At 42.0% G+C, this 461,373-nt stretch carries 445 protein-coding genes, 2 tRNA genes, 1 other RNA gene, 7 pseudogenes and 6 riboswitches (2 of these 461 cut by a window edge); of the genes and pseudogenes, 108 read left to right on the plus strand and 347 right to left on the minus strand.

The annotated features are described in order from the left end of the window. Positions 1-443, minus strand: partial view of a TrmB family transcriptional regulator gene (locus tag ABC374_RS22825; protein WP_350300401.1) — the 5' portion only. 340 nt of this gene lie to the left of the window's left edge; the window shows 443 of its 783 coding nt (coding positions 1-443); it begins with the start codon at positions 441-443; the stop codon falls past the left edge of the window. A gap of 212 nt (positions 444-655) precedes the next feature. Here ABC374_RS22825 and ABC374_RS22830 point away from each other — a divergent pair, with 212 nt between their 5' ends. Next, positions 656-1,426, plus strand: coding sequence for a sulfite exporter TauE/SafE family protein (locus ABC374_RS22830; RefSeq protein WP_034310419.1), 771 nt, complete (start codon positions 656-658; stop codon positions 1,424-1,426). Positions 1,427-1,533: 107 nt separating this feature from the next. Next, on the plus strand, positions 1,534-2,472 hold the full coding sequence (locus ABC374_RS22835; protein ID WP_413019855.1) for an oxidoreductase: 939 nt from the start codon (positions 1,534-1,536) through the stop codon (positions 2,470-2,472). A gap of 70 nt (positions 2,473-2,542) precedes the next feature. Here ABC374_RS22835 and ABC374_RS22840 read toward each other — a convergent pair whose 3' ends face one another. Then, the gene (locus tag ABC374_RS22840) at positions 2,543-2,983 is read right to left on the minus strand and encodes a peptidylprolyl isomerase (RefSeq protein ID WP_095679904.1); all 441 of its coding nucleotides are present in this window, start codon (positions 2,981-2,983) and stop codon (positions 2,543-2,545) included. 162 nt (positions 2,984-3,145) lie between these two features. On the opposite strand from ABC374_RS22840, the gene ABC374_RS22845 reads away from it, so the two are divergent. Further along, positions 3,146-4,138: an NADPH:quinone oxidoreductase family protein gene (locus tag ABC374_RS22845; RefSeq protein WP_413019856.1), complete on the plus strand. Its 993-nt coding sequence runs from the start codon at positions 3,146-3,148 to the stop codon at positions 4,136-4,138. A gap of 30 nt (positions 4,139-4,168) precedes the next feature. On the opposite strand, the gene ABC374_RS22850 is transcribed toward ABC374_RS22845, so the two are convergent. From ABC374_RS22850 to ABC374_RS22860, 3 genes are all read right to left on the minus strand, one after another. Next, positions 4,169-5,629: a PAS domain-containing sensor histidine kinase gene (locus ABC374_RS22850; protein WP_413019857.1), complete on the minus strand. Its 1,461-nt coding sequence runs from the start codon at positions 5,627-5,629 to the stop codon at positions 4,169-4,171. 147 nt (positions 5,630-5,776) lie between these two features. After that, positions 5,777-6,205, minus strand: coding sequence for a cell wall hydrolase (locus tag ABC374_RS22855; protein ID WP_137020264.1), 429 nt, complete (start codon positions 6,203-6,205; stop codon positions 5,777-5,779). 384 nt (positions 6,206-6,589) lie between these two features. After that, entirely contained in the window at positions 6,590-6,859 is a 270-nt protein-coding gene (locus ABC374_RS22860; RefSeq protein ID WP_137020263.1) for a DUF1292 domain-containing protein, read from the minus strand. A gap of 320 nt (positions 6,860-7,179) precedes the next feature. Here ABC374_RS22860 and ABC374_RS22865 point away from each other — a divergent pair, with 320 nt between their 5' ends. Next, positions 7,180-7,566 (plus strand): VOC family protein, encoded by a 387-nt coding sequence (locus ABC374_RS22865; protein WP_413019858.1) that lies wholly within the window; start codon positions 7,180-7,182, stop codon positions 7,564-7,566. Between the two features lie 174 nt (positions 7,567-7,740). Next, positions 7,741-9,384, plus strand: coding sequence for an alkaline phosphatase (locus ABC374_RS22870; protein WP_413020428.1), 1,644 nt, complete (start codon positions 7,741-7,743; stop codon positions 9,382-9,384). An 811-nt stretch (positions 9,385-10,195) separates the two neighbouring features. Here the strand turns inward: ABC374_RS22870 and rpsN are convergent. The 10 genes from rpsN to purT all read right to left on the minus strand — a co-directional run bounded on the left by rpsN (position 10,196) and on the right by purT (position 18,579). Continuing rightward, positions 10,196-10,465 carry a 30S ribosomal protein S14 gene (gene rpsN / locus ABC374_RS22875; protein ID WP_350300407.1) on the minus strand — a complete coding sequence of 90 codons (270 nt, stop codon included), beginning with the start codon at positions 10,463-10,465 and terminating at the stop codon, positions 10,196-10,198. A gap of 39 nt (positions 10,466-10,504) precedes the next feature. Beyond that, positions 10,505-11,674: a SidA/IucD/PvdA family monooxygenase gene (locus ABC374_RS22880; protein WP_413019859.1), complete on the minus strand. Its 1,170-nt coding sequence runs from the start codon at positions 11,672-11,674 to the stop codon at positions 10,505-10,507. A gap of 65 nt (positions 11,675-11,739) precedes the next feature. Next, entirely contained in the window at positions 11,740-11,889 is a 150-nt protein-coding gene (gene rpmG / locus ABC374_RS22885) for a 50S ribosomal protein L33 (protein ID WP_034310390.1), read from the minus strand. Between the two features lie 22 nt (positions 11,890-11,911). After that, a complete protein-coding gene (locus ABC374_RS22890; protein WP_413019860.1) occupies positions 11,912-13,105 on the minus strand; it encodes a GTP-binding protein in 1,194 nt (397 codons plus the stop codon). Positions 13,106-13,525: 420 nt separating this feature from the next. Continuing rightward, positions 13,526-13,696, minus strand: a complete 171-nt coding sequence (locus ABC374_RS22895; RefSeq protein ID WP_156500230.1) for a hypothetical protein — start codon at positions 13,694-13,696, stop codon at positions 13,526-13,528. A 154-nt stretch (positions 13,697-13,850) separates the two neighbouring features. Then, complete coding sequence (locus tag ABC374_RS22900; protein ID WP_170946990.1) at positions 13,851-14,231, minus strand: nucleotide excision repair endonuclease; 381 nt, start codon at positions 14,229-14,231, stop codon at positions 13,851-13,853. 206 nt (positions 14,232-14,437) lie between these two features. Further along, the gene (locus ABC374_RS22905) at positions 14,438-14,590 is read right to left on the minus strand and encodes a YpzG family protein (RefSeq protein WP_072272311.1); all 153 of its coding nucleotides are present in this window, start codon (positions 14,588-14,590) and stop codon (positions 14,438-14,440) included. 103 nt (positions 14,591-14,693) lie between these two features. After that, positions 14,694-15,341, minus strand: a complete 648-nt coding sequence (locus ABC374_RS22910; RefSeq protein WP_413019861.1) for a DUF4352 domain-containing protein — start codon at positions 15,339-15,341, stop codon at positions 14,694-14,696. 20 nt (positions 15,342-15,361) lie between these two features. Beyond that, the gene (locus ABC374_RS22915; protein ID WP_413019862.1) at positions 15,362-16,729 is read right to left on the minus strand and encodes an alkaline phosphatase; all 1,368 of its coding nucleotides are present in this window, start codon (positions 16,727-16,729) and stop codon (positions 15,362-15,364) included. Between the two features lie 689 nt (positions 16,730-17,418). Continuing rightward, positions 17,419-18,579 (minus strand): phosphoribosylglycinamide formyltransferase 2, encoded by a 1,161-nt coding sequence (gene purT / locus ABC374_RS22920; RefSeq protein ID WP_413019863.1) that lies wholly within the window; start codon positions 18,577-18,579, stop codon positions 17,419-17,421. 275 nt (positions 18,580-18,854) lie between these two features. Between purT and ABC374_RS22925 the strand changes: the two genes are divergently transcribed. Beyond that, on the plus strand, positions 18,855-19,181 hold the full coding sequence (locus ABC374_RS22925; RefSeq protein WP_413019864.1) for a hypothetical protein: 327 nt from the start codon (positions 18,855-18,857) through the stop codon (positions 19,179-19,181). Positions 19,182-19,621: 440 nt separating this feature from the next. Here the strand turns inward: ABC374_RS22925 and ABC374_RS22930 are convergent, their stop codons facing one another. After that, positions 19,622-20,815, minus strand: coding sequence for a M14 family metallopeptidase (locus ABC374_RS22930; RefSeq protein WP_413019865.1), 1,194 nt, complete (start codon positions 20,813-20,815; stop codon positions 19,622-19,624). Positions 20,816-21,329: 514 nt separating this feature from the next. Continuing rightward, positions 21,330-22,784: a catalase KatA gene (gene katA / locus ABC374_RS22935; RefSeq protein WP_101223579.1), complete on the minus strand. Its 1,455-nt coding sequence runs from the start codon at positions 22,782-22,784 to the stop codon at positions 21,330-21,332. A 615-nt stretch (positions 22,785-23,399) separates the two neighbouring features. Between katA and ABC374_RS22940 the strand changes: the two genes are divergently transcribed. The 4 genes from ABC374_RS22940 to ABC374_RS22955 all read left to right on the plus strand — a co-directional run bounded on the left by ABC374_RS22940 (position 23,400) and on the right by ABC374_RS22955 (position 28,123). Beyond that, on the plus strand, positions 23,400-24,290 hold the full coding sequence (locus ABC374_RS22940) for a TetR/AcrR family transcriptional regulator (protein ID WP_350300416.1): 891 nt from the start codon (positions 23,400-23,402) through the stop codon (positions 24,288-24,290). Positions 24,291-24,736: 446 nt separating this feature from the next. Then, entirely contained in the window at positions 24,737-25,084 is a 348-nt protein-coding gene (locus tag ABC374_RS22945) for a phage holin family protein (protein ID WP_048685276.1), read from the plus strand. A 200-nt stretch (positions 25,085-25,284) separates the two neighbouring features. Continuing rightward, positions 25,285-26,439 (plus strand): endonuclease, encoded by a 1,155-nt coding sequence (locus ABC374_RS22950; protein ID WP_413019866.1) that lies wholly within the window; start codon positions 25,285-25,287, stop codon positions 26,437-26,439. A gap of 316 nt (positions 26,440-26,755) precedes the next feature. Then, on the plus strand, positions 26,756-28,123 hold the full coding sequence (locus ABC374_RS22955; protein ID WP_350300418.1) for an amino acid permease: 1,368 nt from the start codon (positions 26,756-26,758) through the stop codon (positions 28,121-28,123). Positions 28,124-28,167: 44 nt separating this feature from the next. On the opposite strand, the gene ABC374_RS22960 is transcribed toward ABC374_RS22955, so the two are convergent. Then, positions 28,168-29,031 carry a DUF4349 domain-containing protein gene (locus ABC374_RS22960; protein ID WP_413019867.1) on the minus strand — a complete coding sequence of 288 codons (864 nt, stop codon included), beginning with the start codon at positions 29,029-29,031 and terminating at the stop codon, positions 28,168-28,170. A gap of 143 nt (positions 29,032-29,174) precedes the next feature. On the opposite strand from ABC374_RS22960, the gene ABC374_RS22965 reads away from it, so the two are divergent. Both ABC374_RS22965 and ABC374_RS22970 read left to right on the plus strand, forming a co-directional pair. Further along, complete coding sequence (locus tag ABC374_RS22965) at positions 29,175-29,414, plus strand: TspO/MBR family protein (protein WP_413019868.1); 240 nt, start codon at positions 29,175-29,177, stop codon at positions 29,412-29,414. A 13-nt stretch (positions 29,415-29,427) separates the two neighbouring features. Then, the gene (locus ABC374_RS22970) at positions 29,428-29,634 is read left to right on the plus strand and encodes a TspO/MBR family protein (RefSeq protein ID WP_413019869.1); all 207 of its coding nucleotides are present in this window, start codon (positions 29,428-29,430) and stop codon (positions 29,632-29,634) included. Positions 29,635-29,765: 131 nt separating this feature from the next. Here the strand turns inward: ABC374_RS22970 and ABC374_RS22975 are convergent. Then, a pseudogene (locus tag ABC374_RS22975) lies at positions 29,766-33,343 on the minus strand (bifunctional 2',3'-cyclic-nucleotide 2'-phosphodiesterase/3'-nucleotidase). Positions 33,344-34,119: 776 nt separating this feature from the next. On the opposite strand from ABC374_RS22975, the gene ABC374_RS22985 reads away from it, so the two are divergent. Then, a complete protein-coding gene (locus tag ABC374_RS22985; RefSeq protein ID WP_413019872.1) occupies positions 34,120-34,605 on the plus strand; it encodes a DUF2798 domain-containing protein in 486 nt (161 codons plus the stop codon). 283 nt (positions 34,606-34,888) lie between these two features. Here the strand turns inward: ABC374_RS22985 and ABC374_RS22990 are convergent, their stop codons facing one another. The 3 genes from ABC374_RS22990 to ABC374_RS23000 form a co-directional block, all read right to left on the minus strand. Continuing rightward, complete coding sequence (locus tag ABC374_RS22990; RefSeq protein WP_413019873.1) at positions 34,889-35,347, minus strand: DinB family protein; 459 nt, start codon at positions 35,345-35,347, stop codon at positions 34,889-34,891. A 40-nt stretch (positions 35,348-35,387) separates the two neighbouring features. Then, the gene (locus ABC374_RS22995; RefSeq protein ID WP_413019874.1) at positions 35,388-36,206 is read right to left on the minus strand and encodes a GNAT family N-acetyltransferase; all 819 of its coding nucleotides are present in this window, start codon (positions 36,204-36,206) and stop codon (positions 35,388-35,390) included. Between the two features lie 412 nt (positions 36,207-36,618). Next, positions 36,619-36,783 carry a YvrJ family protein gene (locus ABC374_RS23000; RefSeq protein ID WP_081088496.1) on the minus strand — a complete coding sequence of 55 codons (165 nt, stop codon included), beginning with the start codon at positions 36,781-36,783 and terminating at the stop codon, positions 36,619-36,621. A gap of 156 nt (positions 36,784-36,939) precedes the next feature. Between ABC374_RS23000 and ABC374_RS23005 the strand changes: the two genes are divergently transcribed. Together ABC374_RS23005 and ABC374_RS23010 are read left to right on the plus strand one after the other, a co-directional pair. Next, positions 36,940-37,563, plus strand: a complete 624-nt coding sequence (locus tag ABC374_RS23005; RefSeq protein WP_350300424.1) for a sigma-70 family RNA polymerase sigma factor — start codon at positions 36,940-36,942, stop codon at positions 37,561-37,563. Then, the gene (locus ABC374_RS23010) at positions 37,556-37,774 is read left to right on the plus strand and encodes a hypothetical protein (RefSeq protein ID WP_101223589.1); all 219 of its coding nucleotides are present in this window, start codon (positions 37,556-37,558) and stop codon (positions 37,772-37,774) included. The genes ABC374_RS23005 and ABC374_RS23010 overlap by 8 nt, the downstream gene beginning before the upstream one ends. A gap of 54 nt (positions 37,775-37,828) precedes the next feature. Here ABC374_RS23010 and ABC374_RS23015 read toward each other — a convergent pair whose 3' ends face one another. From ABC374_RS23015 to ABC374_RS23025, 3 genes are all read right to left on the minus strand, one after another. Continuing rightward, the gene (locus ABC374_RS23015; RefSeq protein ID WP_350300425.1) at positions 37,829-40,198 is read right to left on the minus strand and encodes a penicillin acylase family protein; all 2,370 of its coding nucleotides are present in this window, start codon (positions 40,196-40,198) and stop codon (positions 37,829-37,831) included. Between the two features lie 366 nt (positions 40,199-40,564). Further along, on the minus strand, positions 40,565-41,002 hold the full coding sequence (locus ABC374_RS23020; RefSeq protein ID WP_413019875.1) for a hypothetical protein: 438 nt from the start codon (positions 41,000-41,002) through the stop codon (positions 40,565-40,567). A gap of 181 nt (positions 41,003-41,183) precedes the next feature. After that, positions 41,184-42,047: an STAS domain-containing protein gene (locus ABC374_RS23025; RefSeq protein ID WP_413019876.1), complete on the minus strand. Its 864-nt coding sequence runs from the start codon at positions 42,045-42,047 to the stop codon at positions 41,184-41,186. A gap of 145 nt (positions 42,048-42,192) precedes the next feature. Here ABC374_RS23025 and ABC374_RS23030 point away from each other — a divergent pair, with 145 nt between their 5' ends. Continuing rightward, positions 42,193-42,336 carry a hypothetical protein gene (locus ABC374_RS23030; RefSeq protein ID WP_350300428.1) on the plus strand — a complete coding sequence of 48 codons (144 nt, stop codon included), beginning with the start codon at positions 42,193-42,195 and terminating at the stop codon, positions 42,334-42,336. Positions 42,337-42,444: 108 nt separating this feature from the next. On the opposite strand, the gene ABC374_RS23035 is transcribed toward ABC374_RS23030, so the two are convergent. From ABC374_RS23035 to ABC374_RS23050, 4 genes are all read right to left on the minus strand, one after another. After that, on the minus strand, positions 42,445-42,774 hold the full coding sequence (locus ABC374_RS23035; RefSeq protein ID WP_101223592.1) for a hypothetical protein: 330 nt from the start codon (positions 42,772-42,774) through the stop codon (positions 42,445-42,447). Positions 42,775-42,873: 99 nt separating this feature from the next. After that, complete coding sequence (locus ABC374_RS23040; RefSeq protein ID WP_350300429.1) at positions 42,874-44,064, minus strand: MFS transporter; 1,191 nt, start codon at positions 44,062-44,064, stop codon at positions 42,874-42,876. A 148-nt stretch (positions 44,065-44,212) separates the two neighbouring features. Continuing rightward, positions 44,213-45,535 (minus strand): APC family permease, encoded by a 1,323-nt coding sequence (locus ABC374_RS23045; protein WP_413019877.1) that lies wholly within the window; start codon positions 45,533-45,535, stop codon positions 44,213-44,215. 375 nt (positions 45,536-45,910) lie between these two features. Next, positions 45,911-46,738, minus strand: coding sequence for an undecaprenyl-diphosphate phosphatase (locus tag ABC374_RS23050; protein WP_350300431.1), 828 nt, complete (start codon positions 46,736-46,738; stop codon positions 45,911-45,913). Positions 46,739-46,885: 147 nt separating this feature from the next. Here ABC374_RS23050 and ABC374_RS23055 point away from each other — a divergent pair, with 147 nt between their 5' ends. Further along, positions 46,886-47,635, plus strand: a complete 750-nt coding sequence (locus ABC374_RS23055) for a glycerophosphodiester phosphodiesterase (RefSeq protein WP_413019878.1) — start codon at positions 46,886-46,888, stop codon at positions 47,633-47,635. 57 nt (positions 47,636-47,692) lie between these two features. On the opposite strand, the gene ABC374_RS23060 is transcribed toward ABC374_RS23055, so the two are convergent. Further along, on the minus strand, positions 47,693-47,902 hold the full coding sequence (locus tag ABC374_RS23060; protein ID WP_034310322.1) for an alpha/beta-type small acid-soluble spore protein: 210 nt from the start codon (positions 47,900-47,902) through the stop codon (positions 47,693-47,695). 166 nt (positions 47,903-48,068) lie between these two features. Here ABC374_RS23060 and ABC374_RS23065 point away from each other — a divergent pair, with 166 nt between their 5' ends. Further along, the gene (locus ABC374_RS23065) at positions 48,069-49,355 is read left to right on the plus strand and encodes a glycoside hydrolase family 18 protein (RefSeq protein WP_350300433.1); all 1,287 of its coding nucleotides are present in this window, start codon (positions 48,069-48,071) and stop codon (positions 49,353-49,355) included. 244 nt (positions 49,356-49,599) lie between these two features. Further along, complete coding sequence (locus ABC374_RS23070) at positions 49,600-50,592, plus strand: potassium channel family protein (RefSeq protein WP_413019879.1); 993 nt, start codon at positions 49,600-49,602, stop codon at positions 50,590-50,592. On the opposite strand, the gene ABC374_RS23075 is transcribed toward ABC374_RS23070, so the two are convergent. The 3 genes from ABC374_RS23075 to ABC374_RS23085 all read right to left on the minus strand — a co-directional run bounded on the left by ABC374_RS23075 (position 50,589) and on the right by ABC374_RS23085 (position 53,874). Next, positions 50,589-50,993 (minus strand): YugN-like family protein, encoded by a 405-nt coding sequence (locus ABC374_RS23075; protein WP_350300435.1) that lies wholly within the window; start codon positions 50,991-50,993, stop codon positions 50,589-50,591. The two genes, ABC374_RS23070 and ABC374_RS23075, sit on opposite strands and share 4 nt — an antisense overlap. Before the next feature lie 223 nt (positions 50,994-51,216). Then, a complete protein-coding gene (locus tag ABC374_RS23080; RefSeq protein WP_350300436.1) occupies positions 51,217-52,563 on the minus strand; it encodes a glucose-6-phosphate isomerase in 1,347 nt (448 codons plus the stop codon). A gap of 147 nt (positions 52,564-52,710) precedes the next feature. Continuing rightward, positions 52,711-53,874, minus strand: coding sequence for an iron-containing alcohol dehydrogenase (locus ABC374_RS23085; RefSeq protein WP_413019880.1), 1,164 nt, complete (start codon positions 53,872-53,874; stop codon positions 52,711-52,713). A gap of 202 nt (positions 53,875-54,076) precedes the next feature. Between ABC374_RS23085 and ABC374_RS23090 the strand changes: the two genes are divergently transcribed. Continuing rightward, positions 54,077-54,310 carry a DUF378 domain-containing protein gene (locus ABC374_RS23090; protein ID WP_063234087.1) on the plus strand — a complete coding sequence of 78 codons (234 nt, stop codon included), beginning with the start codon at positions 54,077-54,079 and terminating at the stop codon, positions 54,308-54,310. Between the two features lie 137 nt (positions 54,311-54,447). Here the strand turns inward: ABC374_RS23090 and yugI are convergent, their stop codons facing one another. Next, positions 54,448-54,852 carry a S1 domain-containing post-transcriptional regulator GSP13 gene (gene yugI, locus ABC374_RS23095; RefSeq protein ID WP_063234086.1) on the minus strand — a complete coding sequence of 135 codons (405 nt, stop codon included), beginning with the start codon at positions 54,850-54,852 and terminating at the stop codon, positions 54,448-54,450. Positions 54,853-55,197: 345 nt separating this feature from the next. Here yugI and ABC374_RS23100 point away from each other — a divergent pair, with 345 nt between their 5' ends. Together ABC374_RS23100 and ABC374_RS23105 are read left to right on the plus strand one after the other, a co-directional pair. Next, positions 55,198-56,541: a sodium-dependent transporter gene (locus tag ABC374_RS23100; RefSeq protein WP_413019881.1), complete on the plus strand. Its 1,344-nt coding sequence runs from the start codon at positions 55,198-55,200 to the stop codon at positions 56,539-56,541. A gap of 142 nt (positions 56,542-56,683) precedes the next feature. Next, positions 56,684-57,037 carry a helix-turn-helix domain-containing protein gene (locus tag ABC374_RS23105; RefSeq protein ID WP_413019882.1) on the plus strand — a complete coding sequence of 118 codons (354 nt, stop codon included), beginning with the start codon at positions 56,684-56,686 and terminating at the stop codon, positions 57,035-57,037. A 159-nt stretch (positions 57,038-57,196) separates the two neighbouring features. On the opposite strand, the gene ABC374_RS23110 is transcribed toward ABC374_RS23105, so the two are convergent. Both ABC374_RS23110 and ABC374_RS23115 read right to left on the minus strand, forming a co-directional pair. Next, complete coding sequence (locus ABC374_RS23110) at positions 57,197-58,366, minus strand: aminotransferase (protein ID WP_350300438.1); 1,170 nt, start codon at positions 58,364-58,366, stop codon at positions 57,197-57,199. Continuing rightward, the gene (locus tag ABC374_RS23115) at positions 58,363-58,863 is read right to left on the minus strand and encodes an Lrp/AsnC family transcriptional regulator (protein ID WP_350300439.1); all 501 of its coding nucleotides are present in this window, start codon (positions 58,861-58,863) and stop codon (positions 58,363-58,365) included. The genes ABC374_RS23110 and ABC374_RS23115 overlap by 4 nt, the downstream gene beginning before the upstream one ends. A gap of 297 nt (positions 58,864-59,160) precedes the next feature. Here ABC374_RS23115 and ABC374_RS23120 point away from each other — a divergent pair, with 297 nt between their 5' ends. After that, on the plus strand, positions 59,161-60,003 hold the full coding sequence (locus ABC374_RS23120; protein WP_413019883.1) for an alpha/beta fold hydrolase: 843 nt from the start codon (positions 59,161-59,163) through the stop codon (positions 60,001-60,003). A 296-nt stretch (positions 60,004-60,299) separates the two neighbouring features. Here the strand turns inward: ABC374_RS23120 and ABC374_RS23125 are convergent, their stop codons facing one another. After that, positions 60,300-60,560 (minus strand): DUF1871 family protein, encoded by a 261-nt coding sequence (locus ABC374_RS23125; protein ID WP_350300441.1) that lies wholly within the window; start codon positions 60,558-60,560, stop codon positions 60,300-60,302. 93 nt (positions 60,561-60,653) lie between these two features. On the opposite strand from ABC374_RS23125, the gene ABC374_RS23130 reads away from it, so the two are divergent. Continuing rightward, positions 60,654-61,838 (plus strand): MalY/PatB family protein, encoded by a 1,185-nt coding sequence (locus tag ABC374_RS23130; RefSeq protein WP_413020429.1) that lies wholly within the window; start codon positions 60,654-60,656, stop codon positions 61,836-61,838. Between the two features lie 268 nt (positions 61,839-62,106). On the opposite strand, the gene ABC374_RS23135 is transcribed toward ABC374_RS23130, so the two are convergent. After that, positions 62,107-62,862 (minus strand): TraR/DksA C4-type zinc finger protein, encoded by a 756-nt coding sequence (locus ABC374_RS23135; protein WP_413019884.1) that lies wholly within the window; start codon positions 62,860-62,862, stop codon positions 62,107-62,109. Between the two features lie 143 nt (positions 62,863-63,005). Here ABC374_RS23135 and ABC374_RS23140 point away from each other — a divergent pair, with 143 nt between their 5' ends. Continuing rightward, on the plus strand, positions 63,006-63,863 hold the full coding sequence (locus tag ABC374_RS23140) for a manganese catalase family protein (RefSeq protein WP_350300443.1): 858 nt from the start codon (positions 63,006-63,008) through the stop codon (positions 63,861-63,863). Positions 63,864-63,903: 40 nt separating this feature from the next. Here ABC374_RS23140 and ABC374_RS23145 read toward each other — a convergent pair whose 3' ends face one another. From ABC374_RS23145 to ABC374_RS23160, 4 genes are all read right to left on the minus strand, one after another. Further along, positions 63,904-64,518, minus strand: coding sequence for a PH domain-containing protein (locus tag ABC374_RS23145; RefSeq protein WP_413019885.1), 615 nt, complete (start codon positions 64,516-64,518; stop codon positions 63,904-63,906). Between the two features lie 40 nt (positions 64,519-64,558). After that, positions 64,559-65,035 carry a GNAT family N-acetyltransferase gene (locus ABC374_RS23150; RefSeq protein ID WP_137016352.1) on the minus strand — a complete coding sequence of 159 codons (477 nt, stop codon included), beginning with the start codon at positions 65,033-65,035 and terminating at the stop codon, positions 64,559-64,561. A 175-nt stretch (positions 65,036-65,210) separates the two neighbouring features. Further along, positions 65,211-65,435, minus strand: coding sequence for a hypothetical protein (locus tag ABC374_RS23155; protein WP_034310272.1), 225 nt, complete (start codon positions 65,433-65,435; stop codon positions 65,211-65,213). A gap of 134 nt (positions 65,436-65,569) precedes the next feature. Then, the gene (locus ABC374_RS23160) at positions 65,570-66,160 is read right to left on the minus strand and encodes a peptidylprolyl isomerase (RefSeq protein WP_098371439.1); all 591 of its coding nucleotides are present in this window, start codon (positions 66,158-66,160) and stop codon (positions 65,570-65,572) included. A 178-nt stretch (positions 66,161-66,338) separates the two neighbouring features. Here ABC374_RS23160 and kapB point away from each other — a divergent pair, with 178 nt between their 5' ends. After that, a complete protein-coding gene (gene kapB, locus ABC374_RS23165) occupies positions 66,339-66,725 on the plus strand; it encodes a kinase-associated lipoprotein KapB (RefSeq protein WP_350300444.1) in 387 nt (128 codons plus the stop codon). Between the two features lie 40 nt (positions 66,726-66,765). Here kapB and kapD read toward each other — a convergent pair whose 3' ends face one another. After that, on the minus strand, positions 66,766-67,389 hold the full coding sequence (kapD, locus tag ABC374_RS23170) for a 3'-5' exonuclease KapD (protein WP_350300445.1): 624 nt from the start codon (positions 67,387-67,389) through the stop codon (positions 66,766-66,768). A 259-nt stretch (positions 67,390-67,648) separates the two neighbouring features. Between kapD and ABC374_RS23175 the strand changes: the two genes are divergently transcribed. Then, positions 67,649-69,508 carry a transglycosylase domain-containing protein gene (locus ABC374_RS23175; RefSeq protein WP_413019886.1) on the plus strand — a complete coding sequence of 620 codons (1,860 nt, stop codon included), beginning with the start codon at positions 67,649-67,651 and terminating at the stop codon, positions 69,506-69,508. A gap of 38 nt (positions 69,509-69,546) precedes the next feature. Here ABC374_RS23175 and ABC374_RS23180 read toward each other — a convergent pair whose 3' ends face one another. Next, complete coding sequence (locus ABC374_RS23180; RefSeq protein ID WP_350300447.1) at positions 69,547-70,104, minus strand: DUF5366 family protein; 558 nt, start codon at positions 70,102-70,104, stop codon at positions 69,547-69,549. A gap of 333 nt (positions 70,105-70,437) precedes the next feature. On the opposite strand from ABC374_RS23180, the gene ABC374_RS23185 reads away from it, so the two are divergent. Genes ABC374_RS23185 through mnhG form a run of 7 tightly spaced genes read left to right on the plus strand, consistent with a single transcriptional unit; the run spans position 70,438 to position 76,166 of the window. Beyond that, complete coding sequence (locus tag ABC374_RS23185; RefSeq protein WP_413019887.1) at positions 70,438-72,843, plus strand: Na+/H+ antiporter subunit A; 2,406 nt, start codon at positions 70,438-70,440, stop codon at positions 72,841-72,843. Next, a complete protein-coding gene (locus tag ABC374_RS23190; protein WP_350300449.1) occupies positions 72,840-73,262 on the plus strand; it encodes a Na(+)/H(+) antiporter subunit B in 423 nt (140 codons plus the stop codon). Before ABC374_RS23185 ends, ABC374_RS23190 begins: the two co-directional genes overlap by 4 nt. Next, a complete protein-coding gene (locus ABC374_RS23195; RefSeq protein ID WP_076368129.1) occupies positions 73,262-73,603 on the plus strand; it encodes a Na(+)/H(+) antiporter subunit C in 342 nt (113 codons plus the stop codon). Before ABC374_RS23190 ends, ABC374_RS23195 begins: the two co-directional genes overlap by 1 nt. Further along, on the plus strand, positions 73,596-75,077 hold the full coding sequence (locus tag ABC374_RS23200; protein WP_413019888.1) for a Na+/H+ antiporter subunit D: 1,482 nt from the start codon (positions 73,596-73,598) through the stop codon (positions 75,075-75,077). Before ABC374_RS23195 ends, ABC374_RS23200 begins: the two co-directional genes overlap by 8 nt. A 6-nt stretch (positions 75,078-75,083) precedes the next feature. Continuing rightward, positions 75,084-75,560: a Na+/H+ antiporter subunit E gene (locus ABC374_RS23205; protein ID WP_350300451.1), complete on the plus strand. Its 477-nt coding sequence runs from the start codon at positions 75,084-75,086 to the stop codon at positions 75,558-75,560. Positions 75,561-75,571: 11 nt separating this feature from the next. Beyond that, a complete protein-coding gene (locus ABC374_RS23210; RefSeq protein ID WP_370023645.1) occupies positions 75,572-75,844 on the plus strand; it encodes a Na(+)/H(+) antiporter subunit F1 in 273 nt (90 codons plus the stop codon). Next, positions 75,828-76,166, plus strand: coding sequence for a monovalent cation/H(+) antiporter subunit G (gene mnhG / locus ABC374_RS23215; protein WP_048687653.1), 339 nt, complete (start codon positions 75,828-75,830; stop codon positions 76,164-76,166). The genes ABC374_RS23210 and mnhG overlap by 17 nt, the downstream gene beginning before the upstream one ends. 53 nt (positions 76,167-76,219) lie before the next feature. On the opposite strand, the gene ABC374_RS23220 is transcribed toward mnhG, so the two are convergent. The 6 genes from ABC374_RS23220 to ABC374_RS23245 all read right to left on the minus strand — a co-directional run bounded on the left by ABC374_RS23220 (position 76,220) and on the right by ABC374_RS23245 (position 81,109). Then, complete coding sequence (locus tag ABC374_RS23220) at positions 76,220-76,939, minus strand: MOSC domain-containing protein (protein ID WP_350300452.1); 720 nt, start codon at positions 76,937-76,939, stop codon at positions 76,220-76,222. A gap of 95 nt (positions 76,940-77,034) precedes the next feature. Further along, positions 77,035-77,433 (minus strand): hotdog fold thioesterase, encoded by a 399-nt coding sequence (locus tag ABC374_RS23225; protein ID WP_350300453.1) that lies wholly within the window; start codon positions 77,431-77,433, stop codon positions 77,035-77,037. A 116-nt stretch (positions 77,434-77,549) separates the two neighbouring features. After that, the gene (locus ABC374_RS23230; RefSeq protein WP_413019889.1) at positions 77,550-78,113 is read right to left on the minus strand and encodes a 5' nucleotidase, NT5C type; all 564 of its coding nucleotides are present in this window, start codon (positions 78,111-78,113) and stop codon (positions 77,550-77,552) included. Between the two features lie 16 nt (positions 78,114-78,129). Next, positions 78,130-79,227, minus strand: coding sequence for an FAD-dependent monooxygenase (locus tag ABC374_RS23235; protein WP_413019890.1), 1,098 nt, complete (start codon positions 79,225-79,227; stop codon positions 78,130-78,132). Between the two features lie 24 nt (positions 79,228-79,251). Beyond that, positions 79,252-80,346, minus strand: a complete 1,095-nt coding sequence (ribD, locus tag ABC374_RS23240; protein WP_413019891.1) for a bifunctional diaminohydroxyphosphoribosylaminopyrimidine deaminase/5-amino-6-(5-phosphoribosylamino)uracil reductase RibD — start codon at positions 80,344-80,346, stop codon at positions 79,252-79,254. A 13-nt stretch (positions 80,347-80,359) separates the two neighbouring features. Then, on the minus strand, positions 80,360-81,109 hold the full coding sequence (locus ABC374_RS23245) for a GTP cyclohydrolase II (protein WP_350300457.1): 750 nt from the start codon (positions 81,107-81,109) through the stop codon (positions 80,360-80,362). Between the two features lie 321 nt (positions 81,110-81,430). Between ABC374_RS23245 and ABC374_RS23250 the strand changes: the two genes are divergently transcribed. Beyond that, complete coding sequence (locus ABC374_RS23250; protein WP_350300458.1) at positions 81,431-81,760, plus strand: YuzC family spore coat inner layer protein; 330 nt, start codon at positions 81,431-81,433, stop codon at positions 81,758-81,760. Positions 81,761-81,823: 63 nt separating this feature from the next. On the opposite strand, the gene ABC374_RS23255 is transcribed toward ABC374_RS23250, so the two are convergent. Continuing rightward, on the minus strand, positions 81,824-83,329 hold the full coding sequence (locus ABC374_RS23255; protein ID WP_413019892.1) for a leucyl aminopeptidase: 1,506 nt from the start codon (positions 83,327-83,329) through the stop codon (positions 81,824-81,826). A gap of 270 nt (positions 83,330-83,599) precedes the next feature. Between ABC374_RS23255 and ABC374_RS23260 the strand changes: the two genes are divergently transcribed. Both ABC374_RS23260 and ABC374_RS23265 read left to right on the plus strand, forming a co-directional pair. Further along, positions 83,600-84,082 carry a divergent PAP2 family protein gene (locus ABC374_RS23260; RefSeq protein WP_101223628.1) on the plus strand — a complete coding sequence of 161 codons (483 nt, stop codon included), beginning with the start codon at positions 83,600-83,602 and terminating at the stop codon, positions 84,080-84,082. A gap of 9 nt (positions 84,083-84,091) precedes the next feature. Continuing rightward, positions 84,092-84,880 (plus strand): cobalamin-binding protein, encoded by a 789-nt coding sequence (locus ABC374_RS23265; protein WP_101223629.1) that lies wholly within the window; start codon positions 84,092-84,094, stop codon positions 84,878-84,880. Between the two features lie 78 nt (positions 84,881-84,958). Here ABC374_RS23265 and ABC374_RS23270 read toward each other — a convergent pair whose 3' ends face one another. The 4 genes from ABC374_RS23270 to ABC374_RS23285 form a co-directional block, all read right to left on the minus strand. After that, complete coding sequence (locus ABC374_RS23270) at positions 84,959-85,651, minus strand: 3D domain-containing protein (RefSeq protein WP_350300461.1); 693 nt, start codon at positions 85,649-85,651, stop codon at positions 84,959-84,961. 358 nt (positions 85,652-86,009) lie between these two features. Beyond that, positions 86,010-86,327 (minus strand): YuiB family protein, encoded by a 318-nt coding sequence (locus ABC374_RS23275; protein ID WP_063234052.1) that lies wholly within the window; start codon positions 86,325-86,327, stop codon positions 86,010-86,012. Between the two features lie 108 nt (positions 86,328-86,435). Beyond that, on the minus strand, positions 86,436-86,915 hold the full coding sequence (locus ABC374_RS23280) for an NUDIX domain-containing protein (RefSeq protein ID WP_413020430.1): 480 nt from the start codon (positions 86,913-86,915) through the stop codon (positions 86,436-86,438). A gap of 209 nt (positions 86,916-87,124) precedes the next feature. Next, complete coding sequence (locus ABC374_RS23285) at positions 87,125-88,339, minus strand: NAD(P)/FAD-dependent oxidoreductase (RefSeq protein WP_350300462.1); 1,215 nt, start codon at positions 88,337-88,339, stop codon at positions 87,125-87,127. Between the two features lie 482 nt (positions 88,340-88,821). Between ABC374_RS23285 and ABC374_RS23290 the strand changes: the two genes are divergently transcribed. After that, positions 88,822-89,814, plus strand: a complete 993-nt coding sequence (locus ABC374_RS23290) for an NAD(P)/FAD-dependent oxidoreductase (protein WP_413019893.1) — start codon at positions 88,822-88,824, stop codon at positions 89,812-89,814. Between the two features lie 153 nt (positions 89,815-89,967). Continuing rightward, on the plus strand, positions 89,968-90,609 hold the full coding sequence (locus ABC374_RS23295; protein WP_413019894.1) for an SDR family oxidoreductase: 642 nt from the start codon (positions 89,968-89,970) through the stop codon (positions 90,607-90,609). Positions 90,610-90,920: 311 nt separating this feature from the next. Here ABC374_RS23295 and ABC374_RS23300 read toward each other — a convergent pair whose 3' ends face one another. After that, the gene (locus ABC374_RS23300) at positions 90,921-91,283 is read right to left on the minus strand and encodes a HesB/IscA family protein (protein WP_350300465.1); all 363 of its coding nucleotides are present in this window, start codon (positions 91,281-91,283) and stop codon (positions 90,921-90,923) included. A 171-nt stretch (positions 91,284-91,454) separates the two neighbouring features. On the opposite strand from ABC374_RS23300, the gene ABC374_RS23305 reads away from it, so the two are divergent. Further along, positions 91,455-92,192, plus strand: coding sequence for a DUF2225 domain-containing protein (locus ABC374_RS23305; protein WP_413019895.1), 738 nt, complete (start codon positions 91,455-91,457; stop codon positions 92,190-92,192). Positions 92,193-92,249: 57 nt separating this feature from the next. Here ABC374_RS23305 and ABC374_RS23310 read toward each other — a convergent pair whose 3' ends face one another. Continuing rightward, on the minus strand, positions 92,250-92,486 hold the full coding sequence (locus ABC374_RS23310) for a YuzB family protein (protein ID WP_063234046.1): 237 nt from the start codon (positions 92,484-92,486) through the stop codon (positions 92,250-92,252). Between the two features lie 288 nt (positions 92,487-92,774). Here ABC374_RS23310 and ABC374_RS23315 point away from each other — a divergent pair, with 288 nt between their 5' ends. Continuing rightward, on the plus strand, positions 92,775-93,842 hold the full coding sequence (locus ABC374_RS23315; RefSeq protein WP_101223635.1) for an NAD(P)/FAD-dependent oxidoreductase: 1,068 nt from the start codon (positions 92,775-92,777) through the stop codon (positions 93,840-93,842). Between the two features lie 97 nt (positions 93,843-93,939). Here ABC374_RS23315 and ABC374_RS23320 read toward each other — a convergent pair whose 3' ends face one another. Continuing rightward, on the minus strand, positions 93,940-94,263 hold the full coding sequence (locus tag ABC374_RS23320; RefSeq protein WP_350302969.1) for a YuzD family protein: 324 nt from the start codon (positions 94,261-94,263) through the stop codon (positions 93,940-93,942). A 153-nt stretch (positions 94,264-94,416) separates the two neighbouring features. Here ABC374_RS23320 and ABC374_RS23325 point away from each other — a divergent pair, with 153 nt between their 5' ends. Beyond that, a complete protein-coding gene (locus tag ABC374_RS23325; protein ID WP_034310199.1) occupies positions 94,417-94,653 on the plus strand; it encodes a NifU family protein in 237 nt (78 codons plus the stop codon). A gap of 189 nt (positions 94,654-94,842) precedes the next feature. Here the strand turns inward: ABC374_RS23325 and thrB are convergent, their stop codons facing one another. The 5 genes from thrB to yutH all read right to left on the minus strand — a co-directional run bounded on the left by thrB (position 94,843) and on the right by yutH (position 100,352). Next, positions 94,843-95,787, minus strand: a complete 945-nt coding sequence (thrB, locus tag ABC374_RS23330; protein ID WP_413019896.1) for a homoserine kinase — start codon at positions 95,785-95,787, stop codon at positions 94,843-94,845. Then, positions 95,784-96,845: a threonine synthase gene (gene thrC / locus ABC374_RS23335; RefSeq protein WP_350300469.1), complete on the minus strand. Its 1,062-nt coding sequence runs from the start codon at positions 96,843-96,845 to the stop codon at positions 95,784-95,786. The genes thrB and thrC overlap by 4 nt, the downstream gene beginning before the upstream one ends. Beyond that, complete coding sequence (locus tag ABC374_RS23340; protein WP_350300470.1) at positions 96,842-98,140, minus strand: homoserine dehydrogenase; 1,299 nt, start codon at positions 98,138-98,140, stop codon at positions 96,842-96,844. The genes thrC and ABC374_RS23340 overlap by 4 nt, the downstream gene beginning before the upstream one ends. Before the next feature lie 190 nt (positions 98,141-98,330). Then, positions 98,331-99,245, minus strand: coding sequence for a L,D-transpeptidase family protein (locus ABC374_RS23345; protein WP_350300471.1), 915 nt, complete (start codon positions 99,243-99,245; stop codon positions 98,331-98,333). A gap of 105 nt (positions 99,246-99,350) precedes the next feature. Beyond that, complete coding sequence (gene yutH, locus ABC374_RS23350) at positions 99,351-100,352, minus strand: spore coat putative kinase YutH (RefSeq protein ID WP_413019897.1); 1,002 nt, start codon at positions 100,350-100,352, stop codon at positions 99,351-99,353. A 206-nt stretch (positions 100,353-100,558) separates the two neighbouring features. Between yutH and ABC374_RS23355 the strand changes: the two genes are divergently transcribed. Beyond that, the gene (locus ABC374_RS23355) at positions 100,559-101,056 is read left to right on the plus strand and encodes a phosphatidylglycerophosphatase A family protein (RefSeq protein ID WP_063234039.1); all 498 of its coding nucleotides are present in this window, start codon (positions 100,559-100,561) and stop codon (positions 101,054-101,056) included. A 45-nt stretch (positions 101,057-101,101) separates the two neighbouring features. On the opposite strand, the gene ABC374_RS23360 is transcribed toward ABC374_RS23355, so the two are convergent. Continuing rightward, positions 101,102-101,869 carry a TIGR01457 family HAD-type hydrolase gene (locus ABC374_RS23360; protein ID WP_241592726.1) on the minus strand — a complete coding sequence of 256 codons (768 nt, stop codon included), beginning with the start codon at positions 101,867-101,869 and terminating at the stop codon, positions 101,102-101,104. A gap of 23 nt (positions 101,870-101,892) precedes the next feature. Next, a complete protein-coding gene (locus ABC374_RS23365; RefSeq protein ID WP_101223642.1) occupies positions 101,893-102,330 on the minus strand; it encodes a DUF86 domain-containing protein in 438 nt (145 codons plus the stop codon). Positions 102,331-102,757: 427 nt separating this feature from the next. Between ABC374_RS23365 and ABC374_RS23370 the strand changes: the two genes are divergently transcribed. Together ABC374_RS23370 and ABC374_RS23375 are read left to right on the plus strand one after the other, a co-directional pair. Next, the gene (locus ABC374_RS23370) at positions 102,758-103,024 is read left to right on the plus strand and encodes a DUF3055 domain-containing protein (protein ID WP_098371475.1); all 267 of its coding nucleotides are present in this window, start codon (positions 102,758-102,760) and stop codon (positions 103,022-103,024) included. 71 nt (positions 103,025-103,095) lie between these two features. Further along, on the plus strand, positions 103,096-103,383 hold the full coding sequence (locus ABC374_RS23375) for a cytosolic protein (protein ID WP_286197464.1): 288 nt from the start codon (positions 103,096-103,098) through the stop codon (positions 103,381-103,383). Positions 103,384-103,413: 30 nt separating this feature from the next. Here ABC374_RS23375 and ABC374_RS23380 read toward each other — a convergent pair whose 3' ends face one another. Further along, the gene (locus ABC374_RS23380; protein WP_350300473.1) at positions 103,414-103,689 is read right to left on the minus strand and encodes a YutD family protein; all 276 of its coding nucleotides are present in this window, start codon (positions 103,687-103,689) and stop codon (positions 103,414-103,416) included. A gap of 113 nt (positions 103,690-103,802) precedes the next feature. Between ABC374_RS23380 and ABC374_RS23385 the strand changes: the two genes are divergently transcribed. Then, positions 103,803-104,465 (plus strand): YhcN/YlaJ family sporulation lipoprotein, encoded by a 663-nt coding sequence (locus ABC374_RS23385; protein WP_350300474.1) that lies wholly within the window; start codon positions 103,803-103,805, stop codon positions 104,463-104,465. A 38-nt stretch (positions 104,466-104,503) separates the two neighbouring features. Here ABC374_RS23385 and lipA read toward each other — a convergent pair whose 3' ends face one another. Beyond that, positions 104,504-105,418 carry a lipoyl synthase gene (lipA, locus tag ABC374_RS23390; protein ID WP_063234033.1) on the minus strand — a complete coding sequence of 305 codons (915 nt, stop codon included), beginning with the start codon at positions 105,416-105,418 and terminating at the stop codon, positions 104,504-104,506. A gap of 187 nt (positions 105,419-105,605) precedes the next feature. Between lipA and ABC374_RS23395 the strand changes: the two genes are divergently transcribed. Both ABC374_RS23395 and yunB read left to right on the plus strand, forming a co-directional pair. Beyond that, entirely contained in the window at positions 105,606-106,598 is a 993-nt protein-coding gene (locus ABC374_RS23395; protein ID WP_413019898.1) for a M23 family metallopeptidase, read from the plus strand. An 86-nt stretch (positions 106,599-106,684) separates the two neighbouring features. Next, positions 106,685-107,434, plus strand: a complete 750-nt coding sequence (gene yunB / locus ABC374_RS23400) for a sporulation protein YunB (protein ID WP_413019899.1) — start codon at positions 106,685-106,687, stop codon at positions 107,432-107,434. A gap of 22 nt (positions 107,435-107,456) precedes the next feature. Here yunB and ABC374_RS23405 read toward each other — a convergent pair whose 3' ends face one another. From ABC374_RS23405 to ABC374_RS23520, 25 genes are all read right to left on the minus strand, one after another. Beyond that, entirely contained in the window at positions 107,457-108,554 is a 1,098-nt protein-coding gene (locus ABC374_RS23405; protein ID WP_413019900.1) for an HD-GYP domain-containing protein, read from the minus strand. A 173-nt stretch (positions 108,555-108,727) separates the two neighbouring features. Next, entirely contained in the window at positions 108,728-109,030 is a 303-nt protein-coding gene (locus ABC374_RS23410) for a YunC family protein (protein WP_034310161.1), read from the minus strand. Positions 109,031-109,091: 61 nt separating this feature from the next. Beyond that, positions 109,092-110,480, minus strand: coding sequence for a bifunctional metallophosphatase/5'-nucleotidase (locus ABC374_RS23415; RefSeq protein ID WP_413019901.1), 1,389 nt, complete (start codon positions 110,478-110,480; stop codon positions 109,092-109,094). A gap of 13 nt (positions 110,481-110,493) precedes the next feature. Continuing rightward, positions 110,494-111,321, minus strand: a complete 828-nt coding sequence (locus tag ABC374_RS23420) for a sulfite exporter TauE/SafE family protein (protein ID WP_350300477.1) — start codon at positions 111,319-111,321, stop codon at positions 110,494-110,496. Between the two features lie 84 nt (positions 111,322-111,405). Next, entirely contained in the window at positions 111,406-112,254 is an 849-nt protein-coding gene (locus ABC374_RS23425) for a DUF72 domain-containing protein (protein ID WP_413019902.1), read from the minus strand. Between the two features lie 349 nt (positions 112,255-112,603). Continuing rightward, entirely contained in the window at positions 112,604-112,840 is a 237-nt protein-coding gene (locus ABC374_RS23430; RefSeq protein ID WP_413019903.1) for a hypothetical protein, read from the minus strand. Beyond that, positions 112,837-113,169 (minus strand): hypothetical protein, encoded by a 333-nt coding sequence (locus ABC374_RS23435; RefSeq protein ID WP_413019904.1) that lies wholly within the window; start codon positions 113,167-113,169, stop codon positions 112,837-112,839. The genes ABC374_RS23430 and ABC374_RS23435 overlap by 4 nt, the downstream gene beginning before the upstream one ends. Before the next feature lie 17 nt (positions 113,170-113,186). Continuing rightward, a complete protein-coding gene (locus tag ABC374_RS23440) occupies positions 113,187-113,381 on the minus strand; it encodes a hypothetical protein (protein ID WP_350300480.1) in 195 nt (64 codons plus the stop codon). A 392-nt stretch (positions 113,382-113,773) separates the two neighbouring features. After that, entirely contained in the window at positions 113,774-115,171 is a 1,398-nt protein-coding gene (gene sufB, locus ABC374_RS23445) for a Fe-S cluster assembly protein SufB (protein WP_053536753.1), read from the minus strand. A 55-nt stretch (positions 115,172-115,226) separates the two neighbouring features. Continuing rightward, the gene (gene sufU / locus ABC374_RS23450) at positions 115,227-115,655 is read right to left on the minus strand and encodes a Fe-S cluster assembly sulfur transfer protein SufU (protein WP_034310148.1); all 429 of its coding nucleotides are present in this window, start codon (positions 115,653-115,655) and stop codon (positions 115,227-115,229) included. Then, the gene (locus tag ABC374_RS23455; RefSeq protein ID WP_048688225.1) at positions 115,645-116,874 is read right to left on the minus strand and encodes a cysteine desulfurase; all 1,230 of its coding nucleotides are present in this window, start codon (positions 116,872-116,874) and stop codon (positions 115,645-115,647) included. Before ABC374_RS23455 ends, sufU begins: the two co-directional genes overlap by 11 nt. Further along, a complete protein-coding gene (gene sufD, locus ABC374_RS23460; protein WP_034310144.1) occupies positions 116,874-118,175 on the minus strand; it encodes a Fe-S cluster assembly protein SufD in 1,302 nt (433 codons plus the stop codon). Before sufD ends, ABC374_RS23455 begins: the two co-directional genes overlap by 1 nt. Positions 118,176-118,190: 15 nt before the next feature. After that, a complete protein-coding gene (sufC, locus tag ABC374_RS23465; protein WP_148358289.1) occupies positions 118,191-118,976 on the minus strand; it encodes a Fe-S cluster assembly ATPase SufC in 786 nt (261 codons plus the stop codon). A gap of 451 nt (positions 118,977-119,427) precedes the next feature. Further along, positions 119,428-119,580: a YuzK family famiily protein gene (locus tag ABC374_RS28820; protein WP_471802854.1), complete on the minus strand. Its 153-nt coding sequence runs from the start codon at positions 119,578-119,580 to the stop codon at positions 119,428-119,430. An 804-nt stretch (positions 119,581-120,384) separates the two neighbouring features. Then, complete coding sequence (locus tag ABC374_RS23470) at positions 120,385-121,221, minus strand: MetQ/NlpA family ABC transporter substrate-binding protein (RefSeq protein ID WP_137016432.1); 837 nt, start codon at positions 121,219-121,221, stop codon at positions 120,385-120,387. Positions 121,222-121,236: 15 nt separating this feature from the next. After that, on the minus strand, positions 121,237-121,905 hold the full coding sequence (locus tag ABC374_RS23475) for a methionine ABC transporter permease (protein WP_350300482.1): 669 nt from the start codon (positions 121,903-121,905) through the stop codon (positions 121,237-121,239). Next, complete coding sequence (locus tag ABC374_RS23480; protein WP_048688213.1) at positions 121,898-122,932, minus strand: methionine ABC transporter ATP-binding protein; 1,035 nt, start codon at positions 122,930-122,932, stop codon at positions 121,898-121,900. Before ABC374_RS23480 ends, ABC374_RS23475 begins: the two co-directional genes overlap by 8 nt. Before the next feature lie 154 nt (positions 122,933-123,086). Beyond that, a riboswitch (SAM riboswitch) is annotated at positions 123,087-123,199 on the minus strand. A 109-nt stretch (positions 123,200-123,308) separates the two neighbouring features. Then, positions 123,309-124,619, minus strand: a complete 1,311-nt coding sequence (locus ABC374_RS23485) for an O-acetylhomoserine aminocarboxypropyltransferase/cysteine synthase family protein (RefSeq protein WP_350300484.1) — start codon at positions 124,617-124,619, stop codon at positions 123,309-123,311. Positions 124,620-124,718: 99 nt separating this feature from the next. Continuing rightward, positions 124,719-124,824: riboswitch (SAM riboswitch) on the minus strand. Positions 124,825-124,969: 145 nt separating this feature from the next. Beyond that, positions 124,970-125,278, minus strand: coding sequence for a thioredoxin family protein (locus ABC374_RS23490; RefSeq protein ID WP_063596108.1), 309 nt, complete (start codon positions 125,276-125,278; stop codon positions 124,970-124,972). Between the two features lie 3 nt (positions 125,279-125,281). Continuing rightward, positions 125,282-125,647: a toprim domain-containing protein gene (locus ABC374_RS23495; RefSeq protein WP_048688210.1), complete on the minus strand. Its 366-nt coding sequence runs from the start codon at positions 125,645-125,647 to the stop codon at positions 125,282-125,284. A gap of 91 nt (positions 125,648-125,738) precedes the next feature. Next, positions 125,739-126,122, minus strand: a complete 384-nt coding sequence (gene gcvH, locus ABC374_RS23500; RefSeq protein ID WP_137016434.1) for a glycine cleavage system protein GcvH — start codon at positions 126,120-126,122, stop codon at positions 125,739-125,741. A 96-nt stretch (positions 126,123-126,218) separates the two neighbouring features. Continuing rightward, positions 126,219-126,575, minus strand: a complete 357-nt coding sequence (locus ABC374_RS23505) for an arsenate reductase family protein (protein WP_350300485.1) — start codon at positions 126,573-126,575, stop codon at positions 126,219-126,221. A 141-nt stretch (positions 126,576-126,716) separates the two neighbouring features. Beyond that, complete coding sequence (locus ABC374_RS23510; protein ID WP_305158570.1) at positions 126,717-128,504, minus strand: acyl-CoA dehydrogenase family protein; 1,788 nt, start codon at positions 128,502-128,504, stop codon at positions 126,717-126,719. Between the two features lie 69 nt (positions 128,505-128,573). Next, complete coding sequence (locus tag ABC374_RS23515) at positions 128,574-129,752, minus strand: acetyl-CoA C-acetyltransferase (RefSeq protein WP_350300487.1); 1,179 nt, start codon at positions 129,750-129,752, stop codon at positions 128,574-128,576. A 70-nt stretch (positions 129,753-129,822) separates the two neighbouring features. Continuing rightward, entirely contained in the window at positions 129,823-132,207 is a 2,385-nt protein-coding gene (locus ABC374_RS23520) for a 3-hydroxyacyl-CoA dehydrogenase/enoyl-CoA hydratase family protein (RefSeq protein WP_413019905.1), read from the minus strand. Between the two features lie 207 nt (positions 132,208-132,414). Here ABC374_RS23520 and ABC374_RS23525 point away from each other — a divergent pair, with 207 nt between their 5' ends. Next, complete coding sequence (locus ABC374_RS23525) at positions 132,415-132,549, plus strand: YuzL family protein (RefSeq protein WP_072273724.1); 135 nt, start codon at positions 132,415-132,417, stop codon at positions 132,547-132,549. Positions 132,550-132,598: 49 nt separating this feature from the next. Here the strand turns inward: ABC374_RS23525 and ABC374_RS23530 are convergent, their stop codons facing one another. Continuing rightward, the gene (locus ABC374_RS23530) at positions 132,599-133,516 is read right to left on the minus strand and encodes a proline dehydrogenase family protein (protein ID WP_413019906.1); all 918 of its coding nucleotides are present in this window, start codon (positions 133,514-133,516) and stop codon (positions 132,599-132,601) included. Positions 133,517-133,665: 149 nt separating this feature from the next. On the opposite strand from ABC374_RS23530, the gene ABC374_RS23535 reads away from it, so the two are divergent. Continuing rightward, a complete protein-coding gene (locus tag ABC374_RS23535) occupies positions 133,666-133,944 on the plus strand; it encodes a hypothetical protein (RefSeq protein WP_350302971.1) in 279 nt (92 codons plus the stop codon). Positions 133,945-133,957: 13 nt separating this feature from the next. Then, positions 133,958-134,293, plus strand: a complete 336-nt coding sequence (locus ABC374_RS23540; RefSeq protein ID WP_413019907.1) for a spore coat protein — start codon at positions 133,958-133,960, stop codon at positions 134,291-134,293. Positions 134,294-134,374: 81 nt separating this feature from the next. Here the strand turns inward: ABC374_RS23540 and ABC374_RS23545 are convergent, their stop codons facing one another. The 5 genes from ABC374_RS23545 to ABC374_RS23565 form a co-directional block, all read right to left on the minus strand. After that, on the minus strand, positions 134,375-135,547 hold the full coding sequence (locus ABC374_RS23545) for an FtsW/RodA/SpoVE family cell cycle protein (RefSeq protein ID WP_350300491.1): 1,173 nt from the start codon (positions 135,545-135,547) through the stop codon (positions 134,375-134,377). Between the two features lie 147 nt (positions 135,548-135,694). Further along, a complete protein-coding gene (locus tag ABC374_RS23550; protein ID WP_413019908.1) occupies positions 135,695-136,576 on the minus strand; it encodes a metal ABC transporter permease in 882 nt (293 codons plus the stop codon). Beyond that, positions 136,573-137,496, minus strand: a complete 924-nt coding sequence (locus ABC374_RS23555) for a metal ABC transporter permease (protein ID WP_413019909.1) — start codon at positions 137,494-137,496, stop codon at positions 136,573-136,575. Before ABC374_RS23555 ends, ABC374_RS23550 begins: the two co-directional genes overlap by 4 nt. Before the next feature lie 10 nt (positions 137,497-137,506). Beyond that, positions 137,507-138,262, minus strand: a complete 756-nt coding sequence (locus ABC374_RS23560; protein ID WP_101223669.1) for a metal ABC transporter ATP-binding protein — start codon at positions 138,260-138,262, stop codon at positions 137,507-137,509. A gap of 12 nt (positions 138,263-138,274) precedes the next feature. After that, a complete protein-coding gene (locus ABC374_RS23565; protein ID WP_350300495.1) occupies positions 138,275-139,198 on the minus strand; it encodes a metal ABC transporter solute-binding protein, Zn/Mn family in 924 nt (307 codons plus the stop codon). Positions 139,199-139,830: 632 nt separating this feature from the next. Here ABC374_RS23565 and ABC374_RS23570 point away from each other — a divergent pair. Further along, on the plus strand, positions 139,831-140,793 hold the full coding sequence (locus ABC374_RS23570; protein WP_350300496.1) for a LacI family DNA-binding transcriptional regulator: 963 nt from the start codon (positions 139,831-139,833) through the stop codon (positions 140,791-140,793). Between the two features lie 241 nt (positions 140,794-141,034). Then, a riboswitch (Lysine riboswitch) is annotated at positions 141,035-141,219 on the plus strand. 96 nt (positions 141,220-141,315) lie between these two features. Beyond that, the gene (locus ABC374_RS23575; RefSeq protein ID WP_258832366.1) at positions 141,316-142,767 is read left to right on the plus strand and encodes an amino acid permease; all 1,452 of its coding nucleotides are present in this window, start codon (positions 141,316-141,318) and stop codon (positions 142,765-142,767) included. Between the two features lie 48 nt (positions 142,768-142,815). On the opposite strand, the gene ABC374_RS23580 is transcribed toward ABC374_RS23575, so the two are convergent. The 7 genes from ABC374_RS23580 to ABC374_RS23610 all read right to left on the minus strand — a co-directional run bounded on the left by ABC374_RS23580 (position 142,816) and on the right by ABC374_RS23610 (position 149,875). Next, positions 142,816-144,495, minus strand: coding sequence for a glycoside hydrolase family 13 protein (locus ABC374_RS23580; protein WP_413019910.1), 1,680 nt, complete (start codon positions 144,493-144,495; stop codon positions 142,816-142,818). Positions 144,496-144,579: 84 nt separating this feature from the next. Further along, positions 144,580-145,662 carry a Ger(x)C family spore germination protein gene (locus ABC374_RS23585; RefSeq protein WP_413019911.1) on the minus strand — a complete coding sequence of 361 codons (1,083 nt, stop codon included), beginning with the start codon at positions 145,660-145,662 and terminating at the stop codon, positions 144,580-144,582. Further along, complete coding sequence (locus tag ABC374_RS23590; RefSeq protein ID WP_413019912.1) at positions 145,659-146,759, minus strand: GerAB/ArcD/ProY family transporter; 1,101 nt, start codon at positions 146,757-146,759, stop codon at positions 145,659-145,661. The genes ABC374_RS23585 and ABC374_RS23590 overlap by 4 nt, the downstream gene beginning before the upstream one ends. A gap of 24 nt (positions 146,760-146,783) precedes the next feature. After that, positions 146,784-148,265: a spore germination protein gene (locus ABC374_RS23595; RefSeq protein ID WP_350300500.1), complete on the minus strand. Its 1,482-nt coding sequence runs from the start codon at positions 148,263-148,265 to the stop codon at positions 146,784-146,786. A gap of 184 nt (positions 148,266-148,449) precedes the next feature. Further along, positions 148,450-148,983: a YhcN/YlaJ family sporulation lipoprotein gene (locus tag ABC374_RS23600; RefSeq protein ID WP_413019913.1), complete on the minus strand. Its 534-nt coding sequence runs from the start codon at positions 148,981-148,983 to the stop codon at positions 148,450-148,452. A 54-nt stretch (positions 148,984-149,037) separates the two neighbouring features. Next, a complete protein-coding gene (sugE, locus tag ABC374_RS23605) occupies positions 149,038-149,358 on the minus strand; it encodes a quaternary ammonium compound efflux SMR transporter SugE (RefSeq protein ID WP_350300502.1) in 321 nt (106 codons plus the stop codon). 48 nt (positions 149,359-149,406) lie between these two features. After that, positions 149,407-149,505: riboswitch (guanidine-I (ykkC/yxkD leader) on the minus strand. A 40-nt stretch (positions 149,506-149,545) separates the two neighbouring features. Further along, positions 149,546-149,875, minus strand: a complete 330-nt coding sequence (locus tag ABC374_RS23610) for a DUF948 domain-containing protein (protein ID WP_350300503.1) — start codon at positions 149,873-149,875, stop codon at positions 149,546-149,548. A 118-nt stretch (positions 149,876-149,993) separates the two neighbouring features. On the opposite strand from ABC374_RS23610, the gene ABC374_RS23615 reads away from it, so the two are divergent. Together ABC374_RS23615 and ABC374_RS23620 are read left to right on the plus strand one after the other, a co-directional pair. Continuing rightward, the gene (locus ABC374_RS23615) at positions 149,994-150,173 is read left to right on the plus strand and encodes a hypothetical protein (RefSeq protein ID WP_034310080.1); all 180 of its coding nucleotides are present in this window, start codon (positions 149,994-149,996) and stop codon (positions 150,171-150,173) included. 406 nt (positions 150,174-150,579) lie between these two features. After that, the gene (locus ABC374_RS23620) at positions 150,580-151,200 is read left to right on the plus strand and encodes an RraA family protein (RefSeq protein WP_350300504.1); all 621 of its coding nucleotides are present in this window, start codon (positions 150,580-150,582) and stop codon (positions 151,198-151,200) included. A 55-nt stretch (positions 151,201-151,255) separates the two neighbouring features. Here ABC374_RS23620 and ltaS read toward each other — a convergent pair whose 3' ends face one another. The 5 genes from ltaS to ABC374_RS23645 form a co-directional block, all read right to left on the minus strand. Further along, entirely contained in the window at positions 151,256-153,223 is a 1,968-nt protein-coding gene (gene ltaS, locus ABC374_RS23625) for a lipoteichoic acid synthase (protein WP_350300505.1), read from the minus strand. A 1,099-nt stretch (positions 153,224-154,322) separates the two neighbouring features. Further along, positions 154,323-155,267, minus strand: a complete 945-nt coding sequence (locus tag ABC374_RS23630; protein WP_413020431.1) for a siderophore ABC transporter substrate-binding protein — start codon at positions 155,265-155,267, stop codon at positions 154,323-154,325. A gap of 210 nt (positions 155,268-155,477) precedes the next feature. Beyond that, a complete protein-coding gene (locus tag ABC374_RS23635; protein ID WP_034310071.1) occupies positions 155,478-156,236 on the minus strand; it encodes an iron ABC transporter ATP-binding protein in 759 nt (252 codons plus the stop codon). Then, on the minus strand, positions 156,230-157,177 hold the full coding sequence (locus ABC374_RS23640; RefSeq protein WP_413019914.1) for an iron chelate uptake ABC transporter family permease subunit: 948 nt from the start codon (positions 157,175-157,177) through the stop codon (positions 156,230-156,232). The genes ABC374_RS23635 and ABC374_RS23640 overlap by 7 nt, the downstream gene beginning before the upstream one ends. Next, complete coding sequence (locus ABC374_RS23645; protein WP_413019915.1) at positions 157,170-158,120, minus strand: ABC transporter permease; 951 nt, start codon at positions 158,118-158,120, stop codon at positions 157,170-157,172. The genes ABC374_RS23640 and ABC374_RS23645 overlap by 8 nt, the downstream gene beginning before the upstream one ends. 250 nt (positions 158,121-158,370) lie before the next feature. On the opposite strand from ABC374_RS23645, the gene ABC374_RS23650 reads away from it, so the two are divergent. The 3 genes from ABC374_RS23650 (at position 158,371) to shc (ending at position 162,659) form a co-directional block, all read left to right on the plus strand. Continuing rightward, the gene (locus ABC374_RS23650) at positions 158,371-158,733 is read left to right on the plus strand and encodes a DUF1450 domain-containing protein (protein WP_413019916.1); all 363 of its coding nucleotides are present in this window, start codon (positions 158,371-158,373) and stop codon (positions 158,731-158,733) included. Between the two features lie 215 nt (positions 158,734-158,948). Next, on the plus strand, positions 158,949-160,598 hold the full coding sequence (locus ABC374_RS23655) for a M14 family metallopeptidase (protein ID WP_413019917.1): 1,650 nt from the start codon (positions 158,949-158,951) through the stop codon (positions 160,596-160,598). A gap of 165 nt (positions 160,599-160,763) precedes the next feature. Next, positions 160,764-162,659, plus strand: coding sequence for a squalene--hopene cyclase (gene shc, locus ABC374_RS23660; RefSeq protein WP_413019918.1), 1,896 nt, complete (start codon positions 160,764-160,766; stop codon positions 162,657-162,659). Between the two features lie 226 nt (positions 162,660-162,885). Here shc and ABC374_RS23665 read toward each other — a convergent pair whose 3' ends face one another. The 17 genes and pseudogenes from ABC374_RS23665 to ABC374_RS23745 form a co-directional block, all read right to left on the minus strand. Continuing rightward, positions 162,886-163,368, minus strand: a complete 483-nt coding sequence (locus tag ABC374_RS23665; protein ID WP_413019920.1) for a tetratricopeptide repeat protein — start codon at positions 163,366-163,368, stop codon at positions 162,886-162,888. Positions 163,369-163,623: 255 nt separating this feature from the next. Continuing rightward, positions 163,624-164,172: a PepSY domain-containing protein gene (locus ABC374_RS23670; RefSeq protein WP_230176178.1), complete on the minus strand. Its 549-nt coding sequence runs from the start codon at positions 164,170-164,172 to the stop codon at positions 163,624-163,626. Positions 164,173-164,237: 65 nt separating this feature from the next. Beyond that, positions 164,238-165,593 carry a sensor histidine kinase gene (locus ABC374_RS23675; protein ID WP_413019922.1) on the minus strand — a complete coding sequence of 452 codons (1,356 nt, stop codon included), beginning with the start codon at positions 165,591-165,593 and terminating at the stop codon, positions 164,238-164,240. Next, positions 165,590-166,285 (minus strand): response regulator transcription factor, encoded by a 696-nt coding sequence (locus ABC374_RS23680; RefSeq protein ID WP_413019924.1) that lies wholly within the window; start codon positions 166,283-166,285, stop codon positions 165,590-165,592. The genes ABC374_RS23675 and ABC374_RS23680 overlap by 4 nt, the downstream gene beginning before the upstream one ends. Before the next feature lie 158 nt (positions 166,286-166,443). After that, positions 166,444-166,965: a peptide-methionine (S)-S-oxide reductase MsrA gene (gene msrA / locus ABC374_RS23685; RefSeq protein ID WP_413019926.1), complete on the minus strand. Its 522-nt coding sequence runs from the start codon at positions 166,963-166,965 to the stop codon at positions 166,444-166,446. Between the two features lie 105 nt (positions 166,966-167,070). Further along, positions 167,071-167,680, minus strand: a pseudogene (locus ABC374_RS23690) (response regulator). Between the two features lie 12 nt (positions 167,681-167,692). Next, positions 167,693-168,814 carry a sensor histidine kinase gene (locus tag ABC374_RS23695; RefSeq protein WP_413019928.1) on the minus strand — a complete coding sequence of 374 codons (1,122 nt, stop codon included), beginning with the start codon at positions 168,812-168,814 and terminating at the stop codon, positions 167,693-167,695. A gap of 94 nt (positions 168,815-168,908) precedes the next feature. Next, positions 168,909-169,961, minus strand: a complete 1,053-nt coding sequence (gene desA, locus ABC374_RS23700; RefSeq protein WP_413019930.1) for a Delta(5) desaturase DesA — start codon at positions 169,959-169,961, stop codon at positions 168,909-168,911. A gap of 296 nt (positions 169,962-170,257) precedes the next feature. Next, complete coding sequence (locus tag ABC374_RS23705; RefSeq protein ID WP_350300517.1) at positions 170,258-170,965, minus strand: response regulator; 708 nt, start codon at positions 170,963-170,965, stop codon at positions 170,258-170,260. Further along, positions 170,962-172,554: an ATP-binding protein gene (locus ABC374_RS23710; RefSeq protein WP_350300518.1), complete on the minus strand. Its 1,593-nt coding sequence runs from the start codon at positions 172,552-172,554 to the stop codon at positions 170,962-170,964. Before ABC374_RS23710 ends, ABC374_RS23705 begins: the two co-directional genes overlap by 4 nt. A gap of 79 nt (positions 172,555-172,633) precedes the next feature. Further along, positions 172,634-174,160, minus strand: coding sequence for a tripartite tricarboxylate transporter permease (locus tag ABC374_RS23715; RefSeq protein WP_101223696.1), 1,527 nt, complete (start codon positions 174,158-174,160; stop codon positions 172,634-172,636). An 18-nt stretch (positions 174,161-174,178) separates the two neighbouring features. Beyond that, on the minus strand, positions 174,179-174,634 hold the full coding sequence (locus tag ABC374_RS23720) for a tripartite tricarboxylate transporter TctB family protein (RefSeq protein ID WP_413019933.1): 456 nt from the start codon (positions 174,632-174,634) through the stop codon (positions 174,179-174,181). A 57-nt stretch (positions 174,635-174,691) separates the two neighbouring features. Further along, a complete protein-coding gene (locus ABC374_RS23725) occupies positions 174,692-175,714 on the minus strand; it encodes a Bug family tripartite tricarboxylate transporter substrate binding protein (RefSeq protein WP_350300520.1) in 1,023 nt (340 codons plus the stop codon). A gap of 159 nt (positions 175,715-175,873) precedes the next feature. Next, on the minus strand, positions 175,874-176,800 hold the full coding sequence (locus ABC374_RS23730; RefSeq protein WP_413019935.1) for an AEC family transporter: 927 nt from the start codon (positions 176,798-176,800) through the stop codon (positions 175,874-175,876). A gap of 155 nt (positions 176,801-176,955) precedes the next feature. Next, complete coding sequence (locus ABC374_RS23735; RefSeq protein WP_413019937.1) at positions 176,956-177,828, minus strand: LysR family transcriptional regulator; 873 nt, start codon at positions 177,826-177,828, stop codon at positions 176,956-176,958. A gap of 148 nt (positions 177,829-177,976) precedes the next feature. Continuing rightward, the gene (fdhD, locus tag ABC374_RS23740; RefSeq protein ID WP_413019939.1) at positions 177,977-178,774 is read right to left on the minus strand and encodes a formate dehydrogenase accessory sulfurtransferase FdhD; all 798 of its coding nucleotides are present in this window, start codon (positions 178,772-178,774) and stop codon (positions 177,977-177,979) included. Between the two features lie 54 nt (positions 178,775-178,828). Beyond that, entirely contained in the window at positions 178,829-179,191 is a 363-nt protein-coding gene (locus ABC374_RS23745; protein ID WP_095390832.1) for a Na-translocating system protein MpsC family protein, read from the minus strand. 333 nt (positions 179,192-179,524) lie between these two features. Here ABC374_RS23745 and fdhF point away from each other — a divergent pair, with 333 nt between their 5' ends. The 3 genes from fdhF to ABC374_RS23760 all read left to right on the plus strand — a co-directional run bounded on the left by fdhF (position 179,525) and on the right by ABC374_RS23760 (position 183,450). After that, positions 179,525-182,464: a formate dehydrogenase subunit alpha gene (gene fdhF, locus ABC374_RS23750; protein WP_413019940.1), complete on the plus strand. Its 2,940-nt coding sequence runs from the start codon at positions 179,525-179,527 to the stop codon at positions 182,462-182,464. Positions 182,465-182,482: 18 nt separating this feature from the next. Next, complete coding sequence (locus ABC374_RS23755) at positions 182,483-182,959, plus strand: helical membrane plugin domain-containing protein (RefSeq protein ID WP_063595796.1); 477 nt, start codon at positions 182,483-182,485, stop codon at positions 182,957-182,959. A gap of 119 nt (positions 182,960-183,078) precedes the next feature. After that, the gene (locus ABC374_RS23760; RefSeq protein WP_413019941.1) at positions 183,079-183,450 is read left to right on the plus strand and encodes a hypothetical protein; all 372 of its coding nucleotides are present in this window, start codon (positions 183,079-183,081) and stop codon (positions 183,448-183,450) included. 68 nt (positions 183,451-183,518) lie between these two features. Here the strand turns inward: ABC374_RS23760 and ABC374_RS23765 are convergent, their stop codons facing one another. The 6 genes from ABC374_RS23765 to secG form a co-directional block, all read right to left on the minus strand. Beyond that, positions 183,519-184,493: a nuclease-related domain-containing protein gene (locus tag ABC374_RS23765; protein ID WP_413019942.1), complete on the minus strand. Its 975-nt coding sequence runs from the start codon at positions 184,491-184,493 to the stop codon at positions 183,519-183,521. Positions 184,494-184,674: 181 nt separating this feature from the next. Beyond that, positions 184,675-185,036, minus strand: a transfer-messenger RNA (tmRNA) gene (gene ssrA, locus ABC374_RS23770). A gap of 123 nt (positions 185,037-185,159) precedes the next feature. After that, positions 185,160-185,627: an SsrA-binding protein SmpB gene (gene smpB, locus ABC374_RS23775; protein ID WP_350300526.1), complete on the minus strand. Its 468-nt coding sequence runs from the start codon at positions 185,625-185,627 to the stop codon at positions 185,160-185,162. A 70-nt stretch (positions 185,628-185,697) separates the two neighbouring features. Further along, the gene (rnr, locus tag ABC374_RS23780; protein ID WP_350300527.1) at positions 185,698-188,055 is read right to left on the minus strand and encodes a ribonuclease R; all 2,358 of its coding nucleotides are present in this window, start codon (positions 188,053-188,055) and stop codon (positions 185,698-185,700) included. Between the two features lie 30 nt (positions 188,056-188,085). Next, positions 188,086-188,832: an alpha/beta hydrolase gene (locus tag ABC374_RS23785; protein WP_101223705.1), complete on the minus strand. Its 747-nt coding sequence runs from the start codon at positions 188,830-188,832 to the stop codon at positions 188,086-188,088. Between the two features lie 141 nt (positions 188,833-188,973). Then, positions 188,974-189,207: a preprotein translocase subunit SecG gene (gene secG, locus ABC374_RS23790; protein ID WP_034309999.1), complete on the minus strand. Its 234-nt coding sequence runs from the start codon at positions 189,205-189,207 to the stop codon at positions 188,974-188,976. A 177-nt stretch (positions 189,208-189,384) separates the two neighbouring features. Between secG and ABC374_RS23795 the strand changes: the two genes are divergently transcribed. Continuing rightward, on the plus strand, positions 189,385-189,927 hold the full coding sequence (locus ABC374_RS23795; RefSeq protein WP_350300528.1) for a hypothetical protein: 543 nt from the start codon (positions 189,385-189,387) through the stop codon (positions 189,925-189,927). Between the two features lie 53 nt (positions 189,928-189,980). Then, the gene (locus tag ABC374_RS23800; protein WP_413019944.1) at positions 189,981-190,811 is read left to right on the plus strand and encodes a M15 family metallopeptidase; all 831 of its coding nucleotides are present in this window, start codon (positions 189,981-189,983) and stop codon (positions 190,809-190,811) included. Between the two features lie 168 nt (positions 190,812-190,979). On the opposite strand, the gene eno is transcribed toward ABC374_RS23800, so the two are convergent. From eno to ABC374_RS23845, 9 genes are all read right to left on the minus strand, one after another. Beyond that, positions 190,980-192,275, minus strand: coding sequence for a phosphopyruvate hydratase (gene eno / locus ABC374_RS23805; protein ID WP_034309992.1), 1,296 nt, complete (start codon positions 192,273-192,275; stop codon positions 190,980-190,982). Between the two features lie 30 nt (positions 192,276-192,305). After that, the gene (gpmI, locus tag ABC374_RS23810; protein ID WP_413019945.1) at positions 192,306-193,841 is read right to left on the minus strand and encodes a 2,3-bisphosphoglycerate-independent phosphoglycerate mutase; all 1,536 of its coding nucleotides are present in this window, start codon (positions 193,839-193,841) and stop codon (positions 192,306-192,308) included. After that, positions 193,834-194,595 carry a triose-phosphate isomerase gene (gene tpiA, locus ABC374_RS23815; RefSeq protein WP_413019946.1) on the minus strand — a complete coding sequence of 254 codons (762 nt, stop codon included), beginning with the start codon at positions 194,593-194,595 and terminating at the stop codon, positions 193,834-193,836. The genes gpmI and tpiA overlap by 8 nt, the downstream gene beginning before the upstream one ends. Positions 194,596-194,642: 47 nt before the next feature. After that, positions 194,643-195,827: a phosphoglycerate kinase gene (locus tag ABC374_RS23820; RefSeq protein WP_350300532.1), complete on the minus strand. Its 1,185-nt coding sequence runs from the start codon at positions 195,825-195,827 to the stop codon at positions 194,643-194,645. A gap of 247 nt (positions 195,828-196,074) precedes the next feature. Then, positions 196,075-197,082 (minus strand): type I glyceraldehyde-3-phosphate dehydrogenase, encoded by a 1,008-nt coding sequence (gap, locus tag ABC374_RS23825; RefSeq protein WP_133351126.1) that lies wholly within the window; start codon positions 197,080-197,082, stop codon positions 196,075-196,077. A gap of 32 nt (positions 197,083-197,114) precedes the next feature. Then, complete coding sequence (locus tag ABC374_RS23830) at positions 197,115-198,149, minus strand: sugar-binding transcriptional regulator (protein WP_413019947.1); 1,035 nt, start codon at positions 198,147-198,149, stop codon at positions 197,115-197,117. A gap of 139 nt (positions 198,150-198,288) precedes the next feature. Further along, positions 198,289-198,540, minus strand: coding sequence for a glutaredoxin family protein (locus ABC374_RS23835; RefSeq protein ID WP_137023278.1), 252 nt, complete (start codon positions 198,538-198,540; stop codon positions 198,289-198,291). Between the two features lie 5 nt (positions 198,541-198,545). Then, on the minus strand, positions 198,546-199,883 hold the full coding sequence (gene rpoN / locus ABC374_RS23840) for an RNA polymerase factor sigma-54 (protein WP_350300535.1): 1,338 nt from the start codon (positions 199,881-199,883) through the stop codon (positions 198,546-198,548). 317 nt (positions 199,884-200,200) lie between these two features. Continuing rightward, positions 200,201-200,272, minus strand: a tRNA-Arg gene (locus tag ABC374_RS23845). A gap of 289 nt (positions 200,273-200,561) precedes the next feature. Here ABC374_RS23845 and clpP point away from each other — a divergent pair. Continuing rightward, the gene (gene clpP, locus ABC374_RS23850) at positions 200,562-201,170 is read left to right on the plus strand and encodes an ATP-dependent Clp endopeptidase proteolytic subunit ClpP (protein WP_063233960.1); all 609 of its coding nucleotides are present in this window, start codon (positions 200,562-200,564) and stop codon (positions 201,168-201,170) included. Between the two features lie 96 nt (positions 201,171-201,266). Here the strand turns inward: clpP and ABC374_RS23855 are convergent, their stop codons facing one another. The 15 genes from ABC374_RS23855 to ABC374_RS23925 all read right to left on the minus strand — a co-directional run bounded on the left by ABC374_RS23855 (position 201,267) and on the right by ABC374_RS23925 (position 215,114). Next, positions 201,267-201,524, minus strand: coding sequence for an HPr family phosphocarrier protein (locus ABC374_RS23855; protein ID WP_101223717.1), 258 nt, complete (start codon positions 201,522-201,524; stop codon positions 201,267-201,269). A gap of 20 nt (positions 201,525-201,544) precedes the next feature. Beyond that, positions 201,545-202,498 carry a DNA-binding protein WhiA gene (whiA, locus tag ABC374_RS23860; protein WP_101223718.1) on the minus strand — a complete coding sequence of 318 codons (954 nt, stop codon included), beginning with the start codon at positions 202,496-202,498 and terminating at the stop codon, positions 201,545-201,547. Between the two features lie 67 nt (positions 202,499-202,565). Then, positions 202,566-203,552, minus strand: a complete 987-nt coding sequence (locus ABC374_RS23865; RefSeq protein ID WP_101223719.1) for a gluconeogenesis factor YvcK family protein — start codon at positions 203,550-203,552, stop codon at positions 202,566-202,568. After that, the gene (gene rapZ / locus ABC374_RS23870; protein ID WP_350300536.1) at positions 203,542-204,441 is read right to left on the minus strand and encodes an RNase adapter RapZ; all 900 of its coding nucleotides are present in this window, start codon (positions 204,439-204,441) and stop codon (positions 203,542-203,544) included. Before rapZ ends, ABC374_RS23865 begins: the two co-directional genes overlap by 11 nt. Positions 204,442-204,486: 45 nt before the next feature. Beyond that, a complete protein-coding gene (locus tag ABC374_RS23875; protein ID WP_034309963.1) occupies positions 204,487-204,945 on the minus strand; it encodes an NUDIX hydrolase in 459 nt (152 codons plus the stop codon). Positions 204,946-205,502: 557 nt separating this feature from the next. Then, entirely contained in the window at positions 205,503-206,450 is a 948-nt protein-coding gene (trxB, locus tag ABC374_RS23880; RefSeq protein ID WP_350300537.1) for a thioredoxin-disulfide reductase, read from the minus strand. Positions 206,451-206,553: 103 nt separating this feature from the next. Next, positions 206,554-208,056 carry a tetratricopeptide repeat protein gene (locus ABC374_RS23885; protein ID WP_350300538.1) on the minus strand — a complete coding sequence of 501 codons (1,503 nt, stop codon included), beginning with the start codon at positions 208,054-208,056 and terminating at the stop codon, positions 206,554-206,556. A 478-nt stretch (positions 208,057-208,534) separates the two neighbouring features. Further along, positions 208,535-209,191: a bifunctional phosphoribosyl-AMP cyclohydrolase/phosphoribosyl-ATP diphosphatase HisIE gene (hisIE, locus tag ABC374_RS23890; protein ID WP_413019949.1), complete on the minus strand. Its 657-nt coding sequence runs from the start codon at positions 209,189-209,191 to the stop codon at positions 208,535-208,537. After that, positions 209,188-209,946, minus strand: coding sequence for an imidazole glycerol phosphate synthase subunit HisF (hisF, locus tag ABC374_RS23895; protein ID WP_350300540.1), 759 nt, complete (start codon positions 209,944-209,946; stop codon positions 209,188-209,190). The genes hisIE and hisF overlap by 4 nt, the downstream gene beginning before the upstream one ends. After that, a complete protein-coding gene (hisA, locus tag ABC374_RS23900; protein ID WP_137016664.1) occupies positions 209,947-210,681 on the minus strand; it encodes a 1-(5-phosphoribosyl)-5-[(5-phosphoribosylamino)methylideneamino]imidazole-4-carboxamide isomerase in 735 nt (244 codons plus the stop codon). Further along, positions 210,678-211,310: an imidazole glycerol phosphate synthase subunit HisH gene (gene hisH, locus ABC374_RS23905; RefSeq protein ID WP_350300541.1), complete on the minus strand. Its 633-nt coding sequence runs from the start codon at positions 211,308-211,310 to the stop codon at positions 210,678-210,680. The genes hisA and hisH overlap by 4 nt, the downstream gene beginning before the upstream one ends. Further along, complete coding sequence (hisB, locus tag ABC374_RS23910) at positions 211,311-211,898, minus strand: imidazoleglycerol-phosphate dehydratase HisB (protein ID WP_063233950.1); 588 nt, start codon at positions 211,896-211,898, stop codon at positions 211,311-211,313. A gap of 102 nt (positions 211,899-212,000) precedes the next feature. After that, entirely contained in the window at positions 212,001-213,281 is a 1,281-nt protein-coding gene (gene hisD / locus ABC374_RS23915) for a histidinol dehydrogenase (RefSeq protein WP_413019950.1), read from the minus strand. A gap of 26 nt (positions 213,282-213,307) precedes the next feature. Further along, on the minus strand, positions 213,308-213,937 hold the full coding sequence (hisG, locus tag ABC374_RS23920; RefSeq protein ID WP_034311625.1) for an ATP phosphoribosyltransferase: 630 nt from the start codon (positions 213,935-213,937) through the stop codon (positions 213,308-213,310). Continuing rightward, positions 213,930-215,114 (minus strand): ATP phosphoribosyltransferase regulatory subunit, encoded by a 1,185-nt coding sequence (locus ABC374_RS23925; RefSeq protein ID WP_413019952.1) that lies wholly within the window; start codon positions 215,112-215,114, stop codon positions 213,930-213,932. Before ABC374_RS23925 ends, hisG begins: the two co-directional genes overlap by 8 nt. Positions 215,115-215,604: 490 nt before the next feature. On the opposite strand from ABC374_RS23925, the gene ABC374_RS23930 reads away from it, so the two are divergent. From ABC374_RS23930 to ABC374_RS23940, 3 genes are all read left to right on the plus strand, one after another. Next, positions 215,605-216,660 carry a processed acidic surface protein gene (locus ABC374_RS23930; RefSeq protein ID WP_413019954.1) on the plus strand — a complete coding sequence of 352 codons (1,056 nt, stop codon included), beginning with the start codon at positions 215,605-215,607 and terminating at the stop codon, positions 216,658-216,660. A gap of 1 nt (position 216,661) precedes the next feature. After that, entirely contained in the window at positions 216,662-217,303 is a 642-nt protein-coding gene (locus ABC374_RS23935; protein WP_413019955.1) for a class D sortase, read from the plus strand. Between the two features lie 70 nt (positions 217,304-217,373). Next, positions 217,374-217,517 (plus strand): hypothetical protein, encoded by a 144-nt coding sequence (locus ABC374_RS23940; RefSeq protein WP_230176162.1) that lies wholly within the window; start codon positions 217,374-217,376, stop codon positions 217,515-217,517. 36 nt (positions 217,518-217,553) lie between these two features. Here ABC374_RS23940 and ABC374_RS23945 read toward each other — a convergent pair whose 3' ends face one another. From ABC374_RS23945 to ABC374_RS23990, 10 genes are all read right to left on the minus strand, one after another. Continuing rightward, positions 217,554-218,072, minus strand: a complete 519-nt coding sequence (locus ABC374_RS23945; protein WP_101223732.1) for an acyltransferase — start codon at positions 218,070-218,072, stop codon at positions 217,554-217,556. Beyond that, on the minus strand, positions 218,069-218,737 hold the full coding sequence (ppaX, locus tag ABC374_RS23950) for a pyrophosphatase PpaX (protein WP_350300546.1): 669 nt from the start codon (positions 218,735-218,737) through the stop codon (positions 218,069-218,071). The genes ABC374_RS23945 and ppaX overlap by 4 nt, the downstream gene beginning before the upstream one ends. Continuing rightward, the gene (locus ABC374_RS23955) at positions 218,727-219,671 is read right to left on the minus strand and encodes a nucleoside recognition domain-containing protein (RefSeq protein WP_350300547.1); all 945 of its coding nucleotides are present in this window, start codon (positions 219,669-219,671) and stop codon (positions 218,727-218,729) included. Before ABC374_RS23955 ends, ppaX begins: the two co-directional genes overlap by 11 nt. A 27-nt stretch (positions 219,672-219,698) precedes the next feature. Further along, a complete protein-coding gene (lgt, locus tag ABC374_RS23960; RefSeq protein WP_241593123.1) occupies positions 219,699-220,511 on the minus strand; it encodes a prolipoprotein diacylglyceryl transferase in 813 nt (270 codons plus the stop codon). A gap of 26 nt (positions 220,512-220,537) precedes the next feature. Then, on the minus strand, positions 220,538-221,473 hold the full coding sequence (hprK, locus tag ABC374_RS23965; protein WP_137016681.1) for an HPr(Ser) kinase/phosphatase: 936 nt from the start codon (positions 221,471-221,473) through the stop codon (positions 220,538-220,540). A gap of 538 nt (positions 221,474-222,011) precedes the next feature. Continuing rightward, the gene (locus ABC374_RS23970) at positions 222,012-223,112 is read right to left on the minus strand and encodes a DUF4097 family beta strand repeat-containing protein (RefSeq protein WP_413019957.1); all 1,101 of its coding nucleotides are present in this window, start codon (positions 223,110-223,112) and stop codon (positions 222,012-222,014) included. Between the two features lie 530 nt (positions 223,113-223,642). After that, a complete protein-coding gene (uvrA, locus tag ABC374_RS23975) occupies positions 223,643-226,522 on the minus strand; it encodes an excinuclease ABC subunit UvrA (protein WP_413019959.1) in 2,880 nt (959 codons plus the stop codon). A gap of 6 nt (positions 226,523-226,528) precedes the next feature. Continuing rightward, positions 226,529-228,514, minus strand: coding sequence for an excinuclease ABC subunit UvrB (uvrB, locus tag ABC374_RS23980; protein ID WP_413019960.1), 1,986 nt, complete (start codon positions 228,512-228,514; stop codon positions 226,529-226,531). A gap of 218 nt (positions 228,515-228,732) precedes the next feature. Further along, a complete protein-coding gene (locus ABC374_RS23985; RefSeq protein ID WP_101223739.1) occupies positions 228,733-228,963 on the minus strand; it encodes a CsbA family protein in 231 nt (76 codons plus the stop codon). 190 nt (positions 228,964-229,153) lie between these two features. Next, positions 229,154-230,737: a catalase gene (locus tag ABC374_RS23990; RefSeq protein ID WP_413020432.1), complete on the minus strand. Its 1,584-nt coding sequence runs from the start codon at positions 230,735-230,737 to the stop codon at positions 229,154-229,156. Positions 230,738-231,022: 285 nt separating this feature from the next. Between ABC374_RS23990 and ABC374_RS23995 the strand changes: the two genes are divergently transcribed. Further along, the gene (locus ABC374_RS23995) at positions 231,023-233,245 is read left to right on the plus strand and encodes an MMPL family transporter (RefSeq protein WP_413019961.1); all 2,223 of its coding nucleotides are present in this window, start codon (positions 231,023-231,025) and stop codon (positions 233,243-233,245) included. A gap of 434 nt (positions 233,246-233,679) precedes the next feature. Next, complete coding sequence (locus tag ABC374_RS24000) at positions 233,680-234,213, plus strand: YceI family protein (RefSeq protein WP_350300552.1); 534 nt, start codon at positions 233,680-233,682, stop codon at positions 234,211-234,213. Positions 234,214-234,268: 55 nt separating this feature from the next. Here ABC374_RS24000 and ABC374_RS24005 read toward each other — a convergent pair whose 3' ends face one another. Next, the gene (locus ABC374_RS24005; RefSeq protein ID WP_413019962.1) at positions 234,269-235,324 is read right to left on the minus strand and encodes a FecCD family ABC transporter permease; all 1,056 of its coding nucleotides are present in this window, start codon (positions 235,322-235,324) and stop codon (positions 234,269-234,271) included. Next, positions 235,321-236,325 (minus strand): FecCD family ABC transporter permease, encoded by a 1,005-nt coding sequence (locus ABC374_RS24010; protein ID WP_101223744.1) that lies wholly within the window; start codon positions 236,323-236,325, stop codon positions 235,321-235,323. Before ABC374_RS24010 ends, ABC374_RS24005 begins: the two co-directional genes overlap by 4 nt. Before the next feature lie 180 nt (positions 236,326-236,505). On the opposite strand from ABC374_RS24010, the gene ABC374_RS24015 reads away from it, so the two are divergent. Next, entirely contained in the window at positions 236,506-237,495 is a 990-nt protein-coding gene (locus tag ABC374_RS24015; RefSeq protein ID WP_413019963.1) for an ABC transporter substrate-binding protein, read from the plus strand. A gap of 75 nt (positions 237,496-237,570) precedes the next feature. On the opposite strand, the gene ABC374_RS24020 is transcribed toward ABC374_RS24015, so the two are convergent. The 9 genes from ABC374_RS24020 to secA (ABC374_RS24060) form a co-directional block, all read right to left on the minus strand. After that, entirely contained in the window at positions 237,571-238,764 is a 1,194-nt protein-coding gene (locus tag ABC374_RS24020; RefSeq protein ID WP_413019964.1) for a PDZ domain-containing protein, read from the minus strand. A 214-nt stretch (positions 238,765-238,978) separates the two neighbouring features. Then, positions 238,979-240,403, minus strand: coding sequence for a S41 family peptidase (locus tag ABC374_RS24025; RefSeq protein WP_350300557.1), 1,425 nt, complete (start codon positions 240,401-240,403; stop codon positions 238,979-238,981). A 143-nt stretch (positions 240,404-240,546) separates the two neighbouring features. Continuing rightward, positions 240,547-241,941: a murein hydrolase activator EnvC family protein gene (locus tag ABC374_RS24030; protein WP_413019965.1), complete on the minus strand. Its 1,395-nt coding sequence runs from the start codon at positions 241,939-241,941 to the stop codon at positions 240,547-240,549. Between the two features lie 94 nt (positions 241,942-242,035). After that, entirely contained in the window at positions 242,036-242,929 is an 894-nt protein-coding gene (ftsX, locus tag ABC374_RS24035) for a permease-like cell division protein FtsX (RefSeq protein WP_350300559.1), read from the minus strand. Further along, the gene (gene ftsE / locus ABC374_RS24040; protein ID WP_061141190.1) at positions 242,919-243,605 is read right to left on the minus strand and encodes a cell division ATP-binding protein FtsE; all 687 of its coding nucleotides are present in this window, start codon (positions 243,603-243,605) and stop codon (positions 242,919-242,921) included. The genes ftsX and ftsE overlap by 11 nt, the downstream gene beginning before the upstream one ends. 293 nt (positions 243,606-243,898) lie before the next feature. Then, positions 243,899-244,240 carry a cytochrome c551 gene (gene cccB, locus ABC374_RS24045; protein WP_350300560.1) on the minus strand — a complete coding sequence of 114 codons (342 nt, stop codon included), beginning with the start codon at positions 244,238-244,240 and terminating at the stop codon, positions 243,899-243,901. Positions 244,241-244,289: 49 nt separating this feature from the next. Further along, positions 244,290-245,153, minus strand: a complete 864-nt coding sequence (locus ABC374_RS24050; protein WP_350300561.1) for a YitT family protein — start codon at positions 245,151-245,153, stop codon at positions 244,290-244,292. A gap of 151 nt (positions 245,154-245,304) precedes the next feature. Further along, a protein-coding gene (gene prfB, locus ABC374_RS24055) for a peptide chain release factor 2 (RefSeq protein WP_241663251.1) occupies positions 245,305-246,403 on the minus strand; the annotation gives its coding sequence in 2 pieces (ribosomal slippage) (positions 245,305-246,339 and positions 246,341-246,403; 1,098 coding nt in all). Between the two features lie 170 nt (positions 246,404-246,573). Continuing rightward, complete coding sequence (gene secA, locus ABC374_RS24060; RefSeq protein ID WP_413019967.1) at positions 246,574-249,087, minus strand: preprotein translocase subunit SecA; 2,514 nt, start codon at positions 249,085-249,087, stop codon at positions 246,574-246,576. Positions 249,088-249,504: 417 nt separating this feature from the next. Here secA (ABC374_RS24060) and ABC374_RS24065 point away from each other — a divergent pair, with 417 nt between their 5' ends. Then, a complete protein-coding gene (locus ABC374_RS24065) occupies positions 249,505-249,828 on the plus strand; it encodes a helix-turn-helix domain-containing protein (RefSeq protein WP_063233922.1) in 324 nt (107 codons plus the stop codon). A gap of 149 nt (positions 249,829-249,977) precedes the next feature. On the opposite strand, the gene ABC374_RS24070 is transcribed toward ABC374_RS24065, so the two are convergent. The 21 genes from ABC374_RS24070 to ABC374_RS24170 form a co-directional block, all read right to left on the minus strand. Continuing rightward, positions 249,978-250,118: an anti-repressor SinI family protein gene (locus tag ABC374_RS24070; protein WP_230176152.1), complete on the minus strand. Its 141-nt coding sequence runs from the start codon at positions 250,116-250,118 to the stop codon at positions 249,978-249,980. Between the two features lie 31 nt (positions 250,119-250,149). Beyond that, positions 250,150-250,235, minus strand: a riboswitch (cyclic di-GMP riboswitch). 660 nt (positions 250,236-250,895) lie between these two features. Continuing rightward, positions 250,896-251,453 (minus strand): ribosome hibernation-promoting factor, HPF/YfiA family, encoded by a 558-nt coding sequence (gene hpf, locus ABC374_RS24075; RefSeq protein ID WP_214750236.1) that lies wholly within the window; start codon positions 251,451-251,453, stop codon positions 250,896-250,898. A gap of 252 nt (positions 251,454-251,705) precedes the next feature. Then, entirely contained in the window at positions 251,706-252,050 is a 345-nt protein-coding gene (fliT, locus tag ABC374_RS24080; RefSeq protein WP_413019969.1) for a flagellar protein FliT, read from the minus strand. After that, the gene (gene fliS, locus ABC374_RS24085) at positions 252,050-252,451 is read right to left on the minus strand and encodes a flagellar export chaperone FliS (protein ID WP_350300564.1); all 402 of its coding nucleotides are present in this window, start codon (positions 252,449-252,451) and stop codon (positions 252,050-252,052) included. The genes fliT and fliS overlap by 1 nt, the downstream gene beginning before the upstream one ends. A 24-nt stretch (positions 252,452-252,475) precedes the next feature. Then, positions 252,476-253,987, minus strand: coding sequence for a flagellar hook-associated protein 2 (locus ABC374_RS24090; protein ID WP_413019970.1), 1,512 nt, complete (start codon positions 253,985-253,987; stop codon positions 252,476-252,478). Between the two features lie 14 nt (positions 253,988-254,001). Beyond that, positions 254,002-254,361, minus strand: coding sequence for a flagellar protein FlaG (flaG, locus tag ABC374_RS24095; RefSeq protein WP_413019971.1), 360 nt, complete (start codon positions 254,359-254,361; stop codon positions 254,002-254,004). A gap of 1,022 nt (positions 254,362-255,383) precedes the next feature. Further along, a complete protein-coding gene (locus ABC374_RS24100) occupies positions 255,384-255,518 on the minus strand; it encodes a flagellin (protein WP_413019973.1) in 135 nt (44 codons plus the stop codon). A gap of 325 nt (positions 255,519-255,843) precedes the next feature. Further along, positions 255,844-256,992: a flagellin N-terminal helical domain-containing protein gene (locus tag ABC374_RS24105; protein ID WP_413019974.1), complete on the minus strand. Its 1,149-nt coding sequence runs from the start codon at positions 256,990-256,992 to the stop codon at positions 255,844-255,846. A gap of 138 nt (positions 256,993-257,130) precedes the next feature. Then, positions 257,131-257,364, minus strand: a complete 234-nt coding sequence (gene csrA, locus ABC374_RS24110) for a carbon storage regulator CsrA (RefSeq protein ID WP_413020433.1) — start codon at positions 257,362-257,364, stop codon at positions 257,131-257,133. Then, on the minus strand, positions 257,364-257,807 hold the full coding sequence (gene fliW / locus ABC374_RS24115; RefSeq protein WP_413019975.1) for a flagellar assembly protein FliW: 444 nt from the start codon (positions 257,805-257,807) through the stop codon (positions 257,364-257,366). The genes csrA and fliW overlap by 1 nt, the downstream gene beginning before the upstream one ends. A gap of 8 nt (positions 257,808-257,815) precedes the next feature. After that, entirely contained in the window at positions 257,816-258,397 is a 582-nt protein-coding gene (locus ABC374_RS24120) for a DUF6470 family protein (RefSeq protein ID WP_413019977.1), read from the minus strand. A gap of 41 nt (positions 258,398-258,438) precedes the next feature. Further along, positions 258,439-259,317, minus strand: a complete 879-nt coding sequence (gene flgL, locus ABC374_RS24125; protein ID WP_413019978.1) for a flagellar hook-associated protein FlgL — start codon at positions 259,315-259,317, stop codon at positions 258,439-258,441. Between the two features lie 15 nt (positions 259,318-259,332). Further along, entirely contained in the window at positions 259,333-260,892 is a 1,560-nt protein-coding gene (gene flgK / locus ABC374_RS24130) for a flagellar hook-associated protein FlgK (protein WP_413019980.1), read from the minus strand. Positions 260,893-260,922: 30 nt separating this feature from the next. Then, a complete protein-coding gene (locus tag ABC374_RS24135) occupies positions 260,923-261,411 on the minus strand; it encodes a flagellar protein FlgN (RefSeq protein WP_413019981.1) in 489 nt (162 codons plus the stop codon). Positions 261,412-261,487: 76 nt separating this feature from the next. Beyond that, positions 261,488-261,751, minus strand: a complete 264-nt coding sequence (flgM, locus tag ABC374_RS24140; protein ID WP_063595755.1) for a flagellar biosynthesis anti-sigma factor FlgM — start codon at positions 261,749-261,751, stop codon at positions 261,488-261,490. A 218-nt stretch (positions 261,752-261,969) separates the two neighbouring features. Further along, positions 261,970-262,389, minus strand: a complete 420-nt coding sequence (locus ABC374_RS24145; RefSeq protein WP_413019982.1) for a TIGR03826 family flagellar region protein — start codon at positions 262,387-262,389, stop codon at positions 261,970-261,972. Positions 262,390-262,487: 98 nt separating this feature from the next. Further along, positions 262,488-263,180: a ComFC family protein gene (locus ABC374_RS24150; RefSeq protein ID WP_413019983.1), complete on the minus strand. Its 693-nt coding sequence runs from the start codon at positions 263,178-263,180 to the stop codon at positions 262,488-262,490. Further along, positions 263,173-264,564, minus strand: coding sequence for an ATP-dependent helicase ComFA (locus ABC374_RS24155; protein WP_413020434.1), 1,392 nt, complete (start codon positions 264,562-264,564; stop codon positions 263,173-263,175). The genes ABC374_RS24150 and ABC374_RS24155 overlap by 8 nt, the downstream gene beginning before the upstream one ends. Positions 264,565-264,686: 122 nt before the next feature. Further along, positions 264,687-265,529 (minus strand): DegV family protein, encoded by an 843-nt coding sequence (locus ABC374_RS24160; RefSeq protein WP_413019984.1) that lies wholly within the window; start codon positions 265,527-265,529, stop codon positions 264,687-264,689. Positions 265,530-265,720: 191 nt separating this feature from the next. Next, a complete protein-coding gene (locus ABC374_RS24165) occupies positions 265,721-266,404 on the minus strand; it encodes a response regulator (protein ID WP_350300631.1) in 684 nt (227 codons plus the stop codon). Between the two features lie 47 nt (positions 266,405-266,451). Further along, positions 266,452-267,594 carry a sensor histidine kinase gene (locus ABC374_RS24170; protein ID WP_350300632.1) on the minus strand — a complete coding sequence of 381 codons (1,143 nt, stop codon included), beginning with the start codon at positions 267,592-267,594 and terminating at the stop codon, positions 266,452-266,454. A gap of 613 nt (positions 267,595-268,207) precedes the next feature. Here ABC374_RS24170 and ABC374_RS24175 point away from each other — a divergent pair. Next, positions 268,208-268,843: a YigZ family protein gene (locus ABC374_RS24175; RefSeq protein WP_413019985.1), complete on the plus strand. Its 636-nt coding sequence runs from the start codon at positions 268,208-268,210 to the stop codon at positions 268,841-268,843. A 178-nt stretch (positions 268,844-269,021) separates the two neighbouring features. Beyond that, positions 269,022-270,044 (plus strand): LCP family protein, encoded by a 1,023-nt coding sequence (locus ABC374_RS24180; protein WP_413019987.1) that lies wholly within the window; start codon positions 269,022-269,024, stop codon positions 270,042-270,044. Positions 270,045-270,199: 155 nt separating this feature from the next. Here ABC374_RS24180 and ABC374_RS24185 read toward each other — a convergent pair whose 3' ends face one another. The 3 genes from ABC374_RS24185 to ABC374_RS24195 form a co-directional block, all read right to left on the minus strand. Then, positions 270,200-271,249: a glycosyltransferase family 4 protein gene (locus tag ABC374_RS24185; protein ID WP_350302979.1), complete on the minus strand. Its 1,050-nt coding sequence runs from the start codon at positions 271,247-271,249 to the stop codon at positions 270,200-270,202. 86 nt (positions 271,250-271,335) lie between these two features. After that, positions 271,336-272,439 (minus strand): glycosyltransferase family 4 protein, encoded by a 1,104-nt coding sequence (locus tag ABC374_RS24190; RefSeq protein WP_413019988.1) that lies wholly within the window; start codon positions 272,437-272,439, stop codon positions 271,336-271,338. An 18-nt stretch (positions 272,440-272,457) separates the two neighbouring features. Next, positions 272,458-273,201 (minus strand): WecB/TagA/CpsF family glycosyltransferase, encoded by a 744-nt coding sequence (locus tag ABC374_RS24195; protein WP_350300636.1) that lies wholly within the window; start codon positions 273,199-273,201, stop codon positions 272,458-272,460. A 111-nt stretch (positions 273,202-273,312) separates the two neighbouring features. Here ABC374_RS24195 and ABC374_RS24200 point away from each other — a divergent pair, with 111 nt between their 5' ends. From ABC374_RS24200 to ABC374_RS24210, 3 genes are read left to right on the plus strand one after another with little or no spacing between them, the layout of a single operon-like run. After that, complete coding sequence (locus tag ABC374_RS24200) at positions 273,313-274,743, plus strand: O-antigen ligase family protein (RefSeq protein ID WP_413019989.1); 1,431 nt, start codon at positions 273,313-273,315, stop codon at positions 274,741-274,743. 4 nt (positions 274,744-274,747) lie between these two features. Then, a complete protein-coding gene (gene murJ / locus ABC374_RS24205; protein ID WP_413019990.1) occupies positions 274,748-276,274 on the plus strand; it encodes a murein biosynthesis integral membrane protein MurJ in 1,527 nt (508 codons plus the stop codon). A gap of 24 nt (positions 276,275-276,298) precedes the next feature. After that, positions 276,299-277,465, plus strand: a complete 1,167-nt coding sequence (locus ABC374_RS24210) for a glycosyltransferase family 4 protein (RefSeq protein WP_413019991.1) — start codon at positions 276,299-276,301, stop codon at positions 277,463-277,465. Between the two features lie 37 nt (positions 277,466-277,502). On the opposite strand, the gene tagH is transcribed toward ABC374_RS24210, so the two are convergent. From tagH to ABC374_RS24230, 4 genes and pseudogenes are all read right to left on the minus strand, one after another. Then, a complete protein-coding gene (gene tagH, locus ABC374_RS24215) occupies positions 277,503-278,300 on the minus strand; it encodes a teichoic acids export ABC transporter ATP-binding subunit TagH (RefSeq protein ID WP_350300640.1) in 798 nt (265 codons plus the stop codon). 16 nt (positions 278,301-278,316) lie between these two features. Further along, entirely contained in the window at positions 278,317-279,114 is a 798-nt protein-coding gene (locus tag ABC374_RS24220) for an ABC transporter permease (RefSeq protein WP_350300641.1), read from the minus strand. A gap of 3 nt (positions 279,115-279,117) precedes the next feature. Beyond that, positions 279,118-280,320: pseudogene (locus ABC374_RS24225) on the minus strand (CDP-glycerol glycerophosphotransferase family protein); the annotation flags it as partial. A 59-nt stretch (positions 280,321-280,379) separates the two neighbouring features. Continuing rightward, positions 280,380-282,521, minus strand: coding sequence for a CDP-glycerol glycerophosphotransferase family protein (locus ABC374_RS24230; protein ID WP_413019992.1), 2,142 nt, complete (start codon positions 282,519-282,521; stop codon positions 280,380-280,382). Between the two features lie 567 nt (positions 282,522-283,088). Here ABC374_RS24230 and tagD point away from each other — a divergent pair. The 4 genes from tagD (at position 283,089) to ABC374_RS24250 (ending at position 287,187) form a co-directional block, all read left to right on the plus strand. Continuing rightward, a complete protein-coding gene (gene tagD / locus ABC374_RS24235; RefSeq protein ID WP_350300643.1) occupies positions 283,089-283,487 on the plus strand; it encodes a glycerol-3-phosphate cytidylyltransferase in 399 nt (132 codons plus the stop codon). Beyond that, complete coding sequence (locus ABC374_RS24240; protein ID WP_413019993.1) at positions 283,480-284,643, plus strand: CDP-glycerol glycerophosphotransferase family protein; 1,164 nt, start codon at positions 283,480-283,482, stop codon at positions 284,641-284,643. Before tagD ends, ABC374_RS24240 begins: the two co-directional genes overlap by 8 nt. Before the next feature lie 282 nt (positions 284,644-284,925). Then, on the plus strand, positions 284,926-285,972 hold the full coding sequence (locus ABC374_RS24245) for a C40 family peptidase (RefSeq protein ID WP_350300645.1): 1,047 nt from the start codon (positions 284,926-284,928) through the stop codon (positions 285,970-285,972). A 288-nt stretch (positions 285,973-286,260) separates the two neighbouring features. Further along, complete coding sequence (locus tag ABC374_RS24250; protein WP_101223786.1) at positions 286,261-287,187, plus strand: LCP family glycopolymer transferase; 927 nt, start codon at positions 286,261-286,263, stop codon at positions 287,185-287,187. Positions 287,188-287,208: 21 nt separating this feature from the next. Here the strand turns inward: ABC374_RS24250 and ABC374_RS24255 are convergent, their stop codons facing one another. The 3 genes from ABC374_RS24255 to secA (ABC374_RS24265) form a co-directional block, all read right to left on the minus strand. Further along, positions 287,209-288,993 carry an LTA synthase family protein gene (locus ABC374_RS24255; protein WP_413019994.1) on the minus strand — a complete coding sequence of 595 codons (1,785 nt, stop codon included), beginning with the start codon at positions 288,991-288,993 and terminating at the stop codon, positions 287,209-287,211. Between the two features lie 244 nt (positions 288,994-289,237). Then, entirely contained in the window at positions 289,238-289,687 is a 450-nt protein-coding gene (locus ABC374_RS24260) for an SLAP domain-containing protein (protein ID WP_413019996.1), read from the minus strand. Beyond that, positions 289,684-292,062: a preprotein translocase subunit SecA gene (secA, locus tag ABC374_RS24265; protein ID WP_413019997.1), complete on the minus strand. Its 2,379-nt coding sequence runs from the start codon at positions 292,060-292,062 to the stop codon at positions 289,684-289,686. The genes ABC374_RS24260 and secA (ABC374_RS24265) overlap by 4 nt, the downstream gene beginning before the upstream one ends. Positions 292,063-292,318: 256 nt before the next feature. Here secA (ABC374_RS24265) and ABC374_RS24270 point away from each other — a divergent pair, with 256 nt between their 5' ends. Then, entirely contained in the window at positions 292,319-293,734 is a 1,416-nt protein-coding gene (locus ABC374_RS24270) for an alkaline phosphatase (protein WP_413019998.1), read from the plus strand. Between the two features lie 17 nt (positions 293,735-293,751). Here ABC374_RS24270 and ABC374_RS24275 read toward each other — a convergent pair whose 3' ends face one another. From ABC374_RS24275 to ABC374_RS24290, 4 genes are all read right to left on the minus strand, one after another. Then, a complete protein-coding gene (locus ABC374_RS24275) occupies positions 293,752-294,000 on the minus strand; it encodes a hypothetical protein (RefSeq protein WP_413019999.1) in 249 nt (82 codons plus the stop codon). A 239-nt stretch (positions 294,001-294,239) separates the two neighbouring features. Continuing rightward, positions 294,240-296,309: a SpoIID/LytB domain-containing protein gene (locus tag ABC374_RS24280; protein WP_413020000.1), complete on the minus strand. Its 2,070-nt coding sequence runs from the start codon at positions 296,307-296,309 to the stop codon at positions 294,240-294,242. 259 nt (positions 296,310-296,568) lie between these two features. Beyond that, positions 296,569-298,575 carry a penicillin-binding transpeptidase domain-containing protein gene (locus ABC374_RS24285; protein WP_413020001.1) on the minus strand — a complete coding sequence of 669 codons (2,007 nt, stop codon included), beginning with the start codon at positions 298,573-298,575 and terminating at the stop codon, positions 296,569-296,571. A 394-nt stretch (positions 298,576-298,969) separates the two neighbouring features. Beyond that, positions 298,970-300,406 (minus strand): hypothetical protein, encoded by a 1,437-nt coding sequence (locus ABC374_RS24290; protein WP_413020002.1) that lies wholly within the window; start codon positions 300,404-300,406, stop codon positions 298,970-298,972. A 458-nt stretch (positions 300,407-300,864) separates the two neighbouring features. Between ABC374_RS24290 and ABC374_RS24295 the strand changes: the two genes are divergently transcribed. Beyond that, positions 300,865-301,008 (plus strand): hypothetical protein, encoded by a 144-nt coding sequence (locus ABC374_RS24295; protein ID WP_350300654.1) that lies wholly within the window; start codon positions 300,865-300,867, stop codon positions 301,006-301,008. Positions 301,009-301,036: 28 nt separating this feature from the next. Here the strand turns inward: ABC374_RS24295 and ABC374_RS24300 are convergent, their stop codons facing one another. Continuing rightward, on the minus strand, positions 301,037-301,354 hold the full coding sequence (locus tag ABC374_RS24300; protein ID WP_350300655.1) for a hypothetical protein: 318 nt from the start codon (positions 301,352-301,354) through the stop codon (positions 301,037-301,039). Between the two features lie 546 nt (positions 301,355-301,900). Between ABC374_RS24300 and ABC374_RS24305 the strand changes: the two genes are divergently transcribed. The 3 genes from ABC374_RS24305 to ABC374_RS24315 all read left to right on the plus strand — a co-directional run bounded on the left by ABC374_RS24305 (position 301,901) and on the right by ABC374_RS24315 (position 308,084). Beyond that, a complete protein-coding gene (locus ABC374_RS24305; protein ID WP_137016494.1) occupies positions 301,901-302,794 on the plus strand; it encodes a helix-turn-helix domain-containing protein in 894 nt (297 codons plus the stop codon). A gap of 699 nt (positions 302,795-303,493) precedes the next feature. After that, on the plus strand, positions 303,494-305,119 hold the full coding sequence (locus ABC374_RS24310; RefSeq protein ID WP_413020003.1) for a hypothetical protein: 1,626 nt from the start codon (positions 303,494-303,496) through the stop codon (positions 305,117-305,119). Continuing rightward, positions 305,112-308,084 carry a DEAD/DEAH box helicase gene (locus ABC374_RS24315; RefSeq protein ID WP_413020004.1) on the plus strand — a complete coding sequence of 991 codons (2,973 nt, stop codon included), beginning with the start codon at positions 305,112-305,114 and terminating at the stop codon, positions 308,082-308,084. The genes ABC374_RS24310 and ABC374_RS24315 overlap by 8 nt, the downstream gene beginning before the upstream one ends. Positions 308,085-308,217: 133 nt before the next feature. Here ABC374_RS24315 and ABC374_RS24320 read toward each other — a convergent pair whose 3' ends face one another. Further along, on the minus strand, positions 308,218-308,826 hold the full coding sequence (locus ABC374_RS24320) for a LysE/ArgO family amino acid transporter (protein WP_350300658.1): 609 nt from the start codon (positions 308,824-308,826) through the stop codon (positions 308,218-308,220). A gap of 124 nt (positions 308,827-308,950) precedes the next feature. On the opposite strand from ABC374_RS24320, the gene ABC374_RS24325 reads away from it, so the two are divergent. Then, the gene (locus tag ABC374_RS24325) at positions 308,951-310,396 is read left to right on the plus strand and encodes an aminotransferase-like domain-containing protein (RefSeq protein ID WP_413020005.1); all 1,446 of its coding nucleotides are present in this window, start codon (positions 308,951-308,953) and stop codon (positions 310,394-310,396) included. A 133-nt stretch (positions 310,397-310,529) separates the two neighbouring features. On the opposite strand, the gene ABC374_RS24330 is transcribed toward ABC374_RS24325, so the two are convergent. The 8 genes from ABC374_RS24330 to ssb all read right to left on the minus strand — a co-directional run bounded on the left by ABC374_RS24330 (position 310,530) and on the right by ssb (position 321,610). Then, the gene (locus ABC374_RS24330) at positions 310,530-310,946 is read right to left on the minus strand and encodes a hypothetical protein (protein ID WP_350300660.1); all 417 of its coding nucleotides are present in this window, start codon (positions 310,944-310,946) and stop codon (positions 310,530-310,532) included. 210 nt (positions 310,947-311,156) lie between these two features. Further along, a complete protein-coding gene (locus tag ABC374_RS24335; protein ID WP_413020006.1) occupies positions 311,157-314,894 on the minus strand; it encodes a S8 family serine peptidase in 3,738 nt (1,245 codons plus the stop codon). Positions 314,895-315,101: 207 nt separating this feature from the next. Then, positions 315,102-316,004: an ABC transporter permease gene (locus ABC374_RS24340; protein ID WP_350300662.1), complete on the minus strand. Its 903-nt coding sequence runs from the start codon at positions 316,002-316,004 to the stop codon at positions 315,102-315,104. 12 nt (positions 316,005-316,016) lie between these two features. Next, complete coding sequence (locus ABC374_RS24345) at positions 316,017-317,021, minus strand: ABC transporter permease (RefSeq protein ID WP_137016483.1); 1,005 nt, start codon at positions 317,019-317,021, stop codon at positions 316,017-316,019. A 115-nt stretch (positions 317,022-317,136) separates the two neighbouring features. Continuing rightward, a complete protein-coding gene (locus ABC374_RS24350; protein WP_350300663.1) occupies positions 317,137-318,753 on the minus strand; it encodes an ABC transporter substrate-binding protein in 1,617 nt (538 codons plus the stop codon). Positions 318,754-318,795: 42 nt separating this feature from the next. Next, positions 318,796-319,764, minus strand: a complete 969-nt coding sequence (locus tag ABC374_RS24355; RefSeq protein WP_350300664.1) for an ABC transporter ATP-binding protein — start codon at positions 319,762-319,764, stop codon at positions 318,796-318,798. After that, a complete protein-coding gene (locus tag ABC374_RS24360) occupies positions 319,745-320,749 on the minus strand; it encodes an ABC transporter ATP-binding protein (RefSeq protein WP_157831068.1) in 1,005 nt (334 codons plus the stop codon). The genes ABC374_RS24355 and ABC374_RS24360 overlap by 20 nt, the downstream gene beginning before the upstream one ends. A gap of 498 nt (positions 320,750-321,247) precedes the next feature. Then, the gene (ssb, locus tag ABC374_RS24365) at positions 321,248-321,610 is read right to left on the minus strand and encodes a single-stranded DNA-binding protein (RefSeq protein WP_350300665.1); all 363 of its coding nucleotides are present in this window, start codon (positions 321,608-321,610) and stop codon (positions 321,248-321,250) included. A gap of 360 nt (positions 321,611-321,970) precedes the next feature. On the opposite strand from ssb, the gene ABC374_RS24370 reads away from it, so the two are divergent. Then, positions 321,971-322,405, plus strand: coding sequence for a YwpF family protein (locus ABC374_RS24370; RefSeq protein ID WP_350300666.1), 435 nt, complete (start codon positions 321,971-321,973; stop codon positions 322,403-322,405). Between the two features lie 116 nt (positions 322,406-322,521). On the opposite strand, the gene ABC374_RS24375 is transcribed toward ABC374_RS24370, so the two are convergent. The 8 genes from ABC374_RS24375 to spoIIQ form a co-directional block, all read right to left on the minus strand. Beyond that, on the minus strand, positions 322,522-322,803 hold the full coding sequence (locus ABC374_RS24375) for a hypothetical protein (protein WP_413020008.1): 282 nt from the start codon (positions 322,801-322,803) through the stop codon (positions 322,522-322,524). A 305-nt stretch (positions 322,804-323,108) separates the two neighbouring features. Continuing rightward, entirely contained in the window at positions 323,109-323,537 is a 429-nt protein-coding gene (gene fabZ / locus ABC374_RS24380) for a 3-hydroxyacyl-ACP dehydratase FabZ (RefSeq protein WP_034315755.1), read from the minus strand. Positions 323,538-323,665: 128 nt separating this feature from the next. After that, the gene (locus ABC374_RS24385) at positions 323,666-323,920 is read right to left on the minus strand and encodes a DNA-directed RNA polymerase subunit beta (protein WP_137016469.1); all 255 of its coding nucleotides are present in this window, start codon (positions 323,918-323,920) and stop codon (positions 323,666-323,668) included. Between the two features lie 167 nt (positions 323,921-324,087). Next, on the minus strand, positions 324,088-324,930 hold the full coding sequence (locus ABC374_RS24390) for a flagellar hook-basal body protein (RefSeq protein ID WP_350300668.1): 843 nt from the start codon (positions 324,928-324,930) through the stop codon (positions 324,088-324,090). A gap of 53 nt (positions 324,931-324,983) precedes the next feature. After that, a complete protein-coding gene (locus ABC374_RS24395) occupies positions 324,984-325,823 on the minus strand; it encodes a flagellar hook-basal body protein (protein ID WP_413020011.1) in 840 nt (279 codons plus the stop codon). A 280-nt stretch (positions 325,824-326,103) separates the two neighbouring features. Then, on the minus strand, positions 326,104-327,105 hold the full coding sequence (gene mreB, locus ABC374_RS24400) for a rod shape-determining protein (protein WP_076368333.1): 1,002 nt from the start codon (positions 327,103-327,105) through the stop codon (positions 326,104-326,106). Positions 327,106-327,413: 308 nt separating this feature from the next. Next, the gene (spoIIID, locus tag ABC374_RS24405; RefSeq protein ID WP_034315767.1) at positions 327,414-327,686 is read right to left on the minus strand and encodes a sporulation transcriptional regulator SpoIIID; all 273 of its coding nucleotides are present in this window, start codon (positions 327,684-327,686) and stop codon (positions 327,414-327,416) included. Between the two features lie 436 nt (positions 327,687-328,122). Further along, complete coding sequence (spoIIQ, locus tag ABC374_RS24410) at positions 328,123-329,097, minus strand: stage II sporulation protein SpoIIQ (RefSeq protein WP_350300670.1); 975 nt, start codon at positions 329,095-329,097, stop codon at positions 328,123-328,125. A gap of 152 nt (positions 329,098-329,249) precedes the next feature. Between spoIIQ and ABC374_RS24415 the strand changes: the two genes are divergently transcribed. Then, positions 329,250-329,675, plus strand: coding sequence for a VanZ family protein (locus tag ABC374_RS24415; RefSeq protein ID WP_350300671.1), 426 nt, complete (start codon positions 329,250-329,252; stop codon positions 329,673-329,675). Between the two features lie 18 nt (positions 329,676-329,693). Here the strand turns inward: ABC374_RS24415 and spoIID are convergent, their stop codons facing one another. From spoIID to ABC374_RS24645, 46 genes are all read right to left on the minus strand, one after another. Beyond that, complete coding sequence (spoIID, locus tag ABC374_RS24420) at positions 329,694-330,731, minus strand: stage II sporulation protein D (protein WP_350300672.1); 1,038 nt, start codon at positions 330,729-330,731, stop codon at positions 329,694-329,696. A 201-nt stretch (positions 330,732-330,932) separates the two neighbouring features. Beyond that, on the minus strand, positions 330,933-332,234 hold the full coding sequence (gene murA / locus ABC374_RS24425; RefSeq protein ID WP_098371638.1) for a UDP-N-acetylglucosamine 1-carboxyvinyltransferase: 1,302 nt from the start codon (positions 332,232-332,234) through the stop codon (positions 330,933-330,935). A 32-nt stretch (positions 332,235-332,266) separates the two neighbouring features. After that, positions 332,267-333,016 (minus strand): YwmB family TATA-box binding protein, encoded by a 750-nt coding sequence (locus tag ABC374_RS24430; protein ID WP_350300674.1) that lies wholly within the window; start codon positions 333,014-333,016, stop codon positions 332,267-332,269. A 158-nt stretch (positions 333,017-333,174) separates the two neighbouring features. Further along, the gene (locus tag ABC374_RS24435; protein WP_101223821.1) at positions 333,175-333,417 is read right to left on the minus strand and encodes a DUF1146 family protein; all 243 of its coding nucleotides are present in this window, start codon (positions 333,415-333,417) and stop codon (positions 333,175-333,177) included. Between the two features lie 149 nt (positions 333,418-333,566). Further along, positions 333,567-335,093 (minus strand): NADH-quinone oxidoreductase subunit NuoN, encoded by a 1,527-nt coding sequence (nuoN, locus tag ABC374_RS24440; protein ID WP_413020012.1) that lies wholly within the window; start codon positions 335,091-335,093, stop codon positions 333,567-333,569. 3 nt (positions 335,094-335,096) lie between these two features. Beyond that, positions 335,097-336,620, minus strand: a complete 1,524-nt coding sequence (locus ABC374_RS24445) for a complex I subunit 4 family protein (protein ID WP_413020013.1) — start codon at positions 336,618-336,620, stop codon at positions 335,097-335,099. Further along, on the minus strand, positions 336,617-338,488 hold the full coding sequence (nuoL, locus tag ABC374_RS24450; RefSeq protein ID WP_413020014.1) for an NADH-quinone oxidoreductase subunit L: 1,872 nt from the start codon (positions 338,486-338,488) through the stop codon (positions 336,617-336,619). The genes ABC374_RS24445 and nuoL overlap by 4 nt, the downstream gene beginning before the upstream one ends. Before the next feature lie 34 nt (positions 338,489-338,522). Next, entirely contained in the window at positions 338,523-338,837 is a 315-nt protein-coding gene (gene nuoK / locus ABC374_RS24455; RefSeq protein ID WP_098371643.1) for an NADH-quinone oxidoreductase subunit NuoK, read from the minus strand. Then, a complete protein-coding gene (locus tag ABC374_RS24460; RefSeq protein ID WP_350300678.1) occupies positions 338,834-339,352 on the minus strand; it encodes an NADH-quinone oxidoreductase subunit J in 519 nt (172 codons plus the stop codon). Before ABC374_RS24460 ends, nuoK begins: the two co-directional genes overlap by 4 nt. Next, positions 339,349-339,768, minus strand: a complete 420-nt coding sequence (gene nuoI / locus ABC374_RS24465; protein WP_048685828.1) for an NADH-quinone oxidoreductase subunit NuoI — start codon at positions 339,766-339,768, stop codon at positions 339,349-339,351. The genes ABC374_RS24460 and nuoI overlap by 4 nt, the downstream gene beginning before the upstream one ends. A gap of 33 nt (positions 339,769-339,801) precedes the next feature. Then, entirely contained in the window at positions 339,802-340,809 is a 1,008-nt protein-coding gene (gene nuoH / locus ABC374_RS24470; RefSeq protein ID WP_350300679.1) for an NADH-quinone oxidoreductase subunit NuoH, read from the minus strand. Beyond that, on the minus strand, positions 340,810-341,907 hold the full coding sequence (locus tag ABC374_RS24475) for an NADH-quinone oxidoreductase subunit D (protein WP_350300680.1): 1,098 nt from the start codon (positions 341,905-341,907) through the stop codon (positions 340,810-340,812). Positions 341,908-341,912: 5 nt separating this feature from the next. Beyond that, positions 341,913-343,163 carry an NADH-quinone oxidoreductase subunit C gene (locus ABC374_RS24480; RefSeq protein ID WP_413020015.1) on the minus strand — a complete coding sequence of 417 codons (1,251 nt, stop codon included), beginning with the start codon at positions 343,161-343,163 and terminating at the stop codon, positions 341,913-341,915. After that, positions 343,164-343,640, minus strand: coding sequence for a NuoB/complex I 20 kDa subunit family protein (locus tag ABC374_RS24485; RefSeq protein WP_170946902.1), 477 nt, complete (start codon positions 343,638-343,640; stop codon positions 343,164-343,166). Between the two features lie 26 nt (positions 343,641-343,666). Next, on the minus strand, positions 343,667-344,041 hold the full coding sequence (locus ABC374_RS24490) for an NADH-quinone oxidoreductase subunit A (RefSeq protein ID WP_137017336.1): 375 nt from the start codon (positions 344,039-344,041) through the stop codon (positions 343,667-343,669). Positions 344,042-344,387: 346 nt separating this feature from the next. Continuing rightward, positions 344,388-344,789 (minus strand): F0F1 ATP synthase subunit epsilon, encoded by a 402-nt coding sequence (locus tag ABC374_RS24495; RefSeq protein WP_048685840.1) that lies wholly within the window; start codon positions 344,787-344,789, stop codon positions 344,388-344,390. A 25-nt stretch (positions 344,790-344,814) separates the two neighbouring features. Further along, positions 344,815-346,212: a F0F1 ATP synthase subunit beta gene (atpD, locus tag ABC374_RS24500; RefSeq protein WP_061465696.1), complete on the minus strand. Its 1,398-nt coding sequence runs from the start codon at positions 346,210-346,212 to the stop codon at positions 344,815-344,817. Between the two features lie 87 nt (positions 346,213-346,299). Next, positions 346,300-347,160, minus strand: a complete 861-nt coding sequence (locus ABC374_RS24505; RefSeq protein ID WP_101223833.1) for a F0F1 ATP synthase subunit gamma — start codon at positions 347,158-347,160, stop codon at positions 346,300-346,302. A gap of 39 nt (positions 347,161-347,199) precedes the next feature. After that, positions 347,200-348,708: a F0F1 ATP synthase subunit alpha gene (gene atpA / locus ABC374_RS24510; RefSeq protein WP_048685849.1), complete on the minus strand. Its 1,509-nt coding sequence runs from the start codon at positions 348,706-348,708 to the stop codon at positions 347,200-347,202. Positions 348,709-348,732: 24 nt separating this feature from the next. Then, positions 348,733-349,269, minus strand: a complete 537-nt coding sequence (locus ABC374_RS24515) for a F0F1 ATP synthase subunit delta (RefSeq protein ID WP_413020016.1) — start codon at positions 349,267-349,269, stop codon at positions 348,733-348,735. Beyond that, positions 349,266-349,787 (minus strand): F0F1 ATP synthase subunit B, encoded by a 522-nt coding sequence (atpF, locus tag ABC374_RS24520; RefSeq protein WP_048685855.1) that lies wholly within the window; start codon positions 349,785-349,787, stop codon positions 349,266-349,268. Before atpF ends, ABC374_RS24515 begins: the two co-directional genes overlap by 4 nt. Positions 349,788-349,954: 167 nt before the next feature. Continuing rightward, a complete protein-coding gene (gene atpE, locus ABC374_RS24525) occupies positions 349,955-350,179 on the minus strand; it encodes a F0F1 ATP synthase subunit C (RefSeq protein ID WP_048685857.1) in 225 nt (74 codons plus the stop codon). A gap of 64 nt (positions 350,180-350,243) precedes the next feature. Continuing rightward, positions 350,244-350,939 carry a F0F1 ATP synthase subunit A gene (gene atpB / locus ABC374_RS24530; RefSeq protein ID WP_137017338.1) on the minus strand — a complete coding sequence of 232 codons (696 nt, stop codon included), beginning with the start codon at positions 350,937-350,939 and terminating at the stop codon, positions 350,244-350,246. 22 nt (positions 350,940-350,961) lie between these two features. Next, positions 350,962-351,330 (minus strand): ATP synthase subunit I, encoded by a 369-nt coding sequence (locus ABC374_RS24535; protein WP_048685860.1) that lies wholly within the window; start codon positions 351,328-351,330, stop codon positions 350,962-350,964. A gap of 459 nt (positions 351,331-351,789) precedes the next feature. Next, complete coding sequence (locus tag ABC374_RS24540; RefSeq protein WP_413020017.1) at positions 351,790-354,018, minus strand: S8 family serine peptidase; 2,229 nt, start codon at positions 354,016-354,018, stop codon at positions 351,790-351,792. 83 nt (positions 354,019-354,101) lie between these two features. Further along, positions 354,102-355,244 (minus strand): non-hydrolyzing UDP-N-acetylglucosamine 2-epimerase, encoded by a 1,143-nt coding sequence (gene wecB / locus ABC374_RS24545; RefSeq protein WP_413020018.1) that lies wholly within the window; start codon positions 355,242-355,244, stop codon positions 354,102-354,104. A 23-nt stretch (positions 355,245-355,267) separates the two neighbouring features. Continuing rightward, a complete protein-coding gene (gene upp / locus ABC374_RS24550; RefSeq protein WP_101223839.1) occupies positions 355,268-355,897 on the minus strand; it encodes a uracil phosphoribosyltransferase in 630 nt (209 codons plus the stop codon). A 237-nt stretch (positions 355,898-356,134) separates the two neighbouring features. Then, a complete protein-coding gene (locus ABC374_RS24555; RefSeq protein WP_098864408.1) occupies positions 356,135-357,376 on the minus strand; it encodes a serine hydroxymethyltransferase in 1,242 nt (413 codons plus the stop codon). A gap of 370 nt (positions 357,377-357,746) precedes the next feature. Beyond that, positions 357,747-358,340, minus strand: a complete 594-nt coding sequence (locus ABC374_RS24560; RefSeq protein WP_413020020.1) for a TIGR01440 family protein — start codon at positions 358,338-358,340, stop codon at positions 357,747-357,749. Positions 358,341-358,399: 59 nt separating this feature from the next. After that, positions 358,400-358,846, minus strand: coding sequence for a ribose 5-phosphate isomerase B (rpiB, locus tag ABC374_RS24565; RefSeq protein WP_034315832.1), 447 nt, complete (start codon positions 358,844-358,846; stop codon positions 358,400-358,402). 47 nt (positions 358,847-358,893) lie between these two features. After that, positions 358,894-359,151, minus strand: coding sequence for a hypothetical protein (locus ABC374_RS24570; protein WP_413020021.1), 258 nt, complete (start codon positions 359,149-359,151; stop codon positions 358,894-358,896). A gap of 70 nt (positions 359,152-359,221) precedes the next feature. After that, entirely contained in the window at positions 359,222-359,665 is a 444-nt protein-coding gene (locus ABC374_RS24575) for a low molecular weight protein arginine phosphatase (protein ID WP_413020022.1), read from the minus strand. A 144-nt stretch (positions 359,666-359,809) separates the two neighbouring features. Then, the gene (locus tag ABC374_RS24580) at positions 359,810-360,376 is read right to left on the minus strand and encodes a manganese efflux pump MntP (protein WP_413020023.1); all 567 of its coding nucleotides are present in this window, start codon (positions 360,374-360,376) and stop codon (positions 359,810-359,812) included. A gap of 75 nt (positions 360,377-360,451) precedes the next feature. After that, positions 360,452-361,501 (minus strand): L-threonylcarbamoyladenylate synthase, encoded by a 1,050-nt coding sequence (locus ABC374_RS24585; RefSeq protein ID WP_350300688.1) that lies wholly within the window; start codon positions 361,499-361,501, stop codon positions 360,452-360,454. A gap of 288 nt (positions 361,502-361,789) precedes the next feature. After that, complete coding sequence (spoIIR, locus tag ABC374_RS24590; RefSeq protein WP_413020025.1) at positions 361,790-362,725, minus strand: stage II sporulation protein R; 936 nt, start codon at positions 362,723-362,725, stop codon at positions 361,790-361,792. A 147-nt stretch (positions 362,726-362,872) separates the two neighbouring features. Continuing rightward, on the minus strand, positions 362,873-363,742 hold the full coding sequence (prmC, locus tag ABC374_RS24595) for a peptide chain release factor N(5)-glutamine methyltransferase (protein ID WP_350300690.1): 870 nt from the start codon (positions 363,740-363,742) through the stop codon (positions 362,873-362,875). Next, positions 363,735-364,805, minus strand: a complete 1,071-nt coding sequence (prfA, locus tag ABC374_RS24600; protein WP_350300691.1) for a peptide chain release factor 1 — start codon at positions 364,803-364,805, stop codon at positions 363,735-363,737. The genes prmC and prfA overlap by 8 nt, the downstream gene beginning before the upstream one ends. A gap of 159 nt (positions 364,806-364,964) precedes the next feature. Then, positions 364,965-365,420: a hypothetical protein gene (locus ABC374_RS24605; RefSeq protein ID WP_350300692.1), complete on the minus strand. Its 456-nt coding sequence runs from the start codon at positions 365,418-365,420 to the stop codon at positions 364,965-364,967. Between the two features lie 189 nt (positions 365,421-365,609). Continuing rightward, complete coding sequence (locus ABC374_RS24610; protein WP_034315845.1) at positions 365,610-366,215, minus strand: thymidine kinase; 606 nt, start codon at positions 366,213-366,215, stop codon at positions 365,610-365,612. 138 nt (positions 366,216-366,353) lie between these two features. Then, positions 366,354-366,554 carry a 50S ribosomal protein L31 gene (gene rpmE, locus ABC374_RS24615; RefSeq protein WP_034315847.1) on the minus strand — a complete coding sequence of 67 codons (201 nt, stop codon included), beginning with the start codon at positions 366,552-366,554 and terminating at the stop codon, positions 366,354-366,356. 149 nt (positions 366,555-366,703) lie between these two features. Next, positions 366,704-367,993, minus strand: a complete 1,290-nt coding sequence (rho, locus tag ABC374_RS24620; RefSeq protein ID WP_034315849.1) for a transcription termination factor Rho — start codon at positions 367,991-367,993, stop codon at positions 366,704-366,706. A gap of 318 nt (positions 367,994-368,311) precedes the next feature. After that, on the minus strand, positions 368,312-369,274 hold the full coding sequence (gene glpX, locus ABC374_RS24625) for a class II fructose-bisphosphatase (protein ID WP_214744235.1): 963 nt from the start codon (positions 369,272-369,274) through the stop codon (positions 368,312-368,314). 99 nt (positions 369,275-369,373) lie between these two features. Next, positions 369,374-370,657, minus strand: coding sequence for a UDP-N-acetylglucosamine 1-carboxyvinyltransferase (gene murA, locus ABC374_RS24630; protein WP_101223850.1), 1,284 nt, complete (start codon positions 370,655-370,657; stop codon positions 369,374-369,376). A 209-nt stretch (positions 370,658-370,866) separates the two neighbouring features. Next, positions 370,867-371,517: a fructose-6-phosphate aldolase gene (gene fsa / locus ABC374_RS24635; protein WP_063234171.1), complete on the minus strand. Its 651-nt coding sequence runs from the start codon at positions 371,515-371,517 to the stop codon at positions 370,867-370,869. A 187-nt stretch (positions 371,518-371,704) separates the two neighbouring features. Beyond that, positions 371,705-372,562, minus strand: coding sequence for a class II fructose-bisphosphate aldolase (locus ABC374_RS24640; RefSeq protein ID WP_413020026.1), 858 nt, complete (start codon positions 372,560-372,562; stop codon positions 371,705-371,707). Positions 372,563-372,809: 247 nt separating this feature from the next. Next, positions 372,810-373,181: a response regulator gene (locus tag ABC374_RS24645; RefSeq protein WP_101223852.1), complete on the minus strand. Its 372-nt coding sequence runs from the start codon at positions 373,179-373,181 to the stop codon at positions 372,810-372,812. A gap of 299 nt (positions 373,182-373,480) precedes the next feature. Between ABC374_RS24645 and ABC374_RS24650 the strand changes: the two genes are divergently transcribed. Then, positions 373,481-374,008, plus strand: a complete 528-nt coding sequence (locus tag ABC374_RS24650) for a DUF2529 domain-containing protein (protein WP_350300694.1) — start codon at positions 373,481-373,483, stop codon at positions 374,006-374,008. Between the two features lie 43 nt (positions 374,009-374,051). Here the strand turns inward: ABC374_RS24650 and pyrG are convergent, their stop codons facing one another. The 10 genes from pyrG to ABC374_RS24700 form a co-directional block, all read right to left on the minus strand. Then, positions 374,052-375,659, minus strand: coding sequence for a CTP synthase (pyrG, locus tag ABC374_RS24655; RefSeq protein WP_101223854.1), 1,608 nt, complete (start codon positions 375,657-375,659; stop codon positions 374,052-374,054). Between the two features lie 410 nt (positions 375,660-376,069). Continuing rightward, complete coding sequence (gene rpoE, locus ABC374_RS24660; RefSeq protein WP_413020027.1) at positions 376,070-376,675, minus strand: DNA-directed RNA polymerase subunit delta; 606 nt, start codon at positions 376,673-376,675, stop codon at positions 376,070-376,072. 201 nt (positions 376,676-376,876) lie between these two features. Then, positions 376,877-377,038 (minus strand): hypothetical protein, encoded by a 162-nt coding sequence (locus ABC374_RS24665; RefSeq protein WP_241589609.1) that lies wholly within the window; start codon positions 377,036-377,038, stop codon positions 376,877-376,879. A 138-nt stretch (positions 377,039-377,176) separates the two neighbouring features. Then, entirely contained in the window at positions 377,177-380,443 is a 3,267-nt protein-coding gene (gene icmF / locus ABC374_RS24670) for a fused isobutyryl-CoA mutase/GTPase IcmF (RefSeq protein ID WP_350300696.1), read from the minus strand. A gap of 11 nt (positions 380,444-380,454) precedes the next feature. Beyond that, positions 380,455-381,105 (minus strand): TetR/AcrR family transcriptional regulator, encoded by a 651-nt coding sequence (locus tag ABC374_RS24675; protein WP_241589607.1) that lies wholly within the window; start codon positions 381,103-381,105, stop codon positions 380,455-380,457. Between the two features lie 113 nt (positions 381,106-381,218). Further along, complete coding sequence (locus ABC374_RS24680; RefSeq protein ID WP_413020028.1) at positions 381,219-382,358, minus strand: acyl-CoA dehydrogenase; 1,140 nt, start codon at positions 382,356-382,358, stop codon at positions 381,219-381,221. A 27-nt stretch (positions 382,359-382,385) separates the two neighbouring features. Next, positions 382,386-383,522, minus strand: coding sequence for an acyl-CoA dehydrogenase (locus tag ABC374_RS24685; RefSeq protein ID WP_413020029.1), 1,137 nt, complete (start codon positions 383,520-383,522; stop codon positions 382,386-382,388). 35 nt (positions 383,523-383,557) lie between these two features. After that, entirely contained in the window at positions 383,558-384,409 is an 852-nt protein-coding gene (locus ABC374_RS24690; protein ID WP_350300699.1) for a 3-hydroxybutyryl-CoA dehydrogenase, read from the minus strand. Between the two features lie 36 nt (positions 384,410-384,445). After that, positions 384,446-385,636: an acetyl-CoA C-acetyltransferase gene (locus tag ABC374_RS24695; protein ID WP_413020435.1), complete on the minus strand. Its 1,191-nt coding sequence runs from the start codon at positions 385,634-385,636 to the stop codon at positions 384,446-384,448. A 194-nt stretch (positions 385,637-385,830) separates the two neighbouring features. After that, a complete protein-coding gene (locus ABC374_RS24700) occupies positions 385,831-387,960 on the minus strand; it encodes a (Fe-S)-binding protein (RefSeq protein ID WP_350302981.1) in 2,130 nt (709 codons plus the stop codon). Positions 387,961-388,252: 292 nt separating this feature from the next. On the opposite strand from ABC374_RS24700, the gene cls reads away from it, so the two are divergent. After that, a complete protein-coding gene (gene cls / locus ABC374_RS24705; RefSeq protein ID WP_413020030.1) occupies positions 388,253-389,455 on the plus strand; it encodes a cardiolipin synthase in 1,203 nt (400 codons plus the stop codon). 28 nt (positions 389,456-389,483) lie between these two features. After that, positions 389,484-390,437, plus strand: a complete 954-nt coding sequence (uvsE, locus tag ABC374_RS24710; RefSeq protein ID WP_413020031.1) for a UV DNA damage repair endonuclease UvsE — start codon at positions 389,484-389,486, stop codon at positions 390,435-390,437. A 50-nt stretch (positions 390,438-390,487) separates the two neighbouring features. Here the strand turns inward: uvsE and argS are convergent, their stop codons facing one another. The 4 genes from argS to speE all read right to left on the minus strand — a co-directional run bounded on the left by argS (position 390,488) and on the right by speE (position 394,602). After that, positions 390,488-392,158 (minus strand): arginine--tRNA ligase, encoded by a 1,671-nt coding sequence (argS, locus tag ABC374_RS24715; protein ID WP_413020032.1) that lies wholly within the window; start codon positions 392,156-392,158, stop codon positions 390,488-390,490. Between the two features lie 3 nt (positions 392,159-392,161). Further along, a complete protein-coding gene (locus ABC374_RS24720) occupies positions 392,162-392,602 on the minus strand; it encodes a YwiB family protein (RefSeq protein WP_413020033.1) in 441 nt (146 codons plus the stop codon). A gap of 279 nt (positions 392,603-392,881) precedes the next feature. Beyond that, the gene (gene speB, locus ABC374_RS24725) at positions 392,882-393,760 is read right to left on the minus strand and encodes an agmatinase (protein ID WP_101223865.1); all 879 of its coding nucleotides are present in this window, start codon (positions 393,758-393,760) and stop codon (positions 392,882-392,884) included. Between the two features lie 14 nt (positions 393,761-393,774). Continuing rightward, positions 393,775-394,602 carry a spermidine synthase gene (gene speE, locus ABC374_RS24730; RefSeq protein WP_101223866.1) on the minus strand — a complete coding sequence of 276 codons (828 nt, stop codon included), beginning with the start codon at positions 394,600-394,602 and terminating at the stop codon, positions 393,775-393,777. A 207-nt stretch (positions 394,603-394,809) separates the two neighbouring features. Between speE and ABC374_RS24735 the strand changes: the two genes are divergently transcribed. Further along, entirely contained in the window at positions 394,810-396,879 is a 2,070-nt protein-coding gene (locus tag ABC374_RS24735; protein WP_413020034.1) for a transglycosylase domain-containing protein, read from the plus strand. A gap of 150 nt (positions 396,880-397,029) precedes the next feature. Here the strand turns inward: ABC374_RS24735 and ABC374_RS24740 are convergent, their stop codons facing one another. Both ABC374_RS24740 and ABC374_RS24745 read right to left on the minus strand, forming a co-directional pair. Beyond that, entirely contained in the window at positions 397,030-397,539 is a 510-nt protein-coding gene (locus ABC374_RS24740) for a YwhD family protein (RefSeq protein WP_350300706.1), read from the minus strand. A 40-nt stretch (positions 397,540-397,579) separates the two neighbouring features. Beyond that, a complete protein-coding gene (locus ABC374_RS24745) occupies positions 397,580-398,254 on the minus strand; it encodes a site-2 protease family protein (protein ID WP_413020035.1) in 675 nt (224 codons plus the stop codon). Positions 398,255-398,393: 139 nt separating this feature from the next. On the opposite strand from ABC374_RS24745, the gene thmT reads away from it, so the two are divergent. After that, a complete protein-coding gene (thmT, locus tag ABC374_RS24750) occupies positions 398,394-398,579 on the plus strand; it encodes a 2-hydroxymuconate tautomerase (RefSeq protein ID WP_350300708.1) in 186 nt (61 codons plus the stop codon). Between the two features lie 29 nt (positions 398,580-398,608). Here thmT and ABC374_RS24755 read toward each other — a convergent pair whose 3' ends face one another. The 3 genes from ABC374_RS24755 to ABC374_RS24765 all read right to left on the minus strand — a co-directional run bounded on the left by ABC374_RS24755 (position 398,609) and on the right by ABC374_RS24765 (position 400,916). Further along, a complete protein-coding gene (locus ABC374_RS24755; RefSeq protein ID WP_098185024.1) occupies positions 398,609-399,118 on the minus strand; it encodes a YwgA family protein in 510 nt (169 codons plus the stop codon). Positions 399,119-399,150: 32 nt separating this feature from the next. Continuing rightward, the gene (locus ABC374_RS24760) at positions 399,151-400,458 is read right to left on the minus strand and encodes an HD domain-containing protein (protein ID WP_350300709.1); all 1,308 of its coding nucleotides are present in this window, start codon (positions 400,456-400,458) and stop codon (positions 399,151-399,153) included. Between the two features lie 236 nt (positions 400,459-400,694). Further along, entirely contained in the window at positions 400,695-400,916 is a 222-nt protein-coding gene (locus tag ABC374_RS24765; RefSeq protein WP_048683566.1) for a YuzB family protein, read from the minus strand. Positions 400,917-401,185: 269 nt separating this feature from the next. On the opposite strand from ABC374_RS24765, the pseudogene ABC374_RS24770 reads away from it, so the two are divergent. Both ABC374_RS24770 and ABC374_RS24775 read left to right on the plus strand, forming a co-directional pair. Beyond that, positions 401,186-401,465: pseudogene (locus tag ABC374_RS24770) on the plus strand (RsfA family transcriptional regulator); the annotation flags it as partial. A 164-nt stretch (positions 401,466-401,629) separates the two neighbouring features. Then, positions 401,630-401,932, plus strand: a pseudogene (locus ABC374_RS24775) (hypothetical protein); the annotation flags it as partial. Between the two features lie 224 nt (positions 401,933-402,156). Here ABC374_RS24775 and lipL read toward each other — a convergent pair. Together lipL and pta are read right to left on the minus strand one after the other, a co-directional pair. Then, positions 402,157-403,005 (minus strand): octanoyl-[GcvH]:protein N-octanoyltransferase, encoded by an 849-nt coding sequence (gene lipL, locus ABC374_RS24780; RefSeq protein WP_413020036.1) that lies wholly within the window; start codon positions 403,003-403,005, stop codon positions 402,157-402,159. Positions 403,006-403,039: 34 nt separating this feature from the next. Next, complete coding sequence (gene pta / locus ABC374_RS24785; RefSeq protein ID WP_413020037.1) at positions 403,040-404,026, minus strand: phosphate acetyltransferase; 987 nt, start codon at positions 404,024-404,026, stop codon at positions 403,040-403,042. 239 nt (positions 404,027-404,265) lie between these two features. Here pta and hemQ point away from each other — a divergent pair, with 239 nt between their 5' ends. Beyond that, positions 404,266-405,015, plus strand: a complete 750-nt coding sequence (gene hemQ / locus ABC374_RS24790) for a hydrogen peroxide-dependent heme synthase (protein ID WP_214744282.1) — start codon at positions 404,266-404,268, stop codon at positions 405,013-405,015. Between the two features lie 411 nt (positions 405,016-405,426). Further along, positions 405,427-405,942 (plus strand): spore coat protein GerQ, encoded by a 516-nt coding sequence (gerQ, locus tag ABC374_RS24795; RefSeq protein ID WP_350300714.1) that lies wholly within the window; start codon positions 405,427-405,429, stop codon positions 405,940-405,942. Positions 405,943-406,050: 108 nt separating this feature from the next. Here the strand turns inward: gerQ and ABC374_RS24800 are convergent, their stop codons facing one another. From ABC374_RS24800 to ABC374_RS24810, 3 genes are all read right to left on the minus strand, one after another. After that, positions 406,051-406,419, minus strand: coding sequence for a DUF423 domain-containing protein (locus tag ABC374_RS24800; protein WP_137017372.1), 369 nt, complete (start codon positions 406,417-406,419; stop codon positions 406,051-406,053). 23 nt (positions 406,420-406,442) lie between these two features. Then, complete coding sequence (locus ABC374_RS24805) at positions 406,443-406,700, minus strand: YwdI family protein (protein WP_137023602.1); 258 nt, start codon at positions 406,698-406,700, stop codon at positions 406,443-406,445. A gap of 270 nt (positions 406,701-406,970) precedes the next feature. After that, positions 406,971-407,651, minus strand: a complete 681-nt coding sequence (locus tag ABC374_RS24810) for a uracil-DNA glycosylase (protein ID WP_413020039.1) — start codon at positions 407,649-407,651, stop codon at positions 406,971-406,973. A gap of 151 nt (positions 407,652-407,802) precedes the next feature. Between ABC374_RS24810 and ABC374_RS24815 the strand changes: the two genes are divergently transcribed. Both ABC374_RS24815 and ABC374_RS24820 read left to right on the plus strand, forming a co-directional pair. After that, positions 407,803-409,236, plus strand: coding sequence for a phospholipase D family protein (locus ABC374_RS24815; RefSeq protein WP_350300716.1), 1,434 nt, complete (start codon positions 407,803-407,805; stop codon positions 409,234-409,236). Positions 409,237-409,371: 135 nt separating this feature from the next. Then, positions 409,372-409,719 (plus strand): YflT domain-containing protein, encoded by a 348-nt coding sequence (locus ABC374_RS24820; RefSeq protein WP_350300717.1) that lies wholly within the window; start codon positions 409,372-409,374, stop codon positions 409,717-409,719. A 76-nt stretch (positions 409,720-409,795) separates the two neighbouring features. On the opposite strand, the gene ABC374_RS24825 is transcribed toward ABC374_RS24820, so the two are convergent. The 4 genes from ABC374_RS24825 to mobA are packed head-to-tail and all read right to left on the minus strand — an operon-like array spanning position 409,796 to position 412,155. Next, complete coding sequence (locus ABC374_RS24825; RefSeq protein WP_413020040.1) at positions 409,796-410,815, minus strand: MoeB/ThiF family adenylyltransferase; 1,020 nt, start codon at positions 410,813-410,815, stop codon at positions 409,796-409,798. 24 nt (positions 410,816-410,839) lie between these two features. Next, positions 410,840-411,073 carry a molybdopterin converting factor subunit 1 gene (gene moaD / locus ABC374_RS24830; RefSeq protein ID WP_350300719.1) on the minus strand — a complete coding sequence of 78 codons (234 nt, stop codon included), beginning with the start codon at positions 411,071-411,073 and terminating at the stop codon, positions 410,840-410,842. Further along, entirely contained in the window at positions 411,066-411,530 is a 465-nt protein-coding gene (locus ABC374_RS24835) for a molybdenum cofactor biosynthesis protein MoaE (protein ID WP_413020041.1), read from the minus strand. The genes moaD and ABC374_RS24835 overlap by 8 nt, the downstream gene beginning before the upstream one ends. Next, the gene (gene mobA, locus ABC374_RS24840) at positions 411,520-412,155 is read right to left on the minus strand and encodes a molybdenum cofactor guanylyltransferase (RefSeq protein ID WP_350300721.1); all 636 of its coding nucleotides are present in this window, start codon (positions 412,153-412,155) and stop codon (positions 411,520-411,522) included. Before mobA ends, ABC374_RS24835 begins: the two co-directional genes overlap by 11 nt. A gap of 349 nt (positions 412,156-412,504) precedes the next feature. Between mobA and pdxK the strand changes: the two genes are divergently transcribed. The 3 genes from pdxK (at position 412,505) to bshB2 (ending at position 414,567) form a co-directional block, all read left to right on the plus strand. Next, a complete protein-coding gene (gene pdxK, locus ABC374_RS24845) occupies positions 412,505-413,332 on the plus strand; it encodes a pyridoxine/pyridoxal/pyridoxamine kinase (RefSeq protein WP_350300722.1) in 828 nt (275 codons plus the stop codon). A 124-nt stretch (positions 413,333-413,456) separates the two neighbouring features. Continuing rightward, the gene (locus tag ABC374_RS24850; protein WP_096339115.1) at positions 413,457-413,804 is read left to right on the plus strand and encodes a YojF family protein; all 348 of its coding nucleotides are present in this window, start codon (positions 413,457-413,459) and stop codon (positions 413,802-413,804) included. 97 nt (positions 413,805-413,901) lie between these two features. After that, complete coding sequence (bshB2, locus tag ABC374_RS24855; protein ID WP_350300723.1) at positions 413,902-414,567, plus strand: bacillithiol biosynthesis deacetylase BshB2; 666 nt, start codon at positions 413,902-413,904, stop codon at positions 414,565-414,567. 148 nt (positions 414,568-414,715) lie between these two features. On the opposite strand, the gene ABC374_RS24860 is transcribed toward bshB2, so the two are convergent. The 8 genes and pseudogenes from ABC374_RS24860 to ABC374_RS28770 all read right to left on the minus strand — a co-directional run. Further along, positions 414,716-415,921, minus strand: a complete 1,206-nt coding sequence (locus ABC374_RS24860; RefSeq protein WP_350300724.1) for an MFS transporter — start codon at positions 415,919-415,921, stop codon at positions 414,716-414,718. A gap of 18 nt (positions 415,922-415,939) precedes the next feature. Beyond that, positions 415,940-416,359, minus strand: a complete 420-nt coding sequence (locus ABC374_RS24865) for a MarR family winged helix-turn-helix transcriptional regulator (protein ID WP_413020042.1) — start codon at positions 416,357-416,359, stop codon at positions 415,940-415,942. A 354-nt stretch (positions 416,360-416,713) separates the two neighbouring features. Continuing rightward, a complete protein-coding gene (locus ABC374_RS24870; RefSeq protein WP_413020043.1) occupies positions 416,714-417,802 on the minus strand; it encodes a PQQ-dependent sugar dehydrogenase in 1,089 nt (362 codons plus the stop codon). Positions 417,803-417,829: 27 nt separating this feature from the next. After that, positions 417,830-418,696, minus strand: coding sequence for a Cof-type HAD-IIB family hydrolase (locus ABC374_RS24875; RefSeq protein ID WP_350300727.1), 867 nt, complete (start codon positions 418,694-418,696; stop codon positions 417,830-417,832). Positions 418,697-418,862: 166 nt separating this feature from the next. After that, complete coding sequence (locus tag ABC374_RS24880) at positions 418,863-419,981, minus strand: PRK06851 family protein (protein WP_214744312.1); 1,119 nt, start codon at positions 419,979-419,981, stop codon at positions 418,863-418,865. Positions 419,982-420,070: 89 nt separating this feature from the next. Further along, positions 420,071-420,547 (minus strand): Cys-tRNA(Pro) deacylase, encoded by a 477-nt coding sequence (gene ybaK / locus ABC374_RS24885; RefSeq protein ID WP_350300729.1) that lies wholly within the window; start codon positions 420,545-420,547, stop codon positions 420,071-420,073. Between the two features lie 97 nt (positions 420,548-420,644). Next, positions 420,645-422,189, minus strand: coding sequence for a gluconokinase (gene gntK / locus ABC374_RS24890; RefSeq protein ID WP_413020044.1), 1,545 nt, complete (start codon positions 422,187-422,189; stop codon positions 420,645-420,647). A 22-nt stretch (positions 422,190-422,211) separates the two neighbouring features. Beyond that, positions 422,212-422,527, minus strand: a pseudogene (locus tag ABC374_RS28770) (GntT/GntP/DsdX family permease); the annotation flags it as partial. Between ABC374_RS28770 and ABC374_RS24905 the strand changes: the two are divergent. Then, complete coding sequence (locus tag ABC374_RS24905; protein WP_413020447.1) at positions 422,424-422,885, plus strand: hypothetical protein; 462 nt, start codon at positions 422,424-422,426, stop codon at positions 422,883-422,885. The pseudogene ABC374_RS28770 and the gene ABC374_RS24905 overlap by 104 nt on opposite strands. A gap of 87 nt (positions 422,886-422,972) precedes the next feature. On the opposite strand, the gene ABC374_RS24910 is transcribed toward ABC374_RS24905, so the two are convergent. The 13 genes from ABC374_RS24910 to ABC374_RS24970 all read right to left on the minus strand — a co-directional run bounded on the left by ABC374_RS24910 (position 422,973) and on the right by ABC374_RS24970 (position 433,832). Further along, positions 422,973-423,671, minus strand: coding sequence for an ATP-binding protein (locus ABC374_RS24910; protein ID WP_413020045.1), 699 nt, complete (start codon positions 423,669-423,671; stop codon positions 422,973-422,975). After that, a complete protein-coding gene (locus ABC374_RS24915; RefSeq protein WP_350300732.1) occupies positions 423,668-424,162 on the minus strand; it encodes an ECF transporter S component in 495 nt (164 codons plus the stop codon). The genes ABC374_RS24910 and ABC374_RS24915 overlap by 4 nt, the downstream gene beginning before the upstream one ends. A gap of 2 nt (positions 424,163-424,164) precedes the next feature. Beyond that, the gene (locus tag ABC374_RS24920; protein WP_413020046.1) at positions 424,165-424,749 is read right to left on the minus strand and encodes a cob(I)yrinic acid a,c-diamide adenosyltransferase; all 585 of its coding nucleotides are present in this window, start codon (positions 424,747-424,749) and stop codon (positions 424,165-424,167) included. A 14-nt stretch (positions 424,750-424,763) separates the two neighbouring features. Continuing rightward, entirely contained in the window at positions 424,764-425,228 is a 465-nt protein-coding gene (locus ABC374_RS24925; protein ID WP_413020047.1) for a bifunctional adenosylcobinamide kinase/adenosylcobinamide-phosphate guanylyltransferase, read from the minus strand. Continuing rightward, on the minus strand, positions 425,144-425,761 hold the full coding sequence (locus ABC374_RS24930) for a histidine phosphatase family protein (protein WP_413020048.1): 618 nt from the start codon (positions 425,759-425,761) through the stop codon (positions 425,144-425,146). The genes ABC374_RS24925 and ABC374_RS24930 overlap by 85 nt, the downstream gene beginning before the upstream one ends. Further along, positions 425,719-426,510 (minus strand): adenosylcobinamide-GDP ribazoletransferase, encoded by a 792-nt coding sequence (cobS, locus tag ABC374_RS24935; protein WP_350300735.1) that lies wholly within the window; start codon positions 426,508-426,510, stop codon positions 425,719-425,721. The genes ABC374_RS24930 and cobS overlap by 43 nt, the downstream gene beginning before the upstream one ends. After that, positions 426,507-427,082, minus strand: a complete 576-nt coding sequence (locus ABC374_RS24940; protein WP_413020049.1) for a bifunctional adenosylcobinamide kinase/adenosylcobinamide-phosphate guanylyltransferase — start codon at positions 427,080-427,082, stop codon at positions 426,507-426,509. Before ABC374_RS24940 ends, cobS begins: the two co-directional genes overlap by 4 nt. Beyond that, positions 427,055-428,128 (minus strand): threonine-phosphate decarboxylase CobD, encoded by a 1,074-nt coding sequence (gene cobD / locus ABC374_RS24945; RefSeq protein ID WP_413020050.1) that lies wholly within the window; start codon positions 428,126-428,128, stop codon positions 427,055-427,057. The genes ABC374_RS24940 and cobD overlap by 28 nt, the downstream gene beginning before the upstream one ends. Beyond that, positions 428,103-429,068 carry an adenosylcobinamide-phosphate synthase CbiB gene (gene cbiB, locus ABC374_RS24950; protein ID WP_350300738.1) on the minus strand — a complete coding sequence of 322 codons (966 nt, stop codon included), beginning with the start codon at positions 429,066-429,068 and terminating at the stop codon, positions 428,103-428,105. The genes cobD and cbiB overlap by 26 nt, the downstream gene beginning before the upstream one ends. Next, complete coding sequence (locus ABC374_RS24955) at positions 429,065-430,537, minus strand: heme ABC transporter ATP-binding protein (RefSeq protein WP_413020051.1); 1,473 nt, start codon at positions 430,535-430,537, stop codon at positions 429,065-429,067. The genes cbiB and ABC374_RS24955 overlap by 4 nt, the downstream gene beginning before the upstream one ends. Before the next feature lie 6 nt (positions 430,538-430,543). Beyond that, entirely contained in the window at positions 430,544-431,599 is a 1,056-nt protein-coding gene (locus ABC374_RS24960) for a FecCD family ABC transporter permease (RefSeq protein WP_350300740.1), read from the minus strand. Beyond that, a complete protein-coding gene (locus tag ABC374_RS24965) occupies positions 431,562-432,527 on the minus strand; it encodes an ABC transporter substrate-binding protein (RefSeq protein ID WP_350300741.1) in 966 nt (321 codons plus the stop codon). Before ABC374_RS24965 ends, ABC374_RS24960 begins: the two co-directional genes overlap by 38 nt. A 165-nt stretch (positions 432,528-432,692) precedes the next feature. Beyond that, positions 432,693-432,867: riboswitch (cobalamin riboswitch) on the minus strand. Between the two features lie 86 nt (positions 432,868-432,953). Next, positions 432,954-433,832, minus strand: a complete 879-nt coding sequence (locus ABC374_RS24970) for a polysaccharide deacetylase family protein (protein WP_413020053.1) — start codon at positions 433,830-433,832, stop codon at positions 432,954-432,956. Between the two features lie 175 nt (positions 433,833-434,007). Here ABC374_RS24970 and ABC374_RS24975 point away from each other — a divergent pair. Together ABC374_RS24975 and ABC374_RS24980 are read left to right on the plus strand one after the other, a co-directional pair. After that, a tRNA-Arg gene (locus tag ABC374_RS24975) sits at positions 434,008-434,081 on the plus strand. A gap of 513 nt (positions 434,082-434,594) precedes the next feature. Continuing rightward, positions 434,595-434,759: a hypothetical protein gene (locus ABC374_RS24980; RefSeq protein ID WP_156404392.1), complete on the plus strand. Its 165-nt coding sequence runs from the start codon at positions 434,595-434,597 to the stop codon at positions 434,757-434,759. Positions 434,760-434,813: 54 nt separating this feature from the next. Here ABC374_RS24980 and ABC374_RS24985 read toward each other — a convergent pair. Beyond that, a pseudogene (locus tag ABC374_RS24985) lies at positions 434,814-435,176 on the minus strand (DNA topoisomerase III); the annotation flags it as partial. 224 nt (positions 435,177-435,400) lie between these two features. Here ABC374_RS24985 and ABC374_RS24990 point away from each other — a divergent pair. After that, entirely contained in the window at positions 435,401-437,590 is a 2,190-nt protein-coding gene (locus tag ABC374_RS24990; RefSeq protein WP_350300742.1) for a DNA topoisomerase III, read from the plus strand. 254 nt (positions 437,591-437,844) lie between these two features. Here ABC374_RS24990 and ABC374_RS24995 read toward each other — a convergent pair whose 3' ends face one another. Genes ABC374_RS24995 through ABC374_RS25015 form a run of 5 tightly spaced genes read right to left on the minus strand, consistent with a single transcriptional unit; the run spans position 437,845 to position 441,298 of the window. Then, the gene (locus ABC374_RS24995) at positions 437,845-438,486 is read right to left on the minus strand and encodes a hypothetical protein (RefSeq protein ID WP_350300743.1); all 642 of its coding nucleotides are present in this window, start codon (positions 438,484-438,486) and stop codon (positions 437,845-437,847) included. Further along, positions 438,483-439,100, minus strand: coding sequence for an ABC transporter ATP-binding protein (locus ABC374_RS25000; protein WP_413020054.1), 618 nt, complete (start codon positions 439,098-439,100; stop codon positions 438,483-438,485). The genes ABC374_RS24995 and ABC374_RS25000 overlap by 4 nt, the downstream gene beginning before the upstream one ends. A gap of 9 nt (positions 439,101-439,109) precedes the next feature. Next, a complete protein-coding gene (locus ABC374_RS25005; RefSeq protein ID WP_350300745.1) occupies positions 439,110-439,838 on the minus strand; it encodes a DUF2705 family protein in 729 nt (242 codons plus the stop codon). Further along, positions 439,825-440,547 carry a WxPxxD family membrane protein gene (locus tag ABC374_RS25010; protein ID WP_413020056.1) on the minus strand — a complete coding sequence of 241 codons (723 nt, stop codon included), beginning with the start codon at positions 440,545-440,547 and terminating at the stop codon, positions 439,825-439,827. The genes ABC374_RS25005 and ABC374_RS25010 overlap by 14 nt, the downstream gene beginning before the upstream one ends. After that, complete coding sequence (locus tag ABC374_RS25015) at positions 440,537-441,298, minus strand: hypothetical protein (RefSeq protein ID WP_413020057.1); 762 nt, start codon at positions 441,296-441,298, stop codon at positions 440,537-440,539. Before ABC374_RS25015 ends, ABC374_RS25010 begins: the two co-directional genes overlap by 11 nt. 830 nt (positions 441,299-442,128) lie before the next feature. On the opposite strand from ABC374_RS25015, the gene ABC374_RS25025 reads away from it, so the two are divergent. Beyond that, positions 442,129-443,679 carry an ABC-F family ATP-binding cassette domain-containing protein gene (locus ABC374_RS25025; protein ID WP_413020059.1) on the plus strand — a complete coding sequence of 517 codons (1,551 nt, stop codon included), beginning with the start codon at positions 442,129-442,131 and terminating at the stop codon, positions 443,677-443,679. 106 nt (positions 443,680-443,785) lie between these two features. Here the strand turns inward: ABC374_RS25025 and ABC374_RS25030 are convergent, their stop codons facing one another. Genes ABC374_RS25030 through ABC374_RS25040 form a run of 3 tightly spaced genes read right to left on the minus strand, consistent with a single transcriptional unit; the run spans position 443,786 to position 447,532 of the window. Then, the gene (locus ABC374_RS25030; RefSeq protein ID WP_413020060.1) at positions 443,786-444,973 is read right to left on the minus strand and encodes a class I SAM-dependent methyltransferase; all 1,188 of its coding nucleotides are present in this window, start codon (positions 444,971-444,973) and stop codon (positions 443,786-443,788) included. Positions 444,974-445,006: 33 nt separating this feature from the next. Then, positions 445,007-445,915, minus strand: coding sequence for a phosphotransferase (locus tag ABC374_RS25035; RefSeq protein ID WP_413020061.1), 909 nt, complete (start codon positions 445,913-445,915; stop codon positions 445,007-445,009). 15 nt (positions 445,916-445,930) lie between these two features. Beyond that, positions 445,931-447,532: a DEAD/DEAH box helicase gene (locus ABC374_RS25040; protein ID WP_413020063.1), complete on the minus strand. Its 1,602-nt coding sequence runs from the start codon at positions 447,530-447,532 to the stop codon at positions 445,931-445,933. A 295-nt stretch (positions 447,533-447,827) separates the two neighbouring features. On the opposite strand from ABC374_RS25040, the gene ABC374_RS25045 reads away from it, so the two are divergent. Beyond that, positions 447,828-449,120 (plus strand): NCS2 family permease, encoded by a 1,293-nt coding sequence (locus ABC374_RS25045; RefSeq protein ID WP_350300752.1) that lies wholly within the window; start codon positions 447,828-447,830, stop codon positions 449,118-449,120. An 84-nt stretch (positions 449,121-449,204) separates the two neighbouring features. Here the strand turns inward: ABC374_RS25045 and ABC374_RS25050 are convergent, their stop codons facing one another. The 12 genes from ABC374_RS25050 to ABC374_RS25105 form a co-directional block, all read right to left on the minus strand. Then, positions 449,205-449,741: a serine O-acetyltransferase gene (locus tag ABC374_RS25050; RefSeq protein ID WP_413020064.1), complete on the minus strand. Its 537-nt coding sequence runs from the start codon at positions 449,739-449,741 to the stop codon at positions 449,205-449,207. Between the two features lie 10 nt (positions 449,742-449,751). Beyond that, entirely contained in the window at positions 449,752-450,873 is a 1,122-nt protein-coding gene (locus tag ABC374_RS25055) for a glycosyltransferase family protein (RefSeq protein WP_413020066.1), read from the minus strand. Further along, a complete protein-coding gene (locus ABC374_RS25060) occupies positions 450,870-452,153 on the minus strand; it encodes a hypothetical protein (RefSeq protein ID WP_350300755.1) in 1,284 nt (427 codons plus the stop codon). The genes ABC374_RS25055 and ABC374_RS25060 overlap by 4 nt, the downstream gene beginning before the upstream one ends. 4 nt (positions 452,154-452,157) lie before the next feature. After that, entirely contained in the window at positions 452,158-453,426 is a 1,269-nt protein-coding gene (locus tag ABC374_RS25065) for an oligosaccharide flippase family protein (protein ID WP_413020067.1), read from the minus strand. A 34-nt stretch (positions 453,427-453,460) separates the two neighbouring features. Then, a complete protein-coding gene (locus ABC374_RS25070) occupies positions 453,461-454,192 on the minus strand; it encodes a WbqC family protein (RefSeq protein WP_413020068.1) in 732 nt (243 codons plus the stop codon). Beyond that, entirely contained in the window at positions 454,193-454,822 is a 630-nt protein-coding gene (locus ABC374_RS25075; protein ID WP_413020069.1) for a PIG-L deacetylase family protein, read from the minus strand. Further along, a complete protein-coding gene (locus ABC374_RS25080; RefSeq protein ID WP_413020070.1) occupies positions 454,819-455,796 on the minus strand; it encodes a Gfo/Idh/MocA family protein in 978 nt (325 codons plus the stop codon). The genes ABC374_RS25075 and ABC374_RS25080 overlap by 4 nt, the downstream gene beginning before the upstream one ends. Beyond that, positions 455,786-456,910 (minus strand): DegT/DnrJ/EryC1/StrS family aminotransferase, encoded by a 1,125-nt coding sequence (locus ABC374_RS25085; RefSeq protein ID WP_413020071.1) that lies wholly within the window; start codon positions 456,908-456,910, stop codon positions 455,786-455,788. Before ABC374_RS25085 ends, ABC374_RS25080 begins: the two co-directional genes overlap by 11 nt. Before the next feature lie 94 nt (positions 456,911-457,004). After that, entirely contained in the window at positions 457,005-458,177 is a 1,173-nt protein-coding gene (locus ABC374_RS25090) for a glycosyltransferase family 4 protein (RefSeq protein ID WP_413020072.1), read from the minus strand. Between the two features lie 174 nt (positions 458,178-458,351). After that, on the minus strand, positions 458,352-460,040 hold the full coding sequence (locus ABC374_RS25095) for a right-handed parallel beta-helix repeat-containing protein (protein ID WP_413020073.1): 1,689 nt from the start codon (positions 460,038-460,040) through the stop codon (positions 458,352-458,354). A 469-nt stretch (positions 460,041-460,509) separates the two neighbouring features. Continuing rightward, positions 460,510-461,052 (minus strand): hypothetical protein, encoded by a 543-nt coding sequence (locus ABC374_RS25100; protein ID WP_413020074.1) that lies wholly within the window; start codon positions 461,050-461,052, stop codon positions 460,510-460,512. Positions 461,053-461,060: 8 nt separating this feature from the next. Continuing rightward, positions 461,061-461,373: the end of a ParM/StbA family protein gene (locus ABC374_RS25105; RefSeq protein WP_048680510.1), read on the minus strand. 881 nt of this gene lie beyond the right edge of the window; the window shows 313 of its 1,194 coding nt (coding positions 882-1,194); its start codon lies beyond the right edge, outside the window; the stop codon is at positions 461,061-461,063.

Here is a 461,373-nt window from a genome sequence, read left to right on the forward strand (position 1 = left end):
TCAAGTTTGCCATACATCTCGTCCCATAAGGAAACCACCACCCTTTTCTCGGCTTTGTGAATCAAAGTACGGCAGAAGGATAGGATGTGCCCTTCACCCTTAAGCGTCATTACACGATTGTCAGACATCGGTTCGATTTTCTCGAATTGCTTTAGTGTATGGCTTATGGATTGATAGGTATTGTTCCATTTTGATTGAACCGATTCCAAAAAAACATCGACTGGCAGCGGTGAATATTGTATCGAGTCATTGATTTCCTCTTTTAAGACGATTCCTTCTTCTTGCAGTCCATTTAATATTTCATAGATGCGGGCCCTTGGAATTCCTGATTCCTTGCTTACTTGATAGGCACTGGTTGGGCCTTGGCGAACCAAAGAAACATAAGCCTTTGCTTCATATTGACTAAACCCGAGAGACTGTAGTTTTTGAATGATATCTTGCATAGTACCTCCTAGTGCTTTTAGTAAGTTATATGCCTATCATACCAAATGTCTTATCGAAATCTATTCGATATCAGTTGGAATGACTCATAATATTCTTATTTACAGAGCGGCTTCAATTAGTTACTATCTAAATAGTGACTAACAAAAATGGTTTATGGCTTCAGCAAAACAAGCATTTCAGCCATAATGCCATTGATACGGAGGCTTCTTGGATGGAAGATATACAAATTTCAACACTTTTGCTGCTGATGTTTTTCGGATTTTTGGCAGCATTCATTGATTCCGTGGTCGGCGGCGGCGGCCTGATTTCGATACCCGCTTTATTATTTTCAGGACTTTCCCCGTCAGCAGCGATCGCTACAAATAAGTTAGCAAGTTCCATGGGGTCTTTAACAAGCACCATTGCCTTCATTCGCTCAGGTAAGGTTGATTTTAAATTGGTTTCAAAACTTTTCCCATTGATTTTCATAGGTTCCCTGCTAGGGGCTTGGGTTGTCAATTTCGTCTCGCCTGAATTATTAAAGCCAATGATCTTGGTTCTATTAATAGCTATTGCCATTTATACCTTTTTTAAAAAGGACTGGGGCCAGAAATCGACTTACCATACACTCACATGGCAAAAGGCTGCACTATTTGCGTTCGCTATATTTGCCATTGGTTTTTATGATGGCTTTTTGGGCGCTGGAACGGGATCCTTCATTTTGTTTGCCTTTTTAATGATTGGATTTGATTTTTTGCACTCTGCAGGGAATGCAAAATTTTTGAACTTCGGAAGTAATTTGGCGGCACTGATCATGTTCATATTCCTTGATACCGTCAACTTTTCCTATGGAATACCAATGGGGATCTCCATGATAGCAGGAGCGTTGGCCGGTTCTAAATTTGCCATTAAGAAAGGAGTGGCATATGTAAGAGTATTATTTATCATCGTAACCGTCATTCTGATCGTGAAAAATATAATGGATTACTTAATGGGCGGCTAATCTTTTAAAAAAATAGACGACAGAACACTGTTCCCCACACAGAATGTGACATATAGGAATTATTTGGGTATATGATAGGTAAAGACTGTGTGGAAAGGTGTGATTGGATGATTGAAAAGTGGAATGGCGAAGAAATGGCAGATGTATCGGGGCAAACCATTGTGATTACTGGTGCAAATAGTGGGCTTGGCTTCGAAACGGCTTTTGCACTGGCCGGTAAGGGGGCAGAGATCATCCTTGCGGTCCGGAATGCTTCAAAGGGTGAAAAGGCGGTCGATAGAATCTTATCGGTCCATCCAAAGGCAAATGTACGTGTAATGGAGCTGGATTTAAGTGATTTGAGCAGCATTCGGCATTTTGCCGATTCCTTTCAGGAAAACTATGAATCTCTCTCCGTCCTCATCAATAACGCAGGTGTGATGATTCCGCCCTACAGTAGGACGAAGGATGGCTTCGAGCTGCAATTCGGCAGCAATCACCTCGGTCATTTTGCTTTGACAGGCCTCCTTCTTCCGCGTATCCTTTCTACGCCAAACTCGCGTGTGGTCACATTGAGCAGCTTGGCCGCCATCAATGGATATATAGACTTCGAAAATCTAAATGGTGAAAACGGTTATAAACCAATGAAATACTATGGGCAAAGCAAGCTGGCCAATCTACTCTTCGCCCGCGAATTACAGAATAAATTCAACCAGCATGGTGCAACCCCGATCAGTGTTGCCTGTCATCCGGGCCTTTCCCATACTAATCTCATGTCACGCGGTTCTGGCAAACCCATAAATAAATTCGTGCACTTTCTTTCCAAAACCATCACCCAGCCGGCAAGTATGGGAGCATTGCCTACCCTTTATGCCGCAACGGAACCTGCATTGACAGGCGGGGAGTATATCGGACCCGATGGAAAGAAGAGCAGAAAAGGCTTTCCCAGAAAAGACGAGATCATCGATACCTTATATAATGAAGAAACGTCGAAAAGATTATGGGATATTTCAGAAACCTTGACAGAGGTCAAATATCGTTTCACTGAAAGCACGATGCCAAAATGACTTTATATATTTTCGCTCATGAACAGCGCAAAAAAAAGAGGGAGCATGATGCCCCCTCTTTTCGCTTTCATCATTCAGCGTCAAAAACTTCGACTTTTTCCATTTTGTCGCCATTTTTCATAGCTTTGGCTGTTTCAAGTCCAGATGTCACTTTACCGAATACTGTGTGAACACCGTTAAGATGCGGTTGTGGTTCATGCACGATAAAGAATTGGCTTGAGCCTGTGTCTTTTCCAGCATGTGCCATAGATAGGCTACCTGCCTCATGTTTATGAGGGTTTCCTTCTGTTTCACATTTGATTTGTGTGCCGCTTCCGCCTGCACCTGTACCTGTTGGATCTCCGCCTTGGCTTACGAAACCAGGGATTACACGGTGAAAGACTACCCCATTATAAAATCCTGTGTTTGCCAAGTTTTCGAAGTTAGCCACTGTGTTCGGTGCTTCGTTCGGGAAAAGGTCGAATTCGATTTTTTCCCCATTTGCCATAAGTATGTATCCTTTTTTAGCCATGTAAAACATCTCCTTTAATATGAACTGAATCAAATCTAATAGTACCATTTTTAGAAGCAGAAAGAAAAGCAAGCGCTACTTATTTCGAATTGTATCATTATACATTCCTCTATTTTTTATTTTATAATGGGGTAGATTCATTATTATAAGGGGGAACGAACCATGATACAGAAATTTGATGCATTAGTCGTGAACAAGCAAGATGATCAATTCACCGTTAACATTCAGCAACTTTCACTTGATGATCTACCTCAAGGCGAAGTGCTCATCCGTGTTCATTATTCCGGTGTGAACTATAAAGATAGCCTTGCAGCCATTCCGAATGGTAACATCGTCAGCAGCTATCCGATCGTTCCGGGCATTGATTTGGCTGGTGTTGTCGTTTCATCTGAGGATTCTCGCTTTAAAGAAGGAGACGAAGTCATTGCGACCTCCTACGGGATTGGCGTTTCCCAATCAGGAGGCTATAGTCAGTTTGCCCGTGTTCCTGCAGAGTGGATCGTCCCGCTACCTGATGGCCTTACAATGAAAGAGGCGATGATCATCGGAACGGCCGGTTTCACTGCAGCACTATCGGTTCTGCGATTGGAAGAAAATAACCTCACCCCTGAGCAAGGGAGCGTTCTCGTCACTGGTGCAACTGGCGGGGTCGGCAGTTTCGCTGTCTCGATCCTTTCCAAACTTGGCTATTCCGTTGAGGCGAGTACAGGAAAAGAATCGGAACATGGATACTTGAAGAAAATCGGTGCGGCGACCATTGTATCGCGAGAAGAGGTATATGATGGCAAGCTGCGGGCACTGGGCAAGCAGAAGTGGAGCGGGGCGGTAGATCCCGTCGGCGGTGAACCGTTAGCATCGGTCCTTAGCCAAATCAAGTATGGCGGGGCTGTGGCGGTCAGTGGATTGACAGCTGGTACAAGCCTTCCTGCCACCGTCTTTCCTTTCATCCTAAGAGGGGTTAATCTACTTGGGATCGATTCGGTCAATTGCCCGATGGATACAAGATTGAAAGTTTGGCATCGGCTTGCCACCGACTTTAAACTAGAGCATTTGGAACAGCTCGTTCAACAGGAAATTACACTTGAAGAATTGCCTGACGTCCTTCCTACCCTATTAAAAGGGGAAGCAAGAGGCAGAACGATCGTTAAACTATAAACCAAAAAGTGACGAGAGCATGGCTTCTCGTCACTTTTCATTGATAGGGAGACTGATATCTACAATCGTCCCTTCTCCCACTTCGCTGCTGAAATGAATTTCCCCATTATGCTCATGGATGATTTTAGTGCTGACCATGAGCCCAAACCCTGTTCCTTTTTCAGATGTGCTATAAAAAGGCTGGCCTAGATGCTTCATACGCTCATTTGTGATTCCGCAGCCTTGATCAATGAACCGGATCACTGCAGAGTCACCTTCATGGTTTAACTGTATATGAAGTTTGCCGCCATTGGGCATGGCTTCTATAGCATTATTGACGACATTCGTGAATACTTGTTTTAACTGATTCGGTTCGCCAAAGACAGATGCCGAATCCGTATTATATTCCTTGATGATTTCGACATCATTCAATATCGCTTGAAACTCAGCTAACGTAATCACACTATCCAAAATATCGTTAAGCTGAATGAATTCACAAACCTTCGCTTCAGGCTCTGCCAAACTTAAAAACTCATTGGCCAGGTTTTCGATTTTTTCTACTTCACTGACCATCATTTCAAGATAGTCCTTTTGCTCAGGGTCTTCCCTTAATAATTGTAAAAATCCTTTGACCGTAGTTAATGGATTTCTTATTTCATGAGCGATGCCCGCAGCCATCTGTCCTACCGCCGATAACATATTGGATTTACAGAGCAGCTCTTCGGTCTTTTTACGCTCCGTAATATCCCTGCAAAATACCTGTATGGCCGGTTGACCTTTATATATAATCGGAAGACCGAGTGTTTCTCCATAAAATACTTGTCCGTCAAGTCGAATGAACTTTTGTTCCAGTAAACCAACCGCCTGATGATCGTCCCTCATGATCTCGATTCTTTTTTGTACACTTTCCCGGGACTCCAGGTGAACGAACTGAAAAACCGATTTACCGATAATATCTTCCACACTATCCATCCCAAGCATTTTTGCCCCCATGGGATTCATATACTCTATTATCCCATTGCGATGTACAAAAATCGCTTCAGGTGACACCTCAACTAAACTGCGATACCTTTGCTCACTTTCCTTCAAGGCAGCTTCAGCAAGTTTTTGATTCGTGATGTCCCGATAAACGAAAACGAGTGCACACGGCTCATTTTCATCATTACGGATATTGAACAGGGAAATGCTTACATCGATTAACTGGCCATCCTTCCTTAACCTGACCGTTTCAAAGCCTTTCCTTTGTACCCCTGCCTTAATCTGGTCATGCAATTCATTGACTGACTCCTTCAAGAAATCAGGAATAATTGGAAACGGCATGCCTATGAGCTCATCATTCGTCCAACCGAAAAACTCTTCAAAAGCTGCATTCACTTGAAGGGTCTTTCCTTCCAGATCAACAATGGAAATGGCGTCCGGGTTGTTCTCCATGAAAGACTTAAATTTCTCGGTATTATCCTCCGGCTGTTCCCCCATTTGCCCTTGTCCATAATTAATAAGCCTTTTACTCATCAATTTTTTTATTCCTTTCTTATCCGGAAATTTACAGTCTCAATTTTACAGTATCAGTAAATCATTTGCCAGTTTTATCATATGATTTTTCCAAGTTAAGGATTGATGCACAAAGAGGCCAAACCCCCATAAGGTTCAGCCTCTTTCTTAAAATGTATTATAAATATTTGGACATTCTGTACCTGTTGGTTCATAAAAGCAATGAAGCTTGAAACGTCCAACCAGGGGCTGATTATACCAGGTTGCCGGACAATCTCCCGGTGGCCTGAAGTACCATAGGCTAAATTTCGAGGGCCATATCCTTTCACCATTTACACTGCGGCGTGCAAGTCTTTTTTCCCTGTCCCTTGCCCGCTGATAAAAATACCCCTTCTGTACAGCTTCAAAGGCATGCTCCTGATAAATCATGTCTGGAATCGTCCTCAGCCCTTTGAAATCGGAACAATTCGACCTAATCCGATTGATCCCCACATTACCGATCATCAACATGCCCTGATCACCTTCGCCCTCGCCTTCCGCCCTAAGCAATCTTGCCAATAATGCTATATCGGCATCAGTGTGCTTTACAACGGCCATTCCATCACCTCCACTTTTTTTATCCTATGCCTCAGGGATGGAAAAATACTCCGTTTATTAACAAAATCTTCATATGGAATACACGTCCTATCAATAATACAACCCTATACTTAAGTAAGGCTGGATAGCACGCGTGGCTATCATGGTATTTGGCGAAGGCGGGGCCAATACTTTCTTTATACATATAAAAAAGGCGGCACATATTGTGCCTCTCGGACTGTAGACAAACTTGATGAAAGTCGAGTTTATCTACAGTTTTTTAAGGGTTTGTACTATTTGCCTTCAGGCATTCGCTTAACTCAAAAAGGTTTCGGAATGGTGTCATTCCGAAACCTTTTTGTCTGCAAACTGAGGCCTCACACAATGTGCCGTCTTTTTAACTTGTCATTCTTTAGCTTCAAATGCCGCTTCAAACGCCAATGATACCTTTTCGAACTCTTCATCCGATTCGATATCGAGCAGTTCACCTTCGCCTTCGACCCTGAAAAAGAAAATATCGATATCTTCATCTGTATCCTCTTCAATATCTTCAAGCAAACCTACTGCAACATATTCCGTTCCTTCTACATCCAATGAACCTAAAACCTCAACTTCATGGCCTTCATCACTGTCATCAGTAAGGGTGAAAATTTCACCTTCACGAATTTTTCCCATACTACCTCTCCTCTCATATCCATTAATAATGGAGTTGTTTCCATAGTATATCTACTATTCCATTTAGAAACAAATTTTTGCCCTGGAAAATGTTAAATTCATTCTTACATTAAAAGAATCAATCAATAGATATTATGGAAGAAAAGTATTATCCCGAAAGCCATTCGTCATTTTTCATTATTTACCAATACTTTCCCTTTATTAACATCATTTAAAAAATTATCTAAAAACGGTTATAAAAATGTAATTTAATTCCGAATAATCTTATATATACTAATATTAGCAAATTGAATCTGGACTTAATGAAGGAGGAAGATTTCTTGGCTGTGAAGAGGGTCGATCACGTTGGCGTTGTTGTAAAAGATCTTGAAAAATCCATCGCCTTTTATCAAAATGTTCTGGATTTAAAATTAAAAGCACGCATGACTCATACTAATGGGGTAATCGAACTGGCATTCCTGGGTTACGAAGAGTCGGACGAAACAGAAATAGAATTGATTCAGGGATATAGCGACACACTGCCATCCGAAGCAACGATCCACCATTTTGCCATTACCGTGGATGATATCGAAGAAGAATATGCCCGGATCAAAAGCTTGGATGACACCGAGCTGATTGATGAAGAGATCGTCACCCTTCCAAATGGTTATCGCTATTTCTACGTATATGGACCGGAAAAAGAGTGGATTGAATTTTTCCAAAGGTAAAAAGCATACTAAAAAAGCAGAGTCTTAAAGACTTCTGCTTTTTTAACGCTTCTTCAATATTTTAGCAAAATTTACAGATAAAAAACCTTTCTTTACTTAACTGAAGTAATTTCTTAATATACTGCATTTATCCTAAAAGTAATAATATTTTTGGAGGTATGCATTTTGGGGAAAATGAGCAAAAAGGTAGCAGGAATTACGTTAGCGGGAGCGGTAGCCATTTCATCACTGGGTATTTCAACAATGAAGGAAGATGTTCAGGCAAAAAACAAGAAAAAAGAACCAACAAACGTCATCATGATGGTGATGGATGGGACAAGCACAGGAGCCACAACCCTTTCAAGGTGGTATAAAGGCGGTAATCTAGCCATGGATGAAATGCTTTCAGGCGGTATGCGTACATATTCTGCTGAATCGGCCATTACAGACTCAGCTCCTGCAGCAACAGCCCTTGCGACAGGAAATAAATCCAATGATAAATTTGTCGGTGTCCTGCCAGCCATCGTTAATTCTCCAGGGCTGGATCCGGTTAATCCGAAAAATGCCCATAAACCAGTCGCTAACGTTTTGGAGGGTGCGAAACAAGCCGGAAAGGCTACTGGCATCATTTCTACATCTGAAATCCAGCATGCTACACCCGCAGGATTCTCCGCTCACGTGACACATCGAAGCAATTATGGTGATATTGCGGAACAGCAGGTTTATCAGGGGATTGACGTCGTTTTGGGAGGGGGCAAGGAATCCCTTTTACCAGGTAAAACAAAAAATGCAAGAATTGATGGAGAAAACCTTTTGGAAGTGCTCGATGAAGACAAATATGATTTTGTTGAAACCCGTGACGAGCTGTTAAACTCCAAATCGAATAAAATTTGGGGAAGCTTTGCACCAAGTGCCCTGGCATATGATTTAGATCGTAAAACAACAAAGCCAAGTGAACCCACTTTAGCTGAGATGACCAATAAAGCCCTTAAAACCTTGAAAAAAGATAAAGATGGCTTCTTCTTATTTGTCGAAGGAAGCAAGATTGACTGGGCTGCTCACGGAAACGACACGATTGGAATGATTAGTGATACTTTAGCTTTTGATGATGCCGTGAACGAAGCCCTTAAGTTTGCAAAAAATGACGGAAACACGATGGTCATTGCTGTAACGGACCACGGGAACAGCGGAATTACAATGGGTAACGTAAACACGAACTCCTCCTACCCGGAAACACCCGTATCAGCTTATATCGATCCATTAAAGAAAGCGAAGATGACTGTTGAAGGAGCTTTAAGTAAGTTAAAACCAGATCATTCCAATCTAAAAGAAGTTGCAGCACTGTATGGACTGGATGAACTGACTTCTGAAGAAACAGCAAAACTTACCTCTTCTAAAAACGTAGGTGCTGAAATGACAAAGCTGCTTGCTAACCGTGCCAACATTGGCTTTACAACTGGCGGTCATACAGGGGAAGACGTATTCCTGTATTCTTATGGCCCTTCAAAACCGACTGGATTAATGGAGAATACAGACCTCGCTAAAAAAATGGCCGAATTCATGGGCTTTGATTTACAAAAATTATCGAACAAACTCTACATGAATGCTAAAGATTCCTTTGAGAAAAAAGGATATTCAACCCGTATTGATGTGACAGACCCGAATAACCCAATTTTCGTAGCGAAAAAGGGGCAGCAAAAAGTAGAGTTGCCTGCAAATAAGAATATCGTTATCAGCAAGACCCCTAAATCCACTAAACAAAAGGAAATAAATGCCATCACCGTTTACAACGGAAAAGACTTCTATATATCTGAACAAGCATTAAAGGCAGTCAAGTAAGCAACACATCTTTATAATGATGAAGGAGCCCTTGTTTTAACAAGGGCTCCTTCCGTCAATCAACTCTCATCCTCCCTTTTAAATTTCAGTTTGATAAAGATACAGCAGCTTATTTTAATAAAAATAAAAGTAAAGTTGTAAAATCATTACATCAATTAGAAAAGTGGAGATTGATGATGCAAGTGATTTAGCTCAATTAAAACTAAATTAAATTCTTTATTACGAGCAGGAGGAGTACCAAGTACATATTCACATGAAGAGATGAGAAAAAGAAGTAATTGAAAAATTAAAAGAAAATCTCAAAAAATTAGAACAAGAAATAAAACAAAATAAATATTCCTTTTCAAGTTTTGTACATGAAATCTTATATAGTACACGTGATAAATGGAATTTAGAAATAGAAGAAGAAATTAAAAATAATTAAGCATCTAAAAAGGTCCTTATCTAAGATTAGATAAGGACCTTCAGACTGTAGACAAATTAATAAAAGTTCCAGTTGATTTCAGAAATCCGCTCACTTTCCGCGACTGTCTGCCAAGCCGCATCAAAGCAAGCGCCTGCGGGGTCTCGGCTAGCCAGTTATTCGGCCGTTCACGCAGTTTTTCGACCTATCCCGTACTTTATTCGACCTACACTGCACTTTATTCGACCTACATTGCATTTTATTCGACCTACATTGCACCTTATTCGACCGTTCACGAATATTTTCGACCTACACCGCACTTTATTCGGTTCAAGAATCTTTTCGGCCTTCTCCTCACTATTCGGACTCCAAACCCCTTTTTTTATGAATGATTTAGTACTCCCCGCTTCACCAGCTTGACTTTTTGACACCCGGCAGTTGCCCTTTATGAGCAAGTTCCCTAAAAACGATACGTGACATGTTGAATTTGCGCATATATCCACGGGGCCTTCCCGTTACTCCACAACGATTGTGAACCCTTGTCGGCGAAGAGTCACGAGGGAGTTTGGCCAATGCGGCATAATCCCCTTTCTCCTTCAATTCCTTTCTAAGTTTTGCATACTTTTCGACCATTGCCAGCTGTTTTTCAGCTTTAATCACCTTGGATTTTTTCGCCATTTATATTCTCCTTTTTTAAAAATCTTGATTTTATAAAATCTATAAACTATTCACAATTCGTTCCGCTGCCTGTCTTGCTCCCGATATATTCCTCGAAATCGGTCCCATTTCAAGTTCAGCCAATGCACCCGTGACAAATAAACCAGGTCCCCACTGCAACGACTGCGATACAATCGGATAACCACATTCTGCGCAGTGTAAATCATGCGACCGGATGACTGGAGTCAGCCAATCCTTCCCTGGCATTGATGACTTAAAGCCGGTCGCTAAAAGGATCGTCCCTGTAAGTTGAATGACCTTTTCGTATTTATTCCTGAGACCAATATGCCCGTTCCTCCACACAGCGCTTATCACTTCTTCATCCATTACACGTAATAATCCCTGTTTAACCTGATTCATCAGCGCTTTATGTAAGTCAGGTGGTACGGAACCCTTATTACGTGCCTGGATAATGGTCTCGCGTCTTTTTTGATAGCTAGTTATAGCATGGAAAGGACGCTGTTTTTTCGGCCCCAACCAACCAGGATCACTGTCGAAATCATGAATCCTAAATGGATGCCGCTTTAGTAGCGTTACGTCATTGGGATAGATCTTACTCAGCTTCAAAGCGAGATGGACAGAAGATATGCCTCCCCCAATGATCGTGATTGGTCCTTTTAATTGTGTCAGCCCCGGAATATTTTCATCGAATATGTGATAAACGGAACCCTCATGCTCTTGTTTTAATTGCTGTGCCCAATCAGGCCAATAAGGCTGTTCACCAATACCAATTGAAATCACAAGCTTTTGTCCCACAAGCCGTCGCTTGTTTTGCAATTGGATTTCCCAGCCCTGTCCCGTTTTGCAGGCAGAGGTGACTTCCCCTTGCACCCATGCCTTCTTAATGGATAAATCATCAGCCAAGTGAACACAATGTTCATTGAAGGATTGTAGGGACGGCCGCTTATATTGGCCATAAAAGTTATTGTTCCAGTCTGCCTTTTCCACATATTTCTGCAGGCTGAAGGGATTCACATCCAGATGGTGTACGGATGGAGAACGTAAATAAGGCATTGAAATGATTTCCGTACAATGCTTCCATCTTGCCAATGGTTCTTCATTTCTATCAACAATCGCCAGCTGGTCCACTGTCGTTTTTCCTGACTTAAGTAAAAATGCCGCCATCGTCATACCTTGAATGCCTCCGCCAATAATGATCCATTCCAACATGAACTTCCCTCCTTTTATATCCATCCTCTTCATAAAACAAAATCATTACGATTTAAACTTCAAAATTACTTCGTTTCACGGTGAAGCGTGTGTTTCTTTAATCGTGGGCAGTACTTTTTCAATTCGATCCTGTCCGGATTATTCCGCTTGTTTTTCGTTGTGATATAATTGCGGTCCCCTGATTCTGTGCATGCTAACGTAATGTTTACTCTCATTTTTATTTCCTCCTAATGTTTTTTAATGAACGATTTCCGTAAAAGCAGGCAATCGATCTTCATATAAAGACCAATCCTGCTGTAACTCAATTTCCGTCAATAAGCATTGATCTAATTCATTTTCGATTTCCTGTTGATTCATTTGAATGCCAATCATCACCAGCTCCGTCATCCTGTCACCGTATACTGCATTCCACCGTTCCAATAATTCAGGTGCCTCCTTTAAAATTTGGCCCTGTTCTTCCTCAGGGTAAGCTGCAATCCATTTACCGGCTGCTTGTAAAGTTAATGACGGTCCCGCCTGCGAAAGCAAGCCTGCCGTATCATTTCTCGATGCCAGCCAAAGGAAGCCCTTTGCCCTCACCACTTGTACGGGCCAATTTTCTAACCATTCCATCAGCCTCTCGGGATGAAACGGTATTTCCCTTCTGTAAACGAAGGATGAAATCCCGTACTCCAGGGTCTCCGGGATATGCTCTTCATTCAATTCCTTTATCCAGCCCGCCCCTTGGCTTGCCTCTTCAAAATCAAATAAATGTGTATTCAATACATCCTTTAGCGGCACCTTGGAATGATTCGTTTCGATGATCCTCGCATCCGCATTCATTTTATGAAGAACCGCCTTTAATTCCTCAACGGCGTCAGCATCCATTAGATCGATTTTATTTAACAGGATGACATTGGCGAACTCTATCTGATCTATTAGTAGGTCGACCACTTCCCTGCCATCGGCAGCATCAGTTGCCTGCATCCTGTCAATAAGCGTTTCTCCGGAAGTGAAGTCTTGCCAAAAATTATACCCATCAACAACGGTAACCATCGTATCAAGCCGGCAATATTCCGATAAATCAATTCCCATGCTTTCATCAACATAGGAGAAGGTTTGGGCTACAGGTACCGGTTCGCTTATCCCAGTCGATTCAATTACAATGTAATCAATGTCCCCTTGTTTCGCCAATTTCTCCACTTCAATCATCAAATCCTCACGAAGCGTACAGCAAATGCAGCCATTCTGCATTTCCACCAGTTTTTCATCCGTCTGGGTAAACCCTCCCTGTTTGACCAGCGAAGCATCAATATTGATCTCACTCATATCATTAACAATGACGGCAACCTTCAGCTCATCCCGATTTTCAAGAATATGATTCAAGAGCGTCGTCTTTCCCGCACCAAGGTATCCACTCAATACCGTAACCGGAATTTTCTTCATCTCCATCCATACCACTCCTTTACCTGATTTCTTTTCTGTTTGTAAATCAAAATGATTACGATTTAAACACCGAGGCCATCACTCATATAAAAACACTCTCTAATAATAAAACGTAATCATTACTATTTGCAAGTTTTTTTCAAAATTGCCTCCGAAAACTTTTTCTGAACAAATGTAATCACTATTGCTCCGACACCTGCAGCATGTGCAATCACGGATAAATGAAAGGTACTGCATTCTTAATGAAACTAAAAACAAAAATCAAATGGAAGCCCAATCACACATAACATCATGTGTAATGAACCTCCATTGCAGTTTTATCATTCATTGTACTTCCTTATTGCAAGCTGCTGTTCATCAACAACATCTCAATATCCAATACATTTTTCTTTGTTGTAATTCGAAAAAAATTATTGGTTACTGAGCTTATTCCGCCATTTCCCACCCTGAAGATGTTACTGTCTTTTGTTCAAAAGTTTCAATCTCTCTCTGTTTCGCCAGCTTAGAAGCTTGTGACATGGACCACGTTAAATTCCCAAAGGCAATCACTGTCCCGATCGAGATAACTAACACCTTTTTACAAAGTATTTTCTTCAATAGCTTCCTCCTGAGAATGTATTGGAATACTCTAAATATAAACCAACATTGTTAACCTAACATGTAGCTGCTGTAAATGTACGAAATTATTTCTGTACATATATAAACACAAAAAAGCTGAGTGCATATGCAGTCAGCTTTTCATAGGTGTTTCTTATTTATAAAACACTTTGTCGACGTTGTATTTAGCATGAAGCTTATTGATCATGTACGTTTCATAGATTTCACGTTCCATAGCGTCTTCGACTAAAAGAATGTCAATTTTCTTGACTTCATTACGATGCTCTTTAATCGGAGAAACATTATCCTCAAAATGCTTCTTGACCCTTGGTCTTAATTTACGGGCTTTACCGACAAAAATCAGTTCATCATTCTCATTGTAAAACAAGATGATGCCGCCTTTATCACGGGGAATCAAATGAAAATCGATAAACCCGTAAATTTCAGGAATGACAGCTTCGTCTCCTTCTATAACTTGCTTTCTTTGTTTGATGCTTATATCCGCTGCAGGGATTTCAATTTTAATCATTACAATTCACGTCCTCTATTTGTATAAAGTGAAACTTTCAATCGAAATCGAAACTCCAGTTTCACGCCATGCTCATCACTTCAATCTTAAAGGTAAATGGTATCATAATTATCAGTGAAAAGCCATGAATGCCTTGATCGGTTTAGATGATTTTGGATTAAATATAAAGAAGAAGACTCGCTGGGAGCCTCCTTCTTTGTCGGAAATATCCGTTACCACCTGTGAGCCTTTGCATTGCTTCTTAGTATAATGTTTGTTTGTGATTCTTGCGTGTGGCCATTAACTTGAGATTTTGAACGCTTAGGTCTTGTCCAATTATGGTGAAACTTTTGAGAATGTGGATCTAATTGATCTTTATAGCTCATTCTGTGTCACCTCATCATTAGGATTTGGATATTCCGTTCAGTGATAGTAATCCCCATCACTTGTTCTAGTATTTTATTTTTCCAAGCCATTTATACATATTCTTTAAAAAGCGAATTCAGCTGACTTGCCTTTTGCAAGGACTTCCCCTTCTTCATCCACCGCATCACTTGTCATTAGGGATATGCCCAATATGTCTCCATCATTTAGAATGAAACCAATGTTTCCGCTTTTTGAACCGTTTCCTTCTATTTCACCAGTAAGTTCTTCCAAGTAGATCTCATCTTCCCATGTCAGATGTTCTCCTCTGTCCGTTTCGAGGAAAGCAACTGGGGAAAACTTAATTTTTTTATCCGTATTGTTTTTGATTTCCACGTTCACTTTTACGATATCGAAATCTTCATCATGCGTATAGCCGTGGAAGAAATCAATCATGCTGTAATCCGGAGTGGCATGCATCACTTTCATTTCTTTGACTTTAACCTCGATCGGGCCAACATCCAGCGTTTCATTCACTTTTTTATAGGCCTTCAAAGTTAATTCGCCTTTGGCATCGGAAACGTTCTGTCCGATCTGGTTCAAGTTTATATCATCAGGAAGCTGCGGATTCGGAACATAGACATCCTTTTTTTCCAGTGGTCGTGCAATTTCCTCTGTTTTTTCTTTAGCTGTCGTTTCTTCTTCGTAAGCTGGTTGGGTATTAAGAGCACCAAATGCCGTTAATAACAGGGCACCAATCATCAGTCTGTTCATTGAATCCCTCCCTGAAGTCATTATTTCTTTAATAGCTCAAAAATGATTTTGGCTTGATCCGTGTTATCGACCTGCCCGGCAAAACGTTCTTTATATGGCCCGTATGCGTAGACTGGAACATCTTCACCCGTATGTCCCCCAGTAGTCCAGGCAGTATTGGTCCGGTTATCGAATATGGCTTCGATGGCATTATCGACATTCGTCACATTTTTTGATTTGGCAGCTTCAGTTACCGTTTTGATTTCACCGTCAGTTAGCTTCACAACATTTTGGTTAATATATTGCTTTAACGTCTTTTCGACATCAGCGCCTTTGACGATGGCATCCGCCATGAAGTCAGGAGTGCGTTTGGCTGCCTTGATTGGCTCGCCGTACCAGTTATATATTCCTTTTGCTCCGATCGAGAATCCTCCTGTAGAGTGATCCGCAGTAGCCACCACTAAAGTATGTTTGTCTTTCTTCGCAAATTCCATGGCCGCTTTGTATGCTTTTTCAAAGTCTTCCATTTCACTCATTGCACCTACGATATCATTATCATGTCCAGCCCAATCGACTTGGCTTCCCTCGACCATAAGGAAGAATCCTTCTTTATCTTTATTCAAGCGCTGGATTGCCGAACTTGTCATGTCTGCCAAAGAAGGCGTTTCACTTGGGCGGTCAATCATTTTCGGGAGTCCTTCAGAAGCGAATAAACCAAGGACCTGCTCATTTTTGTCCTTAAGCATTTGATTTTTATCAGTCACATAACTGTAACCGTCTTTTTCAAAGGCTTTCGCCAAATTGACATCAGGCCGGACAAAATTGGACTTTCCACCGCCCAATAGGACGTCAATTTTATGTTTGCCTTTGATTAATTCGTTATAATAATCGTCTGCGATTGAATTCATGTTTTTCCGATTTTCATCATGGGCGCCAAAAGATGCAGGTGTAGCATGAGTGATTTCCGAAGTGGCAACCAATCCCGTCGCTTTTCCTTTTTCCTTTGCTGCTTCCAATACGGTTTTGACTTCCGATTTATCATTATCCACTGCAATGGCAGCGTTATAAGTCTTCACTCCGGCAGACATTGCCGTTGCAGCTGAAGCTGAATCCGTTATATTTTGTGCAGAGTCTTCTGGGTAAGTCATCTGCTGGCCAACCAAGTATTTATCAAACTCTGTCCGTTCTGCCGCCTTCGTACCAGGATTATCTTTTAAATACCGGTAAGCGGAGGTATAGGAAACACCCATGCCGTCACCGATCAGGAAAATCACGTTCTTGATTTCCGGTTCTTTATTTGGGTTACCCTTTGCCGAAACACGATCCGCACCGGACCATGATAAACTTCCAAATGCCAATGCCGAAACGAGTGTAATGGGTAAAACCTTTTTACTCCATGTGCGATTCAAATGAATGACCTCCCGTTAATCTTTTCTATTTAATTTAACTATAGGTGAAGAAAATGAACTCAATGTCAAGGCTATGTAAAAAAGCGACAGGATAATTGTTAAGACAAAGTAAAGACAGCATGTGGAATTGGTTATTCAGGGAAATCATCAGTAGCTGGGGTATATTACAGGCCTTTCAACGTCTTCAAATCGGGTGATTGTCAGGAGTTTAAAGTGCTATTAATGGAGTAAAGAAATAAAGCATCCGAATAAGGATGCTTCAGAGTCAGACTGCAGACAAATTCGATACCTACAGTTTTTTCTTTGAGGAACGTTACATTTTTTTCGGAAATCCGCTTTTTTTCGCCGACACTGTCAAGCCTCCTGTCGCAAGCATCTAGCTGAGTCTCGGCTAGCCAGTTATTCGGCAGGAAAATCATGAAGTATAAACTATTCTTAAACCGTTCGGGATGAGGCCAGCCTACGTTTTACTTTAAAAACCATTCCAGTTGATTGGAATGGAAGGTACGAGACTCCTGCGGGAAAAACGTGTCCAAGGGAGACCCCACAGGCGCAAATGGCGCCGAGGAGGCTTCCGGACCGCACGCGGAAAGCGAGTACCTGGAGTGAAGATCATGTTCCATTTGATTTAAGAAATCCGCTCCCTTTGTCGAAAAACTGAAGCGCTCCATTCAAGAGCGCGTTTTTCACTATTCTTTCTCTACAACTAAACATTCCAAAGCACGGGCCGCATTCACTCTCGCCACCTCGATTGAATCGGCAGATGACAGGGCGACTGCCACCCTTCTGCCTGCCTTTGTAACAGGTTTTCCGAAAAGACGCACTTGTGTATTAGGTAAAGCCAAAGCCTTTTCAACACCAACTATAGAATATTCCGATAACTCTTCTTGAGCTTTTAATGGACGGCTGGCACCTGGGCTGATCAGCTTGATTTCCGGGATGGGGAATCCTAGAATCGCCCGAATATGAAGGGCAAACTCGGACAAATTCTGAGTCACTAATGTCACTAGCCCCGTATCATGCGGACGTGGGGAAACTTCACTGAAATAGACTTTATCCCCTGAGAGGAAAAGCTCAACCCCGAATAATCCGTACCCACCAAGTTCATCCGTAATGGCATGGGCAATTTTTTTCGCTTCCATTATTTGCGCTTCTGTCATATTATGCGGCTGCCAGGATTCAATATAATCCCCGCCCTGCTGAATATGGCCGATGGGAGCACAAAACATGGTACCATTTACAGCCCGGACAGTAAGCAGCGTGATTTCCGAATCAAAACGGATAAATTCTTCAATGATCACCCGTCCATTTTGAACCCGGCCGCCTTCCATCGCGATTTTCCAGCAATCCTCCAGGTCACCTTCCGTGCGGCACACACTTTGTCCTTTACCTGAAGAACTCATCAGCGGTTTGACGACATTAGGAAAGCCAACTTCCTTGGCTGCTTGAACAAATTCTTCATATGTATCGGCGAATTTGTAGGCTGCGGTCGGAATCTCCAGAGTTTCAGAAACCAATCTCCTGATTCCTTCACGATCCATAGTCAATTTAGCCGCTCTTGCCGTCGGAATGACATGAAAGCCTTCCTCTTCCAACTTGACTAATTCGGATGTAGCGATGGCCTCGATTTCCGGCACAATCAAATCGGGTTGTTCTTTTTCTACAACTCCCCTTAGTTGTTCCGCATCCAGCATATCGATCACATAACTGCGATGAGCGACTTGCATGGCAGGGGCATGTTCATAGCGGTCTACAGCAATGGTCTCGACACCAAGCCGCTGTGCTTCAAGTATGACCTCTTTCCCCAATTCACCTGAGCCCAATAATAAAATCTTTTTTGATTTATACATTCAGTCTCTCCTCCTTAATTCCTCAAAATCATTATATACGAACTATAAACGAATAAACATAAATATTTATTCGTATTTTCAATCAATTCACTCAGAAAATATAAAATAAACATACATATTTTAAGCATTATAAATACCAACTTGACAAATTGGATTAATATGTTTTATGCTACTTTTATATAAGGAAAATATATAAGCTGACTAGTTCACTGGAGGCTCTCTATTCAACAGGATAGGGGGTTTTTTCGTTTTTATCAATGAGGGAGGATTACACTATGCAAAAGGAATCGCTACGGATTATTTCCCCTATCATGAATGAGAAGCAAAATGGGGGCTTAGAAAATATGGAGTACCTTAATCTGCCGGACAGAATATTTTTCCATTGGTGCCAGCAGCAATATCGACTGAATAGAGAGATTTACAACACGATCGATCATTGGTTCTATGAGTATGGCATTGTCCATATCCTTTACCGCCGGATCAACCTTTTAGCCTTTTTGGAATTCGCGTCTACCCCTGAACAAGATACCGGAAAAACAAAGTTCATTAAATTCGGCAATGGTGGTCTAAAGCAAAAGTTGCAGGAATTCATTGCAGATTAACCTGAATCTTATAAGACCCTTATCAGTAATATGCCCATTCTCCTCCTACTGGTAAGGGACACTTATGCGAATGTCGAAATTTGCAATACGATTACTTTTGAAAATGTAAGCGCTTTCTAATATAATGAAATTAGGTTGGATGGCATGCGTGGCCGTCAAAGTATCTGGCGTAGGTGGGGCCAATACTAGCGCTAAGGAAGTTAATCTTCTTTACCGCAAAACTATTAGAATTCCTTTTGGCAGGGGCTGCAATATTACTGGGACATGGAGAATGTCCGTTAATTTTAGGCTAAAAAGCGAGTTAATCATGCAATCGATAAGTAAAGCATAACTTTACTTATTTTTTGCAGCAGCCCTCATCGTTTCAAGTCTAATAGTTTATAAGACTAAAAAGCTCTACCCCATGGAAACGGAGTTGAGCTTTTTCATTTGTTCAAATTTCACATATATAACCCTGCCAAGAAAATCCCAAGCGACTTCTGATAAATCTCATCGAACTGTGATATTGGGAGGGGATTCGTTCCTTTGCCCAGCTCCACGGTAAATCCCGGCCTGCGCCAATCCTGAATGTACCAATCCTTATACCCTGCGTAACTATTGGCGGATTTGACAGGCTCATATCCACTGACCCTCGCAAACTCATTGACTATCGTTTCCGACTCGGGTGGTTCCAAATCTTCAAATCCCCAAAAAATGACCTCTCCTTGGGTGTGGAACGCAAGGACTTTGCCAAAATCACGTTTTTTTGTCAACTCTGACATTGCAATAGCCTCTGGCTGTGTAAGCGGCCCTTCCCCTGGATAATTCGCCGGACCTGGCTCCGTTACATTATTGCGGGCTTGTTCCAGTTCCCATTTGGCGGGAAATTGATCATTCAGATCCACCCCATTAATATTGGCTTTCCAGCCAGAGAAGTCTTCGCTGCCATTATTCCATTCGATGAGCCGTCCTCTCAATGACTCATCTGCAGGCGGTCCTTTCAGAACCAACTCCACTCCGTCCGGATTCACCAATGGGACGATCGACAGCATCGTCTGTTGATAAAAGGGAAACATAGCTAGACCGCGGATGTCAGCCTGATTCGTGACTGCGAGTAAATAATCATTTAAAAAGGTCATGATCACAGGCGTCGTTATCCACTCATTCGCATGAAAGGAACCATTATAGTGAACTCGTTTGTTGCCATTTCCAATCAGAACTTCGGGGATATCCCTTTCAAGCACCGAGTCCCCGATGGGGGAGGTTTTTATAAATGGATAGATTGTTTTCAAACGTCTAACATCGGTCATCATCGTCTCATAATCATATTCCCGATTTCCTTGAATTAGCCTCCACGTAATCCTCAATGGCACAGAAATTGTCTGACCGACTTGCAAGGCATTCGGGTTGAGATTGGGATTAACTAAAAATAGGGCATCCAATGAAAGATTACGTGACCTGGCAATTGCCCATAACGAATCACCTTGCTTGATGCTATAGCCGGTAGTCGTAAAGCCAGGAATTTTGATTTGTTGGCCAATCATAAGTGCAAGTGGGTCAATCCCACTATTGGAATCAATGATAAGTTGGTAATTCACCTTGAATAATTGGCTATAATACCACAAGGAATCATTCTGCCGCACAAAAACGTCCATACTGCACCTCCTCTTAACCAAATGTATGCTGACTCAATTTAATTATTGCCAACGCACCCTGACCTTTCTGGACTTTATGATTATAGAAAAGTCACTCCTCAAAACGAACCAAATTGGGGGCATCATCCAGAATGCTTAGGTATCGCTCAGTGCTTCCATACGTACCTTCTGGGTCTAATTCCCGATAACTTTTGAATTTCGCCATCCGCCCCTTCTTCTTGATCCAGTCCAGATGCTCCAAGGGAATGTCGGATAACTTGTTAGGCAATTAAATTGGACTGCCTACTTTATCCCGATTCTTTTTACTAGTCATTAATTCCACCCTTTACCGATAATCCAAGTAACTGGCCCAACTAATCTGACAGCATGACTTCCTTACAAACCATTTATAACTATATATTCTTACCGAACTTGTCGGGTGTCATTTATATAATGGAGCCCTGCATAAATCAAAACAGGCATCCATTCATGAATGGATGCCTGTTTGCATTTACTAGATTGGTAGTCCCATATTTTACGCTTCTTGCGGTACAGGTAAACCTAAACCTTCGGCTATGCGCGTTCCGTATTCCGGATCAGCTTTGTAAAAATGGCCGATTTGACGAAGCTTGATTTCTTCCAATTCCACAGGTTTCATTGCGCCCACGATCGTGTCAACAAGGCGAGTTTTCTCTTCGGCACTTAATAGACGGTATAAGTCACCTGCTTGGGTGTAGTGATCATCACTATTATGACCGACTTGTGCAGCTTGCCCAGTCACCTCGAAAGGAGTGACTTTATTTTCCGTTGATTCGGCAGGGCCTCCAAAACTATTTGGCTCATAATAAACAGATCCCTTGCCATTGTCATCTGCACGCATGAAACCATCACGCTGATAGTTATTCGCTTCCACTTTCGGACGGTTAACCGGAAGCTGGTTGTGATTCGAGCCCACACGGTAACGGTGTGCATCTCCATATGCGAATAGGCGTCCTTGAAGCATCTTGTCTGGGGAAGCTTCAATTCCCGGTACGAATGTTCCCGGTGAGAACGTGGCTTGCTCCACTTCAGCAAAGTAGTTTTCAGGATTTCTGTTCAATACCATACGACCAAGCTCGATCAGCGGATAATCTTTTTGAGACCATACCTTCGTCACATCGAATGGATCGAAACGGTATGTATCCGCATCTTCCAGAGGCATGATCTGAACATACAATTTCCATGCAGGGAAGTCCCCTTTTTCAATGGCATTGAAAAGATCCTCCGTATGGTAATCAGGGTTTTCACCTGCTAGTTTTGCAGCTAGATCCACATCAAGGTTTTTGATGCCCTGTTCTGTTTTGAAGTGGTATTTCACCCAAACGCCTTTTCCTTCAGCATTCACCCATTTAAATGTGTGGCTTCCGAAACCATGTGTATGACGGAGTGTAGCAGGAATGCCCCGGTCGGACATCAGGATCGTCACTTGGTGCAGAGATTCCGGTGAATGTGACCAGAAATCCCAAACTGCCGTAGGGTTTTTCAAATGTGTTCTAGGATCCCTTTTTTGTGTATGGATGAAGTCGGGGAATTTAATCGCATCGCGAATAAAGAATACAGGCGTATTATTACCGACGATATCGTAGTTTCCTTCTTCCGTGTAGAATTTAACAGCAAATCCACGCGGGTCACGGACTGTATCAGCAGAACCCAATTCACCTGCAACTGTGGAGAAACGGATAAAAAGATCTGTCTTCTTGCCCACACCATTGAAAAGTTTAGCTTTCGTGTACTGAGAAAGGTCGTTCGTTACTTCGAAAGTTCCGAATGCACCGGCACCCTTCGCATGAACTACACGTTCAGGCACACGTTCACGGTTGAAGTGGGCTAGTTTTTCCAATAAGTGTACATCTTGAATGAGCACCGGGCCGCGTTCGCCGGCAGTGATCGAGTTTTGATTATCTCCAACTGGTGCTCCCCAGCTTGTAGTAAGGTTTTTCTTATTTGTCATTATTGAACCACCTTTTCATTATTATTTATGTATATAATGATAAAGCTTCTCAGAAAAAAATCAATACTTATTTATAATAATTTTAATATAATAATCAATTCATTGTTTTTTTATTACTATTATGACTTTACCAACTCCTAACATATGGAAAAACATAATGGTATAAACCGTTGAATGAACAGCATATTGCCATAATCACATTCCTAATAATGGTATACGCCCCTCATAACCAATATTCCTTCATGACAAGTGATTTTATCATTTCTCCTACCAATGGGTTAGTAATCGAGAATGATGCCGAATATTCATAGATACTTTGCGCTACTTCACCCATCTCCTTCTATTTATCTTATAACAAACCGAAGTGTTCTCCTGTGACTTTGTTCACTTCATCTGCCTTTATTTACATGGTGAATAGAAGGATGCATAGAAACTGAATTTTTCATTGCTTTTGTGAACCCTATCTTCAGCAGAACACTTCATGAATTGACTGAATCAAGAGGCCTTCACCCTTAATTTGCTAGAGCAATTGTAAACATACTGGTTTGTGTTCGTTTAGAAAATAAGATACTATTACGTTAAAATGACCGTCCAATAAGAGTAAGGGTGATATATATGAATGAGCGCAAACAATTGGTAGTTAAATATGCACACCAATTATTTATTGAAAAGGGATATCAAGCAACTTCCATTCAGGATATTTTAGATTATAGCGGCATTTCAAAAGGAACATTTTATAACTATTTTTCTTCTAAAAGCGAATTGCTTAAGGCAGTCTTCCTAACTTCGCAAGAAAAATTCGAAAAAGAGCGGAATGAATTGCTGATTGGGCAAAACCTTGCAGATATTGAGATATTCATCAAACAATCAGAATTACAAATGCACTCCAACAAAAACAATAAAATCTTTTTCTTATATGAAGAAGTAATGATTTCAAATGATACCGAACTTAAGAACTTCATCACACATGCTAAATTCCAGCATATCCATTGGCTATCAAAACGGTTTCTGGACATTTTCGGTGCTGATAAAAAACCCTATATTTTGGACTGTGCCATTCTTTACTCGGGAATGATGCATCAAACGATTCATTTTAATGCTTTGGCTAAAGAGCCCGATTTCAACCCTACTGAAATTATCCGTTATTGCGTCGATAGGATTAAATCGATTTTCGAAGATGTCAGCCAGTCAAATGCACAGCTTTTGGAACCCGACCTCATCAAGCAATGGCTGCCAGAGTGCTTCCATTCACAGCAGGATTTTCATACTGCACTCCTGCACTCTGCAAACGACCTAAAAAAGATGATCCTAAGGCTATGCCAAGATGATGAAGCAGAACGAGTTAAAAACCTAAAATTGATTCACTTTATCCAAGAGGAATTATTACAAAACGTTGAACCGCGAACCTTTCTCATTGAAAGTGCCCTGCTTTCCTTAAACACCAATCCAAAATTGAAAAACACATTGGAATTAACTGAATTCGAAAAAATCATTGCCCATAACTAATGAGAACCTAATGAATCCCATTTTCTAGACAAATGGGTTTTTTTCGGCGGAAAGGGAGCGGATTTCTGAAATCGGCTGGACCTTTTTAAATGAAAAGACTGTAGCCGAACCGTATTTTTAAAACAAGACTTGCTTACCTTCCTGTTTTACTTTTATATTGGATGAAACCTATATTGGATTGAAGAAATTTGCGACACTCCTGCCGAATAACTGGCTAGCCGAGACCCCACAGGCGCTTGCGCCGAGGAGGCTTGGCAGACAGTCGGCGGAAAGGGAGCGGATTTCTGAAATCGACTGGACCTTTTAAGTAAAAAGCGTCTATTCCATTCTGGGGGAATGGATATCGTATCCTCTTTTTTTGTGACAATTCTGCAAACATATAACTGAAATTCATGAAATTTTAGTATAATGACTTGTAGTAAAGGTGACTTCAGGAGGAGTTTTTCATGAACATAATAATGCGTTTTCTTATCAACGGGCTGGTATTGCTCGTTATTGATTGGCTTCTCGACTCCATCACGATTAAATCTTACGGAACAGCCTTGCTGGCGGTTTTTATATTATCAATCATGAACTTGCTGGTTAGGCCCATTCTCCAGCTTATCACATTGCCGATCACCATCCTGACGTTCGGGTTGTTTTCTTTCATTATCAATGCCTTCACATTCCAAATCACTTCCTATGTTGTCAGTGGCTTTGTAATAGATTCTTTTTGGGGGGCTTTAATCGGATCATTGTTATTGAGTTTCATTCAAAGTCTTCTTATAAAACAGAGTAAAAAAAACCGTCAGTAGCATGCTGACGGTTTTTCGTGTCATTTCCATGACAGCCTTCGATATTTCCCGGGCTATTTCCCTAAATTCCGCTAAGCTTCACTAGCTGTATTCTCTCATTTTTGACAAGGCAGAAGGAGAAAGCGACTCAAATCCATAACTTTACATATACATGCCGATTTCTCTCGAAATGGGTATGAATCGATTTATGGAGGAATGACATGTTCACAAAACATGAACCAAGATTCGCCCTGACCATTTTACTCGTGCTTGCTTTCTTTATTCCCACTTTTTTCACCCCATCATTAGCCGCGGCTGGAGATGGCAGCTTGTCATCTCCTTACTCCGTTTCCCAAGCCATTGCGAATCAAGACAGCACGGTTAAAACGGTCAGTGGCTATGTGACGGGACAGCCCACTTCAGCCAATACCGTCGTCACGAGCGGCTATCCGAATGATTATGCCATAGCATTGGCAGACAGCTCATCGGAAACAAACAATGCCAAAATGGTATATGTTCAGATTCCAGCCTCCTTCCGCTCTGAATTTGGCTTAAAAACAAATCCTTCTTTAAAAGGAAAAAAAATCACCGTAACTGGCACACTGAGTGCCTATTTCACCCATCCAGGCTTAAAAGATGTATCTGCCATGTTTTCAGGGAATGATTCACCAGAACCGGAGACACCAGGGGTTGGCTCATACTATGATTCGGCCAGCGGAAAATCAGGGTTGGCGCTAAAGAATGCCCTCCATCAAATCATCGATGACCATTCGGAAATATCGTATTCAAATGTATGGGACGCTTTACGGAAAACCGATGAGGACCCGAACAACACCAATAATGTCATTCTTCTTTATACAGGGCGTTCCCAAGGAAAAACGATGAACGGATCCGGTGTTAATGATTGGAATCGCGAGCATGTATGGGCAAAATCACATGGTGATTTTGGTACCACTTTAGGTCCCGGCACTGATCTGCACCATCTTCGGCCGACTGATGTCTCTGTCAACAGTACAAGAAACAACCTGGACTTTGATAATGGAGGTTTTGAACATACCGAAGCGATAGGAAATTACTATGATTCTGATTCATGGGAACCTCGCGATAGTGTCAAAGGTGATGTCGCCCGGATGCTGTTTTACATGGCAGTTCGGTACGAGGGTGTTGCAGGGGAAGTCGATTTAGAGCTAAATAATCAAGTGAACAATGGTACCGCCCCTTATCATGGTAAATTGGCTGTCTTACTGGAGTGGAATGAACAGGATCCTGTAGATGCCTTCGAGCGTAACCGGAATGAGATCATTTATAATGAATATCAGCATAATCGCAACCCTTTCATTGATCATCCTGAATGGGCCGCCGCCATCTGGCAATGATAAAACGAACAAGCTGTTCCTTATTTTTGGGACAGCTTTTCCACTGTTAAATATCTAAATTTTTAGAAAAATCACATAATTTTATTTTGTTTGTATAGCATTATAATTAGTTTCGAAAAATAATTATACGATGAAATGAGATAGGATCACTTTCATGGTAAGCGTTTTCATTTTTCTCTTTACATTCTTCCTATTAAAATATATTATTTAGTTGTAATATTATGTGAAAAATCAATAAATAATATGTATTCTCCTCTACTAGTGATAAAATGCTAGATAGAGAAAATTAAACTCCAACATAGAAAAGGGGAAAATTATGCAAAACTCCAAAGAATCTCAACTACATAGAGGTTTGGAAGAAAGACATATCGCATTAATGTCTCTTGGCGCAGCCATTGGAGTCGGTTTATTTCTCGGCTCGGCATCTGCGATTAAATTAGCCGGTCCAGCCATCATCATATCTTATGCCATTGGCGGACTTATGATCTATCTTATCATGCGTGCACTAGGTGAAATGGCGATAAAAAATCCAGTCGCAGGCTCTTTCAGCCGCTATGCAAGCGAATTTGTCGGTCCTCTTGCCGGATATATAACCGGATGGAATTACTGGTTCGTTTGGATTGCCACCTGTATGGCTGAAATTACGGCAGTCGGAATTTATATGCAATTTTGGTTCCCTGATACTCCGCAATGGGCTTGGGCGTTAGCCGCACTTGCCATCATGACAACGATTAACTTTCTTGCTGTAAAAGCTTACGGTGAATTGGAGTTTTGGTTCGCCCTTATTAAAATCGTAACGATCATCCTTATGATCGTCCTCGGCTTCGGAATGATCATCTTTGGACTGGGGAACGGCGGAATCGCGGTCGGATTCGGCAACCTTGTTGAAAATGGAGGATTTTTCCCGAATGGGATTTCTGGTGTCATCCTCTCGTTCCAAATGGTCATGTTTGCCTATTTGGGAATTGAAATGCTTGGTGTAACCGCAGGTGAAGTTAAAAACCCTGAAAAATCTTTAAAAAGAGCCATCGATACCGTTTTTTATCGGATTTTACTTTTTTACGTGTTAGCTCTGACAGTCATTTTATCAATCACTCCATGGGATGAAATGAATGGAGAAAACAGCCCATTCGTTATGATGTTTGATAAAATCGGTATTCCAGGCGCAGCAGGAATCATTCAGTTTGTCGTACTGACAGCAGCCCTTTCATCTTGTAACAGCGGGATTTTCAGTACAGGAAGAATGTTATTCAACCTAGCGCAGCAAGGTGAATCACCAAAAAGTTTCGAACGTACAACAAAGTCAGGCGTTCCTGGCGTTGCCATTATCGTTTCGGCTATCGTGCTTCTTTTCGGTGTTTACCTTAACTACATGGAAGCGGATAAAGTTTTCACTTACGTCACAAGTGTCGCCACATTCGGTGCACTCTGGACATGGGGAACCATACTTGTCACGCAGATCATGTCTAGACGAAAAATGAGTCAGGGAGAAAAACAAGGCTTGTCTTACAAGATGCCTCTTTTCCCATTCACTTCTTATTTCACTTTAGCCTTTTTAGTATTCGTAATGGTAGTACTCGGTTTTTCAGCAGATACGAGAATCGCTCTAATCGTTGGTCCGATTTGGATCTTACTGTTGGTAGCCCTGTATTATGTGACCGGCTTGCATAAACGGAAAAGATAAATGTCAGAGGGTGCCAATCTAATTGGCACCCTCTCTTTCTGCCTTCACCTTTTACCCCTTCTTTTGATCACCCAATGGATCATCGCACCAGCTCCGCCTAAAATAATGAGGATAGGCAAGTTTCCTATTATAAAAACAATGATTCCTGAACCCGCTTTAAGTAATAGATTCGCACTTGTTGCAAGTTGTTTCTTCGTTCTTTCCCATGTATTCAATTCCTTATTATCAATGCCCGGCACAACTATCCGGTCCTGTGATAACGTGATGGTAACCGTCGAATAAGAGGTCTGGTTCTCAAGATACTTCATTTGCCCGGTCAGCTGCTCTATTTCTTCTTGCACCACGGCAAGATCGGATGATATTTTCAGCAAATCTTCCGTCTTCTCAGCATCCTTCATGAATGCAAGCAACCTTTCCTCTACTGCTCTCTTTGACTTCAATCTTGCTTTTAAATCTACATATTGTTCCGTTACATCCTGCCCTGTCACATTCCTTCCGACCACTTCTGAAGCCTCGCCCTCGCTATCGGCTAGAAAATCCTGAAAATGGGCTTCAGGGACCCGAACAGTGATCGTTCCTTCCACCAGTTCTTCATCTTCCCTGAATACATTGGACTCGACAACATATCCGCCATATTCAGCCACCTTATTCTCAATCTTCATTTGTGCCTTTTCGAGGTTCTTCACCTTCAACTCAAGCTGGGCTTGATGGATGACCTTTCTTTCATCCGTCACCCCTTCCTTTTCCGCCGCTTCTTCCTGCACCATATTCCCGGAAATTGAAGCGTCCATTTTACTTTCCGCCTTTTCATCCTGTGATTTCGATGCTGAATCATCTTTTTCATTACTGCTGCATGCAGCAAGTAAAAGGAACAAACTGAACATAAACATCATTGTTTTACGGTTCATCGGTATTCCCCCTTTTCTTAATAGTACCGACGTAAAGTTTGGAAGAAAGTTACACTTCTTGATTAAAGGGCTTGTTTTATTTTCAGATAAGAAGGTAAAAGTATAAGAACATCCAAATAATGAAGAAAGAAGAGGATCCCATTATGAACTACGGAAAATTAGCTAAAAGTGTATTGGTACCTGTGGTCGGAGGCTCACTTGTGGGGATATTCGCCACAAGGAATTCAAAAGAAATTTATGACAAACTCAAGAAACCTGCTTTTGCTCCTCCTTCCTGGACTTTCCCCGTTGCCTGGACCAGCCTTTATACGATCATGGGAATAGCGAAATATCGCATAGCATCCAAAGAAAAAGAATCGAAGTCCTCAGAACTCCTCTTATGATACTCAACTAGGGTTGAATTTCTTATGGTCTTTTTTATTCTTCAAATGGGGCTTGCGCGGAACAGCCTTTATAGAAATGGCTGCACTGCTGACCTTGATTACATTAACGGCATTCGAGTTTTATAAAATAGACCGTACATCCGGTTTAGCGATGGTTCCCTATATTGCATGGGTCACCTTTGCATGGGGATTGAACTTTTCCATCTTCAGGAATAATTAATCACAAAAAAGGAAGCGCCCCTTCTTTTAAGGAGCGCTCTATTTTAGTGTTTCACGAGTAAATGTTGAAAACTCACGAGTAAATGTGCAATTTTCACGAGTAAATCCGCTAAACTCACGAGTAAACCTCAATTAATTATTGATATTCGTAATTCTTCCTTCAATTTCTGCCATGATCTTCCCGCCTTTAAACGTTTCTTTTACATAGTTAACGAATGCTTCCAGGTCAGCATGTCCAAACACACGCTCTTTTCCTTTCAGGACGGTATAGTTATCACCGCCGCTTGCCATGAAATCATTGACAGCCACCGTGTATGTTTCGGTATCCTTGATAGGTGTTCCGTCCGCTTTCTTCAATAAGGTGACACGTTCCGTGACGGGTTTACTGAAGTCGGCTGTATAGCTCAGTCCAGAAATTTGCAAAGTTTTCGGAGATCCTTCAACGATCCATTGCTGTTGAAGCAGCGTTTTCACTTCCGCTCCAGTCAGTTCCAGCTTAACCAATACGTTTCCGAACGGCTGGATTTTTGCTAAATCGGAAAAAGTGACTTCCCCCTTTGGAATATCTGCACGAATTCCGCCTGGATTCATGAAGGCAAAATCGGAATTCAAATCTGCCTTCATGGAATCGGCAATTAAATTCCCAAGGCCCGTTTCCTGCGTATAGGCATTGGTTCTTAAAATTTTCTCATCCGTTGTCCCAAGCGGGGCTTTCAACTCGGGGAACATGTCCAGGTAGTCGTTAATGAATTTCGTCGTCCCGGCATCCGGTGTGATGCCATCTTGTGTAACCGTGACAATCTCAGCTGACTTTTTGACAATATCCTTTGTGTTTGGATCGATTTCCAAATCCACATCTTCAAAAGCCGTTCCATAAGAGTAAGCTTGTACAATCAACTTATTATCCACATAGTTGTTGACCTTTGCATGATTATCTCCTGCTAAGATCACATCTACTTCATCATCCACGCTATTGGCAAGATCAGCCACTTCGCCTGTGATGACCCCTTCCTTTTCAGTGCCTGGATCATGTGAGATGATCACAATCGATTTGACGCCTTTTTCCTTCAACTCGTTAACCGCCTTATTTACGGCAGGTGCCTGTTCTATGAACTCCACATTCTTAATGCCATCCGGACTTACTTTTTGAGGTGTGGCATTCGTGACTACACCTATGAACCCAATATCAACCCCGCCGACCTTTTTTATGACGTAAGGGTCCAAAATCGGTTTTTTCGTGTCTTTATATACGACATTGGCAACTACATATGGAAAGTTCAATTTATCGAATACAACATCGGACGTTGGCGACTTTCCGCCATTGATTTGAGCCATCAAGGTTTCTACCCCTTTGTCGAACTCATGGTTCCCGACAGTTCCGACATCGAATTTCATATTATTCAAAAACTGAAGAGTCGGTTTGTCCTGGATCAAAGAAGAAACGGGGGCACTTGCCCCAACAGCATCCCCTGCCGAAAGTAAAAGTGTATTTTCAGGGTTTTCAGCTTTACGCTGCTTCAAGTGCGCAGCTAAATAATCGGCACGCCCTTGTTTGATACCGCCAAAATCGGAAGTGGTATCAAGCTGGCCGTGAAGATCATTGATCCCGAGCAGTTGCACCTTAACGTTTTCTTTCCCCAAATTATATCTGTAAATGCCAAAGCCTTTATCATCCTTTTTGCCTGTATAGGAAATCGGGCTGTCTTCATTTAAATATTCCGCACCTTTTGGTGATGAGGTGAAAGTAACGTCCACCTTGCCTGAAATCGGGGCAATCGACCAGTTATTATCAGCGGTTGGATTGATCTCACCCTCTTGTGTGATGTAATCCATCAAGATCTGGCGATTTTCATCCGCAGAGTCAACTACATATTCGCTGCCCTTGACTCCCGGGAAGTTCCCCCCGCCCGAAGCACGGTAATTATTCGTCACGACGATGAAATCTTGATTCGGGTCCACTGGTTCACCATTATATTTCAAATCTGCAATCCTGCTTGAATCCGACACTTTTATCCCTTTTTCATCATAGCGGGGAGCCTTGGTGACATCGATTTGATACGTAACGCCGTCAATCACATCAAAATTATAGACGGCAAACTTTCCATTAAGCAGCTCCTGTTCCTCAGACTTGGCAGGATCGATTGTATTATATTTCCCGGCAGACATTTCTAGCCACTCTTTAACAACTGACCCTTTGATCTTGATTGCCTTCAAGGTATTATCGTATAAATATAAATCACCGGCGCTGCGAATGGTCAGTCCGCCTTCCTTGATTTCGGTGAATTCCTCGACTCCATTGCGACCCGCTTTGAAAGGGGCTCCTACAGAGAGAATCGGCAAGTCCTTGTATTCAGGCCGGTTGCTTTGGATGTATTTTTCTACATACCATTTCTGTGCGCTCGTCACGACCTGTACGGAAGGATCGTCTTGCACAAGGGCGAAATAACTATGAATTGGAGCTGTAGTCGTTCCAATTGGCGTGTTGACATACTTGATCGTTCCTTCGTGATCCTTCTTCACGGCTTTGACGACAGATGCATCTTCAGCTGCTTTTTTTCCTGTTATTTTATCGTTGATTGCCCGTGTTGATGATTCGGAATTGACGACTTTCCAATTCCCCTTGATATTCTGGATATCAAGATCGATGATGCCGAGATTACTGCCGCCATATCCTGCTTGAACGGCTGCTACACCATTGATGGTACCCTTTTTATTATCCACGCCTTTAAGGACTTTTCCTTGGCTATCTTTGAATAGGCTGTCTAAAGATGCCTCATCTTGTGCTGGAAAGACCTTATGCGTGTGGGAGAACGTGATGGCATCGATGCCGGATACCTTGCTTAATGAATAGATGACATCCTCGGTATTCTTGGTATCGCCATTAAATCCGGAATGCGTGAGCGCAACGATGACATCCGCGCCCTTTTTCTTCATTTCAGGGACATATTTTTTTGCAGTCGTGATGATTTCTTTTGTAATGACCTTACCTTCAAGGTTCGCTTTATCCCAATCCATGATTTGCGGAGGGGTAAATCCAATGTAGCCTATTTTTACTGATTTTTCTTTTCCATTGATGTCCTTTACTTTCTTTGTGACGATTTTATAAGGTGTATATTTATTTTTATCATTCTTTGAATTATTGTCTTTATCTTTTTTATAAACATTGGCATTGACATAAGGGAAATTCGCATCGTTGATGGCCTCGTCCAAATAAGCTAAACCATAATTGAATTCATGATTGCCGAATGTGGCCACATCATAGTCAAGCAAGTTCATCGCTTTATATACGGGATGGACTTCACCTTTTTTCAGTGGGGCTATTTTTGCTTTGTACGTACCTAGCGGTGTCCCTTGAATAAGGTCGCCGTTATCCACTAAAACGCTATTTTTCACTTCTTTTCGTGCCTGTTTGATTAAAGAAGCCGTTCGGGAAAAGCCGACAGAGTCCGATAGGCATCCTTATAATAATCATAGCTCACCAGATTAGTGTGTATATCTGTCGTTTCCATGATCCTTAGTTCAAAAGGTGCATCCGATACGGAAGCTGCCAGGCTGTTGCCGAAGTTACTCGTATTGCCGTTATACTTGGAGACAACTGATACTTTGATCCAATAACCCGATTTGTACGAGTTGAAGTACGCAGAGAACTTTTGGGCCGATTTAATATCCGCCTCAATGGCTGACTGTGAAATAACCTTCGTCCCATTCATTAATTGGAAGACAACGGTTTCATTTCCTTTGTTCCCTTTTTTCGGTGTGACCGTTACAGTCGCTTTGGTGCCTTTTGAGTAATTAACAGTAGGAGTTGAAATGGTAAATGTTTCAGTCTTGACCGGTTTCTTATTAGACTCTTTGGCGGATGTCTCCCCCGGTACGGTAAATGGGGCTGTAATCAAACTGACAGCAAGAATCGGAGCGAGCATCTTATTAACATGCATTTTGAACGACATACTTCACAACCCTTCTATTTTTGTAAAATGCTAGAATAATATATCATGATTTTGTCGAATAAACTCCAAAATTTACCGTAATATTACTAATTTTGAATAAATGGTACTTTTTATCTATTTTCATCCACTGAACATGGACCGTTTTTCCTTCAAATATATATAAAAGGCTGGCCTATGCACATGAGCCAGCCTGCTTACACCGCATGGATTTCAAGATCGTTCCTTCTTTCTTCGACACTCTCTACTTCAGTGAAACCGTTTGATAATAATAAGACCAAGGCAATCACCCCAGCGTACTCCCAATCGATAATGAAATGCTTACTGAAGAATCTAATAAATCATCAAAACCATTGAAACAAATTAAATTCGTTAATTTTTCTCATTCGTTTTTTTGCAAAGTCTCTATTAACAAGATTTCATCAAAACAAAAGTGTAATTTAACCTAACTCACAATAAAAGTCATAAAAATGTCACTTATGTAAAAATTTCTTGGCATATATAATTACATTTATGCTTAAAAGAAAGGATGTTTTTATTTGCCTAGTAATAAAAAGGAAGGCATAATCTTTGGACTTTTTATGTGTTTTGGTATGGTCCTTATTATGTCAGTTTACAACACAGCTTTACACGGCATTTCATCGTTTACAGTAGGGAGTGCAGTGATTCAATTTGCGGTGACATTTATCGTCGCTTTTATTGCAGAGTCGATAGTTGAACCGAAGGCACGTAAACTTGCATTATCACTACCTTATGATAAGTCGAAAGAAATCAACTTTATTATTGCAATTGCCTTTTGTATGGTCCCTGGAATGGTCCTTATTATGTCAGTATATGGGCTTATTTTAACTAATTTAATGATAGGGATTGAGGGTTCAATTTTCATAGCTTACCTTAAAACGGTTGGTCTAAACTTTATCGTGGCGCTACCATCACAGTTACTAATTGTTGGACCAATCTCACGCTGGTTATTAACTAAATACATTAAACCAGCGACACAAAAGCCAAAATTAAAAAATGTTTGAGTGCGTAAATATTAATATATATGACAAATAAATAAAAAGGATTAAGCTAATACGCTAATCCTTTTTATTTAATATGTTATAACCTACTGCGTTAAGACGAAAAATCCCTTATATTATGAATAAAACTGTCCAAGGCGTTTTCCTGTGAAGCGACCATTATACCCAATATGGTTTCCCTGCTTGTCCTCCCTCCATAATCCCCTTTTTTAAAAAAATCTGCCGAATTCCTTGCAAAATAAAAACTGGCAAAGCAAGTTGCATTACCAGTTTTAAAAGTTAAAGCCTATAAATCCCGATCTATTAAACTGGCGGATACCGGTTCGATGCCCATCTCCCTCGACCAGATGGACAGCTGGCCTATATGGTGGATTTCGTGCGCTATGAGATGGCGCAGTATCCTGCCTTTTTCGTATGTTCCCTCCATCCAAGATGGCTGAATCATTTCATTCTCTTCTTCAATTGCATGCGAGTTCAAATAGTCAATGACCTCAGAATGATAACATATGGATAAATCCTCCACTTTTTCGATCGTATCATAAGCTTCCAAATCGATCGCGACATCAGGCTTCCCTTGTATGGCCCTGATCCAGCTGCATTCGACATCGATAATATGGGCGAGTGTCTTCAATATATTCCCCATCCCTCCTATGCGCTGCCGTTTCAGCTCCTCACATGGCAGGGAACGGCACCACTTGAACCACTCACTTCGCACCTGCCAGTTATACTTGAATAAGATCAACATCCATCCCAGCCCCCTAACACTATTTGTCGTCAAATACCCTTCAGCCTTTGTATTGATAATACTCCTGTCTTTGAATCGTTTTGAAGCCACAAGATTCATAGAGTCTTAAAGCATGCTCATTAGTCGCCTCGACCTCGAGATAAATGTCATATCCCAGCTGGCATTGTTCGGCTACGATCTTTTTCAATGCCTTTCTGCCAAGTCCTTTTCCCTGGTATTTTGGCAAAATGGAAAATCCATAAATCCACGCTTCCCGGCCTGAGTGATCAACACGGATCTTACCGATTGCAAGGCCACCCTTTTCAATCATCATGGTTTTCAGAGTATCCTCATATAGGATGCGCTGATAATAATCCTTCGCCTCTTGTTCCGTAAATTGGAAACATTGAATATCCAGCTGAATTTCCGTTTCCTCATCATCTCTCCGTGAAGGGCGAACGACTGCATCATCATAATCATCAAGCACCGTTTCGGACCATTTCATTTGAAACTCAGAAAAAGCAAACTCACATGGGAGCTGTTTCAAAAATCCTGTCCCTGAATCGGATTGAGCAGGTGAGTTCAAGAGAATCAACTTATAGTTGCGCTCCACGGCACTTCTTATCGCCTCTTCCAGCAGCTTTGTAAAAATGCCTTGCCTCCGGTAATCAGGATGCACCATCCCGCACATCTCCACTTTGTTTCCAAAATCGTATAGACCAAGAAAACCAACAAGCTTTAATCCATCATAGTGAAAAAAGTCATTCTTATGCACACCATTTCGACTGCGAAGCGTTTCCCAGTTCAGCTTTAAAGTAAAACCTTCCCGTTCACATTCATGCTGCAGGATCTGAATATCTTCTAGCTGTTGACTCTTCAATTCATTCCACCCCTTTTCCATATTATCAGTTTATTACCAAACAATAAGAAAAGCAGCACCCTTTTACTCGGATGCCGCATACTTCTATAAGTTTATTGATGAATGTTGTTTTTTTAAAAGTATTTTCACTTTAATCCATAAAACTAAAATCGTACGAGGGGAGGATTTCCTATCTAATTCCATTGACGGATGAATTATAGTAGTAAAATGATTCCAAATGACGATTATTTTTTACCTATTTTGTGCTATATTCCAAATAATGGTTTATCATTTTTATTATTTGAGTTTAAGGGAGGGGTTTAGCAAAGTCTTGATTTTCAGATAGTACCCATTTCTTTATACCCGAATTCCGGACCCTTTTTGAATAGAATCCGAAATTCGGTGTTTATCACCTGGCACATAAGTCCTGAGGTTATCGTTTTTTCGTTTTATGAGCGGACTTTTTTAAGTTCTCTACGTCCGTTGTCAGTTCTTTTAATTGTTTACCGAAGCGGAAGAGCAAAAACATAGAAACGACGAATGGATAGCCAAATTCGCTAACTAATGAAACCCACATAGTAGCATCCTCAATCATCATCCTCTTCACCCCTTTTCTTGTATCTGATATCTAAAGTGAAACTTGTTTTAAAAAAACAATCTAGCACTATTGATTCATGGAAAAAAGAACGAATGTTCGTATATAATTGATTTATTCCCCTTGTCTATCACTTTATTAATTAAAGGAGGGATAACAATGAACCAATTAACTTCTCATTTTTTTTCTCATTCATTGGAGTTTCTGCAGCAACAGTACTCATCTTTCTTTGAACAACCGATCATTCAAGTATTTTTACAGAACCCAGAGCATTTAAAGATTTTCACTGAAACTCTTGATTCCCCTTCTTCCCACAACATTTGCCATCTCAACGAGACTTTCAAAATTTTCTATTACCGGGCTAAAGTATACAAATACATGTGCTCCTTAATTTACTTTTTCTCTGTTGATTTTGATAAAAGGGCACGGAAACAGCGGGAACGCTATCGAATGGTACTTGATGCGGCACCAAGGGATACTGGCGGATTGATCGATCGAGTCGGCACTATGGATGTTCAACTTGAAAAGATGGGGGAAACGAATGAACTCGCTTCACACATAAGTGATGAAGAGATGATAAAAGCCTTGAAAAAGTTAACAGCCAAACAAAACCTGGTGCTCACCATGATCTTTTCCTACGGCCTATCCAACAAGGAAATTGCTGCCTATTTCCATGAGTCGCCACAGAATATCTCAAGTATCCGTAAACAAGCTCTAAAAAAACTTCGAAAGCACTATATGGATGAGGTATATGTTAGAAAGGAGAAAAGCCATTGTGGATAAAAAACTGTCAAAAGAAGAATTGATGGATCTAATCGACTCTTTGAATCCTAAAATAAAAAAATCGTTAAAAAACACGAACTATCAAGACCGGAATGATCTGGAGCAAGAAATTAAACTCAAGATCATTGAATCATATGAAAAAATCGCAGCAATCGAAGCCCCTAATTTTGAGGAGTTCCTTGCAGAATTCCTTACTAAGCAAAAACAATGAAAAAGTACCAAGTCCAGAGCAAGGATGCTGGACTTGGTACTTTTTTTCTGAATATCAGTATGATGGTTTCAATGTCAGCGTGTCACCTATTGGGTCATCTAAAGTGGTTTTATGATAAGTACCTTCTGCCCAATCTTCAAGCTGATCATGGTACCACTCACTTTTCACGTTACCTGATTGACCCGGGCCAACGAGGTGATATCCTTGATTCATGTCGGCTAGGTCGATGACAAATCTCCAGGAGCCGCCATGATTAACGGTTCCATCATCTAAAAATGCCGCCGCCTGTACGGTGACACTGCTGCCGCCTACCGGCATTCCGCCGCCGCTGTTAAATAAATAATTTAATGGGGCGACACTCGATAGCGGGTGGTTAAACCTGACCTGATGATAGTCTCCCCATTCCCAATCAGCTATATCATCCCCTTGTAATTCTTCCAGTTCCGTTAAGGTCTCCTGCAGCGACTTGGCAAGCACCTGCTCAAGTCCGCCTGCCTCTTCAATCCAAGGGCCCGGCTTACCGTCCAGTGCCCGCCTTAGTAGTTCATCGACGGCCGAACGCCTTCCATTAAAGAGGTTGAGGGTTTCCTCCGGTATTTCTTCCTTAAGCAGTACATCACCTATTTTTCTCATCCAGACATTAAAAATCATAGGTGCGGCTTCGTCAACGGAATCAATATGATTCCATTTTTCCAGAATCGTCAGTGCCTGGTCTTCCTGTTTCCCCCATGGACCTTTCAATACATCCACGAATTGAGGAACAAACTCCTTAGCTTGCAAATTCACTGTATCCATCTGCAGGCTTTGCATATCCTCGGCCGTAAGCTTTTTATTGGCTTTTAAAAACTCCTGTATCCTCATCTGACGGTACGGCTGTGCCCAGTTATTGCTGATGTGGTAAGGATAATCGTCTGAGATGACCTTATTATTCGCTGTCGAAATGAATCCCTCTTCCGGATTCACCGTTTTTGGAAGTTCATCAAAGGGAATATAGCCTTTCCACTCAAATTCATCCGTCCAGCCAGGTACAGGCAGCATACTATCGCCTTTTTTCCTGATTGGGATTTTCCCATTCGCCTTATAGGCAATGGTCCCGTCGACTGAGGCAAAGACGAAATTCTGGGCCGGCGTTTCGAATTGCAAGAGTGCCTTTTCGAATTCTTTCCAGCTTCCCGCTTTATTCATATTCAGTACCGCTTCAAGCTCGGCAGATGGATCAAGTGCCGTCCACCTTAATGCAAGCACGGTATCTTTTCCGCTTTTCCCGGCAAACTCGGAGACAACCGGTCCATGGCGGGTAACCGTCACTTTATAGTCGAGTGTTTTACCATCCTTCACCTTGATGGGTTCGTCCAAGATTTCAGCTTTTTCCCATTTACCTTTGTAGGAGAATTCTTTCTCGTTTTCCGGGTTTCTCCTCTCAATATACAGATCCTGTACATCCGGACCGGTATTGGTCACACCCCAAGCCACCTTTTCGTTATGACCAAGGATGATTCCCGGAATCCCGGCAAAAATAACACCGCTCACATTGACCGACGGGGCCTCCAAATGCATTTGATACCACACGGACGGTGTAGCTAATCCCAGATGGGGATCATCGGCCAATAACGGCTGACCGGAATCCGTTTTCTTGCCTGAAACTACCCAGTTATTGCTGCCGTTGAATTCATAAGGAATAACGGCCCCTGCAAAACTTTTTTCAATATCCAGTTCTTCCTTACTGATGATATATGGAGCGTTCTTTGGATAATCAGGAAATAAATCATATGCTTTTTCCTTTGGGAACGTTTGCAGCAAATACTGCCTAAACGCCTGATCTTCCCAGTTCCCGCCTAAATCAAAGGCCATATATTTACCGATGGTCAGCGAATCGACGGGTGTCCACGGCTCTGGTTCGTATCCAAGCAGAGTGAACTCCGCCGGCCATTTCCCATTCTCCTTCAATTCATTGATATAAAGATTTACCCCCTCGGCAAACACATCCAAGGCTTCTTTCCCTTCACTTGTATATGCTGCATAAGAGGCTTCAGCCGCCCGCCTCAACCCAAGTGTACGGAAATACTTATCGTTTTTGACGGTTTTCTCACCAATCACTTCACTCAATCTTCCTGAAGCCTGACGCCTGCTTAAATCCATTTGAAATAAACGATCCTGTGCTTGGATATACCCTTGGGCTAAATACAAATCATGTTCATTCGCTGCGTTGATATGCGGGACCCCACTTGAATCCCTCACGACCGTAACCGGTTTCAAAAGACCTGGAAGCGATATTTCCCCCTTCGTTTCCGGCAAGGATCTTGAAAGAAATACATTTGCAGCAATCAAGACAGACAGCAAAAGTATAATCACGATTCCAAAACTCCATAGCACCCGCTTTCTCCACTTCCGTTTTGGCTTTTGCTGAGGTACGGCAACTTCCATCGATTCATCTCCCTCTCTCTCCCCATAAAACTCTCTTTCTTTCTATTTAAGATATTCCGCGTTTCCACCCATCTTTCCTACCAACATGCTTACATTCTCTCTTTTTATTTCAGTAAGGTTGGAAAGGTTCAAGGACGAATTTTTCCTGCGCAAGGTCGAATTATTCGCGTGCAAGGTCGAATTATTACCGCTTAAGGACGGATTATACTCGTACAAGGTCGGAATTATTCCGCTCAACGTCGGATTACTACCGCGAAAGGTCGAATCGTTACCGTACAAGGTCGATGTACTACTGCGAAATTGCTCCGATAAACATTAAATCAAATGCAAAAACACCGATACAATGTATCGATGTGGCAGGGAATGCTAGCTATTTGCAATAATGTATTCAATCACTTTATCTGCATCGTCTGTATAAAAGAGAGCTTTATCAAAGTCATGGGCCGCCTTCGTCTCCGCTTCCATGTATTCAATCGGGGAGAGGAGACCGAAGATTCTCTTCCATTTATGAGTTTTCTCCAAAAGTTTTCTTTCTTTTTTTATATCCTCTGGTATGAATTCATTAATGATAAAACATGGGTCGGAAAATGAAGGGTCCCCAAAACGTTTATTCAAGGCTCGCAATTTATCCCGATCCCATTCCACCCTTACCAAGTCCGATATGACCGAGACATTTTGGACCGAGTCGAGGATCCGTTTGGACAAAACATCATATTCTTCATCCTCCAGCCCATTATCCGTCATGATTCCTACACAATACCATTTTTCGTAATGTTCTGGTTCTTCATTTTTCTTGAAAAACACTCTTCAACCACCTTCCTTACAACGCTTTACATGTCCTATTTAATTTAAATCAAAAACAACATGTCCGTCCACGTCACTTCACTATAACATGGAGAAATATCGATGGGCGATTAAATATGGGAGCTGCAGGAATGTTAGCCTGACATAGAAAAAAAGATACCCTAAAAAAAGGATACCTCCATCATACTGGCTGAAGTGCCAGCCCTCTTTGATTAAACAGATATTCCAAGGCCTGCCTGAACGATAGAAAGGCTTTTACCTGATTTGCGAAATCAAGTTTGACGATCTCTTTCACGACATCAGGGGTAAAACCGACAAACATCGTCTCCGTTCCCATCAACGCCAGTGCCCCCACTAATTGATCCAGCAGGGAGAGCATATTGCCTTCCTTCGTAAAGGTAATTCCCGAGAAATCCATGATCAATACTTCCGCATGCAGATCTGCACATTTTTGCAGCACCGTCGATTGCATCGACTCCATTCTCCAATCGTCAATGCGTCCGATCAACGGTAAGAGCAGCACATCCTTTAATACGGTCTGAACGATCGGGGTGGACAATTCTTCCATGACTTCTTGGTTTTCTTTTATCTTCTGCAAAGAATCGTTTGCCATTTTCGCCATTTTTTTATAATGATTCACGTAACTGATACTTACACAGTGTATGAACTGGTCCAGGATTGCATCAATTATCGAGCTTGCCTTTAACAGAATTTCAATGGAGTAATAGCGATTGCTCACCTCTTCTTCAATGAAACTCCAGAAAAGGTTCCGCACAAGCTGTGCTTCCTCAATATTCTTATCTAAAGGAATGCCCATATCCACGATGCGCTTACCTATTTCCATACCCGTTATTTTCATACTTTCCATTGCTTGTGCCTTTCCATGAATCAAGGCATCTGCATGAATTTGAATAAGCTTTGACCGTACCTCTTTACTGGTTTCAAAATCATAGAGCGGTTCCTCTTCTTCAAACAACTCGATATGCTCCACTAAGATATATTTAAATTTTTCAATTTTTTCACCGATCATTCTTAATTCTTCCATGTAGACCTCCCATACAGGGCTTTTATCACATTTTATCAAATAATGAATGGTTAAGGATATAAAATCCTTCTATTACCAATATGATAATAGACGTTTACCCTTTTCTTTATAAGGGTATTATGATATATGACTTGGAGGGATTATCATGAAAAAAGATCAACAGGACTTCGAATCTGAAAACATGAGCGATTTAGTCGAACTCATAAACAGTAAAAATAACAGCCGCAGAGTCTTGGATGTACTTCGGCGTAATAAAAAGGATAAAAGTAAAAGCAAAGATAAAAAATGAAAAAACCCAGTCCAAAATGGTCTGGGTTTTTTCATTGGATAAAATAAAAGTGCTGAGTTTGTTTATTAAGCAAACTCAGCTCTCCCGTCATTAACTATTGAAAAGCCACTACCTTTTTCTCCTGATTTCCTTCACATGGTTTCCTTCAGTGGTAATATAGACTGTTTCATCAATTTTGTATGTTAAATAACGGTCACAATCAATTTCCAATGTTTTCCCATTGCTGAATTTCATTGCGCAATTGGATCCCTCTTCGGTTTCCGTAACATCAATGACTTCGTTCGTCTTAAAACCGACTGCCTTGCCATCGGAGAAATGAGGATAGTATTTTTCAACAATCTCCACCTTTTCCAATCTGCCCGGACTTGTTAAGTATACAACGAATAATATAATTAAAACGGCTATTAACCCAATGAGAATTACTGCTTTTCGATTCACTCTATCTATTACCCTCTTCTCTTATCAATCTATTATTCAATATCCATTTTCACTAGATTATATTCAGCATTCCGGAAAAACATGATAGAAAAGATCATTTTATTTAACGATTTTCTTTTCAACCATCATCACACAAGCGGCAGCAAGGATGATCAGGATCGACACAGCCGAGATGACCCCTCCCCAGCCGAACTTCATCAGGAATAAACCGCCTGATGCCCCCACTATACTTGATCCCGCATAGTAAAACAGGAGATATAAAGCGGATGCTTGTGCCTTTTCACTCTTATCAGCCAAGCTTCCGACCCAGCTGCTCGCAATTGAATGAGCTCCAAAAAAGCCAAATGTAAACAGTGCAAGCCCCATTATTTTCAGCAATAGCGGATCCAATAAGGTTAAAAGGGCGCCCATCAGCATGATAGCGATTCCGGTAAGAAGTACAATCCTTCGAGTATATTGATCGGCGAGCTTTCCCATCCATGTAGAACTAAATGTCCCCACAAGATAGATTATGAAAATGAAGCCAATCAATGTTTGTGATAAATGATATGGCGGTCCCATTAAAGGTATACCCACAAAGTTATAAACGGTAACGAACGAGCCCATTAATAGGAAGGCCATGCCGAATAAGAGTACTAGTCGGCTATTCCTTAAGTTATTGATAAGGGAGGTTTTGATTCTCGACAATGAGACTCCTGCGCGGACGGCATGCTGCGAAGGCGGAAGCATCCACCAAAAAGCCAGACTGATGATCAAACTTAAAGCCCCAAGGCTTCCAATCGCTATGTTCCATGAGAAATGGTCTGTCAGCACCCCGACAATCAGCCTGCCAGCCAATCCGCCGATACTCGAACCGCTCACATAGATTCCCATCACATAGCCAAGGCTTTTCGGATGAAACTCTTCATTGATATAGGCCATCGCAATGGCCGGGAAACCTGCAAGCACCGCTCCTTGAATCGCCCGTATTGCAATCAGGATGTATAGATCATCCTGTATGAAGCTGACACATATGGATAACAATGCAGACAGAGTGAGCGCCGTCCCCATTATTTTTTTCCTATCGATATTTTCTGAGAAAAAAGAAACAAGCAATAAACAGAGTGCAAGCGTTCCTGTTGCGAAAGATAATGTAAGGCTTGCCATTGCAGGAGAGACTCCGAATTGCTTTGCGAAAACCGGAATGACCGGTTGGGTACTATACAGATCCGCAAACGTTACAAAGCTACCAAGAAATAAAGCCAAGATTGTTTTCCTGAATGATTTACCAGCAGGCTCGATATAATTCACTTTTGTTCAGACCCTTCACTATTTAACTTTCCCCCTATGTTAATACGAACTTCCCGAGTTGTCTATTTCGTCACTTTTGTCCAACGGGAAAATTTCATTCCAGCAACTTATAAAAAAACCTTCACTGCATGCAGTGAAGGTTTTTTCATTAATTTGAACGTTTACCATCCCGCTCACTTTTCTTCAGGAGCCAGTACACTGGCATACCGATAATGAGGATGATCACTGAGTACAGGGCATTTAAAGGTGTTTGGATTAATGTGCTTAAAACAATATATATTGCGCCAGCAATCGCCACGATGGGGATGAATGGGTAAAACGGCACTTTATACGTTTTTGCATCCGGATCTTTTCTGCGTAAGATGAAGACCGCAAAGAAGGCTAATCCATAAAAACAGAAGACAGAGAAAACAGCCATATTGGTAAGTTTGTCAGGGTCTGTTGCAACCATCATAATGATTGCAATGATCACTTGCAATACCGTCGCATTTATAGGCGTTTTAAACTTGGGCGATATTTTTCCGATTTGTTTATGGCCTGGTATCATTTTATCAGTCGCCATCGCCAAGGTAATGCGCGGAAAGGTCAAAAGCTTTCCGTTCAAGCAACCGAAGATTGAAATCGCTATTCCGATCGATATCAATTTCCCGCCCAATTCACCGAATAAAAGCGTTGCTGCAACATTCGCTGCATTCGTACCATGAGCAATGACCCCCTCTGCCCCCAATACATGAAGCATCGCAAGGTTCACAGCCAAGTAAGCGACCATGACCACGACTAATCCCGTTATGATTGCCCGCGGCAATGTTTTCTGTGGGTTTTTCATTTCCCCTGCCATGAAGCCGACATTCATCCAGCCATCATACGCCCAAAGCGTAGCCAAAATCGCACCGGCCATACTGATTTTCATTGAACTTTCACTATTCATATTGAATACAGGCATATCACCTTGTGCGATACCGAACACCGCTATGAAAATGATTGGGATCAATTTAGCAACGGTCGATAAGGTTTGGATGATACCGCCGTATTTTGTCCCCAGAAGATTCATGCCTGCTATAAATACGATCGTAAAAATCCCTATCGCCAAAGTGTAGCCTGGAGCGATCTTAAATATTCCTGCAACTAATATCCCGAAGTATAAGCTGAGTGCGCCCATGACTGCAGGTCCGTATACCAATGTCTGAACCCAGCCGCATAGGAATCCCCATGCTTTTCCGTACACTTCTTCCATATAGACATATAAGCCGCCAGTTTTAGGAATCCGTGTACTCACTTCCGCAATCGTCAACCCACTTGCAAGGGTAATCAGACCGCCTATCAGCCAAGCTAACAAGGCCATGGTTGAATTACCGCTTAACTCAAGCACGTCACCAGGTCTCATGAAAATACCAGAACCGATAACTGTACCAACTACAATAGATGTTCCAACCCAAAAGCCAATCGTTTTCTTCAATTGGTCATTTCTCATGTTGTCCTCCCCAGGTGTACACATGTACTTTATTTATACTAAAATTATATCATATAAATTATACGGAAATAGTTTATGTAATCATTTGAATATTACAATAAATATCCAAACACGTTGGTGTCATTACGCTCAGGCAGCTTTATTTCATTTATATTTTTTTTACTAATTATGTCTGAAACTGCACTAAAAACCGAATATTTTTTTATTATAAAAAGATTTATTGAGTTTTTACTCAATAATGACGAATTAAAAACTACAGAATTCAATTATCATTCGTCATGAATTTAATGGGAATCCTGATTATTTTCGGACACACAAAAAAACCACCCCGAATCAACGGGGTGGTTCCTCTCCTCTTTCAAGCTTCATTTCGCATTACCAAATAATGAATAGAAGCACAACCGCCAAGACGATCCGGTAAATGGCAAAAGGAGTCAATTTAACTTTATTGATTAAAATCAGGAAAAAGCGGATACAGAATAATGCAAAGATAAATGCACTGATGAAACCTGCAATAAAGAATGGCAGAACTTCAGGTGTGAAGTGTTCCCAGTATTTCACGATTTTCAACAAACTGGCACCAGCCATGATCGGCACTGCCATGATGAACGTGAAATCGGAAGCCGCCCGGTAGCTCATTCCCAATAGCACTCCACCGGAAATGGTCGAGCCTGAACGCGAGAATCCCGGCCATAGTGACAAACATTGAATTAACCCTACACCGAAGGCTTGTTTATAAGTGATTTGGTCAACCGTTTCTGCAGTCAGCTTTGGACGGAATTTATCCGCAGCAATCATCAAAAACGCACCCAAGAACAAGCCGACGATAACCGTTTTCATCGTAAATAAATGATCATCAATGTAATCTTCGAATAATAGACCTAAAACGCCAGCCGGTAACAAGCCGACGATAACCTGCAATAGGTTAAGCTTTGGACCGTTCACAGCAGATGTGCCTTTCAGCTTCCTTAAACCAAGCAAGTCCATGAATCGTCCCCAGAAGAGCACGACTACGGCGAGTATCGAACCAAGTTGGATGACTACCTTGAAGGCATTGGCCACTTCACTCCCGAAAAGCTCTTTCGAATTCAGCCATAAATCATCGACGATAATCATATGCCCTGTAGACGATACAGGAGCAAATTCAGTTAATCCTTCTACAAGACCAAGAATAACTGCAACAAAAATTTCCCACATATTCATTTTATTCACCTCATAATTCGAACACCTATTTATGGAAATATCATATGTATTTTACTCGTTGTTTAAAATATTGTCTATTAAACATTGCTGAAACAATTTACGGGTACATGTATGATAGGGTTCAAGATAAAGTTTAAAGGGGAAGTGATGATTTTGCAAAACATACTGATTTTCGCTCATAGAGGTTCCAAGGGGACGCATCCTGAAAATACCATGGCTGCATTTCAAAAGGCGGCAGAAATCGGTGCCGAGGGGATCGAGTTCGACGTCCATCTCAGTTCTGATGGTGAATTGGTCATCATCCATGATGAAACATTAGATCGAACGACCACCCTTACTGGTTATGTAAAGGATCATTCGGGACAAAAACTGAAAACGGCTGATGCCGGGAGTAAATTTTCCAATGAATTCCTTGGGGAGCAGATCCCTTTTTTAATGGACGTTTTCGACTGGGCTATGGGAAATGCTTTATTGATGAATATCGAAATCAAAACGGATAAACTCGCTTACGAAGGAATTGAACAGAAGATAATTGATTTAATTCGTCAATATGGAATGGAAAATCGGGTGATCCTCTCTTCCTTCAACCATAAATCCATTGAAAAAGTGAAGATGCTTGCCCCAGATCTTGAACGTGCATTATTGTTCGAGGGACTACCTGAAAACTTCGAAGAAATCTTACGTGATAAAAAGGAATCGGGTTTTCATCCAGATAAAAACAGCCTGACTCCAGCAGTTAGAGAAAAAGCGAAAAAACTTGGATATAAAATCCGGCCTTGGGTCGCCAATGATGAAGCCGACATCGTCAGGCTGGCAGAGTTGGGAGTCGACGTCATCATGACCGATTTCCCTGAAAAGGCAATCAAGATTTTAAAAGCTTGGCAGTCACATGGCTGAACGCGAAAGAGAAGGAGCGATGCCCCTTCTCTTTCAAATCCATATTTATTCAATTAATTAACGAGAAAAGTTTGAACCGCCTAGTTGTTGTTCAGCCATTTGAACCAAACGTTTTGTGATTTCCCCACCAACAGATCCGTTAGCGCGAGAAGTAGTGTCAGCACCTAGGTTTACACCAAATTCACTAGCGATTTCATTTTTCATTTGTTGTAGAGCTTGTTCTGCACCAGATACTAAAAGTTGATTGCTGTTATTGTTGTTTGCCATGTGTTTTCACCTCCTACTAATATTAATTAGCATTTTAAGCTTAAATTATTATTGCCAATTTATTGTATTTTTCCATCTGTGTTTCTCACAATCCTAAGCTCTTTATCATGAATTTCTTTTTATGCTCATAAACTGTTAGGAAACTTTCAGTAGGAGGGAAAAGAAATTGCAAATACATGTGGTTAGGCCAGGCCAGACGTTATATGGCATCGCCCAGACGTACAGCGTAACCGTTGACAGGCTAGTTGAATCAAATAAGATCCCTAACCCAAATAATCTTGTTTCGGGGCAGGCCCTTGTCATTCCAATCGTCGGCAGTTATTATTTCGTTCAACCGGGTGATAGTCTTTATTCCATTTCCCAAAGGGTTGATGTCCCTGTTCAAGAATTGGCAAATATAAATGGCATTTCCGAAAATCAAATCCTATCAGTTGGATACCGGCTCTATATTCCGGCACGGAGGAAAAGGACCGCCGAATTTAACGGCTATGTCGAGCCGAGGGGTACGACGGTTGCACCGGCCCTTGAAACGGCTGCCAGGGAAGCTGCGCCCTATTTAACCTACCTAGCCCCTTTCAGCTTCCAGGCGCTGCGAGACGGCTCCTTAAAAGAGCCATTACTCAATGACTTCCCTGCCATCGCCAGAGAAAATAAAAATGTCCTGATGATGGTGATCACGAATCAGGAGAATGACCAATTCAGCGATGAGCTCGGGCGAATCATCTTAACGAATACTTCCGTTCAGAATAAGTTCCTGAACAATATCGTTACAACGGCTAAGAAATATGGTTTCCGCGATATCCACTTTGACTTTGAGTATTTACGGCCGGCCGACAGAGAAGCCTATAATCAATTTCTCCGAAAAGCCAGGGATCGCTTCAAGAAGGAAGGATGGTTCATTTCCACGGCACTGGCCCCTAAAACAAGTGCTGAGCAAAAAGGCCGCTGGTATGAAGCCCATGACTATAAAGCACATGGTGAAATCGTCGACTTCGTCATCATCATGACATATGAATGGGGATATAGCGGCGGACCTCCAATGGCAGTTTCACCTATTGGACCTGTTCGGGATGTTCTCGAATATGCCGTCACCGATATTCCTTCCAACAAGATCCTGATGGGGCAAAATCTATATGGCTATGATTGGACCCTGCCTTTTGTACAGGGAACCACTGCCAGGGCCGTGAGTCCGCAGCAGGCCATCCAGCTTGCGGCGGACAATGATGTTTCCATCGAGTATGATGAAACCGCACAGGCGCCGCACTTCAATTATACCGATATTGAGGATAGGCAGCATGAGGTGTGGTTTGAAGATGCCAGATCCATTCAGGCAAAATTCGATTTACTCAAAGAATTGAACCTAAGGGGAATGAGTTATTGGAAGCTCGGCCTAGCATTCCCTCAAAACTGGCTGCTCATCAGTGATAACTTCAACGTACGGAGAAGGGTTTAACAAAAGATAAAGGAATACCGAAGCTGAAACGGGCATATAATCAATCATCGAGCATGAAGTCCATTCAGGATACGTGACTCAGCACCAAAAGCCTTCCGACATCTTCCGGAGGGCTTTTATCATTTACCGTAATTCGATAGTCAATATGCCGATATTCATCATTGAAAGTTTGTCTGTCCGGACCCTTATGAGCCAAGCCTTTTTTGACCATACTATAAGGAACAGCTCAAAGGGTGTGAAAAAAATGATTCGAATCGGTCCATACATCAGTACCGTTCCCAGATTCCCGCGTTTCATCAGATTGCTTTCCATCATCGCATTATTTTTACTTTCATTCGGGGTCTTGATCCACATTGTGGAGCCGAAGAGATTCCCCACCTTACTTGATGGCATCTGGTGGGCAATCGTGACGATGTCAACGGTCGGTTATGGAGATTTCACTCCCGTGACCAATCTTGGTAAAATCATTGGGATGGTCCTCATTTTGTCAGGCGCTGGCCTGATTACCTCTTATTTTGCGTACATCGCTAAAATTTCCATATCCAATGAACAGCAATTTCTAACAGGAAAGAAAGTATTCAGCGGCGGCGGACATATTATCATTGTGGGCTGGAATGGCCGTTCCAAGAGAATAATCCAAAACATTCATGATCGTAAGCACCATCAATCCATTGTCCTTATCGATGATACACTGCAAAAGCACCCGCTACCAAGAACGAATATCCACTTTATCCAAGGAAAAGCTACATTGGATTCCGTTTTGCAGAAAGCCAATATTAAACAAGCCATTCGCGTCCTGATCACGGCTGATCTTAAACAAGACGAGCTGCAAACGGATATGTTCTCGATATTAACGTTACTGGCCGTCAAAGGGCTGAATCCGCATGTGTATTGTCTCGTGGAAATATTGACACATGAACAAAAGGAAAATGCTTTACGGGCTGGGGCGGACGGTATAGTCGAAACGAATAAATTCGCGAGTGAATATATGCAGGATTGCTTATCGAAGGGGATCATGACGGAAGCCGGAGAACAAAATGAGCGGGATGGATTGAGCCTCAAACAGCTGCCCATCCAGGATGACTGGGTGGAATTGACGTTCAAACAGTTGAACGTTAAGCTATTCGATCAAGACATTTTATTGGTCGGCATCATTTCAGGAGGCAAGACCTTAATCAAGCCCCCCGGAGATGTAATCATAAATCGTGATGACACCCTGCTCATCATTGAAGATTAATGTAATAAAAGCTTTTCCAAATCACGGACAAGCGTTTTTCCTAATGAGATATAGTTTTCCGGAAATTCAGCATCCGGATTTTCAGGCTCGGCAAACTGATTGAAGGAAGCGGAGAGGTTTCCGATATTTCCTTCATCGTCGATCCCGTCCTCGTACTTATGAGATAACAAAAACGGTTGTAAGAGTTCGACCATTACCCCGTCCTGATCGAGTGAACCATCAACAGCCTTGAAAGGGACTCTCAAGAATTGGTAGCCATCACTGTCATCAATCTTATAATCAAAAGACCCGTGGTCATAATCCCATCCTCCGCCAATCGCATATCCTACCGGTTTTAACTTCGTCTCCAGATCGAACAAACCGAATGTTTTCCCTTCCAATTGAGAAGAAATTTTAATCATTGTATAAAACCTCTTTCGCTAATTTTCTATTAGCTTAACCAAAGTGCCTTAAAAAAAACCTGGCCTGGCCTATTGTTCCTTCAATTGGAAAAAGGAATGGGAGTTCCAAGCTCCCCTTACGCTTTTGTGAAGTTTCCTTCTCTTCGCCTGACACCACTTTAGCTTTTCAAACAGAAAAAAAAGGCACCAAGCTGGATGTAATTCCAGCTTGATGCCTTTTTTATTATAAGCGCTGTTCGAGCTCAGCTTTTTTCTTCTCATAACCAGGCTTGCCTAAAAGAGCAAACATGTTCACCTTATAGGCTTCCACTCCAGGCTGATCAAATGGATTTACACCCAGTAAGTAACCGCTCATTGCACAAGCTTTCTCGAAGAAATATACCAGGTAGCCAAAAGTATAAGCATCGAGTTGCGGAACCGTTACGATCAGGTTTGGAACGCCACCGTCCGTATGGGCTAACAGCGTACCCTCAAATGCTTTATTATTCACGAATTGTACCGTTTCACCTGATAGGTAATTCAGGCCGTCCAAGTCATTGGCCGCTTCTTCAACCAATATTTCATGACGGGCCTTTTCCACCTTGATGACTGTTTCAAAAAGGTCACGCCGTCCTTCCTGAACATACTGCCCTAATGAATGAAGGTCGGTCGAGAAGTTAGCCGATGAAGGAAATATCCCTTTTTGATCCTTTCCTTCACTTTCTCCAAATAACTGTTTCCACCACTCAGAGAAGTATTGAAGTCCAGGCTCATAGTTTATCAGCATTTCAATCGTTTTCCCTTTATTGTAAAGGATATTCCGAACCGCCGCATATTGGTAAGCCTGATTCTCACCTAGCTCGGAAGAACTGAAGTCCGCCCTAGCACGCTCGGCTCCCTCCATGATTTGATCGATATCCGCCCCGCTGACCGCAATCGGAAGCAGTCCTACAGCCGTTAAGACCGAGTAACGTCCGCCAACATCATCAGGAATGACGAAAGTTTGGAAACCTTCCTCCGTTGCTACCGTTTTCAATGCGCCCTTTTCTTTATCAGTGGTCGCATAAATGCGGCTCTTAGCTTCTTCAACACCGTATTTTTGTTCCAGCAGTTTCCGGAAAATCCTGAAGGCCAGAGCAGGCTCCGTGGTCGTACCGGATTTAGAGATGACATTGATCGAGAAATCCCTATTTTCCAATAGGTCCATTACGTCCTGCATATATGTAGAGCTTATATTATTACCCACAAATAAAATTTGCGGTGCATTTCTTTTATCCGACGGTAAAATGTTATAAAAACTATGTTGAAGCATCTCAACTGCCGCTCGTGCTCCCAGGTATGATCCGCCGATACCGATAACCAGCAGCACATCTGAATCTTCTTTTATTTTAGCTGCCGCTTTCTTGATCCTTGAGAACTCTTCTTTATCATAATTGGCGGGTAAATCAAGCCAGCCAAGATATTCATTGCCTGCCCCTGTCTGCTCATGCAGGGAATGGTGTGCCACTTTTACAGCATCCTGTAAATAAGTAATTTCATGCTCCCCGAAAAACGGCAGGGCTTTTGAATAATCGAAACGAATATGGGCCATTCAAATTCCTCCTTGAATTCTTTAGTTTCCCTTTCACTTTATCTGATGTAATTCTCATAATCAAGAAATCGATCATGTAAATAACGAATTATGCATATAAAGCAATCTCCCACCCGGCAAGGTGGGAGAGCGGATCATATCACTTGTTTATAATGAAGCCCGTAAAATGGCAAGGACATCTTCACGGTTCAGGACCTTGAATCGTCCAAATTTCCCTCTGCTCATTGCTTTATCAGCCATGACTTCCAATTGTGAGTCATCGATGCCATAGTCCGAAAGATTGGTCGGCGCCCCTAAGCTGCTCCAAAATGACCTGAGTCTTTCAATACCTTCAAGGGCCGCTTCCTCATCCGTTTTACCTTCCGGATCTACATGGAAAACACGGACTGCAACTTGTTTAAAGCGTGAGACATTTTCATGGAGCACATGCTTCATCCAATTAGGGAATAAGATGGCCAATCCTCCAGCATGCGGGATATCATAAACAGCTGAAACGGCATGTTCAATGTTATGCGTTGCCCAATCACCGCTGTAACCAACCCCAAGCGATCCATTCAAGGCTAGGTTTCCAGCATATAGGATAGTGGCCCGGTGCTCGTAATCTTCCAGGTTTTCCAATAACTTAGGTGCGGTTTCAATCACCGTAGATAACAGCGATTCACAAAAACGGTCTTGAAGCGGCGCATGCGTTTCCGGATGGAAGTACGTTTCGAATACATGTGACATCATATCGACCATTCCGTATACCGTTTGATCTTTTGGTACCGAAAAAGTGTTTTCAGGATCCAAAATGGAGAATTGCGGAAATACCAACGGACTTCCCCATCCATATTTCTCTTTCGTTTCCCAGTTTGTTATGACAGATCCGGAATTCGCCTCAGAGCCGGTTGCAGCTAAAGTCAGCACCGTTCCGAATGGAAGGGCCTCTTCGACTGGCGCCTTCTTGATGACAAGATCCCATGGATCCCCCTCATATTTAGCACCCGCAACGATGGCCTTTGTAGCGTCTATAACGCTTCCTCCTCCAACAGCAAGGACAAAGTCGATACCATTTTCTTTACAAAGGTTAACACCTTTCCGGACTGTCGAGATGCGTGGATTCGGTTCAACTCCGGAAAGTTCGTGCACCTCTGCATTGATCTCTTTCAAGGCATTGACCACTTTTTCATATAAACCATTTTTCTTTATGCTTCCTCCACCGTATACAAGTAAAACTTTATCGCCATACGCAGGAATTTCAGTTTTTAAGCTTTCAAGCTGACCTTTCCCGAAAATTACTTTAGTAGGATTCTTATATGTGAAATTCTCCAATGGTATCTCTCCTTTAATGCCACATTGACTCCGTTTTTGAATTATCGACAGTGCCAAGTGCTAGTTTTTCTTTTATTCATTATGACCAATGTTCCATTTAAATACAAAATATCCGCCCGGAACTTTTGAGTGGATGTATATTTACATGATGAAAAAGCATGATAAGTAAAGAACTGATTTTTTCAAAAAAGGAGGCTGTACAATGAGTGGAATACAAAGAACTGCACTTGTTCTTACAATAATCGGGGCAATCAACTGGGGATTAATAGGTTTTTTCCAATTTGACTTGGTCGCTTCGATTTTCGGAGGGCAAGATGCTGGATTGGCCCGTATCGTTTATGGATTGGTTGGAATCGCCGGTCTCATTAATCTTGGTCTTCTCTTTAAACCAAGTCCTGAAATTTCCAGGGAGCCTGAAACCAAACCGACTCGTTGAGGTCTTGACCATGGATAATGTTTATGTTCTATAAAATAAAGCCGGACCATGGAAAACACATGACCCGGCTTTATTTCATTCATATGCCCCTGGACAAAAAAAACCGGCTGATCGAAGGATCAGCCGGTTCCAAAAAATTATTTTTTGATTAAGTCTTCGCGTTGAGATTGTTCAATCCACTCTTGAAGTTTGTCTTTCAATGTGTTGAAACCTTCAGTAGATTCGATGTGAGATGTCGCTTTAACAGATGCTTGGCGTTTTTTCGGAGCTTTTTTCGGAGCTTCAGTACGCTCAGGAGCTTCTTCTGTAGCGCGGATCGATAAGCCGATTTTTCCAGCAGCTGAATCGATGGAAAGAACTTTAACTTTCACTTCATCGCCCACTTTTAAATGTTCGTTGATATCTTTAACGAAGCCGTGAGTAATTTCAGAAATATGAACTAAACCTTGAGTTGAATCATCTAGAGCAACAAATGCACCGTATGGTTGAATACCAGTAACTTTACCAGCAACTACCGCACCAATTTCGAATTTTTCAGACATGGTAACACTCCTATTTTATATATATTTTTTCGTCTTTTCACGCAATAAAAAATTATATCACATAATTGGAAAATAATCAAAGTTAAGTATACCATACTTTTTAGGATTTTACTCATTAAAAATGTTTGTTTTTTGGAAATAATAAATATTATAAGATCTTTATTTATAACTTATCCTAATAATTTGCAAATAACCTCTATTCCCCTTAATATATTTACTCATTTTTCTAAAGATTGTAATATTAAAACACTATTCAATTCCGCATAATCATAGTAAGATGAGAAAATGTTTTAAAAATGTAATATGCAGCTAGATATTTTTTACATCTAAAGGAGTTTTTCCAACATGTCAAAACAAGATCAATGGACTTCAAAACTTGGGTTCATCCTGGCAGCCGCAGGATCCGCTATTGGATTGGGCGCCATTTGGAAGCTCCCATATATGACTGGGCTAAATGGAGGAGGGGTCTTTTTCCTGCTCTTCATTTTATTCACCCTGCTTATCGGGGCACCGATATTAATAGCCGAATTCACGATTGGCCGCAATGCACAGAAAGATGCCATTAGCGCATATAAACATATCGCCCCGGGGAAGCCTTGGGCATTGATCGGATATGGCGGTGTCGTCGCTTCCATCATTCTGCTTTCCTTCTTCAGTGTTGTTGGAGGCTGGATCATCTCTTATTTAGCCAGAAGCTTTACAGGTTCCCTCTCAAACTTGACGCAAGAAGAATATGGAAACTTCTTCAATAAGATAATCAGTAATCCTTATGAAACGGTCATCGCTCAGTTATTATTCATGATCTTTACCATTTGGGTCGTGCAAGGCGGCGTTTCCAAGGGAATTGAAAAGGCGAATAAATATATGATGCCTTCCTTGTTCATCCTTTTCATCATTCTTCTTATCCGTTCCTTGACTCTGGATGGAGCGATGGAGGGTGTTGAATTCTTCTTGAAGCCGGACTTTTCCGCATTAACAGGGGAAACGATCCTATTGGCACTGGGCCAATCCTTCTTTGCACTAAGTGTCGGTGTTTCCGTGATGGTAACCTACGCATCCTATTTAAGCAAAAAAGAAGATATTACAAAATCGGCCTTTTCGGTAGTTGGACTGAATATCTTCATTTCCTTGCTGGCTGGTTTGGTCATCTTCCCGGCTGTTTTCGCACTAGGCTTCAGTCCTTCAAGCGGGCCTGGATTAGTATTTGTCGTGTTGCCAGCCGTTTTCAATGAAATGGCGCTTGGCGGGATTTTCATGTTCATTTTCTTCATATTAATATTATTTGCCACCCTTACGACGGCATTCTCCATTCTTGAAATCGTCGTTGCCGCCATGATCAAGGGTGATGCTGCAAAGCGTAAGAAGGCTTCTTGGATAGCTGGTATCACCGTTTTCTTAATTGGGATTCCAAGCGCATTATCATTCGGGGTGCTTTCGGATGTGAAGATTTTCAATTTATCCATATTCGATTTCGCTGATTATCTGACAAGCAATATCGCGCTGCCAGTCGGCGCATTGTTCATATCCCTTTTCATCGGCTATCAAATGAAAAGGATCGAGGTACAAAAAGAGTTCGAATCCGGCGCTGATTCAGGCCGATCACTTTTTAAACTTTGGTACTTCCTGATTCGCTACATCGTGCCGATCATGATCATACTCGTATTCCTTAAGTCAACTAATCTCATTTAACATTCAACGTGCCGTTTCGATATTTCTCGATGCGGCATTTTTTTCACAAAACCTACATATATTCCATTACTTCCCTTAAGTAATAATATGGTAAAATAATTACATAAAGAAAATATATTTCCTGAAAAAGGAGTGTCTGACTATGTCAAATATCGCGAAGAATATCCGGCAATACCGAGAAGATCACAACCTCACTCAACAGGAACTGGCTTTGAAATTACGAATCGGCACGAAGAAAATCGAAAAGTATGAATCAGGTGAATCGGTTCCTGATACACAAACCATTTTACGGCTTTCCACCGTTCTTGACATTCCGGCTTCAGAATTCCTGAAGGATGCCCAGACCGGTAACGCCACTGGTATCGACGAGGACATAAAAAAATTGATTGAAGAAATCGGAACCAAAAAAGCGGAGCTCATTCTAAGAACAGCTAAGGACTTTAGCGAAGAACAAATTCTGAAAGTTATGCATACTTTATATAATACACAAGCTTAATTCAAAAAATGGGTCGTAGTATGTGTATTTTTTTTCAGGGTACTGGATATACTATGATTAACACTTTCTATGTTAATCCATTAGATTAACTCTTTTTTCTAATTCCCCCTATGGAAAGGGATCCAGCTGTTAAAGGCCGGATCCCTATTTTTTTTGCTTTTATTGGCAATGATTCTTCATGAAACGTTCCATTCTTCTAAGCGCCTCTTGAAGCTGTTCCATGGAGGATGCATAAGAACAGCGGATATGACCTTCACCGCTTTCCCCGAACACATCTCCCGGTACAACGGCAACAAGTTCTTCCGTCAAAAGTTTCTCAGCAAATTCCATCGAAGTCATCCCCGTCTTCTCGATTGATGGAAAAGCATAAAAAGCCCCGCCAGGATTATGGCAATCCAGACCCATATCGTTAAATGATTTCACGATATAATTTCGTCTTCTCCGGTAACTTCGACGCATTTCTTCCACATCCTGCATACCGTTCTTCAATGCTTCCAATGCAGCATGCTGCGCAACGGTCGGCGCGCACATCATCGCATATTGGTGAAGCTTAAGCATCGCTTCGGAAATTTCCTTAGGTGCACAAACGAACCCAAGACGCCATCCAGTCATCGCAAACCCTTTCGAAAACCCATTGATGACAATTGTCCGCTCAAGCATGCCATCAATGGCAGCAAAAGAAGTGAATTCCTCATCATAAGCAAGTTCGGCATAGATTTCATCGGAAATCACCAGCAAGTCATGCTTTTTAATGATGTCAGCAAGCATCACTAATTCTTCCTGCCCAAGCTGGGTTCCCGTCGGGTTATTCGGTGAACAGATTAAAACGGCCTTCGTTTTAGGCGTGATCGCCGCTTCGAGTTGTTGGGGAGTCAACTTAAAGTCATCTTCCTTGGATGTTTGGACCGTGACCGGTATTCCACCTGCCATGGTCACAAGCGGTGCATAGGCGACGAAACAAGGTTCGACGACAATGACTTCTTCGCCTGGATTCAAGATGGTCCTCAGGGCAATATCCAGGGCCTGGCTTGCTCCGACCGTGACAATGATTTGATCGTCCGGTCTATACGAAACATGGAACTGCTTCTCCATATATCGGCTGATTTCCGACCTTAATTCAAATAATCCGGCATTTGCCGTATATGAGGTATATCCTTCTTCCAAAGAGTTGATCGCCGCTTCCCTTACTGCCCAAGATGTTACAAAATCCGGTTCACCCACACCAAGAGATACGACCCCTTCCAAATTGGCTGCCAAGTCGAAAAAGCGGCGGATGCCTGATGGTTTAAGCTCTGCAATCGTTTTTGAAACATAACTCGTTTTAATCATGGTGACACCACTATCCGCTTATCTTCTTCAGTTTGATCAAAAATGGTGCCATCATGCTTGTATTTTTTCATGATGAAGTGAGTCGTCGTAGAAATGACGGAATCCAGTGTCGAAAGTTTTTCCGAAACGAAGCTTGCCACTTCATTCATCGAACGTCCTTCGACAATGACCGAAAGATCATAAGCCCCTGACATTAAATAAACGGACTGGACTTCTTTGAATTTGTAAATCCTTTTTGCGACATCATCGAAACCGACACCGCGTTTTGGAGTGACTTTTACATCGATCATCGCTGTGACACCATGGTATTCATCCACTTTTGCCCAGTTAATGACTGTTAAGTAACGTACAATGACCCGCATATCTTCTAATTTCTTCAATGTTATTTCAATGTCCGCTTCTGATTGATCGGTCATTTTAGCCAAATCCTTCAGATCAATCCGGCTGTTATTTTCAATGATTCTCAAGACTTCCAATTCCTCTTCGTTCAAGTGCATTGGAAAACCCCCCTTTTGGAATTCACTAATTTAGATGTGATGGTTCGGCTGGCAGATAGTCTCACGAATTACCTTATTAGACTCTTTTAAAAATCCTATATGACAATATAATTTAATAAGTCCTATGCTGTCAGGATAAACTTACACTATTATATCAAAATTGGTTGGTGACCTGTTATAGTAATTGTATTTTTTCATCGTTATTATTACAATTACTGTTATGCAACAGTATTAAAGGACCTTTTTTGGAATATTCAGGGTAACACAGGTTTGACCAATAACGGAGGAGGAGCTTTTATGGAAAGTCATACAATCAAAGGTGTCGAACGGGTGGGTAATATCGAAATCTATTTTGAATATGACCGAATCGATGATTCCCTCCCCAACCTTGTCCTGCTTCACGGATTTTTGTCATCGAGCTTCAGTTTCCGTAAATTAGTCCCCCATTTAATCAAGGAATACAATGTGATCTCCATAGACCTCCCGCCATTCGGGCAAAGCGGAAAAGATTATCGATATACATATTCATTCCGAAACATCGCTAAATCCGTCGTTATGTTCTTGGAGGGGAAAGGCATCAGGAAATTCAGTATCATTGGCCATTCCATGGGCGGGCAGATTTCCCTGCAGCTCATCAAGTCATATCCTGATCTTGTCGACCATGCCATTCTACTTGCCGGCTCAGGCTATCAGCCCGGCTATTCGGAAAAAATGAAGATGGTCAGTTACCTGCCTTTCTTTTCATACGGGATAAAACGATATCTGCAAAAATCAGGTATCGAAAAGAACTTGAAAAATGTCGTCCATGACCCGGCGATGATTGACGATGAAATGCGACAGGGATATCTAGGACCATTCATAAAGAAGCATGATATTTTCCGGGCATTGGGGAGGATGCTTCGAGATAAGGAAATCGATTTGTTGAAGGAGGACCTTAGTGAAATTCATACACCCTGCCTGCTTATTTGGGGAAGACATGATCGAGTGGTGCCATTGAATATCGGCGAAAGGCTCCATGAAGACCTGCCTAATTCCGAGCTTGTTATCATTGAGGATTCCGGGCACCTTCTTCCAGAGGAGAAACCGGAAGAAGTGTATCAACTAATTAAGGGGTTTATTGGAGTGGCCACCCCAACGTAAACTCACAAGTAAATCACTGTAATTCACGTGTAAAAGCACAATTCACGAGTAAATAACCGAAACTCACGAGTAAATGGCTGTAATTCACGAGTAAACTTCACAAACTCACGAGGATACTGCACAAACTTGCGAGTAAAAGCACAATTCACGAGTATATCGCCGAATCTCACGAGGAAATGACTGTAATTCACGAGGATACTGCACAAACCACGAGTTAACTGAACAAACTATGAGTATAGAGCAAAAAAACAACGTAAAAAAGGTGCCCCTGATTTCCGGGTACACCTTTTTCACCTTTATATCGAACAGCTGGCTTCATTTTTTATGATGAGCAGCTTTCGTGCAACTTCCAGGCACTTTTCCATCTGAATGGATTCATCGAACGCGAACTCGTAAATGGATTTTATTTTTTCCGCCAGTTCCTTTGGGTCATCTATATCCCGGATTGCTACGACCGTATCGGCAATTTCCGGCTCATATAGATCCCAACCTATCTTGAAAGGGTCCCATTCTTGCAAAACGGCAACCAACGCTAAATTCATTTGCTGTGTATCCATAAAATCATCACCTGCTCAATATTTTCAAAGAACATGATATCATAGTATCATAACAACAGGCTTTTCGCGAAGACGACAAATTTTTATTCGGTGGTGGATATTTTGAACAAGTCAATATTTGAAGAACAAATTAATAGGGAAAATTCAGGGTCTGCAAAATGGGATAAAAACTTCCTCACATCCTTATATGGGCGCGAGGATGTTCTGCCAATGTGGGTTGCCGATATGGACTTCCCATCTCCTGAGGGCATTCAAAAGGCATTGATGGAACGCTTGAATCATCCAATTTTCGGCTATACCGTCCCTTCTGAAACGGTTTTCACTGAAATTCAAAGCTGGCTTAAAGACCGGCACTCCTGGCAAATCGATAAGAAGTGGATTTCATTCAGCTCCGGCGTCGTTTCCGCAATCGGTACAACGATCCAAGCATTCACGAACCCGGGCGATAAAATACTGTTACAATCTCCCGTCTATACCCCATTTTTTGATATGATCAAAAATAATGACCGGGAAGTGGTCAATAGTCCCCTTATCATAGAAAAGGACCGCTTTGAGATCGATTTCACTGATTTTGAGGACAAGCTGAAAAGCGGAGTGAAATTATTCCTTTTTTGCAGTCCGCATAACCCTGGCGGACGCGTTTGGACAAAGGACGAACTCTTACGGATCGGGGAGCTATGTGAAAAATATGATGTAGTCATCGTCAGTGATGAGATACATGCTGACTTATTCCATACAACATCAAGGCATTATCCGATCGGCTCGCTTTCAGAAAAATTAGCGGATATGACCGTTACATTGATGGCGCCAAGCAAAACATTCAATATTGCCGGCCTTCAAGCTTCATTCCTGATCACAAGTAATGAAAAATTGCAGAAGCAATTGCAAAAGGCGCAAACGAAACTGGCCTTCCATGGTCTTAACATCTTTGCTTTAACAGCAATGGAAGCCGCATATCGGGAGGGCTTGGAATGGCTTGAAGACATGATCGGCTACATTGAGGAGAATATAAAAGTGGCAGAGGAATTCATTGCAGCCGAAATTCCTTCACTGCATGTCATGCATCCGGAAGCCTCTTACCTTTTATGGATTGACTGCCGTGACCTTGGATTGACCGACAAGGAAATCAAGGATCGACTTATCCATCAAGGGAAGCTCGCATTGGAGCCTGGTTCTAAATACGGACCTGGCGGAGAAGGTTTCGTCCGAATGAATCTCGGTTGTTCACGCAGCGTCATGATGGATGGGCTAAACCGTTTGAAATTGGCTTTTTCTTAAATAAAAGCTGTTTTCGCATACTTTGTTGCTATTTACTAAGTAGTGCGGTGTGGTTGATTTCCCCTCCAGATGCTCGCTTTCCGCGGGGCGGGCGGTGAGCCTCCTCGGCGTAAACGCCTGTGGGGTCTCACCTGTCCCGCTGCTCCCGCAGGAGTCTCGCACTTCCGCTCCAATCAACCTTAAATAGTTTCGTTTTAAAAACAACAATCTTTACGAAAAGAGCCTAAATAAAAGAAGAACCAGGCTTAGAATCCTGGTTCTTCTTTTTTCAATCTTTTTCATCATCCACATAAGGATCATGCTCATATCGGGGCAAATCCCCAAATGAGGTTTGAATATTCTCCTCAAAAAGTTCTTCCTTCAATTCTTCATATTGCGAGTTCGGATAAACCGTTATTTCCTTACCGTACATATCCACACCAACGAAATTTTCATAATTCTCGACATATCCCACATTTTCTTCGGACTCGACATACATATCTTCATAATCGTTTGGCGGATTTACAAAATCGGAAGGCGATTCAGATGTTCCATAACTGGCAACATCCTGCCAAGAATCTTCCGCATCGTACGCAACCGATTCATGCCGGTCATCATAATCAAACTTTCCAAATGGAGGACCGAGCACTTCCTCTTCCACCGGCCGATTGTCCGAAGTTTCCTGTGATGGGGTATGCTCGACACAATAAGTCGTTGTAGGGATTGCTTTCAAACGTTCAAGAGGTATTTCCTTGGAACAGACCTCGCATTTTCCATACTCACCTGCCTCGATCGCAGAAAGCGCTCGTTCAATATCCCTTATTTCATCCCGATCATGCTCGGAAAGGGCCAAATCCTTTTCCCGTTCATATAACTCGGTTCCTTCATCTCCGGGATGATTATCGTAACTTGATAACTCACCAGTAGAATCCTCCAGGCTTCTTCTTAAATCGTGGTTGCCTGAATCATTTAATCGCTCTTCCAACTCTTGCTTCGTTTGCTGCAATTGCTGTTGAAATTTTTTTAGCTGCTGATTGGATAGCATGTGCAACATCCTTTCAAAATCGTTCTTCCCTCTAGTATTTCTCTCTTCCCTTCATTCCATAAAGGTACTTTTTACCTTAGGAATAATTTAATTCAGATAACAGAAGCTAACTTAGAAATATTAATTTAAGGAGGGGCTTCCATTTGTATTTCTATAAAGAAGACTTAATCAATATGATCGTTCCCGATAAGCCTGATCCGAATGCTGCAAAAGTGCTTCAGGAAACGCTTGGAGGGCAATTCGGTGAAATGCGGACGATGATGCAGTATTCTTTCCAAAGCGCAAACTTCCGCGGCAAGGCTAAACAATATCGTGATTTAATTCGTGGAGTTTTCTTGGAGGAACTGAGCCACGTTGAACTTGTCCAATCAACCATCAACCAGCTGCTGAATGGTGCTGGCGGAGATATGCCTGGAGATGTCGCTACCGACGGCGCTCCATTGGATGAAGTCATCAAAGGCGGCGCAAACCCTCACCATTTCATCATCGGTGCGAAAGCATCCCTGCCCGTCGATGCTGGGGGCAATCCGTGGAATGGATCATGGGTTTATGATCACGGTAATCTTGTGGCGAACCTTTTGAACAATGTCATGCTTGAATCTACGGGTGTCCTGCAAAAGTCCAGGATTTATGAAATGAGTTCCAATAAATCAATGCGTGAAACACTGGCATTCTTAATGGTTCGTGACAATGCCCACCAAAATGCATTTGCCAAGGCATTGGAAACTCTTGGGGTCGATTGGGGGAAAATCTTCCCTGTACCTAATTATGATTTGAACAAATATCCTGAATGCCGCAAATATGTGGATTTAGGCTACCATAATGCCCAATTCAACTTCAGGATGGATCAAACTCAAATCAGCGAAATTTTCCAAGGGGAAACACCGAGCCGAAATGGCGGAAACCTTGCTGTTACCGAGCCGCCAAAAGGATTCCCTGTCCCTGAAATGCCGGATATGCCAAATGAACACAGCCCTGGATTGACTGATTTGAACAATTAAAAAAGAAGGCGAACACATCATTCTGTGTTCGCCTCCTTTTTTAATTATTGATATATTTTTCAAAAACAAAGCCAAAATCTTTCACATGGTACTTTTTCCGGCTGTCCATTAACCATTCGAAAGCGGCGGAATTAATTTCCTTGAAACTTGCAGCCATTTGGCTTCCATCAGTGCGAACTTGGTTCAAAGTGGAAGAAGCAAGGTTTACGCTTAGCTGGGCATATTGAAGGGCAAACTCATTCTCATGGCAAATTTCCGATATTTTCACGAGTGATTTAAACAAGTCCTTTAATTCTTCAATGAATTTCTTATGAACATCAATGGAGAAAGTCTTTGCACCGATCGAAAATTTTATTTCAGCATCCAAATCCACGGTCCCTGCGGTTTCAAGCGTGGCATTTGATATAGTATACTGGCTGTAGCTATATCTTGTTAGTGTACGCTTTTTGCTTATCGCACTTGTACCGTCCAAATGTATGAACGCTTGATTCGTGAAACAGTACTCATCCGTTTTTGATTTAATAAGGAAATAAATTTTTTCCCCATCTTCATGCATGATATAGTCATCTGCATCCACCTTGTCATAATCAGCAGGACTAATCACACTTCCAATATCACTAAGACCAAGGGCATCTGCCGCCATTTTCTTGAACATTCCTATTCCCCCTATCAATATCCAGGTGAACTACACCTTATTATAAGTATTTCTCCAGAATTATCTCGTCTCGGATCGGAATTCCATCAAAACTGTAAAATGGAATTTCCGGCTTGATTTTCCGTGATTCTTCCACGGCATTTTTAACGACTTCCGAAATGACATAACCACGCTTTTGAAAAAACTTCAATGCCTGTAGATTATCGTTCGTTGTAATCGCTTTAATAGTATGGCAATTTTTTTCCTTAGCGATATTTTCCATCACATAAAGCAATGATGAGCCAACACCTTGATTCTCATGCTCACTGTTCAAAGAGATGATCTGACATACATGGTCGGACAATTTGTATGTTCCCAACCCCGTGATTTTTTCATTTTCGTCCATCACCCCAAAGCCCTCAAGTTCCGCATAATGAAACAAGCCTCTTGAAAAAACGACTTGGGTAGTCTCCCAGTGCTGAATGAAAAAATCCTTGACCGTATCTGCCGCAATCATTCTTTTAGCTACGATTTGCATAACCAATTTACGCCCCCAAAATTTCTATCTCTATGCTTATAGTATAAAATGCTTATGCTGATAAGGGAACATTTAATTCTTTACGCCCTTCTAACAAAACATAATACCATTCATATTCAGATAATCAATATTCAAAAAACGGGGGCACCCTAGTGATGCACGGCATCTTCCGGGATCAAGAAATGGTATCATCCTTTATACGCTGGTTCCTTCTGGTGACCTCATCTTCGAATTGCTTCGTTTTCAATTCTTCCTTCTTTGAATATCTTATAATTGCCCTCATCGTAAAAACGGCCGCCACTAAAAAAATGAAGCAAGTTATACCAGCTGAGATATATTCAGTCTTGTCTTCCGGAAAGTAAAGAAACAAACCTAGTAAAGCATGATTGAGAAAGTCCATCCGATACATCCTTCCTGATAGGGAATTAAACTGCATTATCCCATTATATCAATTACCAGAACAATCCACTAGTGGGCTTAATCTACTAAACCCCGAAAAAAAGAGAGGCACTGAGCCTCTCGCTTCTCTTTTATTTATAAAATGGTGATTCCTTTAATGACCACGTCCACTGCAGGCTTGTCTCCCGCAACTGTCTCTACGTTAGCAATCGTATCAACAACGTCCATGCCTTCGACCACTTGTCCAAAGACAGAGTGTTTATGATCCAGCCATGGTGTGCCGCCTTGCTCCATATAAGCACTGATGATTTCTTCCGGATAACCGGCTTGCTTCATTTGCTCACCCATCCTGCTGTCCACATGCTGGGCTTGTACAACGAAGAATTGGCTGCCGTTTGTTCCCGGGCCTGCATTCGCCATGGAAAGAGCACCTCGCAAATTGAATAATTGCATGGAGAACTCGTCCTCAAATGGAGTTCCCCAGATACTTTCTCCACCCATTCCAGTGCCTGTCGGATCTCCGCCTTGAAGCATGAAATCCTTGATGACACGGTGAAAGATGATTCCTTCGTAATACCCGTTTTCAGCATGTGTCAAGAAATTCTCCACCGTCTTTGGAGCCAGTTCAGGGAATAGTTTAATTTTAATATCGCCCATCGTCGTTTGCATGATGACCGCTTTTTCATTTTCCAAAACTTCACTTGTTAATTGTGGAAAGTTTGTCATTTTACATAACCTCTTTCTTTTTAAAATTAAATGGCATGAAACACCATTTTCCATCTTCATTTGTACACTTTACACGATTTTCATAAAAAAAGCATCTTTACGAAATTGAACAAATTCGCTGTGAAAAATCGTCGTTCTTATGTATCATGAAGGAAGTTAAAAGAAAGGTGGTAGGGAAATGTCAGAACAGGATTTTAAAATCGGCGATAAGGTTACCGCCATATATAAAACTGGAAAATACATCGGGGAAGTCACCGATATCAGACCTGCTGCATATCTTGTTAAAGTGTTGGCTGTCTTGAAGCATCCCATGCAGGGAGATCTTCATAACCCGAAGCAAACGGAAGTGTCCATGTTCCATCAGCGGCGTGCTCTAGCTTTCCGGGAGCAAACCAATGTACCAAAGAATATGGTCAGGAACTTTAATGAGGAGATTCCTGAGTATAAGGAATCCTTAAGAGAAGCTGTTGAGAAAATGAAAGGCACTTTAAGCGAAGCCCAAACAGAGTGGAATGATAAAAGCTTACAGTTGCTTGAAGATCTAGCGGCGGATTATTTTAAATAAAGCATGATAAAAGCCAAATCAGTAGTATATGATTTGGCTTTTATAACGCTAAATGATTCAATACTTTTGATAAATCAATGCGATCGCCAATTGTCGTCGGTTCATGATTTTTCATATAACTTTTATCTTTCTCCACTAGCTTAAAGATATTATATGTCGTAATCGCATCATCCAGCGCCCGGTGATGCTTGCCTGTCCCTTCCTTGCCATAGGCCTGTACAGCTTTCCAAAGCCCGGTTTGATTTTGATCCCCGAAAAAGCGTTTATACTCCAGGCAAAGATCGCTTTGTTTCCCTGAAAAAGGGAAATCCAATCCTGCTTTCTGACAGTTCTGGCGAAGTACCTTCATGTCCATATTTCCCCAGGTAACAATCGTCGTCGGGTGCTGCTCATCAATTTTCTTCAATAAATTAACCAGCTCTTCAAATGAAATCCCCCGGTCCACCTGATCCTGGGTAATGTTCAAGAACTTTTTGCATCTTCCCGTTAAGACTGGAAATTTCATTGGGTTAACAAAAGATGAGAATTGTTCCTGAATGGTCTCATTAATGACGGTGACTAAGCCAACCTCAATGATTTCCGGATAAAACCCTACTGGATTGGCTTTTCCTTCCGGCATCGTAAATTCAAAATCAATGAATACATATTGCTGTTGTTCCTCCATTTTTATGACCCCCTTCATATTCCTGACATCAACATATAAACAAAAAATGGTTTTTTCTTACGAGACTATTATAACAGAAGATTTAGAAAGTTTTTCGTAACCCCATCCGGATACGTTATTGCCGTCATACCTAATTTACCCAAAACTCTTTATTGTCTATCTTATTTGGATTATGATGGATGAATAAACCAAAAGTACCATTTTTTCACCCCTTCAATCCAAGGACATACTAAAAATATATTAGTTAGGAAGTTGAACTATGCGCACGTATCTTGGTTATATCACGATTTTCCTCTTAATTCCCGTATTGATCCTTTTCATTTTCCTTTCCTATCAGGAGTGGTCCTTAGCTCAATCTCCCTATCATGTACTAGACGAGCGAATTCCCATTGAATCGATAGAACTGGCTCAGAATAGTTACATGAAGGCCGCAAATGGAAAGGTCATCAGTGAAATTTCCACTGGTGAGAAACGGACTTACCTAAAACTTGAAGACATCCCCCTCTTCCTGGAAAATCTATTCATCGTTACAGAGGATCAGAAATTTTATGATCATGCTGGCGTTGACCTATCCGGCATAAGCAGGGCGCTTCTTATCAATTCACAAAATAAAACAATCGAACAAGGCGGCAGTACCATTACCCAGCAACTGGCCAGGAATGTTTATCTTTCACATGATAGGACGTATAACCGAAAACTCAGTGAACTCATTTACGCCTATCAGATAGAGCGAAAAAAATCAAAACCGGAAATCATGGAGCTGTATTTGAATGCCATATATTTCAGTAATGGAGCTTATGGAATCGAAGCTGCTTCCCAATATTATTTCAGCAAACCGACTGGAGAGTTATCCAAGGCGGAACTTGCCTTCCTGGCCGCAATCCCTAATAATCCGGAAAACTATAACCCTCTTAAACATTTCGATGCGACGAAAAAGCGTCAGGAGAGATTACTGAATCAAATGGTGGCCGAAGGTGATTTAGAACAGGCCGAGTACGAGAAGCTTATTAAAAGTACGATTAAATTAGACTTGTCCACCCCGGTCGACTTATATCCCGATTATGTGACATATGTTCATCAGGAATTGAAAAACCTGGTGGCATCCTCCGAGGGTCTTGACAAATCTCTGCAAAGCCCTGAAGTCGCCATCCGTAAGAAAGCGGAAGCTGAGCTGGATAAAAAGGTCATAAAGCTTTTGAATTCCGGTGTAACCATCCATACCGCACTCGATACCAAGCTGCAAACACAGTCAAAGACTGCCGTACAATCAAAAATCGGTGTCAATGATATCGAGGGAGCTTTAGTGGTTATACAGCATCATACGCACGAGCTTGTCTCTTTGATTGGGGGAAAAGATTATAAAAAAAATTCTTTCAACCGTGCATACCAAAGCTATAGGCAGCCAGGATCAGCCATTAAGCCGCTTCTCGATTACGCTCCCTATTTGGAGGAAACGGATGCAGACATCAATCAGCTAGTTAGCGGAGCAAGCTATTGCAGCAATAGCTATTGTCCAAAGAATTATAGCGGCGACAGCTACGGGATGGTCACACTAAGAACTGCCTTCGCTCAGTCCTATAATACACCCGCCATAAGAATTTTTGAAAAGACGGGAGTGGAAACGAGTTTCAAGCACCTCGATGCTTTCGACTTTAAAAAGGTGAGCAAAAAAGACCACCATACGAGTTCGGCCATAGGCGGATTCGAATATGGCATGAGTCCCCTTGAACTGACAAATGCCTATACTTCCTTCAATGACGGAAACTATCAGCCGGCGCGCGCCATTATTAAAGTCACCGATCAAGAAGGTAAAGTCCTTTATAAATGGAAAGACCGCTCCAAGGAGATATGGAGCAAAAGCACCGTAACCAAGATGCGGCAGCTGCTCCATGAAACGATCATTTCCGGGACAGCCCGCAAAGCCTACTTTCCTACAGAATATGTCGGCGGTAAAACCGGTACGACCAATGATGTGAAAGACATGTGGTTTGTCGGCCTGACAGCAAACTATACAACGGGGGTTTGGATTGGAAGGGACAAGCCATCCAATCTACAATCCATTTATTCATATACACCCCATGTATTGATTTGGAAAGATATCAGCCAGACTGCCGAGTGAAAAAAGAAGGTGCCGAGATGGCACCTTCTTTTTTATGGCTATATGGGAAGGCTTGCAATGACGCTGTTATAAAGCTTCAATCCTGCATAAGCTACTATTGAAATCAGTGCCGTCCAAACGAAGATTGGAAAGAAAACCAATCCCACTAACCTCGACAAATTCAGGCTCGGGCTTAACTTATTGACAAAATAAATTAAAGCAACGACATTCGTTGCGATAAAGATGGACCCAAGCCCGATGATGAATTGAACACTGAACAATGAACAGGCACCGCCAATCACATATATGACAGACCCCTTTCTTACACTGTTCAGGGCTTTACCTTCAGAATCCTTGGAAAAGAATAATAAAGACAGCTCCAATATCGTATCGGAGATCAGCTTCAATGCGGCAAAAACCATGAAGAATAATAAGAGCAATACGATCAGCAGCGCCAGCTTAATGCCGGTTTCAGAAAAAAACTCCAGCATCCCTTGGTAGATTCCCAAGTTTCCAAATAAAGAGAGCATTTGCATTTCCCCATAAATGGCAAAGGAGAGGCTGAATAATAGAATTGAAATGATTGGTAAATAGCTAAGTAAATATGTGTTTTTCATGATTTCTCCATCCACGCGTCTTTTATCCTATATTATGCAAGATAATCCACCATTTCACAATGGATACTCTACTAATTCACCCTGGAAAAACTTTTTTCAATAAATTTTTCTGGTGGGTTTCCCCTCCTTTTCTACCTATATATAAAACATCATTCAAGTTGGCCTTCACCGTTTTTAATGCCATGCAAACCCACATAAATTGCGTTATACTTTTAAGCGAGACAAGCATTCGATAATAAAATACATATTCAACGAAGATTTCCTAACGTCTAGGATTGCGCGAAAAAAGCATAATAAGACGACTGACTTCGTTTTAAAAAAAGGGGGGAGTTTATGTCTTTACTTCATTGGGCGGTATTATCACCGTTTCTTTTAGCACTTATTGTACCAATATTGTACAAACTATTTCGACAAATACATACAGGATGGTTTGTTTTGATTTTACCTATTCTCCTTTTCACCTATTTTTCAAGGTTCATTTCCTTAACCAAACAAGGGGATATCATTATGGAAAGGGCAACATGGATTCCTTCTCTTGGAATTCATGTTGATTTCTATATAGATGGACTAGGGCTTTTGTTCGCCTTGCTCATTACAGGTATAGGTTCACTCGTCGTTCTGTATTCAATTTTCTATTTATCGAAAGAGAAAGAAAAGCTGAACCAATTTTACGTCTTCCTATTGCTTTTCATGGGAGCAATGCTTGGTGTCGTCCTATCCGATAACCTAATTGTCCTCTATTCGTTTTGGGAATTCACGAGTTTATCATCTTTTCTATTGATAGGATATTGGAATGAAAGGGAGCGTTCACGTTATGGAGCGCAGAAATCCCTGCTGATCACCGTGCTTGGAGGCTTAAGCATGCTTGGTGGGATAATTCTCCTTACCGTTATGGGGAACACATTCAGCATACGTGAATTGATTGCACAAAGCGGGGAACTTATGGACCACTCGCTCTTCACTCCTGCACTTTTGCTTGTGCTGCTTGGCGCGTTCACTAAATCCGCACAGTTCCCGTTCCATATCTGGCTTCCTGACGCTATGGAAGCCCCGACACCGGTCAGTGCTTACCTTCATTGCGCCACAATGGTCAAGGCCGGAATTTATTTGGTTGCCCGATTAAGCCCTGTATTTGCAGAATCAGGATTATGGTTCTGGCTCGTTTCGATCGCCGGATTGATCACCCTGTTCTGGGGCTCATTCTCTGCTATCAAGCAGACTGATTTAAAGGGGATTCTCGCTTTTTCCACCATCAGTCAGCTCGGATTGATCATGTCGCTTTTGGGACTTGGTGCGGCTGCCCTCCACTATGAATCTTTAGGGGAAAATATATACTTGGCAGCTACGGTTGCAGCAGTATTCCACTTGATTAATCATGCGACCTTCAAAGGCAGCCTTTTCATGGTTGCAGGCATCATTGATCATGAAACCGGTACCCGTGATATCAGAAAGCTAGGCGGATTGATGCAGTTGATGCCAATCACTTTCACCGTCGCTGTCATAGGTGCTTTTTCAATGGCTGGACTTCCGCCCTTCAATGGTTTTTTGAGCAAGGAAATGTTCTTGGCCAGCATGGTGAATGTATTGGAATTGAATATCTTCAATATGGAGACATGGGGGGGCCTGTTCCCTGTGGTGGCTTGGGTAGCCAGTGTATTCACTTTTATTTATAGCATGATTGTCGTGCTCAAACCCTTTACAGGCAAACTTCAGTTACAACTATTGGAAAAGAAGCCCCACGAGGCGCCGATCGGGATGCTGATATCCCCGATCATCCTTGCTTCGTTGGTTATCGTTTTCGGTATTTTTCCAAACTTGCTATCTTCATCAATCATTAAACCTGCGGTAGCCGGCATACAGCCAAGCTTGGCGGGACCGGATTTCCAAGTCCATATCGCCTTCTGGCATGGATTCCAACCTGAAGTATGGATGACCATCGGAATCATAGCATTTGGAATCCTTTTATACAAAACGCTTCCGAAGTGGCAGAAGATCACTCAGTGGATTCCTGAACGTATATCCCTGAATGCTTTTTATGATAACGGGGTAAGAGGTCTCGAACGCTCAGCTTCCTTCGTCATGAAAGTATTAATGACAGGTTCTATTCGGACGTATCTGCTTTCAATCTTCCTTTTCTTCATTCTTTCCTTGGGCTTTACGCTCTATTGGAAGGATGCATTTAAATTGGATACAGGGAATTTTGCCCGGATCAGCATATATGAATTGGTATTAGCTTCGATCATCGTGATTGGCTCGATCGCCATTCTGTTTGCAAGATCCCGTTTAACTTCCATAATCATCTTAGGAGCCGTCGGTTATACGATTTCCCTATTTTTCGTTTTGCTACGGGCACCGGATTTAGCCTTGACTCAACTAGTCATCGAAACGATTTCGGTATCGCTGTTTTTGCTCTGTTTCTTCCACCTTCCTTTAATGGCAAGCAGAAAGGAAGAACGGATGACATTCAAGTTGAATAATGCCCTGATATCCATTGGTGTAGGGGTCATCGTGACATTGATTGCCTTATCGGCACATAGCAATAAACTATTTGATTCCATATCCAATTACTATCTTGAAAATGCTTATAAGGAGGCAGGCGGGAAAAACGTCGTAAATGTCATTCTCGTTGACTTCCGCGGACTTGATACGATGTTTGAAATTAGTGTCCTTTCCATCGCTGCGCTCGGAATATTCGCGATGATCAAATTGCGTTTGACAGGGGGGAAAGATAAATCATGAGGCAAAATGACCTAATTCTCCAAACGGTTACGAAAGTCGCCGCCTTTGTTATCTTGCTGTTTGCGGTAGCCATCTTTTTAGGCGGGCATTATTCGCCAGGAGGCGGGTTTGTCGGCGGGTTAATGACTTCAGCCGCGATTGTCCTGCTGTTGCTCGCTTTCGACATTAAAACCGTCACCGGCATCCTGCCGATTGACTATAAATTAATGATCGGGTCAGGCTTGTTCATATCAAGCCTGACCGTAGCCGGTGGGCTATTTTTCGGGGTGCCCCTCATGACACATGTTTATCATTATGTTGATTTACCGCTCCTTGGGCACATCTCGCTCCATACCGCGGTACTTTTTGATCTGGGTGTTTATCTTGTGGTTGTTGGTGTAACGATGACCATTATTCAAACGATAGGGGAGAGTGAATAATGGAACTTTTAATGGCCATTGTCATTGGAATACTATTTATGTGTGCGACCTATTTAATGCTTTCCAAAAGCATTTTAAGAATCATAATCGGTACAGGGCTGCTCAGTCACGGCGCCCACCTTTTGATTTTGACGATGGGCGGTTTGAAAGGCGGTTCCGTTCCATTGCTAAGTGATGAAGCTGCATCCTATGTCGATCCGCTTCCGCAAGCGCTTATCTTGACGGCGATCGTCATCAGTTTCGGAGTCACATCATTTTTGCTGGTACTTGCTTATCGGACCTACCAGGAACTCGGTACGGATGACATGGAAGAAATGAGAGGTACGGAAGCGAATGAATAATCTTACTTTCATGCCTGTTTTATGGCCGCTTTTCACAGGCATCCTGCTCATATTCTTTGCCAAAAAAATCAAGCTGCAAAGAGGGATATCCCTTACTTCCTCTCTTATCGGAATTGTGATTTCCCTTTATCTAGTGTTTACAGTCCATTCTCAAGGGATCTTGACTTTAGGTGTCGGCAGCTGGGATGCGCCATTCGGCATCGTGATCGTCGCAGATATGCTTTCTTCGCTGCTCGTACTGACCACGAATGTCATTGGATTGGCTATACTGCTTTATTCGTTTTACTCCATAGGGGAGGAACGTGAAAGACATTATTATTATCCTGTATTTCAATTTTTGCTGATTGGAGTAAACGGTGCCTTTCTAACGGGGGATCTTTTTAATCTATTCGTATTTTTCGAAGTCATGCTGATGGCTTCCTACGTGCTGCTGGTACTGGGAGGGACGAAAATCCAACTGAGGGAATCATTGAAGTATATCATCGTCAATGTGCTTTCCTCTTCCTTTTTCGTCATCATGGTAGCGTATCTTTATTCAGTTCTAGGCACATTGAACATGGCGGACATCAGCCAGAGGATAACGGAAGTCAACCAGCCTGGAATCATCTCGGTGATAGCGATTGGCTTTCTGATAGTATTCGGTTTGAAGGGAGCCATTTTCCCGCTCTTCCAATGGCTGCCTGGGTCTTATTATGCTCCGCCGATTCCAGTGATGGCCCTTTTCGGGGCATTGCTGACAAAGGTCGGGATCTATTCCATTTTCAGGACCTATACACTCATGTTTTATCATGACCAGGATTTCACCCATACTTTCCTTGCGATACTTGCTATCTTGACCATCATTATCGGTGTCATTGGTGCGATAGCCTATTGGGATGTAAAAAAAATCATCATTTACAATATCATCATCGCCGTCGGGGTTATCCTATTCGGAATCTCCGTCATGAATGAACAGGCCTTATCAGGCTCCATTCTATATATCATTCATGACATGCTGATCAAGGCTGCGCTCTTCCTGCTGGTTGGCATCATGATCAAAATCAGCGGATCGGATGATTTGCGGAACATGGGCGGCTTGATCAAGCAATACCCGGCCGTTGCATGGACCTTCTTCATAGCTGCCATATCGCTGGCGGGAATCCCGCCGTTCAGCGGTTTTGCAGGCAAGCTCCTGATTCTTCAGGGAGCAGCAGAAAAAGGGGCATACTTAGGAATGGCCATTGTCTTGCTTTCGAGCTTGATGGTCCTATATTCCGTCATGAAAATATTCATGAATGGCTTTTGGGGAACTCCAAAAGCTGATTATGCCTTAACTAATAAAACGGTAAATAAAATGCTGGTTCCGGCAGTCCTCCTCGTCATCATTTCCGTTTTATTCGGAGTAGGGACAGAATCGGTTTACCCATACATTACACAAGCTGTAGATTCATTAATGAATCCCGAAATCTATAACAAAGCGGTTTTAAAGGAGTAGTGCCTGATGTCATTCCAAATTTTACTGAATGTGTTCCTTGCGTTTATCTGGATGTTTTTAAAAAATGAGTTTAACGGGAGCACTTTTATCATCGGATATATATTGGGGCTCGGCATCATGTTCGTCTTCCGTCATTTTTTCAATGATCGTTTTTACTTGAAAAGGGTGAATGCCGTCGTTCTATTGCTGCTCATATTCGCAAGGGAACTCATACTTTCCAACATTAGCGTCCTTAAGGCCGTGCTTAAACCGAACCTGGATATGAGACCTGGCATATTCGCATTTGAAACCGTGCTGGCCAAGGATTGGGAAATTACGATACTATCGAATCTAATTACGCTGACACCAGGAACACTTGTCGTTGAAGTATCGGAAGATAATCGGATTCTTTATATCCACGCGATGGATATTGCCGACAAAGATGAGGCCGTTGACAGCATTAAAAATACATTTGAAAAAGCGATTATGGAGGTGAGCAAATAATGTTCGATCTAATGCTTAAAATCGCACTGCTAGGTGTTTCGCTTTCCATGATTGGATTCTTATACCGTTTAATCAAAGGGCCTTCCGTACCGGATCGGGTCATCGCACTCGATGCAATGGGAATCAATCTTATCGCAATCGTTGCACTTGCCTCCATTGTCATGGATACAAGCGCATATCTGGAAGCCATTCTTCTGCTCGGAATCCTATCTTTTATCGGAACGGTCGCTTTCGCCAAATTCCTTGAGAAAGGGGAGATAATCGAAGATGACCGCAATCGTTGAAATCCTATCGGCCCTATTCCTTTTAATGGGAGTCTTTCTCTTTTTAGTCTCGGCTTTCGGCATCATCCGGCTACCCGACGTCTATACAAGAAATCACGCTGCCTCAAAAAGCTCGACACTTGGAATCATGTTCATCCTGATCGGCACCTTGTTATATTTTTATTATAAACATAGCCATTTCGATTTCCGGGTCGTGCTTGCGATCATCTTTATCTTCATGACCAGCCCTGTTGCCGGACATTTAATCATGCGCTCGGCTTATCATACTGGCGTAAAAATGTGGGATCGGAGTGTCCAGGATGATTTAAAGAAAACCCGGTGATTCCTGCCATTGCAAAAGAGCTGCCCTGATTACAGGAGCAGCTCTTTTCTGTCTCAATCCTTTAAAAATACCTCATCGCCCACTCTGATTTCACCTGTTTGCACGACCGAGGCATATACGCCAAAATGATTTTTCCTTTCCTTGACGACAGTTTTCAGGAGTGATGGATCTCTATGTGAATCGCTTGGATCGACAGTTATGATCATACAGCGTTCACAATGCCTTTTGATCTCCAATTCCACTTCATTTCCGATTAGAATCCTTTTTCCGAACCATTTCTCTTCTAAAAAGGGCGTTTTGTTCACTAAAGATAGCACTAAATTTTGCCTAAATCTCCTGCCATCCAGTTCTTTTCCCCAAAGTTTTGTCAATTCGCCAATCGAGGCATCACTGACAAGCAGGATGTTTTCTTCTTCAATCGCTCCTAACGGAATATGTGCAGGGTGATAAACAACGGGTGCTGCCTCCTGTTTTAACAATCGTTCCATTTCTTCCTGAAAGGCTTCCTCTCCCCATGTCAGCACGTTTCCTGAAGGAGTCTTCACTTTGATTTCCGGATATTGGCCAAGGGTTTCCTCACCAGAAAAAACAGCTTGATAACAGACCATCTCCGGGACTTGGGTTATCGTCAGGAACTTCCCATTTTTATCTTTAAAAGCATGACTGCGATCTCCATATAGTCCATAGTCCATCACCTTCGTTTTCTGTACCTGTTCACCAGTGAATGATTTTACAGGATGACGGGTGATTTCTTGTATATGACCCACCAGCATAAAAAAACCTCTTTTCATACAATAGTCTACTGCCATATTATACTTAAACCGGATACTGTAGAATCATTGCGTCAATTTGCGATTGTTCTTTTGATTCACTTTGACTTCGGTAAGTCGATAACGGCCAATGTACAGCGTGAAATGCAGATAAGATGATCCTCTTCATCACGTATCTTCACGTCCCACACCATCGTCGTCTTCCCGCGATGGATGATGTTCCCTTCTGCGGTAACAAAACCTGAACGGACGCCCCTAACATGATTGGCATTGATTTCAAGGCCGACGACAGCTTGTTTTGTACTATCTACCAGCTGCATCCCGCCAAAGCTTGCAACGGATTCCGCAAGGGCAACGGATGCTCCCCCATGCAATAAACCATACGGCTGCCTAGTCCGTTCATCCACTGGCATCGTCGCAATGACTTTCCCCTCGCCAACTTCTTTCATTTCAATCCCAAGCGTGCCTATCAATGACTGTTCAATATTTCTCTCCATCCCATTACCCCCGACTCTCTTGTTTTTTTACCAAAAAAATGAACCACTATTCATATTAGTATACAAAAAAAGGATGACCCAAGTCTATCAAGTCATCCGTCAATAATGTAAATGTATTATTTGGAGAGGATTTCTTTTAATTCAAACCAGCTTGTCAGTCTTGGAATATCCAATTCCCTGTTATAGGAGTTATCCATTGCATACACTTTCGTTGGAATATCCAATAAAGTTTCCAGCACTGCCGGTTTATCATCAAAATAATAATCCAATTCCAATTTGCGGATCGTATCAATTTTTTCATGATCCTTCATCCCGCAGTAAAAATGGTCTTCCTTAACCGGAAAGCCATTTTCAATCAGCCATTTTTTCGTCCGGTCACCATGCTCCGCTATTCTGGCTGTGATGTAATAGATTTCGTGACCATCGCGCTCAAGCTCCTGCAGCGTTTCCACTGCGCCCTCGAAGGCTGGACAGGATGAATAATACACTTCATCGGCAAGGCTGTTCCACATTTTGCCCCCAGCCTCTTTATCAAGCCCGAAAGCTTCATGGATCTCCAACGTCTTTAAAGCTCTGAATTTCGTTAACTCTATATTCGTCTTAAGCTTTTCATTATAAAGATGGAACGCGAACTCCCTCAAGTTAATAAGGGTATCGTCAATATCGAAACCGAATTTCATACTCCTTCACTCCTATTCAAACATAAGCTGCGGCAAACTGTGATGCGAAGGACATTTCCTTGTCCTCCTGAATGGCCTGCAATCTTTCAATCTCGGCTTTTCTTTTTGGCTCAGCCATTTTAAGTCCAAGGAAGCCAGTATCCTCCTGCAGGATGCACCCAGAAATAAGCTCGGCCAATATATCGGCATCCTTCATGGCACAATTGAGTCCGAACGCACCTGTAGGTGTCATCGTATGGGCTGCATCACCTAATAAAGCAACGCCATCCTTTGTCCACGTTTCACAATAGCTGCTGTAAACATCCAATAAAATGAAGTCCTGCCAAGAGCGGATCTTTTCATACACAACCTTTTTTAATTCTGGAAAGGCAAAAAGCAAATCTTCTATGAACGGTTCAAAATGCTGTTTTCGCAAATGGGGAAATGAACCATGATCTATATTCCAGCCAATTTGGATGTAACCTCCAGCCTGGGTAAAGAGGGCAACCTGGGAGCCATTGACCAATGCCATTTTGATCGAAGGCTTCCATCCCTCCGGAGCAGGAATTTTTGCCCATAGTAAATCATAGCCATGATTTTTAATCACGACTGGAATTCCCGCTTTTTTTCGAACGATGGAAAATCTGCCGTCCGCTCCGATTATCAATGAACTTTGCACTTCCAGGTCATTTCCGCCATTTCGAGCCTTGACTCCCGTAAAACGACCCATTTCATCCTGTATCAAGCCGGTAACCCTCGTATTCATCATCAATTGAAAAGAGTCCAGCTTTTCAGCTTCATTCAATATAGCTGTAAGCAGATGATTTTGAGGGACATGTATCCCAACATGATCGACCGGCCATTCAGGGAAAATCCTTTTGAATATTTGGCCTTCATGCCAATATTCAATTTGTTCCATCCTTAGCAAGCCAATTCTTTCCACACTCTTGAATAAACCGTGCTTTTTAAGAATGCCCTCTCCTTCATCGTTCAAGAACTCGCCCCTGAACTCCCTTGAAACCTCAGAATGCCTTTCAAGCAAAACGACTGAAATGTCCTGCTTGGCCAATAGGTAAGCCAGCAGGGCTCCTCCAGGACCTGATCCGACTATGCATACATCTGATTTAACCAACATGCCTCTTCACCTGTTGTCTATTTTTTATTTAGGATAAGCCGTGATGCGTATGTCCTCACCAAACGTTTCCACGCCAGAGAAGGAAACATCCATCGCTTCATCCATCGTATCCACATTCATTCCAGTAAACGGTGTTAGTGAGTTTCTTCCGCCCAATAGTTTAGGGGCTATATAAATCAAGTATTTATCGATGAGCCCTTCCCTAAGGAATGAGGCATTCACTTCGCTTCCGCCTTCCAGCAAGACATCCGTAATCCCCTTTTTATACAGCTCTTCCATTAATGCCTTAAGATTCAGTCCCTTCTCGTTTTTGGGGACGAAAATGAATTCGATCCCTTTTTCACGTAAAAGGTCCATTTTATCCGCAGGTGCATTTTGCTGCGTTACGATCAAGGTTTTCGCATCTGATACTTGTACAACATTGGCATCCAATGGAACCCGTAATTCACTGTCTAAAATGATCCTGATCGGATTTTTCCCTCCGCCCTCCGGAAGTCTGGTCGTCAGTGATGGATCATCGGCCAACACAGTCCCGATACCAACGAGAATGGCATCCACCTCATCACGAAGCAAATGAACGGAATGACGTGATTCTTCTCCTGTTATCCACTTTGAATGGCCTGTGTGGGTTGCAAGTTTTCCATCGAGCGTCATCGCATACTTCGATATGACAAATGGACGATTCGTCAGCATATTGTGAATGAAACGCTCATTCAGCCTTTGAGCTTCCTTTTCCAGGACGCCGACTTCCACTTCAATGCCTGCATCCTTTATGATCGATATCCCCCTGCCGGCTACTTCCGGATTCGGATCTTGAGTCGCAACCACCACTCGCCGGACACCTGATTCTTTCACCAAATTTGCACAAGGAGGTGTCTTTCCATAATGGGAACAAGGCTCAAGAGTCACATATAGCGTTGCACCTTCTGCATACTCACCCGCCATTTTGAAAGCATGCACTTCCGCATGCGGTTCACCCGCTTTTCGGTGGATCCCTGTCCCGGCTATCACACCGTCTTTGACTATGACGGCTCCGACCACTGGATTTGGATTCGTCTTTCCTTTTGCACTGGCTGCCAAATCCAGTGCAAGCTTCATGTAATATTGATCATCATTCATACTATAGCTCTCCTTATACAATCAAAGTTGGCTTCTTTTCGGGAATATGTCCAGACTTCTTAACCTTTGTATCGAGATAGAAACTATTATCTTCCGTCAAACCGCCCCAAAGCGGAATATGGTCCTTCGCCGCAAGTCCATTCTTCGTGAGGGCGTCCAGCTTTTTGGGGTTGTTCGTGATTAAAGTCACCGGATCCTCGCGCAGTTCCCTCAACACCCGGATGGCTCCCTCGTAAGATCGCGTATCGTCTTCGAATCCTAAAGCCTCATTCGCCTCGACCGTGTCATAACCTTCCTGCTGAAGCAAATAGGCAAGAGATTTGGAAAACAGGCCGATCCCTCTTCCTTCATGGTCCGCAAGGTAAAAAATGGCCCCGCACCCATGCTCGGCTATCATCTTCATCGATTGGTGGAGCTGGTAGCCGCAATCACAGCGTTTACTGCCGAAGATATCACCTGTGTGACAGATGCTATGCATCCGGACAAGTGCATCCTCCGACTTTTTAAAGTCACCATACACCAATACGGAGGATTGCTGTCCAAAAGCGAGGTTGGCTTCCGAAAGCGAATCAAGCACCGCTTCCTTGTCATTATCCGCGCCGTCAAGCTGTAGCCATGTATACCATTGGAAAACCGTTGAGAAATCTCCTTGCTCAACAGGCAGGTTCACAGGCCCTACAAGGCATATATCAGCTTTTCCCGGTGTTTTTATGATATTCATTTTATCTATTAAAAGTTTTTTTGTTTCCTCGGTTATTTTCATGTTAACATCACCTATTTTATAATTTATAGTGTGCCTTCTCCTTACTTTAGGTAAGTAAGTATATTACTATACACTATACCTGTCAATGAAGCAGTTTACAAATAATAGTGTGTCTTTGATCATAATTTTCAAGAAGTTTTTTTGCAGAAGAAAGGTCATTCCCAAACCGCTATCATATCGGCTGGCCTTTATACATATTTTAACGTATAACGAATACGTGTCTATAGACAGACTTAAGGAAAGGAAGGAAACCTTTTGGAGGATTTCCCTTATTTTTTTTATGACCCTATCCTGTTTCCGCCTCACGCGAGAGCAATGAATATGAATCGGGAATGGGAAGGAACGTTGCGTCCCTACTCGGCAACCAATCCGGATCTGCTAGTTAAATCGGCAAAGACCTCGCAATCCTTAATGGTTGATGTAAAAAAAGTCATGGATACTTTAGCCACATCCAAGCCCTTCTCGAACCGGTTGATGACTGCTGCCCAAGCATCGCAAAAAAATGTCGTGATCGATATGATCAAAAAGATAGGAATTAAGAACGAACCTGATATCACGTATAACCCCGATGGGATCCGTTTTGATTTCTATCCTAAAGCAGGGGAAGAAAATTGTCATATCATCGTCAGCTTGAAATGGAGGGATGCATAACGTCCGTCCAACACCTTTTTGGTAAAAAAACCGAAGCCTATTTTCGGCTTCGGATATTTGGGTTCATCTTGTTTTCGTTTCAAAGGTTTCAACCAATAGTGCAAGCGTGCGTGCCATGACACCGGTAGCCCCCGCCGTGCACAATTCGGAGTTGTTCGAGGTTGTGGAAGTTCCGGCAATATCCAGATGGACCCACGGAGTGTCTTCGGCAAATTCACCGATGAAGGCGCCGCCCATGATCGCATGTCCCGCCCCTCCAGGTGAATTATTCAAATCCGCTATTTTACTGTTGCGTACCCGCTCTTTATCCTTTTCTGTAATCGGCAATCTCCAAATGGGCTCCCCGGCCTCCTCTGAGGCTTTGACCACTTGTTCATAGAATTCCGTGTCATTTGTCATTGCACCCGTCATATCCATGCCCAGCGCGGTTATGACACCACCCGTTAAAGTGGCAACGTCAATAAGATAGTCTGCACCATGATGTTTAGCGTATGTCATGGCATCTGCCAAAACCAGCCGGCCTTCCGCATCCGTATTCAATACCTCTATCGTCTTGCCGCTCATGGCAGTGATCACATCATCCGGCTTGAATGCATCACCGCTGATCATATTATCAGTGGAAGGAATGACCGCCACGACATTTTGGTCCGGTCCTAATTCGCCGATTATTTCCATTGCTCCTAAAACAGCTGCCGCACCGCCCATATCCGTCTTCATTCCAACGATTCCGGCCTTCGTTTTCAATGAGTATCCACCCGTATCGAATGTGATGCCTTTACCTACCAACCCGATAACATCCTTCCATTCATCCTTACCTTGATACTTCAGGACGATCATTTTCGGAGGCTCGACCGAACCTTGATTGACGGCAAGGAGTGCACCCATTCCCAACTTAAGCATATCCTCCTTCTCAAGAATCTCCACTTCAAAACCATAACGTTCACCCAAGGCAGATGAATAATCCGCCAAATCCGTGGAAGTCAACAAATTGCCTGGTGTATTGACCAATGTTCTCGCGGAGTTCGTCGCCCTTCCGAAGATCCTCCCTACATGAAGCGCGGCACCGACCTCTTCTTGATCAAATTCACTGTAAACCGTAATCGATTCAAGGCTTTTTTCGACCTGGTTCGATTTTTGCTTGTATCCGTCAAATTTATAGGAAGCAAGTTCAAAAGCCTCGGAACAAGCATGCGCTGCGTCCAATGCATCCAGATTTTCAGTCGTGAATGTATCCAACGCGATTGAAAGTGTCGTAATCTTGGATTCTTTTATCGTCTTACGAGCTTTTCCCAATGCTTCGCGGAGCGTTTCAAAGGATAGCTCCTTTTCCTTGCCCAACCCTACAAAAATCAATCTCTTTATGCCTAATTTACCTAATGTATGTATTTTGACCACTGATTTTTTCCTGGAAGAGATTTCTCCCTCCTTCACTAACTCTGTTAGCTGGCCGTCCAATCGTTCATCCGCTTCTTTTCCTATGCCTGAGAATTTTACAGGTTTGTCAAACACGCCTAGAATCAGGCATTCGTCAATCAAATCTATATTCAAGGAATCTTTTACTGTGAACATTCTGCTACCTCCTCCATTCGATTACATTCATTATAACGAAATCTTCAAAAATTTTCGAATAAGGCCCGCAAAAATAATAATAACAAGTGATATTGTTTAGAATGAGTGACTTTAGAGTAATAGTATAAGAAAGATCATATTTATACTTATACCAGCAGGGAATCGACAGGACTGAATGGAACTAATAATAAGGGCCTTATTCCGAGCAGGATGTAATTACCCATATATGGTTTTCATCTTTACTTATAACTAGAAAGAAGGCTGATACTCTTGGAATTATTACTCAACTTCCCTTTAATCGCAGCATTGATTGCCATTTTCTTTGCTCAATTCATTAAAGTGCCCATCCACTTCATAGCATTTCGTAAAGTGAACTGGTCACTCATTAACTCAACAGGCGGTATGCCAAGCTCCCACTCAGCGGCCGTGTCAGCCCTAACCGTAGCGGTAGGGATCGAAACCGGTATGAAATCCCCTGTATTTGCCGTTGCCGCGATTTTTGCAGTCATCACGATGTTCGATGCGACAGGTGTGAGACGGCAGGCAGGAGAACAGGCGGCCGTCTTGAACCAGCTCGTTACGGACTTCAATACATTTGTCGAGCAAGCAAAGAACTGGCAGAAAAAAGCAGATAAACAGAAACAGCAACAATTAAAGGAACTGTTGGGACATAAGCCAATCGAGGTATTTTTCGGAGCCTTGACCGGAGTATTCATTGCGCTGGCACTTCACTTTTTCATCTTTCAAGGGTAGGTGTTCAATTTGAAAATAATCTCTCTTTGCCCCAGCAATACGGAACTCTGCACATATCTAGGGATTGAAGATCAGCTGATCGCCATCGATGACTACTCTGATTGGCCTGAAACCTTACAGCACCTTCCTAAGGTGGGGCCCGATTTATCCATTGATATCGATCATGTAGAATCACTAAAACCCGATTTGGTGTTGGCTTCACTAAGTGTACCGGGCATGGAAAAAAATATTGAGGGGCTAAAAGAACGGAACATCCCTCATATCATCTTCAACCCGCAATCACTTGAAGATATCGCAAAAGATTTACTGACCTTGGGCGATGCCATGAATCTTAAGGAAAAAGCAGAGGAACAGGCTGCCAAATTCCGTGATGCCATCCTTCAATACAAAAACGTCGCAGACAAAATCGAAACAAAGCCGTCGCTGTATTGGGAATGGTGGCCTAATCCCTTATTCAGCCCCGGGGGAGTTAATTGGTTATCCGAGATCAGCACGCTTGCGGGAGGATATAACCTATTCGAAGATGTCGACATGGCAAGCATTCAAGTCACTTCCGAAGAGGTCCAAAAAAAGGATCCCGACCATATTTGCTTAGCTTGGGTCGGTGTCCCTTTACGAAAAGTAAACCCGGAGCTGGTCAAGAAACGGAAAGGGTGGACTGATATGAAGGCAGTCCGGAATAACAATATTCACATAATGGAAGAGCCTTTATTCTGCCGCCCCTCCCCGCGATTACTGGATGGCCTTTCCAAATTGGCAAAGACTCTGCATCCTGAAGCCTACAAAAGCATGGACTAAGGCGTCCCGAACGGAAAACAGACAATCAAAAAGGCTGCCTCAATTGAGGCAGCCTTTCGCTTTCACCTTTGTCCATCATTAAAAAGCAAAGGAAGCTACATTATCGTTCAATGTTTTCTGAGCGATTTTAGGCTTGAATACCTGCCTGATCTTGGTTTCATTCAACTTGCTTAACTGTTCTTCGGATAACTCGCCGTTCCCTTTTTGGACAACATATACTTCAAGGGTTTTCTTCCCCCAATTCTCATATACATCTTGTACCGTTTCATAGTATAGATCCAGGTGGTTTCCTTTGATTGCACCACCCTTGTCCGCTACAACCCCATATCCATAGCCCGGAATCCAAAGGATGGTTCCGAGAGGGAATACGGTAAGATCGGCGGCAATGGTGGAAAACAGATCCCGTTTCACCTTCACCCCTGAATAAGTGATACCATAGGATGGGCTTTCCGGGTACTTTCCGGTTGATTCATACCCTGCTGTATATCCTGTAGCCAAAACTTCATGCTTCGGGTATTTCGAGAGCTCGATTGCCTCCGCTATCGTCGTGGGACCATTGCTCGCGGATGCCGATGCCATTAGCGTTGCCACTTGACCTCCACTATGGATCGCTTTATATTCGAGACCAAGCATTCGATGTTGTCTCATTGCCTCATCAAAAGGATGATCTTCAGGCACAGCCCCAAAAACATGATTTAAGGTCGATTCGATGGCCAAGATAAATAATATGATAATAGCAACCCTCAAAAATAATGCCTTTACAATCTTCATATGTATTAGTTCCACTCCTCTCACAAGGATATTTGTTCCCTTTACGGAGTGAAAGTATTCATAAAGCATGGAAAGAACCAATTTTTCTTACAAAAAAGGCTCTTTTCGTAAAGATTGTTGTTTTTAAAACGAAACTATTTAAGGTTGATTGGAGCGGAAGTGCGAGACTCCTGCGGGAGCAGCGGGACAGGTGAGACCCCACAGGCGTTTACGCCGAGGAGGCTCACCGCCCGCCCCGCGGAAAGCGAGCATCTGGAGGGGAAATCAACCACACCGCACTACTTAGTAAATAGCAACAAAGTATGCGAAAACAGCTTACAAAAAAAGGCCCGTCCATAAATGACGGCCCTTCTCATTATTAAAACATTTGATATCCTTTATTCCTTAGAATCCTGATGACCACACCAGCTAAAACCGCGCCAAGCAGCCCGCTAGATAAAATAATGATGTCTGCCGTATGCAAGGATGTAAGGTTCGTACCAAGATTAGAAAAAGATATTCCCGGATTTCTAAAATATTCTATTAGCTTTGTTTCATTGACAATGATGATGAAGACGATTGGAAATAAGATGACCATGATCCACGAAGAACGAAAGAGCATATTCAGCAAAAAGCCAATTCCGAAAAACAATATGAAAAATAAGAGTATTGAGATAATTAAAACAGGCAATGGCATGTTATTCTTGACCCTCCTTAAAAAGCGACACCTTTAGTTTACTGAAAAAATAATTGCTGCGTCAACGACTTATACCAAATAATTCCGAAGAAAAGATAATTACCCAAATCACATGAATAATTTATATGATGTATACCCAAATTGATCTCCCGGATTCAATCCGTCAAGCATCGTCTGCATTCTTTCCTTTTTAAAAGCTAACAGCTGTTCCAATAATAATGATTGCTTCCCTTCCTGCATGAGTAAATCAGGGTCATAAAATTTAGCTTCATATAGTTCATCCGACTGAGCGGTTACTTCAAAACTGACCGGTTTAAGTAAAAATATCAACATATTATCACTAATATTCCCTTTGATGACTCCTCTTCTCACTCCTACAATGCCTTCAATTTCTGTATGAATACCCGTCTCCTCCAACACTTCCCTTACGACAGCTTCATCGACGGTTTCATCATTTTTGACAAAACCTGCCGGAAGCGACCATTGCCCTTTCAATCCGCCATACCTTTTATTCACGACCAGCCATTCACCTTTATCAGATATCACAAGGCCGGACACTGCAAGCCAAACATTTTTGCATCGTTCCACCAAGACCCACTTCCCCCTATATTCATTATTATTGTAAACTTCAAACAGCAGAAGAACATAAGATTAAGCTCGGTCATCCTTACCTATTATATTCCATATAAGAACCGTGCATACTCCAATAGTTGGCACACTCACCCATTGATGGGATGTCAATGAAAAAGCCATTCAGGGAAAATCCCCAAATGGCCTTTATTAATATATAGAAAAAATTAAAGGACGTTGAATTTACCTTTTTTAGCAACAAGGGAAGCTCCGCCAATCATTAACAACGCTCTGTTATCAACCATTTTCTTCATGAATGATGCAGTCTTACCTGTAACTTTCTTGCCGAATACAACACCAATCGCGTTGTCTTCACCAAGTGAACATACCGTTCCTTTGTTTTCGAAAGTGAACGTTTCAAGGTCGCTTTCATTACGAACCAATTTAGTCAGGTTCTTCGCAATGACCTCACCTTGCTGCATCGCGATTTGTGCGGTAGGCGGATATGGACGGTTAATTTCCTCGTTGATGATCAAAGCGCAGTCCCCTACGATAAAGATATCGTCATGACCCGGTGCCCGCATGTCAAGGTTCACTTTAATACGTCCGCGCATAGCTTCAAAACCGGAAGCCTCTATCACGGAGTTACCACGTACGCCAGCTGCCCACACTACGGTTCCCGCTTTGATTTCTTCCACTTCATCTTCGCCTTTTGCCACGATGATGCCTTCAGGAGTCGCCCCCTTGATCGGTGTACCGATTTTGAATTCGACACCTTTTTTCTCAAGGTAAGATACTGCATAATCCACCAATTCCGGGTCGAAGCCAGGGAGGACTGCTGGTGCTGCCTCCACACAATACATACGAACCTTTTGGAAATCGATGTCGTATTCTTTACAAAGTTCAGGGACACGGTTAGCCAATTCGCCTAAGAATTCGATTCCCGTAAATCCTGCTCCTCCGACAACGATCGTCAAGCGGTCTTCATTCTTCTCGACCTCGGAACTGTACGTAGCGAATTGCAATTGGATATGGTCACGGATTTTACGTGCCGTGTTCACGTTAGAGATAGAGAAAGCATATTCTTTTAGCCCTTGGATTCCGAACGTTTCCGATTCAGGTCCAAGACCAATCACTAAGTAATCATAAGAAATTTCGCCGTTTTCAAGGATGACTTTTTTGTTCTCCGTTTTCACTTCCAAAACGGAATCCTGGATGAATTTAACTTTGTTGTTAATGACACTTTTGATTGGATAGCGCACACGATCATGATGAAGCGTTCCAGCCGATGCTTCATGCAGCCATGTTGTTTCATAGTGGTAATCATTTTTGTTAACTAATACGATTTCTGCTTCATTTTGACCTAATGCCTTCTGTAAGCGAGTAACAGTCATCAATCCACCATAACCTGCTCCTAAAACAACGATAGTTGGCTTTTTCAAAAGTATTCTTCCACCTTTACGATATTTTCTTGTGATGCTTTCCATAACTAAAATATATTGTGTATCTTATTAATTTCCATTATAAAAAGCACTCTTATACATTTGTGACGTATTTCACGTAACACTTCGTAATTGTCATAAAAAATTCATAAAAATTTTACCAAATGATGTCTAAGTAAATATTAGTCTTTTTCCATACCTTTTTCAAGTAACAAACCGAACTTTTTCGGGTTAAAATCAAGCCGAAAAACGTTACTTTTCAACTAGTTCCATACCATATTTATACGATATGCTTAACATTGGCAAAGGGTAATTTTACCCACTTATGAAAGCGGATAAAGACCATTCATCATGAAACCGCCCTTATATAGTCAAAACTTTCTTACTTTTCTAACTTTCTCCGTTTTTTAAAAGATCATCTATGTTAAAATAAGAGAATAAATTTCAGCAAACCTAGTATCTAGTATATCGGAGGGATAACGTTGGAAGTTAATGAAAAAGTTTATGATATTACCATCATTGGCGGAGGCCCGGTTGGATTATTCACTGCATTTTATGGAGGAATGAGACAGGCAACCGTAAAAATCATCGAGAGCCTGCCACAATTAGGCGGACAATTGTCAGCCCTTTATCCTGAGAAATACATCTATGATATCGCTGGTTTCCCTAAAGTGCGCGCTCAGGAGCTAGTGAATAATTTGAAAGAACAAATGGCAAAGTTCGAACAGGATGTTGTCCTAGAGCAAGCCGTTAAAGAAGTGGAAAAGCAAGCCGATGGAGTTTTCAAGTTAACGACTGATAAAGAAATCCATTACTCCAAAACGATTATCATCACAGCTGGCAATGGGGCTTTCCAACCCCGCCGCATCGAAATTGAAGATGCAAAAAAATATGAAAACGGCAACCTTCACTATTTCATCGACGACCTCAATCATTTTGCCGGCAAAAAAGTGGTGGTTTTCGGTGGTGGGGATTCGGCAGTGGACTGGGCCTTAATGCTCGAGCCGATCGCCGAGAAAGTGAGCATCATTCACAGAAGGGATAAATTCCGTGCCCACGAACATAGTGTAGAAACACTTAAAAATTCAAAAGTTGAAATAAAGACTCCTTACATACCTTCAGAGTTGATTGGTACAGACGGACGGATCCATACGGTTGTCATCAAGGATACAACTGGTGAAGATACAGAGACGATGGAGGTGGATGCAGTCATCGTCAACTACGGCTTCGTTTCTTCTCTCGGTCCCATTAAGGAATGGGGACTTGATATCCAGAAGAACAGTATTTTGGTGAATTCCAGAATGGAAACGAATATTCCGGGAATTTATGCAGCAGGTGATATTGCAACATATGATGGAAAAGTCAAATTAATTGCAAGTGGTTTTGGTGAGGCACCCACTGCCGTCAATCACGCCAAACAATATATTGACCCAAAAGCAAAAGTTCAGCCGATGCACAGTTCCTCCATGTTTTAAAATTACGCAAAAACCCGACTTTCATAGCCGGGTTTTTTTTATTGTCCCCAATTCGGTTATTGTGGATAACTTTTCCCATTACTTATCCACAGCGCTTACTTTTATCATACTAAGGGTAAAGAGTAGGAGAAGCCATGAAAGGAGAATGCATCTATGAATATTTTAATTGCAGGAGCCAATGGAACGACAGGAAAGCAGATCATTGGGGAATTATCAAAAAATCCGCAAATGACTGTTTACGGAATGATCCGGAAAGAAGAACAGGCCCAAACGATAAAAGCACTCGGCGGGCATCCAATCCTTGCCGATTTAGAGGGAAATGTGGATAAAGCAGTGGATAACATGGAGGCCATCATTTTTGCAGCAGGATCTGGACCGAAAACAGGGCCGGATAAAACGACAGCTGTGGATAAGAATGGAGCCATTAAACTGGTTGATGCCGCCAAAAAGAAGGGGATCGAACGTTTTGTCATGCTGAGCTCTGTCGGTTCCGATAATCCGGAACAAGCCCAAGAAGAAATGCACCATTATCTCGAAGCAAAGCATGATGCCGATGAACATTTAAAAGCAAGCGGGCTGACATACACGATTGTCCGGCCGGTTGCTTTGACAAATGAACAAGCCATCGGAAAAATATTTGCGGATGAGAAAGTGGATCATGCTGACAATTCCATTCCAAGAGCCGATGTCGCCACCGTTCTTGCCAAATCAATCACAGAAGAAAAAACATTCAATAAAACATTCGAAATTTCCAGCGGCACCCTCCCAATCAAGGAGGCCCTGCACAATATTTAAAACAGTAAATAAGCATGAAAAAGGGTACTTTTTTTAGTGCCCCCTAGACTGTAGTCAAATTTGATGTTTGCCTGGTTTTTTCTTTAATAAACGCTCCAGCTGTTTTCAGCTGAAGCGTTTATTCGACCGTTCTCAAACTTTATTCGTCCGTTCACGCACTTTATTCGACCTTCACGGCACTTTATTCGACCGTCCATGTACCTAGCCTATTTTCAAATCATGGTTCGGGATGAGACCATTCCAAATCCCTTTTGCCTAAACTAAGGGGGACACTTGTTAAAGTGCCCCCCTTTCTCAATGATAAGAGTTTCTTAGCAGTTCTCCGGCGTACCGGCGTTTTTAGCCGTTTTGAAGGAAGACCCGCAACCGCATGAAGCGATAGCATTTGGGTTTTCGATCGTAAAGCCTCCACCCATCATCGTTTGTTTATAATCAATTACCGTTCCATTCAATATATCTGCATCCTGGGAATCAACAAGGATCTTAATTTCAAACTGTTCCAGCTGGCTATCTTTTTCTCCGGGTTCTTGTTCAAAACCCATTCCGTAGGATAATCCACTGCAGCCTCCGCCTTTAACGGCCACTCTTAAAAAGGAACCCTCTTCACCATTTTGTTTCATCATTTCTTTTATCTGAAAAGCGGCAGCTTCCGTTATTTGAACAACTTCACTCACAATAAATCCCTCCTTCTTCTGATATGTGAGATAGAACTATTACTCTTTATAGTATATACCAAAGAAATTCCCACGCTCAATTTTCCAGCTTGAAAAAATCATATTCCCCCACCTATTTTACCAACAAAAATTAGTTTATAATAAAGACTGTAGGTATAATTAACCGTTCCATTGGTCCCAATCCCAAATTACAGTAAGGGGGTAACCACCATCGAAGGCATACATCCTCTATATGATAAAAGCATGGAATGCCTTTTATGCAAGCAAAAATCAACCACTAAAAAGGTACGGTCGCGTTTTGTAAAAGTTTCTAAATATGACACGGACTTTTGCCCCATTTATGCTGATTCAGCCGTTAACGCACTTTACTATAATATCTTTGTTTGCCCTCACTGCGGCTTTTCGTATTCAGAGGATTTCTCCCGGTACTTCCCCCCCACTACAATGGAAATCATTATGGAAAAAGTAAGCTCCCAGTGGGTTCCCCACCATTTTAGCAAGGAGAGATCCATTAAAGATGCGATCAATACATACAAGCTAGCGAGTTATTGCGGAGCTTTAAAAAAGGAAAAACATATAATCCTTGCCGGAATCTGTTTACGGATAGCATGGTTATATAGGATTCACAAAAGCAAGGAACAAGAAGAAAGATTTTTGAAGTTCGCCCTAAAGGAATATGAAGCATCCTATTCAACAGGAGACTTCAGCGGCACTCAGGTATCCGAAGCCAGAATCCTCTATCTCGCTGGTGACATCTCAAGGAGGTTAGGAAATGAAAAGGCAGCCATCAAGTATTTTTCATTAGTGTTCGAAAGTCAAAAAAATGCCCGGGAAGCCTCCATCATCCAGATGGCCAGGGACCGATTTCAGGAACTCAAGCAGCAATTAACAACCCACTCGTTGCTGTAGCACTGATATTAAAAAGGCTGTCCACGAAGGAACAGCCTTTTTGTTCGCCGTTGATGATTAAAACATTTCAAATTCATCAATGTACTTATATATTTTATCAACCAATTCATCCGTTGTGTCACCAAAAACCACTTCACCGTTTACAAGCGCATATAAATTACTGGAGCATCTGCCGCAATAACCCAGACAACCATATTCTATGATATCCAAATTCGGATCCCGCTCCAATCTTTCCAGAGCCTCCTGAGCGCCGCTGGCCAGATTGCTTACACAAAATTCAATAATCGGGTACATTGTTTCACCTCACAGTTACTAACAAACCATCTTATTACTTTTCCCTTCTACAGTCAATATTTACGCATAAAAAATCAGCCGATTTCAAGATATCGGTTGTGATTTCCTTTTATATTCGTTATACTTTTGTCGGGGTACGTAAATTAAAGAAAATTAACTAATTTTTTATTCTTGCTACTAATTGGGGTATATATATTTAATTAAACTTTAAAGGGGACCATTTGGGGGAATCCTATAGTTAAATGCTAGTCAAATTTTTCAAGAGATCAAATAAAGGGGAAAAATCATATGAAGAATCTAGTCATACTTGGTGGCGGGTATGGTGGTATGCGCATGTTGCAAAGATTGCTGCCTAATCAGCTTCCTGAAAATGTGAGCATCACGCTTATCGACCGTAATCCTTATCACTGCTTAAAAACGGAATATTATGCTTTAGCAGCAGGTACCATTCCAGATCAGCACATCCGTGTTGCATTTCCTGAACATCCTCGCTTGAAGAACGTGTACGGAGAAGTACTTTCCATCGATATGGAAAATAAACAAGTCATTATAGAAAATCAAGATCCTGTCGTTTATGATGATTTAGTCATTGGCCTTGGCTGCGAAGATAAATACCACAATATTCCTGGAGCAGACACACATACCTACAGTATCCAAACAATCGATAAATCACGCCGAACATATTCAGCCTTGAATAATTTAGGTGCCGGTGCAACCGTTTCTATCGTTGGTGGCGGACTGAGTGGTGTTGAGCTTGCAAGTGAATTGATTGAAAGCCGTTCAGATTTAAACGTTAAATTATTCGACCGTGGACCGCATATTCTATCTGCTTTCCCAGAAAGATTAAGCACCTTTGTCGAATCATGGTTCGATAAACATACAATCGAAATCGTCCATCATTCAAATATAACGAAAGTTGAACCAAACCTTCTTTATAATGGCGACGAAGCCGTTCAAAGCGACGTCATCGTATGGACAGCTGGAATCCAGCCAAGTAAGATCATCCGCGATATGGATATTGAAAAAGACCGTCAAGGAAGAGCCGTTCTGACTCCTCAGCATTTCCTTCCTAATGATGACAGCATCTTTGTGGTCGGAGACTGCGCAAGCCTGCCTCATGCACCTAGTGCTCAATTAGCGGAGTCCCAAGCTGAACAAATCGTACAGGTTCTTGTAAAGAAATGGGCAAATGAACCACTTCCAGAAAGCTTCCCGACAATGAAATTAAAAGGGACATTAGGTTCTCTTGGGAAGAAACAAGGTTTTGGTCTTGTTGCAAATCGCCCAATCACCGGCAGAGTGGCCCGCCTGATGAAATCAGGCATTCTCTGGATGTATAAATACCATAACGGTTGATTCCAACCCATCTATGCTACATTTTATAAACTGACCCATGAATGAGCTGCATGCAGCTCATTCATGGGTCAGTTTTTCTTATTTCTTCCATTATATATCATACTTGTATTGTATATCCGTATTTTTCCATCGTCTCCACCACTTTTTTGAGACGCACATTTCCTTCTGCGATGATTTCTCCTTCGATGAGGACCAGTGGATAAAATAAATCTTCCTCGATCATCTTCAAGGCAAAGCTCTTTTGCTTTTGCGTTTCTGGAGGATTAAACATATCTATATAGGATATTTTGAATTTCTGCTCAGGAAACTTCCTCGTTAAAGCGGCTTCAAGCCACTCGCAGGTATCTTTCGAAGAAGGGAGATTCACACAACTTGCGCAAATTTGCTCCGCACCATACACTTCTATCTCAATTTCTTTCATTACCACACTCTTCCTCCTTCATTTTGAATAATGTTTAAAAACTTCACCTGTTTCCATCATACCAGAATAATATAGATTATATTTCCGCAAAGTTACAGTTGGATTTTTTACTACCTTCGCTTTATAATATGATTAGGAAAGGAGTCGATTGCAATGTCTGAACAAACAATGGAAGTTCAAGTTCAAGAAGTCCTAGATAAGCTTCGTCCGTTTCTTCTTCGTGATGGCGGTGACTGTGAACTAGTTGACGTAGAAGATGGAATTGTAAAATTACGATTACTAGGAGCCTGCGGAAGCTGTCCTAGTTCGACCATTACGCTAAAAGCTGGGATTGAGCGTGCCCTTCTTGAAGAAGTTCCTGGTGTAGTGGAAGTTGAACAAGTTTTCTAATGGCCCTTTAAATAACAACAGCGTATGGATGAAGGCTCACTTCATCTATACACGTTCAACCTTTTTCATACAGGCCGGAATCTTTTCCGGGCTGCAATAAAAATAAAGCTGACTCGGCTTTTGCCCTATCAAATTGATACGGCTTGACGCGAGTCAGCTTTTTTATATGGACAATGAATGAAGCATGGCTCACGATTTCAAAAATTTCAATTCATTTTTTTCCTGTTCTGAAAGGGTTGCCGTATAGCTGCCTTCATTATCGATTTCCAATTCTCTCACAAGAAATTCCGGAAATTTTTCCTTCAATACTGTGAGCAAACTTTCACTATTTTCTGCGGATGATAAGCATAAAACAGTTGGGCCTGCTCCGCTTAGGGCTGCACCAAATCCGCCTTCATTGAGGACAACTTCTTCAATAAGCGCTAAATGAGGGACCAACTCTGCTCTATATGGTTGATGGAAACGATCACTTTGCATCATTTCACCAACAAGCTTCCAATCTTTAGATAGAACTCCTGCAAGCATTACATTTGCGGCTGCACTTCCGCTTATCGCCTCTTTATAGGAAATCGAATTCGGAAGGACATTTCTTGAATCTTCCGTAAGCAATTCAAAATCGGGAATGACAGCAATCACCTTAACTCCCTCGATTGGAAACGACACGACATCCGTTCTTTCCTCCGTATGCAGGCCCACAACCAATCCACCATACACTGATGCCCCCGCATTATCCGGATGCCCTTCAAAGAGGGAAGCATGCCTATTCTTCTCCTCTTCGGATAAATGAAGTTCACCAACGATGTTCGCCAATTCAATCCCCGCCACAATGGCAGAGGCACTGCTTCCAAGACCCCGTGCCAGTGGAATTTCGCTAGAGACGAAAAGCCGGCATGGGGAAAGTTCCTTTCCATAGGATGCCGCCGTTTCCTTGGCAATTTGGACGATATAATTACGATCATCCGTTGGAAAAACAGACATTTCCTCTGAAAGTGGAACGACTTCCCATTGATCTGATGAAGATCCGTGTATTTCCAAGTAAAGTCCTAGCGCCAAGCCGATGGAATCGAATCCTGGTCCTAAGTTGGCCGTACTTGCTGGTACACGGATCAAGAACATCTCTGATTCCGCACTCATGCCTGTTTCACACCCTGCAGATGTTCTAAAATGACCTCTTCATCCATTGGCAGCAATGTCGGCTGAATCGTGCTTGTATTGACTGCCACATTCGGATCTTTCAATCCATTTCCAGTCAAAACGGCAACAATCTTACTTCCTTTTTTGATTTCACCGCTTTTTAATTGTTTATAGATGCCTGCAATGGAAGCACATGATGCCGGCTCTGCAAATACCCCTTCTTTTTTAGCGAGGAAATGATAGGCTTCCAGAATTTCTTCGTCCGTCACCTCATCAATTTTGCCTTTGGATTCATTTGCTGCTTCCACAGCAAAGCTCCAACTTGCAGGATTTCCAATCCGGATGGCTGTTGCAATCGTTTCTGGGTTTTCAATAATGCTATCCCGGACAATTGCAGCCGCACCTTCAGCTTCGAACCCTCTCATTTCAGGAAGGCCCGTTTGTTTCGATTCGTTATATTCTTTAAAACCTTTCCAGTAAGCCGTTATATTACCTGCATTCCCAACTGGAAGCGCCAAAATATCCGGTGCGGAGCCGAGGGCATCACAAATTTCGAAAGCCGCTGTTTTCTGCCCTTCAATCCGGTATGGGTTGACCGAATTCACAAGAGTTATCGGTGAGCTCTCACTAAGTGAACGGACGATTTTTAAAGCCTGGTCGAAGTTCCCTTCGATCGAGATGATTTCCGCTCCGTACATGACGGCTTGGGCAAGCTTGCCCATGGCTATTTTCCCTTCAGGGATGACAACGATACAGCGCAGGTTGGCCCGGGCCGCATAAGCGGCTGCAGCTGCCGATGTATTCCCAGTGGAAGCACAGATGATCGTGTCGCTGCCCTCTTCTATCGCTTTGGCGACAGCCATGACCATGCCGCGGTCTTTAAACGACCCAGTTGGATTCGCCCCTTCATATTTTACATGTAAGTCGATTCCCCACTCTTCGGATAATCGATTCAGTCTGATTAAAGGTGTATTACCCTCCAAAAGGGTTAGTGCAGGTGTGTTTTCATTAACGGGTAAAAATTCTTTATATGTGCTTATAAGTCCTTGCCAGCTCATTTGATGTCCTCTCCTTCAACTCTGTATGTGCTTTTCACTTCTCTTACCATATTGTAATCATTTAATTTCTGTATTATTTGCTCAAATGCAGCCTTTGTGGCAGTGTGCGTAACCAATACGATTTCGGAAGATTCCTTTTCATCCAGAGGCAATTGAAGGATTTTATCGAATCCTACTCCATGCTCTGCAAATAAATTCGTGATTCTGGCTAAAACGCCAACTTCATCCTGAACATGTAATCGAATGAAGAACTTAGCGAAAATCTCAGTGGCATCTTTTAATTGTTTCGGGTACTGAGGTGAAACGGCACTGCGGCCATTTACGCCCAGCCTCATATTCTTGATGACCGTCACCATATCCGAAACGACTGCAGTCGCAGTAGGAAGACTGCCGGCGCCTGGTCCGTAAAACATCGTTTCCCCTACTGCTTCCCCATAAACGTATACAGCATTATACTCATTATTTACCGATGCTAACGGATGTGCTTCCGGAAGAAGTGCAGGCTGGACACTTACTTCGACCCTATCCCCTGCCCTGGAAGCGACGCCGATCAATTTCATTGTATATCCAAGCTTCTTACTATATCTCAAATCCTCTTCGGATATCTCGGTAATGCCCTGTACCTCAACATCATTCAAACCAATGTTCATTGAGAACCCGAGTGTTGATAGGATCGCCATTTTACGGGCCGCATCCAATCCGCCTACATCGGCTGTCGGATCGGCTTCAGCAAATCCCAGCTCCTGAGCTTCCTTCAATACGTCATCATAAGCTCTGCCTTCCTTGCTCATTTTCGTTAAAATGAAGTTTGTCGTTCCATTGACGATTCCCATCATTTTCGTGATGCGGTCAGAAGATAATCCATCGACAAGACCGCGTAAAATCGGAATTCCCCCTGCAACACTTGCTTCATAGAACAAATCACATTGATTCTCCGTGGCCAATTCCAGCAGTTCCGGTCCATATAAAGCCATTAGGTCTTTATTGGCCGTAACGATATGCTTTTTATTTTTTATAGCTTCTATCAGATAACTGCGTGTTTCTTCGATTCCACCCATCACTTCTATTACAACATCAATCTCGGGATTCGAAAGGATATCCTCAGGATTGTCAGTTAACATTCCTTTATCGACCTCGACAAGCCGCTCCTTCGTCGTGTCTTTGACTAGTATCTTCTTAACGGATATGGAACAGCCCACTTGATGCATGAGCTTGTCCTGATGGCTTTCAATGATTTGTACGACTCCTGATCCGACTGTACCTAACCCCAATAAACCGATCGAGATGGCTTTCATAATTTGGTTCCCCCTTAAAAACTGTTTGCCTGAAGAAAACATTTGTATTTGTATAGTAGACATTATAAGTTTAATTCATATAATTATCAATAGTTAGAAAAGATGGATGCACGAACTTTTTTCGTCCATCCCTTGAACGAGTAAGAACGGGTAAAGCTGATTTTTTTATGGGAAACCATTTTGATGATTATTATTTAACGCTCTTCAATGAATCATTTGTACCCATTACAATATGTGGTTTTTGCACGGGATCCATCCATTTCAGTAAACTGAGGACATTCTTTTCAGCTGTGGCTGTACATCCCGCCGTCGGCTTTGTATCTCCTCTCCATACATGAAGAAAGATTGCACTGCCTTTTCCTTTTATGATGGGATTCGTATTATAATTGATGACCGCGCCATACTTATAGAGTTCATGATTCATCCTTTCGAAAGACTTCCATTTAACTGCAGGATTTCCTTTATAGGTTTTCCACTTGTTATAATCCTTGGATGTCTGATCATCAATCCAGTAGTCATATTTGGTCGTTTTCTTATAACTCATTTTCATTCCGGCTGGCTTCGTTCCACTTCCAAAGGACGTACCGAATGAATAAATTCCAACCGGGGATTTTCCATCACCCTCTTTTTTGCTCTTCGTGAAGCCGTTCTTCCCAATGACACCCTCCATCTTCTTCAATGCCCGGCGCCATTCCCCTTGTTTCTTTTCATACGTTTGGATCGTGACCTTTGTATCACTCATCACTTTTCCTGTCACCGATACAACTTGGTTAACGCCTTTTCTACTATCGAATTTCTTTAGAAGGGCTTTTTCACTGGTACCGAAAACCTCTTTAGCATCTGCCACATTGATATATGCTGTCTTTTTAGAGTGACAGACCTTATACCAGTTCCCAGTTCTTCCACTTGTCGATAATTCTTTGTTTTTCTTATAAGTTATTAATGTTTTGCTTGCAGCCGACGCTTTTTCCTTCACATCCGCAGCAGACTTCATGACAATCTTGAATTGATTTGCTTCGCAACTTGTTTTCGTTTCAGCTTTTGCAAGATTTGTCATTTGGATGATTAAAAGGGCTAAAAGGGCGGCCATCATCAATCTTTTCATGGTCCCATCCTTCCGTAGCGATTAAATATCTAATTATTCTAAAAAATCTTGTTATCATCATAACATAGTAAGTTAGGATGAATCATATTTCTTTCCCGTTTTTATCTAAATCCAGTCAATTTTAGGCAAATCATATTGCTTGGCCGGGACCTCTGCCAATTCATAAAAATGTTTGAGGAAGGATTCATATTGTTGGGAGGATTTCGTTATTGAAGATATTTTATCCTCCAACTCATTCGACCTTGATTCCGTCGTTTTTGAAAAATACTCTTCCACAGTTTCAAAATAATGAATGGGAAACAGCATCCTCGAATATAACAACCGGGCTGAAAAGCTGGAGAAATGTTCTATGGATTGATATTCGTGAAAGAATTGGCCAATGCCACGTTGATGGGTATGAACATTTTGAAAATAGTGTTCCCTCACCCATTCCGCGACATCCCTGGTTCCGTGGTCGAATACCCAATCGAACGGATTTTTCATCCACTTATTGCTTTTCCAGGTATCATGTAAAAAACGTTCATAACAAACCGTTCCACTATCGACAATTTGCGGGGTATCATCAATTTCCGTGTCGACTAAATATTGAATCGCATTTTCACCTAGGACCATATAATAGGGAAAGGTTTCTATGAATAATTTTTCAAACTGGTTATCAGGATGGGCGTTGAGCTTATCCCGCCAAATCTTTTCTAACTGATCGATCCTTTGTTCCCAGAGTTCTTTCCATTTTCCGATCCTTGAGCATGTTCGAATCGTTTCATTAATATTTCTCCCCCGCTGATGAAATCTTGCCAGACGTCGTCCTGGGTTGAAATTTTTCGGACCTTCCAATGCCTGATTGGCAAGAAGGATGAATAATTGTTCATCCGCTTCCGAAACATAACTTCCATGATTGGCAAGGACAAAGGCGGATACGTGACGATCTCCTTGAGAAATCAGATGTTGAGACATTTTATACCGTTCCACTAATTCCTCCTGCTCCATATTTTCAATGGGAACGATGCTGTAAACCATATTTCCTGAACGGAAGCTTGGAAACCTGCTATTGGCTTCTCCAAGCTCCACCTTTATGCCATAATTATTAAAAATGATTTCTTCTATCATGGAATGGCCCCCTTCATCAAATGGATATAATAGAAATATTGGACATCATATACTTATATATATGTGGAATAACCCGTTTTCTGAATGATTATCGAAACCTTATTAGAAATTCGGATCAAAACATCCTTCATGGGTTTTCATTTTAATTAGATCAAACTACCTGCATTAGAACTATCCCTTTAAAATATAGAGAAATGGGTGATGACATGGCTAATATTGAACAATCAATGTCTGAAAAAACGGCTCGAAGATGGCTAATTGAACGAGGAGTGAAATTGGAGGATATCGCTGAGCTTGTCATGTATTTACAATCTGGCTACCATGAAAATCTCCAAATGTCCGATTGCCTTCACAATGTCGAACGGGTCCTTTCAAAACGCGAGGTCCAAAATGCCATCCTTACCGGCATTCAGTTGGATATTCTAGCTGAGAAAAAACTGCTCGAGGAGCCTCTGCTGAGCATAATTGAAATAGATGAGGGCCTATATGGGGTCGATGAAATATTGGCTTTTTCAATTGTGAATGTATATGGATCAATCGGCTTTACCAATTATGGTTTCATCGATAAACAAAAGCCGGGGATCTTAAAATATCTAAACGATAAAAGCACTGGTAAGGTGAACACCTTTTTAGATGATATCGTTGGGGCGATTGCAGCTGCCGCTTCAAGCCGGCTTGCCCATAGAACCGAAAATGCAGAATAAAACGACATGAAAAAAAACAGGCCTGCAATCGCAGGCCTGTTTTTTTCATTCGAAACGCCATAAGTCGAGAGTGTCCACCACATGCGTAGGCTGCTCCTTATATTGCTTTAGGCGTTCTTTTGTCGTCACGCCAGTATGTACAAGCAGTGTATCGATCCCTGCATTAATGCCGGCAAGGATATCCGTATCATAGTTATCGCCAACCATGATTGTCTCTTCTTTAGGTACCCCTAATACTCTTAGTGCTTGCTCCACTATGACGGATTCAGGTTTTCCAATGAAAATCGGCTGTACCTGAGTCGAAACGGAAACAACGGAGGTCAAGGAACCATTCCCAGGCAAAAGGCCTTGCTCAGTAGGAATGGCAATATCACCATTGGTCGAAATGAAAACAGCACCATTTCTAACAGCAAGACAGGCTTTTGACAACTTTTCATAATTGACGCCGCGATCGATGCCCATTACCAGAAAATCTGGATGCTCTTCGACAAGCTTCATTCCTTTTTCCTTAAGAGCCTCGATGATGCCTTCTTCACCCACCACATAGACCGATGCATCCTTCTTTTGTTCGGCTATGTAATTGGCAGTGGCCATGCTTGTCGTGAAAACCTGTTCATCCTCTGTTGAGATGCCGATGCTTCTTAACTTATCCGCTACTTGTGCCGGAGTCCGGGATGAATTATTGGTGACGAATAAATAAGGGATATCCCTTTTCCTTAGGTCATTAATAAACCCTGCCGCTTCCGCAATTTGTTCAGTTCCGCGATACATGGTGCCATCTAAGTCAATTAAATATCCTTTATACGACTTCATTTGAATTCGCCTTCCTAACGCTGCTAGTTTTTAAAAGCTGATACAGGTCCCAATTCATTTGTTAAATAGTTCCTCACCAAATCAGGGAATTGCTTGAATGCCTCGATATTTTCCGAAAATACGGCATGCAGTTCTTTGTGATTCACTTCAATGAAGTCTTGAACCAGCATTTTCCTTAATGGCAAAACCTTTTTGAATTGTATCGCTTTTTCTTCTGAAATCACTTTTTCATCTTGAAGGATATCGATAATATCTTCATAACTTCCTGGATCACGCATAATGAAACCATCAATTACCGCATTTCCTACATCCAACACGGAATCGATGGAAGTTTGTATCAGCCTTTCTGCGATAAGTTCCGAAAGGTCTCCATCCCAATTATCATGCCCTTCAAAAAGTCCAAGCTGCTTTTCAAGAAAACCTAATATTTGTTCAATTTTTTGGCGGTCTACAAAGTACATTATTTCCAGATCCTTTCTGATCTAAGATGATATAGGGAATCATTGGTTGAATGATCGGCATAGGTAAAACCCTGTGCCGAACCAACCTTATTCATTGATAATACCATAGCTTCTCCCTTCCTCTCAATTCCTTCAACCACAACCATTGCACCATCCAATTACTAACAGGAGCGCTGACTTACACATTGCCTTTTCTACAGGGGGGCATTTTCCGACGTCCACTCCAAGAAAACCAATTCATGATCTCATTTATATTCTTAACCATTTTCAATTAATCGATGAACGCAATGATTGCTGGAGATTCATGAAGCATCATGAGGAGGGATTAATTTCTCCAGCCAGCTGACCAGAAAAATGTCTGTTCCCCTATTGAAGTCACTTTGTTATGATGGAACTACAAATGTGAAGATAAGAAGGGAATGAGACTATGGAAGATCGTTTTTATTTATACAATGACGTCGTTGATTCAAAAACCCGGTTCATAAGCTTCATGGGAGAGGAATCGAGATTCGATCTGGCCATTACGACTACCGATCGGTTTTATGGAAAGAAGCTTGTTTTGAATATGCAGAGTAACCGTTTTGCGATAATTGGGCCTGATGATTTAGAAGAGGAAGGCTATCTTGAGCATGCCTTTCAGTTGTCAGAAGCGGAAGCCGAGGAACTACGTCACTTTTTAATGGAAATCGTCTGAGTGCTGAAGTTTTTTATCTTAAACGGGAAAACCTACTGAATGTAAGATCGATTACATGAGGGGGGATTATCTTGGACAAAGAAGAATACCACGATTTTTCCAATGTCGAAAAACAGAGGGATTATTTAATTCCTGAAGAATTTCCCGAAGGACCTTTTGGATCACCCATTGCAAAAGATGCACCAGTCCAGAATAAAAACACACCGTGGCAGGAAGGGCAACGATATCAAAGTGCCTTCAATTATGAAAATAAATCGTTGCACGAAGGCTTACCTCGACAATATCCTGGTGCTCATCCGACACATGATGATCCAGAAAAAGATGAACAGCCTCCATATAAAGGATATGGTAACTCTTAACATGGAAGGCCAGAGTAGATTCTGGCCTTTTTATTTCTTTACTTTCTTCACGACGAAATAAGGACAGCCAAAATTGCAGTATTCATATAAATATTCACTAAGCGTGCTTATTTTCGTATCGAAGGTCGCTTTCTGATTGGAATCATCAAAAAATCCACGCAGCCTCAATTGCCCGTAACCCCAATCCCCCACTATATAATCATACTTCGTTAAAATCTCACTGTATCTGGCTTTAAACGCTTCTTCGTTATAGCCTTCCCTTTCATCCTCAATTATTTCATAGGTCATGTTATTGATGTTAATCATTGTTTTCACCTCTCATATATACATTCCTTCTTTAAATTATAACTGATTCCCCATCAATTACTAAGCGAAAAATAGAGAAATATGTTCATCCTAAAGTTACGGGGGTGTTATTGATGAAAAAAACGATAATAACGATAGGTTTAAGCTCGATTATTGCACTAACTGGATGTGCTGATAATGAAGATGATCAGGGGCTCGGTGCAAAAAACAATGCAGGCAACCCAACAAACGTAAATAATCCAACTCAATATTATGATGAGGATTATCGTAATAATGACAACAAAAGTGATGATTTTGGATTTACCCGCACCAATAGTGCAACCATTGACGGCCGTAACATTTCCAACAAAGCTGCTTCCATTGACCGTGAACAACTTTCTGATGTCATTTCTAAATTGAGTGTTCAGATTCCAAATGTCAATGACGCCGCTACACTCGTTACTGATGAGGAAGTACTTGTCGTATATGATACCAATAACAAGGATCGGACGGAAACCGCCGACCAAGTTAAACGAACTGCCATGTCCGTCGTGCCTCGCTACTATCATGTCTACGTCAGTGATGATTATCAAAACCTTGCCCAAGATGTCGAGAATTTCGCTACAGTGAAATCCGGCAGCAAAGGTATTGACTATACGATCGAACAAACGATCAAAAGAATGCTGAAATCGCCTCAAGGGTACAAAATGAGTGACGCAGAAAATGAAAATGGAGAAATGGTTAACGATAAAAGAGATCATCATGATAACATCCATCAAAAAATGGATAACCGTTGAATAAAAAAGGACCGAATTTTTCGGTCCTTTATTTCACTCTATTTCAATAATTCTTCACCTTTGTTTTGCTTATGTTTAGCCGCAGCATTAACCTGTTCATCCGCATGGTAGGATGAACGGACAAGCGGACCGGATTCACAATGGCTGAAGCCTTTTTCCAATGCACGTTCTTTCAGTTCGGCAAATTCCTCAGGCGTGTAGTATTTCAGCACCTTTAAATGCTTTTTAGTCGGCTGTAAATACTGGCCGATTGTCATGATATCGACATTATTAGCCCTTAGGTCATCCATGGTCTCGAGTATTTCCTCCCGCGTTTCACCAAGACCTACCATTAAACTGGATTTTGTCGGGATTTCCGGATACAGTTCCTTTGCTCTTCTTAAAAGCTCCAAAGAACGTTCGTACTTGGCCTGAGCCCGTACACGGTCGGATAAACTTCTGACAGTCTCTATATTATGGTTCAGGATATCTGGTTTAGCATCCATCAAAGTCTTGATATTTTCAAACACCCCGCCCATATCAGACGGTAATACTTCAATAGAAGTAAATGGATTTTTGCGACGGATTGCACGGACTGTTTCAGCGAAAACTTCAGCGCCTCCATCCTTTAAATCATCACGGGCAACAGCTGTAATGACGACATGCTTTAAATTCATCAAAACAACGGAATCGGCAACACGCTCAGGTTCAGCCCAGTCCAATTCATTCGGACGTCCGGTTGTAACAGCACAAAAACGGCATGCCCTTGTACAGATTTCACCTAAGATCATGAAAGTAGCCGTTCTTCTCACTGCCCAGCATTCGTGAATATTCGGACATTTTGCCTCTTCACAGACTGTATGAAGATTTTTCTCGCGCATCATATTTTTTAAACCGAGGTAATTTTCGTTAGTATTAAGCTTTATTTTCAACCAATCTGGTTTACGAAGAATTTCTTTATTTGTAGAAGACATGAAAATGCCACTCCATTCTATAGAAATTAACACACCCTACTTTAACAATAAAAAAGCATTTATACAAGTTATAGTTGGTTTCCCATTATTTATTTTTCATGTTTATAGCTAAATCAGCAAAACTATAAACGATGGATGGACTGATGTATTTTAATTACGGAGAATGTCATGAAAGGAGCCTGCCCCATTGAAAAAATTATTCCTTCTTACGATAACTTGTTTGTTAATTTTGAATAGTGCACCAGTCCAAGTGGCTGATGCTGCCCATACCCCAGATGCTTATCCCGGGAGAATGGAGCTATATAAAAATATGGAGGCTACTCTCCAAATCCCGTGGTATTACCTTGCTGGAGCTGATCAATATGAGCATAGCCTCAGGGCTGCACGAAGGGACTTAGAGCCGGCAAAGGGTTTAATAGGCATCCACATCGAGCCTTCAAAGTGGAGCGGGGCCCTCAATCCTGACTTAAACGACGTGAACCCGCTCACAATCACATTTTTTGATGGATTGGGCCAGGATGGCAATGGTGATGGCAAAGCTGATATCAATAATGATACCGATCGATTGTATGCTTTTTCGAAGCATCTCCAATCTTATGGCGCAGATGAAGATAATATCCGGATCGGCTTGTGGGATTATTATAAACGAGATAAAGCAGTCAGCATCATTATCGGCAATGCCGAGATTTATAAGAAATATGGCCGGTTGGATTTACATGAAAAGGCCTTCCCTGTTCCAGTACGGACTCATTATACGTACTTGAATACATGGGGAAGCGCTCGTGGATGGGGCGGAAGGAGAATCCATGAGGGCACTGATATTTTTGCCGATTATAGCCTTCCCGTTCGTTCCACCAGCTATGGAATCATCGAGATGAAAGGCTGGAATAAATTTGGCGGTTGGAGGATAGGGATACGGGATTTAAATAATACCTATCATTACTTTGCCCATTTAAGCGGCTTTGCCAAAGGGTTGAAAGTCGGACAAATCGTCGAGCCCGGACAAGTCATCGGAGGTGTCGGCAGTACAGGTTACGGTCCTCCAGGAACTTCGGGAAAATTCCCACCGCATCTTCATTACGGGATGTACAAAGACAATGGAATCACAGAATGGAGCTTTGACCCTTACCCCTATTTAAGATTGTGGGAAAGGAAAGATTTAGCTAAAAAACGAAAGTGAGCGGCGTAAATTTTACGCTGCTTTTTTTTGATTTCAACATAAACCCCTAAACTTGATGCATAGGTATTAGTAAAGGGGGCTAAAGCGTGTTCCGAAAAAGATTTCGACCGAAGAAATTCCGAAAAAAGGGGCCTCTTCCCACCAGGAAAGTATTTCTCTATTCATTTATCCTGTTCATCATATCAAGCATCATGACTCTTTGGTACGTGGACAAATCAATCGAACCCGTGATCATGAGTGTAGCCGAATATGAAATCAAACGGATTGCAACGGAAACGATTCATGAATCAGTTGATGAGAATATAGCCAAGATTGATATGAACAAAATCATCACCAACAATAAGGGTGGTAAGGACTCCAGTTCCTCCTATAGCTTCAATCCGGTCATATACAGTGAATTGCGGGCTAACATTACGAAGGACATTCAAAAGAAACTTGGCATCAAACAGGGAAACCCTTTTAAAACAGGTTCAGCAAAAATAAATGATGAACAATATAAAAGTGTGGTCTATTATATACCATTTGGTGTTGTAACCGGGAATAATCTCCTTTCCAATTACGGACCAGAAATCCCAGTGAAAATGTCAGTCATCGGGAATGTTGAATCGGATTTGAGGACAAAACTGACAAACGCAGGCATCAATAATGTTTATTATGAATTGATTGTGGACTTTGATGTCAATATTCAAATCGTCATCCCCTCTTTCACGAAGGAGACAAAGGTGAGTCAGGAAGTGACAGTCGGAAGCCTGCTGATCGAAGGTGATGTTCCAAGTTATTTTAGTAACGGAAACAGTTCGGTGGCACCTGCGATCATGAAGGAAAACAAGGAATGACAAAACCAGCTTATCCTTGAGGTTAGGCTGGTTCTTGTATATTTAGACATTTCATGATAAGCAACTGCAGGTTTTTATTTAAGTCCACTTCATAGGGCTTTTTTATCTGCTCCCCATCTTCTTCCAGTATCCTTATCATGGGGCGGTCTCCAATCCCCTCATTTTGAGCGGATACTATTCCTTTCCTACCATCATTCAATTCTACTGATAGACCATTAGGATAAATGGCAACCGCCCTGCGGAAAGCCTCGATGATCGTATTGTCGAACTTTTTCCCGACTCCGGCATAAAGGACTTCCAAACCCTGATGCGGCAGCATGGCCTTACGGTAAACCCGATTGGAAGTCACGGCATCAAACACATCGGCAACGGCAATGATCTTGCCGAAATAATGGATTTCATCCCCCTTTATCCCACGGGGATATCCAGATCCATCTAACCTTTCATGATGCTGATAGGCACAATTCGCAACTAAAAGTGAAACGGTATGAACATTTTTGATTAGATGAAATCCGTAATCGGCATGTTTTTTGATTTGTTCAAACTCCTTTACCGTCAGTTTTCCGGGTTTACGGAGTATTTCCAAAGGCACGAGCATTTTGCCGACATCATGTAAAATCGCCCCCAGCCCAAGAATTTCGAGATTCTTATTATTGATATTCAATTCCATCCCAATCGCCAGGGTATATAAGGTCACATTGAAGGAATGAGTAAAGATATAGTCATCGTATGTATAAACGTCGGCCAATAAAGTCATTAACTCTTTATTCCTTTTCAGCTCGTCCATGATGTTCCGGACTATTTGAGTGAACTTGACGTTTGCTTGCTCTATCGTGAATGATCCATCAAGGTTCATTTTGTTCTTCATGTCCAGGAAGGTGGTTTCAATCGTATTAATGGCTTCTCTTCTAAGTTTCCCGGACACTGGGGGCATTGGAATGATGTCATCCGTCCTGGAATCTTGAATGTAAACAAAGGGTATATTAAGGGACACCAGTCGATTAATCATTTTCTGGGTTAATGTAAGACCCTCGCACAACAGGACATGGCCCCGCTCATTATAGATGTTTTTACCGAGCCTTGCTCCAGGGCTTAGGGACTTTGTAATAGCTAGCCTCATACTTGTACCCATCTCCCCATTCAATATTTGTAAATCAAGCCGTTTCTTTCCTTTATAAAGATTATCGGAAAATATTTTGATAAATGAATCTGTTTAAATATATTTATTGAAAAAATATCAGCATTTTCACAAAAAAAATAAGGCCCCCTTCTGAAAAAAGAAAGCCCGCCTTTTCAAATCATTTTGATTAATGCCTCTTTACCAATCATTCCTGGATGAATGCCCTTTTCCACAGCCTCCCAGGTAACTGATTCAAGAGGTGCTTCCAATAACTCTTCAATCGATTTAACTCCTGTGGCCCTCCCTGCAAGGATTTTACGATCTCTCAATTTATCGTTCAGCAGTCCAACATCTAACGCACCGCACATTATATACCCTTTTTCGGACGCGACAGCAAGTAAATTCGTTTTCGGCAGTCGGACAGAAATGGCTAGGAATGTATGATTATCAAGAATTATTGGGATCATGTTAATCAATTGGTTTCGCCCCTTCCTTCCCCATACTTTATGAAAAAAAGGGCAAAACCGTGATTTCGTATCAGGGGTTAGTGTGTATTTTTTTCAGCTTCCATAAAAGGATATCCCGTAAGAATTCCGGCAGTAAGTATTCCTTGCGATTGGAGCGATGGATACTTGGAAAGAAGTGCCCAAATGTGAACATATCAGGTATTGCCAATTTATAGGACTTATCCGCCTGCAGTTTCTCTCCTTTTATAAGGATCCCTTTTACGATTCCATTCTCCATTTCGTTAAATTCAATTTGATCATAATGCATGACTCCCATGATTTTTCCGCGGAAACCGAAACCTTTTACCTGAATATGAGGCCACTCTTCATTTCTCGATTGCATTAAGATTTCCTTTAATTCATTCCCATCGACTTCAACGACGCAAGGATTGATGGGATGTGGGCAGATTCTGTGAATATCCCCTTTTGTGACAGGTCCCTTCGGAAGCCCCTCGAGCAGAAGACCTGCATTCAAAAAGGAACAATCCGCCTGACTCCACTCCCTTAGGGCCTCCCCTAGGATTTTCGTCAAAGGACTTCGTTTGAACCAATCATTATCCAGTGCCATCGGTAAGTCCACAGCAACCCGTTTTAGCGTTTCCCCCCCGGCCTGGTATATCTCTTCAATCCATGACCGTTCATTCTCCAATTCCAAAAAGTCATTGGTATCATAAAGAATGGCTCTCTTCTGGCTAATTTTCTTTTCCTGATTGACGGTCATTTCCACCTGCCCAACAAAGAAGCCATATTTCCCTGCACCGCAAAGGAGTGTGTCATTGATCAATTTACCTTGGTGGAGGATGTGGTGGGTATGCGCGCCAAGTATAATGTCAATCTCCGGAAAGTCCTCTGCCATCCTCTCATCATCATGGATGCCCAGGTGGGAAAGGATGATGATTACATCCGCCTCTGTTTTGACCCTTTCAAGCTGTGCCTTTAACTCCACGAATGGTTCTGCTATTTCCCAGCCCATCGCAGAGTAAAACTTTTGAAAAAAGGCTGTCAAACCTATCATGGCGATCTTGGTGCCTTTTACCGTTGTATGTATCCAATATGGCAGCGCCCATTCCGGCCTTTCATTATCACCGTAATAAATATTGGCTGCCAAGACCTTGAACCTTGCATGATCATATAAGGAGTCCAACGCATCATGAGGTAAAGTGATCCCTTCATTATTTCCGATGGTCACATATTGGTAGCCCGCTTCATTCAGCAGTTCAATATTGCCTTTACCCAACGTACCTTCTGTATATGGATGCCAGCGGTCCACATGATCGCCTATATCCAGTATGATCGCTTCTTCTCCCGTTTCTTGATGAAGTTGTCTTCTTTCTTTAAGAAACTTATCAATACGAGGCCAATTCTCAAAATGACTATGGAGATCATTGGTGTGATATAAATGAATGATTTCTGACATCATTTCTCCTCCTCGTTTATCCTGTAATACCTTGGTAAATAAGACGTAAACCAATGATTATCAGCACTATTTTCAACATATTTTCCAGCGACGCACTCTTTAGGCGCGTATTGATGAATGCGCCCAATTTTGCACCGAACCATGCACCCGGAATCAGGGCAAAAGCATATGGCCAATTTACATTTCCAAGGGAAATATGGGTAATCGAATTAGTGATGGATGATAAAAATACCATGAACATCGAAGTCGCTACAGCCATATGCGGAGGGAAGAAGAAAAGAAGCATCATGACGGGAACCATCAAGGCCCCACCGCCAATTCCAAATAATCCGGAGCTGAATCCCACGACAAAGGAAATCAATACAGCTAACACCGGGTGATAACCATAAGAAAATGAATGTCCATTTTCAGTTTCATACGTTTTCACTATTTTCCCTTTTCCAGGCTTGAAAAGCATTGGCTTCAAACGATTTTTCACTAATAACACAATGGCCATGAAAACCATGAAAATACCAAAGTACAATGAAAAAGCTTCGGCGTTAAGGTTTTTATTCACATAAGCCCCCATTATTCCACCAGGTGCACTGCCAATAAAAAAGATTAAGCCGGCCTTATAATCCACCACTTTATGTTTTAAATAAGATAAAGTGGAAGATAAGCCGGTAAAAATCATGATTACGGTTGAAACACCAACGGCGACCTGTGGAGTCAGCTCATCGATAATATTTGTAGATGTACCTAAATATAAAAGGGAAGGCACAATGATGATGCCGCCGCCCAGACCGACAAGAGCGCCGATTGATCCCGCTAATAATCCAATACCCACTAATACTAACCATACCATGTAGAAATCCGCCTTTACCTGTTTGTGAGGATATAACCTCTACTAGTTGTCACAATATCTCTTTATTTAATTATATATATCCTCTTAAAACAAACCAAGCTGCTTAGGAGCCAGTCCTTCATATTCTATACCAAGCAGCTCAATCATTTGTTTGGCATTATCAGCGGCATCTCCGCCTGAATTATTATTGAACAGGATATATATATCCTTGGATTCCTTTTCCAATATCCTGATTTTCTCCACCCATTCAGTCAATTCCTGCTGATTATATCGATATAAGTACCTGACCTCACGCCAATTATCACCCGAAGAAGGCCTTTGCCAACCATGCAGGTTACGGCCATGAAAGCGTACCAGGGTTTTATCTTTATCCATGGCCTGCAGAACGACAGGAATGGATCCCTCTCCAGCCTGCGGCTCATCGCATACAGTATGGATCCAGCCTTCCTTTTCGATAAAATCCAAAGTTTGCTGAACTACGTTGGGCCTGTACCAGCTTTGATTCCGGAACTCTATGGCAACTGGAATATCGCCCATTTCAGCTTTGCACCATCGCAGGTAATTGACATTTTCACGTTTACAATCAAACCATGGCGGAAACTGAAATAAGACCATCGCGAGCTTTCCGGACTTCTGATAAGCTTCCAGAGAGTCGCAAAATGCCTTGAACATTTCCTTCTTACTTTCAAATGGAATTTCCCCACGTTGATGTCCCGTCATCCCCTGATAAGCTTTAACGACAAATTGAAAGGATGCAGGCGTCTCGGATACCCACTTTTCACTGTTCCTCTTTGGCTGGACTGCATAAAAGGAGGCATCCACCTCCACAATGGGAAAATGAGCCCCGTACTCCTTAAGTTTATCACGTTGGGACACACCGCCATGATACAAACTATCATGATCTCCCCAACCCGTCACACCAATATAAATCATCTGCATCATCCCCTTTTGGACAGGCTTCCCATACTATATTTTTACCCTGTATAATCGCATATACACTTGGTGTAATACCGAAAAACATCACTTCAAAAACTAAAGAACCTGCCAAGTCTCCCCGGCAGGCTTTTATATGAATGGTTATGCTATATTCGACTAATAGGCATGCCACCCGGTCATTCTTCGATGGAGCCTTCCGTATCGAGGTTGATCGATTGAAGCTTACAATCTTTTAAGGCTTTATTTTTAGTCTAATGATAATACTCTTTTCAGGATGCATCAAGTTTTATGAATTATGCTCCATATGGCACAATTTCTAAGTGTTGACCAATAAAGATAAAATGCTTCATCCTAGCCTATTGTATTTCACTAAATTTTCCAGGTAGAATTGAAAATAATAATCATGTATATTCTCTTCAAACTCTGCCGTTCCATGGAACAGCTTCGCCCCCACTATTAACGAATTAAGATATCCATCCAGATAATCACATCTAGCTTTCACCTTACTTTCAGAAACATAATGTCCATCTTTACTTTCAAGAACAATATCGATTCTCCTGCCTTCATGTTCATCGATAATCATTTGATTATAATTTTGATCAAGCCAGTTTTTTTCATTTTACTTTTTTTAAGTGGGTAGCGTCGATTGTCCTGCCGTTGTTCTTCATGAAATTTTAGTTCATGAGGCAGGAAAACCTTTTTCAACACATCACTATCACATATTTTGAGGCAAAGAAATATCTTCTCATAATCAAAATGCTCATCCCTTGGCAAATCAAGAATTTCCGCTTTACTGAATTCCACTGCCTTAAACTTTTGCTTCACCCTAGTTACAATCTCTTCTTTATTAAAAACCAAGTGTTGTTTATTTTTTAAGTACTTTTTATAAATCTCCTCGTAATTAAAATTCATAACACTCCCCCCATCATTTAACAGGTCCCCCCATAAAAAGCATGAGCATTTGGTGTTTTTTTATAGGGATGCCAATGCAAATAATAACCTTTTTTAGGTTTACCACCCATCTTATCCACTTCTGCAAAAGGCTTACCTGAAGGATTAGCGCCTTGTGCTACACCTTGTGCTTGATTACTTGAGACTGACCATGTATCTTTTTTAGATTTCATTTTTTTGTAAAATTAACCAAAATCCAAGTACTTTAAGTTTATATTTTCTACAATAAATATTCAATTGGCATTATTAATGTATTAATTACATAAAAACAACAATTAATATTCAAAGAAAATATATAATTTTATAAAAAATAGCAACAAAGCTCTTATTCATATATTTCTAAGTGAAGTTAAGCGGACTCGAACATCTACGGTTCCTTAATATGTGTAGGACTTAGTACTAAAATAATTGAATTTACTTCAAGCATGCTTTTAAATATAGCGAACAAAATAAAAGAAGACGAACAATAAAGTTCGTCTTCTTTACTAGAAGGTAATCTGAATCTGCACCAATGGTACACTTCAAAATTACCTGGTTTAATTTTTCATCAACATCTTACAGCTTATTATCCGATGGAGCCTTCCATTTCGAACTTGATCAGACGGTTCATTTCAACCGCATATTCCATTGGAAGTTCTTTTGTAAATGGTTCGATGAAGCCCATTACGATCATTTCCGTTGCTTCTTGCTCAGAAATTCCGCGGCTCATCAAGTAGAACAATTGTTCTTCAGATACTTTGGAAACCTTCGCTTCGTGTTCAAGGGAAATGTTATCATTCAAGATTTCATTGTAAGGGATCGTATCAGATGTAGACTGATTATCCATGATTAATGTATCACATTCAATGTTGGAACGAGCTCCATCCGCTTTACGTCCGAAATGAACGATACCACGGTATGTTACTTTACCGCCCTGTTTAGAAATTGATTTTGATACAATCGTTGAAGATGTATTTGGCGCTAGGTGAATCATTTTCGCTCCAGCGTCTTGGTGTTGGCCTTTGCCGGCAATGGCAATCGATAATGTCATACCGCGAGCGCCTTCACCTTTTAAGATGACAGCAGGATATTTCATTGTCAATTTGGAACCGATGTTACCATCAATCCATTCCATTGTTGCGTTAGCGTCACAAACCGCACGTTTCGTAACCAGGTTAAACACGTTGTTTGCCCAGTTTTGGATCGTCGTGTAACGGCAGTAAGCATCTTTCTTGATGACGATTTCAACAACCGCACTATGAAGGGAGTTAGTTGTATAAACAGGAGCTGTACAACCTTCTACATAGTGAACGGATGCGCCTTCATCAACAATGATTAGCGTACGTTCGAATTGCCCCATGTTTTCAGAGTTGATCCGGAAATAAGCTTGAAGCGGAGTATCCACTTTAACGCCTTTCGGTACATAGATGAATGATCCACCTGACCAAACTGCCGAGTTCAATGCCGAGAATTTATTGTCAGTAGGCGGGATCGTTTTTCCAAAATGCTCACGGAAGATATCTTCATTTTCACGAAGTGCTGAGTCCGTATCTTTAAACACGATACCCAAGTCTTCCAATTCCACTTTCATGCTATGGTAAACCACTTCAGATTCATATTGGGCAGATACACCGGCAAGGTATTTTTGTTCGGCTTCAGGAATTCCCAATTTATCAAAAGTCTGTTTGATTTCATCAGGAACTTCATCCCAAGACTTCTCTGATTTCTCTGATGGCTTAACATAGTATGTGATTTCATCAAAGTTCAGGCTCTGCATGTCGCCGCCCCATTGAGGCATTGGCATGTTGTAAAAATGCTCTAATGATTTCAAACGGAAATCAAGCATCCATTGCGGTTCATCCTTCATTCGAGAAATTTCTTCCACGATTTCTTTTGTCAGACCACGCTTTGAACGGAAGATGGAAACATCTTTATCCGCAAAGCCATATTTATAATCGCCGATATCAGGCATTTTCTTTGCCATAGCTCGTATTCCTCCATTTCAAATGGCTGAATTACAACAGCTCATTTTAATTTAATTATTCCTTCAATCCCTTTTCCATGGCTTTCCAAGCCAGGGTGGCACACTTGATTCGTGCAGGGAATTTAGAAACACCTTGAAGGGCTTCAATATCCCCAAGGTCCATCTCATCGTCGTATTCTTTTCCCTGAATCATTAAGGAAAAAGTCTCGGACATCGCTAGAGCAGTATCAACGTCTTTGCCCTTAATGGCTTGCGTCATCATGGAAGCCGAACTCATGGATATCGAACAACCATCACCATCGAATTTAACATCGCTGACCTTGCCATCTTCGATCTTCATCGTTAAACGAATCCGATCGCCGCAAGTTGGATTATTCATATCGATTGTCATGCTTCCATCTTCTAGCATGCCCTTATTACGCGGTTTCTTATAGTGATCCATAATGACTTGACGGTAAAGTGTATCAAGGTTATCAAAAGACATTACTGAAATACTCCTTCGTTTTAACAAGCCCGGACACAAGCTTATCAATATCTTCTTCCGTGTTATATAGATAGAAACTTGCTCTTGCTGTCGCTGATACGTCAAGCCATTTCATTAATGGCTGTGCGCAGTGGTGACCGGCACGGACAGCAATTCCATCTGCATCAAGAACGGTAGCGACATCATGTGGATGTACGTCATCAATATTAAAGGTAATTACACCAGCACGCTTTTCTGCATCTTTAGGGCCATAAATGGTCAGCCCTTCAACTGCTGACATTTTCTCCATTGCATAAGCGGCGAGCTTATGTTCATGCCGTTCAATATTATCCAAACCGATTTCCTCCAAGAAATCAATGGCAGCCCCCATGCCGATGGCGCCGGCGATGATTGGGGTACCGCCTTCGAATTTCCACGGGAGTTCTTTCCATGTAGACTCATACAAACCTACAAAATCAATCATCTCTCCGCCGAATTCGATCGGTTCCATTTTTTCTAGAAGATCTTTCTTGCCATATAGTGCGCCGATGCCTGTTGGACCGACCATTTTATGACCTGAGAAGGCAAAGAAATCACAATCCAAATCACGGACATCCACTTTTAGATGCGGCGTGCTTTGTGCCCCGTCGACTACCATTACAGCATTGTGATCATGGGCAATTTGGGCGATTTCCTTCACAGGATTGATAACGCCAAGCACATTCGAAACCTGCATGATGGACACGATTTTCGTTGCTTCCGTAATTGTAGCCCTCGCATCGTCAACGGAAATCGTACCATCCTCCTGAAGCGGAATATACTTCAATACAGCGCCTTTTTCTTTGGCAAGCTGCTGCCACGGAATGATATTACTGTGATGCTCCATGTAAGAGATGACGATTTCGTCACCCTCTTTAATATTTGCACCACCGTAACTTCTTGCTACAGTATTTAAAGCAGTCGTTGTGCCTCTGGTAAAGATGATTTCTTCTGTAGAAGAAGCATTAATGAATTTACGTACCTTTTCACGAGCACCTTCATACGCATCCGTAGCTTTTGTTCCTAGTGTATGCACCCCGCGGTGAACATTCGAGTTATAGCCGCGGTAATATTGCTCAATCGCTTCAATCACTGCAGCCGGTTTTTGAGAGGTTGCAGCACTATCTAAATAAACTAATGGCTGACCATTGACTTCTTGATCTAATATTGGAAAAAGCTTACGAATTTCGTATGGGTTCATTACTGTACTTTCCTTTCAATGACCGCTACTAATTGTTTTTTGACTCCCTCAATTGGAAGCTCGTTAACAACAGGGGCCAAGAATCCGTGAATGACAAGTCTTTCTGCTTCTTTTTTTGTAATACCACGGCTCATTAAATAATACAGTTGAAGCGGGTCGACACGGCCGACGGAAGCAGCATGACCAGCCGTTACATCATCTTCATCGATCAAGAGGATCGGATTGGCGTCTCCGCGTGCTTTTTCACTTAACATCAATACGCGTGACTCTTGTTCGGCATTGGCCTTTGTAGCACCATACTCTATTTTCCCAATTCCATTAAAAATGGAGGATGCGGATTCTTTCATGACACCGTGCTTAAGGATATAACCCTCAGAGCGTTTGCCATAATGAATGATGGCAGTCGTGAAGTTCTGCTTTTGTTCCCCGCGTCCGACTACAACGGTTTTTGTATCACCGTGAGAGCCATCGCCCATTAGATATGTTGTATTATCTGAAATCGTATTTCCGTCGTTCATCAGGCCAAGCGCCCACTCAATACGTGCGTCACGTCCTGCCACTCCACGGCGGTTAACATATGTCGTGAAGCCTTTAGAAAGGGTATCGACCGCACCATATTGGACTTTGGCATTCGCATTTGCAAATACTTCAGTTACGATGTTGGCAACACCTTCGTTAGACTCAACGGTTGAGAAATAGTTCTCTACATATGTGACAGAGCTATTATCTTCAGCTACGATCAAGACATGGTTGAAAAGTGTAGTATCTGGATTATCCAAAAGGAATACCGATTGAATCGGCTCTTTGATTTCTACATTTTTCGGAACATAAAGGAATGCTCCCCCATTAACTAATGCAGCATGAAGTGCTGTTAAACGATGCTCATCTATTTTAACGCCGTCTTTCATGAAATATTTTTGCACGAGCTCAGCATGATCACGAGCCGCTGATAAAATATCCGTAAAAATGACGCCTTGTTCTTTCACATTTGCTGACAGATTGATATGTGCCGGCGTATTATTGCGTTGGATGTATAAGTTTTCATTTTCTTCAATGATGGACTTAATTTCTTCCGGAAGCTCCTCTAAAGAGGCAAAAGCTTCACTCTCAACCGTATGAGTTTGGAAAGAAGTGAAATTCCATTTATCGATTTTCGTTTTATCCGGCTTTGGCATCGGGAGCTTTTCTAATTCAGAAAACGCTTGAATCCGAAGCTCGGATAGCCAAGCTGGATCATTATTTTTAGTTGAATAGGAGCTTATATCCTCTTGTTCAAACGGTAATTTCGTTTCTGTAGTCATTGCAAATCCTCCTACTTACGCTTCTTCGCCAACAGTTTCGTCTTCAATGCCCAATTCTTGTTTAATCCAGTCATAACCTTCCGCTTCCAAGCGGGCAGCAAGTTCAGGACCGCCTGATTTTACGACACGTCCTTGCATCATTACATGTACAAAATCAGGAGTGATGTAATTTAATAGACGTTGGTAGTGAGTGATGATCAAGCATCCAAAGTCTTCTCCGCGCATTTCGTTGATTCCTTTTGAAACGACTTTAAGTGCATCGATATCTAGACCTGAATCAATCTCATCCAAGATTGCAATTTTAGGTTGGATCATCATTAATTGAAGAATCTCGTTGCGTTTTTTCTCTCCGCCTGAGAAACCTTCATTCAAATAGCGTTGCGCCATATCTTCATCCATTTCAAGGAATTCCATTTTTTTGTCCATTTGACGGATGAATTTCATCAATGAAATTTCATCGCCTTCTTCACGGCGTGCGTTAATGGAAGAACGTAAGAAGTCTGCGTTTGTAACACCGCTGATTTCACTTGGATATTGCATAGCTAGGAATAGACCGACACGAGCGCGCTCGTCTACTTCCATCTCCAAAACATCTTCACCATCGAATGTGATGCTTCCGCTAGTTACCTCATATTTAGGGTGACCCATGATTGCTGATGATAAAGTGGATTTACCAGTTCCATTTGGTCCCATGATCGCATGGATTTCTCCACCTTTAACTTCAAGGTTTACCCCTTTTAAAATCTCTTTGCCTTCAATTGATACGTGAAGATCTTTAACCGTTAATGTAGAAGCTGACATAATAATACCTCCGTGAACTAATTCCAATTTTATTACCAGAAAGTAAAGATTACTTTCATTACTATAATTTACGTAAAAGCATTCTCACTTTATTCTCATTCCAATTTTATAACAAATCCAATTTGGAATCAACTAAATAGATAGGGGTTTCCACTTCGGCCATGTTAAAAACCTGTCCTATTCTTACAATACTAACAGATATAGCCTGTTTACTGCATATTCATACTTATTTTAGCTTTTGTTAAAATTATCTTATTATTCGGCAAATCTTCGTCCTTATTAATATATGTTCAAAGAATTTTATTGCAAGGTAAGAACGTTCCGCTTTAAAAAGAAAAAAATCGGACTGTCAGGTATTATGTAAGTATATCCAATAAGGAAACCCTTATTTTATGGACCACTTTCCATTTTACCTCTACAGGCCGATCTTTTAAAGAACTCTTTTATATGCTTAGCCGTGAATTTTGCGTTGAAGGTCCTGGACCATTTTGTTGCACTTTACATGTTCCCTATCCCGTTCTTTCTCAACCTCGATACGGAGGTCTAAGTTTCTACTGTACTCACTGTAGCCAATCCCATGTGAAGACTGCATCGCCTTTTCCATTTCGCTTGTTACATTTAAATCCAGAGTATTGATAGTGAACCATCCTTTCAAATTTGTGTATCATTTTTTTACCTTCATTATCTCTATACCCTTTCCTTTCCTGATTAAACATGAAAGTAATTAAATTAAGCCGCAGACTGAAACAAACTGGATCATCAATGAGTTTGTCTACAGTTTTTTAGGTTTTTAGGTTTTCAAAATTTGAACGTTACTTTCCACTTCAGGTACTCGCTTTCCGCGGGCGGTCCGGAAGCCTCCTCGGCGCTTTTGCGCCTGCGGGGTCTCCCCTGACTCGCTTTTCCCGCAGGGGTCTCATACCTTCCGTTCCAATCCACTAAGACTAAACAATCAGATAGAATCACTTTCACCTAAGGTTTCCAAAATGAAGTGCCTCACTTCTCTAAGTCCGGAAAAAATTATGAGCGACGCATTATGTAAAAGCTAAACGAACAAACCAGCTTGCTTATTCATTTATGCGGCAGCAGACCGTAACGATAGTAACACCCGGAAATACTCATGATACTCGTATTAAGAGCCTCTGATTGAACATGTGATTAAGAAAGTTAGAAAACCTGTAGCTGTTGACGCAGATTCCGCAACCATGGCTATGTGTAATATGAGCGTTTTGGTTGTTATCTCTGCCTATCGGCACTCAACAACAAATATAGAAGGCTATCGTGAGTACAAATCGCTTTAACTGCTTCAAATCCAATAAAAATCAAAAAGGTTTCGGAATGAGACCATTCCGAAACCTTTTTGTTTACAAACTGCGGTCTGAATTAAATCAGGTCGCCCATTCTTGAATTATTTATCCGCCGGTACAACTGCACCTTTGTATTCTTCAAGAATGAAATCTTGAATTTCTTTAGAATGCAATACTTCTACAAGCGCTTTGATTGCTTCTTTATTTTCGTCACCTTTGTTTACGGCAATGACATTCACATATGGTGATTCCGAATCTTCAATCGCAATCGAATCTTCAAGCGGATTCAAACCGGCGTCAATCGCATAGTTGGAGTTGATCAAGACTGCATCGCCTTCGCCACTCTCATAAATTTTAGGAAGCAGGGCCGCTTCATAATCGGCATCGAATTTAAGGTTTTTCTTATTTTCAACGATGTCTTTCGTTGTAGCCGTCGTTTTATCGATCCCTTCTTTCAAAGTGATCAGGCCATTCTTTTCCAAAAGGGATAAAGCGCGTCCATGATCAGCGACAGAGCTGCTCATAATGATTGTTGCGCCTTCCGGAAGTTTATCAATGCTTTTATATTTTTGTGAATATAGGGCAATCGGCTCGATATGGATTCCGCCAGCATTAACGAAGTCATATCCATTTTCTTTAATTTGCCCCTCTAAATATGGAATGTGTTGAAAGTAGTTAGCATCCAATTCCTTATCATTCAACGCCTTATTCGGTAAAACATAGTCCTGGAATGTTTCGATTTCCAATTCGATTCCTTTTTCTTTAAGAAGCGGCTTGGCTTCCTCAAGGATTTCAGCATGAGGAACATTGGATGCCCCTACAACTATTTTCTTCGATTCTTTTTCCGTATCACTGCCGCTTTTATCCTTTTCACTTCCACAAGCAGCCAAAGCGATAGATAACACTAAAATTAATGCAAATCCTAAAAACTTTTTCATCCTTTTCATCTCCCTTTATCTTTTGTCCAATTTAGATGTAATCACATCTCCAATAATTTGAATTATGAAGACGATAATTAGAATAACGATCGTCGCTACAAGCGTAACGTCATTTTGATTTCTTTGATAGCCGTCCAAATAGGCCAGATTACCAAGCCCGCCTGCGCCGATGACCCCGGCCATTGCGGTATATCCAACCAATGCAATCGATGTTACCGTAATCCCGGAAATAAGGGCAGGCATCGACTCTGGAAGAAGGACCTTCCAAATGATCGTGCTCGTTTTTGCCCCCATCGATTTAGCGGCTTCAATTACACCTTTATCGATTTCACGAAGGCCGATTTCAACCATACGCGCATAAAATGGTGCCGCACCGATAATAAGTGCCGGCAGTGCAGCGTTCTCTCCGATCATGGAACCGACAAGCGCTTTAGTGAAAGGAATGAGCAGCACGATCAAAATAAGAAATGGAATGGAACGGAATATATTGACGACAGCACTCATGACCCCGTTGACTGCCCGGTTTTCCCACATATTACCCTTCCCCGTCAGGAACAGGATCAATCCTAATATTATGCCTATAAAAAAGGTTGCCACTACAGAGACGCTTGTCATGTAAAGCGTTTCCCTCGTAGCTTCAATAATGTCTTCCCAATCAACATTCGGCAATAATTCTTCAAGCATGAGTAATCACCTCCACGCCTACCTGCTGTGCTTTAATGAATTCTATTGCGCGGAGCATTTCATCCTCTTTGCCATCAAGATGGATAAACAATGTTCCATATGAACCGCTTCTTGTTTGGGATATCTTACCTTGAACGATATTGACATCCAACTCGAAGTTACGTACAAGCTTGGTGATCAATGGGCTTTCTGCATGATCACCTACAAAGGTCAATTGAATCACTTTGCCTGCAGGATAGCGCTCGAGCAAATGGTCCATCGTTTCTTTCGTTTCTTCCGGTTCCGTTACCTGTTGCACGAAACGCTTCGTCATTTGTTCTTTAGGATTCTTGAAAACATCCAGGACAGGACCCTGTTCAACAACCTGCCCGCTTTCCATCACGGCGACGCGATGGCAGATTTTACGTATTACATGCATTTCATGTGTTATCAAGACGATCGTCAATCCCAGGCGCTGATTGATGTCAACAAGCAATTCGAGTATGGAGTCGGTAGTCTGCGGATCCAAGGCAGAAGTCGCTTCATCACACAGCAGCACTTTAGGGTCATTTGCCAGAGCCCTGGCTATTCCCACCCTTTGCTTTTGCCCTCCGCTTAATTGTGAAGGATAGGCCTTTTCCCTGCCTTCCAGTCCGACTAACTTGATCAATTCGTTCACACGCTTGGTTCGTTCAGGTTTAGAAACTCCTGCAATTTCCAATGGGAAAGATATATTCTCCTGAACGGTCCTTGACCATAATAGATTGAAATGTTGGAAAATCATGCTGATTTCTTGACGGGCCTTACGGAGCTGAGCGCCTTTAATTTTTGAAATTTCCTTCTCAGCCACCACAACGGATCCCTCTGTAGGTGTTTCCAACCCATTGAGCATTCTGATCAAAGTACTTTTCCCCGCTCCACTGTAACCGATAATACCGAAAATCTCGCCTTTATTTATTTCAACATTCACATTATTTACAGCCTTGATCGTCTCACTGTTTCCTTTTCCTGTTCGGAACAGCTTACTGACTTTCGTCAATGTAATCATTAATCCTCACCTCTTTTATCCAATAAAACCTATGAACTTAGTTGATTTCTCTACATTATTAGTCTGTTTCTCATATCATGCAAAGGGTTTCCCCCATTAAAATAGAAAAAACCTTTCTGCATGAGCAGAAAGGCAGGTGAAGAAACAGGCCTTCCTCTCATCTTCCAAAGTGATTAAACTTTGTGTGAATTGGCACCTTTCCAAGGAAATCTCCTTGTCGGTTGCCGGGTTTCATCGGGCACATCCCTCCACCTCTCTTGATAAGAGCTAATATATAGAATATTTGTACATCATTAAGTTCTTTAGTATGGTGAAATTTTATCATAGATAAAAAAGGAGCGCAATGTATATTATTTCTAGTACACAGAAACTTTACTTAAACCGTTTTGGATGTCAAGGAGACGATATTCGTCGCTTTTTCAATTGCCTGCTCCAAATCTTCTATTAAATCGTCTACATTTTCAATCCCAATGGATAAACGGACTTGATCAGCACTCACACCCGCTTTCGCAAGACCCGCCTCATTCAATTGTTGATGGGTCGTACTTGCTGGATGGATGATCAAGCTCTTCGCATCCCCCACATTCGCTACATGGGACCATAATTCCACCGAATTGATAAGCTTTGCGCCAGCTTCGCGATTACCTTGTATTCCAAAAGTCACGACAGATCCAGCTCCCTTAGGCAAATATTTATCCGCAAGGGCTTTATCGGGATGATCCTCATCACCAGGATGTGAAACCCAAGTCACGGCAGGGTGGTTTTTTAAATATTTAATGACAGACTTGGTGTTTGACAGATGCTCTTTCATCCTTACATGCAGTGTTTCAAGCCCAAGCGTAAACTGGAATGCACTTTGGGCACTTAGCGCAGGGCCTAAATCACGAAGTAACTGCACTCGGGCTTTCGTTATGAATGCAGCAGGTCCAACTGCCTCGGCGTATACCAGATTGTCGTAGCTTGGGTCAGGCTCCGTGAAGCCAGGATAATTTGGCGAGTTCCAATCGAATTTCCCTCCATCCACGATGACACCGCCCAGCGTGGTTCCATTTCCCAGAAGCCATTTTGTAGCGGAATGGATGACAATATCCGCTCCAAAATCAATTGGTCTGCATAGATATGGTGTCGCGAAGGTATTATCAATGATCAAAGGTATTCCGGCATCATGGGCGATTTTCGCTACCGCTTCAATATCAAGCACCCTCAAACTTGGATTTCCGATCGTTTCAGCAAAAATGGCTTTAGTTCTTGGCGTTATCGCCCTTTTGAAATTTTCAGGGTCATCGGGAGAAACGAACTTCACTTTAATCCCATATTTAGGAAGAGTATTTTCAAAAAGGTTATACGTACCGCCATATAATGTAGAGGCTGAAACAATCTCATCTCCAGCAGCGGCAATATTCAGGATTGAAAGTGAAATGGCTGCCATTCCGCTTGCTGTTGCCAATCCGCCGATACCGCCTTCCAATAATGCCATTCTTTCCTCAAAAACGCTGACCGTGGGATTATGAAGTCGTGAATATATATAACCATTCTCCTTTAGACCAAATAAATTCGCTGCATGGTCGGTGTCTTTGAACAAGTATGCATTGCTTTGGTAGATAGGAACTGCACGGGCACCTGTTTCATCAGCTTGCAGACCGCCATGAACACTCAATGTTTCGAAACGCAACTTTTTCTCTGACATATGATTTCACCTTTTTCTATGGATTTAGTTGGAATTATATGATACCTGGCCTTTTATAAACAAAAAAACCACTTCAATAAGAAGAGGTTTCTAGAATACACCTCATCTACCAGAGCCAACACTCTGCTGGAATTAGCACCGTATATAAATTTATACCGGTTGCCGGGCTTCGTCGGGCCAGTCCCTCCGCCACTCTTGATAAGAACTATTAAATTCTGCCGTTACTTAATTCAAAATATAGCATTTTAGAATAAATCAGTCAATGAATTGTTAGAATATTCTTTGTTTAATTTCAATCTCGCATTCAAATGTCCGCAACAAAGAAACCAACCACGGTTCTGATTGGTTTCTTAGCTGATTTCCTTAAGCAATCCGTACAAATAAGGAACGGATTGAAAGGCATATATTTTTTTGTGCAGCTGTCCTTCTTTGAAAAGCAATAAACAAGGAACACTTTCGATTTCATATGATTCGGCAATTGCTTGGACATAATTCATATTCATTTTCCCTGCCTTCAATTCCGGGAATAGCTCCAAGGATATCGTCAGCATCTTGGAGGCAACCTGACAAGTGCCGCATAAAGGGGTATATAAATATAAGCAAAAGGTTTCCCCATTTTCAACAGCAAGCTTACACTCTTCTTCTTTCCATTCCTGCATCAATTAGTCGTTCACCCTTTGACTTAAAAATTTCATTTTCACATTCATATTGGCAGATAAAAGCACAGTTGCGATATGATGTTCGGGCGAGCTTTCCACTTCTTTGTACATTTTATTAATATACAGGTGGTTCGCTTCAGGCATTTCCCTTCGGAACTGCTTCCGGAGCTTTTCTCCTGATTCATCTGCGTCAAAAAGGAGATAAACATCACGGTCCATCAATTCATCCACTAATTCATCCAGCTTAGTTAATGATATGGTCCCATTCGTACATCTTATTTCCACATCTTCATTTAAAACGGAGGCAACTTTTCTTCTATCGGAACTGCCTTCTACAATGATCACTTTATCGAATTCGCCCCACTCCATGTCATCACTCCATCTCACGAATTATGTGTGCAACTGCCACGGTACAAAATGAAAAAGAGAGCAGGCCTTTTCAGTCCCCCTCTCATTCTTTTTAACCGTTGATTAAACTCTCATACTCTTCAGCGCTCATCAAGTTTTCAATATCACTGCCATTAGATGGTTCAAGCACGACCATCCATGCCTTTTCATAAGGAGACTCATTTACATATTCAGGGTTGTCACTTAAATCTTCGTTTACTTCAACAACCTTGCCACTGATAGGTGCATAAAGCTCAGAAACGGTCTTAACGGATTCAACACTTCCGAATGGTTCGTTCGCTTTCAATTCATCGCCGATTTCCGGAAGCTCAACGAATACGATGTCCCCAAGCTCGGACTGTGCGAAAGCTGTAATTCCAATGCGCACTGTTCCATCTTCCGTTTTGACCCATTCATGTTCTTTAGTGTAACGAAGTTCTTTTGGTGTTGTTGTCATTATTAACCCTCCATATGTACATCTTATTTTATCTATTCCATTATAAGGTAGATTGTTTGTTTAAGTAAGGAATTAACCAAATATTTCGAGAAATTTTCAGTTCCAAACCTGTTCGAATTGCTCCTCTTTGAAACCTACCGTCACTTTGGTGCCGTCCGTAACAATCGGCCTTTTCAGAAGCATGCCATCTGTGGACAATATATCAAGCATCTCTGCTTCAGAAGCTTCTTTCAGCTTATCCTTTAAGCCCAGCTCGCGATATTTTTGACCGCTAGTATTAAAAAACTTCTTCAACTCCAAATTGCTGTTTTTATATAGTTGTTCTATTTCTGTTCGCGAAGGCGGATTTTCCGCTATATGGATTGCTTCATATTGCAGTTCATGATTATCCAGCCACTTCTTTGCGTTACGGCATGTGCCGCATTTTGGGTACCAATATAATGTTAAGCCCATCATTTCACCACCTATCAATAGAATACCCGTTTTCATCACGCAATACAACGAATTGTCTTTTGAATTTCCAATACGATTTCATCAAAGGAAATAAAGGGAATGCCTTTTCGGGCATTCCCTTTACTGATTATGATTCATTGCCTAAAGAGCATATTTTTCAGCTTCGATTACCTTCACGGAAGCTTCACGCTTTTTCGCAATGACATTGATCGGATTATGTCTTGTCAGCTTGCGGAGCGACGCAAGCATGATGCGAAGAGTATCGCCTGTTTCCACTGCGATTAACGTTTCCTTTGCGTGCTGTTCTATTTCATTGAAAGCTTCCTGAACGAAGATTTCAGTGTAAAGCACTTTTTGTTTGTTCTTCTCCAGACCTGTAGCTGCTATTGCTTTTTCCGTACGCAATACCACGGATTCCGCTGCATAAGCAAGGGATGCGATATCAGCAATGTTGGAGAGGATCTCTTGTTCTTGATCAAGAGTTTTGCCGTATTTCTGTGCAGCAAGGCCAGCTGCCAGAATCCCAATTTTCTTAGCGTTTCTAACAAGCATTTTTTCTTGTGCCAATGGCTCATCGCCAGGTTCTTCCGGCATCATCATCATTAATTCCTCTTGAAGGCTTTGAGCCTTTTGAAGAAGCGGCAATTCCCCTTTAAGTGCTTTCTTCAGGAAAGTTCCAGGGACAAGCAATCGATTGATTTCATTTGTACCTTCAAAGATCCGGTTAATCCGGGAATCACGATATGCTTTTTCAATTTCATACTCCTGCATGAAACCATAGCCTCCATGAAGCTGTACGCCTTCGTCCGTAACATAATCCAACACTTCGGAAGCGAAGAATTTATTCAATGAACACTCAATGGCATATTCAGCGATTGCTGCCGCCATTGATTTCCCATCTTTCACTTGCTCATCCGTCAATTTGCTTTGCCTTTGTTCATAAAGGCCAACGGTACGGTATACAGAGCTTTCTGCTGCATAAATTTTGGATGCCATTGTTGCAAGTTTTTCTTTCGTCAAGTTAAAATCGGAAATTTTCGTTTTGAACTGTTGACGTTGATTCGTATAAGCTGCTGTAATCTCAAGGGCACGTTTAGATCCGCCGACAGCACCGACGCCTAATTTATAACGGCCGATATTCAGGATATTGAAAGCGATGACATGTCCTTTTCCGGCTACACCCAAAAGGTTTTCGACTGGTACATGTACATCTTCAAGGATTAATGTACGTGTAGATGAGCTTTTGATTCCCATTTTCTTCTCTTCAGCACCAGTTGATACGCCATCATAATCACGCTCAACAATGAAAGCGGAGAATTGTTCGCCGTCAATTTTGGCGTATACACAGAAGACATCTGCAAAACCTGCATTTGTAATCCATTGTTTTTCCCCATTTAGAATATAGTGTGTTCCTTCGGCATTCAATTTCGCTGTCGTTTTTGCTCCCAAGGCATCTGAACCTGAGCTTGGTTCCGTTAAGGCATACGCAGCAATCTTCTCACCCGTTGCCAGTAAAGGGAGATATTTTTTCTTTTGTTCTTCATTCCCGAATAATACGATCGGCAAAGATCCGATACCTACATGTGCACCATGCGTAATTCCAAAGCCGCCTGAAAGTGCCATTTTTTCTGTAATCAATGCCGAACTGATTTTATCAAGACCCAATCCACTGTATTCCTCAGGAACGTCAGCACCAAGTAAACCGATTTCACCTGCATGCTTCAGTAATTTAACGGAACGGTCAAATTCATGGTTTTCCAAATGTTCAACCTGCGGCAGAATTTCATTCACTACGAAATCCTCGGCAGTTTTGGCGATCATTTTATGCTCATCAGAATAATCTTCCGGTGTAAACACTTGATCATACGTAATATCTTCTACTAAAAAGGCTCCGCCTTTAATGAGGTTATCTGTAGTTTGATTGGACATGTTATTTCCTCCTAATTATTTAAGATAGTAAACCCGCCGGAAGCATGACAGCTTCCGGGAGGGGTAGGATTACGCCAATAATTCAAATACTCCAGCAGCACCCATTCCGCCGCCGATACACATTGTCACGACTCCGAACTGTTGGTTTCTGCGCTTCATTTCATGTAGCAGGCTTAATGTCAATTTTGCCCCCGAACATCCTAGTGGATGGCCTAAGGCAATGGCTCCGCCATTTACATTGACAATCTCTTCATCCAAACCGAGCTCACGAATGATTTGAATGGATTGGGAAGCAAAGGCTTCATTCAATTCAAATAAACCAATATCCGATAACTCAAGACCCGCTAGCTTCAAAGCTTTAGGAATGGCTGCAATCGGTCCGATACCCATGATTTCAGGCGGTACTCCTGCTACAGCAAAGGAACGGAACTTACCTATCGGTTTCATCCCTAATGAAGAGGCCTTTTCCCCATCCATGACCATGACCGCGGCTGCACCATCACTCGTTTGTGATGAATTCCCTGCTGTTACGGATCCTGTAACAGAGAATGCAGGTCTTAGTTTTTTTAGCACTTCAGCAGTGGTGCCAGGACGAACGCCCTCATCCTGTGTAAATTTAAATGATTTTTCCTTTAACTTAAGATCTGGTCCCACTGAACGAAGGGTTACGTCAACCGGTACGATCTCATCCGAAAACTTTCCTTCTGCAATGGCCTTCGCCGCCTTTTGATGACTACGAACAGAAAATGCATCTTGATCTTCACGGGAAATGCCGTATTTTTTTGCAACGGCTTCAGCAGTGTGGCCCATACCCATATAATATTCCGGTGCCGTTTCCGCAAGTCTCGCGTTCGGACGAGTTACATGGCCCATCATTGGCAAAAGGCTCATGGATTCCGCTCCGCCTGCAATGACAGTATCACTTTGGCCGAGCATGATCCTTTCCGCTCCATAAGCGATGCTTTGCAGCCCGCTTGAACAGTAACGATTAATCGTTATGGCCGGTACTGTATAAGGCAATCCTGCCAATGCCCCAATGTTACGAGCCATGTTCAATCCTTGCTCCGCTTCAGGCATTGCACAACCGATAATCAGGTCATCGATGGTGCCTTCATAATTCCCTGCACGCTTTAACGTTTCCTTTACAACAAGAGCCCCTAAATCATCAGGACGTACACTGGCAAGAGAACCTTTTTTCGCTCTTCCTACCGGAGTCCTTGCTCCAGCTACTATTACCGCTTCTTTCATGAGGATCCCCCTTACTCATTTTTAAGCTATCGATCTATTAATCTTTGTTTTGGCCATTTCTTCGTCTATTTCAATTACGGAGTGGTTTGCCTTTAACAAGCATATGCTGCATCCTAGCCTGGGATTTCGGAGTCGAAATCAGTTTTAGGAATGCCTGTTTTTCTAGGTTCAAGATATACTGTTCATCTACTTCCGTGCCAAATGGGAGTTTCCCCCCTGCCAGGACGTATGCAAGCTCTTTGGCTATGACAAGGTCATGTTCTGATAAGAATCCTGAAAGGCGCATGGATTCCGCCCCTAAAAGAAGTGCGGCATATCCCGTTTCACCTACGACAGGGATCTTTGTGCGGGCAGGAGCGGTATAACCTTGTTCATGCATGGAAAGTACCGCCTGTTTCGCATCATATAGCTGATGATCCGCATTCACGCTTATTCCGTCCGCTGAATTAAGGAAATTATTCCCTCTAGCTTCCTCGGCGGAGGTTGAAACTTTTGCCATGGCGACCGTTTCAAATACTCGGTTGGCCACTTTCTGTAAGTCGAAGTCGACGCCCTTCGGCATATTCCTCAACGTCTTCACATAAAGTTCTTTAGTCCCGCCGCCGCCTGGGATCAAACCTACACCAGCTTCCACTAGTCCCATATACGTTTCAGTCGTTGCCTGAATGCGCGCTGCCGGAAGGGACACTTCAGCACCCCCGCCAAGTGTCATATTAAACGGGGCAACCACTACAGGAACTGCACTGTACTTGATTTTAAGCATCGCCTTTTGGAATTGGCTGATGACCATATCGAGTTCAAAAATATTGTCATCCTGCGCTTCCATCAGCATCATTGCAATATTAGCGCCTACACAGAAATTCTTTCCTTGGTTTCCGATGACCAAGCCTTTAAAATTCGCTTCCGCTTCGTCGACCGCCGCATTGATCATTTGGATGATATCCAGACCGATTGCATTATTCGGTGAAGTGAATTCAAGAAGAGCCACTCCATCGCCGATATCTATCAAGCTTGCACCACTGTTTTTCTTGATTACGCCTTTTTGCTTCTTGATCGCTTTAAGATTGATCACTTTAGGATTTGCAACAAGTTCCTTATATTCACCATTATCATAATAGTGAACTATGCCATTTTCTTCTTTATAGAAAGAAGTGATGCCTTTAGCGAGCATATCCTTCACCCATTGCGGAACGGTGATGCCTTCCGCTTCCATTCGGGCTACCGATTTTTCTACCCCTATCGCATCCCATGTTTCAAAAGGGCCTGTGGACCATCCGAAGCCCCATTTCATCGCTTGATCGATCGCCACGATATCATCCGCAATCTCCCCAAGCAGCTGGGCAGAATACACAAGCGCCGGATTCAGAACATTCCAAAGTAATTGGCCGGCACGGTCTTCGCTATAAACAAGCGCTTTCATTTTATTTTCCAAGCCCTTGGCCTGTTTAGCCATTTCGATGGAAGGCGTTTTTAATCTTTTTCGTGCATCATATTCAAGGGTTTCGGGATTCAGTTCAAGGATTTCCTTTCCTTTTTTCAAGAAAAATCCTTGGCCTGACTTGCTTCCAAGCCACCCATTCTTAAGCATTTCATTCATGAAATCGGGTATTTTGAAAACTTCTTTTTCTTCTCCATCCACCTGGTCATATACGTTTCTGGCAACATGTGCAAAGGTATCCAATCCAACCACATCAAGTGTCCGGAAAGTCGCGCTAGTTGCCCTTCCAATCAACGGACCTGTAACCGAATCGACCTCACCAACACTGTATCCGCCTTTTTGCATTTCCCGCAGAGTGACCAATAAACCATAAGTTCCAATGCGGTTTGCGATAAAGTTAGGGGTATCCTTGGCTTCGACGACCCCTTTTCCCAGTACATCTTCGCCGAATCGTTTCATGTATTCGAGCACTTCTGGTGAAGTTGCTTCAGTCGGGATGAGCTCCAACAACTTAAGATAACGCGGCGGATTGAAGAAGTGGGTTCCCAGGAAGTGCTTTTGAAAGTCCTCCGAACGGCCTTCTGCCATCGCTTCAATTGAAATTCCGGAGGTATTCGATGAAACGATGCTTCCTGGTTTACGATGCTGATCAACCTGGGCAAACACACTTTGCTTAACCTCAAGCTTCTCAACGACCACTTCGATGATCCAATCGACATCCTTTAAACGACTTATATCATCTTCCAGGTTTCCTGCCTCGATCAACGCAATGTTTCCCTTAGCTGAAAGCGGAGCTGGTTTCTGTTTTAAAAGTTTCGTAATCGCTGTTTGGCTGATGCGGTTACGCACTTGTTTATTATCTAATGTCAGTCCCTTTTTCTTTTCATCCTCAGTGAGTTCACGAGGTACAATATCCAATAATAAAGTCGGAATGCCGATGTTAGCAAGGTGTGCAGCAATCCCTGATCCCATAACTCCTGACCCTAGAACAGCAGCCTTTCGTATTTGTCGAACCAAGTTCATATCCCCCTTACGCAATTTATTGAATGAATGCTCATTCATTTTTAATTCAAAAAAATTTTGAATATTTTTTCTTATTACTAATATAGAATATATTTGGAAATTCCGCAATGATTAAACAGGAAAAAAATATTTTTTTCTCCGAGTTCCTTTGGTTATTTCTCCTCCGTTCAGTAAAAAATAACCGGGGTGGAGGTGACTTATATAATGAAGCGTAAAGATAATCCTTCTAAAGCAGCCGTAAGCGCAGCAAGCGTTAAAGGCAACGCCGGCCCTGGCGCTGAACGTCAACACGGAATCAATAAAGTGAACAGCCAGAACAATCAGTTCAAAAGATAATCCTTCTTAATTTGAGCAGCCGTCCCTTATCCGGGGCGGCTCTCGCTTCCTATTTCTTGAATAGGCCTTTTAAAACGAAAGCAATATTGGCCGGTCTCTCCGCAAGGCGGCGCATGAAGTATCCATACCAATCCGTACCATAAGGAACATACACCCTTACCTTATATCCTTCTTTAGCAAGTTCGAGCTGCTTTTCATTGCGGATACCATATAACATTTGGAATTCAAATCGATCCCGGGGAATTCCCTGATCTTTGACCAATTCCCTCGTATAATCAATGATTTTGTCATCATGCGTGGCAACGGCTGTGTAATTGCCATTTTGCATATGCTTGTTGATGATTTTCTTGAAATTCTCATCCACATCTTTTTTCTCGGGAAAAGCCACTTCACTTGGTTCTTTATAAGCCCCTTTAACAAGCCTTAGATTCGGATGGTATGCATCCAGCTCCTCAATATCCTTCTCAGTCCGATACAGATAAGCTTGGATGACAGTCCCCAATTCATTATATTCAGACTTTAGATTTTTGAATACATCCAAAGTCGGCTGACAGCGCGGAAAATCTTCCATATCAAGCGTCACGAAAACCTGATGGGCCTTAGCTTCATCCAAGATCCTCCGCATGTTATTCATTACGACTCGTTCGGACACATCCAAGCCCATCGAGGTCAGCTTCAGGGATAACTGTGAATCCAGTTCATTTCTGCCAATCATGCGGATTGCTTCAATGCACTCATCTGCCATCTTCCCTGCTTCTTGTTCATCTTCAATGAATTCACCTAAATAATCAATGGTAACGGCAAGCCCTTTCCGGTTAAGATCTGCAATCACTTCACATGCCATATCCAAGGATTCTCCTGCCACGAAACGAGATGCCCCAAACCGCAGCCCGTATTTTTTCGCTGCCTTTGTCATGCCTTTGTTCTTTGATAAAAAAAGGAATAGATTTTTCAATATTCTTTCCATCTGCATTCCCCTCCAAATCATTTTGGAAAATAGATGCACAAGATTATTTTACCATTTAATTCACTTTTCAGATATTTAGAATCAAGAATAAAAAAAATCCAGAAGGGAAAATTAAGCTCGTTTAAAGAACACTTAAGGAGGTAGCAATGATGGAACAGCAAAATTCGTTTAACAGCCAACAGCAGTCCACCGGCTTTATGAAACAGCCGCCGGAAATGGTCACGGTGAAAGATAGCTTATACTTAACAGATATGCTTGCATGGAATCTGAATGCAGTTAAAAAAGCACATTTTTTTGCCACACAATGCAAGGACCCGCAAATCATTGATGCGTTAAATCGGTGCGGACTCATGCATCAACGCCATTACGATACCATTTTGAAACATTTGAACCCCGACCAAAATCAGGGTCAACAACAATACCAGTAAAGGAGGGTTCTTGATGCCCAATGAAAACAAAGTCCAAAATCCAGAATCTCCCGTGGCAAAGACACCGCAAATGAATGACAGGGATTTTATAAACGATATGCTTTCAACTGAAAAGTACTTTTGCAACTCCCTTTCCGTTGCCCTGCATGAAATGAGTAACCAAGCATTATTCCAAGACATTTTCTCCATTGCCAAAGAAAATCAGGAGATGCAGCGTGAACTCTATAACCTTATGTTCGAAAAAGGCTGGTATAGTTTAGAAAAGGCGCAAGCTACCAACTTAGGCCAATCGTATCAACAATTTTCCGGTTATAAAAATCAATTTCCATCTGGAACGAACATTCAATAAGCAAACATTCAGGGGAGTGGATTCTGCTCCTTTTGTTTTTTTGCTACAAAAAAAACCGGCCCATCGGGGCCGGCTTTATATTTAGATATCCGTTGAAAACATATACTTCTTATAGTGATACCGAATGCTGAATATTAAGCCCATGGCCATCATGTTCCCCATCAGCGAGCTTCCTCCATAACTGATAAATGGAAGCGGAATCCCCGTTATCGGTAAAAGGCCTACAGTCATGCCGATATTTTGAAAAACGTGAAACGTCAACATGCTTATAACGCCAACACAGATATATGTATAGAAGTTATTTTTCGTGTCCATTCCCGTTTTTGTTATATGGTAAATCAATAGGAAAAACAAGGAAATAATGATACTTGATCCGATGAAGCCGAATTCTTCACCGATGATGCTGAAAATGAAATCCGAATGACTCTCAGGCAAATACACTTCCCTCGAGCCGATTCCCTTGCCTGTGGTCTGGCCGGAGCCGATGGCCAGTAAGGATTTTGTTAAGTGATACCCTTCGGAGCTGGCATAATTATATGGGTCCAGCCAAGAATAGATACGGCCGAATTGATAGGATTTTACCCCTAGGTATTTTTCCAGGATTTCCGGCTTCCAAAGTACAAAGTACAGGACCGTTGAAGCGATGACAATTCCTCCCGAAACGATTGGCAGCAGGATCTTCCATGTTACCCCTGAGATGAAAATCATTCCGAGCATGATGGACATGATGACAAGCGAGGTGCCCAAATCCGGCTGTTGCATGATTAACAATAAGGGGGCACCGGTCACTAGACCGATTTTAATAAGCAGCCAGATATCCGTTTGAATCGTTTTCAGCGTGTTTTTGAGATGATGGTTTGAGATAACATTCGCTAAAGCCAGGATGAGGAAAACCTTCATGAATTCCGATGGCTGAATCGAACCGATTCCCGGAATGATGAACCAACTTTTCGCACCATTACGGACAGGAACGATGCTTTCCGGCATAATGATCAGCAAAAAAAGCAAAAATAATCCGAAGCCATAGGCGTACCAAGATATTTTTTTCAACTGATCAGAATCCAAGGTGATGAAACCTAATACGATTCCGATTCCAACTATATACCAAAAAATTTGTTTAATTAAGAAGTTTTCAGCGTACTGTCCAGTCGTTTGGGCACTATAGATTGCTAAGCAGCTTCCAACGCATAATAACAGCAATATTGTGACCAAAGAAAAATCTATTCGTGATGAAAATTTATTTTGTTCTTCCATACTTAACTCTCCCTTAAAAAGGCTCCTGCGATATATCTATAAATACACTTATTCATTATACTTTAAACAAATAAAATCACAACTATATAGAAGAATAGTTTACAGGCTTCATGGAGTTATTTCCATGAAGCCTGTAGGCATGGAGAGCTATGCATGTGATTCCTTTGATTTTCTCCGTTTCAGCAATAGGCTGACCAATCCATGGCTTGGGGAGAAGAGAAAGGCCAATCCGAATAATATGGCGGCCGAACCCACCATGCAGCCTGATATCGAGGCATCCAAAATGGTGGCAGAATAGTAGCCGATGACGGAACTTAGCACCCCTACCCCGATACTGACCCATATCATGCTGCTTAAACGGTCTGAAAGCAGATAAGCTGTTGCCGCAGGTATGATGAGCATTCCAACTACTAAAATGGAGCCTACACTATCAAAAGAAGCAACAGTTGTCAGTGAAATGAGGCTCATCAATAAGTAATGAAAGAACAGTACAGGAATCCCCATTGCAGCCGCAAGTGATGGATCAAATGAAACGAGTTTAAACTGTTTGAAGAAAAGGAAGATCAGTATGAGGTTCAGGATAAAACAACTGCCGACTATCCAAACAGCTTTTGGTCCAGCTTCGATTCCCGCGATTGTCATCGTGTTCCAGGGAGTATAAGCTATTTCGCCATAAAGGACATGTTCAAGATCAAAATCTATTTGTTGCGTATACAGGCTCACGAGTACGATCCCCGTTGCAAAAAGGGAAGTGAATACAATCCCGATCGCCGCGTCGGATTGAACGCCCGACGATTGGAAAAGCTGGATCAAGAATACGGTAAGCAAGCCGAGCGCAGCAGCCCCGATCAGCATTGGAACCGAATCACGGGTTCCGGTTATTAAAAATGCCAATACGATTCCCGGCAAAACGGAATGACTGATTGCATCCCCAATCAACGTCATTTTCCTGACTATCAAAAAACACCCTAATACACTGCAAGAACCCGCCACTAATGCTCCGACTAAGATAATCCAAAAATCATTCATGATGAGTGGCTCCCTTTCCTTCTATCCTGTTCGAGAGAATATTTCTTTTTCGTCGATACCCTTCTCCATACAGATGAAAGCACTCCGCGTTTAGGTGCAAAAAGCATGGAAAAGAAAAACCATACCGTCGCGGATAAGACAATTAACGGTCCTGTTGGCAAATCATTGACAGATGTACTTATCAACGTTCCAGAAACACCGCTCAACATTCCGAATATACCAGACAGGATGACCATGATATGCAGCCGCTCCGTCCAATACCTGGCAGAAACCGCAGGCGTGATCAGTAAAGATGCCATCAATACGACGCCTACAGCCTGGATACCGATCACTACAGCTGCCACGATCAGCATCATGATGAAATAATCCAGAAAAACAACCGGCAATCCCATCCCCTTAGCAAACCCAGGGTCAAAGGACAGTAATTTGAATTCTTTAAAAAATACGGTACAAGTGAAAATGAGAATAAAGGAAACCGTCATCATCATATATACATCGGACATGACCATTGACGCTGTCTGCCCGAATAAAAACGTATCCAATCCACTCTGGTTTCCATACTCGCTCTGTTGGATCTGCGTAAGCATGACAATTCCGAAGCCAAAGAAGGAAGATAAGACAATTCCCAAGGCTGCATCCTGCTTGATCTTGCTGTATCTCGTAAGCACACTGATCATGAAAACAGCCACTAAGCCAGCCAGTGCGGCACCTATTAAAAAGTAGGAAGTGGATTTCACTCCAGTTAACATAAAGGCTACACAGATACCGGGTAATGCTGCATGTGCGAGCGTGTCACCAAGCAAAGACTGTTTTCTGAGGTAGGCAAAGCTGCCGATGACCCCGCTACTTAATCCGAGGAACATCGTGCCAAGCAATATCCACCTTGTATTTGGATCAGTAATAATATCCAGTATGTTCATCGTGTACACCTCATTTTAATAAAAGGCCGGACTTTGTGTCTGATAGTATCGCTAGGCGGCCTCCATATGTTTCCTGTAAGTATTCGGGAATGAACACTTCCTCTGTCGGACCTATTTTCATCACCTTTTTATTCAATAACATCGTCCAGTCGAAATATTCCTTCACGGTGGATAGGTCATGGTGCACAACCAGAACGGTTTTGCCTTTTTCCTTCAATTCCATCAGCAATTGTATGATTGCTTTCTCCGTTGCGGCATCCACCCCTACGAACGGTTCATCCATAAAATAAATATCCGCTTCCTGTGCCAATGCACGGGCCAGGAATATCCGTTGCTGCTGTCCGCCTGATAGCTGGCTGATCTGGCGGTTAGCATATTCAGCCATCCCCACCTTTTCCAGGCACTCCATCCCCTTCTGCCTTTCGGACTTACCTGGCCGCTTCAGCCATCCGAGATGACCATATCTGCCCATCATCACGACATCGAGTGCGTTGGTCGGAAAATCCCAATCCACTGACTCCCGCTGTGGTACATACCCGATACTCTTCCTCATCGATTTATAAGTAGAACCCTTTATTGTGATTTGTCCTGATATTTTTGGGATCAATTCGAGTATTCCCTTTATCAAAGTGGACTTCCCTGCTCCATTGGGGCCAATAATACCAATTAAATTTCCTTCCGGCACCTCAAATGAGACATCTTCGACAACCGGCTTCTTATGATAAGCAATCGTTAAATTCTCGACCTTCAAAGCTGCTTGATTCATAGTTTCTCCCCCTTATTTCAAAGCACGGACGATGGTGTCGGTATTATGACGGACCATTCCGATATACGTTCCTTCTTCCGTCCCTTTTTCACCCATTGCATCCGAGAACAATTCCCCGCCGATTTCCACCTTGTGACCCTGCTTACCTGCTCCTTGAATGACAGCCTCGATAGCCTTCCTTGGTACACTTGACTCTATGAAAATCGCTTTTATTTTGTTCTCCACTAGATAATTCCGCATATCCGTCACATCTTTTGATCCATATTCCGATAATGTATTGATTCCTTGGAGCCCTCTTACGTCCAGGCCATATGACTGCCCGTAGTATCCAAAAGCATCATGTGCTGTAACGAGCACCCGTTGATCTTCCGGTACTTTATTAATTTCCTCTTGAACATATTTATCAAGTTCTTCCAATTGCAGAATGTACTCCTCATAATTTTCACGATACTCTGCTTCATGCTCCTGATCATTGGCAATTAATTCTTTCTTCACTGCCTCCGCCGCAACGATCCAAAGCTTTACATCAAACCATACGTGGGGATCATGTTCCGTTGCACTCACTTTGCGTAGCTGGTTCTCCTTGAAGTCCTCCGTTACCGCAATCGTCGGTTTATCCTTGCTCATCATTTCAAATATATCCGTCATTTTCCCTTCAAGATGCAATCCATTATAAAAAATCATATCAGCCGAATCCAGTGTCTTAACATCACCCTGTGTCGCTTTATATAGATGGGGGTCGACTCCCGGTCCCATTAAACTGGTGACCTCGACATGTTTACCGCCGATGTTCTCAACCAAATCCCCAATCATTCCCGTTGTTGTAACGACATTCAGCTTGCCATTGCCTTTATCCCTATCGGCCGTATCATTGCCGCACCCCGTTAAAATCAGCAATGCAGCAAGCACGCCCCCAATAGATTTTAGAAAACCCATCCATATTCCCTCCCTTTTTCATCTTTCTAAAATAGTTTGCCATGCGCAAAACTAAGTGTAAATTTTTTTACATTGTCGCAAATGCTAAAAAGTTTCCTCTACACAACTTATTTTATACTATACACAAATATACAAAAAAAGTGCAACTATTTTTAAACAATTCAAAAAGGTGAATGACTTTTACACACAGCAAAAACTGTCAGGAAGCTCCCTGACAGTCAGTCATTCCGTACATGAAACGTAACGATGAAGTTATATTTATATTGTGGAGTTTTTATGGTGAATATAAACCATGGGGGCTATTTTGGGACGACGTGAAATTCACGAGTAAACGCGGTTTCCACGCGTAATGCCGCGGAATTATTGACGGGCATTTCCACTCATTTTTCCTGTTTCAAGGAAATTGCCAAGTACGCAAATCCCAATTCAATTCCGCAAAGCACAAACAGGGTGATTAAAGTTTGGAACATCATGATTTCCTCCTCCTCTAAGACTTAAACCAATCTTAAAGGATGAAACCAATACCATAACAAGACCTTATTAGAATAAATCTTCAGCAGTCCCACACTGTTCCCTTGCCCTGAAATGGGTTTCATACTGTACAATATAAAAAAAGAAAAAACGGTGATACCATGACAAATATTAAAGAAATAGCTCAATGTGCTGGTGTATCTGTCTCAACAGTGTCTCGTGTATTGAATGATCATCCATATGTAAGCCCCGATAAAAGAAAGAGCGTCTTAGAAGCGATCGATCGTTTGAATTATACGAGAAACATCAACGCCATTCATCTTTCAAAAGGCAAAACCAATCTTATCGGCGTCATCATTCCCTTCAACAATCACCCATATTACGGGGCAATCGTTAACGGAATTACTAAACAGGCAAATGCAATTGGCTGTCATATCGTCATCTTTCAAACAAATTATGACAGGGAGAAAGAGATCCAGGCTTTTAATATGCTGCAAATGAAGCAGCTCGATGGCATTATCGTTTGTTCAAGGATTTCGGAAATGAAAATCCTCTTGGATTATCAAAAATACGGACCGATTATTTTATGTGAAGATACAGCCCAGGCTGAATTCTCATCCATCAGCATTGATCATTATGCAGCTTTCTCCTGTGCCCTTGAGTACGTGATTGCTAAAGGATATAAGAAAATCGGATACAGCCTCGGCCGTAAAAAGAGCAGAAATAGTTCCCATCGTACAAAGGCCTTTAACGATATCATGAGAAAACATAAACTGATAAACAATAAAGAATGGCTGTTTGAAGGCAGTTATCACATCAAAGACGGTGAACAATTGTTTAAGGATTGGAATTCAATGATGGACAAACCTGAAGCTCTCATCATCACGAATGATGACACGGCGGCAGGCTTCATTCTTACCGCTAAGAAATCGGGTATAAGGGTACCGGAAGATGTGGCCATTCTCGGCTTCAATAATGATAGCCTGAGTGAAATGCTCGACATCACGACCATTTCCTTACCACTGGAATGGATTGGTAAAATGGCAGTGGATCTATTTGAGAATCCTGAAGTGGTCAAACATGTAAAACTGGACTACGCCCTTATAAAAAGGAGTACCGTTTAGTTATCAGGATGTTTTATATTTGAATTCTTCCTTACTGCCATCTTTCATTTACTAGGAAAAAATAACCACATAAAATAATCATTGCGATATCCCAGAAGTTATTTTATAATTTTGATATAGTAAAGTTTACTCAATTACTAGCAATCTATTAACGATTGCATGAATTTCATGAGTACAATCGTCCGACGTCACTTACAAGCTGGCGCAACGATATTAGAAAATTGAATACTTCCTCATTTACCGATGAGTTAGAGGCTGCAGCTTATAAAAGTAAAGCGGACGAGATTCTGGAAGATTAAAGACTCCGTTTGAAAGGATAAGTTGCCGAAGTTAGGGTATATTCCATGTATATTCTTGCTGGCGGTGTTACCGAACAGGAACACCACTGTCACGTTTTTTCAAAAAGCGTGGGGAGCTATCTTCGGAAGGATAAACGGGTTTATTATAAACAGCCGTCGATCTTTTTCGACTGCTGTTTTTTTATTTTTCGTTCCCTTCCAATAAAAAGGAGTGTAACATCAATTGTCAAATTCACAATCACCATCAAGCCCTACTGAACTGAAAAGGAGCCTGAAAGCGCGTCATTTAATGATGATTTCATTAGGTGGAACGATTGGAACAGGTTTATTTTTAGCTAGTGGCGGGGCCATTCATTCAGCCGGACCCGGCGGTGCCTTGGTGGCATACGCGGTCATCGGCATCATGGTTTATTACTTAATGACAAGTCTTGCAGAAATGGCAGCGTTCATGCCAGTGGCCGGTTCGTTCCGTGTCTATGCATCCAAATTCGTCGATCCGTCTTTCGGTTTTGCGATTGGTTGGAACTACTGGTATAACTGGGCAATCACCATTGCCGCCGAATTGGCAGCCGTTGTCTTAATTATGAAGTTCTGGTTCCCGGATAGCCCTTCATTTATCTGGAGTGCCATTGCGTTAATCACTATGTTTCTTATCAATTACATGTCAGTTAAAGGTTTCGGGGAAACAGAATTCTGGTTCGCCATGATCAAGGTCGTGACAGTCGTCATTTTCTTGATTACGGGTGTTCTGATCATTCTCGGAATCATGGGTGGGAATGACCCAATTGGTTTTTCCAATTTCACAATGGGCGAAGGTCCCTTTAACGGAGGGTTCTTCACGATTCTAGGCGTATTCATGGCTGCCGGCTTTTCATTCCAAGGAACGGAATTGCTTGGAGTGACTGCTGGTGAAAGTGAAGATCCAGAAAAAAATATCCCTAAAGCGATCAGATCCGTTTTCTGGCGCATCCTCTTGTTCTATATCCTTGCAATTTTCGTTATTGGAATGATCATTCCGTTTACGGATTCACGTTTATTGAGTCAAGATGTTGCCGTAAGTCCATTCACGCTTGTATTTGAACGGGCCGGCCTTGCATTTGCTGCATCCATCATGAACGCGATCATTTTATCATCCGTACTCTCTGCAGGTAACTCTGGCATGTACGCTTCAACCCGTATGCTATGGGACTTGGCACGTGATGGGAAAGCACCGAAATTCCTAGGCAAGTTAGATAAAAGAGGAGTACCCGTGAATGCACTTATCCTGACTTCTTTAGTTGGCTGCGTTGCATTCCTAGCTTCGTTTTTCGGTGATGGCGTCGTTTATATCTGGTTATTGAATGCTTCAGGAATGGCGGGATTCGTCACCTGGGTAGGGATTGCGATTGCCCATTATCGGTTCCGCAAAGCCTACGCAGCTCAAGGCCTTGATATGAATGCTTTACCATTCCGGGCAAAAGGCTTCCCATTCGGACCTATATTCGCACTTGTCCTTTGTATTATTATTATCATCGGACAAGGCTATCAAGCTTTCAGCAGCGATGGGATTGACTGGAATTCAATGTTTGTTTCCTACATTGGCTTGATTCTATTTTTCGTCCTATGGTTCGGCTATAAAATTAAGCATAAAACGAAAATCATTCCCCTAGAGGAATGTGACCTTAAATCAAAATAATACGCAAAGGACCTGTTCTTCCTAATCGGAGAAGAACAGGTCCTTTTTTCATTTCAAATGATAAACACGGCATTCATATGGTTGCAGGGGTTTGCTCGAGATCCCTTCTTCCTCCTGATCATAATTGCCGATCAGCTTTGTGGCAGAATATGCTTGCAGCTCTTCAGGCAAAGTATAGGGAGCCTGCTCTTCTTTAAAGTTGCATAGTACCAACAGCTTTTCTTCTTCCAACGATCTCGTGTAGGCAAATATTCGTTCATCATCCGGCAACAGCAGTTCAAAACGGCCATAAACGACGATATCATGTTCCTTGCGTATTTGGATAAGCTTTTTATAAAAATGAAAAATGGAATTGTGATCATTGTAGGCCTTTTCTGCATTAATCTCGGGAAAATTGGGATTAACCTTAATCCAAGGAGTCCCTTGCGTGAACCCTGCGTTACGGGAGTCATTCCACTGAATCGGTGTTCTCGCATTATCCCGGCTGCGGGCATGGACGGCTGACATCATCCGCTCTTTCGACCAGCCATGAGAATTGACGAGTTCGTCATATGAATTCAATGTTTCGATATCCCGGTATTCATCGATGCTTTCAAATGCAACATTGGTCATGCCCAGTTCTTCCCCTTGATATATATAAGGTGTACCTTGAAGCATCTGAAGACAAGCGGCAAGCATCTTAGCGCTTTCAATACGATACTTCCCATCATGACCAAACCTTGAGACAACCCGGGGCTGATCATGGTTGTTCCAGTATAAACTGTTCCAGCCATCCCCCTCCAAACCAGTCTGCCACTTGGAAAGAATTCGCTTTAAATCGGTAAGCTTCCATTTATCGTTACTCCATTTCCCTTCTGGTCCGCTCCCCAAATCCATATGTTCGAATTGAAAGACCATATGTAGCTCACCACGATCTTTAACTGTGAATAATTGCGCGTCCTCCGGTGTGATGCCTGGCATCTCCCCAACCGTAATCACGTCATATCCAGAAAGTGCCCTTTGATTGATTTCCTGTAAAAACTCATGTATGCGCGGGCCATTCAGGAAAAACGGGCTTCCGTCACCAAACTGCTTCTCATGATGAACGGCACCATCTGTATAGCTTTGATCTTTTGAAAGGAAATTGATGACATCCATCCGGAAGCCATCGACACCCTTATCCAGCCACCATGTCATGATGCTGTAGATTTCTTCACGGAGCTTAGGGTTCTCCCAGTTTAAATCCGGTTGTTTCCTGCTGAATAAATGTAAATAATATTCAGCCGTTCCTTCATCATATTCCCATGCTGAACCTTTAAAGATCGACTCCCAATTATTTGGCTCTTTCCCATTCCTGCCTGGTTTCCAAATATAATAATCACGTTTCGGATTATCTTTTGAAGATCGGGATTCCTTGAACCATGGATGTTCATCTGAAGAATGGTTGACCACCAGGTCCATCATGATCTTCATTCCACGTTCATGAACTGCCTTCAATAACCTATCGAAATCAGCCATGGTTCCGAATTCAGTCATGATTGTTTTATAATCACTGATATCGTATCCATTGTCATCATTGGGAGATTGATAAACGGGGGATAGCCATATCACGTTCACACCCAGCTCTTGTAAATAATCAAGCTTCATCAAGATCCCGTTTATATCCCCTATCCCATCGCCATCACTATCCATAAAACTCCTTGGATACACTTGATACACAACTGCCTCTTTCCACCATGCTTTGTCCATGCTTTTCCCCCTTTTTAGCCGCATTGACACAATCATTACACCAATACCCTATTATAAAGGGGGAAACTCCAGAATATTCTACTTTTATTCAGCAATTCCCGTTTGAATCATTTCAATATCCAGATCGACCTCGATTGGAATATCGGGATATGCCTCCTCCCAATGTTTTTGATCGAAATTTCTTGTTTTACTTTTAGCGTGATCACCGAGTGCAATCGGATCTACATGGTTCACCTGAAACATGGTTACCATCTCATTTAATTTTTTACCAATGACATGCTCGGCCATGGTCTCTATTTTATTCAGGTCGACCGCTTTGCCCAAGTCATAGCCTTGGACCTCTAGCAGACTCGCTTTCATTTTCACTTCAATCCTGACCTTGGGGTCTTGATTGGCATTCGAAATATGATAATGGACACGTGACTCCACGTTATTGATATCGGTAAAGTCATTTTCCTTCCATTTAATTTCATAACTCCCCAGCTTAAAGTTTTCACTAAGGACTTTATATAAAAAGCCGTCTTCATAAGGGATATATTTACCAATATAACGATCCTTTTTAAACAAGGCGATCCCTCTTACCCGTATTTGGTCTCCTGCTGTTTCCAATAAGGGCAAGACCGGATCGATTCCTTTACCATGACACGCATATAAATACGTGTGAAGATCTACATCAGGCAAATTAGTCCTTATATTCTGTTCGATCAGCTCTTTCACTTGAACCCCTGGAGTTTTAATCAACTTCGGCTCCATTTTAACTACATCCTCCGCTTTGCCATGAACGACCGCTAAATACAAATCCCTTCCCACCATTGGGTCACGCCTATATGTATCGACATAATCATTCAACCCCTTACTTGCCAATTCTTCACCATATAGAATGACTGTCAGTCTCCCGCCGACAATCGGGTATGGTGTTTTTGCATTTTCTTGCTGGCGGGCCGCCTTTATATCATGGGAGTTCGCTTCATATACTTCTTTACCCAGATCTGCTTCCTCCCCAGGCTGAGGAACACTGACCACGACCGTACCTTTGATTTGTTTGTCTTCGGCAACATCATAACCTACGACTTCAGCAATTAATATATCTTCTAATATTTGCTTTTCCACGCCGCACGCCGCCATCAAAAAGCCTGCTAATGTTATCAATAGAAGTTTGATTTTCATGATTTATGACCCCTAACTTTATAGACGATCGACTGCCATATAAATAGGAGAGGAAGATACAAATAAACGATAAAAAAACCGATTTGCGAACTGATTGTGTTAAACTTATCGATTCTATAGCGGTTATCCAAAAAAATGCAGGAAACTAAGATGATGATCAGAATGAGAACCAACATCTTTTTCTGTCTAAATCCGAATACTCTTTTCGCTGTCCTGCTTGCTGCCCAAACCCCTATGCAAACATTCGGCAGCACCATGAACAGCCAAACGGAAATCCCTATGTATTCGAACCTTTCGATGAATGGAAGGTCTACAATTTTCCATAACGTCAAAGTTGCCCAAATTACATCTTTCAGCTGATCTTGATGATAGTAGGCTAATGAAACAAGTATGGATACTAAATAAATCACCATAGTAAACAACGCCCCTAAGTGGGCCCACTTTTGAGATTTTTCACGATTTTTAATGAAAGGATAATAAATGAGGACTAATTCAAAACCAAGGTAATTCAGGGTCATTTTCTTACAGGCCTTCATGATTTCCAAAAGAGAATGATCAAGAAAAGGACCCAAATTTTCAAAGTGGGCGTACTGCAATGGAAAATAATTCAAAAAGAATAATGGCGATCCGATAATAAGCCCGATTATGCAAAAACCGGTAATGACCCTGAAACCTCCTTCCACAAAACTATACACGAGAATAAGAATGATGGTTATCAGCATCAGGACATTGACACCAGGGAACATCCAAACCTGTATGACTTCTAAATAAGTCCTTATAAGAATGATGGAAATCATTATAAAGTAGAGGATGAATAACATATTGAAAACATTTCCGACCCATTTACCAAACAAATCCTTATGGATGGCAACCAAATCAAGTGTTTGGGGGCCCCTGCCCAAAAGCTTGAAACACATCCAAAGCAGAACATTTATGATCAACCCTGATAGGAGGACCGATATCCATGCGTCTTGGCCTGCCTCTTTCGCTATGATCCGTTCAAACCCCAATATCCCTACTCCAATCTGCATGCCGGGCATGAGGAAAAAAACAAAAAATGGAGATATTAGTTTAGTTTCATTTGGTTTGACTTCCATACCTTCTCACCGCTTTCTACTTCCTTATTCATCTATATCATTATGGGGGTTTCGTGTTTCCGCTTCCTTCCTTATCCTTAGTGGATTTTCCGTCCGCAGAAACTGCGGGCGTTTTTTCTGCTTTGAAAAAGGGAGGCGAATCAGACTGTCTTTAAAGTCATGAATTCTTAACGGGTAAAGCGGGTCTAAATAAGGACTGCCAAGCGAAGTCAATTTCAATAAATGACTTAAAATGAATGCACTGCATAAAGCTATTCCAAACAGCCCGTATAACTGGGCAGCAATTAGAAAGGGAAAGCGGATAAGGCGAATCGTATTGCTGATTTGGTAAATCGGCACCGTAAATGAAGCCAAGGCAGCCAAAGCGACAAGCATCAACAAGACATTACTGACAAATCCCGCTTCCACAGCGGCTGTACCGATGACTATGCCGCCAACAATGCCGATGGTGGAGCCAACCTTAGCAGGCAGCCTGACCGCCGCTTCCCTCAGCAATTCGATCGTCCCTTCCAGCACGATCGCTTCCAAGATCGGCGGAAAAGGGATCACTCCCCTGGATGATATTAAGATTGGCAGTAAATCCGTTGGGATCACTTGATAATGATAGGTTAAAACGGCCACATACAGAGGTGAAGACAAAACGGAAAACAGCACGGCGAAAAGCCGAATCAAACGGAAGGAAGTACCGAGATTCCAAATTTGAAAATAATCTTCAAATGACGAGAAGAATGAAATGATGGTATTGGGACCAACCAATGCATGAGGAGATCCATCCAGCATGATGCCTATTTTCCCTTCCGATAATACACTGGCCAGATGATCAGGCCGCTCCGTATCAATCAGTTGCGGAAACATCGAATTCCGATTATCCGTGATCATCTGGCTTACGAACGAAATATCGACGATCGTATCATATTCTATATCTTCTATTCTCTGCATGACTGTCTTAATGATCTGTTGATTAACCACCCCATCTATGTAGAGTACCGCTATCCTTGTTTGCGAGATGTTCCCGACCCGAAATTCCTTGGACTGCAATTCAGGAGTGGGCAACCGGTTACGGATCAGATTCAAATTCGAATCAAGCGATTCAACAAAGGCCTCCTTGGACCCAACGACCGTATACTCCGACTCGGGTGTGGAAATTTGCCTTTTCACACTGTGAACACATGGAATGAGCAAACACATTTCATCATCTTGCTTGTATTGAATCATGATCGATCCTGCCAAAACCAATCTTTGAATGTCTTTTAGATCAGCCGTCAATTTCATATCTTCCATCGGAATATCGCCTTTTAGTTGCTTAAGTACCTTCTTTGGTTGATTCGACATGACTGCCAATACTTGTTCATGGAGCTGTTGTGCACTAACCAGTGAATTGAAGTAGGAGATGATATAGCCATCATCATTCGGGAATTGAAAGGTAAGAAAATCATTAGATGCTTTAAACTTTTTAAGGAGTTCCTGAAAATCCTTGGAAGTAACCTGAAAGGATGTTGAATCCATTTCCCTCCTGCCCTTAAATAACCTCACCATCCCACCCCCATTACAAAGTTTTTCTTTCATTCGATTATTGTAACCACCCTATTTAAAGTTAGTCATGGATCTACAGTTATCTTTAAAATAGGAAAAGACCTATCCGGAATCCACCGGATAAGTCTTTTCATCTTATTTCTTTAATGATTACCAATTACCTTGGACTTGGAAAAATCCGTGTTACAAGTTCACGGAACTCTTCAGCAAATCCTTCAACGGGTTTTCCATTCTCGATATCATTCGCATACCCATCCATTCTTTGAACAAAGTCCGGATTTGCCGACACATAAACTTGGTCTACAGATGGATCGGCTTCCCTTACTGCATCAGCAACCCTTTCTTTAAGGTCATTCGAGATATCCTTTTCCCCGCCGTCTTTTAATACTGCGCCTACATAGGCATTATTTTCAGTCACGATGACATTTGCGTTACTTACTTCCTTCAAGGCCTCGACTCGATTTGAGATATCCTCGGAGACCCTCATACCGTTTATGCCATTATCATTATCACCATTATTAACATTATTAACATTTTGCCTTGTGTCGCCTACATTCATCGGATTATCTAAATTATCCTGATGAGTACGATTCAGGCCAAGATTTTCACTGGCATCTTCGTTATCATTAGTTGCACAACCTGTAATCACTAAAGCCATCATCGCACTTGATACTATCGCTTTATAGTTCATATTCTTCACTCCTCAAAAATCATTTAACATTACTATTTGCAAGGAGTGGGCAGATTATTCAGAAGAAGTGATCTTCAAGCCGATAATTCCAACCAAAATAAAACCGACGAATACCAAACGCATCGCATCCTTAGGCTCGTTAAATACGATGATGCCTACCAGAACAGCTCCAAGGGCCCCTATTCCGGTCCAAATTGCATACGCTGTTCCCATAGGCAGCGTTTTTATCGCCGATGACAAAAAGTAAAAACTAATAACCATGCCAGCAATCGTTATGATAGAAGGTAATAATTTCGTAAAACCCTCGGTATACTTTAAACTTGTCGCCCATACCACTTCAAATAATCCTGCAATCACCAATTGAATCCAAGCCATCTTTTTCCCCTCCAATTACAGAAAAAGCCCGAGAGGTCATAAATCATAACCTCCCGGGCTTTTTTCCCTCCGTGTACGCAGATTCCTGCGCGTTTCTCTTGGACCATTCCGGTAACATTCAACCGAGGAACCCTAGAAACATAGTATTTCCATACTATATCATGTACATTTCAGATCGGTCAAACACTTATGCATCGCTTCTGTTTCTAAGCTTCCACTTGTCACCTTTTATTGAAAACCAAATATTCTTAAAGGGTTCAGGTATTTTTTTAGCCGCCTCAACCGTATATTGTACAGCCTCTTTTTTATATTCAACATCTTCAGTGATTTCTTGCTGTGTCATGGCGAGTTGGTCCGTTTCCGATTTAATCTGGTCCGTTTTGGCCTGGATGCGTGTAACGGTTTCAGTCACATTTTCAATTGTCGGTTTGGAATCCTTAAATGTTTTAAAAGCAAAAAACGCTAAATAAATAATCGATCCGATAAAGAGGGCAAGACTAATATATACAATGATCACCTAGATTCCTCCTTTTATTTTACCTTTACTATACCCGTAATAATTGAGCAGAAAACGAATCCCCATGTATTTTCTTTTATGCCTGGTCATATTATTGAAAGTAAAAGGAGGAATGAAAATGAATCAAATGCCTCTGCTTAAAGCCTGTTTTAAAGCTGGAATCCACTTCATTAGACATATGACCATACAGCAGGCTGCCACTATTGCAGGAATCATTTTTTTAATCATTCATCCAGAAGTTTTCAGCCCCCTTTGGCTTACATTGGCAACATCCGTCTTGATTCTGCTCCTGCTTTGAAGATTGTAAGTATCCTCCCGCACACTGGCTGTGTTATGGATTTCCTCGCTGACGCCCCCATCCAGATCAGGAAAACACCGAGGATATGCAACAGCATTCCACCCTTGCTTCAGAAGAATGTTCCTGCACAGATCAAACTGCCATGGAGACCCTACCATTAATTTTGCCAGGACTGTTCCTATGCAGGGATTTCAATCTCTTCATAGCGATGATCAATAAAGTTTAATCAATCGATTGATTAAAACGGAATTTGACTTGAACCCCCTTGTGACAGCTGAACTTCCCTCCCCCTTCAGAATTGATTACACTACATTTACCATTTTATCAAACGGAAAACTATTAGAAAATTACAAAATTTGTGTATAATTAGGCTATATTCATTAACTATTAAGGAGGAATCATAGTCATGGATACTCTTATTCAACAATTCAGGAATTTGCCCACCACGGCGATTTCTGATGCAATGGAAGGGCTGAGCAACCTGGAATCGGCGATTAAACCCTTAAAGGAAGAGTTTCGTATGGCCGGACGAGCTTTGACCGTACAGATGCCCGTCGGTGATAATTCAGCCGTTTTAAAAGCAATCGGCGAAGCCAAGCCTGGGGATATAATTGTCGTTGACAGCAAGGGTGATACATACCGGGCTATAGCAGGAGACTTTGTCGTCGGCATGATGCAGACCATGGAAATTGGCGGCATCGTAGTCGATGGAGTCATTCGCGACCTTGAAGCCATTAAAGAATTGAATTTCCCTGTTTTCAGCAAAGGGACGACGGTTGCCTCTAGCGGCAAGGCAGGTGTAGGCGAAACCAATGTCCCCATTTCCTGTGGAGGTGTCACCGTATTTCCAGGGGACATCATCATAGGGGACATAGATGGAGTCGTGGTCGTGCCACAAGCCATGGGTGAAGAAATCCTGGTCAAAGCAAAGGATAAAATCATGAAAGACGAACAGCGTGCTGAAAAATATGCAGGGAAGCCTGATGAAATTAGAAAGTATATTGCCATGATGACCAATAAAGGATGACGCATATAAAAAACAGGCAGGAAGCGATGGCTTCCTGCCTGTTCTTTCTTTAGCCTTATTTATCGGTCTTATCTTCCTTAGAACCTTCTTCATCATAAGTGTAATCATAATCAGCAGGATCAATCGGTTTAAAGCCGTTTGGAGTATAGAAACGGAGTAAGTCGCCGTTCACTACTTGGTCGGATAAATTCAGCATCGTTTCAGCTCTCGTTTTATAATTGAGGATGTCATCATTTTCCTCGACCAATTCTCCTGTTTTAGTATCGTAGTATTTCCCTTTAATGGAAGTGACTTCCGGTGTTACAAAATCACCATTCCTGAAAGGTACCACTTCATTATGATCTTTTGACAATAAATCGGAACCGAATTGTACATAGTCTTTAGATTCAATTCCTAACAGATGCAATAAAGTCGGGAGAAGGTCAATCTGTCCTCCGTATTGGTGCATTTCCCCGCCTTCAACACCTGGAACATGAATCAATAATGGTACACGTTGCAATTGGGCATTCTCAAATGCGTCAACATCCTTGCCAAGCACTTTTGACATGGCTTCTTTATGGTTTTCGGAAATACCATAGTGATCACCATACATAACGATTACCGAATTATCATATAGACCGGATTCCTTCAGATAATCGAAAAACTCTTTAAGCGCCTCATCGGCATAGCGTGCAGTTTGGAAGTAACTATCAACGGAAGCATCGCCTGTTGTATGCTTACCGATTGTTGCTTTTTCCTGGTCCATTGCATATGGGAAATGATGAGACACCGTTATGAATTTTGTATAGAAAGGCTGTTTAAGCGTTTCTAACATTGGAATCGATTCCTTAAAGAAAGGCTTATCCATTAATCCATAACTTAGTACTTCCTCTTTATTTTCCATATTATAATGGTTTGCATCGAAGAATTGATTAAAACCAAGAGACTTATACATATTATCCCGGTTCCAGAAAGATTTGTAATTACCATGGAACACAGCAGATGTGTATCCTTGTTGTCCTAAAATAGCTGGTGCTGCTTGATACGTATTTTGGGAACGGTTTGTGAATGCTGCCCCCTGTGGTAAACCGAACAGGGAATTTTCAAGCATGAATTCGGCATCCGCTGTTTTACCTTGGCCTACTTGATGGAAGAAATTATCAAAGTGCATGAAATCTGACTTATCTGCTGCAAGTGAGTTCAAAAATGGAGTTACTTCTTCCCCATTCAACTTATAATCGATAAGGAAATTCTGCATTGATTCCAAATGCAGGTAGATGACATTCTTGCCTTTGGCTGCACCAAAGTACTCAGGGTTCGGTTCAGCGCTTGTTGCCTTCGTATAGTTGACGACTTCGGCGATATCCGTGCTGTTTGCAGTCGCACGCTGAGCGTATGTTTTAGTATTCTGAACGGCATCATAAACCGTATAGTTGAACATGCCCAAATATTTGACGATATAGTTCCGGTCGAATGTTCTTGATAATAATTGCGGGCGATCCTTTTCAGCAAGTCCCAAATTGATGGCGAAAATTGCAAGTCCCGCTAAGTAAACCATTCCAACTGTACGGCGTTTGAGTTTGAAGTCTTCCACTTTAAAGTCTTTGAATCTGTACAACACGATCAAAAGAACCGTATCAAGGAAGTAAAATACATCATGGCCTTTAAATAATTCTAAAATACTCGGTCCCAAATCCCCGGCATTTTGCACTTGCGTCAGGGTTGGCAATGTAATGAAATCGGTAAATGACCGGTAGTATACAATATTGAAGAATAACCATAGGGACATCAAAAGGTTCAACCTGATGATCCATTTAAACGATTTTTTGCCTCTAGCCAATAGTGCCAAGCCAAAGAATAAAATGGCTGAACTAATCGGGTTTATGAACAGCAAGAACTGTTGCAGGCCATTTTCAAGACCTAGGTTAAATTCAATTCGATATCCAATATAAGTTTTTATCCAAAACAAGACTACCGCAATAAAGAAAAAGCCTAGTATGTTATCTGCAAATAAATGCCGGCTTTTTTTAAGAAAATTATTCATGCTTTCACCTCTATTAATCTAGTGGTTTATTTATATAAATTTTTACAAACTTACAAAAGACGGAAAATCGGAAACCTTATAATAGCATTCTTTTACTTGGATAGTCAAGATTGTGAAAACCACCTTTTGTCACATCCATAACTCTTATATCCAGAACACTTCTTTAGCTTATGAACAAGCATTTGAAAAAATAACAGAGTTTCGCCCGTCTCGAATGTTCAGCGAACCTATAACAAATATATAGGAACTCCATGTCTTAATCCAATAAATATTACCGTAACTTTATGGGGTGACTGCGGATGACAGTCACTGTTTAGTTTTACGTCCTTGAGCCTTTTCCATTATAAACGACTCTTTATAAAAAAACCAGCACATTACAAAATATGTAAAGATATAAATCTTCAATTATTGAAGGCTACCTTAAATTCCCAGTATTCCTTTCCCGATAATTCGACAGTCGAAAATGAGGTGTCGGTTACATGGATGCATCTCTCCTCCGCACTTTTGTACCCCATTCAAAATCCAAGCCTGAGAAAAGTTTGACTCCTTCATAATTGCATCCAGCCGCTCCAAAATCCCATAAACTAACAAATTGATTTCGTGTAATATCGACATCATTCCCCTAAGGCTTATTTATTAGCTATTTTTAAATAATTTTCCCTGAAAATGATGATCATATTATTTTTATATTTTTACTTTCAGGACAATTTTCATCATCCATAAAAGATTCGATTTACCAAAATTAACTTAAATTACAATTTAAAAAACTCCTCTGGGAACCGGAAAGCTCCAAGTATCCATGGATTCGACATTATAATAGGAAGAAACTGAAATTTTTCATATCGGCTGAAAGGTTACATTCCTTCGATTGCAGCCCATATGAGCTAAAAAGCAACTGGTGTGAATATGCCTTGTCCTTTTCCCATTTCCCCTTAATTTTGTCGTGAGGGACCTTATAAGCTTACCTGTGTTTTGTCACCTTTATATGTGAATTCTTTTGTCCCCTTTGTTAGTATATTGGTTTCATCCAGCTTTATTATAAAAAATAAAAAAATCCTGCCCTCGATCGAGGACAGGATTTTCATTAATCATATTTATATTACTTAATACCTTCTGAAACTTCTTTAACCATAGCGTCAACAGATTCTAAACCGCCGCCTGATAAGTACCAGTAGTTAGGGTCTAGATAAATGATGTTACCTTCTTTAAATGCTTTTGTATTTTTCACAATGTCATTTTCAACAGTATCTTTTGCTGCAGCTCCATCACCGGCTACCGCATCTCTATCTACAACGAATAGGTAGTCAGGATTTTTTTCAGCAATGTATTCGAAAGAAATACTTTGACCATGTGTCGATACTTCCAATTTATCATCTACTGCAGGTACTCCGAATACATCATGGATGATTCCAAATCTTGAATCAGGTCCGTAGGCACTTACTTTTCCACCGCTAGCAAGAACGATTAAACCAGTTTTGTCAGTTGGAGCTTTTTCTTTCAAAGCATTAATGTTTTCTTCAACACTTGCCAATTCTTTAGCTGCTTCGTCTTTTTTATCGAAGATTTTACCTAAAAGTGTTACGTTTTCTTCAAAGGATTCCATATACTTTGTTGTATCTACACCTACAAAAACAGTAGGGGCAATTTTGCTTAATTCTTCATATGCGTCAGATTGACGGCCAGAAATAAGGATTAAGTCTGGAGCAATTTCGTTGATTTTTTCGAAGTCAGGCTCTTTTAACCCGCCGGCATTTTCAGTTGTACCTTCATATTTAGAAAGGTATTTTGGAAGGCCATCATGAGGAACAGCTGCTACTTCCACACCCAATTTATCAAGAGTATCAAGAGTACCCATATCGAATACAACGACTTTTTCAGGGTTTGTTTTCACTTTCGTTTCGCCTAGTTGGTGCTTAACCGTAATTTCTTCGCTTTTAGCACTTTCTTTTTTCGCGCTTGATTCTTCTTTTTCCTTATCTGATCCACAAGCTACAGCCACTACAGCGAGCATTGCAACCAAAAGCAGTAAAGATAATTTCTTAATCATTATGGTCACCTCTAAAAAATTTTTATTTAAAATTACATATTGAATCCTCACCATCACAGAGTTCACCTTCAACACTTTCCCTGCCAGATGAACAGGAGGCGGCTAAAGTCTTGGGCGCCCGCCAACTCTTAACTGCCTAAGAAGCGTACGAGGAGATTTCTGGATGGCTACGAATACTGAAGTAATTTAAAACCAAATGGAATTGTCTTACGTGAAGTACACACAGATCTTATTGTCATTGATACTTTGGATTTCAATATCCATATCATAAATTTCCTTTAATACATTGGAATTGATGACTTGTTCGGTAGGTCCATTATGAACAACCTTGCCATCCTTCAATGCAACAATATAGTCGGAATAACAGGAAGCAAAATTAATGTCATGAATGACGATAATGACCGTTTTCCCCAATTCATCGGCCAATCTCCTCAATACCTTCATGATTTGGACGGAATGCTTCATATCCAGATTGTTCAGGGGCTCATCAAGAAGCACATACTCCGTGTTCTGAGCAATGACCATGGCAATGAAGGCCCGCTGTTGCTGCCCGCCGCTAAGCTGGTCAAGAAACTTATCCTGCATGTCGGCAAGTTCCATATATTCAATCGCTTCATCGACGTATTTCCAATCCTCTTTCGTCAGTTTGCCTTGTGAATAAGGAAAACGGCCAAATGCGACGAGTTCACGAATCGTTAAACGGATATTGATATGGTTAGCCTGCTTTAAAATGGCAATCTTTTTCGCAAGTTCATTGCTATTGAATTTCCCCATATCCTTACCCTCGATCAGGACTTCTCCTGAATCCCGGGTAATGAGACGGCTGATCATCGAAAGGACGGTACTTTTCCCCGCCCCATTGGGACCGATGAAGGATGTGATTTTCCCTTTCATTATTTCAATGGAAACATCCTCGACAACCGTTTTATTATTATATTTTTTGAATAAATTTTTCACTTCTACCATGATTTATTCTCCTTTAATAGAAGATAGATGAAATAGACACCGCCGACAAAGTTGATGATGACACTTAAGGTCGTGGAGAACGTAAAGATCCTCTCTACAATGAATTGGCCGCCGACCAAGGCAATCACACTGATCAGCATTGCACCCGGGATGATATGTTTATGCTGATAGGACTTAATGAATTGATAAGCCACATTTGCAACAAGCAATCCGAGGAACGTGATCGGACCGATCAGGGCAGTCGAAATGGAAATTAAAACCGTAACGACGATTAAAACCCGCTTCGTGACAAAATCATAATCCACACCCAAGTTTATGGCTTGGTCCCTCCCCAGGGACATGACATCTAGATACTTTAAAAATCTCATGAAATATATCGTTGCCGCTATCATGAGGATAATAGCTAATGTTAACAGGTCCGTGTTGACATTATTGAAGCTGGCGAACATTTTATTTTGAATGATTTGAAATTCATTCGGGTCAATCAATACCTGCATGAATGAAGACATGCTGCCGAATAATGTTCCGAAGATGATACCGATCAGCAATAGGAAGTAAATATTGCGGTTTTTCTTGAACATGAACTTGAACAGCAGGCTTGCAAAAATGAGCATGGCCGCAAGTGTAATCAGGAAATTGAGATTTTTATTCATGATCATGATATGCGTTGAACCGAAGATGAAAATCACTCCCGTTTGAATCAGCATATACATGGAGTCCAACCCTAAAATGCTTGGCGTCAGGATTTTATTATTCGTGACCGTCTGGAAAATAACTGTTGAAAAAGCTATTGCACATCCAACCACGATGATGGCGACGATTTTTATGACCCTTCTCGGCAGTGCATAATCCCAATTCGGGCCAAGGTCCCAAAAGATATAACCTGCCGTTAAAGCAGCTGCAAGAACAGCCAATATAATGATCCTACTTTTATTATTCATATGCCTTTCTCCTCAGTATCAGATAGATAAATACGGCGCTTCCTATCACACCAACCACGAGTCCGATCGGGATTTCAAATGGATATATGAGGATCCTGCCCAGAATATCGCAGATCAATAGGAATACTGCCCCTAGCAATGCTGTATGAGAAAGACTCTTTTTCAAATTGTCACCAAGGTAAAGGGATACAATATTTGGTACGATCAACCCTATGAAAGGAATCGTTCCCACCGTTAACAAAACGACAGTGGAGGATAATGCCACGATGATCAATCCAAAATTGACTATAAACTTATAATTGAGTCCTAGATTGATAGCAAACTCCTCACCCATCCCTGCCACAGTGAATTTATTGGCAAAGAAGTATGCGAGAATGACTAGAGGGATACTTACATATATAAGTTCGTACCTTCCCGACATGATCATCGAGAAATCACCATTCATCCATGTGTTGAGGCTTTGAATCAAATCATATTTATAGGCAAAGAAAGTCGAGATGGATCCTACGATATTACCAAACATCAAACCAACCAATGGAATGAAAATCGTATCCTTATATTTCACTTGATCAAGAATTTTCATGAACAAGAATGTACCTGCCAAAGCGAATATGAAAGCGAATGCCATTTTCTCAATAAGTGCTGCCGATGGAAAAATGATAATGGCAAGAAGAAGTCCCAGCCTTGCAGAGTCCATGGTACCGGCAGTCGTCGGGGATACAAATTTATTGCGGCTCAATTGTTGCATGATCAGACCGCTTATACTCATCACAATACCGGCAATGACTATGGTCACCATTCTGGGGAAACGGCTTTGCAGCATGATTTGCACTTTATCATCACTTAGATTCAATAAATCCAAGGGGGTAATATCTTTTACACCAATGAATAATGACGTAAATGATAAAACAATTAACGCCATGACTAAATATCTTATCTTCATCTACATTTCCTACTCTTCCTATCTCAGTTAATACAGCGATAATATTTTTAATTAAATATATTTGAATAAAGACTATCGCAAAGTCACCTCTTGAAATGGAAATCATGAAGTTGCAATAGTTACAAGGTTCTTCCATTCGTGATAATGAGATTCATTATCATTATCAGTCATTCTTATTCTATCATTTCTTAGACATGTGTCAATATATACAAGGGAATTACTTTGATAAACTCCGGATAGTCATATTGTAATGGATTCGGATGAACCAATCATGCATTTCGTTACAGGAAGTGATAAAATCAAAATAACAAATATTTACTCCTCCAATGAAAGAAGCGATATTATGAAAAACTTGTTATCCAAAGTGTTCACAAAAAAGGCGAAAATCCAGATTGAATTTTGCCAAAATAATCTTGACCGCTTCCTTAATGAACAAACAGTTGCCGATTATGGTAAGTTCTTAGCGAATCCAAGGATTCAATATAAGGAATATGAATGTTTGAGTGAGTGTAAACTTTGTCAGAAAACCCCCTATGCGAAAGTGAACGGCCAGATAATGAGTGGCAAGGATTCACAGGATCTTTTAAATAAGTTACATGATGAATTGAAATGATACGGGCCAAAATTGCTTGTTCCGTATCATTTTGACTTTCCACCTGTAATTATACAGAATACAGGTGATGAACTTCTATTAAAAGGAATTGCGAATTTAACATTGAATTATTAATCTAGTCGTTACTTCCTGTTTTTCACTATTTCATACGTTTTCACTGTATAAATAGCTTGAAATATGATAATTTATGGAAAAAGATAGACAGGAGGACGTCCATGAAAAAAATCATTCCTACCATCGTTTCAGTCGTAACACTAGGTCTTGTCACTGGATTGCCTGGCCCTATAGCCGAGGCGGAAGAATTCACCCCTTATTATGGAAATGGTCCAAGCTACATTCAACCAGATAACCTCTCCCACCTTTTCCCTGACCCTAATGTTTCTTTCAAGACCCCTGCCTTTAAACAAAACAAGGTCGCCTTTACGAGCCAGGAAGAAATGTTGGATTCCATCAAGTCCCTCTCCCATAAAAACAAAATCATCCAGGTCAAGACGATAGGTAAATCCACAGAAGGACGCGACATCCCGATGCTTCTTTTCAGCAAGGATTCAAAAAGACCGATTAAGAATTCCCATAAACCATTGATTTGGATTCAAGGTCAGATTCATGGCAATGAACCCGCATCGGGTGAATCAACATTAGTCCTTGCACAATGGCTAGCTGAAGGCAAGCTTGGTGATGTCCTCGATAAAGTGAATGTTGCCATCGTTCCACGGGTCAATCCCGATGGCTCTTATTATTTCAAACGATTTACCGCAAATGACATGGATGCCAATAGGGACTACTTAAAAGTGGAATATCCTGAAGTGCAGACGATTCATCAATCAATCGATGATTATGAACCAGAAGTCATTCTGGATATACATGAATATACAGTGAATCCCGCCCCCCTGAAAAAAGTAGGAGCAAATGGATCGATCGCTTCTTATGATTTACTCATCTCCTCAGCCAAGAATTTAAATATTCCCGAACAGCTTCGAAAAGCTTCGGATCAATTGCTTTTACCTAATGTTTTTAAAACATTGGAAAAAGAAAAGCTTTCCTATCACGATTACTATACACTGGCCACTTCTGATGATGGAGTCCTTACCGCCACAGAAGGAAGCACCGAAGCCCGGATTGGCCGAAACGCCCTCGGTTTAAAAAATACAATGACCTATTTAATAGAAACAAGGGGAATCAATATCGGCCGTACCGATTTTAAACGACGTGTTTTTGCACAAGCCACTGCACAGGCAGCATTCATCAAAACGACAGCCGAACAGGCCAGTAAAGTTAAAAAGGCCGTTAAACAGGCAGAAACTGAAGTCGTGCAAAAAGGGCGAAAAGCAAATGATAACGATGAAATTGTCATCACCAGCGAAAATAAATTGATTAAGGATCAAAAATTGACTGTAGTCGATTTAGCGAAAGCGAAAATGATCGATGCCTCCATCGATTGGCTGGATTCAACCGATGCCTACCCTACCCTTGTCAGAGATCGTCCGACAGCCTATATCCTTCCACCCGAATATAAATATATCGCCAATAAACTTCAGCTATTGGGAGTAGAAGTTAAAAAATTAAAAAAACCCATGAAGGTAGCTGTTGAAAGCTATAGAGTCAATGATTTAAAAGTTTCCGCTGAACTGGAAAGCGGACATTCCACAAGGGCAGTCACGACCACCGTCACTTCAAAAACTCGGGATTTCCCAAAAGGAAGCTATGTTTTCGACATGGCCCAGCCTGATGCCAACTTCATCTCCCTTGCCCTCGAACCTGAAGGCATAGACAGCTATGTGACATTCAATTTCATCCCCGCTGCCAAAGGAAAAGAACTGCCGATTTACCGCTATATGCAGCGTTCTTCCTTACCAGTTAAATGATGCATAGTATCTAAATGACGCTTTGGCAGCTTTCATTGCCAAAGCGTTTTTAGATTCCCCCCTCCTTTCAGTTGGAACTATGCGCCTGACATGATTTCTTGAATGCAACGACAAGTTTTGAATATACATATAAACGGAAAACGTGTTTTTAGAGGAGGAAAGTCATTGAACCAACATGTACAATTGGAAATCAATCGCCTTGTTAATCGCTTGAAACAAGACCAATCCGCTGATGGTTCGTGGAATTATCCCTTTGACACCGGGATAACAGCAGATGCCTATATGATCATATTATTGAAAATTCTAGATATGGAAGATACTCCTCTTATAGAGGCTTTAGTAAAAAGAATCGAAAGCAAGCAAACGGAAAACGGTTCATGGAAACTTTTCCAAGACGAGAAGGACGGCAATGTTACGGTTACGATCGAGGCTTACTATGGCCTTCTTTTTAGCGGACTCCGCAATAAGAATCATCCCCATATGAAGAAAGCCAAACAATTCATTCTTTCCAAGGGCGGCATCAAACAGGCCAAAATGTTAACGAAAATGATGCTTACCGTCACCGGACAATATCAATGGCCTCGCCTATTCCCCATTCCTCTCGAAGTGGTCTTACTGCCTCCGACCTTTTTCGTCAGCATTTATGATCTTTCCGTATATGGGCGGGTCAACATGATTCCATTGCTATTGCTTGGCCATAAAAGGTTTCAAATCAAGACCCCTGACACGCCAAGTCTAAAAGATTTATTTCAAACAAGGGAGGACCGATCCGAAGAGCGTATGTGGGAAGAGTATCGTACCGAAGAATATCGTTCCTTTTTCTCTAAACTTCGAACAGGCGTCAAAACCTTGATTGGTTATCCGGATTATTTGCATTCCTTAGCCTTGGATACTACGAAAAGGTTCATGCTCGACAGGCTGGAACCAGACGGGACACTGTACAATTATTTCGGTTCTACCTTTTTCATGATTTTTGCCCTCCTTTCAATTGGATATTCGAAAAGAGACCCAGTGATTCTAAAGGCCATGGCCGGTCTGAAGGGGATGGCCTGCTCCATTGAGGGACACACACATATCCAGTTCACGACGCCCCATGTTTGGAATACCTCCTTAATAAGCTACGCCCTTCAAGAAGCAGGAATACCTCCCAAAGACAAAGCAGTCAAGGCCGCCAATCAGTACTTACTGTCACGCCAGCATTATATGTATGGAGATTGGCTGATCCATAATCCTAACGCCATTCCAGGCGGCTGGGGTTTCTCGGATTTAAATACCATGAATCCGGATGTCGATGATACGACCGCCTCACTGCGGGCGCTGGCTAAGCAACTGCAAGTAAAACCGGATAATCGGGACAGCTGGCAGCGCGGTGTCTCCTTCACGATATCCATGCAAAATGATGATGGTGGATTTCCAGCCTTCGAACGGAATAACGACCATAAATGGCTGCAGCTTCTTCCTATAGAGGGTTCGAAATATCTCCTGACTGACCCTTCTACCGCTGATCTGACAGGAAGAACGTTGGAATTCCTGGGGAACTATACAAATATGAAGAAGCCGGAGGAAGTCAGTAAAAGAGCGGTGGATTGGCTATTGGAAGACCAGAAGCGTGATGGCTCCTGGTATGGGCGCTGGGGCATCTGCTATATATATGGCACATGGTCTGCACTTACCGGCATGAAGGCAGCAGGGCAAGCCACTGGACATCCATCCATCCAAAAAGCCTTAACTTGGTTGAAGAAAATTCAAAATGAAGATGGCGGCTGGGGTGAATCTTGTTACAGTGATATCAAGCAGCGATACATCCCCCTCGGAACAAGCACACTGACACATACAGCATGGGCTGTGGATGCTTTGATATCGGCATCAGAAAAGCCGACAACCGAGATTGAAAAAGGCATTGCCTATCTCATCCGTGCAGGTCAACAAGAAAGCTGGACCAATGATTATCCTGCAGGCCAAGGAATGGCAGATTTTTTGTATATCCATTATCATAGCTATCGCTATATATATCCCCTTTTAGCCTTAAGTCATTACAATAAAAAATTCCTGAAGACTTAATCGCCAGTGTTTTTTATCATATTAAAGGTGAATATGTGGATTACCTGTGGAAAAGTAGTGAATAACACCGGAAAGTTATCCACAATCCAAGGTTATCCACATTCATTTATCCGTAAAAGTGCCAAATGCAAGAAATTCTCCGTCATATTGTTGATTAATTCGTTTCAGCTATGTAAGGATGACTTGTTTTATACAGGTTTTGTGGATAATTTGGGGATGATCACTATTATGTGAAAACTTTATCCAGCTTATCACTATAAAATTTTATGGCCTTAGCATAAGATTGTATTTCTTGATCACTCGAGGTTTCGGCAATTATCTTCAAAAGAGATTCCATTGCAAGATCATGCTGGCCCAAATTATAAAATGCCATGGCCCTGAATACCAATAAAGCCTTTTCCTCAGGAAACTTCGCCAGCCCGGATTCCAATGTCTGTCTTGATTTTTCATATTCCCCTATGGTGCGATATGTGCTCCCCAACCCTAGGTAGGCCCCTTTTGCATCCTCCTTTGGCAAACCTAATTTGAGTGCCGCTTCGTAATAGGGCACCGCCTTTGTCTCAAGTCCGAGAATATCCAAACTCCAGGCACACTGATATTGTATGACTGCATCGCCGGGATTTTGCTTTGCCAGATCCATCAATAATCGATTGGATTTTTCGTTTTCTTTCTTTTCCCTTAAGTACAGTGCCTCTTCCAAATTCCCCATAATCAATCCTCCATTGAATAAAATTCCTTATTGCCTCTATTCGCGTTACTTCTTTTTAATTCCTCCTTATTTGTCTAAGCATCACACCTCCAAACACTGCTGCAGGCAGGAACTAATATGATTGTTAAAGATGAGGAAGCTCACTTCTCTCTGTCTAGGCAATTAAAAAAAGGATCTGCCACACGGCAAATCCTTTCATACACTTCAATTCAAGATCATTCATATATCATAGATTACTATCGACATGACATATGATTAATCATCCAACTGGTTTTTCAATACTTTACCCGTGGTTGCATCCACCACAACATCATATTCCTTTTGTCCTTGTTTTATTTCCAGCTCGTACACAAGGGTGCCATTCTCTGAATCAAGCTCCATATCCGTCACTTGACCATCCACCGCTTTCAAGGCAATCTTTTCAGCTTGATCACTGCTGACTTTTGCAGTTTCCACGGCTTGTTGTGTGCTCATATCCTCATCGTCATCGTCTTCCATCTCCTGAGAAAGAATCTCTCCCTTTTCAGCATCAACGTCAACGTCTTGATAGCCTTCTTTTGTTTTAACGGTCATCTCATAGGTCATCGGCTGATCCCAATCCTTTTCAAATTGAGTAACTTCCCCGCCTAGTTTTTCTGAAATCATTTTGACAGCCTCATCCTCGGATAGGTTCCCCTTATTGACTGCATATACCGCCGTTCCAGCAGCACCGCCGAAAAGCAATACGGAAGCTATGGACACTGTCATGATTACCTTTTTCCTTTGAATGATACCTTCTTTAATCGTACTCCACTGTTTTTTCATGAATGAATTCCTCCTTTAAGTTGTTACCTTAATAATAAGCACCCTTCATGAAACGAACATGAGCGTCAGATTAGAATTTGATGAGAAAGAGTAAGAGTCACCAACGTTCCCTCTCCCACCTCGCTTTGAATCTCCAATTTACCGTCGAATGACTCGACAAGCTTCCGGGCGATGGAAAGACCGAGTCCATTGCCTCCCGTTTTCCTTGCCCTCGATGAATCAACGCGATAAAAACGGTCAAATACATGTGGGAGATGTTCTGGTGATATCCCTGCGCCATGATCTTTCACACCGATGAGAATTTCATTATCCTGCCGTTTTATCATAATCTGTATACTTGATTCACTGTATTTCATTGCATTGTCCAATAGGATGACAATCACCTGTTCAAGCTTACTGGAAATGGTCATTGCATATATTTCTTTAAGCTCTGATTCTATCGTTATTTCACGATTTCCCGTCCTTCTGAATGTTTGGGCAATCAATTCACAAAACGATATAAGTTCTATTTCCCCTTCCACATCAGCTGAGGGTTCCGTTTGGGATGCTGACTGCAGAAGATGTTCCGTCAGCTTTTTCATCCGGACGGCTTCATGATGGATTGCCTCCACTGCCTCTTCCTGAATCGCCTCATCCTTCATTCCCCAGCGTTTCAATAGAGAGGAGTAGCTTTCTATGACCGTAATCGGTGTTTTCAATTCATGTGAAGCATCTGAAAGGAATTGCTGCTGTTGGTTATAATTCCGCTCCAGCCTTTCCATCATCCTGTTGAATGCCGCTCCCATCACCTGCAGCTCGTCCTTTGATTGATCCGATAGCGGTATCCGTTTAAATTCCCCGCTTTTCTCAATATCCTTCATCGTTCCGCTCATGATCGATATCGGTTTGAGAATCAGGTTGGCCAGCCATTTACCGGCAAGTATGGATAACAGAATGACAAAAAGGGATGCACCGCCCAAAACGAGGGCAAGCGTCGATAAATTATCAAGGAGGGTATCCTGCGGCTGTGTGACCTCGATCATCCCTAGCTTCTTCCCCTCATCAGGATAAGGATAACGGTAGGTCAATACATATTCACCGTCAGCTTTGGCAAAATCATATCCTTTCTCGTTAATGGATTTAACCGCAAGCCCCTTTAGGTCCTCTTCATCCGTAAATGATTTCACCAGCCTTCCATCCGTGTCGAATATCCGCACCATTCCATCGTCCGGGATATACGGCTCCATTAAATCGGAATCACCGGAAATCAAATCTTTCGTCAGGATATTTTCTTCGATTAATGAAGCTTGATCTTCAAGCAGATCCCGTTCCCTCTCTAACGATATCCAAAGGAAGGCGATTAAAACGATGATACTCAACAATATGAGCATGACGCTTAAAAAAAGACTGGAATACGATTGGATTTTAGTCCGAATCTTCATACTGGCTCCTTCAGGCTGTAACCTACCCCGCGGTAAGTATGGATGAGCTGCAGTTCAAAGGGATAATCTATCTTTTTGCGCAAATAACGGATATACACATCAACCACATTCGTATCCCCTGCAAAATCATATCCCCATACATGCGTCAGGATTTGCTCCCTTGAAAGTACTTGATTTTTATTTTGCAGAAGATAAACCAGCAAATCGAACTCGCGGGAAGTCAGCTCAATCTTATTGCCTTGCCTGTGAATGTCCCTAGTACCAAGGTTCAGCTTCAGATCATGGATCTTAAGTTCATCCACTTCCCCTTCTGATTGGCTCTCACGCACATTGGTACGAAAACAAGCACGGATCCGTGCCAGCAGCTCTTCAATTTCAAACGGCTTCGTTACATAATCATTCGCACCATGGTCCAGTCCATTCACCTTGTCTGGAACAGCATCCCTTGCGGTCAGAAGGATGACCGGTGTCGATCCATTCTTTTTCCGGTAACGCCTAAGTACTTCTATGCCATTCAACTCGGGCAGCATCACATCCAATAAGATTAAATCCCACTCTTCGGCTTCTGCCCTTTCCAGACCTGTCTTTCCGGTAAAAGCAGATTCTGTTTGATAACCCTCATGATTAAGTTCCAGCTGGAGAACCCTCGCTATTTTTTCTTCATCTTCTATTATTAAAATTCTCTTATTCATGATCATCACCACCTACCCCTTAGTGTACTGAAGAAATATGAAAATATCATGAGAAATTGACCCCTCAGCATAAAAATCCGATGAAATAATCAATTTAATTTTTGTGCCTTTAAAAGGTCAAAAAAAAGAACCGGATGTGAAAACACACCCGATCCATTTCATTCACCATTCCAATGCTGGTCAATGAATTCATCGCGTCCCGATTTCGCACGGTCCGCTTTATAATCATCTTTGTTTTTTTTATGATAGCCTTGATGGTATTCTTCGGCAGGGTAAAAGGTTTGGGCCGGAAGAATTTCCGTTACGATTGGTTTCTGGAACTTCCCGCTGGCCGCTACCTTTTCTTTCGCTTCAAGTGCCAGTTTTTCTTGAGCTTCATCATGATAGAAGACGGCCGTCCGATATTGGCTTCCTCTGTCATGGAATTGACCGCCATCGTCGGTTGGATCGATTTGCTGCCAATATAGCTCCAGCAATCTTTCATATGGAAATAACTGAGGATCGTAAGTGATTTCCACGACTTCATAATGCCCCGTAGTTCCCGTCTTCACTTCCTCATAAGTCGGGTTTTCAACACGTCCTCCCGTATAACCGGATACGATTCCCCCAATCCCCGGTTGTTCTTCAAATGGTGTCACCATGCACCAAAAACAGCCTCCAGCAAATGTAGCCTTTTGCATAACGGTCATCCCCTTCCCTGTATGTAATAAAAATTAATATACCATATTTCAATTCTGACACTGTGCTTTTTTGATTTGCGAAGCCGCAAGGGATTTACCCTTTGATCAATCCTTTGACCAGCCCTTTTCCTTGAATCTTACAATCGCTTCAACGCGGTTGCTCACCTCCAATTTATCGAGGATGACCGATATATAATTACGGACCGTTCCATTGGTCAGATAAAGCTGGCTTGCGATTTCCTTTGTGGTTCTTACCATCTGCGATCAATTTGAGCACTTGGCTCTCTCGTTCAGTCAACGGGTTTTCTTCTTCGAAAGCCATATCCACCAGCTCTGGGGCATAAATGCGCCGACCATCCATGATGACACGGATCGAGTTCGCCAGTTCCTCACTTGGGCTATCCTTCAGAAGATATCCGCCTACCTCGGCCTTTCTGGCTCTTTCAAAATACCCAGGACGTGCAAAGGTGGTCAAAATGATGACTTTGCATTGGTGGCCCTGCTCCTTGATCTCCTCCGCTACATCGAGTCCCGTTTTAACTGGCATTTCAATATCGGTTATGCAGATATCCGGCTTTAATTGATTGACGAGATTCATTGCTTCTTCCCCATTGCTCGCTTTTCCTACAACTTCCATATCACTTTCCAAATCAAGGATGGAACCCAGCGCGCCAAGCAGCATCCGCTGATCTTCGGCAATTACGATTCGAATCAAGGTTAATCCCACCTATCCATTATTTTTTATAGCATTCGGAACCCTTATATAAAGTGTCGTTCCCTCTGTTGATTTAATATCCAGGCTGCCATTAACGAATTCGAGCCTTTCTTTCATTCCTTGAAGTCCATTGCCTTTAATATACTCTGATCTATGTGAAAGCCCCACTCCATTATCCTGTACTGTGATCGTCACTCCTGTTTGTAATTCTTCGATGACGATATTACAGCAGTCGGCACCGCTATGTTTGACGATATTGGTCACAGCTTCCTTCAAGCACATGCTCAAAACCGTTTCAACAAGCAATGGGGTACCTTGCAATTCCGTGGTCCCTTCCAACTTGAATTCTATCTCTGCCGCTTTCAATATTTGCTTGACCCGGATGATTTCATCGCTTAGCTTGGACCCACGCATTTCCGACACCATTTCACGTACTTCCTTGAGTGCCGTCCTCGCCGTTTGACGGATATCCTTGATTTCCTTCTTGGCCGTCTCCGGATTCAAATCGATCAATTTCCCTGCAAGGTCACTTTTCAAGCCGATCAAAGACAGCTTTTGTCCAAGTGTATCATGTAAGTCACGGGCAATCCGCTGACGTTCTTCCATTTTGCCAAGCTCTGATATTCTTTTATGAGCATCCTCCAATTGTTCTTCCAGCATGCCTCGTTTATTCCGATTATACGTGTTGAAAGGGAGCAGGATCACGCCTACCACACAAATGAGCATAAAGGGAAATTGCGAAAAGAAGGTAGGGTCTTTCATTATGAAGCCAATATTGACAGACACGATGGTAGCCAATAGCTGGATCGAATATAATACGAAAAAGCCAACCTTATTTTGAACATTCCCAATAAAGAATGCCAAAAAGAGTGAAAAGTAAATGTAGCTGAAAAATATGGTCATCGATATGGAAATGATTATTTGTATCGCCGTCCATACGTATACGGGCCATCCCTTCGAAACGAATGAGAGACCATATGATATGAAAAACAAAATGATCATGACGATTCCAAAGACTATCTCCAACATCGAAGAGGATTTGAAGATGAAATAAAAAGGAAGGATACAAAAAATGATCCAGACATAAGGGCTCAGCCCTGTGTTTTTCGGAAAGATATGATACCAACTTTGCATGGCGCCGCCTCTATTTCTTTTTATCCTAGTATATACTAATGAGTTTCATCAAAAAACCATCCAATGGGAATCGAATGGTTTTTTGATGAACTATTTATTTTTCTTGAAGACTAGGACGTTTATTATTGATTTCCACCTTAGATTTTGTTTCATTTAGACGTTCCTTAATCTCTTTAAAACTTACAAACGTCTTGTTTTCTCCATCATAAAGGCGGAAGCGAAGCGATTTTAAACTTGAACTAAGGGTGATTGTCGTTGCCTGCTGCAATGGCAGGGTGGAATCATGGACTTTTTCCAAGTTATAGTTTGGCACTCTTGGACTAAGATGATGCACGTGGTGGAAACCGATATTACCGGTTACCCATTGCAAAACCTTTGGAAGTTTATAATAAGAACTTCCATCGATGGCAGCCTTCACGTAATCCCATTCAGATTCCTCTTCGAAATAAGAATCTTCGAACTGATGCTGTACATAAAACAGCCAGATGCCCAGTGATCCCGTTACAAAAAGCATCGGTACCTGAATCATCAGGAATGCCTGCCATCCGATAGCCAAGCATAAAAGACCATAAATTGTCACGATTGCAGCATTTGTCAAATACGTATTCATCCGTTCTTTCTTTTTAGCGCCCTTTTTATTCAGACGGTTCGATACAAGAAATAGATAAAATGGACCCAATCCAAACATGACGATCGGATTTCTATATAAACGGTAAGCAAGACGCCCCCAGAATGAAGCGGCGATATATTCATCAACGGTCATGACCCAAATATCCCCTGTACCGCGTTTGTTTAAATTACTGCTCGTTGCATGATGTATGGAGTGGCTATGCTTCCATTGCTCATACGGAAATAATGTGACGATTCCACTGATTGTACCCAGGATGCTATTCGCTTTCCTGCTTTTGAAAAACGACTGATGACAGCAATCATGGAAGATGATGAAAATCCTGATTACAAACCCTGAAGCCAATACGGTAAATGCAAGGGTCAGCCCGTATGAGATGGTTAAGCTCTGATAAGCTAAAAACCATAACAGGAAAAATGGCGGAAATGTATTTATGAGCTGTTTCACGCTTGATTTAGTATTGGATTTTTCAAAAGGGGCAATATCTTTTCTCAATTGTTTTTGATTATGGTTACTCATGTTTTCCTCCTCTTAAAATATATGGAGTGTTTGAATGTATTAATTCGAAAAACGATGTCGGTATCTCTACTTTAAGTATAGGATTAATAACCGATTTTCTATAGTCATAAACGTCATTATCCCTGCCATGACACTTGTCATATACTTGTCTGCCTCAAAACTATTCACACGTATTTTTTCCTCATTCATCATTTTTACACTTAAAAAAACGATGAATTCCCATCAATCTGATTCCAAGAAAAAGCCTTACATTTATTCGAGCAAATAAAAAAAGATCCGCCGCTTGGCGAACCCATTTAAATCTTGATGGCATAAACCCGTTCAGGACGTCCTACCGTGCCATATGTTAAATCGGCATCAATTTTTTCCTCTGACATCAAGTGCTCCAGATAACGCCTTGCCGTTGTCCTGCTCACACCGATTTCCTTTGCCACTATTTCGGCAGTTAACCCCGGGGAGGATTTCCCCAACACAACCATCACCTTCTCCAAAGTCATCCGATCGATCCCTTTTGGCAGTGAAGTCTGTTCCCTCTCTTTTTCTTTCATTTCCTTTCGCAAAAGCTTATCCACCTGTTGCTGCGTTACGGGAAAATTGCCCTCTTCCAATTCAGACAGCTTAATGTGATACTCTTGATATCGGCGTAAGGACTGCTTGAAACGTTCAAATGCGACAGGCTTGATAATATAATCAAATATGCCGATTTTGATGGCTTCCTGGACTTTTTCGATTTCTTTAGCCGCCGTAATCATGATGACATCCATTTGTTTGCTTTGCTGCTTGATTTCTTTAAGGATATCGAGCCCATTCATATCCGGAAAATACATATCGAGCAGCAATAGATCCGGCTGCATGATTTCGATGAAGCTTTTAGCCTCGTCATAGCTTGACGCGATTCCGATCGTTTGAAACCCCTCAAGCTTTTCGATGAATAGCTTTTGTATCTCCGCTATCCGCAGGTCATCTTCTACGATCAGAACTTCTATATCGCGATTGGCCATCATTTCATCCCCCCTCTGTTTTTTGGTATAGCTACGGTAAAAATCGTATATTCCCCTTCTTCAGTCGAAAAAGTGATATATCCCCCTAATCCATCAATCGCTTCCTGAACAAGGCTCAAACCTATTCCTGAATTGGTTTGATGGCTTTTCGTCGTAAAACCGTCCTGGAAAATCAGTTCGGTAACATCTGGGTTCATCCCTTTTCCATTATCTTCAACCTCTATGATCAACTCTTTACCCAAGTCCGTGACGAACAACGATACCCTTTTTTCCTCCCTTTCGTTTTCCCGCACAGCTTCGAAGGCATTATTGATGAGATTGCCGATGATCGTCACCAATAAATCCCGATCTATTTCGGACGGAATATCTTTAAAACTGCTTTCTCTATCGATGGTAAAATCAATTTTCAGCTCGCTGGCTAAACTTACCTTCCCTAAGATGAACCCCGCAATGATCGGATCAGGTACTTCCTTCATCAGAAAGTGAATGAAACCTTGGGTGACATCGACTTCCTTCGATATGAAATCCATCGCTTCTTTATATGAACCGAGTTGAATCAAGCCTAGCAGTGTATAAAGCCGATTCGAATATTCATGTGTCTGGGCCCTCAGCCCCTCTGCATACGCCTTTACATGTGACAGTTCCTGAAGGAGATTGGATAGTTCCGATTTATTTCTCAAACTTGCAACTGCACCGATGATTTCACCCTGTCCATTCAAAATGGGAATCCGGCTTGCCAAAAAAACTTCACCGTCAATCATGAATTCCTGGTCATATTCGGCACGTGCCGTGCTGACTACATCAAGCAAATGTGTATGCGTTAAGACTTCTTCGATTTTTTGCCCGCGAAGCATGACGTCTTTAGGTATATGAAGGATTTTATGCGCCGTTTCATTGACGACCGTGATTTTCCCATGAACATCAATGGCAATGATGCCTTCATGAATGGATTCCAAAATGGCATGCTTTTCTTGAAACATCCAGGCGATCTCTTTCGGCTCCAGACCCAATATCGCCTTTTTTATATTGAATGAAATGAAAAAGGCCACCAACAAACCGCCGATTAATATAAAAGAGATGATCAAGACGATCTTTCTTTGTATACTGGACACTTCTTTTTCAATATCATCCTGAAGGTAGCCAACGGAGACGACACCAATGACCTTTTCATTGGCGATTATCGGGGATTTCCCCCTAATGGAAGGTCCCAATGTGCCAGTGGACTCCGTGATGATGGATTTCCCATCCCAAACCTCGGCGTTATCTCCCCCAACCATTTTCTTCCCGATCAAGTTTGGATTTGGATGGGACAGCCGTGTTTCATTCTCATCTCCTATTACTATGAATTCCGCATCGATCTGCCTGCGAATTCTTTCCGCGATGGGCTGGATGATTACAGAAGGATTATCCGTTCGAAAAGCTTGTTTAATTTCAGGCAGTAAAGAAACGGTCTGGGCAACCGACAATGCTTTTTCCCCTGTTTCCTGCTTCAGGTTATTTTCCAGTATATTTATGAAAATAACTTCAAAGATTCCACCCATTAAGATGATTAACGTACAGATGCCCAGCATCAACTTGGTGTGTAAACGCATTCAATCACCTCTACTTACATCATATAAAAAATAACCCCTTTAAAAAAGGGGTTATTTCGCAACATTCAGAAAATATCGATTAACCTTCAATATTGATGACAACATCCTTCCCTCTCTTCTTAAGTAAAACCGGAATGAGCAGCCATAATGCCGTTACGATCAGGAATGTCAGCGAAAGCGGCCGAGTGAAAAACAAACTGTAATCCCCATCGGATATTGTCAGTGCCCTGCGCATATTATTTTCTATCATCGGTCCTAAAACCAGGCCTAATACCAACGGGGCGATTGGATAATCATTTTTACTTAAGAAATATCCCAAGATCCCGCATCCTAGTAATAGCAATAAATCATAAGTCGATACTTGTACCGCATAAACACCAAAAATGGAAATCGCGATAATGATCGGAATCAAATATTTCTTTGGCGTTTCAATGATTTTCGCAAAAACCTTAACGAGTGGGAGATTAAGGATGAGGAGCATCAGATTCCCGATGAACATGCTGGCGATAAGCCCCCAAGCCACCTGGGGATGGTCCTCGAATAATAATGGACCTGGCTGAACATTGTACATCATGAGCGCACCCATTAAAATCGCCGTTGTACCGGAACCTGGAATTCCCAGCGTCAATAATGGTATCATCGCTCCGCCAGAAGCCGCGTTATTGGCCGTTTCAGGACCAGCCACACCAGCGATCGCCCCTGTACCGAATCTCCCAGGTTTTTTTGAAATCCGTTTTTCCATAAGGTATGAGAAGAAGGAAGCAAGAGTGGCCCCTGCACCTGGCAGAATTCCTACAAAGAAACCTAAGAGCGATCCCCTCGCAATCGGCCCCGCAGATTCCTTGAATTCTTCTTTGGAAGGAATCAAATTATTGATCTTTGCAATTTCCCCATCATCCTCGTCTTTTTCCAAGATTGTCTTGAATACTTCCCCAAGGGCGAATAGACCCACTGCGATCGTCAGGAATTCGACCCCTTGATACAGCCAAGGAATGTCGAATGTAAAACGGGCGATCCCGGATACATTATCGATGCCTATCGTCCCGATCAACAAACCGCAAACCGTCATGATCAGTGCCTTTGTTACGGATTTTCCCGCGAGGCCGCTGACTGCCGCCAACCCTAGAAGCATGAGCGAAAAATACTCAGCCGGACCGAATTTAATGGCAATCGTCGATAATGGCTGAGCCAAGGCAATCATGGCGACAAGGGTGACGATCCCTCCGACGAAGGAACCGATTGCCGAAATCGATAAAGCACTCCCTGCTCTTCCCTTCTTGGCCATTTGGTAGCCATCCAGTGTGGTGACGACAGAAGAAGATTCACCAGGTGTATTCAATAGGATTGAAGTTGTCGATCCTCCATACATCGCTCCATAATAAACACCTGCGAGTAAAATGATGGCGCTTGTTGCCGCTTGCTCTGGGGGAAGTCCCCCTGTAATCGAAGCGGTTACCGGAATTAAAAGAGCCACACCGCTCATCGGCCCGATCCCCGGCAAAACGCCGACAGCCGTACCGATCAATACTCCGACAAATGCAAAAAGTATATTATACCAGGTTAGTGCCGTTTCAAAACCATGCATTAAATAATCAAAAGTGCCCACTTCACATCCCCCTTCCTTTTATGAAAACCAGATTGGCCACCCCGGCAGTGTTCCCTTTAACACATTCACGAATAAATAATAGATGATTCCGGAAAATCCTGCGGAAATGATGAGCGATGTCACCCACTTATTTCGTTCCATCGTTTGGAAGCAAACAAACAAAAACAGAAAGGTCGTAATGACATATCCTATCGTTTCCAATGTCAAAATATAAATCAAGGTGGAGAGCAGAATGATGATAAAGGGTTTATATTGCAGCTTCTCTTTATGTGATTCCTGCCCCTTGCCCCGAAATGCCTCATAGAACAGGCGAATACTCAAAAGAGAAAGAACGAGCCCCAATACAAATGGGAAAATGTCCGGTCCTACCGAACTTCCATAAGAAGAACTGGCCAGTTTCCTGCTTCCTATCATAAACAGCACTCCGACAGCCAGAAAGGCTACAGAAGCAAAGCGATCAAATTTAACATCCATCACAATCCCTCCATTTCAGAAAATAAGAAGAAGGTGAAAGCACCCCCTTCTTCCCGATTATTTTTCCATACCTAAAGCTTCCAATAATTGCTGCACCTGTTTCTCCTGTTCTTCTAAAAACTTGCTGAATTCTTCACTATTTTTATATTCTTGTTCCCATCCCTGCACTTCCACTTCCTTTTTCCATTCAGAAGTTTCAACTAGCTTCTCAATGGTTCCATCCCAAAAGGTTTTCGCTTCACCAGACATATTCTGAGGTCCAAAAACGCCTCTCCAAATCGTGAATTCAGCATCAACACCTTGTTCCTTTGCAGTAGGTATGTCTTTAAGATCCCCACCTAAACGTTCAGTCGAGGTTACGGCCAACACTCTAATCTTTCCTGCTTTTAAAAATTCCCTGACACTGGATGCATCCGTTCCGATCACATCCGCATTTCCGCCAAGCAATGCCGTAATCGCTTCCCCGCCACCGTCGTACGAAACGTATTTAAGTTCGGTTGGATTCAAGCCATATTCATAGGCTGGAAGAATGGAAATCAAATGATCCATGGATCCCGGAGCCGATCCTCCTGCAAAGGTCAACTTACGCGGATCTTTTTTCACCGCTTCCAGCACTGATTTCAAATCCTTGAATTCAGAATCCGCCTTTACCACTATCGCCCCATAATCCTTAGTCAGCTGCGCCAAAGGAGTCGTATTTTTATATCCATAAGGACTGTTGCCTTCTTTTTTAAGGTTATTGATGATGACAGGCGGTGAATTTACGAACAGCATGTCATTGTTATCCGCTTGCTGTGTTGCATAATCCGCCATGAAGACAGCGCCCCCGCCACCGGGTTTGTTTTCGACGGTTAATGGCTGGTTCACCAGTTTTGTCTCACCCAAGACCTTTGTAAATGAACGGGCGGTTAGATCCCACCCCCCGCCTGCGCCCGATGGAGCAACGACCGTTATCGCTTTTTTCGGATAACCTGTACTTTCTTTCTTTTCTCCTGATGTACCCGAACTGCTGCATGCACCTAAACTTAAAGCTAACGAACCCGCTAATATGACCGCTGAAATCTTTTTACGAGAAAACATAATAATCCCCCTTTTGAAAGCGTTTTCTTAATTCTACAAAAATATCTTCGTTTTCTTTGATTGCCCAACTAAAATGCATAACTTCCATAACTTCCATATTGTTCATAAAGTTTTATCGCAGGAAAAGGGGGAAAGGACTGCTCCTTTTGAGCAGCCCTGCTAGAATAATATTTTTGATAGATATACGACCATCGTTACTGTTATGCTGCTGAATAAAGTCGACATCAAGACTGCCTGTGCCGCAAACTCCGGATGGTTGTCATATTCCAAAGCGAATAATGCGCTGTTTCTCGATGTGGGAAATGAGCTTGCGATAAACAACCCTTGGGCGACAGTTCCTTCCAAGCCCAGCATGAGGATGATCAGGAAGGCGATGGATGGTGAAAGGATCAACCTTCCAACCAAGCTAAGGATAAGCGGAAGCGGGAAATGCGTCATTTTCAAATAGGCACTCTGTGCACCCAATGTAATCAGGGCAATGGCTATGAAGGCACTCGCGATATTATCAATAGGGGTCCATAAGAACAGAGGGATTTCGAAAGAAACTGAATGTAATATTAAACCAAGCAATAAAGCATAAATGACGGGGTTCTTCAAGAACTCGCGAATGGCACCCTTTGCACTTTTTGTATGGACGGAAACGGAATTCATCAATCCATAGGTATAGGTCAACAGGTTTTGAAAAATGATCACGATGACTTGTATCGACAGCCCAAGAGGATTTCCGTGAAAAACCATCTGGCTGACGGGTAACCCGAAATTGGCTGAGTTATTCAGGACTACACTATTTTTAAACGTGGCCGAAAGACTTTGATCAAACCTGGCAAGTTTAGCAATCACTGTACTCACGATGATGAGGCTTACTGCTTGAAGAGCAAGGAAGCTGAATATCTGGACGATCATCCCCCCGCCCATTTTACTTTGATAGATATTAATAAAGCTAATGGCCGGCATGAGCAGGAAATGATTCAATTTAGACAGCGTATTCATATCCAACTTGAATTTACGATGCAGAATGGCCCCCGCCCCTATAAGGAAAAAAACCGGTACAATGACATTCAATACGATCAGAAACAGGACACTCACTTGACTTCCTCTCCATTCCTTAGGCAAATTCCTGATGATTTACATCTCCCATCTATCATAATGCCGGGATAACCATAATTAAAATACCAATAAATTATCGTTATCCATTCGAAAAAGGAATGATAAAAAAGCACAGAGGTTTCTGCGCTCCCAGTTTAAATGTCCCTCATGAAATCGACGCCTTTGACAAATTCGACAAACTCTTTGACCAGCTTTAATTCCAGCGACTTTTCATGATATAACATCCACGTATTCCTGATAAGGGGATTACCTTGCTTATCCTTAAGGTCCATTTGACGGAGATTTTGGTCCTTCTCCAATAAAACACTGGGGAGGATGCCATATCCCAGGCCATTCCTGACCATTTCTTTGCATGTATCACCTTTGTCCACTTCCATCCCCACCAAAGGAGGTCCGGAAAAATTGTCTCTCCACCAATTATCGATCATTGTTTTCAAAAGAGCATCTGTCCCATAATCGATCCTCGGCAAAAAAGGCAGGTTCCGGACTTCGATTTCTTCCTTGGAAGCAATACAAATCGTTTCCTCAAAAAGGTGATGCCTTGACCCTGACCATTGATAGTCCCCCCGAACGATCCCGACATGCACTTCCTCCTTGTAAATGAGGTTCAGCACTTCTTTACTCCAGCCAGTTGTCACATGGAAATCCACTTTAGGATATCGCTCACGAAATAATTTCAGCAGGCCTGGCAATTTATGCAGCGTAATATAGTTGGAAACACCCAGCCGTAATGTCCCACTGATTTCCTGACCCATGTTGAATGCCGTCTCTTTTATCTGCCGGAGCCTGATCAGCATCTCATCTGCACAGTTGGCCAAATATTCCCCTTGAGGTGTGAACTGCACTCCCCTTGTTCCCCGCTCCACAATCTTTAGATTGAATTCCTTCTCTATTTGTTGAATCCGTTTCGTTAAAGAAGGTTGCGAGATATATAAACTTTGCGCCGTTTTAGTAATATTCTTGTGTTCATGCAACACCTTTAAAATATGCCAATCCCTTTCGTTCATAACCCTTCCCCCGATACGCATTTCCTTGAATGTTTTATCCAAACTGTACCACAAAAGGCCTGTTGGATATATCCTTTTACAAGTACACAAAAAGCCCAAGCCATGTTGGCAAGGACTTTCCGATACGCATCGTTCTAGCGAATGATGCTCATTCATTCAATTGAATTCTTTCAGGGCATGTGTAGATATTCAGTGAATCATTACGAATGAATCCGACCGTGGTGATTCCCAATCCTTCAGCCAACTCCAAGGCCAATTCGGTTGGAGCGGATTTCGAGAGTATCAGTTCACAGCCGATTTTCGCCACTTTCAAGAGAATTTCCGATGAAATACGGCCGCTGAACACGATAGCTTTCCCTTCTATCGAAATACCATTTTTCAGGCAATGGCCGTATATTTTGTCCAAGGCATTATGCCGTCCGATGTCCATCCTGCTTAATACGAGGCCATTGACATCACATAAAGCGGCATTGTGGACTCCGCCCGTGTTCTGGAAGGTGACAGCAGAATTTTGTAAATCCTTCATCAAGCGGAAGCAGTCATCAGGAGTCAGTTTCACCGAAACATGATCCATTTTCTTGGCAGTCAATGCATCATTCACAAAGACGAAACCTTGTCTGCTCATTCCGCAGCATGATGTAATATACCGCTTATTTTGAAAGTCCTGGAAGTAGGGATTCACTTTATCTGTCTTCACATGAACAAAGCCTTCTTTCTCCTGGACCCAGATTTCTTTTATCTCATCATATTTTTTGATGATGCCTTCCGAAGCCAAATACCCAATCACCATATCCTCGATGTATTCGGGTGTACAAACCATCGTGACGAATTCCTGACCATTTATTTTGACAGTAACGGGATACTCCGTTACGATCGCATCCTCTGTCCGCTCGATGTTACCTTTGGTTATCCGGATGATGTCCCTCTTGATTTCAATCGCTTTCATGTTCCCACTCCTTTTAATATCCAGGAGCCAATTGACCAATATGTAGGAACATGGTCAATGCCCGTTGAGTTTGTCCGCTATATTCTTATCAAATACGAATACGGAAATCGCTATGTTCTCTTTGATTTTGATGTCTGAAAACAAATGGAGCAATTTAGCTCCAACCAGTTCTTCCATTCCATCAGGAGGACTCTCCGAATACACATCCTGAACCATTTTGGTTCGTGCAGAATGGACCATATCCCTTCCTTCCTCCGATCTTGATATGAACATTTCCGTAGGAGTCAAATTTCCATACAACGTAGAAACGGCCATATTTTCCACGAAAACCGTGTGTATTCGTTCTGGTCCTTTACCGAATAGTTCCTTGCGCAGCTTACGAATCATATCATTGAATTCATGGATAACTTTTGACACCGTTGCGTCACTCCAATTCAAGAAAATTAAGTTCTCAATTTTCTTATCATAAATCAACGCGAAGAAAAACGAAAGGAATTTGGGAATGATACCCTCTTTCCAGGATTGTTTCTTTTCATAATTAAAGGTATAATATCAATGATGAAAGTTGGGAGCATAATAGTGTACTGTTGTGTCCTATCTTTTTTAAAATTATCCATAATGGTATGGATTGGTATATTGGCAAGCTTTGCTATTAAACTATTCCACCATGACCTACATTTCCGTTCAGAGACGGAGGTGTAATCATGGTGGTTTTTTTGCGTCTTTTTGGCTATAAAAGGGGGAAATATAATGAGCGATTCAAACATCACCATCACAATCAACGGGAAGGATTATACCGCTAATGAAGGAGCGACAATACTGGAGATCATCAACCAAAATGAGATGGCTCATCCACAGATTTGTTATGTTCCTGAAGTGGATCCGATCCAAACATGCGACACATGCATCGTCGAGGTTAATGGGAAACTCGTCCGGTCATGTTCGACAAAAGCAGTGAGCGGCATGGATATAGCCTTGGACTCAAGCAAGGCAAAAGAAGCCCAGACCGAGGCCATGGACCGGATCCTGGAAAACCATTCTTTATACTGTACTGTATGTGATAATAATAACGGAAATTGCAAACTGCATAACACAGCAGAATTAATGGAAATTGAACACCAAAAATATCCTTACACACCGAAAGTGGAATTGGGTGCCGTCGATATGTCCCATCCATTTTACCGCTACGATGCCAATCAATGCATCGCATGCGGGCAATGTGTTGAAGTCTGCCAAAACCTTCAGGTCAACGAGACGCTGTCCATCGACTGGGAAGCAGAACGCCCTCGGGTAATCTGGGATGAAGGAACGGAAATCAATAACTCATCTTGTGTAGGCTGCGGACAGTGTGTAACGATTTGTCCATGTAATGCATTAATGGAAAAATCGATGCTGGGTGAGGCTGGTTTCATGTCAGGTTTGAAAAACGATATGCTTGAACCAATGATAGACCTTGTCAAAGAAGTGGAGCCTGGATACAGCGGGATTTTTGCCATTTCGGAAATTGAAGCGGCAATGCGAGAGACACGGACGAAGAAAACAAAAACGGTCTGTACGTTCTGTGGGGTAGGATGCACATTCGAAGTCTGGACAAAAGGCCGTAAAATCCTTAAAGTCCAACCTACTCATGAAGCACCCGTCAATGCGATATCCACATGTGTCAAAGGGAAATTCGGTTGGGACTTCGTAAACTCGGAAAAACGTTTGACAAAGCCCCTGATTCGGAAAAATGGAAGATTCGTTGAATCAAGCTGGGATGAAGCACTTGATTTGGTTGCATCCAGACTCGGTTCGATCAAACAGCAATACGGCGGAAATTCAGTAGGCTTCATTTCCTCTTCCAAGATCACAAATGAAGAAAACTATGTAATTCAAAAACTGGCACGGCAAATGTTCGAAACGAATAACGTCGACAATTGCTCACGTTACTGTCAATCCCCGGCAACAGACGGACTGTTCCGTACAGTCGGCATGGGCGGAGACGCTGGTACAATCAAAGATATCGCCGCAGCAGGTCTTGTCATCATCGTTGGGGCAAACCCGGCAGAAGGACACCCCGTACTGGCGACACGCGTTAAACGGGCTCACAAGCTTCACGGACAAAAACTGATCGTGGCCGACATCCGCAAAAACGAAATGGCTGAGCGTTCCGACATCCATATCAGTCCAAAACAAGGAACGGATCAAGTTTGGTTGATGGCGGTTACAAAATATATGATCGATCAAGGCTGGCATGATAAAGAATTCATCAATGAAAATGTTAACTTCTTCGACGATTATAAAGAAGTACTTGAAAAATACACCCTGGAATATGCAGAAACACACACAGGTATTTCTAAAGAAACATTGATCCAAATAGCTGAGACGATTCGCGATGCAGACGGAACATGCATTCTCTGGGGAATGGGCGTCACACAAAACACCGGTGCCTCCGATACTTCGGCTGCAATTTCCAACCTGCTATTAGCTACAGGCAACTACCGTCGCCCAGGAGCGGGAGCTTATCCGCTTCGCGGCCATAACAATGTACAGGGCGCTTGCGATATGGGTACCCTTCCAACATGGCTCCCGGGATATCAGCATGTTACCGATGACGTGGCACGTGCTAAATTCGAAAAAGCTTATGGAGTGAAAATCGATGGCAAACCAGGCTTGAACAATATTGAAATGCTTAAAGCGATAGAAAAAGGCGACATGAAAGCGATGTATCTTGTAGGTGAAGATATGGCACTTGTTGACGCGGATGCAAACCATGTTGACAAGGTGTTATCAGGATTGGATTTCTTTGTTGTCCAGGATATTTTCCTTTCAAGAACAGCCCAATATGCCGACGTGGTATTGCCCGGAGCTCCATCTCTTGAAAAAGACGGTACGTTCACCAATACAGAGCGCCGTGTACAGCGTTTATATAAAGCCCTTCCCACTATGGGAGATTCTAAGGCGGACTGGGAAATCACTCAGGAGATCGCAAACCGCTTAGGTGCAAATTGGAACTACACTCACCCTAGTGAAATCTATGATGAAATGTCAAGCCTGTCGCCGATATTCAGCCAAGCCAATTACGAGGTGCTGAAAGGATGGAACAGCTTCCTATGGGGAAGCCATGATGGATCAAGCACGCCGCTTCTTTATGTGGATGGCTTCAACTTCCCTGATAAGAAAGCACGCTTTGCACTGGCTGACTGGGTGGAGCCGCATAAATTCCCGAAAGAATATGACCTTCATATCAATAATGGACGCATGCTGGAGCATTTCCATGAAGGCAATATGACGAACAAATCCAATGGAATCCAATCGAAAGTACCTGATATTTTCGTTGAGGTTTCACCTGAACTTGCCAAAGAACGTAAAGTCAGTGATGGCGGACTCGTTCGCTTAGTGTCTCCATTCGGGGCCGTTAAGTTAAAAGCCCTGATCACAGACCGCGTTAAAAATAATGAGCTATTTTTACCGATGAACTCCGTTGATAAAGACTCTGCCATTAACTTTCTGACCGGTCCTATCTATGATCAACGCACAAGCACGCCTGCTTACAAACAGACGATGGTCCGCATGGAAGTATTAAGCGCAAGCGGGGACAATCCATTACCGGGTACCAATCCACGGAACAAAAAACGCCATCCTCAAAATGGTGTCGAGGTTGAACGTAAGTGGGCACGTCCAGGGTATGTTCACTTAACGGATAAATAAACAAGGAGGGTGAAGATCATGGCAGCTCCTATTACGGAAATCCATAATCCCATTACTGAGGAAGAAATAAAGCTTCAAAAACTGGAGGAACTGAAAACGCTGATCACCGATAATGAAGATGCCTTGAACAATATGTTTAAAATCGTCAATGAACTGAATGACTCGGGAGTATTCGAAGCCGCGACCTCCATGCTTCAAGGAAAAGAACAAATTGCCAAAATCGCACTCCAACAAATCACAAGGCAACCTGTAACAAACCTGATCAATACCCTTATGGGGGCAACAGGAGCCTTGATGAACGCCGATGCCGCACAATCCACGAAACTGCTGAACAGTGCACTTGCAGGAATCGATGAAGGAAACAAATTCCTTCAGGCCGACAAGAAGATCGGCGTTCTGGATTTAATGAAAACATTGAATGATCCAGACATAAACCGGGCGATCGGCTTTGGCGTTCACTTCCTAAAGGGAATGGGCAAGGAATTAAAAGAATAGAAACGGAACAAAGACTCAAGAGAAGCTTCTTTTGAGTCTTTGTTCTATCATATGGCTTATAGCTGCAAAACTGCTGAAAGTGAGCTTTGGATAATATTAGCATTGGAGTGGATGATTTAATGAATCAAGAGGAAAAAATTAAGGAATTAGAACACGAATTGTTTTTATTGAAGCATGCATTTTTTAAACTACATTATAGTATGGCCCCGAATTTAAAATCTAGGTATTATGAGTTATTATCACATGGCTTTAAAGAGCAAGAGGTTAATGAGTTAGATAGATTTTTCATGTGGGTTTACGGCACAAAAAATTACCCCACAAAGGAAGAAATGAGAAAAAAAATGGCAGATATAAAAAATATGGAGATTGAAGAATTACATATTGCCTCAGTAAAAAAAATCTTATTAGCTTATCAAGCTGATGGAGTTTTTCCAGTAATAGATATTATTTTGGAGGATTTCCAAAATGTTGATGTAAATATAGAGAAATGATTTTTACTATTAAGGAATGGTATAGAAACTATTCCTTTTTTTATGATTAAGGCAAGATCACTCAGAAATCACTCATCAAAATTCAGGCTGTACACCCTCCCTTTATTCGCACCTTTGCTTGTCAATTTCAATGATTGCAAGATCCTCGTTGCACTCGATGAAGACGAAATGTTTAAAAAGTCCCTCAACTGCCGATTCGTTATGGTCGAGCCTAATAGATAAAAATAATCTCGTAAAGCCGGGATATGTGCTTTTTTACTGGATAGTTGGCATTGAGGGCAAATCCATGTGCCATGCCTTCTACATAACTGATTCCCCTTGCAATTCTCACATATCACACCTTTTATTAGGTCCTTTTCGGTAAGGTTGTATCGTTCCAGAATGGAAAAGTCCGCATCGGTGTGGAATTTATTCATTACACGAACTGCCTTTTTCAAGTCTTTTTCACTAAAACAGGTGTCTGTTATGAAGTCTTCCATTTGACTAATTTTATAAGGAAGTGCATCGCGATGGATAACTTTATAGTGGAGTTTATGGTTTCCAGGAGCTGTACGGATGATTGTTTGGGGATTACTGATGACAATCAATGAAAGGATGGGCAGTGAGGGAAAACCGTTTTTCAAGAACCAATTGGTCAATTGTGATCCCTGGCGGCTGACTTGTATGATGGGATCAGGAAATGCCGTTTCTTTTCCTTCTATCGTTCGAATGAGCTGATTGAAATGCGGATCAAAATAGATCGCCCCTGCAATGTTCTTCACTTCAATGATAAGCGCATATTTCTTGGAGATTAATAAAGTATCCAGCTGAAAAAAACGTGATTGATCCTGCAGCCTTAAATCGTGGAAGATGAAAAAGCTTTTCGGTTCAAGAAAGCTTAATGGAAAATCAATGGAACATTCCCCTTTATAGCCCGCTTCCCTTTTTTTGAGATCGTTCATGATTAAGGGGATTTTAGGGTGATTCGGAGGAAGCCTGCACGCTAATGCACGTAATTTACGGATGGCAAGAGGAACTTTTCGCTTTTTTACAATCAATTTCATCGCTCCAATCTTGGTTTCTCTCAAAGGATTTTACAGCAAATGATGGAAATTGTACAATTTATCTGCGAAATTGGGAATATATCTTCGGAAATGGAGATATATCTTCGAATTATACGATTTATCGATTTTTCGACAAAAACGACGAAAAAAAACACAAATAAAAAACCACCAATATATGTATTGGTGGAGACGGTGGGAGTCGAACCCACGTCCAGACATAACGGCACTTAAGCTTCTACGAGTGTAGTCGATATATTCGCATTTCGCGAACTCATTAGCCTATCGACAGGCGGCAGAGCAGCTAGTCTGATTGGTCTCTTCCTTCATCCTCAGACGGTGGATTCCGGCGTATCCCACTTAGAGTGAGTCCCTTACCCTACCACGTGGGCCATGGAGGGAGGAACAGCTATCGACTGTTATTAAGCAGCGAAAGCTAGGTTGTTGTTTTGTTTGCCAGTTATAGGCGTTGACGTTTTAACGAGGCCGATCCCCTCGACTCGCAACTTAAGCTCGAACTATCCCTGTCGAATCCGTAACGTCCCCATGATAGAAATGGAGCGTACGAGAGAAGAATAGTCAGCAAGTTGGCTGATATTCAATTGTCATCGGTACAGGATTAATTATAACAGATTGGTTCAAAAAATCAATTGTAAGGTCTTGGCAGTTCTACATTTTCTGCCGATCACGGAAAGCACGTTCGATATCACGTTTCGCTTCCTTCTTCTTCAGGTCTTCACGCTTGTCATATTGCTTCTTCCCTTTACCCAGACCGATCAAAACCTTGGCAAAGCCATTTTTCAAATACATTTTCAACGGTACAATCGTGTAACCTGTTTCCTTTGTTACACCGATCAGTTTACTGATTTCTTTCTTATGCAAAAGAAGCTTCCGTGTCCGCAACGGGTCATGGTTAAACTGGTTTCCCTGCTCATAGGGGCTTACATGCATATTATAAAGATAGATTTCTCCATTTTCTATTTTAGCGAAGGCATCCTTCAAATTCACTCGGGCCGCACGGATGGCCTTGATTTCAGTCCCCTTCAAAACGATTCCGGCTTCAAACGTTTCTTCAATAAAGAAATCATGATAAGCCTTTTTATTTTGTGCTAGTTGTTTACCTGAGCCTTTTGGCATCTAACTCTCCCCTTTTTACATCCAATCGCGGCAAGAGGATGAAATGATCATCATCCCCCCGCCTCAATCTTTATCTCTTTTTTGGTTTTCTCTTGCGCTTGGCAGCTGGCGCATTTTCAAAGAATTTTTTCTTCTTTTTCGGTTTTTTCTCGGAAGAAGGAGCATTTCCATTACGGCCGCCGCCTTTTCCTTCATTACGTCCTCCATTGCCGCCACGGCCGCGTTTGCGTTCACCTGAATTGGCTTTGAATATTTTCTTCTCGCCAGATGGACGCGGACGGCTTACCTTCATGCCGATAATTTCAAAATCGATGGCGCGTTCCTCTTTATTTACGTTGGAAACACGTACGTCGATCTCATCGCCAATCCGGAACACATTACCCGTACGTTCCCCGATCATTGCAAGCTGACGCTCATCGAAGCGGTAATAATCATCCGTCATGAAGCTGACATGGACAAGTCCTTCAATGGTGTTCGGCAGCTCGACGAACATCCCGAAATTCGTGACCGAACCAATGATCCCGGTATACTCTTCGCCGATTTTATCCAGCATATATTCCGCTTTCTTCAGATCATCCGTTTCCCGTTCAGCATCGACTGAGCGACGTTCACGTTTCGATGTATGATCGGCAATCTCAGGTAAATTGGCATTCCATTTCTCCTTCGTAGCTTCATCCAGTTTACCTTCCACCAAGTAGGTCCTGATCAATCTGTGCACGATCAAATCCGGATAACGACGAATCGGCGATGTGAAATGTGTATAAAACTCAGCAGATAAACCAAAGTGACCTAAGCTCTCCGGATCATATTTCGCCTGTTGCATGGAACGAAGCATAACGGTGGATATGACCGTTTCTTCCGGTTTACCGGCAACCGCCTCAATGATTTCCTGTAACGCCTTAGGATGAACGTCATTGGCCGATCCCCGGACAATATATCCGAAGTTCGTAATGAATTCAAAGAAACGCTGCAGTTTTTCCGGCTTGGGATCTTCATGAATACGGTAAATGAACGGTACGTCAAGACGGTGGAAATGCTCAGCAACGGTTTCATTAGCCGCAAGCATGAACTCTTCAATCAGCTTTTCGGCAACCGACCTTTCACGTAAAACCACATCGGTCGGATGGCCTTCTTCATCAACGATGACTTTCGCTTCATTGAAATCAAAGTCAATCGCTCCGCGGTTCATCCGGTTCTTGCGAAGGATGGCAGCTAACTTCTCCATGTCCTGGAACATCGGCACCAACGCTTCATAGCGTTCGAGCTGTTCTTCATCTTTATCGACAAGGATTTTGTTCACATTTCCATATGTCATACGTTCCGTCGTCTTAATGACACTTTCAAAAATCTCATGGTTGACGACTTTGCCATCTGGCGTGATTTCCATTTCACAAGAGAGTGTAAAACGATCGACTTGTGGATTCAAGGAACAAATGCCATTCGATAAACGATGCGGGATCATCGGGATGACCCTGTCCACCAAATACACGCTCGTCCCTCTTTCCAAGGCTTCCTTATCGATTGGTGATCCTTCCTTCACATAATGGCTGACATCAGCAATATGAACACCCAGCTTGTAATTGCCATTTTCAAGTTTTGAAACAGTGACGGCATCATCCAGGTCCTTTGCATCCGCTCCATCAATCGTGACCAAAACATCATTTCGCAAATCCCTGCGGCTGCCAATTTCACTTTCTTGAATGGTATCCGAAACGGCATTGGCTTGCTCCATGACGTCATCCGGGAACTCCATCGGCAAACCATATTTATGGATCACGGAAAGAATATCTACTCCAGGATCATTTTTATGCCCAAGAATCTCAATGACTTCACCTTCGGCACTTATGCGTCCTTCAGGATAAGAAGTAAGCTTGACGACAACCTTATGGCCCTCTACCGCTCCATGTGAAGCATGCTGCGGAATGAAAATATCGTTTGCGATCTTTTTATCATCAGGGATGACGAAACCAAAACTTTTACTTTCGGAGTATGTACCGACCACTTGTGTAATACCGCGTTCAAGAATTCTGATGACCGTGCCTTCTTGCCTTGAGCCCGATGTTTCCGAAGATACTCGTACCATGACGACATCTCCATGCATCGCTGTGCCCGTTTCATTCGGCGGAATGAAAATATCATCCATTCCTGGGTTATCTTCAGGTGTGACAAAGGCGAATCCCTTAGCATGTCCTGTTAATTTACCGCGGAACAAATTCATTTTTTGCGGCAGCCCGTAACGATTGCTCCTCGTTCTGACCACCAATCCCTTTTCTTCCATCTTTACTAAAGCCTTAACGAAATTCTTGAAATCTGCCGAGTCTTCGATTTTCAAAGCCTCTTCTAGTTCTTGTACCGTTAACGGCTTATACGCTTCATCCGTCATGTATGTCAGAAGCTTATTAATATGTTCTTGAATGTTATCTTCCATGAAAACCCTCCTATTCAGGGTATAATTTTGTTATTCGGCCCAATCCAGACTTTCTAAAAATTCCAATACATCTTCATGCAGCTGGTCCTTTTCTTTATCAAGAGTTATGACATGACCGGATTCTTCATACCACTTGATTTTTTTGACCGGTGATTCAATGGCATCAATAATAATATCGGCACTTTTTGGATTGATAACATCATCATGCCGACCCTGCACCACAAATGTCGGCGCGTATATAAGGTCGACGTGCTCTCGTACATCCGTTATCAATTCCTGAAGGGCTTTCAATGTATTCATCGGTTTATCGGCAAGGAGGTCCATTTCAAGCTCTATTTGCTCTTGAGTTTTTCCTTCATACTTCTTAAATTCTCTGGCGTACTCCAATACTCCTTTAAACATCATTTCTTCACTTTTGATATACATAGGCGCACACATTGATACGATACCCTTTATAGGTACAGTGTAACCTAATTTAAGAGAAAATACGCCTCCTAATGATAGTCCGGCAACAGCAATTTCTTCATGGCCTTTGCTTTTCAGGAAATCGTAGGCCATCATGACATCTTTCCACCAATCTTCCGGACCCGTTTTCACCAGCTCCTCCGGGGGGACGCCATGTCCTTTATAGTGCGGGGCATGGCAAGTGTATCCCTGTTTCTCCAAGTAACGCCCCAGCATCCGTACATCCGCTGAATTCCCCGTAAATCCATGTAAAAGTAAGACAGCTCTTTTTCCGCCTTCAAAAGTAAAGGGCTGCTGCAGCTTTATTTTCATGATCTTAAGCTCCTTTATCTGTAAATAGAATTTTAAAACATCCCTATCCTATAATTAAGTACTAAAATCACTATATCTATTCATGTAACTATTGTGCAAAGAAAAAAGTCTAGCTATTTAGCTAGACTCATTTTTGATCCATTACACATCAAAGTATGCAACAAGTAAAGTTAAAGCAAAGAATAAAATCGCCAATACTATTGTCGCACGATGTAAAACCAGGTCCAAACCGCGTGCCTTTTGCTTTCCGAATAGCTGCTCAGCACCGCCGGCAATCGCACCTGATAAACCTGCACTCTTACCTGATTGAAGCAATACCGTCACAATGAGGGCGATACTGACAATCACTAAAAGCGTTATGAGAAATGCATGCATGCAATTACACCTCCTGAAGAACCAATAAACAATTACTTTAACTTTACCACACCCAATAAATATCCACAATCTTTGTTATACTATGATGGTAAGAATTCCTAAAAATCCATAGTCATTTATTTTCTTTTTGAATCAAAGTTTGAGATAATTTGCATAAATAGAGAAAGAGGTGTCAACATGTTTAAGTCCATACTCCGGATTCTTGATCTCCTGACCATCCTATTCTCGGCGGTTGCCGGCTATTCTTTATGGACAGGCGGAAGCAATTTCATCAGCGTCCTATTAATCATCCTATCACCGCTTTTATTGCTGCTGGCAAAGTATCACGGAAATCGATACTTATTATTTGCTGCATATATCACGACAACCGTTTATTTTACTGCTATTATTTATAATGGACTTTCCAATAGCGGTATCGACTTTTTCCAATCAAGCTTCAATGTCCTCCTGATCGGGGCAGCAGCCGCCTTGCTGAGCGTCATAGCGGCGGTCATTGGGTTTGGGACCAATACTCTTACGATTCTTTGGTTATCGCTTCACGCCCTTGTCACATTCGAGACAATCAGGATGTCATCTGGTTTCCTTTCGAGCTTTTGGTCTGATCCCGTCGTGGAAACCGCAGTCCGTAACGATTATCCATTTTTATTGATGGTCGTCTGGATTGGCTTATTTCTTGATAAATATCAAAGTGAATTAACAAGGGATTACTTATCACGATAATTTTTCAACTACTTTTATTGGAAATCTTATATTAAAAGCAAGGGGCCTTTCATATGTTAAAACCTATATTTGCAGTAACCGCTCTATCATCTTTCATTCTTATGGCTGGCTGTTCATTCGACCTGACCAGCAATGATGAAAAAGAGCAAAAAGAAGAACAACCGAGCTCCCAGGAGACTGAGAAGGAGACAGAAACTGACAAGAATAATGATTCAAAAGAATCGGCCCAACGCCAGGTGGAAGTTGATGAAACGGCTAAACCCGGACAGGCCGGCCTTCAGACATTAGCCCATCCGGAAGGCATTCCTGTACTTGTCAATAAACAATACAGCCTGCCTGAAGATTACAAACCTGCTGACCTTATCTACCCAAAAGTGGATTTCATCTTTGAAGATAAAATCGATAAAAGAATGATGCGCGAGGAAGCGGGAAAGGCACTTGAAGTAATGTTCCAGGCTGCCGAAAAAGAAAACATGCACTTTGCCGGCGTTTCCGCTTATCGCTCTCACCAAAGACAGATCGAGGTCTTTAATAACTATGTGGCTAAAGATGGGGAAGAAAAAGCGAAAACCTACAGTGCAATGCCTGGGACAAGCGAGCATGAAACGGGACTCGCGATTGATGTCACGACCCACGATGGTGCATGTGCCGCCCAAGACTGCTTCGGTGATACGAAAGAATCCGCCTGGCTTGCTGAACATGCACATGAATACGGATTTATCATCCGCTACCCTGAAGGCAAGGAAAACATCACAGGTTATAAATACGAACCATGGCATATCCGTTATGTTGGTGTCGATACCGCAACTGAAATCTTTGAAGCGAAGATTACATTAGAAGAATACTATAATGCCGTACCAGTGGAAGCTGTATCGGATAATTAAAAAAAGGTGCCCTGATGCGGCACCTTTTTTTTATTAATCAAACGTTTGATTAAATCCTTTCAACCTGGAAGAAGTGGCTGGTTTATGGGCATAAAAAACCTCCTATTCAATGTGGATGGCCACATTGAATAGGAGGAGAAATTACTGTAATCCAAATTCTAGCAAAGATTACTTCTTCAAGTTATAGAAAGATTTCAAACCGCCATATACAGCCAAGTCACCAAGCTGGTCTTCGATGCGAAGAAGTTGGTTGTATTTAGCGATACGGTCCGTACGGGACATGGAACCAGTTTTGATTTGTCCTGCGTTTGTTGCAACGGCGATATCAGCGATCGTTGCATCTTCCGTTTCACCGGAACGGTGGGAAACGACTGCAGTGTAGCCTGCGCGTTTAGCCATTTCGATTGCATCAAACGTTTCAGTCAGTGTACCAATTTGGTTCACTTTGATCAGGATGGAGTTGCCGATGCCTTTTTCGATGCCTTCAGCCAATTTTTTCGTGTTCGTTACAAAAAGATCGTCACCAACAAGCTGAACTTTAGAACCGATGCGTTCCGTTAAAAGTTTGTGGCCATCCCAGTCATTTTCATCCAGGCCGTCCTCGATGGAGATAATAGGGAATTCATTCACTAGCTCTTCATAGAAAGCTACCATTTCTTCGGATGTAACACCATTGCGGCCTTCGCCAGCAAGATCATATTTGCCTGTTTCTTTGTTATAGAATTCAGATGAAGCCACGTCCATGCCAAGGTAGATATCTTCGCCTGCTTTGTAGCCAGCTTTTTCAATTGCCTCGATGATGACTTGAAGCGCTTCACGGTTTGAACCAAGGTTTGGCGCAAAGCCGCCTTCATCGCCGACTGCCGTATTCAAGCCTTTGGCAGAAAGGACGGATTTCAAGGCATGGAATACTTCTGCACCCATACGAACTGCTTCTTTGAAGCTAGGAGCGCCTACAGGAAGGATCATGAATTCCTGGAAGTCAACATTGTTATCGGCATGTGATCCGCCGTTAATGATGTTCATCATTGGAGTCGGAAGTTGTTTCGCATTGAACCCTCCAAGGTAACGATACAATGGTAAACCTGAAAATTCTGCAGCGGCATGGGCAGCAGCCATTGATACGCCAAGGATTGCATTAGCTCCCAAGTTTCCTTTGTTTTCAGTGCCATCCAATTCAATCATAGTAAGGTCAAGGCCTGCTTGGTTCGTTACATCCAAACCGATGACAGCTTCAGCAATGATATCATTTACATTATCGACTGCTTTTTGTACCCCTTTACCCAGGTAGCGAGATTTATCTCCGTCACGAAGCTCAACCGCTTCGTGTTCTCCTGTTGAAGCACCTGATGGTACGATTGCACGTCCGAAGTATCCGGACTCTGTTTGGATTTCTACTTCTATTGTTGGGTTACCACGGGAATCTAGCACTTCGCGTGCATATACATGTTCGATGTACGGCATTATAAATCTCTCCTTTTCCTATTCACAATTTTATTTAGATAATAGGGATTTCCCTGTCATTTCAACAGGTTTTTCGACTCCAAGCAAGTCAAGCATCGTTGGAGCTAAATCGCCTAAGATACCACCTGTTCTTAATGTTACCTGATTTTTAGTGATAATGACAGGAACGGGATTCGTAGTATGGGCTGTCATCGGGTTGCCTTCAAGCGTTACGACTTCATCAGCGTTCCCATGGTCAGCGGTAATGATAGCTGTACCGCCTTTTGAGACGATTAAATCGACAATCCTGCCTAGGCATTCATCCACTGTTTCAATCGCTTTAATGGTAGGCTCAAGCATCCCTGAATGACCAACCATGTCTGGGTTGGCAAAATTCAAGAGAATGGCATCAAAACGGTCAGCCTCAATTTGTTCCACCAATGCATCCGTTACTTCATAAGCACTCATTTCCGGTTGTAAATCATATGTAGCGACTTTCGGAGAATTAATTAAAATCCTCTCTTCACCAGGAAACTTTTCTTCACGTCCGCCGCTCATGAAAAACGTCACATGCGGATATTTTTCAGTTTCAGCGATACGAAGCTGAGTAAGCTGGTTTTGGGAAAGTACTTCCCCTAATGTATTATCAAGATTTGTCGGATTAAATGCAACATATCCGTCAACTGTTTCTGAAAAATGTGTCAAGCAGACAAAATGGAGATGCTTCGGATGTCCAGGGCCGCGGTCAAATGAGCGAAAATCCTCATTCGTGAACGTATTGGAAATCTGGATCGCCCGGTCTGGACGGAAGTTATAAAAGATTACGGCATCATCATCTTTAATCGTCGCCACCGGTTTACCGTCTTCCGCCGTTATGACTGAAGGTATCACGAACTCATCAAAAATACCATGTTCGTAGGAATCCTCGACACATTCCATCGCGGAAGAGTAAGCAGGGCCATCACCATACACCATTGAACGGTAGGATTTCTCCACACGTTCCCAGCGCTTATCACGGTCCATCGAATAATATCTTCCGGATATGGTCGCAAACTGTCCAACACCGATTTCCTTCATTTTCGCTTCCGCTTCCTTAATATAACCTTGCGCCGTTTTCGGTCCGACATCACGACCATCTAAAAATGCATGTACATATACATTTTTAACTCCTTCTTTAGCGGCCAATTTCAGCAGGGCATACATATGATCAATATGACTGTGCACGCCGCCATCTGAAAGAAGACCGAAAAGATGAAGGTCCGTGCCTTTATTCTTGGCATGACTCATGGCATCGACCAAAGTTGGGTTTTGGGCAAACTCACCTTCACGGATAGCAAGGTTCACACGGGTCAGACTTTGATAAACGATCCGTCCTGCCCCGATATTCAAATGACCCACTTCCGAGTTCCCCATTTGACCGGCAGGCAAGCCGACCGCTTCCCCGCTTGCAGTTAAATGGGAATGCGGATACTGTTCCCAAAAACGGTCAAAGTTCGGTTTTTTCGCATGAAAAACAGCATTTCCCTTTTCCTCGTTACGGCAGCCGAAACCGTCTAAGATGATAAGTGCCACAGGCGACTTACTCATAGTGACCAGCCTCCAGCAATTGTAAAAATGAATCGGATTTCAAGCTTGCACCGCCAACCAACGCACCGTCTATATCAGGTTGTGCCATGTACTCTTTAATATTCTCAGGTTTTACACTGCCACCGTATTGAATGCGGATGGCTGCAGCTGCTTCATTTGAAAATTTGTCGGCAACAACCGAGCGGATATGCGCACAAACTTCATTAGCATCTTGAGCAGATGACGATTTTCCTGTTCCAATCGCCCAAATCGGCTCATAAGCAATAACGGCTTGTTTCAATTGATCGCCAGATAATCCAGCTAGGCCTTTTTCAATCTGGCTGCCTACGAAATCATTCGTTTCGCCAGCTTCCCTTTGTTCAAGTGTTTCACCGCAGCAAACGATTGGGGTCAACCCGTGGGAAAAAGCGGCATGAGCTTTTTTATTAACGGCTTCATCCGTTTCGTTGAACATTTCCCGGCGTTCAGAATGACCAAGTATGACGTAAGATACACCAAGATCAGCCAATGCGATTGGGCTGATTTCTCCTGTGAAAGCACCGCTTTCTTCAAAGTGCATGTTCTGCGCCCCGATCTTCACATCGGTTCCTTTTGCTGCTTGAACCAGCTGATCCAAAAATAAAGCTGGAGCACAAACAACCGTATCGATTACCTCTTGCTTCGGAATCAAATTGCTCACTTCTTCTAAAAAGGCAGTCGCTTCAGATAGTGTTTTATTCATTTTCCAGTTTCCTGCAATAATCGGTTTACGCATTTGGTTTCTCATCCCTTCTAATGTTGAAATATGTAACGGTTTAAATCTTATTTATCGTTCAAGGCCATAACGCCAGGCAACTCTTTGCCTTCCATGAACTCAAGAGATGCACCGCCGCCAGTTGAAATATGGGACATCTTTTCTGCCAAGCCAAACTTTTCTGCAGCTGCGGCTGAATCCCCTCCGCCTACAATGCTGTACGTATCGTTTGCTTCCGCCAAGGCTCTAGCAACGGTTTTCGTTCCATTCGCAAATTTATCGAACTCGAATACACCCATTGGTCCATTCCAAATGACAAGCTTGGAACTTTTGATTACATCCGCAAATAATTCACTTGTTTTTGGACCGATATCAAGAGCCATTTTATCATTTGGAATAGCATCGATATCGACATTCTCTGTTTCTGCATCAGGTGAAAATTCAGCAGTAACGACTGCATCGATAGGCAAATGAAGCTTTACGCCTTTTTCTTTTGCACTTTCGATGAACGATTTGGCCAATTCTATTTTGTCTTCTTCCAATAAGGAATTACCGATTTCATGACCTTGCGCTTTAATGAATGTATAACCCAGTCCGCCACCGATGATCAAGTGATCGACTTTTTCCAAAAGGTTTTCGATAACGCCTATCTTATCCTTTACTTTTGCTCCGCCAATTATAGCTGTAAAAGGACGTTCTGGGTTGGATAGGGCTTTTCCCAGTACAGAAAGCTCTTTTTCCATCAGCAATCCGGCAACGGCTGGGAGATGGTGCGCTATTCCTTCAGTTGAAGCATGTGCACGATGCGCAGCTCCGAATGCATCGTTAACATAAACATCAGCAAGTGCAGCAAATGACTTCGCCAATTCTTGATCGTTCTTCTCTTCTCCTGGATAGAAACGAACGTTTTCCAACAACAGGATCTCGCCATCTTGCATGTTATCAATGATTGATTGAACGGTCTCACCGTAAGCTTCTTCTGCCTTTTGCACATCCTTGCCACTAAGTTCGCTTAGTCTTTCCGCAACAGGTGCTAGACGCAATTCTTCTACGACTTGTCCTTTAGGACGGCCAAGGTGGCTGGCTAAGATGACTTTAGCGCCTTGTTCTGTCAGATAGGAAATCGTCGGCAGTGCAGCTTTGATTCTCGTATCATCCGAAATCTTTCCGTCTTGCATCGGCACATTGAAATCGACACGGCAAAATACGCGTTTCCCCTTTAATTCAATATCTCTAATCGACTTTTTATTCATAATCCAAGAACCTCCTTAGATATCGTTATCATATTTTTGATTTCTTTAGTCAAAAAGGGAGAGGGTAAATTTCCCAACTCCCCTTTTCTCTTTTTCATTATAGTCGGTTTCCAGGAAATTATCCAAAAACAAGAAATGTAAACGCTTGACTGATTAATGACTTACTAATAATATCATCTTCTGCCAAGTTTTTTTAGAGGTGTGATAAAAAAAACCTCACCTTGGTGAGGTTTTTTTATTATTCTAATTACAATCCTTTTTTAGCCAAATAGTCGATTAAATCAACCACACGGCTAGAGTATCCTGTTTCATTATCATACCAAGATAATACTTTAACCATGTTTCCTTCCATTACCATTGTGGAAAGGGCATCAATTGTAGATGATGATGGGTTACCGTTATAGTCAGTTGATACTAGCGGAAGTTCGCTGTACTCAAGAATTCCTTTTAATTCGCCTTCAGAAGCCTTTTTGAATGCTGCATTTACTTCTTCAACTGTTGTGTCTTTTTCAAGTTCTGCAACAAGGTCGACAACAGATACGTTTGGAGTAGGTACACGCATTGCCATACCATTCAATTTCCCTTTAAGTTCAGGAAGAACAAGTGCTACAGCTTTTGCTGCCCCAGTTGTTGTAGGAATGATATTCTCGGCAGCTGCACGTGCACGGCGATAATCTTTGTGTGGCAAATCAAGGATTTGCTGATCATTTGTATAAGAGTGAACAGTAGTCATCATACCGCGCTTGATTCCGAATTGTTCATGAAGCACTTTAGCAAATGGAGCTAAGCAGTTCGTTGTACAAGAAGCATTGGAGATTACATGGTGGTTAGCTGCATCATATTTGTCTTCGTTTACACCCATTACGATTGTGATATCTTCATCAGATGCAGGAGCAGAGATGATTACTTTTTTCGCGCCAGCTTCTAAATGCTTAGCTGCATCTGCACGTTTCGTGAAACGTCCTGTAGATTCTACTACCACTTCTACTCCCAGTTCACCCCATGCTAATTGTGCAGGGTCACGTTCAGCCAATACTTTGACTTTATGACCATCAACAACAAGGTAATCCCCATCAACTGATACTTTTTCATTAAGAGATCCATGAATTGTATCGTATTGAAGAAGGTGCGCTAACATATTAGCATCCGTTAAGTCGTTAATAGCAACAATCTCTACCCCAGGATTACTCAATGCTGCACGAAATACATTACGTCCAATACGTCCAAAACCATTAATACCAACTTTTACTGCCATGAAAAATTCCTCCTTTTAAGTTCGCAAATATATTAAGGGGTGTAATTCCCCTGAATTAACTCTTGTGCCGCCGCTTCATCCGTGATTAAAACGGTTGATGAAGGTGCGCCTTTCATGTAGGAACGGATAGCCTTTGCTTTAGTTTTACCACCTGCCACAGTTATCACTCGCTTTTCAGGGCTAAGATCATCTAACTGGATGCCGACTGTTAAAACTTTATGAACAACTTTGCCGTTTTCATCGTAATAATAACCGAATGCCTCTCCTACAGCATTTCCATCTAACAGCTTCTTTAACATTTCTGGCGAAGAATTTCTTCTTTCTGCCATCGCCATGGCATCACCAATTCCATGAATGATCATATCGGCAGATTTGATTTGGGAAATCACTTCTTTAATTGCAGGTTCCTTCTGAAATGAAGCATAAACCTCACCGCTTAATTGATCGGGTACATATAACACTCTGTATGAGGCCTGTGCCTTCTGGGCCATTTTTTCGACAATCGTATTGGCCTGATTCTGCACTGCTTCACCAATTCCCCCGCGGGCCGGGACAAATGTCAATTTCTTCGACGCTTCATCAGGTGACAACGAATCAGCCACTTCGGCCATTGTCGATCCGCCAGTTACCGCAATGATATTCTTTGATTTCCATTCTCGTTTCATACGGATTGCACAAGCTTTACCCAATTCTTTTTTCACCCATGGGGTCTCATCACAATTTCCTGAGACGATAATGACCTCATCCACTTGCAATAAATCCTGCAATTGCCGTTCCATTATGTCTATACCCATTACTTCACGCATTATTCCTTCTAACTTATCCAGGATTTCAATCCCTTCATCAGTCAGCGTCATGCCAGAGCTGAATATGTTAACCAGGTTCTGACTTTTCAGAAAATCAACCTCGCCTCTAAGCGTCCGCTCTGTCAAATTAAGGCTCACGGACAGACTGCGCCTTCCAACCGGCTGCATCATTTTGATATAACGCAGGATATCATATCTTTTTTGCATAACCATAAGGAAATCAGGTAATAATTTTCTTTGTACCTCGAGTAATGTACGCATATTTAAAACTCCTAAAAAGTTAAGTTGGACATTTAATGTCCCGCGTAGTCATTTTCTGTCCCACTTAAAACAAAAAAATATTCCTGCTACATATTTTATTCTAGCAGGAACGGAATGTTTCTTCAAATGATTTGAAAAATTATTTTTCCAAAAGGCGATTTAGAGCTGATTTATCAACGTTCCCGAATTGAACGATATCATCTTTCCATTCTACGACAGGAATCATCAGCCCGAATTTCTCAAGCAAATCATCATCGGTATGGATATCGATTTCTTTATAGCCTATGCCTGATTCCTCTTTCACTTCTTCAAGAACCTGCTTGGCTTTATCGCATAACGGGCATTTATCCCTACTATATAAAACAAACGCATTTGATTCCAAACCACTCATCCTTTTCAATCATATCTTTTTCGTTTAGATGAAGAAGGGATACCTAATTGTTCGCGGTATTTGGCAACGGTTCGGCGTGCCAGGATTATTCCATGCTCCTCTTTCAACCGTTCTGCCAGGTCTTGATCCGAAAGCGGCTTTTGTTTATTTTCCCCATTGATGGCTGCCTGCAGGCTCTTTTTTGCCTGCATGCCCGACATATCCTCATCAAGGCCGACCGACTGTAAAGAAGTAGTGAAAAATATCCGCATCTCTATCGTGCCAAATGGTGTCTGCACGTATTTCCCTTTGACCGCCCGGCTTACTGTGGACTCATGTATACCAAGTTCGTCGGCGATTTCCTTCATCGTCATCGGTTTCAAATAGTTCAGGCCATGATGAAAGCACGCCGGCTGTTTATCGACGATGCACTGAATGACCTTCAATATAGTTTCTTTCCTCTGTTGGATCCCTCTGGAAATCCATTGGTATTCCTGCCACTTATCCTGGATAAACCGTTGAACCCCCTGATCCTTATGGCTCTTCATACGGTTTAAATACCCTTTATCCACATTAAGATTAGGTGTGTTACCATCATAATTCCCGACAAGCAGCATGCCATCACGAACTTCCACGACCACATCCGGCACTATATAAGAAGGTTTTTCCTGAAAAAAGAGTGAAGCCGGTCGCGGGTTCAATGTCTGGACATAATCAAATACTTCTTGAATCTCCTTCATTGTAACACCGATTTTCTTACTTAGGTCTTTCCAGCGCTTTTCCGCAAAATCGAGGAAATGGTTTTCTATGATCGATTCTGCAAGCAGATTCATACCTTCTGCTTGCACTTGAAGCAACAGGCACTCTTGAAGATTTCTAGCTCCAATTCCATGCGGCTCGAGTTCCTGTAAAATTGAGAGGCTTTCTTCCAAAACGATCGGAGATATACCTGGGATACATATATCATCCAGCTCAGTCCTCAAGTAACCGTTTTCATCAAGGTTATGAATTAATAGCAGCAATGCCTTCTGCTGCTCACCGGTAAGCTGCTGGTGATTCACCTGGGACATGATATGCTGTTCAAGCGATATAGTATCTTCACTGATCTGTTCAATCCAATAGTTGGCATCATACGTATTCTTAAGAGTCCGTTTCCCCTTTTTCCGGTCAAAAGTTGGCTGAAATAAAGCCGATGTTGGCTGATCTATGGACAGTAATGGATTCTCCACCATTTTATTTTCTAAAAAAGCCGATAGCTCCTGCGAGGAGTATTGCAGCAATGTAATAGCTTGCATAAGCTCCTGGGTCATTGCCATCTTTAATGTTTGCTGTTGAAAAAGTCCCGCTTTCATATTCATACTCATCGATTCACCCCTCCCCCACTCCATTTTACATTATCAGGAGAAAATTCTACACAAAAACCCATGAAAACGCTTACGTTTTTTTCTGAATAGTTTATTTGTTTTTAAATACTATATGTTAGAAATGCAAATTTAACAACTACTTTTATTGAAAAATCACCATTTTTTAATAGTGTGGGCGAATATTTTCAAGACAGGCCTGACATTCCAGAATTCGATGAAATATTACAGAAAACGAGTAAATTCACCAAAAATCTTAGGAACACTCTTAAAATTGACCAATAAAAAATCCCCCGCTTTATTAAGCAGAAGATTGGTAATGCCCTCGGCAGGAATCGAACCTGCATTTCAAGCTTCGGAGGCTTGCGTTCTATCCGTTGCACTACGAGGGCGTATTAGAAAATATTTTTTCAACAGACTTCATTATATGATAGAATCCCCTCCTTTGCAAGGGTTATCAGGTTTAAAACTTCTTCTTTTGGGTATTATGGGTAATGTGGAAATTCATCCCTGTGCGGCATAATATATAAAGTAATCTATCAGGAAGGAGCCATAGCCAGAAAATTGTCGAACAAATTATCCATTATAGGGTTTGTTTTGTTTGACCTAAATTGACCAAAAAGTGTATCATACATACATAAAGAATTTAAATGATTCTCTTAATCGAAGGAGGAAATGAACATGAATTTAATTCCTACAGTTATCGAACAAACAAGTCGTGGGGAGCGTGCCTACGATATTTATTCCCGTTTATTAAAAGACCGGATCATTATGCTAGGAAGTGCAATTGACGATAATGTTTCCAACTCCATTGTTGCTCAATTACTATTTTTAGAAGCGGAAAATCCTGAAAAAGATATCACTCTATACATCAACAGCCCTGGTGGAAGCATCACTTCCGGTATGGCCATTTACGATACTATGCAATATATCAAACCTAATGTATCCACAGTATGCATCGGTATGGCCGCTTCCATGGGTGCTTTCCTATTGGCCGCTGGCGAAAAAGGCAAACGTTATGCGTTGCCAAACAGTGAAGTCATGATTCACCAACCACTTGGAGGAGCTCAAGGTCAAGCTACAGAAATTGAAATTGCTGCCCGCCGTATCCTTCACTTGAAAGATAAACTGAACCAAATCTTGGCAGAACGTACTGGTCAACCTATTGAAGTCCTTCAAAGAGATACGGAACGTGATAACTTCATGACTTCCGAAAGAGCCCTTGAATATGGCTTGATCGACAAAGTCATCACGCGCAGCATCCTTGATGATAAAAAAGACTCTAAATAATCTTGCAACAACCGGCTCCGGAGAACGCCTTTAGCGACTTCCGGAGCTTTTTTACATAATGAAAAAAAAGGATGCTCTTTTAAGCATCCTTTTCTTTTAACCCTCTTGCTGAACGAACTCTTCCAATGCCTCTAACGCTTCTTTTTCATCGCGTCCTTCGACGATTAACTTCACGGTCACGCCAGAACTGATGGCAAGGCTCATTAATCCCATTATACTTTTTGCGTTCACTTTCTTTCCTTCTTTTTCAAGAAAAACATCTGAATGAAAGCGGTTAGCTTCTTGTACAAAAAGAGCCGCCGGCCGCGCCTGTAAACCCGTTTTCAATTTTACCTCAACTTGCTTTTCCACCATCTTGATCTCCCCTGTTAGCTTTATTTTTTCGCAGCAATAGCCTCTCCCCCACGGAGCCTGTCAGCTATTTCATCAATCTTTCGCAATCGGTGATTAATCCCGGATTTACTGATGGTCCCCCCAGAAACCATTTCCCCTAGTTCCTTTAAGGTTATATCCTGAAACGCTATCCTAAGCTCCGCAATTTCCCGAAGCTTATCCGGTAAAATGCCTAACCCCACCGTATCCTCGATATAATGGATATTTTCAACCTGGCGTAATGAGGCCCCGATCGTTTTGTTCAAATTGGCTGTTTCACAATTCACAAGCCGATTCACTGAATTACGCATATCACGGACAATCCGTACATCTTCGAACCTTAATAAAGCTGAATGGGCGCCAACTATACTTAAAAACTCGGCAATCTTTTCGGCTTCTTTCAAATAAATGATGTACCCTTTCTTGCGTTCAAGCGTCTTGGCCTTCAAGCCAAACTTATTCATTAGCTCACAAAGGGCATCATTGTGCTCTTTATAAAGTGAGAAAATTTCAAGGTGATAGGAAGACGTTTCTGGATTATTCACCGAACCCCCCGCAAGAAATGCACCTCTTAGGTAAGAACGCTTACAGCATTTCTTCCCAACAATAGTATCGGATATAGCATGGAGAATTTCAAAGCCATCGCCTAAAATTTCCAAATCGGTTAAAACCCGCTGCCCTCCGGATGACATCCTGACAATATATACATTATTCTTTTTAAGCTTCATCTTTTTACGGACCAACAGCTCGACCTGGACCTCATAACTTTTTTTCAGCAGCGTATAGATCCTTCTGGCAATCGCAGCATTCTCAGTTTGAATATCCACAACAAGCTTCCGATTAGAAAATGAAAGGGATCCGTTCATCCGGATAAGCGCACACAATTCCGCTTTACCGCAGCAATCCTTTCCCTCTAATGTAGTAAGCTCTTTTTTCGTTTCTGAAGCAAAAGACATCCATTTCACCCCCAATCGAACGCAGGTAATCTATTTTTATCAATCAAAAAACCGTTCCCGCTTATATCTACGGTGCAATGTGGCTTTTTGTTTCATTTACAAGCATATTATAGAGCAAATCCGCCACTTTTTTCGTGTCATGGCGTATTACATTCCCTTCATAGCTAAAAATGCGTTCTTGTATGATTTCAAGCCCCATCATTTTTAAGCTTTCCACATCATACATGACCGGTTTAGCATATTCAGCTTGATAGCGTTGCTGAATTTCGGTTGGTATTTCCTCATTATTAACAAGTATCCTGTCAATATATGCATTTCCCATATGGTCATATATCGCTTTTATATGATCGCTCGCGCTATAATCCAGCGTCTCTCCGGCTTGTGTCATCAAATTGCAAATGTACACCTTCTTCGCCTTCGAACGGGCAACCTCTTCTCCTAAACCAGGAACAAGTAAGTTAGGCAGAATGCTAGTATACAGACTCCCTGGACCTATGACAATAAGATCTGCCTGCTTGATTTCCTGGAGAGTTTCACTGAGCGGCTTTATATGATGAGGAGACAGAAATACTTTTTTTATTTTCTTTCCTGAGAAGGGGATCTTGGATTCTCCTGTAACAATCGTTCCGTCCTCCATCTCTGCATGGAGAACCACACTTTGGTTGGCCGCCGGAAGCACTTTACCGCGGACATTAAGAAATTTACTCATTTCCTGGATCGCATGGACGAAATCCCCGGTCAGCGAGGTCATTGCCGCCAGTATCAAATTCCCCAGCGAATGCCCGGACAACTCATTTTTACTTTGAAAGCGATGTTGAAACATTTGTTCAACAAGGGGCTCTACATCCGATAACGCAGCCAGCACGTTACGAATATCACCCGGAGCGGGAATATCCATATCCTCGCGAAGGCGGCCTGAACTTCCACCATCATCAGCTACCGTTACGATTGCCGTTATATCAACCGGATGCTTCTTTAACCCTCTCAATAAAACGGGAAGGCCGGTTCCCCCTCCAATGATCACAACCTTAGGTTGTTTCTTTTTATCTAACATCTGCTTTCCCCTTACTTTTTTCGATATCACGATGTGATACTTGAACCCTGTAATCCTTCTTGAAGTGGTTTGAAATATACTCCGTCAATGCTACAGAACGGTGCTGACCGCCTGTACACCCAATCGCAACAACAAGCTGTGCTTTACCTTCACGTTTATAATATGGAAGCATGAACGCAAGCAAATCAGTCACTTTTTCCAAGAATTTTTGCGTCTCACTCCATTTTAAAACGTAACTCGACACTTCCTGTTCCAAGCCAGTCCTTGGCCTCATATGGTCAATATAATATGGATTTGGCAGGAAACGTACATCAAAAACAAGGTCGGCATCTATGGGCAGACCATGCTTGAACCCGAACGACATGACATTGACTGTAAAACCGACACTTTTATCGGCAGAAAACTCCGAAGCGATTTTCTCCCTCAATTCGCGCGGTTTCAGTTGGGAAGTATTAAAGATCAGCTGAGCCCTTCCCTTCAATTCGTCCAATAGTTCCCGCTCCATTTTAATGCCTTCCAATGGCCGGCCTAATGGAGCAAGCGGATGGGTCCTTCTCGTTTCCTTATATCTGCGGACCAAGGAATCGTCATCAGCTTCAAGAAAAAGGATTCTTGGTGATACTGAAGCTGAATCCGTTAAATTATCCAGTGCAAGAAATAAGGAATCAAAAAATTCCCTCCCCCTCAAATCCATGACAAGAGCCACTTTATTCATCTTATTCCCTGAGTCCTTCATTAACTCCAAAAACTTTGGTAATAGCGTGGGCGGCAAATTATCGACGCAAAAAAAGCCGAGGTCTTCAAAACTTTGAACCGCCACTGTCTTACCCGCTCCGGACATTCCGGTAATGATGACCAATTGCGTTTCACTCATCTGCCCTGTACTCATAGTTTCTCCGCCCCCATGTATAGCAATCTTTTTTATATGTGAAAATTAACCTGGATCCAATCGGTAAGAAAGCAGCTTAAACTCAGGTGTATAGGTAAAGGTTCCATAAATGATCCCACTTCCATGAACCATATAGTCCAGGATGTGAAAATCACCTTCAGCCATCATCAGCTTTTTAACATCTTCGACTGGATGCCAGCTAAGTTCCCCTTCTTCACAAACATCCACATTTACACCATCGGAATCCGTTGCAAAGAAAGTGAACATCATCCATTCCGACAATACCTTATCTCCGTCCTTCATAATGAAGGTGAAAATACCTTTGATGGAAGGGTTTTTTAAATAAACGCCCGTTTCTTCACGATATTCCCTAATACAAGCATCGCGTACAGATTCCCCAGGCTCCATCTTTCCGCCTGGAGCTACCCACCATCCGCGTCTAGGCTTTTTCAATAAGAGGATTTGATTATCCCTGATCAATACACAGTTTGTGACACGTTGCACGTTCTTCACCTCAATTGGCTCTGCTCGACTATAGAAACCTTCACCCCCCGTGTTGAAGAGATTCAGTTTATATCCTTAAACCGCCGCTAGATATCCATTTGGCGATTTACAAATGCTAATAGTTCAAACAAGTTGTATTTTTCATCTTCTTACCATTATGAAAGATATATATATGTTTAGTATATCTTATCATTATACTATTTTTGAAATGAGCTAACAATAAAGTAAACTTCCTGCATTGGGGGAATCTTCATTCGCAAGAAATCACGAAGATAAGCCTTTATCCTGCTTAACTCCTATTCTTCTCCACTTTCGCTGCCTGAATGCAAAGGGCGGGCTTACTTCACATTATAAATCATTTGTGCACACCCTAAAAATTGGAACTAAAGATATAGTCTTAAAGCAGGAAACAAAAAAAAGGACACAGAAACTTAATCTGTGTCCTTAAACGTTTATAATTAAAGGGGGTCAACTTCTATCCATACTATACCCAATCATTATTTCACGCGTGTTACAACATCGTTAAAACGGAATTACGATTGTATATTCTAGTGAAATCAAGCCTTAGGCTGCAATTTTTCTTGAAGTTCCTCAACAAAATGCTGAGCGGATTGAGCAGCAATGCTTCCATCGCCTGTAGCTGTAACGATTTGGCGCAATGTTTTTTCACGAACGTCACCAGCAGCAAAAATACCAGGGACGCGTGTTTCCATCCGATCATTCGTTTCAATATAGCCTGTAGAATTCAAGATGCCCAAGTTTTCAAATGGTTTAGTTAGCGGAAGCATTCCGATATAAATGAATACACCGTCCGCGTCCATCACTGTCTCTTCTCCATTTTCAGTGGAAACTAAAGTGACACCGCCGACTTTGCCGCCTTTTTCATTGATTTCCTTCAAAGTGTGATTCCAGATGAAGTCAATTTTCTCATTGGCAAATGCACGATCTTGAAGAATCTTTTGAGCACGAAGTTCGTCACGTCTGTGAACGATCGTCACTTTTGAAGCAAAGCGGGTTAAGTACACACCCTCTTCAACAGCTGAGTCTCCGCCGCCGATAACGAATAGTTCTTTTTGCTTGAAGAATGCACCATCACAAACTGCACAATACGATACACCGCGGCCGCCCAATTCTTTTTCGCCGGGAACGCCGATTTTCTTGTATTCGGCACCAGATGAAATGATGATTGAACGTGCCTTGAATTCCTTGGAACCGGCTTTGATCGTTTTATACTCTTCACCGTCAATGATTTCCTTAACATCCCCATAAGCATACTCCGCACCGAATTTCTTTGCATGGTCAAACATTTTCGTTGAAAGTTCAGGTCCGAGTATAGTGTCGAATCCAGGATAATTCTCAACTTCCTCTGTATTGGCCATTTGCCCGCCAGGTACTCCGCGTTCTAACATCAATGTTGAAAGGTTCGCACGTGATGTATAGACAGCTGCCGTCATCCCTGCAGGACCAGCTCCAATAATAACAACGTCATAAATTTTTTCAGACATGTTTTCACTCCTCCATATTCCATTACAAATGGAACCTTCACTACGCTTAGTGTTCCCTACCTATTATCCTATATAACAAATAATTTTTCGTCCAAATATCTGCTCATCCAAGCAAGGTTTGAACCAACTTTACGTACTTTGATAAGGTGGACACCGATATGAAATGTTTGTCTGCGATTGCCTGTTTGCTCGCCTTCTCATTTTTAAGCTGATTCCACACGTACTCCACCGCTGATGCCCATCCTGCTGGATTATTTAGCTTCTGCTCGGATTTCACCGCTTCGATGAAGACGGAAAACCACATTAAATACAGCCCGGCTTCATTTAATTGTATCGGTTGGAAATGCTGATATAATAACTCAGCTGTGCGATCAGCAAAATCAATCGGTGTTAATTGACGATCTTTAGCAGGAGCTTGAACAAGTTCGGCATAATCACGTTCCAAATCTGTGAAATTCTGATTAAGGTTGAGGACCTGGTTTTTCAATAGCTTCTGTTTATGAACCGAATGTTTCAGAAGGAAAATGGCAAACAGCCTTTCTTCGATGAATTCACTTTCCAGCCTTTTTATAATAGAAGGAAAATGATGTTCAAAACCATCTGAAGTAGCATTCATATCTCCCCAAGGCTCCATTCCTTCCTTTTCCGGATTCATTTCCACGACCTTTTTCCATGCCTTTTTGGCAGCCTGTTCATGGCCTAGGTGGTAAGCGGAAATGGTTAACCAATAGTAGAAGGTCCCATCTCCCTCGAACCCTTGCCTTTGGAGTACTTTCAGCCATTTATATGCAGAAGCATAGTTTCCGATCAAAGCGAAGGTCGCCCCAAGTTTGAAACGCTGTTCGGATAGCATCGGCCTAATTTTCTCCAGCATGTGTATGAGCTCTTCAACCTTTGCTTCATCCTGTTGATAATGATGAAAAACAACAAGGTTACACAGCGCATGCAGGTTTCCTGGACTTTTTTCCAGTACCTCATCAAGTGTTGCAAAGGCTTCATTTACTTGACCAAGATAGAAATAGGCAAGTGCCAGGTTATTATAAGCGGACCAGTAATCCTCGTACTCGGCAATCGTTTCTTTCAGTACTTCGATTGCCTTCGGAAAATTGCCTGATTCAAGGTACTCACGGGCTTGTTCCTGTTTGGTAATGAGCCCATCATGCTTAAAGGGATTTTCTTCTGACTCATCCGACTCAAAAGTTATCAGTTCAAGCAGGTCCTCTGCGTCATCGCTGAACTCCCCGTCTTCCTCTTTATCAAGATAAGCACTGGCGTGACGATAAGCCTCCTTGAACATGCCTAAGTGGGCATAATTATTCGCCAGGAAGTAATGACATTCCGACATATAGGGATCCATCACATCCAAGATGTTTTCCAAGAGGTTGTTTGAATAATTATATTCTCCGATTTCCGAGCAAGTGATTGCCAATTGACAGGCTATCATCGGTTCAGCGGGTTCAAGTTCCAGCGCACGTTCCAGGTATTTTTTTGATTTAGGTAGTTCTCGTCTATGATAAGCTTTTAAACCCTTGGTGAAATAATACTCACCTGTTGGGTGAAAAGTTAGAATTTTTGCCTGTTGGCCAAATTTAGAGTCTTTACTCATGTAATCCTCCATCTTCAAGTTGATTAACCATAGTATTATAACATATTGGAGTAAATTTGCCGAACAATTCAAGAAAATGGAAAATGGGAATTACCATGCTTTCTTCAAGAAAAAATTGAAGTATATTCCTAGTCAAATGGGGAGCCATGATTGCTGCTCGTTGCCGTATATACACACAAAAGGGGTTGGAAAATATCTCTTTCATGTTCCCGAACCTACAAATCTCAGGTATGGTTTCTACCAGAAGTTTGCAGCAAAAGTTGATTGGGGCGGGTGTGCGAGACTCCGGCTTAGAAAAGCGCGTCTAAGGAGACTCCCGCAGGCGCAAGCCGAGGGCGGACCGCCCGCGGAAAGCGGGTGCCTGGATCGGTAATCAACGTCCAAATTGTACAACCCATAAAAAAACTGAAGACAAACTTGATTTTCATCGAGTTTGTCTTCAGTCTGAGCCCTCCTATTTACGGAGGGCAATCACCATTCATTCGGTTTCTTTCGGTTCGTCCTTATCGGCATGTCTAGCCTTCAATACATCAAGCACTGCTTGGAAAGGCAACTCCTGCTCCTGAAGAAGAACGAATAAGTGATAGAGGAGATCGGCACTTTCCATCGAAAGTTCCTCTGCATCGCGGTTCTTAGCAGCAATGATCACTTCTGCCGCTTCTTCACCTACTTTTTTCAGGATCTTATCAACGCCCTTATCGAATAGGTAGGTAGTATATGAACCTTCAGGCATTTCCGATTTTCTTTTTTTAATCAATTTTTCCAATTCCGTCAAGAAAGTCACATTCGCCTTCACGTCTTGTCCGGCTTCACTGTTTTGGTAAATGGTTTCGCTGAAACAGCTTGTTGCCCCTGTATGGCACGCAGGACCTGCAGGATCGACCCGAATGACCAATGCATCTTGATCGCAGTCATACTTCATTTCGATGATTTTCTGGGTATTACCGCTGGTTGCTCCTTTATGCCATAATTCATTGCGCGAACGGCTGAAGAATACCGTTTCACCTTTTTCAATCGACAATTGCAGTGATTCTTGATTCATATAAGCAAGTGTCAGCACTTCGCCGGTTCCTGCATCTTGAATAATTGCCGGTATCAGGCCTTTTTCGTCGTATTTAATAGTTTCAAGATTCATCGTACAACCACTCCTTGTTGTTTGAGAAACGCTTTGACTTCTTTGACGGATGTTTCTTTATAATGAAAAATCGATGCGGCTAATGCTGCGTCGGCTTTACCTTTTTGGAAGGCTTCCTGGAAATGCTCAGCGTTGCCAGCCCCGCCTGAGGCGATGACCGGCACCGAAACGGCTTCAGATACCGCTTTTGTCAAAGCAATATTAAACCCTTGTTTCTCGCCGTCACAATCCATGCTTGTCAATAGTATTTCACCTGCACCGCGGATTACGGCTTCCTTCGCCCACTCGATCACTTCCCATTCAGTCGGTTTCCGGCCGCCGTGGGTATATACGCGCCATGACCCGAGCTCTTCTTCATATCGGGCGTCTATTGCGACCACGATACATTGGGAACCAAAATAATCAGCACCTTCATTAATTAAATCAGGGCGCAGAATGGCTGCTGTATTTAAGGAAACCTTATCGGCACCAGCTCGGAGGATCTTCTTCATATCCGCCAATGAATTAATGCCGCCGCCCACCGTGAACGGGATTGCCAAGCTGCCCGCTACCGCTTGAACGACGTCGACAATCGTTTCCCTGCCTTCATGTGATGCAGAAATATCCAGGAAGACAAGCTCATCGGCCCCTTCTTGGTCGTAAAAGGCTGCAAGTTCGACCGGGTCTCCTGCATCCCTAAGGGAAACAAATTGTATCCCTTTGACTACGCGCCCATCCTTTACATCTAGACATGGAATAATTCGTTTAGTGAGCATTTAACCACGCACCTTTTCTAGTGCTTCTTCTACAGTAAAGCGATTGGTATAAAGCGCCTTGCCAATGATTGCCCCTGCAATGCCTTGGGCTTCATACTCTTTGAGGGTGATAAGGTCTTCGAGTGAACTAATGCCGCCCGAAGCAATCACGTTTTTACCGGTTGCCTCCGCCATGGCCAATATACCTTTCACATTCGGACCTGAAAGCATCCCATCCGTCGCGATATCAGTCACGATAAATGTCTCTGCACCAGCATCGGCCAGTAATTTACCAAGATCTATCGCTAGGGTCCCAGACGTTTGAAGCCAACCATGAGTGGCAACCCTGCCATCCTTGGCATCGATCCCGATTGCGATATGGCTTCCATATTTCCTAATCATATCTTTAGTGAAATCAGGGTCTGAAACGGCCGTGCTGCCTAGAATGACACGTTCCACACCATGATCCAGATAATGGGCTATATCCTGTTCCGTACGGATGCCGCCGCCGATTTGAATGCGGGCCCCTAACTCACTTGCAGCTTTGATTACGTATGAATCATTGATGCGTACTCCCTCTTTAGCTCCGTCAAGGTCGACCATATGTATCCAATCGGCTCCTTGGTCCGCAAAGCTTTTCGCCATATCGAAGGGGGAATCGCCATAAACAGTTTCCTGATTGTAATCTCCCTGGATTAAGCGGACGCATTTGCCTCCGCGCATATCAATCGCCGGGTAAATAGTAAAGTTGCTCATGCTTCTTCCTTCCCTTCTACTAATGACAGATAATTTTTTAACAGTGACATGCCCATCTTCCCGCTTTTTTCCGGATGGAACTGCATGCCGAACACATTCCCTTTACCGACGATCGCAGGCACTTCCACATCATACCTTGCCGAAGCAGTGACGAATGATTCATCGGTATCGACGTAGTAGGAATGGACGAAATAAACATGCTCCTCTTCCAGTCCCTCATTCACTGGTGATGCTTGTTTGAATTCAAGACGATTCCAGCCCATGTGCGGGACTTTATAAATCTGGTCATTCGCATCCACTCCCTTAAAACGAACGACTTTCCCCGGGATGAGGGATAATCCTTTAGCCGGTCCATTTTCCTCACTTTCATTAAAGAGAAGCTGCATACCAAGGCAGATTCCTAATAGATAACCTCCATCGGCTACATATTCCCTCAGGAATTCATCCAGCTTTTGTTTTTCCAAGAGACTCATGGCATCCCTGAAAGAGCCAACGCCGGGAAGTATGATTCCTTTCGACTTTGAAAGTTCTTTTGGGTCATCGGAAATGAATGAATCGGCACCAAGGCGCTCAAGCCCTTTACTTACAGAAAATAAATTCCCCATGCCATAATCGACGATCCCGATCATTTACAACATTCCTTTCGTCGAAGGGATGCCTTTGACACGTGGATCGATGGTCGTAGCTTCATCCAATGCACGTCCCAGCGCTTTGAATATTGCTTCGATCATATGATGTGTGTTGTGACCGTAATGAACGACTACATGCAGGTTCATCCTGGCTTCAAGAGCGAATTTCCAAAGAAACTCGTGCACGAGTTCAGTATCGAAAGTACCCACCTTTTGCGAAGGAAACTCAGCCCGGAACTCTAGATGCGGACGATTGCTTAAATCGATGACAACCTGTGCGAGTGCTTCATCCATGGGTACGAAAGCATTTCCGTAACGCTTTATCCCTCGCTTGTCTCCAAGGGCCTCCAATAACGTCTGACCTAAGCAAATGCCAATATCTTCAGTTGTATGGTGATCATCGACGTCTGTATCTCCGTTTGCATCTACGGTCAAATCAAACTTCCCATGTTTCGTGAACAAATCCAGCATATGCGTCATAAACGGAACGCCCGTCTTAATGGAGGAATTACCTTCCCCATCCACACCAAACTTCAAACTTATTTCCGTTTCATTCGTCTTTCGCTCCACACTAGCAAAACGTTCCATTACAACTCCTCCTCAACGGGGTAAGACCCCTTTTCCCAAGATGTAAAAGCATGTCAAAAAAGTCTTTATATCAATGATTTCGCGTATTTTAATATTTCAGGATTATTTCCCGGACTCATTCACACCACGTGATTCAATGGCACGGGCGTGAGCCTCAAGTCCTTCCATTCGGGCAAATGCTGCGATTTTTTCTGCATTTTTGCGGAAAGCCGTTTCACTATACATGATGATGCTTGATTTCTTTTGGAAATCATCCACATTCAGCGGGCTGGAAAAACGGGCGGTTCCATTGGTGGGCAGCACATGATTGGGGCCTGCAAAGTAATCCCCGACGGGCTCCGAACTAAAGCGGCCAATGAAGATTGCCCCGGCATGCCGGATTTTTGCCATGATTTCAAGTGCATCATTGGCCACAATTTCCAAATGTTCCGGTGCAAGTTCATTAATCGCTTCGACAGCCTCCGCAATATTCCCGCATACAACGATCCTTCCATAATCCCTTATGGATGCTGCAGCAATATCATGGCGTGGAAGTAACGCCACCTGCTTGGTCACTTCTCCTGCCACTTCTTCTGCAAGAGACGTTGACGTCGTGACCAAAACACTGCAAGCACGGGCATCATGCTCCGCCTGTGACAGCAAGTCTGCCGCAACTTCTGCCGCGATGGCGGTTTCGTCCGCCAATATCGCTATTTCACTTGGACCTGCTATCATATCAATGGCGACATCTCCGAATACTTCCCGCTTCGCTAACGCCACATATATATTTCCTGGACCCACTATTTTATCCACTTTCTTAATCGTTTCCGTCCCATAAGCTAGAGCAGCTATTGCCTGTGCCCCGCCAACTTTATAGATTTCCTTAACTCCGGCAATTTTGGCAGCTGCCAAAACTGCTGGCGATAATTTTCCATCCTTCCCTGGCGGAGACACCATAACGATCCGTTCCACCCCCGCGGCCTTCGCAGGCAACGCATTCATCAGTACTGAGGAAGGATAGGCCGCTGTGCCCCCAGGTACATAAACACCTACAGCATCAAGAGGTGTTAATTTTTGTCCTAGCATCGTTCCCGTATCATCAGTCGTAAACCATGAATTTCGAATTTGTTTCTCGTGAAACATTCGAATATTATTCGCGGCTTCTTGTATAATATCAAGCTGCTCAGCAGTTAAGGATGCTGTCGCTTCTTCCATTTCCTGTTCCGATACAAGTAATTCCCCTGCACTGACACCATCGAAACGTTCGGTATAGGTATGTAAAGCGGCGTTTCCGCTTTTCCTGACATCATAAATAATATCCTGAACCGCTTTTCTTTGATCGGCAGTACCTGCATCAACCGAGCGTTTCAGTGAAATCCCTTCAGCAAACCGTTCTATTTTCATACCTTCACCTCATTAGCGATTCTTAACTATTCAATAATTTCTGCTAGCCGTTCCACGATTTCGGTAATCCTTGCTTCTTTAATTCGATAGCTGACAGGGTTTGCCACCAGCCTCGAAGTCACATTGGCGATTTTTGCATATTCCACAAGACCGTTTTCCTTCAATGTCCGCCCCGTTGAAACGATATCGACGATTCGTTCAGCTAAACCAATTAACGGTGCTAACTCAATAGACCCATTCAACTTTATAATCTCGACTTGCTCCCCCTGCTCACGAAAATAACTGGAGGCAACATTCGGATATTTACTGGCTATTTTAGGGGCGATGTCACTTATTTTCGTACCAGGCAGTCCAGCTACAGCTAAATAGCAGGCACTGATTTTCAAATCAAGTAACTCATAGACATCACGTTCTTCCTCTAACATGACATCCTTTCCTGCAATTCCAATGTCAGCGACGCCGTGTTCCACATAGGTTACGACATCCATCGGTTTAGCTAAAATGAACCGCAGATTTTCCTCTTCCACTTCAAGGATCAATTTCCGGGAATCATCAAACTCGGGAGGGAGACGAAAACCGGCCCTTCTTAATAGCTCTGCCGCTTCTTCAAAGATTCTTCCTTTCGGCATGGCAATCGTTAAAAAGCTATTATTCATCTTTTCCATACCCCCCATTCCCTACGAATAAATGAACTTCAGAAAATGTCCGTGTAAAGGCATCGACATTTTGGACGACCGTAATATCTTGAATCGTTACCAATTTTCCTTCAGAGCGTTTAATTCTTGCAAATTCAATGGCTTCCAATCTTCGTTCGGGACTGTATAAAATACATTCTGGCGCGACAGGCTGGATCGGCTCCCCAAGAGCTTCTGCAAGACGATCCACCCGGATTGCAAAACCTGTGGCCGAAGCATTCCAACCGAACTTCTCGAGCAGATTATCATACCGGCCGCCATTGCCGATTGGCGAACCTACTTGTCCGGCATACACTTCAAATAAAGTTCCTGTGTAATAGCTCATATGACTGACCAATGTTAAATCAAAGCTCACATATTGTTCAACGCCAAATTCTTTCAGCTGTGCAGACAATTCCTTCAGTTCAGCCAAAGAATCCTGCCCTTTATTATTTTCAACCAACCCCAGCGCCTTTATTAGGGTCCCTTCACTGCCCCTTAATGAGGTAAATTCGATAAGCCGTTGTTTATCTATGGATGAAAGCGGCAGTGATTTAACATGCTCGCGATAACCAACATAATTCTTTTCATACAAAAACTTCCTTAATATAGAGGCTCTTTCCTCCGTACCTAGAATGCTCAAGAAAAATTCCTGCAGAAACCCAATATGCCCAATGGAAATTTTAAATTCCTGAAGCCCGGCAGCCTTTAGAGCATCCGCAAGCAGGGCAATCATTTCAGCATCGGCACTAATGGCCTTATTTCCGATGCACTCAATACCAATCTGTTCGAATTCTGCCGGCCTGCCTCCTTCACGCTGCTGTGCCCGGTATACATTCGCGGAATAGGCCAGGCGAAGCGGAATTTGCTCTTTTAACAATTTGGATGCTGCGACCCGTGCAATGGGGGCTGTCATCTCGGGACGGAGTACGAGCGTATGCCCCTGTGAATCAAGAAGTTTAAACAACTGTTGATCCAATATTGCCGAAGCCTCGCCAATTGTTTCATAATATTCCAAAGCAGGCGTTTCAATAAATTGATAGCCCCACTTCTTGATTTCATCACTCATTTTATTTCTGGCCGACACTTTCGCTTCATACAGCACCGGCAATGTATCTCTCATGCCTAACGGTTTTTCAAACATAAATGGCTTTGTCACGACTGCACATCCTTTTGAAATATTGATTACTATCTATATCCAATCGGTCCGCCTGTAGGCAAAAACCGATGCATCCATTCCTTATTTTGTTTATCCCTTTATCTTTCCAAGGTTTCACGCTTAAATCCAAATTTCGGATAACATATAAAAATAGTATCAAATAAAATGACATAATCATATAAATACTCACAATAATCTATTAAATTACTTTAGTTCGCTAATATGGTAGCAGGTTGAAGTTACTAATAGTTTACTCTCGCTCCCATCTTACGTCAAGGAAAATATGCCTAATTCCATTACTTCAAACCACAGCTATCTTTAATATTCTTCATGATCGATTTAAGTCCAAATGCAAGGAATTATACCTTTTTACCCAGATGATTCTTCCTATCTTTAGCCATTCATTGTTATTAATGTATACCTTTTGGTTTAGCTGTTTTATAATATTCAGGGGTTTGGTAATATTATAAAATTTTAGGGGGAAATGGGAATGAAGAAATATTTTTCATTTTTTGTGGCACTTATCGTTCTTTTTTCACTGGGTTCAAGCGGAACGATTGGTTTTGCCGCAACTAAGATCAATCAGGATGAGCTTAATGCATACCTTTCTGAAGTTAGAATGACACAAGATGAATTGGAAGAGTATTTATCCTATTACGACTTAACATTGAATGAACTGAAATCGGTAGAAGAGTTGCGTGATACATTAGGACCGGCCGTCACTCCTGAGACCTTACAGAATCTACTTAAACAATATGAAATGACAGAAGCTGAACTTAAGGAATTATTAATAGAATACGGCGAACTGGAAGAGGGAGATTCCATCATCGATACCTTCCATTTCATTTACGACATTGAGGATATCATCGATTTAGAAATGGATTATGATGAGGAAGAGATGAATTATGATGAAGAGATCATCGATTTAATGGATGGCCTCTTTACTGAGATCGGTCTAACAGACGAAGAGCTCGACAGATTCATGAACCATCTTTTGCCTATCATCGAAGACCCTTCTTTTGAAGCTCGTTTAATGACGATCTCCGATAGAATGAATCAACTTGAGTATTTTGAAACAATTGATGAATTGTCTGCAGAACAAGTGGCTGAATTGCTTTCTATTTATAATGATCTTCAAAGCTTGCTGCAAATTCAATTCAAGTTCGCCTTAATTCAGGATGGTGTCACGACAAACCTATCCCTTGAGGCTTTATTCCAGCTTAAGGAATTAACGAATGCTAGTTTACTAGTTTCCATTTATGATTTAAACGGCAATTTTTTGCTCGATTTTATATTGACAGGTAAAATGATCGGTTCCGATTTAGTGAAAGAAACCGGTAATGACATTAAACAGTCCACCAAGGTCATTTCTCAAGTGGTTGAGGTAAAAAAAGAAAAGAAGAAACCCGCAAAACCTAAACACAAAACGGAAAAAGGCGGAGTGCTTCCTAAAACGGCCGGTCATTACTTATTCGGTGCTTTAATCGGTTTAGTGTTGATGGGTATCGCTTTCGGATTGATCAGAAAAGCGAGACTCACTAATTAAGATGAGCAAAAATAGGCAATCCAGGCATAAGAAAAAATCGTTACTTGTCACTGCTGTTTGCTTTTTAACCTTAGGTTTTTATTTTACAACGACAAACGCCTATACAGTGTTAAAAGGCTATGCCCTGTATAAATGGGATGAATCTGACACAACGGAAGCGACGGCTAAGCTCCCCGAACCGAAGGCGAAGGCAAATATTCCCGATGGGCTTGAACTATATGAAGAACGACCGGAGACAGGTGATTTGATGGGTAAGCTCTATATTCCAAAAATTGAAGCAACACTCCCAATTTATCACGGAACGGACGAAGATGAACTCGAAAAGGGCGTCGGTCATTATGCGGGCTCCGTCCTCCCAGGTGAAAAGGATAATTCCGTTTTATCCGGTCACCGAGATACAATTTTCAGAGATCTAGGCGAAGTTGGCGAAGGCGACTTGCTGATTGCGAAGACAGAAGCCGGTACGTTTACATATAAAGTGAGGAAGGTTCGTATCGTCGATGCAAATGACCGGACCGTGATCGTTCCCAAGCCTAAAGCCACACTTACAGTAACAACCTGCTATCCTTTTTCATATATTGGTAGTGCACCGGAACGGTACGTATTGGTTGCCGATTTATTGAAATCGGAATTAAATAAATGAGATATGGGGCTGAAGTTTTTCAGCCCCCTCTTCATAAATCTTTAATAGATGATAGGAGGACAAGCTCAATATGGATAAACAGGCACAGGAAAGGTTTTTTCGTGTTTTAAAAGAAACGTATGAGGCGACGGTGAACCAGGAATATATATCAATCAACGAAGTCATGGAGCATCTAAAGAATGAACTGACTCCGTTATACCCAAAATGCCATTAAAAAGGACCTGCCGCATATATGGGCAAGTCCTTTTTTTCACAAGGAAGTTTGCTGCTCCCTTTCAAGCATTTCTTCTTTGGTATATATGATTTTCATTGGATTTCCCCCGACGAAAGCTCCCTCTGGAACATCCTTATGGACAAGTGTACCTGCAGAGACAATCGCCCCATTTCCGATTGAAAGTCCTGGAAGAATGGTCGAATTGGCTCCAATCAATACTTCATCCCCAATGACTACATCTCCTAAACGATATTCCTGAATCAAATATTCATGAGCAAGAATCGTCGTATTATAGCCAATGACAGTATTTCTTCCAACTGATATTTTTTCCGGAAACATCACATCGGGCATGACCATCAAGGCAAACGAAGTATGCTTCCCGACTTTCATATGTAAAAAAGTCCTGTACAGCCAATTCTTCATGCCCAGAAAAGGCGTATAACGCGCTAGCTGTATCACCACAAAATTCTTGACGACTTTCCAGAATGGAACGGTCTTATATACATGCCATAGTGAATTAGCCCCTTCAACTGGATAGCGGGACGTGCGTCTCATTTTCTAGCCTCCGTGAGCTTTTCAACCTCAATGATATTCAATAAATCCGCCATCTGTTCAAGCATATAATCAGGATGATAGCTTTCCAGGAATTCACGGCCTCTAATGGACCATGAGACGCCTGCCGTTTTTGTACCTGTGTTCTTCCCGCCCAGAATATCATGATAACTGTCGCCAATCATGATCGCTTCTTCAGGAACCGAACCGAGTTGATTTAAAGCTTTTACCAAAGGCTCTGGATCCGGCTTTGCTTTTTCCACCTCATCCAGTGTGACCACCACATCAAAGAATTGATCCAGTTTGCTTAAACAGAGGCCCTTTTCGACGACATCACGCTTCTTTGTCGTAACGACTGCCAATTTATAGCCGCTCTGCTTCAATGTTTGAACGGTTTCGAACACACCGTCAAATTGTGTGACAAGCAAATCATGGTTCCTCCAATTATGCTCCCGATAGTAAGCGATCATTTCATCCACTCGTTTTGGATCAATGGAAGAGAAAGTATCGAACAAAGTCGGTCCGATAAATGGAATGATATCTTCCCGATTGAACTTTCCAGGACAAAAGTGGTTTAACGTTTCTGTAAAAGAGGCGATGATCAATTCATTTGTATTGATTAACGTCCCATCAAGATCAAATAATAATGTAGTTATGTTACTGTTCATATACAGCTTCCTTTCTCTGTACCCTGTCAGCCCGATTCCATATATACGCAACGACCATCGTTAAAACAATGGCAGTGAGTATCCGAATAAGTAATAACGGCAAGACAGGAATCCCCAGCGGAATAAAAATCAGTGTATCTTCTACAACAGCATGGCAGGCAACTAAAAAGATGAATGCAATCGTCATATCCTTCTTCGAAACATTATCCTCTTTAGCCGCTTGAATCATCACCCCTGCCCCATATGCCAAACCGAGAGTCAGGCCTGTAACGAAAGGCATGGAAGCATTCGGCTTCATCCCCAGGACCTTCATGAAGGGTGCAAGGGCTTTCGAGAAGGCTTCCAGCCATTTTAAATCTTTCATGATTTGAACCGCCACCATGAGCGGAATAACGATAACTGCCAGCTGAGCAATTCCGGAAAGGGCCTGGATGATCCCATGTAATAGGATTGCACCCGCTCCGTTAATCTCTGCTGCCTCCCCGATAGCCACTCCTTGGGCCATTTCAGATCCGCCCTGCCAAACAAGATTGATGACGACCGCTGACAAAAGCGCAAGCCCGATCCGTACTGTCAGGATGATCCACAGCTTGACACCGGTTTTCATCGCCACACCTGACTCGATCAATAAATTATGTGAAAAAGATAGCATCATAGCGATAATGAAAACTTCTTTCACAGTCAAATCAAGCGTTAATATGCCAGCGATCGCTGCGTACAAATTCAGGAAATTACCTAACACGAGCGGAATTGCCGCATCTCCTGGAAGACCGATGAGATTCATCAAAGGCGCTATCAAGTTAATGATGAATGGCAAAACAGGTGTATATTGAAGCACAGTAACGATCAGAGTAACTGGAAATATCACTTTTCCCAAAGACCAGGTTGTATTCAAGCCTGAAAGAAGTCCCTTTTTAACCGAATCCACTATCACTATGCCCTCTCCCTTTACACATATTCCCTATGCATCTAAATATCTTTTGTCTGCATGCCCACGGACCCTTCTATAGACCACTAAAGCAATGGCTGCTGCTACCAACACAATCGAGATCACTTGTGCGATACGCAGTGATTCCGTCAGCATCAAACTATCCGTCCGCAAACCTTCAATGTAATAACGGCCGATGGAATACCATATTACATAGGTTAAAAATAGTTCCCCCCTGCGCAAGTTCACTTTCCGTAAACTTAAGAGAATAATGACACCGACGATATTCCAAATCGATTCATACAAAAAGGTCGGGTGATAATACGTACCGTTTATGTACATTTGATTAATGATGAATTCTGGCAAATGCATATTTTCCAGGAATGACCTTGTTATTTCTCCCCCATGCGCTTCCTGATTCATGAAATTACCCCAACGGCCAATCGCCTGCCCCAACAATAAGCTCGGTGCAGCAATATCCGCCAGCTTCCAAAATGAGACTTTCTTGACCTTGGCAAACACGATTGCAGTCAGTACCGACCCGATCAACGCACCATGTATGGCAATTCCGCCATTCCATATTTTTATGATATCTCCTGGGTTTTGTGAATAGTACTCCCATTGGAAAATCACATAATAAATACGTGCACTAATGATCGCGATTGGGACAGCAAACAAAATCATGTCAGTAAAAATTTCCTTATCAAGACCTCTTCGCTCAGATTCCCTTAAAGCGATAATAAGACCCAATAACACACCGAAACCGATGATTAGTCCATACCAATGTACCTGGATGGGACCTAAATCTATCGCAATTGGATTCAGCGGCTGTATTCCTTGTTCCATTTTGTCCCCTCTTTTCTTATAACCTTTTAAAATTCATCATGTTCCGGATCTGCAATTGCATGGTTCAAGCGATCAGAAAACTGTTCCGCTGCATTTACTCCCATACGCTTCAGGCGGTAATTCATGGCTGCCACTTCAATGATGACAGCTAAATTTCGCCCTGGACGGACAGGCACGGTAATTTTCGTTACTTCCGTATCGATGATCTTCATTTTTTCTTCATCAAGGCCAACCCGGTCATACTGCTTGTTTTTTTCCCATAGTTCCAGATTGATGACGATTGAGATCTTTTTATTGCTGCGGACTGCGCCAGCTCCAAAAAGTGTCATTACATTAATGATTCCCAATCCTCTTATTTCTAGAAGATGTTCGATTAAATCCGGGGCATTCCCGACCAGCGTATCTTGGTCTTCCTGCCTGATTTCGACGCAGTCATCTGCTACGAGACGATGACCCCGTTTCACTAATTCCAGGGCTGTCTCACTTTTACCGACGCCGCTTTTCCCGGTGATCAACACACCTAACCCATAGATATCCACCAATACACCATGAACGGCAGTGGTTGGTGCCAACCTGCTTTCCAGGAAATTGGTCAGACGGCTGTATAACCTTGTTGTCTTCATATTAGATCTCATCACAGGAACGGATTCCCGCTCAGAAGCTTCGATCAATTCTATCGGTACTTCCTGACCACGCGTAATGATGATGCCTGGAGTAAAGTCCCTGCATAACTCTTCCATCCTCTGTACTCGATCCGGTTCATTCAGCCGATTAAAAAAGGACATCTCCGTCATACCTAAAAGCTGTACTCGATCTGCGGGATAATAATCAAAAAAACCGGCTATTTCAAGTCCGGGACGAGATAAATCACTCGTGACGATCGGTCTGTTAATTCCTTCTTCCCCACTGATAAGTTCTAGACCGAACGCTTCTACTATATCCTTTGTACGGACTTTTGCCATATATCTTTCCTCCTTTAGGAGCGATGCTATTTTTTGAGATACTTTTTCTATTTTAGCATTTTTCTGTTAATAACCAAACAAAGCATTATCGATTTATTGTTTTTTTATTCACTCCACCCGGATTGGCCACGTGAACAGGAAAGGATGAGAGGAACATTACATCAATAAAAGAAAGCCCCCCATTTATATTGGCAGGCTCACTTTGCAGACAAAAGGGATTGGAAACGTATCTTTCATCAAATGATGTTCCCGAACCAACTCCAAAGCAACTCCTGAGGTATGGTTTCGATACAAATTGGATGTTGATTTCCGCTCAAGAAACTCGCTTTCCGCGGGCGGTCGTGGAGCCTCCTCGGCTTGCGCCTGCGGGGTCTCCCCTAGACGCGCTTTTCTAAGCAGGAGTCTCGTACCTTCCTCTTCAATCATCCTTGTTATTAAATTTAGAGAACAAGCCATAAAAAAATGCAGGCAAACTCGTTTTCCATCGAGTTTGCCTACAGTTTGAGCCGCCAGTGGTATCAACGGGTTTTCCCTTTCTTCAGGAAACCGTTATCGCTGCAGTCTTGGTTTCTGCAAAAACATGAAGCACAGGAACCACTTCTTTAACCGTCTTAAACTTAAGGACCTTCTGAACCACATCACTTTTCTCTTCGATGATTGTCATCCCTTCCAAAGTTACATTAAAGCTTCCTAAATTTGATTTCAATTCTCCTTCGATCGCCTTACCTGGCGGCAGGGTCAGCTGGACTTTTCCTGTGACTGACTTAGCATGGATCGAATCGCAATCCATCCCTGAATTCGTACAGATGATTTCCCCATTGAACGTTTGGACATCCAATTTCTTGAAGTATCCATCGGCATTAATCGCTCCATTCAGGGTCTCGGCTTCCAAGTCATTAAAGTTGGTATCTGAAATGGTGATCATCCCATTACCTGTTTCAAGCTCACAGAAATCACCCGTACCCTGCATGATATGAATGGCACCATTCGCCGTTTTCGCTTTAAGCTTCTCTGATTTCAGTGATTCAGTCGTGATTGCGCCATTGAACATCCTTACATGAATGTCCTCATATTCCTTCCTTGGAATGTACATGATCGTATCAACCTTTATGGATTTTTCACGAACCTTGAACTTCAATTTTCCATTTTCAATCGTGAAATCGACTTCTTCCAAAAAGTTTTTCCTGGCTTCTTCTATTTCTTCCACACGGTATACCTTAGCTTGGCATTCAACCCGGACATCATTATGGTCCCATGCGGCGATTTTTATTTTCCCATTTGCTATATCTACATCAACCTCATCCAGGAAATCATGATCATGCTGAAAAATATGACTGACCTCCACAGATTTCCCGAAATTGAAATCAAGATCCGTTTCTTTGATTTTCTTAAAAGCACTTTCAACGAAATCAATAATCTTTTCTTTCGATGACTGGATATTCTTTTTAAACGTATCCTGAGTGCTTCCTTCGCTTTTCTTATCCACGACTACCGTCGATAATTCGTTTTGCAATTTCTGCTCCTTAGCTTCACTTTCCTGACTGGCTTTTTCTAATTCTTCCAAAAGGCCCATGGCTTCTTCCGCTGATAACTTTCCATCCTGAATCATTTCTAAAATCTTCTTTCTTTCCTCCTGCATGAACATTCCTCGCTTTCTTCTATTATTTTATTCATACATACGCCTAGATATCTAAAAAGTTTCATAAATACCGTTTTTCCCATCATTCGACAAAGGAAAATGACAATTTCCGAAAAGGAAGATGTATGATTTCCCCGGAAATATCTCCTTTTCCTATTCTTTAATCAAATGATTGATTAAATGCACACCGTCATTTTTCTACAAAAAAACAAGCCAGATGGCTTGTTCCAGACTATAGACAAATTCGAAGAAAACGAGTTTGCCTGCAGTTTTTTTATAAAAACCCGTTCCATTGATTTCAGAAATCCGCTCCCTTTACGCCGACTGTCTGCCAAGCCTCCTCACCGCAAGCGGCTGTGGGGTCTTGGCTAGCCAGCTATTCGGCAGGAGTGTCGCAAATTTCTTCAATCCATTAAGGATTACCGTAAAAAACCACTAAGGATAATCAAGTTTTGTTTTAAAATCATGGTTAGGATCAGACCATTCCGGATTTGGGTTCCAAACTGAAACAAGCCTGATGGCTTGTTCTTTTAAGCATGTTCATGCTCCGTTTCTTTTTCTTCAATCCAATTTTCCATGCGGATTTGATCACGGGTAAGTACAGGTTTTAAGTATTTCCCCGTGTACGATTCGGAAACTTCACATATTTTTTCAGGTGTTCCATAAGTGACGATCGTACCGCCCTTATCTCCGCCTTCCGGTCCCAGGTCAATAATATGGTCCGCCGTCTTGATGACATCCAGATTATGCTCGATCACCAAAACGGTATCCCCATTGTCAACCAGCCGCTGCAGAACCTGGAGCAGCCTTGCTATATCGTGGACATGTAGACCGGTAGTTGGTTCATCCAAGATATAGAAGGAGCGCCCAGTGGATCGGCGATGCAATTCAGAAGCAAGTTTCACCCTTTGCGCTTCACCGCCTGATAAAGTGGTGGCAGGCTGTCCGAGCTTGATATAACCCAAACCAACGTCATAAATCGTTTGTAGCTTCCGTTTGATTTTTGGGATATTTTCAAAGAAACTAACGCCTTCCTCGACTGTCATATCGAGAATGTCGGATATGTTTTTCCCTTTATATTTCACTTCTAGAGTTTCCCGGTTATAACGTTTACCATGACAGATTTCACATGGGACATAGACATCTGGGAGAAAATGCATTTCAATCTTGATAATGCCATCACCGCGGCATGCCTCACAGCGTCCGCCCTTCACATTGAAACTGAACCTTCCTTTTTTATAACCGCGGATCTTAGCTTCATTAGTCGAGGCAAACACGTCACGAACATCATCGAATACACCCGTATAGGTAGCTGGATTGGATCGTGGGGTCCTGCCGATTGGTGATTGGTCAATATCAATGACTTTATCTAAATGCTCAATTCCCTTGATTTCACGGAAATCGCCTGGTCTGGCTTTTGCCCGGTTCAGCTTTTGAGCCAATGACTTATGGAGGATCTCATTCACCAATGTACTTTTCCCTGATCCCGAGACTCCCGTTACGGCTGTAAAGACCCCAAGCGGGAATTTCACATTAACGTTTTTTAAATTATTTTCCTTGGCACCTTTTATCTCAATGACACGGCCATCATTTTTCCGGCGTTCCAAAGGCAATGGAATGAATTTCTTCCCTGCTAAATATTGCCCCGTTAAGGATTTAGGATTATTCATGACCTCTTCCGGAGTTCCAGCGGCCACTATTTCCCCTCCATGCGCTCCTGCTCCAGGACCAACATCGATCAAATAATCCGCAGCAATCATCGTATCTTCATCATGCTCGACAACAATGAGTGTGTTGCCGATTTCGCGCATATTCTTCAATGTTTCGATCAATCGATCGTTATCCCTCTGATGCAGTCCTATTGAAGGTTCATCCAAAATATATAGGACTCCCGTCAATCGGGAACCGATCTGTGTCGCCAATCTTATACGCTGCGCTTCACCGCCTGATAATGTTCCCGCTGCCCTGCTCAACGTCAAATATTCCAAACCTACATTAGCCAGGAAACCAAGCCGCTCACGAATTTCACGTAAAATCAATCTCGCAATTGCAGCTTCTTTTTCAGTCAAATCAAGCTTATCGAAAAATACTAACGCATCCTCCACTGATAAAGCTGTCGTTTCACTTATATGGACACCTTGAATGAGCACGGAAAGACTCTCTTTTTTCAATCGATGACCCTTACAGGTTGGACAGTGATGTTCTGACATGTATTTCTGCATTTGCTCACGAATAAAGTCAGAACTCGTCTCCTTGAAGCGCCTTTCGATGTTTCTTAAAACTCCTTCAAAAGGAATATATCCTTCTTGCACTCTTCCAAAATCATTTTTATACCGGAAATATATCTTATCTTTACCTGAACCAAGCAAGACCTTATCCATCTTCTCTTCCGGTAAATCTTTAACGGGCACATCCATATCTATCCCATAATGGTTTGCCACCGCTTCAAGGAGCTGAGGATAATATTGAGAACTCGTCGGCTCCCATGGCGCAATTGCATGTTGACGGAGGCTTAATTCGTTATTCGGGATGACCAGATCACGGTCCACCTCAAGCCTTGCCCCCAAGCCATCACAATCCGGGCAGGCCCCAAACGGACTATTGAAGGAAAACATTCTAGGCTCTAACTCTTCAATCGAAAATCCGCAGTATGGACAAGCATGATGTTCACTGAACAGCAGCTCTTCCTCACCCATGACGTCAATGATGACTTTGCCTTCGCCAAGCTGCAAAGCACTTTCCAATGAATCTGCAAGCCTGGCCATGATACCCTCTTTAATGACGATCCGGTCTATGATGACTTCAATCGAATGTTTTTTATTTTTTTCGAGAGTGATCTCATCGCTGAGATCATGCATTTCCCCGTTCACACGAATGCGGACATATCCTTGTTTCTTAACTTCCTCCAAAACCTTCGCATGTGTCCCTTTTCTGCCTGAGACTAGCGGTGCCAATACTTGAAGCTTGGTTCGCTCAGGGTAATCAAGAATGCGGTCCACCATTTGTTCGATCGTTTGTGAGGTGATTTCAATATTATGGATCGGACAGGTCGGCCTGCCGACCCGTGCAAATAACAGCCTTAAATAATCATAGATCTCCGTAACAGTCCCTACGGTTGAACGAGGATTCCGACTGGTCGTTTTCTGGTCTATGGAAATGGCTGGTGACAAACCTTCGATCGCATCGACATCCGGTTTATCCACTTGGCCTAAGAATTGACGAGCATAAGCGGACAGTGATTCTACATAACGTCTTTGCCCTTCTGCATAAATCGTATCAAAAGCCAAGGAAGACTTCCCAGATCCGGATAATCCGGTCAGCACAACAAGTTTGTCTCTCGGTATCGTGATATCAATATTCTTTAAATTGTTGGCCCTGGCGCCTTTTATCACAATTTTATCCATTGCCATGTTTCGTCACCCTTCCGCTTTTAACTCTAGTAATAAATCACGCAGCTCGGCAGCTCGCTCGAAGTCCAGTGCCTTTGCCGCTTCCTTCATTTCTTTTTCCATGCTTGCCATCACTTTTAAACGCTCTTTTTTAGGGAGCTTCGCAAGGCTTGGTGCAAGATCTTCCTTATACTCTTCGCCTTCTTCGGCTACATGAGTCGCCCTTATGGAGTCACGGATATCCTTTTGAATGGTTTGAGGCATTATTCCATGCTTTTTATTATACTTCTCCTGGATTTCACGGCGCCGCCTCGTTTCATTGATGGCAAGTTCCATCGAATTCGTGATGCGGTCTGCATACATGATGACATGGCCGTTGGCATTACGGGCTGCACGGCCCATCGTTTGAATAAGCGAACGTTCCGAGCGAAGGAACCCTTCCTTATCGGCATCCAGAATGGTCACTAACGACACTTCCGGAATATCCAGGCCTTCCCTTAAAAGGTTGATTCCAACGAGTACATCATATTTGCCCATTCGGAGTTCCCGGATGATTTCTATCCTTTCCAAGGTCTTCACTTCCGAATGAAGATATTGGACCTTGATGCCGATTTCCTTTAAATAATCAGTTAAATCTTCAGACATCTTTTTCGTCAAGGTCGTTATGAGCACACGCTCATTCTTTTTAACGCGCTCCTGTATTTCACCGATCAGGTCATCTATCTGCCCTTCAATCGGCCGCACTTCTACCGTCGGATCCAGCAATCCGGTAGGACGGATGATCTGCTGAACCATTTCTGGCGTATGTTCGAGTTCATATGGTCCCGGAGTTGCCGAAACGAATATGGATTGATGGACCTTTTTTTCAAATTCTTCAAACCTTAGCGGCCGGTTATCTTTTGCAGACGGCAGACGGAAGCCATGATCGACGAGCACTTGCTTACGCGCCTGATCTCCATTGAACATTCCGCGGATCTGCGAAAGGGTTACGTGTGATTCATCCACAACCAATAGGAAGTCCTCTGGAAAGTAATCTATTAAAGTGTATGGTGTTGCACCTGAGGGACGAAGGGTTAAATGGCGGGAATAGTTCTCGATCCCTGAACAAAAGCCCATTTCCCGCATCATTTCCAGATCATAACGGGTCCGCTGCTCCAAGCGCTGCGCTTCAAGGAGTTTTTCATCTTCCCTTAATTCCTTCAATCGCTCTTCCAGTTCCGTTTCGATATTTTGAATGGCTATCCGCATTTTCTCTTCGCGGGTTACGAAGTGGGAAGCCGGGAAAATGGCGATATGATCTCGTTCACCGGTAATTTCGCCAGTCAGGGCATCGACTTCACGAATACGGTCAATCTCATCCCCGAAAAACTCTACCCGTACGCAATGTTCATCACGTGAGGCCGGGAAAATTTCGACCACGTCGCCGCGAACGCGGAAGGTCCCCCGTTGGAAAGCAATATCATTACGTTCATATTGAATATCCACGAGTCTGTGCAGCAAGGCATTCCGGTCTATTTCCATTCCTGTTCGGAGGGAAACGACCATCTCCCGGTACTCTTCAGGAGAACCGAGTCCATATATGCACGAAACACTGGCAATGATGATGACATCTTTCCTTTCGAACAAGGACGAGGTTGCCGAGTGACGCAGTTTATCGATTTCATCATTGATGCTTGCATCTTTTTCGATGAATGTATCCGTGGATGGAACATAAGCCTCTGGCTGGTAGTAATCATAATAGCTAACGAAGTACTCAACGGCATTATTAGGGAAGAACTCTTTGAACTCACTATAAAGCTGCCCTGCCAACGTTTTATTGTGGGCAATGACAAGAGTCGGTTTATTGATTCTTTGAATCACATTGGAAACGGTGAATGTTTTCCCTGTCCCCGTTGCCCCCAATAACGTCTGCATTTCCTTGCCTTCCTTAATCCCTTCGACCAGCATTTCAATCGCTGCCGGCTGATCTCCTTGAGGAGAGTATTTTGAGACTAACTCAAACTTATCCTTCACCAAGCATAGCCTCCTATTGAAATATTTTTATATGAAAACGGGACATGCCTATATCCCTTCTATTTATTCCGGTTTGATAAAGCATATATACACATTCTACCACAATAGCCTTAAAACAAACCAGCAATAAGCGAACATCCATTCTATTTTTGTTTTATGGACTTCATGATGTGTTGAGGGGAATGACAAGTTTGGGTACAAAAAAAGCACCTTTTGTGTCAGGCGCTCTTGGATGTACGTTTCATCATTCTTTTTGATAACCAAAATCCCACTGTCAGGGATAAGGCATCGACGATGATCAATAAGTTTGTATGCGTATAACCTTTATATGCGGAAGCTGTAATCAAGGCAACAGTTAAAACAAGGCCCACGACATTGTTATAGGTGACTCTTGAAAATAGCATGACAAGTAGACAAGGAAGGAAAAGGGCAGAAAGAAATTTAATCATTTTTTCATCTCCTTTATAAGAGAAAAATAGAGTAGTTTCAGTTTAAATGATTATCAAGTTTTTTGCCAATCAATTTCCCACTTGATTTTCAAGTCATCATCAGAAGAACATTCCACACATCCATCAATTATGCCCATTAAAAAAAGAGGCAAACCCCTTTAAAGGGAAGTTTGCCTCTTTTTTAGTCCAATCAATATGGATCCGCTTCATGTCCTTTACTAACAGCGTCCTCAGGGTTATCCGACCCACCAAGTGGTTTTGAAGATTCCGTATGTTCAGAAGCCGAGGCCAGTCCCTCTTTCAATCTGCGGCCATACTCTTCATCGGCCTCTTCGGCAAGTGCTATCATTTTTTCCTGAATGCGCTTGTCGGAAGGAGCCAATGCCGCCACTAAATTGGAAATTAAATCGTCCTTTTCCCAATCCTCGAATTCACGGAATGTTTCCCCGGCCTGTTTCGTATTGTTTTGGCGATCGATTGTCTCACGAACAAGTTTCCCTTCCACCATAGGTGTATACTCCTTGCCCGTCTGCTTGGCTTCTTCCAAGCCGCCGACAGTTGATGGTTCGTAGTTGATGTGGGGGCTTTGGCTGCCTCTGCCAACTTCATATTGCATCTGTCCGCCAGTCTGATTCGTGGCTGTTCGTTTCTTCGGAGCATTGATCGGCAATTGCAGATAATTCGCACCAACACGGTGACGTTGTGTATCGGAATAAGAGAATGTACGTCCCTGTAACATCTTGTCATCAGAAAAGTCCAGCCCATCCACTAGTACACCTGTGCCGAATGCAACCTGTTCGACTTCAGTGAAATAGTCTTCAGGGTTTTTATTCAATACCATCGTACCGACATGCAGCCAAGGGAACTCATCTTTCGGCCAGATCTTCGTATCATCCAGCGGATCAAAATCCAACTCAGGATGATCATCATCACTCATGATTTGTACGTTGAGATCCCATTCAGGATAGTCTCCGCGTTCGATCGCTTCATATAGATCCTGTGTGGCATGATTGAAATTCGTAGCTTGAATTTCATTGGCCTCTTGCTGTGTCAGGTTCTTGATCCCTTGTTTCGGTTCCCAATGATACTTGACAAGCACTGCTTTCCCTTCCTCATTCACCCATTTATACGTATTGACCCCTGACCCCTGCATCATGCGGTAGTTAGCTGGTATGCCCCATGGGGAAAACACAAAGGTAACCATATGGAATGTTTCAGGCGAACTCGCACAAAAATCAAAAATCCTCCTGCCGTCCTGAATATTCGTGACCGGATCCGGTTTGAAGGCATGAATCAAATCCGGGAATTTCATGGCATCACGGATGAAGAAAATTTTCAAGTTATTGCCTACAAGATCCCAGTTGCCATCTTCCGTATAAAATTTAACGGCAAATCCCCTGGGATCACGTAACGTTTCCGGGGACGTCCCCCCATGAATAACAGATGAGAATCTCACGAATACCGGGGTTTTTTTACCTTCTTCCTGAAAAACCTTCGCTCTCGTATATTTTGAAATAGGCTCGTCCCCCGCTTTACCGGTCGGAACAAAATAACCATGTGCACCTGCACCACGGGCATGCACGACCCGTTCAGGAATGCGCTCCCTATCGAAGTGGCTGATTTTTTCCAGGAAATCATAGTTCTCAAGTGTACTAGGTCCTCTGTTCCCTACAGTTCTAATACTCTGGTTATTCGTTACCGGGTGCCCTTGCCTGTTCGTTAATATTTCTTTCGATTCATCATTTGTTTTTTTAGATTTATCAGACAAAAAAATCCCTCCTCTGTTAATAAAATCCACAATACTACTATACTTTCCCCTATTCCCTATATTTCACTCCTCAATCTTCGAATTTAATTGTAATTAGTTAAAAAGTACTTTTCCCTATGTATCGATGAGCATATTTCTTGCCAATAACAACTGGTCTGAATCATATAATGATAAGAAAGCTTTGAAGCATTTAGTAGAAAAATGGAGTGAGCATACCCATTTTTGTATATGTAAACAGCACACCATTATAATGAACTAAGGATAAAAAATTCAAAAAGCGGGGTGCCTTCATTGGACGAATCAATATTAGGAAGACTTGGCAGGATGATGACGGGAAAAATCAGTCGTTGGGTTGTCATTGCTGTATGGATAATTGCAGCAATCGGATTAACCATCACATTGCCTGCCGTTAATGATCGAACAGCAAATAATGCCGCTGACTTGCCTGAAGACTCACCTTCCGTCGTGGCTGATGAACTTATTAAAGAAGAGTTTCCAAATTCCTCTGGAATACCTGCCCTGCTTACATGGCATCGGGAGGGTGGACTGACAGAGGCCGACTTGGCCGAAATCCAGTACCTTTCCAAGGAACTGTCAGATAACCCATTGACGCAGCAATCTTTTTTACCGCCGCTTCATGAAATTCCGTTGCCTGCTCTTCAAGGATCGGTTTCAGAAGATGGAACGACTTTCGTACAGCCGCTTTTCTTTAAAGAAAAGACCGAGACTGAAATTCTTGAAAAAAATCTTGAAAGCATTAATGAAACAGTATCGGAACGCATTGGATCGGACCCATTCAAGGTCCCGACAGATTCAGATGAATTATCACTTCGAGTGACAGGCCCTGTAGGGATATCCGTCGATGCAACGGGATTATTTTCGGGTGCTGATTTTAAATTGCTATTAGCGACCGTAATACTTGTACTTGTCGTATTATTACTCATTTACCGTTCCCCGCTTTTAGCAATCATTCCTTTAATCGGAGTAGGCTTCGCCTATATTGTCACAAGCCCGATCCTTGGATTCATGGCAGATCATGGTTGGATTACAGTCGATTCACAGGCCATTTCGATCATGACCGTATTATTATTCGGTGCCGGAACGGATTATTGTCTATTTTTAATTTCTCACTACAGAAGTGAATTAAGAAATCATGAAAGCAAACGGAAAGCCATGATCTCTGCATTCAAAGATTCATCAGGCGCCATTGCGATGAGCGGCCTTACGATCGTCATCTCGCTGCTAACATTGCTTGTAGCGAAATACGGGGCCTACCACCGTTTCGCTGTACCATTCAGCTTGTCGATTTTAATCATGATGCTGGCAGCTTTAACACTTGTACCGGCATTGCTTTCTGTATTCGGAAGGGCTTCCTTCTACCCCATCGTTCCGCGTACACCAGAAATGGAAGAAACACGGGCCAAGAAAAAGGGAAAAGCCGTCAAAAAGCATAAAGAAGGCCGCATCGGTAACTGGATTGGTCATATCGTCACAACCAAGCCATGGACCGTCATTCTTACATGCTTGATCATCTTCAGTGTATTAGCTGGATATTCTTCACAAATAAAATATTCATATGATATTCTCTCTTCCTTTCCTGAAGATATGAACTCACGTGAAGGCTATTCTGTCATTTCCGACTCGTACTCACCGGGCGAACTGGCACCAGCCACAGTGGTTGTCGACACGGATGGTGAAGATATCGATTTAGCCCAGGCATTAGAAGGGATGAATATTGTTGAAAGTGTGGCCGATCCGGTCACAAGTAAATCCAATGAAGATCTGCAATCCTATGAGGTCAAATTCAACATCAACCCATATGATATCGAGGCAATTGATTCCATTCCGGAAATCCGCACAATTGCGGAGAAAGAATTGAAGGCCGCCAATATATCTTCCGTCGAAGATAAGGTTTGGATTGGCGGGCAAACTGCGACGCAATTCGATAAAAGGGATACCGTAAAAGCCGATGAATTCATGATCATCCCGATCATCATCGTCCTGATTTCCTTGCTTCTTTTAGCCTACTTGCGATCTGTGACAGCAATGGTGTATTTAATGGGGACAGTCATTCTCTCATTCTTTGCAGCTATGGGCTTAGGTTGGATAATCCTGCACTATTTCATGGGTGTCGATGCCATAGAGGGGACGATTCCACTTTATTCTTTCGTATTCCTTGTTGCACTTGGAGAAGACTATAACATTTTCATGGTTTCAAGTATTTGGCGTAAGAAAGAAACGATGCCAATCAAGCAGGCCATCAGAAAAGGCGTTGCCGAAACTAGCGGTGTCATCACTTCCGCCGGAATAATCCTGGCAGCCACTTTTTCCGTTCTAGCCACACTTCCGATTCAAGTATTGGTTCAATTCGGGCTCATTACTGCTCTTGGTGTGTTAATGGACACATTCATTGTGCGACCGTTCCTTGTTCCTGCGATCACCTCCCTGCTTGGCCGCCGTGCCTTTTGGCCAAGTAAAGTGACCGATCAAGAAGAGAAAGAACATGCCAATTAATAAAGGTAGTAAGCTTTACTTTTCTTCATAATTAAAAACCCTGTGCCCCATAAATGCACAGGGTTTGAGTTTGTAGACAAAATGGGTTTTACCTAAAATTTCAAAACAAATTGATTGGAACTGGAACGGAAGGTGCGAGACTCCTGCCGGAAAAGCGGGTCGAGGGGAGACCCCGCAGGCGCAAGGCGCCGAGGAGGCTCCCGGACCGCCCGCGGAAAGCGATGCCTGGAGTTGAAATCGACGTTCGAGGTTTAATAAACCTTCATAAAAACTGAGACCCTGCACCCCATAAATGCACAGGGTTTTTCATGTTTTCAAAATTAAGGAAAACTTTCAGTTGACACTATTGCTTCCACCTCTTATAATTACATTAAGTTAAGATATCTCAAATTAAAGATATATAAATTCAAGATTAATAATTAGGAGGAATAAGCATGACAAATACAAAATGGTCAGTCGACCCGACTCACAGTGCTATTGAATTTTCCGTAAAACATATGATGATCGCTAAAGTAAAAGGAAGTTTTAATAAGTTCGAAGCAAACATTCTAGCAAACCCATTGGATCTAACAACTGCAGAAATCGATTTTACCGTTGATGTGGCCAGTATTGACACACGCAATGCAGACCGGGATAATCACTTGCGTTCCGCTGACTTCTTTGATGTAGAAAAAAATCCTACATTAACATTCAAATCAACAAAAATTGTGAAAACGGATGAAGATGAATACGATGTAACTGGAAATGTGACTCTTAATGGAATCACACAAGAAGAAACTTTCAGCATCACCTTCGAAGGCCAAGGAAAAGATCCATGGGGAAATGAAAAAGCAGGCTTTAGCGGAAAAGGTAAAGTCAAACGCAGTGATTATGGTTTAACCTATAACGCGGCTTTAGAAACAGGCGGCGTACTGATCGGCGATCAAATCACGCTTACCATCGAAATCGAAGTTTCTAAAGAAGCTTAATTAATAAAGAAGCAGCCATCTTTAGGATGACTGCTTCTTTCTACATTTACCGGAGTTACGAATTCCTCGTTTTATAAAGTAAATAAATGAAGTATGGTGCCCCGATGCTCGCTGTGAAGACACCAGCCGGTATTTCCAAAGGTGAGAATAGGGTCCGTCCAATCAAATCCGCCACCATGACCAGGATGCCGCCAAGCAAAGCTGAAGCGGGCAGTAAAACTCCAAAACTAGAACCAACAAGCCTTCTGGCCATGTGGGGGGCCATTAATCCCACAAAGCCTATTCCTCCAGCAAAAGCTGTGGAACCGCCAATCAAGGCCGTACTGATCATCAATAATGTAAACCGTTGTTTTTGGATATGTCCCCCAAGACCCGTTGCAAGGTCATCGCCTAGCTCCTGTAAATTAATATTTCTGGCATACAGGAAGGCGATTAACAGGAATAGAATCGTCCATGGTGCCAGAACAGCGATATTATTCCAGGTGGAGTTAGACACTGACCCCGTGATCCAAAGGTTTGCCTGGCTCGCTTGATAGACTGGGCCAAGGATCATCATCATCGTAGTGAGTGCCTTCATTAAAGCCATTACCCCAATCCCGATCAATACAAGCCTTATCGGGGGGACTCCATTTTTCCAGGCTAAGGAATAAACAAGTAAGGCCACGACTGTCGCCCCAATGAACGCAGCTAACGGCAGCCAGTTGATGCTCACCGTCAATGAATGATTCTTATCGCTAAAAATGGCCAAGAATCCAACGACCGCCACTGTCGCTCCTCCCGTTATTCCCAAGATATCAGGCGAAGCAAGTGGATTCCGAATCATCCCTTGAAGGATTCCGCCAGCTACAGCAAGGCCCATCCCCACCAACAGGGCAACAATTATTCTAGGCAGGCGGAAAGATTGGATGATAAGCCGATCGCTCTCCGCTCCCCCTCCGAAAAGGACCTGGAGGACACTTAGCGGATTTATATTCATTTCACCCACTCCAGTACTGATCACAAACACTAGTGAAGTGACTACAAATAATATGAAAATCACGATCATGGCTTTTTTATCCATCAAGAATGATATTTTTTCATTAAACAAACGAAAGCTCTTATATGACTTCATCGACCGCTGAACCCCTTTCTAGCTATATAAATAAAGAATGGGGTCCCTATTATGGCTGTCATGACTCCGACCGGAACTTCTCGAGGCATCAGGATATACCTCGATATGACATCGGCTGCAATCAAAAGCACCGCCCCGAAAAGTCCAGAGAAGGGAATCAGCCAGCGATGATCGATGCCTACTATGGAACGGGTAAGATGCGGAACGACGATTCCTATAAAGCCAATCGGACCCGCAACTGCCACTGATCCGCCAGCGAGCAGGATGATTGCCAGCCCCAGAACCAGCTTAAGGAAAACTATATTCAATCCAAGACCTTTTGCAACATCCTCACCCATGGACAGCACATTCATTTTACCGGACATAATCAATGCAAGGCCCCAGCCTACGACAAGATAAGGCAGGACGGCAACTAAATTGTCCAGACTTCTACCGGAGACGGATCCGGCAAGCCAGAATAGGACTTGCTCTAAAAGAGCCTCATTGGAAACAAGAAGACCTTGTGTAAGTGAAGCTACCATGGCCGTCATGGCTGCACCAGCCAATGTCAGCTTCATAGGTGTCAAGCCGCCTCGTCCCATGCTTCCAATCATATATATGCTTATCGCGGCTATGGCCGCCCCTATGAATGACAGCCATGTGAATACTTGAAGATTGCTTATTCCAAAAACGGTGACCCCAGTGACAACCGCCAATCCCGCCCCGGCGTTGACCCCGAATATATCTGGAGATGCGAGGGGGTTTTTAGTTAGCGTTTGCATTAACACCCCCGAAATGGCCAAACTTGCACCGATTGCCGAAGCGATCAGGGCCCGCGGAAGTCTGACTGATTGAATGACAATGTGTTCATTCGTCCCATTGAAATCGGTAAAAGCATCGATGGCCATTTTCCATGTTGTATCTGTATAACCGTATACAATGCTTGAGCACAGTAAAAACAGCAGCAAAAGAATGGTAATGAACAGCCCCATCCATTTCTGCCATGAATTTTTTAATAACATATCCAGTTACCTTTCCAATCACGTTTGTATAGTAATATTTTACTGGTCTAAACAGGATTATGTCAACGAATTTGAGAATCATTTTCAATTATATATTGACAGAAAAGTATATTCATTTTATGATGATGCTGTTAAGTGCGAATGATTATCATTTGCCGGAAAATTGGGAGGGATACATAGATGTTTAGATTTAAGTCATTATTAACGATTTTTACAATATTTGCAGTCTTTCTTCTAGCAGCTTGCGGGAATTCGGATGAGAAAGCCGATGGAAATAAAGCTGAAGACAAGAAAGAGGAAAAAAGCTACACAATTGAGCATGCCATGGGTACTGCCGAGTTGAAAGAAACACCTAAAAGAGTGGTCGTTCTAACAAATGAAGGCACTGAAGCATTGCTTGCTTTAGGAATTAAACCTGTTGGTGCCGTTCAATCATGGCTTGGCGACCCTTGGTACGACCATATTAAAGATGATATGGATGGGGTCGAAGTTGTTGGTGTTGAACATGAAGTTAATTTAGAGAAAATCGCATCACTGAAGCCTGACTTGATTATCGGAAGCAAGATACGCCAAGAAGCTGTTTATGATAAATTAAATGCAATCGCCCCTACCGTTTTTTCGGAAACGCTAAGAGGAGATTGGAAAGAAAACTTTAAACTATATGCAAAAGCCTTGAACCTTGAAGAAAAAGGGAACGATGTAATTGCAGAATTCGATAAACAAACAGAAGATCTTAAAGCTAAATTGGGTGATAAAGTAAATCAAGAAGTTTCAATTGTTCGTTTCATGGCTGGAACTACTCGTATTTATTACACAGATTCATTCTCTGGAGTGATTTTCGATCAATTAGGATTTAAACGTGCAGAACAACAGAAGGAACTGTTCACGGCAGATAATAAATTAGGCAACCTTGCCATTGAAGTTGGGAAAGAAGTCATCCCTAAAATGGATGGAGATATTCTATTCTACTTCACTTACGCTCCTGAAGGGGACAAACAAGCCCTAAGCACAGCAAAAGAATGGACGAATGATCCACTTTGGAAAAACCTTGATGCAGTCAAAAACGGAAATGCCCATGAGGTTAGCGACGCCACATGGAATACATCTGGCGGAGTTATTGCAGCTAATAAAATGCTTGAAGATATAGAAAAGATCATGCTTGAAAAGTAATAACACGTTTCTATTGAAAACGGCCTTTCTCGATATAATTCGAGAAAGGCCGTTTTATTTTATATTCATATGTCATTAACCCACTTGTCCGCTTTCCTTCAATTGATCGTCTACGAATAAGAGGCCCAATTCGTAATGCTCCCCGTCAAATAGAGCTCTTTGCACAAAACGAATCTGTTCATTATTATCAATGACCTCAAGTTTGCAATGTGCCCGGTTTATTTGGAGCGCCCTGTATAACTCTTCTTCTTCCCTGACGACGACACCATTTATTTTCGAAATGACCTCGCCTTTTTGCAACCCCATTTTATCTGCCGGAGATTGAGGGATAACGCCTAAGATCTGGACACCCAGCTTACTTTTCGAAAAATAAAAAGGAAGCTTTTGATCCATTGCCTTTTGGGAATAATGCAGAAATTCACGACCGAGGATTGCTAAAACAGCCGTCATGATTGCCAATGGAGGGTACCAGTAACCCACTGCCGCCAAAAGCGTAATCACAATTCCCAATGCCCCTACCTTTTTGCCTTGCGCCCTAATGGCCAGTTCAGGGAGCGTCCCATGCACTTTTTGCTTAAAGCCGATTAAAATGGGCAGTACGATCGGCGACAGGGACATGTCCCCGATTGAAAAAACCGGATACCATTCGAAAGGCACTGGAAGTTGTCCTCCAGGAACCATAACGAACATGGGAATTAGCCAAACTCGCTGTGAAACATACACACCTATCGGCTGTCCCCTCTTGGATACCTCCAACTGGGGAGAGACCTTTTTACTTCCGTTGCCGACAATCAAAAACCCTTCAGCAATCAGTAATAACCCTATTAAAATGACAAGTGTCGGATATACGGACCGGTCCACCTGATTAAGGGCATCCTGAAATAATGTAAGCTTGATATCTCTATCATATAAAAAGAAAAGGATAAAGAAGGTGAGTCCCACCGTATAAACGGGGGAAACAAACCTCCTTTTCATGGATAGCATGGACAAAACCGTTATCACTGCCATGATGAACAGCGCCGCCATAGGAATGGCGAGTCCAGTAGCCAGTGTAAGGAAGGAAAGGGTCAATCCCCATATCAATCCTTGAGGTAACATGGAACGCAGCTCCATGGAAAAACTGTAGATCTTCGTATTAAAATCATGGCGTTCCCGTTTAACGCGAAGATAGCCGATGAATAAACAATAGGCAATCGAAACATAAAGCAAAGGATGAAGGAAGAGTTTTCCTAATCCCATTAAGCATGCTATCAGCCAATCCGTTGTCAATTTCTTTCCACCATCCTCAAAAGTAATCAAAATTTTGTCAAATTTCGTTCTGGTCAGTTACCTCCTATTCTATCAAAAATGTAGCCTCCATGCCTATTAAGATGCAGAAAAAGTAGCTTTATCTTAAGTTTCCCCTATACTGCCGTTCATGTTCGCAGGCGGGGCTCGAACAAATGCAAAAGAGGCACCGCTCCAAGGGAACGGTGCCATCAAGTTATTTAACTAAATAATTCAAAGCCGTGCGTAACTGAATATCATTATCTTCATCCTGGATCTTTTCCAGAATGGCGGATTCCAGATGTGCTGCGGTTTTAGCATCAAGCTTACCAGTCACTTCCAGGCCAAATTGTTTTTGGAATGCTTTTACTGCGATTTCTGTACTCCAATCATAATATCCATCCTCACGGCCCGGTTCAAATCCAAGTCCTTTCAGAATGCTTTGGGCATACTGGATTTGTTCATCATTCATATCCCTTTGCAACACCTTCTCAATGGCCAGCTGATGGGCATCAAAATACTCCGGTTGTTTCACTTTGATTGTTGGTTCGATCCCCTTTTTATGGATCCAGTTTCCTGAAGGCGTCAGCCACTTATATAACGTAAGTTTAATCTTGCTGCCATCACCCATTGGTACAGCTTGCTGTACTGTGCCTTTCCCGAAGGTCTTCTCGCCTACCAATGGATAGCCTCCCGCCTCTTGCATCGCTCCTGCCAGGATTTCCGAGGCTGAGGCGCTGCCTTTATCCGTCAAGACGGCAATGGGATAACTTTTCGCTTTCTTAAGGCTTGTAAAAAACGATTGTGTTTCACCCGTTCTTTCTGCAATTTGCAAATAAGGCTTGTCTTTTGTGATAAACTCGCCAAGAATCGTTTCCACACTAGAAAGAAGGCCACCTGGGTTACCTCGTACATCTATGACCAAGCCCTTGATTCCCTTCTTTTCCAGCTCTTTCATCTGCTTTTTAAAATCAGACGCAGTCTTTTCCGAGAATGTGGTCAACTCGATATAACCTATTTGTTCTCCGGCAACTTCTTTAATTGATGAAAATACGGTATCCAATGGAATTTCGGCACGCACCATATTGAATTCAAGTGGATTGTCCACCCCTGCTCGCTTTATTTCCATTTTGACGGGAGATCCTTTTTTGCCGCGGATTTTCAGGCGTGTTTCATACAGATCCAAACCTTCTACACTTTCACCATTCACCTTAAGGATTTGATCTTTCGGCTTTAATCCAGCTTTTTCTGCAGGCGAGTCTTTGTAAGGAGAAACAATTATGACCTTACCATCTTCCATTCCGATTTCAGTCCCGATCCCTTCAAAAGAGGAGTCCAGGGTTTCATTGAATTGCTTGGCGGTCTCCTTGTCCATATATACGGAATAAGGATCTTTCAGCGCTGACAGCATGCCTTGGATGGCACCCTCCACCAGGTTGGAGCCGTCCACCTGTTCTACATACTGACTTACGATCAAACCGTAAGCTTGTTCCACTTTTGCCCATTCCTTATCCTTCGTTATTTCCTGACTTTCATCCTTTGCTTCATTCTTGGCCGGAAGGCTTGTCCAATATATGCCCCCCACTGCTCCAATGGCTAGTGACATGATGATTGCTAGAGGAAGTACCCATTTTTTGACCATATTTATCCCCATTTCTGACCTGATATGTATTTCACTATATGAGGCGAATGGAAGAAATATGCTTATAGAATATGGTGACACTACACAAAAAAAAACAGACCAGGAATTTATCCTGATCTGTTTTTCCGTTCATATATTGGGTATTAATTAGGTATATAGTTTAATGGATTAACAGCATTTGACTTGCTATAATTCCATGCGCCTTTATGTAGCTCAAAGTGTAAATGCTGACCGAATGAATGTCCTGTGTTACCCATGATGCCAATTTGTTGACCTTTGGCAACTACAGCACCTTCGCTTGCTTGTCTCGAACTTAAGTGTGCATACACAGTAGTCCATTGCTGACCGCCGATCGAATGGGTGACGAAGATGACGTTACCGTATGAACTTGAGAAGTAAGAACGGCTTACGACTCCGTCGGCTGCAGCTACAATTGGAACCGTTCCGCTAGCAGCGATGTCGATGCCGGCATGCTGTTTATTCCATCGTTCACCCATTGTTGAAGATACATATCCTGCACTTGGTCTAGTGAAAGTACCCGATGATACTGCAGGCGTAGGCGCTGGCGCTTGACTTACATTAGACGAAGGTTGTGAAGATGATGATGAACTGTTGCTTTTTGCACTATATCCTGAAGAAGTGGATTGTTTTTTTGATTCGGATGCTTGTGATGCTGCTTGTGCAGCCGCTTGTGCAGCTTCTTGCTCTGCACGTTTTTTCGCTTCAGCTGCCGCTTTTTTACGCGCTGCTTCCAATTCGGCTTGACGTTGATGCTCTAAGCTGATGGCAGATTTGATGGCTTTTTCTTGAGCAGCAAGATTCGCTTTTTCTTCCTCTAGACCCATCTTCTCATGTTCATGCTTTTCAGTTTGTTGTTTTAATTTCTTAACTAAAGCATCCTTTTCTTGCTTCTGTTGTTTTTGTTGCTTTTGAATTTCCAATAGTTCAGCTTTTGCCACTTCTAAACTGGCAAGCTTCGTTTCAACAGCATTTTGCTTTTCTTCCAGATCCTTTTTATCCAGCTCATGCTGCTTTAAAATATCACGGTCCGCTTCAGCGATTGTCGCTACAGCTCCGACACGGTCAACTAAATCCCCAAAACTGGATGATCCAAATAATACTTCAAGGTAGTTCACGTCCCCGCCAGTCTCCTGGAAAGAAAGTGCCCTTTCCTTCAATACTTCATTACGTTTGGCGATCCGCTCTTTTAATACTTTAATCTCTTCTTTCAATGCCTCGATTTCTTTTTTCGTTTGTGTAATTTCAGCATTTTTAGCATCGATTTTTTTTGCGGACTCTGCAATTTTCGCTTCAATGGCAGCGATTTGGTCTTCTGCTGTCATTTGCTTATCCTGCAGGTTATCGATTTTCTTTTCCGTGTCAGAAATATTCGATTCAACACCCGAACGTTTTTCCTGGATGGATTCTTTCTGTTTTTCTAAGTCCGAAATCGACTCAGCATAAACCGAAGGTGCCGCTAGAATGCTTCCCAACCCGATCATGATGGAGGCATTCATGGCAATGATATTTTTTTTCACGTTTCATTTCCCCTTTCAACCCGTTACATCCGTGCCTTGTAACGTCTCTCTATTTATGTCTGGCTACTTTTGGCTTTCGAGCAAAGATACACTTTTATACTTTCAGGAACTTCCTGACGGACATCAAGCTGCCCCATATGCCGATAACGGCTCCAATTACGATGAGGATGGCCGAAACTTGATAAATAAACGGATTTGCAGGCAGGAAATCGATGAATTTGAACGTAATCTGCGGTGCTGCATATTTATAGAGATTGTAGTAGAGTACTGCAATCAGACCTATCGGAATGATGGAACCGAGGACTCCCAACCACAGTCCCTCCAAGAAGAATGGCCAACGGATGAATGTATTCGTTGCTCCTACCAATCTCATGATCTCAATTTCTTTTCTTCTGGCTACAATGGTAATTTTAATCGTATTCGAAATCAGGAACATTGCAGTAAATAGTAATCCTACAATAAGTACGATCCCTATGTTTCTAGCAATATTAACAAAGCTGAATAGTTTCTCGACGTAGCCTTGTCCATATTTAACACTTTGGATATACTCCATACCTTCGATTTTTTTTGCCACCTTGATGACATCTTGCGGAGATTTCGTTTTGATAACATAAACGTCCCTTAATGGGTTATCCTGTTCAAATGGTTTAAACGCCTCACCATTATCTCCTAAATCATCTATTAAATTAGTAAGCTCTTCGTCTTTTGGAGAGAAAATCACTGATTCAATGCCGTTTATCTCCATAATTTGCTTACCAATAGTTTTTATATCGTCATCATTCGCCGCATTATCAATATGTGCACGAACTTCGACATCTTTCTCCACATTTCCCGCGATATGATTTAAATTCATCATGAGCACTAAAAAGACGCCAACCAAAGTTAGAGTGACCGTTACTGCACTGACTGAAGCAAACGTCATCCAACCATTACGGCCAATATTTTTAAAACTTTCACGGAAGTGACGGAGCAATGTTCTAAATTTCATATCCGTAATCACCTCGATGTTCATCGCGAACTATTTTTCCACTTTCAATGGCAATGACACGTCGTTTAATATTGTTGACGATGTCCCTATTATGAGTTGCCATGACAAGTGTAGTTCCGCGTTTATTAATTTCTTCGAATATGTTCATGATTTCCCATGATGTTTCGGGATCAAGATTACCTGTAGGCTCGTCGGCTATGACTACCTTGGGATCATTGACGATCGAACGGGCTATTGCAACCCTTTGCTGTTCCCCGCCAGATAACTCGGAAGGAAGCATTCTTGCTTTATGTTTAATGCCGACCAGATCAAGGACTTCCATGACTCTCTTTTTGATTTCTTCTGGTTCCTTTTCAATAACTTCCATGGCAAAAGCAACATTTTCATATGCAGTGAATGTTTGAAGGAGTTTAAAATCTTGGAATACCATACCGATATTACGGCGGAATAGAGGAACTTTCGAATTGCGGATACTTGGCAGGCTAAGGCCATTGACCAAAATATTACCGCTTGTAGGCTTTTCTTCCCTATACATCATTTTGATGAAGGTCGATTTTCCGGCACCGCTCGGACCCACTACATAAACGAACTCGCCTGGCTTTATTTTCACATTGATTCCATTAATGGCAATTACGCCATTTGGATATGTCTTTTTCACATCTATCATTTCTATCATTCTAAAACCACCTAATTTGCTTGGATTATCACTATGTATCAACAGCTTTTCGACAATTTTCACTGAAATCTGACAGGAATCTCTCTTACTTGAGCACAGAAACATTATAACATCATATTTTGTCAAATTAAGCATAAAAAATATTACAGTTTCATTTCAGTTAGACATATATCAACATCTATGTAATAATTCCAGGATTCGATTGCTTGAAAAGGGGGTTAAATGTGAGTTGTTTCGAGGTTTTAAAGGAGGCTAAATGAAACGTCCTGCTAAGCAGAACGTTTCGTCAATCATTACTTATGTCCAGCAAGCCATTCAGCGACCATGCTTGCTTCCTTGCCCTGGATTATACCTGGTGGCATTCCACCTTGGCCATTCGCTATGACTTTTTCAATATCTGCTTTTGATAGCTTGGAACCGACCTTCGTTAAATTCGGTCCCACGCCTCCTTCAAGATTCACTGCATGACAACTTGAACATTTGTTTTCATAAATTTTTGCGGCATCACCGGCACCTGCCGTAGTCGTTTCATTATTTTCACTTGCAGGCTCTTTATCTGCAGCATCATCGTTCCCACCGCATGCAGCCAAGGCCAAAGAAGTACCCAAAACTAAGGCGAACCACTTCATTTTCATTGAATTTACCCCCTCTGATTTATACCAGCACAAGAACATTATACCAATTTCAATCCAGTTTAAAACCCTCCCCAAGTACCTCCGATGCGTCCATTACAATTACAAACGCTTTAGGGTCAACGAGTTTCACCAATTGTTTCAATTTGGTGAATTCCGACTGGTCTATTACGCACATCAAAATTGGACGAGTATCATCCGTATAGCCGCCATACCCGGATATGCCTGTCACACCCCGGTCCAGCTCATGTATGATAGCATCCCTTACTTCCATTTCTTTATTCGTGATGATCAGTGACATCTTCGAACGGTTCAATCCAATCTGGACGAGGTCGATCGTCTTGCTTGTCACATACAATCCAATCAATGCATAAAGCCCTTTTTCAATATCGAAAACGATGGCAGCACTTAAAACGATGATTCCATCAATGACTGCCACACAGGTTCCCAATGACAGATGGGTATACTTATGGAAAATCTGTGCCGCCAAATCGGTCCCCCCTGTGGAACCCTTCCCGCGAAAGACGATTCCCAGCCCAAGTCCGACCATCATCCCCCCGCAAATCGAACCAAGCAATGCATCATTCGTCCAAGCATCCCAATCCTTTGTCAGAAATACCACTAATGGCAGAAACAGGGTTCCGATCAGGCTTTTGGCTCCGAAATGTCTTCCAAGGATAATAAGCCCCGCAATGAACAAAGGGATATTAAAACCCCAAAGAACGTAGGCTGGCTCCCAACCGAGAGTTGAATCGAGAATCGTGCTAATCCCGCTGACCCCGCCAGATGCGACCTGGTTAGGCAGTAAGAATACATTAAAACCAATGGCAATTATGGATGAACCGACAATCACCAATCCATACTCCGTTAACTTTTGAATTAAAGGGTGCCTCTGCTCCCGGTATCTTTTCTTCATTTTGCATAAGTCTCCTCGAACCATCATTATTATCTAGTATTGGCCGAACGAGGTAGAGCATCCCTTTTCAATCCTGTAAATGTCAGCCAGAAGATTCATTAAAAAAGGGAAAAAAAAGCCGGACCGGGGAAACCGGTCCGACTGGCTGATCTTATAATTTTGAACGCAAGTACGCATCAATGAACATATCGATATCGCCATCCATGACAGCTCCCAAGTTTCCGGTCTCCGCACTGGTACGGTGATCTTTAACCATGGAATACGGGTGGAAAACATAAGAACGAATTTGGCTTCCCCAGCCAATTTCCTTTTGCTCACCACGGATTTCATCCAATTCCGCTTGTTGCTGCTCAATTTCACGTTGATACAATTTGGCTTTCAGCATATTCATGGCCTGGGCCTTGTTTTTGATTTGAGATCTCTCGTTTTGGCACGTTACCACGGTGTTCGTAGGTATATGGGTGATCCGGACTGCCGAGTCAGTTGTATTGATATGCTGACCACCTGCACCACTTGCCCGGTACGTATCTATTTTCAAATCTTCCGTGCGTACTTCTATATTGATCGTATCATCGAATTCTGGCATGACTTCACATGAAACGAATGAAGTATGGCGTCGTCCTGAGGAATCGAAAGGAGAAATACGGACAAGACGGTGTACCCCTTTTTCCGCTTTCAAATAACCATAGGCGTTATGGCCTTTGAAAATTAAAGTGACACTCTTGATCCCAGCTTCATCACCTGGAAGGTAATCAAGGGTTTCCACTTTAAAGCCTCTTTTTTCACCCCATCTTGTATACATGCGCAGCAGCATGGAACCCCAATCCTGGGACTCCGTTCCGCCAGCACCAGGATGCAGTTCAAGAATGGCATTTTTCGAGTCATATTCTTCACTTAGTAAAAGTTGAAGTTCAAAGTCATTCATCTTTTGTGCAAGAACCGTGATCTCTTCTTCCAGCTCCGCTAAAAGTTCTTGATCATTCTCCTCTTTCACTAATTCATATGTCAAATCCAGATTTTCATATGATTCATTCAGGTCGGACAATTGATTGACTTGTTCTTTTAAAGCATTCGTTTCATTGATGACAGTTTGTGCTTTTTGCTGATCATTCCAAAAATCGGGATGTGTCATCTCATTTTCTAGCTGTGCGATTCGTGCCTCTTTTTCATCTAAGTCAAAGAGACCCCCTAAAGTCCGTTAATCGTTGCGCTGTCCGTTCAAGTTCATTTCTAATTTCTGCTAATTCCATTTCTCTTCACCTCATTAAGTATGTTAAAAAAAATCCCTGAAGAGGGATTCCCTTCATTACAAATAAATCTCTCCAAACTATATGCAAAAGTATTGCTTTATGCAAACAAAACATGAAAAGAGGCGGCAAGCCTTACACTTAACCGTCCCATAATCATTATACACCTAACTTTAGCCTAAATTGCCATGGCAATTCTTATATTTTTTACCGCTGCCGCATGGGCATAACGCGTTTCGGCCAACGTCTTCCTTTTTACGTGCAGGGGCTTTTTTCACTTTTCCCCCGTCTTCTTCCTTCGGATTGACCGCTTGTCCTTTTATGACTTCCTTGCGTTCCAAATTGTTGCGGATTTCGGCCTTCATGATGTATTTTGCGACTTCATCCTCCATTGAAGCAATCATCGCTTCAAACATCGCGAAACCTTCTGATTGATATTCACGAAGCGGATCGATCTGGCCATAAGCACGAAGGTGGATCCCTTGGCGCAATTGCTCCATCGCATCAATATGGTCCATCCACTTACTATCGACTGCACGAAGAACGATTACTTTTTCGAATTCACGCATTTGTTCTTCAGATAGCTCTTCTTCTTTTTGGTCATAGCTTTCTTTCACTTTTGCTAAAATGAACTCAACCAATTCCGATTCATTTTTCCCTTCCAAATCAGCTACAGTGATTGAACCTTCATTGAATAGGTTACCATTCAGGTAATCGACAAGGCCTTGTAAATTCCAGCCTTCCTCATCGCCCATTGGTGCAAACGCGACAACATTTCGCTGGATGGATGCCGTGATCATCGTTTCGACGATTTCACGTAAGTTCTCACTTTCCATGACATCGAAACGCTGTTTATAAATAATTTCCCGTTGTTGACGGAGAACATCGTCATACTGCAGTAATTGCTTACGTGAATCGAAGTTATTGCCTTCGACCCGTTTCTGTGCGGATTCAACGGCCCTTGTCACCATTTTACTTTGAATTGGCTGGGAATCATCCATACCAAGGCGTGCCATCATGTTTTTCATGTTATCCGAACCAAAGCGGCGCATCAATTCATCTTCCATTGATAAATAGAATTGAGTGACCCCTGGATCTCCCTGACGGCCGGACCGACCACGCAGCTGGTTATCTATACGCCTGCTTTCATGACGTTCCGTACCGATGACAGCAAGGCCCCCAAGCTCCTTGACACCTTCACCAAGCTTGATATCCGTACCGCGCCCTGCCATGTTCGTAGCGATCGTAACTGATCCTTGATTACCTGCATTCGCAATGATTTCCGCTTCACGCTCATGGTTCTTGGCATTCAAAACATCGTGAGGGATTCCTTTTTTGGATAAATAGGCAGATATGACTTCAGATGTTTCGATGGCAACCGTACCGACAAGCACAGGCTGACCCTTTGTATAGCGTTCGGCGATGTCTTCCACAACAGCCTTGAATTTCCCATCGGTTGTCGCGTATATAAGATCTGCCCTGTCGTCCCTGATGATATTCCTGTTTGTCGGTATCGCAATGACATTCATATTATAAATATTGCGGAATTCCTCTTCTTCCGTTTTGGCTGTACCGGTCATACCTGAAAGCTTTTCATACATCCTGAAATAGTTCTGGAATGTAATCGTCGCAAGAGTCATGCTTTCATTTTGAATTTCAAGTCCTTCTTTCGCTTCGATCGCCTGGTGGAGACCTTCACTGTAACGGCGGCCTTTCATCAAACGGCCAGTGAATTGGTCAACGATGACTATCTCGCCTTCCTGGACAACATAATCCACATCCAAATGCATGGAAACATGCGCCTTTAACGCCTGATTGATATGATGATTCAAAGTAACGTGATTAATATCGAATAAATTATCGATATTAAACGCTTTTTCAGCTCGATTCATCCCATCTTCCGTCAGCTGAACACCTTTTGTCTTTTCATCATATGTGTAGTCGGTTTCTTTTTTTAAGGTTCTTACAAACGCATTGGCCTGGATATAAAGCTGAGCCGATTTTTGTGCCGAACCGGAAATGATCAATGGCGTTCTTGCCTCATCGATCAAAATCGAATCGACCTCATCAATGACGGCGAAGTGCAGCGGGCGCTGTACCATTTGTTCTTTATATAACACCATATTGTCACGAAGATAATCAAAACCTAACTCATTATTCGTACTGTACGTAATGTCAGCATTATACGCCGCCTGCTTTTCTTCTTTAGAATGACTGTTCAAATTCAATCCGACGGTCAAACCAAGGAAATCATACAATACGCCCATCTCGGTGGCATCACGGTGTGCCAAGTATTCATTGACAGTAACGACATGTACACCTTTACCGGTAAGCGCGTTTAAATAAACCGGCATCGTGGATGTTAAGGTTTTACCTTCCCCTGTTTTCATCTCGGAGATATTTCCATCATGAAGTGATGCCCCACCCATGATTTGAACACGGTAAGGATATAAGCCCAGAGCACGCTTTGCCCCTTCACGTGCAACCGCAAAAGCCTCAACAAGCAAATCATCAACGGTTTCCCCATTTTGATAACGCTCTTTAAACTCACCCGTTTTGGCACGCAACTGTTCATCCGATAACGCTGCCGTCCCATCAGCCAGCGCTTCGACCTGATCGGCGATTTTTTCTAAACGTTTGATTTCTCGCTTATTCGGATCAAAAACTTTATTTAATATATTAAGCATTCAATAACGCTCCTCTATTATGGTAATGATCGTTCAATGACAAAATTCATATAAGTAAGAAGAAACACACTTCTATTATTACTAATGCACGCTTAATTTTACCACTTCTATCATAGAGGTACAACTTCATGTCACTTCCCTGGTATAGACCTGAATTCAATTCTTGCGAAAAACAATGGATAAATGAGGAGTAAAACTGTTAAAATAGAAGGAAGTATAAAAAATATGTTGCAAATTCCCCACTATTCCATGTGTAAATGAGAATTATCCATAACCTTCCATCACTAGATGCTGTGTCCTCTCTAGCGATAGCATGTCAAGGTAAGCCAACCTTACAGTCGTCTTGTTTGAATGATAAGATTGGCTACTGACACTTATTAGCGGAAGATAAATAGAACATGTTTCGAGGTGGTATTGATGATTGGTGAACGTGTAAAAAAACTGCGAGAAGAAAAGAAAATGTCGATGACTGAACTTGCCGATAAAGCCGGTGTGGCAAAGTCTTATTTAAGTTCGCTCGAGCGGAACTTACAAACGAATCCTTCTATTCAATTTCTTGAAAAAATCTCCGCCGTACTTAACATTCCTGTTGATGCCCTGCTTTATGATGCACCAAATAAGGAAACCTTGGACACTGACTGGATGAAAATCGTTGAGGAAGCCATGAATTCGGGTGTTTCAAAACAACAATTCAGGGAATTCATCGAGTTTAATAAATGGAGAAAAGATAAAGAAGAGTAGAGTGGGAGTGCACTAGTTTACCTACATAATCCTGAAGAATACAGTTTGAATAAGCTAGACTTGTTAGAATCTCAAGGAAGAATAAACCCTATAAACAACTAATGAATCGAATTACTGTTTATAGGGATGTTCTCGATCTTGTTCGGAAGTTATTTTCCATTGTTCTCCTCTAATGTTACCTCAAGGCTTTCCCGTTTCAAAAAAGCACTGATTTCCTCTTTTTTGAAACCCAAGCTCCTTGCTTCTGAAATCAATTTCACCCATTCTTGATCCATTTCCACATTAGCCACCTCTTCTACCTCCTAAAATACTATTTGTATTTCAGGCAGACCAGCCATCATAGTCTCGAGGACCTTAGACCTGTGCCTTTGCGCCCTCATCTTTCAATAAGTTTGCCTTTGTCGTGGTATTTATTACCAAATACATTACTTATAATCATATTATAACGGATACCCACTCCATATATTGCTATTTTATGTCGGTAATCTACCTAAATGCAAAAACTTTTATCCGACAAAATATTACAATATTAAGAAAATTCAAATTCCAGGTGATTTTTCACAGAATTATTCAATTTCTTTTTTTATAAAATAGTAAATATTACTCTTCTTAATATTCCGTTTCTGTGTATTGATTCTCTCCATAGTAAGTGCATCCAAGGCTTTTTGCGCAGTTAAATCCTCACCGCAGGTCGGGCAAAGCCACTTTCCATATTCCGCACTGCTAAAAGAAGCCCTATGGCAAGTATGGCAATTCTTTCGATACAAGTAATCCAGCCCCTCTGCACCTTAATCAAATTGTTTTTTTATAAAAAACCAATCGTTCTTTTTAAAGAACTTATAATTTGAGTATAGTGCAAAAGAAAGGGGTTATTAAATAGGTAAAACTGACTATTTTTCTTAATAAAGAACAAAATTTGTTCTTTAAAAAGTATTTTTTCATTGATTTGGATTCTCTAGAGAACAAAAGAAGCAATCATTTATTTCCTTTTCAAACAAATTCTATCAACAGGCATTAAAAAAGCACAACCCAAAGGCTGGGCTGTGCTTGTGATCTTAGAATAATAATTAACTAGGTTCAATCAATCCATAGCGTCCATCTTTTCGACGGTACACTACGTTCGTCGTATTAGTATCCGCATTCGTGTAAACGAAGAAACTGTGACCAAGCATATTCATTTGTAAAATCGCTTCTTCACTGTCCATCGGCTTTAAATCAAAGCGCTTATTGCGGACCACTTCAATATCATTATCGTCTTCGAATTCATCCACCACTTCGTCAACTTCCGTATTGAAGGCGAATGCATCTGGTGCAGTCGATAGATTGTTTCGGAACTTGCGATTGACCTTCGTTTTATGTTTACGAATTTGGCGTTCAAGCTTATCATTGATCAAGTCAATGGCAGCATACATATCCGCATTTTCCTCTTCAGCGCGAAGAACCAAATTCTGCATGGGAATCGTCACTTCGACCTTTGATGTATTATTGTTCACTTTTAAATTCACTAACACATTTGCATCTGGTGTATTGTTAAAATATCGTTCTAACTTGCCAATTTTCTTTTCGACGTATTCTCGAATTGCTGGAGTTACCTCAATGTTTTCACCGCGTACGTTGTAATTCATAAAGTGAGTCCTCCTTAAATTAAGACTATACAGTTAGATTCTACAATACCCCTCCGGTTCCTTTTAGAAACACATCATGAAATATGTCGAAATAATGAAACAATTGTCGGAAGGTTTGGAAAGGGTTGATGTCTGCCCTAGCTTCATTATATCAAATGCTATGCTATAAAGAAAAAATTAAGCCTATTTTATTTACAGAAAATTTAAAAATAATTAACATAAAAACCGTTTGGAATCCAAACGGTTGCGTAATCAGTTTCTTTTATCGTAGAACATACCATCAACTGATAGACTTTCATACGGGTTCGTGTATTTATTGGATGATTTTTTCTTCTTATTTATTTCCTGGATATCCCGCTGTATCTCCTGCTTTTGGAGCTTCAGCAAGTGATCGACCTGTTGGTTAAGCAACATTGCTGCACGGCCCAGCTGCTGCTCTTCAGCAGTAAAAGGCGGTTTGATTTGAGAAAGAAGTCCATCTCGCTGATCGATCAGCTGTGTGATCCTTTCTATTTTATCATCACGCTCTGTGATCGTATGATCTTCCAGAACGGCAAGTAATTCAGCAGTCATATCATGAAAGGTTCTAATCACCATTACACTTGACCGCTTTGGGTGAATTGTTTTTTCCGATTGATTTGAATTACTTCTTTCCAAGTATTCCGGAACTCAGTAACAAGTCCCTCCACTTCTTCCAAGGCAGCAACATCATTTTTCAGATTCGCTTCTATCAGACGCCGGTTCATGAAATCATACAGACTCATCATATCTTTGGATACATCCGCATCCATATTCAGCGTCACCATCAATTCATGGACAATGTTTTGCGCCTTAATGATGTTCGTATTCCTCGCTTCGATATTTCCTGCTTCAATGGCTTTCTTCCCAAGCATGATGAACTTCAAACAGCCATTATAAAGCATTAATGTAAGCTCACCCGGGGATGCTGTATTGACTGAATTTTGCTGATACGATTGATATGGATTATTTATCGCCATATTTAACTTCCTTTCTGACTTACCTTAACTAAAATAAGAAGCTAACGATGCACTTTGGCTGTTTGCCTTTTGAATCGCTTTTTCCATCGCCGTGAACTGGTTGTAATAACGTGATTCCAATTTCGTTAACTTTGCTTCAAATGTTGAAATCCGGGTATCCAATCCATTAACCAGCTTCCCGATGGTAAACGAGTTATTAACATATCCGGCTTTCCCGGCCTTTTCCGTTATCGTTTTCATTGAAGATTGTATATCATCCCGCAAACGGCGAGCGAGACCTTTTTCGCTCTTTTCCGTACCATCAGCCATGAACATATTATAAATCGCATTGGGATCCTCACTAATGGCTGCCCGGAGCTTGTCCTCATCAATCGTTAATTTACCGCCCTCCAAATAATTCTTGGTCGTGGTGATTCCCAAACTGCTGAGACTGTTTTTTCCTGTGATTCCATCCACCGAGGTGTATAGGGATGACCTCATTGTGGTCAGGAGGCTTTTTAATGTCGAATCGCTTTTTAACGTTCCGCTCTTTGCTTTTTCTTCCCACAGCTTCACTTCATCCTCTGTCATTGCCTTCTTTTGCTCCGAGGTAAGCGGGGTAAAGGAGCGATATTTCGCTTCACCCGTTTTATCTTGAACCTTTTTAATGATTTCATTGTATTTATTCACAAACTGTGTGATCGTGTCTAAGATGGCATCCACATCAGCTGTTGATGAGAATGTTACTGTATCCGTCGTTTTTTGCTTTATCGTTATTTCCGCTCCATTAATCTGAAACGTATTCGAGGGCCGGGAAATGTCCAGGCCATTATAAGTAATCGATGCATTTTCCCCTATTGTACCGCCAGTCCCTTCATTGTTACTGCTCATTTTTAGCGTATTGAAGAAATCTCCGGTACCCCCTAATTCAATTTCAGGGCGATCTTTCACATCACCTGTATTTTTAGCAGTGATGGAAAACTTTTGCGAATTTTCATCAAAAAATAGAGTCACTCCCGAGTTGGCATTAATTTTATTGATAACACTCTCTAACGTATCATCCGCATTAAGGGTAAGCGTATAAGGTTTTTCTACTGTTATCCCATCTTTTACTTCCGTATCAAAACCGCCATCTTTATTGATGGCCAGTATCGTAATATCTTGAGGTGTCGTAATACCCAATTCAGACAGTTTCTTTTTAGGGTCAGTAACAGCCGATTTTTCCGTACTGGTCATACTCGCTGCTTTGGCAAGTCCATTCACTTTAATATTTCCAGTGAAATCACTTGCTGAATTCACATTTTTAACGGATACGGCATCTGAATTCGATACCGATACTACCTTTTTAATGAAGGAAGACTTTTTCCCAATCCCATCACGAATGAGCGTATCCAATTCTGATAAAGCTGTATTTATCGAGCGGTAATCATCACGCTGCCACTCGGAATACTGCTTTTTCTGTGTCAGTTTATCCAATGGCACCCGTTCCGCCTGCATCATGCTTTTAACTATTTCATCTATGTCCATTCCACTTGCTAAACCACTGACTCGTACCACAATTGATCACCCGCTTATATTTTTTCATCCACCATGATTCCGACAAACTCCGTCATTGCCGCATAGAAATCCAATAACTTCTTCGGAGGAATTTCCCTGATCGTCTCATCCGTCACGTCATCCACTACCTTGACATAATACTCATTCAGCTTCTCATGATATTCAAAACGAACGGCCGTATGTGTTGGATCCAGGAAGGTGTTCAAACTATCCACCGCTTCCTGAACCTTTTCTTTTGTAGGCTGATTGGATTCCACACTTTGTTCAGAATAGGCAACTGTATTGATTTCTCTTTGATAGTAAGAACTAATTCCCTCTGAGATGGCTGTTCTAAGTTGTGAGGAAAGAATATTCGTGGACAAACTCTCCAGCATTTAAAAAGCCTCCAATATGATATCTTTACTTTTTATATCGGTAATTAAGATTTTATATTTAGTCACTCTTACATTTTGGTTGCATCTGCAGACATTCATTAATGATCCTTTGTTATAAAAGAGATTCTACTAAAAAAACTCCAGAAAAAAATATCTGGAGTTTTTTGGGTTTTTAAATTTTGACCGTTGATTTCCTCTCCAGGCACTCGCATTCCCGCAGGAGTCTCGCACCTTCCGTTCCAATCAACTTTGTTTTAACAGTTAGATTGCTCTTTTTACCTACAGTCTTTTGACCAGATTTTCCATCGAATCTTAATGAGAGATTCAGAAAGAAAACGGATATGTATAAGCATGTATTGCTAACTCCGTACATGAGAAAGCCAGTGGGAATAAGCGGAATGTTGGAAAACCTGAAGACGTTTTAGCAAATGCAGCTTACGAAACACCCACTTTACCCAATACACGCGTCCTCCAACAAAAGAAGGATTCTTTCGAAAGTATGATTATATATACAATAAATATTTCTATAAATGCACAAGCCCAATGAAAAAATAAAAAGGTGTCGGAATGAGACCATTCCGACACCTTTTTATTTACAAACTTAAGACTCCATACAATATCTTAAGTCTTTGAATGAAAACCAGGTAAAGATTAACGTAATAATTGAAGAACGCCTTGTGGTTGTTGGTTCGCTTGCTTTGCGACTATGTCTTTCGAGCATAGAATAGACTATATCTTCACCCTTATCTTTAAGGGGCTGGGCACTTCGAATGGCTTATACCACCCTATGGATTTCATTGTCCTAGCTTTCACCTTAGACTGTATATCCTAGTCGTTGAACCTTCTCCACTCTTTCGAGACAGGAGCTTGGCTGCTGATTATCCATTGTTTCATCCCCATCATTTTCCGACCATCACGCTTACCGTTTCCAGTTACGTTGTGGTTGATGCAGCTTTAGGAAGTTCCAGCAATTCACCCAGTTATACTCTAGCTCGTTACCAAGCTAGACGCCCTTCGATCGATTACCTTAAGAGTTGTAAAACTCCTTGAGGCGTTTGATTGGATTGAGCCAACATTGCTTGTGCTGCTTGAGAAAGAATAGAATTCTTAGTTTGGTTCATCATTTCTTTCGCCATCGTGCGAACATTTACTTTCATAAATGACTAGACTATATCTTCACCCTCAACGTTATTTGTTAGGGGTCGGGCACTTCGGATTCACAATGCTGATGGACATTGTTTCACCTATGGATTTCATCATCATAGCTTTCGCCTTAGATGGTCTATCCTAGTCGTTGAACCTTCTCCACTTTTTCGAGACAGGAGCTTGGCTGCTGATTGCCCAATCTTTTCTTTTTTCACACCGTCACGCTTACCGTTTCCAGTTACGTTGTGGTAAGAAAAGCTATTAGGGGTTTCCAGCAATTCACCCGATAATTCTCACTAACCGTTACCAGCTAGGACGACTGTGCTTGTCGCGGCTCTAGGCAGCTAAAGCATAATCTACGTCACGGATACGAGATTCCGCAGCAGTTAGGTTTTCAGAAGATGTGTTTAAGTTATTAATCGTATGTTCTAAACGGTTTTGAGTTGCCCCTAATTTAGAACGTTCGGCTGATACTTTAGAAATAGCAGAATCAATAACTTTAAGTGCTACGTTTGATTCTCCCTGACTTCCAACTTTAAGGTCTTTAACACCTAAAGCAGAAGAACCCATATCTTTGATTGCTAAGTTAATGTTTTGACCAGTGTTAGCGCCGATTTGGAAGGTAGAAGAACCGTCAGCATGAATGTCGGTAGCTTGAGTAGTTTCACCAAAGCTAGAAAGGGCATTTGTTGCACCCGTCTTAACATTTCCAGAAGCATCCTTAACCGTTACAGTCAACCCGTGAACTGCACCCGTTTTACCTGCTGCTGCTGCAGTTATTTCGACTTGACCATCTGCATTAACTGCTACGTCTGAATCTGCCGCTGTGTTAGCTCCACCGAAAAGTGCCGCAATATCAGTACCTGCCGCAACAGTAATTGTGTCCGTTTTCGTTTTTCCATCAATTACGTAAGAAACGTCAATTTTATCTCCTGCAATAATCCCAAGGTCGTTTCCGTTTTTGTCTTGTAAGCCAACTAATGTGTCAGTACCAACTGCTGCTGCACCTGCTGCTTTTAGAACCCCACCAGTTTGGACATTCTTTGCTGCTGCAGTTGTTTTGTCCATTGAACCGTCTAAAAGGTTCTTTGTATTGAATTGAGTCGTACCTGCAATACGGTCAATTTCTTTACCTAATTGGTCCATTTCATCTTGAATGTTTTTGCGGTCTTCTGCCGTATTTGTATCGTTAGCTGATTGGTTTGCTAACTCACGCTGCCGTTGAAGGATTGAGTGTGTTTCATTGAGTGCACCCTCAGCAGTTTGAATCATAGAGATACCATCTTGTGAGTTACGAGTTGCTTGGTCTAACCCACGAATTTGTCCACGCATTTTTTCAGAGATTGCTAGACCTGCTGCATCATCTCCAGCACGGTTGATACGTAGACCTGAAGCTAATTTCTCCATTGATTTAGATTGGTTTGCTGATGCACTTGATAACTGACGATGCGTGTTAAGTGCTGCGATATTGTGATTGATAATCATTTATGTTTCCTCCTTGAGTCTTTAGTCCCCACGTCCATGTGGTTGTTTACGATGGGCAGTGAATAAGTCGGCCGCCTATTTCACTGCCCATCGTTGTATACTTAATATCGACCTGCTTGGAAACATATTTAGCGGATTTTACGATTTTTTCTTGAAATACTCATTTATGTTTTCCAGAAGGTTGGATTCCGTTTTCACGGCTTCGCTATTTTCCTGCTGGATGGACAGGTAGATTTCCTTCCTATGGATATCGACGTTTTTCGGGGCATTGATACCGAGTTTGATCTGTTCGCCCTCAACGGACAGGATCGTAATTTCGATATCATCGCCAATCATGATTGCTTCATTTTGTTTTCTGGTCAATACGAGCATCATTTTTCCCCCTGTTCTGCTGGAGGTTCAAACAGTCTGTGCTTTGTACGGTATTCACTAGCGGTCATGATAAATTGCTTTCCCGTTTTTTTTGAGCTATTTATGATGATGGGGGCCTGGAGATTCGCCGTCGTTTCATTGAAAGGGTCCTGGATCGTTAAGATGACGAAAGTAATGACTTCCAGTTCCGTTTCTATTTGTAAAGAAGATAATACCTCATCCGTAAGCTTCACTTCGTAATCATGAAACACTTCAAAAGGATTCGTCACAATAAAGGCCAGCTCTTTAGTTTCTGTCGATTGCAGGACGAAAAATGGCGTGTCATCCAAAGCTAGTAAGCAAAACTGTTTTTCTTCTAAAAATCCCGGTATCCCGCTTTCAAATACATAAATCTCTTTCTCTGCCAATTCGATTTCGCCATGAAACTTTGTTTGTAGAATCATCTATGTTTTCACTTCCCTATCTCATCCGGATATAAATTGATGAAATCTATATCCAGCGCATTTTTTCGTAAAATTTCCACTTCCACACTGCCTGGTGTGTATGTATGGTTCGGCCTATTGATTTGAGCATCAATGATCGGTTTTTGAGCGGTTGCTTCAATCTTCACTTGGGCAGGCTGGTAGTCAAGCTTCACGCTGAAATGAGAGGGGATCCAGCCGAGATTGAATCGCTTCTCCGGCCCTTTGCTGTTTGTCTTGGCCTGTTCAGCTAGTGGATTACCGCCTTTTTCAATATGCCTCAACTCCGTCCCCTGCTGGGCACGTCTTGCCATACCCGCCAGCCAATCCTGATATCCCTGCTGCGCAAATTCATCGACTCTTACTGAGAGGCTTTTCAAATCCATGTCTTCCCTTGCTTGTGACTGATCGATCGTCAGCTTGCCTGGTGTCGTTTGAATCTCCAGAATTGCATGCGGCTGTTCGATTGATTGGACCGCTGCCTTCTGTTCGATTTGCTGTACAGGCTGCTCTATATTCAATCCAATCTTCATTGGGGTGGATTGCAATCTAATTTGTGGAATCTGCATCATCAACACTCCTTATAGAAAAAAGCTATCCATTTAAGAATAGCTTAACGAAGAAAATCCAATAAACTCGGCTGCATGATTTTTGCTCCGATACTTAATGCAGCACTATGGACACTTTCCTGGGTCGTCAAATCCATGATCGCTTTTTCGATATCGACATCCTCATTTTTCGAAAGGATTTCAGTGGCAAAAACCTCCTGCTGCTTGAGACGGTCCGTCATCAGCTCAATCCGATTCTGCCTTGCACCAACCTGGGCCTGCATGCCTAAGAAGGTATTTATCGTTGCGTCAAGTCCTTCCAGTGTGCCGCTCACGTCGTCGCCGTTTTCCAGTGCTTCGATTGTTTTGTCGATGCTTCCTCCAGCAGCAAGTGCATCTCCAAAAGTCTTGGAACCATTTGTATTGATTTTAAGGGAAATCCCCGAAAACACTTCAAGGTTTATGTCCCCTGTGCCATACACCGTATTCCCATTTCCGTCTTTAACGGACGATGGTCTCACATTCGTATCCTGACCGTTGAAAATATATTTCCCGCCTATTTGTGTGTCACCGAGAGTTACGAGATGTTCTTTTAATTGCTTGATTTCTTCAGAAATATTTTTCAGTTGTTCGCCTTCATACGTACCATTGCTGCCTTGAACGGTTAATTCACGAATCCGCTGCATGGCGGAAACCGCTTCACTAATGGCATCATCCGTGCTGTCAATCCAATTGGTCGCCTCAGAAATGTTGCTCTGATACTGCCCTATTTGATTGAGGTTTGTCCTGTACCCCATTCCCATCATGGCCGCAACAGGGTTATCGGATGGTTTGGAGAACTTCTTTTGAGTAGATACCTGCTCTTGCAGCTTGGACATCTTTTCGTAACTGCTGCTTAAATTGCTCAGCATATTATTGGTTAGCATCGATTGCGTTACCCGCATATTCGTCTCCTCCTATCATCGGCCTACTGTACCCATTCCGTTTATGATTTTATCGAGCATTTCATCCATCATCGTCATCATTCTTGCAGATGCGTTGTATGCCTGCTGGAATTTGATCATGTCGGTCATTTCTTCATCAAGGGATACGGAACTGACGGACTCCCTATTTTGGTTAACCGATGTAGCAAGCACGACAGAGTTGGAAAGGTTCTTTTGGGCGCTTTGGGAATCCACACCAAGCTTTCCGATGATACCGGAATAATAGGTATCAAAGCTTCCTGTCAATTCCTTTGAATTTTGGTCCTTAGTCGAGTACTCACTGAACGCCTTCTTCTTCAGGTCAGCCAGGAGTTTAGCATTTTCATTATCCCCGGATGCCCCTCCGCTTTTACCGCCTGCGGCAATTTTCGAAGGATCCTTAACGATCTCACTATTCACCCTGATGCTTTGGGCGGCACTTTTACCTGGTTCAAGTTCAAAGAAATTCAATGTTGAAGTGTTGCCATCACCTAAGGCATAACCTTGTTTATGGATGGCATTAAACTCATTCACAAAAGCCGTCGTCATATTATCGAGCTTTTTCAGCATATCAGGATAAGCGCCGCCGATCGTGCCATCAGCCTTCTTATAGCCGAAACTTTTGATCAAGCCGGATAGTTCTCCCGAGAAATTGTAATCCGTCAATGTTTTTGAACCGAACTTCAATCCATCCACCATACCTGTCGTTTTATCATGGCTAACTTCAACTTTTGAAGTTCCCACCATCCCGGTTTGGTTAACACTGACTAGATTGATTGGCGGCACAAAAGACGAACCGTCCTCTTGCATCAATTCGATATTGTATAGCCCTGTGGCCACATCGCTGGCTCTGCCGTAATCCGCCGGAATGACGTTATTCACTTTAATGCTGACAAGCTGTGAGAGATTGTCCACGAGTACATCACGTTTATCGTAAAGGTCATTGGGGATATAACCATGCGGCTCCACTTTGCTGATCTGTTGGTTAAGCTGATCAATACTGCTGATGAGCGTATTGATTTCGTTCGCTTTGACGTTTATCTGGTTGCCGATATCCGTTTGAACGTTCGTTAACGAATTGTAGTAGTAGTTTAAAGTATCCGCGACCATGACGCCCGTCGAGGCAACGACTTCACGCGCCCCGGAGTTTTCCGTATTCGCCGTCAGCCCTTGAAGCGAATTCCAGAACTTCTCCATCGTGGCGGCTAATCCGCTGTCGGTCGGTTCATTCATGATCCCTTCCATTTTCGTCAGGGATTCGCTCATGGCCCCGTAATAACCGATTTTATTACTTTGTGTCCTGTATTGCGCATCCAGGAAACTGTCGCGGATCCGCTGAACCGTTTCAGCTGCCACCCCTGTCCCGATTTGGCCGGCAACGCGCGGGCTGTTCAAACCGACAGTCGGGAAGCCCGACGTCTGGACCAGGTTGACCCGCTGCCTTGAATATCCTAATGTATTGGCATTGGCCACGTTATTTCCTGTTGTATACAAGGCCCCTTGAGAGGTGGATAATCCGCGTTTAGCGGTCTCAAGACCCATAAAGGTTGAAATCATTTGCTCGAACCTCCATCTTTTTTCTGCTTCTTATGCTTTGGAATCAAACATCCCCATGCCGGTTTTTGCCGTTTTCCCGACCGAATCCCCGTAATTCAGGTTCTGGTTCTGCGGCCTCAGCATATCCAAAGAGACATTGATGAATTGAAGGGACTGATAGATCAATTGCTGATTTAAACCGTTCCGCTCCTTCAGCTTTGCCACCTCATCAATCAATTCCGCTTTTAGCATTTCAAGGATTTCCGTTTCTTCAGGTCCTGTCAGTTCCGTTACGGTATGGATGGAAGCAGGCTGTCCCGCCGTTCCGTTGGCTGCAAGAAATTCCTCGACTGCCCTTTCTCTTTCCTTATCCGTCTGACTGATCGCTTTAATATGCTTTTGTTCCGAAATCAGCAGGGCAGTGATCGCCTCGGTATCGTTCGCTTTCAAAATGGCCGTTTTTCTTATCGCCAATTGATTGAAGCTTTTATGAAGCTTGATCAATTTTCCAAGCGATCCGATGATGTTCCGTGCAGACATTATGCTGCCTCCTCACTCATAAATGAAGGACGGAAAATGGCTCCGTCCACTTCATTCAAGCTTTTCCATTGAAAATTCATTTCCGGTAAAAATCGATGAGACCCTTAGCCGTTGCTTGTGCATTCAATTTATAATTTCCTTTTTCAACTTGGATTTTCAATTCGTCCACTTTTGCTTGTCTTGCAGCAAGAATCGGTGATGATTGCTGCATTTCTTTTGCCGCTGAAGAAATTTCAACTTTATCCGAAGATTTGACCTTGGATTCTTTGATATTCCCCGTTTTATTGGCTTGAAGATTATAAGGGTTAACACCTGTCATACCGACGTTATTGATTTTCATATTCCAGATCCTCTCCTTCGGTCGATTTTATAAATCCCATAATGTTTCGATTCCTTAACCATTAAAATAGCTCTGGACTGTGTTATTCTCCCTATCGTTATTATCGACATGGAATGGATTTCTTTAATTGTTTCGTGCAATCTTCCTTCGACACCCATTGTCGAATATTGTTCTCAATATCGAATATCTTAACAAATGCCGCATCATGTTTCCATGATTTATCCTTTTTGATCATCCTTCATGTAGTACGTATTTTTTTTATCATTTCCTTGAATTTCAGTCAGGCGCTTTTCCTCATTTTCAAACGCCTGCAAATCCGTAACGAGTGAATCGCTGCATTTGACGCATAACCTTCCGCTCTTGATGGTAGTGCCACACTTTTCACATGGAATTCCTAGATTGGGAAACTGCGAAATTCTCAGCTTTCCTGTTCTCACAAATTTAATAATTAACGTTTCTTCAACGCCGGTTTCCTTAACCACCTGCGTAATGGACGCCGTTCTATTTATTTTCTTGCGAATATATGCATACACTTTATCATATTTGGCTTCTTCTTCTTTATAACAGGCATCGCATACATCACGGAATTTCGTCATGACGAATAACGAATTACAGCTTGGACAGTTGAATACTTCCATCGAGGCCCCTCCTTCACCATCACAGCGATTATTCTTCAGTACTGTATATATCGAATAATACCGGCGATACTTTAGGATGTTTAAAAAAATAAGCTTTTTCACCTAGCCAAGGTGATGGATGATACTTCTTTGGCCCCAGCCAGTATTAAGGCTTTGGCTGCATGCCTGAGAGTTGTGCCTGTCGTGTAAATGTCATCGATGATCAAAATTGATTTATGCTCCAGCAAATCTGATTGCATGACCTGAAAAACCTGCGGTAATGACATTCTCTCTTGACGTGATTTTTTTGATTGTTTTTCCGTATGGATTCTTGTCAAGATCTCAACCGTCTGAAATCCAAGAAGGTCTGCCAAGGCCTGTCCCTGGTTGAATCCCCGTTCCGTAAGCCGTTCATGACTAAGCGGGATGACCGTTACGAGGTCAAACTCCATGTACTTTAACCTTTCTTTCAAAAAAGGGACGAAAACCTCAGCTAATGCATAATCCCCACGGTACTTATATTTAGCAATAATATCTTTTAAGTATTCATTATAATGAAATAGCGATATGTTCTTCGACAAATAGCCTCCCCATTCCCTATCCCTCTCCCATCTTGAACAATCGAGACAGAGGGCACCTGTAATATGATCCCCACCAAGCTCCCTTGAGCACATTGAACATGTTTCTCCGGTTATTCTATTAAGTTTCCCCTCACATCCTTCACAGATTGCCCTTGCCTCGGCCTGCTTAAGCAGGCTCCTCCATGTCAAAGCTTGCTCCATTCCTTCATCACAAACAAGACATCTATTCATCCAGCAGCCCCCTTTTCATGGCATCTTTATTCATCATTTGTATATGATGAACCGCCTCGGCCATCGCTTTACTTTTACCGTAATGAAAAAAGGTGATCGTCCCGGCAGGGTTAGCAAAGCTTCTCCCTACCCTGCCGGCAATCTGTACGAGGGCACTATCAGAAAACACTTCATGTTCAGCACCGATCACGGCCACTTCCAACCGCTCAATTGTAACGCCGCGTTCGAGGATGGTCGTGGTCAGTAATCCTGGAACCAATCCATTCCTTAATGCCATTACTTTTTCTTTTCGATCAGGGTGCCGGGAATGGACAATCGATAATTTAGGGGACAGCCTTTGAAACAGCGGAATGACCTGCTCCATCACTTCAATGCTTGGAAAAAACAATAAGAAGGGGATGTTCTGCTTAAGGCGTTCACTTACCCATCCATTGATTGCGGGGGGAATCTTTTTTTGAAGAAAGAGTTTTTGCCAGTTGCCGCTCCACTTCATTTCAGGGACAGGGATTGGCTGACGATGGTAACGTGCGGGGATTATGACGGCTTTCAATTTGCCGCTTCGATATAGCCGCTGCATCCGTTTTGAGGGCGTGGCGGTCAAGTAGATGGTTGCCGCAGAAACCTTTTTCGATTTATTAACCGCATAATGCAGCGAATCATCAATTGAATAGGGAAACGCATCGACTTCATCAACGATGATGACATCGAAAGCTTCAATAAAACGGAAAAGCTGATGGGTCGTGGAAACGGTCATTGGCGAAAAACCATGTCGATTTTCACTGCCGGCATAGAGGGTCGTGACTTCAATGGCCGGAAAGGCTTTTTTTAACCTTGGGGAGAGTTCGAGAACGACATCGGTCCGCGGTGTTGCCAAACAAATCCGTTTCCCGGCTTGCAAGGCTGCCTCAATCGCCGGAAATAGGACCTCCGTCTTCCCTGCCCCGCATACAGCCCATACCAGAAATTCACCTTTTCCTTTTACCGCTTCAACGACACAGTCGGAGGCATTTTGTTGACCTGCGGATAAAGTGCCTGTCCAACTCATCACATTGTCAGGAATCGTAAACTGAATGCCTGGACCTGTCCACCTATAAAGCTTTGCACATTCACTGACCCGTCCCATCATGATGCACGAGCGGCAGTAAGTGCAATCTTGATCGCAAATCTTGCAAGGGAAAGTATAAAACAGGGTTTGATCTTTGTTACCGCAGCGCATACAGTGATAACTGCCGTTCCCGGATTGCACGCCGCAAGTTTCCGAGACATACCCATTCTTGAGGTGCTCTGCGAGGAGTTCTTGGGAGAAGGGGATTTCGAAGGCCAAAAGATGTTTTCCAGTGAGATGGTTCTGAAGTTCCGGGGAATAAGGCGGGGAAATTCTCATTTTTTCCAAACTGCAACCTCCATTTCTTGATAAAATACACTCCCCCTTATCATTCGCTTTTAACTCCCAGATTCCTTTTTGTTCATAAAAAAACGCCTTTCACTTAGTAAAGGCGTCACAGCTTAAATTTTATACCAGCCCATCCCCATCGAGCCTTCGCCCAGATGCGTTCCGATTACTGGACCGAAGTAGCTGATGTCGAACTCGACATTCGGGAACCGGGCTTCAAGTTCTGCTTTCCAGTCTTTTGCTTCACTTTCCCGTTTTGCATGAATGATGACGGCTTTATATTTCTCGCCGCTCGCCGCGTCTTCTCCAAGCAAATCGGCAATCCGTTTCATCGCTTTTTTTCTTGTACGGATTTTTTCGAATGGGACGATGACCTTATCAACAAAATGGAGAACCGGCTTCACTTGAAGCAAACTGCCAATCAATGCTTGAGCACTGCTTAAGCGTCCCCCGCGCTGCAAATGGGAAAGGTCATCTGCCATGAAGTACGCCCTGACCGATGGCTTCATCTCTTCAAGCCTGGCCATGATTTCTTCTGCACTTTTATTATCAAGTGCCATCTTTGCCGCCTCGATCACATAAAATCCCTGTACCATGCAGCTGATTTCCGAATCAAAGGCATGAACCTTAATTCCCTCGACCATTTCACCCGCCGATACTGCTCCTTGAAACGTTCCGCTGATGCCGCTCGATAAATGTATGGAAATAACATCATCATATTCTTTTTGCAGTTCCTCGAACTTCTCGACAAATTTCCCGATTGGAGGCTGTGAAGTGGTCGGTAATTTCTCCTGCCTCTTTACTTCCTCATAAAACTCATCCGCAGTAATATCAACTTCCTCCCGGTAAGCTTCATTGGAAAAAATGACATTAAGCGGCATCATATGTATATGTAAACGTTCACGCAATTCCTCAGGTATATATGCAGTGCTATCAGTTACGACTGCGGTTTTCATAATAGTACCATCCTTATAAAAATTTACTTCATATCATACTCACCATTCTATCTGAAAATGCCTTTATTTGCATTAAATTACTTTCTGCATTACCAAAAATATGAATCCAGTTAATCATCCTTCCAACAAAAAAGTCCAGCCCTTCAGCACGCATTGCGGATTCTGAAGAGCCGGACTTATCGATCGTTTTATTACTTCACTTCTACCCAGCCGTTTTTAATAGCTAGGACAACCGCTTGTGTACGGTCATTCACATTCATCTTCTGAAGAATGTTACTCACATGGTTCTTGACTGTTTTTTCACTGATATATAGAGTTTCGCCGATGGCACGGTTGCTTTTCCCATCCGCTAAAAGTTGAAGCACTTCACATTCGCGTCGAGTCAATAGGTGAAGCGGCCTCCTGATTTCAATTGTATGTACGGATTCACGATCCGAACCCTCTTCAGCTGCCAAACGGCGATATTCTTTAACTAAATTATGGGTCACCTTCGGATGAAGGTATGAGCCGCCTTCAGCGACTACACGCACAGCATCAATCAACGCATCTGCGTCCATTTCTTTCAACAGATAGCCTTGTGCTCCTGTTTTCAATGCGTGCTGTACGTAGTTTTCATCATCATGAATGGAAAGGATGATGACTTTTGTTTCAGGGTAACGGTTCACGAGCATTTTTGTCGCTTCGACCCCATTCATGTTCGGCATGTTGATATCCATGATAACAACATCAGGTTTATGTGTTTCAACGAGATCCATAGCTTCACTTCCGTCATCACCCTCGGCAACAACATCAAAGGATGATTCAAAATCTAATATGCGCTTTACGCCTTCACGGAAAAGCTGATGGTCATCGATAATGATGATACTAGTCTTCAACGGCTTCTTCCTCCTAGTTTCTATTTAAAATGTCTATTCTCTATAGTTTATATATGGTAGGGAATTTGTATAAATACTAAAGTGCCTGCCCCTGGTTGTGAATCTATCGTCATTTCACCTTCCAACAGCTCGACTCTTTCTCTCATTCCCACCAAGCCAAATGAACCTTCTTTTTGAATCGAAGCGTCAAACCCCTTTCCATCATCCTTGACGACGACGGTCACCATCTCCTTGGAAATGGACAGTTTAACTTGAATCTGTTTTGGGTCCGCATGCTTCAATGAATTTTGTACTGCCTCTTGAACCAGCCTGAATAAAGCGACCTCCATATCGGAAGGAAGCCTTTTGACCTGCCCAAGGTTGACGAAATTCAGATTCACGCCATTATTATAGTCTTCGGTCGTTTGCAGGTACTTTCTGAGGGTAGGAACTAGTCCTAAATCATCAAGCGCCATAGGACGAAGGTCATAGATGATTCTGCGCACCTCATATAAAGCATTCCTTACCATGACCTTTAAACTGCGGATTTCCACTAACGCTTCATCAGGACCTCTCTCCCGTTGCACTCGTTCTATCAGATCTGAGCGCATCATGACGTTTGCCAGCATTTGTGCCGGACCATCATGAATTTCACGTGAGAGCTTTTTACGTTCCTGCTCCTGGGCTTCGATTATTTTCAGGCCGAAGTCCTGTTTGCGTTTCGCTTCTTGAAGTGCTTCCCCGACAAATTTAAGATCCTGTGTCAAATAATTCTGTACTACCGATATTTGCGAGACAAGGTGCACCGCTTTATCGATCGTCTGCTGTAAACCCCTTAACCTTAACTCAAGCTCATCCCGGCGATTACGGAGCTCTTTCTCCAATTGCCGGTTAATTTGTAAATCTACTTGCAGCTTATGTGCCCTTTCATAAGCATCGCGCACCTGTTCTTCAGAAAAATGGTTGAAGTGCATACTGACTTCTGAAAGCCTTTTTCGAGCAAACCTGGCTTTTGAATCCAGTGCATCGCTGTCGGTTATCACAATGGCAACCCTGATTTTCACATCATCAAGCTCTTTTGATAATGACTCGAAATCCTTTCGGCATTGTTCGCCGATATCAAAGACTTCATCTTTACTTTCACTAACAGTGCTCACCATTGTTTCTAAGATCTTGTCCAATGCTTTAGCATCAACCTTTTTTATGGACATTAAGATCCCTCCACTTACCAAAAGACTTAAACAATTTATTGTCTTAAAGACTATGTATATGGAAAAAAGTTCTTTTCCTTTTTCATGAATGGTTAAATTTCAGGAAACTTTTGTATGAAGTAACCTTCATGAACATATTGTACCAAAAAAAGATTAAAAATACGTTAATTTCCTTTTGTGATTTCCATAAAATGTACATATTTACTATACATCTCATATTCCGGCCATTAAGTCTGCCTTTTAAAGGCAGAAAGCCATTTCAATTATCCTAATACATATATCCTTTTCAAACAAATGGGACATTCCGCTCCATTGATTATCATATGAAACAGATGCATTTATTAAATGGCAAAATCCTTTAAAAGAGAGGACACGTTAAGGTAAAGCCAGGATAATGGCACAGAACTCATGTTTTTACTACAATGTTATTCTTTTAAGCATATATGACCAGCTAATAACAATAACAGGCAATGAAATTAATTATAACACGTACAGCTTTATCTTATATTAAAGTTTCTTTACACATGCGGCTTGTAAATGAATCGTCATTGCCACTTTTTCCGCAAAGCCTTATAATAAATCAACTAATAGGAAGTACGAAGGTGGAATAGCAATGCTCACTAAATATTTAACAGTGGCAGGTCGCGGCGAACACGAAATTGTCATTGAAAAATCCCGTTTTATTTCCCACATCGCGCGGGTCGAAACCGAGGATGCCGCACAGGCCTTTATCCAGGAAATCAAGAAAAAGCACAAAGATGCCACACATAATTGTTCAGCCTATATGATCGGGGAACAAAATCAAATCCAAAAAGCCCTCGACGATGGGGAACCGAGCGGAACGGCAGGCGTCCCTATCCTAGAAGTGCTTAAGAAAAAGGATCTGAAAGACACCGCTGTTGTGGTCACAAGGTATTTTGGCGGCATCAAACTTGGTGCTGGCGGTCTAATTCGCGCATACAGCAAAGCGACTTCAGAAGGTATAAATACCACGGGTGTGGTCATTAGAAAACTAATGCGGGTCATTTCGACAACCATCGACTATACCTGGCTTGGAAAATTGGAAAACGAATTGCGATCTTCCATTTATCAAATAAAGGAAATCCAGTACCTTGATCAGGTCAATATCCTTGTATATGTTGAGGAAACACAAAAAGAGACATATACCGCTTGGATTACAGAGCTGACAAATGGTCAAGGCCACATCACCGAGGAAGAAATGCTTTATTTGGAAGAGGAATTCGCCTGATATATTTCTGCATATTTTTCCTTTTTTATGCTGTAATATAATTGAAAAGAAATATTTATTTTACGAAATTATTAAATCATTGTAAAATTAGGTGTAATATATGACGAAATATAAACTGCAGGATTCGAAAAATAGCGATATATGTCTGATGTTCGTTATTTAAAAGGAGAAGAAAAAGATGTCTACTACTAGGCGTGTTTATAAAATTAAAAAAACAAAGAAGAAAAGGCGAAAGAGGCTTTGGTTATTGCTTGTTCCCCTGCTGGTACTCGGTCTGGGCGCTTCTACGTATGCTGCAACCCTGTATATGAAAGCCCAGAATGTTTTCAATGATTCCTATGACCCCGTGGAAGCATCAGCAAAGCGAAGTGCAGCGATCGACCCGCTCGAAGATAATTTCTCGATCCTTTTCATAGGGATCGATGATAGTAAGGATCGTGATTTAAAAGGAAATTCCCGCTCGGATGCTTTAATTCTGGCCACATTCAATAAAGATCAGAAATCCATAAAACTATTAAGCATTCCACGTGATTCATATGTGTACGTGCCCGCCAAAGGCGTAACCACGAAAATCAACGCGGCCCATGCAGCCGGCGGACCAAAAGCGACGATGGACACAGTGGAGGAGTTACTCGATGTCCCTGTCGATTATTATGTTCGCATGAACTTTAATGCTTTCATCGATGTCGTAGATTCATTGGATGGCATCGAAGTCGACGTCCCTTATGAAATGTATGAAATCGATTCACATGACAAAAAGAATGCCATCCATCTCGAAGAAGGATTACAGACCGTCGATGGTGAAGAAGCATTAGCATTTGCACGGACACGTAAAAAGGACAGTGATATCCAACGTGGTGAGCGTCAGCAGGAAGTCCTGAAAGCCATCATTGCCAAAGCAACCTCGGCTGGATCACTGACGAAATATACGGACGTAATGGAAGCTGTCGGTGACAATATGACAACGAACCTTCAATTCTCGCAAATGAGAGGTTTCATAAAATATGTAACTACCGATAAAGGCATCAATCTTGAAACCATCAAACTTGAAGGTCAGGATTCTACCATTAGCGGAACCTATTATTATCAGCTGAACGAAACATCATTAGCGAACACTAAGCTGTTGCTTCAATCCCACTTGAACCTGGGACCAGATGAAGGCACTGAAACTGAAGCTGTTCAATCACAAATACAAGAATAAAGTGAAACCCCCACTCGTCATGAGTGGGGGTTTCCTTTTTTGTTATCTTTGCGCCCCCTCCAGTTAGGAGCAAAAAAGCCACCAGCCGTTACTTTACGGCTGATGGCTTTTCATATACCAAAATTGGCTAATCTAGCAATCTATCTCCAAAATGATCATGGCTTGTTTTTAAAGTTGAGCATCTTGAGCAACGGCTGGTAGTTTGAATTGACCAAACCAATTTTCTCCACAAAAATCTCTATGATCAGCAGAAGTCCCGTTACAAGGATCAATGCTCCCCACATCGTTGCAAATGAGAAGATTATGGCTGCTAAACCAAAGCAAGCAGCTAAAGCGTAAATGAGCAAGACAGTCTGTTTATGAGTGAATCCCAAATTTATCAAACAGTGATGTAAATGGGATTTATCAGCAGCCGAAATCGGCTGTTTATTGACGAGCCTGCGGATGATCGCGAAAAATGTATCCGAAATGGGAACACCCAAAATGATGATCGGTACAATCAATGAAATCATGGTAACGTTTTTAAACCCTAGCAGGGACAGGACGGCAATGATGTAACCTAAGAATAATGCGCCTGTATCTCCCATGAAAATCTTTGCCGGATGGAAGTTATATTTCAAAAAGCCAAGAGTGCTTCCAATCACGATCAATGCGACCATGGCAACAAATAGGTCCCCTTTAATGAGGGCCATAGTTGCAATTGTCACTAATGCGATCGTTGAGACACCGCCTGCAAGACCATCCAGTCCATCTATCAGGTTAATTGCATTAATGATGCTGACAATCCACAAAATGGTGATCGGTATACTTAAAACACCAAATTCAAGTGTATCGGTAAAGAACGGTAAATTGATGAATTCCACTTCAAGACCGCCCCATAATACGATGATGAGGGCAGCCAAAACCTGGCCCAGGAATTTGGGTGCAGCTCTTAATTCAAAAATATCATCAGCCATCCCGATCAAAATGATGACAAGGGCTCCCACCAGAAGGGGCAGCTGCTCCCCAAAATCATCCATGAAAAGCAAGTAGGTAATGAAAAAACTCAAAAATATAGCTAAACCGCCCATACGCGGCATAATTTTACTATGCACTTTTCGCTCATTCGGTTTATCAGTAGCTCCTAACTTAAAGGCCAGCTTTCCGACAAAAGGAGTCAAAAAAATGGATAATAAAAAGGCTACCAACAAGGCCCCTATTAACATCAAGAACATCAAGAACCACCTCAATTCAACTAAAAATCTAATACCCGTAACCGATCTATAAGAAAACCTATATATAAATGCTTATTTTAATTTTTCATCCTCAAATAAACATTATATACGTTATTGGCTAAAATCTCTATAGAAAAGTTGTTTTTTGCAAATTTTTGTAAATCCATCCCTATCTTTGTCAGGTCCCCGGATTTTTTTAATTTTAACGCATTGCAGATGGCCAATTTCAGCTGTTCGACATTGCCGATATCCGTTATCCAGCCCTTGCTTCGATCGGGAATCAATTCCTTTACACCGCCGACATCACTTGTGATTGCCGGAAGACCCGATCTTGCTCCTTCAAGTAAAACCAGTGGAAAACTTTCACTTAAGGAAGTCAATAGTGTGATGTCCCCCAATGGGTAGATTCGATCTAAATCTTCACGATACCCTAAAAAGTGCACGTGATCGGATAATCCCTTTTCCGTGACCATCTCTTCCAAAGCCGATCTCCTGCTCCCGTCCCCTGCAAGCAGCAGCTTTACACGGGGGAATTCCGATACCACTTCACTTAATGCCGCAAAAGCAAATTCATGACCTTTCACACGTTCAAGCCTTGCTGGCATGATGATGATGAAATCCTCTTGCCCAAACCCAAAATCTTCTCTTTGAAACGGGAAAGGCAGTTCCTTTTCAAAGTCAATTCCGTTTAGGATCTTTGTTATTTTGGACGGATGGATTCCTTGGTCAATCAAGTCCTGCTTAAAGCGGTCGGAAACCGCCAGTATATGATCGGCATATTGAAATGACCTTACATGAAGGCCCGTATACAATTTTCCTTTTACACCCTGCCCTAAAAAGTCATGTTGAGGTGAACTGTGAACAGTAAGAAGCCAAGGGCATTTAATGAAGCGCTTAATAAAGGCCCCATATATATTCGCCCGCGGACCATGTGTATGGATGATGTCTATATTATTTAGACGGATAAAGTCCCTTAAAGGTTTCAAAATTGAAAGGTCATATTTGGAATGTTGCTTGAAAAGTTCGGTTTGTATCCCGGAGGACATGGCCCGCCGGTATAGTTCACCATTTTCAAATACACCAAGCAAACACTCCTCTTTATTCAATTGGTTCAGTAAGGACATAATATGAAACATACCGCCGCCAGTTTCATTACCGGCGTTTAAATGCAAGATCCTCATCCAGTCCACTCCTTATGTTCAGGAACGCTGCACCGATTTCCTCAACCGCCTAACCTTTAATACGAATCTTGGCAGCGCAAGCATCCGTTTCCACCGTGAAGGTTGCTGGATAAGTCGGTACAACCATTCAAGACGCATCTTTTGCCAGAAAACCGGGGCGCGGTTCACCTTACCCGCAAGGACATCAAAGCTTCCCCCAACCCCCATGAATAACCCCTTATTGAAAAATGCATAGTGCCTGGAAACCCATTTTTCCTGCCTAGGGAACCCCAATGCAGTCAAAATGATGTCAGGTTCAAGTTCCGCTATCGACTTAGGCAGGGTATCATCCTTGATATCAATGTAACCATGGTTGTATCCCACCAACTCGAGACCCGGGTATAGTTCTTTTACTTTCAGGGCCGCCGCTTCAATCACGTTTTCCTCCGCTCCAAGCAGGTATACCTTCAGCGCTTTTTCATCAGCGACCCGAAATAATTCATTCATCAAGTCGAATCCTGTAATCCGCTCTTGTAAAGGTTGATTTAGCCATTTAGAGGCCATAATAATACCAACGCCATCAGGAGTGATGTAATCAGCCGATAAAATGATGTCTTTATAACCCTGATGTTCATTTGCATACTCGACTATTTCCGGATTTGCCGTAACGACAAACGTTTTTTCCTGATTCATCAATCTTGGATATATCATTCCATTCATGAATTCATCCATATTGCTATCAATGAATGGTATGGATAGTATCTCAACAAACTTTTCTGTCATTTCACTTCAGCCTTTCATATGTACTATACATCTAAAGGGTGGGGTATTATTCAAGAAATTTTTTCATACACATCATAGAACGTGATTTTGGATTCAAAGGTGGTTAATCAATTGAAGTTTATAGAAAAACAATCGTTACCCATTCTATTACTGTGCCTGCTCGTCCCATCGGCAGTGCCTCACCCTATCGCCGGTTACATGACAACGGCGTTGATGCTCGTTTTTATCGGTATAAATAAAAAAAACCTGTTATTAATTCTATTCATTTATTTCCCTGCCCGTCCCTTATTGATGGAACTGAATAGCGGCTTAACCTATACAGGTGACCTGATCATCCTCACCTTATTCGTTTCTTTGCTTATTGAAAGATTTAAAAAGAACGAATGGCAATTTTCGAAATATCATTTTACTGCGCCATTTTGGTTGTTTTGTTTAATTGGCGCCGCAGCTGCACTCATGAACGGAGTGGGAATCCTCCCCATCCTTTTTGAACTTCGTGCATTGCTTATTACATTCTTGCTTCTTTACATTATCGGTGAATTAAATCTAGAAAGAAAGGATATTATTCGCTTTTTGAAGGTTATCCTAATATTTACAATCTTACTTTGCCTCCATGGCATAGTGGAGAAAATCTTTTTACGCACGATCCTGCTTCCACACTCATGGGAAATGTGGAATCTTTCTCCAACAAACCGGATGAGGATTTATGGAGCACCTGCCAATCCCAATGTATTCGCCTTATTCTTAAGCATCCAGTTATTCCTTAGTTTCTTTCTATTTCAGTCGCTGAAAAAATATAAATGGATCGTCTTTCTCGCTGCCATCCTGCTTTCCGGAACGTTACTGCTTACCTATTCGCGGGGCACGATGATTGCATTCGGGTTCGCGGCGCTTGTCTTTATAATATGGACCAGAAATAAACCATTTCTCAAATATGCTGTAGGAGCATTTTGTCTCGGCCTGCTTCTTATTTATTACCCAGTTTTATTTGCATCAAGTAAAGTGGAGGTATCCGCATCGATTCCCATGGAAAATGTGATAATCGGCAGCACCCCCTCTACTGAAAACGAACATGCCCTCTCCAATCGTTTTTCAGATATGTTCTCTGATAAGACTCTGCACCAAAGTACAGAGTGGGGCCGTTTATATGTCCTGATCAAGGGAATTGAAATTTTCAAAGATCACCCGATAATCGGTACAGGGTTAGCAACCTTCGGAGATTCTGCCACACTATCCTTTTCCTCACCAATTTATCAGGAATACCAAATTGGTGAAAGGATGTATACCGATAATCAATATATCCAGATTCTGGTCCAAACTGGAGTGCTGGGCTTTCTTGCGGTTCTTGCATTCATCTTTTTAACCTGCCGTACAATCCTGAAATCAGGAAAAGGCACTTTGGCAGCGTTCACCATCTGCCTGATGTTGGCCGCATTATTAGCAGGACTTTTCTACAATATTCTCGAAGATAAAACGTTTACGCTGATATTTTATAGTTGTTTAGGATTCTGTTTACAGAAGCACATCATTTTAAAGGATTGAAAATATGCCTACTCTTTCACATGTCATTAAATCGGTCGGGCTCGTCACCATTATTGCAGCCATTGGAAAAGTCCTCGGATTCGGGCGGGAATCGATCATAGCCGCCTATTTCGGGGCATCATCGATGGCAGATGTTTTTTTCGTGGCAAGCCTCATACCAACCATTCTTTTTACGGCTCTCGGCAGCGGTCTTCAGGCCGGCGTTATTCCCATTTACTTGGAAAAGAAGGCGGATAACCCTTTGAAAGCTGATGAATTCATCAGTGTTTTAGGTTCTTTCTTTATGCTGGTAGCCGCAGTCATGACCATTGCCTGCATGCTTTTCATAAAGCCGCTCGTCTTGTTGACGGCCCCGGGTTTCTCTGATTCGGAGCTGGCCCTGACGGAGTCACTTACCCGGATCATGCTGCCAAGTTTACTATTTTTCACGCTTTCTTACATGGCGACGGGGGTCCTAAATGCGAATAAGCGCTTTATTCTGCCGGCCCTCACTTCCACTGCACAAAACACGGTCATTATCGCAGCCACCATTCTGTTCGCTGCTCCGTTTGGGATTGAAGGCTTGGCTTGGGGATTTGTGTTCGGTGCAGCAAGCCAGTTCCTTATTCAATACCCATCATTGAAGCAGTACGGAATCCGGCCCATCGTCTCTTTCCTGCCTCATAAACGGCAGATCGCACAAACACTGTGCACCTTTTATCCAATCATTATCGCCGCTTTGGCGATCCAGTTGAATAGTGTCGTCGATCGGATTATTGCGACCTCGCTCGAAACCGGAAGCGTATCGGCCCTGAACTATGCGAATCGCCTGCTGTGGCTGCCATTAAGCATTGTCCTCACGCCGCTGATTACCGTATTGTACCCTTCAATCGTCGAGCGCGCGCTTATAGGCTATCAATCTTTCCTTAATTTGACCTTAAAGGGGTTGAAATCGCTGTTGTTTTTAGCGATTCCGTTCATGGTCGTCATGTTAATCAGCGGAAACAGCTTAATCACTCTGGCTTTCCAACGTGGGGCTTTCGATGCTTCAGCAACCGAAATGACTTATAGGGCATTCATCTTTTATTCAGCTTGCCTCCCGTTCTTTGCACTGAGGGATTATTTGATGAACGCCTTCTACGCCTTGAAGAAAACGAAAGTGGCGATGTATTCCTGCCTGATTGCCGTATTGCTTAACGTCCTGCTCAGCTGGGTCCTATCACGTTATCTCGGCGTCGGTGGAATCGCTTTAGCATCGGGTATTTCCATGCTCCTGCAATCTCTCTACCTTTTCGTCTATCTATGGCTGAAGACAGCAAGAGCGGACAAGGCCGCTTTCAGGGATGTTTTTCAGGAAAGCAGCAAGCTTACCATCATCGGAGCCATCATTTACGGAATGGCTCTCTGGATCCACCCGCTTACCCTAAAGTTGCCCATCATCATGGAATTAGTGATCATCTCGCTGCTGGTATTCGGATTATATCTCGCATTATCCACTCTTTTTAAAGTAAGCAGCTTGCAAGCGCTGAAAAGGATCAAATCATCAAATTAATGCATTAGAAGAAGGAGTGCTACTATGGACATTTTAATCACAACGATTTTCAACTACCCTCATGAAGGAGGGCTATCGAGTCATATCACTACGTTAAAAAAGGGGTTAATGTCACGGGGACATCATGTGGACATATTATCTTTCTCACAATTACCCCCTTTCAAGAGGAAGATGCTCGCCCAGGCCCCAGGATTTTTATTAAATAAAGTAAAACAGGGGAGCGGCCAGCTTTTCAATGACCGGCAACGCCAAAAATTATTGGCTTCATCTATTAAAGCCTTGAAAAAGAACTATGATGTCATTAATGCTCAAGACATTTTCGCAACGCTTGCCTCCATCGAATCCGGGATACCGACGGTGCAAACCGTCCATGGGTATTATTCATTCGAGGCAGTCAGCAGGGGCGCCCTTCTTCCGGACAGTGAAGAAGATTTGACCATTCGCGAACTAGAAAGAAAAGCATATCAGTCCGCTGCAAAAGTAGTGACGGTCGATCAAAGGATCAAAGACTATATCAATCACTTGGCACATATAGAGGCGGATACGATCAAGAACTTCATTGACGTGTCTGCTTTCAAACCGGAAAGAGCAAAGCGGGAGCAAACTCGCCGGGACTTTCAAATACCTCTACATAAAAAGATGCTTTTCGTTCCGAGAAGAATGACGGAAAAGAACGGCGTCATCTACCCGCTTCTTGCTCTGCCGGAGGTGCTGGAAAACCATCCTGAAACAGTATTGGTCTATGCAGGTACGGGTGAACAGCGAAGCCGGCTTGAGGAAACTGCAGCCAGGATCAAAATATCAGATTCCGTACTTTTTCTCGGTTCAGTGCCGTTCGAGAAAATGCATAACCTCTATGAAGCATCGGACATCGTACTCATCCCAAGCGTTCATTCCCATGGGGTGGAAGAAGCGACTTCCATTTCCGCTTTAGAAGCGATGAGTTGTCGCTCACCCGTCATCGCAAGTGCAATCGGAGGTTTAAAGGAGATTCTCATTGATGGTGAAGATGGTCTGTTAGTAGCTGAAAAAAATGAAGAAGCACTTGCGAAAGCCATCTCCAACCTGCTTAATGATCCTGAATATGCAACAAAGTTAGCTACGAAAGCAAGATATAAAATGGAAAGCGAATACTCCCACCTTTCAGCTGCCGAGCGGTTTGAGAAAGCTTATGATGAAGTGCTTAACTAAAAAAAGCAGACCCGAAGCCCGGGTCTGCTTTTCACTTTCATACCAGTGCGGAACTGCGCCTTTTCATTTGTTCTTCACGGTATTTTTTCTGCTCTTTTTTAGACATGGCGTTATATTCTTTCAAGAATGCTTCATATTGTGGCATTACTTCGTTCATGGCACCGTATGCCTTTAACTCTCCATATTCAAGCCATAAAGCCTTTTGGCAAAATTTCTTCATCTGACCGATTGAATGGCTGACAAAGAACATCGTTTTGCCCTTTGCCTTAAATTCGTTCATTTTCTCTAAACACTTCTCAGCAAAGTTTTTATCCCCGACTGATAGGGCTTCATCAATAATCAGGATATCTGGATCGATATGCACGGAAATCGAGAAACCAAGTCTGGACTTCATCCCGCTTGAGTAGGATTTCACTGGTTGATCAATGAACTTACCAAGCTCTGAAAACTCGATGATCTCAGGCTCCAGTTCTTTGATCTGATTCTTGTCGAATCCAAGCATCAGCATTTTCAGTTCGATGTTTTCCCTGCCCGTCAATTGATTATTAAGGCCCGATGCAACGGCAATCAATGCCGGTTTCCCGTTGGTTTGGACATTTCCATCCGTTGGGGGGATAATGCCGGCAATAATATTGGACAAGGTTGATTTCCCGGAACCGTTGACACCGACAAATCCGATCACATCACCCTTTTCCGCTTCAAAACTAACATTCCTCAGAGCAAAATACTCTTCTCCATAGCTTTTCGGTAAAAGGAGATCCAATAATTTTTCCGAGCTTTTATTATATAATTTATATTTTTTCGTAACGTCTTTGACTATAACCGATTTTTCCAAATTTTCTCACTTCCGTTTACTTAAAGTCAACAAAGCGATCTCTAAACCTGACATGCAGCGTGGAACCTATCAAAAACAAGATGATTACGACTGCCCAGAAATAAAGCGTATATTCCCAATGCACTATCAGGTACCATGATTCCCCCAATAATGAAGCACGATACCCATCCACAATATAATATAGTGGATTCAACTTCATGATATCAGCGATGAGTGGATGATCTTTAGGATCTATTACCCAAAGGATTGGCGTTAAATAAAACAGCACTTTCATTAAGGACACGATTATATTGTGAACATCACGAATGATGGTCGATAATGTTGAAGAAATTAATCCGAATGAAAATAGCAAGGCAACCGTAGCTACGATAAAATACGGCAGTTGTATGATATAAAATGTGGGGAGGTAACCAGTGAAACCTAAAAGTATGATAATCACTCCAAGCAGCATAAGATGCTGGTACAGCTTCGCAAAAATGACATAAGTAGGAATGACACTCAGCGGAAAGCTCATCTTGGATACCATATTCAGTCGGGAATAGACAGATTTTGATACCTGGGTTGTACTCGCATTAACAAAAAACCAGACAACGATCCCTGCCATCAACCATGGTAGGAATTCCTCTCCGCGATTAAAGATCCCAAACCCGAATACGAACCAATAGATCGAAATCTGTATCATCGGACTGATGATCTCCCATAGGATTCCTAGATAGTTACTGCTGTTGGCACTTTTCACCTCATAAACAGACAAACGCCTTGCCAAATAAAAATTATTGATTTGTTCTTTTAAAACGGTCAAAGCTGAACTCATATATTACACAGACCTTCCTAAAAACACTTTTTCTATAACACGTCGTGTAGCCTGGCCATCCTCGAGTGCACAAAACCGTTCGTGAAAACGATTCATTTCAACTGTATTTTCTGATTCAATGGCCTTGATACTATCAATTATTTCATCAGACGTTTTAACTAACGAACCTGGTGCATTCGTTTCAAAATCAAAGTAAAACCCGCGAAGCTTGTCCCTGTAGTTTTCAATATCATATACATAGAAAAGCATCGGACGCTTTAAATTAGCGTAATCAAAAAATACTGAGGAATAATCCGTTATTAGTAAATCTGAAATTAGATACAAATGACTGATATCTTCATAACTGGATAAATTGTAAGCGAATCCTTGATAAGCCGATAAATCCAAGTTCTCGGAAATTAAATAATGAAGACGGAGTAATATTACATACTCATCCCCTAATTCCTGTTTCAATCGATTCAAATCCAGTTTAATTTCAAACTTATATTTCCCCTTGCCATAAAACTCATCATCTCTCCACGTAGGGGCATATAAAATGACCTTTTTCTCTGATGGTATACCCAACTTCCGTTTCAATGAATCGATTGTATCACGATTATTTCCATTGTAAAGTAAATCATTACGCGGATAACCTGTTTCCAAAATTTTAGAAGTATCGACATTGAAGGCCCGGGCAAAAATCTCACTAGAATAAGCGTTAGGGGATATTAAATAATCCCATTTACTTGATTCGGCATGGAAGTTTTCTTTATAACTTTCCGTGGTTGTCCCAGGCATATGCACTTCCTTCATATCTGCAGCAAGTTTCTTTAAAGGAGTCCCATGCCATGTTTGCAAATAGACCGTGTGCTTCGGCTTAGGAATCCACAGCGGCAGCCTGCTGTTCGTAACCCAATAGCGGGCTCGAGTCATTTTGAGCAGCCAACTAAGTGAAAAACGTTTGAGATATGGAATACCTGCCCCTTCGAATTGAGATGTATGCCTTTTATCTACACTCCAATACATTTTATATTCTGGATGGTGACTCTGCAAGTATTCATATATTGCCCGGGGATTGCAGCTATACTGCTTGCCTAAAAAGCTTTCGAAAACAACAAGCTTTTGATCTGCAGGCAACACTTTACCTGCAACGGCGAAAGCCATTTTATAGGCGCTCGTTAGCATAGCTTTCCCTTTCGTCACTATTGATGCCATATGCTTCCCCTTTCAAAAAAAGAACCGACTGTTAAACAGCCGGTATATTCATGATCACATTGAAAGCCATTCTAAACAGTAGTATTGCTCTTCTCAAACACTTGCTCTACAACGCGTTTAGAGGATTCCCCGCATTCTAAATAGCAAAACTTTTGATAAAACTCTTCAAATCGTCCACTCAATTTGAAATTGCTTCTTTCGATATTCCTGACCTCTTCAATAAGTTCTTCTGTGGTCTTTGTCAAAAGACCAGGTGCTTTCTCTTCAAAGTCAAAATAGAAGCCCCTTAAGTTATCACGGTAATCTTCTATATCATACGTAAAGAAAATCATAGGTCTTCTTAAGTTCGCATAATCGAAGAAGACGGAGGAATAGTCCGTCACTAGTAAATCAGATATCAAATATAGTTCGCGAATGTCCTCTAAATGAGAGAAATCATAGGCGAAGCCTTCAAATTCGGAAAGATCCATGTTCTGGGCCACTAAATAATGCATTCGCATAATGACAATATAGGAATCGCCAAGCTCTTCCTGCATCCGTGCTAAATCCAGCTCCAAATTAAACTTATATTTCCCTTTCCTGAAAAATTGATTATCTCTCCAGGTTGGGGCATACAAAATAAGTTTCTTATCAAGAGGAAGATTGAATTTTCTTTTAAGCTCATTAATCGTTTCTTCATTATTGGAGTTATGCAAGAAATCGTTACGTGGGTAACCTGATTCAATCATCTTCCGGTCGAACTGGAATGCCCTTTGGAAAATCTCTGTGGAATACGCGTTTGGTGAAACTAAGTAATCCCAGTTACTCGCTTCCCTCAGGAAGTTCGCTTTATATTTATCCGTATTGGTCCCAGGCATATGAACTTCTTCCATATCCATCGCAAGACGCTTAAGGGGAGTTCCATGCCAAGTTTGAATATATATCGTGTGTTTAGGCTTTGGAATCCACAACGGGAACCGAACATTGTTAACCCAGTACTTTGCCCTCGTCATGATCAATAACCATCGGATGGAAAAACGTCTGACATACTCTACATCCTTTTGAGCAAAATACTTCATTGAAGCACGGTCGACGCTCCACACCAGTTTATAGTCTGGGTTATTCACTTTCATGTATTCATATATGGCCCTAGGGCTGTCGCTATATTGCTTTCCATGATAGCTTTCGAATACTACCAATTTTTTATTGGCTGGAATAAGCAGGCTCATTACAGCAAAAGCTGACTTATACCATTTCCTCAGACGCTTACTTCTTCTGGTTTTCACCCAGGTACTTTTCGCTTTTTTGAGAACCTGCGTTTTAAAATTATATTTAGAAGCAGATAAAGAAAAGTACTTCGATATTTTTGTTGCTTTTATTTTAATTTGTATTTTTTTATTCTGTACTTTAATTATTCTTTTTGCAGGCAGATCCTTTATAGTACTGCATTTCATCCGAACACTTCTTACTTCTTCCATTTCGCCATTTCTTTCATAATGCAGAACTGTATAGAACATGAAATACTTTGGCTGCTCTCCATCGATTTCAGACCTCAGATCGACCTCGCCTTGAAAACCGATATTTTCATGAAGCTTGATTCCAGGAAACCTTTCCAGTAGGTCTTTACGTTCAAAACCAGTCAAAGGTATGATAACTTCTTCTTCATTTAAATTATTCCTGACCAGTAATTCAACTTTTTTGAATTCAAGCTCATCCAATTGGAATAATGGAGGAAAATTAAAATGACCATTAAGATGAACTGTGCCATCCTTTCGTAGCTCAATATCTTCAAAAAAGGAAAACATCTTATAATCATTCGCATAAAAGGAAAGGTTACCTTTTTTTGTCGCAAATGGATAAAACATTTTTTTGCGATCTTCATTCAGAATGGAAAAGAAATTCAACTGGCGTTTTTTACTTCTAATCCGTTTTGTAACAGGTGCACCTTCGATTTCCCGAAGGATATGCAAATCCCACATTTCACCCTCAACAAGGCGATCTTTTAGTGGTTGATACGGCAGCTTCACTTCAAATAAAAAATAATCATCCGTTTGATCTTTCACATGAAAATCCAAATGGATTATATCATCTATATTGTATCTATTCGTTAAAATAAAAGAGTGACTCTCTATTCCGTCAAGAAAACTCTGTTTTATGGCTATTTCTATATAATAAACTTCATCAATAAGCCGGACATTCATCGTTTTTCTATTCTTAAAAATATAATTCTCCATTTTGAAGAAATTCCCCTCTCGGCAGCAAGCATATCATATGCTCCAAATAAGAATATTATAGGATTACAAACATCTAATTTCAAACTTACTTTTATCTAATATCATTAATTTTATAACAATGACCCATTTTCTGCCTTGAATTTTCAATAATCGATTGAAGAGTTCAAACAATGGTCATTTTTGATTTCGGAAACCTAAACAAGTCTAGCAAAAAAATTACATCCGGTCTATTACCTCGCGATTTTTAACATAAATGAAATATACCTTCCTTTTACTGAATTAGTTATGTGTTATACTAAAACTCTGATTATCATCATTTCAATATAACTATAGTTATTCATTCTTGATAAACAACCAATTAAATAATAGAATTGAATCCAAAATTACAATTTACATTATCTTTATAATCTAACAGGATTGTAAAATTTTTGTGGTTCAATTGTAAATTTTATTTGTTATAATTAGATAGACAAGACATCTAAGCATCATTTATAAGTAACGAAGCGTCTTTTTTTTTGCGACCATCAAGATTAAATATATAAATACATTTGTACAGGAGGAATAAAGATGAAGAAAGTAATCACTTACGGAACCTTTGATTTGCTTCATTGGGGTCATATCAATCTATTAAAACGCGCTAAAGACTTAGGGGATTATCTGATCGTTGCCATTTCCACGGATGAATTCAATGCTTTAAAAGATAAAAAAGCTTATCATAGCTTTGAAAACAGAAAAATGATCCTTGAATCAATCCGCTATGTGGATGAAGTTATACCTGAAGACAATTGGGAACAAAAGAGGGAAGACATCGTTCGTGAAGGTGTAGATATCTTTGTAATGGGTGATGACTGGAAAGGCCAATTCGATGAATTATCCGAAGTTTGTGAAGTGGTCTACCTTCCAAGAACAATCGGCATATCGACTTCCCAAATTAAAGAGGACCTTTTACAAGTTACTAATGGCTAAAGAATTCGCGATAGGGATTTATCTTTTTTGTTTCAAAGTTTTATTCTCTATCTTTAAACTTTTCCCTTTATATGACAAAACGACCTTTGTCACATCATTCGGGGACAATTGCCAATATATCGCAAATGAAATGGACAAGCAGGACATTTCCATTCAAAAAGTATTTTTAATGAAATCGAGCAGTTCCATACAAGTTAAGGACGATGGGGAAACCATCGTCCTTCCGTTTGAATCAAAAAATATCATGGCCATGATTCGATCGGTTTATCATCTGGCTACATCAAAGTGGATTATCATCGATAATTATTTTGGCTTTCTTTCAGCTATTGCATTCAAAAAGCAAGTGACATGTGTCCAAGTGTGGCATGCAGCCGGTGCCGTTAAGCAATTCGGGGCAAAAGACCCTTCCATTCAAAACCGTTCAGCCGGTGCAAGGAAAAGATTTTTAGAGGTATATAACAAATTCGATTATGTTACGGCAGGTTCAGAGAGAATGGCCGAAATTTTTCAAGAAAGTTTTCAACTGCCGGCATCCCATATCCTAAGGACCGGGATACCTCGGACCGATTTCTTTTTCAATGATGAATCAAAAAGAAATGCCCGTAATGCTTTGCTGGACAAGTATCCAGAACTTGAGCATAAGAAAATCATCCTGTATGCCCCTACATTCCGTAATGATGGCTTGAACAGCGGAGAGATTGCACTTGATTTGGAATTGCTCTACAAGGAACTTCAGGGCGAAAATTATGCGTTATTGCTAAAACTGCATCCAGCAGTAAATGCAGAGCATGATTTACAAGATAAATTCCCGGGATTCATTTACCCTGTCAATAGTGAATTTCACGTTAATCAGCTGCTTATCAGTACGGATCTTTTAATAACCGATTACTCATCGATACCATTTGAATTCTCTTTCTTGGAAAGACCCATGATATTCTTTGCATATGACTTAGAAAAGTATGTGCAGGAACGGGGATTCTGGGAGGATTACTCCTCTTCCATGCCCGGACCCGTGGTATCTACCACAGAAGAACTCTTAAAGAAAATCCGTGCCGCCGATCAATCATTACTGAAGATCGCATCCTTTAACCATAAATGGAATGAATACTCCACAGGAAATTCAAGCAGGAATTTAGTCGATTTCCTTTTTAAATAAAACACCCACTTCGTAAAACGAAGTGGGTTTTCATTTTTTCCAATGGAAATGCACATCCTAAAAAGGGGACATTTTTACAGAGAATGACAAATAAAAACGCAAAACTCCTCAATGTGAAAAAAGACTCACAATATAGAAAATATTGTAGATTACATTACTCAAAACCCTCCAATATAAACCAGTAAAATACTACTATTTTCCCCATGTAACAAAAATGTAATATGTTTAAACCTGTTTATTTTGTTAGAATAGGGAAAAAGACATATTTAGAGGTGGAAAATCGTGAAAAAAAGTGTTGTCGCATTTTCGACATTAGCCATTTTATCTTCGACTTTTGTTTCTCCTGCCCTTGCCGGTACATATACAGTCAAAAGCGGTGATAACTTAAGTAAAATCGCCCAGAAGCATAATACGACGGTAAAAGACTTAAAACAGCTTAATAACTTAAAATCAGACTTTTTGAGAATCAATCAAAAATTAATTACACCCAACTCCAAAACAACATCAACATCAAATGCTTCTTCAGTTTCCGTGAAAAAAACAAAGAAAACCACATATACCATTGTTTCAGGTGACACCTTAACCAGGATAGCAAACAAGCATAACCTTACACTTGCTGAATTGATGAAACTGAATAACTTAAAATCCGATAGAATTTATGCAGGTAACAAACTTATCGTATCTAAATCAACCACTACCACTACCATTGATTTACCCGGCAGCTCCAAACCATCCAATGTTACACAGACCCCAGTCAATTCGTCTACATACATTGTGGTAAAAGGTGACACTCTTTCCAAGATTTCAAGAAAAACCAACTTGTCTGTAGCTCAGCTTAAATCAATCAACTCTTTAAAGTCCGATTTAATCAGAGTGGGGCAAAAGCTAAAACTAAGTAAATCCGCAAGTACTGCCCCAGCTGATAAAAACGATGAAGGAAAAGTGGAAGCCCCAAGTTCGGGGAACAAAGTGGCCAAGCTCGTTTCCGAAGCAAAAAAATTAATTGGTACACCATATTCGTGGGCGGGTTCCTCCCCATCAGGTTTCGATTGCAGCGGATTCATTTACTATACATTCAAGAAGGCTGGGTATGACGTGCCGAGGCTTTCATCTTCCACATATTATGATATGGGTAAAAAGGTTACTTCACCGAAAAGCGGCGATCTTATCTTCTTTGCAACGGGTTCCAATAAATCAGTGGTAAGCCATATGGGAATCTACTTGGGCGGCGGGGAATTCATTCATGCCTCATCAAGCAAGGGAGTAACAATCAGTACTACTTCAAACTCTTATTTCAAGAGTAAAATCATCGGTTATAGAAGTCTATAAGATTTACTTGCCAGACTTTCTCTTAAAGTCTGGCAATTTCATGTAAAAGAATCATAGCTTCTTTTTCAGAAGTTATACTATTAACGAAACATTCTACTGATGTACTAACGAAGGAATTCGGTTTCTCTGGAATCCTTCGTTTTTTTTGGATGAAAAAAGGTAAATATGCACTCTAACTACAAAAAGAAACTATTCTATTTTTGACAAAAAAAAGGTATAGTTAAAAATACCGACTAGGTACTTTTTCACACCTTCCATTTTGTGGGATGGTTAAGGGAGGAATATTAAATGAGATCCGAACATAAAAAAAAGAAAAAGAAACGCAAAACGTTTAAAATAATCGGCTTTACCCTTCTTATCCTTTTCATTGGCGCAGGTGTTTATGGCGCTTCAGTTTATCAATCATTAGCTGGTGCGATTAGCACTATGCAGGGTACAGCCCATAAAACGGATAAACGGGTAGAGGACATCAAGTTCAAAAGCAAAGATCCATTTTCATTGCTGATTCTTGGTGTGGATGAAAGGGAAAATGACTCAGGTCGATCAGATACGATGATTGTCATGACGGTTAATCCTAAAAAAGAATCGATCGAGTTATTGAGTTTACCGAGGGATACGCGTACAGAGATCATCGGTAAAGGTATAAATGATAAAATGAACCATGCCTATGCATATGGCGGAGTTGCCATGTCGATAAATACAGTGGAAGCCTATTTGGATATTCCGATTGATTATTACGTTAAAATGAATATGGAAGGCTTTCAGGATATTGTGAATGCTGTTGGTGGCGTTACAGTCGATAATGATATGGACCTTGCCTATAAAGGATATACTTTCAATAAAGGCACAATAGACTTAAATGGTAAAGAGGCCTTGATTTATTCCCGAATCCGTAAGGAAGATCCCCGTGGGGATTATGGTCGGCAAATGCGGCAACGCCAGGTTATCCAAGCTGTCATGAAAAAAGGGTCAAGCCTATCGACACTTACCAATTATGACGATATATTCGAAGCTCTAGGTAAAAACGTGGAAACCAATTTAAGTTTCAATGAAATGTTGAGCATCCAAAATAACTACAAATCATCCCTCAAAAATATTGAACAATATACACTTGAAGGTGACAATCAACGGGTAGATGGCGTTTGGTACAACATCGTTCCTGAAGATACAAAGCTTGAAGCCCAAAATCGTGTGAAAACGCATTTAGGATTATAAGAAAAAAGAGGATGGCTTTTATCAGTCATCCTCTTTTTTCTCTTCCTTCATTTGTTTAAAGTAATCAGAGCGCAACACTTGATCACTCAGATCAATCTCCTTTTGGTCTTCTGGTGAAAATTCTCCGACCTTGCCTTCCCCATTTATTTTCATTTGAGAACCATAATCCCCTTTTAATATCAAAGCATCGCCATCTTCGCCATTCAGCATGCTCTCTCCAAAGTATGAAGAACTCTTAATATTGAACAGATCATATAGAGTTGGTAAAATATCGATTTGGCCCGCTACCTTATCAATCGTTCTCCCTTCCATATCCTCCTGATAAATGATCACGGGAATGGGCATATATTTTTCAATCCACTCTTCATCGCTAATTTTACTACCGTAATACGCTTCAACCTCGTGTTTATCTTTTAAAAATAGCCCATCATGATCTCCGTAAATGACAATCACGCTGTCTTTCAATTTCCCGTCATCCTTCAACCTCTTTACGAAATCCCCGATGGCTGAATCTGTATAATGAATGGCTTCAAAATATTTAGTCAGGTAACTGTTCTCTTTTCCAGCTTCAGGCTTCAATGTTATCTGTTCCTTTGGCAGCGAAAAAGGTACATGGCTGGTCAATGTAACGAAAAAAGCGTAATAGGGATTTTGTTTATCTTTTAAGAAATCATAGCTTTGCTTGAAGAAACTGCGGTCTCCCAATCCCATCGAAATCATCTCATCTTGCGACATATCCTCTATGGAAAGATAGTCATCAAACCCTAGCGAGGGATATGTATGCTGCCTATTCCAAAAGTCTTCTTCATCTCCGTGGAAAGCAAAACTTTGATAATCCGACTTTTTTAATTCCTTAGCAAGACCCGGAAAATCATTATATGGGAATCGAAAAAAGGTCGCACCCTGCTTTAAAGGAAATAATCCGGTATTCACGATAAGCTCTCCGTCAGATGAATTCCCAAATACCGTCTGTGGATAAACATGGGGAAAGTACAGCCCCCCTTTCGCCAGTTCATTCATGACTGGCGTGACCTCCTGCCCGGCACTGCTTTGAAATAGCGGAAACGCCTGTAAAGATTCCACCTGGATGATGATGAGATTCTTCCCCTCCAAGGAGCCTGAATGCCCATTTTCCTTTCTTTTCTTTTTATTGAAGTAATCAGAAACGGCCTTCTTTTCTTGCGAAGACATTCCATGCCTTCCCGAGTCAGTAAAGTAGGCATACGTATCCAATGCGTGATGACCGATCGGGCCCCAGTTTCGCAAGAAGGTATTCGCCTCATAGCGCCTGGTTATATCTACTTTGTCGATAAAAATGTTCTTGACCGGCTTCAATCCTGCTATCATCAGGAATATTATGGCCGGTACAAGCGCCATATGCTTGAGGGGGTATTTTTTCTTCACAAATGACTCAGCAATTGGAATGCCTACCAGAAGAAAGATTGCATCCTTCATTTCCATCATACTGAATATACTTTCACCAAGCCCATTCAGGTTGCTTTTTTGCATCCACATATAGGATGTTATAGGTGTCGAATAATAACGGTAAAACCAGATGTCCCCAAGGAAAAAGACCATGATCGAAAGAAGGAAAACTGAAAAAATGATGCCTTTTACGATTCGATTCGATATCCATTCCTTCAGATAAACAATAAAACCGGCAACACCGATGATTATCGTAATTATCCCAATAGAAAGACCGTTACCCATCCTATCATTCGTATAAATGAAAAGTATGGCCACGATTGAGAATGACAATAACTCAAATAGCCTCTCCTTCAAGCGTTGTTTACGGTTATTCTTCATGCTCCTGCCACTTTCCTCTTCATTATTTCCAAGCCTTGGTTAAGCCTGATTGCGGAAGATTACTTATAAATATTACTTAGCGTTGCCATTTATGAGAAGTCACACACAGAAAACGGCATAAATATTTGGCACTAATGACTTCCTTTATAAACAAAAAGCCTTCATCACTAAAAGGATGAGGGCTTTGCTTTGGATCTCCGGTAAAATAGCTGCCGGTTGCCGCTAGACTCATGCGGGTATTTTCCTACTTTCTCTTCCATGCAAAAGCAATCTTCCAACCTTCATCAGGAATCGATTCCGCCAACATATCTCCTTCCTCGAATAAGAAACGCCATGGCATGCTTGAAAGTGCTGGAAGTTCACCAAGCTCTGAAAGATCGAATGCCTTCTTTGCGAGGAATTTTCCATCTCCATCAACTAACAGTAAATCCACGATATCAAAACTGACAGCTTTCTCTATTGAATTTCGTAGAAAAGCCTCTATGATTACATCATCTTCCACCCTAGTCAGCTTGATGCCGGATAATGAAATTTGGTTCGGTTTTAATGCAGGAAGCCTTTGATGGTGGAATTTATATACATATTCTTCTTGCTTGGAAATTTCCCACCCCTTGTGAAACATCAGGGCAGTATGAACGGTGTCATCCTGATCTGATAACTTTTGTGTATTATCCTTTTTTCCCAATAAACTCATCGTTCCTCACCCTCCAAAGCAGCTTCATCTTCCTGATTGCTTTTCATATACTCCATAAAACGGATGCTTATCTCCGACTCAATTTTACTTAATAGAAGGTTAAATTGACTGAGAGCTGCTTTTTCAAACAACGTATATGGGTCCTGCTGACCATATCCGCTTAAACCAACGCCTTCCTTCACACTGTTCATTTGATCCAGGTGGTTCATCCAATTTGTATCGATATGCTGAAGCATGAAAGCGCGCAACTGGTTTCCCCATTCTGCATCGTTCTGAAAGATCACCAGTCTCGATTCAAATTCACCTAAAGCATCCAACGCCATTCTTTCTATTTTGCCTACTAAATCCTGCAAATCACTTGCCTGCCATCCCAACGACTGGAAAACAGGGGAAAGCTCTTCAATAAAGGCAGAGGAACCAGGTTCCATCTTATCTTCAGGGGAATATTTCACTGTAAGCCGAGTAATGTATTTTTCGATATATTCAATTAAAATGGCCGACACCCGTCCAGGCTCCATATCAAGAATCCGATCTCTCATTGCATAGATGATTTTACTCTGCTCATTTAATGCATGCTCTAACTTCAATAAATGGTAACGGCTTGATTGATGCATTTGCTCTACCGTTTCCTGAACCATTTTAACGAATTTATCGGGTGCAGGGCTCAGCACCAATCCATTTTCATCTATTTTGATTTTCTTGATATAACGTCCGATTTCTTCTTCATCATAGTAATCAAACAAGTCATCTTCCAAAGAAATGATGAATTGTGTTGAACCAGGATCACCCTGCCGGCCGGAACGTCCTCTTAGCTGCATATCGATCCGACGGCTCTCGTGTCGCTCCGTACCGATAATATGAAGGCCGCCCAATTCCTTGACATCATCTCCAAGTATTATATCCGTTCCTCGCCCAGCCATGTTCGTAGCCAGCATCACTTGATTTTTTTGCCCGGCATTCGCGATGATTTCCGCTTCATCCTCTTCCGTCTTCGCATTTAGGATTTGATGTTTAATTTTCCCCTTCTCTAGTTGAACCGAAATTTTTTCAGATTGCTCAATGGAGGTCGTTCCGATCAGTATGGGTCTGCCTCCATCATGAATCCGTTTTACTTCCGAGACGATTTTATTGATTTTGCTTGTTTCATCTTTATAAATCAAATCTACCTCATCAACTCGAATAATAGGCTCATTAGTTGGAATTTCAATGACGGGGAGCTGATATATTTCCCGGAATTCAGACTTTGATGGCATGGCACTGCCTGTCATCCCAGACATTGAATGATATAATCGAAAATAATTTTGGACGGTAATCATAGCCTGTGTTTCATTCTCTTCGGAAATCTCCAAGCCCTCTTTTGCCTCAATCGCTTGATGAAGCCCCTCACTGAAGCTTCGCCCTTCCATCACCCTGCCTGTGAATTTATCGATGATTGCAATCTTTTCATCGATGACAATGTAGTCGACATCCAATTTCATGATTGCATGGGCTTTTAGCGCCTGTGTAACATTATGTAATAGCTCTTGATGCTCGATTCCATATAGATTGTCGATACCAAAGGCCGCTTCAATCTTGGAAGCCCCTTGATCCGTGAAAAAGGCGGACTTTGAATCGATGTAAATCTCGTAATCCTCATTTTCTACAAATGACTTCATGATTTGTGCCGTGATATGGTGAAGCTCGGTTCCGTCGCTTGCCCTGCCCGCAATGATTAAAGGTGTCCTCGCTTCATCAATCAGGATGCTGTCAATCTCATCGACAATGGCAAATCGGTGTCCTCTTTGAACCTTGTCTTCTCTTCGGTAGACCATATTATCACGCAAATAATCAAAACCGAACTCTGTTGCCGTCCCATACGTGATATCCGCCGCATACGCATCACGTTTCGCGGAAGGCCCCATTTGGGAAATGTTCAAATCAACCGTCAAACCTAGATATTCTAGAATTTGTCCCATCAATTCTTTATCACGTCTGGCCAAATATTCATTGGCCGTAATAATATGCACACCATTACCGTACAGTGCATGTAAATAGCTAGGCAAAGTGGAGACAAGCGTCTTCCCCTCGCCCGTATTCATTTGTGCAATGCCCCCTTCACTCAGGACAAAACCGCCTGCAAGCTGAACATCATGGTGCCTAAGATTCAATACTCGCTTGGAAGCCTCCCTCACGACCGCAAAAGCTTCGGATTGTATATCCAATATATTAACACCAGCATCCAATACGCTTTTAAATCTATCCTTCATTCCGCTTAATTCCAGATCTGAATATCTTTCATATTTACCCTCTAGCCGATTCACTTCTTCTACCAACTTATAAATTCTCTTCAAGTCTTTAGAACCTTCTTTGAAGAACTTTTTCATACTGGATAGCATAGGGTTTTCTCTCCTATTATTTCTATTGAACTTTAGTGAAATTATATCAGTTAAGTATTTACTGTTTATAAATTATCAACTCCATATTGTAATTATATAGAAATTCTTTCTTTTTTTGAAAGATAAATTACGCAAAAACCGACTGGATGCCGCTAACCGTGCTAAAAAGCTTAGCTCCATCCTGAATATCAGGGAGGGGTTTTTTTATAGATTTAGACAAATAATAGGAAGACTTTCACCCAATGGAGGATTACAGATGAATAAGACATCCAGACATAAACCGCATCGCTTCGGATTATTCGTTCTTATAATTTGTTTTATTTACATGAGCTCCCCTATTCAAGCAGAAACAAAAAACACCCCCAAGAATGTCATATTGCTGATTGGCGACGGCATGGGGTTAGGGGCGATAGAAATTGCCCGGCAATTTGAATATGGAAAGACAGGTGTACTGCATTTGGAAAAACTGGAGCATGTTGCCCTGATGCGCACGTATTCCGCCAATAATTACGTCACTGACTCGGCAGCAGGAGGATCTGCGATTGCCACTGGTGTAAAAACGAACAATGAATCAATCGGTGTCGATGCCAATGGTTCCGAGGTCGATAGTGTATTGGATGCCTTTCAGAACAATGGAAAAAAAGTTGGGATCATCTCAACCAATATGGTAGTCGATGCCACGCCCGCTGCCTTTGGTGCAAGTGTTCCTAACCGCTGGACAGGTGGCGCAAATATCGCAAGGCAGCTCTTTGATAACCGGATCGACGTCATCCTCGGCGGAGGTGCCAGCTATTTTGAGGCGGATAAGCAGAATGGCGAGGATTTAATCGGTAAATTTAAACAAGCTGGCTATGGGATTACGACGACTAAAGAAGAACTTAGTTCCATAAATAAACCGGAAAAACTTTTAGGATTATTTCACCCTACCTATATGAATTTTAAACTGGATAAAGAAGTATTACATTCTCAAGAGCCATCTCTAACCGAAATGACATCCAAAGCGTTGGATATTTTATCACGGGGTGATAAGGGATTTTTCTTGATGGCCGAAGGTGCGCGTATTGACCATATGGAGCATGCAGCCGATATCACTGGAATATGGAAAGAAACGATTGAATTTGACCAAACCGTGAAAAAGGTTGTCAATTGGGCAAAAAATCGTAATGATACCTTGATTGTTGTCCTTGCAGACCACGAAACAATGGGGACATCCGCTTCTGAAACAATGGATATCACTGCATTGAAAAAAATCAGGGTTTCATCTGAATATATGTCAAAACAACTCACATTCGATAAAAATAATGAAATCAATCCAGAAAGTGTCGTTTCCACATTCAAGAATTATGCACATATATCCCTTACTGAACAGGAAGTCGGTCAATTCATCGATAACGTAAGAAAAAATAAAACGCTTGTCTATCCACAGCATCAAATAGATTGGGAAATTGGAAGCACCATCGCCAGGCATTATAAGGCGGGTGTAGCTGATCGAAGCATACGGGCGGCCAGTTCCACAGGAGGACACACAGCCAATATGATTCCCGTTTTCGCTTCGGGTCCAGGCAGTGAAGCCTTTGATGGAGTCATTGAAAATACGGATATTTCGAAAATCATCACAAAAGCCGCCGGTGTTCCGTTCACACCCGGGCAGCATAAAACAACAGAGAAATGAAATCATTACTTCCTTTTTTAAGTTTCTTTCTCATTAACCGTCTGGATTTTTTCGGTATTCTTTTCTTTTAAGTTGCGTTTACTCAAGATTTGGGGCATTTCTTTGAAGTTTTGGAGCATTAACTCATGAGGTTGGTGGATCTGCTCGTTGATTTGCGATTTACTCGTGAGGTTGGTGCTTTTACTCATGAGTTCGTGCTTTACTCGTGAGTTTAGCGCATTCACTCGCCAATTTGAGGCTTTTACTCGTGAATTTTGTGCTTTCACTCGTGAGTTTGCGCCTTTTACTCGTGAATTCGTGCTTTACTCGTGAGTTTAGTGCACTTACTCGTGAGTTTGGTGCTATTACTCGTGAATTCGTCTTTACTCTTGAGTTTGGTGCTTTTACTCGCCAATTTGAGGCTTTTACTCTGAGTTTGCGCCTTTACTCGTGGATTTTGTGCTGTTTTCTTGTATTTACTATTTATAAGGACAAAAAAAGACGCCATACGTGACGTCCTACTCTTTCACTTTTTTATGTATTTTTTTAATACATACCCAATTTGGCTTCCCTTTTTCACTTTATACCATTCATCTTGTTGAGCCAGTATCGTTACAGCTTGGTCCCTGTATAGATTGCCGATCGTTTCAGAAGATGCATTTCTACTTTCTTTAATAGATAATTTGCTTGCTGTCACTATTCCCGTCGTCTTCCTAATCGAGATTTTCGTTGAAATGGTTTTCTGATTGTCACTCTCATCCTTAGCGGAGATTTTTACCGTAAATATCCCGTTGGAGATATTTTTGAAATCCCAGGTTGCCGATTGACTGCCTTTATTGAACTGCCTTTCATTAAGGATGCCGACAACCTTACCTTTACTGTTCTTGATTTCCACCGTTACATTAGCGTTTTCATTAATTGTATACGTTATGTTCGCTTTCTCGGTACTGTAATCACCCGATGTATTGATATCGGTGATTTTAGGTGCCGACGTATCTCTACTGATTTTTATCGCCATTGTTTCCAAACCTTCATTCCCGCCTCGGTCCATTGCTGATAATTCTGCTTCATATGTCCCGTTACTCACCGCTTTTGTGTTCCAGATTGCTGAATGGGTACCCTTTTTCATTGTTTGATCACGGACTGGGGTAGCTATAGATTTACCTTTACTATCTTTAATCGTGAGAGTTATCACTGCATCTTCTTTTAGGGTGTATGTGATTCCAACCTCATCATTTAAATGATCCGCCTTCGCTTTCATGTTTACTGAATTCGGCTCCTCCTTTACAACAATATCCTTTTTAGATCCGGCACTTGGTCCATATTCCTTTTCTATAATTGTGTCAGGATAATAAAAACCCAAAATATCTTGATATGAGTGTCCTGCTTCCGCTCTGTTTTTCGCTCCAAACTGACTTAGTCCGACCCCATGCCCATATCCTGATCCTTCGATTACAATTTTGGAAGGATCGTAAGATGAGTGGTCAACCAAATAGCTTTTCATCACCTCTTGCCCCACCATGCCCCTGATTTTGGAAGCCGCTACATTGGTAAGCTTAACCGTTTGCTGCAAAAGTTTTCCCCTGTCATCAACGAGATCCCTTACATAGAAATTCAGTTGGATGGAGCCTTTCGTAACACGGCCACCCGTTTTATCATCTGTAAAAGTTAACAAGGGAATCTCCGTTATTTTAATATCTTTCTTCGCATATCCATTATTCTTCAGCCAAGCCTTCAGCTTCGGCACAACCTTTTTATCTTTTTCCTCTACACTTGTCCACCATTCTTCAGGTTTAGATAAATCTATTTTTGACAGGTCGATTTGCTGCTTGTCCAGCGTTATCGCCCAATTGGTTTCCGAATCATATAAATCTTTTTTTATAGATAGATATGCAAGAGGGTTGCCTCTTGACCAAACATTTGAATTCAATTCGGTCATTCCTCCATTGCTTGATGAAAAGAACGCTTCGATTATTTCGCCATCATGTTTGATTACCATGCCCTTTGTCTGTTCAATGGCTGAATCAGTTCGATAGTGACCGGCAGCCCCGCCATATACTTGGTAAGAAACCGTATCATCAATGATTGTCGATTGATGGCGAAGTGCATACGTCCGAGCGGCAATCGCCTGTGCCTTTAAGGCTTCGGCATGCCATAGTGCGGGCATCTCCAGCGGTACAACGCCCTTTAGATAATCTTCAATGTAAACAGCATTGATTGGCCGGATGTAACCGTCCTCCGCTGTAAATGAAAATGAGCCTTGATACGGACGGCCGTTTATGGACAATGAAGCATCAGGTTTTACTGGCATTACCTTAAAGGAAGCATAAGAACCCGTTTTCTTAGAGCCTTTGTAAACGGCAAGTTTAGCCGACTCCGCTTTCAAAGTCAGACTTTCACCCGCCTTGATGAATATCTCTCCCATTGAATTACGGTAGTCCCCGGTTGCCGTTATTTTAACAATGGTTCTATTGCCTAAATAATTCTTAAGTTTCACTTCCATCGTTGAATTTTCTTCTGTTGCCGTCGCTTCATGAGAAGGAAATGCAAAAAAAGTGATAAAGAAAGCGATAAACAAATACTTTAAACTTTTCATTCCCCTTCATCCTCATTCCTTTTCTATTTATCTTTCAAATATTTTTGAATTAATCCTGTTCAATCCATTGGCATGAGAAAACTGTTTACTTGTGGTTACTGAACTCTCTTTTACATTCTGTATGTACGACTCATTATCCTTCAAATCCAGCTTTATTGTCGTAACAAATTGGAATCCACAACCTAATAAAAGCAGGACACGGAAGAAACCATGTCCTGCTTTTATTTTGGTAAATAGTGCTGATGGGTGACTTTTTTCTTTACTTCAAATACTTCTTCAACACCGGTTTCATTTGATCGACAACGACATGGCTGCCGCCTCGGCCTTTTACATCTTCAATCATCCATGCCATAAGAAGTTCCGGGTCTTCTGTGTCCATGGCAACGAACCAGCCATTTTCTGTTCCGTCCGCATTTTTGGATGCCTTGATTTCAGCAGTTCCCGTTTTGGCAGCGATTTTGATGCCAAGATCATCTATTCCATGTCCACTTCCCTTAGGATGTTCCACTACTTGTGTCAGCATCTTGGTGACCTGATTTGCTTGGTCTGCTGATATCGCATTTTCTTTCCATATTTTCTTTTCTATTTTATCTCCTGTTATTAACGAAGGTGCCAGGATGTTTCCTTCATTCAAGAAGGCTGAATAGGTCATGGCGAGATGAAGCGTACTCATTTGGACTTGCGCTTGACCATATCCGGCGTCCGCCAAACGTCCCTCACTGTCGACCTTACCGATGCTCGATGCTTTGATCGGATAATCGTAATTCAAAGACTCATCAAATCCGAATGCCTTGAGTCCATTTGTGAATTTTTCCTTACCAAGACCCAGAGCTTTTTGGGCAAAGTAAATATTGTCTGAATAAATTAATGCCTTTTCCATATCGATTGGAACACCTGGGTCCGAAACCCTTGTAATGGAATGATCTTTCCATGTCGATTTGGCCCATGTTTTCCCTTGAATATTTATCGACTCTTTCGGATCCACACCATTTTTCAAAGCGATTGCCGCAGTGATGGCCTTAATGGTTGAACCAGGTGCAAACGTCGAACTGAAGCGGTTCAGAAGTGGTTTTTTCGGGTCTTCTTCAAGCGCTTTTTGTTCCGCTTTCGTTATTCCGAAAATATATTTATTAGGATCAAATGACGGACTTGAAACAAGTGCAAGCGTTTCGCCTGTCATCGGATCAATTGCCGATGACGATCCGGCTTCATTCTTATATTGCTCGAAGATATCCTTTTGAAGCTCGGCGTCGATGGTCAATGTAATTGTTTCTCCCTCTTCAGCAGGCTTTTCAGCAATCACTTTTTCTTCGCCATCTTCGGTTTTAATAAAGATTTTACCGCCAGGTTTGCCTTTAAGCCGCTCTTCCAACACTTCCTCAAGACCGCGCTTGCCAATAACATCACTTGCGGTATATCCTTTTCCTTTCAATTTCTCCAAATCCTCGGCCGATGCCTCACCGACATATCCAATTAGATGGGCAGTAGCCTCTTTATATGGATATATGCGTTCTTCTGTATTATTGACAGATACACCAGCAATGCTTAATAGCTTTTCCAAGGTTGCAGTATTATCATTTGACATTTTCTTGATGGGCACGAAATAGCTTGGCTTTACCCATGATTGTTTTAATTTCTGATTCACTTCGTCGGTGGACATATTGAGGATTCCAGCGACCTTTTTAACCGTTTCGGATTCATTGGCCATTTTCTCTGGCACGATTCCCACTTCTGCAACCGTTCCATTCATGGCAAGGCCGCGTTCATTTCTATCGACAATTTCCCCGCGAATGGCTGGATACGATTCAACCGATACCTTCTCGCCAGCTTTCAATTGAGGGAATATGTAGCTTTCATTCCACTTGATGTACCAATTTTCTTCCTCGCCTTCCCCTTCCTTGACAAGTGTCGCTTTATGATCAGAGCTGACAGCACCCGCCATAGTGGACATATCAACGGTATATGAAAGGCTTACCTTTTCTCCGTCTTTATGGTCTTTCTCTTCTTTTGGCTGTTTATAGTCCACCTTTAATTGGTCGGCTTCTATGCCCGTATAGATTTTTTCATAACGCATCGCAAATTCATCCGCACTGATTTTCTTCTTTGTCTCAGGCGACAGATACTCGTACATCTTTGCAAAATCCTGTTTATTCCAAAGCTTCGTGTATGCGGCAAAGCGATCTTCCGGACTTGGCTCATCCGAGCATCCGGCCAGAAACAATACGCTCAACAACAATAAGCTGGAAACTAAAGCTAGTTTCTTCATGATTTCCTCCTAATGAATAGTTAGAATGATATACCTATAGTTTAGCAAAATATTAGGGGAATGGGGGATTTTGTATGCCGAATTTCTTCATTTTTCTAATTAACCATGATTTTTCTAAAACAAAAGTCCTGTACATAATGTACAGGACTTTTGTTTTAGAAAAAATAGAAGAGGGGCCAGTTCGCAAAAATGATCCAGTTAATTTCAGGAATCCGCTCCCTTTCCGCCGACTGTCTGCTAACAATCTAAAGAGGGTTTCATCCAAGGAGACCCGCAGGCGGAAAGCGAGTGCATAGGCAACGTTCAAATTGTGCAAACCCTTAAAAAACGTAGGCAAACTCGATTTTCATCAAGTTTGCCTACAGTCTGATTCCTGTACATAATGTTCAGGAATCTAAAGCATTCTTTTTTTTCGGCTTTTTTTCTCTTGGAGCCATTTTTTCAAGAAGAAAAAGCCCAGGATGCTAGAAATGACTAGGCCGCTTGTAGTCACAATGACAGCTACCCATTCGTATAAGCTGTAATTCATATAAGCTTTCCACGGTAATTTCCCTTTCCAATCTTCAATATATAGATTCATTCCGAATATCCCGGAGACAACCGTATAAATCGTTAGTATTTGCAAAAGATAATTACTGCTTTTCCCAGACAGTTTATCCTGATTTTGATAAAGGTAGGAAAGTGTTTCCTTCACTTCTTTGTATAGAGGGGCAATCCTGAAGGTTTCATCCGTTTTTTTGAAGAGCTCTTTACCGATTGCCGTACTATTGACTTCAGTGAATAAATACTTTGCAGAAAACTCAGTGATCATGAAAATCAGCTGTTCTGTATCCGATTGATCTTTTTCCACATCTATCTGGGAATGTTCATGTGCCAATTTGAGCAGTACGATTTTATAATAGAAGAAAATCAACACTGTATAAAAATGCTGACCATACATTTCACTAGCCAGTTCCCGTTCAAGTTTACCTGTCGCTTTCGTGACACACGCGAAATGATACATGCTAGTTACATAATAGGTTTCCTTGCCCCACCTGTCATATACTCTTTCTTGATAATACTTTTCGATATAATCAGGATTTAATGCGCCTATATATGGCTCACCATCATTGTCATACCCGTTCAGTTCACTGATCCGGAATAAGTCATTTTTAGAAATATCACGATCCTCAGGGAATGCCGTATAACTGATCACGTACATTCTTTCATCGATGAAGAAGGGCAAACTGCCAAAATAGGTCGGGTCCGCTTGTTCTTCATCTATATATTCCTCAATTGGCGGCAATAGTTCATTGAAGATGAAATCCTTCACTTGTTCATACTGATTTTCCCGACAGCCGACTTTCGTTTTTTCCTCATCATCAGCAATCGGTTCAAGGATTCGGAATGTATCGCCAAAATAGAGTACATCATCATTTGAAAGCCCTTCAGGTAAAGTAATACGAAGATTCATCATGCCAATATGAAATGGGCATATGAAGATATCGATAGAGTCAATAATAAATGGGGTATTTAGATAGGGTGATTCGAAGGTACAATCAATATCCAGTTTTTTCGTGAAACGCCGCAAGCCTTCCTTCTGTTTGGCATTACTCGGAAATAAAATCGGCTCGATGTAAGGCATGAAATACTTTTCAAGTTTACGGTGCGAAACTTTATGACCACCGTAAAATTGATTTTGTTGTTCCATATCTTTCAAGTTCAAAAAAACGAAATTGTCCTCAAACAACTTTTCCACAAACTTTTCAATCTTATTTCCTTCAAGCGTAAATGGAAAAATGTACTGCTGGAAAGTTCGCTTCGTGGGATCATTCTTTACTTTCACATCCATATAATATATTCCTCCGATTAAACTGCGATGAACACAGGTTTAATTCATCATGTTTCTTATATTTACCCATGTATATACAAACAAAACGAAACATATTATAGAAAAAAAGTGGACAAATTACCCAAATAAAAAAAATCCCCCAAGCATGTGCACGGGGGCCATCGAAAAGAGTTCTTCAACCCTCTTCACTTTAGGGTACTAGAAACTGATGTTTCTAATGAAAAATCCGATATTCGGACCATTTTAACATTTATTTTAAGTATGATAAAATACGGAATTTCTCCATATTTGGGCTTTTCCTCTTACTATCATCTAATAAATCCTTATATGCAGGGATTCACAGAAGAAAATATAACTAAAGGAATAATTGCAAGATCTTTTGTTCATCCTTTTATCATTAAAATCACGTTTTAACTATGAAAAAGTGGGTAAATAAAAATAAGCAAAGGAGAGACATCATGAAATCCGATAGCATTAAACAACACTTTAAATTTTTTGAAAGAACAAATAACGCTAAACCAAGTGAGCGGAAACAAATGAGCGATTTCATCAAAAAGAAAATGAATGCTCAAAACAGTCATTTAAATGGCAAAAACTCATGACATATGGGATGTCATGAGCTTTTATCATTTAAAATGCGATTTCATTACCTTGAAGGTTGTGCTTCACACATTTCTTGATACCGATTACATTCAAAAAATGTTGAATCTTCTTCATCGAGGTCGCCTGATATTCATCCACAATGGTAAACTCTTTAAGATAAGCGATTTTTTCTTGTACATCTGTATCTATATGATCTTGGCTGGATTCTTTATCATCTGATTTTTTGCATGTGTACACCACAGCTTCACCAATTTTCCTGGTTGCCTTATCAAAATAAAAAGAAAACACAATGGCACATTCATCATCGTAAAAAGAGGGTTGAACTTTCATATTAATATCAATCATTAACCTTACACCTCTCTCCGTTTTGTTATATACACTATAACAAAATCATTAAAAGGAAATAGGCGTTACAAACTACGCTCACGTTTCTTCAACACCTACCAAATGGACCTTACACTCCCCATTCATAGATAATTATAACTACAGGAATATGCGCAAAAGAATAATCATTTAATAATAATAAAAAAAAACATCTTCAATTGAAGATGCTTGAATGATTGATAGAAAGCTTCATTTACTTATTTATATAAACCTGGAAGTTCTGCGTAAAGGCCTGGTAATTCGCTTGGGACAATAACAAAAGCAGCGATGATAAGAAAAGATACGACTAATGCTTTAGTACTTTTTTTCATAGGTCATTCCTCCTTTTCTTTTAAAAAAATATTGGTTAAAATAGAAAATAATTCTATAGTTATATTTAACCACAATTCTTAAAATCATATATTTCGAATAAAGAATCTTTTTAAACCGTTCAGGACCTGTACATACCGCTTTCACCGATTTTTCATAACAAAATATAACTCTAGGCATATTTTAAGGAGAATCAAAATGGATTTTTTTGCAGTTGGACAAAAGATCAAAGAGCTACGTAAACAAATCGGGCTTTCCCAAGAAGAGTTGGCAACCGGTATTTGTACACAAGCACAGATCAGTAAGATTGAAAAGGGCGATGTCTATCCATATGCATCCACTCTCTACTTAATTTCCCAACGTTTAGGCGTTGATGTAAACTATTTTTTTGATATTGGAATGACCCCTAGGCTGGATTACGTGGAAGAAGTGATTTATCAATTAAAAATAGCCAGAAGAACCCGAAATTATGAGGAAATGCAGCAAATTGTAAAGGCTGAGGAAAACAGTCCCCTCTTTCTTCAAAATAAAAAGAATCATCAATTGATTCTTTGGCACAAGGGAATATACGAATATGAAAAAAATAAAGATTTAGATAAAGCTATAGAATTCATCAATAAGGCCATCTCCATTACTCATACGACTGATAAAATTTATTCGGAACGGGAGCTTGAAATCTTAAGCAGTCTTGGTGTAATGTATGTTGCCGAAGAACAATACGAAAATGCATTTGCCTTGTTAAGGAAAGCTTTAGATCACTTGAAAGCCCTGCCTTTCTTGACGGATAAAACGCTAAAGACGCGCCTATCCTATAATTTTGGCAGAGTGCTAACACGCCTTGGCCGATACGAAGAGTCCATTGCCTGCTGCCAAGATGCCATAAAGTGGTGCCTCGAACATGATCAATTATATGCTTTAGCGGATTTACATTACCATTTAGGATACAATTTTGAACTCGTAGGTAACTTTGAAGAGGCAAAAGAGTACTTGGAAAAATCTGCGTTTCTATTCAAATTACAAAAAAACCATACCTTTGTTACATTCATCAACAAAAAGCTGGACAGTTGGAAGAACGAAATGAAAATAAACTAATTCTATAATTTGGAGCCATTTCCCCGGGAATGGCTCCAAATTATAGACAAACTCGATGCCTCCAGGCACTCGCTTTCCGCGGGCGGTCCGTTCTCGGATCCTATGCGCCTGCGGGTCTCCACTTGACGCTCTTTCCCCGCAGGAGTCTCGCACATTGTTCCAATCTACTTTGCATTAATTTATATATAGAACCCCTTTTGTCTACAAACTGAGCAATTCACCAGGAGTATATAATTTCTCATACTCATCATTTCCAAAACCTCTAATCTACATTTTAAATTCCAAGCCAAAATGAAGTATAATAAAGAGATGCTTCAAAAAAGCAATTTCAAAAAAGATTCCTGCCCTCATCACTTGGTATTGTGAAGCGTGATGAGGATGAAGGATTTGAGGCATGTTAAAGTGATTGCCAGTTATTCCTGTTTATATCTGAACCGCTTATATTCAAGGGGATTTTTGACGATATTGACTTTTACAGGGTTTTTATGAATATACGGCTAGGAGCAGTGATGGTTTGTTCGATTAAATGGATTAGAACGTAAAGAGAACGGCCATAGTCCGGCATTCGATCTGGGATGTAATATATGCACCCCCAGAAATAGGCCGGGGCGGGATTACGATAAGTTAAAGAACTGATGGTTCATGATCATACAAAAATATAATTTTGGTATACAGGGCTTGTCCCTGAAGGAGGAGAGTATGGAGCGGGAGTTGTTGTTAGTTGGGGAGCGGCTGGCGGAATTTTTGGAGGCCGGGGATCCGGAAGATTCGGATGTGGTGAATCAAGGGCTCCAGTTATACCGTCAGGGGCTCGTTGATATTAAAGAAGAAGCGGCGGATACGATTGCGGCTGAGGTACAGGATGTGACACGCTTTAAGGCCAGGCTGAATCTGCTCTTCCCGCAGGATGGAAGCTGTACATGTGATTCAAGGTTCATTTGCCGGCATCAAATGGCCGTTTTCTTTTCTGCATATTCCGAACACGCTAGTGTTTCCGAATGGCTGAGCGATTGGAAAGCACCAAAAAACACCTCAACGGCCCAAGCACTGCAGCAAGTGAAACCGGCAAGTGAATTACTTAAACAGTCGGCAGGGAAATCCATCATCTTAGATAAAAGCTATCCATCATGGAAGCAATTCGTGAATGATGCATTTGCTGAACATGTCGAGCCTCATATAGGTGAGGCTACTTATATGATTGAAAATCATATACAGACTTACTTTAAACGCCTTAGCTCAAAAGCTCCAATGGAAAGGGAATGGAAATTGCTTTATCATTTCGTTACCCAATTTTGCACGATGCAGCAGACACTGAGAATGATTCAGCTGCATAAAAGTGAGACGCAAACGATCCGGGTCTTTTATGCCCTTGCCGTCGACCTGGCAGAGGAGCTTCATGAAACGGTACAGCCGCTTAGCAGGCAAGCGAGGCCCTTCGCCTTTGATCCCTTCGTTTTCAGCATCAAGGAAGATGTAGCTAAACTGCTGGATGGAGGAGAAGGCCTGGAATACGAAAAGATCGACCTCTACCGGGAGATATGGAGCTACTTATTCTCCAACTCCTCATGGCGTAAAGAGGAACTGGAACGAATCAATAAAGAACTTCCAGAGAAGTATATGGGCACCACTGAGAGGACGTCCTATTCCCTCGCAGCGATTCACCTATCCCTTTTGGAGAACCATGATAAACAAGCGATTGGGCTTCTTCATGAATTGAAGAAGGAAGCCTGTCCATACATTTTTTATTGGCTGAATCTCCTGGCTGAATCCGACAACCGGGCACGGGCTATCCCTTTCATTGAATTCATCAATAATAATGTCCAGGAGTTCCTTGCCGGTTTATCCGATTATTATAAACGGGTGGATTTCGTCCGGACCTTTACGACTTTAATTAGCAGTTGCTGTTATAAATTAAAACGGACCGATTTACTTGAGAAATTTTACAGGGCCACCCTTCCGCACAGCTATTGGAACTATGCAAACTTCCTTTTTGAACAAGGACAATATAAAAAATGGGTGGAGATGCATATTTACTCAGAAATCAGCATTGACTTAATCAGCAGTGAATCCATCAAAGAAGTGGTCTCAAAAGAACCGGAACTAATCCTGCCCCTTTATTATCATGCGGTCCAGGAAAAAGTTTCTTTGAAAAATCGGCCTGCTTATAAGCAAGCTGTCCGATATTTGAAAAGGATGCGCACCATCTATAAAAAGAGCAAAAAGGAAGATGTATTCGAACGTTATATACTTTATGTAGCAGATTCGACTAAACGGCTTCGCGCTTTCCAAGAAGAACTAAAAAGGGGTAAGCTTATCGATGTTTAATCCAGGGAAATTAAAAATCAAAATAGCGGCTCTCGAAAATGGAACTTACGCCCTTGGTGTCGTCAATGAAGAGAATACCTTCCTCACCACGAATTATATACGCAGGCTGTTATTCAACTGGGATGACGCAAGCTTTTATGGCACTAAAATGACTACTGATATAGTGGATGGAAATCAAGTATTCATACTTGACGCTTGGGGACTTCTCAATTTTTTTGCGAGGGAAAGCTTCAACTCCTTCATAGAATGGGAATGGTCCGAGATATCCTCCCTTTGCCTGTCCGCAGCTCCCGTTCTTCATGAATCCATTGAAGCTGGAATCCCCGTACCGGATTTCACCAATCTTCAATTGGACTCCATCGGCTGGAAGCTGCCGGAAGAAGTGGAAGAGGAATTCGTCCCTTCCTTTTGGGAAGAAGAAATATCTTTGGATCTTCCTTCACCTGAACTGGAAACCAACCGTACTTTTATTGAAAAGTGGTATAACGGTGCCGCTAATATGTATTTAAAAAACTATTCACCCATGCAGCATAAATGGAGTGAAGCCGTCGGGGCATTAAAGGATACACGACTTTCTCCCGAAGAATTGCAGGCCTTTTTTGACAAAGACAGCTGGCAGGAATGGCTCGGTACCCTGCCCGATCCCAAACCATTCACTATAGGTCTCCGTTTAACTGAACCTCCTGATGGCAACGGGCCTTGGATACTCGATGTTACCCTTCGTTCCAAAAGGGATGAGAATATCATTGAAACATATACAGGAAAAAAACTTCCGCGCGGCTGGAATAAGTATGCAAGTGATGTGGTGCGTGCTACGAAACGCTGGCAACTCGTCGTGCCATGGCTTGGGGAGAATGGCCGTCTGAAAAGGGAGATTTCAGAAACGGATGCATGGGAGTTCTTGACCGATGCAAGCGAAAAGCTCCTGTTTCTTGGCGTCGAAATTCTCCTTCCATCGTGGTGGCTTGCCTTGAAGGAGTCCTCATTGAAGGTCAAGGCGAAAGTGAAGAGCCAATCGAACCGCGGCCCTTCTTATGTCGGGTTAAAAGCTTTAATGGACTTTGATTGGCGGTTCTCATTAAATGGCAAGGAGCTCACTGAGGCGGAGTTCGAGGAGCTCGTCAATGAAAAAAGGCGGCTTGTCTTCATCCGCGGCCAATGGGTCAAGCTTGACCCTGCTTTCATTAAGCAAATTCAAGAGCTGATGGAAACAGCCAATGAAAAAGGCATCCAACTGACTGACTTGCTGCAGCAGGAACTGTTGAATGGCGTAAATGAAGATGGCGATGGCGATTCTGAAAACGACGAAATGCTCCGGATTCAATTTGAATTGAACCAGGAGCTCCGTAAAATGGTGGGAAGGCTCCGGGAAACCAAAAACATATCCATCCTGCCCGTCCCTAATGCACTTCAAGGTGATTTACGCCCCTATCAAAAACTGGGCATGAGCTGGCTCCTTTTTTTAAGGGAGCATGGTTTTGGTGCATGTCTAGCCGACGATATGGGACTTGGAAAAACCGTCCAGATGATTGCCTACCTACTTCATGTTAAAGGCAAAGAAAGGGCCGGTAAAGAGCTGCCCACTGCGCCCAGGGATGAACAAAAGAGTGAACCGATCATCGTCGAAGAGGATATCAGCGCGGAGAGCAGTGATGAGGGTGAGGTCATTACCACTGCCCCCGAATCCGTCTCTGTACAATCGGCGCTCATCGTCTGCCCGACATCGGTACTTGGCAACTGGCAAAAAGAATTGGAAAAATTCGCTCCATCACTTAAAGTTCACCTACACTACGGATCGAATCGTGCTAAAGGTGAGGCATTTACTAAACTGGCAGCCGACCATGATATTGTCTTAACATCATATGGACTGACCCACCAAGATGTGGCTGAACTGACCTCCATACATTGGAGCAGTGTTATCCTTGATGAAGCACAAAACATCAAGAATGCCCAAACGAAGCAATCCAAAGCGGTCCGCAAGCTAAATGGCAGACATCATATCGCCCTATCGGGTACGCCGATGGAAAACCGTTTAAGTGAGCTATGGGCGATTTTCGACTTCATCAACAAAGGTTATCTCGGAACGCTAGGTCAGTTTCAGGAAAAATATGTGGCGACCATCGAGCGTGATGATCAGAAGGATAAAATCAAGGAATTGCAGCGTTTGATACAGCCATTTTTGCTTCGCCGTACAAAGCGTGATAAAGAAGTCGCTCTTAATCTTCCGGATAAGCAAGAACAAAAGGAATTCGTACCGCTTACCACCGAGCAAGCATCGTTGTATGAGCAACTAATTAAAGATACATTCACTGATATCGAACAACTGTCTGCCTTTGAAAGAAAAGGCATCATCCTCCAGATGCTGAATAAGCTAAAGCAGCTTTGCAATCATCCAGCTCTTTACTTGAAAGAAATGGAAAAGGAAAACATCATGAAGGCACCTAACCGATCTGGCAAACTCGAGAAGCTGACCGAGCTTATCGATGCTGTTCGCGAACAGGATGAAAGCTGTCTCATTTTCACACAATATATCGGGATGGGCAATATGATTAAAGAATTGCTGGAAAAACGATATGGCTTTGAAGTGCCATTCCTGAACGGGAGTGCGAACAAGAAGCAGCGTGATGAAATGATCACCCGATTCCAAGATGGGGATTTCCCTATTTTCATACTCTCGTTGAAAGCAGGCGGCACCGGACTTAACCTTACTGAAGCAAACCACGTGATTCACTATGACCGCTGGTGGAACCCAGCTGTTGAAAATCAAGCAACCGACCGTGCTTACCGAATTGGGCAACAGCGTTTCGTTCACGTTCATAAGCTAATCTGCACAGGGACCCTGGAAGAAAAAATCGACCAGATGCTTGATAAAAAGCAAGCCCTGAACGACGAGATCATCAGCAGTGACAACTGGATCACCGAACTTTCCACAGAGGAAATCAAGGACCTGGTTGCTCTTCAATAACCTGATTTCACGTTATGATGATGATTGAAGGCAAAAAAAAGGGAGAATGCATATATGATATGCATTCCCCTTTTTTTATACATAAGCGTCCAGTTATACATGGCATCGTTTGGTTCGAAAACGTTTATCTGATTCAATAAAGCGACTTCACCATATAGAGAGCTGTGATCCAAATGATGATTGCCGAAATTTTATTTAATATTCCAAGGAATTTACCAGATGTATCAACCTTTTTCAGCAAACGTCCCGCAAGACATAATCCATGGAACCAGCACCATGACACAAAGATGCACGTTGCGGTGAAAATCATTTTATCTTTTCCTGAATAAACAAGTGAGCTCGAACCGATTACACCTATCGTATCCAAAATTGCATGCGGATTCAGTAATGATACGGATAGAGCAAATACAATTTGTTTTTTGGTCGACATCTGCATGGATTGGGCACCTGACTGTGAGTTCGATTTGGCAAACCAAATCTGAAAACCCATATACAATAAAAAAATAACCCCGATTATGATTAATGTAAGGCGCAACCAATCATATTGCATGACAACCAACGAAACACCTAAAATAGCTAACAAAATGAGCAGTGTATCACAAATTGCAGCTGTTACCGTTGCTGGCAATGCTTTTTTTATTGTAGGTTGGATTGCTCCTTGATTAAAAATGAATACATTTTGCACGCCCAACGGAAGTATCAGCCCTAATGCCAATAAAAACCCATGAAAAAATGGCCCCATACGAATACCCCCTCCCTTCAAATTCAGTATAATGAAAAAAACAAAGAAATTGACCATCCAATTGGTTGGTTTACAAACCAACCAATTTATAATGAATATAGAACATGAAAGGAGTGGTTTTCGTATGTTTATCGAATGGAGACCAAACCGGACTTCCGACCAATCACTTCACCTGCAAATAGTAGATTGGATCAAACAGCAAATTACACGAGGGGAATGGCCAGTTAGCACCAAGCTTCCATCACAACGCTCATTGGCCGACTCATTTGGCGTAAACCGAAGTACCATCATCACAGCCATAGATGAGTTGATTGCAGACGGATTATTGGAAACTAAGGTTGGGTCCGGCACATTCGTTTCCAATAATACATGGAATGTGCTCGTCTCCGGCAAACAGCCCGACTGGAAAAACTATGTCCGGAATGGCCTTCATGAACCTAATTTAAAAACGATTCAGGACATTAATCAGTATGAAACGGACACTGCCATCATCAGATTAGGCACAGGCGAACTATCTCCAGCTCTATTGCCTGCAAAACAAATCGAAAAGACATTGCGATCCACTTCTTTTGATGCCCACTCATTAGGCTATTCCGAACCCAAGGGTGATAAGAGACTTCGTCAATGTATAAGTGCATATTTAGAAACAAAAGGGATCAACGCGAGTCCCAGCTCCCTCATGGTCGTTTCTGGCGGGCTTCAGGCACTCCAGTTGATATCAGTTGGTTTACTTCAAAAGGGATCGATGATTTTACATGAATCCCCTTCCTACTTAAATTCCGTTCACCCTTTTCAATCTGCGGGCATGCACTTATTAGGTTTATCAAGACAAGGCCGGGAAAGTATCCCGACACAAATAAAGCACATTAACGGAAGGAAGAAAGCGTCACTGTTTTATACTGTTCCAACGTTTAACAATCCAACGAATACTACATGGTCAAAAGAAGAAAGACTTAACCTCCTATCACTATGCAAAAAGGAACAGATCCCGATTATTGAAGATGACGTATATAGTGATTTGTGGTTTGATAATGAACCACCGCCTCCATTAAAATCCCTTGATGCAGATGGCCTTGTATTGCATATTGGCAGCATGTCCAAAACATTAAGCCCAGGATTGCGTATCGGATGGATTGCTGGCCCAATAACTGTGATTGAACGTTTAGCGGACATTAAAATGCAAATGGATTACGGTTCAAGTGCACTTTCCCAACACCTTGTGGCAGAATGGTTAGCAAATGGGCAATATTCAAAGCATTTAGAGTGGCTAAGGCATGAGTTGATAGGACGCAGAGATTTTACATTAACTCTGCTCAATCAATATTTTAAGGGACTGGCTGAATGGCAAATACCTCAAGGCGGATTTTATATATGGTTAAAATTATGTAAACCCATCGTGAATCCAAACCTTTTCAGGCAAGCGATAAAGGAGAACATACTTCTTAATCCGGGATACATATACGAACCAAATAACCATACACATATACGGCTTTCATATTCATACGCCTCGGAGGAACAATTAGCTTATGGCATCCTAACCCTTTCAAAGATCATTCGGCGGTTGGTTTGACATCTTGAAGGATTGGAGACGCATTAATGGAGCTGCCGTGGCAGCTCCATCCTTATTGAGTAGAGTAAGTTTTCGTATGAATTATTCGGAAATCTCATGCCTTACAACGTCCTGCCTAAAAATGTAAGGGATTTCATGGCGTAGCGGCTTTCATTTTTACGTTCCGCTCTTTTTGCTGGATGATGAAAAAAGAATGGTGATAGCCATGATTGATCATGATATGATCGAGGATTGCAGTGAGCGCCTCACCCTTATTCGGCTGATATGACTCTGAACTTTCCTCAATGATGATTTTTTCTTGGTGGGGGTCATAATTAATAGATGTTTTAGCACCTTCTTCAAAAAAAGAAAGGGTTACCTCCTGACATAGAGGAAAATCCTGATAAGGTGAATCTGAGCGGGGATCCTTTTCAAAGGGAGAATGGACGTGCTGAAGTGCATCAAAGAAACTCGGTTTTGTAAGATATGACCTGTCGCTTCCTCTCCTTTCGAATTTCACTGTAATTGCAATACTAGTTACTTTATTGCTAGATTTCTTCTTATAATTCATAGATACCCTCCTTTCAATAGGATCTTTATACCTAATTCTTTTATCCTATTCGATATACCTGCCGGATAATGAAAAAACTTCCTCACTAATAGATTTCCATATTAGCACGGTGAAAACGAAGCAAACTACTCCATAATCATCACGGGAATTCATACTTCAAATCCATAATCCGGAAAAAACAGCCCTCTTGGATAAGAGGGCTGCCTTTCGTTATTTTTTTGCTTTATTGATGTTAAAGGATTTCTTCGATTCATTTCCTGCAAGATCGGTCACCTTAAACTCAATCTTATTGTTGCCTGTTTTAAGCGGCAGCTCCAAATCCTCTATCTTTTTCTTATAGGCACGCATTTTGTATGGTTCCTTGAATTCATGATAGAATACTTCGCTTCCGTTCAGGTAAAGGCGGATTTCATCGAAATTATCTTCCACCGTCACGTCCACTTTTGGATTTTTGCCTTTGACTCCCACAGTTTTCGGTACACCTTTCACTTTTAAACCTGGCTTTGTTGCATCGACCATAATCGTCCGTTTAAAGGAAACCGTGTTATCCCATTTATCTGTTGCTTTAACCGTGAAGCTTTGAACACCCTCTTCAAATTTCTTTTCATACGAGAATTCATATTTGTTATTCGCCTTGTTATACGTTGCAGGTACCGTTTTATTGTCGATTTTGAATTCCTTTATTTCCGACGCTTCTTCAATTTCTCCTGTTATTTTGATTTTATTTTTATTGTTCACGCTCAAGGCTTCAGGACTCTTGATTTTTACAGCTGGTGCATGATTATCGATTGGAGCTGAATCACTTGCTAATTCAGTTTCCGCCGTTTTTTCATTACCTGCATAGTCAATTGCCACAACCTGAACCTTTTCCCCTTTTACATCAGGTAAAGTGAATTGTTTTGCATTCGCCGGGAGCGGCTCTTCCATGATGGATGCTCCATCAACTTGTACATCGTAATAAGCAAGTCCTGAACCATTCAAATTATCCTTGCCTTGGATGGTTAATACATTGCCCTTTTTCGAAATCTTGACTGTCGGCTTTACCGTATCGATTTTGATAGGCATTTTAAACGTCTGCCATTTTGCACCCTCGTAATCTATCATCGCTTTGATTTCAAAATAATAGACCCCATCCTTAGCGAGTGCATTATTGATTTTACCGTCCCATTTACGGGCCGGATCAAGGGTGTACGCGGTCCCTAGTCCGCCATCATAATAGTCCTTACGTACATTATTCTCTGAGCGAAGTTTCCGGACTGATTTGTTTTCACCATTCAATATATTGTATTCTACCTTTTTCGCATTCCTTAAGAATGATAGGACAGGCACGAAGTCATCCTGTGCACCATCACCATTTGGGGAAATCGCAATATTTTTGCCATTGAATGTTTTCCCCGCAGGGTCATAGCCAAGATAAGTGAAATCTTCACCTGCTGTCGATACTCCACCTGCCATGCCATAGAAAGACTCTTTATCATATTTAGTGCCATCCAGGATCGGGGCTTTGTCCCACTCCCCTTTAAATCCTACATACGGTACATTCAGTTCCGGATTCGTATCGGCTGGATCCTTCAATGAAATGAACCCTTCAACGAAATATCCGTTTGGAAAGACCTCGTCAATGTCTACAAGAGTCTGAAGGTCATCACCGAGTACCTTTGCATCGGATATGTCAACTTTCACTTCGAATGTAACCGATTTTTTTGCAGGAACGGTAATCTTATTTGTGCTTTTATTATTGATTTTAATCGAAGCGTTCTTAATTTCCTGTGCTTCCAGCTCGTTAGCGGTATAACCGAGTTGTCCCTGGATTGCATAGTCTGTTTGGATATTTCCTTTTACATCATACTTGACCGCTTTGTTGCTGAAGTTTTCTACCTTTAAAGTAAAGGTGAACTTATTGCCGATCTCCTTCATTGCAACCTTCGCTTCTTTCGTGAATGCCTCTGTCACGACAGCAGGTGTGGACAATGCGGATTGCAGCTGCATGACCCCGGCTCCCTGCCTGCGAGGCGAGTAAGGGTTTTCCCAGTCAAGGGCTTTATTGACGACACCTTGATCCGCTAATGGTTTTGATGTATTCATCATCAGTTTCTTCGCTAAATTTGCCCGGGCAGATCCGTTTAATTTAAATTCTTTATCCACTCTTTCAAGAACCAGTGCCGAGCCGCCGGAAACATGTGGTGCCGCCATCGAAGTACCGCTCATCATTCCATATTCATCGTTGTTCAGCGTCGAATAAATTTGGCCTCCCGGAGCAGTGATTTCCGGTTTGAAATCCAGGTTTGGTGCGACTCCCCATGAACTGAATGAGCTCATTTTCCCTGCTTCTGGATTTACAGCTTTTGTTTTATCACCATTAAAGGTAATCTTCACCTTTTCGCCATCCGTTAAGGCCGCTTTCAGCTTTGCACCATCCGATTTCAACATGAACAGCTGGGGAATGGTGATGCTTGGATCTGTGGCCATGGAAATATATCCGTCAGCATTATTGTAAATAATGACTCCTGTCGCTCCTGCTGCCTGGGCATTTTGCGCCTTTTCTATAAAAGAAAGCGTGCCGCGCTCGATGAGGGCGAACTTGCCTTTAACATCCACTTTGGAAAGCTCCTCTGGCGTCCCAAGACCTGCAGCCACCAAGTCATGTGTTTTTTCCTTTAAAGCATTGGGATGTACACTTGAAGCCGACATGAACGGAGCTTTTCCTGCTTGTCCGCTTATATCATAAGTTGCTGCATCCAAATCCATATAGTTATTCTCTACCGATGCCACTTGTACAGAATCGTATGCAAGTCCAGGTGAGCCTGAAACGCCAATATCCGGGTTAGAGGCTGATGGGTTGGCAAATCCATTTCCAAAGTGTGCCGAGTTTCCTGCTGAAATCGACATGAGGATACCATTATCAACAGCCCTGGATACCGCCTGCTGCTCCGGATCTTCTGCAGATACAAAACCTGCAGTGGAGCCAAGGCTCATATTCAACACATCCGCCCCAAGGATGATGGCATCGTCAATCGCCTTGATATATATATCGCCCCATGTTGTCTGCATGTCGGGATCATTCCCGAAGACCTTTAAAGCTAGCAGCTGGGCTTCAGGAGCAACCCCTTTAATGCCGCCATTCTCTTCATCTCCATTGGCACCGGCCGTACCCGCTACATGCATTCCATGCATGGACGCCCCTTCACCAAGATCAAGGATTTCTTCATTTTCATCCATGTAATTGTATCCATAAGGAACCTTCGCCGTATAATAATTGCCTAATAGATGGCTAGATTCCTTCATCCCGTTAATTTCCTTTTCAGTCAGTTCTGCCTTGTTCTCATTATTCAGGAACATATCACGGTGAGATGGGTCGATTCCAGTATCGATAATCCCGACGACCATCCCTTCCCCTTTATATCCATATTCCCGCCAAGCTTCCTGGGCTTGGACTAGTTCTTTACTATAAAGCATTTCGGGTTTTTCTACAGGACGTTCATATTCATTCGCAATATGTACTTCAGCAACTTCAGGCATGGCTTCCACCTTTTTGATTTCACCATACTGAAGTTCACCGCTGAATCCATTGACGACTGTAGTAAAACTTTCAAGCTCCTTGAAAGCTATTTTTTTCTCTTTCACCTTTTTTTTCAATTTCTTCTGATTAGCTAGCTTTTCGTACTTTAATTGTTGTTTCTTATTTTTTGATAGCTGTTTAAAAAGTTTCCCTTCTTTCGAAGCTGTTTCTATTGCAGGGGCTTCCTTCATCTCTACGATGACCCTGACCTTCTCGTCGCTTTTGTATTTCTTATCCAAATCATTTTTCTTCAGCTTTATAATACTTTCCTGATTCTTCTTACCTGCACCGCCCGAACCTGCCGGGGGGTCTGGGAGTTTCGCTGCGGAAACGCTTGCAGTAAATACTAATAGAAAGATTGCTAGAATGGACAAGCTACGTTTAATCAATGAACTTTCCTCCTCTAAAATAAGCAATTTTTGGAATATTCTTACTGAGTATAAAAGTATCACAACTTTTGGGGTGATTTTAAGAGATAATAGTCACTATTTTCCTATTCCGAACTAGGATTTTGTTATTATTTTTCATATTTTAATAGATTTACAGGATAAACGACAAAAAGATGGTGATGTTAAACTAACATCACCCCTTTACTTCTAGTTTTTCATTCTTGGGTCCAAGGCATCGCGCAGCCCATCCCCCATTAGGTTAAAGCCGAGTACCGTAAGCATGATCGCAAGCCCAGGGAAAAGAACCGTCCATGGTGCTTGAATGATGAACGCCCTGGAATCAGCGAGCATTTTTCCCCACTCTGGCGCTGGCGGCTGTGCACCGAGACCGAGAAAGCCGAGTGCTGCACACTCAATGATGGCAGTTGCAATCGCTAAGGTACCTTGAACGATAATCGGTGCAAGGCTATTCGGAAGGACGTGGTGAAGGAGAATGCGGCCATCCCCCATTCCAATTGCCTTTGCAGCCGTTACATATTCCTCTTCTTTCACCGTTAAGACCCGTGAACGTAAAAGCCGGCCGAATATCGGGACATTGACGATGGCTATGGCAATAAGTGCGTTGCGAAGTGAGGGCCCCAAAACGGCAACGACAGCAATGGCAAGCAAGATACTTGGAAAGGCCAGAATAATATCAAAGATCCTCGATATGATCGTATCTATCCACCTGCCGTAATAACCGGCAATGATTCCCAAAAAAGAACCGACCACAACAGATCCGGCAACAGATAAGAAGCCGACCCCTATTGATATGCGCGAGCCATAAATGACCCTGCTCAAAATATCCCGGCCAAATTCATCCGTACCAAACCAATGCTCCGCAGAAGGGGCCAAATGTTTATCACTTAGCTTTTGCCCCTCAAATGAATAAGGTGCTATAACGGGCGCGAAGATGGCGATTAGGATGAAAAATGAAACAATCCCCAGACCTACAAGGGCTACCTTATTTTTCCTAAAACTTTTCCAGCCTTCCTTCCAGGGAGAGATGACTTTTTCCTCTGCCTCTTTTGGAGGAAGGAGTGGCGAAGTATTCGTTGCTATTTCAGGCATGAGTTTCCCTCCCTATTTATACTTAATCCTAGGATCGATCGCTGCATACAACAAGTCCACAACTAGATTGATCATGACAAACAAAAAGGCGATGACGAGAATTCCGGACTGTATCACCGGATAATCCCTAGATAGGATTGCATCATAAATATATGTACCGATACCTGGCCACCCAAAAATGTTTTCGGTCAATATGGCGCCGCCTAAAAGTAATCCTGTCTGCAGTCCGATAACCGTCACCACTGGAATCAGGGCATTCTTAAAGGAATGCTTGTAAACAACCCAAAACATTCTCATTCCTTTAGCACGAGCCGTACGAATGAAATCCGATCTCATAACTTCCAGCATGGACGAACGTGTCATCCTTGCAATAATGGCCATCGGAATGGTCGCCAGCGCAATTCCCGGCAAAATGAGATGTTTGATCACTTCGAAAAACTGATCCACCCTGCCAGCCATGAGTGTATCTATCAAATACAGTCCGGTTATGGCCTCAACGGGATCCCTGATATTGTCCCGCCCTGTCGTCGGAAGTAAATCCCATTGAATTGAAATGATATATTGCTCCATTAATCCCAGCCAGAAAATAGGCATGGACAAACCAATCAACGCAATCACCATGGCGACATAATCAAACCATGAGTTTTGGAACCAAGCTGATATTATCCCTGCATTAACGCCTATGACCACGGCGATGATCATCGCGATCAAGGCCAGTTCTATCGTAGCCATGAGGTATGGACCAATTTCTTCAGAAACCGGACTATTCGTTTTTAAGGAAACACCCAGGTCTCCCTTTAACAAGCCTGATAAGTAATCCCAAAATTGAATGAACCAAGGTTTATCCAGACCAAGTTCCTTTGTCATTGCAGCGACTGCCTCTTCCGTTGCTTGCTGCCCTAAAATCACCTGTGCAGGATTTCCAGGAATCGCCCGAATCATCATGAATACAATAAACGCCATTCCTAGTAACACTGGAATGAGAGATCCTAAACGTCGTACGGTATAGGAAAACAAAACAATCACCCGCCTTTTAAATAAGGGGCCTTAATAGCGCCCTCGATCATTTTGAAACGCATTCCATAACAAAACCGGGAAGCATGCAAGACTCCATACTACCCGGTTCGTACGGTTAATTTTCTAGAGAAACATTAACAAGGGATTGTGAACCAGTCGGATGTGGAACAAACCCTTTGACCGTCTTAGATCCGGCTAACTGCGGTAAAGAGTGTACAAGCGGAACCCATGGAGCTTCTTCATGGATGATTTCCTGTGCTTTTCCATACAACTCATTACGCTTGGCTTCATCTGCCGTGGACTGAGCTTCAATCAGCAGTTTATGGACTTCATCGTTTGCGTAACGGGCATAGTTGTTGGAGCCGATATTATCTTTATCCAATAATGTATAAAGGAAGTTATCCGCATCTCCATTATCGCCTGTCCAGCCCATCATGAAGGATTGGGCTTCACCAGCCTGCACTTTCTCTAAATATGCAGCCCATTCGTATGAAACGATATTCGCTTCGATGCCGACTTGTTTTAGGCTTGCTTGAATGGCTTCAGCCACTTTTTGACCATCTGGCATATATGGGCGCGGTACCGGCATTGCCCATAGATCCATTTTAAATCCGTCTTCAAGTCCAGCTTTTTTCAGCAGCTCTTTCGCTTTTTCTACATCATAATCATAGTCTTCGACTTTGTCATTGTAGCCAGAAACGGATGGAGGCATAGGATTCTTGGCAGGCTCTGCTGTACCTTCATAAAAATTATCAATGATTTCCTTTTTGTTGATCAAATGCGAGATGGCTTGACGCACTTCTTTCTTGTCGAATGGTGCTTTCTCAACATTGAAAGCAAAGTACCCGACGTTCATGGACGCACGTTCGAATATTTGCAGTTTTTCATCTCCTGTAACCTTACTGATATCACTTGGGTTCAACCCGTCCATCAGGTCGATTTCACCCTTGATTGCAGCATTTAAACGTGCAGAGTTATCTTTAATGACCTTAAACGTGATTCCATCAAGTTTCGGCAGTCCATCTTGCCAATAGTCATCGTTTTTCACCACTTCAATCGTATCGCCAGGTTTCCATGATTTGAATTTGAAAGGACCTGTACCAGATGGATTTTTAGTGAAGTCGTCACCCTCTTTTTCAATTCCAGCCGGACTGGCTATTGCAAATGTAGGCATGGCAAGGTTTTTCAGGAACGGCGCCTGCGGACGGTTCAAAGTGAATTCCACCGTGCTGGCATCGATCGCTTTTACTTCTTTGATAACATGGCCTTCATCACCTTCAAATCCTCCGAACATGGAGGCATAGTACGCAAATTTACCCTCATCCTTACTTTGTGCCCAACGTTGAAAGTTTTTTACGACCGCATCTGCATTGAAATCCGAACCATCATGGAACTTGACTCCGGTTTTCAATTTGAATGTGTATGTTTTTGCGTCATCGGACACTTCCCATGATTCTGCAAGACCCGGATTGATTTCCGTATCATCTTCCCCATATTTCACTAACGTTTCAAAAATCTGCTGTGTGACGATGAATGATTCCCCATCGGTTACGATGGCTGGGTCAAGACCGACAGCGTCTCCGCCTTTACCGTATATCAATACGCCGCCTTTCGCTTCACTCGATCCCCCTTTACCATCATCTTTCTCTTTTGATGTAGACGAGGAGCATCCCGCAAGCGCTAGCGAAAGAGCCAGGATACCAGTCAGCAATAATGCCAATGTTTTCTTCATATTCTTCCCCCTTATTATTTGCGAATTTATGTATACGTCGTGTCAATTGTATAAATGACAAGCAACGTAGTGACCAGGTTTATGTTCACTCAGGATTGGCTTTTCCGTATTGCATTCTGCCATCGCCTTCGGACATCTCGTATGGAATGGACAGCCGCCGGGCGGGTTTGATGGGCTTGGAACATCTCCCTGCAGGATTACCCTATCCCCCTTGTATTCCACATCCGGGATGGGCACGGCTGATAATAAAGCCTGCGTATATGGGTGAAGCGGATCTTCATAAAGTCCTTCACTTTCCGTCAATTCAACTATATGTCCAAGATACATGACACCGACACGGTCGGAGATATGCCTTACCACCCCAAGATCATGAGCAATGAACAAGTAGGTCAAATCAAAATCTTCCTGCAAATCCTGCAACAGATTCAAGACCTGGGCCTGAATCGACACATCCAGTGCAGATACCGGCTCATCAGCAATGATCAGTTTGGGGTTGACTGCAAGTGCCCTCGCGATGCCAATACGCTGCCGCTGACCCCCACTGAATTGATGCGGATACCTTTTAGCATGGTAACTGCTTAAGCCAACAACCTTAAGAAGTTCCTGTACACGGGCTTTTCGTGCCTTTTTATCTTTAACCCCATGAACGATGAGCGGTTCTTCCAATATTTTTTCAATTGTATGCCTGGGATTGAGGGAAGCGAATGGGTCCTGGAAGACCATCTGCATTTCACGGCGCATCTTTCTCATTTCACCGGCAGATAAAGCCGTCAGGTCCTTTCCTTCAAAATAAACATTACCCTCACTCGGCTCAAGCAATCGAAGCAATAATCTTCCCGTCGTCGACTTTCCGCAACCGCTTTCACCGACAAGTCCCAAGGTTTCCCCTTTATAAATGGAAAAGGACAAACCATCAACTGCCTTGACCTCTCCAATGGTCTTTCCCAGAACCCCTCCTTTAATCGGAAAATGCTTCTTTAGGTTTTCTACCTTAACCAATGTTTGACTCATGCAAGGCAGCTCCTTTCCCATCTTCATACAGCCAGCAGCGAACATGCTGACCCTCATCGAATTTCAATAGAGACGGGGTCTCATTTATACATTGCTCCATGGCATGGGAGCATCGAGGGGCAAACTGGCACCCGAGGTTGCTTGTCCCAGGTTTTGGCACATTACCAGGTATTGAGTAAAGGCGCTCTTTCTTTATTCGCATATCCGGAATCGATTGAAGTAAACCGACCGTATAAGGATGCTTAGGATTTTGGAAAATCGTTTGCACATTTCCTTCCTCTATTACCTTGCCGGCATACATGACAATGACACGTTCACACATTTGCGCAACTACCCCAAGATCATGGGTAATCATCATGATTGCGGTGTCTGTTTCTTTATTTAAATTCTTCATTAATTCTAGGATTTGTGCCTGGATCGTCACATCCAAAGCCGTTGTAGGTTCATCGGCTATAAGGAGTTTCGGCTCACAGATCATGGCCATGGCTATCATGACCCTTTGTCTCATTCCGCCTGAAAGCTGATGCGGATATTCATCGAGCAATTCCTCGGCACGGCCAAGCCCAACCAGCTTCAACATTTCCACCGCTCTTTGGCGGGCCTGTTTTTTGTTCCATTTTTTATGTATCCGAAGCGTCTCGACCAACTGCTCGCCAATAGTGAACACGGGATTCAAGCTTGTCATCGGTTCCTGAAATATCATCGCTATATCATTCCCGCGAATTTTTCTCATTTTCGCTTCAGACGCATTTGCGATGTTCTCTCCTTTAAAAAGGATTTCTCCCTCCACCTTACCAGCCGGTGAAGAAACCAGACCCATGATGGACAGAGAAGTAACGCTTTTTCCGCATCCCGATTCTCCCACTATCCCTAAAACCTCACCAGGATTGACATGAAAATCGATTGAATTCACGACAGGGATCACCCCATCGTCCGTACGAAAACTGGTTTGCAGCCCATTCACCTTAATAATTGGTTCGTCCATCAAATCACTTCCTATATATAACTTTTTTTCCAATTATATTATTGGGTTTATTATTGCATCAAAATTAAAATATTACAATATATTTTCTAAAAATTCTAATTTAACAGAATTATTTTTTATTTTTTTCTATTTACGCACTTTTTGGCACAAAAAAAAAGACTGCAAATTTGCAGTCATTACAAGAGGGGAAACAGATAAATCGATTTTATTGAGGGTAAATCGGGGTTTCCAGCCGAGGAAGAAGCTATATTAGCTTTGGGAATGAATGGATGAAAATGAATTTTATATACTACTGTAAATTTTTACTAAATCGTGCTGAAATTCTGTCCATTTATTATTCATTATGGTCATATAAATACTTTTTTTGTTTCCTATGTTTTAAGCATAAAATTGATCCATCCTATTATTGACGGAATAAATCACTAATGTTTTTTCCACTACTGCATTTTATTGAAAACAATCTTGCTTCTGTCCTGAGTCGGGCCGTCATGCCCAAAACTATAAACCAATATGTTCAAACTCCTTGGGCTTAACATCATTTTGTTTAGACCCAATGAATTGAACCCTCTCGGCGACCACTTCAGTTACATATACATATTTACCCTCCTGATTTTCATATCTCCTTGTTTGTATTCTGCCAGTTATGCCGATTATGGCACCTTTTTTACAATATTGAGCAGTATTTTCAGCAGACTTTTTCCATATGATACACTGTACAAAGTCGGCCTCATAGTTACCGACGGTATTACGAAAGTTCCGGTTGACTGCTAAAGTGATATTTGAAACAGCCTTGCCATCGGGTGTGTATCTTAATTCAGGATCCTTTGTAAGCCTGCCGACGAGGGTAACTTGGTTAATCATTTTTTCACCCCTTCCTCTTTAATATGCTTTAATCATACTCCTTCTTCCATTGATTAAAAAATGGAGGAAATGGTCTTGTTACACCATTTTTCTTCATAAAAAACCGTTTGAATTGATGCAAAATCATTTTTTATTGATTAAAATCAGGTGAAAAACGAATAGTTAACAAAATTAAATATTTTGCAAATTTTTATTCTATCCTTCATAATTTAGACAAATGTTGGGTATTCATTTCATTAAGGGACTTTTTTTTAGTATGATATAATTACCTTTAAAAGGATTAATCGAAATGTACCATTTCAAAATTTACGTTTAAGAGAGGTAATTACCGCTCTTTCTTGCAAGAAACGGAGGAATTAGATGAAATCATTTAAATTGATCTCGTTGCAAATTGTAACTGAAAATTTTAACTTGATTGATATTGCATTAACAGATGGATTGATTATAAATAAAGAAAACGACGCTAGATCGTGGTTACTGGAAGCCTTTGTAGAAGAAAATCATTTCAAAGAGCTTGAACCTTCACTTCCCGATATAAACGGAGAAGTGTATATCCAGGCCGTCATTACCAACAAGGATAATGAACCGGCTTTGTTTCACACTGTACTACGCACAATAAGAAAAGTCGGCAGCCATTACAGCCTTCTATTCGTTGGTCACATCCAAAAAACACGGAGCAAATATGCAGAACTCCTTCTTGAAGATTTGGTCCAAAAAGGTCTCGTCGGCGATGAATTAATAAATGAGTTCAAGCAAAAAATCCGCTCGAAGCCTAAATTAGCAACCAATAAATAAAAACCCTTCCCTTAATTCCCATCCCCTAATCGAATGCGCATAAAAAAGACTGACTTAGATGAAGAAGGATATTGATCCTCTTCTTTCCTAAGCCAGTCTTTGTCATTCTGTGCTAATTACTTATTGTTGTCGCCTTTTTTATCAGCGTCTTCAATCAAGTCATCGGCATCATTATCGACGTTATTATCGTCGTTATCAAGCACGCCATCATCGTTATCATTCATATCGTTATCATCTGTGCCGTTGTTATCATTTACACCATTGTTATCATCTTCTATGATGTTGTTATCTTCTTCTGGTGCGGGATTGTTGTTGTCGTTATTATCCGTTCCACATCCAGCAAGGAACATAATAGATAATAAAGATCCCCCAATTAGTGCAAAAATTTTCTTCATCATTTTTGGCAACCTCCCTTCTTTCTTTATCATTAGCTATTTTGCCCGAATGTGAAAATAACTTGCGTCCTATTTTAAATTTAAAAAGAAAATCAGCTAATTGGAATTAATCATAAAAAAATGCCGGACATAAAAATGTCCGGCTTTCAAAGGGAGAATAGATAGTTCTTAAAACCGCGCTTGCTTTAAAAAAGCATGCAGTGCTATTTATATACACCGCTTCACGATTCCTTAAACCATTTTTTGAAATATATAGTTAATTTAGTTAATTTAGTCCATTTCCTTTTCATTGAAAATGAATGAATTTCTTATTTGTCACCAAAAGCAAACATGATATCGGCTTCACATGCTGTTTCTCCATCTACCGTTGCCACTGCTTTCCCTTTACCCATTGATCCTCTCATACGCACTATTTCCACTTCCAGACGCAGCTGATCACCTGGTTTCACTTGCTTTTTAAAGCGGCAATTATCAATCCCAGCGAAAAATGCAAGCCGTCCTTTGTATTCTTCCTGTTTCAAAACGGCTACAGCGCCAACTTGCGCTAATGCCTCTACAATTAAAACTCCAGGCATAACTGGATAATCGGGGAAATGGCCATTAAAGAATTCTTCATTTGCTGAGACATTCTTCAATCCTACCGCCCTTTTCCCTTCATCTATTTCAATGATCCGGTCGACTAATAAGAATGGGTAACGATGCGGAATAATTTCCTTTATTTGTGTGATATCAAGCATACTTGTTCCTCCTATGACTTAAATATTTCAAACATAACGTAAACTCGCCCCTGTCATGATGACAGAGGCGTAGTTGCCATGTAATATAAATCCGCTAACGACAGCAACTACTTCAAAAAAACATGGAACTACGCGCCCTTGTTCACTATATCAATAATATGGGTCCATGTGGATTTTTGGAAAACATCCATTGCATGTCCTCCACCAATCACACTGTATCCTAATAGTGCCCCGGATAATACAGCAATGAAAATCAATCCGATAACAATGAGTAAACGAAGCCAAATCGGTAAAAGACGGACCTTGATTCTACGGTTCGGTTTCGCCTCAACTTCCTTTATCTCTTCTTCAATTTGTTGTCTCATTACACGATTTTGTTCCATATAGAATGTGAAAGCTCCTTTTAAGAAAACTCGCCGACTGATTTTCCTATAAACCAGAAATTCAGCAGCTATGCAAAATGATCGGCACGAATGATTCCCTTTGTTATGAATTCATTATAACCGATTTGCTCTAATTCCGCAGGGAGACATTTTATTTACCAGATACCTTAACGGATTCCATTGACTAATCCGCTCATTTGATCGGCCATCGTTACCGCTCGGGATTGAAATTGGTAAGATCGCTGAACATTGATTAGATCCGTCATTTCTGTGGAAAGATCGACATTTGAGGACTCCAGAGTGCCCTGTTGGACTGCTGCCTGGTTGCGGGAATCCCCTGTGAGTAGGGTCATGATATCGTCTTCAGTAACACCCAAGGCATTGAAGTTTTCGGGCAGGCCAAGTAAATTTCCGCCTAAGCGGTCAAGAAATTGGGGTTTTTTTACCGAGACGATCCCGAGCCCAAAACTCTGTTCGCCATATTCTTCCGTATCCACTATCAATAAACCATTTTCCGAAATCTTAATGTCTTTAATGTTTCCCTCAATGAGGATCGGTTCACCATTTTCATCAAGTACTTTATGTCCTGCAGAGGTAACGAGCATCATTTGGTCGTTAGCATTAGGAGATAAATAAAAAGCCCCATCCCTTGTAAGCCTTGTATTGACCCCATTATCGTCCTGAACGCTTACGGTAAAGAATTGGTCCTCCCGGGTGAATGCAACATCAAGGTTGCGATCCGTCGTCTTTAAGGCTCCCTGTGAAAGCACCAATTGAGATTGGCTTATCATGGCACCTGTTCCCTGCCGGATGCCAGGTGTGGTCAACCTTCCTTTTTCCTTGGTCTCACTCGGTTGATTATTGAAACTCTGTGTCAATAAGTCATTGAAGCTCGTTTGGGTCTTTTTGTAGGCAGTCGTGTCCACATTCGCGATATTATTACTTATATGATCGATTTTACTTTGAAGTTGGTTCAGCGTATTCGTCGCCGTCATCATCGTCCGATTCATGGTTTTCCCCTTACATGTTCAAATTTCCAAAATCATCTTTTCCTACTGTTCAATTAAAGCCTGCCAACCTCATTGACTGCTTTATCCAAACTTTTATCATAGGCTTGAAGAACCTTCTGATTCGCTTCAAAAGAGCGGTATGCCGACATCATTTCTGTCATCGTTCTCGATTGGTCAACATTGGAGCCTTCAAGAAAGCCTTGCTTAGTAGAAAAACCGACATCTGCAGCCGCGTATGCGCTAGGTAAATCCCCATCATTCACAGCCTTATATATGCCTTCCCCATCTTTCATGAGCTGTAATGACGGATCATCCGAATAACCGATGCCAATAAGTGCGGTTTGAACATTTCCTTCTAAAATAACACCGTTTTCCGCTACTGTGAACTGATCGCTATCAAGCTTGATCTTTTCATTATTTTCGTTCAATACATAATGACCCGAAGGCGTGGTCAGATAACCTTGCCCATCCAGGGTGAAACTGCCGTTACGCGTATAACGGATAGCACCATCACCATCCTGGACAGTAAAAAACACAGATCCTTGCCGACCCGTTTCTTCATTGATCGGCAGATTTTCATCAACTAAGGAAATATCCGTATTAAGCTGCGTCTCCTCCAATGTACCCTGGGTAAATAAAGGATTCGCCTCCTGTACGTAAACACCCGTACTGAGCCCTCCAACCTGGGATAAGTTAGTCATGCTCAATTTGTTCTCCGTAGGAACCGTTTTACCACCTATGTTGCTTATGAGCATTTCCGGAAAAGACCTTACGCTCATTTGATCCGCCTTATACCCTGTTGTGTTCGCATTGGACATATTGTTTGTGAGCAATTCTGTGCGCCTTTGCTGTGTAAGCATCCCGGAAGCAGCCGTATAAAAACCTCTTAACATCTTCTTCACTCCTCAATCTACATAACTTATCCCGTTCAATTTCTCATATCTATCTTATCGGACATGAACATCAGTATCTTAAGGAAAAGGAAAAGCATTAGGCAGAAGAATTTGTCTATATCGTAGGCTAGGTCAGATTTAAAGGAATGGTGTTAAAATTTTCGACTAAAAGAAGAGGGCCTATTGCTCATCAGTACTAGAACTGCACGCACTTTCACTATGCCTCACGTTTGTCTGAACCTTAGACCCCTATCTTATGATGCGGATTTCCAACCGCTTTTTAGTTGAATTTGTGCCGTGGCAATTTATCCATGTTATCAAGCATGATACCGGTTCCGATTGCTACACAATCCATTGGCTGCTCGGCAACGAGTACTGGGACCTTAAGCTCTTCAGCAAGAAGTAAATCAATCCCGTGAAGCAATGCTCCCCCGCCTGTTAAAATGACTCCGCGGTCGATGATATCAGCAGAAAGTTCTGGCGGCGTCCGCTCAAGTACGCTTTTTGCAGCTTGTACAATGATGGAAACCTGCTCGCGGAGAGCCTCCTCAATTTCTTCTGAATTGACCGAAATGGTTCTAGGCAATCCCGATACCATATCGCGCCCACGGATATCGATGACTTCATTACGAGATCCAGGGAAGACGGTTGCAACCTGGATTTTAATGTTTTCCGCTGTACGTTCACCAATGAGGAGCTTATACTTCCGTTTGATATAATTTAAAATTTCATTATCGAATTTGTCACCGGCCATTTTGATAGAAGATGATGTAACGATATCCCCCATTGAAAGAACGGCAATATCCGTTGTACCCCCGCCAATGTCCACGACCATATTGCCGCTTGGTTGAAAAATATCCATGCCGGCACCGATTGCAGCCACTTTTGGTTCTTCTTCAAGGAATACTTTCTTTCCGCCGCTTTTTTCGGCAGCTTCTTTAATCGCCTTTTGTTCGACACTTGTTATGTTGGTCGGGCAGCAGATTAAAATTCTAGGCTTTGAAAGGAAGCCTTTCACATTCAATGTATTGATAAAATGCTTAAGCATCGATTCTGTTACATCAAAATCCGCAATGACACCGTCTTTTAAAGGTCGGATTGCGATGATGTTTCCTGGAGTACGGCCTACCATTTTACGAGCTTCCTCCCCGACGGCAAGAACACGGTTCGTATTCTTATCAATCGCTACTACCGAAGGCTCATTTAACACAATTCCTTTACCTTTGACATGTATAAGAACATTGGCTGTTCCAAGATCTATCCCAATATCTCTAGCAAACATTTCTTAAATCCTCCTTGAATATCCTCACATATAACCTACTTCTGTCCTAATTGTTTATTTTACCATATTGCATTGACACAAGTAAGTATGAATTATAAATAAACACTAATATAGACTATTATTTCCTAAATTGCCAATATGTAAAAAAATTCAATGCCTTATGTACTACATTTCCTCTTTTTCCCATAAAAAAATTCCGGCATGGAACCGCAAACAAGGTTGAGAAAAGAGCTGACACTCACTTTCATGTCCCCTCATTCATTCCCCGATTGCCCGATTCACTTCCAATTGCCGGAATGATTCAAGTATCATTTCACGATTTCTTCTTCTCTTTCAGAACGTTTATATTTTAATTTTGTCGCTTCTCCACCTCTAAGGTGACGAATGGATTTATGATAATCCAATATATCCTTCACTTCGTTAGCCAAATCAGGATTAATTTCTGGCAGCCTCTCAGTTAAGTCTTTATGCACTGTGCTTTTAGAGACCCCGAACTCTTTTGCAATGACGCGGACTGTTTTTCTAGTTTCCACGATATACTTTCCTATCTTGATAGTTCTTTCTTTGATGTAATCGTGCACACCACTCGACCTCCCCAAATTGGATGTGAGAAGTGTGAAATGAGATTCGTATTTTTCGAATCGAATACCGCTGCCCTATAAACAATGAAAGATAGAATTATTCACCTATTAGATAATTTGTAATAAACGATTCCTCACCTCAAACACTCTCTTTGCATGGTTTATAACATCTTATTAGCTTGGTTAAGAATATATGCCTAATGGGACAGGAGGTTTGGATTTATTTCTGATTTTCATCTGTTTCTTTTCCTTAAGAGCAAATTATTTCCCGAGAAATTTGTCAAAAATTCAAAGGTTTCAGCATATTGTCCAATATTTCCTCGAAAGAAAAAAAAGGAAGCCGTTCAAAGTGAACGGCTTCCTTTTACCAAATTTTCAGTTGTTGTCATTCGTAACGCTCTAGGTTTTTGTTTTGATTTTATTAAAAATCTTAATTTTAATTAGATTGATTTAACGAATCTTTTAAGGAATCGCTTTCTTCAGTTGTATCTTCACCAGGGACAGTGCCTTCTTCATCAGTGCCATTCTCTAAATCAGTGCCCTCTTCAGATTCGTCAACTGCAGGAGCTTCTTCTGTGCCAGTTTCAGACTCTTCGACTGCAGGCGTTTCTTCTTTATCAGCTTCAGATCCTTCAACTGCAGGTGTTTCTTCTTTATCAGCTTCAGATCCTTCGACTGCAGGTGTTTCTTCTTTATTAGCTGAATCTTCAAGTTCGCTGCCTTCGGCTTCAGTTGCCGATTGGATCGCAGAAGCTTGTTTATCAACAAAATCAAGTGGGTTTAACGCAATGTTATCTTTTCTGATTTCGAAGTGGACATGTACGCCAGCTTCTTCATTGATTTGGCTTTTTCCAGCTGTAGCAATTGCTTGTCCTTGTTTCACTTTGTCACCGACTGCAACCTTAATGTCTTTAACAGATTGATAACGGGTAACGACACCATCTTCATGCTCAACTTCAACTAAATTTCCAAGTAACGCATCGTCTTGAACTTTCGTTACATTTCCACTTAAGGAAGCTTTTACATCGAAAGACTTTCCATCTTCCATAGCAATGTCAATACCTTTATTTTGCTCATATCTATTGTTGTAGAAAACCAATGCTTCTTCTTGTGCCTTTTCATCCGCATTCACATCATAAAACTGTTTCTTGATAACCGTTTTGTCTGCATCGGCTACAGGCATCTTGATTGTCTCAAGATTACTATTTACCTCTACAGAAGGCTCACCATAGTTTTTTCCTGTTTCAGCTGATTCCTCGCCATCTTTAGCTGAATCATTAAAACTATTTTGTAATAAGAAGGCCGCGGCTAAGATTATGGCTGCACTTGCGATATAGATTGCTGATAATGCCCAACGTTGTTTTAGTATACGTCGGATTGTGGAAGTTGGTTTCTTTTCTTCCTCTCTCATATTAATCACCTCAGCAATCATTCTGAACATTTTGCTAAGATTATATACATTCAGGAAAAAAATTTTTTAGATTTATTTTGTGGAAATGAAACCGATTTTATTCGCAGAATGGTAAAATGTTTGATATCTTACTGTTGAAGGATGATTAAATCATGAAAAAAGCTTTTAAACTTGTGTTAACGTTATTGCCTTTCCTATATATGATTGCCATATGGATAATGTCGAGCAACCCCGATGATATGATTCTTGATCTTCCCTCATCCTCTATTGACCGATTTATCAAAGAGGCACTTCATCTGGTCGAATTTGCCCTTTTGTATATATTATTAGTTTCGGCCCTTGCCGCAAACCAAAAAATGAAACCAGGTTTAAGCCTGTTGGCTGCCCTTGTAGCCTGCCTTTACGGGGTTATTGATGAATACCACCAATCTTTCGTCCCATACCGCTCCTCTACCTTGATAGATGTCATTAAAGATATCATTGGAGTCGCTGCAGTCTATTTTCATGTCCAATATCATTATTTCAAGCGTAAACGGGGCTTTTTGACGATTATAGAAAATTTAAACGAAAAAAAATGAGAGATGGGATCCCCACTCTCATTTTTTTGCCGTCATCGTATTCAGCCACTTACTTGAAGACTGAACTTTGACGCCTTTATAATAATATTTCACGATGTCTTCATAGGTTTTTCCTTCCCTGGCCATGCCATTAGCACCGTACTGGCTCATTCCAACTCCGTGTCCGGATCCTTTTGTCGTGATGACAATCTGGTTGCCTTGACGCTCCCAGTCAAAATCGGATGATGTCAGCCCGAGCTTCTCACGAATCTGTTTTCCTGTCATTTTCTTTCCTCCGATATCCACTACACCTACGCGATTACCTGATGTTCTTTCAATGACAGTTCCTATTGATGTTCCCGAAGAAAGATTTACACCCAGCTTTTTTTCAAAATCTGCAGTATCGACAACAACTTTATTATAAAATTTTGGTGATTCTTCTTTATCCCACGGACTGGATACACTTTTTAAATAGGGAAATTCAGCTTGCCAATAGTCCTCTGAATTCTCCGTATAGCCATTGCTGGTCGAAAAAAAAGTGGCAGTAATCGGTTTTCCTTCATAGGTTAAGATTTGACCCGCCGTTTCCTTTATAGCCTTGTTGATTTTTTGCATCTTCGATTTATAATCAGAGCCCCACTGTTTTTTCAGCTCATCATTATTCTTATAAACTTGGTGCATGACCGTATCGCTTACATCGGCACCATCAGGCAAGCCTAATCGACTTTCGCTTATGAGCTGATTGACAATGTAGGTTCTCGCTGTCAATGCTTGTGCCTTCAGCGCTTCTTCTTCAAAATCTGCTGGCATTTCAGCTGCAACCACACCAGTCAAGTACGATTCAATCGGCAGTTTTTCAATTTTTTTTGCAGATGTGCGGTAAACGGCAACTTCTACGGAACTCATTTCATTTGCAGCTACCTCTTTACCCTCATTCTTCACTTTCTTTTCCAATTCTTCGGTCAATTGCCCACTTGTCTTTTCATTTGAAAATGGAAGCACAAGCACTGCTGGAATCATGATAATTACGAATGCTACTGCTATGAATAGTACGATCATCGGTTTGATTGCTTTCAAATTCCTGAGCCTCCCTACACTTGTTTTCTCTGCCGTAAATCGCATTCAGCAGGTATCTTTACATAACAAATGTATGTCGAAGGACAAGCTTTTATGAATAGAAAAACGACAACTATTTAACTGTAGGCGATGAACCCGGAACAAGACAAAAAAACCATTCACGGTTCAATGACTCGAACGTGAATGGTTTTATAAGCTAACTTATGCGTTTAAATCTGCGATTTTTTTTGTTTCAGCAGGCACATCTTCGTTAATACGTTCCACATCAGCACCTAGAGATGCCAATTTACCATGGAAATTCACGTATCCTCTGTCAAGATGCTTCAATTCTGTAACACGTGTAATGCCATCTGCAACCAATCCAGTCAGGATGAGCGCTGCCGCGGCACGTAAATCTGTTGCAGCTACTTCAGCACCTTGAATGTTAGTTGGACCATTGACGATAACGGAACGGCCTTCTATTTTAATATTGGCATTCATGCGACGGAATTCTTCAACATGCATGAAACGGTTTTCGAAAACGGTCTCCGTAATCATACTTGTTCCTTCAGCACGCAGTAATAATGCCATCATTTGCGATTGCATATCAGTCGGGAAACCAGGATGCGGCATTGTTTTGATATCAATGGCCTTCAAGGTTTTTGGACCGATAACGCGTAATCCATCTTCTTCTTCAAGAATTTCAACGCCCATTTCCTCCATTTTGGCAATAAGGGAAGTAAGGTGTTCAGGTACAGCTCCTTGAACAAGAACATTGCCGCCAGTAAGAGCGGCCGCAGTCATGAATGTACCAGCTTCGATACGGTCAGGTATAATCGTATGTTCAGTGCCATATAATTTATCGACACCTTCGATTCTCATAGTACCAGTACCGGCACCTCTGACTTTAGCACCCATTTTATTAAGGAGATTCGCAAGATCTACAATTTCAGGCTCTTTGGCCACATTTTCAAGAATAGTTATACCTTCAGCAAGTGTTGCTGCCATCATGATGTTTTCAGTGGCACCCACACTCGGGAAGTCAAGATACACTCTTGCACCCTTAAGTCTGCCTTCAACCTCGGCATCAATGAAACCATTGCCGACCTTCACTTTTGCTCCCATCGCTTCAAAGCCCTTTAAATGCTGGTCGATAGGACGTGATCCGATGGCACAGCCACCAGGAAGAGCAACGCGGGCCCGGCCATTCCTTGCTAGTAATGAGCCCATCACTAAAACGGAAGCTCTCATTTTACGTACATATTCAAATGGTGCTTCTTCTAATAACTCTCTTGATGCATCTACAGTTACTTGATTGTCATGAAAGGCAACATCTGCATTTAAGTTGCGCAATACTTCATTGATTGTATATACATCGGAGAGCGTAGGAACATCTTTAATGATACTTTTCCCATCACTTGCTAATAATGTTGCAGCGATAACTGGCAAAACGGCGTTTTTAGCACCTTCTACTTTAACTGTCCCGCTAAGCCTTTTTCCGCCGCGGACGATGATTTTTTCCAAAAGTATTCCCCTCCGCGTCCATTTTCTCTATATTAATATTCAAACGTTATGATTGGTGTGCCAACTACAAAGTTCGTTCGGTCACCCAATCCTTCTGTCCGTAGCCCAAACTGCAAATTTAATTTTTCTTTTGTCAAAGGTTGTTTAAACAATGTTGAATGTGCAGATATAGATGTAAAGTTTGTTTCATGCACACTTTCAATTTCCCTTGCTTGGAACATATCTAACAGGTCTTCAGTTTTAGAGTTTAAAACCGAATCCATATTATCATTGATAGACCCTTTAATACAAGAAAAAATTGAAGGAGTTCCTATAAATAGGTCATTCACCCTGTTTCGGAACGTAGCGGTAAAAAATTCCTTATTGGCTTTCTTCCACTTTTTCCCCTTCACTTCGTAAATAACATAGGTAACTTTATCAAATTTCTCTTCCGTTGTCATTATTTTGATAGACTCGGTCAGACCTGAATCGACATTGTGAGTTAACGCCTCAGCCTTCCAGCCGGAAGCATCATCTTTCCGGTGCCATTGAAATTGAGGATATTTTCGTTTTAAAGCTGTAACTTCGCTTTCAAACTCTTGTTTAGTTGTAATCTCTTTATTTATTTCTCTAGTGAGTACAGACCAATCCCCTATGTCTAAATCTTTATCTTTTTGTAACAGTCCCACCATTTTAACTATATCTGGTTTACTTTCTGCCACAATCGTACTATTCCCAATTAAAATCACCATCAAACCGAGAAATACTATGTATGTTAACATTTTTTTGTTTAAATTAAACATGTTAAATCCCTCCCCTTTTACACATTCTTTCCAGAAGGAGAGAGATCATACTTCGAGTTTTCCGACAATTGGTGACAACTTCCCCTTAAACTGGCAGGAAGCAAAAGCGAATACAAGAGTAGAATCATATTTTGCTATAAGAAAATTCTTACAGCATATCAGTCATTACTAAACATATACGGAAGTTGATTTGCAAATCCCAGGTAGTCGAGGAAGAAATTACTTACAACTGAACCGATGGCAACCGTTAATAAAATATATAAAACCCTGGCCTTGATGACAGAATTGGATCTTAATATTTTATCAAAATGTAATGCCTGGAGAGCCCACCAGGTAACTGCGATGAAAAACAAGTGTGCAATTATTCCTGTTAAAGCCTGCTGTCCCATTGCTGAAAACATGTACATACCTCCTAACAGACACCCGAATTCTATTCTAACACAAAACCCCTTCATATTTGGAATTTAAAAGGAAGAATTGCAAAATATCTTTTTAAAACTGTAAATAGAGGCTTGATCCAATGGAACAAGCCTCTGATACAGGCATTATATCATTTACTTGAAATAAAGTCTGTAAATTCGCCAAATTGATCATGAATAAAATCAAAGGCAATATTTGGCGCCACCCCGAAAAGTATGGTGCCTATTACACAAATGATCAACACAATGTAAAGACCCGGACGGAATTTAATGACCTTCTCTGAATGGATGGGTCGGAAAAAGACCTGAACCAATAATCCGAAATAATACACATAGGATACAATGGTACCTGCAATCATGATTCCCGCAAGGACAAAATGTCCAGGCTCCGTTATGAATGTTCCAAGAAAAATATTAAGTTTGCCAATGAAACCTGTCGTTCCGGGGATTCCAGCAAGCGACAGGATAAATACGGTGAATGCCATGGCAAGATAAGGTGATTTCCTCCCCAGTCCTGCAAGAATGCTAATATCTTCTGACCCACTTTGGCTGGATAGCAGCTGAATGACTGCGAATACACCGATATTCATTAATACATAAGCCATTAGGTAAAACCAGACAGTATCCAGGAGAAAATATCCCCCGCCCAATGTAGCCACCGCTACAAGCAGGTAACCCGCATGGGCAATGCTTGAATAAGCGAATAATCGTTTTAAATTTTGCTGCCTTAACGCAACCACATTTCCAATGATGATCGTCAGGCCCGCCAACGAAGCTATATAGATATTATTTTTTTCCAAAAAGTCGAGCGCTCCGAACGTATCACCGGAAGCTGTTAGGAACAACGAGAGAAAAATTCGCAGGATGATGACGAAACCCGCCATTTTCGAAATTACACTCAAGAAGGCTGCGACCGGTGTCGGTGCCCCCTCATACACATCCGGCGCCCACATATGAAATGGAGCGGCAGCTATCTTGAAAGCTACACCGACAAACACCATGAAGAAAGCGAGGCCCATGATGTATTGCAGCTGGCCGTCCGTCATCGCAGCCATCGTCCGGCTCATTTCGCCTAGATTGACGGAACCGGTCACTCCATATAAATAGCTCATCCCGAATAAAGTGATCGCTGTGGAAATGCCTCCGTTTATCACATACTTCATGGACGCTTCGTTGGACTTCCGATCATGCTTGCGCATTCCGACCAATATATAAGATGAAAGTGAAAGAAGTTCCAGTCCAACGAACAGCGTTATCAAATCACCGCTTGAGGACATGACCATCGCTCCAAGCAACGCGGTCAGGAACAGATAATAAAATTCCCCCCGGTGCTCCCGCAGCCCCTCTTGCGGTTCATACCCTTCAGCCAGAAGGATGATCAGGGCCGCTCCGAATAACAGCAGCAGCTTAAAAGCCTTTGCAAAAGAATCCAAACGAAACGTATCGGATAAGATACTGACTGTCTCAAAGGATAGCAGGCTAATCAGTGACAAACATGCCAAAATGATTCCGGTTAGCGCGAGCCATGCCAGTTTTCTCCGATTAAAGTGCTTCGGCCAGAATAAATCCAATATCGAAAGAATCATGGTCGTTCCAAGGATGATGAATTCCGGCATCATCGCTCCCCAATCATAAGAAAGCATCGTGTTCCAATCCATCCTTCATCGCCCCCCTAGAGCTAGCATCATGGCTTCAATCGTTCCTTGAAGAGGCCCGCCTAACAAATTTGGGTATACCCCAATAGATATTATCAAACCGAGAAGAACCAATGCAGGGACAAATTCCCAGCTTCCAAGGTCCCGTTTCTCTTTTTCTATCAAGCTAGCATTTTTCCCGAAAGTCATCATCATGACCGCCCTCAGTACATAGACAGCGGTTAATACAAGCCCGACCACGCCTATTGCCGCAAGCAACGGCTGACTCTTGAATAAGCCAATAAATACCATGAATTCACTGATGAAGCCAGACATGCCAGGCAAACCGAGTGAAGCCATCCCGCAGGCTAACATAAACCCTGAAAAAATCGGCATCGACTTGGCCAATCCCCCTAGCTTAGGAAGCATGGTGGTTCCCGTCCGCTCATACAAAACACCCACCAAGAAGAACAACAAAGCAGCAATTAGCCCGTGTGAGATGACCTGAAAAATAGCTCCCTGTATGCCCGCTTCATTCAAGGCTCCCAGCCCCATCATGACGATACCCATATGTGAGATCGATGAGTAGGCTAAAACGAGCTTGAAATCCGTTTGTACCAAGGCTAGAAATGCACCATATAAAAAACTGAGGACCCCAAATAGGACAATGGTAAAGGCCAAGCTTTTATATTGTTCAGGAAATATCCCCATTCCAAACCGGATGATTCCGTACGCACCTATTTTCAATAGGACACCCGCATGTATCATGACTATGGATGGAGGTGCTTCTGCATGGACCCGCACCATCCAGCTGTGAAAGGGAAAGACGGGCAGCTTTATCGCAAATGCCACGAGAAAGGCGAGACATAAACCATATTTCATCGAACCGGAAATTGGTGCAAAAAGTGAAACACCGCCCATTGTCATCATCTGTGTCAATGCTGCAATGTTGGTCGTACCAGTCCTGGCAAACAAAATCAAAATAGCCACCAATAAAACAGCCGAACCAATGCCATTATAAATCAGAAAACTATAAGAAGCTTTCTCCCTCTCCAGAAAGCCCCATCTGCCAATTAAAAAGAAAGCAGGAATCAAGGTCATTTCAAAAAAGATGAAAAAAAGGATCAAATTTTCTGCGGTAAAGACACCGAGCATCCCAATCTCCAGGATCAAAAATAACAAATAATACCCTTTCCATTCCTTTTTTATATAAATGGATGCGATTGCGGCCAGTGATGAAATGATTGTTGTCAGTAATATGAAGATGAGACTTAATCCATCCAGCCCCAACTCAAAGTCAACCGTGAAGAGCTTGGGATCATACATCTCCAAATTACCAAACCTGATCCAATTCAACTTAATGTCAAATAAGGATAGGGCCACACCCGAATAATATTGGCTGCATAGAAAGAACGATAGGAAAAGAGGAGGCAGTGTTCCGAAAAAGCCAAATTGTTTAATCGTCCTTTCCTCTTTTTTCGGCATGAGGGCAACCATCACTATGCCCAGCAGCGGTGAAAACACTAAAAGCGAGAGCAAATAGACATTCATCTTAGATACCCCCCAGTTACTGCAAAAATCACCAACAGTACCGCAAGTCCCAGAAAGGCTATCATGACATATTGCTGTACCTGTCCTGTTTGCAGTTTAGACCCTATTTTTCCCAATCCTTCTATCGAACTTGTCACAGTGGAAACCAGTCCGCCGACAATGAACCTTTCTATATAAGATAGGAATATACTAAAGCCTTTGACTGCATAGCCTGCAGTGTAATGGTAAATCTCATCAATATAATACTTATTTTCCAAAACCCGATATACCTCGGAGTTTTCTTTGACAAGCCAGTCCCGAGGTAACTTCTTTTTAGCGTATATCATATAAGCAAGGTATATCCCGGCCAGCGATACGAGCACGGCCAGCAACATTATCCAAACGGGTCCCTCACTATGGCTGGCGCCTAGAACAGCTTCATTTCCCTCCACAAGCCACTCCCCAAGGAAAGTTCCAAACCACGGTGTTTGGATATACCCGCCGATTACAGCAAGCAAAGCCAATGCGAGCATGGGAATTAGCATGATGGAAGGTGATTCCTTGACCTGTTTTACTTGACTGCGCGAATCGCCTGCAAACATCATGAAAAACAGCCGGAACATATAAAACGCAGTTAAAAAGGAGGTAACCACCGCTAGACCAAACAATATATAACTACCATTCTCCCAGGCTGCCATTAGAATTTCATCTTTACTGAAAAAACCTGAGAGCAACGGAAACCCCGATATCGCCAACGTGCCAGTCAAGAACAGCGGCCCAGTCCAATTCAACTTACCCCATAGGCCGCCCATCTTTTCCATATCCTGTGTATGTATAGCGTGAATAACACTGCCTGCTGCCAAAAACAGCAATGCTTTAAAAAAGGCATGGGTCATTAAATGAAACACCCCGGCCACATATCCCGAAGTACCCAAAGCAAGCATCATAAAACCAAGCTGAGAGATTGTCGAATAAGCCAATACACGCTTAACATCCTTTTGCACGATGGCAATGCTTGCGGCAAATATGGCTGTAATTCCACCTGTTATCGCTACGACCTGCATCGCAGCAGAACTAGCCATGAATAACGGAAACATGGCCGCCACCAGGTAAACCCCTGCAGCAACCATGGTTGCTGCGTGTATCAATGCGGAAACCGGAGTCGGGCCTTCCATTGCATCCGGAAGCCATGTGTGAAGTGGAAATTGTCCAGACTTCCCAACCGCACCGATAAAAATCAAAATAGCGATTAGTGTCAGTTTTTCACTTGATATCATGCCCGACTGAACGGTTTGAAAGATCTCTCCATATTCAAAGCTGCCTGTTTCCCAGAATAGCAGAATGATGCCGATTAAGAGCCCAACATCGCCAATCCTGGTCATGATGAATGCCTTCTTCGCCGCAGCCTTAGCTTCCAGTTTATAAAAGTAAAAACCAATGAGCAGGAAAGAACCCACCCCGACCAATTCCCAGAAGATATAAAGTTGTAATAAATTGGGTGCCATGACAAGTCCAAGCATGGCAAAGGTGAAGAAGCCCAGATAAGCATAAAAAATGGAGAATCGCACTTCACCCTTCATATACCCCTTCGAATATATCTGGACAAGCAGGCTGACAAGGGAAACGACCACAAGCATCAAGGCATTAAGCTGATTGATTTCGAATCCAGCTGAAAGTTGCGTCCCCCCGAAGGAAAGCCAATCTATCGATATATTATAAGTAGGTTCTTTAAATCGTTCCATCAGGACGAGCAACGATAAAACAAACGAAGCCAATGTACATATTATTCCTATAAAAGCCCCTCGTTCCCGCAACCGCCCGCCTGATAGAAGCAGAACCAGAAACGTGACGAGTGGAAAGACCGGTATGAGCCATGCGTACTCCATCATCGTATCAAATCCCCTTCTTCATTTATATAAAACTTCAATTCTTCATAATTTCCATTTCATCGACATTGACCGTCTTCCGATTACGATAAAGGGACATCAGTATAGCCAGCCCCACAGCCGCCTCGGCCGCAGCGATCGTAATCGTGAATAAGGAAAAAACTTGACCCGTAATGGATGGCGTTACCCCGAATTTACTGAAGGCAACTAAATTGATATTTGCAGCGTTCAGCATCAGCTCGATTGAAATCAAAACAATGACCGCATTTCTTTTCGTCAAGGCACCATACAGCCCTATACAAAATAAAACGAGTGCCAATACAAGGTAAGCCGACAAGGGAACTCCCGTCATGATCGATCTCCCTCCTCATCATCTTTTTTAGCCAATACGATGGCACCGACTAAAGCAACAAGCAGGAGTACCGACATCACTTCAAATGGAATAACATATTTTGAAAAAAGTTCGATTCCTATTTGCTTTGTATTTTCCTCATGCAAGGCTGTTGGCTGTACAGGTATATCCAGATTATAAATCCCCAGATACACCGCCACGGCAAATCCAGCAATCGCCGCCAGCAAGGAGAAATTCCCCCAGCCCCCTTTAGCAGGTGCATCATTTTCATGGTGTTTTGTCAGCATAATCCCGAATAGCATCACGATCGTAATAGCCCCTGAATAAATAAGGATTTGTACAATGGCGACAAACTCGGCCGAAAGCAACATATAAATGCCTGCAATGCCCAAGAAAGTAAAAACAAGTGCAATTACCATGTGCACCACTTTTGTTAAGGTAATCAGCAGCACCCCGCCTACTATCGAGACGAGTGCCAAACCAATGAAGGCAATTAATTCACCCGACAAACTCATACTTTATTCACCTTCCGGATATTTTCATCATTTTCATCCAGCCACTCCAGATTTTTAAATAGATGATCACGGCTATACTCTGCCAGCTCGAATTGATTCGTCATCACGATTGCTTCTGTAGGGCAGACCTCAGTACATAAATCACATAAAATGCAAATCTCGAAATTGATGTCATACGTATCGATGATTTTCCCTTTTTTCGACGGATCCGGATGCTTCTTACCCGTTAATTGAATACAATCCGTTGGGCAAATCGTCACGCACTGATTGCATACGATACACTTTTCAGGATAGAATTTCTGGATTCCGCGAAATCGGTCAGGGAGCGGAAGCGGCTCATTCGGGTAGTCATAGGTCACTTTTTTCCTCGTCAAGTTCTTTAATGTATAGGTTAAACCTTTTGCTAAACCAAGCATATAAATCCCTCGCTTTCCGACCAGCTTAAGTTTCTAAAAAAGGTTAATCAATTCTTTTATAAGTGCCGTCAAAAATATATTAGCCAATGCAACCGGAAGCAGCACCTTCCAGCCGAATTCCATCAATTGATCGGCCCTTATACGAGGAAAGGTTACACGAATCCAGACCAATACATAGAATACGGCACTGAACTTCAGACCGAACCAGATGGCTGCCGGAATAAAATCCAAAAACGGAATAGAATTCCATCCCCCTAAAAATAATACAGTGGTTAGCGTTGCCATTGCAAACATATACACATATTCGGATAACATAAAGAAGGCCCAGCGAAATCCAGAATATTCAACATGATAGCCTGCAACAAGTTCGGATTCCGCTTCCGGAAGGTCAAAAGGAACCCTATTCAACTCGGCAACCGATGCAATAAAAAACACGATGAACGCAATCGGCTGAAGAAAAATGAACCAAACCCTTTCCTGGGCTGCAACTATATCATTCAAGTTTAAACTGCCTGTTATGAGGACAATTCCCACTAGCGACATCACCAAAGGGATCTCATAAGATATCATTTGCGCGGCTGCCCTCATTCCGCCAATCAAAGAATATTTATTATTGGATGCCCAACCCGCTGTGACGATGCCGATGGTCGATATGCCGGAAATCGCCATATAATAAAGCAATCCGACACCTATATCAGCAAATTGAAAGGCATCTGTGAACGGCAAGGTGGCAAGGACCATGAAAGCAGGGGCAAAAGCAATCATCGGAGCTAAAATATATAACGGCTTATCAGCTTTTTTCGGTATCGTATCTTCCTTGATCAGAAGTTTCAAAACATCGGCAACGGTCTGCAAGAGACCCCATTTCCCCCCAATTTGGTTTGGGCCGACACGCATCTGCATGAATCCCATGATTTTTCGCTCTGAAAGGATTCCATAGGTTACAAACCCTAATACGACGAACAGGAGCAGGACTGCCAAACCAAAAAAAATGCCAAAATTCAGCAGGCTTGGAGCGGAGTGGAGAAGATCCTTGATCATTTATCCATCCACCTCCCCTAAAACGATATCGATTGCACCTAATATCGTTATCAAGTTCGCCATATTTTCCCCTTCCAATAATTTCGGAAGAATTTGCAGATTATAAAACGAAGGTCTGCGAAATTTCAAACGGTATGGCTCCTTTTTCCCTTCACTCGCGATATAACAGCCTATTTCCCCTCTTGGTGATTCAATTCGGACAAATGCCTCACCCTTAGGAACCTTTATTATTTTAGGGACCTTAGCAAGGACCGGCCCTTCTGGAAATTGCTCAACCGCCTGCTCGATGATTTTCAGTGATTCTTCTATTTCTTCCATTCTACAGTGATAGCGTGAAAAGGCATCACCCTCTTCCCTTGTAGGAACATCAAATGTGAACCTGTCGTAAATGGAATAAGGTTCATTTTTTCGTAAATCCCATTTCACACCTGTACACCTTAAGTTGGCACCGCTAAGCGAATACTGCAAGGCTTCTTCCCTCGTATAGATGCCCACCCCTTTAACCCGATTAACAAAGATTTCATTCCCTGTCACAAGCTCATGGTAACCGGCAAGCTGCTCCCTCATATAAGGGACAAACTCGGCAACCTTCGCAATCCAGTCTTCAGGAGCATCCCATTTCACACCTCCGACACGCATATAATTGAATGTAAGGCGTGCCCCTGACAATTCAGTCAATAAATTAACGATCATTTCACGTTCTCGAAAGGCGTATAGGAAAGGGCTCGTCGCACCTATATCCAGCAAGTATGTACCCCACCAGACAAGGTGGCTTGCAACTCTGCCCAATTCCATTGCGATAACCCGCAAATATTCTGCCCTTTCGGGAATCTCCACCCCCATCATTGTCTCAACAGCATGGCAAAGCACATAATTATTTGTCATGGCCGCTAGATAATCGAGCCGATCGGTATATGGGATTATTTGTGTATATTGCAGATTTTCCGCTAATTTTTCCGTACCGCGATGCAGATACCCAATAACAGGTGTAGCCTCTTTTATAATTTCACCGTCAATCTTGATGACAAGCCGAAAAACACCATGTGTACTCGGATGCTGCGGCCCGACATTGAGAAGCATTTCTTCCGTCCTTAACATTGGGCTTACACCTCCACATCATAAGGCTGATAATCTTTTCTAAGGGGGTACCCTTTCCAATCATCACCAAGTAAAATCCGTTTTAGATCAGGGTGTTCATAAAAATTAATACCTAATAAATCATATGCCTCACATTCTGGCCAATTTGCTCCTGACCATAATGAGACCAATGATGGAATAACGGGAGATTCCCTATCAAGCTTCACCTTCAAGGCAACTGATTGATTCATTTTGAATGAATGCAAATGTACATAGACTTCCATATGGGATTCAAAATCCGTACCATGAAGTTCCGATAAATACGAAAAGTCAAGCTGTTCATCGTATCGCAGAAATTTTGCTATTGAGAAATATGTATCCGGATTAGCCACTATAGTGGGTACATCTTTTGATAATCTATTAAGATAGTGCTCTAATAATGCCCCTTGTCCTAAATGGCTTTCAATAGCAGAAACAATTTGATCGAGTTTCGACTGATTTGGAGAAAGCTCGCTAGGAACGATAACTTCCTCGCTTTCCTTTACAGCGGTCCTGTTCTTCGCAGCAGCAGCTTTCGCTTTGGCAGCGGCTGCTGCCTTCGCCTTGGCCGCTGCCGCCGCCTTTTGCTTCGCTGCATCCATTTCGCCTTCCGGTTTTCCGGTCGCATCCTCTTTCGCCTGTTTTCGGGCCAATGCCGCTGCTTTCGCCTTGGCCGCCGCAGCCGCCTTTTGCTTTGCTATATCCGTTTCATCTTCCGGCTTCTCGGCACTTTCAGTTTTCGCCTGTTTTCGGGCCAATGCTGCCGCTTTTGCCTTGGCCGCTGCCACCGCCTTTTGCTTCGCCATATCCGTTTCATCTTCCGCATCCGTACTTTCAGCTTTCGCCTGTTTTCGGGCTAATGCTGCCGCTTTCGCCTTGGCAGCTGCCGCCGCCTTTTGCTTCGCTATATCCGTTTCATCTTCCGGCTTCTCCGCAGCTTCTTCTTTCGCCCGTTTTCGGGACAATGCTGCTGCTTTCGCCTTGGCCGCCGCCGCCGCCTTTTGCTTCGCTATATCCGTTTCACCTTCCGGCTTCTCCGCAGCTTCTTCTTTCGCCCGTTTTCGGGCCAATGCTACTGCCTTCGCCTTGGCAGCTGCCGCCGCCTTTTGCTTCGCTATATCCGTTTCATCTTCCGCATCCGTACTTTCAGCTTCCGCCTGTTTTCGGGCCAATGCTACTGCCTTCGCCTTGGCAGCTGCCGCTGCCTTTTGCTTCGCTAAGTCTTCCTTTTCACTCATCTATATCACCCGCTTTCCGGTTTTCGCCTCGTAACGGATTTTTTCTTTTAATTTATTGATTCCATAAATAAGTGCAGCTGGATTTGGGGGACAACCCGGAATATATACATCGACAGGTACAATTTGATCTACCCCTTTGACCACAGAGTATGAGTGAACATAAGGCCCGCCAGCAGTCGCACAGGATCCCATGGCAATTACCCATTTAGGTTCTGGCATTTGTTCATATAATCTACTTATTATTGGAGCCATTTTTTTCGTTACAGTTCCTGAAACAATCATCACATCCGATTGTCTGGGTGATGTCCGAAAAAATGAACCAAATCTATCCAAATCATAATGTGATGATCCGACACCCATCATTTCAATTGCACAGCAGGCCAAACCGAAAGTCATTGGCCAGAGTGAGTTACTTCTAGCCCAGCCTTTTATTTGTTCAAGTGTGGATAAAAAAATACTGTGTCGCATTTCTTCCATTTCTGCAGGGGTAAGTTCATCCAATTTCAATTCCACTTTAACACCTTCTTTTTCCAAGCGTAGATTAGCCCTAGCATAAGGATCAGGACAAAAAACAGCATTTCAATCAATGCAAACAGTCCGAGTTCATCATAAGCGACCGCCCATGGGTAAAGAAAAACCGTTTCTACGTCAAATATGACGAACATCAATCCGAATAGATAATACCTGACATTGAATTGAACCCTTGAATCCTGAAAAGGATCGATTCCACTTTCATAAGTCGTATATTTCATATCTGTCGGTTTATAAGGCCTGAGCAGTCTACCAAGAAATAAAGCGATCACAGGCAATAAAATGCCGAGACAAAGGAAAACAAATACAATTAAATAATTATTTTGATAAATATGCAGCTGTCCCATGTTCATCTCCCTTTATGGATAAATCATGTTAAATGGGTGCAATATAGATTTGCTTGTCTTCTTTTTGGATACCTTTTAAATATTATGCAGGGTGACATTCTTTTAGAAGCAACGTGAAAGGAGGGGGTATAAAGCTATATTTGTAAGCGTATACATTAAAACATCAGGCTAAAAGCATGTCGACGAGTTAAGGATTAAAATGGAAAATACTTTACTCTATAATTCGACTTTTTTTTCATTCTACAAGCTTTTTTATTAAATATTACTATCCTCAAAAACCTTTTGGTTAAAAAAAACACCTAATCTTACCACGAATGGCTCGATCAGGTGTTTTCATCAATTAAAGTTATCGCATTTCTGCAATTTGGATTCGGTTGATGGCACGTTTAAGCGCTAAATTAGCTCTTTTGGCATCATTTGATCCATCATTGTTCTGCAATCTTTGTTCAGCACGGGCTTTTGCTGCTTGAGCACGTGCAAGATCGATAGTTTCAGCTCTTTCAGCAGATTGAGCCAAAATGGTTACCACATCAGGGCGAACTTCTAAGAAGCCACCATTTACAGCTACATAGTCTGTGTTGCTTCCATTTTTAAGACGGACAGCACCAATGGTAAGCGGGGCTACGGTTGGAACGTGTCCAGCCATGATTCCCAGCTCACCGCTTTTAGCTTTAGTGCTTACCATTTCAACTTCTGCATCATATACTGGGCCATCGGGAGTAACAACATTGACTTTAATGGTCTTCATTTCATTCCCTCCTAGGTCCCTTTAATTAAGCCATTTCTTTTGCTTTAGCAATAACTTCTTCGATGCGGCCAACTAAACGGAAAGCATCTTCAGGAAGTTCGTCATATTTTCCAGCTAGGATATCTTTGAATCCTTGGACTGTTTCTTTAACTGGTACATAAGATCCCTTTTGACCAGTGAATTGTTCAGCCACGTGGAAGTTTTGTGACAAGAAGTTTTGAATTCTACGAGCACGGGCAACGATTACTTTTTCGTCTTCGCTTAATTCGTCCATACCCAAGATGGCAATAATATCTTGAAGTTCTTTATATTTCTGTAAAGTCGATTGCACTTGACGAGCCACTTTATAGTGCTCAGCGCCAACGATTTCCGGGCTAAGGGCACGGGAAGAAGACGCCAATGGATCAACTGCAGGGTAGATACCCATTTCAGAAAGCTTACGCTCAAGGTTTGTTGTTGCATCCAAGTGAGCGAAAGTTGTAGCTGGAGCCGGATCCGTATAGTCATCGGCAGGTACATAGATCGCTTGAATGGATGTAACTGAACCTTTATTTGTTGAAGTGATACGTTCTTGCAATTGGCCCATTTCAGTAGCAAGAGTTGGTTGGTAACCTACCGCTGAAGGCATACGTCCTAGTAGGGCGGAAACCTCAGAACCTGCTTGTGTGAAACGGAAAATGTTATCGATGAAGAAAAGAACGTCTTGTCCTTGTTCGTCACGGAAATATTCAGCCATTGTCAAACCGCTTAGAGCGACACGCATACGTGCACCTGGCGGCTCGTTCATTTGTCCGAATACCATTGCCGTTTTCTTGATAACACCAGAATCAGTCATCTCGTAGAAAAGGTCGTTACCTTCACGAGTACGCTCACCTACACCAGCGAATACCGAGATACCGCCGTGCTCTTGTGCGATGTTATTGATAAGTTCTTGGATAAGTACAGTTTTACCAACACCGGCTCCACCGAAGAGACCGATTTTACCACCTTTGATGTAAGGAGCAAGTAAATCTACTACTTTAATACCCGTTTCAAGAATTTCAACTGATGTTGATAATTCCTCGAATGTTGGTGCTTGTCTGTGAATTGGATCACGACGCACCTCTGCTGTAAGTGGTTCAAATAGGTCAATGTTTTCCCCTAATACGTTGAAAACACGACCTAGTGTAACTTCACCTACAGGTACTGAAATTGGAGCTCCTGTATCAACAGTCTCTGCACCACGGGTTAAACCATCAGTGGAAGACATTGCTACAGTACGAACTGTATTATCACCTAGTTGAAGGGCCACTTCAAGAGTTAGTCCTGTACCAGACGCTGTATTTTCGATTCTTAACGCGTTATAGATCTTAGGAAGTTGTCCGTCTTCGAATTTCACGTCAACAACCGGACCCATAACTTGAGTAACGCGTCCTATATTCATCGTTTTCCCTCCTAACGTTGCTTATAACGACTATCGAGTTTATGGAACGGCCAAGCTTCGTCCGGGCCGACCGCCCCTTTAATGATTTTATTCTAAAGCTGCTGCACCGCCGACAATCTCTGTAATTTCTTGAGTGATCGCTGCCTGACGTGCACGGTTATATTGTAATGAAAGTGAGTCGATCAACTCTTTTGCATTATCGGTCGCATTTTTCATTGCAGTCATACGTGCAGAGTGCTCACTTGCTTTACCATCTAACAAAGCACCATAAATCAAACTTTCTGCGTACTGAGGCAGTAATACCTCAAGAATTTCTTCCGCATTCGGTTCAAATTCATAAGAAGTCAATGTTGCATTGGAAGTATTGAAGTCAGCTAACGGAAGGACTTGCTTTTCCGTTACATCCTGCTGGATTGGGCTGACATAATGGTTATAGTACATATAAAGCTCATCACACAGCTCATTCAGATATAAATTAACTGTCGATTTTGCAAGGGAGCTAATGTCAGCGAAAGACGGCTGATCAGGAACCCCAATTACTTCAAGCTCTACGTGCATGTTACGGCTGACAAAGAAATCACGGCCAACCCTTCCGATTGCGATAATGACGAACTCATCATTGGATTTATGGCGTTCAAGAATGGTTTTATGAACGTGGCGAAGGATGCTACTATTGTAAGCCCCAGCCAATCCACGGTCCGATGTGATTACCAAGTAACCGGTTTTCTTAACGGGACGTGAAGTAAGCATTGGATGAGATGCATCCGTGCTTCCGTTCGCAATACTGGATACCACTTCTTGAATTTTTTCCATATATGGAACATATGCTTTAGCATTAGCTTCTGCACGGTTCATTTTAGAAGCAGATACCATCTGCATCGCTTTTGTAATTTGACTCGTCTTTTTCGTTGAAGTAATCCGAGACTTAATATCGCGTAAAGAGGCCATTCATTCTCACCACCCTTTTATAAATTAGTTAGACCTTTATTATTCAGAAATAACGAAGTTCTTTTTGAATTCGTTAATTGCAGCAACGATAGCAGCGTCTTCAGGAAGACCTTTAGTTGTGCGAATGTGATCTAATAATTCCGGATGAGAACGATCTAGGAACACATAGTATTCTTCTTCAAAACGAAGGATATCCGATACTGGAATATCATCTAAATGACCTTTAGTCAATGCATAGAAAATCATGACTTGTTTTTCAACTTTGATCGGTTTGTTTAGGTCTTGTTTCAGAACTTCAACTGTACGAGCACCACGGTTAAGTTTTGCTTGTGTTGCAGCATCCAGATCAGAACCGAATTGAGAGAATGCTTCCAATTCACGGTATGAAGCCAAGTCAAGACGTAAAGTACCGGCAACTTTTTTCATCGCTTTAATTTGTGCAGATCCACCAACACGGGATACGGATAGACCAGCGTTAATCGCAGGACGTACACCTGAGAAGAACAAATCGGATTGCAAGAAGATTTGTCCATCAGTGATGGAAATTACGTTTGTTGGAATGTAAGCAGAGATGTCGCCTGCTTGTGTTTCAACAAACGGAAGCGCAGTGATTGAACCGGCACCTAAAGTGTCATTCAATTTTGCTGCACGCTCAAGTAAACGGGAGTGCAAGTAGAATACATCCCCTGGGAATGCTTCACGACCTGGAGGACGGCGAAGTAGCAAGGAAAGTTCACGGTATGCAGATGCTTGCTTAGAAAGATCATCGTAAACCACAAGAACGTGCTTGCCAGCGAACATGAACTCTTCACCCATAGTCACACCAGCATATGGAGCTAGGTATAAAAGTGGTGCTGGTTGAGAAGCTGATGCAGATACAACGATTGTGTAATCCAAAGCACCATTTTTACGTAGTGTTTCAACAGTTCCACGAACCGTTGATTCTTTTTGACCGATAGCCACATAGATACAGATCATATCTTGGTCAGCTTGGTTAAGAATTGTATCGATCGCAACTGATGTTTTACCAGTTTGACGGTCACCAATGATCAACTCACGTTGTCCACGACCGATTGGAACTAATGCATCGATTGCTTTAATACCTGTTTGTAAAGGTTCATGTACTGATTTACGGTCCATTACACCTGTTGCAGGGCTTTCGATTGGACGAGTTTTCGTCGTAGCGATCGGGCCTAGGCCATCTAATGGCTGTCCAAGCGGATTCACGACACGTCCGATTAATTCTTCTCCAACTGGCACTTCCATGATACGGCCAGTACGGCGTACTTCACTGCCTTCTTTAATGTCTCTGAATGGTCCAAGAATAACAACACCCACGTTATTTTGCTCAAGGTTTTGTGCTAATCCCATTGACCCATTGGAAAATTCTAAGAGCTCCCCAGACATTGCATTATCTAAACCATGAACGCGTGCGATACCATCACCAACAGTGATAACCGTACCAACATCGCTTACTTTAATTTCCGACTGATAGTTTTCAATCTGCTTTTTAATCAGCGCACTGATTTCTTCAGCTTTGATGCTCATGAATTTCACCCCTATCTGTGAATATTAACCTAATAGTTGTTTGCTAAGGCGATCTAACTTACCGCTAATCGTCCCGTCATATATGCGGTTACCGATTTGTAATTTGATGCCGCCAAGGATATTGCTATCCGTAATATTAGTAATGCGTAAATTTCTTTTGCCGATTTTCGCTGCAAAAGATGAAGACACAGCTTCCACTTCCGTTTCAGTCAATGGACGTACTGTATAGACCGTTGCATCAGCTACTGAGTTTTCTTCATTCGCAAGTTCAATGAACTCTTGTGCCATTGCTGTCACTTCATCTGTACGATGACGCTCCACCATCAACATCACAGTGTTTTGAATGGAAGAAGAAAGGCTTGCAAATGCATTTGCAATCAAAGCGGCTTTTGCATCTTTAGTCATTTTAGGATGAGCCAGAAAACTTAATAGCTCATTATCATTTGTAAAAACTTCATTCACTATGCGAAGCTCTTCTTCAAGTTGGTTAATGAGATTTTGCTCTTTCGCAATTTGGAAAAGGGCAACGGCATAACGCTTTGCTACTGTTATATCGCTCATTTCCCTTCTCCTGCCTCTTGAATGTAGTCATTAATCAATTGCTCTTGATCTGCTTCGGATAATTCTTTTTCTATTACTTTAGAAGCAATAAGTACGGATAAAGATGCCACTTGCTCGCGTAATGCCGTAATGGCTTTTTCTTTTTCCTGTACGATTTCACGCTTAGCTGTTTCTTTGACGCGTTCAGCTTCAAGACGTGCTTGATTCACAATCTCTTCACGCTGTGCTTCACCTTGAAGTTTCGCGTTTTCTATAAGTTGTCCCGCTTCAGTGCGAGATTGTTTTACGATTTCACGTTGTTCTTCTAAATATTTAAGTGCTTCTTGTCTGCTAGCTTCAGCTGCTTGAATTTCATTTGCAACATGTTCTTCACGTTGAGTCATGATGCCCATTAGAGGACCCCATGCAAATTTCTTCAGCAACGCTAACAAAATGATAAACATTACTAATTGGTATAACATGTCTCCGCCATTAAAGCCATGAGACGTTGACCCAAGTACAAAGCTGCTTGTTAACACGCTTGGTTCACTCCCTTCACGAGTTTCACTTCTTAAAGCGTTCATTATATATGAACTTTAGAAAACTATGCTCTTAAACTGTATAAAAACAGGATTGTGGACATAAAGGAAAGGCGAAGGTTCACATGGAACGAACTTCGCCATTTTTGAACTTTTTGAAGGTTCTATTAACCACCATATACCATAAACGCAATTACTACCGCGATGATAGGCATCGCCTCAACTAAACCTACCCCGATGAACATTGTTGTTTGAAGCATACCGCGAGCTTCTGGTTGACGAGCGATACCTTCTACTGTTCTTGAAACGATAAGACCATTACCAATACCTGCACCTAGTGCTGCTAAACCAATTGCAATTGCTGCTGCAAGAAGACCTACTGAACCTGTCATTATAAATATCCTCCTTAGATTGTATCAAAATTTATTATTTTTTTAGTTCTAAATGAACTTATAATTAATGGTCGTCACTGACTTTATGAGACAGATAAACCATTGTTAACGTGACAAAGATAAACGCTTGGATACTACCGACGAAAATACTATAGCCTTGCCATACTAATGTAGGCACAATTGCACCAATAAATCCGGCAGCTCCACTAAATGCTAGAGATCCCGCTAATAGACTCAGCAAAACTTCACCAGCATAAATGTTACCATATAGACGCAGACCAAGTGTCAAGGAGTTTGTAAATTCCTCTACAAGTGTCATTGGGTTTTTATAAGCTTTAAAATAACCCTTGGCGCCCTTCATTTTTATAGCATAATAATGCGTTAAACCTAAAACCATGACTGCAAGAGTCAATGTGATAACTGGGTCGGCTGTTGGTGATTTCCACCAAAGCACACCATCGTAACTAATTGCAAACGGAAGACCTAGCATATTGGACACAAAAATGTACATCAGCAAAGTCATACCAAGCAGTTGAAACTGACCACCTGTTCTCCAGTCCATGTTACTATTAATAATACCCTTAACGAAATCCATAATCCATTCCATGAAATTCTGCATGCCAGTTGGCTTCATGGCAAGCTTACGTGTACCAAGCACAGCAAGTATGAACACAACTAGGCTGGCAACTGTAATCATTAGGACGTTACTCAAGTTAAAGGTAAGACCCATAAATTCTTGTAAGGGTGCTTCATGATTCAACTATATTCACCTCTCTTCCCCGCTATCGACGTATTAATTGGATGAAAAAATCTATAAAAATGACAATATAAGCTGTCATTAATCCCCATACAACACTTATCAGATGAAAATGCTCCGGAAATTCCAATGCAATGAGTACCGCTAGACCTGCGGATGCCATTCGAGTCATCGTCCCAAGAGATTTAGTTTTCTTTCCTTCATCGAGCGCCTGACTGAACTTTTTCATTTTCTGATTGATCAGCCATAAATTGTATAAACTCAAACTCGTACCCAGTATAAGCCCAGCAAAAACGGCTTGATAACTCGTAAGTCCCCATCCAACAACATAAACCGCCAGAAGAAAAATTATATATTTACTCTGCCTGTTGAACATGATTTTCATTTCTGGCATTTTTCATTTAATCTCCTGAGAAATATTTTCGTACTGAATGAAGCATTGCTTGTAAACCTAGCAAGTCCACAAAGAAGGCCAATTACTAATAGCAGCGGTTCGAATCTTAGGTTCTGGCAAGTAAATGAAGATACCGAACAAAACTGATCCGACTATTTGAGAAAGAATCGCTGACATCAAAGTCATAGCCATTTTAGACGGCAAATCATTTGACGCAAGTTGCATCCTCGCGGTTGAATTTGGTGGAGGATAGAAAACATTTCATGCTGTAAAAATCTGCATGCCGGGCTACTGAAAACCCTCTCATTTTACATCCTTTGTTAGCATACAATAGGCTAGAATCATTGTCAATGAGTGGTTAGTGAAATTTGTCACAGGTTTGTAATTATTAACGAATTGTTCACAAATTATCTTTTTTCTACTATTGACATCCGTTTTATTTTACTTATTGTCGTCTGTTCACTCAATAAGTAACGTCTTTTCTATCCGATCTTCCCTTCCGCCCCTTCTCGCAAAGATTATCGCTTTATACACTCCTTTAGTCGGCAAGTCTTTTTTCAATACATCTCTTTTGATCAAACCGGAAGGTGCCGATCTCGACCAATCCAAATATCCAGCGAATTTCAAGCTATCTTCCTCATAAAGGGCAATACCGAATTCTTCAGCCCCACGCGGAAGGTACATTTCGTATCGATATGTACCTTCCTGGTCTCCTTGGCCAAAATCAAATCCCATTACCCTTGGATAATCAGGCTCTTCTTTTACATATAAATAAGGAAGTGATATTCTTTTGGTTCCTTCCATTATAATGAGGTATCCATCAAAGACCCCCTTTTTAAGCTCGGCTGGGTTGACCTGCAGTCCCACTTTAATCTTTTTCTTTTCCTTCGGATTCAAAGTAAGGGATTTCGGCAATTCCCAAGTGAGTCCCGTTTCCTTTAATGGGACCATGAAAGAGTACTTCCTCATTTTCGTTCCGGTATTTTCTATAACTATCGTTTCATGATGCTCTTCAATTCCTTCTTTCTTTGTATACATTCCAAAGGACAATGAGCTAGGATTCAAGAGCGTGTCCGCTTTTAATGCTTCGTCGACCTGAATGCGTCCAGCCCCCTGTTCATATGTGTGATAAAATTGATTCGCAGATTTCCTCAATGGCTTTGAAGTGCTAATCAATGCAGATTTCACTTGATCAGGAGTCCAATCCGGGTGTTTTTGCAGGATTAATGCGACTGCTCCGGCAACATGCGGTGCGGACATACTTGTTCCATCCAAGGACATATATCCTTTAGGAACGGTGCTTTTAATTTCCACTCCCGGCGCCAATACGTCAGGCTTTATTCCCCATGATACGGTTACCGGGCCCCTTGAGCTAAAATCCGCGAGCCTATCCTGCTCGTTCTTATAAACAAATTGTACGGTTTTGCTCTGCCCTTGCTCCATGATTTGCTTAAGCTGCAATCCATCTCTTCTATTAATAGAAGCAGCTGGGATGTCCATTTCCTTTTCCAAGCTTCCAGTAAAGGTCCCGCTCGTATTATTATAAACAATTACCCCCTTTGCACCTGCCTTTTCTGCATTGGATACTTTCTGCTGGAAGGTAAGTGTGCCACGTTCCATCAAAACAATCTTATCCCGAACATGTTTCAGGTCTTTTTTATTACCCAGTCCCCCATATATGACATCCTCGGAAAACGTCAGGTTCCATTTTTTAGAGCCTTGAAACAAGGTTAAATGCGATTGATGCTTTTTCGATCCAAGTCCGTAAATCATATACGGAACCCTTAAGGGAGGAGTCGATGCCCCAACGGAAATCGCTTTTTCCGCTGTTCCGGGTGAACCGACGGTCCATACAGCCGGACCGGAATTCCCGTTTGATGTCACGGCAACTATTCCGCTTTCCACAGCCTTATTCAATGCAAGGGAGATAGGCAAATCAGGGCCATTGACGTTATTGCCAAGAGAGAGGTTCAATACATCCACCTTATCCTTCATGGCTGACTCAATAGCTGTCAAGACTTGATCCGTATCTCCTGCTCCACCTGGTCCCAAAGCTCGATATGCATATATCTCCGCCTCTGGTGCGACACCTTTCATTTTTCCATTGGCTGCAATGATGCCTGCCACATGTGTACCGTGTAATGTATCCAGGTCGCCTTGGTTTTTGGTTTCCATCGGGGCTTCATCACCATCAACAAGATCCTTCCCGCCCTTATAAGCTCGTTGCAAATCTGGATGTGTATAATCGATGCCAGTATCGATTATCCCTACTTTTACCCCTTTCCCGGTTATCCGGTGATTCTCCTTATCAAAGAAACCCCTGACCCTGCCTCCTCCTATGTATGGGACACTTTCATCCAACACAGCTTGATAAACGGATACTTCCGTTACAGCCTGAATTTCGTCCTCCTTTTTAAGTTGTTCTATCTCATTCATCTTCCCATGAAGGGAAAATCCATTCAGGGCGACCGAATAAACATTCCGTAATTGAAGGGAAGGATATTTTTCAAGCAGTTTTTCGATCTTTTTTCGTTGAAACTCCTTATCCATCGTGACAACAACCGTCACTTCCTTAGATTCTGATAGTTTTGGTAAAGGCGGCAGAATGACGGATGCGAACCCCTTTTCATTTTGATAAATAAATACAAAAAGGAAAACAAACACTAAAAACAATTTCTTTCCCAACATAATCATCCCCTTAGCAATTATCTTTTCTCAACAACCTTGGAGTATGCAAATAAAAAAAGGAAAAGCGCATGGCTTTTCCTTTTTTACGATTCAAATCTAGTTGGCGGCATATTTACTTGCTTAAAATAGTAACGGATGGCTTCAGCTATGCGGACCGAAGCGTTTCCGTCCCCATATGGATTTGAAGCTTTGGACATTTTTTCGTGCACCTCTTGATCCGTGAGCAATTCATGTGCCAAATTATAAATGGTTTGTTCATCAGTACCCGCCAATCTTAAGGTTCCAGCCGCTATCCCCTCAGGACGTTCAGTCGTGTCCCTTAAAACCAGGACAGGTACACCAAGTGACGGTGCCTCTTCCTGGATTCCTCCAGAATCAGTCAAAATCAAATAGGCCCTTGAAGCGAAGTTATGGAAATCCAAAACATCCAGCGGCTCGATCAAATGAACCCGCGGATCGTCCCCGAGAATTTCGTTCGCCAATTCCTGAACAAGAGGATTTAAATGGACAGGATATACCACTTGAATATCATCATGCTCAGCAATGATTCTCTTCACGGCCCTGAAGATATTCCTCATGGGTTCCCCTAGATTTTCCCTGCGATGGGCGGTAAGCAAAATGAGCCTGTCTTCTCCAAGTCCATTTAAAACCGGATGGGAATACGTGGACCGCACAGTCGTTTTTAAAGCATCGGTTGCCGTATTTCCCGTCACGAAAATATTATCCTTCTTGTTTTCGTTAAGCAGATTCTCCTCCGCTTTCGAAGTCGGCGCAAAATGCAAATCCGCCATCGTACCGGTAAGCTGTCGATTCATCTCTTCCGGATAGGGGGAATACTTATTCCAGGTGCGCAGCCCTGCTTCTACATGCCCAATGACAATCTGATTATAAAAAGCAGCCAGACTTGCGACGAATGTTGTGGTTGTATCTCCATGTACAAGAACGATATCAGGCTCAGCTTCCTTCATTACGGAATCAAGACCATTTAATGCTCTTGTTGTAATGTCAGCAAGCGTTTGCCTTTCCTTCATTATGTCCAAGTCATAATCCGGCTGAATGGAAAATAGTTCGAGAACTTGATCTAACATTTGGCGATGCTGAGCCGTAACAGCAACGATCGGCTTGAAATGTTCTGGGTGTTTTTGAAATTCGAGTACTAAGGGAGCCATTTTGACAGCTTCTGGTCTCGTCCCGAAAATGGTCATGACTTTTATCGGTTTGTTCATTCGTGACACCTCAGCTTCTTTCCTTATTTTGTGCCGAATAAACGATCTCCTGCGTCTCCAAGACCTGGAACGATATATCCATGTTCATTCAGTTTTTCGTCAAGGCCAGCAATATAAATATCAACATCCGGATGGGCTTCTTTTAATGCGTCCACACCCTCTGGAGCTGCAATCAAACACATGAATTTAATATTCACTGCACCGCGCTTTTTAATGGAATGGATCGCTTCGATGGCTGATCCGCCAGTGGCTAACATCGGGTCAACGACAATGCATTCCCTTTCAGCTAAATCACTTGGCATTTTCGCATAATATTCAACAGGTTTCAATGTTTCAGGATCACGGTAAAGACCAACATGTCCGACCTTTGCAGCAGGAATCAGCTTAATGATTCCGTCCACCATCCCTATGCCTGCACGTAAAATCGGGACGATTCCTACTTTTTTACCAGAAAGCATTTTCACTTTCGCCGTGCTTACAGGCGTTTGGATTTCCACCTCTTCCAGCGGCATATCCCTCGTGATTTCAAATGCCATCAATGAAGCGACTTCATCCACCAGTTCACGGAATTCTTTTGTTCCTGTATTTATATCACGTATATAGGCTAATTTGTGTTGAATTAACGGGTGATCGAAAACATAAACTTTTCCCATTTAGCATCTCTCCAATTCCATTGCTTAGTTTTGCGCTTTTTTATGATTTCCCTAATCGAATAGAAAAATTTTCGTGTCTTTTTAAATTCACTTCAACCTATTTTACAGAAAAACGTTTCAATCTTCAATAAAGGTTTAGATGTCAGACCTATTTTCACTATTCGGATTCTTCTCACATACGGATTCCCATAAGGTATAAAAAAACCACTCCCTATAGAAGGGAGCGGCTCAAGAATATTACAATGAAGGATATAATTCAAATTTGTTAGCTAATGATTCAACACGCTGTTTTGCTTCTTCAAGTTTAGCTGTGTCCTCATTATTTTTCAAAACAAGTCCGATGATTGCAGCTATTTCATCCATGTCTTCCAATCCGAAGCCACGTGATGTCACTGCCGCAGTCCCAATACGAATACCACTTGTAACGAATGGTTTTTCCGGGTCATAAGGAATCGCATTTTTGTTAACGGTAATACCGATTTCATCCAAAACATGCTCTGCGATTTTTCCCGTTAATCCAGTAGAGCGCACATCAAGAAGAATCAAGTGATTGTCCGTTCCATCAGAAACAAGGGTGAACCCTTCTTTCTTCAAACCTTCGCCCAGACGTTTAGCATTGTCGATGATTTGTTGTGCATACACTTTAAAATCATCTTGAAGCGCTTCGCCGAATGCAACAGCCTTAGCGGATATAACATGCATCAATGGACCGCCTTGAATTCCAGGGAAGATGGATTTATCAATTTTCTTACCGAATTCTTCTTTACAGATGATCATTCCTCCGCGCGGTCCGCGAAGTGTTTTATGAGTAGTTGTCGTTACAAAGTCAGCATAAGGAATTGGACTTTGGTGTAATCCAGCCGCAACCAAACCTGCGATATGTGCCATATCGACCATTAAATAAGCTCCGACCTCATCTGCAATTTCACGGAATCGCTTGAAATCAATTTCCCGTGGATATGCACTTGCACCCGCTACGATCAATTTCGGTTTGTGCTGACGAGCTTTTTCCAATACATCATTGTAATCGATACGGTGATCTTTTTCGTCTACACCATATTCAACGAAATTGTAGTTAACACCACTGAAGTTAACTGGGCTTCCATGTGTTAAATGACCTCCATGCGAAAGGTTCATCCCAAGCACGGTGTCGCCGGTTTGAAGCACTGTAAAGTAAACGGCCATATTGGCTTGAGCTCCAGAGTGAGGCTGTACGTTCACATACTCCCCGCCGAAAATTTCTTTCGCACGCTCACGTGCTAGATCTTCAACGATGTCTACATACTCACATCCGCCATAGTAACGTTTTCCAGGGTATCCTTCTGCATACTTATTAGTCAAGACCGACCCTTGCGCTTCCATGACAGCTTCACTCACGAAGTTTTCAGAAGCAATAAGCTCAATTTTACTTCTTTGACGCCCTAATTCCAGTTGAATTGCGTTAAACACTTGCTCATCTTGCTTTGCTAAACGATTCATTCCGTAATTCCTCCTCAAATTGTGCGTGATTCGCTTTTTAGTATTTATGTGCAACATGCCTTCAGAAAAGCATGAAAAAGCCTTACCAATAATTATTAGAAAATTCTACTCCATTTTAACATGTCTAATTTAGAAGTGATAGTCTAATTTTATCGAACATTAAATGTTTTTATATTTAAAAACGTTCGTATTTGACATCAAAATCATGGTAAATAGCCCTTTCACCCTATATTTAATGAGCGAAATCTCCATTCTATTAGCACTACAAAATAAAAATTTTTCTTGTGAACCTTATCTTGAGCTTTACGATTTTGCTCAGATTCTATTAAAAAACAGCATTCCCCATCCGAGAAATGCTGTCTCAATTATCTTAAGTACAACTCTTGTTTTCAGAGATGTCCTGATAAACGGCCCGTTCCCCGCCAATCAGTTTTGGGCGGGTTTTTGCCATGGTCACATGAGCATGTCCTATTTCTTTAATGGCAGAGCGAATCGGAACCGCCACATGCTTCAGATGCATGCCAATGAATGTGTCTCCAATGTCTATCCCCGCATCCGCTTTGATATGTTCAACGACGACTGCATCTTTCCATTGCTGATAGGCGTACGTCGCCATCGATCCCCCAGCTGTTCTTACAGGTACAACCGAAACTTCTTCATAATCATATCGAATCGCGGTTTCCCTTTGCAAAACCAATGCCCTGTTTAGGTGCTCACAACATTGATATGCAACCTGAACACCCGTTTTTCCTTGAAAATCCCTCACTACGGAAAAAATCATCCCCGCAACATCGAGCGTCCCTTCAGTACCGATCCTTTTCCCGATCACTTCACTTGTACTGCAGCCGATAACCAGTAGCTGTTTCTCTTTTAAAGCTGTCTGCTCTTGAAACTCATGTAAAAGTTCCCGAAACTGGTTTTCCCATATCTCAAGCTCATTTGAACATGTAGCATCACTTGTCATGAAAACGCATCCTTTCAATAAGAAAACTTGCTATCGGAACTCTCCAAAAACCATAAGAATTAGCTGTGCTTACCTTCGTACTCCGCAATCTTACCGATCCTGTTTTGATGACGCCCGCCTTCAAATTCCGAAGTAAGCCATGTTTGGGCAATTTCCCTGGCAAGACCCGGGCCAATGACACGCTCCCCCATCGCTAACATATTGGTATCATTATGCTGACGGGTCAACTTCGCACTATAGACATCATGAACCAAAGCACATCGGATTCCTTTGACCTTATTAGCAGCAATGCTCATTCCGATTCCAGTTCCACAGATTAAAATGCCCCGATCGAACTCACCCCTTGCCACTTTTTCAGCAACCGGCAAGGCATAATCAGGATAATCCACCGACGTACTGCATTCACAGCCAAAGTCCTCAAATGGAATCTGTAACTCATTCAATAAATTCTTTATTTCTTCACGGATATGTATACCACCATGATCCGAAGCAATCGCAACTTTCATCATAATCCTCCTCTAGCTTTTACATTTGATTTTATTGTGTCACAAAATTATGAAAAGATAAAGGATGTCCATCCTTTTTCATCGCAAAGAAGCAGGAAACCGACTCCGGTTTCCTGCTGTAAAATGTCAAGTGTGAAGCGGGAAAGGTTTCTGTTTAACTTTTCCGCTTGCACTTTAAGTTCCATTGCCGATTTTTCGACATTTTCCATGACTATCGCTTGCTCGCTTGTGACAGCCGTCACTTCTTCCGCTCCAGCAGATGTTTCTTCTGCAATAGCAGCACCTTCTTGTGCTGCCTTGATCATACACTTTCCAATTGACGGTCAACAAGCTTAGTAATATCTTTTACTGCAGCAACCACATTATGTACCCTGTTTACTTTTTAAGCCTTTTGACTAGTTCATCTATTAATTCCTGCAGCTCCCTGAACGTTTCCCGATAAATGCCTTCAGAACCGCCAAACGGATCTATTATGTCTTTATCATATTTATCGTCAATAATGAATTCTTTTAAAGTAAAAGTCTTATCGGTCATCTGGGGATATGCACGGGTAATGAGTGATTTATGCCCTTCCGTCATGGTGAAAATATGAGTTGCCCATTCCATCTCCTTCTCGGATAAAGGCGTTGAATGATGATTATGCACTATGTCATTTTCAACCAATACATTTTTAGCATGCGTCGAAGCATCCTGGCCTGATGAAGCATACACGCCAGCGGACTTCACTTCAATGCCCGCAATATTCTTATTTTTCAATATCGCTTCTGCCATCGGGCTTCTGCATGTGTTGCCTGTACATACAAATAATACTCGGATCATTTATGACGCCTCCTTTTTTATTCATTATAAGCTATCGCCCGTTTATTATAGTCAAAAAAATCACTCTCATCATGTCTTAGGAAAAAATAAAACCGCCCCGGTAATCGGAACAGTTGAGGAAGGATAGATATGAAGTCAAGCGGCTCAAAAAGAGAACAATAATTTCAACCCAAACGCACATAGGATGCTTCCACCAAGAATCTCACTATACACGCCAAGCAAACCCTGCATTTTTCTACCCAGCAAAAGCCCTGCCCACGTTAATAGGGTGGCAGCAAACCCAAAGCAAAGAATGGTTAAAATCGTTTTTGCACCGTAAATCCCCAGGGTTAATCCTACCGAGAAGCTATCCAGGCTTACCCCTAAAGCAAAAATGAATAGACCTTTCCCGACAGGAGCCAGCATATTATTTTCCCTGACACCAGCTCCATCCTTTTTACGAGGGATAAACATCTGTATACCAAGAATGATCAACAATAGACCGCCGGCGTAAGTAGCGAAGGTCCCGAATTTGTCTGAAATGAAACGGCCTGCCCCCATTCCAAGCAAGGGCATCCAAATATGAAAAAAGCCAACTGTCAGCCCTATAAAAAGAATTTGCCTCAACCTTAGCTTAAACATTCCCATTCCAAGGCCGACTGAAAAGGCATCCATTCCCAACGCGAATGCCATTAGCAATAAGGTGATGATTTCTCCAGCAAATGTATTCATTCCAATCCTCCCTCGGACGTGCCTACTACATGTTATGCATGTCCGAAAAGAAATAGAAGAATTAATCAGTCCTTATTACACATGTTCCTTGATGATTTGATGACCTGCAGCCTTCTCAAGCCGGTTCATGACCGCAGCTCCTATTCCATGGTCAGGAAACATTTCACTAAAAATGACATCGACCTCCAGCTCATCAAACTGTCTTAAAGCATCATATAAGCCTGTGGCAACAGTATGTAAATCAGCTAACGAACCTGGGGCAACCACATAATCCGCCTTATAATCCTGTTGATGTTCATAAGCCGTTATGATGCCCACCTTTAACCCATCACTTCTTTTTTCATCCACAAGCTTCTGAAGGAAAGCTTGATTACCCTTGACTAAATATAGAGGGGCCTTCGGAGCATAGTGGGTATATTTCATGCCCGGGGCTTTCGGCGCCGTTTCCTGATTCTTCAAAGCGACATCTTGCCGGACTTCCCCTATCACAGCTTCCAGCTGTTCCAGGGTCACTCCGCCGGGCCTTAATATAACAGGGACTTCAACAGTGCAATCAAGTACTGTGGATTCTACACCCACACCCGTGGTCCCGCCATCGACTATGCCTGCAATCCGGCCCATCAAGTCATCTTCAACATGTTTTGCTGAAGTGGGACTTGGTTTACCGGAAGTATTTGCACTTGGAGCGGCAATGGGCAAATCACTCGCACGAATAAGACCTAGGGCAACCTGGTGATCCGGCATCCTGACAGCCACCGTGTCCAATCCAGCTGTCACAAGATTTGATAGCTGGCCCGGTTTTCGTTTCATTATCAAAGTCAAAGGACCCGGCCAAAATTCTGCCATTAGCTTCCGGGCCTGTTCCGGAATCTCTTCTACAATACCTGACAACTGCTCTTCTGAGGCTATATGAACGATTAAAGGATTATCACTCGGACGCCCCTTTGCTTCGAACACTTTTTGGACCGCCTCGTCATTTTTGGCATTCGCACCTAGTCCATAAACAGTCTCTGTAGGAAAAGCAACCACTTGGTTAGCCTTTAATAATTCAGCTGATTGTGTAATCTGGGGATAACTTTGTAAATTATCCACATTTTTATCCACTGACCAAATTTTCGTTTTCATCTTGAACATCATCGCCTTTTAACATTTCTTATTTTATATAATCGCTTTAATATGAACGATATTTTCAATTTAACGTACTAATTTCACTTAAAAGATACTTTGAAAGTATAAAAGAAGTATACACATAATTCAAGTGTTATCCACAAATTGGGGATAACCATATCGAATCCGTGGATAAGTTTGTGGATATTAATGATTAATGACAGATTTTTTTGATTTTTTGTTAATAACCCTGTGGATATGTTTTTATAATTATCTGAAAGTAAAAAAAGGGCCGCTGCCCCCTTTTTAAAATAGATCATTGAATATTTCTGCAAACAAGGACTTCACTTCCACCTCAGGCTCCTTTTCCCCTTCATATAATTGTTGACCTTGTTCATTGGATGCCGCAAGTTCAACCTTGTTTTCTTCAACTTTCCCTTCAATGACTTCCTCTGTCACTTGTTCCTTATCTTTTACTTCTGTCACTTCTTCTTTTACCTCTTCCTCAACAACCTCTTCTTTTACGGTTTCTTCCGGTACTTCCTCTTTTACGCTCTCCTCCATTACCTCTTCTTCAACTACTTCCTCCGGTCCTTTTTCCTTTTCAACCAGCTCTTCTTCTTCAACCACTTCCTCCGCAACAGGTTCACTCTCTTCATTCGTTGCAGCATACGCCTTCCCATCCGAAGTCAGGGATCCTGCATCTTCTTCCTCGACAATCGGACTTTGACTTACAGCCGTCCCATTTGAAAAATCCAAGAAACATAATGGCGGAAATAGAACACACCACCAATTAGCGCCTTCCCCATCACCAAGTGTGATAATCACTGCTTCATAATCCCCTGCCGGATATAAATACTGCCCGTAGAGTTTTGTCGGAAATTCCGCTTGTCCAAAATCGACTTTTACTGACTGCTCCAAACCCTGTTCCTTTATAACTGCCTCAGCCGTCGCTTGGATATCCGGTAGATGCGAGGTGATCACATCCCTCGCTTCATCCAAAGAAGTAAGCTCCTCGACCCACTTTGTGATATCTTCATTTACCTTATCCCTAATAAGCCGTTTAACCGCTTGATCCTTTTCTGCATCACTATTAGCAAGTATCCGCAGACGAATCGCCTCATCCGGGATCACCTTCGTATCTTCTGCACCGACCATCTCCGCTTTAGGCATATATATACTTACGATCGTTCCTATAGTTAAGATTAATAGATAGATAATGGCTAAATGTTTTGTTTTCATCGCCTTCGCCCCCTCACATGAATTAGTCTCACCATTTTCCAGCTATCTTAAACTAGTAAAAATAAAAAAAGTTGATAGCTGGAAATATAGATTCCAAAGGATAATGAGGAGGGTGCCCATAAAAAAATCCGTCTCGAAGGAGACGGATCACTTTAATGCAGCAAAGACCATACGATCTTTTTCATTTATGTCATTTACAATGGATACTTCTGCGGCAGGAAAGGTTCGCTTCAATAAATCGGCAACCGCCTTACCCTGTCCAGTGCCCACTTCAAAACCGATCAGCCCTGGCACCTTCATGATCAAAGGTAACTGCTCCATAAAGCGGCGGTAAAAATCCAACCCATCGATACCGGCAAATAATGCACGATGTGGTTCATGTCCTGTCACGACTACTGACATGGATTTATGATCATCATCTGGTATATATGGCGGATTCGATAAAAGGATGTCCACCTTCTGGTTCATGTTCATGAAAGGCAAAAGCAAATCACCTTGCATGAACTGCACTTCGGCACCAAGTGATTCTGCATTTTTCCTCGCCACCTCAAGCGATGGTTCCGCTATGTCCGTGGCCGTCACCAACAGATTTGATTTTTCAAGTTTCATCGTTATGGCGATTGCGCCGCTGCCGGTCCCAATATCAGCTAAATGAAGCTTCTGTCCCTCCATAAAAATGGCCGGGAGTTTACGTAATGTATAATAAATCAATTCTTCTGTTTCAGGTCTCGGTATGAGCACTTCTTCATTCACAAAGAAGGTCCGTCCATAAAATTCTTCACTGCCGATTATATATTGGATGGGCGTTCCCTTAGCATGCAGCTCAATAGCGCCCTTAAATTGCCCAAAATCCGCTTCACTAAGCTCATCATGAAGGTTGGCCAGCATTTGGGAGCGAGTTTGTTTTAAAAAGTGCTGTAACAGGATTTCCCCAGCATTGGCATCACGATCATTTTCCTTTAAAAAAGAAGAAGCCCATTTAAGGGCTTCAAATACTTTCACTGCAGAATTACTCATCTGCATTTTCCAGCCTTGAAGATTGGTCTTCCATGATTAATGCATCAACCACTTCATCCAGCTTACCTTCCATGATTTGATCCAGCTTTTGAATCGTTAAACCAATACGGTGGTCGGTAACGCGGTTTTGCGGGAAGTTATAAGTGCGAATCCTTTCAGATCGATCTCCCGTTCCAACGGCAAGCTTCCTATTTTGATCATATTCCGCCTGTACTTCGCGTTGGATTTTATCGTACACCCTGGCACGCAAAACCTTCATTGCTTTTTCTTTGTTCTTGATTTGTGATTTTTCATCTTGACAGGATACAACCGTATTCGTCGGAATATGAGTCAAGCGCACCGCAGACATTGTCGTATTGACACTTTGCCCTCCAGGACCGCTCGATGCAAAGGTATCGACACGAATATCCTTATCATGGATTTCAACTTCCACTTCCTCAGCTTCGGGTAAAACGGCAACCGTGGCTGTAGATGTATGAATCCGTCCGCCTGATTCAGTTTCAGGTACTCGCTGAACGCGATGAGCTCCATTTTCGAATTTCAATTTTGAATAAGCGCCATTGCCATTAATCATGAATATGATTTCCTTGTAGCCGCCAAGCCCTGTAGGACTTGCTTCAATGACTTCAGTCCGCCAGCCCTGCACCTCGGCAAAACGGCTATACATCCGGTATAGACTGCCTGCAAATAAGGCCGCCTCATCTCCGCCAGCCGCTCCCCGGATCTCCATGATTACGTTTTTATCATCGTTAGGGTCCTTAGGAATAAGCAAGATTTTCAGTTTATCCTCAAGGCCTTGTATGGTCTCATCAAGTTCATTGATCTCTTCTTTTACCATTTCACGCATATCCGAATCAAGTTTCTCCTCCAGCATCGCCTTTGCCTCCTGGAGTTGCTCACGAACCGCTTTGTATTCTTTATAAGTCGATGCGGTCTCTTGTATGCTGGATTGCTCCTTAGAATATTCCCTTAGCTTTTTGGAGTCATTAATGATCTCCGGGTCACTTAATAGTTCATTCAATCTTTCATATCTATCTTCTACTGCTTGCAATCGATCAAACAAATTATTCACCTCATAAATTTTCCAAAACATCTGAAACGAATTGGAAGTAATCCATCTTTTTTAACTATAAATAAGTAGCTCAGTGCCCCAGCTCAGTTCACTTCTAGGTTAATTATAGTATAGGTGAATAATCAACGTCAAAGAGATTCAAAAATGTCGTTATTTGTTTAATTTGACATCTACATTATATTGAGGCACAACCCTGTTTATCATGCCTTGTATTCGCTGCATTTCCTTATTTCTCTCTTTTTCCGTCTTGATTTTGCCTTTATCATGGACCGTAACATGTATGGTATTTCCATTAAACCAAACGGAACCTGCCTCATAATTAGTTTCCGATTCAATGACTCCGCGGATTTCATCAATTTGCTGCCCCATGGATGGAGAATTATTGGATGTATGATGCGGTGTGTTGAGGATTTGATCCGATGGCCGTTCCGCTTCATTGTCCCAATCATTATTGGATACTTGATTTAAACCATTGCCAACAAAATCCCTGCCGTCCCGGGATTGATCGCCATATTCCGAATCATTATTTATTGCATTGTCATTTTGACCGCATGCCGTTAGTGCAGCAAGCAGAAAGGCCGTCATAATAAGCAGTTTTGATTTCATATTTTTTCCCTCCATTTTGATTGGTTAAGAAGAACATTTCCTCGTTAGCCTACCCAAAACGGGGCAATATTTATCTTTTATTTCCCTTCCATGTATTGGTCAGGCCACCTGAATAACTCCGACAGTTTTTCCACTTTTCCGCATAAAAAAAGCACCCTGCGATCTCATTGGATCTTAGGGCACCATCATTCAAATATGTTCTTTAATCCCAACAGCCTGCTTACCCGGAACTTCGTGATGATGGCGGCAGCGGGGCTCGTATGATTCCGATGCACCCACAAGGATGATCGGCTCATCATAGGAGGCCGGCTCCCCATCTATCAAGCGCTGTGTCCTGCTCGCAGGTGATCCGCACACTTCACATACAGCCTGCAGCTTAGTCACCGATTCTGCCAGCGATAATAGTACAGGCATAGGACCGAATGGTTCACCTCGGAAATCTTGATCGAGTCCAGCCATAATCACTCGATAACCGCTGTCCGCAAGATGCTGGGCAACCCCGATAATTTCATGATCAAAAAATTGCACTTCATCTATTGCAATGATATCCAAGGGCTTGTCCAAATACTTAAAGATATCCGTTGAATGGGCAATCGGTTTTGCCATCACAGAAGAGCCATTGTGTGATACGACAGCCTCTTCCGCATAGCGATTATCAATAGCTGGTTTAAATACAGCTATTTGCTCTTTAGCAAATTGAGCACGGCTGACTCGTTTAATCAATTCCTCAGATTTACCCGAAAACATGCTTCCGCAAATAAGCTCGATCCAGCCTGTTTGTTTCATTACATACATGGAAACAGCTACTCCCTTCCACCTGTCGATCCCTTGGCCATAATTGAAGTCGACCCGGCTTTATATAAATTCTTACTTGTTTATGGAAAAGAAAAAACAGGCAAGAAAAATACTTGCCTGTTTTTTAAAAAGTCCGGCTTATTTAATACCGTATTTTTTGTTGAAACGATCAACACGTCCGCCAGCTTCAGCGAATTTTTGACGACCAGTGTAGAATGGATGGCATTCTGAACAAGTCTCAACTTTGATCTCTTCTTTAACTGAACCAGTTTCAAAAGTGTTTCCGCAAGAGCAAATTACTTTTGAAAGCTTATAATTTGGATGAATTCCAGTTTTCATTCTTTTCAGCTCCTTATGCCCTGAATCATTCGAAACAGAGTTATATACTTCAAGTTGAGGGAAAAACACCCTCACATTTATTGTAAAAACACATGAACTCATTATAACAACTTAAGACTAGTTGTGCAACTGTTTGTTTCTTACAGGGTTTAAGAACGTTTTACGCTCGCCGGCCCCTTTTTCATTTCTGACATCTCTTCATCCAGCTTACTGAAAAATTCTTCATTACCTTTTGTCTGTTTTAGACGGCGAAGGAATTTCTCCGAGAAATCAGGTGAATCTGACATCGTTTTCCTGATGGCCCATAGTTTATCCAGGCGATCTTTCGGAATTAGCAATTCTTCTTTACGCGTGCCTGAACGACGAATATCGATTGCCGGGAAGATCCTTCTTTCGGCAAGGGCACGATCTAGATGCAGCTCCATATTGCCCGTACCTTTAAATTCTTCATAAATGACATCGTCCATTCTTGAACCCGTATCTACCAATGCTGTAGCAAGGATCGTCAGGCTGCCGCCTTCCTCGATATTCCTCGCCGCACCGAAAAAGCGTTTCGGACGATGGAATGCAGCAGGGTCAATCCCCCCTGATAGTGTACGCCCGCTCGGCGGAATGACAAGGTTGTAAGCACGGGCTAGGCGAGTGATACTGTCCATTAAAATGATGACATCCCGTTTATGCTCCACAAGGCGCATGGCTCGTTCTAACACCAGCTCAGCCACCTTGATATGGTTTTCCGGCACTTCATCGAACGTTGAACTTACCACGTCTCCTGCGACGGAACGTTCAATGTCTGTCACTTCTTCCGGGCGTTCATCGATCAACAGCACAATCAATTCCGATTCGGGATGGTTTGTGGTTATCGCATTGGCAATTTCCTTGATGAGCATCGTTTTACCGGCTTTTGGCGGTGCGACGATCAGCCCACGCTGTCCAAAACCGACCGGTGCCAGGACATCCATAATCCTGGTCGATAAGTTCTTCGGTGTCGTTTCCAGTTTAATTTGCCTGTTTGGATACAGCGGTGTTAAACCTGGAAAGTGGACACGCTCTTTTGCCGATTCCGGATTATCGCCATTGACTGCTTCAACATGCAGCAATCCATAATAGCGCTCGTTTTCTTTTGGAGGCCTTACCTTACCGGACACTTTATCTCCATTTCGCAAATCGAATCTGCGGATCTGTGAAGCAGAAATATAAATATCCTCCGAGCTTGGAGAATAATTAATTGGACGCAGGAAACCGAAGCCCTCTGAAGGGATGATTTCTAAAACGCCCTCCATGAATAGGAGACCATCCTGCTCAGCTTGTGCTTTCAGGATAGCGAAAATAAGTTCCTTTTTTGAAAGTTTGCTGTAATAGGAAACTTTATATTCACGCGCGTGCTCATAGAGATCCTTTAGTTTCATGTTTTCTAAATTAGAAATAGTTAAATTCATTATGACACCACACTTTTATTAATTAAACGTTTTCACCCATACTGAAAAAGAAATGGTTTGTTAGATGGAAGAAAAACCGCAATCCATGTACCCGACCAGAGTTTTCTTAGAAAGGATGATACATTTTTACATGTAAAGAAGAAAATTAATTGAAGGCTTCTTGAAGTTTGGAGTGAAAGGGCAGATTTTAAATTATTAATAGTAGACCAAGCTTTATTTTACTTTTTTTATTTTAATTATTCAACTTAAATTTTTTAAAAAAGAAAGCGAGCGATGAAACCGCTCGCTTTTTAAAAGTGATTTTTCTAAAAAACGCTATCAGTCAATCAAACCATTCGGTTTAATCTTAAGACTGTGACGACCATCAATGAAACGAACGGTACCAGATTTAGCACGCATGACTACGGATTGTGTTTCGCCGTAATGCCCTTTAAATTGTACTCCGCGTAAAAGTTCTCCATCAGTCACACCTGTTGCAGCAAAAATTGCATCATCTCCGCGAACAAGGTCTTCCATTCTGAGGACTCTTCCTAAATCAAGGCCCATTTTACCACAGCGTTCCACTTCTTCATCACTTTGAGGAACGAGCTTGCCTTGAATTTCCCCTCCAAGGCATTTCAAGGCAACGGCTGCGATAACTCCTTCTGGAGCTCCGCCAGATCCGAATAAGATGTCAACACCGGTAAGATCGAAGGCCGTATTTATGGCTCCCGCTACATCTCCATCGTTGATCAGCTTGATACGTGCCCCTGCCTCACGAAGTTCATGAATGATCTTCGAATGACGATCGCGGTTCAATACTGTTGCAACCACGTCTTGAATATCTTTATTTTTTGCCTTGGCTACAGCTTTCAGGTTGTCCAACACGGAGGCATTGATATCAATCTGACCAACAGCCTCTGGTCCGACAGCTATTTTATCCATATACATATCCGGGGCGTGAAGCAAGTTCCCCTTATCGGCTATCGCCAATACAGCCAATGCATTCCAGCCGCCGGATGCAACGATGTTCGTTCCTTCTAATGGATCAACCGCAACATCCACTAGTGGCCCAAGACCGGTACCAAGTTTTTCGCCAATATAAAGCATTGGCGCTTCATCCATTTCCCCTTCACCGATTACAACCGTTCCTTGCATGGGAATAGTATTGAAAACATCCCGCATTGCAGTTGTTGCTGCATCATCTGCTTCGTCTTTCTTTCCTCTTCCCATCCAACGAGCAGAATTCAGTGCCGCCGCCTCAGTTACGCGGACAAGCTCCATCGATAAACTTCTTTCCATTTCCGGTTCCCCCTCATGTACACTAGCATGATTTATTTATATATTAGTATAACACATTATATCATATATAGTAACACAATGAGGTGACAAGAAAAGGGATCAGCTTTTAAGCTGCTCCACTTCTTCTTGCGTCATTTCTTCACGCCAAATCGTTGCTCCCAAACCTGAAAGTTTTTCAACAAGATGGCTATATCCGCGATCTATATGTTCAAGCCCGGTCACTTCTGTAATACCTTCAGCCATTAAACCGGCAATTACAAGAGCCGCTCCGGCACGTAAATCGCTTGCCTTCACTTTTGCTCCATGAAGTTGGACAGGACCATCGACGATGCCCGCTCTGCCCTCAACTTTTATCTTCGCATTCATGCGGCGCAGTTCATCAATATGCTTAAATCGTGCCCCGTATATCGTATCAGTGACCATGCTAGAACCGGTTGCTTTTGTTAAGAGGGAAGTGAAAGGTTGCTGAAGATCCGTTGGGAATCCAGGGTAAACCAATGTCTTGATATCAACGGATTTATATTGTTCTCCCGGTGAGACAAATATCTGGTCATCACCCGCTTCAATATTAATCCCCATTTCCCTCAATTTGGAAGTCAATGACTCCAAATGCTGGGGAATGACATTATCAATCAGAATTCCTTCTCCGACAGCAGCAGCTAAAATCATGAAAGTGCCGGCTTCAATCCGATCCGGTATGATCGTATGCTTACACCCATGTAAACTTTCCACACCATCAATACGAATGATATCCGTGCCTGCACCCTTTATTTTCGCTCCCATATTGGTCAACAATGTGGCAACATCGATGATTTCAGGTTCTTTCGCAGCATTTTCTATCACAGTGCGGCCTTTGGCCAAAACGGCAGCAAGCATGATATTGATTGTTGCCCCTACACTAACGACATCCAAATATATGCGTGCTCCCCTTAGCTCGTCCGCCCTAAGGTAAATGGCTCCTTGTTCATTCGTCACTTGTGCGCCCAGTGCTTCAAACCCCTTAATATGCTGATCTATCGGGCGAGGTCCTAAATGGCAGCCTCCAGGCAAGCCAATCACTGCCTTTTTGAATTTACCCAGCATTGCCCCCATTAAATAATAAGAGGCACGTAACTTCTTGACCCTTCCATTGGGAAGAGGCATTGAAATCATCCTGCTGGGGTTGACTGTCATCTCTCCTTCATCAAAGGATACCTCACCGCCAATCTCCTCCATTAACGCTTTCAGCATCTGTACATCCGAGATATCAGGCAGGCCTTCAATCGTTACGGGAGAGTCCGCTAAAATTGTTGCAGGAATAAGGGCGACCGCACTATTTTTTGCTCCACTGACACGAATGCTTCCCTTTAGAGGATAGCCACCGGCAATTTTAAGTTTTTCCATAATAAACTCCCTTCCACGCTAAGCACTTAGAAGCTACTTCCAAAAAGTAATATTTTACCACAAGAAAATTGCATAATCCGACAACATTTACTATCTAGTTCTTTAGTTTACACAAAAGTAAAAAATTCATGTAAAAAAAAGAGAAAAATTTCTAATTTATGTTAATTTTATTTAAACGGTGCAATCTATAGCGACTTAGCGGCAAGGCATTATGCTTCAGTACGTGAATTCCAATCGTTCAAAAATGCTTCAATTCCTTTATCCGTTAATGGGTGGTGGAATAATTGAATTAAAACTTTATAAGGGATCGTTGCAATATGTGCCCCTTTAAGAGCCGCTTCAGTAATATGCATCGGATGGCGGATGGAAGCTGCAATGATTTCGGCATTGATATCATGAATCGCAAAAATGTCAGCAATATCCGAAATTAGATCCAAACCATTTTGGCCGATGTCATCCAAGCGACCTAAAAATGGCGATACATAAGTTGCTCCTGCCCTAGCTGCCAATAATGCTTGGTTTGCACTGAAAATAAGGGTGACATTTGTTTTGACACCTTGTTTTGTAAGTGCTGAAACAGCCTTCAAGCCGTCCGGAGTCATTGGCACTTTAATCGTGATATTCGGTGCAATCGCAACTAGTTCCTTGGCTTCTGCCATCATTCCTTCAAAATCAAGCGCAATGACTTCAGCAGAAACGGATTCCTTAACGAGGCTTGTGATTTCTTTTAGCCGGTCATGGAAAGAAACTCCCTTTTCCCTAGCAACAAGGGATGGGTTAGTCGTAACACCTGCTAAAACGCCAAGTTCATGCGCTTGTTTGATTTCTTCCATGTTTGCTGTATCTATAAAGAATTTCATAAAATATCCTCCGTATGTAATCGATTTTTTAGTTCCTATATGCATCTGAATTCTAATTGTTCTAAAAATAGAGCCCGGATTCAGCCCTGCATCTAAAAGAAACCATTAGGGGGGAGCCCCCCCAATGGGAATATTGCCTTTATCATCTTACATTTAAAGGGATGGAACCCTTATGTTAAGTTTGAATTTATGCTTTGCCGTTAGAACCGAATTCACGGATTTTGCCGATGACAGTTTCTTTAATCGCTTCACGGCCAGGAACGATGTATTTACGAGGATCGTACACTTCAGAATCGTTATTCAGAATTTCACGAACCGCGTTTGTGAATACAATTTGATTTTCCGTATTTACATTGATTTTTGATGTTCCAAGCGAAATCGCTTTTTGGATATCTTTCGTAGGGATGCCTGTACCGCCATGAAGAACAAGAGGTTTATTCGTTAAATCCCGCACTTCTTCCATTTCTTTATACCCAAGGTTAGGTTCACCTTTGTATGGTCCGTGAACGGATCCCAAAGCTGGAGCAAAGCAGTCGACATTTGTTTCTTTAACCAACTGTTCACATTCTTGAGGGTCTGCATATACGACTCCATCAGCAATTACATCATCTTCTTGTCCGCCAACCGTGCCCACTTCCGCTTCAACTGAAACATTCCGTGCGTGAGCGAATTCGACAACCTTCTTGGTTGTTTCGATATTTTCTTCGATCGGATGATGTGAAGCATCGATCATCACTGAAGTGAATCCGGCTTCGATAGCTTCCTTACATTTATCATAGCTTGAACCATGGTCAAGGTGAATGGCCACAGGAACAGTGATTTTCATGTCTTCCAACAATCCTTGAACCATCATCACAGTCGTTTTAAAACCACCCATATGGCGGGCAGCACCTTCGGAAACACCAAGGATGACTGGAGATTTTTCTTGTTCTGCAGCAGCTAGAATAGCTTGTGTCCATTCAAGGTTGTTGATATTGAATTGACCTACTGCATATTTTTCATCAAGGGCTTTATTCAGCATATCTTTCATAGAAACTAAAGGCATTTGATTTCCTCCTACTAGTGGATGTTATTATTTTTAAAGTTAATTCTTTCTAGATATTCCCTAAAACGAAAGTAGCATACGCTTATAAATCAGAATATCTCTCCTCTTTTAGCATATCAATACATCAAAAAAACAGCAACAAATACACTATACCGAGCCTCAAATTTTATTCCAAAAAAACACGGCCCATCTAAAAAAAGATAGCCGCAGCAATTACTCCATCAGTAATATTAAATTTTGAAGACATTTAACTTGATTGAATCGGTAAGTATTCACGAACGGCTTTTCTAATATCATCAATATCAAACGGCTTTGCAAAGTGTGTCATTGCACCTAAATCCTTTGCTTCTTGAATCATATCAAGTTCACCATATGCCGTCATGATTATGACCCGGATGTCCGGATCGACGACTTTCATCCTTTTCAAGATCTCAATGCCATCCATTCCCGGAATCTTCATATCCAGCAATACAAGATCAGGTGAATGATTATTTAGCACATCCAAGGCTTGAATGCCATTAGCGGCTTGAAATGTTTCATACCCTTCTTTATGTAAAACCTCGTTCAATAAAATACGAATTCCGAACTGATCATCAACAATCAATATTTTCCCTGGCATTTTATCACCTCTCCCCATCCCGATTCATCCATTAAATATATTGGCCTATACGGCCATATTACCCGAAAAAGGGTAGTTACCTAGATTGCGTCATAGACTTTTAGGTCCAACGCATTTATTGTTCATATTCGATAATTGTAACAAAATTCCTGCTGTATGGCTAAGAGGAATTTTAATTTTTTTGTTTTTTCGACCGATTTAGTAAATTCGGCCCTTCCGGATCAAAATCCCAGAAACCTGTCATTGCAAAGGAAACTCCTTTATAATAAGTATATTATTTTTTAAAGGAGTCCCTGACCATGTTAAAAATTTTTTCGACACAGATAAGCGGTTTATTCAAGAAAATGATTGAAAATGAAGCTTTTGAAATGGAGGATGCCGGACGCTTGCTGGCTCAGGCTGCGGTTGGGGACGGTGCTGTGTACATTCATGGTTTTGGTGAAATGCAGGGTGTCACTGCCGAGGCTTTGGATGGGGCAGAACCCTTTCCGAAGGTAAAAAGATATGAATCAGGAGAAACTATTTCCAGGGAAGATCGATTTCTCATATTCAGCCGCCATTCGGATGATGCAGAAGCATTGTTGCTGGCAAAACAACTCAAGGAAAAAGATATCCCATTTGTTGCGGTTTCTACATCCGTCCCTTCTGAAGAAGATTCTCTTTTGGAGTTGGCAGACGTTCATATTGATTTACGTATCCAACGGGGATTGATTCCTGATGAAACCGGAAATCGATATGGGTATCCTACCCTCATTGCCGCTCTTTTCGCTTATTATGGGATTAAATTCACTCTTGAAGAAATCATAAATGAGTATGAAGAAGAATGATTATTCATCTAAAAAAAAAACAGCCCATGGGCTGTTTTTTTTATTAAAGTTTTTCGCTGCGCTTTAAAGACATACCGACAAAGTCACGGAATAGCGGCTGCGGACGGTTAGGACGTGACGTGAATTCCGGATGGAATTGAGAAGCCACAAACCAAGGATGATCCTTCAATTCAACGATTTCAACTAGACGGCCATCCGGACTAGTACCTGAGAAGATGAATCCTGCCTCTTCCATTGCCTGACGGTAGTGGTTATTGAATTCATAACGGTGACGGTGACGTTCATAAACAACCTCGTCATTATACGCTTCGTATGCTTTAGTTCCTTCGATAAGCTTACATGGATACAGACCAAGACGCAGTGTACCGCCCAAATCTTCTACATCCTTCTGTTCAGGAAGAAGATCGATGATTGGATCTGGAGTATCTTCATTAATCTCAGCTGAATGAGCTTCTGGCAATCCCAGGACGTTGCGAGCATACTCAATGGACGCCAACTGCATGCCTAAGCAAATTCCGAAGAATGGTTTTTTCGTCGTGCGGGCAAATTCGGTCGCTGCAATTTTCCCTTCGATTCCACGGTCTCCAAAACCGCCTGGGACAAGGATTCCATCTGCATCTTGAAGAAGTTCAGCAACATTTTCTTTTGTTACATCTTCGGAATTCACCCAATCGATTTCAACATCTGCATCAAATGCGTAACCTGCATGCTTAAGTGCTTCCACTACAGAAAGATAAGCATCTTGCAATTCAACATATTTTCCGACTAAAGCGATTTTTGTTTTCTTTGATAAAGAAGTAACCTTTTTGACTAGTTCCTTCCAATCTTCCATATCCGCTTCGCCGCAGTCCAATTGCAAGTGATCACAAACGATTTGGTCCATATTTTGTGCTTGAAGCGCAAGAGGGATGGAGTAAAGAGTATCCGCATCAAGACATTCGATAACGGAATTTTTATCGATATCGCAGAATAAAGCAATTTTATCCTTCATATCTTGTGAAATTGGACTTTCTGTACGTGCAACGATGATATTAGGCTGAATGCCTAGACTGCGTAATTCTTTTACACTATGCTGTGTCGGTTTTGTTTTCATTTCACCAGCAGCTTTGATGTAAGGAACCAGTGTACAGTGGATATACATAACATTATTGATGCCGATATCACTCTTGATTTGGCGAATCGCCTCAAGGAATGGAAGAGACTCGATATCCCCTACAGTACCGCCGATTTCAGTGATGACTATATCGGCATTCGTTTCATTGCCTGAACGGAAAACCCGTTCTTTAATTTCATTCGTGATATGGGGAATGACTTGAACTGTTCCACCTAGATAATCGCCACGGCGTTCTTTTCTCAGGACCGTTGAATAAATTCTGCCTGTAGTCACATTGCTGTGTTTGCCAAGGTTGATATCAATGAAACGCTCATAGTGCCCCAAATCCAAATCCGTTTCAGCACCATCATCCGTTACAAACACTTCACCGTGTTGGTATGGACTCATCGTACCTGGATCCAAGTTGATATAAGGGTCAAACTTCTGGATTGTAACATTCAATCCCCTATTTTTTAATAATCTACCTAAAGAAGCGGCCGTTATCCCTTTTCCCAAGGAAGAAACTACTCCACCTGTCACAAAAATATATTTTGTCATTTTATATCCTCCTATAGAATGTTTTCTTCCAATTCTGTTCTTCGCATCATTAAATCGGAACTGAATCAAATCTTCCGCCACATGAGCGGTTAAAAGCTAAAACCGTAAACCAGTACAAACCATTAATCACTTAAAGGTCTTTAGTGAGAGTCATGCAGGATACATGAACAAGAATAAATTTCCTTAAATGACAGTAAACATAAATATGTTCTCTATAGTTTTTACAATTCTACGAGAAATCATTTTTAAAAATAAAAAAATGATGTCATTTATTCATTCCATCATTAAAAACAAAAACGCTCCGCTTACAATAAAAGTAAGGGAGCGATATAATTTAATCATTGTGTCCTTTTTTAAGGAGCCCAAAAATGATTCTACAAATTCCGCCTCAAAAAGTCAAGGGCGATTATTTATTTCTCATCCTCTTCATCCAAGTCATCCACGTCATCTTCATCTTCGTCTTCGTCTTCGTCCTCATCATCTTCCAGGACAAATGCATCATCTTCGATTATTTCTTCTTCCAGATCGTCGTCATCATCCACGTCATCATCCAAAAGCACTTCGTCGATGACTGGAGTACCTAGAATATCATCATCGTCATCATCGTCATCCTCGTCCAGATCATCGATATCTTCTTCAAAGTCAAGATCTTCGTCTTCAAGTTCATCGAAATCGTCGATAACGGCAGCGGCCTTTTTGGCTTTCTTTTTCTTTTTAGGTTTTACAACATGTACGACTTCTTCTTCGATTTGGTCAACCGGGTACCATGTTTTCAATCCCCAGCGGTTGTCCCCAAGTGAAGTGAAGCGGCCATCCACATTTAAATCCGTATAGAATTGTGCAATTTTCTTTTCCACTTCCGCTTTAGATAAATGGTGCAGCGAAGCTAACTCACTTATTAAGTCTTTAAATGGAATCGGTTCATTTCTTTCCACTAACAAATCATATGCCATCTCTATTAAGGACATTTCCAATAACTGCTCTTTTGAGTATTGTTTTAAACTCAAATTCCGCACTTCCCTTCTCTATTCAAACACTGAATTCCGTGTTTTTTCACATAAAAAAATAATCTAAAACAGTAGTTCGATAAAATAACGACAATTCCTGCTAGACATATACTCCATTATAAACAATCTAATTGGGTTTATGCTAGTTCTATCTGATACTTTCACAGATTTACCTTATTGTCTATCATTCAGGAAACCAAATGCTAAAAATCATTCACTTTCCTTTTTCGACTTCTGTCGATAGGCTGCCGTAAAAAAGACAATAGTCAGGATAAAAAAAGAGATGGCACCCAATTGATGCTCATACAGCTCAAATAAAATAATGATGGCAAGAATATACCCTATGATCAATCCAATCATTTTCAGGTTCATTTTCTCAACTCCAATAGGGCTGATTCTTCATTTTTGCCCCTTTTCCAAATAATTATAAGGTAAAATCTTCATTTTGTTAAAAAAGAGGGGAATTATTTAAAAAAGAGGCCCCTAAACGTTCGGAGCCCCTTACTCAGTTTACATATTCCTTCGATATTGACCGCCTACATCATATAGCGCCCTAGTTATCTGACCAAGACTGGCCACTTTGACGCAGTTCATGAGTTCAGCAAAGATATTTTCCCCATTCATGGCTGCCAATTTCAGTTTAGTTAGCGCCTCATCCGTGAACTCCTTATTTCTTTCCTGGAAAGCCCGGAGATTTATGATTTGCCCTTCCTTTTCTTCCTTTGTTGCACGGGCAATTTCCATGCTGTTCACCGCTTCTTCGGAAGGAGGATTTGGATTCAAATACGTATTGACGCCAATGATCGGCAATTCTCCCGTATGCTTTTTCATTTCGTAATGCATCGATTCATCCTGGATTTTCCCGCGCTGATACTGCGTCTCCATTGCACCCAGCACACCGCCTCGATCATTGATGCGATCGAACTCTTGCAGTACGGCCTCTTCAACGAGATCCGTCAATTCCTCTACGATGAAGGCTCCTTGCATCGGGTTTTCATTTTTTGAGAGCCCATGCTCCTTTGTAATGATCATTTGTATGGCCATTGCCCGGCGCACGGATTCTTCAGTAGGCGTCGTGATGGCTTCATCGTACGCATTAGTATGCAGGGAATTACAGTTGTCCTGTAGCGCCATTAAAGCCTGAAGTGTCGTTCTGATATCATTGAAATCAATTTCTTGCGCATGAAGGGAGCGCCCGGAAGTCTGTATATGGTATTTGAGCTTCTGGCTGCGGTCGTTCGCACCATATTTATCCCGCATGACCGTAGCCCAAATCCTTCTTGCCACCCTCCCGATAACCGTATATTCCGGGTCGAGCCCATTTGAGAAGAAGAACGACAAATTCGGGGCAAAGTCATCAATATTCATTCCGCGACTTAAATAATATTCGATGTAAGTAAAGCCATTCGCTAATGTAAAAGCAAGCTGTGAAATGGGATTGGCACCCGCTTCTGCAATGTGATAGCCGGAAATGGATACAGAGTAGTAGTTCCTGACTTTTCGATCGATGAAATATGCTTGAATGTCCCCCATTAACCTTAAAGCAAATTCCGTAGAGAAGATGCATGTATTCTGGCCTTGGTCCTCTTTCAGAATATCCGCTTGAACAGTTCCGCGTACCGTTTGAAGGGTATAAGCCTGCACTTCTTCAGCTTCTGCATCCGTAAGGGGACGGCCTAACTCTTCTTCTTTCCGTTGAATCTGCTGATCGACTGCCGTATTCATATACATGGCCAAAATGATTGGTGCCGGTCCATTGATGGTCATCGATACAGAGGTTGAGGGGTGGCAAAGGTCAAAGCCTGCATACAGCTTTTTCATGTCATCCAACGTACAGATGCTGACTCCACTTTCCCCTACCTTTCCATAGATATCTGGCCGGTGATCGGGATCCTCGCCATATAAAGTTACCGAATCGAAAGCCGTACTTAGCCGTTTAGCATTATCATCCTTTGACAAATAATGAAAACGCCTGTTGGTTCGGTCGGGTGATCCTTCACCGGCAAATTGCCGCTTCGGGTCCTCTCCTTCACGCTTGAATGGAAAGACTCCCGCTGTGTAAGGAAAGAAGCCCGGAACGTTCTCTCGGAATACCCATCCTAAGATCTCTCCATAATCCACATATTTAGGCAGTGACACTCTCGGAATCATTAAACCTGATAAACTTTTAGTTTTCAGCTTTGTGACGATTTCTTTATCCCTGACTTTCGTTACAAACTGCTCTCCTGCATACTTTTCTTTTAATTCCATCCATCCAGAAAGTATTTTTTTAGATTCAGGTGATAAATTCGAAGCGGTTTCCTTTTTCAGTTTTTCTAAAGAAGCCACCATATCTTCGTTGTTATCATTTTCCTTAATTGCATCAATTGCTCCTTCAAGCTGGAAAAGCCTGCGGGCAATACGTACTTGTTCAGCCGCACGCTTATGATAAGATCTGACCGTATCACTGATTTCACGTAAATAATACCGACGGTCAGTAGGGATGATGACATTTTGCTTGTAAACATCGGCTTCTTTCGAAAAGGCGGTACTCCAACCCGTCCCTGATTTTTCATTAAGCTTTTCAATCAGTGCAGCGAACAATGCATTGGTGCCTGGGTCATTGAATTGGGAAGCGATGGTACCGTATACTGGCATTTCAGACGGATCTTGATCAAATAGTGTACGGCTTCTTTGGTATTGCTTTTGAACCTGGTTTTTTGCATCCTCTGAGCCTTTGCGCTCGTATTTGTTAATGACTATCAAGTCTGCATAATCAATCATATCGATCTTTTCAAGTTGCGAAGGTGCACCGAATTCACTCGTCATTACATACATGGATACATCGCATATCTCGGCAATTTCTGCATCTCCCTGACCAATTCCGCTCGTTTCAACGATGATTAAATCGAAGCCAGCTGCCTTCACGACTGAAATGGCATCTTTTATCGCCAAAGACAACTCACTTTTTGAATGGCGCGTGGCCAGGCTCCGCATATAAACACGCTCTGAAAAAATCGAGTTCATTCTAATCCTGTCACCAAGCAGGGCACCGCCCGTTTTCTGTTTGGTCGGGTCTACAGATAAAATGGCGACTCTCTCGTCTGGAATCTCGTTAATGAACCTTCGTATCAATTCATCAGTCAATGAACTTTTTCCAGCACCGCCAGTCCCTGTAATCCCTAGAACAGGAACCTTCTTTTCGGAAGTCTTGATCTGCTCAAAAAGACTCTCCACCGCTGCCGCTGATTCCTGTGAAGCATCGAGTCTGTTTTCGGCAAAGGTAATGAATTGGGCAATGGCATTTGTTCCCCCAGCAATCAATTCATCAAAACGTTCCTGTAAAGATGGTTTGACTGTCGAGAAATCACACTCCTCCATTAATACGTTTATCATTCCTTGAAGCCCATATTCCCGCCCTTCATCAGGAGAAAAGATTCGGGCAATCCCATAATCATGGAGTTCTTTAATTTCCCTTGGGATGATGACCCCGCCGCCGCCGGCAAAAATACGAATGTGCCCGGCTCCCTTTTCCTTCAGCAGGTCATACATATATTTAAAATATTCCACATGTCCGCCTTGGTAAGATGACATGGCTATGCCTTGAACATCTTCCTGGATGGCCGCATTCACGATCTCTTCCACCGAACGATTATGACCTAGATGAATGACTTCTGCACCGCTGGACTGAAGGATTCTCCTCATAATATTGATAGATGCATCATGTCCATCGAATAAACTCGAAGCAGTAACGAATCTAATATGGTTCTTCGGTTTATACACCTCAACTGTACCCATTGAGCTCCTCCTTATTGAAACGAATTTAACTCAGTATTTTTCTGAAGCGATATATTTTGAATCAATAATTGCGTCTGCAGTTCAACATATTCCGGAAGCGTATACTCTTTATGCAATGCCCACCTTCTAAAACTCCACATCTGTCCCTGAACGAAAATATTATGAGAAACAAGGCTTATTTGTTTTGCCGTCAATGATAGCTCCCCATTCTCAACACATTTCGTTATCACCTTTTCAAACATGCCGACCATCCGAAGTTCTTTATTCAATACATAAGGTAAAGCATCTTTCGTCAGTGCTTTCACCTCTTGATACATGACCAGCACTTCGTCCTGCATATCATCCATCACTTTATAAAAATAGGCGATAGTAAGCTTCAAGCTTTCAAGTGTCCCATCGCTCTGATCTATTTCTTTCTGAAGCTTTTCCTGGACTTCATCGTAGATAAAATCACAAACGAGATATAATATATCTTCCTTTGTTCGGATATACTCGTATAACGTGCCAATACTAAAGCCGGCCGCTTTGGCAATTTCCCTGGTAGTCGTACGATGAAATCCCTTTTCCTTAAAAAGGGTCACCGCTCCTTTAATCATTTGTGTACGCCTTTTTTCAACCAGCCGTTCATCCTTTACAGATGCAAGAACCTCTCTTTTTTCCATTTTCAAACTCCTTTTAATAAGCCCATCATTTAATTGCCAAAGACATTCTGAAGAAATTGAAAAGGGTATTCCGGTAAAGGGCAATGCCTCATCGGAAAACCTCAATTTCAATCCTATTTAGTAATCATCCGTGAGATGACCAGCTTTTGAATTTCCTGTGTACCTTCATAGATTTGGGTAATTTTCGCATCACGCATATACCGTTCTACAGGATAATCCTTTGTATATCCATAACCTCCAAAGACCTGCACGGCTTCTGTCGTCACTTTCATGGCTGTATCTCCAGCAAAAAGTTTGGACATGGCTGACTCTTTTCCATAAGGAAGACCCGCCGATTCCAACCAGGCAGCCTGATAGGTTAATAGCCTTGAAGCTTCAACACCCGTTGCCATATCCGCCAACTTAAAACCGATTCCTTGCTGTGCAGAAATCGGCTTCCCGAATTGGACGCGCTCTTTTGCATAATCAACTGCGGCATCCAATGCTCCTTGGGCTATGCCCACTGCCTGGGCTGCAATCCCATTACGGCCGCCATCAAGCGTCATCATCGCTATCTTAAAGCCCTCTCCTTCTTTTCCAAGAAGATTTTCTTTAGGCACTCGGCATTCATCAAAAATGATTTCCGTGGTCGGTGATGAACGGATTCCAAGCTTCTTCTCTTTTTTGCCGACACTAAAACCCGGGAAGTCCTTTTCAACGATAAATGCACTCGTTCCTTTTTGTTTGGATGCTGGATCCGTCAATGCAAAGACGACATATGTATCCGCAATCCCGCCGTTCGTAATGAAGATTTTTGAACCGCTGATAATATATTCATCACCTACAAGCTTTGCAGTCGTTCTCATACCGCCTGCGTCAGAGCCTGAGCTAGGCTCTGTCAGCCCATATGCACCGATTTTTTCACCCTGTGCCATCGGGCGAAGGTATTTTTGCTTTTGCTCTTCAGATCCAAACTTATATATTGGCCATCCTGCAAGGGAAGTATGGGCTGATAAAGTCACCCCAGTGGAAGCGCAAACACGGGAAAGTTCCTCAATCGCTATGCAGTACGCTAAATAATCACTTCCAATTCCGCCGTATTCCTCAGGCCACGGAATCCCAGTCAATCCAAGTTCAGCCATTTTATCGAAGATCTCACGGTCAAATCGTTCTTCTTCATCCCTCTCGGCAGCTGTCGGAGCCACTTCATTCTGGGCAAAATCGCGCACCATTTTCCTGATCATTTCATGCTCTTCCGTTAGCTTAAATTGCATGTCCATGCCTCCTAAATATTTCGTGAATTATAGATTCTTACTGATGACCATTCTCTGTATTTCGCTGGTTCCCTCATAAATTTCAGTTACCTTTGCATCCCTGAAATAGCGTTCGACAGGATATTCCGTCGTGTATCCATAGCCTCCGAACACCTGGACTGCTTCTATCGCCACATCAACAGCCGTCCTCGAAGCGAATAGCTTAGCCATTGCCGCCTCTTTACCGCACTTCAATCCCTGTGAGCGTAAAAACGCCGCGCGATAGACGAGTAACCTTGAAGCTTCTATACTCGTTGCCATTTCAGCAAGCTTGAAACCAATCCCCTGTTGTGCTGCAATAGGTTTGCCGAATTGAACTCTGTCTTTTGCATATTGGACAGCATGTTCCATGGCGCCTTCTGCAATTCCCAGCGCTTGAGCAGCAATGCCTATCCTTCCAGCATCCAAGTTGGCCATTGCGATCTTAAAGCCTTCCCCTTCTTTGCCAAGGAGATTGGCTGCAGGCACTTTCATATCCTCGAACGTCACCTGTACGGTGCTCGAGCCATGAAGGCCCATTTTACGTTCATCTTTACCGATGATTAAGCCTGGCGTCCCTTTTTCTACAATAAAAGCAGAGATTCCCTTGCTTCCCTTCTGAGGGTCGGTTGAAGCAAAAACAATGAATACATCCGCTTCCCCGCCATTGGTGATAAAAACCTTGGACCCGTTTATTCGATATTTTCCGTCTTCCTTTACTGCCACTGCCTTCGACTTCAAACTCGCAGCATCGGAACCTGAGCTTTGCTCAGTCAAGCAAAAGGCACCTAAATATTTACCAGCGGCTAACTTAGGCACATACATTCGCTTCTGCTCTTCCGTTCCAAAATAAACGATTGGATTTGTTCCAACAGAAGTATGAACGGACAATATAACACCGAGAGTTGGACTAACTTTGGAAATTTCATTGATGGCGATGATATAAGACATGAAGTCCATACCTGCGCCACCGTATTCTTCTGAAATCGGGATTCCCATCAAACCAAGCTCACCCATTTTTTGCAGAATCGTTTTTGGAAACACGCCCGTTTCCATTGCCTCGATATGAGGGGTAATCTCATTCTCCGCAAAAGCGCTTACCATTTTCCGCATCATTTCCTGTTCTTCTGTAAACTTGAAATCCATCCTTCATCCCTCCCTAGCTGCACATCTTTCTAAGATTAGTTATATTCGTAAAAGCCCCGTCCTGATTTCTTTCCTAGCCATCCAGCCTTTACATATTTCCTTAACAACGGACACGGTCTGTATTTATCGTCTCCGAGCCCTTGGTGAAGGGTTTCCATTATATACAGGCATGTGTCTAGTCCAATGAAGTCAGCTAGCGTAAGCGGGCCCATCGGATGGTTCATTCCCAGCTTCATCACGTCGTCAATCGCCTCTTTAGTGGCGACGCCCTCATAAAGGGTATAAATGGCCTCATTGATCATCGGCATCAAAATCCGATTCGCTACAAAACCCGGGAAATCATTGACTTCCACCGGTACCTTGTTTAAGGATTCAGCCATCTCTTCAACTTCTTTATAAACTTCATCCGCTGTAGCAAGGCCGCGAATGATCTCAACCAGCTTCATGACTGGCACTGGGTTCATAAAATGCATGCCAATTACCTTATCCGGCCTTTTCGTTGCCGCGGCTATCTCTGTAATCGGAAGTGAAGAAGTATTGGATGCAAGAATGACGTGTTGTGGCGTGATTTCATCCAAATCGGCGAAAATTTTTGTTTTTATCTCCATATTTTCCACTGCCGCTTCAATCACTAAATCCACCGCAGCCGCATTTTTCAAATCCGTCGAGGAAGTCAACCGGGAAAGGATTATATCCTTCTCCTCGGATTCCATTTTTCCTTTTTCAACCTGCCGGGAAAGGTTCTTGGTAATTGTCCCTAACCCCTTTTCTACATATTCATCTTTTAAATCATGTAAAAGAACTTCATAACCGCTCATTGCACAGACCTGGGCAATGCCAGAACCCATCTGTCCAGCACCAATGACCATCACTTTTTGAATGCCCATGAAAAATCCCTCCTCATGTATCTATCTATGAAACTATTATCCTTGCTTAGGCACTTCAATTAAAATGGCATCTCCCTGACCGCCGCCACTGCAGATCGCTGCGATGCCCAATCCCCCTCCGCGGCGTTTCAATTCATGCATCAGCGTAATGATGATGCGGGCACCACTCGCCCCGATCGGGTGACCTAATGCTACAGCCCCTCCGTTTACATTCACTTTTCCCGGCTCGATGTTGGCAATTTTCCCACTGGCCAGCGCAACCGCAGCAAATGCTTCGTTCACTTCAAACAAATCAATTTCCTCTATCGATTTACCTGTCTTCTTCAGGAGTTCATTTATGACCAAACCTGGCGTTTTAGGAAAGTCCTTTGCTTCCACTGCCACTTCTGCATGAGCTAAAATATAGGCAAAAGGCGTTTTCCCTTCCTTTTCCGCACGTTCCTCACTCATCAATACGAGTGCACCTGCCCCATCATTGACACCTGGTGCATTACCTGCCGTAATGGTCCCATCATTATTGAAAGCTGGACCTAATTTAGCTAACTTCCCGGCAGATGTATCTTTTCTTGGGGCTTCATCATGTTCAACGGTAATTGGTTCGCTTTTCCGCACCGGCACCTGTACGGAAATGATTTCTTCTGCAAGGATACCGCCATCGATTGCTTTTATCGCTTTTTGATGACTCTCGTAAGCCCAGCTATCTTGTTCCTCACGGGTGATTTCAAGATCCTCGGCAGTACTGTTTCCATAAGTCCCCATATGCACGCCCGTAAAGCTGCAGCTAAGTCCATCCGAAATCATCGTATCCTTCAGCTCTCCATCACCCATCCTTAATCCCCACCTTGCTTTCGGAAGGATATAAGGAGCATTGCTCATCGATTCCATTCCGCCGGCAACAATGATTTCTTCTTCACCTAAGCGAATGATCTGATCAGCCAATGTCACACTGCGAAGTCCTGATGCGCATACTTTATTAATGGTTTCCGTTTTCACTTCCCATGGCATTCCAGCATGACGGGCTGCCTGGCGGGAAGGTATTTGGCCTTGGCCCGCCTGTAGCACATTCCCCATGATGACCTCATCTACTTGGCTGCCTTCGATCCCTGCCCGGACAAGTGCCTCTTTGATTGCTATTCCACCAAGTTGTGATGCTGTCAAACTGCTAAGGCCACCGCCAAATTTACCAAAAGGTGTTCTCACACCGCTAATAATCACTGTTTTCGCCATCATTATTTCCCCCTATAAGTAACATTGATTGAACGCTCGCTCAATTTGGAGTTAAAAAAATAGTGTTGTAAGCGCTTAATATTATATTACACATTTTTCCCAAAAATGAAAATATTCAGTTTGTAAATATTGAAAAAATTGCCTGCTCCCTTTTATTTCATCCCTTATAAAAGAAGCAGGCAATTCCATTTAAATTAAGATGCAATCGATTTATTTTCACCAATGACCGCTTTTTCGAGTAGTTCTGCTACATCATACGTCTTAACATTTTCCTCAACTTCTTTTGCTTTCGTCCCATCGGATAGCATGGTCAGGCAATAAGGACATCCGGAACTGATCACTGTTGGACTTACGGCCAGAGCTTGTTCGGTACGGGCCACATTAATACGGTTTCCTGTTTCCTCTTCCATCCACATCAAACCGCCTCCAGCTCCACAGCACATTCCCTTTTCACGGTTACGCTCCATTTCAATAAGTTTCACACCAGCAATGGATTGCAAGATTTCACGCGGCGGGCTGTAAACTTCATTGTACCTTCCCAAGTAACAGGAATCGTGGAATGTAATCGTCTCATTCACCGGATACTGAGGGACCAACCTGCCTTCACTGACAAGTTTGGCTAACAATTCAGTATGGTGATACACTTCCGCTTCCAAGCCAAAATCCGGATACTCATTCTTAAAGATATTGTAAGCATGCGGATCGATCGTAACGATTTTCTTTATTTCATTCTTCTGGAATTCTTCTATATTTTTCATTGCAAGTTCCTGGAAAACAAACTCATTACCCAATCGACGCGGAGTATCCCCTGAGTTTTTCTCCTTATTTCCGAGAATTGCAAATTTAACGCCTGCTTCATTCAATAATTTAGCAAAGGAAAGGGCAATCTTCTGGCTTCGGTTATCGTACGACCCCATTGAACCCACCCAAAATAAATACTCGAATTCTTCGTCTGCCTTTTTTAGTTCCTTCACGGTTGGGACGAGGACATCTTCCCGAAGGCTTCGCCAATCTTCTCTCTCTTTACGGTTCAGTCCCCACGGGTTCCCTTGACGCTCAATATTCGTCATGGCACGTTGCGCATCAGGATCCAGTCTGCCTTCCGTCAACACTAGATATCGGCGCATATCGATGATCTTGTCAACATGTTCATTCATTACCGGGCATTGATCTTCACAGTTCCGGCATGTGGTACAAGCCCAAAGTTCTTCTTCCGTAATGACTTCGCCAATCAGGCTCGGACTGTAAGCTTCTGTTGCTGCAGCTGATTCCTGCGCCCCCTGCGCGGCACCAGCCAAAGCGATCTTATTTCCTTTCGTATTCCCAAAAACAAAAGATGGCACCCATGGCTGCTTCGTAGTAACGGCAGCGCCTGTATTTGTCAAATGGTCACGCATCTTGATTATGATATCCATCGGTGACAGCATTTTACCGGTACCTGTAGCCGGGCACATATTCGTACAGCGACCGCACTCCACACAGGCATAGAGGTCCACCATTTGATATTGCGTCAAGTCCTCGATATATTTGGCACCGTAATATTGATTACCTTCTTTGTCGAGAATTTCTTCTTCCAAATCAACCGGTTTCAATTTTCCGGGATTGTCCAGGCGATTAAGGAATACATTTATCGGGCCGGCAATCAAGTGAGCATGCTTAGATTGCGGGATATAAACAAGGAAAGATAATATGATCAGTAAATGCAGCCACCAAGCTACATAAAAAACGACGGTTGCCGCTGTTGTTCCCATCCAGCCGAATAAAAATGCGATGCTCGATGCGACTGGCTCTGACCAGGTTGCATCGTGTCCATGCCAGATCATTCCCATTCCATTCCCCAGCAATACGGTGATCATGATACCGGTGATGAAGATGACAACCAAACCTGCCTTGAAATCCCTTTTCAAGCGAACGAGCTTTTCGACATAACGACGGTATGCCGCCCATAGGATTGCAACAAGAACGGTAAGCGTCACAATTTCCTGGAAGAAAGTAAAGGCCGGATAAACAGGGCCAAACGGTAAATGCCACCCCGGTCTTAAGCCTTTAACAAAAAAGTCAAGTGCGCCAAATTGCACTAAGATGAAACCATAAAATAATAAGGCATGAATGATCCCGCTCTTTTTATCTTTAAAAAGCTTCTTCTGTCCAAATACATAAACCCCTATTTTAACAAGACGATCTTTCACACGGTTATCGAATTCCACTTTTTTGCCAAGTTTTATATAAGCAATACGAGTCTTTATCAAATAGACAAACAAACCGGCGGCGTAAGCGGTTACAAGCAGGAATGCAACTAAGTTGATCCACAGTAAACCATTCATTTCCATGCAGTCTTTCCCCCTCTTTAGTAAATTGCAAAATGCCAGGTACCATTATGGGAAATTTGGCATTTTTCTGAAATTTGATTAACTCCATTATATAATGAATGAGCATTCAGTCAACTTTTTTCTTTTAAAAACTATTTAATTTTTCTGCCCCTTAATTATATAATTCGACAATTCCATGCATTACCCTTCTGCATTCTAAAAAAATGAGGACCCTTTCCCCGCTTTTTAATGGTTACTGACAGGGAATTAGAGCCAAACTAAATATAATCATTTAGGGGGGATTTTTTTGAAGATAATCACTACGATTGCCTCTATATTTTTATTGATCTTCTCTTGGTGCTGGGTTGATCTTAAGGTAGGGCATAAACGTTATTTGAAGCACGCAACCAACATTAAATATCCGCCTCGGAACAGTGAAATGACTGTATTCACATCAGGGAAAATCCTGTTTGAAGATTATATCAAGGAAGTCAAGCAAGCTCAGGATTCCATCCATATCCTTTTTTATATAGTAAAAAATGATAAATTCAGCAAGGACTTTTTGAAGTTACTGCAGTCAAAAGCGGAAGAGGGCGTGGAAGTGCGGCTTTTAGTCGATTGGATAGGAAGTAAAAAGATGTCCCGCCAAACCATTCAGGAGCTGACTGAAAGTGGCGTTCATTTTTCTTTCAGCTTTAAACCGAAACTCCCCTTCCTTTTCTATACCATACAAAAAAGAAATCACCGTAAGATCACGGTGATAGATGGAAAAATCGGCTATCTTGGCGGCTTTAATATCGGTAAGGAGTATATAAACCAAGGGGAGAAGCTGAACCCATGGAGAGATTACCATTTAAAAATGACCGGGGAAGGTGTAAAGGACCTTCAGGAAGTCTTCCTCTCGGATTGGTTCTATGATACAAACGAGGATTACAGAGGAACACCTGCTTATTTTCCGACATTGACTCCCGGGACTCAGGCACATCAGTTTGTCGTCACGAATGGCAGTGATCTTGAACAGTCCTTGACACACATGATTCGTCAAGCCACTAAAAAAATCATTATCGGAACTCCATACTTCATTCCCAGTGAAACTTTATTTCAAGAATTAAGGGAAGCCCTTGCACGCAATGTTTCCGTTACGGTCATCGTACCTGAAATTTCAGACCATGCCCTTGTCAAGGAAGCTTCTTTTCCCTATTTCCGGGTACTAATAAATGACGGGGCTGAAATCATGCAATTTCAAAGAGGGTTCTACCATTCTAAAGTGATACTGATCGATGATATAATGTGTGATATCGGTACGGCTAATTTTGATAAACGCAGTTGTTTTTTAAATAGTGAAATGAACTGCATCGTATTTGACCGGACATTTATAAAAGATGTAGAAAAGGAATTGGCAGTGGACATGGCCGAATCCAAGCCGCTAAATGGGGACGCTCTTTCCAAGATGAATGTAGTCCGTTCAGCAAAAGAATCGCTGGCTTCCATCCTTTCTCCTTTTCTTTGACAACCCTTTGCTCAAGGAGAAAAATATAATGAAAATAAGATTTGGGTTCGTATCCAATGCGACCTGTTTATGGGAAGCTTCTCCGGCCAAGACACTTACTTTCAAGCGATATAGCACACTTGGCCCAGAAAAAGGAATGGAAAAACTTCTGGATGTGACAAGGCAGAACATTGAAAATACGTTAAGGGTCCTTCAATATAACACGGCACACCAAATAGAAATATACCGGATGTCCAGTTCCATTGTACCTTTAGCCACACATCCCGAAATAGAATGGGATTTCGTCACTCCTTTTAAAAGAGAGTGGAAACAGCTTGGCGACTGGGCAACTGCACACAAAATGAGGCTCAGCTTTCATCCGAATCAGTTTACGCTGTTCACCAGCCCTAAGCCCGAGATTACACAAAATGCCGTGAAAGATATGGAGTTCCATTATAAAATGCTTGATGCAATGGGCATAGCGGACACCTCTTTCATCAATATCCATGTCGGTGGAGCCTATGGTGATAAAGAGTCCGCCCTTGTTAGGGTTCATGACAACCTTAAATCGCTGCCTATGCACGTCAAGGAAAGAATGACTTTGGAGAATGATGATAAAACCTATACAGCATCTGAAACCCTGGGCGTATGTAAGAGGGAGGGCATCCCACTTGTATTCGATTACCACCATCATCTCGCAAACCTTTCAGACGAGCCGCTTAACGAGCTGCTCACCGAGGTGTTCACCACTTGGGGTCAGGCAGGGGTGGTACCAAAGATTCATATTTCATCACCAAAATCGGCAGGTGAATTTCGCTCGCATGCAGATTATATCGATTTGGAGTTCATCATGCCCCTTTTTAAAGTGCTTAAGGATCTTGGACAGGACGTGGATTTCATGATCGAGGCCAAGATGAAGGATCGGGCAATGTTGCAGCTGATTGAAGATATAGCTAAGGTTCGTGGTGTAAAAAGGGTGAGCGGCGGTGCCGTCGAGTGCTAATTAACCTAAAAAAAAGCGGCTGTTTCTCTAGAAACAGCCGCTTTTTTCCATTACATTTTTTCCGGTGCCGAAACCCCGATGATGGCTAATGCATTCTTTAAAGTAATTTGGACGGATTTGACCAGTCCTAAACGCGCCTTACTTCTTTCCATCTCTTCAACATCCAGAACCTTATCTGCATTGTAGAAACTGTGGAATGTAGAAGCCAGGTCATATATATAATTCGTCATGCGGTGAGGCATCCGTTTTTCGGCCGCTTCCGCTATTGCCTGCGGGAATTCTCCTAATTTCTTCAAAAGCTCCACTTCTTTTTCAGTAGATAGGGCAGAGAAATCAGTGACTCCTTCATAGCTGATCCCTTGTTCCACACCTTGGCGCAAAATGCTGGAAATACGGGCGTGGGCATACTGTGCATAATATACCGGATTTTCATTGGATTGTGAGACCGCAAGATCCAAATCGAAGTCCATATGAGTATCCGCACTTCTCATCGCAAAGAAATAACGTGTTGCATCCAGACCTACTTCATCAATAAGGTCACGCATCGTAACTGCTTTACCTGTACGCTTGCTCATCTTCATTTTCTCGCCATCCTTGTACAGGTGAACAAGCTGGATGATTTCGACTTCAAGCTGCTCGCGATTGTATCCTAATGCTTCGATCGCCGCTTTCATACGCGGGATATAGCCGTGGTGATCTGCCCCCCAGATATTGATCAGTGTTTCAAAGCCGCGTTCCAATTTATTACGGTGATAGGCAATATCCGGTGTCAGATATGTGTAAGATCCATCCTGCTTAATAAGCACCCGGTCTTTATCATCGCCTAATTCCGTAGAGCGGAACCATGTAGCACCATCTTCCTCGTAAACATGGCCCCTTTCCCTCAACACTTTAAGTGCTTCATCAATTTTACCGTCTTGATAGAGGGATGTTTCGGAGTACCATACATCAAATCCGACACGGAAATTACCCAAGTCCGTTTTCAGTTTTTCCATTTCATATTTCAAGCCATACTCACGGAAAAATTCAAAACGTTCCTTCTCATCGGCATTAACATATTTATCCCCATATTCACTTGCAAGCGTCTTACCGATGCCAATGATATCTTCACCATGATAACCGCCCTCCGGCATATCCTTTTCGAGGCCAAGTGCCTGGAAATAGCGAGCTTCTATGGAAATGGCCAAGTTATTGATTTGGTTTCCTGCATCATTGATATAGTATTCACGTGAAACATCGTAACCTGCTTTAGAAAGGATATTACATAGTGTATCACCTACTGCTGCACCACGTGCATGACCAAGATGGAGATCACCGGTTGGATTCGCTGAAACGAACTCCACTTGGATTTTTTCTCCTTTTCCAAAGTCACTTTCCCCATATGCTTCATCCACTTTCAAAATGACAGGAACCAATTCTGTCAAATAGGCATTATTCATGTAGAAGTTGATGAAACCTGGTCCTGCAATTTCAATTTTTTCGATGGATGCTTTTGAGTTGTCAAAGTTTTCGATGATTGCCTCTGCTATCATCTTTGGTGCTTTCTTTGCAATCTTCGTTAATTGCATGGCCATGTTCGTGGAATAATCTCCATGTGTCTTATCTCTTGGCAGCTCCAATACAACATTTGGAATCTGCTCTTCCGTTGCTAAACCAGCTTTAATGACTGCCGCTTTAATCTCTTCTTTCAGCTTTTCCTGTACCTCTTTTACTATATTCATGCGCTATACTTCCTCCTTGTAGGAAATCGTCATCTCATATTGACCGGGTTCGCTTCCCTGCATATGTAACGTATATTTAAGGACGAGTTTCCCTTGTTTGGTCTGCTCATCCCATTGATGATGTATCTTCTTCGCGGTCGTCCGTAATCCTAACCTGCCATATATACTTTCGTAATGTCCATTTGTCGCTTCCTGCAGGCGGAAAAGCTGTCTCATTTTAATGGCACCATTTCTAAGCAGGATCGTTTCATCCGGTTTGTGCTTGATCGTCGTTTGCGTTTGACCGGCTTCATTTTCCTCTTTATATTGCAAATATAAATCTGCACCTTTATACATTTTTGTACCAAATGTGACCAGCTCATACGTATCCGTTTCTGAGCCGTGCTTGATTTTTGTCTGTAAAGTCACTTTAATCGCTTGCTTATCTATATCATGAAGAGTCAAAGCAACACTTCCTTCATCATGTCGTTCTTAACTTTATAAGTATAAATATTCTTCAAGGAAGTTTCAACTTGGAGCGGAAAATAAAGTGTAAATCAAAAAAAGTGAGGATAAACTGTCGAAATCATGTTCTTGCAATTCATTTGAATTTAACACAATAATGACTCATCGGGGCGGAATTATTCAAATAGAGTCCATCAGACGTAAAATTCTTTCCCGGAATGGATAAAAAAAGACCATTCCCGCTAAAAAACAGGAATAGTCAGTCAGGTCTTACATCCATTAACCTTTTTGAACCCAACCTAAAATCATTTCGCGAATCAGCTTGCTCGCAGTGTTCGCAGTTTGCTCGGATGGATCATAAATCGGTGCCACTTCTACCAAATCGCAGCCGACTACATTAATTTCAGAACGTGCTATCTCATGAATCGAAGCTAAAAGCTCTTTGGAGGTGATGCCTCCACAATCTACGGTGCCTGTTCCCGGCGCGTGCGCAGGATCAAGAACATCGATGTCGATCGTCACATATACAGGTCGGCCAGCTAACTGCGGCAGTACTTCTTTCAGAGGTTCAAGAACTTCAAATTTAGAGATGTGCATGCCATTTTCTTTTGCCCATTGGAATTCTTCCTTCAAACCGGAACGAATGCCGAAAGAGTATACATTTTTCGGGCCGATAAGTTCTGCGGATTTACGGATGATGGACGCATGGGAAAGCGGTTCTCCTTCATAATCCTCACGTAAATCTGTATGGGCGTCCATATGGATGATGGCCATATCGGGATACTTTTTGAACATGGCTTTGATGACAGGCCATGTTACAAGATGTTCCCCTCCCATACCTATTGGGAACTTACCTGCATCCAACAAGCTGTCGACATATTTTTCAATCATATCGATACTGCGCTGCGGATTGCCGAATGGTAATGGAATATCCCCGGCATCAAAGAATTTAACTTCCTCTAATTCACGATCTAAATACGGGCTGTACTCTTCCAAACCAATCGAAACTTCACGAATTCGGGTAGGGCCGAAGCGGGAACCCGGACGGAAGCTTACCGTCCAGTCCATCGGCATGCCGTATAGCACAGCTTCCGATTCCTCAAAAACAGGATGGCTTTTAATGAATACATTGCCTGAATAGGCTTCATCGAATTTCATGGTCCATGCCTCCCTTATTTCACTAAATCTTGAACGAATTTAGGCAGAACGAAAGCTGCTTTATGAAGTTCTTTTGTATAATATTTCGTTTCTAATTCATGGAAACGATCTTCAGTCACTTCTAATGGATTATATTTTTTCGATCCGATCGTGAACGCCCAAAGGCCGCTTGGGTATGTCGGGATATTCGCTAAATACAAGCTGGTGATTGGAAAAATTTCTTTTACATCACGTTGTACATCACGAATTAAGTCCGCTTTAAACCAAGGATTGTCGGATTGTGCCACAAAAATCCCGTCTTCTTTCAAAGCCTTGGAAATCCCGGCATAAAAACCTTTAGTGAATAAATTGACAGCAGGTCCGACAGGTTCAGTCGAGTCAACCATGATCACGTCATACTCATTTTCACTTTTGGCGATGTGCATGAAGCCATCCCCAACTTGTACGTCTACACGCGGATCTTCAAGCATGCCTGCAATTTCCGGCAGGAATTTCTTTGAGTATTCGATAACTTTCCCATCGATATCCACCAATGTAGCTTTTTTTACGCTTGGGTGTTTTAGGATTTCACGGATAACTCCTCCGTCCCCTCCTCCTACAACCAAAACGTTTTCTGGATTAGGATGGGTAAATAAAGGAACATGGGCTACCATTTCGTGGTAAACGAATTCATCGCGCTGTGAAGTCATTACCATGTCATCCAGCAATAGCATATTGCCCCACTCTTCCGTTTCAATCATATCAAGCTTTTGAAACTCAGTTTGCTCCGTATGTAAAGTACGATTCACTTTCATCGTAATACCAAAGTTCTCTGTTTGTTTTTCAGTAAACCAAATGCTCATTTATTAACGCTCCTTTTCCATTTCATATTGTCAGTCACCTTATAGGTTCCCCAAAATCGGTATAGTCATTAGCTAGAAAAATTATAGACGAATCTAGCAGAATTGCAAGATAAATTTCTTAAATGCAGTTCTTATGTTTAAAATTTTCTTTTTTTTCCATAATAGTAATAGATACTAGATTCTTACCTGATAAGAGAGGTGAAAGCAATGGAATTGATTCCAAGCGAACGATTTAAAAGGACAACTAAATATGTACGGGCCTTCATTATCCTTGCCACAATCGGGCTCACAATACTCTTTGTATTGCTTCTCTCTTTACTGATTTATGCAAAAATATTAGGTCCGCCTCCTTTGGTCGTGCCGCAGTCCACTCTCTATTATAGTGATAATGGAAATGTGATTGGTGAAACCGATAATGGCCAGAAACGTTATTGGGCCGGAATGGAGTCGATTTCACCAGAGCTCATCAAAGCGACTGTCGCCGTTGAGGACCGTCAATTTTACACTCATAATGGATTTGATATAAAGCGGATCGGCGGAGCCATCCTTGCTGATATTAAGGCAATGTCCAAAGTCCAGGGTGCAAGCACCATTACCCAGCAGTATGCCAGGAACCTGTTTCTTGGGCATGACAAAACGTGGTCGCGTAAATTTAATGAGGCCTTTTATACGATACGTTTAGAAATGAACTACTCCAAAAAGGAAATTCTAGAAGGCTATTTAAATACGATTTACTATGGCCATGGCGCCTATGGAGCCCAAGCTGCAAGTCAATATTACTTTGGCAAGGATGCCAAGGATTTGACCCTTCCTGAAGCGAGCATGCTGGCTGGAATACCAAAAGGGCCGTCAAATTATTCTCCATTGGATAACTTTGAAAAAGCGAAATCAAGGCAGAAAGTCGTCCTGCAAGCCATGAAAAGCAAAAACTACGTTTCAGGAAAGGATATCGCGGAAGCGCTGCGAACATCCCTTACATTAAAGGGAGAACACGGAACGGTCACAAAGAAGACCGCTCCCTATTTCCAGGATGCCGTCAAGCAGGCTTTAAAAACTCAGCTTAATTTAGATGACCGGACGATCGAGCTTGGCGGGCTTAAGGTCTATACCACACTGGACGAAACCCAGCAGGATGCTGCCGAAGAAGTTCTTTCCAATACCATACCCAAGTCTTCAGGCATTCAAGCCTCGATAGTGGCAATGGATCCGGATACCGGGGAGGTCCGTGCGCTGGTCGGAGGGAAAGATTACTCCGAGTCGCCATTCAATCGGGCCACACAGGCCGTTCGCCAGCCTGGTTCAACCATAAAGCCCTTGCTATACTATTCAGCATTAGAGAATGGTTTCACACCGTCCACCACCTTAAAAAGCGAGACAACTACATTTTCTTTCGATGATGGTCACTCATCTTACACACCGCATAATTACAACCATCAATATGCGGAAGGCGAAATCACGATGGCCCAGGCCATTGCTCTTTCCGATAATATCTTCGCCGTAAAAACGCACTTGTTCCTTGGGGAACAGGCATTGGTCGATACGGCGCACCGTTTCGGCATCACGGCAAAGATGGATGCGGTTCCTTCCCTGGCACTCGGTACGTCAGGTGTAAGGGCGATTGAAATGGTGAACGCATACAGCATTCTGGCTAACGGCGGCAAGAAGGTTGAACCCGTGTTTATCAAAAAGGTTGAAAATCAAAAAGGTGAAGTGATTTTTGATGAAAATGAGAAACCTGAACAGATTTTGGATGAGGATAAGGCATTTGTCATGACCCAGATGCTTACAGGGGTTTTCGATGAAACCCTAAATGGCTATACGAAAGTGACCGGCAGCACCATCAGTTCCCAGCTATCCCGACCATATGCCGGCAAATCAGGCTCCACCCCGACTGATAGCTGGATGATCGGTTACACACCGGAGCTTGTAGCAGGAGTATGGACTGGATATGATCAAGGCAAAAAGATCGAGATCCCTGCTGAAAAAGGCTATGCAAAGAAAATCTGGGCTTCCTATATGGAAAAGGGCCTGCAAGGGAAACCGGCAAAATCGTTTAAGGAAACCGAAAACGTAATCGGGGTAAACGTGAACCCCGTTAGCGGAAAATTGGCCACAAAGGACTGTCCTGCCTCAAGAATGACTTATTATGTTAAAGGGACCGAACCTGTCGAATACTGTGCCGAGCACTTTAAGGGTGAGAGTCCGAAACATGCCCCAAAAGAAGAAGAACATAAAAAGGCCCCATGGTACAAAAAAGTCTTAAAACCTTGGGGATAACGAAAAACCCCCGAAGCCGGCAGCGGCTTCGGGGGTTTTTCTGTCCTAGTTCCACAGTGACTAAACTGCTGTCTTTAAGTTTACTGATTTTATCGCTTTCCTACAAGTGCATTTTTCACTAAACTTAACATTTCACCCATTAAACGAGATTCAAACCGTCAATGACTCCTTCAGCAGATCTGAAGAACGCTCCCACATTCCTGCATCATGATTTCTCAGGAAGTCTGCAAGCACACGTTTTGATTTATCGTCCATGTCCTCGACGATGATTTTTCGTTTTAGCGATTTATCCATCCGGTTAACATGCTCCGGGAGCGATTTGTAACCGCGTCTAATTGACCTGTCGACCATCATTTCACATGCTGTCACACCTGCATAGTGCGGGCCATTTTGAGTGGCTTCAATGGTCACCCAAACAAGCCAGTAAGGTTTGGCATTCGGGACCTCCTCTTTTGTCTTTAAAAACTTGATCCCTTTTTCCACTGCACTTCTTGCATGCATCGCGCCGATATCGACCTCTGCTTCACCTGCATCAACATCGATGATGACCGGAGAAATATTATCGAGCGTCAAAACCCCTGCTCCATATCCGCCATGACCTTCTGTAGGGTCGTTTTTTATAATATTGAAGCCTACCTTTTTCTTTGGTTGTTCTTCCATGTTCGTATCCCCCTTTATTGTATGTCATTCCTTATATTGGTTAAAAAAACAAAAGTGAAAAAAATTGACTTAAGATGCCTCCAACAAAGTCTCTACCAGTTTCCAAAATCGGGCCAATTGTATACTTGCTCAGCGGTGTGATGATCAGGATCAAAAAAATAAGCGAGCCGTATTGTTCATACTGGGTCATTTTTGACCGCAAGTCTGCTGAAACAAGATCCTGAATGATTCTATAGCCATCGAGCGGCGGCAGCGGTAACAGATTAAATACAAATAAAAGGACATTTAAATTTATGAGTATACTTAAGAAAGGCTCGACGAAAAACGGTAAATCAGGTCCAACGCCTGCGGCAAGCAATCCGTAAAAAATCAAATACCCCAAAATTGCAACAATCAAATTGCTGAACGGACCGGCAAAAGAGACGAGCACTCCTGCCAATTTTGGATTCTTGAAATGAAAACGATTGACCGGTACAGGTCTCGCCCAACCAAATCCAGCTATTAATATCAACAATGTTCCGATCGGATCCAAATGCGAAATCGGATTCAATGTGACTCTTCCTTCATTCTTAGCAGTCGGGTCACCGAACTTATAGGCCACATAAGCATGGGAAAATTCATGAACCGTAAATGCGATCAACAGTGACACAATGACATATGGAAGCTTTTCCAAAGGATAAACCAAAAACCGTTCTATTTGCTCCAAGAATTGCATCGATAGCTTCTCCCCCAATATTTATTACCGTTAGTATACATCAAAAGAGCAAGAAGTGAAAAAACTCTGACTTCCGTGTCTTGCATTTCTTTTTCCATTGTGAAACACTACAAGATAAGAGAGGAAGGGGGAAAAAGAGATGCCATATGTAACAGTCAAAATGCTTGAAGGCCGTACAGACGAACAAAAAAAGGCTTTAGTCGAAAAGGTGACTGCAGCAGTTACGGAAACAACTGGAGCACCAGCTGAAGCCGTGACGATTTTCATTGAAGAAATGTCAAAAAATCATTTAGCAGTAGCCGGTATCCGTAAAAGCGATTTATAAGATTTACATAATGGAGAAAAGCTAAGCCATCAATTCGGCTTAGCTTTTGTTTTTAGCTGCTCAATATATTCATATGCCTCATCAATTTCTTCAAGCGTATATTTTTGTTTGCTTTTCAGCGTGAAAATTTTCTCGGTGACTTCCTCTTTTTCAAGCGTGTCGAAGTATAATACCGTTGAAACCAGCTCCAAAAACCTGGCATTCTGTTCGTTCATATCCTGTAAGCATGCCTCAAGTGCCGGCATCTCCACTTCCTGTATGGATAGGAAATCCCGGCCTGCATCCGTTATCGAATAACAATATTGATAATAGCCTGCTTTTTTTTCCCTTACTTCATTCAAGTAGCCCATTTCGCAGAGCTCTTCAATACGTAAGGTCAACTCCTCCGAATACGGTCCATAAAAGTGAAACTGAAACTTTTCATGAAATGGGAAGGACAGCTTCTTCGCGATATAAACGATCTTCTGTAATTTTTTCCGACCCGAGATTTCACCGGCAGTAGAAATTGCATTGATAATGTTTGCATGATCCTTAAACAAGGCTCGTCACTCCTCACCAAAAATGTACCACTCTAATCCGATAGCTCCAGAAGCTTTCGAATCTGTTTTTTTATATTTTTCTTCGTAGATTCATCACGCAATAAATCCGCTGGATAATACAACTTATGATCCGTTCTTCTTTTCCCTGAAATTGCATCGACAATTTCGGATTCACGCGATAATTCACGAATTTCGCCATTATTTTTCAGCAAGTGAATCGGCAGTCTCTCCTCTTCCTCACCTGGCCGGTAAAAATCATACGGGAGATCTGATGAAGAATCGACGACAAGATAATAATCCGGATCGATGCCTGCCTTCTTGAATAGCGTCCTTAACTCCATCAACCTGTTCATTTGACTGTTCGATGGATGGAATTCCACATATTTAAATAGTTTACGGTTAACGAAGCGAGTGCATAAATCTTTTAAAATCGCATCGTTTTCGTCTTCCCATGCTTCGAAATAATAGAGCATCACCGCTTCATCCATTTTCAAGTAGTCCGTTAAAGTCACGTCTCCCCTGAACAATGAATAAAAATGGTGTGGTTCTTGGGCAAACTCATAACCGGATTCATATAAATGTTTCGCTCTATGTAGAATCTTGGTAAGTATGACCTCCGCACTTCTCGTAACTGGATGGAAATAAACCTGCCAATACATTTGGTAGCGACTCATGATATAATCCTCAACCGCATGCATCCCGCTTTGTTTTATGACGGCATGTTCTTCCCTTGGCCTCATTACACGCAAAAGCCTTTCCATATCGAAATGTCCATAACTCACGCCAGTGAAGTAAGCATCACGCTGTAAATAGTCCATTCTATCAGCATCGATCTGACTTGAAATCAGGCTGACTACTAATTTGCCTTTATAGGTTTTCGCTATGACTTCCGCCACTTTTTTAGGAAAATCACGTCCAACCCTAAGGAGGATCTTATTAACTTCCGTATCGCCGAGGATTATCTGCCTCGTGAATTGCTCATGATCCAGGTCAAACACCTTTTCAAAAGAATGAGAGAAAGGACCATGACCCAAATCATGCAGAAGTGCTGCGCACAAGGATAGTAACCGTTCCTCAGGTTTCCATTCGGGTCTGCCCTCGAAAACATCATCCACGATTCTCCGAACAATCTCGTATACTCCAAGCGAATGGCTAAGCCGACTATGTTCCGCACCATGAAAGGTTAAATAAGTCGTTCCCAGCTGTTTGATCCTTCGAAGACGCTGAAATTCCTTCGTCCCTATTAAATCCCATATAACCCGGTCGCGAACATGTATATATCGGTGCACCGGGTCCTTGAATACTTTTTCTTCTTGTAATTTTTCGCCGGAATATTCCATGAACTACCCTCTTTTTCGTAATCTCGATGCACTCATTATAGCGTGTTTTGACAAAAAACCCTAACTTCCACCTTGCTAGTAAGAGAGGTCATTTTGTAAGAAAACGGAAGTTTCAGTCCGATTTTGTCTTGAAAATAAAGAAATAAAAAATCACCGCAGTGTGTCGAATCTGGGTGATGATTACTTGTTTCATTTATCATAAGCAAACAATCCACTCTAACTATATATCATGGATCCTACTTTAGTTTTTTATTGATTTTATCTAGTAACTCGTCTTCTGTCGGTGCAGCAACTGGACGGTTATTGACAAAGGCAAAAGACTTCTTTCTGCCAGGACCGCAATAGGATTGACAGCCCACTTCAATTTTCGCGTCGGGATCAAGCTTTTCAAGACGCGGGATCAACGTTTTAATGTTTACCGCCAAGCAGTCATCGCACACTCTGAATTCATTGGACATCCTCCGGTCACCATCCTTTCCATGACAAACTATTTTTCATCCATTTATACGACTAAAGGGTATTTTACCGTTTCTACTTATGAATATCAAGAGGGCTGGATGATGTGAAAAGGATGTAAATAATCAAAAAACTAGTATCCTTTTAACCTTTTTGTATAAAAAATCCATATTTTGTCCAAAATGCTAGTAGAACATTCCATAAACCACTGCCACACGATATTTTATATAGTTATTTATTTTAAAAATTACCAGAAAGGGAGTATGTAGAAATGAAGGTTCGTCAAGACGCCTGGACAGAAGAAGATGATTTGCTTTTGGCAGAAACGGTATTGCGCCATGTGCGGGAAGGCAGCACTCAGCTCAATGCTTTTGAAGAGGTAGGAGATAAGTTGAATCGCACCTCTGCAGCATGCGGATTCCGCTGGAATGCAGTTGTCCGCCATAATTATGATAAAGCGCTTTCCCTTGCCAAGAAACAGCGTAAGCAGCGGCAAAGGATCCTTGGAAAAGATCAAGGAGGGAAAAAACGGCTTCTTTATACACCGCCGTCCCCAACGATTTCCGACATAATGGTTCCCCATGTACAAGAAGAGGAACTAGAGTTGAATTCCGAAGTCGATACTACCAATTATGAAGCAGCAGAGGAATTCGTTGTGGCAGAAGCCCTCGCTCCTAAGACACTGCACACACCAGTAACTTTGGAAACGGCCATGAGCCTTGATACCGTCATCGCCTATTTAGAATCCATGAACGGTCGCATGCTTCAAGCCGAAGTATTAAAAACCGAAAATGAAAGATTGAAGCTTGAAATTAAAGGGCTGAAAAAGCGAAACGAAGAATTGGAGAATAAAATCAGCCACCTAGAACAAAACAGCGGCTTGATGCAGGAAGATTATGAAACTTTGATGAATATCATGAATCGAGCAAGAAAGCTGGTTTTGTTAGAGGAAGAGGAACGTCCGGCAACTAAGTTCAAGATGGACCGGAATGGCAATTTGGAAAAAATGGCCGAGTAATAAGATAATGTGGGGTTCTGTTATACAGATCAACCACATGCCAGAGGCCGTTTCCCCCATGTTTATCCGAAAAAGAGAGCCAACAAGGCTCTTTTTTCATTGTTTCAAGAAAGATGGAATACTATCTTCGCCTATCATACAGTCCTTTTACAGTTTCAGTGAATGCTAAAGTCGTATTAAATGACAGAAGCCGTTCCTGACTTAATGGAACGGCTTCTGTCATATCAATCCTTTAATGCATCGAATACTTTATCATTGCGTTCCACCACTCTCGTCAAGTACGCCTCATACAGCGGCCATTCCTGAACGGAAAGTGTGTCAGAGAATATCCTTTCGCTATGTTCCTTCAACACTTGAAGGAATCTGATCATCACGTCTTGAACACTCAATTGTACACCCAACAATTCTGTTAGGGACGCCATTACCGAAGGGACGATATCAGGATAAGCGAATTTGGTTTCTGCATTTCCTTTAGCTGCATCATAAAAACCCTTCACGAGACTGGCACGTTCAGCCCCGCTTCCATTGACACACAAATAGATTTGCACCGCTACGCCATTGCGGATCCTGCGTTGGGATATACCGGCAAACTTTTGACCATTTATACTTAAATCATAACTGCCAGGACAATAGGAACCGACGATTTCCCGCGCCTCCATCTTGACTGGGAAATCGGAAAACATCAATTGGACAAGCTTCCACATCGCATCATATCCACGATTGATCTCAATTTTCTGCTCGTTTTCAGGAAAAATGAGCGAAAAATTAAGGACCCCCTCATCCAGGACGACTGCCAGCCCTCCGGAATTCCTCACGATGGCCTGAAAACCATGTTCTTCCAAATGATCCAAACCCTTTTTAAGAAAAGGTAACTTCGTATCCTGTATACCCATGACGATGGTTCGGTGGTGTACCCACGCCCTGGCTACAGCCGCTGATTTACCTGACCCTACGGAAGCGCAAAATGTATCATCCATCGCAAAGGACTCCAGAGCTGGAAACTGAGGTCCAACGGAAGATTGATCAATAATCCTCCACTCTTGCTGCATTAATAATGAATCTGTTTCACCCATACGAATCTCCCTCTACATTTAATCCTCAAGCTGTCTATTGATACTGCGCCACAAATCCCTGTGCCGCTGTAATGACAGCCAGTTTATATACATCCTCTTCACTGCATCCCCTCGAAAGGTCATTCACCGGACGATTCAGCCCCTGAAGGATCGGACCGACCGCTTCGAAGCCACCCAAGCGCTGTACCATCTTATAGCTGATGTTCCCTGCTTCGAGACTTGGGAAAATAAAAACATTCGCATCCCCCTGAATAAGGGAATCCGGTGCTTTTTTCCTTGCTACCGAAGGAACGAAGGCCGCGTCAAACTGAAATTCCCCATCAAGAATGACTTCAGGGTCCATTTCTTTTGCCAAATCGACGGCATCAACCACTTTTAAGGTCTCGGGGGATGTTGCCGATCCCTTTGTCGAAAAGCTCAGCATCGCCACACGCGGTTCGATATCGAACATTATTGCAGTCTTCGCACTTTCTATAGCAATTTCAGCCAGGTCCTGGGAACTGGGGTTTATATTGATCGCACAATCCGCGAATACATATTTTTCTTCATCCCGGACCATGATGAATACTCCCGAGGTTTTTTGGACGCCCGGCTTTGTTTTAATGATCTTTAAGGCTGGGCGAACCGTATCCGCAGTCGAATGCGTTGCGCCACTAACCATTCCATGTGCCAGTTTCATATGGACGAGCATGGTTCCAAAATAGTTCTCATCCTTTAAGATTTCACGTGCTTGTACATCGGTCGCTTTACCATCACGGACCTTCACGAACGCTTCAACCATTTCATCCATCATGATATAATTCTTCGGATCATATATTTCGATTGCATCAAGGGAGATCTTTAGATCTTTTGCCTTCTCTTGAATCAACCCGATATCCCCGATCAATACCGGTGTCACCAGTTTTGCTTTGGCAAGCCTGCCTGCCGCTCCCAAAATCCGTTCATCCAACCCTTCTGGAAAAACGATCTTTAAATTATGCCCCGTAATTTTCGATTCCAATATTTCAAATAAATCACTCATTGGCTCTTCCTCCTTTTTAGATACGTTTCCCCATTTTTTTCTATATTTAACCATCCGTTAAAATCCATTGTCGTCTTCTTTTAAGAATACTCCAGCAGCCAGGTAAATTCCAGCCATCCGCAAATTTGAAAATTGCAGAAACACCGAAAAACAGTGATGGTGTTTGCGGGTTGATATAAATTTCCTTATACTGAAACTATGTTATATTAAAGTTATAATAAGACTTAGGAGTGATCGTAATGAGTGAAGCAGCACAAACACTGGACGGCTGGTATTGTTTACATGATTTCCGTCTAATCGACTGGTCTTCTTGGAAAACGTTATCAAGTGACGAGCGCCAATTGGCCATCTCTGAATTCCAAGGATTACTGGATAAATGGAATATGACACAAAGCGACAATGAAGGCAGCCATGCCCTTTATTCCATCGTTGGTCAGAAAGCGGACTTCATGCTTATGTTTGCCCGCCCAACAATGGAAGAATTGAATGCAATTGAAAACGAATTCAACAAAACGAAGCTTGCCGAATATACAATTCCCGCTTATTCATACGTTTCCGTCGTGGAATTAAGCAATTACTTAGCTGGTGGAGATGGTGAGGACCCATACCAGAACCCTCATGTCCGTTCCAGACTTTATCCGATACTTCCAAAGGCGAAACATGTATGCTTCTATCCAATGGACAAGCGTCGTGATGGCGATGATAACTGGTATATGCTTTCCATGGAAGAGCGCAAAGGCTTAATGCGTTCCCACGGCTTGATTGGCCGCAGTTATGCCGGTAAAGTAAAACAAATCATTTCGGGTTCTGTCGGTTTTGACGATTATGAATGGGGCGTGACACTATTCGCAGATGATGTCCTTCAATTCAAAAAATTAATCTATGAAATGCGTTTTGATGAAGTAAGTGCACGTTACGCTGCATTTGGTTCTTTCTTTGTAGGCAATATCCTGCCGGAAGAAAACGTACCTTCATTCCTATACGTATAAGACGATGAGCTTCCGGTTTCCGGAAGCTTTTTTTGCGTCCCCTCCTTATTTTTCCCCGGCTTTGGAATAAATCCATTCCACATCCCATACATTTTCAATAGTGATGAATTCATTTTTTCACAGTCCCATTCAGCTTCAGGAAAATTGATCAAGGCAATTCCTGACTCCAGCGAGGTGAAGGAACGTTACTTTTATTCATTTGCCGGCAAGAGGATATCGCTTATATCATGAACGGCTGCCGTTATGTATCGCTTAACATGCATTGTGGTTTTTTAAGCCACCCGGAGATTGTCCAGAAAACATATACAATACTACCGGTCGCTATAAATCGCACTGTTTCTTCCAGTCCACTCTCTCGGATTGTCCAAATTCCACAGCATCAACTAAACCTTGAATTTAGGAGGGAATGCAATGTCACAAAATAATCCTTATGGTAATTATCCGTACGGAGGAAGCCCTTATTACCCCTATGAAAATAATGAGCCTGAACTAAGGCAGCAAAATCCTAACCAGCAACAAGGTTACCCGCAGCAAGGATACCAACAGCCATCATACCAGCAACAACAGCCCACTATGGCAGGTACGCCACAACAAATGCCGATAACGATGGGTCAACCCCCTTCCGGACCACAGATACCTGGCATGCTTCCGGTCGAACAGTCGTACATCGAGAACATCTTGCGTTTGAATAAAGGGAAATTGGCCACTGTTTATACAACGTTTGAAAACAACAAGGAATGGAATGCCAAGATCTTCAAAGGAATCATCGAGGCTGCAGGACGCGATCACTTAATCATAAGCGATCCTCAAACGGGAAAACGATACTTAATCCCGATGGTATACTTAGATTATATAACGTTTGATGAAGAAATCGAATATGAATATCCATTCGGGGGCACTGGGCTTACCACCTATTCGCCAAGGTAAACAAATCCTAAATAGAAGAGCCTCAGAATCTATTTGATTTTGAGGCTCTTCTTTATTGGAATGACTTTTTGACAAAAAAAGCTGACCCAAGAAGATCAGCTACCTTCATTACAAGTATTTATATGCAGCAACGATCATTAAGACCCAAGCAACCAAGAAAGAAACTCCGCCAAGCGGTGTGATGGCCCCCAGGACTTTGATTTGCGTAACGCTTAGAACAAATAGACTTCCGGAAAACAGGATAATTCCTATTAACATAAGCCAGCCGGACCAGTTGATCAGCGGACTTGAAATTTTCCCGGCCAATAAACCGAGTACCAATAAACCCACCGCATGGAACATTTGATATTGAACAGCGGTTTGCCAGGTTTCTAAATATTTATCGGGAATTTTCCCTTCCAGTCCGTGTGCACCGAATGCACCTAGTGCCACAGCAATAAACCCATTCAATGCACCTAAAATGATGAACAGTTTCAATTATTTCGCTCCCCTTCCCTAATTTAAAAATCGAACAAGGACTCCCCATTGGCCTCATCCATTTTAACCGGTTCTACATTCGGTGTAGCCGACATAACGGGCTGGGTCAATGTGATTGGCTTCGGTATGCTGATGTTCACCGCTTTTTCATCAACCATTACTTCACAAAGGGACTTAATCGCAATTACATACCCCTGCACCTTATCCTCTGAATTTGTCTGTTTCGCTTTTAAAACAAGCTCTTCGATTTTATCTAACATTTGTCTTGATGAAATATCCAACTTTACCACCTCGTCTATATACAGGTCAAAACTATCATATCTAGCATAGCAAAAATCAGAGAAGAAAACACCTTGCATATTTCCTACCTTTTCATTGGCTTGGCTTGAAATTTCAAGCATGGCTGTCCTGAAGAATGAAAGACATCAAGAGAAGGCTGGTTTGATGTTTTGAATTGAAAAGCACGGCAGCCCTTTGGAAAACTTGGATCCCAAGTTATATAGAAATGACTGCACGCCATACAATTCACCCGTTTCGTTTTCCTGCCCATATCATCGGTTCGAAATTTTCCAATCAATTGGGGATTCCCCCATTTCCATCAGCAATTGATTTGTTTTGGAAAAAGGTTTTGTGCCAAAGAAACCACGGGTAGCCGACAGCGGACTTGGATGTACGGACTTAATGATTTTATGGCGGGTTTCATCAATCAAAGGGATTTTGGTTTGAGCAGGTTTTCCCCAAAGAATGAATACAACCGGTTTCGGACGGTCATTCAATAGGCGAATAACTTGATTCGTAAAGATTTCCCACCCTTTTCCGCGGTGTGAGTGCGCCTCTCCCTCACGCACAGTCAAGACGGTATTCAATAGAAGCACTCCCCGTTTTGCCCATTCAACAAGGTAACCATTATCCGGAACCTCATAGCCTAGATCGGTGTTTAACTCTTTAAAGATATTTTTTAAAGAGGGTGGGATGCGAACTTCCGGCTTAACTGAAAAACTAAGGCCATGCGCTTGACCAGGCCCATGGTAAGGGTCCTGTCCAAGGATGACAACCTTTACGTCCTCATAAGGAGTATAGTGAAGCGCATTGAAAATATCGTCCTGATCAGGATGAATGACTTGCTGGCTGTACTCTTGCTTTATAAATTCCCTTAGCTCCTGGTAATATTCTTTTTTGAATTCCTCTTTCAATAGAGGCCACCAATCATTTGTCAATAACTGCTTTTCCATCTGCCACAGCCCCTTTCCACTTTTTGAAACTATATTATATCAAACTTAATCGCCTTGCCTTTTCCATAGATTACGATTTATGTTTCTATATACCCCAAAAGTGGGAAAATAGAAAGTTAGTAAGCAATTTAACCATGTTGGAGGATTCCCTATGAAAAAATGGTACAAAAGAAAACGATTTTATCTGCTTGTCAGCATTTTGATCGTCATTGCAATCGTAATCGTCTATAACAGCTACAAGCCTCTCCCCGATGGTATTTCTTATGAAGGAAAAGTTCATCATGTCGAGGATATCGATTTCATCTATGACCTCTCCTACCACGATGAACAAGGGAATCTGCAACATGAGCAGCGAATTTTCCAAACCATTAATCAAGCAATAGAAGAGGCTGATTCTTATATCGTAATCGATATGTTTTTGTTTAATGCTTTTTATGATGAAAAGGTAAACTTCCCGAAGTTAACCGAGACTCTGAAGGATAATCTGGTGAAACAGAAGAAAAGGAAACCTGATCTCAAGGTTATATTCATTACAGATGAAGTGAATACTTCCTATAATGCCTACCAATTAGAGGCATTGGAAACGATGAAGAAAAATGGAATTGATGTCATCGTTACCAACCTAGACCGCCTCCGGGATCCGAATCCTCTCTATTCAGGGGTGTATCGGACCTTTTTCCAATGGTTCGGTGAAAGCGGAAAAGGCTGGATTGTCAATCCAATGGCCAAAAGCGCGCCAAAGGTCACCTTGCGTTCTTATCTTAGACTGATGAATATCAAAGCCAATCACAGAAAAGTGGTCGCTACTGAAAAAACGGCCATCATCTCATCTGCCAATCCTCATGACGCAAGTGGATTCCATTCCAATATCGCGTTCCAGATGGATGGGAATATCATCGGTGATTTTCTTAAAGCCGAAGAAGCCGCTTCGAAATTCTCGGGAGGACCAAAGTCATTTCCTGAGTTCAAGGGGACATCGGCAGATAAAGGACCGATATCGGTACAACTGCTAACGGAAGGAAAAATCAATAAACATGTCCTTAAGGCAATTAAAGATGCAAAAAAGGGGGACAAGATCCATCTTGCCATGTTCTACATTGCCGATCGCGAGGTTGTCGAGGCATTAACGGATGCAGCTGAACGGGGTGTGAAGATTCAAATGATATTGGATCCGAATCAAAACGCTTTCGGAAGTGAGAAAATCGGGCTTCCCAATCTTCCGGTTGCCGCCGAATTCGAAAAACTGGGGGATGAAAACATCTCGATCCGCTGGTACAAAACAGATAAAGAACAGTTCCATACAAAGTTGATGATGATCCAAAAGGCTAATGAAACGGTTATCCTTGGAGGATCGGCTAATTATACCTCCCGCAATCTGGATGACTATAATCTTGAAGCGAATGTTGAAATCCATGCTCCAAATGATGCTGACGTTTCCAAGGATGTCGATAGCTATTTTCAAAGACTTTGGACAAATCAAAACGGAACTTACACGGTGGATTACAGTGAATACCAAAAGAAACTGCCTGTCTTCAAATACTTGACCTACCGCATTCAAAAGGTATTCCGCTTCACCACTTACTAAATATTCTTCGATAAAAATGTTTATCCGTGCCCAAACGAGGTTATATACTACTATAGCCAATCAACAACTGTAATAAGCAAGATTCCATTTACCTATTTCCAAGAGAATCTCACTAAAATTCAAGGAGGAGTTTATATGTATCAAGTACATGTAGTAGAAAACGGTTTACAAGCAAAGGAAAAAATCGATGAATTAATTACATCAGGTTATACGAAAGACGATGTATATTTGTTTGCCCATGACAAAACCCGTTCAAAACACCTTACCGAGAATACAAATACAGAAGGTGTAGGCATGAAGGAACAAGGTTTCCTTGATACCGTCGGAAATCTCTTTAAATCACGCGGAGATGAACTTCGTAATCGAATGAGCAACCTTGGCCTTAGTGATATGGAGGCAGAACGTTACGAGGAAGTTCTTGACGAAGGAAAAGTAGTCATCGTCGCTTCGAAACAAGATAATAAAGACGGGGTTACACACTAAACCCGATGACCATTACCCTATATGGATTCATAAAAAAGCGAGGCCCCAAAACCTGTGGCCTCGCTTTTTATATTCATTATCCAAGGATTCTTTGGTACGCGGCCTTTGCATGGACCATGTCCTTCGTACCGTGAATCAACGCCCGTCCATCCTTGAAAATGACGATACGCTCCCCAGCTTTTTCACAAGAGAGAAGAAATGGATTGAATTTCACCAAATAGCCGCTGCCGTCCAGATCTTTGGCTAATTTCTCGAGCTGCAATTCCAAAGGTTTTGGCGGTCTTACCTGTACAGTGTCCCTCCCGCAAAGAACAGCCGTTTTCGTTGCATTTTCCATTGTTAAAAAGGGGTATGTCCTCTGCTCTCCGCATGAGAGACAATCTTTCTTTTTCGCTTTTGTCAATTTAACGGTTTGGTATTGATTTCTCCACAGATCAAAAGTAACAAGTGCAGGTCGTACCGATTCCCAATCTTCAACAAGGATTTTCAAAGCTTCGGCAGTTTGGTGTGCCACTACCATCGTTACAGCTGGTGATATGATTCCTCCTGTGTCACAGGTCATCCCTTGAATGGGGATAGCTTTAAGCAAACAGTGCAAACATGGAGTCTGTCCGGGAAGGATAGTCAAAGCCATGCCCACACTCCCCACACATGCCCCATAAATCCACGGTATATGAAGCTTTTGTGATAAATCATTAATAATCATCCGTGTCTCAAAATTATCGGTTGCATCCAATATCAAATCAACATCACCAAGCAGCTGCTCAAGGTTTTGGGCAGTTGCGTCCATGATGATGGCATTCACTTCAACTTCATGATTGATATCAAATAAATGACGCTTTGCCGCTTCTGCTTTTGGCAGCTTCTCCTCGACATCCCGTTCCGTATACATTTGTTGGCGCTGTAAATTACTGGTCTCGACATAATCCCTGTCGACAATGGTAAGCTTCCCTACTCCTGCACGAGTAAGGGCCTCGGCATTAGCAGATCCCAAAGCCCCTGCACCAAGAAGCAAGACATGCTTCTTCATAATTTTCAATTGGCCCCCTTCACCGATGGGGGCGAATAAAGTCTGCCTTGAAAATCGCTCTTTCACCGTGAACCCTCCCTTCCGAATGCTTTAGCCTCCACTTACTGGCGGAATGAAAGCAACTGTATCTCCATCAGATAGAATTGTGTCATCATCGGCAAATTCTTCATTGACCGCTGTCATCACAGTTTCAAGACCTTCCAATTGAAAATCCACCTTCATTTTTCCTTTTAGCTGGGCCACACTCATTCCATTTCCTTCTATAGTAACAGTCTCTTTGCCTAGCTCATCTTTCAAATGGGCAAATAAAAGTACATTAACCATCAATATCCCCCTCTTCCGGTTTCCCCGTTGGATATGGAACGGTTTCCAACTGGTTTCCGACCCATGTCTCCCCATCTTCCCAGTGTTCTTTTTTCCAAATCGGGACGATTTCTTTAATTCTTTCAATCGCATACCTGTTTGCCTCATATGCATCATTTCGGTGTGGCGTACTAACGGCAATAACCACTGCGATATCCGTGATTTCAAGTTTACCTACACGATGGGTGATCGCCGTTTCTGCATCAGGCCAACGCTCCTTGATCTCAGATCCGATTTGCTCCAATTTCTTGATGGCCATCGGTTCATACGCTTCATATATTAAGAAGAGAGTCTTTTTTCCTTTCGTCATTTCCCTCACCGTACCAATAAAGGTCGTGACGGCACCTGCATTTCGACTGACTACTTTATCAATCACTTCCTGGATGACAATCGGCTCTTTTGAAATATTATAATTCATGTCTACCATCCTTTATATATAATTCAGTTTGATCAATATAACCTGCCTCTTGATAATCTTCCATCGTATTCATATTGAAAAAAAGGTATTGAAAATGTTCAGGATTCTCGCGATATAACTTAAAGTCGGTTTCTTTCATGATTTTCACCGAAATCTTTTCCAAAAATAGACTCATTTTCAATTCATGTTTTAATAAACAGTCCGTCAGTACAGGAAGACACCTTTTATGGTAAACAGCAAAAAGCGGCTGGATCCTGCCATTTATTTCTGGAATGACTGCATCGAATTCAGGTTCATAATGGGAAATGATATCCTTTATGGCATCAGCATTCACAAACGGCATATCACAGGCTGCAAGGAACTGAAGCTCCGTTTTCGATGAGGTCAACCCTGCATGCAATCCGCCAAGAGGTCCATGATCTTTATGTAAATCCGGAATTAGCGGCAGCTGCAGAAAACGATATTCTTCAAATGTATTCGTAATGACCATAATGTTTTCTGACACCTTTTTCAATTCGGATGCCACTCTTGAAATGTTCACAACGCCACTTATGGTCAACAGGGCCTTATTCACGCCCATACGGCTTGATTTCCCACCAGCTAAAAGCAACATTGTCCATTCCATAGAAATCACCCTCCCTTTTTTGGGTTTAATCCAGCATCGAACGGTAAAGCTATACTAAATGTATCCACTATATTTAAATATTTTAAATCAACTTTGAAAATAATGACACCTTCGCAAACTTTGCTTTGTAAATCAAAAGATGGAAAGTAGGCCACACTTCCATTTTATATTCTGAATTCCAGGTCCGAAAAATGACACATGCGTGGCCATTCCATTACCTTTCTTAAGGTACTCATATTAAGGTGAAAACTAAGTTTTACATAAAAGAAATTTTGGTATATTCTAAAAATAGGATATTAACTGGTATGCTGATAATATCGATATCTAATTCTCCTGAGGAGGTCACATAATGACTATGAAAAGAGCTATGACAGTTGCCGGATCGGATTCGAGCGGCGGTGCCGGTCTTCAAGCGGATTTAAAGACATTCCAAGAATTCGGCGTTTACGGTATGTCCGCATTAACGACAATCGTGACGATGGATCCAAAGAATGGCTGGTCCCATAATGTATTCCCTACACCGGTCGAGGTTTTAGAAGCCCAAATCGAAACGATTCTATCAATCGGCATTGATGCCATGAAAACGGGAATGCTTGGATCAGTGGAAATCATTGAACTTGTTGCCCGTAAAATAGACGAGTTGAAGCTGGACAAGGTCGTAATCGATCCAGTTATGGTATGTAAAGGTGAAGATGAAGTATTGCACCCTGAAACTGCTGTAGCTCTGCGCGAACTGCTTGTTCCACGTGCAACTGTAGTCACGCCAAACCTGTTCGAGGCCGCTCAGTTAGCGGGAACTGCGCCTATCAAGACGATTGACGATATGAGGGCTGCAGCCGAAAAGATTCATGCACTTGGTGCAAAATATGTCTTGATCAAAGGCGGTAATAAGCTGGATCATGATAAAGCCATTGACCTTTTATATGATGGAACTGAATTTGAAATCCTTGAATCAGAAAAAATCGAAACGACCAATACACATGGTGCCGGCTGTTCATCTTCAGCAGCCATCGCAGCTCAATTGGCTGAAGGGAAAAGCCCGCGTGAGGCTGTCCTCATTGCTAAAGACTTCATCACCGAGGCCGTTCGCCATTCTTGGAAGATGAATGATTATGTTGGACCTGTCAATCATGGTGCATACCATAAATATGGAATCGCTGAAAAAACACAAAAATAAAACATCAAGTTTAATGGCCGCTCAAATTCATCGAGCGGCCTTTTTCGCTTTTTTTGTTTTTATTTAGTAAAATAGAAAGAAGGAAAAGCTTATCTAGCCGCCCAGTTAAGGAGGAAATTATAGAATGAAACCTATAGACCGTACAGAGGTGCAAAATGCCATTGATTCTTTCGCAGGACAAGATGTATATCTTCACCTTGAAACGACAAATGGTGCCTATGCCACTCATGTAGATGAAGCTTTCTTTTCGGCAGGTGCTTATATTCGTAATGCTCTTATACAGTATGAACATGGGAAGATAGTTGGGGATGGGCCCTACCGCATCGGCTTGAAGCTCAATATTGGCTGGGTATATGCAGAAGGCGTTAACCACTTCGAAATGGATGAACAAGGGAGATTGCTATTGGCAGGCCTTGATTTTTCCGGAAAGCTTGCTGTCTCCATGCAGCTCAGTCCCACTCCTTTTGAATGATGACAACTTGCATGATATATATCATATAATTCCGATGAAAACTCCCATTTACCGATAACCATACTCACTGTAAGTAGAACGGAAGGAGAAATATACCTTGGAAAAAGAACGCCATGTATTAGTTATATTCCCACATCCCGATGATGAAGCCTTCTCGGTCTCCGGAACGCTTGCCCTTCATAGAGAAGCGGGCACTCCTGTCACCTATTTATGCTTAACTTTAGGAGAAATGGGACGTAATTTAGGAAACCCTCCATTTGCAACAAGGGAATCGCTCCCTAAAATTCGCAAAAAGGAATTAATCGATGCAGCAAATGCGATTGGCATCCAAGATTTACGCATGCTTGGATTGCGTGATAAGACAATTGAATTCGAAGATGATGAAAAGCTTACTTCATTATTTACCGATGCCATCAATGAATTGAATCCTTCATTGATCATTACGTTTTACCCAGGATACAGTGTCCATCCTGACCATGAAGCGACAGCACGGGCTGTGGTGCGGGCCGTTGAAAGAATGGATGCGAAAGAGAGGCCTAAACTTCATTGTGTCGCCTTCTCGAATAACTGCATTGACGAATTAGGGCAACCTGACATTATCCATGATATCTCTGCCGTCGAAGAAAAAAAGGTAGCCACATTCACTGCCCACCGTTCGCAAACTCAGGCAATGGTGATCGATTGGAAAGAGAAATTCGAAAATCAGGATGCCGATTTTCTAGACTGGATCCGTAAAGAACGATTATGGACCTATAAGTTTTAAAGAAACCGCCAATATGGCGGTTTTCTTTGTTTATGGCATAAAAAAACGCCTGTGGGATACAGGCGGAGAAAAGGGGGATACTTTGGAAAATCAATCATAATATAAGCATCCCCAAAATTCTTCATTTTATACAATCATATTCAAAAAATTAGGCAGACAAGCGTTCCTCATGCTGCATTCTCACTCTTGCCGAGGCTTTTTTTCCATGCGCCAAGTAATAAATGCCAATAAGTATGAACGCAAAGATCGACATTCCCATGAATAACCCTTTGAACCCTGTATATGGAATAAGGAATCCCAATAGGAATGGGCCCACACCAATACCGAAGTCATACATTGTAAAAAACGTGGATGTGGCTAACCCCATCCGATTCGATGGGGCTTCCTTGATGGAAATCGCTTGACTGCTTGATTGGAACGTACCATACCCCACTCCAATAAAGGCACCGGCAATCAAAAGCGTGATACCATGATGCGATTGGCTGAGGATGACCATACCGACGGCAAATAGCAAGAGCGATGGGTAAATAACTGCATTTTCCCCCTTCACATCAAACATCCGGCCTGTAAACGGACGGGAAGCCAAAAGGAATACAGCAAATACGACAAAGAAAAAGCTTGCCGCATCCATTAAATCCATTTCTTTTGCAAAAGATGTTAAATAGGACAAGATGCTCGAATAGGTAAATCCGGCAAACCCGATAAAAATGGAAATGGGCAGTGCCCTTTTTTCAAAGTAATCACTGATTTTAAATCCTTTTTGTGCCGAAGCTCCGACCTTTTCCCCTTCAGGCACATTCATGAATAACGATGCAACTAAAGAAAACGCGGCAAATAAAGAGGCTGCATAGAAAATGATGGAATAACTGAAATGCTGTGTTATCAGCAATCCAATAAACGGGCCGAAAGCCATTGCCAAGTTTGTACTCATGGCAAAGTAACCTGTGCCTTCCCCGCGTCTTTCATTCGGAATGATATCTGCAGCAATCGTTCCAGTTGCCGTAGTGGCAAGGCCAAAAGCAAAACCGTGAATAAGCCGATCGATCAATAAGAGGGATAAACCATTCACCAGGAAATAGCCGATGGATGCGATCAGGAATAGAACCAACGAGCCAAGCAACATCTTTCTGCGGCCGATCTTGTCAATTTTTTTCCCTGCAATCGGTCTGACAAGCACAGCCCCAAGAACAAAAATACTTGAAGCAAGCCCAGCTTGTGCTTGCGATGCATGAAAATTATCCATCGTATAAATGGTCAATGTCACCATCAAGACATAAAAAGTTAAGAATAGAAAAAAGTTCGCAGACGAAACAATCAGAAAGTCTTTCGTCCACAATTTTGGTTTGTGATTCATTTCAATCCTTCTTCCTTACTATTGTTTTAATTTTTCCTTCAGGAAAATCAACGTTCGTAACGTTGTCTCCCGGTCTTCTTCAGCCAAACCGCTCATTAATTGAAGTTCAAATTCCTCAACTACCTTTTTGGCCTCTTGATAGGTCCTTACACCTGACTCCGTTAACTGTATTCTCCGTTCCCGCTTATCTTTTCCTGGGACTTGTTCAATCAAATCAAGTTCTTCCAACCGATTTACCGTCCTCGTTACCGTCGGTTTCTCCACATCTAAATAAGTGCTTATTTCAACAAGCGTAGAACAGCCAAACTGACTCAGATAATATACAATCGACCATTGTGAATGAAAAAGATCAACCTTGGCCAATTGTTCATTTAACTTTTTCGTAAATGACCTTGAAAATTGTAAGTTATGATGAAAAAAACCATTTTGAAAGGACAAAGGTATTCCTCCTGTAAATTAGTTACCTAGGTAACTATACACCTATTCATGAAAAATGTCTAGACTTCGGATGAACGAAAATAATCGTAGACACACTGTTTCCTCAGCTTCTCCATCGCTTCCGACACAAAAAATCCCCTTTTCAGGAGATTCGGGCTTTTATTTGGGAGTATGGAGAAAATACTCCGTGAGTTTGGTGCTTTTACTCGTGAGTTTCACGCTTTTACTCGTGAATTTCGCGCAAATACTCGTGAGTTTCGCGCTTTTACTCGTGAGTTTATAGGACATAAACCAAAAGGAAAACCCCGCTATTAGCGAGGTTTCCGATTATAAGCTTCTTTTCTTCTCATTACATCAAGGCATATTTAACCGAGATAGCGGCAAACGATAAAGCTTATCATCCTTTTCATCAGGATTTCCTCGGCCGTCCGTATTGTTGCTTATGAAATAAAGAAATTCTTCATCAACGAATACATCGCGTATCCTTCCTGAGCCCGTAATGATATTAGTCAGTTTTCCGCTTTTTACATCATAACTTTTAAGCGCTTCGCCCCTTAAGGCTGCAAAATAGAGCTTTCCGTCAAAATAGGCCATGCCAGAAGGAGCCCATGTATTTTCACCGGAATGAATCAATGGTTTTACCATATCAGCTTTTTGCTCATCGCCCTGTTTCTCTGGCCAGCCATAGTTCTTACCCGGATCAATTTTATTTAATTCATCGTGAGCCGAATCTCCGTGCTCACTTTCATACAACTGTCCTGCATCATCCCAAGCAAGGCCTTGTGGATTGCGGTGACCGTATGAATAGACGTATGAATTCGCGAAAGGATTATCGTTCGGAATGGTGCCATCCAGGTTCATGCGCAGAATTTTCCCGCCTAAAGAATCTGTGTCCTGTGCGATCTCAGCCCTTCTTGCATCACCTGTCGTTGCATATAGCTTATCATCCTGACCAATCTTGATCCTGCCGCCATGGTGGAAGTCCCCGCTTGGTATTCCGTCGATTAAGGTCTCCATCTCCTGCCACTCATCATCATTTTTTTCTAAAATGACGATTCGATTGATGGAATTCCCGCCTTCTTCATACGTATAATAAGCGAAAGCTTGCCCACTGTTAGAAAAATCGGGAGCTAATAAAAATCCAAGCAAACCAGCTTCCGCTTTAGATGACAATGTCTTTTTTAGGTTGACCTTTTGCCGTGTCATCTTACCATTGTCCCATTCAACGATGGTTCCTGTCCGCTCCGAAACATACATTGTGTCCCCATTCTTCTGAATCGACCATGGGGCATGCAAGTTCGTTACCAGCACATCCGGATCTTCGCCTAAAGTGCCCGTCACTTCCTTGTCAGGATTCGGCTCGGTTTTACTGTCATCATCATTCATGTTACATCCAGTTAAAATCAATGCAGCCATAAGGAAAAATAAGAGCAACTTTTTCAAAAGTCTTTCCCCCTTCGATTCATGAGTTTAATAGGCTGACTGTTTAAGTACCTTTAAAATGGCCTCCGCTACACCGGATTCATCATTCTTGCCTGTTACTTCATCACACAGTTTTTTTATTTCGAGCGGGGCATTTCCCATTGCGACAGACAAGCCTACCCGTTCAAACATAGATACATCATTATAATTATCCCCAATAGCCATCGTTTCCTGCATCGAGCCGGATTTTCCATTCACATATGTTTCAAGTGCCGTACCTTTTTGAGCTGTTTCACTCATGATTTCCACATTTTCACGTCCCGATGAAGTGACTGTAACTCCCTGTCCTTTCAATTTCGAAGCAATTTCATTTAATAAATTTAAATCCTTTGAAAAGCTGAGAATTTTATAATATTCCTCATTCGAACGGCTAAATAACTCGGAATAATCGGTAATGGAAGTTACCTGTCCAAGCTGTAAACGCTCCTCCGCATATTTCCGCATATTCTCAGGGTCAATGTCCGGATTGGCTGTAACGAATACATCAACCAAAACAGATATTGCGTTTTCATAGTCTTTAGAATAAATTCCCTGACTCGTATATATTTCGAAATAAATCCCTTGTTCTTCGAGGAATCCAGCGACCATTTTAGCAGTGGCAGCTGACATTGGATTGGAAGCGGCAATATTTCCGTCCTCCGTGAAGAGGGCGGCACCATTTACACAGATGACAGGGCAAACGATGCCTGCTTCATCTAAAGCGAACCTTGCTTCCACATAAGATCTTCCAGTAGCAATGATCACTTCCACTCCCTCACTTTGCGCCCTCTGGATAGCTTGCTTATTATCCTCACTGACCTTTTGCATTTTGTTTAACAATGTTCCGTCCATATCAATCGCAATCGTCTTTATCAATTCAACCGGCTCCTTTTTTTTCAATATAATCCCTATTTTAACCGAAAGGACGTGGATAAACACGTTTAACAAACCCGTATCTATTCTTGTGTGACTTCCGTCATTAAAAAATCGTCTTATGTATATAAATAAACTGCACCTATTAAAATAGGCGCAGTTTGTTTTCTTAATGCAGAATCGTTTGGCTATCGACATCTTGTGCCCGTTCAATGATCTGTTCTTGGATGTCTCTTTGAATGTCATCGATGGCTGTAAAGTCCATTGCTTTTACATAAATCTTTTCAAGTTCGTCATGCAGTTCTTTCGCCTTAGCCAGATTTGCTGTCGCTTCATTCATTTTTGTCCGATACCTGGTGGAAACATCCTTTAACTGATCGGCATAAATTTCATCTGTTCCAGGCAGGATAGCCGTTTTATATATATCTATGATTTCATCACCTTCACAACTCGGGAAATATTCATGAGGTGATGTGCTGTCAAAAATGGCGATCCCTACCTCCCGGACGATTACCATGTCCAAGCTATGCGGATCGAATCCGCAATGATATACTTCCACATCAAAGCCCCTTTGCTCCGCAGCCTTTGCAATCTTTTTCAGCATCGTTGATTTCCCTGAACCTGGACGTCCCTTTAAAAAGTACCGTTTTTGTATTCCCTCAGTAATATTCGGGATGAAATCAACTGCACCCTTTGGTGTAGCTGCCCCTAAGAATCGGTGACGAACATCTGACTTCTTATTAAGGGTTATATCTCTATAAAAGCCTTCTATCAATTTATTGGTCAACCCATTCAATTTAGCGAAATCAATATTTGCTTTATAAATGTCTTCCCATTCATCATGTATCTTCAATGCTTCAGCGAATAGGGCATATGCCTTCTCGAAACTCTTGCTTCTCGCATTCGTCAATCTTATGATGGCCGCTCTTTCAGAAGCCAGCTGCTGGGAATTCCAGGCAGCCCCCAGATTGACATATTCCTCAATTGCCCCAGGTGCCTTCGGCTCAATCACATGCGGCGCGGTCCCATCCACGAGTCCGATTTTCAAAGCAGGAATGATCACTCCATCAATGGAATCATTATCGGACGAACAATGTAAATACTCGATGTCATAGTCTTTATCCAGCCATTCTTGGCCGATTTTTTTCATAATGGTCGATTTACCGGAACCAGGTCCTCCTTTTAAAATGAACAATCTTTCCAGACCTGCCAAATTGGAATCATATAAACTATAAAAACCTTTAGCCGTATTGCCTCCTGCGAAATAATGCATCACTTTTCCTGTCACTTTCACACTCTCCCTCACAATACAGATGTGATCTTCAAGACAGCGTATGCAGAAAAGAACTAATAGGTGAATGCCTACAGGTTAACAGTCTATTTTATTAGGGCTGCAGATTCCGCTTGTGTGACCTCTAGGAATTCTGACGGTTTTAACACGATCTGTGTACCGATCTTTCCCCCGCTTACGATGATTTCAGGCAGGTTTGCTGCACTTTCGTCAATAAAGGTCGGGTATAGCTTTTTCATTCCGATCGGTGAACAGCCTCCCCGAATGTACCCTGTGTATTTTTGCAGATCTTTAACCGCAAGCATTTCAATTTTTTTTGCACCTGCAGCCTTCGCTGCTTTTTTCAAATCCAGTTCGGTGGCTACAGGAATGACAAATACGTAAAGCTGCTGCGGTCCGTTATGGGTAACAAGCGTTTTAAAAACGGTTTCTGGCGCTTTTCCAATTTTGTCCGCAACAGTGATCCCATCGATTTTTCCATCGCGGGCATCATAGCTCATCATGCCATACTCTATACGTTTGTTATCAAGAATTCGCATTGCATTCGTTTTACTGGCTCCCATAGAAAATTCCCCTTATCGTTTTCTACCATCTTACCATTTTAAATACCAGGCAAAAAGAAAAGCACAGTGCCTACTGCATCTGTGCTTTCCCTAAGAATCATTCTAAATGACGTCTTTGGAAATCAGCGATTCTCTTGTAGTCGCCTTCCAATTGCCTGCTCACGGATAAATAAATCGACATTAATTCTTCATATACTTTAACGTTCTCTTCGATCGGGATAAGTTCATTCGTTTCACCAACCATACCTTCAACCTCATCAAGGCTTTGGATTTCGCCTAAAGCGTATAATCCAAGAACGGCTGCACCTAAGCTTGAACTCTCGAAGCTTTCGGGAATTGTCACGTTTTGATTGAATATGTCAGCCATGATTTGGCGCCAGAGCTTTGAACGGACAAATCCGCCGCTTGCATGGATCTTCTCGGGAGCACCCGTCAATTCCTTAACAGCAAGAAGGACACTGTACAAATTATACATCACACCCTCCAGCACTGCCCGGACCATATGGTCACGAGTGTGATGAAGCGCCAGTCCGAAGAAGGAGCCCCTTGCATCGGCACTCCATAATGGTGCCCGTTCCCCTGCCATATACGGGTGGAATATCAAACCATCAGAACCAGGTGCAATATTGGAAGCCATATCCGTAAGGATCTCATAGGAGTCCTGTCCCGAAGCCTTCGCTTTTTCGATTTCCACACGGCCTAATTGATCGCGTGCCCATCGGAAGGTGATTCCCCCATTGTTGACCGGTCCGCCGATTACCCAATGATTCTCAGTAAGGGCATAGCAGAATGTCCTGCCTTTCGGATCGGTAAGCGGCCGGTCACTGACGGTTCTTACCGCACCGCTCGTTCCGATTGTCACTGCCAGGACGCCTGGCTTGATTGCGTTTTGCCCTAAGTTGGCAAGCACACCATCACTCGCGCCAATCACAAACGGGGTACCAGCCTGAATGTTCATTTTCGCAGCTAATTCCTCACTTAATCCTGAGAGGATATGCGTTGTAGGGACAAGCATCGGCAGCTTATCAGCCCCAATTCCAGCAATGGTGAGTGCCTCTTCATCCCACTTCAGGTCATTCATGTTGAACATGCCCGTTGCAGAAGCGAGTGAATAATCCATCACATACTCATTGAAAAATTTATAGATGATGTATTCTTTAATTCCGATAAATTTGTCCGTTTCGTTAAAAATAGCGGGATGCTCATTTTTTAACCACATTACTTTCGTGATTGGGGACATCGGGTGAATGGGTGTTCCGGTCCTGTGATACAATTGCATCCCTTGTTCCGAAGCCTTCAATTTCCTCGCATAGGCAACACTTCGATTATCAGCCCATGTAATGCTATTTGTCAGCGGTCTGCCGTCTTTTCCCATTGCAATCAAGCTATGCATCGCCGAACTGAACGATATCAAGCCCAGTTCTTGCTTTTCTATCCCGCTTGCAATCATAACCTCGCCTATTGCAATGATGACCGCTTTATAAATTTCTTCGGGATCTTGTTCCGCCACGGAAGGAGTTGGACTGTGCAGAGGATATCCCCTCGAACAAGATTGGACAACCTCCCCCCCTTTTGAAAAAAGAACAACCTTCGTACTCGTCGTACCAATATCTATCCCCATCATATAACCTGAATGTCCCATATTTACAACATGCTCCTTTCTCTTAAACAATTGAATTCAATAGTAAGATTAGGATAAGTGAAACGACTGATATAATCGTTTCCATAACCGTCCAAGACTTTAACCTTTGTGAGACTGTTAAATTAAATCTTTAGCGAACATAAGCTGCAACGGCTTCATCCACCCCGCTCGTGATCAATACAATTTTAAATGCACCGCACGCCCCGATAATCAAGATGATGGAGGCAGGCGGACATGAATTGGTTTAGTTCTTCTTTATTAAAACCTCTAGCGCATCCTAATGTAAAGAATGAAACGACCACAGAAATCATGAGGGTGATGATTGGCTTTCCAATGAAGGCATTCCAATCATTTCATATTGAATCTTCAGCAAACAAAGCACCGAAAGCAACAATAAAAAGATCGGCATTAAAATCGTGTTCCGCTAGCCTCTCGATGCTTGTACATCCATTAACAATGGCATTGGGAATTCCGATGATCAAAGCATATAAAATGCCAAAAGGGATTAGCTCCATCACTGCACCGCCGACTCGGCAAACCAAGAGTATTACCTCCCCCTATCTGAACAGCATCTGCAACATCCGGAATATCCATACCTGCGATAACCCTAAAATGACGGAAGCAAGAAGTAACGCAATAAATGGGGACCATCTTGCTTTGGCTATGATATTAAGAGCAAACCATTATTATGGCTAACAATCAATAAAAGTAAGATTTCAATGAAAAAAGCATCGAACCAGTTCTTTATGAACAAACTCGATGCCTGATTCAGTCATGAGAACATCATTCTCCAATGAAAAGAGGACCGGATATGTGCTTGATTTCTTTCTCCAAATGTTCAGGATAGGCAATGAGGAAGCAGGTGGATGGTCCTGATGATTTTTCGATATCGACTTTATCACTTATATGCTCAGAAACACCTTCACCACTTTGATCCAGGTGCTTCCATTCATATGCTATCCCTTTTGAGCCGACTGGAAGTGCCAGAACGTCTTCCATTTCACATAGGCTTTTATATAAAGATAATGGCGCGACCCAATCTTGCTGTTCCATTACTTCTTCTCCAACGAGCGGCTTGCCGATCAGAGCGATTTTCCGTAAGGGCTGTTGCTTTTTAACACGTTCATTCACTCGTTTCCCAATCACCATAAGACCAAGTGCTGATTGAAGAAGCGGCATGTTACTTTCTGTGCTGCCAGTGATGGGAAGATCCTCCATTCCCAATTCACCCAGCCCCTTTTTGACACCCCTGGTCAAGTCCTCCCAGGCTTCATCACCGCAGAAATTATTTAGAACGACGGATACGGGTCTTCCGCCAACGCCCAAACACTCCATGACGGCAACCCGAAAGGAATAATAGCCAACGACTTCATAAGGGACATGGACAAGGTCCTTTTCCTTCAGCCCGATACCGCCGCTATTATCACTAGAAACAATCAATGAATCTGATTCGGAAAATGGCAAAATCAATGAATCACTCATTCTACAAGTCCATCTTTAAAAAGCATTTTTTTCAAAACAGGCTCCAAGCGTGGCAGTAAAAGGGCAGCCAATACTACATTTACCGCCGTCGCTGCCGTTAATCCCGGAACCAATAACGTGTAAAAACCAGGGCTGATCAGAAATGCGAAAGGCAGGGCTAAAACGAAGGCATTACCGATAAAGAAGAGGAAAAATGCGCCTACTTTTTTTCCGTTTATATATAAAATGCCAAACATCCATGCCAGGACTGCCATTTCGACCATGATCAAAAAGTGGAATGGCCCAAGCGGCATGCCGCCGATGAACGCTGAAATGATATGACCAAGCCCAGCAACTATAGCCCCCGATACCGGGCCAAGTATGACAGCCGCCAAAAGGGCCGGGAAACTATCCAAAGCGATGCTCCCGATCGGGGAAGGGATTTTAATCATTGCCCCTACCGCCGATAAGGCAATGAATATAGCGATTGCACTAATTTTTCTTACGTCCATGTTTACTCTTTTTCCTTTCTTTTCCCTCCACGGAACACATTTGCGCTGCGGATATACTCCACATCTTTCACACCAAGACGGAAATTGATCACACGTGCAACAGCAAAGAAGTAATCCGACAAACGATTTAAATATTGAAGTGATAATGGTGAAACAGCCGCACCGGACTTGATCAATGAAACTACCAATCGTTCTGCCCTTCTTGTAACGGTTCGGGCAATATGAATGGTTGCAGCCGCTTTTGAGCCGCCAGGCAGGATAAACTTTTCCAATTCCGGCGCTTCAAGTATGAAAGCATCTATCCGTTCTTCCAAATAGGTAATGGCCTCATCCGTCAGCTTTTGTGGGGCCTTCTCGGAAACCGTTGCCAAATCACCGCCGCAGTCAAACAACTCATGCTGGATTTTCTCTAGGTCGGCCAATATATCCGTAAATATCGCTGCATCCAATTCTGTCACCGCAAGACCGATATAGCTATTCACTTCATCAACCGTTCCATAAGATTCGACACGGATGTCATCCTTGTCAAGCCGACCTCCGATTACGCTTGTTTGTCCCTTATCCCCTGTACGTGTATAGATTTTCATCCCAATTACCTCCTCTACTTTATTCGCTGGTCAATTCCATACCAGATGATATCAACGCGCCTTGATATGGATACTACATCTTGAAAGACCCATCCGCAGGCATCGCGCCATCTGCGATCTCTTTCTTCCATCGGCACTATGCCTTTGGTGATATCTGAACCGATCACAATGCAGTTGCGTTCATCTCTTTCTTTCTCCCATATTCGCCAATCAGCCATGATTTCCTTCCATTTTTTTCGAATCGAATCTGAATCCATCTTTTCTGCATCTTGTTGAATCCATGCATCCAACCCTTGCAATACAACAGTCTTGCCTTGGAAAACAATCATTTCCGGCTGTTCTTTTCGATAACCGGATAGCCAAAGGACATCATTTTCCAAACCATAAAATTGCTTTACCCATTTAGTTTTGCCATTATAGGCGCCTCCTGTAACAAAGTGCAGCGTTCTCCCCTCCTTAAGCTGTTCCGGTCTTCCCATATCAGCTCATATCCCCGGCCATGGGAAATCCTCCAATCAAAAAAAGACTTTTCCTGCGGGGCATAGCGGACCAATAAATCACGGATTACCCCTCCATGCGTCATTAGGGCAAATCGGTTCTCCTTACAGGCAATCAATTCCTTCCAGCCATTATTCACACGCTCGGAAAATGCCGGATAACTTTCACCCCCAGGCACCAGTGCCTCCATGGGACGTTCCAGCCAATTAAGATAATCTCCATCTGTCTTCAACTCATGATACGTCCGTCCTTCCCAATTGCCGAAGTTCATCTCACGGAACGAAGGGTTTTTGACCGGAACTGCATGCGGAAACAGAAGTCGTGCAGTTTCCACACAGCGGGGCAAATCACTGCTGAAAATTTTTTCATACTGTGGGTATGAGCCCCTTAAGTCCAGTATTTCCTTTTCTCCTTCGGTACTTAATGGAGAATCCGTCCAGCCTAAATAGGCCTTACGTTCATTTGCTGCTGTCAGCCCATGGCGAAGTAGTGTAATAGCCACAATATCAGCCATAACCAAAGCTCAACCCCTTCCACGGAAGCCCCCAGTACATCCCCCGTTATCCCACCGAACCAACTGACGATTTTACGTTTTATATAAACCAGGAAAAACACGGCAGCCAGAAACATGATGAAAAATAAGGTGACAAGCTTAAAATCGATGATCCAGGCAATCGTCAGACTTACAAGGAGATACAGCCAATAAATGGGCAAACTGCTTTTCGTCACTGCACTTTGAAAAAAAGCTCCTAGCCCCTCTTTTTTAGCCAGCGGCATCCGGATGAGTAAATAACCCATCACACATTTGCTTAAGAGCGGAAGGGCAATGATCAAGAAGTATGTCCATTCATTTACCCTTTCGACAATTTCATAGATAAATAGAAACCTTGCGGCCAATAGGACTATGACGGAGATGACACCGAATGCACCTGTCCTGGAATCCTTCATGATTTCCAATCGCCGATCTTTATCCTGATAGGAAAAAAAAGCATCACTTGCATCGATCCAGCCATCGAGATGCAAACCTCCCGTTAATGCCATGGTCAAAAACCAAAGGAAAAAGGCAATCGCAAGCGATGACAATGGGGTCCATTCCACTAGTGCATACAAAACGCCGCCCAATAACAATCCTAGCAAAAGACCTACTAATGGAAAGGTTTGAATGGCACGGTGAATATATTTCTTCTCCATCGGAAGCTGCTTCTTTATTGGAAAGACGGTAAAGAACTGCAGGTTAATTAAAAATCCGATCACTCCGCTCATCCCTGCATCCCCCCTTTCTTCCGCAATGGAATCCCCGCTTCCACTAGATAGGCTTCATCGGCCTGCCCGACGATCGTTTGATGAAGCAGGCCCAGTGTTTTTCCGTATATATGGAGGAAATCATCCTGAAAAATCGGTTCCTGCACCAATTCATTGCTCACGACTATTAAACAGCTGGATTGTTTTCTTATCTCATTGATCCCGGTTATTATTTTTGAAAAAACGCTATTTAAGAATTCTTCTTCAAGCGGAATGCCAGGGCCAAATAGCTCGTTATCAAGCAGGGTTGTCAGACAATCGAGCAGAATTATGGAATCATGATCAATGTCCGCACCTATTCTTGTAATATCCGTTGCGTATTCAGAGGTCTTCCAAGCAATCGGGCTGCTTTCCCTATCTTTCCGATGCCTAAGGATGCGTTCACCCATTTCAGCATCACTAACACGGCCGCAGGCGAGATAATGCAAGTTCCCATTCGTTTGGAGCGCAAACTCCAGTGCTTTTCTTTCTGCGAAGCTGCTTTTTCCTGAACGGACACCCCCGGTTATAAAACAGAGCCTTGCTTTCTCCACTGTCTTACCCCCTCCATCAGTGCTTCGTTATCATGTTCACTCTTCACTGCAAACCGAAGCCACACTCCGTCCAAACCCGGAAAATTATAGGTATGGCGCGGTACGATTCCTTTTTTCAGCAAAAAGGGGAAAAGGGATAGAGATTCATCCTTCACCAAATAAAAATTAACTGTGCTAGCCGAGACATTCAACCCTTGCTCCTCATAAAACCGGAATAGTTTTTGCTTTTGCCATGCAATATAGTCTCTTGTTTTTCTCATATAGGCTTCTTCCGCAAAACAGATTTTCCCCACTTCAAGCGCCACGTGGTTGACGCTCCAATGCGGCTTATAGTTTCTTACCCGTTTTATGATGTCAGGTGCCGCAAGCAAATAGCCTAGTCTCAAACCCGGGATTGCAAAGATTTTAGTCATTGATCTTAGAATGAGTAAATGTGGAAATGCATTGATTAAAGAAGCATAACTAAAGGCATCTTCCGTAAAATCATAAAAAGCCTCATCCAATACAACCAGGCAATCCGCTTTTTGGCATTCCATGATCAATTCCCTGACTGCATCCCGATTAAATGAAACACCCGTCGGATTATTAGGCGTACATAAGAAAATTGCATCATATTCGGGTAATCGGGGAATCAATCGCTCCAAGTCCAATTGCCACTCAGGAGCATCAAGCTGGTGAAAATCGACCTTACATCCTGCTGCCAAACAAGCTTCAGCATATTCCGCAAATGCCGGCTGAATGATCAGCACCCTTTGATTGGCTAATCCGTTCGCTACCAGCATGATTATTTCAGCACCACCGTTCCCCACCAAAACGGATTGCTCAGGAAGAGCTTCTTTTTTTGCAATGGATTTTGTCAGTTCAATGGCATGCGGATCTGGGTATTGAAGGATTCCTTCGAAAAATCCAGCCCACTGTTCCTTTATGCGTAAAGGCGGACCCAATGGGTTGATGTTAGCACTGAAGTCGAGAACCCCTTCAGGCATCTCGATTTTCAGCGCTTCATAAAGATAATGAGGATTAGAGCCATGAGAAGGTAATGTCAAGAATAAGCCCCCCTAGCCATAGCATCAGCAGAAATAGAAAAGATGACCGATGCATGATGGTAATCGTTTTTGGTATATGTTTTGCTTCCAATCGAACAAGCGGAACTCCCATCCTCGCACGGTCGGAAACAATTCCGTTGTACATATTAAGGCCTCCAAGCTGTATTCCCAAAATCGCAGCAACGCCTGCTTCACACCACCCGCTATTCGGGCTTGGATGTTTTTTTGCGTCATTAAACAATATCCTCCATCTAGCACCAAATCCATGATAGTGAGATTTTGAGCTCAGTAACATCAGGTAACCGGTGAGGCGGCTGGGAATCCAGTTCACGATATCATCGAGCTTGGCTGAAGCCCAGCCGAATTGCCCATATTTATCATTTTTGTACCCTACCATGGAATCGCATGTATTAATCGCCCTGTACACCATAGCGAGCTGCGCACCGCCAATAGCTGCCCAAAACATTGGGGCTGTAATCCCATCACTGGTATTTTCCGCTACAGTTTCCACGGTGCCCCTGACAATTTCGGATTCATCAAGATCCTCCGTATCACGGCCCACGATATAGGAAAGCTTTAGCCTCGCTTCAGGAAAATCGCGTTCATTAAGCGGAAGGCAAACATCCATCCCAGCTTGCTTCAAGCCCTTCTGAGCTATCGTAGTAGAAATGACAGCAGCTTCCCAAAGGATACCTGCAAGCGGATGGATTAGATAAGCCAAATAGACGGTAAGACCCGTAATCAATAACACCGCCGATAAGACGATGATCAACATGAAGAGTCCATTCCGTTTCTTATATGCCCCTCTATTGAATGCCAGATCCAGCTTGCTTATCATCGTTCCTATCCATTTGACTGGATGCGGCCAATTTGGCGGATCACCGATTAATAGATCAAGGAAAAATGCCAGCGTAACCGCAAAAAGATGATGATAGATCATAAATCCTCAATCCGTTTCCGATTATTCTTTAATGCTTCCACTGTACAATCATATACACCGCGACTGATCAGCTTCCCTAACGGAGTGATGGTGCCTGCATATTGAAGCTTTGCCCCTCTTTGAGCAGCCGCAATCAAAATGCTGTCAGTCGATGTTCCTGTTGCACATGTATTTGTCACCTTATCCAGTACATGCAAATCATGAAGCGCTTTTACTTTTGCCTCGGTCGCAGTAACTATGCTGTGGATGAAAGCCTCTTCTGCCAAATGTCCATTTACGAATATCCATGTATTTATCGTTCCCGGAGCGGAACTCCAAGAATGCCGGTCAGCTAAAGAAGCGTCGATGGCATTTCCTACACCAGCCGTCACGATAATGAAAACAGAGAAATCTTCCGCTCTTAAAAGCTTGAAAGCAACCGTATCGAGAAAGACAGCTGTCATCATCCCTACCGTCTCCTGAGGTTCAAAACCATGAGTTTTTAAATACTCGGCCATTTCAACATGATGATCCTCGCAGTCATAGCCATGATGTACGTGCCTATTCACAAAATATTTATGCCAGCCCGTCCCCGAACCAGTCACTCCGGAAGACATCGTTCTAAGCGGGATCGGAGAATCCAATTGAATCATCTCAGGTCCGACTGTCAGATAAGATTCATCAATTTCCCATGTAATAGTATCATGGCCATGCTTTTCCGGAACGATGAACATCTGCGGTTTCGGAAGGGCGGGATGTGGATGTTTTTCGATCGTCGTATGATATACACCCTGAATCCGTTCCTGTTGGAGCACTTCATTCGGCACATCAACAACCTGAATTTTCCCCTTCTCAAGCAACATCAGCCGATCACAATATAACCCAGCCAAATTCAGGTCATGGAAAATTGAAATAACGGTCAAATTCTGCTCTTTTGCCATTTTCCTCATTAAATCAAGAAGGTCTTTTTGATAGGAAAGATCCAAGTGATTCGTAGGTTCATCCAAAAAAAGGATTTCAGGCTCTTGGGCAAGTGCCTGTGCCAGCAGGACCCGCTGCCTCTCCCCTCCTGATAATCGTTCAAAATGCAGATCCTGGAAATCGGCTACGCCCGTTTGTTCCATAACCCGTTGGACAATCGCTTCATCTTCTGCGGACCAACTATGGAACCAACCTGATTGATGGGCATATCGCCCAAGTGAGACCGTCTCTTTTACTGTATAGGAGAAAGCTAATGAGGAATGTTGAGGGAGCACAGCAATGACCTGTGCAAGTTGTTTTGACGAATAATCCTTCAAATCCCTACCTCTTATCCGTACGCTTCCGCCCTTATAATCGAGCACCCCGCTAAGCATTCCTAAGAGCGTCGTTTTTCCGCTGCCATTAGGACCAAGAATCCCGAATAATTCTCCTTTATGTACATCAAAAGAGACAGAGTCCAAAACAGCTTTGTTGTCATATCCACCTGTTAACCCTTTAACTTCAAGCATCCGTTTTTACCCTTCTCTCCGTCTCTTTAATAAAATCAGCGCAAATGCAGGTGCCCCGATAAGTGAGGTGATCACCCCGATCGGCAGTTCCGATGGGGCAATGACCGTCCGTGCTACAAAGTCAGCCAAAATTAGAAATCCGCTTCCTATCAACAATGACAGCGGAAGCAAATGTTTATGGTCAGGTCCCCATATCTTTCGGACAAAATGAGGAATGACCAATCCTACAAAGCCAATCGCCCCTGAAACGGCAACCGCTGCCCCTGTCAATGTCGAACCGGCTATCAAGATCCACATTTTCCGCCGCTTAACATTCACACCTAAGTGTTTTGCCCGGTCTTCCCCAAAAGTCATCGCATTCAATTCACTTGTATTCATGATCAAGATAAACGAACCAAGAATAAAAAACGGCAAAATGATTGCAATATAATTCCATCCGCGCATTGAAACGCTTCCCATCAACCAGCCGATGATTTGTCTTAATTCATCACCCGTCAGCGCAATCATCAATGAAATGAATGCACTTAAAAACGAGCTGAAAATGATTCCCGTTAAAATGATCGTTTCCACTTTCATCGATCGATCCATTTTTTTTGCAAAAGTCAATACGCAGAGCATCGTGAGCACTGAGCATAAGATGCTCAGTGCCGGAAGAGTGTATAAACCGATGAACGGCAGTGATATATTCAAGAATATTGTCAATACGGCGCCGACCGATGCTCCTGATGAAATACCTAATGTGTAAGGATCAGCGAGCGGGTTCCGGAGCAGCCCCTGAAATGCCGCACCCGCAATCGCAAGCGATGCCCCGACCAAACCCGCAAGCAACACACGCGGCAAGCGGATGTTCATCACGATATTCGTCAGCATCACATCCGGATCAGCAGAAATCGGCAAATGAAAGATCTCCTTGCCGATTATTTGTAAAAGTACGGGAATCGGTACTGACACCGAACCAAAGGAAATGCCTATCGTCATTGCGAATAACAAAATTAACAACGCAATCAAATAAGCAAACGTCCATTTAGTTGTTAAATTGGTTCGGATAGACTGATTTGGCAAGTTCCTCTACTCCCTCTATCAAGCGTGGACCGGAACGGGTCACCAAGTCAGAATGGACATCAAAGACTTTGCCATTCTTAACAGCATTTACGTCTTGCCATCCTTTTCGGCCCTTCACTTCACTTACTGAATCTTTCGTATAATAACCATAAGTTGTAATGATGACATCAGGATTTGCAGCAATCATCGACTCTTCATCAATTTTTGCCCAACCGTCCAAATCAGCAGCAGCATTATCCGCTGAAATAATATTAAGCATCTCATTCATGAAAGTATTTTTTCCCGGTGTGTATATTTCCGGTGAAGGCGAAACCTCCACTAAAACTGTCTTCCTATCCTCTTCCTTTACGGATTTGGCTTTTTCCTCGATATCCTTGAGCTTCGTTTTCATATCCGCAACGATTTCGTTTGCCTTGTCATGTTCACCCGTTGCCTGTCCAATCATTTCAATAGACTCATAGACTTGGTCAAAGCTTTGTGCATCATTGACTACGAGGACATCTATTCCAGCATCCTTAAGCTGTTGTAAACCCTCATTCGAATTATGGGCACTTGATGCATGCGCAAGAACAAGGTCAGGCTTCATGGAGACAATCAGCTCCGTGTTCATTTCCATTCCGCCAACTTTCTCAATTTCCTTCGTTTCTTCCGGGTAATTATCATTATCGGAAACACCAATGACCTTTTTACCCAAACCAAGTGCAAAGACCACTTCCGTATTACTTGGTATTAACGAAACGATTTTCTTCGGTTTTTGTTCTATCGTTACTTTTTCCCCAGTTGCATCTTTAATCGTAATCGGGAAAGCTTCGTGTTGAGCATGATTCGTTTGCTGCTTTTCTTTTCCTTCATCAGTAGTGTCACTGCAGCCGACCATCATGCCTGCAACAAGCAACATCAACAGTATCAGACCAAAAATTTTCTTCATTTTCATTCCCCACAATCTTTTTATTTAATTTCTTTCCACCTCATAATCTTGGAAGATGCCCCCAAAACAAAAAGCACCTCCCGTTAAACGGAAGGTGCTTGTATGGCAACAATATCATTACGGACTTCTTATGGTCTGCCACACACCTTCCCATCCGCGTAGGTTACAGGTGTACGAATTTTGGCAGGTCTCCTGGCTCATGGTCATCGTCAACGGCACCTTCCCATATCTCATACAGTGGTACACAGCCGTCAGCTCCCATATACAGTGGCGGGACCGCGCTGGCATTTCACCAGCTTCCCTTTTAAGTCATTACGACACCAAATCGTTCATATGTATATAATTTTCACTGCCTTCATTATACACCATGTAAGAATCGATTATTAAATGATTTTTCTGAACAGGTTCGAAATGCCCCTGCCACCTTCAATGATTTGAAGCATTTTCAATCAGTGACGCAAACCCATCGACTGATAACCCGGGTGAAATCCGAACTCGATGCAGGGCATGCATCCCTTGTTCCCTTGAAGCTCCCCCAGGTTCGGTAGTGACTGCCATCTTGTATCCAGCTTCCTCTGACAGCCTGAGAGTCTCTTCGTTATACCGGCCAACCGGATAGGAAAGCACTGTCGTGTCCTGGTCGAGAATACGGTCGAATAGCTCCTTCGACTGGACCATTTCAGCTTCTTGCTGCTCTGCCGTCATGCGGTTCAGCTCCAAATGGTTGATAGTATGGCTTTCGATCGAAATCCCATTCCTGCTCATCTCCATCATTTGATTTTCAGTCAGGTGATGACCTTTATCAATGGACTTCCCGATCATGAAGACAGTTGCTTTCATATCATTTTCTTTTATTATCGGAAAAGCCTCCGTGAAGTTATCTGTATAGCCATCATCAAAAGTAAGCCAGACGCACTTCTCACTTGGCATCCGATTCTCGGTTAATACGAGGAATGCTTCTTCAGGGGATAATGTATAGTAGCCATTCTCCCGAAGCCAAGCCATCTGAGACCGGAATTCCTCCCTTGGAACCCGAAGGCGATTACCTTCAGAAATGCTGTGATACATCAAGATTGGAAGCTGGACGTCGGACTCGACCGTTATCCAGTCTTCCGTATCGATTTTGCCCTCCAATTCCTGCCCTTCCGCATTCTCCGCCGCTTCGGCGACTTCAATTTCATCTTCCGCAATCGGTGCAGCAGTCTTTGTGCCTATACCTTCTAAAATCCCTTGTGAGCATCCAGGTAAAATCAAAATCCCCAGCAATGCCGCCATCCATAAAACTCTATATTTTCCCACTATCATTCTCCTAATTTTTTATAGTGAAATAGTACCAGAAAACTAGCGATTAATAAAGTATTCCATTAAATGAAAAAAAGGGAAAGACAAGAGTAAGGATTTTTTTTCATAAGTATGTGCTATTAGCTTGAAAAGTTTGCCTATAAGAAATATAATAAATAAGTCGTCGACTTTTTTATATGTCCCAGTAGCTCAGCAGGATAGAGCGACAGCCTCCTAAGCTGTAGGTCGTAGGTTCGATTCCTATCTGGGACGCTAATTATAAACCCCTGTTACAAGCGGTCCTTCCGCGGAGTAACAGGGGGTTTTTTCTGTTGGTTAAGAACAATTGATTTTTTGATGGAGAAAACGCAGATCTCAAAGCTAAATTATTTCATCAAGCCATATAGATATAAAAAATCTGATTGCAAACTATGCATAAAGGTTGGAAATATTGGCGAACAAGAATACAAACTGTTTGATAGTAAAAAGCGTTGTATTTATTACGTCAATATATACCTGAAAAAAATAATGGATTTCTGGATATAATCATGTCTTTTTTTGAAATATATGTTTTAACCTGTCCAATCCGGGTATACAAATACTGTAAGACATTCTCACCAAAGGAGATGATAGTGCATGATGAGTACAATCAGAAGCCAATGGAACAAAGAGAATGACGCAGCGGTTTTTAGTCCCGGTGATCAGCGTTAGAGTCAATTGAAGAGTTGGATGATAATCAAACATGGGAATTACTAGTCTTCTCATCCAAAGGAGGAAGATACGATCATGAGTATTTACAGCCTATGGAATCCAGAGAATGATGAAGCAATTTTCAGTCCGGGTGATCAGAAGCCATTCAGTACGCTCATACGAGTAGATTCGGATAAACACACACACACTGACAAAACACTTGAATATGAATTACATGGCACCGTACTGAATGAAATTTAGTCGAAGCAGGAATATACCGAAAAAGGATGGAGCGATTGCTCCATCCTTTTTCTTTTATTTATCGAATTTCAGTTTCGCCAAGGCATCTGCCAATGCAGTATTAATCGGCTCTTCTTTATTTTGCTTTTTCATATAATTGGATACTTCATTTTTGGATACTTTTTGATTTTTATTTTGCCCTCTTCGTTTATTGTAAGAAGATAGTTTTTCGTGAAAACCGCATTTACAGGTGAATGTCTGTGCTTCTCCTTGACCGCGCATTTCCATCTTTTTATGACATTGCGGGCATCTGGCATTTGTTACACGTGAAACACTTTTTTTGTGGCCGCAATCACGATCTTGACAGACGAGCATTTTTCCCTTTTTACTATTCACTTCTAGCATCAGCTTGCCGCAATCAGGACATTTCGTTCCTGACGGGGACGAATATGGAATATCTCCTACTTTAAGATTTATTCAAATATAGAAACTACAATTTCTCCTAAAAAAGTTAAATGAAATTTCACGCTTAAAAAAAGAAGTTTAAATTCTCAAACAAGCAATGTCTATTATGTCCTCTAAAATAGGAGTGTATGGGGCAATTTCCTCCTTGAAATTATGTTATATTAGACGGTAAATAGTTAGTAAGGGAGTTTGAACAAATGTCAAAAAGTGTGGTAATTGCTGAGAAGCCTTCAGTTGCACGTGATATCGCAAATGTATTGAAGTGCAATAAAAAAGGCAATGGGTTTTTAGAAGGCGATAAATACATCGTTACGTGGGCATTAGGACATTTAGTTACACTAGCAGATCCAGAGGCATACGATATTAAATATAAAACCTGGAAACTGGAAGACCTTCCTATGCTTCCTGAACACATGAAGTTAGTTGTCATGAAACAAACAGGAAAGCAATTTAATACTGTTAAAACACAATTAAATCGCAGTGATGTAAATGAAGTAATTGTGGCTACTGATGCAGGGAGAGAAGGAGAATTAGTTGCACGTTGGATTATTGATAAAGCAAAAGTTCATAAGCCTATCAAACGACTCTGGATTTCTTCTGTAACAGATAAAGCTATTAAAGATGGATTCAATAACTTAAAGCCTGGTAAAGCTTATGAAGACTTGTATACTTCTGCAGTAGCACGTTCGGAAGCGGATTGGTATATCGGCTTGAATGCAACTCGTGCCTTAACGACAAAATTTAATGCACAATTAAACTGTGGACGTGTTCAAACACCAACAGTTGCAATGGTTGCAGCACGCGAAGAGGAAATTGCGAATTTCAAACCGCAAACCTATTATGGAATCGAAGCCCAAACGGATGGACTCAAGTTAACGTGGCAAGATGAAAATGGAAATAGTCGCAGCTTTAATAAAGAAAAGACCGACGCAATCGTGAAATCACTTGGAAGTAAAGATGCGACTGTTGTTACCATTGACCGCAAAGCAAAGAAAACATTCGCACCTGGTCTATATGATTTAACAGAGTTACAACGTGATGGGAATAAACTCTTTGGCTATTCTGCTAAAGAAACATTGAACATTATGCAAAAATTGTACGAGCAACACAAAGTCTTGACTTATCCCCGTACAGATTCACGTTATTTATCATCCGATATCGTTAGTACGCTTCCGGAGCGTTTAAAAGCATGTGCCATAGGTGAATATCGTCCTCTTGCAAATAAAGTGTTAAGTAAACCTATTAAAGTGTCAAAAGGATTTGTGGATGATAGTAAAGTGAGTGATCACCATGCCATTATTCCAACTGAAGGTTACGTAAATATTTCATCCTTCACTGACAAAGAACGCAAAATCTACGACCTTGTCGTGAAACGTTTCTTAGCTGTTTTATTCCCTGCATTTGAATATGAGCAATTAACAGTGCAAACGAAAATCGGGGATCAAAAATTTATCGCTAAAGGAAAAACAGTGATTCATTCTGGCTGGAAAGAAGTTTATGCAAACCATTTTGATGATGAAGAATCAGATGATGTAAAAGAGCAGTTATTACCTCGTATTGAAAAAGACGATGTATTAAAGACAAAAATAATCACTCAAACGTCAGGCCAAACAAAGCCCCCAGCACGCTTTACTGAGGCGACTTTACTATCAGCAATGGAAAATCCCACGAAATACATGAAAACAAATGATAAAAAGCTTGTGGACACGTTAAAATCTACTGGAGGACTTGGTACAGTAGCCACTCGTGCTGATATCATCGATAAATTATTTAATTCGTTCTTATTCGAAAAACGTGGCGGTAAGGAAATCTATATCACAGCTAAGGGGCGTCAGCTTTTAGATTTAGTGCCAGAAAAACTAAAATCTCCTGCAACAACAGCTGAGTGGGAACAAAAGCTCGAGCTAATCGCAAAAGGGAAACTGAAAAAAGATGTGTTCATCAATGAAATGAAAGATTACACAAAAGAGATTGTCAGTGCAATCAAAACGAGTGACAAAAAATATAAACATGACAATATCTCAACGAAATCCTGTCCAGACTGTGGTAAGCCAATGCTTGAAGTGAATAGCAAAAAAGGCAAAATGCTCGTCTGCCAAGATCGTGAATGCGGCCATAAAAAGAATGTCGCCCGTGTAACGAATGCACGCTGTCCACAATGTAAAAAGAAAATGGAACTACGTGGTGAAGGCGATGGTCAAATCTTCACATGTAAATGCGGATACCGCGAGAAACTATCTGCTTTTGAAGCAAGACGTAAAAAAGAGTCTGGTGGAAAAGTGGATAAACGTTCCGTTCAGAAATATTTAAAAGAGCAGGAAAAAGAAGCCGAACCGATTAATAATCCATTTGCGGACTTATTAAAAGGGTTTAATTTAGATAAATAATAATTTTTTGCCCTCCACTCCCGAAAATGTAGATTTAGGGAGCGGAGGGCAAAACATCCAAATTGATTTCCGCAACCCAAAACGAGACGATAACCAATCTTTAAAATGCCCTGTCGAAGTCCATTTGAGATAAAGAACGTACATAATCTTCGTAAAATGAGTGATTTGGAAGCTTTATGAGGTGAAAGCTGCACGTACAGTGTGGAGCAGAACAAAAGATGAAGATTATATCGTTATTAAGTGTCAATTTACGCCTATTTTACAGGTGTTAAGAAGAAAGAAACATTTTTATTAGTCGAAAATCCACTTTGGTTAAGTTCCAACCATGTATTCTCCTTCAGGTCAATTTCAAACTGATTAGCATCTCCAAAGGAATCTCCTCCTATAATTTTTTGCAAATCATCAGATATAATTTGGAACCATGGATCCTCCTTTAATGATTCATTATTCCTGGTTTCATAAGTAATGATATATTTTCCGGATTTTATTTGTTCATCAATTTGATAGAAACCAGAATGATGTATTTTATAGACATCACCATCTTTACTAACTGGTGAAAAAGCTGATCTTTCAAGCTTAATTGTTCCTTTTCCACTAACTTGGGCTATATTTTCATCATAAAGTTTCAAACCTAAAAAATGATCACCATCTGAAAGTTGAGTACCATTAAAATAATTATCACCATCGCTTGTAACGTCATAATACCCCTCTGGAATATCGTTTCCTACATGGAAGTTGCCTTGTGTGAGTCTGTATTCGATACCTCCGCCCTTGATTTTTTTTGTTTCAAGGTGTTCATTTGGCGTAAGAGATTTTATGAATTCCGGTATGGATATGATTGTGAGTAAACATACAAATGTGATAACCAAAAAAATCATTTGAGATTTTCTCATCATTTTAACCGTCCATTACTAATTTCTATAACTTCATCACAAATCGGGAAAACATCCTCTTTATTATGAGTGGCAATAATGATAGTTGCACCTCTCTCCCGTTCTTCTTGAAAAATATCAAGTTCCACACCTTTTTCATCAATTGCATTAGTTGGTTCATCCAATAAAATAATTTCAGGTTTTTCAAAAATTGCTTGTGCTATATTCAGTCGCTGCTTCATACCTAGAGAATATTTTCTTACTTTCAATGTACCGAACCGATCCAGCTCAAGTCTCTTTATGGCGTGTTGTATATCTTCGAGCGACGCTGTTTTCTTAATCGCAGCAAGAATTTTCAAATTAGTCTCAGCATCGAATTGGGGAAGCAATTCGAGATTTTCAATAATAATACCGATACTTGGCGGAAACGAAATATCTTTATGCAATACTTTTTCATTAATGGTTACACTGCCTTCAGTTGGAATAATAAGTCCAGCTATCGCCCGAAGCAACATGGTCTTACCAGATCCATTTTTTCCAACCAAACCATAGATTCTCCCTTTTTCGAAGGTGTAAGTGATGTTTTGTAAAACATTATTTTTTTTTAACTTCTTTGATAAGTCATGGACTTCAATCATTATAATTCCTCACATTAATTCTATTTTTTTTATTCTTATTACGGAAAGACAAAGCAGAAACAAAATAATAACAACTAAAAAAAGCCCCGGCTCATTTAATTGGCCTACCGTTTCCTGCAAGTTAGGATTAGCAATAATGCCATTGCGAAAACTCATTGAAAGGTTCGGGAAAAACACATGAAATAGCACTTTTTTTTGAACGAAACCTTCAACAATCGTTATTGATAGAAGCACATAACAATTGGTTAATATAAACGCCAATTGAGATTTCATATACAGTTCCAATATCATTTGTATGGATAAAATAGCCATGATTGTTAACACATAAAACAATATACCTTCAAACAGGTGTGTAAATTCAAGTACAGGATCAGATTCCAAGATTGTTTGAAAAAAAGTTGTAGCAATTAATTGAGAAAAAACTAAAACCAGTACAACCCTCCACATATGGATTACTTTAGACATTAGCCATGAAATCCTACTTTTTCCCCTTAAAATGATATATTTTCCGTAATCAAATAGTGAATCCGAGATGTGTCCTAATAAAATGAAGCTACTTGCAGCTATCGATATATACCAGCCCATTAAATAGGTAACTGAGTGAGGATAACTAACTGGTGTCGGTACCCCATCCAAAAACGGAAAGGAAGAATGAGCTAAACTATCATTCATGAAATATACATATTGGATGAGTGCAACAATAAACAAGATGAACGCTTCATTTCTAAATTGAGTCATTTTTCAGGTAATCCTTCCTTTGAAACATGTTCCACCCAAAAACAAGCAGGACTACGACAATCGTTATTTGGCGCAAAAAAATCGTTACTATACTGTACATATCACCAGAAGCTACTAATAATAAAACGATATTTGCTAGATCTCGAATCGGTGTATACAACTCTTGCATGACTAACTTATTGAAAAAGAAAGTCAATGTCACAATAAAAAACACAAAAGAGTAAGATAATATATCTGAATTTAGGATCGTTTTAATCGCTATATAAAGAAGAGCTAGCGAGAAATAATAAAAAACAAGACCAAGAAACTCACATAATAGGATCTGAACAAAACTTACATCTTTTAAAAAAACACTTCCCAAATAGAAAAAGTTATAGCCACTTAAAATGAAAAGATGGATTGTAACGAAAATAAGAACTGCATAGAAAGCATTTAGAACGTCCTTCTGATATTTTGCACCACGCATTAAATATCTAACTGTTGCTGCTGCATGACTTGGAGTTGCAGTGTTTTTTACGAACATCAAAAAAGGATAAGTGAAAAATAGCACATGTGCTTCGATTGAATTCGGCGAATATATATTAGAGTTTATTGAGAGAAACCTGTTATAAAGTGGTTGAAGATGAACAAAGTCACTTGTTTGTTTATACCAAAGCACCACCATAAACAGGAATAAACAGATAGTTGAAAGCAACCGTTTAGATTTCATTTATCTTCACCTCATGGAGGTACGTCAATATATACAGAATAAGAAAAGCAAGAGTTGAAGTAATAAAAATGGGTACTAAAGTCTCTAACCCGTACTCGGCAAACGGTTGAAATAGATACATTACCGACTCCTTATTTGAAATAAGGATATACCAAAATGCAAACGTTACTGGATACGTTATTTTTTTATCGTAAGTCAGCATACTAAAGCAAGTACCAGCAGCCCCTATCAAACCCGCAAAAAAAGAGGTTGTTAAGGAAAATAAAAAGATACTAAGATAAGGACTTTCCACTTGCTTCTTTAAAAAAGCTTCCCCTGACACTCCGTCATAATTGTTCGCTGAACTAAATCCAGCCATATCAAAAAAAAGAAAATTGATTAGAAAATTTATTGTTAAGGCTAAAAAAATCACAGAAAAAGACATAATAAAAGCAGTTTTAAGCTTAACAAAGAAGTATTTCTTTTTTCCTAATTTAGAAATCCAAATGTCTCTAACGCCTGTCTTCTTATCTTGTATAGGATCATCTGAGCAAATCACCAGTAAGTAAAGTGGGAGAAACCACAGTAAAATAATTTGTGTTACATGTCCAATCGTCGACCCTGAAAGAAAAAAGGCCTCCGCCAGATAGGAATCTTCATAAATAACAGCCGATAATAACTGAATGATCTCCATACAAGGAATCAGGATGATAGCTAAAATTACAATACGGCTTAATTTATTTCTTAACACTCTACTAAATTGACTTTTCATTTTTTCTCCTTGTTATGCATTTTAAATATCATATAAGCCCCCTTCTTACAAATCTTTCATGATGGTAAAAAGGGGGCGGCCTCTAACATACATGAATATGGATATGCTATCTTCCTATTAACGTACTGCTGGATCCCAATATCCTGATACGGTGTGTGATTTTGAAGTAAGATTATTATTTTCAGCGCCAATACGTACTGAACCACTGACAGCACTTTTAACTTTTATTGTATATTTCTTTCCTTGGTAATATTTGCTTGGGTGTGAGTAGGAAGCACTTCCCTTATCAAGCCACATTATCTAATTTTTTAACATTCCGTTAATTACAATAATCTATATTCACCCTAAGTAATAGTTCTCTAACGGCGCCAATTTAGAGACTCCACACCCATTAAACTTACCCTGTTCAACTTGATTATATTGTGCAAAAAAAAAAGGCCTTTATAATGGATGAATCAGAAACAGTTCTCAAAATAGTAATTTCGAATGAGCTTTTTTCTAATTTGTGATGGTTACTCCGATTTCCCGAATAAAGCTTCATAAATTAAGATGGGATATCTTCATTTTATAAAAATTAAAGACACAAGGAGTTTCAAATTTGAAACTCCTTGTGTCTTTTTTGACATTTAATTGAGTCCTTTTTATGATTCGCAGTAGAGAGTATCGACCACTCGCGGAGAAGGCGGAAGTTCCATAACACAGTATTCGATGGGCCGCTCTTCTCAGTACCCACATTTATGTAAATTAATAGATTAGATAGCATTCCTGTGCAGATTTTAGTATGATGAAACGTAGGGATTTTTTCAAATTAATTGGGAGGTTCAATATAAATGAGCTTACTTTCTATAGATAAATTAGCACACAGCTTTGGTGACCGTACCTTATTCAAGGATGTTTCCTTCCGCCTGATGGCCGGGGAACATGTTGGTCTGGTCGGGGCAAATGGTGTCGGGAAGTCAACTATGATGAATATCATTACAGGGCAACTCATCCATGATGATGGCCGGGTGGAATGGACACCTGGTGTCGAATATGGCTATCTTGATCAACATACGATACTTTCTAAAGGTAAATCGATTCGCGACGTCTTAAGGGATGCATACTTACCTTTATTCGAGCAGGAAAAAGCACTGAATGAAGTAACAGAAAAAATGGGGACGGCCACTCCGGAGGAACTTGAAGAACTCTTGGAACAAATGGGTGAGATTCAGGACAAGCTGGAAGCCGGCGGTTTTTACAATCTGGATATTAAAATTGAAGAAGCGGCACGCGGTTTAGGGTTGGATGCAATCGGCTTGGACCGTGATGTCTCTGCCCTAAGCGGCGGACAACGGACAAAGGTTTTACTAGCCAAGCTACTTTTGGAACAGCCTGAAGTACTGCTCCTTGATGAACCGACGAACTACTTGGATGTAGAGCATATCCGCTGGCTGAGCAGCTACTTAAAGGAATATCCTAATGCATTCTTATTAATTTCGCATGACACCGAGTTCATGAACGGCGTCGTCGACGTCATTTTCCATCTTGAATTTTCTAAACTGACCCGTTACACGGCAACTTATGAAAAATTCCTTGAGCTGGCTGAATTGAATAAAAACCAACATATTAACGCATATGAAAAACAGCGTGAATTCATTAAAAAGCAGGAAGATTTCATTGCAAAAAATAAAGCCCGCTATTCAACGACCGGTCGGGCAAAGAGCCGTCAAAAGCAATTGAACCGCATGGAACGTATCGATCGTCCGGAAACTGCAATGAAACCTACCTTTGACTTTAAAGAGTCACGTGCGAGCAGCCGTTATGTATTTGAAGGTGAAGATCTGGAGATCGGATATGACAGCCCATTGCTTCCGAAGTTGTCCATGACCATCGAGCGGGGAGAAAAAATTGCCGTGGTCGGCTGTAACGGAGTTGGTAAATCCACTCTATTAAAAACGATTTTGGGTAAAATCGATCCTCTAGGCGGTAAAAGATCACTTGGCGACTTCCTTTTTTCTTCTTATTTTGAACAAGAAGTGAAAGCAGGCGATACGACGCCGATCGATGAAGTATGGAATGCATTTCCGCATCTGGACCAACCGCAGGTACGTGCGATTCTTGCCCGTGTCGGTTTGAAAAACGAGCACATTACACGTCCGATGAGCCATTTAAGCGGTGGAGAACAAGCAAAAGTGCGCCTATGTAAACTCATGCTTACCGAAAGCAATTGGCTGTTATTCGATGAACCGACGAACCATTTGGATGTCGTTGCAAAAGAAGAACTGAAACGTGCATTGAAAGAGTATAAAGGAACGATTGTCCTTGTATGCCATGAACCTGATTTCTATGAAGATTGGGTAACCAAAGTATGGGATGTAGAGGAATGGTCGGCACAAAATTAATTTTTTCGGGGATGTCGCGGTACGCGGCATCCCCTTTATTATGGAATAAATAAAAAGCTGACTGAAAAGGCTCCTTCAGTCAGCTATCATTCCCTCATCATGCAGCTTAAACTCGTTCCGCCACCAAGGTATATGTTTTCGGAAGCCCAATATCATGGATTTTATGATTAGGTTCTTCCTCGAGTACTTTAATAACCAGCCCTGATTGACCTATTGACGTTATAAGTTCCCCGATTGTCCATTTACGCTGTACAACTCTTGAAAGGCTCCCTTTTTCCTCATTAGGCATATGCTTCGAAAATGCGACCTCATTGTTTTCGATTGCCGGAGCGAAATAGTTGCCTGTGACTTTGTGTTTTTTACCATTTGAAGTAATGAGCTTTGTTGAAATCGGGTGAAATTCATGCAGTACGAATCGGCCTCCAGGTTTCAGCATCATTTTAATTTTTTCAAATAACGGCTGCAGATCTATTAAGTAGTGAAGCACACCGAGCTCCATTAAAATCAAATCCTGATTCCCTGATACATGCTCGGATGATAGTGAAAGGACATCCGAAACGATATACTCGATGGAGACATTGGCACCACTCGCCAGCTCATTTGCAAACATTGCGTTTTCCTGGGAAAAATCAACAACTTTCACTTCAGCTCCCAACATGGCAAGGGCAACTGCTTTGACACCGTTCGATCCCATCAAATGAGTGATTTTTTTACCGGATATATCTCCCATATACTTATAAAAAGGGTGCAGTCTCCATTTTGGGTTTTGCTTGATTTTTGATGCCAATTCCACGGGATCTCCATAACGATTGACAAGCGCTAAATAATTATTCTGGTTCCACGCCTGTTCATTTTCCGCTGTGAACCCCTTCTGCTCGGCTGATAAGTAAGCATGAATCACGGTACTGTACTTTCTCATTTCTTCTTCGTATAAATAACTGTATAACGACCTGCACCAAACCTCCATATTCCCCATCTTTATGGACAAGCGATAAGGGTCCGTTTTAATGGTCGTGTTAAACCGGCAGCGAACAGTGACAGAAACCCCCTCGACATCCATTAGAAAGAATGCAGTCTCAGGACTTCTTTCAGGCTTTGTTGGGGAGTATTCGGAAAAAAGATCCAAAGACTCATTAAAGACATCCCATTGTACATCCAGGTCGATTTTATGATATTCATCGATATCCACTCCTTGTACGAACAGAGCAGATCGACCTGTATATTGGTATGGAATATTAGCTTGATCCAACATGTTCGCCATTAAGGTGATTGTATGATAATAACTTGCCTTCATATGTACCTCCTAAACATCAAAAGAGAATGACGATTATTCTTCCATAGCAAATTTCAAACCGGTACTCGTAATGGCAATCAGCTCTTCATCGTGGCGGTCTATGCCATAAACGAGTAATGTAACAAGCATATATATGGCTCTGAACCGGGCTAAGCTCTCTGTTTCCTTTTCGATTTCACCATAGATTTCGAAAAAAGCTCTGCGCGCCTCTTTTGGGAAATAACTGTATAAAAAGGAGAAATCAATGGCTGGATTCCCGATATGAACATCTCCCCAATCAATGATACCTGCGAGAACGCCTTCGTCATCAAGTAAAACATTCCGGATATGAATGTCTCCGTGAACGAGTGAAATCGGATGCTGAACATCCAAATCGCCTAAGGCTTCAACAAAATCCTTAACCGCCTGTGCCTGTTCAAAGTATCCTAGCTTTAATAGATTTGAGACATTTTCCATAAGTGATTTCTTTCGATAGGATACATCAAGCCTCATCATCCCATCAGACTGCACACCCAAACGCATAGCCCTTTCCGCAGGAAAACTGTGAAGAACCTTCAAAAAACGGGCAAACCTTTTTGCCGATTCGACCTTACTTGCCTCTGATTCTTCTTCAGGCAAGTGTCCTTTTACCATTTTATAACCGGTAAAAGGATAAGGATACAGGGTACTTGGTTTCCCAAAAAAGATCGGTTCAGGGATAGCAAGCGGCAAAGTGCCTGCAATGGATGGCAAAAGCTGACTTTCCACCTGAATCAACGTAACTGCAATAGGGCGGCGGGGGAAACGGAATACAAATTGCCCATTGATTTGTATCACCGTGTTATCGAAACCCTCCCCAAGTTGCTTGATCTCTTTCAACTCAATTTCCGGAAACTGCAGCATGATCAATTTCCCTGCCAGCTCCAGCGAAACTGGATATTCTGCCAACCAAGGCTTTTCCACTCCCGTCTCCCCCTTTTACCGGTTTCTCCCTCTATTAGAAAAGCTGCCAGATCCACCCCTACGATTACTTGGACCTTGTGCACTAGGAGATCTTCGGCTGTCTCTTTGATCTCCTCGCGGATTGTCACGCTTTGGCCCACGGCTTTCTTCCGAGCGGCCACCCCGCGGATTCTCTCGCCTTGGTCCGCGGCCGTTTTCCGAACGGCCTCCCCGTGAATCATCACGAATAGGTCCACGGCCGTTTTCCGAACGGCTTCCCCGTGAATCGTCACGAATAGGTCCACGACCGTTTTCCATCCGGCCTCCACGTGGTTTCTCCCTCTCGACTTCACGATTGTCCGCTTGGTTTACAGAACGGTGACTGCCTCGATTCGGTCCTCTCGTATCTATCCGTTCCCGATGTTTCCTTCCACCTCCCGACCGCGGTCGGCGGGTACCCTCATCAGAAGAATCTTCTTGACGCTTCCTTTTTTGCCTCACCTCATCTGGTTGGAACATTTTCACTCCTTCAATCGTCCTTCTTTCGATTTTCATGGAGATCCCTTTTTCAATATCGCTTAATAGCTGAAGATCCTTCGTTGCTATGAAGGTTACAGCCAAGCCGTTCTCACCCGCTCGGCCAGTCCGGCCAATTCGGTGGATGTAACTTTCTGCATCCTCGGGTACATCATAATTAAACACATGGGTCACGCCTTCTACATCGAGCCCTCGTGCAGCAACGTCCGTTGCCACTAAATATTGAAGCTTTGCGTCTCTGAAGTTTTTCATCACACGTTCCCGCTTTGCCTGTGAAAGGTCACCATGAAGCTCTTCAGAATTGAATCCAGCTGCCTTCAGGGCATCATTCAAAACCGAAACGCGCCGTTTTGTACGGCAAAATATGATCGCAAGGTATGGCTGTTCTTCTTTGATCATGTTGATTAATGAAGACTGTTTGGCACGATCGGTCGTCTCGATGACAAGCTGCCTGATTTTCTCGACCGTTACTTGCTCAGCCTTCACAGCGGCAGTCAATGGTTTAGTCATGTAGCGTTTAGCCAATTGATGCACCTGTTCAGGCATCGTCGCTGAAAAGAGCAGCGTTTGGCGCTCCTCTGGAAGCTGTCCCATGATCTCTTCCACTTCTGGTAAAAACCCAATATGAAGCATTTGATCAGCTTCATCAAGCACGAGTGTTCCAGTTTGTGAGAGATCGATGGTGCCTCTTCGTAAATGATCTAATAACCTGCCTGGCGTGGCGACCACCACGGAGATATTTCTTGTCAGCTTTTTCATTTGCTGCTCGACATCCTGTCCGCCATAAACTGCAAGCACTTGAAGTCCTTCGATTTCATCAGCGAATTTTTTCAATTCAGCAGTGATTTGCAAAGCCAATTCCCTCGTTGGCGTGACGATCAGTGATTGTATGTGGGATGCGGCGGGATCGACTTTTTCCAGGATTGGCAGCAAAAATGCCAAAGTCTTCCCCGTTCCCGTCTGCGCCTTCGCGATGACATCCCTTCCAGCAAGGATATCTGGTATCGATTTCTCCTGAATCGGGGTAGGGGCGGATATTCCTATTTGCTTTAATATCTTATTAATCGCCGGGCTGACGCCAAGGTCGATGAATTCTGTCATGTATGGGCCTACTTTCTGAATTTCTTCATTTAATTGACTGATAAATCCACTATAATGGTAACAGCTTCGTTCACTTCATGTCATTATCCTTAGTCTAAGCTATTTGTTAGTATATCATTATCTATTTTCGAGAAAACCTGTACCTTAAAATTTTTCATGCTATTGTACTTTATTTATTTTTCTAATATAATTTATAAGATTTATTATCATCGAGCTACTTACTTGAAAAAGGGTAAGCATCTCCTCCTTGTAGATTTTTGCAAGGATTTTTTGTATAGAAAAAAGGAGTGACCGCATGTTTAAATTAAAAGAACGGAATTCAAATATTAAGACGGAAGTACTTGCGGGGCTTACAACCTTTTTAACACTGGCTTATATCATCGTTGTAAACCCCATGATCCTTTCTGATGCCGGCGTTCCATTCGACCAGGCATTCACAGCAACCATAATCGCAATAATAGTCGGTACCCTATGCATGGCCCTTTTAGCCAATTACCCAATTGTCATAGCACCGGCAATGGGATTGAATGCTTACTTTGCATACTCGGTATTGGGAACCCATGATATCTCATACACAGTTGCTTTCTCTGCAGTCTTTGTTACGGGCATCATCTTTATCCTTTTATCCCTAACCTCTTTCCGCTCAAAATTGATCGAGGCCATACCAAATAACTTGAAGCATGCAATCAGTGCCGGAATCGGGCTTTTCATCACCTTCATCGGACTTCGTTTGTCAGGTGTCGTAACACAGCATGAATCCAACCTGGTGACCCTTGGAAGCTTCAGGGATCCAAGTGTGGCACTTACATTGGTTGGTCTGGTCATAACGATCGTGCTGATCGTTCGGAATGTACAGGGAGCGATATTCATCGGAATGATCGTGACAGCCATAATCGCTTTTTTTACAGGCCAATTGCAAATTAACGGCCTGGTTTCCACTCCTTCCTTACCTGAAGGAATAATAGTCGCCAATCCAATCACATCTATCGCCGATGTCATTAACTATGGGCTTTATGGCGTCGTCTTCTCCATTTTACTTGTAATGCTATTCGATACGACCGGTGCTTTATTAGGAATTGTCCGTCAAGCTGGATTGCTGAAGGAGAATAAGCTTGAAAAATCCGGCAGTGCCTTCTTTGCAGATTCCGTCGGCACTACTGTCGGCGCAATGTTCGGTACAAGCCCGACCGCTGCCTCGGTTGAATCATCAGCTGGTGTAGGAGCGGGGGGCAAGACAGGTTTAACCGCTTTGGTAGTGGCCATCCTATTCTTAATAACCGCCTTCTTCAGCCCGCTGATAGGAGCTGTCTCAAATGTAGCGGCAATCACGGCACCTAGCTTGATCATCGTGGGAAGCATGATGATTAAGAGCATTAATGAAATTGACTGGACACACTTTGATGAATCATTCCCAGCCTTTTTGGTCATTGTCGCCATGCCTTTAACATCAAGCATCGCCAACGGGATAGCACTCGGATTCATCGCCTACCCCATTTTAAAAATGGCAAGAGGCAAATTCCGTGAAGTGCATCCGTTCGTGTACATGTTTGCTGCTCTATTTCTTTATCAACTGATTTTCCTGGCTTGATCATCTCATGAAGGGCACCATGGGATAATAAAAAGGAGTGTTCAATTAGGCTAATTGAACACTCCTTTATTTGTTTACGTGCAATTATTTTATAACGTTTTCTTTCTGCTTACCTTTAATCACACTTGGCACTCCAACTGCCGTGCAATTATCGGGAACGGATGTCAAAACAACAGCATTTGCTCCCACTTTCGAATTATTGCCAATTCGGATGCCGCCCAATATTTTAGCGCCCACTCCAATATATGCATAATCACAAACCTCAGGAGCTTTTCTGCTTTCTTTACTTTGCCCGAACGTTACCTGGTGCAATATTGTAACATGATCCCCTATTTTAGTAAACGGATTGATTATAATGCCTTTAGCTCCATGTGGGAGATGCAATTTTTTTCCTATTTGAGATTGCGCAGGAAATTCACAGTTCATGAAGAGTCTTATAATTAACAAATCAATCATGCGGTACAAAATCCATAATACTTGTTTTAAGATTGGAACGTTCACTTTATAGTAAATTATATTGCCTATCCGGTAAACAAACATGACGATTATTCCGTGGATTCCGCCCAGTCTCCCCCAGTTACTAATAAACGCCAATTTATTTATCCATTTAAATAATCCCATACCAAACCTCCTAGGAGCATGAATTTAATTCATCAAACAGAGATAGTAGTTTTTCCTCTTCATTCTCCCAATTATATTCTTGTCTATATGCAGCTTTTCCTCGTTCCCCCATGTTCGCGGCTTCCTCAGGGGATTCCAGTAAATAAACCGCTTTTTGAACCATATCATCCATGTTTGCTACATCGGCCGACACTCCACAGCACCATTTATCCAGTACATCTTGAATAAGAAAATCAGAGACCATAAATGGAATGCCAGCGGCCATATATTCAAAACACTTTGTTGTTTTACCACCCATGAAATTAGGATCAGGAACTAAAAATGCCATGCCTGCATGTGCTTTCTGGATAGACTCGAATGCTTTATCAAAGGCCATTACACCCTCTAGACTGATATAATCTTCCAAGCCGTTGTCCAGGATGAATGTTTTCAATTTTCCGATGTATCCTTCCCTGCCCGTTCCAATTATTTTCATATGAAACACTTTCTTTAATTCTAGTAATCTTTTTGCAAGAATCAGCATGGTTTCCCCGCCACGTATATCAGAGATGCTTCCTAGGTAGATAAAGGTGAAAACATCCTCTTTTCCTTTGTTTTCTTTCATTTCAGGAATTTTCGGGTAATTGTACACATCTGTTGTTGGACAAGTTAAGAACTGATAATCCTCTTTATACGTCATTTCTGCAAACACGACTCCGCTGCATGCCCTTAGCAATCGTTTCTCCAAATGACGATACATTCTCAATGCAATTCCGGGGATTTTTTTTCTCATAAGGACCTTTGGTACATTTTCATGCATGTCATAAACAATGACTGGATGATAACGGGGAATCCTTCTTATGATGTTCATTAAAATCAGCAGCTCCGGATCATGAAACTGAATCACATCAGGTTTATCTTTATTGATCTTGCGGTAAAGAGCAATCCAATTCAACATTCGCCCTTTCCTGGATTTCTTAGTCAACAGTTCAACTTCGATATTGGCAGGGATATTTTCAGGGATCAAGTTATTTTCAATCGCTATATGCTTCACCTTGTACATTCCCGTTTCTCCAAAAGAAAAGGCTTGCCGAAAATAAATCCTCGTATCATTCCATGGGTGCACCGAACTAATATTATAAAATAACTTCATCTGTTATCTCCCTTTTGTAAATCTGACCCTAACAATAAATACATGATAACGAAAGTAAAAAACATCCCGCCTGTCACAAACGTTGTGGTAAGCGCAGTATCCGCTAAACACCATGCAGGTACAACAAACAGGATTATGCCGACACCTTGCCACTTTTCATTTTGCGTAAGGCTATCATAAAACCATAATATCGCTGCTAAGATCACTGTATAAACCAAGAATCCAATATAACCGAAATTAGCAAAAGCATCGGCGAACATATTGGCATTGGCTGCCATTTCTGGTCGGCCAAAGTACTCTGTACCGATAATGTATGGCGGACTCTTGTCATAAACAGGATCTATGAATTTTTCTAAAATATTATACGATAGCAAGGCTTTTGGATGAGTTGAAAAGAAGTCTACATAATAGCTTGTCAGCAAGCCCGGTGTGATGATCATCCTTCTGGCAAACAAATTAGAAAAATATGCCTGATCAAGGATAAAATCCAGAAAAATGCTGATGCCTAACAGCGAGCAAAGACTTATACAAAAAAGTATGGAAAAATCCCTTCCCTTCTTCCGAAAAGCAATGAATACAATGATTAATAATCCAGTCGATAAAAGAGTGGATTTCAAGCCATTGACGGTGTACAAAAGGTATTGCAGCCCTAGTCCGATAACCACATAGGTATATTTTTTTTTGCATAATCCAATGGTCACGACCAATGGATTACATACTTTTGCAAGCCACTGTATAATATAGCCTGCAAGAGGGGTTAGTTTTGTTCGAAAGGTCATTCGCTTATCATAGATATCCTCAGAATTTATAGGAGGCTTTAGACTAATTCCCCCCGAAACTTTGAAAATGTAAAGAAAAAAAATCAATAATGTTATAACAAAAATGATTTTTAATAGACCGAGATTAACATTAGGAGGTGTAAACTTCATGGCTGGCAATCTATTTACATTCCCAATGATAAGTAAACAAAAAAACAAAAGAACATTCGTATATATAAAATCAGGCTGCAGCGTAAATAAATAGTTCGGAACCCATACTACCGGTATATAGACAATAAAATACAAAATCCAGAAAACGAGTTCCGACGGCTTATCCAGTTCCTTTTTTATGAATATGACTGGCAATATAATAAAAAACATGGAAATCACTATCATGACTGCACTTGGATGTTGCCGATATATATACCCCATATAAGCATATTCAGGGGAAATAAAGTAAACGTAGGATATATCCAGTAACCAGACGTATATTCCTACCAGACCCAGTTGAATCAGCTTCATTTTTTTAGATATCCTCTCGATCTATGGAATGTATCGCCCTATAGCCAAGGAAAGCAAAAAAGTAGTAGCTGGCCCCCATACAAATGCTAAAGTATAAAATGGCTGCTTTAGCTGAACCCCCTGAAATGAAAATGACCAGTACTCCAATCGATGACAGTAACAGCCTTGAAACATCCCATAAGAGTTGAGTCCGTTGTTTTTTGGCTAAATACAATATTTGAGAAACCGGCATGACAATCACTTGACTTATAAACATAAATGACATCAATGTCACATATTCACCGGAAACACGCCACTCTTCTCCAAAAACAAAGCTGAAGACACCGGGTGCTATCCATGCCAAAATTGCCATTAACGGCACACCTAACATGGCCGTTTTAGTAATAATGCTCTTATACAAATGTAAAACTCTTCCTGGTTCATTTGAAATGCTTTTTGCCACTTCGGCATAGAATACTGTCGAAATACTCGCTCCCACCATCGTAATGGGCAGACCTATCGTTTTTGAAGCCATGGAAAAATGCCCTGTCACGTCAGGTCCGTATAGACGCATCAATAACAAAAAAATGATTTGCAGAGATAAGGAACTTAAGAGGGTTGACCATGTGGAGTATTTGGCGAATTTCTCATATTTTTTAAGCAAATAACCGATTCTCCTATAGTTCACTTTTGGCCAATGCATTCGCTTTAAGTAATATCGCCAAATGTACACAAGGGTTATTCCCCGTCCTATCATATCACCCGCTATTAAACCAATTCCTGGAGTCACATGATTAATGGAAATAAATGAGAACTGACTTGTTACATTGCTAATCGATTGAAGCAGTTTAGAATGAGTTAGTCCTTTAAACTTATCTTCTTTTAACATCCAGTAGCTCATCACTTGATAGATTCCAGCAAAAAACAGGCCAATTGAAAGCAAAAGGTCATTCATAATCGAAGCTTCTATACCGTATAATCGAAATAATGATAGATTAAGGAAGCCCAAACCTATATTCAGGATACAAACGACGGCAATCGTAAACATGCTAATGTACATCAAGTGAACCATATTACTATGGTTTTTTTCTAGAGGAATCGCCTTTTCTAAACAAAGAGATGAAAATGATATGAGAATGGCCAATAGTGACGTATAGGTTGAAAACACCCCAAAATCTTCTGGTGTATATATTCTTGTCAGTATGGGAGAACTTGCGAATAGAATAAGCTGTGCAAGTGAATTCCCTGTTAATAATAAAAGGATTTTATTTATAAATTCATTTTTTATTTTCATATTTTCAACCACGCCACATCTCTATTTTATATTCTCATTTACATTGTTCTGATTTGCCTAATTTATCTTTCGTTAACGTTTCTTTTATTTGATCCGCCGGATCGTGCATGATCCAGTCTAGAATCGATAAATTTTTTACACATTCTTTTTCATTTTTCACATAATACACGGGATGTATGAACTTTTGATAAACGACTTCAACTCCTTCTTTATGAAACAATTCTTCTTCCAAGTAATCCTTTCCGCTTTTCCCGCTTAAATAGCATGTACCTTCGGTTTGCTTAATTAAGCTAACTAATCTCTCTGTTTTTCCAAAGGAAGTGTTAAAATCATTGGAAAGGTGTGTTTCTCCTTCATAGTTTAAATACTTTAAAATCAATTCAAATAAATGAATATTTAAATCGACTAACAAAGCGTGTTCTTTTTGATATGCTTCTTCCAACAGCGGGAAAAAATCTTGAAAGTGCCGAGTTTTTTTATAAACTTCCGATATTTGCTTCAAATGATTCCTTTTCCATTTTTGATTTGGGGAATGATAACTGATTAATTTTTCATGTAACATTTCAGGCTTTTTTTGAAGCGGTACAGTTAGCCTTGACTCTTTTCCATCAGCACCTAGAATATATGTTTTATTTTGAAAATTACTTGAAGAGTATTTCACATCGGTCAAATATATAAAAACGTCCGATTGAAAAACCTTATGAATCAAACCAATCCAAGGCAAGAAATTGGGCTGGTGAATTGTGACTATATTCTTTTTTTTCACCTACAAAACCTCTTTTGAAAAAATTAATAGGAATGTCTCCGCGTATTTGCAATTCACTTGGGAACCCCTCCAACTGCCGATATGCTCCGCATTCACTAAATAATGCCCCATATAACCGGTTAGCTGTGATTGGAACATGGTAATCATACGTTTTTTATCTTCCATGAACTCTGTAATATCACTATAGATATTCGGGTGAAATTGATTGGCAGCGATGTTATTATTTTGGTTGATTTGTTCGAATTCATATATGGTGAATTGTTTTTTCCTGAAACAGCTTCTTACCACCTTTGATAACTTTTGATGATCTTGATGACTGTCATTCATCCAATGTGTGTAGACTTCGTCCGGATCCATCTTTTCGATGATATCGTCGAGCTCTTTTATTAATTTATGAAGAGGGATATCCTCAACGTTATTACCCTCACAGTACTTGGAAAACTGTACCTCATATCCGAAATTCTTTGATGACTCTATTGCCTCTTGTTTCCTGACCTCGATATTCGAAGGGATGGAAAATATGATGTTGATAATGTAATGTCCTTGGTTCAACAGCTTACGAATGGTACCGCCCATACTAATTTCCGCATCATCTGGGTGTGCTGTTACTAGCAATATTTTTTTCATCATGTTCCTCCATTTAAAGCTTGTTCAATGATAGATATCGCTTTAAGCGCAATGTTCTTTTGTTCCATGTAGGCCGTTACATTTTTCATTAAAATCCATTCTGAAAATTCAGTGATTTCATAAAGCAAACTATTATCACTGATAGGTTCACTTATCGTTTCTTCCATGTCATTAATGATACTGCGGTAACTTATTGTGCGAATATCGTATAACGAGTGAAAACGCAAGGTTCCATTCTCTCCGTAAATTTCCGATATTGAATCATTCGTTAAGTTAATTTTTGAAATCAACATCGTTATTTTAAAATCTTCATATTCAAAAATGCACGTGCCGCCTAAATCAATGTTTTTTACGATCAGTTGTTTAAAATAAAAACTTTTAACGGGAACACCAAATAATTGAATGGCAGCATAAATAGGATAAATTCCAATTGTTCTTAATGTGCCGCCACCATGATTTTCATCGAAAAGTGGCGCTGTTTCCCCTTTTAATAAAGCCGAGTACTGCTTGGAATAGTTTTGGTACTTTAGGGTTGCCCCATGGATTTTTCCTACCTTTTTAATAGCGTTCTTTAAAATTTGAAAGTTGGGTTCATAAATGGATCTTACTGCCTCGAACACAAAAACATTTTGTTTTTCTGCAGCATCGAATACTCGATTGGCCTGATTGGCTGTCATGAATGCCGTTTTCTCCACAATAACGTTCTTTCCATGCTCAATGGCTGCTAACGCTTGTTCATAATGGGAAGCATTTGGAGTGGCTATATAAACAGTATCCAGCTCATCATCTTCAAACACTTCATTCAGGGATCCATAAACTTTAGACACTCCTTTTTCTTTTGCAAGCTTCTTGGCAAAATGAAATCTTCTCCCCCAAATTCCCATTACCTCTCCATTTGAACTTTCATTAATGGCATCAATCATGGCACAGCTTATTGAACCTGATCCCACCACTCCAATCCTATTTTTAATCGCCATGTTCCACTACCTGTTTACATTTAGCTGCAATGTAATTCAAATCCTCATCAGACAAATCCAAGTGACATGGCAACGTGAAATGAGATTCACGAAATCTATCGGCATTCGGGAGAGATGCCAGGGGATATTCCTCCAATAATGTGGGCTGTAAATGTAATGGGACCCCATAACAATGCCCGGTGCTAATATGAGACTCTTTTAAATGCTTTTTAAATTTCTCGCATTGCTCTTTGCTTTTAGACATGACGATAATTTTATAAAATGTTGATATATTGTGGTCAGATGAAGCTTGGAAGTAAAGACCGTGTTCATGAAAAATATCCTTCAAAGTCTCCTTATAGAAACTGAAGATTTCCTGCCTGACCTGGATCATCCCATAAGCTTCCTGAACTTGCAGATAACCAAGCAATGCATTAAATTCACTGAGAAGCATGTCACCGGATAATACTTGGTTGACTGCACCATTTTCATTCCCATGATGCCTTAACAACTCACAGTATTTGATTAAATCTATATCGTCCGAAGTAATGACACCCCCTGTTGCACTTGTAACAATTTTAGTGGGGTACATTGAAAAAACCCCAGCAAATCCAATTGTACCGGCTTTATATCCATTTATAGTGGCACCAAAAGCATGTGAAGCATCTTCGATTAGATAAAGATTATTCTCATCACAAAACTCTTTAATCTCAAAGATGTTATCAGGGATCTTTCCGGCAATATACGTAATTAAGACAACTTTCGTTTTAGGAGTCACGGCGTTCTTCAGGCTATTTAAATCCAAATTGAAATCCTCTAAATTAATGTCACAAAGAACGACTCTTCCTTTCGCATTTTTCACCGCATATACTGGAGAAATGAACGTATTGCTTGGCATGATCACTTCTTTGTCTTCAACATCTAGATATTTTAAAATAATTTCAATGGCAGCCGTGGCACTGGAAAGTGCGACAGCATACTTAGAATCACTGTATTGTCTGACGCTTTCTTCAAATTTTCGAGTATACTCACCTAAAATTAGCCTGCCAGAATCCAAAATGCGCTCAATGTTCTTAAGGTATTCCCGTTTTACCCAACCTGTTATCACTGGCTTTGTATTTACGATAGTCTCCATGGAACTCCATCCTTTTTCCAAAATTAGATCTTTCAATAGACGTTAAGTGAGATGCAGACAAATATTCACCATTGTTCAAGAGGAACTTGATTATTCAATGATCATTAACAATCAATTCCGACAGTGTTCTCTCCAGTTTTGAAATCAATTTGCTTTTCTCATAATTCAGGGTTAAACGTTTTATATTTTCTTGGATTTTCAGATACATTTGTTTGTCACTTTTCATTGATTTTACATACTCTATCATCTTTGATTCTTCACTATATTCAAAACCGTGACCTGCATCATATTTTGTCATGACCTCATGCTGCCAGCCTTTATAGTTTATTAATGTTGGTTTTCCGGCTGCCCAAAAATCAAAAAGTTTATTTTGACTATTCCTATCCAAAATTTCATAATCACGTACAAAACACAGACCTATATGAGATACGGCCATCAATAAGTACGCTTCTTTTTTAGATACCTGATCCAAGAAAATGACGTTGTTTAATTTTTTGCTCTCTTTCACTTGAATTAAGCGTTCTTTTTCCTTTCCATCCCCTACAATTAGGTAGACAATATCGGGGTCATCCGTCTTTTCGGCAAGCTGTAAAATATAATCGATATTATTGATAAATCCTAATGTGCCTGCATATAAACAGATAAACTTCGCTTTTAAACCTAATTTATCCAATGCTTCTTCTTTATCTTCGGAACGAATTCGAGAAAAATAGTTTATATCCGCAAAGTTAGTAACCGTAGCAATTTTTTCCCGTTTAACTCCTTTTTTCAATAAATCTTCCTTCATCCCAGGCGAAAGCACGATGATTTTATCAGCCGAAGAATAAATAATGCTTTCTAGCTTCAATAAAATTCTCTTTAACCATTCATGTCTGATGATTCCCAGCTCAATAGGTATATCTGGCCATAAATCCCTTACTTCAAACACAAATTCGCTGCGCTTTACCTTAGCAAGGAGCATACCTATCAATCCAATTGTCAAAGGGGTCGAGGAAGCATAAACTACCTCTACCTCCTTCTCCTTCACCCCAATGAAAAAACTCTTATACATATAATGAATAAACGATAATAATCTTTTCAGGTAACTATATTCTTGTTTATATTTAGTTTTGGTTGATATGATCTTTATTCCCTCACGCGAATCTATGGAATTTCCGGTGATGATGGTGACTTTATTATTTTTAGAGACTAAAAATTTAGCTATTTCATAAGATCGGGTACTGCCTTTATCGGTATTGAAATATTGATGCAAATAAAGAATCTTCACTTTTTCACTTCCTCTTTTACCCACTGTGATTCAATTTGACTTACAGAGTAATGCTTTCCCTATTGCATTCACCCCAGAAAACAAATGTAACACTTAATATAGGTGAGGCTTGTCCCTTTTTTAGAATGGGGCGTTTTAACTTTGAAACCCACTAGCATCTTATATAGCCATTCCTTACTCCTGCTTTTTCAACACATTAGGTTTGTTCCAGTCAAGGAAGGCCGTAATGGCAATCCAGTCATCCAGGCGGTTATAAACCGTTTTGTCTTGTACATGGATTTCAGGCCCAACTTCGGTAAATATGTTATCCCTTTCAATACCGTTATTTTTCATGTTCAAAGAGGTGAAGGCATAATCATTTGTAGGGCTGCCGTTATTATGCGATCCTCTGATACCAATGCCCGCTGAAATAAACATTTCATCGGATTTATGAATTTGGTTTATGATGTTTCCTTTGATTTTGGTGAACTTGTTGGAGCTAAGCATCGCAATCCCATTGTTGAGGCTATTTTCAATGATATTGCTTTCAATAAGGGCATTTTTGGTCACATGAATACTGATGCCTCCCCATTCCTCGACATTAGCCCGGACATCATTCACATAATTGCCTTTAATCACGACCTTTTGCAGGAAGCCCATCTTTGTTTCAGTAAGATCATGGTATTGCGTTCCGTTGACTGTAATGCCCCGTTCGCTGACTGTTGCATTTTTATCTATATCGTAATACGCATAATCATTAAAAGAATTGATTCTATTCCCCTCAATCGTAATATTGCCGGGTGGGTAAGCTGAGATAGCTCCTCCCTTGTAATCCATTCCGCCGACAATGATTGGAAAACGCGTGTTTAAGATGACATTATTCGTGAAGGAAACATTTTGGCCTGAATGGGTGTCAATTCCTTCCCATCCTGGGTTGTTCGCCACCACATTCCCATCGACTGCGATTGTGTCACTTCGCGGGAACTTTGATTGAGTTATTGCATCTCCGGCACTGTCTTTCCGGTGACTAAAGGCGATGCCATAGCTTTGTTTGGTATTGCCCACCGTCTCCCCGGGTCCAAGATTTATCACTGCCGCATGCCTTACAGTCACGTTACTCGCAGAATAACCGCCGATGCCTGCATATCCAATATCCTTTATGATCATTTTGTTTCTTTTTCTTGAATCAGACCCTTTAATCATGACTCCATTCACATGTTCTAAGTAAATGCCATATCCTTCATACCCGGTGATTTGAACATCTTCGATCAGGATATTTTGAAGCCTGTGCAAATCATTTACAGCCGAATAGACAGACACCAAATCCGACGGGGATTTGGATTGATCGATTGCAGTAACCTCGATGCCCCTGTTCCTTGCTTCATAATAATTTCTCGGTTTCCCAGTTTTGGGGTCTTCCGTCCGTCGCTTTCCTTCTAGTATCAGGTTTTTGACACCAGTATGGCTCACCATGATTTTAATGGTGACAGAATCGCTTGAGGGCTGGGTACACATTGTCGTGACGGTTCTTTCGTTCTCCACCGTCCCTTCTAAAGTGACCCCTTCTTTCATTGCAATAAACGCACTCGCCGTAAACTGGCCTTTTGACAAACGGACCGTTCCCCTTTTCCCATTCGATACATCTTGCGGATAGGCTGAAACCTTTGTAATGGCATTGTTAAGGATTTTCCGGATCGATGTGGCGGAATGGTTCGCGTCTAGTGACAGCGTTTGTTTTAACTCCCCTTTATTGTCCAATAACTGAATCGCGGTACCCGTTGTGGGACTGCAGACCTCGTTTGCCCCGACGGCAGTTGACTGAAGGGAGAAGAACGTCATGATTAACACGGTAAATATTCCTGTAATTTTATATAGATGTTTCATCTGAAAACTCCCATGTCTCTTATTCATTTTTCGGCAGTTGTTTTACACACTTCAGGGGCTGATGACAAAGACACCATAGTCGGCCTGGAAAGGAAGGGGTGCATATCTAATTTTACAAGGGAAGTGAGATTTGCATTTCTCAAAATCAACATATCTTGTGTTAATCTTGGGACAGTAGCTTAAACGTACGGCCAATTTTCCCATACAAAAAACCTTCAATAGCTCAGGGGTAAACCGGATTGTGATGGGAAAACAAACCTCCTTGCGCCACTATTGAAAAGAGAAGGAATGTGTCCGGCGATTACAAGGGGGGTAATCTCTCATTCGACAGAAAAAGCCTTTCCCCGATGTTTGCCGGGAAAAGGCTGCAGCTTGATATATATTCTTTTTTATGTTTCATTCCTCATAACCCCCGCAAAGAAAAAGGAGGATATCCAACTTGTAGTCAGATATCCTCCTATATGTTCACTCACTGGTTCATTTGATCGAGAAAATCACCAAGGAGATCATCAAGATTTTCCTCTTCAGGTTCTGGTTCCTCCACTTGTTGTGTGGTTTTTTCCAAACTCCAATCAAAGTCATCCAAATCTTTCTTAGATATTTCTGGCTGCACCACTTCATTATCCTGTTCTTCGGGCTCATCCTGCAAATAAATCTCCTCATTAATTACATTGCTGCCTAATGAGGCTAGCAAGGCTGTTGCGCGTAAAGGATCGGATAAAAGATGGTACATAATCGTTCCAAGCATAGCTTCTGAGTGGGAATGCTTGAGCCAGTCACGCTGAGATTTGCTAAGCTTGTTCGGCATGGGCAGGGCAATCATTTCCCGTTCCTGATGGGTCGATTGTCCGATTCCATCGAGAACATACTCGGCAATTTTACTGGAAAAATTCCTTCTTTCCGTTTCCTTCAATTTCTGCAGCTGCCTTAACGTATAATCTGATACATCTGAAGGGATACGAAAAGTGATGGCTTGTCCTCTTTTGATTTCAGAAGAAGCTGTTTTTTTCATTCTCTCACCTATTTAACAGCACCTGATCTTTGTTCTTTCTTCTTTTGGTGGGATTGCTGCTGTTCCTTTGAATTCCGGCGATTAAAATCCGAAATCAATTTATAATAGGCGTTGGCCATCATCCAAACGCTTTCCCGTTCATCTTCAAAAAAGTCTATATTGTAGCCATCAAAATTCTGATTGAGCGTTTTCAGGTAATCTTTCAAGACAATCGAACCTCCGCCAACAAAATAGCAGATTTCCGTTTGCGAGTTTTTCTGCCATACGTTGCGCAGATGGCGATATTGCTTTTTCGCAAGTTCTCCTAAAATCCGGTCGACG

Source organism: Peribacillus phoenicis (genome assembly GCF_047238085.1).
Classification (GTDB): domain Bacteria; phylum Bacillota; class Bacilli; order Bacillales; family DSM-1321; genus Peribacillus.

What these genes read in the sequence shown, in the direction of transcription:
- rapZ (WP_350300536.1), bottom strand. Translation starts at nt 204,441, where the DNA reads ATGAGTACAGGGCAGATGAGTGAAACGCAATTGGTCATCATTACCGGA.
- ftsE (WP_061141190.1), bottom strand. Translation starts at nt 243,605, where the DNA reads ATGATAGAAATGATAGATGTGAAAAAGACATATCCAAATGGCGTAATT.
- ABC374_RS23050 (WP_350300431.1), bottom strand. Translation starts at nt 46,738, where the DNA reads ATGAATATGTGGGAAATTTTTGTTGCAGTTATTCTTGGTCTTGTAGAA.
- ABC374_RS23370 (WP_098371475.1), top strand. Translation starts at nt 102,758, where the DNA reads ATGGAAGATCGTTTTTATTTATACAATGACGTCGTTGATTCAAAAACC.
- ABC374_RS24575 (WP_413020022.1), bottom strand. Translation starts at nt 359,665, where the DNA reads ATGATCCGAGTATTATTTGTATGTACAGGCAACACATGCAGAAGCCCG.
- ABC374_RS24555 (WP_098864408.1), bottom strand. Translation starts at nt 357,376, where the DNA reads ATGAATCGTTTAGCAAAGCAAGATGAGCAAGTGTTTAACGCAATTCAA.
- ABC374_RS24460 (WP_350300678.1), bottom strand. Translation starts at nt 339,352, where the DNA reads ATGAGTTTGTCGGGTGAATTAATTGCCTTCATTGGTTTGGCACTCGTC.
- ABC374_RS24965 (WP_350300741.1), bottom strand. Translation starts at nt 432,527, where the DNA reads ATGAAGAAAATTTTTGGTCTGATACTGTTGATGTTGCTTGTTGCAGGC.
- ABC374_RS23675 (WP_413019922.1), bottom strand. Translation starts at nt 165,593, where the DNA reads ATGAAGATTCGGACTAAAATCCAATCGTATTCCAGTCTTTTTTTAAGC.
- ABC374_RS25045 (WP_350300752.1), top strand. Translation starts at nt 447,828, where the DNA reads ATGTTTAAATTAAAAGAACGGAATTCAAATATTAAGACGGAAGTACTT.
- fsa (WP_063234171.1), bottom strand. Translation starts at nt 371,517, where the DNA reads ATGAAATTCTTTATAGATACAGCAAACATGGAAGAAATCAAACAAGCG.
- ABC374_RS23320 (WP_350302969.1), bottom strand. Translation starts at nt 94,263, where the DNA reads ATGAAAGAAATTGAGATAGAAGTGTATGGTGCGGAGCAAATTTGCGCA.
- ABC374_RS25055 (WP_413020066.1), bottom strand. Translation starts at nt 450,873, where the DNA reads ATGAAGTTATTTTATAATATTAGTTCGGTGCACCCATGGAATGATACG.
- ABC374_RS24820 (WP_350300717.1), top strand. Translation starts at nt 409,372, where the DNA reads ATGTATCAAGTACATGTAGTAGAAAACGGTTTACAAGCAAAGGAAAAA.
- ABC374_RS23655 (WP_413019917.1), top strand. Translation starts at nt 158,949, where the DNA reads ATGAAAAAAATCATTCCTACCATCGTTTCAGTCGTAACACTAGGTCTT.
- ABC374_RS23505 (WP_350300485.1), bottom strand. Translation starts at nt 126,575, where the DNA reads ATGGGCTTAACATTATATTGGTACCCAAAATGCGGCACATGCCGTAAC.
- csrA (WP_413020433.1), bottom strand. Translation starts at nt 257,364, where the DNA reads ATGCTCGTATTGACCAGAAAACAAAATGAAGCAATCATGATTGGCGAT.
- ABC374_RS23725 (WP_350300520.1), bottom strand. Translation starts at nt 175,714, where the DNA reads ATGTTTTCTCGTAAAAAGATTTCAGCGGTCATATTAGCGGGTTCGTTA.
- purT (WP_413019863.1), bottom strand. Translation starts at nt 18,579, where the DNA reads ATGTATAAATCAAAAAAGATTTTATTATTGGGCTCAGGTGAATTGGGG.
- ABC374_RS24105 (WP_413019974.1), bottom strand. Translation starts at nt 256,992, where the DNA reads ATGATTATCAATCACAATATCGCAGCACTTAACACGCATCGTCAGTTA.
- flgK (WP_413019980.1), bottom strand. Translation starts at nt 260,892, where the DNA reads ATGATTTCAACCTTTATGGGTCTTGAGACCGCTAAACGCGGATTATCC.
- ABC374_RS23245 (WP_350300457.1), bottom strand. Translation starts at nt 81,109, where the DNA reads ATGAAAATAACCGAGGAAACAAAAAAACTTTTAATAGATAAAATGAAT.
- ABC374_RS24300 (WP_350300655.1), bottom strand. Translation starts at nt 301,354, where the DNA reads ATGATTGATATTAATATGAAAGTTCAACCCTCTTTTTACGATGATGAA.
- ABC374_RS24315 (WP_413020004.1), top strand. Translation starts at nt 305,112, where the DNA reads ATGTTTAATCCAGGGAAATTAAAAATCAAAATAGCGGCTCTCGAAAAT.
- ABC374_RS23735 (WP_413019937.1), bottom strand. Translation starts at nt 177,828, where the DNA reads ATGAACGAAAGGGATTGGCATATTTTAAAGGTGTTGCATGAACACAAG.
- ABC374_RS23940 (WP_230176162.1), top strand. Translation starts at nt 217,374, where the DNA reads ATGGATAAACAGGCACAGGAAAGGTTTTTTCGTGTTTTAAAAGAAACG.
- ABC374_RS25075 (WP_413020069.1), bottom strand. Translation starts at nt 454,822, where the DNA reads ATGATGAAAAAAATATTGCTAGTAACAGCACACCCAGATGATGCGGAA.
- ABC374_RS24260 (WP_413019996.1), bottom strand. Translation starts at nt 289,687, where the DNA reads ATGAGTTTATTGGGAAAAAAGGATAATACACAAAAGTTATCAGATCAG.
- ABC374_RS23865 (WP_101223719.1), bottom strand. Translation starts at nt 203,552, where the DNA reads ATGTTAGATAAAAAGAAACAACCTAAGGTTGTGATCATTGGAGGGGGA.
- yutH (WP_413019897.1), bottom strand. Translation starts at nt 100,352, where the DNA reads ATGATAGAAGAAATCATTTTTAATAATTATGGCATAAAGGTGGAGCTT.
- ABC374_RS22965 (WP_413019868.1), top strand. Translation starts at nt 29,175, where the DNA reads ATGAACTACGGAAAATTAGCTAAAAGTGTATTGGTACCTGTGGTCGGA.
- ABC374_RS23195 (WP_076368129.1), top strand. Translation starts at nt 73,262, where the DNA reads ATGGAACTTTTAATGGCCATTGTCATTGGAATACTATTTATGTGTGCG.
- ABC374_RS23540 (WP_413019907.1), top strand. Translation starts at nt 133,958, where the DNA reads ATGCCCAATGAAAACAAAGTCCAAAATCCAGAATCTCCCGTGGCAAAG.
- rnr (WP_350300527.1), bottom strand. Translation starts at nt 188,055, where the DNA reads ATGGAAGATAACATTCAAGAACATATTAATAAGCTTCTGACATACATG.
- ABC374_RS22855 (WP_137020264.1), bottom strand. Translation starts at nt 6,205, where the DNA reads ATGGCCGTTGTAAAGCACACTGATGCCGATATAGCATTATTGGCAAGA.
- ABC374_RS24150 (WP_413019983.1), bottom strand. Translation starts at nt 263,180, where the DNA reads ATGAATAGATGTCTTGTTTGTGATGAAGGAATGGAGCAAGCTTTGACA.
- ABC374_RS23930 (WP_413019954.1), top strand. Translation starts at nt 215,605, where the DNA reads ATGAAGAAATATTTTTCATTTTTTGTGGCACTTATCGTTCTTTTTTCA.
- ABC374_RS23560 (WP_101223669.1), bottom strand. Translation starts at nt 138,262, where the DNA reads ATGAATCAAGCAGCTTTGAAGGTCGAGAATTTAACGATTGCTTATCAT.
- ABC374_RS24475 (WP_350300680.1), bottom strand. Translation starts at nt 341,907, where the DNA reads ATGTTAAGGACGGAAGAAATGCTTCTCAATGTCGGGCCGCAGCATCCG.
- murJ (WP_413019990.1), top strand. Translation starts at nt 274,748, where the DNA reads ATGCCTACTCTTTCACATGTCATTAAATCGGTCGGGCTCGTCACCATT.
- sufD (WP_034310144.1), bottom strand. Translation starts at nt 118,175, where the DNA reads ATGACTACAGAAACGAAATTACCGTTTGAACAAGAGGATATAAGCTCC.
- ABC374_RS24350 (WP_350300663.1), bottom strand. Translation starts at nt 318,753, where the DNA reads ATGAAGAAAACATTGGCATTATTGCTGACTGGTATCCTGGCTCTTTCG.
- ABC374_RS24605 (WP_350300692.1), bottom strand. Translation starts at nt 365,420, where the DNA reads ATGAAATCAAAACTGCTTATTATGACGGCCTTTCTGCTTGCTGCACTA.
- ABC374_RS23150 (WP_137016352.1), bottom strand. Translation starts at nt 65,035, where the DNA reads ATGCAAATCGTAGCTAAAAGAATGATTGCGGCAGATACGGTCAAGGAT.
- fliT (WP_413019969.1), bottom strand. Translation starts at nt 252,050, where the DNA reads ATGGTGATTAGAACCTTTCATGATATGACTGCTGAATTACTTGCCGTT.
- ABC374_RS24270 (WP_413019998.1), top strand. Translation starts at nt 292,319, where the DNA reads ATGAATAAGACATCCAGACATAAACCGCATCGCTTCGGATTATTCGTT.
- gpmI (WP_413019945.1), bottom strand. Translation starts at nt 193,841, where the DNA reads ATGAGTAAGTCGCCTGTGGCACTTATCATCTTAGACGGTTTCGGCTGC.
- ABC374_RS24240 (WP_413019993.1), top strand. Translation starts at nt 283,480, where the DNA reads ATGGCTAAAGAATTCGCGATAGGGATTTATCTTTTTTGTTTCAAAGTT.
- secA (WP_413019997.1), bottom strand. Translation starts at nt 292,062, where the DNA reads ATGCTATCCAGTATGAAAAAGTTCTTCAAAGAAGGTTCTAAAGACTTG.
- ABC374_RS24375 (WP_413020008.1), bottom strand. Translation starts at nt 322,803, where the DNA reads ATGATGAAGAAAATTTTTGCACTAATTGGGGGATCTTTATTATCTATT.
- ABC374_RS24920 (WP_413020046.1), bottom strand. Translation starts at nt 424,749, where the DNA reads ATGAAAATCTATACACGTACAGGGGATAAGGGACAAACAAGCGTAATC.
- ABC374_RS25040 (WP_413020063.1), bottom strand. Translation starts at nt 447,532, where the DNA reads ATGACAGAATTCATCGACCTTGGCGTCAGCCCGGCGATTAATAAGATA.
- ABC374_RS23365 (WP_101223642.1), bottom strand. Translation starts at nt 102,330, where the DNA reads ATGTACTTTGTAGACCGCCAAAAAATTGAACAAATATTAGGTTTTCTT.
- ABC374_RS23135 (WP_413019884.1), bottom strand. Translation starts at nt 62,862, where the DNA reads ATGCTATCCAATCAGCAGCTAAAAAAATTTCAACAGCAATTGCAGCAA.
- ABC374_RS25030 (WP_413020060.1), bottom strand. Translation starts at nt 444,973, where the DNA reads ATGAAGGCAAGTTATTATCATACAATCACCTTAATGGCGAACATGTTG.
- ABC374_RS23595 (WP_350300500.1), bottom strand. Translation starts at nt 148,265, where the DNA reads ATGGATTCAACATCCTTTCAGGTTACTTCCAAGGATTTTCAGGAACTC.
- ABC374_RS25010 (WP_413020056.1), bottom strand. Translation starts at nt 440,547, where the DNA reads ATGAAATCTAAACGGTTGCTTTCAACTATCTGTTTATTCCTGTTTATG.
- ABC374_RS24815 (WP_350300716.1), top strand. Translation starts at nt 407,803, where the DNA reads ATGAAAAAATGGTACAAAAGAAAACGATTTTATCTGCTTGTCAGCATT.
- uvsE (WP_413020031.1), top strand. Translation starts at nt 389,484, where the DNA reads ATGAAAATAAGATTTGGGTTCGTATCCAATGCGACCTGTTTATGGGAA.
- ABC374_RS22955 (WP_350300418.1), top strand. Translation starts at nt 26,756, where the DNA reads ATGCAAAACTCCAAAGAATCTCAACTACATAGAGGTTTGGAAGAAAGA.
- cccB (WP_350300560.1), bottom strand. Translation starts at nt 244,240, where the DNA reads ATGAAAATGAAGTGGTTCGCCTTAGTTTTGGGTACTTCTTTGGCCTTG.
- ABC374_RS23315 (WP_101223635.1), top strand. Translation starts at nt 92,775, where the DNA reads ATGAAGAATCTAGTCATACTTGGTGGCGGGTATGGTGGTATGCGCATG.
- ABC374_RS23455 (WP_048688225.1), bottom strand. Translation starts at nt 116,874, where the DNA reads ATGAACCCATACGAAATTCGTAAGCTTTTTCCAATATTAGATCAAGAA.
- kapB (WP_350300444.1), top strand. Translation starts at nt 66,339, where the DNA reads ATGTCAGAACAGGATTTTAAAATCGGCGATAAGGTTACCGCCATATAT.
- secG (WP_034309999.1), bottom strand. Translation starts at nt 189,207, where the DNA reads ATGCATGCATTTCTCATAACGCTTTTAGTGATTGTCAGTATCGCCCTC.
- ABC374_RS22910 (WP_413019861.1), bottom strand. Translation starts at nt 15,341, where the DNA reads ATGAACAGACTGATGATTGGTGCCCTGTTATTAACGGCATTTGGTGCT.
- ABC374_RS24685 (WP_413020029.1), bottom strand. Translation starts at nt 383,522, where the DNA reads ATGGATTTCAAGTTTACAGAAGAACAGGAAATGATGCGGAAAATGGTA.
- ABC374_RS24050 (WP_350300561.1), bottom strand. Translation starts at nt 245,153, where the DNA reads ATGAAGAAAAGATACCGGGAGCAGAGGCACCCTTTAATTCAAAAGTTA.
- ABC374_RS23310 (WP_063234046.1), bottom strand. Translation starts at nt 92,486, where the DNA reads ATGTACCCGATTATTGAATTTTGTGTAAGCAATCTGGCCAGCGGCGCT.
- ABC374_RS23185 (WP_413019887.1), top strand. Translation starts at nt 70,438, where the DNA reads ATGTCTTTACTTCATTGGGCGGTATTATCACCGTTTCTTTTAGCACTT.
- ABC374_RS24835 (WP_413020041.1), bottom strand. Translation starts at nt 411,530, where the DNA reads ATGAATTATAATATTTCAAAAGAGCCGATTGTCATCCAGGAAGTGATT.
- ABC374_RS24610 (WP_034315845.1), bottom strand. Translation starts at nt 366,215, where the DNA reads ATGTATGTAATGAAACAAACAGGCTGGATCGAGCTTATTTGCGGAAGC.
- ABC374_RS23835 (WP_137023278.1), bottom strand. Translation starts at nt 198,540, where the DNA reads ATGAGTGGTTTGGAATCAAATGCGTTTGTTTTATATAGTAGGGATAAA.
- ABC374_RS23550 (WP_413019908.1), bottom strand. Translation starts at nt 136,576, where the DNA reads ATGAATGATTTTTGGATTATCTTAGTCGGAGCATTAGTGGCGGGTTCT.
- ABC374_RS24170 (WP_350300632.1), bottom strand. Translation starts at nt 267,594, where the DNA reads ATGTCCATAAAAAAGGTTGATGCTAAAGCATTGGACAAGATCTTAGAA.
- ABC374_RS23670 (WP_230176178.1), bottom strand. Translation starts at nt 164,172, where the DNA reads ATGAAAAAACAGTGGAGTACGATTAAAGAAGGTATCATTCAAAGGAAA.
- pyrG (WP_101223854.1), bottom strand. Translation starts at nt 375,659, where the DNA reads ATGACAAAATATATTTTTGTGACAGGTGGAGTAGTTTCTTCCTTGGGA.
- sufC (WP_148358289.1), bottom strand. Translation starts at nt 118,976, where the DNA reads ATGTCAGCTTCTACATTAACGGTTAAAGATCTTCACGTATCAATTGAA.
- ABC374_RS23025 (WP_413019876.1), bottom strand. Translation starts at nt 42,047, where the DNA reads ATGGAAGAATTAAGAATGATCGGTGAAAAAATTGAAAAATTTAAATAT.
- rpmG (WP_034310390.1), bottom strand. Translation starts at nt 11,889, where the DNA reads ATGAGAGTAAACATTACGTTAGCATGCACAGAATCAGGGGACCGCAAT.
- ABC374_RS25095 (WP_413020073.1), bottom strand. Translation starts at nt 460,040, where the DNA reads ATGAAACATCTATATAAAATTACAGGAATATTTACCGTGTTAATCATG.
- speB (WP_101223865.1), bottom strand. Translation starts at nt 393,760, where the DNA reads ATGAAATTCGATGAAGCCTATTCAGGCAATGTATTCATTAAAAGCCAT.
- ABC374_RS22860 (WP_137020263.1), bottom strand. Translation starts at nt 6,859, where the DNA reads ATGGGAAAAATTCGTGAAGGTGAAATTTTCACCCTTACTGATGACAGT.
- ABC374_RS23180 (WP_350300447.1), bottom strand. Translation starts at nt 70,104, where the DNA reads ATGAAAAACACATATTTACTTAGCTATTTACCAATCATTTCAATTCTA.
- ABC374_RS24700 (WP_350302981.1), bottom strand. Translation starts at nt 387,960, where the DNA reads ATGAATGGTTTACTGTGGATCAACTTAGTTGCATTCCTGCTTGTAACC.
- ABC374_RS23615 (WP_034310080.1), top strand. Translation starts at nt 149,994, where the DNA reads ATGAATCAAATGCCTCTGCTTAAAGCCTGTTTTAAAGCTGGAATCCAC.
- ABC374_RS23340 (WP_350300470.1), bottom strand. Translation starts at nt 98,140, where the DNA reads ATGAAAGCCATCTCGATCGGTTTATTGGGGTTAGGTACAGTCGGATCA.
- ABC374_RS23760 (WP_413019941.1), top strand. Translation starts at nt 183,079, where the DNA reads ATGAATCAAGAGGAAAAAATTAAGGAATTAGAACACGAATTGTTTTTA.
- gerQ (WP_350300714.1), top strand. Translation starts at nt 405,427, where the DNA reads ATGTCACAAAATAATCCTTATGGTAATTATCCGTACGGAGGAAGCCCT.
- ftsX (WP_350300559.1), bottom strand. Translation starts at nt 242,929, where the DNA reads ATGAAATTTAGAACATTGCTCCGTCACTTCCGTGAAAGTTTTAAAAAT.
- ABC374_RS23665 (WP_413019920.1), bottom strand. Translation starts at nt 163,368, where the DNA reads ATGGGGAATTTGGAAGAGGCACTGTACTTAAGGGAAAAGAAAGAAAAC.
- ABC374_RS24490 (WP_137017336.1), bottom strand. Translation starts at nt 344,041, where the DNA reads ATGGGACAGCTGCATATTTATCAAAATAATTATTTAATTGTATTTGTT.
- tpiA (WP_413019946.1), bottom strand. Translation starts at nt 194,595, where the DNA reads ATGCGTAAACCGATTATTGCAGGAAACTGGAAAATGAATAAAACACTA.
- yugI (WP_063234086.1), bottom strand. Translation starts at nt 54,852, where the DNA reads ATGTCTGAAAAATTCGAAATTGGTGCGGTAGTTGCTGGTAAAGTTACT.
- icmF (WP_350300696.1), bottom strand. Translation starts at nt 380,443, where the DNA reads ATGGGTACAGTTGAGGTGTATAAACCGAAGAACCATATTAGATTCGTT.
- thrC (WP_350300469.1), bottom strand. Translation starts at nt 96,845, where the DNA reads ATGAGCTGGCAAGGACTTATAAGCACATATAAAGAATTTTTACCCGTT.
- ABC374_RS22960 (WP_413019867.1), bottom strand. Translation starts at nt 29,031, where the DNA reads ATGAACCGTAAAACAATGATGTTTATGTTCAGTTTGTTCCTTTTACTT.
- fabZ (WP_034315755.1), bottom strand. Translation starts at nt 323,537, where the DNA reads ATGCTTGATATCACACAAATAAAGGAAATTATTCCGCATCGTTACCCA.
- ABC374_RS25050 (WP_413020064.1), bottom strand. Translation starts at nt 449,741, where the DNA reads ATGGGATTATTTAAATGGATAAATAAATTGGCGTTTATTAGTAACTGG.
- ABC374_RS25080 (WP_413020070.1), bottom strand. Translation starts at nt 455,796, where the DNA reads ATGGCGATTAAAAATAGGATTGGAGTGGTGGGATCAGGTTCAATAAGC.
- ABC374_RS23105 (WP_413019882.1), top strand. Translation starts at nt 56,684, where the DNA reads ATGTCAAATATCGCGAAGAATATCCGGCAATACCGAGAAGATCACAAC.
- ABC374_RS23535 (WP_350302971.1), top strand. Translation starts at nt 133,666, where the DNA reads ATGGAACAGCAAAATTCGTTTAACAGCCAACAGCAGTCCACCGGCTTT.
- ABC374_RS24535 (WP_048685860.1), bottom strand. Translation starts at nt 351,330, where the DNA reads ATGCCAGAAATGAAAATCATGTTCAACAGGCAGAGTAAATATATAATT.
- thrB (WP_413019896.1), bottom strand. Translation starts at nt 95,787, where the DNA reads ATGAGTGCGGAATCAGAGATGTTCTTGATCCGTGTACCAGCAAGTACG.
- ABC374_RS24505 (WP_101223833.1), bottom strand. Translation starts at nt 347,160, where the DNA reads ATGGCCTCTTTACGCGATATTAAGTCTCGGATTACTTCAACGAAAAAG.
- ABC374_RS22835 (WP_413019855.1), top strand. Translation starts at nt 1,534, where the DNA reads ATGATTGAAAAGTGGAATGGCGAAGAAATGGCAGATGTATCGGGGCAA.
- ABC374_RS24665 (WP_241589609.1), bottom strand. Translation starts at nt 377,038, where the DNA reads ATGAACCTGAAAATGATTGGATTGATCATAGGGTATATTCTTGCCATC.
- ABC374_RS23800 (WP_413019944.1), top strand. Translation starts at nt 189,981, where the DNA reads ATGTTAAAACCTATATTTGCAGTAACCGCTCTATCATCTTTCATTCTT.
- ABC374_RS24990 (WP_350300742.1), top strand. Translation starts at nt 435,401, where the DNA reads ATGTCAAAAAGTGTGGTAATTGCTGAGAAGCCTTCAGTTGCACGTGAT.
- speE (WP_101223866.1), bottom strand. Translation starts at nt 394,602, where the DNA reads ATGAGCATTTGGTTTACTGAAAAACAAACAGAGAACTTTGGTATTACG.
- ABC374_RS23225 (WP_350300453.1), bottom strand. Translation starts at nt 77,433, where the DNA reads ATGGAGAGAAATATTGAACAGTCATTGATAGGCACGCTTGGGATTGAA.
- ABC374_RS25015 (WP_413020057.1), bottom strand. Translation starts at nt 441,298, where the DNA reads ATGAAAAGTCAATTTAGTAGAGTGTTAAGAAATAAATTAAGCCGTATT.
- ABC374_RS23695 (WP_413019928.1), bottom strand. Translation starts at nt 168,814, where the DNA reads ATGCAAAGTTGGTATCATATCTTTCCGAAAAACACAGGGCTGAGCCCT.
- ABC374_RS24435 (WP_101223821.1), bottom strand. Translation starts at nt 333,417, where the DNA reads ATGTTTTCAGCAATGGGACAGCAGGCTTTAACAGGAATAATTGCACAC.
- hisA (WP_137016664.1), bottom strand. Translation starts at nt 210,681, where the DNA reads ATGAGCAACTTTACTATTTACCCGGCGATTGATATGCGCGGAGGCAAA.
- fdhF (WP_413019940.1), top strand. Translation starts at nt 179,525, where the DNA reads ATGAGCGATTCAAACATCACCATCACAATCAACGGGAAGGATTATACC.
- ABC374_RS23415 (WP_413019901.1), bottom strand. Translation starts at nt 110,480, where the DNA reads ATGATGTCAGAAATCATTCATTTATATCACACCAATGATCTCCATAGT.
- ABC374_RS23435 (WP_413019904.1), bottom strand. Translation starts at nt 113,169, where the DNA reads ATGAATTTTAATTACGAGGAGATTTATAAAAAGTACTTAAAAAATAAA.
- ABC374_RS23075 (WP_350300435.1), bottom strand. Translation starts at nt 50,993, where the DNA reads ATGATTAAAATTTCTTCTCAATTGGAAGGGAAAACATTCGGTTTGTTC.
- ABC374_RS23885 (WP_350300538.1), bottom strand. Translation starts at nt 208,056, where the DNA reads ATGAGTAAAGACTCTAAATTTGGCCAACAGGCAAAAATTCTAACTTTT.
- hprK (WP_137016681.1), bottom strand. Translation starts at nt 221,473, where the DNA reads ATGGCAAAAGTCCGTACAAAGGATATAGTAGAAGCGTTCGGTCTAGAA.
- ABC374_RS22945 (WP_048685276.1), top strand. Translation starts at nt 24,737, where the DNA reads ATGAACATAATAATGCGTTTTCTTATCAACGGGCTGGTATTGCTCGTT.
- ABC374_RS23510 (WP_305158570.1), bottom strand. Translation starts at nt 128,504, where the DNA reads ATGTCCAATCAAACTACAGATAACCTCATTAAAGGCGGAGCCTTTTTA.
- ABC374_RS23295 (WP_413019894.1), top strand. Translation starts at nt 89,968, where the DNA reads ATGAATATTTTAATTGCAGGAGCCAATGGAACGACAGGAAAGCAGATC.
- pta (WP_413020037.1), bottom strand. Translation starts at nt 404,026, where the DNA reads ATGAGTGATTTATTTGAAATATTGGAATCGAAAATTACGGGGCATAAT.
- smpB (WP_350300526.1), bottom strand. Translation starts at nt 185,627, where the DNA reads ATGCCAAAAGGCTCAGGTAAACAACTAGCACAAAATAAAAAGGCTTAT.
- moaD (WP_350300719.1), bottom strand. Translation starts at nt 411,073, where the DNA reads ATGGTTAATGTACTTTTATTTGCCCATTTGAAAGATGAGCTAGGCAAA.
- ABC374_RS23755 (WP_063595796.1), top strand. Translation starts at nt 182,483, where the DNA reads ATGGCAGCTCCTATTACGGAAATCCATAATCCCATTACTGAGGAAGAA.
- ABC374_RS24760 (WP_350300709.1), bottom strand. Translation starts at nt 400,458, where the DNA reads ATGGAATATTCCGGCGAAAAATTACAAGAAGAAAAAGTATTCAAGGAC.
- hisF (WP_350300540.1), bottom strand. Translation starts at nt 209,946, where the DNA reads ATGCTCACTAAACGAATTATTCCATGTCTAGATGTAAAGGATGGGCGC.
- ABC374_RS24160 (WP_413019984.1), bottom strand. Translation starts at nt 265,529, where the DNA reads ATGAAAACCGCAGTCGTAACTGATAGCACTGCATATATACCTGAGGAA.
- ABC374_RS23250 (WP_350300458.1), top strand. Translation starts at nt 81,431, where the DNA reads ATGAATCGGGAATGGGAAGGAACGTTGCGTCCCTACTCGGCAACCAAT.
- ABC374_RS24325 (WP_413020005.1), top strand. Translation starts at nt 308,951, where the DNA reads ATGTTTATCGAATGGAGACCAAACCGGACTTCCGACCAATCACTTCAC.
- mobA (WP_350300721.1), bottom strand. Translation starts at nt 412,155, where the DNA reads ATGGAATGGACAATGTTGCTTTTAGCTGGTGGGAAATCAAGCCGTATG.
- ABC374_RS23720 (WP_413019933.1), bottom strand. Translation starts at nt 174,634, where the DNA reads ATGGATGTTAAATTTGATCGCTTTGCTTCTGTAGCCTTTCTGGCTGTC.
- ABC374_RS23640 (WP_413019914.1), bottom strand. Translation starts at nt 157,177, where the DNA reads ATGAATAATAAAAGTAGGATCATTATATTGGCTGTTCTTGCAGCTGCT.
- ABC374_RS24310 (WP_413020003.1), top strand. Translation starts at nt 303,494, where the DNA reads ATGGAGCGGGAGTTGTTGTTAGTTGGGGAGCGGCTGGCGGAATTTTTG.
- ABC374_RS23935 (WP_413019955.1), top strand. Translation starts at nt 216,662, where the DNA reads ATGAGCAAAAATAGGCAATCCAGGCATAAGAAAAAATCGTTACTTGTC.
- ABC374_RS24905 (WP_413020447.1), top strand. Translation starts at nt 422,424, where the DNA reads ATGAATTGGTTTAGTTCTTCTTTATTAAAACCTCTAGCGCATCCTAAT.
- ABC374_RS23490 (WP_063596108.1), bottom strand. Translation starts at nt 125,278, where the DNA reads ATGCAGGAATGGAAAGAAGAAGAGTGTAAGCTTGCTGTTGAAAATGGG.
- ABC374_RS23475 (WP_350300482.1), bottom strand. Translation starts at nt 121,905, where the DNA reads ATGCTTGAAGAATTATTGCCGAATGTTGATTGGGAAGACATTATTGAA.
- ABC374_RS23230 (WP_413019889.1), bottom strand. Translation starts at nt 78,113, where the DNA reads ATGAAATTCGGTTTCGATATTGACGATACCCTTATTAACTTGAGGGAG.
- lgt (WP_241593123.1), bottom strand. Translation starts at nt 220,511, where the DNA reads ATGGAACAAGGAATACAGCCGCTGAATCCAATTGCGATAGATTTAGGT.
- rpmE (WP_034315847.1), bottom strand. Translation starts at nt 366,554, where the DNA reads ATGAAAACTGGAATTCATCCAAATTATAAGCTTTCAAAAGTAATTTGC.
- ABC374_RS25100 (WP_413020074.1), bottom strand. Translation starts at nt 461,052, where the DNA reads ATGAAAAAAACAGCTTCTTCTGAAATCAAAAGAGGACAAGCCATCACT.
- ABC374_RS24570 (WP_413020021.1), bottom strand. Translation starts at nt 359,151, where the DNA reads ATGATCAAGGCAGCACAAGAAGGTGCTGCTATTGCAGAAGAAACATCT.
- ABC374_RS23005 (WP_350300424.1), top strand. Translation starts at nt 36,940, where the DNA reads ATGAACCAATTAACTTCTCATTTTTTTTCTCATTCATTGGAGTTTCTG.
- ABC374_RS23420 (WP_350300477.1), bottom strand. Translation starts at nt 111,321, where the DNA reads ATGGTATGGTTAGTATTAGTGGGTATTGGATTATTAGCGGGATCAATC.
- secA (WP_413019967.1), bottom strand. Translation starts at nt 249,087, where the DNA reads ATGCTTAATATATTAAATAAAGTTTTTGATCCGAATAAGCGAGAAATC.
- ABC374_RS23120 (WP_413019883.1), top strand. Translation starts at nt 59,161, where the DNA reads ATGGAAAGTCATACAATCAAAGGTGTCGAACGGGTGGGTAATATCGAA.
- ABC374_RS22950 (WP_413019866.1), top strand. Translation starts at nt 25,285, where the DNA reads ATGTTCACAAAACATGAACCAAGATTCGCCCTGACCATTTTACTCGTG.
- ABC374_RS24385 (WP_137016469.1), bottom strand. Translation starts at nt 323,920, where the DNA reads ATGGAACAAAATCGTGTAATGAGACAACAAATTGAAGAAGAGATAAAG.
- ABC374_RS24100 (WP_413019973.1), bottom strand. Translation starts at nt 255,518, where the DNA reads ATGAAAGTAAATGTTCGCACGATGGCGAAAGAAATGATGAACCAAACT.
- ABC374_RS24995 (WP_350300743.1), bottom strand. Translation starts at nt 438,486, where the DNA reads ATGATGAGAAAATCTCAAATGATTTTTTTGGTTATCACATTTGTATGT.
- ABC374_RS24145 (WP_413019982.1), bottom strand. Translation starts at nt 262,389, where the DNA reads ATGGAAGTATTCAACTGTCCAAGCTGTAATTCGTTATTCGTCATGACG.
- sufU (WP_034310148.1), bottom strand. Translation starts at nt 115,655, where the DNA reads ATGTCTTTTGATAACCTTGATACACTTTACCGTCAAGTCATTATGGAT.
- ABC374_RS23345 (WP_350300471.1), bottom strand. Translation starts at nt 99,245, where the DNA reads ATGAAAAGATTGATGATGGCCGCCCTTTTAGCCCTTTTAATCATCCAA.
- lipL (WP_413020036.1), bottom strand. Translation starts at nt 403,005, where the DNA reads ATGGGTGAAACAGATTCATTATTAATGCAGCAAGAGTGGAGGATTATT.
- ABC374_RS22840 (WP_095679904.1), bottom strand. Translation starts at nt 2,983, where the DNA reads ATGGCTAAAAAAGGATACATACTTATGGCAAATGGGGAAAAAATCGAA.
- ABC374_RS24445 (WP_413020013.1), bottom strand. Translation starts at nt 336,620, where the DNA reads ATGAATGTCTATTTGCTCTCGCTTTTAGTGTTTTCACCGCTGCTGGGC.
- gap (WP_133351126.1), bottom strand. Translation starts at nt 197,082, where the DNA reads ATGGCAGTAAAAGTTGGTATTAATGGTTTTGGACGTATTGGACGTAAT.
- ABC374_RS23080 (WP_350300436.1), bottom strand. Translation starts at nt 52,563, where the DNA reads ATGGCCCATATTCGTTTCGATTATTCAAAAGCCCTGCCGTTTTTCGGG.
- ABC374_RS24005 (WP_413019962.1), bottom strand. Translation starts at nt 235,324, where the DNA reads ATGAAGTCATATAAGAGCTTTCGTTTGTTTAATGAAAAAATATCATTC.
- ABC374_RS23220 (WP_350300452.1), bottom strand. Translation starts at nt 76,939, where the DNA reads ATGCTGGTGGGTCATATACAAGAAATCACCCGTCATCCTGTAAAATCA.
- ABC374_RS24485 (WP_170946902.1), bottom strand. Translation starts at nt 343,640, where the DNA reads ATGGAAGAAATGCGACACAGTATTTTTTTATCCACACTTGAACAAATA.
- eno (WP_034309992.1), bottom strand. Translation starts at nt 192,275, where the DNA reads ATGCCGTACATCGAACATGTATATGCACGCGAAGTGCTAGATTCCCGT.
- ABC374_RS24690 (WP_350300699.1), bottom strand. Translation starts at nt 384,409, where the DNA reads ATGGGCATTCAAAAAGTGATGGTCATTGGTGCTGGACAGATGGGTTCT.
- upp (WP_101223839.1), bottom strand. Translation starts at nt 355,897, where the DNA reads ATGGGAAAAGTTTATGTTTTCGATCACCCGTTAATTCAACACAAATTA.
- ribD (WP_413019891.1), bottom strand. Translation starts at nt 80,346, where the DNA reads ATGAATGATGATCAATATTACATGAAGCTTGCACTGGATTTGGCAGCC.
- nuoN (WP_413020012.1), bottom strand. Translation starts at nt 335,093, where the DNA reads ATGGATTGGAACACGATGCTTTCTTATGATTGGGGAGCGATGATGCCG.
- desA (WP_413019930.1), bottom strand. Translation starts at nt 169,961, where the DNA reads ATGAGTAACCATAATCAAAAACAATTGAGAAAAGATATTGCCCCTTTT.
- ABC374_RS24980 (WP_156404392.1), top strand. Translation starts at nt 434,595, where the DNA reads ATGAGTATTTACAGCCTATGGAATCCAGAGAATGATGAAGCAATTTTC.
- ABC374_RS24560 (WP_413020020.1), bottom strand. Translation starts at nt 358,340, where the DNA reads ATGACAAGTGATGCTACATGTTCAAATGAGCTTGAGATATGGGAAAAC.
- ABC374_RS24680 (WP_413020028.1), bottom strand. Translation starts at nt 382,358, where the DNA reads ATGCAATTTAAGCTAACGGAAGAGCATGAAATGATCAGGAAAATGGTG.
- ABC374_RS24195 (WP_350300636.1), bottom strand. Translation starts at nt 273,201, where the DNA reads ATGACAGAAAAGTTTGTTGAGATACTATCCATACCATTCATTGATAGC.
- ABC374_RS23785 (WP_101223705.1), bottom strand. Translation starts at nt 188,832, where the DNA reads ATGAAAATAAAGCTGCAGCAGCCCTTTACTTTTGAAGGCGGAAAAAGA.
- sugE (WP_350300502.1), bottom strand. Translation starts at nt 149,358, where the DNA reads ATGGCTTGGATTCAATTGGTGATTGCAGGATTATTTGAAGTGGTATGG.
- lipA (WP_063234033.1), bottom strand. Translation starts at nt 105,418, where the DNA reads ATGTCTTCTACAAATAAAGAAATTCTTCGTAAACCAGATTGGTTGAAA.
- nuoK (WP_098371643.1), bottom strand. Translation starts at nt 338,837, where the DNA reads ATGACGGGAGTTCCCTTGTCGGCTTACCTTGTATTGGCACTCGTTTTA.
- mnhG (WP_048687653.1), top strand. Translation starts at nt 75,828, where the DNA reads ATGACCGCAATCGTTGAAATCCTATCGGCCCTATTCCTTTTAATGGGA.
- ABC374_RS24370 (WP_350300666.1), top strand. Translation starts at nt 321,971, where the DNA reads ATGAAATCATTTAAATTGATCTCGTTGCAAATTGTAACTGAAAATTTT.
- ABC374_RS23360 (WP_241592726.1), bottom strand. Translation starts at nt 101,869, where the DNA reads ATGAAGTCGTATAAAGGATATTTAATTGACTTAGATGGCACCATGTAT.
- ABC374_RS23580 (WP_413019910.1), bottom strand. Translation starts at nt 144,495, where the DNA reads ATGGACAAAGCATGGTGGAAAGAGGCAGTTGTGTATCAAGTGTATCCA.
- ABC374_RS22940 (WP_350300416.1), top strand. Translation starts at nt 23,400, where the DNA reads ATGAATGAGCGCAAACAATTGGTAGTTAAATATGCACACCAATTATTT.
- ABC374_RS24000 (WP_350300552.1), top strand. Translation starts at nt 233,680, where the DNA reads ATGACAAATACAAAATGGTCAGTCGACCCGACTCACAGTGCTATTGAA.
- ABC374_RS22905 (WP_072272311.1), bottom strand. Translation starts at nt 14,590, where the DNA reads ATGAGCTATAAAGATCAATTAGATCCACATTCTCAAAAGTTTCACCAT.
- ABC374_RS24210 (WP_413019991.1), top strand. Translation starts at nt 276,299, where the DNA reads ATGGACATTTTAATCACAACGATTTTCAACTACCCTCATGAAGGAGGG.
- ABC374_RS25005 (WP_350300745.1), bottom strand. Translation starts at nt 439,838, where the DNA reads ATGACTCAATTTAGAAATGAAGCGTTCATCTTGTTTATTGTTGCACTC.
- ABC374_RS24850 (WP_096339115.1), top strand. Translation starts at nt 413,457, where the DNA reads ATGAAACCTATAGACCGTACAGAGGTGCAAAATGCCATTGATTCTTTC.
- ABC374_RS23110 (WP_350300438.1), bottom strand. Translation starts at nt 58,366, where the DNA reads ATGATTAAAACGAGTTATGTTTCAAAAACGATTGCAGAGCTTAAACCA.
- ybaK (WP_350300729.1), bottom strand. Translation starts at nt 420,547, where the DNA reads ATGGGAGCCAGTAAAACGAATGCAATGCGAATTCTTGATAACAAACGT.
- ABC374_RS24415 (WP_350300671.1), top strand. Translation starts at nt 329,250, where the DNA reads ATGAAAAAAGCTTTTAAACTTGTGTTAACGTTATTGCCTTTCCTATAT.
- ltaS (WP_350300505.1), bottom strand. Translation starts at nt 153,223, where the DNA reads ATGAATAATTTTCTTAAAAAAAGCCGGCATTTATTTGCAGATAACATA.
- ABC374_RS24340 (WP_350300662.1), bottom strand. Translation starts at nt 316,004, where the DNA reads ATGCCTGAAATAGCAACGAATACTTCGCCACTCCTTCCTCCAAAAGAG.
- ABC374_RS23470 (WP_137016432.1), bottom strand. Translation starts at nt 121,221, where the DNA reads ATGAAAAAGTTTTTAGGATTTGCATTAATTTTAGTGTTATCTATCGCT.
- ABC374_RS24740 (WP_350300706.1), bottom strand. Translation starts at nt 397,539, where the DNA reads ATGGAAGAACAACCAAAGAAAAAGGTAGGCTTCAATATTATAAAAAAC.
- ABC374_RS23255 (WP_413019892.1), bottom strand. Translation starts at nt 83,329, where the DNA reads ATGTTCACAGTAAAAGATTCCTTGAATATAGATTTGATTGACGAATGC.
- ABC374_RS23705 (WP_350300517.1), bottom strand. Translation starts at nt 170,965, where the DNA reads ATGATGGCCAATCGCGATATAGAAGTTCTGATCGTAGAAGATGACCTG.
- ABC374_RS24675 (WP_241589607.1), bottom strand. Translation starts at nt 381,105, where the DNA reads ATGGAAAAAAGAGAGGTTCTTGCATCTGTAAAGGATGAACGGCTGGTT.
- ABC374_RS24515 (WP_413020016.1), bottom strand. Translation starts at nt 349,269, where the DNA reads ATGAGCGATATAACAGTAGCAAAGCGTTATGCCGTTGCCCTTTTCCAA.
- nuoH (WP_350300679.1), bottom strand. Translation starts at nt 340,809, where the DNA reads ATGATCAAGGATCTTCTCCACTCCGCTCCAAGCCTGCTGAATTTTGGC.
- ABC374_RS24220 (WP_350300641.1), bottom strand. Translation starts at nt 279,114, where the DNA reads ATGAGTTCAGCTTTGACCGTTTTAAAAGAACAAATCAATAATTTTTAT.
- ABC374_RS24305 (WP_137016494.1), top strand. Translation starts at nt 301,901, where the DNA reads ATGGATTTTTTTGCAGTTGGACAAAAGATCAAAGAGCTACGTAAACAA.
- ABC374_RS23710 (WP_350300518.1), bottom strand. Translation starts at nt 172,554, where the DNA reads ATGCGTTTACACACCAAGTTGATGCTGGGCATCTGTACGTTAATCATC.
- ABC374_RS23765 (WP_413019942.1), bottom strand. Translation starts at nt 184,493, where the DNA reads ATGAAATTGATTGTAAAAAAGCGAAAAGTTCCTCTTGCCATCCGTAAA.
- fliS (WP_350300564.1), bottom strand. Translation starts at nt 252,451, where the DNA reads ATGGCGATAAATAATCCATATCAATCGTATCAGCAAAATTCAGTCAAT.
- ABC374_RS24010 (WP_101223744.1), bottom strand. Translation starts at nt 236,325, where the DNA reads ATGTTATTAAAAAATTCATGGCAGAAATGGATGGGGCTGTTCATTACC.
- ABC374_RS24695 (WP_413020435.1), bottom strand. Translation starts at nt 385,636, where the DNA reads ATGGCGAAAACAGTGATTATTAGCGGTGTGAGAACACCTTTTGGTAAA.
- rpiB (WP_034315832.1), bottom strand. Translation starts at nt 358,846, where the DNA reads ATGAAAGTTGCGATTGCTTCGGATCATGGTGGTATACATATCCGTGAA.
- ABC374_RS24155 (WP_413020434.1), bottom strand. Translation starts at nt 264,564, where the DNA reads ATGAGAATTTCCCCGCCTTATTCCCCGGAACTTCAGAACCATCTCACT.
- gcvH (WP_137016434.1), bottom strand. Translation starts at nt 126,122, where the DNA reads ATGACAACAACACCAAAAGAACTTCGTTACACTAAAGAACATGAATGG.
- hisIE (WP_413019949.1), bottom strand. Translation starts at nt 209,191, where the DNA reads ATGAATCTTGAAACTATTAAATACGACGAAAAAGGCCTGATACCGGCA.
- ABC374_RS23055 (WP_413019878.1), top strand. Translation starts at nt 46,886, where the DNA reads ATGATTTTGCAAAACATACTGATTTTCGCTCATAGAGGTTCCAAGGGG.
- atpA (WP_048685849.1), bottom strand. Translation starts at nt 348,708, where the DNA reads ATGAGCATCAAAGCTGAAGAAATCAGTGCGCTGATTAAAAAGCAGATT.
- ABC374_RS23355 (WP_063234039.1), top strand. Translation starts at nt 100,559, where the DNA reads ATGGCTAATATTGAACAATCAATGTCTGAAAAAACGGCTCGAAGATGG.
- ABC374_RS23855 (WP_101223717.1), bottom strand. Translation starts at nt 201,524, where the DNA reads ATGGTGGAAAAGCAAGTTGAGGTAAAATTGAAAACGGGTTTACAGGCG.
- ABC374_RS24295 (WP_350300654.1), top strand. Translation starts at nt 300,865, where the DNA reads ATGAAATCCGATAGCATTAAACAACACTTTAAATTTTTTGAAAGAACA.
- ABC374_RS24910 (WP_413020045.1), bottom strand. Translation starts at nt 423,671, where the DNA reads ATGAGTGATTCATTGATTTTGCCATTTTCCGAATCAGATTCATTGATT.
- flgL (WP_413019978.1), bottom strand. Translation starts at nt 259,317, where the DNA reads ATGCGGGTAACGCAATCGATGCTAACCAATAATATGCTGAGCAATTTA.
- ABC374_RS24320 (WP_350300658.1), bottom strand. Translation starts at nt 308,826, where the DNA reads ATGGGGCCATTTTTTCATGGGTTTTTATTGGCATTAGGGCTGATACTT.
- ABC374_RS24970 (WP_413020053.1), bottom strand. Translation starts at nt 433,832, where the DNA reads ATGATAGTGGGAAAATATAGAGTTTTATGGATGGCGGCATTGCTGGGG.
- ABC374_RS23275 (WP_063234052.1), bottom strand. Translation starts at nt 86,327, where the DNA reads ATGCCATTGCCTGTTTTAATTATCTCAATACTCTTATTTTTCATATTG.
- ABC374_RS24135 (WP_413019981.1), bottom strand. Translation starts at nt 261,411, where the DNA reads ATGTCTGCACGGAACATCATCGGATCGCTTGGAAAATTGATCAAGCTT.
- tagD (WP_350300643.1), top strand. Translation starts at nt 283,089, where the DNA reads ATGAAGAAAGTAATCACTTACGGAACCTTTGATTTGCTTCATTGGGGT.
- ABC374_RS23565 (WP_350300495.1), bottom strand. Translation starts at nt 139,198, where the DNA reads ATGGGTTTTCTAAAATCTATTGGGGGCGTGCTTGCTGCATTGCTGATT.
- cobS (WP_350300735.1), bottom strand. Translation starts at nt 426,510, where the DNA reads ATGAGCGGAGTGATCGGATTTTTAATTAACCTGCAGTTCTTTACCGTC.
- spoIIR (WP_413020025.1), bottom strand. Translation starts at nt 362,725, where the DNA reads ATGAAAACAAAACATTTAGCCATTATCTATCTATTAATCTTAACTATA.
- ppaX (WP_350300546.1), bottom strand. Translation starts at nt 218,737, where the DNA reads ATGAACAGTAACATAACTACATTATTATTTGATCTTGATGGGACGTTA.
- gntK (WP_413020044.1), bottom strand. Translation starts at nt 422,189, where the DNA reads ATGGGACATTCAGGTTATATGATGGGGATAGATATTGGTACGACGAGT.
- rpoN (WP_350300535.1), bottom strand. Translation starts at nt 199,883, where the DNA reads ATGAGTATGAATATGAAAGCGGGACTTTTTCAACAGCAAACATTAAAG.
- ABC374_RS25060 (WP_350300755.1), bottom strand. Translation starts at nt 452,153, where the DNA reads ATGAAGCTGATTCAACTGGGTCTGGTAGGAATATACGTCTGGTTACTG.
- ABC374_RS23440 (WP_350300480.1), bottom strand. Translation starts at nt 113,381, where the DNA reads ATGAAATCTAAAAAAGATACATGGTCAGTCTCAAGTAATCAAGCACAA.
- nuoL (WP_413020014.1), bottom strand. Translation starts at nt 338,488, where the DNA reads ATGATGGAGTACGCATGGCTCATACCGGTCTTTCCACTCGTCACGTTT.
- ABC374_RS23585 (WP_413019911.1), bottom strand. Translation starts at nt 145,662, where the DNA reads ATGAAAATCAAACTTCTATTGATAACATTAGCAGGCTTTTTGATGGCG.
- ABC374_RS23515 (WP_350300487.1), bottom strand. Translation starts at nt 129,752, where the DNA reads ATGAAAGAAGCGGTAATAGTAGCTGGAGCAAGGACTCCGGTAGGAAGA.
- rpsN (WP_350300407.1), bottom strand. Translation starts at nt 10,465, where the DNA reads ATGGCGAAAAAATCCAAGGTGATTAAAGCTGAAAAACAGCTGGCAATG.
- ABC374_RS23125 (WP_350300441.1), bottom strand. Translation starts at nt 60,560, where the DNA reads ATGGATACACAGCAAATGAATTTAGCGTTGGTTGCCGTTTTGCAAGAA.
- ABC374_RS24735 (WP_413020034.1), top strand. Translation starts at nt 394,810, where the DNA reads ATGGAATTGATTCCAAGCGAACGATTTAAAAGGACAACTAAATATGTA.
- spoIIQ (WP_350300670.1), bottom strand. Translation starts at nt 329,097, where the DNA reads ATGAGAGAGGAAGAAAAGAAACCAACTTCCACAATCCGACGTATACTA.
- ABC374_RS23160 (WP_098371439.1), bottom strand. Translation starts at nt 66,160, where the DNA reads ATGACAAACTTTCCACAATTAACAAGTGAAGTTTTGGAAAATGAAAAA.
- hisD (WP_413019950.1), bottom strand. Translation starts at nt 213,281, where the DNA reads ATGAAAATAGAACGGTTTGCTGAAGGGATTTCACTGAAACGCTCGGTT.
- ABC374_RS23145 (WP_413019885.1), bottom strand. Translation starts at nt 64,518, where the DNA reads ATGTTCAAGAAAATGGCGGCAGATGCCCTTGGTCTTAGTGATATTGGA.
- ABC374_RS24185 (WP_350302979.1), bottom strand. Translation starts at nt 271,249, where the DNA reads ATGTTAATAGGGGCCTTGTTGGTAGCCTTTTTATTATCCATTTTTTTG.
- pdxK (WP_350300722.1), top strand. Translation starts at nt 412,505, where the DNA reads ATGACTATGAAAAGAGCTATGACAGTTGCCGGATCGGATTCGAGCGGC.
- ABC374_RS23155 (WP_034310272.1), bottom strand. Translation starts at nt 65,435, where the DNA reads ATGGACTTTCTCAATCATGCTTTACTAGGTTTGTTTCTTTACTTTCCG.
- ABC374_RS24390 (WP_350300668.1), bottom strand. Translation starts at nt 324,930, where the DNA reads ATGAATCGGACGATGATGACGGCGACGAATACGCTGAACCAACTTCAA.
- ABC374_RS28820 (WP_471802854.1), bottom strand. Translation starts at nt 119,580, where the DNA reads ATGGAAAAGGCGATGCAGTCTTCACATGGGATTGGCTACAGTGAGTAC.
- ABC374_RS24955 (WP_413020051.1), bottom strand. Translation starts at nt 430,537, where the DNA reads ATGCTTGAAGTTAAAGGGTTAACAGGTGGATATGACAACAAAGCTGTT.
- ABC374_RS24915 (WP_350300732.1), bottom strand. Translation starts at nt 424,162, where the DNA reads ATGGACGTAAGAAAAATTAGTGCAATCGCTATATTCATTGCCTTATCG.
- ABC374_RS24640 (WP_413020026.1), bottom strand. Translation starts at nt 372,562, where the DNA reads ATGCCTTTAGTTTCTATGAAAGATATGCTGAATAAAGCCCTTGATGAA.
- ABC374_RS23045 (WP_413019877.1), bottom strand. Translation starts at nt 45,535, where the DNA reads ATGAGAAATGACCAATTGAAGAAAACGATTGGCTTTTGGGTTGGAACA.
- ABC374_RS22870 (WP_413020428.1), top strand. Translation starts at nt 7,741, where the DNA reads ATGAGCAAAAAGGTAGCAGGAATTACGTTAGCGGGAGCGGTAGCCATT.
- ABC374_RS24430 (WP_350300674.1), bottom strand. Translation starts at nt 333,016, where the DNA reads ATGTTTAATTTAAACAAAAAAATGTTAACATACATAGTATTTCTCGGT.
- ABC374_RS24330 (WP_350300660.1), bottom strand. Translation starts at nt 310,946, where the DNA reads ATGAATTATAAGAAGAAATCTAGCAATAAAGTAACTAGTATTGCAATT.
- ABC374_RS24280 (WP_413020000.1), bottom strand. Translation starts at nt 296,309, where the DNA reads ATGAAAAGTTTAAAGTATTTGTTTATCGCTTTCTTTATCACTTTTTTT.
- ABC374_RS23620 (WP_350300504.1), top strand. Translation starts at nt 150,580, where the DNA reads ATGGATACTCTTATTCAACAATTCAGGAATTTGCCCACCACGGCGATT.
- katA (WP_101223579.1), bottom strand. Translation starts at nt 22,784, where the DNA reads ATGACAAATAAGAAAAACCTTACTACAAGCTGGGGAGCACCAGTTGGA.
- ABC374_RS23545 (WP_350300491.1), bottom strand. Translation starts at nt 135,547, where the DNA reads ATGGAAGAACAAAATAAATTTTCATCACGAATAGATTTTTCTTTGGTC.
- ABC374_RS23495 (WP_048688210.1), bottom strand. Translation starts at nt 125,647, where the DNA reads ATGGAGTGGGGCGAATTCGATAAAGTGATCATTGTAGAAGGCAGTTCC.
- ABC374_RS23795 (WP_350300528.1), top strand. Translation starts at nt 189,385, where the DNA reads ATGTTTAAGTCCATACTCCGGATTCTTGATCTCCTGACCATCCTATTC.
- ABC374_RS23430 (WP_413019903.1), bottom strand. Translation starts at nt 112,840, where the DNA reads ATGATTATCGATGAACATGAAGGCAGGAGAATCGATATTGTTCTTGAA.
- flaG (WP_413019971.1), bottom strand. Translation starts at nt 254,361, where the DNA reads ATGCTGGAGAGTTTGTCCACGAATATTCTTTCCTCACAACTTAGAACA.
- prmC (WP_350300690.1), bottom strand. Translation starts at nt 363,742, where the DNA reads ATGAGTAATTCTGCAGTGAAAGTATTTGAAGCCCTTAAATGGGCTTCT.
- ABC374_RS23015 (WP_350300425.1), bottom strand. Translation starts at nt 40,198, where the DNA reads ATGGAAGTTGCCGTACCTCAGCAAAAGCCAAAACGGAAGTGGAGAAAG.
- ABC374_RS23100 (WP_413019881.1), top strand. Translation starts at nt 55,198, where the DNA reads ATGTCAAAACAAGATCAATGGACTTCAAAACTTGGGTTCATCCTGGCA.
- ABC374_RS22890 (WP_413019860.1), bottom strand. Translation starts at nt 13,105, where the DNA reads ATGGAGATGAAGAAAATTCCGGTTACGGTATTGAGTGGATACCTTGGT.
- ABC374_RS24650 (WP_350300694.1), top strand. Translation starts at nt 373,481, where the DNA reads ATGTTAAAAATTTTTTCGACACAGATAAGCGGTTTATTCAAGAAAATG.
- ABC374_RS24175 (WP_413019985.1), top strand. Translation starts at nt 268,208, where the DNA reads ATGCTCACTAAATATTTAACAGTGGCAGGTCGCGGCGAACACGAAATT.
- ABC374_RS24065 (WP_063233922.1), top strand. Translation starts at nt 249,505, where the DNA reads ATGATTGGTGAACGTGTAAAAAAACTGCGAGAAGAAAAGAAAATGTCG.
- ABC374_RS23210 (WP_370023645.1), top strand. Translation starts at nt 75,572, where the DNA reads ATGCTTAAAATCGCACTGCTAGGTGTTTCGCTTTCCATGATTGGATTC.
- hisG (WP_034311625.1), bottom strand. Translation starts at nt 213,937, where the DNA reads ATGAATAATAGCTTTTTAACGATTGCCATGCCGAAAGGAAGAATCTTT.
- ABC374_RS23480 (WP_048688213.1), bottom strand. Translation starts at nt 122,932, where the DNA reads ATGATTACATTGACGAAAGTCAGTAAGCTGTTCCGAACAGGAAAAGGA.
- trxB (WP_350300537.1), bottom strand. Translation starts at nt 206,450, where the DNA reads ATGTCTGAAAAAATTTATGACGTTGTTATTATTGGAGCTGGTCCTGCA.
- ABC374_RS24355 (WP_350300664.1), bottom strand. Translation starts at nt 319,764, where the DNA reads ATGAGTCAAACATTGGTTAAGGTAGAAAACCTAAAGAAGCATTTTCCG.
- ABC374_RS23190 (WP_350300449.1), top strand. Translation starts at nt 72,840, where the DNA reads ATGAGGCAAAATGACCTAATTCTCCAAACGGTTACGAAAGTCGCCGCC.
- mreB (WP_076368333.1), bottom strand. Translation starts at nt 327,105, where the DNA reads ATGTTTGCTAGAGATATTGGGATAGATCTTGGAACAGCCAATGTTCTT.
- ABC374_RS23555 (WP_413019909.1), bottom strand. Translation starts at nt 137,496, where the DNA reads ATGAACATACTGGATATTATTACTGATCCAAATACAAGGTGGATATTG.
- hisH (WP_350300541.1), bottom strand. Translation starts at nt 211,310, where the DNA reads ATGATCGGGATCGTCGATTATGGCATGGGGAATTTATTTTCTGTAAGT.
- ABC374_RS23970 (WP_413019957.1), bottom strand. Translation starts at nt 223,112, where the DNA reads ATGCAGGAGGAAAGAAAGAAGATTTTAGAAATGATTCAGGATGGAAAG.
- ABC374_RS24120 (WP_413019977.1), bottom strand. Translation starts at nt 258,397, where the DNA reads ATGATGCAGATTCCACAAATTAGATTGCAATCCACCCCAATGAAGATT.
- ABC374_RS25065 (WP_413020067.1), bottom strand. Translation starts at nt 453,426, where the DNA reads ATGAAAATAAAAAATGAATTTATAAATAAAATCCTTTTATTATTAACA.
- ABC374_RS24645 (WP_101223852.1), bottom strand. Translation starts at nt 373,181, where the DNA reads ATGCCAGGGAAAATATTGATTGTTGATGATCAGTTCGGAATTCGTATT.
- ABC374_RS23325 (WP_034310199.1), top strand. Translation starts at nt 94,417, where the DNA reads ATGTCTGAACAAACAATGGAAGTTCAAGTTCAAGAAGTCCTAGATAAG.
- fliW (WP_413019975.1), bottom strand. Translation starts at nt 257,807, where the DNA reads ATGATTCTACAAACAAAGTTTCATGGCGAAATCGAATTGGCAGAGAAA.
- ABC374_RS24230 (WP_413019992.1), bottom strand. Translation starts at nt 282,521, where the DNA reads ATGGAGAATTATATTTTTAAGAATAGAAAAACGATGAATGTCCGGCTT.
- ABC374_RS23985 (WP_101223739.1), bottom strand. Translation starts at nt 228,963, where the DNA reads ATGATTAAATTTCTTTCTGCCCTTTTCCTTCCTTGTCTACTTGTCATG.
- ABC374_RS23530 (WP_413019906.1), bottom strand. Translation starts at nt 133,516, where the DNA reads ATGGAAAGAATATTGAAAAATCTATTCCTTTTTTTATCAAAGAACAAA.
- ABC374_RS23425 (WP_413019902.1), bottom strand. Translation starts at nt 112,254, where the DNA reads ATGATTTATATTGGTGTGACGGGTTGGGGAGATCATGATAGTTTGTAT.
- ABC374_RS24925 (WP_413020047.1), bottom strand. Translation starts at nt 425,228, where the DNA reads ATGGGAAGACCGGAACAGCTTAAGGAGGGGAGAACGCTGCACTTTGTT.
- ABC374_RS24930 (WP_413020048.1), bottom strand. Translation starts at nt 425,761, where the DNA reads ATGGCTGATATTGTGGCTATTACACTACTTCGCCATGGGCTGACAGCA.
- ABC374_RS23820 (WP_350300532.1), bottom strand. Translation starts at nt 195,827, where the DNA reads ATGAATAAAAAGTCGATTAGAGATATTGAATTAAAGGGGAAACGCGTA.
- ABC374_RS23650 (WP_413019916.1), top strand. Translation starts at nt 158,371, where the DNA reads ATGGATTCGGATGAACCAATCATGCATTTCGTTACAGGAAGTGATAAA.
- ABC374_RS24810 (WP_413020039.1), bottom strand. Translation starts at nt 407,651, where the DNA reads ATGGAAAAGCAGTTATTGACAAATGATTGGTGGCCTCTATTGAAAGAG.
- ABC374_RS24285 (WP_413020001.1), bottom strand. Translation starts at nt 298,575, where the DNA reads ATGAAGAAACTAGCTTTAGTTTCCAGCTTATTGTTGTTGAGCGTATTG.
- whiA (WP_101223718.1), bottom strand. Translation starts at nt 202,498, where the DNA reads ATGTCTTTTGCTTCAGAAACGAAAAAAGAGCTTACTACATTAGAGGGA.
- ABC374_RS23590 (WP_413019912.1), bottom strand. Translation starts at nt 146,759, where the DNA reads ATGGAAGTCAAACCAAATGAAACTAAACTAATATCTCCATTTTTTGTT.
- ABC374_RS22880 (WP_413019859.1), bottom strand. Translation starts at nt 11,674, where the DNA reads ATGTTGGAATGGATCATTATTGGCGGAGGCATTCAAGGTATGACGATG.
- ABC374_RS22990 (WP_413019873.1), bottom strand. Translation starts at nt 35,347, where the DNA reads ATGTTGATCTTATTCAAGTATAACTGGCAGGTGCGAAGTGAGTGGTTC.
- ABC374_RS24585 (WP_350300688.1), bottom strand. Translation starts at nt 361,501, where the DNA reads ATGAAAACGAAAATTTGGTCAGTGGATAAAAATGTGGATAATTTACAA.
- uvrA (WP_413019959.1), bottom strand. Translation starts at nt 226,522, where the DNA reads ATGGCAATGGATAAAATTGTGATAAAAGGCGCCAGGGCCAACAATTTA.
- ABC374_RS23270 (WP_350300461.1), bottom strand. Translation starts at nt 85,651, where the DNA reads ATGAAGATTGTAAAGGCATTATTTTTGAGGGTTGCTATTATCATATTA.
- ABC374_RS24495 (WP_048685840.1), bottom strand. Translation starts at nt 344,789, where the DNA reads ATGAAGACCATTAAAGTCAATGTTGTTACTCCCGATGGCCCAGTATAT.
- ABC374_RS23945 (WP_101223732.1), bottom strand. Translation starts at nt 218,072, where the DNA reads ATGAGACGCACGTCCCGCTATCCAGTTGAAGGGGCTAATTCACTATGG.
- hisB (WP_063233950.1), bottom strand. Translation starts at nt 211,898, where the DNA reads ATGGAACGTTTTGCTAGTGTGGAGCGAAAGACGAATGAAACGGAAATA.
- cbiB (WP_350300738.1), bottom strand. Translation starts at nt 429,068, where the DNA reads ATGATCTATCATCATCTTTTTGCGGTTACGCTGGCATTTTTCCTTGAT.
- ABC374_RS24015 (WP_413019963.1), top strand. Translation starts at nt 236,506, where the DNA reads ATGTTTAGATTTAAGTCATTATTAACGATTTTTACAATATTTGCAGTC.
- ABC374_RS24180 (WP_413019987.1), top strand. Translation starts at nt 269,022, where the DNA reads ATGTCTACTACTAGGCGTGTTTATAAAATTAAAAAAACAAAGAAGAAA.
- ABC374_RS22925 (WP_413019864.1), top strand. Translation starts at nt 18,855, where the DNA reads ATGCAAAAGGAATCGCTACGGATTATTTCCCCTATCATGAATGAGAAG.
- ABC374_RS24025 (WP_350300557.1), bottom strand. Translation starts at nt 240,403, where the DNA reads ATGGTCAAAAAATGGGTACTTCCTCTAGCAATCATCATGTCACTAGCC.
- ABC374_RS23060 (WP_034310322.1), bottom strand. Translation starts at nt 47,902, where the DNA reads ATGGCAAACAACAATAACAGCAATCAACTTTTAGTATCTGGTGCAGAA.
- fdhD (WP_413019939.1), bottom strand. Translation starts at nt 178,774, where the DNA reads ATGAAAGCGATTGAAATCAAGAGGGACATCATCCGGATAACCAAAGGT.
- ssb (WP_350300665.1), bottom strand. Translation starts at nt 321,610, where the DNA reads ATGATTAACCAAGTTACCCTCGTCGGCAGGCTTACAAAGGATCCTGAA.
- kapD (WP_350300445.1), bottom strand. Translation starts at nt 67,389, where the DNA reads ATGGAGGAACAACAGCAATATGTATTCATTGATTTTGAATTTACGATG.
- ABC374_RS24580 (WP_413020023.1), bottom strand. Translation starts at nt 360,376, where the DNA reads ATGAATACATTTGCTGGAGAAATCATCACCTTATTGCTAATGGCATTC.
- ABC374_RS23380 (WP_350300473.1), bottom strand. Translation starts at nt 103,689, where the DNA reads ATGATTAACATCAATAACATGACCTATGAAATAATTGAGGATGAAAGG.
- ABC374_RS23385 (WP_350300474.1), top strand. Translation starts at nt 103,803, where the DNA reads ATGAAAAAAACGATAATAACGATAGGTTTAAGCTCGATTATTGCACTA.
- rho (WP_034315849.1), bottom strand. Translation starts at nt 367,993, where the DNA reads ATGAATTTAACTATTTCTAATTTAGAAAACATGAAACTAAAGGATCTC.
- ABC374_RS24745 (WP_413020035.1), bottom strand. Translation starts at nt 398,254, where the DNA reads ATGCAATTCTTGGAGCAAATAGAACGGTTTTTGGTTTATCCTTTGGAA.
- hpf (WP_214750236.1), bottom strand. Translation starts at nt 251,453, where the DNA reads ATGAATTACAACGTACGCGGTGAAAACATTGAGGTAACTCCAGCAATT.
- ABC374_RS23570 (WP_350300496.1), top strand. Translation starts at nt 139,831, where the DNA reads ATGACAAATATTAAAGAAATAGCTCAATGTGCTGGTGTATCTGTCTCA.
- ABC374_RS23485 (WP_350300484.1), bottom strand. Translation starts at nt 124,619, where the DNA reads ATGTCAGAGAAAAAGTTGCGTTTCGAAACATTGAGTGTTCATGGCGGT.
- ABC374_RS23175 (WP_413019886.1), top strand. Translation starts at nt 67,649, where the DNA reads ATGCGCACGTATCTTGGTTATATCACGATTTTCCTCTTAATTCCCGTA.
- ABC374_RS23030 (WP_350300428.1), top strand. Translation starts at nt 42,193, where the DNA reads ATGAAAAAAGATCAACAGGACTTCGAATCTGAAAACATGAGCGATTTA.
- ABC374_RS24250 (WP_101223786.1), top strand. Translation starts at nt 286,261, where the DNA reads ATGAGATCCGAACATAAAAAAAAGAAAAAGAAACGCAAAACGTTTAAA.
- argS (WP_413020032.1), bottom strand. Translation starts at nt 392,158, where the DNA reads ATGAATATAGTAAAAGAGGTACAGGAAAAGCTGAAAGAAGAGATTAAA.
- thmT (WP_350300708.1), top strand. Translation starts at nt 398,394, where the DNA reads ATGCCATATGTAACAGTCAAAATGCTTGAAGGCCGTACAGACGAACAA.
- ABC374_RS23000 (WP_081088496.1), bottom strand. Translation starts at nt 36,783, where the DNA reads ATGATGATTGAGGATGCTACTATGTGGGTTTCATTAGTTAGCGAATTT.
- wecB (WP_413020018.1), bottom strand. Translation starts at nt 355,244, where the DNA reads ATGAACAAACCGATAAAAGTCATGACCATTTTCGGGACGAGACCAGAA.
- ABC374_RS23115 (WP_350300439.1), bottom strand. Translation starts at nt 58,863, where the DNA reads ATGCACTTGAACGAAGAGGAATTGGAAGTCTTGAGAATCATTGAAAAT.
- glpX (WP_214744235.1), bottom strand. Translation starts at nt 369,274, where the DNA reads ATGGAAAGAAGTTTATCGATGGAGCTTGTCCGCGTAACTGAGGCGGCG.
- murA (WP_101223850.1), bottom strand. Translation starts at nt 370,657, where the DNA reads ATGGAAAAACTTAAAATTGCCGGTGGCTATCCTCTAAAGGGAAGCATT.
- ABC374_RS23405 (WP_413019900.1), bottom strand. Translation starts at nt 108,554, where the DNA reads ATGAGGCTAGCTATTACAAAGTCCCTAAGCCCTGGAGCAAGGCTCGGT.
- ABC374_RS23635 (WP_034310071.1), bottom strand. Translation starts at nt 156,236, where the DNA reads ATGGTAGAAGTGAAAAATTTATTCAAAAAATATAATAATAAAACGGTT.
- msrA (WP_413019926.1), bottom strand. Translation starts at nt 166,965, where the DNA reads ATGCAAAAGGCTACATTTGCTGGAGGCTGTTTTTGGTGCATGGTGACA.
- ABC374_RS23680 (WP_413019924.1), bottom strand. Translation starts at nt 166,285, where the DNA reads ATGAATAAGAGAATTTTAATAATAGAAGATGAAGAAAAAATAGCGAGG.
- ABC374_RS24765 (WP_048683566.1), bottom strand. Translation starts at nt 400,916, where the DNA reads ATGTCCAATGAATTCAGAGTGTGCGATGACTGCTTGGCGGTAAACATT.
- ABC374_RS25000 (WP_413020054.1), bottom strand. Translation starts at nt 439,100, where the DNA reads ATGATTGAAGTCCATGACTTATCAAAGAAGTTAAAAAAAAATAATGTT.
- ABC374_RS23235 (WP_413019890.1), bottom strand. Translation starts at nt 79,227, where the DNA reads ATGTTGGTTAAATCAGATGTATGCATAGTCGGATCAGGTCCTGGAGGA.
- ABC374_RS22830 (WP_034310419.1), top strand. Translation starts at nt 656, where the DNA reads ATGGAAGATATACAAATTTCAACACTTTTGCTGCTGATGTTTTTCGGA.
- ABC374_RS24360 (WP_157831068.1), bottom strand. Translation starts at nt 320,749, where the DNA reads ATGGACGAACCAATTATTAAGGTGAATGGGCTGCAAACCAGTTTTCGT.
- ABC374_RS24395 (WP_413020011.1), bottom strand. Translation starts at nt 325,823, where the DNA reads ATGTTAAGAGGTTTTTATACGGCTGCTTCCGGGATGCTTACACAGCAA.
- ABC374_RS24480 (WP_413020015.1), bottom strand. Translation starts at nt 343,163, where the DNA reads ATGAGTGAAAAGGAAGACTTAGCGAAGCAAAAGGCAGCGGCAGCTGCC.
- ABC374_RS23200 (WP_413019888.1), top strand. Translation starts at nt 73,596, where the DNA reads ATGAATAATCTTACTTTCATGCCTGTTTTATGGCCGCTTTTCACAGGC.
- ABC374_RS23645 (WP_413019915.1), bottom strand. Translation starts at nt 158,120, where the DNA reads ATGAAGATAAGATATTTAGTCATGGCGTTAATTGTTTTATCATTTACG.
- ABC374_RS23090 (WP_063234087.1), top strand. Translation starts at nt 54,077, where the DNA reads ATGAGTGGAATACAAAGAACTGCACTTGTTCTTACAATAATCGGGGCA.
- atpD (WP_061465696.1), bottom strand. Translation starts at nt 346,212, where the DNA reads ATGAATATAGGACGCGTTACTCAAGTTATGGGTCCGGTTGTTGACGTG.
- flgM (WP_063595755.1), bottom strand. Translation starts at nt 261,751, where the DNA reads ATGAAAATCAATAACGTCGGTATGACAGGTGTTAACCCTTATAATCTT.
- atpE (WP_048685857.1), bottom strand. Translation starts at nt 350,179, where the DNA reads ATGACAGGTTCAGTAGGTCTTCTTGCAGCAGCAATTGCAATTGGTTTA.
- ABC374_RS22845 (WP_413019856.1), top strand. Translation starts at nt 3,146, where the DNA reads ATGATACAGAAATTTGATGCATTAGTCGTGAACAAGCAAGATGATCAA.
- sufB (WP_053536753.1), bottom strand. Translation starts at nt 115,171, where the DNA reads ATGGCAAAGAAAATGCCTGATATCGGCGATTATAAATATGGCTTTGCG.
- ABC374_RS24290 (WP_413020002.1), bottom strand. Translation starts at nt 300,406, where the DNA reads ATGGATGTGAAAGTAAAGAATGATCCCACGAAGCGAACTTTCCAGCAG.
- ABC374_RS24255 (WP_413019994.1), bottom strand. Translation starts at nt 288,993, where the DNA reads ATGAAGAATAACCGTAAACAACGCTTGAAGGAGAGGCTATTTGAGTTA.
- clpP (WP_063233960.1), top strand. Translation starts at nt 200,562, where the DNA reads ATGAATTTAATTCCTACAGTTATCGAACAAACAAGTCGTGGGGAGCGT.
- ABC374_RS22850 (WP_413019857.1), bottom strand. Translation starts at nt 5,629, where the DNA reads ATGAGTAAAAGGCTTATTAATTATGGACAAGGGCAAATGGGGGAACAG.
- ABC374_RS23205 (WP_350300451.1), top strand. Translation starts at nt 75,084, where the DNA reads ATGTCATTCCAAATTTTACTGAATGTGTTCCTTGCGTTTATCTGGATG.
- ABC374_RS22930 (WP_413019865.1), bottom strand. Translation starts at nt 20,815, where the DNA reads ATGGACGTTTTTGTGCGGCAGAATGATTCCTTGTGGTATTATAGCCAA.
- ABC374_RS24860 (WP_350300724.1), bottom strand. Translation starts at nt 415,921, where the DNA reads ATGAATCACAAACCAAAATTGTGGACGAAAGACTTTCTGATTGTTTCG.
- ABC374_RS24540 (WP_413020017.1), bottom strand. Translation starts at nt 354,018, where the DNA reads ATGTTGGGAAAGAAATTGTTTTTAGTGTTTGTTTTCCTTTTTGTATTT.
- ABC374_RS24190 (WP_413019988.1), bottom strand. Translation starts at nt 272,439, where the DNA reads ATGAGGATCTTGCATTTAAACGCCGGTAATGAAACTGGCGGCGGTATG.
- hemQ (WP_214744282.1), top strand. Translation starts at nt 404,266, where the DNA reads ATGAGTGAAGCAGCACAAACACTGGACGGCTGGTATTGTTTACATGAT.
- ABC374_RS25025 (WP_413020059.1), top strand. Translation starts at nt 442,129, where the DNA reads ATGAGCTTACTTTCTATAGATAAATTAGCACACAGCTTTGGTGACCGT.
- ABC374_RS23070 (WP_413019879.1), top strand. Translation starts at nt 49,600, where the DNA reads ATGATTCGAATCGGTCCATACATCAGTACCGTTCCCAGATTCCCGCGT.
- nuoI (WP_048685828.1), bottom strand. Translation starts at nt 339,768, where the DNA reads ATGCTTGGTTTAGCAAAAGGTTTAACCTATACATTAAAGAACTTGACG.
- ABC374_RS23600 (WP_413019913.1), bottom strand. Translation starts at nt 148,983, where the DNA reads ATGAACTATAAAGCGATAGTATCAAGTGCGATGATGGCTTTAGTGATT.
- ABC374_RS25085 (WP_413020071.1), bottom strand. Translation starts at nt 456,910, where the DNA reads ATGGAGACTATCGTAAATACAAAGCCAGTGATAACAGGTTGGGTAAAA.
- ABC374_RS23830 (WP_413019947.1), bottom strand. Translation starts at nt 198,149, where the DNA reads ATGCGTACATTACTCGAGGTACAAAGAAAATTATTACCTGATTTCCTT.